Consider the following 334933-nt stretch of genomic DNA (forward strand, 5'->3'; position numbering starts at 1 on the left):
GGGTCGTGGCCGCCGGCGATGAACTGCGTGTCGCTGGCGATGACGACGTTGTCGCCGATCGCGATGCCGCTGCGGGCGTCGAACAGCACCCGGAAACCGATCGAGCAGTTCTCACCGATGTTGAGCAGGTCGATGTCGAAGACCTGCAGGCCGCGCAGGAACGTGGTCCCCTCGCCGATCGTGGCGCCGAACAGCTTCAGGTAGTTGCGACGGATGAAGTGGAACGGGATGTGGGTGACGAACGAGTTGAACAGCAGGCCACCGATCCGGTTGCGGATCTTGTAGCCGACCGACAGTTCCTCGAAGCTCCAGCGGGTCTTCCACCCGGGCGGATCGGGAAGCGTGAGGGTCTTCGCGGGCTCGCCTGCCGCGCTCGACTTCTCGGCATCGGACTGCTTGCTGACGGTCACACCTTCTCCTTGTTCGTCATCGGGTGTCGTCCCCCCGACGGGCTCGGCATGGTCACGCCGTACTCGGCGGATTCCAACTCATCGGGCGGCGACCGACTGCGCCATGTGCGATTCGACCATGTTCCGGACGATCTCGCCGAATTGCACGGTCGGCGCCCAGTCGAGGACCGCTCGGGCATGTGCCGCGTCACCCACGAAGTCCGACGGGTCCACGGGGCGGACGTGCGCGGAGTCGATCTCGACGAGGTGCTCCCAGTCGTCGATCCCCACCGCCGCGAAACCGGCGGCCACGAAATCGCGCACCGAATGCGAGGTGCCGGTCGCGATCACGAAGTCGTCCCCGCGGGCGTCCGAGCGCACCGCCATCCGGTACATCGCGTCGGCGTAGTCCGGGGCCCACCCCCAGTCGCGACGCGCGCTCATGTCGCCGAGCGACAAGCGGTCGCGCTCACCGCGGGCGATGGCCGCGACACCGTGCGCGATCTTCCCGGTCACGAATTCTGTTCCACGACGAGGTGATTCGTGGTTGAACAGGATCGCGTTGTTCACCGCCAGACCGCGATCACGGTAGACCGCGCCCAACAGGTGCGTGTAGGCCTTGGTGGCGCCGTAGGGCGACGAGGGCGCGATGGGCGTCGACTCGTCGAGACGACCGGCGTCGGTCGTGCCGAAGATCTCGGCGCTCGAGGCGTTGACGAACACGACGCGGTCACCGGTCCGGTCGGCCACGCCCATCGCCGCGTCGAGCAGGGCGGTGGTGGCCACGGCGTTCACCCGCGCGGTCGCCACGGGCGCCTGCCACGAACGTCCCACCGAGGAAGCACCCGCGAGGTGGAAGATCACGCCGGGCGTCACCTCGGTGACGAGGTCGGCGGCCGCGGTGTCGTCGACGAGGTCGCATCCGTGCAGATGAGCACCGGTCAGATCGGCCGGCGCGTTCTCCGACATGGACGTGCCGGGTCGGTAGGCGCCGTGCACCTCCCACCCGTCGGCGAGGAGGCGTTCGGCGAGGTACGAACCGTCCTGCCCGTAGATCCCGGTGACGAGGGCTACGCGCGGGTCGGGGCGAGCGTCATCGAGCATGGACAGCCGGGGGCGCAGCCTGTGCTCGGGTGCGCTCGGACTCGAGATCACCGGCCACCATCATCCGGACCAGCTCGGGGAACGAGACGCTCGGCGTCCAGCCCAGCTTCTCGCGCGCCTTGGCCGAGTCCCCGATCAGCAGGTCGACCTCGGCGGGCCGGAAGAACTGCGGATCGATCTTGACGTAGCGCTCCCAGTCGTCGATCCCGACCTCCGTGAACGCGATGTCGAGGAACTCGCGGATGGAGTGGGTCTCGCCGGTGGAGATGACGTAGTCGTCGGCCTCGTCCTGCTGCAGCATCAGGTACATCGCCTCGACGTAGTCGCCGGCGAAGCCCCAGTCGCGCTTGGCGTCGAGGTTGCCCAGGGAGATCGAGTCCTGCAGGCCCAGCGAGATGCGCGCGACCGCGTTGCTGATCTTGCGGGTCACGAACTCGATGCCGCGACGCGGCGACTCGTGGTTGAACAGCACACCCGAGCTGGCGTGCATGCCGTACGACTCGCGGTAGTTGATGGTCATGTAGTGGCCGTAGACCTTGGCGACGCCGTAGGGCGACCGCGGCCAGAGCAGGGTGGTCTCCTTCTGCGGGACCTCCTGCACGCGACCGAACATCTCCGAGCTCGACGCCTGGTAGAAGCGCACCTCGTGGTCGGAGATGTCCTGGTAGAGGCGCACGGCCTCGAGCATGTTCAGCACGCCACCACCGGTGACGTCGGTGGTCAGGCGCGCGTTCTCCCACGAGTACGCGACGAAGGAGATGGCACCGAGGTTGTAGACCTCGTCGGGCCGGGCGAGCGTCATCGACTTCATCAGGCTCGACAGGTCGAGCAGGTCACCGGTGACGATCTTGACGTCGGGGAACTCCTCGCGCAGCGCCCCCACCTTCGGGTTGTTCTGACCGCGGACGAGGCCCCAGACCTCGTAGCCCTTCGTCTGCAGCAGTTCGGCGAGATAGAGCCCGTCCTGTCCGGTGATACCGGTGATCAGGGCGCGTTTCTGGGTCACCAGATGTCCTTCGGGTCCGGCGCGAGACGGTCGACGATCTCGTGCAGTTGTGCGGCGAAGTGGTCGTCGGAGAAGCGCGTCACGTGGTCGGCGATCTTCTCCGAGTCCCAGTGACGCTGTTCGACGCGGGTCACCGCGGCACGGATGGCCTCGGGCTCGGGCTCGTCGAAGTACTCGGCGGTCACGTGCTCGACGGCGGTGTCGAGGAAGCCACCCCAGCGGAGCAGGGCGGCAGGCTTACCGTAGGCCGCACCCTCGATCGGGGTGAGACCGAAGTCCTCGTAGGAGGCGGCGACGACGGCCGAGCAGTGGCGGTAGAGCCACGCCATCTGGCGGTCGCTGAGGTCGGAGACCATCGCGACGTTGTCGGGCTTGAGTGCGCGCAGACGCTCGGCCTCGGGGCCGCGTCCGACGACGACGAGGCGACGATCGGTGCCGCGGAAGGCCTCGATGACCTTGTCGACGTTCTTGTAGGCCAACAGGCGCGAGATGCAGAGGTGGAAGCCCTCGGATGCCCACGCGGCGACCTCGTCGACGACCTCGGGTTCGGGCTCCACGGTGATGGTGGCCGGCGCGGGCAACACCATCGACGGCCGGTCGTAGGCGGCGGTGATCCGACCCTGTACGGCATGACTGATGGCGAGGTACTCCTCGCACGAGGCCGCGGCGCGACGATCCCAGAGGCGCAGGAAGGGTGTGAGCACCGACAGCGCGAGGCGCTTCTTCCACCCCGCCGACTCCCCCAGGTACGCCTCGGCCTGGTAGAGCCAGCGTGCCGGTGAGTAGCAGTAGACGAGCTTGGTGCCCGAGGTGCGGAAGCCGTGCGCCCAGCCGCTGGAACTGACCAGCACCAGGTCGGCGTCGATGTGCATCGACGACGCGGCGGCCGGGAGCAGCGGGAGGGCGGCGCGGTGGCTGCGGCGGAGGAAGCCGACCTTGTTCAGAGGCGAGACCCGGATGTCCATGTCGGAGAACTCGGGGTAGGTGTTCTCCGGGTCGAACAGGGTGGTGTAGATCACGGCATCAGGGAAGGCCCGCGCCATCGACAGCACGACCTTCTCGGCGCCGCCGCGCTGCGTGAGGTAGTCGTGGGCGATGGCCACACGGGGGCGGGACCGCTCATCGGAACCCGCGCGACGGCCGGCACCAGCGACATCGGCCCGCATGTTCAGGCCTTTCGTGTCCGCTCGGTCGATCACACTCACCGTGAGACTCCCATTCTGTGCGAAAGGCGTGGAACTTTCGGAGATTTCTCGTCGTGGAACTCGAGGCGAGCGTGTCGTCTGCTCACTCGACTGTCGTCAGCTTCGGGTGGATCGTTACGGGCTGGTCGGCGATCGGGTCAGAGATGACCGCCCTGTGACTGCGGCTAAGGATAACCGCTGCCGCTCTGCGGAGTGCGGTCAACGGGTTGTTGATTACCCCACGTCATTAGCTGAACACATGCACGGGGCACCGCGCCTGATCGCGGCGGGTGGGGAGCACCGAGGTCGCCGTCGAGACCGGCGTGGCGTGGAGACGGACCCATACCGGCCATTCGTCGCCGACGGCGGAGCGGATGGGGGCGAGATCACGAGGAGAAGAAGCGCACGGTGGGGCGGGCGGGGCTCGAACCCGCGACCAAGGGATTATGAGTCCCCGGCTCTGACCAACTGAGCTACCGCCCCGGGTCGGCGCGACCACCGGCTCCCCCAACTGGACTCGAACCAGTAACCGTCCGATTAACAGTCGGAAGCTCTGCCAATTGAGCTATGGGGGAATGCTGTCGATCGACGACGGGGCGAACCCCGCGGCCGAACCGCTGGGGTGACTTTATCCCATGGGGTCGGCCCGGCACCAAATCGGCCGTGACGGGAGTCCGACCGGGCTGTGCCGAGAGGCCGATTCGGCAGCACAGGGCCCGCCCGGAGATGTGGACACCACCCGCATCGGGCAGGATGGAGCCCGACATCAGGTCCGGCCGGTGCCCCTGCGCCGCCCCGTGGCGCGGCGTGCGCCACCGCTGTCCGGGACACGAGTGCTCGACACGGAAGGCTCAACCGCATGGTTCGACTGCTCGCCCTGCTCGGCGTCGGTTATGTACTCGGCGCGAAGGCGGGTCGGCGTCGCTACGACCAGATCAACGGCGCCTACCACGCCGTGACCGGGTCCCCGGCCACGCGCAAGGCGATCGAGCTCGGTCGTCAGAAGCTGTCGGAGAAGATCAACCCCGAGCCCCCGCTGACCCGCGTCCACCAGATCGACGACTCCACCACCGTCTACGCGCCTCGCGACCCGCGCGACTGATTCACCCGACGGGCGCGTTGGGGTCGACGGCCTGTTCGAGGAGACTCCGGCGGTACGCCTCGAGCGCGACGAGATCGCCGAACACCGTGTTGTAGGCGTCGGGATCGTCCCCGGGTGACATCCGTCGCAGCCGAGACTTGATGTCGGCGATCTGCTCGCCGACCCAGATCTCCTGCAGGCGCGCCAGCACACTGCCGATGTAGCGCGGGATCGCGTTCTCGTCGGCCGGCATCGGCTCGACGGCGAGTTCGGTCAACAGCGACGCCAGGACCGGGTTGTCGAGTTCGCGCCCGACCGTCTCCACCCACTGTGCGCCGCTCAACCCCGACGCGGTCCCGCCGACCGCGGCGATCGCGGCACGGATCAGCGCGTACGCCGGCTCGGGGAAACACTCGACGGGCAACGAGTCGAACACCGTGCCGGCGATCGCCGGGTGCTGCAGTCCCGCCTTGAGGGCCTCGCGCTGCGGCCACAGTCGGGGGTCGGTGGGCGACGGACGCGCCGCGCCGCCGGTTCCCGGTCCGGCGAGTTGGGCCCCGGCCCGGGTGCGGGCCTGCGATCGGGCGGCGGCACCGGTGCTGACCGCCGTCGACGTCGACTGTTCGCGGACCCGGCGCAGCACCTGACCCACGTCCTCCCAGCCGACCCATCCCGCGAGCTGCCGGGCGTACTCGTCGCGCAGGGCCACGTCCTTGATGCGGGCGACCACCGGGACGGTGTCGCGCAGCGCGTGCACACGTCCCTCCGCGGTGTCGAGATCGTGGCCGGCGAGGACAGCGCGAATGGCGAACTGGAACATGGGGATCCGCCGGGCCACGAGGTCACGGACGGCACCGTCGCCACTGCGTTGCCGGAGCTCGCAGGGATCCATGCCGTCGGGCGCGATGGCGACGAAGGTCTGACCGGCGATGCTCTGCTCCCCCTCGAACGCCTTGAGCGCCGCGGCCTGTCCGGCCGCGTCACCGTCGAAGGTGTAGATGACCTCGCCACGGAAGTACGAGTCGTCCATGAGCAGCCGTCGCAACAGGGCGAGATGGTCCTCGCCGAAGGCCGTGCCACACGACGCGACCGCGGTGGTGACACCCGACAGGTGCATCGCCATGACGTCGGTGTAGCCCTCGACGATCACCACCTGGTGCCCCTTGGCGATGTTCTTCTTCGCATGGTCGAGACCGAACAGCACCTGCGACTTCTTGTAGAGCATGGTCTCGGGCGTGTTCATGTACTTGCCCATGGTGTCGTCGTCGAACAGCTTGCGGGCGCCGAACCCGATGATGTCGCCGGCGAGGTTGCGGATGGGCCACAGCAGTCGTCGCCGGAAGCGGTCACGGGGACCGCGTTGCCCCTGCTGCGACAGACCGGCGGCCTCGAGTTCGGCGAACTCGAAACCCTGCGCGAGCAGCGCCTTGGTCATCGAGTCCCACGACAGCGGCGCGAACCCGCAGCCGAACTGCACCGATGCCGCCTGATCGAAGTCGCGCTCGAGCAGGTAGTCGCGCGCGGGCTTGGCGTCCGGGGTGAGGAGTTGCTCGGCGTAGAACTTCTGGGCCGCGGCGTTCGCGGCCACGAGACGCGCACGGGTGCCGCGGTCGCGGGCGACGCTGGTGCCGCCGCCCTCGTAGTTGATCTGGTAGCCGATCCGGTCGGCGAGCTGCTCGACCGCCTCGACGAAGGTGATGTGTTCCTGCTTCTGCAGGAAGGTGTAGACGTCGCCGCCCTCGCCGCACCCAAAGCAGTGGAAGTGGCCGTGGTTCGGTCGCACGTGGAACGACGGCGACTTCTCGTCGTGGAAGGGACACAGTCCCTTCAGGCTGTCGGCGCCCGCACGGCGCAACGCGACGTAGTCGCCGACGATGTCCTCGATGTTCGTGCGTTCGCGAATCGCCGTGATGTCACGATCAGGGATTCGGCCGGGCACTGCTCGAGTGTATCGGTGCGCGGTGGTCCGGGGCGCCGTCCGTCACGTCGTGCTCGGCGGTTGTCCCCAGACCCGGACGACCTGCGATCACACCGCACACCGCGAGCGGGATCATCGTCGCGGTCAGCGCGATGAGCGGTACCGACCAGCCGTCGGTGACCGAGTGCAGGACACCCATCGCCACCGGTCCGATCGCCGCGACGAGGTATCCCACGGTCTGCGCGGCGGCCGACAACGCGGTGGCCTCGGCGGCGCTCGCCGACCGGAGGTTCATCAACACCAGCGCCAGCGACAGCGCGCCCCCCTGGCCGAGTCCGACGAGAACCGCCGAGGGCCACGCTCCGGCCGTGCCGGTGCACAGCACGCCGAGCAGGCCGAGGATCGCGAGTGCGACGACCGCCACGGCGAGCGTGCTCTGCGACCGCAGTCGGGTGGCGATCACGGGGACGGTCAGCGCGGTGACGATGCTGGCGACACTGAGTGCGGAGAAGATCAGGCCGGCCTCGTCGGCGCTCACGCCCCGGTCCCGATAGATGGTCGGCAACCAGGCGACGGTCGCGTAGGCGAGCAGCGACTGAAGCCCCATGAAACCGGTTATGGCCCAACGCATCCGATTGGCCCCGGCGCGCGTCACGACGGCCACGGGTATCGGTGACCCGGCGCCGGTACCCGCGTCGCGGCGCAGACCGCGACCATGGGCCACGGCGAGCACGCCCATCGCCGCCGCCGCGATCAGCGCGGGAAGCGCCCACACCCCGAGACCGAGCCGCCAGCTGCCGTCGAATGCTCTCGTCAGCGGAGGTGTGATGCCCGACGCGATCCCGGCACTGACGCAGATCAGCGCGGTCAGCAGCCCCGTCATCACACCGATACGGTGCGGGAACAGCAAGCGGATCAGCACCGGCCCCAACACGTTGGCGACCGCGATCCCCAGGCCGCCGATCACGGTGCCGACCACGAGGACCGGCCAGCCGGGAACCGCGCGCAGAGCCGAGCCCACGGTCAGTAGAGCCATGCACCCCGCAGCGACGGGGAGCGCACCGAAGCGCCGTGCCAGACGTGGGGCGACGCTCGCCCCGAGACCGAGGCACACCACCGGGCCGGTGGTCAGCAGCGCGACCTCCAGGGATCCGAGGTGATACCCGTCGCGGATCTCGGAGATCAGCGACGAGGCGCTGCCGAACAACAGGCGCAGGCTCACCCCCAGGCCGATGACGGCGAAGACCGCGAAAGCGCCGGCACGCCAGGGCGGCAACGCGTCGTCCACCCGGAGGTCGCCGGCCGGCGACGTGGGTCCCACGGATGACACGGGCGTCCTCTCGTCGGAGTCGATTCCGACACGAGTGTGCCCTCCGCCGCCGAGACCAGTCAAACCCCAGAGGCAACGATTCCTACCCATGTGGTCACATCGACGGCGTGCCGGTCGTTACGATCGGCGCCATGGGCGAACAGATCGACGATCACTGGATCGGACGACGGGTCCGCGCTCTCCGGCTGCAACGCGGGTGGACGGTACGTGGACTCGCCGAGACCGCGGGATTGTCTGCCACTCAGCTGTCTCGGATCGAGTCGGGCGCCCGTCAGGCGTCGGTCGGGACCCTGATCGAACTGTCGCGGATCTTCTCGATCACCCTCAGCGAGTTGGTCGCCGACCTCACGCCGGCCGCCGTCCACGTCACGCGGGTCGATGATCGCGTCGTCCACGAGAGTGCCAGCGGCGACGTCGCGGTGCTCAGTGGCGAACTGCCCGACCTGCATTCGATGCATCTGACGGTCGGCCCGCACTGTTCGTCGCCCCCGGCCGACCATGACGGCGAGGAGTGGGTGTACGTCCTGCACGGCGAGGTCGATCTCGTCGTCGGCGGATCGGACGACGACTCCATCACACACGCACTGCGACCAGGCGACGCCGCGCACTTCCAGGGCCGTTCGACGCATCACCTCGTCAATCGGACCGAGGAACCGTGCGCACTCCTGCTGGTCGGCTCCCGCGACCGGACCGCGGCACGCTGACGAGCGCGCGTGGTCACCCCAGGTGCGCCTGAGCCCCTGAGTTCTGACGATCTGTGCGTTCGAGGCGCCCCTCGGTCATCGACGCGATCTGGTCGACGACGACGCGCATCCGCGCGGCGTCGTCGGTGGCGGCGGTGAAGGCGGGGACGAGGATCGGGTCGAGGCCACCGGGCGCCGCCCGCAGCAACCATGCCGCGACGCGGTGGATGCGGTCGCGTTGGCGCTGCTGGTGGGCGCGGTGGCGGACGTCGGAGAAGATGAACCGCAGCGCCACGGTCTTGAGGACGGCCACCTCGGAGGCGACCAGTGCGGGCACCGACAGGTCGGTGTCGTATCGGTGCAGCGGCCCGTCGCCGGACTCCGCGCGTGTACCGGCGATCGCGGCAGAGGCGAAGCGCCCCACCAGTTCGCTGGTGAGCTGTTTGAGGATCACCGAACCGGTCAGGGTCCCGTCGTAACCGTGTGCCGCACGGACGATCTCGAGATCGGCCAGACGCGCGGCCGCCTCGATCAGCGCGTTGGCGTCGAGCCCGTCGAACTCGCGCACACCGATCTCGGCCAGGTCGCGCTGCTCGGTCGGGTCGGCGAGGCTGCGCAGGTCGATGCGGCCACCCATGATGCCGTCCTCGACGTCGTGGACCGAGTACGCCACGTCGTCCGACCAGTCCATCACCTGCGCCTCGAGGCACTGCCGGGTTCCCGCGACACCGTCGCGCACCCAGTCGAGCATCGGCGAATCATCACCGTAGGCACCGAATTTCGCGCCAGGCTCCGGTCGCGTCCACGGGTACTTGAGGGTCGCGTCGAGCGATGCGCGCGTCAGGTTGAGGCCCACGGAGTCACCGCGGGCGTCGAGCAGCTTGGGTTCGAGGCGGGTGAGGATGCGCAGGTTCTGCGCGTTGCCCTCGAACCCGCCGTGGTCCTCGGCGACCTCGTCGAGCGCACGTTCCCCGTTGTGTCCGTAGGGCGGATGCCCGATGTCGTGGGCGAGACCGGCCAGTTCGACGAGGTCGGGATCGCAGCCCAGACCGATGGCGATCCCGCGACCGATCTGACCGACCTCCAACGAGTGTGTGAGACGGGTGCGCGGGGTGTCACCCTCGCGGGGTCCGACGACCTGGGTCTTGTCGGCGAGGCGCCGCAGGGCCGCGCTGTGCAGGACACGGGCGCGATCGCGGGCGAACTCGCTGCGGTGGTCGGTGTGGGTGCCGGGAAGGATCGACGACTTCGGCGCCTCGACGACGATGCGCGCCGTCGCGTGGTCGTCGTAGTCGGCGATCGGTGCGAGCACGGCTCAGTCGACGACCCAGCCGCGTGCGACGGCGAAATCGGCGACGCGCCCGCGGATGGCGATGATCTGGGTCGCGGTGAGGTCACCCGAGGCGTCGAGCAGGATCTCGGTGAGTTCCTCGACGAACGTGGTGGCGTCGAGAACCGCGGCGTCGGTCGGGCGCGGCGTGCGACGCGGGGCGCGCTCGCTGCGATCGTTCCGGTCGGTGCGCTCGCTGCGGTGGTCGCGCTCGCGGTGATCGCCGTGGTCGTCACGCCGACCGCCGCGGGGTGCGGCGTCAGCGGCCGCGCCGGTGACCGCGACGTTGACCGCCTTCGATCCCCGCTCGGTCGCCTCGACGTCGAAACTGACCTGGGCGCCCGGCTTGAGGGCGGACTCGTCGATGTCGATGTCGTTGATGTGCAGGAACACATCTGCACCACCGGAGTCCGGCGCCAGGAACCCGAATCCACGGTTGGCGTCGTAATGCACGACCTTGCCTGTCACCGAACCACTCACGACACACCCACTTCTCTCGTCTCGCCATCTCTCCCGCCGACCCCGTGCCGGCATGGCGACTCCTGACCCCGACTATGGCAGAGATCAGCGGCATCATCCATTCCCGGTGACCGCCCACCGCGGCCGACGCGCTCAGCAGCCGAGCAGTTCTCCGGCCAGATACGACGTCACCTGACTGATCGCGATGCGCTGCTGGCTCATGGTGTCGCGTTCACGGATGGTCACGGCGTCGTCGTCGAGCGAGTCGAAATCGACGGTCACACAGAACGGTGTCCCGATCTCGTCCTGGCGGCGGTACCGCTTGCCGATGCCCTGCGCGTCGTCGAACTCCACGTTCCAGTGCTGCCGCAGCTCGGCGGCGAGTGCCTTGGCCTTCGGTGAGAGCTGCTCGTTGCGCGAGAGCGGCAACACCGCGACCTTGATCGGCGCCAGACGCCGGTCGAGTTTGAGGACCGTGCGGGTGTCGGTGCCGCCCTTGGCATTCGGCACCTCCTCGTCGACGAGTGCGTCACACAGGAACGCCATGAACGACCGCGTGAGACCGGCTGCGGGTTCGATCACGTACGGCGTGTACCGCTCGCCCGACGCCTGGTCGAAGAACGACAGGTCCTCCCCCGAGTGCTTCGAGTGGGTGCTGAGGTCGAAGTCGGTGCGGTTGGCGACACCCTCGAGCTCACCCCACGGGCTGCCCGCGAAGCCGAACCTGTACTCGACGTCGACCGTGCGTTTGGCGTAGTGCGACAGCTTCTCGGCGGGGTGCTCGAACAGGCGCAGGTTGTCGGGGTCGATCCCGAGGTCGACGTACCACTGACGGCGGGTGTCGATCCAGTACTGGTGCCACTGCTCGTCGTCGCCGGGCTTGACGAAGAACTCCATCTCCATCTGCTCGAACTCGCGGGTGCGGAAGATGAAGTTGCCCGGGGTGATCTCGTTGCGGAAACTCTTGCCGATCTGCCCGATGCCGAACGGCGGCTTCTTGCGCGCCGTGGTCATCACGTTCTTGAAGTTGACGAAGATGCCCTGCGCGGTCTCCGGGCGCAGGTAGTGCAGCCCGTCCTCGGACTCGACCGGTCCGAGGTAGGTCTTGAGCATCATGTTGAAGTCGCGCGGCTCGGTCCACCGGCCGCGGGTGCCGCAGTCGGGACACACGATCTCCGTCATGGGGACCGCATCGGGGTCGTCGAGACCCTTCTTCTCCGCGTAGGCCTCCTGCAGATGGTCCTGGCGGTGTCGCTTGTGGCAGTTGAGGCACTCGACGAGCGGGTCGTTGAACACGCTCACGTGGCCCGAGGCCTCCCACACCGCGCGCGGCAGGATGACCGACGAGTCGAGGCCGACGACGTCGTCGCGCGAGGTGACCATCGACCGCCACCACTGCTTCTTGATGTTGTCCTTGAGCTCCACGCCGAGTGGGCCGTAGTCCCATGCCGATTTGGTACCGCCGTAGATCTCACCGCACTGGTACACCAGCCCTCGCCGCTTGCACAGGTTGACGACGGCATCGACTGTTCCGGCCACGATGAACGCACACTCCAGCTTCGGTCTCGGGGAAGAAGTACCGACCCAGACTAGCCCCGGCGGTGCGGCCGCCTTGACATGGCCGACGGCGCATATGAAAATGATTGCAATTAAGCACGCGGTGTCCCACGACGCCTGCGACCACGAGAGAGGTAGGCCATGGTGGAGAACTCCGGCGAGGTCGCGACCGGCGGGGTGCGGGCCGATCGCGCCGCGCTCGAGGCGGCCGGTGAGCTGTTGCGCGCGTTGGCCGCGCCGGTGCGGATCGCCATCGTGCTGCAACTGCTCGAGCGCGAGCAGTGCGTCCACGAACTCGTCGGCCACCTCGGCGTCACCCAACCGCTCATCAGCCAGCACCTGCGGGTCCTCAAGGCGGCGGGCGTGGTCCACGGCGAACGCAACGGCCGCGAGATCCTCTACCGCCTCGTCGACGACCACCTCTCGCACATCGTCACCGACGCCGTCGCCCACGCCACCGAACACGGCGAATGAGCGCCCACCACACCGAGGCCGAGGCCGCACCACCGGTGACCGGCGTGCGGTCCACCCGTCAGCGCCACGCGATCGCGTCGTTGCTCACCACCGTCGACGAGTTCCGATCGGCGCAGGAGCTCCACGACAGTCTCAAGGCCGACGGCGAGTCCATCGGTCTGACCACTGTGTACCGCAACCTGCAGGCGCTGGCCGATGCGGGCGAGATCGACGTGCTGCGTACCGATTCCGGCGAGTCCCGTTACCGTCGTTGCTCGGCCGGCCACCACCATCACCTGGTGTGTCGGGTGTGTGGGACCACGATCGAGGTGCAGGCCGACCCGGTCGAGGAATGGGCCAGCGCGATCGCGGCGAGTCACGGCTACACCGACGTCAGCCACACCGTCGAGATCTTCGGGCGCTGCCCCGATTGTCACTGATCCGACGCCGACCGGGCACCGAACGCCGTCGATCGTGCACGTGTCCGCATCGAGTGGGCACTTCCCCGCGGCGACATCTGCCTCGAGGTGACGACTGCCCGATCGATCGTTGCACCTGCCCGATCGACGCGAGTACCAGCCCGATCGACGTCAGGCGGTGAGGGCGGCCGAGAGTTCGGTGCCGGTGGAGAGCACGAGATGCACCATGGTCAGCAGCGCCGCGTCGTCGAGAGTGCCGGCCGGAAACGTGTAGTGCGCCAACACATCGGTGGTCACCTCCGTCGACGCGCGTTTGATCGCACCGAAACTCATCTGCCCCGACAGTCGTTCGATGTCATCGCGCAGGGCGTCGGTGTTCGGCAGGTCCCACGCCAGCACCTGGGTCACCGAGAGGACGTCGAGTCCCTCCGACAGTGTCATCGACTGCACCGCGGCGCGGGTGCCCTCGAACGCCACGGTCATCGACGTCTCCCCCGCGACATGGTCGACCGCGCCGATCGCCGAGATGAGGGTCGCCGCGCGGTCCATCAGCGCGACGGCGGGCGTGGGGGTCGATCCGGAGTCGCTCACGCCGGGTCCCCCGCCTGGCGTACGCCACCGAATCTGCGGTCACGCGAGGCATATTCGACGCACGCGGCCCACAGGTCGCGCCGGTCGAAATCGGGGAACAGCTTGTCCTGGTACACCATCTCGGCGTACGCCGACTGCCACAGCAGGAAGTTCGAGATGCGCTGCTCCCCCGACGGCCGCAGGAACAGGTCGACGTCGGGCATGTCCGGCTCGTCGAGGTGGCGGGCCACGGTCTTCTCGTCGATGCGCTCGGGGTCGAGTTGCCCGGCGGCGACCCGGCGCGCGATCTCGCGTGCGGCGTCGGCGATCTCGGCACGCCCTCCGTAGTTGACACACATCGTCAGGTTCATGACGGTGTTGTCCTTCGTCATCTCCTCGGCGACCTCGAGTTCACGGATCACGCTGGCCCACAGTCGAGGTCGACGACCGGCCCACCGGACGCGGACGCCCATCTCGTGCATCTCGTCCCGACGACGCCGGATCACGTCGCGGTTGAAACCCATGAGGAAGCGCACCTCCTCGGGGCTGCGCGACCAGTTCTCGGTGGAGAAGGCATACGCCGAGAGCCACGTGACGCCGAGTTCGATGCACCCGCACACCGAGTCCATCAACACGGCCTCGCCGCGCTTGTGGCCCTCGGTCCTCGGCAGTCCGCGGTCGGTGGCCCACCGACCGTTGCCGTCCATCACCAGCGCGACATGCCGCGGGATGAGCTCGGTCTGCAGCAGCGGCGGTCGCGCTCCGGACGGATGCGGGTCGGGTGGACGGATCACCCGGTCGGCGACCGGTTCAGCGGACCGCTTCACGGGGCGACGTAGAGCCATCACGGTTGTCCTCTCCGAGTCGGTGCGGCGCCTCGCGTTCGATCAGGGGCAGCGTGCGCAGCTGACGCTCGAGATGCCACTGCAGGTGCGCCGCGGTCAGGCCACTGGCCTGGCGGCGCAGCGAGTCGTTGACATCGACGGTGTGCTCCCAGCGCCCACGGTAGAGGTCGTCCATGAGGTCCATCACGCCCGGTGACGGCGTCGCCGACCCCGCCGGCCGGCAGTGCAGACACACCGCCCCGCCCGCGGCGACGTGGAACGCGCGGTGCGGTCCCGGCGCACCGCACCTCGCACAGGTGTCGAGCGCGGGCATCCATCCCGCGAAATCCATGGCCCGCAACAGGAACGCGTCGAGGACGAGGTCGCGCGGGCGGACGGCGTCGGCGATGGCGCGCAGCCCACCGACGGTGAGTTCGTGCAACCGGTCCGCGGGTGCGCGTTCCTCGCCGGCGAGGCGTTCGGCGGTCTCGAGCACCGCGCACGCGCTGGTGTAGCGCCCGTAGTCGGCGACGATGGACGACGCGAACGCGTCGATGCTCTCCACCTGCGTCACCACGTCGAGGTTGCGACCGGGGTAGAGCAGCACGTCGACGTGGGCGAACGGTTCGAGTCGGGCCCCGAACTTCGAGCGGGTCCGTCGGACGCCCTTGGCGACCGCGCGGACGAGACCGTGCTGATGGGTCAGGAGCGTGACGATGCGATCGGCCTCGCCCAGCTTGTGCTGGCGCACGACCACCGCCTGATCCCGATACAGCCTCACCCGGTCATTCTCGCACCGTCGGCGACTCCCCTGCCGCCACCGACACTCCTCCGGCGGCGACGGAGGGGACGTCGTCGGCCCGCGGAACGCGCTGCCACCCCTTCGCGTCGTAGACCCGCACGGCCACCGACCCCAGGATGAGGCCGATCGCGAGCCCGACGAGGGTGGCGACCAGGGAGTGCCCGAGCCCGGCGGCGAAGTCACCGTTGAAGTAGAGGATCGACCGGACTCCGAGGTAGATCTGGCGCATCGGTTCGACCTCGGCGAGCCACGCGAAGATCCGCGGACTGGCCTCCAGCGGCACTGCACCACCCGAGGAGGGCAGGCCGAGGATCACGAAGAAGACGAGGTTGACGATCATGCCGGGCGTGCCGAACAGCGCCATGATCGACGACGCGGTGACCCCGACCGCGGTGACGGCGAGCGTCGAGTACATCCACAGCGTGAACGGTGCGGGGTTGTCCATCCCGACCGCGGCACACACCGCGATGTAGAGCGCCGACTGCACCATCGCGATGAGGAACATGATCCACCACTTCACGACGAGCGTGCCGCGGCGCGAGATGGGCAGTCGCCTGCGCAGTCGGTACAGCGGCCCGATCTCGATGGGGATCGCCCCGAGCATCCCGTCGACGAGCGAGTGCACGATGAGCGCGCCGGTGAACCCGGCGAGCACCAGCAGGATGGTGAAGTAGAACGCCGACAACCCGTTCGCGGCGCCGCCCGGGAGCGGTTGTGCATCCGACACCGAGAACACCACCGGCGCGGAGAACGCGTACGACGCCAACCCCACGAACGGGACGTCGTTCTGCGCCAAGCGGTCTCGCACCGTCTTCGTCAACTGTGCGCCGAACCGCTCGTTGACCGACGTCTTGATCCGGTCGACCGCGGTGGTGAGGATCGACGAGGCGAACGTCCCCGACCGACGGTTGGTGAGCACGTCGATGGTGGGCGGCGACGGCGTGTCGCGGCCCACGACCGACCCCGCGAGATCGATGGCCGACTGGGAGAAGTCGGCGGGGATGATGATCACGCCGTAGGTCTGCGCCGAGGCGAGGCGATCCAGCGCGGTCCCGCGGTCATTGACGCGCAGCGTCAAGCCGCTGTCACGTGTGCCGTCGACGATGCCCTGGGCGACCTCGTTGCCGAACGCGGCGCGCGGCGCGTTCGCGCCCTGGGAGGCGCCGGTGTCCTCCACGACGAGGTCGACGGAGAACTCGTGGAGATTCTTCTCCGGGTTGACGATCGCACCCATGTACATCGCGGCGAGCAGACACATGATGCCCACGACGGCGGCGATCGGCGCGACCCAGAACCGCGGGGTGGCCAGCAGCGCGCGCACCGCGTGCGTCGACCCGCCGTCGGCCGCCGCGGTCTCGATGACAGGAGCGGCACCGTCGGCCTCGGTGGGGTCGGGCTCAGTGGGTTCGGGCTTCTCGTGCGCGCCGGACACCGAACTAGAAGCCCATCTTGCGAAGCTGTCGGGGGTCGCGCTGCCAGTCCTTGGCGACCTTCACGTGGATGTCGAGGTAGACACGGGTACCGAGCAGCCGTTCGATCTGTCCGCGGGCGGTGGTCCCGACTTCTTTGAGACGAGAACCCTTGTGACCGATGACGATCCCCTTCTGACTGTCCCGCTCGACGAACAGCGTCGCGTGGACGTCGACCATCGGGGGACGGTCGTCGCGGGTCTGCTCGCGCTCGATGACCTCCTCGATGACGACGGCGAGCGAGTGCGGCAGCTCGTCACGCACGCCCTCCAGCGCGGCCTCGCGGATGAACTCGGCCATCAGGACCAGCTCGGGTTCGTCGGTCAGTTCCCCGTCGGGATAGAACGCCGGACCGGGCTCCATCATGGAGACGATCACGTCGGTGAGGATGTCGAGTTGCTGCCCCGACTTCGCCGACACCGGCACCACCTCGCCCTCGGGCCCGAGCAGCTTCGACAGCGCCAGCAGCTGCATGCCGACCCGGTCGGGGGTGACACGGTCGATCTTGGTCACGACACCCAGCAGCGGCGTCTTCGGCGCGACCTGCCGGATCTGGTCGACGATCCAGCGGTCGCCGGGACCGATGGTCTCGTCGGCCGGGATGCAGAGCCCGATGACGTCGACCTCGGAGTAGGTGTCGCGCACCAGGTCGTTGAGACGCTGCCCCAGCAGGGTGCGGGGTCGGTGCAGTCCCGGGGTGTCGACCAGGATCAGCTGCGCGTCCGGCCGATTGACGATGCCGCGGATGGTGTGGCGGGTCGTCTGCGGTCGATTGGACGTGATCGCGATCTTCTCGCCGACGAGGGCGTTGGTGAGCGTCGATTTACCGGTGTTGGGCCGCCCGACGAAACACAGGAATCCCGAACGGAAATCGGCATCGTCACGCGTCCCCATCGACGATGTGGTCACGACACCCCTTCCGACGAGCGCGAGCGTCCGCCCGTCGCCTCGACATCGTCCCCGGTCGACTCGACGGCGTCGTCGTCGGGTCGGTGTTCGCGTTCGACGACCACCGAGGTGATGCGCAGACGGCCCTGTCGGTTGGGTCCGCCCTCGGCGAGCAGGATCAGACCGTGCGAGGTGACCCGCGCCCCCGGCAGAGGGACACGACCGAGCGCGAGACCGACCAGGCCGCTGACGGTGTCGACGTCGTCGGCGTCGATCTCGATGTCGAACAGTTCACCGAGATCCTCCACGGGCAACCGCGACGACACCCGGTACCGACCGTCACCCAGATCGTCGATCGGCGACAGCTCGTCGGTGTCGTACTCGTCGTTGATCTCCCCCACGATCTCCTCGAGGACGTCCTCGATGGTGACCAGCCCGGCGATGCCGCCGTATTCGTCGACGAGCAGCGCCATGTGGTTGCGGATGCGCTGCATGTCGGCGAGAACACGGTCGAGCGGCTTGGAATCGGGGATGAACTCCGCGGGGCGCATCGCCTCGGCGACCGCGACCGGCGGGTCGGACCGGTCGGCCCGGATGGATCGCTCGACGAGATCCTTCAGGTAGACGACACCGAGGATGTCGTCGGGGTTCTCGCCGATCACCGGGATGCGCGAGTGTCCGGAACGGGTGGCGAGGCTCATCGCCTGCACCACCGTCTTGTCCGACTCGATCCAGATCATCTCCGGCCGGGGCACCATCACCTCCCGCGCGCAGGTGTCGCCGAGATCGAAGACCGACTGGATCATCCGTCGTTCGCCGGCATCGACCACGCCACGCGCCTCGGCCATGTCGACGAGTTCGCGGAGTTCGACCTCGGTGGCGAAGGGGCCGTTGCGGAAACCCTTGCCGGGGGTGATCGCGTTGCCGAGCAGGATCAGCAACCGCGTGACCGGCCGCAGCAGGAATCCGATGGCCTGCAGGACCACCGCCGACGGCAGGGCGATGGAGTAGGCGTTCTGGCGGCCGAGTGTCCGTGGTCCGACACCGACCATCACGTAGCTGACGACCGACATCGCCAGCACGACGGTGACGATGGCCCACATGCGACTGAGCTGTTCGGCGGCGAGCACCGCCACGAGCGTGGTCGCGGCGATCTCGCAGACGATGCGCATGAGGGTGGTCAGACCCACGTAGGTGGCGCGGTCGACGAGGACGGCCCGCAGTCGGGTCGAGCCGCCGCGGCCCTCTCGGATCATGTCGTCGACCCGGGCCACCGAGACGGTCAGCAGGGCGGCGTCGATCGCCGCGAACAGACCGCCGAGCGGGATCAGGGCCAGGGCGAGCAGCAGGAGCCACACGTCGGTGGGCACGGCCCTCAGAGCTCCTTGCGGTCGGTGGACTCGCGCTCGGAAGAGTGAGCAGAGGTGAAGCCGATGCGGTTGAGCAGTGTGGCGTCCTTGGCCGCCTGGGCCCGCGCGCGGTCGGCGGCGCGCCGATCGGCGTACCACTCGTCGATGATGCGGCCCTGGATGCCGAACATCTCCTTCTCCTCGTCGGGTTCGGCGTGGTCGTACCCGAGGAGGTGCAGCACACCGTGGACGGTGAGGACCGCCAGCTCGTGTTCGACGGGGTGACGCGCGGTGGCCGCCTGCACCGCCGCGAACTCCGGGCACAGCACGATGTCGCCGAGCATGGCCGGGCCGGGATCGGGGGTGTCGGGGCGACCGCCGGGGGTCAGCTCGTCCATCGGGAAACTCATCACGTCGGTCGGACCGGGCAGGTCCATCCACCGCAGGTGCAGTTCGGCCATCGTCTCGTTGTCGACGAGCACCATCGACAGCTCGGCGCCGGGATGCACGTCCATCTGGCCGAGCGCGTACTCGGCGACGTCGACGAGCATCCGCTCGGGGACCTCGACGCCCGACTCGTTGGAGACCTCGATGCTCATCGGGTCACGACCGCCGACCGTTGCCCGCGGCGCGACGCCCCGCGCGGTTGGCACCGGGTGCGATGTCCTGGTTCGCCTCGAAACGACCGTAGGCGTCGACGATGTCGGCGACGAGGCGATGCCGTACGACGTCGGCGCTGGTCAGCGTCGCGAAGTGGATGTCGTCGATGTCGGTGAGGATGCGACTGGCGGCGCGCAGCCCGCTCTCGGCACCCCCGGGCAGGTCGACCTGCGTGACGTCACCGGTCACCACGACCTTCGACCCGAACCCGAGGCGGGTGAGGAACATCTTCATCTGCTCGCCGGTAGTGTTCTGGGCCTCATCGAGGATGATGAACGCGTCGTTGAGGGTGCGGCCGCGCATGTAGGCCAGCGGCGCGACCTCGATGACCCCGGCCGCCATGAGCTTCGGGATCGCATCGGGATCCATCATGTCGTGCAGCGCATCGTGCAGGGGTCGCAGATACGGGTCGATCTTGTCGTGCAGCGTGCCGGGCAGGAAGCCGAGGCGTTCGCCCGCCTCCACCGCGGGACGGGTCAGGATGATGCGGCTGACCGACTTCGTCTGCAGGGCCTGCACGGCCTTCGCCATCGCGAGGTAGGTCTTGCCGGTGCCGGCGGGACCCATGCCGAAGACGATGGTGTTGACGTCGATGGCGTCGACGTAGCGCTTCTGGTTCACCGTCTTCGGGCGGATCGACTTGCCGCGCCGCGAGATGATGTCGAGGCTGAGCACCTCGGCGGGCGACTCCCCCGAGCCGTCGGTGAGCATCGACACACTCTGTCGGACCAGGTCCGGGCTCAGCGCCGTGCCGCGGCGCACCACCGACACCAGTTCGGCGATGACACGTTCGGCGGTCGCGACGTCGGCCGGGGCACCGTGCAGGGTGATCCGGTTGCCGCGGACGTGGACGTCGGCCGCGAGGAGCTTCTCCAGCTCCCGCAGATTACGGTCGCCGGTACCGAGAAGCCCCATGACAACGTCCGGTGCCACCTCCATGCTGGATTCCGCCGACGGTCCGGCGGCTGCGCGGGGGCCATTCCCGGCTGTGTGGGCATCGGTCACGTAGTGGAACTCTCATCTCGTCGGCGAACCGTGGGTACGGTCCGGTCGGGGTGCGGCGTGCGCTGCTTCACTCTATCGCTGATGAACGTGGGATCTCGCGTCGATATTTCGTCCGCGCATCTCGCGTGCACCGGTCCCCGTCGCCGGGAAGGGGCACGTCAGATGCCCAGGCGCCGCAGCGTCTCGCGGTGGACCCGGCTCGCCGGGTCCATGAAGGAGTCGTGTCCCTCACCGCCGACGGTGACCAGTTCGACCGACTGACCCGCCCGTCGCGCCCCCTCGACGTAGGCCATCGACATCTCCAGGGGCACCGAGGTGTCCAGTTCTCCCTGCACCACCGCGACGTGGGCGGGGAACGGCGACAGGTGCGCCGGTGAGGCGTCGCGGTAGCGGTGAGGGGTCGCGGCGTACTCGGCGCCGATGAACGCCGCGAGCGCGGCGTGCCCGTCGGTGCCGGCACGCACGAGGTCGGAGGCGGGCGCCTGCACGACGACGGTGCTGATGGTCGACCGATCGGTGCGGGCCTGCAGCCGGGCCGCCGCCCAGAGTGCGAGCTGGCCACCCGCGGAGTGACCGATCACCGAGACCCGCCCGAAATCGGCTCGGGTCGCGAGGTCGGCGGGCAGGGCTGCGCGCACCGGCCCGTCGAGCGCACGGATGGCGTTGACGACGTCGTAACCCGTTCGCGGCCAACCGCCGTCGGGTTCGCCGACCCGGCGGTACTCGATGTTCCACACGATCGCACCGCGGGCGGCGAGATCGCGCGCGACGGGCGTCTGGACCACGAGTTCGAAATCGGTCGACCAGTAGCCGCCGTGCACCATCACCACGACCGGGACCCGGGGCGGGTCCTCGCCGGCGGCGACCGGCGCGACCGTCGGGAGGTGCAGGTGTCCGAACTGCGAGTTGCGGTCGCCATAGGCGATCTTGACGCGCTCGGCGGCGGTGGACCGCACGCCGGTCACGACCGCTCCCACCGGCTCGTCATCGCACCGATCGCACCCAGGGCGACGGTGCCCGCGGTCGAGGTGCGCAGCACCTCGGGTCCCATCCGCACCGACCGCGCACCGAGCGCGGTGAAATCGTCGAGCTCAGATGGGTCGATCCCGCCCTCGGGCCCGACGATCACGATCACCTCGCTCGCGTCGGCGACACCGATGGCGGTCAACGACTCGACAGCACCCTCGTGCAGGACCACAGCGACTCCTCCGGATTCGATGGACCCACTGATGATCGCGCGGATGTCGACGGTGTGCGCGACACCGGCGATCTCGGGGATGTGCGCACGCCGACTCTGCTTGGCCGCGGTCGCGGCCGCCGACCGCCATTTCCGCAGGCCCTTCTCCTCACGGGGCCCCACCCACCGGCTCACGCAGCGCGCGCTCTGCCACGCCACCACCCGGTCGACGCCCGCCTCGGTGGCCAGTTCGACCGCGAGTTCGGAGCGATCCGATTTCGGCAGCGCCTGCACCAGGGTCACCAGCGGCGACGGCCGCGGCACCTCTCTGCGGTCGAGCGCGGTGAGGCGCAGGCGGTCCTTGGCGAGGGTGGCGACCACCTCGCAGTCGGCGACCGTACCGGCGCCGTCACCGACGGTGATGCGGTCGCCGGCGACGATCCGGGTGACGGTCACCGCGTGGTGACCCTCGGTCCCGGTGAGATCGGCGAGCGCACCGACGGCCGGGACCTCGTCGATCCAGAACAGCGGCGGCGTCATCGTCTCGGCGGTGACATAGGGCGGGCGGACAGAGGGCGGGCGGACATCGGGTGAGGGGTCAGCGACCCGCGAAAGCGTTGCGGAGGCGGGAGAACAGGCCACCGTTGGTGGCCGACTGCGAGTCGACGAGTTCGAGATGCTCGTGCGTCGCGACCTCTTTGTACTGCTTGAGCTTCTGGGTCTGCTTGTGGTCGAGACGGGTCGGGACCACCACGTCGAGGTGGACGTGCACCGAGCCCCGCACCCCGGTGTGCAGGTGCGGCATGCCCTGGCCCTTGATGCGCGTGACCTGTCCGGGCTGGGTGCCCGGCTCGACCGTGACCGTCGCCGTGCCGCCGAGGACGCTGTCGATGTCGAGGCTGGCGCCGAGCGCGGCGTCGACCATGGGGACCTTGACGGTGCAGTGGAGGTCGTCGCCGTCACGGACGAAGACGTCGTGGGGCTTCTGGACGACCTCGACGTAGAGGTCACCGGCGGGGCCGCCGCCGGGGCCGACCTCGCCCTGACCCTGCAGACGCACCCGCATCCCCTCGCCGACGCCGGCGGGGATCTTGACCGTCATGGTCCGACGCGAGCGGACTCGCCCGTCGCCGGCGCACTTGCGGCACGGGTCGGGGATGGTCTGGCCGGTGCCGCCGCAGGTCGGGCACGGCCGCGAGGTCATGACCTGGCCGAGGAACGACCGCTGCACCGACTGGATCTCGCCGGCGCCCTTGCAGGTGTCGCAGTTCACCGGCTTGCTGCCGTCGTGGCCACCGGAGCCCTTGCACACGTCGCACAGCACGGCGGTGTCGACGGTGACCTCCTTGCTCACACCGGCGGCACACTCGTCGAGGTCGAGCTGCATCCGCAGCAGTGCGTCCGAGCCGGGCTGCACCCGACCGCGGGGTCCGCGACCGCCGCCACCGGCGCCGGCGCCGAAGAACGCCTCGAAGACGTCACCGAGGCCACCGCCACCGAAGCCCCCACCGAACCCACCGCCGGAACCGGCGGTGGCGAGGGGATCCCCGCCGGCGTCGACGATGCGTCGCTTCTCCGGGTCCGACAGGACCTCGTAGGCGGTCGACACCTCGGCGAACCGCTGCTGGGCGGCCTCGTCGGGGTTGACGTCGGGATGCAGTTCGCGCGCCAGCTTCCGGTAGGCGCGCTTGATCTCGGAATCACTGGAACCCGGGGCGACGCCCAGGGTCCCGTAGTAGTCACGTGCCACGCGCAGCGGTGTCCTTCACTCGTTCGAATCGTTCTTCGGGTGGTCTCGCGGTCCCGTCGCCGAGCGAGTCAGCGCTCGGCGAGGACCTCACCGACATATCTGGCAACGGCGGCGACCGACGCAATGGTTCCCGGGTAGTCCATGCGTGTGGGGCCCAGAACCCCCAGACCACCGAAAACGGTGCCCGAGGCACCGTACCCCGTGGACACGACGGCGGCGCCACGCAGGTTGGCGGTGTTCGTCTCCTCGCCGATCTGCACGGTGACCGTGCCGGGCAGCTGGGTCGCCGCGAGCAGTTTGAGGACGACCACCTGTTCCTCGAGCGCCTCGAGGACCGAGTCCATCGACCCCTGGACCGGGGTGAAGTCGGCCGCCGAGCGGGCGAGATTCGAGGTCCCGCCGAGCACGAGGCGGTCATCCGAGCGTTCGACGAGGGTCTCCACGAGCACCGAGGCCATGCGGATCACGGCCTGCCGCAGATCGTCGGGCGCGGAGTTCGCCAGTTCGGCGACCGCGTGGGACGCGACCTCGAGCCGTTGACCGTGCAGCGCCGCGGAGAACATGTCGCGCAGGCGCACGATCTCCTCGTCACCGATATCCTCGGGGACGTCGACCATCCGTTGCTCGACGCGACCGGTGTCGGTGATCACCACCAGCAGCAGACGCGACGGGGTCAACGCGACCACCTCGAGGTGACGGACCGTCGCGGTGGACAGCACCGGGTACTGGATCACCGCGACCTGTCGGGTCAGCTGGGCCAGCAACCGCACCGACCGTCGCAGCACGTCGTCGAGGTCGACGCCGGTGTCGAGGAAACTCAGGATGGCGCGCCGTTCCACGCTCGAGAGCGGTTTGACCTCCGAGATCCGGTCGACGAAGAGTCGGTAGCCCTTGTCGGTCGGCACCCGACCGGAGCTGGTGTGCGGCTGGGCGATGTAGCCCTCGGCCTCGAGCACGGCCATGTCGTTGCGGATCGTCGCGCTCGACACCCCCAGGTGGTGTCGCTCCACGAGGGCCTTCGAGCCGATCGGCTCCTGGGTCGCCACGTAGTCGGTGACGATCGCGCGCAGGACCTCGAAACGGCGTTCGTCGGTGCTGGACAAGGGGATCACCTCCGTGGGTAATGCAGACGCGTGGTCTGCGGGGTCGTGCGGACTCGTGTCGACCGACCACGAGATGGCCGGGAGTCCAGTTTACGGAGGAAACAGCTCCCGGTGACCGACCCGCCCGAACGGTCCTCGCGACGCCTACGGTGGTGGCGTGATCTTCAAGGGCGTACGCAACGGCAAGCCGTATCCCGACCACGGGCTGTCGATGCGTGACTGGGCACAGATCCCGCCCCGACAGTTCCGCCTCGACCAGCTCACGACGGTCACCACCGCCCTCGCGCTGGACAAGTTGCTGTCGGAGGACAGCACGTTCTACGGCGACCTGTTCGCCCACGCGGTGCGCTGGCACGGCGAGATGTACCTCGAGGACGGCCTGCACCGCGCGGTGCGCTCGGCGTTGCGCAACCGCCACGTCATCCACGCGCGTCTGCTCGATCTCGACGCCCTGAACATCGATGCCGTCGCCGAGGCGACGCCGGTCGGCCGCCCCGTGGACGGCGACACCGCCGGGGTCGATGCCACCGCGACGACGGCGCCCATCCTCGCCGCGCCGGCCGACACCGGGGCCCTCGACGCCCCCACCGACCCGGCTATCAGTCCGTCAGCACCTGACGGACCACCCCGTCCGCGAGCAGACGCCCACGGTTGGACAGCACCACCCGATCGCCCCCGAGCCGATCGCTCACGAGCACGGTGAGGCCCGCCTCGACGGTCTCGAGAGCCCGCGCCCGCTCGGCGTCGTCCAGTTCGGACAGAACGAGTCCGGAGTCGCGACGGATCGCGAGCATCACGCGCTCGGTGTGCTTCTCGGTCTCGTCGAGCACCTCGACCGCGGCGACCGGCAGCCGACCGGCCGCCAGTGTCGACGCATGGCGCCCCGGATGTTTCACCGTCGACCACCGCACCCCGCCGACGTGCGAGTGCGCGCCGGGACCGATGCCCCACCAGTCGGCGCTGTCCCAGTAGCCGATGTTGTGGCGACACCGCGCCTGCGGATCGTCGGCTCGCGCCCAGTTCGACACCTCGTACCACTCCATGCCGGCGGCGTGGAGACGGGCGTCGATGGCCTCGTACCGGTCGGCGAGCACGTCGTCGTCGGGTGCGGGCATCTCGCCGCGCCGCACTCGACGGGCCATCGCCGTGCCGTCCTCGACGATCAGGGCGTAGGCCGACACGTGGTCGACCCCGGCGGCGAGCACCGCGTCGAGGGTCGCGTCGAGATCGGCGTCGGACTCCCCCGGCGTGCCGTAGATGACGTCGAGGTTGACGTGCGCGAAGCCCGCCGCGGCCGCCTCGCGTGCCGCGTCGACCGGCCGGCCGGGGGTGTGTACCCGATCGAGCGTGGCCAGCACATGCGGTGCGGCCGACTGCATCCCGAGCGACACGCGGGTGAAACCGGCGGCGAGCAACCCGTCGAAGAACCGCGGTGACGTCGACTCGGGGTTGGACTCCGTGGTCACCTCCGCGCCGGGTGCGAGGTCGAAGTGATCACGTACGGCGTCAAGCACCGACGTCAGTCCGGCTGCGCCCAGCAGCGACGGCGTCCCGCCGCCGACGAACACCGTCGAGACCGGTCGGGCGGGGGTCATCGCGGCCGCGGCGAGCGCAAGCTCGGTCGCGATGGCGGCATGCCAGGTGTCCGGCGAGGAGTCCGATCCCAGTTCACCGGCGGTGTAGGTGTTGAAATCGCAGTATCCGCACCGTGTCGCGCAGAACGGCACGTGGATGTAGAGACCCAGCGGCGTCGCCGGATCGCAGGCGGGGAGAACCAGGTCGTGCGCCCCCGTCTCGCCTCTCGTCGCGCCCGTCTCGTCTCTCGTCATCACGGCCACGTCCTCATCATCCCTCTCCGGCGGGGAATGACCGGCATCACGCATGGCGTTGTCACCGAGGACACCGCTGGCCGATCGGTCGAGCTGCGCTCACCGTGAATCCAAATAGTCCCAAGTAGACGCCGTGAGGAGGGCCGTGGCACTATGGCGACCGTGATCTTCCCCGGGGTGTGGCTGGCCGAACGGCGCCACATCGATCTCAAGCGCGTGTGCAGCGCTTTCTGTCTTCCCTGACGCGTCACGCCCGCAGTCTGTCCGCGATCTCGCCCGATCGTGCCCTGCGCCGAGCCACGCGAAACGTCGATGGGTCCACCCTGACCCGCCATCCCGTGAGTGCTCGCATGTCGAGCGGAGCACCGCGACCATTTCCAGGAGCCACTCGATGACCCCGACACCCCCCGCCACCGGAGCCGACGCGCCCGCGCGGCGTGCCCGTCCCACCAAGCGTCGCGCCGAGGGCCAGTGGAAGCTCGGTTACCGCGAGCCGCTGAACGCCAACGAGCAGTCCAAGAAGGACGACAACCCCCTCAACGTGCGTGCCCGCATCGAGAACATCTATGCGCTGCGTGGGTTCGACTCGATCGACAAGAGCGACTTGCGTGGGCGTTTCCGCTGGTGGGGTCTCTACACGCAGCGCGCGCAGGGGTACGACGGCACGTGGACCGGCGACGAGAACCTCGACCTGCTCGAGGACAGCCACTTCATGATGCGGGTGCGCTGCGACAAGGGCGCCCTGTCCGCCGAGCAGCTGCGCACCATCGGTGAGATCTCCACCGAGTTCGCCCGCGACACCGCGGACCTGTCCGACCGCGAGAACGTCCAGTACCACTGGATCCGCATCGAGGACGTCCCCACCATCTGGAACCGCCTCGAGGCCGTCGGCCTGCAGACCACCGAGGCCTGCGGCGACTGCCCGCGTGTCGTCCTCGGGTCCCCGCTCGCCGGCGAGGCGATCGACGAGGTGCTCGACCCCACCGAGGCGATCGACGAGATCGTCCGGCGCTACATCGGCGACCCCGCCTACTCGAACCTCCCGCGCAAGTTCAAGACCGCCATCTCGGGCCTGCAGGATGTCGCCCACGAGATCAACGACATCGCCTTCATCGGCGTCGAGCACCCCGAGCACGGTCCGGGCCTCGACCTCTGGGTCGGCGGCGGGTTGTCGACGAATCCCATGCTGGCCCAACGGGTCGGCGCGTGGGTCCCGCTCGACGAGGTGCCCGACGTGTGGCAGGGCGTCGTCTCGCTGTTCCGCGACTACGGCTACCGGCGTCTGCGCGCCAAGGCGCGCCTGAAGTTCCTGCTCAAGGACTGGGGCATGGAGAAGTTCCGCCAGGTCCTCGAGGACGAGTACCTCGGCCGGAAGCTGATCGACGGACCCGCCCCCGCGCCGCTGACCGCGCCGCGCGACCACGTCGGCGTGCAGCGACTCAAGAACGGGCTCAACGCCGTCGGGTTCGCGGCCATCGCCGGACGCGTCTCGGGCTCGACGTTGACCGCGGTCGCCGACGCCGCGGCCCGGATCGGTTCCGACCGCATCCGTTTCACCCCGTACCAGAAGCTCGTCGTCCTCGACGTCGCCGACGAGCACGTCGACGGGCTCATCGAGGAGTTGGCCGCCCACGGTCTCGACGGACGGCCGTCGCGCTGGCGTCGCAACCTCATCGCCTGCTCGGGCATCGAGTTCTGCAAGCTGTCGTTCACCGAGACCCGCAAGCGTTCCCAGAAACTCGTGCCGGAGCTCGAGGAGCGGCTCGCCGACATCGACGCCCAGCTCGACGTCCCCGTCACGATCAACATCAACGGCTGCCCCAACTCGTGCGCGCGGGCCCAGATCGCCGACATCGGCTTCAAGGGCATGTTGATCGAGGACGACAACGGCGACCACGTCGAGGGTTTCCAGGTCCACCTGGGCGGAAGCCTCGGCCAGGACGCGGGTTTCGGCCGCAAGGTCCGTCAGCACAAGGTTCCCACCGGCGAACTCGGCGACTACGTCGACCGCGTGGTGCGCAATTTCGTCAAACACCGCTCGGAGGGGGAACGCTTCGCGGAGTGGACCCTCCGGGCCCAGGAGGAGGATCTGCGATGAGTACTGCCGTACGCATCGAGGCGCATCTGCGCGAACTCGCCGAGTCCGGCGCCCGTGACCTCGGGCCCGACGCGACCCCCGAGGAGCTGTTGCGCTGGACCGCCGAGAACTTCGGCACCGACTTCGTGGTCGCGTCGAACATGCAGGACGCCGCGCTGGTCGACCTCGCCGTCGACGCGATCGATCCCGCCTCGCTCGATCACGAGAAGCTCAAGGTGCTCTTCCTCGACACCGGCTACCACTTCGCCGAGACCCTCGGCACCCGGGACGCCGTCGAACAGGTCTACGGCGTCGAGATCGTCAACGTCACCCCCGAACAGACCGTCGCCGAGCAGGACGAGTTGTTGGGCCGCAACCTGTTCGCCTCCGATCCGGGCGAGTGCTGCCGGTTGCGCAAGGTGGTCCCGCTGCAGCGTCAGCTCTCGAACTACAGCGCCTGGGTGACCGGTATCCGACGGGTGGAGTCACCCACCCGCGCGAACGCGCCGTTGATCTCGTTCGACGAGGGCTTCGGTCTGGTGAAGATCAACCCGATCGCGGCGTGGACCGACGAGCAGATGCAGGACTACATCGACCGGCGCGGCGTACTGGTGAACCCCCTCGTCGACGAGGGGTACCCGTCGATCGGATGCGCGCCCTGCACGGCGAAACCCGCGCCCGGTTCCGATCCCCGCAGCGGCCGCTGGGCCGGCCGCTCCAAGACCGAATGTGGGTTGCACGCCTCATGACCATCGAGCAGAGCACACCGGCGACACCGTCGCTGGCCGGCACTCCGACGACACCGTCGCTTCACGACGGGGAGCAGTTCACCACCCTCGACGCACTGGAGTCCGAGGCGATCCACATCTTCCGTGAGGTCGCCGGCGAGTTCGAGCGTCCGGTGATCCTGTTCTCCGGCGGCAAGGACTCGACGGTCCTGCTGCACGTTGCGATCAAGGCGTTCTGGCCGGCCCCGATCCCGTTCTCGCTGCTGCACGTCGACACCGGGCACAACCTGCCCGAGGTCCTCGCGTTCCGCGACGAGGTCGTCGCACGCCACAACCTGCGCCTGCACGTGGCGAGCGTCGAGGACTACCTCGCCGACGGCCGGCTGACCGAACGAGCCGACGGCGTCCGCAACCCCCTGCAGACCGTCCCCCTGCTCGACGCCATCAACGACCACCGCTTCGACGCGGTGTTCGGCGGCGGGCGTCGCGACGAGGAACGGTCGCGGGCCAAGGAGCGGATCTTCTCGCTGCGCAACGCCTTCGGGCAGTGGGACCCCAAGCGCCAGCGACCGGAGCTGTGGAACCTCTACAACGGCAAGCACGCCCCCGGCGAGCACGTCCGCGTGTTCCCGCTGTCGAACTGGACCGAGCTCGACGTGTGGCGCTACATCGCCCGCGAGCAGGTGCTGCTCCCCGGCATCTACTACGCGCACGAGCGTGACGTCTTCGAGCGTGACGGCATGTGGATGACCCCCGGGCCGTGGGGTGGACCCCGCGACGGCGAAGAGCTGCGACGACTCTCGGTGCGGTACCGCACCGTCGGCGACGGCTCCACCACCGGCGCGGTGCTCTCCGACGCCGCCGACAACGACGCCGTCCTCGCCGAGGTCGCGGCCTCCCGGCTCACCGAGCGCGGCGCCACCCGTGGCGACGACCGCGTCTCCGAGGCGGCCATGGAAGACCGAAAGCGTGAGGGCTACTTCTGATGACCACCACCGCCTCCCCCGCCGACACCACCGGTGGGCGCGTCGAGAACTCCGATCTGCTGCGCATCGCGACCGCGGGCAGCGTCGACGACGGCAAGTCGACCCTCGTCGGCCGCCTGCTGTTCGACACCAAATCGGTTCTGGCCGACCAGATCGACGCGGTCACCCGTGCCTCGGTGGACAAGGGCCTCGACACCCCTGACCTGTCGCTGCTGGTCGACGGCCTCCGCGCCGAACGCGAGCAGGGCATCACCATCGACGTCGCCTACCGCTATTTCGCGACGCCGCGACGGTCGTTCGTGCTCGCCGACACCCCCGGTCACGTGCAGTACACCCGCAACACCGTCTCGGGTGCGTCGACCGCCCAGCTGGTGATCCTGCTGGTCGACGCGCGCACCGGTGTCGTCGCCCAGACTCGCCGCCACGCCGCCGTCATGGCGCTGCTCGGGGTCCCCCGACTGGTGTTGGCGGTCAACAAGATCGACCTCGTCGACGACGCGGCCACGGTGTTCGCCGAGATCAGCGCCGAGTTCGCCCGACTGACCGGCACCCTCGGCTGGGACGACGCCGACGTGCAGGCCATCCCGGTCTCGGCCCTACGCGGTGACAACGTCGCCCACCGGTCGGCGCTGACCGACTTCTACAGCGGCCCGACCCTCATCGAGCACCTCGAGTCGGTGCCGAACGTGGCCGACCGTGCGCCGGTGGGCTTCCGCTTCCCCGTGCAGTACGTCATCCGCCCCCGCACCGCCGAGTACCTCGACTACCGGGGATACGCCGGTCAGGTCGCCGCCGGTCGCGTGGCCGTCGGCGACGAGGTCGTCGTGCTGCCGTCGGGCATCCGCACCACGGTGTCGGGAATCGACACCGCCGACGGATCGCTCGAGTCGGCGCACACCGGCCGCAGTGTCACGGTGCTCCTCGCCGACGACATCGACATCTCGCGCGGTGACATCATCGCCGCGGTCGCCGATGCGCCGGACCCGATCTCGTCGTTCACCGCGACGGTGTGCTGGCTCGGCGACAAGCCGCTGGCGCCGGGTGCGCGACTGCTGCTCAAGCACGGGACACTGTCGACGCCGGCGATCGTCGGGTCCCTCGACGCCCTGTTCGACGAGCAGGATCTGTCGGTGCACGACGGCCCGGAACGCCTCGAGCTCAACCAGATCGGGCGGATCACCGTGCAGACGGCCGCGCCGGTGGCGGCCGACGACTACCTCGTCAACCGCGAGACCGGCAGCTTCCTGCTGATCGATCCGCAGGGCGGCAACACCCTCGCCGCCGGCCTCGTGGGCGACGCCCTGGCACCGTTGCACCTGTCCGCCCTGGCGTGACCGACGCGCTCGTCCTCGCCGCGCACGGCAGTCGAGATCCCCGTTTCGCCGTCACCGCGCGCGAGGTCACCGACGCCGTTGCCGCGGCGCTACCCGGGACCGACGTCCACCTGGGGTTCCTCGATCTCGATGAGCCGACGGTGGCCGAGGTCGTGGCGAGCGTGTCCGGCCCGCATGTGGTGGTCGTGCCGCTGCTGTTCTCGGCCGCGTTCCACACGGGCGTCGATCTGCCCGCCGCGCTCGATGTCGAACGCGGACGTCGTCCGGAGGTGAGGTTCACCCAGGCACCGCCTCTGGGGTCCGACCCGCGACTTCTCACCGCGCTCGTCGACCGACTGCACGCGGCGGGTCTGGCCCCCGACGACGGTGTCGTGCTGTGCGCCGTGGGCAGCCGCGATCGGGATGCCGACGCCCAGTTCCACGCGGTCGCCTCCGATCTCGCCGACCACGTCGCATGCCGGGGAATCGAACCGCTGTTCGCCACGCGTCTGGGTCCCGAGGCCCGATACCTGCGCGAGGCCGTCGAACGACTCGAGGCGACGGGTGCCCGCAGGATCGTGGTGGGCCCGTACTTCCTGTCGGCGGGAACACTCACCGATCGGGTCGAGAACGCCCTGGCCGACCTGAGGGTCGGTGTCGCGATCGCCGAGCCGATCGGCGCGCACCCGGGACTGATCGACATCATCTGCGACCGCTACCGCGCCTCGGCCACCGGGAATCCTGGGCAAAGCCTCAGCTGATTCCGGTCGGAACACTCGGGCTGCGCTCAGGTTCGGCGCGGACGGTGGTGTCATGCACGAGAACCCGAACGACCACCAGAACCCGCACGACCAGAACGCGGACGACACGCGCCCGTACGACCGGCAGACGAACGAGTCGTCGTCGCAGGAGCCGACGTCCCCGGACGAGCAGACCCAGCGGTGGGAGAGCCGTCCCGCACACGCCGCCGGCGACCCGTACCACTCGAACCCGGCATACGCGGCACCGCCGTCGTACGGGAGTTTCCCGACATACGTTGCGCCACAGCCCACCCCGGGCGCGAACGCTCCCTTCGGGGCCACACCGTCGGCCACCGCCCCCACCCCGGGTACCCCGACACCCCGGCATCGCTCCGGCACCCCGATCCTCGTCGCCGTCCTCGCGGCCGGATTGATCGGCGGCGGTCTCGGCGCCGGCGGTGTCGCACTCCTCGATCATCGCGACTCCACCCCGGCGGCCCTGACCTCGGTCCCGTCGTCGCCAGGGACGGTGAACGCGACCCCCGGCTCGGTCACCTACGCGGCCAAGGTCGCCTCGAAGTCCACCGCCGACATCGCCGTCTCCGGGGCGCAGGGCACCGCGGTCGGCAGCGGGATCATCCTCACCGCAGACGGATACACGCTCACCAACAACCACGTGGTGTCCGGCGTCGGCGACGGCGGACGGATCCAGGTCACCCTCCCCGACGGCAGCACCCACGCCGCGACCGTCACCGGTGTCGCACCGTCCTACGACCTCGCCGTCATCAAGGTCTCCGGCGTCAACAACCTCACCCCGGCCACCCTCGGACAGTCGAACGGACTGCAGGTCGGCCAGCAGGTCGTCGCCGTGGGCAGCCCCGAGAACCTGTCCAACACCGTCACCTCCGGCATCATCAGCGCCCTGAGCCGCACCGTGACCGCCGGCGACGAATCCGGTTCGCAGGTCGCGGTCTACAACGGTCTGCAGACCGACACACCGATCAACCCGGGCAATTCCGGTGGGCCACTGGTGAACCTGCAGGGGCAGGTGGTCGGCGTGAACTCCGCCGTCGACACCGGGCAGGCCGCCAGCGGCGGCGTGCAGGCCTTCGGACTGGGGTTCTCGATCCCCGTCGACACCGCCAAGCGTGTCGCCGAACAGCTCATGCAGGACGGCACGGCCACCAAACCCGTTCTGGGCGTGTCCGGTTCCCTGTCGCAGACCACCAACGCCTCGCAGACGAGCGTCAACGGAGCCCGCGTGGGATCGGTGTCGGCCGACGGTGCCGCCGCCCGCGCCGGTCTGCGCGCCGGCGACGTCATCACCGCCATCGACGGCAGCCCGATCAGCAACTACGCCGACCTGATGGCGCAGGTCCTGCGCCATCAGCCCGGTCAGCAGATCCCGATCACCGTCACCGACGCGAGCGGGAAGTCGGAGAAACTGACCGTGACGCTGGGCAGCGCCAAGGACGACGCCACCACGACGGTGTCGACGCAGTCGGCCCCGTCGCAACAGGGGTCGCCCGACCAGGGTTCGCCCCAGCAGGGGTCGCCGTTCGGGGGACTGGATCCGTTCGGGCAGTGACGCGGTGGGCCCGCTCAGCCGGCGATCGTCGGGACGCGTGTGGCGCGGACGTAGACCTCGTCTCCGTCCGACAGCGACAGCGCCTCGGCGTCGCCGCGGGTGATCTGGGCGTGGAAATCGTCGCCGGTGGCGGCGTTGACGAGCTCCACCCGCACCTCGAAGCCCAGGTGCACGACGCGCGCCACGGTGGCCTTGAGGACACCGGTCGCGGCGGCGGCCGAATCCGCGCCCGACAGGGCCAGATCGGGTGAGCGCCCCACGCGGATGTCGTGGGGCCGCACCAGAGAGCCGTTGAGCCGGGCGACCGAGCCCAGGAATCCCATGACGAACTCGTTGGCCGGGCGGTCGTAGAGGTCGTCGGGGCTCCCGACCTGCTCGATCCGACCGCGGTTGAGGACAGCGATGCGGTCGGCCACGTCGAGCGCCTCCTGCTGGTCGTGGGTGACCAGCACCGTCGTCACGTGGACGTCGTCGTGCAGTCGCCGCAGCCACTTGCGCAGATCCTCGCGGACCTTCGCGTCGAGCGCGCCGAACGGCTCGTCGAGCAGCAGCACCTGCGGGTCGACGGCCAGCGCCCGCGCCAGCGCCATGCGCTGACGCTGACCGCCGGAGAGCTGTGCGGGATAGCGGGTCTGGAACCCGGCCAGGCCCACCACCTCGAGCAGTTCGTCGACCTTGCGGGTCACCTCGGCCTTCGGCCGCTTGCGGATCTTCAGACCGAACGCGACGTTCTCGCGGACCGTCATGTGCTTGAACGCCGCGTAGTGCTGGAACACGAACCCGATGTCGCGGTTCTGCGGCGACACCCGGGTGACGTCCTCGCCGTTGATGCTCACCACACCCGAGTCGAGGGAGTCCAGGCCCGCGATGGACCGCAGCAGGGTGGACTTGCCCGAACCCGACGGGCCGAGCAGCGCGGTCAGCGACCCCGCCGGGATGTCCAGCGACACGTCGTCGAGAGCGGCGAAATCGCCGTAGCGCTTGTTCGCGCGGGAGACCGAGATCGTCATCGTGCGTACTCCTTGTCGGCGGGGGTCGTGTCCGGCACCTGATCGGCGGCGGGGTCGATCGTGGGAACGGGGTCGTCGGTGCTGCCGCGCCGGGCACCCTTGGCCAGGCGACCGGCGAGTCCGCGGCGTTCGATGAGCGTCATCGCCACCAGCACCAGCAATGCGATGAGCATGAGCAGGGTCGCCGCGGCGTAGGCGCCGTACTCGTTGTAGTCGTCGGTGTAGCGCGAGGAGACCAGCAGCGTCAGGGTCTGGGAGATCCCCGGGAACCCCGACGACACGATGATCACCGCGCCGTACTCGCCCAGGCTGCGGGCGACGGTGAGGACGACCCCGTAGGTGAGTCCCCACCGGATGGCGGGCAGGGTGATCCGGCGGAAGGTCTGCCATCCGTTGGCACCGAGGGTGGCCGCGGCCTCCTCCTGCTCGGTCCCGATCTCACGGAGCACCGGCTCGACCTCCCGCACCACGAACGGGAGCGTGACGAAGATGGTGGCGAGCACCATGCCGGGCAGGCCGAAGATCACGCGGAAGCCGAGACTCTCGACACCGCCGAACCATCCGCCATAACCCCACAGGAGCACCAGCGAGACACCCACGACGACGGGCGAGACGGCGAACGGCAGGTCGATGATCGCCTGCACGATGCCGCGGCCGCGAAAACGACCGCGCACCAACGCGATGGCGGTGGCGATGCCGAACACGACGTTGAGCGGCACCACGATCACGACGATCAGCAGACTGAGCTGCAGCGCCGAGATGGCCGCCGGCGTGGTGATCCAGTCCCAGAACTGGCCGAGGCCGTGTTCGAAGGATCGCCAGAAGATCAGCGCGACGGGGACCACCAGGAGGACGAACAGGTAGATCAGCGCGAGGGCGCGCAGACCGTAGCGCGAGGTCGGCGACAGTTTCATCGGTCGGCCCCCTCACGCTTGGCCGAGCGACGACCGACGATCCGCAGCACGAAGAGCACCACGAACGCGATCAGCAGGAGCACCACCGACACCGCCGAGGCGTCGACCGGTGCGTCGACCTCGAGTTGCTGCTGGATGTACTGCGAGGCGACCTGGGTGTCGCCGGGGATGTTGCCGCCGATGAGGACGACCGACCCGAACTCGCCGATGGCGCGGGTGAAGGCCAGACCGGCGCCGGTGAGGATGGCCGGCGCCAGCGACGGCACCACGACCTTCGTCCAGATCGTCCAGTTCGAGGCGCCCAGCGACGCGGCGGCCTCCTCGACCTCGCGGTCGACCTCGATGAGGACCGGCTGCACCTGGCGCACCACGAAGGGCAGGGTCACGAACGCCAGCGCGATCACCAGGGCGGGTTGGGTGGCGTTGAGCTGGATGTCGATGGGGCTGTTGGGTCCGTAGAGCGACAGCAGCACCAGGCTCGCGACGATGGTGGGCAACGCGAACGGCAGGTCGATCAGCGCGTTCACGATCCCCTTGCCGGGGAACTCGTCACGGACGAGCACCCACGCGATCACCGTGCCCATCACGACGTTGATCAGCGCGACCACGATCGACACCAGCACGGTCACCCGGATCGACGCGATGGCGTTGTCGGCGGTGACCGCGGTCCAGAAACCGCTCCAGCCGTCGTCGAACGACTTCGTCGTGATCGCCGCGAGCGGCAGCAGCACGATGACGGTGAGCCAGAGCCCGGCGACACCGATACCCAGGGGGCCTGCGCCGGTGATGCGTCGGCCGCCGGCGAGTTTCGGCGCGGGCGGGGTGTCGGGCGGTTCGACCTGCACCGTGGTCATGCCTTGCCTCCTGCGTCGTAGATCTTGCTGATGGCGCCCTTGGTGCCGAACAACTCCGAGTCGACGGCCTTCCAGCCGGTGAGGTCCTTGCCCGCTTTTCCGGTGTCACTGTTCTCGGCGGCGGTGCCCTTGCCGAGCACCTTGCCGAGGGCGGAGATGGTCCACAGCTTGTCGATGGTGCCGGGGAACAGCGAGCGGGTCGCGGCGATCACCGACGGCGTGACCGGCCGGAAGCCCTGCTGGGCCCAGATGCGTTGTCCCTCATCGGTGAAGAGGAACTCGACGAACTTCTCGGCCGACGCCTTGTCGTCACTGGTGTTCACCACCGCGACCGGGTTCTCGATCTTGAACGTCTGCGGCGGGATCACGTAGTCGACGCGTTGGGACGCCGGGGCCGTGCCGTTCTTGCGCTGCAGCATGATGGCCTCGTTCTCATAGCTGATGAGGACGTCGCCCTGACCCTGCTCGAACGTGGTGGTGGCCTCGCGACCCGACTTCGGGTTGACGCGGATGTGGTCGCGCACGAGGTCGCTCACGTAGGCCAGGCCGGCCTTCTCGTCGACGCCGCCGTTGCTCTTGGCCGCAAACGGCGCCAACAGGTTCCACTTGGCCGAACCGGAGCTGCCCGGGTTCGGGGTGATGACCTCGACGCCGGGCTTGAGCAGGTCGTCCCAGTCGCGGATGTTCTTCGGGTTGCCCTGGCGGACCACGAGTGCCACCACCGACCCGAACGGGGTGCTGTTGTTGGGGTGCTGGGTCTTCCAGTCCTCGTCGACCACGCCTGCCTTCACCAGTCGCGTGATGTCGGGCTCGACGGAGAAGTTGACGACGTCGGCGGGTACCCGTCGGGCGACCTTGCGCGACTGGTCACCCGAGGCCCCGTAGGACTGGGAGAACCCGATGTCGGATCCGGCGTCGGTGTCGCGGAACGCGGGGATGATCTTGTCGAAACCGGGTTTCGGGGTCGCGTAGGCGATGAGGTTCACGTGGTGGGAGCCGCTGGAGATGTCACGGCCGCCGGGGGTGTCGGTGGAGCCACCCCCGCAGGCGGTGAGCGTCACCACGAGGCCGACGGCCACGAGGCAGGCGGCGTACGCACGTCGGTGTGCACGCCATCGGTGGCGGTGCGAGGGACGGAGTTCGGGCACGGACACACCCTTCACGAGTGGGACGGGATTCGGCGGGGCCGGATGTCGGCGGGGGCGGCCACGTCCGAGAGGAGATGGACGCCGAGGGCAGCATGCGCGGGGCGCGGGGAGGACCGGGCGTCAGCGACAGTGAATGTCTGCGACACAGCGGTATTCCACTGCGAAGAGGGCCATCCGGAGGTGTGTCCGGTAGCGCGGCGATGCGATCACAGCCGGAAGATTATCAGCAGAGGAGTACGGCGCCCTGCGCTGCGAAGGCGGCGACGGGCAAGCTTCTGAGCAGGACTAACGGGTGGCGAGCCAGGCGACGAGCACCAGCACGAGGAGCGCTATCAGCGCGAGGGTGACGCGGGAGCGCGGCATGTCAGGGCTCACCCCGGGTGGTGCGCGTCGGCGCGAAGCGGTCGACGAGGTGCAGCACGCCGTTGACCAGTGCGTTGAGCACGACGGCGGCGAGGATCGCGAGCGGGATGAGCACCGCCAGGCTGACCAGCAGCTGGGGGACGAACGACAAACCGGTCAACCACGCCTCGACGCCGTCCCACCACGTCCGGATCCCGTTCACCGCCACAGCGTAGCGCGAACGATTTAACTCACCGTGGGTCTAAAGCGGACGCGACCCGCACCCGGCCGACCCGACGAGGTCACGCGACTCCGACGCCTTGCTGTGGCGCACGGCGTGCCCCCTCACCCATGATGGACCGATGACAACCCCTGCCCACGAGGGCGCGGCCACTGCGGTCCCCGGTGCCACCGACTCGGGCCGTCCCGTGCCCGGCACCCCGGGACTCGCCCACGCCTCCGACATCAGCGGTTTCACACCGGCGACGGCGACGCACAACGCGTTCCCGCCGATCGACGACTACGCGTTCCTCTCCGACTGCGAGACGAACTGTCTGATCGCCCGCAACGGCGCGGTCGAGTGGATGTGCGTCCCCCGACCGGACTCCCCGAGCATCTTCGGCGCGATCCTCGACCGCTCGGCCGGGCATTTCAAGGTCGCGCCGTACGGCGTCAACGTGCCGGTCGATCGCCGCTACCTGCCCGGCAGCCTGATGGTCGAGACCACATGGCAGACCGACACCGGCTGGATGATCGTGCGCGACGCGCTCGTCATGGGCCCCTGGCACGACAACGACACCCGCTCGCGCACGCACCGGCGGACACCGACCGACTGGGATGCCGAGCACATCCTGCTGCGCACGGTGAGGTGTGTCAGCGGCACCGTCGAGGTGGCGTTGAGCTGCGAGCCGGCCTTCGACTACCACCGCGGCACCACGACGTGGGAGTACTCGGGCCCGGCCTACGGCGAGGCGATCGCCACCGCGTCCGACACCACCCACCCGTCGCCGACGCTGAAGCTGACCACCAACTTCAAGCTCGGACTCGAGGGCCGCGAGGCCCGGGCCCGGTCGCGACTGAACGAGGGCGACAACCGGTTCATCGCGCTGAGCTGGTCGTCGCAACCCGCGCCGCAGAACTGGGAGGAGGCGGCGCAGAAGATGTGGGCGACCTCGGAGTCGTGGCGCCAGTGGATCAACATCGGCTCGTTCCCCGACCACCCGTGGCGGGGACACCTGCAGCGCAGTGCGTTGACGCTCAAGGGCTTGACCTACTCCCCCACCGGCGCACTGCTCGCCGCAGCCACCACGTCACTGCCGGAAACGCCCGGCGGCGAACGCAACTGGGACTACCGCTACGCCTGGGTACGCGATTCGACCTTCGCCCTGTGGGGGCTCTACACCCTCGGACTCGACCGCGAGGCCGACGACTTCTTCTCCTTCATCGCCGACGTGTCCGGCGCGACGAACGGCGAACACCATCCCCTGCAGGTGATGTACGGCGTCGGGGGCGAACGCACCCTCGACGAGGAGGAACTGCACCACCTCTCGGGATACGACGGCGCCCGACCGGTCCGCATCGGCAACGGCGCGTACAACCAGTCGCAGCACGACATCTGGGGCACCATGCTCGATTCGGTGTACCTCAACATGAAGTCGAACGAGACGATCTCGGAGACCCTGTGGCCGGTGCTCAAGGCGCAGGTCGAGGAGGCGGTCAAGCACTGGCGCAAACCTGATCGGGGTATCTGGGAGGTGCGTGGTGAACCGCAGCACTTCACCTCGTCGAAGGTGATGTGCTGGATCGCGCTGGACCGCGGGGCGCGGCTGGCCACCATGCACGGCGAGAAGTCGTACGCGCAGACGTGGGCTCGGATCGCCGACGAGATCAAGGCCGACATCCTCGAACACGGCGTCAACGACAAGGGCGTGTTCACCCAGCGTTACGGCAGCGACGCCCTCGACGCGTCGCTGTTACTGGTGCCGCTGCTGCGTTTCATGCCGTCCGACGACGAGCGGGTCCGCAACACCGTCCTCGCCATCGCCGACGAGCTCACCGAGAACGGCCTCGTGCTGCGCTATCGCGTCGAGGAGACCGACGACGGGCTGTCCGGCGAGGAGGGGACGTTCACCATCTGCTCGTTCTGGTTGGTGTCGGCGCTGGTCGAGATCGGTGAGCTGACCCGGGCCAAGCACCTGTGCGAGCGGTTGCTGAGCTACTCGAGTCCATTGAAGCTCTACGCCGAGGAGATCGACTCCAACACCGGTCGCCACCTCGGCAACTTCCCGCAGGCGTTCACCCACCTGGCGTTGATCAACGCGGTCATGCACGTCATCCGCGCCGAGGAGGCCGGCTCGCACGGCACGTTCGTGCCCGCCAACGCCTGACATCCGGTCGAGCGCGCCGCCGTCAGTCCAGACGCCACGGCTCGTAGGCGCGGGGGTCGCCGATCGGTTCGAGGTGGATCGCGACGTGCAGGTGCTCGAGGGCGTCGACGAGGTCGGTCTCCACCCGTTCGACGAGGTCGTGGCCGCGTTGCACACTCCACTCGCCGGGAACGAGCATGTGCAGCTGCAGGAATCGCTCGTGGCCGGCCTCCCGGGTGCGGACGTCGTGGAAGTCGATCTCGTCGCTGCGGTGGCCGTCGAGGACGGCATCGAGTTTCGCGCGTTCGTCGTCAGGGAGCGCGGTGTCCATCAGTCCGGCGCCCGACTGCCAGACCAGTCGCCCTCCGACGACGAGGATGTTCACCGCGACCGCGATCGCGATGAGCGGGTCGAGTGGCAGCCACCCGGTGAGCGCGACGAGCAGGACACCGATCACGACCCCTGCAGTCGTCCACACATCGGTGAGCAGGTGCTTGCCGTCGGCCTCCAGCGAGAGCGAACGATGCCTGCGGCCGATGCGGATGAGGTACAGGCCCACCACCCCGTTGATGACCGTCGCGACCACCGAGATCACCAGACCCAGTCCGACGGACTCGAGTTCGGCCGGCGACAGCAGTCGATCGACCGCGGCGACGATGATGATCCCGGCCGCGACCACGATCATCACGCCCTCGAACACCGCGGAGAAGTACTCGGCCTTGGTGTGGCCGAAGTTGTGGTCGTCGTCGGCGGGCTTCACCGCGACCTTCAGGGCGACGAACGCCGCGACGGCCGCGACGACGTTGACGAGCGACTCGGCGGCGTCGGAGAGCAGGCCCACCGAACCCGACACCTGCCAGGCGATCACCTTGAGGGTGATGACGACGAGCGACGCCGCCAGACTCAGCAGGGCGAATCGCGACAGGTCTGCGCGGGCTTCGGTGGTCACGCGCTCATCATGCCGCAGCGGTACGCCTCCGAACGGCCCAGCCGCGCCCGCGAAACAGCACGCGCGCTTCCGGCGAATGCCCGCGGCCATCGGCGAGTGATCGGCATCACCATTGCATACGTTCGTTAGGGTTTGTAACTTTATCTCCATTCGTACACCCGAACGGAGACGTCGATGAAGATTCGCACCAGATCCAACTTCTTGGCAGTGGCGCTCATTGCCGCCAGCCTGCTGTTCGCAGCACCCTCGCAGGCAGCGCCACTCCCTCATCCCGAAGGCGGTCAATCCGCACCCGTCAGCGCAAGAATCTCCATCTCACCGCCAGTACATGCACACGTACGGAACCAGTCGATCGGGCCGGTCTTCTGCGCGTCGCGAATCGCCACCTGCACGGATTCACAACTCACGTATACGAGCCTCGATGACAAGGGCGAGGTGACCGGCGTGACCGTCTACGATGATCGCGTATCCCAAACCACCAGCCCCACAGGCGGATCTGTACAACTGAAGTACGAACTCGAGCGAATCAGCACCGCAGGCAACATCTTGTCCGGCAACCTCGTCGTCAGCGTTGGCGGAGGCGGAAGCATGTCGCTGCTGATCTCGCCGGCGGCTGTGTACAGCGTGGGAACCACGTCCTACGTGCCGCCGATCTCGCCCGGGGTAGACGGAACGCACGCAACGCTGACCGGCGAAATCGAACCCTTTGACGGTACTGCGATATCCGGCTTCACCTTCATCGACCCATCGGTCGTCCGATGCGACACCACTGTGCGCGCGACTGCCGGATGCGTGAACCCCGAAGTGACGCCAACTTTCGACATGACCGGTTACCCCAACATCACGCCGAATGTTGTGCGTTATCAGGCGGCAGGCCAGCCAGGCGCGCCCGGCGGAGTTCCCCTCACCAAGATTCCCGGTGAGGAGAGCGACGCCAACCGCGCGGACGGACCGTGCAAGGCGTTCCCCTCTCCGCGACCCGACGGGGAACAGTGCGATGAGTACCCGTTCGCTTCCACCTTGGAAGGTGGACCCACCGCTTTGGCAGACCTGGTACCGGCCACCGAGAACCGAAGTCAAGGTGGGAATATCAACAACTTCTATTTCCAGAACCGAGTTGTACCCGGCGATAAGTTCTTCGTGAAGGTGCAGTGACTTGAGCCAACACGCACCACTCCATCATGGGTACGGACGGCTCATCACCGACGGAACGTTCATGCTGTGCTCCCTCTACTTCTCCGACGGCATAGCTCGGGTTTACGATCCGTCACGGCCTGACCCCTGGCCCCTGGCGTTGTCTGGTGATGACTTGGCGGTTATCACTGTGGAGGGCCAGAACATCTGGTGCGGAGTCGAATTGGCTCTGTGGTCAGCCGAGGTGGATGTCCCCGAGGGCGCCTGGGAAGCCAGCGCGACCGTGGACGTCGCGTACCGCGCGGAGGCGGAGGTGAACACAATCGGGCAGCTTTATCAATTCGATGGCACGATCGGTGATTTCAAGGTCCCCGCCGGTTCATATCGGCTTCGAGCGGTCGCCCGCGGACGCGAAGCGGTGCGACACATCGCCACCGAGATCGGCCAACCTACCGATCCGTCGGAACTGGTGGAACAGATCAGGATCGACCTTTGGCCCATCGAGGCGAGCTGAGGACGTCGCAGCATCCTACTGACGGTCGGTGTGTGAGGCGCTGACGAGACCCTTGCGGGCGAGCAGCGGGGCGATCTCGGCCGGACGGCCCAGCAGCGCCTGGTGTGCGGCGATGGGGTCGACGCTGTCGCCGCGTGAGAGCGTGGCCTCGGCGAACCGACGGCCGTTGGCGCGCGTGAGACCGCCGTGGGCCAGGAACCACTGTTCGGTCTCGGCGTCGAGCACCTCCGACCAGATGTAGGAGTAGTACCCGGCCGCGTAACCCCCGCCGAAGATGTGGTTGAAGTAGGCACTGCGGTAGCGCGGCGGTATCAGTTCGCTCGCGACACCGGCGCGGCTCAGCGCGTGGGCCTCGAACGCCTCGACGCCCATCTCCAGTGCGCCGGCGGCGATCTCGTCGTGGGTCACCCGGTGCCACGCGAGGTCGAGGGCGGCGGCCGCGAGGTACTCGATGGTGCTGTGCGCCGATTCGACCGAGGTCGCGGCGCGTGCGGCCTCGGCGAGTTCGGCAGGGATCGGTTCACCGGTCTCGTGGTGCCGTGCGTAGTTGGCGAGGACATCGGGGTGCAGCGACCACATCTCGTTGACCTGTGACGGGAACTCGACGAAGTCGCGCGGCACCGAGGTACCCGACTGCGCCGGGAAACGCACCGCCGACAGCAGCCCGTGCAGGGCGTGACCGAACTCGTGGAACAGCGTGGTGAGCTGATCGAAGCTGAGCAGGCACCGTTCGTTCGCCTGCGGCCGGGTGAAGTTGCAGACGTTGACCACGATCGGCTGCTCGCCGAGAAGCGTGGACTGGTCGACGATGGTGTTCATCCACGCGCCGCCACGCTTGCTGGATCGGGCGAAGTAGTCGCCGAGGTAGAGACCGATCGACACACCCTCGGCGTCGAACACCTCCCACGTGCGCACATCGGGGTGGTAGGTCGGCAGATCGTCACGTTCGACGAACTGCAGGCCGTAGAGCGATCGCGCCGCGAAGAATACGCCGTCGGTGAGCACGCGGTCGAGATCGCAGTAGTCGGCGAAGTCGTCGAGCGAGACCGCCGCACCGCGTCGTTGCTCGACACCGAGCCAGTAGGTGATGTCGGACGGTTCGATGTGCTCGCCGGCCAGCGCGCGCAACCGCGTCAGCTCACGCCCGCCGGCGCGCATGGCCGACGAGATCAGTTCGCCCAGCATCGTTTCGACCGCCTCGGCGTCGGGCGCGGTCTGCACGGCGATCACGAACTCGGCGTGATCGCGGTACCCGAGAAGCGCGGCGCGGCGGGCCCGCAGGGTGACGATCTCGATGATGGTCGCGCGGGTGTCGTGGTCGTTGCCGCGCAGGCCGCGGGAGATCGAGGCCTCGAACACGCGCGCACGCGTGGCGGCATCGGTCAGGGACGCGACGGCGGACTGACTGCTCGGCAACTCCAGCGCCAGCAGGTGACCGCTGTCGTGACCGGCGGCGCGCGCGGCGTCGGCGGCCGCGGCGATCGACGACGCCGACAGGCCGTCGAGTTCGGCGGCGGTCTCGACGAGGACCGCGGCGTCGTTGCTCTCGTCGAGCACGGCCTGGGTGAACGTTGTCGTCAGCACCGACAGCCGTGAGGAGATCTCCCGCATCTGCCGCTGATCGTCGGGGGCGAGCCCGGCACCGGCACGGATGGCCTCGCGATATCGCTTGTCCAACAGCCGGATCGACGACTCGTCGAGACCGAGATCGTCGCGACGGGCGTGCAGCGATGCGATGCGGGCGAACAGCTTCGGGTGCAGCGCGATGGTGTTCTGGTGATCGGTAAGCAGGGGCGCGAGTTCCTGCGCGATCGCGTTGCGCTGCGGGTTGGTGTCGGGGCCGACGAGGTTGAAGAACGTGCCGGCCGCGCGTCCGAGGAGCCGACCGGACCGTTCGAGGGCCTCCACGGTGTTGGCGAACGTCGGGTCCTGGGTGTCGGTCGCGATGGCCTCGATCTCGACGAGGTGTTCGGCCATCGCGGTGGTGAACGCGGGCAGGAAGTCGTCGTCGGAGATCGACCCGAAATCGGGCAGCCCGTGGGGGTGTCGGCTGGGCGCGAGGACCGGGTTCGTTGCCATGACCTCGAGCCTAGTGCGCGGCCCCACCGGCGTACCGGCGGCGAGTCACTTGCCTTTCGGCTTGTCCCCGCCCGCCTCCGACGACAGCGCGGCCACGAAGGCCTCCTGCGGGACCTCGACACGACCGATGGTCTTCATCCGCTTCTTGCCCTCCTTCTGCTTCTCGAGGAGTTTGCGCTTGCGGCTGATGTCACCGCCGTAGCACTTGGCGAGAACGTCCTTGCGGATCGCCCGGATGTTCTCGCGCGCAATGATCTTCGACCCCACCGCGGCCTGGATCGGTACCTCGAACTGCTGGCGCGGGATGAGCTCCTTGAGTTTCAGGGTCATCTTGTTGCCGTAGGCGAAGGCGCCGTCCTTGTGCACGATCGCGCTGAACGCGTCGACGGCCTCACCCTGCAGCAGGATGTCGACCTTCACCAGCGCCGACTCCTGCTCACCCGCCTCTTCGTAGTCGAGGCTGGCGTAGCCGCGGGTGCGCGATTTGAGTGCGTCGAAGAAGTCGAAGATGATCTCGGCCATCGGCATCGTGTACCGCAGTTCGACACGCGTCTCCGACAGGTAGTCCATGCCGCCAAGCTCACCGCGGCGGGACTGACACAGCTCCATGATGGTGCCGACGAACTCGCTCGGTGCGATCACCGTCGTCTTCACGATGGGCTCGAAGATGGCCTTGGCCTTGCCATCCGGCCAGTCCGACGGGTTGGTCACCACCATCTCGGTGCCGTCCTCACCGACGAGTCGGTAGATGACGTTGGGTGCGGTGGAGATCAGGTCGAGGTTGAACTCCCGCTCGAGGCGTTCGCGGGTGATCTCCATGTGCAACAGCCCCAGGAACCCGCAGCGGAACCCGAAACCGAGTGCCACCGACGTCTCCGGCTCCCACGTGAGCGCGGCGTCGTTGAGCTGCAGCTTCTCCAGGGCATCGCGCAGGTCCGGGTAGTCCGACCCGTCGACCGGGTACAGGCCCGAGTAGACCATCGGGCGCGGCTCGCGATAGCCCGTCAGCGCCTCGGTCGCGCCGTTGCGCGCGGTGGTGACGGTGTCGCCGACCTTGGACTGCCGCACGTCCTTCACGCCGGTGATGAGGTAACCGACCTCGCCGACGCCGAGACCCTTGGTGGGTTTCGGCTCCGGGGAGACGATGCCCACCTCGAGGCATTCGTGCACGCTGCCGGTCGACATCATCTCGATCTTCGCCTTCGGCTCGAGCCGCCCGTCGACGACGCGCACGTAGGTGACCACGCCGCGGTAGGTGTCGTAGACCGAGTCGAAGATCATCGCCCGCGCGGGGGCCGCGTCGTCGCCGACCGGCGCCGGGATGAGCCGGACGACCTCGTCGAGCAGTTCACGGACACCCACACCGGTCTTGCCCGACACGCGCAGGATGTCATCGGGGTCACAGCCCACGATGTGGGCGATCTCCGCGGCGTAGCGGTCGGGATCGGCGGCGGGCAGATCGATCTTGTTCAGGACCGGGATGATCGTCAGGTCCTTGTCCATGGCGAGATAGAGATTCGCCAGCGTCTGGGCCTCGATGCCCTGCGCGGCGTCGACGAGCAACACCGCACCCTCGCACGCCTCCAGCGCGCGCGACACCTCGTAGGTGAAGTCGACGTGTCCGGGGGTGTCGATGAGGTGCATCACGTACTCGGTGGTCACACCGTTGTCGGTGACCTCCCACGGCAGCCGCACGTTCTGGGCCTTGATGGTGATGCCGCGCTCACGCTCGATGTCCATCCGGTCGAGGTACTGCGCGCGCATGGCCCGCTCCTCCACCACACCGGTGAGCTGCAGCATCCGGTCGGCCAGGGTCGATTTGCCGTGGTCGATGTGGGCGATGATGCAGAAGTTCCGGATCCGGGCGGGATCGGTGAAGGTCGTGTCGGCGAAGCTGGGAATCGAACTCACTCCTCGTGGGGCGATGACGCGTACCTGCAAGTTTCGCACGTCCGCGCCGAGTGCCCTTCCTCGCGAGTCGTCGCACCCGCCGCGGGACTAGCGTGAAGCCGTGGCCGACCGCGTCCCCGCAGGATCCCCGGGTGCTCTCCCCGCCCCGGTGGATCTGCGTGCCGACGGTGTCGTCGGTGTGCTGCACCGTCCGATCGGCACCCCGATCGCAACGGCCGTGATCACCCACGGGGCGGGCAGCGACCACGACGCGCTGGTCCTGCGACTGCTCGCGGCCGAGCTCGCCGATCGCGGACTCCTCGTCGCCCGCATCGACCTGCCCTACCGCCAGAAACGGCCCAAGGGCCCGCCGAGTCCGTCGGGAGCGGCCGCCGATCGGGCCGGGATCGCCGCGGCCGCGCAGGTGGTGCGCGGCCTGGGCGTCGACGCCGGCTGCACCGGCCCGCTCATCGTGGGCGGGCACTCGTACGGCGGACGGCAGGCGTCGATGGCCGTCGCCGAGGATCCGTCGGTGGCCGACGCGCTGCTGCTCACGTCGTACCCGCTGCACCCTCCGGGCAAGCCCGAACGCGCACGGACCGAACATCTCCCATCGATCAGCTGCCCGACCGTGGTCGTGCACGGTCCGTCGGACCCGTTCGCCACCACCGACGAGATCACGGCGGCGCTCGACCTGATCCCCGGCGCGACCACGCTGGTGGAGATCCCCGGCACCGGTCACGATCTGCGTCCCGACCGCAAGCCGACGGCGGCGATGACGGCCGACGCCGTGCTGGCCCACCTGCTCCACACGGTGACTGACTAGATTCGTCGTATGGCTCCCTGGACCACCACCGCCCTGCGCCTCGCCCGTCAGTACGGCCCGCGTCTGTACCGCGAACTGCAGAAGTCGGGTGCGATCGACAAGGGCCGAGAGGCGATCACGGCACGGATGAACGGTGGCGCGAACACCGGTGCCGGTCGGCCGATCACCGACACCGACCGCCCCACCGCCGACCGGGCGCGCCGGATCGAGTACTCCCCCGCGCTCGACGGCGCGGCCGACCCCGGCGAGATCGTGTGGACCTGGGTGGCGTTCGAGGAGGACGCGTCACAGGGCAAGGACCGCCCGGTGCTGGTGGTCGGCCGCGACGGGGAACACCTGCTGGGGCTGATGCTGTCGAGTCAGGGGCACCGCGCCGACGACGCCAACTGGATGGAGATCGGCACCGGCGGCTGGGACGGCGGCCACAAGACCAGCTACCTGCGCCTCGACCGTGTCCTCGACGTCCCCGAGCAGGGCATCCGTCGCGAGGGTGCCGTCCTCGACCGTGACCGTTTCGACCGCGTCGCCGCCGCCCTGCGCTCCACCTACGGCTGGTCCTGACCCGACCCCTCACCGGGCAGGCACCTCCGCCGTCAGCGGAGGGCGACCAACTCGTGCAGCGTGGTGCCCGTCCGGACGTCGACGCGCCCGTCGTCGCGGGTGACCGACAGTCGGAAGTCGGACTCGAACCGGAAGTATCCGGGATGCCCGACGAGGCGGCTCACCAGCGGTCGCAGCACTTTGCTGCCGACGACGGGGATGTCGCTGAGCAGGTCGTGGCCGTGCAGGACCGTGCGCACGTCGAGTCGCAGCTCGAGTCGCCCCGGGATGGTCAGCGAGATCCACGACGGGTAGTCGCGGCCGGCGTCGGCGTCGGGCAGCAGGGGCCCTTCCTCGAGGACGGCCTCACCGCTGCTGAGGATCACCTCGGCGCCGTCGGCCACCATCACCGGGGCGATCTGATGGGATCCGTACCCCTCCTGGGTCAACACCACCGCGTAGAGGAGCGAGTAGTCCTCGACGTAGAGGCGGCCCCAGTGCCAGCGGTCGATGACCTTGCGCATGTCCCCGACGCCCCAGTTGTGATCGGCGTACCCGGTGCCGGTCACCTCCCACCGCTTCGCACCGATCGACAGGCGACCGGTGACCTTCGCCCGCGGTCCCCCGACACACCAGCCGAACACCTCGCCGTTGCCGAAATGCGTCTCGCCCTGCCCCGGCATCCAGGGCGCGATCTCGTTCGCGAACTCGAGATCGATCACCACGTCGTCCTCGGCGAAATGCACGGTGTAGGTGGGCAGCTCGTCGTGGAACGTCACGTAGGCGAAGTTCTCCCCGACCGCGACGTCGCATTTCTCGACCGAGAAGTGGCATGCACGCGCCGGGTAGCGCTGCGCGATCTGTCGGCGGCTGCCGTCGGGCCCGTAGAGGATGATCTCCACCCACGGTCGGCTGCGCGGCAGGTCCTCGGGGCGACGCTTGGTGAGGAAGCCGACCACGGTGTAGCCGTTGTCGAGCGCGGCGTCGAAATACCAGTGCTCGAACGCGGTCAGCTTCGTCGACGCGTGCAGCGCATTGTGTTCCGGGCGCACGTCGGTCAACGACCCGTCGGCGCGTCCGGGGCCGTTCCAGGCCTCGACCAGGTCGGTTCTGCTCACGATGGACTCCGTTCGTGGTGGTGTACAGGGGTGGTCATACGATCCCCTCGCGGACGAGGGCGCCGAGGTCGGCGTCGGTGAGTCCGAGCAGCTCGGTGTAGATCTCACGATTGTGCTGGCCCGGTCGCGCCGAACCCGCCGAGCGCACCGATCCCGGCGTGCCGGTCAGGCGCGGTATCACGCCGGGTCCCAGCACCTCTCGCCCCAGCCGCTCGTCCTGGTGTGCGACGAGCATGTCGCGAGCCCGCAGCTGCGGGTCCTCCACGAGTTCGGCGACGGTGTTGACGCGCCCTGCGGGTACGCCTGCGGCGGAGAGCATCTCGACGATGTCCTCGGCGTCGCGGGTGGCGACGCGTTCGGCGATCATCTCGTCGAGCAGATCCTGGTGACGCCCGCGCGCCAGGTGGTCGACGAACCGGGGGTCGGTCGCCCATTCCGGCACACCGAGAGCCGTGCTCAGACGACCGAAGACCGAGTCCTGATTCGCCGCGATCACCAGCCAGACACCGTCTCTCGTGCGGTAGAGGTTCGAGGGCGCGATGCCGTCGAGTCGTGTACCCGACGGCTGCCGGATCACACCGGCGACGTCGTAGTCGGGGATCGTCGACTCGAGGACGGCCAGACATGCCTCGGTCAGGGCGACGTCGACCACCTGGCCCACACCGGTCCGGGTGCGGGCGTGCAGCGCCGCGAGGACCCCGTTGGCGGCGAAGACCCCGGCGAGGGTGTCGCCGAGCGACAACGACAGCCTCGGCGGCGGACCACCCGGGAACCCGTTGAGGTGACGAAGGCCGCTGACCGCCTCGGCCACCGACGCGTACCCCGCACGCTGCGCATGCGGGCCGGTCTGTCCGTACCCCGACACCCGCGCGAGGATGATGCGCGGGTTGCGTTCGGACAGGACGTCGTAGCCCAACCCCCACCGCTCGAGTGTGCCGGGGCGGAAGTTCTCCACGATCACGTCGGCGTGCTCGGCGAGGTCGAGGAACAACCCTCGTCCGGCGTCCGTGCGCAGGTCGAGGGTGGCGGCGCGTTTGTTGCGAGCGTGGACGGTCCAGAAGACGTGCTCGCCGTCGACCTCCGCCTGTCCCCAGGAACGGAGCGGATCGGGTTGGCCCGGGGCCTCGATCTTGATCACGTCAGCGCCCATGTCGCCGAGGAGGCGGGCCGCGAACGGCCCTGCGATCAGCGAACCGAGCTCGAGTACGCGGACACCGGCGAGTGCACCGGTGTCGTCTGTGGTGGTCGTCATCAGAAGGCGAGGTGGACGGTTTTCTCCTCGGTGTGTGCCGTGACCCCCGACAGACCGAGTTCGCGACCGAAACCACTGGCTTCCCGTCCACCCCAGGGCAGATGCGGTTCGGGGACGCCCCATCCGTTGACCCACACCGTCCCCACCCGTAGCCGCGGGATGACCGAGTGCGCGGTGGAGAGATCCGAGGTGTAGATCATCGCGTTGAGTCCGAAGCGGGTGTCGTTGGCGATCCGGATCGCCTCGTCGGTGTCGCGGAAGGTGATGACGGTGGCGACGGGCCCGAAGATCTCCTCACGCGCGATGGTGAGATCGTTGGTGCCGCGGAAGACGGTGGGTTCGACGAAGAATCCCGGTCGGTCCACGCGCGCACCGCCGGTGATGAGTTGCGCACCTTCGGATTTCCCGGTCTCGATGTAGCCGAGGATGCTGTCGAGCTGCTTGGCGTTGACGATGGTGCCCATCGTCGAGGAGGGGTCGCGCGGATCGCCGATCACCGAGCTCTCCGCGATGGCGACCAGCCGCGCCACGACGTCGTCGGCGATGGACTCGTTGACGAGGACGCGGGTGCCGGCGGCACACACCTGACCCTGGTGATAGAAGTTGCCCATCGCGATCCAGGGCATGGCGGCGTCGAGATCGGCGTCGGGGAAGACGATCTGGGGCGATTTCCCGCCGAGCTCCAGCGTCATCTTGCGGAACTTGTCGCCCGCCAGCGGCGTGATTCCGCGCCCGACTCGCGGGCTACCGGTGAAGGTGATCTTGTCGAGGCCCGCGTGTCCGGCGAGCGCGGCGCCGGCGACCGGCCCGAGGCCGGTGACCACGTTCACCACACCGTCGGGCAGGCCGGCTTCGCTGAGCAGTTCGGCGAGGCGGATGGTCGACAACGCCGCGTCCTCGGCCGGTTTCACCACGACGGTGCAGCCGGCGGCGAGCGCGGGGGCGAGCTTCCATCCGGCGATGACCGCCGGGTTGTTCCACGGCGTGATGGCGCCGACGACACCGACCGGTTGCCGCATCGTGAAACCGAACCGGTGCTGGCCCGCGAAGTCGGGCAGTGCGGTGGTCTGGCCGGTGATCTTGTCCGCCCACCCGGCGAAGTGCCGGAACGTCCCCGCCGTGGCGGGCATGTCACCGGCGACGCTGTGCTGGTACAGCTTTCCCATCTCGACGGCCTCGAGGGCGGCCAGGTTCTCGGCGTCGGCCTCGATGAGGTCGGCGGCTCGCGCGAGGATCCGGCCGCGCTCCGATCCCGGGAGTTCCGACCAGACACCGCTGTCGAACACCGCACGCGACGCCGCGACGGCCCGGTCGACGTCGTCGGCCGTCGCCGCGGCGATCTCGACCACCGTCGACTCGTCGGCCGGGTTGATCGAGGTGTAGGTGCCTCCGTCGGAAGCCGCGACCCCGACACCGCCGATGCGCAGTGTCGGATCCGGTAGTACCGGATCGACGACGGGGGCGAGAGCGGGTGCGGTCATCGTGTCCTCGGATCTGTCTCGGCGGCGACTGTGGTGCCGGCGGCCTGGGGGTCGAAATGCGGTGTGAGGCCCGACCAGACGGCGTCGTAGTCGGGTTGACGGTGAGCGGCCGACATGGCCGTCGGGGTGGTGACGAGCGGGAAGCGCGTCTCGAACATGATCGCCATGGTGTTGGCGAGGTACTGCGGTTCGAGGTCGGCGTTCGTGCCCATCTCGAAGGTGGCGAGATCGGGGCCGTGTGCGGCGAACATGTTGTGCAGGCTGGCGCCTCCGGGCAGGAATCCCTCCGCCTTCGAGTCGTGGACGCCGTAGATCAGACCCATGAACTCGGTCATCACGTTCCGATGGAAGTGCGGCGGACGGAAAGTCCGTTCGGCCACCATCCAGCGGGGCGGGAAGGCGACGAAATCGACGTTGGCCTGCCCGGGATGCCCCGACGGTGAGGTGAGCACGGTGAACACCGAGGGATCGGGGTGGTCGACGTTGGCGTTGGTGATGGAGCTGAACGACTCGAGATCGTAGACGTGACAACCGTGGTTGCCGTGCCAGGCCACCACGTCGAGCGGCGAGTGGTCGAGTTCGGTGGCCCACAGGTGACCGCCGAACTTCACGACGAGCTCGACCGAGCGCGTCCCCTCCTCGAATGCCGCAACCGGGTGCCGGAAGTCGCGCGCGTGCGCCAGTCCGTTGGCACCGATGGGCCCGAGATCGGGCAGCACGAACGGGGCGCCGTAGTTCTCGCACACGTAACCGCGGATCGGTCCGTCGAGGACGTCGACCGCGAACTTGATGGCCCGCGAGATCAGCACGATCTCACCGGGCCGGGCCTCGATGACACCGAGTTCGGTCCGCACCCGGATACCGCCGGTCTCGGGCACGATGAGCAGCTCGCCGTCGTTGTCGGCGAGGTAGCGGTCGGTCATGGAGCGTGCCGCGGTGTACTGGTGGACGCCGATACCTGTGCGCGCCAGTACATCACCGTTCGCGCCGATCGTGTACAGGCCGTCGAGGAAGTCTCCGGTCGAGGTCTCCTGCGGCAGCGGGTTCCACCGGAGTCGGTTCGGGTCGGCGTCGCCGGCGATCGGCGCGGTGGCCAGGTGGCGGTCGTCGATCCGGTGGTACGCGCCGTGCGCCGCGGTGGGCATGATCCGGTACATCCAGGTGCGGCGGTTGATCCCGCGCGGCTCGGTGAACGCGGTACCGGAGATCTGTTCGGCGTAGAGACCCATGGGCGCCCGCTGGGGCGAGTTCTGTCCCCAGACCAGCGCACCGGGTACGGCCTCGGAGTGGTGTTCGTTGCCGAAACCATGGAGATAGTCGAGCGACGTGCGCACCCGCGCCGGGGGTTGCGTCGCAGGGCGGTCGGTGATCTGGGTCATCGTGTCGGTTCCTTCACGGGGTGGTGACGGGTGCGGGTCGGGTGCCGGTCAGCGACGGAGGGCACCCGATGCGTCGAATTCGGCTTCGCGGCCGTCCATCTGGGCGCGGTACCAGCTCTCTCGGTGCCAGCGCATCCACTTCTCGTGCACCCGACCGATCGGGGGCACACGCCGCGCGAGCTCGACACCGGCGATGAGCGGTACGCGGCCGAGAACCCACAGCAGCCACGGGAACGCCGAGGGCATCTCGTACCGGCGATAGGTCTGCGGGAACATGAACAGTCGGGCGTAGGCGGCGTAGACGCCGCCGTTGTAGACCTCCCGCAACCGCCGCACACCGGTGTGGCCGTCACGGGCCGCGAACGCCTTCGGGAACGAGGTGATCAGTTCGGCTCCGTGGTCCCCGGCATCGTGGCTGCGCGCGACCGACACCAGCGCCAGCAGACGCAGCGAGTCGGGGATGGTCTGGGGATACCAGCGGCTGCGCACGCCCACCACGTGGCCGAGGTACCGCTGGAAGGCGATGAGGTCGTAGATCTCCGACCGGGTCGTCTGGATACCCGTCGTCCACAGCGCGAGCGCGGGTGCCACGCTGCCGCCGAGAAGCGTCATCATCATGTACGACTGGCTGATCGGGATACCCCACTTCGAGGTGTCCCACTCGGGGTGTTCGGCGACGCGACGCCGGACCGAGACGTGCATGACGCGCACCATCATGGCGGTCGCCCGTCCGGTCGATCCCGGTGTGAGCAGTGCACCCGGCTCGGAAACGTCGATCCAGAACCGAGCGGTCTCGAGGAACCGGCGCAACGCGTTGTCGCCCGCGTACCCGCCCGCCAGCGACAGCGGTGTCGCGACAGCTGCCTCGGTGTACATCTCGAGGGTGATGCCGCCGGCGACGCTGAACAGCATCGTCCCCCACCGCCGCCAGATGCGGGCACCGGCCTCGACCACCTCGGGGTCCACCCAGTCGGGTACCGACTCGAACTCCTCGAACAACGCGACCATCGACGGCGGGGGGTTGTCGATCGACGACAATCCCTCGGCGAGTGCCTTCTTCAACATCGCGCGACCCTCGACCGGGCCGATGTCGCCGTAGAAGACCTCGTCGACGAACCGCTCGGCGACCGGGTCGGCGGTGAACATGTCCGCACAGAACGCGTCGATCTGGTCCTGGGTCGGGAAGATGTCCTTGCCGGTGAGCCGACGCGCGAGCGTGCGTGCGCGACGCATCCCGGGGGTGTTCATGCCTTCGCGGTACGGGAATGCCGTTGCGACGTCGGGGTGTACGAGGTCGTCGAAACCCGAACGTTCGGCCGGGGCCCCCGTCGGGGTGACAGCCGGGGCAACGGTCGGGTCGTCTGCGTGGGTGGTCATGCGATCTCCGCTGCGTGGTGGTCTGGGCGGTGGTTGACGTACTCGCCGACGCCGAATCCCCGCGTGGGGAGCCAGTCACCGATGGTCTCGGCGATACGGGTCACGCCGTCGGGCTGGTCGACGAGGTAGTGGTTGAGGTCGTCGAGTTCGACATGTGACACGTCCGGGTCGCCCGATGCCCGGGCCATGTCGTCAGAGTCGCTGACGAAGGCCGCCTGATCGGCGCGCAGGCACACGACCTGGGTCGGGGTGGTGACCGTGGTGAGGTTGCGCAGGGCATCGGCGTGGGTGTGGTCGAAACTCCAGGTGCTCAACCAACTCCGCGCCGTCGCGAAGCGGGCGAGCCCACCGGCGGCGGAGTTGGCGGCCTGCGGGTCGCCGTACATGCTGCCGACCAGGCGGTCGCTCGGATCGAGGGTCACGTCGACGAAGCGGGGATCGCCCACGGTGCGGTGGACCACGAACGCTCGATCGGACGCTCCCGTCTTCTCGAGACGTTCGATCTGTTCGAGCGCCCACGCGTCGATCCGACGGACACGAGCGAGCTGCGCGTCGCGGTAGGCCGACACCCACTCACGGTCGAGCGGGACCGTCCGATCCGGCGCGTACAGGTCGAGGTCGGGGTCGGTCGCGTACGGATCGGCCTCGTCGGTCACCGCGGCGTCGATCCAGTGCCGGAGCACGCGCGCACGACCGGGGTGCGCACCGACCAGGACCAGTCCGTCGGCCGGTTCGCACTCACCGAGGTCCACCGGATCGCCTGCCGGCGTCCGGGTGACCGTCGGCGAGAGTGCCTGCGACTGATAGAACGACGCGAGCGAGCCGCCCCCGGAGAACCCGAGCAGGATCACCTTCTCGAATCCCAGCTCCTCGCGCATCCACCGCACGCCCTGACCGAGGTCGTCGGCGGCGCGTTCCATGATCAACGCCGGCTCGTTCGTGGTGTAGCGGGTGTTCACCGCCATCATCGGCAGACCGCGCTCGGCGAGCCCGCGGAGCAGGAAGTGGGTGATGAAGCTCGATGCCGGATGCGCCATGAGGATGCCGACCTCGCGCGAATACGTCTCGCCGGCAACGAAGTTCGCCGCGAGGGTCGGATAGTGGCGGGTGAGGCCCGAATGGCTCTCCACGCGACCGTCGTTCGCCGGACGAAACGGTATGCGCTGGAACCGATCGACGAGATCTGCGATCACCGGCGACGTACCTCCCTCTCGATGGGGGTCGCGTTCTGCGACCTGAATCACAGGCAGACTGTACCATACCGGATGGTACGTGATTCGACTTCGAGGAGACCTCCATGACCAGAGCCGGCGCCGCAGAGGCACCCAGCGACGAGACCACCGACGACGAGGCGACCGCCACTGTCGACGGCAGCGCCGACACACTCGACGAGCCCACGCCCGAGCGGGGTTCCGCTCATCGACTCCGTCGTGCGGTGGTGCCGCTGGCGGCCGCGCTGCTCGTCGCCGGCGCCGGTGCGACGACGTGGTGGACGCACGCCGAGACCGTGGCCGACACCGAGCGGGTGGCACTCGACGGGCGCTATCTCTCGGCGGCACGTCAGATGGTGCTGAACCTGATCACAGTCGACCCCGCGGACGCCTCGGCGGTCACCGACCGCATCCTCGACGGCGGGACGGGCGAGTTCCGGTCGGAGTTCGCCTCCCGCGCGGACAGTTTCGTGTCCGTGGTGCGCCAGGCCGCGGTGAGCACCAAGGGCTCGGTCACCGAGGCGGGGATCGAGCGTTCCGACTCCCGCACGGCCAGCGTGTTGATCGCGGCGACGTCCACCGTCACCAACGGCGCCGGCGCCGACAACGAACCCCGCGTATGGCGCCTCCGACTCGCGCTCGCCCACGACGGCGACCGCATCCTCACATCGAAGGTGGATTTCGCGGTATGACCACACACGACGATCTCGACGCGCCCACCATCGACACGACCGACGAGCCCGACACCGACGTGACCATCGACACCGACAGCGCTCCGGACGGAGCCGAGGAAGCGGTGGCCATCGAACGCCCCGAGGCAACCGGGAGAACTCGGCGGCGCACACGACGGCGTGCGGTCGTCCTCACCGGTGGGGTCGGCGCGGTGGTGGTCGCACTGGGTGCCACCTCGCTGTACTTCCATCTCGAACACCGCGACTCGGCCGCGGTCGCCGCCTCCCGCGCCGACGTGATGACCGCGGCGACCGACGGCACCCGCGCGGTCCTGACCTACCGCGCGGGCAGCGTGGATGCCGATCTCGCCCGCGCGGCAACGTTTCTCACCGGTGACTTCCGCGACTACTACACCAAGCTGGGGACCGATGCCATCGCCCCCAACGCCCGCTCACGCGGGTTGTCGTCGGAGGCCGCGGTCGCGGGTACCTCGACCATCCGCGTCGACCAGGGCTCGGCCGGGGCCCTCGTGTTCGTCAACCAGTCGGTGACCCCGGCATCGGGCGCGGCGTCGGTGACGTCGACCGCGATCCGGGTGCACCTCACCGAGGTCGACGGGCGGTGGCTGATCGATCGCTTCGAACCGATCTGACGCGGCCGCCGCCACCGGTCACGTCAGGCCGGTGGGACCAACAGATCGCGGAGCGGGATCGGCCCGTGCGCGCTCACACCGGTCACCCGGGTCACGCGGGCGTCGTCGGCGACGAACTCGCCGCGGCGCGGATCGTATTGGCGCGCGGCGACAACCGGCCGGGGCGCCGACACCGCATCGGACGCAGGCGCCACGACGGGGGCAGTCGGCGTTCGTGGAGCACGCCCGCCCGCGAGTTGCCGACACAGTGTCACCGTCGCGGCCCGGTATCCGGGGTACTCGAGGCAGGGGAGGTTACGGGCACCGCGTACCGACCGCGGATCGCTCGGGTCGACCTTGCAGTACAGGTTCTTCGGGGCCGGAGCCGGTGACAGGTCCGCCGGCGACCGTCGCTGGGACGGGTCGAGGAAGCCTGTGATGCAGGGCGGCGGGTCGTTGAGTCCGGCCGCGGCGAAGAACGTGTTCTGACCGGGATCGTCGGCGTTGACCAACCCGGTTCCCTGGGTGGCGGCGATGAGCGGCGGATAGAGGACGAGCACCTGCTCCAACGCCGGGTTGTACACGGCGAGAACCTGTTCGACGGTGGTCAGGTTGGCCAGGAGGATGCCCACGGTGGGGGCGACGTCGTCGAAGAGTGCGGTGGCCTCCGACGCCGCTCCCGGCGCCCTGGCCAGCACACCGCGCAGTGCTGCGTCCGAACCGGCGAGCGACCCGGTCACCCGGGCCAGCGATGCCGCCCAGGCACCGATGGCGTCGGCGCTGTCGACCTGGCTGTCGAGAACCGGACCCAACCGGTCGATCACCGTGGCGGTCGGGGTGATCGTGTCCGCCGCCTCGGCCATGATGTCGCTGACGGAATCGACCAACGACCGCAGAGCAGGCCCCTGTCCGTTCAGAGCCGTGAAGCTCTCGTCGATGACGACACGGAGATTCGTCGCGTCGACCGACGCGAGCAGCGACTGCACCTGCGCCACCGCGTCGGAGACCGGTGTCGGCAGGCGCACCCGGTCGGCGCCGATCACCGCACCGTCGGTCAGGTCGCGGTGCGGATCCGCCCCGCTGCGCGGATCGAGGGCCACGTACATCTCCCCCACCGCCGACATCGGCGCGATCGTCGCGTCGAGGTCGGCGGCGATGTGGGCGTCGGACGAGATCGACAGCCGAGCACGGGCACCGGTGTCGGTGGCCTCCACGGCGGTGACCCGTCCGACGACGCTGCCGCGGTAGGTGACGTTGGCGTTGGGATAGAGACCGCCCGCCGAGGTCATGTCGACGGTGACCGCGTAGCGGCCGATCCCCGCCTGCTGCGGCAGTTGTGCGTAGAGAACGCCGACGACCGCGACGGCGATCACCGAGATCACCGCGAAGACGACGAGTTTCCACCGGATCGTCCGGGTCAGGTTCACGGTGTGCCTCCCGGCGACGGACCGACCGCCGGTCGGGGTGTCAGCAGATCGGTCAGACCGGGCGCCGGGCGCGACGAGGAGGCCGGCGCCGCACGCCCGACGATGCCCTCGACCCCGGAGAGCATCCCCTGCAGCGGGGTACCGAGCAGCAGCGCGTTGTCGAGGGTCTTGAGCCGGAGATCGAGGGTGACCTCGCCGTTGGCGTAGTCACCGCGGACGGCGTTGGCGTAGGTGTCGATGGGGAACGGATAGGTCAGCAGGTACCGCGTCGACTCGGTCAACGACTTCCCCGAGTCGGCGAGAGAACCGAGAATCGTTGGCAGCGCGGCGAGATCGGCACGCAACGCCGAACCCGACGCCGTGACGATCGACGTCGCCGTGCGGGAGAGGGCACCGAGCGAGTCCAGGGCACGGGTCAGATCGACGCGTCGCGTGGCCAGCACCGACAGCGCCGGTCGCAGCGACTCGATCGCGTCGGCGAGCGTCTCCCGCTGGGCGGCGACCCGGGTCGTCAGGTCGTCGAGACCCTCGATGGCCCGGGTGATCTGGGCGCGTTGTCCGTCGAGATCGCCGAGGAGGGTGTCGAGACGACCGATCACCGACCGCGCCGCCGATTCCCGCCCGCCGAGCGCGGCGTTCACCTCGCGGGTGATGTCCTGGATCTGGTCGATCCCACCCCCGCCGAGCACCATCGACACCGTCGCGAGCGTCTGTTCGGTGGTCGGGTACGCACCCGCGTGGGCGAGGTCGATGGTGTCGCCGGCGCGCAACGACCCGTGCGCCGCCTGCCCGGACGGCACGCCGAGTTCGATGTGCGCCGACCCGAGCAGGGTGGTCTGTCCGATGGTGGCGGTCGCATTGGCCGGCACCCGGGTGTGCGCGTCGAGCGACACCGTCACCAGCGCGTGCGAACCCTGTACCTGGAGATCGGCGACGCGTCCGACCTCGACGTCGTCGACGAGCACCTGCGAGTTCCGTTGCAGCGTCACCACGTCGGGCATCTGGATCCGTACCTCCCAGGCGCCGTCACCGCGGCCGTGTGTGCCCGGTAGTGCGATCGAGTTGATCCCCTGCCATCCACACGCCGACGCGGTGCACGCCAGGACCAGCGCGAGGGCGGCGACGACGGGCGACCGACGCCGGAGTCCGCGGGCCGCCATCATCGACCACCCTGTGGGACCAGCATCGACGGCAGGTCGGGTGTGGACGGCGTGGCACCCTTGCTCGCCGAGGGGTTTCCGGGCCGCAGCGACGGCTCGCTGTAGACGAGTTGGTCGGGTAGCGCGCCGACGCCACGGGTGGGATTGAACGCGATAGGCGGGTAGTCCGCGGTGAGCAGCGACAGCAGTGGACCGAGATACCGGACGCACAGCGAGGCACCGCGTTCGGCGCTGCTCTGTTGGGCGGCCGCGATCGCCGAACACACGAACTGCACCGGGTTGGCGAAGTTGCTCAGCGCCAACGCCGAGGTGATCGAGTTGTGCGCGGGTTGGTAGATGTTGTTCAGGTTCGCCAGTGCGGTGGGCGTGACATGCAGCACCTGGGCGAGATCGTCACGGTGCGTGGCCAGTTCGCCGGCCACCAGGTTCAGGTTCTTCAGCGCGTCGGACAGGCCGGGCCGGTTGTCCTTCACGAAGGAACGCACCTCACCCAGTGACACGTCGAGATCGCCCAGCGCCGAACCGATGTCGTCACGGTTGCGGTCGAGGATCGCGGTGACCGACGCCATCCGTCGGTTGAAGGAGACGATCTGCTGGTCGCTGTCGGACAGTGCCTCGACGAACACCGCGAGGTTCCGGACGACACCGAACAGGTCGGTGCGGCCGTCGGAGATCGTGCGCAGCGCGGCGGAGAGGGATCCGAGGGTCGAGTTCAGCGCGCCGCCCTGTCCGCGCAGGTTGGCGGCGGCGGAGTCGACGAGTGCACCGGCGGCACCCCTGGTCTCGCCGTTGCGGGGTGCCAGTGCTTTCGACACGCGTTCGAGTTGCGCGGTCACCTCGTTCCACTCGACCGGGACCGCGGTGCGTGCGATGGGGACGACCGCGCCGTCGGTCATCCGCGCCCCACTCGTCCATGCCGGGGTGAACTGGACGAACCGACCGGACACCAGCGACTGGTTGAGCACCACGGCGGTCGCCTCGGCGGGGACGGGTCGTGCGCGGTCGAGCCGCAGCACCACCTCGGCGTGGTCGACCCGCGGGTGCACCTCGGACACCTCACCGATCCGAACACCCACCACGCGGACGTCGTCGCCGACGTAGAGCCCGGTGGCCGAGGCGAGTTCGACTCGCACGGCATATGTCGTCAATCGCGGGACCACGGCGTAGGACACCACCGCCGCGAGCGCGACGATCGCGGCGAGAATCGCCCATGTGCGACGAGCTGTCATCGTCCGCCCTGTCGTCCGGGGGTCGGGAGACCCTGCCGTGCCATCGCATCGCGGATGAACGGCTCGATGATCTGGCCCGGGATCAGGTTGGTGATGTACGAGCTGAAGAACGGCCCGCTGGCCACCGCCTCACCGAGTTCGGTGACGTAGGGGCCGAGGTCGGCCAGCGCCTTGCCGATGTTGTCGCGGTTGTCCCGCAACACCCCTAGCACGGAATTGACCCGGGTCAGGGTCGGGGTGAGCTGGGCTCGGTTGTCCCGCACGAGATCGGTGAGGCTGCGCGCGAGCGCGGAGACGTTCGCGAACAGGGTCTCCACCGTCTGGCGCCGGCGATCGAGCTCGCCGAGTATCTCGTCGGCGGCCAGGACGAGTGTGTTGATCTGCTCGCTCTGCTGGGCCAGGACCCCGGTCACCCGCCGGGCCCGGTCGAGCAGGGACCGGAGATCGGCGTCACGGGCGGCGACGGTCTGCGACAGGCGTCCGACACCGTCGACCGCCGAACGCAAGTCGTCCGGGGTCTGCGACAACGTGTCGTCCAGGGCGCGGAAGGAGTCGGCGAGCTGATCGGTGTCGGTCGCGGCGGTGCTGCGCGCGAGGTCACCGAGGATGGTCGACAGGTCATACGGCGACGTCGTCCGCGCCAACGGGATCTCGCTCCCCGCCCGCAACGCGCCGCCACCCTCGCTGGTCAGCCGCAGGTTGCGGGTGCCCAGAACGGTCGCCGTCGCGATGGACGCGCGGGTGGACTCACCCAGGCTCGGGTTGCCGGAGACGGTGAACGCGACCTCGACGTGGGCGCCGTCGAGATCGATCGACCGCACCCGTCCGCTGGCGACACCCGCGACCTCCACCTCGGCGCCCACCTGCAGGCCGCCCGCATCGGCGAACTGTGCGGTGTACTCGCGTTCCGACGACAGGAACGGCAGGGTGGCGACGTTGCCTGCGGCGACGGCGACCAGGACGGTGACGATCAGTCCGACCGCACCGGTGCGTACTGTGTCGACGCGGTCGTATCGGTTCATCATCGCGGCGCGCACCTCCCGTGGTCCTGGCCGATGAGCGGTGTCGTGAGGTCGTTGCCGTCGGGTCCGGTGAGCTTGAGTCGGATACCGCACAGGTAGTAGTTGAAGAAGTTCCCGTAGGCGCCGAGTCGGGTGAGTGCGGTGTAGGTGTCGGGCAGTCGTCCCAGCACGCTGTTCACCGTGTCGCGTCCGGCGTCGAGTTGGGTTGCGGTGCGGCGAAGTTCGCCGACGGTGTCCCGGACGGGGTCGCGGGTGTCGCCCAGGAGGTCGGCGAGTGAGCCCGCAGCCGTGTCGATGCGGGTCAGTGCCGTCCCCACGGTCGCGGAGTCGGCGGCGAGGCCGGCGGCGAGCTGCGAGGCCGACGACAATGCCTGGGAGAAGTCGTCACGGTGATCGTCGAGAGTCCCCAACACCGCGTTGAGGTTGGTGATGAGACCACCGATCACCTGATCGCGGTCGGCGAGGGACGAGGTGAGCGACGCGGTGCGCGCGAGCAGTGAGGCGACGGTGCCGCCCTGGCCCTGCAGGACCGCCAACACCTCCGAGGACAGTTGGTTGACCTGGTCGGGGGCGACGGCACGCAACAGCGGACGGAAGCTGCCGAGGAGCAGGTCGAGATCGAGGGCGGGCGTCGTCTGCCGCAGCGGGATCGTGCCGCCTGCCGGCAGGGGTGTGGGAGCACCGGGACCGTCGAGCAGCTCGAGGTACCGGTCGCCGGTGAGGTTGAGGTAGCGGACCATGGCGCGGGTCCCACGGGTGGGTCGGTAGGAGTCATCGACCCCGAGATCGACACGCACACGGTTCTTCCCTGTGATCCGAACACCCGAGACCGAGCCGACCTCGACCCCGGCGACGGTGACCCGGTCGCCCGATCGCAGCCCGGACACGTCGGAGAACTCGGCGTGGAATCCGCGGGTGCTGGTGAACCGTACGTCACCGAACACCACGAACAGACCGCCGAGGACGAGGGTCGTGACCGTCACGAACACACCGAGCCGCAGCCACCGCCACCGCGTCATCATCGCCGACCCGCCCAGTCACTGCCCAGGAGCAGCTGCAGGATCGGACCGTTGACCAGGCGCGGGGAGGTCGGCCGGTCGGCGTACGGGTTCGCGCCGGTGTCGGCCACGACGTACGGCGCCGGGATGTCGCCGGCACCGAGCCGCGGCAGGGCCCCGCAGCGTGGTCCTCCCCCGGCCGAGACCTTCGGCAGGTTGCCGGGATAGGTGTACGGCGCGGCACCCAGGACGATGGTCGAGTTGAGCAACATGGTCGAACCGTTTCCGCCACTGACCTTCTCGGCGTTCTCCGAGGCGAGGTCGGCGCCCTTGAGGAAGCAGCTGAACTCCGGCGAGTACCGCGCCAGGAGTTCCGCGGTGGGTTGCAGCAACTGGATGGCCGAGACCAGCGCACCCGAGTTCGGTGAGAGCACGCGGTTGCCGCTGTCGCCCAGGCCGATCGTCGACATCAGCACCGCGTCGAGGTCGTCGGATCGGCTGTCGAGGGTGCGGGCGGTCGGCGTGAGGTTCCGCAGGGACGCCATGAGGTCGTCGGCCGAGCCGGCGTAGATCTCCGCGGTCGTCGCCCCCGACCGCAGATCCCGGTTCAGCGCGGGCAGCCGCGCGTTCACCGACCGGACCACCGCGTCGGTGTCGTCGATCGCGGCGCCGAGCCGTGCCCCGTTGCCCCGCAGGGCCCCGGCCAACGCGCCGAGCACGGAGTTCAGCTTGGCGGGTTCCACGGCGCCGAGAACCCGTGTGAGCGACTCGAAGACGGTGTCGACCTCGACGCTGACGGAATCGGCGTCGATCGTCTGGCCGCGGGTGAGTCCCCGGGCCCCGGAGACCGGCGGATCGGTGAGCGCAACGGCTTTCGCCCCGAAGACCGTCGGCGAGGAGATGTCGACCCCGGTGTCGACGGGGACCGAGCGCGCGGCGTCGGCGGCCACCGCGATCCTCACGACGGCGCCGTCGCCGGTGTCGTCGACCGCGGTGACGCGACCGATGGCCACCCCGTGGCGCGTGACGAGCGACCCGGGACTCATGGCGAGTCCCGCACGCGGGGTGTGGACCGACACGGTGACGGTGTCGGCGAGATCACCGCGGAACGCCGCGACGGTGACGTACCCGACGACGGCGAGCAGACATGCGACGAGGAGTGCGCAGGCCCTGGTGATCAGGGTGTCGGAGACCCGAGTTCTCGAGGTCGTGGTGGAGTTCATCGCATCATCCGGCGAGACGCAGTTGACGCGCACTGCCGTAGAGGGCGAGGGCGATGACGAGGGTGACCGTGACGACCGCCAGCAGCGACAGCCGCACCGCCCGCCCGGTCGCCATGCCGACCCCCTCGGGTCCGCCGGTGGCGTGGAATCCGTAGTAGGTGTGGATGATCATGACGATCGCGGCCATCACCAGTGCCTGCAGGAACGACCACATCACGTCGGTCGGTATGAGGAACGTCGCGAAGTAGTGGTCGTAGACGCCGGGCGACTGGCCCATCACGACGACGGTCACCACCCGGCTGGCGAGGAACGACGTGATCAGACCCAGTGCGTACAGCGGGATGATCGTCACCATCCCGGCGACGATGCGGGTGCCCACGAGGTAGGGCACCGACGAGATGGCCATGACCTCCAGGGCGTCGATCTCCTCGCTGATCCGCATGGCGCCGAGTTGGGCGGTGGTGCCCGCGCCGATGGTCGCGGCGAGACCCACGCCCGCGGTGACCGGGACGACGACACGGACGTTGACGTAGGCGGCGAGGAACCCGGTGAGCGCGTCGACGCCGACGTCGCCGAGCGTGCTGAACCCCTGCACGGCGACCGTCGCGCCGGCGAAGAGGGTGAGGAATCCGATGATGACGACGGTGCCGCCGATCATCGCGAGAACCCCTGTCCCGAGGCTCAGTTCGGAGATGATGCGCAGGGTCTCGACGCGGTGGCGACGGACGGCGCGCCCGGTCGAGGCGACCGACACCACGGTGAACCGCGCGAGCGCGCCGAACCGGTCGATCGAATCCCCGACGCGCCGTAGCTGTGTGGTCATCATGCGTGCGGACGGCCGCTGCGCGAGCGTCACAGCACCGTCCCGCCGAGGGCGACGCCGATCGCGGTGAGGACGAGATTGAGGACGAACAGGGCGGCGAAGGCGAACACCACGGTCTCGTTGACCGCGTTGCCGACACCCTTGGGGCCACCCGACACCGAGAGTCCGCGGTAGCAGGCGATCAGCGCCGCCACCAGACCGAACAGGGCGGCCTTCACCTCCGACAACACCAGTTCGGGGATCCCGACCAACAGGGTGACCCCCGACGCGTAGGCACCGGCACCCACGTGTTGTACGTAGACCGAGAAGATGAACCCGCCGACGATGCCGATCGCGCAGACGGTGCCGTTGAGCAGCACGGCGACGACCGTCGACGCGAGGACGCGGGGCACGACGAGGCGGGCGACGGGATCGATGCCGAGGACCTCCATGGCGTCGATCTCCTCGCGGATGGTCCGTGACCCGAGGTCGGCGGTCATCGCGGTCGCCCCGGCACCGGCGACGACGAGAACGGTGACGAGCGGGCCGATCTGGGTGATCGCGCCGAACCCGGCTCCCGCACCGGCGAGGTCTTTCGCACCGATCTCACCCAGGAGCGAGTTGAGGGTGAACACCACCAGGACGGTGAACGGGATGGACATGAGGATGGTGGGGATCAGCGACACCCGCACCAGGAACAGCGCCTGCGCACCGAACTCGTCGACCTGCACCGGCCGCCGGAAGATCGCCCGCGCGGCGTCGGCGGACAGGGCGTAGAACTCCCCGATCGCACTGAAGGCGCCCCGTGTCGCCGCCACGGCCGACGCCGAGGATGACGCCATCAGGCCCTCACGCGGTAGCGCAGCATCATGTCGTGGTCCTCGTGGTCGAGGATGTGGCAGTGCCACACGTAGCCCTGCAACGTGGTCGGGTGCATGTGCGGTCCGGAGGCGGGATGCATGCCGTCGTGCATGGAGTGGTCGGGTGGTGGGGGCGCCGATGGTGCAGGCGCGGAGGACGTCTCGGCCGGCGAGGTGCCGGGAGCCATGGGGGCCGGCGGCGCGGACACGGGTGCCGCGGGCGAACGCCCGCCCGTGGTGTCGAGGGTGCCCGCGAGGGGGTCGGCGGCGAAGGTGGCGTCGGGGTCGAAGCCGAGTTCGTCGGCGGTCGGGAAGCGGACCACCACCTGGGTGACCGTCCCGCCGTCGGTGCGCACGGTGTCCTTCCAGCCGGCCTCCCACGGTGCGGGGCCCTGACTCGGCCCTGCGTAGAACCTGTCGGGGGCCGGCGCCCAACGGGTACCGATCGCCGGTTGTGGATGGGCGGCCTGGTATTCCACGGTGCGCAGGGGTCGCCGCCCGAGGATGCGGAAGGTGACGAGATGGATGTGGATGGGGTGCGGATCCGGGGTGACGTTGATGATGTTCCAGATCTCGGTGGTCCCCTGTCTCGGCATCTCCATCTGCGGGTCGGAGTAGCGGAGATTGTTGAGCGACATGATCGCCGGCGGCAGTCGCAGCGCGTAGGGCTGGCTGACCGTCACGTTGCGCACCGACGTGGCGGTGGCGAGGGGCGGCAACACATCCGGCAGCCCGGGACGGCCACGGAGTCGGCTCGGCACCCGCCCTCGGAAACCCGTGCGGGGCGACGCCACGAACCGTCCGAAGACCGGCATCCGGACCTCACCGAGCATCGCCGCCTGGAACGGCGGGTCCTCGCGGTTGCAGAGGTCGACGGTGGCGCCGGGGCGGAGACCGGAGAAGTCGACGAGGACGTCGTACCGCTCCCCCGGCGCGATGCGGAACGAGCGCACGCGGACCGGCGCGTCGAGCACCCCGCCCTCGTTGCCGATGACCCACATCGGCGTGGCGTCCGAGAGGTGCAGGGTCCACACGCTGTACGACCCGGCGTTGAGGATCCGGAACCGGTACAGCCCGCGGTCGACGGTGATCTTCGGCCACACGGTCCCGTTGATCATGCCGACGTCGCCGACGGCCCCGCCCTCCCAACGGCCCTGTGGCACCACCGGTGTCGAGCGCAGGCTCATGTGGCCGTCGGCGGTGAAGATCTTCTCCTGCAGGATCAGCGGGAGCTCGTACTCGCCGGACGGGAGCCCGAGCCGGTTCGAGGCGTCGCCGGTGTCGTGGTCGTCGCGCAGGAGGAAGTTGCCCGCGAGTCCGGCGTAGACGTTCGTGCGGGTGATGCCCATCGAATGGTCGTGATACCAGAGGTGTCCGGCCTCCTGCCGGTTCGGATAGTGGTGCACGGCGGTTCCGACCCGCGGCATCAGCAGCCGTTCGGGGTTGCCGTCGCTGTCGGGTGCGGTGACCGCGCCGTGCAGATGCAGGCTGTTCGGCGGGCGGTCCCGGTAGCTCTCGCTGACGCCGTGCAGCGTGGTGTCGATGTCGGCGGCGAACGGGTGGCGCAGGAGTTCGTTGCGGTACCTGAAGGTGGTCGGCTCGCCGACCCTGCCGTCGATGGTGGCGCCGAGATAGGGCATGTCGGAGTAGCCGAACGACGGCACCGACGGCAGGTCACGATGCATGCGCGCCCTCCCGGATCGAGCGGTCACCGACAGGTCGCCGACCCCGGATCGCACCGGCGGCGGGACCATCTCGTCGACGAACTTCGCCAGCGGCGGTGAGTGGAAGATCGTGGGCAGCGGGAACGGGTACGCCGGCGGATAGTCGGGACGGGCAGCGGCTCGTGGCGCGAGTCCTCCGACGGCGGCGAGGCCACCGATGGCCGCGGTCGTCCGAAACAGCTTCCGCCGACTGATCTCCTGTGACACCGAACCCTCATCTCGTCGATCCGAACTCGGTTGACAGTACCATTCGGTATGGTCTGGTTCGTGACGTATCGAGAACTCTTCCGTGACCTTCGACGATCCCGCCGGCGCGCCCGCCGGTGGCTGGTGTTGCTCCCGATCGCGATCATCGTCGTCGTGTCGAACCCGTCGGGGTACGGTCCGGCGGCCGCCCGCCCGTCGTCGTGCGACCGCCCGGTGGTCCTCGTCGGCGAGGTCGCATCCGACACCGCATCCCTGGCGGGCCTGCGCCGTGATCTCGACCGAGCCGGTATGTGCGCGACCGTCCTCGACTACGGGAGAACGCCTCTCGCAACAGATCTCGCACGCGCCGGCGGGCCGCGGTTGAACGGCCTGACGTCACTGGAGGACTCGGGCCGCGAGCTGGCCGGCCTCCTGCGGTCGGCGAGTCCCGACCGACCACTGACCGTCGTCGCGCACGGCGGTGGCGCGCTCGCCGTGCAGTACGCGCTGAACCACGGCGTCCCCACCGGACGCGTGGCCCGGCTCATCACCCTCGGACCCCTCTGGAACGGCACCGGGGTCGCCGGGCTGGCTGACATCGAACAGATCAGTCGCCGCCTCGGAACCTACGACACCGTCCTGCGACTCGAACGACCCATCGTCGACCCGATCTGTGCGAGCTGCCGACAACTCGTCACCGGATCGGACTTCCTCGTCGCGATGCGACGCGCCGCGTTCCCCACCCCCGGCGTGTCCTACGTCGACATCGTCTCCCGCACCGACGGTCTCGCCGGCGACCCCCGCACCTCCACCGCACCGGGGTCGCGGGTCGTCGTGCTGCAGTCGATCGACCCGCGGGCGAACGTCGATCATTTCCGTCTCCCGGCCGATACGCTGGTGCGATCGCTCGTCGTCGACAACACGCGCGGGTGAACCACCGACGTGACCGCGACCGAAAGCGAGAGACGTGACCACCGCTCCGTCGACAGGACGCAAGAGCCCGCGGCTCAGCGCCGACGACTGGATCGCGGCCGCTTTCGACCTGCTGACCGAAGAAGGTGTCGCGGCGGTCAAGGTCGTCACCCTCTGTAAGCGGTTGCGGGTGACCAAGGGCAGCTTCTACTGGCATTTCGCCGACATCAACGGATTGTTCGAGGCCATGTCGGCGGCCTGGACCGCCGAGTCCGACGCCTATCTGCGCGGTCTCACCGAACTCGGCGCCGCACCGCCCGCCGAACGCATCGAACAGATGACGCGACGCCTCGTCGACCACCAGACCTGGGCGCGGGAATCGGCCGTGCGCGAATGGGCCCGCACCCACCCGGTCGTCGCCGACGCGGTCGCCCAGCTCGACAACCGGATCTTCGAGGTCGTGCAACAGACCCTCACCGAACTCGGACTGACCCCCGAGGACGCGCGTATCCGTGCGGGACTCCTCGTCTACGCCGGCATCGGCTTCGTCGAGAGCAGGGGAAGTCTTCCCACCCCCACCCCCGAGGACATCCACAAGATGATCGAGGTCATCTTCACCTGACCCGCGCCACCCTCTCCCTACGCCAGACGGGTGATCTCCACTGTGACAACCCTTTCGGTGGAGATCACGCCCGTACCCCGGCCCCTACGCCAGGCGGGTGATCTCCACTGTGACAACCCTTTCGGTGGAGATCACGCCCGTACCCCGACTCCTACGCCAGACGGGTGATCTCCACCACGACATCGAGGTCGGTGGCACCTCCACCGGTGTAGATCCCCTTGAGCGGCGGCACATCCGAGTAGTCGCGGCCGATTCCCACCGACACGTGCTGCTCGTTGATCGGGACGTCGTTGGTCGGGTCGTACCCCCACCACGCGCCGGTCCATGCCTCGATCCACGCGTGGCTCTGCCCCTCCACGACGTCGTCGATCTCCGCGTCACGGTTCGGGTGCAGGTACCCCGAGACGTAGCGGGCCGGGATGCCCAGGCTGCGCAACATCAGCAGCGTCAGGTGCGCGTAGTCCTGACACACACCCTTGCGCTCACTCCAGGCGTCGACCGCGCTGGTGTGCACGCCGGTGGTGCCGGGTACGTACTGCATCTCCGCGTTCACCCAGCTGCAGATCGCGACCACCGCCGCCTCGGGATCGAGTCCCTTGGCGAGCTTGCGGGCGGTCGCGGCGAGCGGACGGTTGCGCGGGACGTAGTCGGTCTTGCCCAACACCTCGTCGAAACGGTCGATCACATACTCCGACTTGAGGTCGTCCCAGTCGGTCTGCTCGGACTCGTTCGGGCGTTGCCCGGCCTCGGTCTCGACCACCGAGGACCCCGACACCTCCAGCTCCTCGTGCGGCGCATGGAGATCGAACGCCGTCACCGCGGTACCCCAGTAGTCGGTGTAGCGGTAGGAACGGGTGGCCGGGACGGTCTCGACGCGGTTGACGATGACGTTCTGTCTGTTGTCGCTGCGCGGGGTCAACCGCGCCTCGTTGTACGACGACGTCACCGGCGCGTTGTAGGCGAATCCGGTGGAATGGACGACCCGCAGACGCCAGCTCACAGTTCACTCTCCTCGATGAAGTGCTCCTCGGCGGAGCTCGCGCGCACGTCGGCCCACGCCACATAGGGCGAGACGTGGAAATACTGCAGCGTGACAGCCTCGTTCAGGTCGCGGCACGCCTCCTGCAGGGCCAGCAGTCGATCCTGGAGGTCGTCGAGCAACAGGCCCGGCTGCATGAACTCCAGTGAGCTGCGGGCACGTCCGAGGACGCGCTGGGCCTCCGCGCGCGCACCCACACGACTGTTCGGCCGGTTGTCGAGTTCCATCAAGGACTGCTCGGCGAGCGTGATCGCATGGAACACCGACCGCGGGAAGAGCCGGTCCAGCAACATGAACTCGACCACGCGACTCGCGTCGAGAGCGCCGCGATAGGTGCGCAGATACGTGTCGTGTGCCCCGGCGGACCGCAGGACCGTGACCCACGCCGGCGAACCCGACCGGTCGCCCGCTCGCGACAGCAGCATCCGGACCGTCATGTCGACCCGCTCCACGGAGCGACCGAGAAGCAGGTAGCGGTACCCGTCGTCGCGGCTGAGCGTCGCGTCCGCGAGCCCGGCGAACATCGCCGCACGGTTCTTCACGTACGAGAGGAACTCGTACGGACCGAGTTTGCGTGCCGAGCGCTCGGCCTCCGACAGCCCGTTGTAGGTGGTGTTGAGGCACTCCCACATCTCGCTGGAGGTGACCTCGCGTGCGCCACGGGCGTTCTCGCGTCCGGCGGCGATGCAGTCGACGATCGAGCCGTGGCCCTTCTTGTCGTAGGCGACCCGCTCGGTCAGCGACCACACGTCGAGCTCGACGTCGTCGTCGGGAGCCTCCATGCCCAACACCTGCAGCACCAGCCGACAGGTGCGGTCGGGGTTGACCGTGGCGTCCTCGAGCAGCTGGTGCACGGCCACGTCGAGGATGCGCGCGGTGTCGTCGGCACGCTCCACGTATCGGCCGATCCAGTACAGCGACTCGGCATTGCGCGCCAACATCATTCGGTGACCCCCTGCGAACGGAAACGGGTCTGCGACCGGCCCTGTTGCTGTTGCTGTTGTTGCTGTTCCATCGGATTGGCCGTTGCCTCGGGACCCTGCTCGGTCTGCTGTGCGGGCGGGAGGTCCTTGCCGCTCACCAGTTCGTCGCCGCCGAGTTCACGTTCGGACTCCGACGCACGCGACGCGAGCACCCAGGTGTCCTTCGATCCACCACCCTGGCTCGAGTTCACCACCAGCGACCCCTCCGGCAGCGCGACACGCGTCAACCCGCCGGGCAGGACCCACACCGACTCACCGTCGTTGACCGCGAACGGCCGCAGGTCCACGTGGCGCGGCTGCAGCCGGTCACCGATCTTGGTCGGCACGGTCGACAACTGCACCACCGGCTGCGCGATCCAGCCGCGCGGATCGGCCCGCACCTTGCGGGCCAGCACGTCGAGTTCGTCGCGGGTGGCGTCGGGTCCGAACACGATGCCGTAACCACCGGAGCCCTCAACGGGTTTCACGACGAGTTCGTCGATGCGGTCGAGGACCTCCTCGCGCTCGTCGTCGAGCCAGCACCGTAGCGTGTCGACGTTGCCGAGGCTGGGCTTCTCGCCCAGGTAGTACTCGATGATCTCGGGGACGTAGGTGTAGACCAGTTTGTCGTCGCCGACGCCGTTGCCCACCGCGCTCGAGATCACCACGTTGCCCGCGCGGGCGGCGTTGAGCAGTCCCGCCACCCCCAGCATCGAGTCGGGCCGGAACTGCATGGGGTCGAGGAAATCGTCGTCGATGCGTCGGTAGATGACGTCGACGCGCTGCTCGCCCTGGGTCGTGCGCATGTAGACGACGTTGTCGCGGCAGAAGAGGTCGCGACCCTCGACGAGTTCGACACCCATCTGCCGGGCGAGCAGCGAGTGCTCGAAGTACGCCGAGTTCGCGACACCGGGTGTCAGCACCACGACGTTGGGATCGGCCTCGTTGAACGCCGCCGAGGCGCGCAACGCCTTGAGCAACTGGCTCGAGTAGTCCGCGACGGCCCGCACCCGATGACTCGAGAACAGGTCGGGGAACACGCGTGCCATGGTGCGGCGGTTCTCCATCACATAGGAGACGCCCGACGGCGACCGCAGATTGTCCTCGAGCACACGGAAATCGCCCTGCTCGTCGCGGATCAGGTCGATCCCGGCGACGTGGATCCGGACACCATTGGGGGGCTTGATGCCGACGGCCTGCCGGTGGAAGTGCTCACACGAGGTGACCAGGCGCTTGGGGACGACACCGTCGCGCAGGATCTCCTGCTCGCCGTAGATGTCGTCGAGGAACATCTCCAACGCCTTCACGCGCTGGGTGATCCCCCGCTCCAGCTTCGCCCATTCGGCGGCCGAGATGACCCGTGGCACAACGTCCAACGGGAACGGCCGCTCCTGGCCCGAGAGCGAGAAGGTGATGCCCTGATCGACGAACGCCCGCCCGAGGGCGTCGACACGGTTGTTCAGGTCGGCGCGGTCCGACGGCGCGAGCGCCTTGTGGATCCCCTTGTAGGGCGTGCGCACTTCGCTGTTCGCGTCGAACATCTCGTCGAAGGCGTTCTCGTAGGGGCCCTTGGCGTAGCCCGAGAAGATGCCCGTCGCACCGCCTGCGGTCTTCGCACCCGACTTCTCGATGCGACCGTTCTTCGGGCCGACCGATCGACGCGCCGCCGGGGCGCTGCTCGGCTTACGGTCGGGGGCGGCGATCTTGCCGGCCTTGGCGGGCGACGCCTTCCTCGCGCCGCCGGACGCCGATGCCTTGGTGGGACGCTGTCGTCCGTCCGAGGACCGTGTGTCGGTGTTCTCGGAGGAGGTTCCGGGGCTCATAACCAACCATGTTGCCCCACATGGGCCGACTCGGCATGAGGTTGCCGCGCGCGCAGGGTCGCGTCGCAGGTGAACACACTGTTCGCGGTGCCGTCACCGGGCGCGGCGGCGCAGCGCGAGGGCCGCGGCCCGTCGCCGGCCACCGCGGACCACCGATCCCACGCGGGAGCGCATCCGACGCCGCTGCGCGGGCATCGGCATCGTCGCGAGGATCCGTGCCAGCGCGGCGGCCGCGACCTCGAGGGTCTCCTCCGGTGTCGGTTCACCCGTCGCGCCGGTGTCGGTGGTGGGGACGACCCGGAGATCGCCGGTGTCACCGACGATGTCGAATCCGGCATCGTCGACGGCCGCGATCATCGCCTCGGACCGTTCCGCCGCCCATCGCGACTGGTCGGCGGTGAGGGTCCGGCCGTGGCGGTCGACACTGTCGAACAGGATGTCGCCGATGAGGTGTCGTTTGACGGCCCACTCGTACCGGTCCCACGCGACGGTGTCGGGTTGCAGGTGGGCGTTGAGTCGGCGCAGCAGTTCCACCTGTGCCGGGGTGAGGGCGGCGTTGCTCGGCGGCACCGGGACGTCGAGGTCCGCGCCGTCCACCCCGAGAACCGAGGTGAACCGGTCCCACAGCGACGGCGTCGGGCCGGAGCCGGATCGCGGCACCGTGACGAGATGGACCCGTTGCGCCGGCAGTCCGTCACCCCACGTGCGCAGGATGCGCACGAAATCCTGGAACTCCCAGAACGGTTCCTGCTCGTCGATCGGGTCGTGGCGCAGCGATCCGATGAACTCGTCGAGAGTGCTGGTGTGCTGGTTCTTGACGTTCTCCTGCCACACCGACGGCAGCTGTCGGGCGAGATCACGCACGGTCGCGACGACGTGGACGTCGGCGAAGTCGAGATCGGCGAGAACCCTCCGCACCTGCTCGGACGTGGCCGTGGAGAACAGCTCGTGCGACACCAGCGACGTCCCCGGCCAGGCTCGCATCTGGGCGACCATGCGCCCCCAGGCGTCGGCGTGCGCCGGGTCGACCCAGTCGAGGTAGCGCTCCGGCTGCAGGTGCACCGCGGCGTGGAAGTGATCGCTCATCTCCACCCCGGGGTAGAGCAGACCACCGACCCGCAGGGCGGTGTCGCGGTTGCGCCACAGTCGGTCCTGCAGATAGGTCGTGCCCGTCTTGGGCAGGCCCACATGGATGACGACGGTGGGACGGCTCATCGGGGCGCGACCCACAGGGTCCACACGGCGTGGTCACCCGACACGGCGAAAGCGGTCGAACCCCGGGAAAAGGACATTGCCCTCGACTGTATCGGACACTCCGGGCCCCTCCCGGGGGCTACGCGGACGCCTCGCGGATTTGGGTGGTCACGCGGCGTGCGGTAAAGTCCATCGCTGGTGCTCACGACGTGTCCGGCTGGTCCGGAGAGGTCGGCGAGAGCAGGTGAGGGATCACCACATTCTTCGCAGTACGACACAGAGTTTTCCGTAACTGATGCGCATCCCGTGGGGCGCCGCATCGAAGATCAAGAGGTAGTGACGCGTGGCAAACATCAAGTCGCAGGTGAAGCGCAACAAGACCAACGAGGTCGCCCGTCGGCGTAACCAGTCGGTCCGATCGGCGCTGCGTACCGCGCTCCGTAACTTCCGCGCGGCCGTCGACGCCGGCGAGAAGGACAAGGCGACCGAGCTCCTCGCCGCCACCGGCCGCCAGCTCGACAAGGCCGCCAGCAAGGGCGTCATCCACGCCAACCAGGCCGCCAACAAGAAGTCGGCCATGGCGCTCTCGCTCAACAAGCTCTGACGCGCCGCGGCGCACCCTCGTCGGGTGCGTCGTCGGTGGGTACGACCCCGGATGGTGCAGGTCCGACCGTCCGGGGTTTTTCGTGTCCGGACGGCGGGGTGACGCCTAGCGGCGGGCTCCCGACGGCTTGAGCTCGGCCACCTCGACGACCGCGCGCTGCAACGCATAGTCGGCGTTGGCGGCCTGACCCTTCACGTCGCCGTTGAGGGTCGCCACCACCGACATCGCCCTCGCGATCGACGGCGCATCCCAGGCCTGGGCCTGCGACTGCACCTTCCGCACCCGCCACGGCGGCATGCCAAGCTCGGCTGCGGCGGAGTTCGCGTCGCGACCGCCCACGCTCTTCACCCGGGCGATGCCGTGCACGGCTTCCGCCAGTGCATCGGCCAGCAACACGTGCGGGACACCGTGATGGCCGGCCCACGCCAACGCCTCCAGGGCGCCGGCACGATCGCCGGTGACCGCACAGTCCGCGATCTCGAACCCCGTGACCTCCGGACGACCCGAGTAGTAGGTGGCGACGGCGGCGGCGTCGACCTTGCCGCCGGTGTCGGACACCAGCTGACTGCACGCGGCGGCGAGCTCACGGAGATCGGCGCGAACGGCCTCGACGACCTGGGTGACGACGTCGCCCGAGACCCGCACCCCGTGGGAGGCGAACTCCTTCTTCACGAAGTCGATGCGGTCGCCGACGCGGGTCGAGCCCACGCAGTCGTGGGTGCGAGCTCCGGCCTTGCGCAGCGCCGCGACCATCGACTTCGCCCGGCCACCACCGGAGTGCACCACCACCAGGGTGATGCCGTCGGGGAGCTCTTCGGCCGCCGAGGTGACCGCCGCGGCGGGTTCCTTGCCGGCGTCGCCGGCCGCCTCGACCACCACCATCCGCTCATCGGCGAACAACGACGGGCTCAGCAGCTCGGCCAGTTCGTGTTCGCTGACGTCACCCGCGCGCACGCGGGTCACCGGGAGGTCGGCGCCCCCGGCCGCGGCGATCGCCTCGGCGCGGACGGCAGCCGTCGCGCGTTCGACCAGGAAGTCGTCGTCGCCCAGCAGCAGGTGTAGTCGGTCGCTCACGCCGGTCATGCTGCCAGACCGCTGCGACACGAGACGAACAGCGGACAGGAGACCATCGACGCTCCCCCGGCGGCGACCCCCGTGCCGACCGCGAGACCGCGCGGGCGACGGACCGCACCGCCAGCACGACGACCAGGACGACCACAGCCGCCAGGGCGGCTCCCCCGACACCGTCGGGCACTGCGATCGTCGCCCCGGGGACGTGCGCGGCGACGTCGGCGACCCGGACCATCCACCACAGCGACGGCTCGCACAGACGGATCAGTACCGCCGCGGCGACGGTCGACACCCCGGCCACCGCCGCGGCGAGGGTCCCCAGGACGGTGATGAGCGGAACCGCCGGGGCGACGGCGATGTTGGCGAGCACGCCGACCGGACCGATCGAGCCGGCGATCATCACCACCAGCGGGATGGTGACGATCTGCGCGGCCACGGCGACCGCGAGGACTTCGGCGAGCACGCGGGGACATCCGCGGTCGCACAACCAGGTTCGTATCGGCGGTGCGAGGGCGATCAGGCCCGCAGTGGCCGCCACCGACAGCGCGAAGCCGGGATCGACGGCCATCGCGGGCCAGATGATCAGAACGCCCAGGACCGCCACGGCGAGGGCGGGCACCGCGGCGGTCCGTCGCTCGGCGACGAGCGCGATCAGGCCGACGAGCCCCATCAACGCCGCACGCACCACACTCGGCGACGGACGCACCACCACGACGAAGCATCCGAGCACCGCCATCGTGAGGAACGCCGCCGGAATCCGCGGCGTGCCGCACACTCGCAACACGAGCAACACCGCACCGGCGATGATCGCGAAGTTCGCACCCGACACGGCGAGAAGGTGAGTCAGGCCCGCGGTCCGGAACTCGTCGGCGACCTCGTCGGGCATGCCCTCGGTGTCCCCCACCGCGAGACCGGGCAGCAGTCCCGATTCGGCGGCGGGCAGCTGCCGTCGGGCGAGGCTCGCCAGTCGCGTGCGGACCCCGGTCGCCCAGATCTGGTGGCGCGGTGGCGGGGCCACGGCCCGGGGCGGCGTGGTGGTGCGCAACGCGGCGGCGGTGAGGTCGGACCGATAGGGACGGTCGACCGCGACGACGGCGACCGCACGCTGGCCCGGGACCAGATCGGCCCAACCGTCCTGCGGTGCGGTGAGTGTCGCGGCGACCGGGGCTCCACCTGAACGCACGGGAGCCGCCCGCACGGCGATCCGCACCCGGGGTGGTCCCGGACCACGCAGGGTCCGGGCGTCGTCGACGACGGTCATCACGGCGGTCACCTTGTGGCCGAGGAGTTCTGGTGCGGCCATGGGGCTTGCCGCGACATACGTCGCGCGGATCGTGATCGCCGTCCCGAATCCGGCGGTGATGCCCGCGGTGGCGACGAGGATCAGCACCACCTCCGCCACCGCCGGTCGCAGACCGCCGCGGCGGACAGCCACCGCGCCCACCCCCGCGACGATCCCACAGACCGCGGCGACCGACCCGGTCACGACGGGTGCGGCGACGACCCCGATCACCGTGACGGCCCAGCACCCCACGGCCGGGGCGATCAACCGGAGGTCGGTGACCGCGGGCGCGGTCTCCGGAGACGACGAGCGGTCGGAGTCGGTCGTCACCCCGCGCCGACGGTGACTCGGTCACGCAGCTTGGCGAGACGTCCCGGACCGATGCCGTCGACCTCGGCGAGCTGGTCGACGGAAGTGAACCGTCCGTTGCGCGTTCGCCATTCGATGATCGACGCCGCGGTGACCGGCCCGACGCCGGGCAGGGTGTCCAGCGCCGCCTCGTCGGCGGTGTTGAGGTCCACGGTTCCCGCCGACCCCGATGCGCCCGACCCGGCGCCCACGGACGGCGCCGTTCCCGCCGTGGCCGTCGGCGACCGATCACCGGGCGTCGCGGGTGACGACGCACCACCGCCCGACACCACCGCACTGCGCAGTCGCGTGCCGCCCGACGGGTCGGCGAACCCGACGAGGATCTGGTCTCCGTCGCGCACCGGTTGCGCCATGTTCAGGCTCAGGAGGTCGGCTCCCGGGCGGCCACCACCGGCCGCGGCGATGGCGTCGGCGATGCGGGCGGTCGTCGACAGGTGCACCAGACCCGGCGTCCGCACGAGGCCCACGACACTCACCACCATGGCCGCGCCGCCGGCGGTGGGCGCGTCGGTCGGAGAGGATCGTGCTGTGCGCGAGGGATTCTGGGCGGCGTCACCCGCGGTGGTCCGACCGGACGGTGCGGCCGCCCCCGCACTGGACGGGAACGCGACGACCGTCGGGACGTCGTCCGACGAGCCGGAGACGACCGTGTAGACGGTGACCACGCACGCGAGCACGCCGACGACCACGAGCGCGATCGCCGCCGGCGGCGCCATCAGCAACCCACGGCGACGCCGACCTCGGGGCCGGGACCGTGGTGTGGCGGGCGAGGTGTCGGCGTCGAGGTCCAGGGTCGGGTCGAGCCACCGCGGCGTCGCCGGCTGATCCCAGCGGGGTGACGGCGCGCGGTCGGGCGTGTCGAACTCGCCATCGGGCTGCCGCGTCAGGTCGTCGGGTCCGAGCGGCCAGTCGGTGACGCGATCGGGGTCGTCGAGGTCGAGATCGGGGCCCGACACCACGTCGTCACCCAACCTCGCCCAGGGCGCGGCGGGAGACTGCAGGCGCGCGAGACCATCGCCGCCACGCGGAGACCGGGAGCTGAGTGCCATGGCACGACGCTAGGACCACCGCGTCGATCCGGAGCGTTCATGACCCGACGCGACCGCCGCAGCTGTGGATGACCACGCAGCTGTGGACGGATCGGTCAGGCCGGGGTCTCGTACCCCTCGACCGGATCGAGCTCGGTGCTGATCACGACACCCACCGCGCCGCTGCCGACGTGGCTGCTCAGCACCGGCCCCATGTCGGAGGTGATGACCGAGACGGTGCGCACCCGTTCACTGATCCGGGCCACGATGTCGGCGGCGGCCTCGGGTGCCTCACAGTGCAGTACGCCGATCGTGGCGGGGCGACGGTGGGTCGCGGCGATGGCGGCGTCGACGAGTTTGGTGACCGCCTTGCTCAGGGTGCGTTGCCGTTCGGCGACCACGAGCGTGCCGTCGACCACCCGCAGCACCGGCTTGATCGACAGCGCCGACCCGAAGAGCTTCGTCGCCGCACCGATCCGACCGCTCGCGCGCAGGTTGTCGAGTTGCGCGACGCAGAGCAGGGTCTCGCTGGTGGAGCCGGCGCGGATGGCTGCCTCGTAGACGCGATCGAGGTCCGCGCCCGCGGCAGCGGCCTGCGCCGCGGCGATGGCCGCGAACCCCACTGCAAGACCCACCGACCGCGAGTCGACCACACGAACCCGGCCCGGGAATTTCTCCGCGGCCACCCGCGCCGAACCCCACGTACCGCTCAGTCGCCTGCTCATCAGCACCGCCACGACACCGTCGTCACCGCTGTCGGCGACCGCCTGGTCGAACGCGGCGGCCAGATCGGCGGGCACGGCACCGGAGGTGGTGGTGGTCGGATCGTTGTAGATCTCGGGACCGATGTCGTCGATGTCCTCGGACAGATCGAGGTCGCCGTTCATCACGTGCAGCGGGACCTGACGGATGTCGTAGTGCTGACGGATCGGCGCGGGTAACCGCGCCGAGGAATCGGTCACCACCACCACGGTCACGCCGCCCAGCGTAGGGGGCGGGGATCAGCGAGGTGTCGGCGGTGCCGAGACGGTTCGATCGTCACCCGTCGCATCGCGCACGGCGTCGGTCACGAGGGCACCGATCGCGGTGTGGCACGCGAAGCCCCAGTGGATGCCGTCGGGGTTGTGGTCGGCGGCGATCATCGCCACCGGTCCGGCGGCGCGGTCCTCGGCGGCGAAATGCGCCGCCGTCACCGGATAGAAGTCGACCGTCGGCATCGCATGGTCGGCCGCCCACCGTCGCATCGCGCTGGTGTGACGGGCGCGGGCGCTGTGCACGAACCCGTAGTACGGGCTGCTGTGCGTCGAGGGCAGACACAGGATGACCGGCAGGTCGGGACGCACCATCGCCAACGCCGACCGGATCTTCTCGAGGTACTCCACGGTCACCGGCGCCGGCAACGCCACGGGCCAGCCGAGCGGCGACAACAGCGGCTGCAGCCGGCCGTACGCGGCACGTACCGCCTGTCGCAGCCACGACGGTCGCAGGTAGCGGATCTGCTCGCGCACCGCGGTCGGCAGCGGCGAGGGCAACGTGTCCATGCCGCCGATCGCGATCACCACCACACGAGCTGTCGGGATCGCCGCCCAGATCCGCGGATCCTGGGTGATCGCCCACCACACGTCACGGGTGGTCCACCCGATCCGACCGAAGAGCTCCGACCGCAGCCCGACACCCTCGGCGGCGATGGTCGGCCAGATGCGCGGATCATCGGCGGGCAATCCGCCCTCGGGTCCGTAGTAGGCGAGGGAGTCCGACAGCACCAGCATGCTGTCGCCACCTCTGGCCTGTGCCGTCATCGCACGGCCGTCACTGCACGGCGGCGTCGGCGATCTCCGCCGAGGCGTTCCACACGTCCAGACGCCAGGTCGGTGCGTCACCGTGGCCGCTGAGCTGCACCCAGCTGGTGTTGGCGAGGCCACCGAAGACCGGCCACGACCGCTGCGGGAGGCCCAGGAGGCCGGCCGTCATGGCCGCGATGACCCCACCGTGCGCGACGAGCACCACAGGGTTGTCCGCATCGGGACCACTGCCCCAGTCGGGGAGGTCCGCGACGAGTTCGGTCACCACCGGGATGGAGCGCTCGGCGACGTCGACCCGGCTCTCGCCCTGCGGCGGACGCCACGTCGAGTCGTCACGCCAGTCGCGTCGGGCGCCGGGCATCGCATCGTCGACCTCGTGATGGGTCAGGCCCTGCCAGTCGCCCAGGTGCGTCTCCCGCAGCCGCTGGTCGGTGGAGATCGGGAGGCCGACGACGTCGGCCAGCGCCTTCGCGGTGTCGTGGGCGCGCCTCAGGTCCGAGGAGATGATCTGACGCGGGGACCGCTTGGCGAGCACCCGGGCCGCCGCGCGCGCCTGGGCGACGCCCACCTCGGACAGGTCGGTGTCGAGCTGACCCTGCATCCGGCTCGCGGCGTTGTAGTCGGTCTGCCCGTGGCGCAACAGGATCAAGCGACGGACCACGGGGGTCATCCGCTCGACAGAACTGTCCCCGGTGTCGGGTCCGCTCACGCGAGGGTCTCGGGGTCGACCACCGGGCAGTCCTTCCACAGGCTGTCGAGGGCGTAAAACTCGCGCTCCTCGCTGTGCTGGATGTGGACGACGATCTCGGAGTAGTCGAGCAGCGTCCAACGGCCCTCGCGGGCACCCTCGCGACGCAGCGGCTTGTGTCCGACCTCGCGGAGCTTCTCCTCGACCGCGTCGACGATGGCGCCCACCTGACGTTCGTTGCCCGCCGAGGCGATCACGAACAGATCGGTGATGACGAGCTGCTCGGAGACGTCGATGATCGTGACGTTCTCGGCGAGCTTGTCGGAGGCGGCGTCGGCGGCGACCTTCGCCATCGCGAGCGCCTCGGGTGTGGCTGTCACAGGTGTCCTCTCGAAGACGTTTGTTCGGTGGCGGGGAACGTGTCCCCATCCCGGGGTGCATCGGTGGGGTCGGCCGTCGCGGGGTGCACGGCCGAGGGGTGGACGGCACCGTCGGGATCGGCCGACGGGCCCGACACCCCGCGCGACTCGGGGCGCGGCACGCGGTAGAGACGCCGCTTGGTGATGTACTGCACGACACCGTCGGGTACGAGGTACCAGACGGGCCGCCCCTGCGCCGCGCGGTCGCGACAGTCGGTGGACGAGATCGCCAACGCCGGCACCTCGATGAGGTGCAGAGCGTCCGGCGACAACGTCTCGAGGTGCGTGCCCAGATGCGCGGCACCGAGTTCGTACCCCGGGCGGCTGACGCCGACGAATCGCGCCAGCGCGAAGAGTTCCTCCCAGTCGTGCCAGGTCAGGATCGAGCTGAGCGCGTCGGCGCCGGTGATGAAGTAGAGGTCGGAATCGGGGTGCAGTCGACTGAGGTCGCGCAGGGTGTCGACGGTGTAGGTGTCGCCCTGGCGTTCGATGTCGACCCGGCTCACCGAGAACCGCGGATTGGCCGCGGTCGCGATGACGGTCATCAGGTAGCGATCCTCGGCCGGGCTGACCACGGGGACCACCGTGCTCTCGCCCTGGCGCACCGCCTGCTCGTCGGACAACTTCTGCCACGGACGTCCGGTGGGGACGAAGATGACCTCGTCGAGATCGAACCGGTCGGCGACCTCGTTCGCGGCGACGAGGTGCCCGTTGTGGATGGGGTCGAAGGTGCCGCCCATCACGCCGACCCGTCGTCGTCGGAGTGCGCCGACCGGTGCGGTCGACTCGACCGGTGCGGTCGGACGGATCTCGGGCATGTCTGCGGAGTCTACGTGCCCGCCAACCGGGGGAACCGACACGCTCAGACCGGCAGCAGGTCGGCGATGACCTGCGCCAACTGGCGCGCGTTGCGGCATTCGTGCATCTCGATGATGGTCGAGTAGTCCTGGGCGACCGAATCACCGGTGTCCCAGAGAGACTCGGATTCCGGGTTGAGCCAGTAGGCATGACGGGCGCGGTCGACCAACGTGCGCAGCGCCGCGAACCGGGGGTCGTGGTAGTTGTTGCGACCGTCACCGAGGACGAGCAGCGCGCCGCGGTGGGTGAGCGACTCGATGTGGTCGTCGACGAACCCGGCCAGGGCGTGTCCGTAGTCGGAATGACCGTCGCGGGTGATCAGCCGGGCGTTGTGCAGCATCTCGGTGACGGCGGTGGAGATGTCGATGTCGTCGGGACGCCTGCTGAAGTAGTCGGTCACCTCGTCGACGGTGTCGACGAACGCGAACACCCGCACCGCGGAGAAATGCTGACGCAGCGCGTGGACCAGCTGCAGTGTGAACTGCGAGAAACCCGAGACCGAGCCCGACACGTCGCACAGGATGACCAGTTCGGGTCGGCCGGGACGGGGGCGGCGGTAGGTGAGGTCGATGGGGACGCCGCCGGTCGACATCGAGGCCCGCAGGGTCTTGCGGATGTCGACGACTCCGCGCCGGGCCCGACGGCGCCGCGTCTCGAGCTTCGCGGCGAGCAGCCGGGCGAGCGGGTCGACGGTACGGCGCAGTTCGATCATCTCCGCACGACCGGCCGAGAGGAACGCGATGTTCTCGGGCAGGGTCGGGACGGCGTACTCCCCCACCCGCTCCCGGCCCGACCGCTCGGTCATGCGGCGTCGCGTCTCCTCCGACACCAGGTCCCCGAAGCGATTCACACGGTCGGCGGCCGAACGCCGATAGCGTGGTCCGACACCACCGTCGGCATCGTCACCGGACGCCGCCGCCATGGCCGCGGCGATGCGCGCGATGAGGGTCTGCGGCCGGATCGACGACATCGCCTGATAGGTCGAGAACGCGTCGCCCCGCGTGGATCGGTAGCCGCCGATCTGATCGACGATCAGCGAGATCAGCTGCGCCAGACGTCCGTCGTTCTCCGCGTCGCCGTCGGCGAGCATCTCGGCGACCATCTCGCGCACCGCATCGATGTCGACCGCGCCGGTGTCGTCGGTGGGCAGTTCGAGATCGGTGGTGCGGGTGCCGGTCCCGAGGGGGAACCAGAGGTCGAACACCGCGTCGAAGACCGGGCGTTGGGTGTGGTCGGTGACGAGCGTGCACGCCAGACCCTCGCGGAACCCGTTGCGGTCGAGCAGGTCCAGCACCTCGGTGGCACACGCGGCGTCGATCAGCGACGCCGGACCCACCACGATCCCCCGGTCGCGCAGGTCGTCGACGAACCCGGTGAGGTGGTCGACGAGGTGGGCCCCCGCGTCACCGCGACGCGGTCCACCGCGGCGGCGACCGACGAGGGGCGACGTCATCGGTCGAGCTTCAACTCCGCCGCCGCGGCCTTGAGGTCGGGGCGGTGCTTGAGAACGACCCCCAGCGTGCGACTGAGGATCTCGTCGTCGAGCCGCCCGCGCGGCTTCTCCCCGATCCCCAACGCCAGCAACGTGTTGCCCCAGTCGATGGTCTCGGCCACCGACGGCTTCTTGCGGAGATCGAGTGACCGCAGCACCCCGATCACGCGGATCATCTCCCGCGCGATCGAGTCCGACAGGGCCGGTACCCGTGACGCCAGGATCTCCCGCTCGCGCGCAGCGTCGGGGAAGTCGATGTAGAGGTACAGACAGCGACGCTTGAGTGCCTCGGAGAGTTCGCGGGTCGCGTTCGAGGTCAGCAGCACGATCGGACGGCGCACCGCGGCAACGGTTCCCATCTCGGGGATCGTCACCGCGAAGTCGCTGAGCACCTCGAGGAGCAGGCCCTCGACGTCGACGTCGGCCTTGTCGACCTCGTCGATCAGCAGCACGGTCGGGTCGGTGCGGGAGATGGCACGCAACAACGGCCGTGGCAGCAGGAACTCCGCGGAGAAGATGTCGGCTTTGGTCTCGTCCCAGCCTCGTTGCCCCGTCGACTGGATGTGCAGGATCTGCTTGGCGTGGTTCCACTCGTAGAGCGCGCGGGCCTCGTCGATGCCCTCGTAGCACTGCAACCGAACGAGCTCGGCGGCCGACGTCTGCGAGATCGCCCGCGCCAGTTCGGTCTTGCCGACGCCGGCCGGCCCCTCGACGAGCAACGGCTTGCCGAGACGATCGGCGAGGAACACCGCGGTCGCGGTGGCGGTGTCGGCGAGATATCCCGTCGCGGCGAGCCGGGTGCGGACGTCGTCGGTGTCGGTGAAAACCGGCGACACGGCCGGACCGCCGAGCCCGGGCGGTGTCGTGGGGGCGGAGGTGTCGGTCACGGGCGCGTCTGTCCCTGGCCCCACACGATCCACTTGGTGGAGGTGAGTTCGGGCAGACCCATCGGGCCCCGGGCGTGCAGTTTCTGTGTGGAGATGCCGATCTCGGCGCCGAAGCCGAACTGCTCGCCGTCGGTGAACGCCGTCGACGCGTTGACCATGACCGCCGCGGCGTCGACCCGGTCGGTGAACTCGGTCGCCACCGCGAGATCGGTGGTGACCACGGCCTCGGTGTGGCCGGTACCGTAGCGATCGATGTGGGCGATCGCCTCGTCGATCCCGGCGACCACCTTCACGGCGATGTCGAGGGACAGGTACTCCTCGGACCAGTCGGCGTCGCCGGCCGGTTCCATGCCCGGTTCGTCGCCGTGGATCACCACGCCGTGCGCCTGCAGCGCCGAGACGAGCCGCGGCAGTGCGACATCGGCGACGGCGGCGTCGATCAGCACGGTCTCGGCGGTGTTGCAGACGCTGGGCCGCCGGGTCTTGGAGTTGACGACGATGCTCTCGGCGACGTCGAGATCGGCTGATGCCGCGACGTAGACGTGGCAGTTGCCGGTCCCGGTCTCGATCGTGGGGACGGTCGCGTCGCGGACGACGGCCTCGATGAGACCTGCTCCGCCACGGGGGATCACGACGTCGACGAGCCCGCGGGCCCGGATGAGGGCGGTCACGCTGGCGCGGTCGTCGGACGACAGGAGCGACACGATGTCGGCGGGAAGGCCTGCGCGGATGAGCACCTCGCGCAGGATGCCCACCAGGGCGGCGTTCGACCGCGCCGCCGACGACGATCCGCGCAGCACCACGGCGTTCCCCGATTTCAGGGCGATGCCGAAGGCGTCGACGGTCACGTTCGGGCGCGCCTCGTAGACCATGCCGATGACCCCGAGCGGCACCCGGACCTGTCGCAGCATCAACCCGTTCGGCAGTGTCTTGCCCGTCACGACGTCGCCGACGGGGTCGGGCAGTGTCGCGACCTGACGCAGACCGTCGGCGATGGCCACCACCCGCGCCTCGGTCAGTCGGAGTCGGTCGAGCAGGCTGTCGGCGGTCCCGCTCGCACGGGCGCGGTCGATGTCCTCGGCGTTCGCGGCGAGGATCTCGGCGGTCCGTGCGAGCAGTTCGTCGGCCGCGGCGAGCAACACGCCGTTCTTCGTGGTGGTGGTCTGGCGGGCGAGCACACGCGCGGCCGCCTTCGCCGCGCCGGCCGCGGCGTGGACCGCGGCGGTGATCGCATCCCCGGCCGCCGACGGGGTCGTCGCGGACGGACTCGTCGGGCGGGCGACCGCGGCGTCGGCGGTGGGTGCGCTCATCGGACCAGCCTAACGCGGGGCCATCACCGCCGGTCAGCAGCGGTCGAGTGACCGACGCAGCACCGGGACCGAACCCGCGTCGACCGACAGCCGGTAGGTCACGAGGACGGTGACGAACTGCACCGCGTACTGGCAGGCGAACGACGTCCGCCGCGGCATCCACGCGGACGGCGGCGAGTCGCTCTTGTCCTGGTTCGAGTCCCCGTCGACCGCGACGAGGTTGGCGGGGTCGTTGGCGAACCGCAGGCGGGTCGAGGCGTCCCAGCCTGCCGCGCCCATGTCCCAGGCGTAGGACAGCGGGACGATGTGGTCGATCTGGACGTCGGCGCCGCTGCCGCGTCCGCGCCGGAAGTCGATCCACTCGCCGGTGTACGGGCTGCGCAGTTCACCGCTGCCGACCGCCCGGGGACACGACGCGACCTCGACGTAGGTCTTGTCGCGGAGATCGCGGTCGAGGATGTCGTTGCGGGTGTCGCAGCCGTTGCCGGCGTCCTGGGCGTCGGATCCGTCGGCCCAGGCCGTCCCGAACGCCGCGCGGTCGTAGTGCTCCGGGCGGGCCCGGTGTGCCACCACCGGAACCGCGGCCAGGGCGACCCGCACCGCGGCGACGTCGCGGTGCGGCATCGGTGGCCGCGTGGGCCACACCGCGATGACGGCGACGGTCACCGTGACCGCCACCCACGCGATGAGGGTCGTCCATGCCCGCACCGACAGTGCCATCGCCCCGGTCACCGCATCGCCTGCGCACGCCGGTCGCAGATGTGCCGGGAAGCGCCGTCAGGGTTTGGCGAGGAACGCCGCGCGTGACGGTCCGAGGACCGACTCGACGAGCAGGGCCAGCGGACGGTGCCGGGCCAACGTGATGTCGCCGGGCACGATCTCCGCGGCCAACACCCGCGCATCGGCGATGACGTCGACGTCGTCGATGAGCGAGAGGAACCGCAGCGAGGACGACTCTCCGGACTGCAGGGCACCGAGGACGTCTCCTTCCCTGCGTGCGATCAGATCGATCCGAGCGAGTTCGAATCCGTCATTGGACGCCTCGACGGCCCTCAACCGTTCCATCGCCGGCGAACCAGCTTTCGTGGCGGTCCGCAGGAAGCACCGACCGGGCAGCCCACCGCGGCCCACGCGACCGCGGAGCTGGTGGAGCTGGCTCACCCCGAACCGCTCGGCGTCGACGATCACCATCGTGGTCGCGTTCGCCACGTCGACACCGACCTCGACGACCGTGGTCGAGACGAGGATGTCGATCTCGCCACGGGTGAACGCGTCCATCACCCCGGTCTTCTCGTCGGCGGGGAGGCGACCGTGCAGGAGTTCGACGCGGTGGCGGCCCAGGGGTCCGGAGGTGATCTCGGCGAACATCTCCACCGCCGAGCGGGTGGGCATCCCCTGTCCCCGCTGTTCGCGTTCCTCCGACTTCGCGCCCGCCGCGGTGCCGTCGTCGCCGATCCGCGAACAGACGACGTAGACCTGTCGGCCCGCGGTGACCTCCTCGTCGACGACCTCCCAGAGTCGGCTCTCGAACTTCGGCAGGTACTGCGGCACCACGTTGGTGGTGATCGCACGGCGCCCCGCCGGCAGTTCGCGCAGTGTCGAGGTGTCGAGATCGCCGTAGACCGTCATCGCGACCGTCCGGGGGATCGGGGTCGCGGTCATCACCAGCATGTGCGGGACGAGGTCGTCGCGGCGGCGCGAGCGCAGGGTGTCGCGCTGCTCCACGCCGAAGCGATGCTGCTCGTCGACGACGACGAGGCCGAGGTTGAAGAAGTCCACCCGGTCCTCGAGCAGTGCGTGGGTGCCGATGACGATCCCGGCGGTGCCCGTGACGGCCTCGAGCAACGCCGCGCGTTTGCCGGCGGTCTTCATCGAGCCGGTCAGCAGGGTCACACGCGTCGCGGGATCCTCGGCGTCGAGTTCGCCGGCCCGCGCGAGCCCACCCAGCATCGTCGTCAGCGTCCGATGGTGTTGGGCAGCAAGCACTTCGGTCGGCGCCAGCAGCGCGCACTGGTAGCCGTTGTCGATCATGCGGAGCATGCACAGCAGCGCGACCAGGGTCTTGCCCGACCCCACCTCGCCCTGCAGGAGCCGACTCATCGGCTCCCCCGACCCCAGTTGATCGCAGATCTCACCGATGACGGTCTGCTGGCCGTCGGTGAGGGTGAACGGCAGCCGCGCCCGCAGCGCGTCCTCGAGCCCGTGCTCGACGTGATCGCAGGTGGGACCGGTACGTCCGGAGTCGGCGAAACGCCGCCGCGCCAACGCCACCTGCAGGGCGAGTGCCTCGTCGAACGTCAGACGTGTTCGGGCGGCGTCGATCTCGTCGGAGGTCTCGGGCAGGTGGATGGCCCGTAACGCCGCATCGGCGGCGATGAGGCCGCGCGCGTCGCGTTCGGCGTCCGACAGCGGGTCCTCGACGGTGTCGACGGCGTCGAGCGCAGAGCGGACCGCCCGCCAGATGTCCCATGTCTGCAGAGCTTTCGTGGCCGGATAGACCGGGATGAACGGGCGGTCGAACTCACCGAGGTCGGCGGGATCGGTGGCGTCGGTCGGCGAGGACGTCGCGGCGTCGCCCGCCATCGACAGCATCATCGCCGACCCGACCGAGTCGACACCGCCGGCCTCGTCGGGCAACACCATCCAGTTCGGGTGGGTCAGCTGCATGGTGTTGTTGAAGTAACCGACCGTGCCGGCGACCATCATCCGCACACCGGGGGTCAACGCGCGGGCGATCGCATAGGGATTGAAGAAGGTGACGCTGAACGACTGTGATCCGTCGGTCGCCTTGACCACCAGCATCTTTCCCTTGCGGGACTTCATCGACCGCATGTCCGCCTTCTCCACACGCGCCACCAGCGTCACCCATTCGCCGGCCTCGGGTCGCGACTGCGCGGAGAGCTGGCCCTGTTTGACGTAGCGGTGCGGGATGTAGCGGATCAGCTCACCGACGGTGTGCACGCCGATCTCCTCGGCGAAGGTCGCGGCCTTCGCGTCCCCGAGCAGACCGCTCAACGGATCGTCGGTACGCGCGCTCATTCGACCCCCACCTGCAGCACCTCACCGGCCTGTCCCGAGGCGAACGAGACGAACTCGACGCCGGGATGCGCCGTGGCGACATGGCGTTCGAGGCCGTCGAGGACATCGGTGCCGATGTCGGCGCCGGCCAGCACGGTGACGAGTTCACCGCCGGTGCCGAGCATGAGGTCGACCAGGGCGGTGGCCGCGGCGAGCTGGTCGGGCCCGATCACGAGCACGTCGACCCCGATGAGTCCCAACAGATCTCCCGGCTCACACGTTCCCGCGAGCGTCAGCGCCGGTTCGGTGGCCGTGGTCACCGAGCCGCGTCGGGTCGAGGCCGCCGCCTCGGCCATCGCGTAGGCATCGGCGTCGGCGTCGGCCGACAGGTCGTGCACGGCCAGCGCCGAGAGACACTGCACCATCGACAGCGTCGGCAGGAACACCACCGCCCGATGCGCCGACCGCGCGTCGGCGGCCACGGTCACGAGGTCTTGCGCCGGGATCGCGCCGTTGGCCATCACGACGACGTGGGCGGCGTCGAGATCGACGATCGCGCGGGCGAGTGTCGCGGCGTCGAGGCCGTCGTCGGCACGCACCACGCGCGCTCCCGCGTCGGAGAACAGTTCCGCGGCACCGTCGCCGGTGACCACCGCGACGACCCCGCGATGACGACTCGGCAGTCGGTCGTCGGGACCGGTGGCCGCCCGGTGGGCGTCGAGCACGAAGCAGCTGATCCGGATGTCGGCGACGTCACCCGCGACGAGACCGGCCTCCACGGCGGCGCCGGGATCGTCGGTGTGGACGTGCACCGAGAACCGTTCGCCGGTCGACTGGGAGCTGTCACCGACGATGACGACCGCGTCGCCGAGCGTCTCCAACGTCGACCGCAGCACCGGGATCCGGTCGGCGACCGCACCGCCGAGCATGTACATGACCTCGTAGTCCATGTCGGAGCCGACGGCATCGCACCCGTCGCCCGACGGCGCATGACCGATCGGATCGCCGCCGCCGGCGAGCACCCCCTGGTAGCGCCGGCGTTGCGCCGAGACCCCGGTCAGCACCTTGACCATCGAGTCGAAGAGCACCAGCAGACCGCGGCCACCCGCGTCGACGACACCGGCGCGGGCCAGCTCGGGCAGCTGTTCGGTGGTCCGTTCCAGGTCGTCGGCGCAGGTGTCGGCGACGGCGCGGGCCAGATCGGCGGGAGTCGAGTCGGCCACCGCGACCGCTGCCGCCGCGGCCGTCCGGAGCAGCGTCAGGACGGTGCCCTCGCGGGGCTCGCTCACCGCGCGGGTCGCGGCCAGTGCGGCGAGACCGAGCCCCGAGGTCCACAGCCGGTTGAAGGACACGTGACCGTCGACGGCGTCGATACCGGCCGCGTCGGCGAGACCCAGCAGCACCTGCGACAGGATGATCCCGGAGTTGCCGCGGGCCTGCCCGACGGCGCCGTCGGCGGCCCGGCGCAGGACCTCCGGCGCGCCGGCGTCGGCCGGGGCGTCCGCGCAGGCCGCCGCGGCCGCGGTCATGGTGTGCAGCATGTTGCTGCCGGTGTCGGAATCGGGGATCGGGAACACGTTCAGGTCGTTGATCTCACCGCGCACCGCGGTGAGGCCCCGCACGCACTCGTCGGCCCAGTCGCGCAGCAGCCGCGGGTCCATCGGGGTCGACCGGCCACCGGACGCGCCGGCCACCGAGTCGGAGGGAGCGCCGGTCGGCGCCGCACCGCGCGGTGCGCGTGCCTCGGCGTCATTTGGCCCGATCGCGTTCATGCGGCTATCCTTGCAGGGTTGTCGTGAGGCCGTTTCGACGCATGTCGCCGCGCACCGACACCACCCTTTGTTCCCACACTTGAGGAGTTCGACGATGGCTGCCGTCTGTGACGTCTGCGCCAAGGGCCCCGGCTTCGGCAAGTCGGTCTCCCACTCGCACCGCCGTACCAACCGACGCTGGAATCCCAACATCCAGACCGTCCGCGCACAGGTCGCCCCGGGTAACCGGAAGCGTCTGAACGTGTGCACGTCGTGCCTGAAGGCCGGCAAGGTCGTGCGCGGCTGACCGAGGTCACCCATGACCTCCCCGGACAGCGACCCCGTCGACCGCGACCTCGCGCGCGTCGTCGACGGGGTTCTGCATGTCCGGATCTCGACCGAACGCGGCGGCAACGCCCTCGACCCCGACGGACTCGACCAGGGCACCGCAGCACTGCGGCAGGTGGCCGCCGGGTCCCTCGATGTCGGCGCCGTCCTCCTGTACGGACCGGGCGCCAACTTCTGTGCCGGCGGTGACGTGCGGTCGTTCGCCGCGGCACCCGACCGGTCCACGTTCATCGCGGCGCTCGCCGATCGATTCCACGGTCTCCTCCTCGCCCTCGCCGATGCCGACACCCCGGTGGTCGCCGCCGTACGCGGCTGGGCGGCCGGTGCGGGCATGAGCATCGTCTGCCACTCCGACATCGCGATCGGTGGTCCGGGGACCTCGCTGCGGGCGGCCTATCCCGGTATCGGTCTGTCGCCCGACGGCGGCATGACGTGGGCGCTGCCGCGCATCGTCGGCGCGGCCCGAGCGCGTCGCCTGATCCTCACCGACGCCGTCATCACCGCGCCCGACGCGCTCGAGATGGGCCTCCTGTCGCAGGTCGTCGGCTCCGACGACGACGTCGTGCCGACCGCAATCGAGGTCGCCACGCGCCTCGCCGCCGGTCCCCGGTCGGCTCTGCGCGCCGCGCGACGACTACTCGCCGACGGCGCCACCGCGCAGCTCGCCGATCAGCTCGCGGCCGAGGCCGCGTCGATCTCCGCCCTCGCCGGCGGTCGTGAGGGCATCGAAGGGGTGGACGCATTCGTCGAGAAGCGCCGCCCCGACTTCACCGCACGCTGAGACCACTACAGACCGCCTCAAAGCAGTCGCCAGTCCACCGGTTCGGCCCCCAGTTCGGCCAGCGCGGCGTTCGCGCGGGAGAACGGCTTCGATCCGAAGAACCCTCGGCTCGCCGACATCGGCGACGGGTGCGCCGAGGTGATCGCGGGCACTCCCGGCATCCACTGCTGCAGCGATGCCGCGTCTTTGCCCCACAGGATCGCGACGAGCGGTGCATCCCGTTCGACCAGTGCAGTGATCGCGCGTTCGGTGACCGCCTCCCACCCCTTCCCGCGATGCGAGGCCGGTGAGCCGGGCGCCACGGTGAGGACGCGGTTGAGCAACAACACCCCGGAACGACTCCAGGGCGACAGGTCGCCGGAGGTGGGACGCGGGAACCCGAGGTCGTCGCAGTACTCGGTGAAGATGTTGTTCAACGAGCGCGGAACGGGTTTCGTCTCGGGTGACACCGAGAAGCTCAGTCCCACAGCGTGTCCCGGGGTCGGGTAGGGGTCCTGACCCACTATCAGCACGCGGATGTCGTCCATCGGGGCGGTGAACGCGCGCAGCACCTGATCGCCCGGCGGGAGGTAGCGGCGTCCGGCGGCGAGCTCGTCGCGCAGGAACCGCCCCATGTCGGTGATGGTGTCGGCCACCGGCGCGAGTGCCTGCGCCCATCCGGGGTCGACGAGCTCGGCCAGGGGCCGACCCGACGACGACTCCGGCGCCATCAGTCGATCCGCCGAAGATGCTCGCGGAAGTGTTGCGCGTTGTGGTGATACATCTCCACGTTAAGATCGACGTGGCCCTCGGCGACCTCGAATCCGGCACGGATCTTCGCCGGGACACCGAGCGCCATCGCCCGCGACGGCACCGCGAAGTCGAACGGCACCACCGCGCCCGCGCCGACGATCGCACCGTCGCCGACCGTGGCGCCGTTGAGGACCACCGATCCCGACGCGATGAGGCAGTTGTCACCCACCGTCGCGCCCTCGACGTGCGCGTTGTGCCCCACGACGCAGCGCTCGCCGATCACCGTCGGGTGAATGGGTGTGCAGTGGATGACGGTGCCGTCCTGGATGTTCGTCATCGCGCCGATGGTGATGGTGCCGTAGTCGCCGCGCAACACCGCTCCGGGCCACACCGACACCCCGGGGCCGAGCTTCACCGCACCGATCACGGTCGCGTCGGGATGGACGTAGGCGTCGTCGGCGAGTTCGGGGACACGGTCGTCGAGTGCGTAGATGGCCACCGGGCCAATCTATCCGGACCGTCGCGGGGAACAGTCAGAAGCTCTGCCATCCGCGGACCCCGGTGGGTGCGCCGTCGACCCGCACGCGGGGTCCGTTGCCGGGGGCGACCACCGCACCGATCGCCGTCCAACCGGCCGGCGGTGCGCCGTCGAAGGTGGCGAGCAGTTGGTGGTCCTCTCCCCCGCCGAGTTGCCATCGGATCGGGTCGGCGCCGACCGCATCGGCGGCGGCTCGTAGCTGCGGATGCGCAGGGATGACGGCGGTGTCGATCTCGAGGGCGACCCCGCTCGCCGCCGCCATGGTCTCCAGCTCGTCGACCAGGCCGTCGGACACATCGGTCATCGCCCGCGCACCGGCGTCTGCGGCGACCGGTCCCTGACGGAGGTCGACGACCGGTACACGATGTGCGGCAACCAGTTCCGGGAAATCGGTGTTGCCAGCGTCGAGGAGCGCCAACCCGGCCGCCGACGATCCCAGCGGGCCGCTGACCGCGACGATCTGACCCACCGCGGCGCCGGCGAGCCGCACGGGCGGGCGGCCGTCGGTGGTGCCGAAGACGGTGACGGTCACCACCATCTCACCGGCCGCCACGAGGTCGCCGCCGACGACACGGGCGCCGAACTCCGCGGCGACGTCGTTCATGCCCTGATCGATGCCGAGGACCACGGCGGCGGGGGTCGTGGGCGGACACGCGATGGACACGACGATGCCCACGCTGCGCGCACCCATGGCGGCGATGTCGGCGCAGCTCTGGACCGCCGCGCGGGCCCCGATTTGCTCGGGCGTCGACCATTCGAGCCGAAAATGCCTGTCCTGCACCAGGCTGTCGGTGCTGATGACCAGGGAACCGGCGAGGTCGAGCACCGCCGCATCGTCACCCGGGCCCACGACGACCACGTCGCCGTGACCGTCATCCGACGGTGCGGCCCGTCGGGCGACCGCGGTCAACCGCTCGATGAGCGCGCGTTCGCCGAGGTCGGCCACGGTCGGCCCGGCATCGCCGGCGACGCCGTCGACAGCCCGTTGCGCAGCGGTTTCACCCGATCCCACCACCGCGTGCCCTCCGGTCTGCGATTCGCGCACCGGCCGGGTTGTCGGTGACAATGGGCCAGTCTATTCAGCGCCCGCGAGGGTGGGTGACCCGCGACCGCGGTTCGATCCACCCCACGTGGGGTGGTCGATCGGCCGCCGTTGCGGGCATCGACACCGACGAAGGGAAGGTCATGGTCGCGGCGTTCATCCTGATCCAGACCGAGGTGGGCCGGGCCGCCCAGGCCGCGAAGTCCATCGCCGAGATCGACGGTGTCGCATCCTCGGAGGAGGTGTCGGGTCCCTACGACGTGATCGTCCGCGTCGACACCGACGACGCCGCCCATCTCGCGTCCGCGGTGGTCCCGCAGATCCAACGGGTCGACGGCATCACCCGCACCCTGACCTGCCCGGTGGTCACCGACGCGCGGCCCTCGTGAGCGACTCCACCGGTCGCCGCAGCCCCGCCCTCATCGCGACCCTCGTCACCATCCCGGTGATGGTGATCGTGCTGTTCATCGCCATCGCGGCGTTCCGTACCGACTCCTCGGGCGACTCGCTGCCGTTGGCGTCGGCCGCCGCACCGCAGTCCGCCGAACCGGACTGCGCGAAGCTCATCGCCGCACTGCCCGCGACCTTCGCCGGTTTCGACGACCGCTCTGAATCCGGCGGACTCGTGCAGTGGCAGCCGACCGGCGACGCCGCCGGTCCCGTGCAGCTGCGGTGCGGGGTCGACCGACCGACCGATCTCGCGCCGACCTCCGCCCTGCAGGTCGTCGACCCCGTCCAGTGGTTCGCCACCGGCAGCGGCGACCCCGACGCCACGGGAACGCTGTGGGTCGCGGTCGACCACCGCCCGTATGTGGCGCTGTGGCTTCCCAGCAACTCCGGGAACGGCCCGATCGCCGACACCTCGCGGATCCTCGACCGGATCCTGCCCCGCGCGTCGATCGACCTCGGGTCCTGACCTGTCGCCCCCGGCCCGGTCGTCGACGACGAACGGGCGTTATTCGGGTTTCGTCGACCGACTGAGCAGCGCGACGATCGCGTCGCGCACGCCGAGTCCGTCGTGGCACACGCGGTGCACCGCGTCGGTGAGCGGCATCTCCACGTCGTGGGCCGCGGCGAGCGCCCGCACCGACGAGCACGATTTCACGCCCTCGGCGACCTGACCGTTCGTCGCCTCCTGCGCCTCGACGAGACTGCGACCCTCGCCCAGTCGGGAACCGAACGATCGGTTGCGCGACAGAGGCGAGGAGCAGGTGGCGACGAGATCGCCGACACCGGCCAGACCGGCGAAGGTCTCGGCGCGCGCGCCGAGTGCCTCACCGAGTCGGATGGTCTCGGCCAACCCGCGCGTGATGATCGAGGCGAGGGTGTTCTCGCCGAGTCCGGCTCCCGACGCCATCCCGCAGGCGAGGGCGATCACGTTCTTGACCGCACCGCCGATCTCGCAGCCGACGACGTCGGTGTTGGTGTACGGCCGGAAGTACGCGGTGCTGCAGGCATCCTGGACCCGCTGCGCCCGCTCCTCGTCGGTGCACGCGATCACCGTCGCGGCGGGCTGACGTTGCGCGACCTCGCGCGCCAGGTTCGGACCGCTCAGCACCGCGACGCGATCGGCACCGGCTCCGGTCACCTCCACTATGACCTCGGTCATCCGCTTGAGGGTGTCGCTCTCCACGCCTTTCGCCAACGACAGCAGCGTGGCGTCGGGACCGATCTGGTCCCGCCACCCGGCCAGGTTGGCGCGCAACGACTGTGACGGGACGGCGCACACCACCAGATCGGCACCGTCGAGCGCGTCGCGGGCCGAGCTGACCGCCGACAGCGATGCGGGCAGGTCTATCCCGGGAAGGTAGTCGGGGTTGACGTGGTCGTCGGTGATCCTCGCGGCCAGCTCCGGTCGGCGTGCCCACAGCACGGTCGGCGTGCCCGCGTCGCAGAGCACCGCGGCCATCGCGGTGCCCCACGATCCCGAACCCATCACCGCTGCACGCACGTCGCGACCTCCTCGTCTGGCGACCCCGCGGCACGGTGCCGCGCCACTCGCGCACCACCCTAGTGCTCGCCGCGCACCGCCGACGTCGCATCATGGGCGGATGCAGGATCGGCGTCCGGCCACGCGGCCCGACCCGCTCGGCGCGTCGGCCGGTGCGGGCGCGGGCGGTCGTGGGCTGGCCGCGGTGCTGGCGGTCAAAGACCTGACCGATGCGAAGTCACGGTTGTCGCCGGTGCTGTCGGCGGCGGCGCGACGCGACCTCGTCCTCGCGATGATGGCCGACACCGTGGTCGCGGCGCGTGCGGCCGGCGTCGACGACGTGGTCGTGGTGACGCCGGATGCGACCGTGGCCGCCGCCGCCGCCGATCTCGGGGCCCGCGCCGTCGACGACGGGGGCGCCCATCCCGCGGCCCACGATGTGTCCGCACGCGACGGGGGCCCGCTGAACCGTGCCTTCGCCCGCGGCATCGCCGCCGCGTCCGGTCGCACGCCCGGCACCCGGGTCATCGTCCTGCAGGCCGACCTGCCGACGGCGCGCACCGACCATCTCCGTGAGGTGCTCGCGATGTCGACCGCACACTCCCGCTCCTTCGTCCCCGACCGGTCGGGGACGGGCACCGCCATGCTGATCCTGTCCGACAACGCCGACGTGACGACACGTTTCGGTCTCGACTCGGCGGCCGCCCACCGCGCCGGGGGTGCGGTCGACCTGACCGACGGCGATCCGGACCGGTGGCCGGACCTCCGCGCCGACGTCGACACCGTCGACGACCTCCACGTCGCCCGCGCCCTGGGCGTCGGGACGGCCACCGCACGAGTCCTCGACGACGGATCGCTGTCGTCCCTGGGCGCGACACCAACCCCTCATGCGTCATGATGGTCGCGTGAGTTCCCCGGAAAGCATGCACACCGACAGCACGCACACCGACGGGGCGCCGGGCACCGACGTCTCGCCCCCGCCGCCCGCACCGACCGACGGGGTCACCGAGGAGTCGATGGAGGCGTCGACCCTTCCCGCGGCACCGCCGGCGGCGACCCTGTTGCCCGACGAGGCGGCCGACCTCCCCGACGACCGCTACCTCAACCGCGAACTGAGTTGGCTCGATTTCAACTCCCGGGTCCTGGCCCTCGCCGAGGACACCTCGCTGCCCCTGCTCGACCGGGCGAAGTTCCTCGCGATCTTCGCCTCGAACCTCGACGAGTTCTTCATGGTCCGCGTCGCCGGGCTGAAACGACGTGACGAGACAGGACTGTCGGTCCGGTCGGCCGACGGGTTGTCGCCCCGCGAGCAGCTGTCGAAGATCGCCCGACGTACCCAGACCATCGCCGAACGCCACGCGCGGGTGTTCCTCGACTCCGTGCGTCCGGCATTGGCGGACAACAACATCCACGTGATGTCGTGGGACGAGCTGACCGCCGACGAGCGGGCACGCATGTCGGAGTACTTCCACGAGGAGGTGTTCCCGGTCCTGACCCCGCTCGCGGTCGACCCCGCGCACCCCTTCCCTTACATCAGCGGCCTGAGCCTGAACCTCGCCGTGACCGTCAAGGACGTCACCGAGGGAGGCGAACACTTCGCCCGTGTGAAGGTGCCCGACAACGTGAGTCGCTTCGTCGAGGTCGGCAAGCTCATGCCGCCGCAGGACGACAACGGCACGCCGCGCACCATCCTGCTGCCGATGGAGACGCTCATCGCGGCGAACCTCGAGCACCTGTTCCCCGGGATGGAGATCGTCGAGCACCACGTCTTCCGCATCACGCGCAACGCCGATTTCGAGGTCGAGGAGGACCGCGACGAGGACCTGCTGCAGGCCCTCGAACGTGAACTGGCCCGGCGCCGCTTCGGTTCGCCGGTGCGTCTCGAGGTCGCCGACGACATGAGCGAGCACATGCTCGAGCTGTTGCTGCGTGAGCTCGACGTCGACCCCGCCGACGTCATCGAGGTGCCCGGCCTGCTGGATCTGTCGTGCCTGTTCCAGGTGTTCGGCCTCGACCGTCCCGCGCTCAAGGACCGGCCGTTCGTCCCCGCGACGCACCCGGCCTTCGGTGAGCGCGAGACCCCCAAGAGTGTGTTCTCCACCCTGCGTGAGGGCGACGTCCTCGTGCACCACCCGTACGACTCGTTCTCCACCAGCGTGCAGCGGTTCATCGAGCAGGCGGCGTCGGATCCGCAGGTGCTGGCCATCAAGCAGACCCTCTACCGCACCTCGGGTGACTCCCCGATCGTCAACGCCCTCATCGACGCCGCCGAGGCGGGCAAGCAGGTCGTGGCGCTCGTGGAGATCAAGGCACGCTTCGACGAACAGGCCAACATCAAGTGGGCCCGTCAGCTCGAGCAGGCCGGCGTACACGTCGTGTACGGACTCGTGGGCCTCAAGACCCACTGCAAGACATGCCTCGTGGTCCGCCGCGAGGGGTCGACGATCCGCCGCTACTGCCACATCGGTACGGGCAACTACAACCCGAAGACCGCGCGGCTCTACGAGGACGTGGGCCTGTTCACCGCCGCCCCGGACATCGGTGCCGATCTCACCGACCTGTTCAACACGTTGACCGGCTACTCACGCAAGCACGAGTACCGCAACCTGTTGGTGGCGCCGCACGGCGTGCGCCGCGGCATCATCGCGCGCATCAACCTCGAGATCGAGCGCCACCTCGCGGGCGACGAGCGGGCGCGGATCCAGTTGAAGGCCAACGCCCTGGTCGACGAGCAGGTCATCGACGCGCTCTACCGGGCGTCGCAGGCCGGTGTGCCCGTCGATGTCGTGGTGCGCGGGATCTGTGCGCTGCGACCGGGTATGCCCGGTGTCAGCGAGACCATCACGGTGCGGTCGATTCTCGGGCAGTTCCTCGAGCACTCCCGGATCCTGCACTTCGGGGCCCTCGAGGAGTACTGGATCGGCAGCGCGGACATGATGCACCGCAACCTCGACCGTCGCATCGAGGTGATGGCTCAGGTCCGCGATCAGCGCCTGACCCGTGAACTCGGTGAGATCTTCTCCTCCGCACTGGATCCGACCACCCGATGCTGGGTGCTGGAGTCCAACGGACGGTGGACGGCCTCGCCGGCGGCCGGGGAGGACGTACGCGATCATCAGCAGCAGCTGACGCGTCGTCACCACAACCGGGCCGACACAGCGTCCTAGCGCCGTCTGCCCACGCGAGCCACGAGCGGACAACCGAGACGATGACATCGCAGAAGAAACTGGTCTACGCCGCCGGAGGGGTGGTGTGGCGACACACCGGATCCGGCAAGGGGAGAGCCGAGAACGACGGGGCCGGACTCGAGGTGGCGGTCATCCACCGCCCCCGTTACGACGACTGGACCCTGCCCAAGGGGAAGCTCGAGCCGGGTGAGACGTTCGTCGCCGCGGCGGTCCGTGAGATCGCCGAGGAGACCGGCTACACCGTCGCGCTCGGCCGACGGCTCGCGAAGGTCGACTACGACCTCGCCTCGTCGTCCGGGCGCAAGCATGTCCACTACTGGTCGGCGAGATGCGTCGCAGGCGAATTCGCCGTCAACGACGAGGTCGACGCCGTCGAGTGGTTGTCGATCCCCCGCGCACGCGATCGGTGCAGTTTCCGGGCCGACCGAAAGGTGCTGTCGGAGTTCAGTCGTCTGCCCGCCGATCTGCACACCGTGCTCGTGGTGCGCCACGCGAAGGCCGGCCGCTCGGCCCGCTACCGTGGCGACGACCGGCTGCGGCCGCTCGAACCCGTGGGGCGTACGCAGGCGCAGCTCCTCGTCGACCAGTTCCTGATGTTCGGCGCCGACGACATCCACGCCGCCGACCGCACCCGGTGCCTGCAGACGGTCGAGCCTCTGGCCCGTCGTCTCGACGCCCCGATCCGTGTGGAGCCGGCGCTGTCGGAGGAGGCCTACCGCGACGACCCGGACGCGGCCCTGACGCGCCTTCGGGAGATCGCCGCGGACCGTTCGGTGGTGCCGGTGATCTGCAGCCAGGGCAAGGTGATTCCGCCTCTGCTCGCGGCGTGGACCGACGGCCACGACGTGTCGCTCCCCCGGACACGCAACCGCAAGGCGAGCATGTGGGCCATCTCGATGTCCGGTGACGCCATCGTCGCGGTCGACCACGTGGACAACCCCCTGCGCTGAACCGGACTCCCCTACAGACGACACGACCCCCGACGGTGGGAAGTCCGTCGGGGGTCGTGTGCGTCGTGCGTCGCGCAGCGAGATATCAGCGTGCGCGGGCCTTGCGGGCCGGAGCCTTCTTCGCGGCGGCCTTCTTGACCGGAGCGGTCTTCTTCGCGACGGCCTTCTTCACCGGAGCGGTCTTCTTCGCGACCGTCTTCTTGACCGGAGCGGTCTTCTTCGCGACGGCCTTCTTCACCGGAGCGGTCTTCTTCGCGACGGCCTTCTTCACCGGAGCGGTCTTCTTCGCGACCGTCTTCTTCGCGGGGGCAGCCTTCTTCGCGGGCGCGGCCTTCTTGGCCGGGGCCTTCTTCGCTGCGGTCTTGGTCGCGGTTGTGGTCGCGCCACTGCCGCGCTTGACCGCGGGACCGGTCGCGCTCAGCTTCTGCTTGCCGGCGACGACGGCCTTGAACTGGGCTCCGGGACGGAACGCCGGCACCGAGGTGGGCCGCACCTTCACGGTCTCGCCGGTGCGCGGATTACGGGCGACGCGAGCGGCGCGCTTGCGCTTCTCGAAGACACCGAATCCGGTGATCGTCACGCTCTCACCCTTGTTCACCGCACGAACGATCGTGTCGACCACGTGCTCGACGGCGTCGGTCGCCGTCTTCCGATCGGTGCCCAACTTGTCTGTCAGCACCTCGATGAGTTCTGCCTTGTTCATTGAATCAACCTCCGCAAGCTCCGATGGCTCACGTTGAGCCAGCTACAGCACACGGTAAACGTCGAGAACGAAAAGTTCCACGTCCTCGCGACAATGAATTTCGGCGTGGCGAGGCGCAATGTCGTTAGACGACATACGATACGCGGTTCTGCGACGCTGTCAGAGCGTCGCAGGTTTCCAATGGGGCCTTACCTTTTCGTACTCGGAAATGGCTTCTACCTGGCGTAATGTCAGTCCGATGTCGTCGAGACCCTCCATCAGACGCCATCGCGTGTAGTCGTCAATCCCAAAGCGCACCACCAGGTCACCAACGGCCACGGTTCGATCCTCAAGGCTGACCGTGATTTCCGTCCCGGGCGTTTCCTCGAGCCTTTTCCAGATCAATTCGACATCGGATTGCTCGACCTGGGCGGCGAGAAGACCCGCTTTTCCGGCGTTCCCGCGAAAGATGTCGGCGAATCGTGACGAGATGACGACTCGGAATCCGAAGTCCGAGAGTGCCCACACGGCATGCTCACGGGACGAGCCGGTACCGAAATCCGGACCCGCCACGAGGACCGAGCCGCGCGACCACGGTTCGTTGTTCAGGATGAAATCCGGGTCGTTGCGCCAGGCGGCGAACAGGCCGTCCTCGAAACCCGTTCGGGTCACGCGCTTGAGGTAGACCGCGGGGATGATCTGGTCGGTGTCGACATTGCTGCGGCGCAGCGGCACACCGATTCCGGTGTGGGTGGTGAAGGCGTCCATCGTTACCTCGCTTCTGGGGGCGTGCGCGGCGCGGCGCGCAGCGCGGGAGTTGGTCAGGCGTTCAGATCGGCAGGGGCCGAGAGGCGCCCGCGGATGGCGGTCGCGGCGGCGACGGCCGGCGACACCAGGTGGGTGCGGCCGCCCTTGCCCTGCCTGCCCTCGAAGTTGCGGTTGGAGGTGGAGGCACACCGCTCGCCCGGGGCCAGCTGGTCGGGGTTCATGCCCAGACACATCGAGCAGCCGGCCTGCCGCCATTCGGCGCCGGCCGCGGTGAAGATGTCACCGAGGCCCTCGGATTCGGCCTGCGCCCGCACCTGCATCGAGCCCGGCACCACCAGCATCCGCATGCCCTCGGCGATGGTGTGGCCCTCGAGGATCCCCGCGACCTCGCGGAGGTCCTCGATGCGCCCGTTGGTGCACGACCCCACGAAGACGGTGTCGATGGCGATGTCGCGCAACGGTGTCCCGGGGGTCAGGTCCATGTAGGCCAGCGCCTTCTCCGCCGAGGACGCCGCGGACTCGTCGGCGATCTCGGCCGGGTCGGGCACCGACGCCCCCAGGGGCAGACCCTGTCCGGGGTTGGTCCCCCAGGTGACGAAGGGGGTCAACGTGGACGCGTCGATGTGGACCTCGGCGTCGTACGTCGCGCCCGGATCGGTCCGCAGCGAATCCCAGTGCGCGACTGCGGCGTCCCAGTCGTCGCCCTGCGGGGCGTGCGGACGGCCCTTCAGGTACTCGTAGGTGGTCTCGTCGGGCGCGATCATCCCCGCCCGCGCACCGGCCTCGATCGACATGTTGCAGATGGTCATCCGCGCCTCCATCGACAACTTCTCGATGGCGGGACCGCGGTACTCCAGGACGTGTCCCTGACCGCCGCCGGTACCGATGGTCGCGATGATGGCGAGGATGAGGTCCTTGCTCGTCACCCCGACCGGCAGCTCACCGTCGACGGTGATGGCCATGGTCTTGAAGGGACGCAACGACAGGGTCTGGGTGGCGAGCACGTGCTCGACCTCGGAGGTGCCGATGCCCATGGCCAGCGCGCCGAACGCGCCGTGGGTCGAGGTGTGACTGTCGCCGCACACCACGGTCATGCCCGGCTGGGTCAACCCGAGCTGCGGGCCGATGATGTGCACGATCCCCTGGGAGGCATCGCCCATGGGGTGCAGCCGGATACCGAACTCCTCGCAGTTGCTGCGCAGCGTGTCGACCTGGGTGCGCGAGACGAGATCGGCGATGGGCTTGTCGATGTCGAGGGTCGGGACGTTGTGGTCCTCGGTGGCGATGGTCAGGTCGGGACGACGCACCGGCCGACCCGCGAGGCGCAGACCCTCGAACGCCTGGGGGCTCGTCACCTCGTGCACGAGATGCAGATCGATGTAGATGAGGTCGGGGTCGCGCTGCCCGCTCTTGTCGGCCTCGCCGGCCCTCACCACGTGCTCGGCCCATACCTTCTCGGCCAGGGTGCGGGGTCCGCTCGTCTGCGTCTCGGTGCTCATCGGGTGATCTCCACGTTCTGTGCCGTACACATATTCGCCATACCAATATTCGGGAGTCTAGTATCGACCTGTGAGACATTCTAGCCCATCCGACGAGGCCGTAGAAGCGGGTCCCGCCATGGTCGTCAGCGGCGTCGGGGTACTCGACAAATCGGTCGCGGTACTCCGCACGTGCGCCGAGAGTCCCTGCAACCTCAACGAGCTCTGCGCGCGCACCGCGCTCCCCCGGGCCACCGCGCACCGGCTGGCGATGGGACTCGAGACCCATCGACTGCTGGTCCGCGATCCCTCGGGACGATGGTGTCCGGGCCCGGCCCTCGCCGAACTCGCCGCCGACGCCGGCGACGCGGTGCGCGAGGCCGCGCTGATGGTGCTGCCGCGGCTCCGCGAGATCACCGGCGAATCGGTGCAGCTCTATCGTCGCGAGGGCACGCAGAGGGTGTGCGTCGCCGCGATGGAGCCACCCACAGGACTGCGTGACACCGTCCCTGTCGGTGCCCACCTGCCCATGACCGCGGGCTCGGGGGCGAAGGTCTTGCTCGCGTGGGCCGATCCGGCGACCCAGCGGGCGCTCGTGCCCGACAGCGCCTTCAGCGAGCGGGGACTGCTCGAGATCCGCCGACGCGGATGGGCGCAGAGTGCCGGCGAACGCGAGGCCGGGGTCGCGAGCGTCTCGGCGCCGGTACGCGACGCGACCGGCGAGGTCGTCGCCGCGATCTCGGTGTCGGGACCCATCGACCGGATGGGGCGCCGCCCGGGATCACGCTGGGCCGCCGACCTGCTCGCCGCCGCCGAGGCCATCCACAAACGCCTCACCCACGCCTGACCGAACGGTCGCTCGGCTCGACGGTTTATGGTCGGAGCACCGACCGCGACGGGCCACGAGGGCACGCCGACCGACGAGCAGGAGTCATGACGTGGGAAGCAATCAGCGCGGACAGATCGTGATGGGAGACGATGAGGTCGCCGACTTCCTGAGCCGCAGTCGTACCGCCACCCTGGCGACCCGCTCCGCGTCGGGATCGATCCATCTCGTCGCGATGTGGTACGCGCTGCTCGACGGTGAGATCTGGTTCGAGACCAAGGCCAAGTCGCAGAAGGCGGTCAACATCCGACGTGACCCCGCGGTGTCGGTGATGGTGGAGGCCGGCGACACCTACGACACCCTGCGGGGCGTGGCCATCGAGGGACACGCCGAGATCGTCGACGATCCCGACACCCTGCTGCGCGTCGGGATCAGCGTGTGGGAGCGCTACACCGGTGAGTACACCGACGAGATGCGGCCGTTCGTCGATCAGATGATGAACAAGCGCGTCGCGGTCCGCGTCGTCGGTATCCGCACCCGCAGCTGGGATCACCGCAAACTCGGCATCCCCGAGATGCCGGTCGGCGGCAGCACCGCCCAGTTCCTCTGAGCCGCACCCCCGGGCTGCACGCCGCGTGCGCGACCCAGGGCATCACGCCGCGTGCGCGACGACCGTGAAACTGTCGGCCGTGCAGTCCTCGGATCCCATGTCCACAGCCTGACCGCGTTCGTCGAAGACCGCCTCCGGCACCAACCCGGCCTCGGCCAGCGTGTCGCGCAGATCGGGCACCGAGGTGAAGTGCACCACCGGGGCGAAGTCGTGTGCGGCGAGCGGTCCCACCGCCCACCGGCCGTGATCGACCGTGAGTCGACGGTGCGCGCGGAAGTTCCGCACCGACCGGACGGCGCTGCCCGGCTCGAGCATCCATCGCAGAGCGCGAACGGCCAATGCGCGCAGCGACACCGACCGCTGCGTCGGACGGCGCAGTTGGAACGGCGTCTCCCCGAACGACGGGCCGGACTTGTTGAGCGTGGAGAACACGATCACGCCGTCGGCCGCCACGACACGACGGAACTCACCGAGCACCCCCACCCGATCCTCGTGGGCCAGTGCGTCGATGCCGTTGTTGCTGAACAGGATCAGGCCGTGCCGCCCGTCGCCGACATCGACGAGATCGCGGGCATCGGCCACCCGGCAGTCCAGATCCGGGTGGTGGCGGCGGAACGCCGCCACCATGCGCGGTGAGTAGTCGATCGCCTGATAGTCGTCACTGATCAGCTGGAGCAACGCCGTGGTGCGACCCGCCCCGACGCCGACATCGAGGACCGAGGTGCCGCGGCAGCGCGGAGCGACGGTCACCAGCGCCCGCTGTTCCCCGGCGTCGAGGAATCGCGTGGCGCCGGCGTTGAGCCGCTCGTAGCCCGCCGCGATGCGTTCGTCGTCGAACACGGCGTGATTGTGTCGGTATGTGTCCACCCCGGTACCCCACCCCTGCTGCGAGTGCAGCTCGTCGAACTCCCCCACCCACTGTACAAATCTCGACGCCGATACGAACCCGTTGACCGCGATCACCAGCGGGTTCACAGGTACGGCACAGACGGTGCCTACCATCGGCGGACACCCATGACCGACACACTCTTCGCCGACGTCTCCTACTTCCAGGTCCCGGTCGACGACAGCTACCCGTATCCGATCCTGTCGATCCGATCGAACGACGGCACGTTCCGCGATCCCCAATTCGCACAGAACTACGCGTGGGTGCGCCGTTCCCTCGACAGCGGTCGTCTCCGGGTCGGCATCGTCTACTGCTATGTGCGCCCGAACTGGCTCGAGACCGCGAACACCCTGCGCGACATGATCGATTCCTCCGGCGGGCTGCATCCGCGGGTGGTGTTGATGCTCGACGTCGAATCGGGCGGCAACCCGCCCGGCGACGGATCCGACTGGATCAACCGGACATACGCGAATCTCGTCGAGTACACCGGCGGCAACGCCCGCCGCGTCATCGGATACGCCAATGCCGCCGACTTCTTCGGCCTGTGGCGGACCCGGCCGCCGGGGCTGCAGGTGATCGGCGCGGGATACGGAAGCAATCCGAACCTGCCGGGCCAGATCGCCCACCAATACACCGACGGCAGCGGATACGGCGGCGGGCTACCCGAGGGCGCTCCCCCGTTCGGCAACTGCGACATGAACTCCGCCGACGGCCTGTCGGCCGACCAGTTCGCGGCGCGGTGCGGCATAGCCCCGGCGGTCGTCAACGAGATCGACGCGGCGGCGCGGGTCGCCGCGAACTGGCTCGGGCGGCGGATCACCGTCGGTGAACGCACCACCCCCGACGGTCGGGGCCGGTTCGCGGAATTCGAGCACGCGCACATCTACTGGTCGCCGACGATGCCGAGGTCTGCCGACGGACGCATCCACGCGATCCCGATCCCGCACGGCGGACTCTTCGAGTCGTGGGCCGGTGACTACGACTTCGAACGCGGTCCGCTCGGGTATCCCGTGTGGCCGCACCTCGTGCTCCCCGGCGGCGGCGTGCAGGCGTTCGCCGGTGGCGTCCTGTTCCGTCAGAACGGTTCGCCGCGCGGCTACTACGTGCACGGGCTCATCGGCGATCACTACGCGGCGGCCGGCTGGCAGGACAGCGCCCTGGGCTACCCGACGTCGAACGAGTACCCCTGGGCCGGTGGTCGCCGCCAGGACTTCGAACACGGGTCGCTGCTGTGGACCGCCGCGACCGGCGTGACGAGCATCGACGCGGCAGGCCGCGCGGACGACGACGGTGGTTCGAGTCCGCATTCGGAGCCAGGCACGGACCAGCTCTAGGAGCACGGCGCACTCTGGTCAGAAGCAGAACTCGCCCGGGCGGGAGAGGATGCTGACCACGACCGCCGACCCCACGATCGCGGCGACCACGACGAGCACCGTTGTCGGAACCGATCGCTTCCTGACGGCGAGTACGACGAACGGGATCATCCACACCGCTGCCACGATGACGAGGTAGACCGTCCCGAAGGTGGACGCCCGCAGCTCACCACCGTCACAGCTGGTGTCGGATCTGAGGAATCTGCCGAACGAGACATAGATGCCGGCGAATCCCGTCCATGCGGCCAACGCGAGGACGGTTGTCGCAGTCGTGACCGCGGACCGGCTGCGCATGCCCGGCAGTCTAGCGCCGTGCTCGCATCGCGGGCGCGGGTCTGAAGGTGGGCCGCATGGAAGCGAAATGACCCCCTCACCGCATTCGCTGGTGAGGGGGTCATCTCTGTGTAGCCCCGATGGGATTCGAACCCACGCTACCGCCGTGAGAGGGCGGCGTCCTAGGCCGCTAAACGACGGGGCCAGGATCTTCATTTGTCGCACCGACATCTGTCGTTCCCGACAGCGTCGCCGCTATTTTACCGAAGCGACCGTCGAGAACCAAAATCGATTCTCGCCGATCTGCTCGACGCTGGGGTACCAGGACTCGAACCTAGAATGGCGGTACCAGAAACCGCTGTGTTGCCAATTACACCATACCCCAAGGTAGGGCCGCTCGAAGCTGCCGCAGAACCCTGCGGTGGCCGCGAAAAGCGCCGAGAAGGAGGGTATCAAAGGCGGGCACCCGAACCACAAACCGGCTGCTCAGGCCCCACTGCAGAAGCTGTCACGGACCGAACGCAGGCGCGCGAGTGTGCTCTCGCGACCCAGCAGCTCGATCGACTCGAACAGCGGTGGGCTGATGTGCGATCCGGAGATCGCGACCCGCACCGGACCGAAGGCCTTGCGGGGCTTCAACTCCAGACCCTCCACCAGGGCCGCCTTCAGGGCCTCCTCGATGGCCGACGTCGACCACGCCGACACGCCCTCGACGGCGGCGATAGACGCGTCGAGCACCGGCGCGGCGTCGGGTCCGAGGTTCTTCGCCGCCGACCCCTCGTCGATGGTGAGGTCGGCGTCGGCGGTGAAGAGGAACGACATCAGCGGCCAGGCATCCCCCAGCACCTGGATGCGCGTCTGCACCAGCTCGGCGATGACCGGGAACGACGAGGTGTCGGCGGTGGCCGACAGCAACCCCCGGTCGACGAGGTAGCCGAGCAGCCGTGCGGCGAAGTCCTCGGGCGCGAGTCGACGGATGTGCTCGGCGTTGATCGCCTCGGCCTTCTTGAGATCGAAGCGGGCCGGGTTCGAGTTCACCTGTCGCACATCGAATGCGGCGATCATCTCGTCGAGGGAGAACAGGTCGTGGTCGTCGGCGATGCCCCAACCGAGCAGTGCCAGATAGTTCAACAGACCTTCGGGTATGAAGCCACGATCACGATGATGGAACAGACTCGACTGCGGATCACGCTTGGAGAGCTTCTTGTTGCCGTCGCCCATCACGAACGGCAGGTGCCCGAACTGCGGGACCGCCTCCGCGACACCGATACGGATGAGCGCCTCGTACAGCGCGATCTGCCGCGGCGTCGACGACAACAGGTCCTCGCCGCGCAGGACATGGGTGATCTTCATCGCGGCGTCGTCGACCGGGTTCACCAGTGTGTACAGCGGATCACCCGAGGCGCGGGTGAGCGCGAAGTCGGGCACCGACCCGGCGCGGGCGGTGATGGTGCCGCGCACGAGGTCGTCGAACACGATGTCGTGGTCGGGCATCCGCAGCCGCACCACCGAGGGGCGCCCGTCGGCCCGGTACGCCTCGCGCTGCTCGTCGGTCAGATCGCGATCGTGGTTGTCGTATCCGAGCTTCGGGTCGCGACCGGCGGCGCGGTGCCGCGCCTCGACCTCGTCGGCGGTGGAGAACGCCTCGTACGCCTCGCCCGCGTCGAGAAGACGCGCGACGACGTCGCGATGGAGGTCGGCGCGCAACGACTGCCGGTAGGGCTCATAGGGGCCACCGACCTCTGGGCCCTCGTCCCAGTTCAGCCCCAGCCATCGCAGCGCGTCGAGCAGTGCCGCGTACGACTCCTCGGAGTCGCGGGCGGCATCGGTGTCCTCGATGCGGAACACGAAGGCGCCGTCGGTGTGTCGGGCGTGGGCGTAGTTGAACAGGGCCGTGCGGATCAGTCCGACGTGCGGGGTCCCGGTGGGCGACGGACAGAAGCGGACGCGGACCGAACTCGGAGTCGACATGCTCGCTAGGCTAGCGCCCGCCCCAGGAAGTCGATCAGCAGCCGGTTCACCTCGTCGGGCTGCTCGAGATATCCGTAGTGGCCCGCCCGGGCGACCTCCTGGTACTCCGACCCGTCGATCGCGTCGGCGACCTCGCGGGCGAGATGCGGCGGCAGGGTGCGATCGTCGGCGAACCCGATGACCAACACCGGACACCGGACAGCGCGGTAGGCCTCGAGACGGTCGGCCTCGCCGTCGTGGAGCTGCAGCTGCGCCCGCACTCCGGGACTGCGCGCCTGCCCGGAGAACTCGATGATGTCGAGCCAGTCGCGGGCCTGCGCGTCGTCGACGAGGGTGTGCGGCGAGAGGTTCAGATGCGCGGTGATCGCGGCGTGATAGGCGTCGGGCAGGGTGATGTCGCGGTCGATCAGTTCACGCTCGCCGGCGGAGATCGCGGTCTGCATCGTCCCGCTGCGTCCGTAGGTCGCGATCATGGCCGCGCATCGGACGAGATCGGGCCGCGCGAGGGCGAGTTCCTGCACGATGCGCGCGCCGAGCGACGTGCCGATCACCGCGACGGGCCCGACACCGAGGTGTTCGATGAGCGCGGCGGTGTCGGCGACCATGTCGTCGAGGGTGAATCCCTCGGCACACTCACTCGACGGGGCTATCCCGCGGTTGTCGAAGGTGATGACCCGATGGCCGGCCCGGATGAGCGCGGGTTGCTGGTGGGCCTTCCACACGCGCCCGGGGCTCCCGGTCCCCATCACCATCACGACCACCGGTCCGGTGCCGGCGTCCTCGTAGGAGATCGAGATGCCGTTCACACGAGCGGTTCTCGGCGGAGTCGGTGGCACGCTCAGCCCCGATCGGCGACGGGGTTGGTGAGCGTCCCGATCCCCTCGACGCTGACCGAGACCTCCTGGCCGGCGACCATCGGACCGATGCCCTCCGGGGTGCCGGTGAGGATCACGTCGCCCGGCAGCAGCGTCATGACCGCCGAGATCCATTCCACGATCGCACCGATGTCGTGCACCATCAGGCTCGTACGGCTGCGCTGCACGACCTTCCCGTCGAGTTCGGTGCGGATCTCGAGGTCGGCGGGGTCGAGTTCGGTCTCGATCCAGGGTCCGAGCGGACAGAAGGTGTCGTATCCCTTGCCGCGGGTCCACTGCCCGTCGGCCTGCTGCTGATCGCGCGCGGTGACGTCGTTGGCCACGGTGTAGCCGAGGATGGCCCCCGCGGCGTCGCGGGCCGCCACGTCACGACACGGACGTCCGATGACGATCGCGAGCTCACCCTCGTAGTCGACGCGCTGCGAGCTCGCGGGACGCGCGATGGCCACCCGCGGACCGATGATGGAGGTGTTCGGTTTGATGAAGATCACCGGGTCCTCGGGTGCGGTCCCACCCATCTCGGCGGCGTGCGCCGCGTAGTTCTTGCCGATGCAGACCACCTTGCTGGCGAGGATCGGTGCGAGCAGACGCACGTCGGACAGTGGCCAGGATCGTCCGGTGAAGGTGGGGACACCGAAAGGGTGTTCGGCGATCTCTCGGCACCGGGCGTCCCCGCCCTCGACGTCACCCTCCACGGAGACGAATGCCACACCATCGGGACTCGCGATTCGACCTAGACGCATGACGACCAGGCTATCCCACCGCCCGCGTCCGACCGGCCCACGGGCGACGCATCGCCTGTATTAGAATGTGGGCAGTACTTCCCACATTTTGAGAACTACGCCGATCGTCGCAGCAGAGGAGGCCGATCACGATGGACACCGAACCGTCGACCACCCGCAGGTGGGCCATGCTCGTCGCGTCGATCCTCGGCGCGATGGCCACGACCTGCACCGTCAGCGGTGTCGGATTCCTCATCCCCGAACTGCACACCGGCGAGGGGATGTCGATCGCCGCGGCGTCGACGCTGGCCACCGTGCCCACGATCGGTCTGATGCTGACGATCATCCCGTGGGGTGCGGCTCTCGATCGGTTCGGTGAACGCAGGATCCTGCTGATCTCGTTGGGCCTCACCGTCGTCGCGACCACCGGCGCCGCGGTGTCGTCAGCCACCGATCTCGGCCGCGGGGTGCTCGCGGCGTGGCTCCTGATCGGCGGCATGGCCTCGGCCGCGACGAACGGTGCGAGCGGTCGGATCGTCGTCGGCTGGTTCCCACCTCGCGGCCGGGGAACGGCGATGGGAGTGCGTCAGACCGCGCAACCACTGGGAATCGGGCTGTGCGCGTTGACCATCCCGGTGCTCTCGGCGGCCCATGACGTGACCGCAGGCCTGTGGGTCCCGGTGGGGATGTCACTGGCGGGGTTGGTCGCGGTGGCGGTCACGATCGTCGATCCGCCCCGGACGAGTACGGCGACCGACGTCGGTGCGGGCGTCAACCCTTATCGCGCCTCGTCGTTCCTGCCGCGCGTGCACGCGGTGAGCGTGCTGCTCGTGATCCCGCAATCGACGCTGTGGACCTTCGTCCCCGCGTGGCTGATCGTCGCGCATCACTGGGCGCCCGGTACGGCCGGCGTGCTGGTGACCGTCAGCCAGGTGCTCGGCGCGGCCGGCCGGATCGCCGCGGGTCGGTGGTCGGATGTGTGGGGATCGCGGATGAAACCGATCCGCGTCATCGCCCTGGGCGCCGCGGTGTCGAGTGCCGTTCTGGCCCTCACCGACTGGGTGTCGAGTCCCGTCGCCGCCGCGGTCATGGTGGTCGCGACGGTGATCACCGTCGCCGACAACGGTCTCGCCTTCACCGGTATCGCCGAGTACGCCGGACCGTCGTGGAGCGGTCGCGCGTTGGCGGTGCAGAACACCGGTCAGTTCCTCGCGACCTCGGCCACCACACCGGTGTTCGGCGCTCTCATCGGTGCGGCGGGGTTCCCGCTCGCGTTCGCCGTGATGTCGCTCGCCCCGCTGGTCGCCCTGCCGCTGGTGCCGCGTGATCCCGCACCGCGACCGAAAGAGGCTGGCGTCACGGTCGTTTCGCGCTGACCTCACCGGTGCGGGCCGAGATGATGTGGCCACCACCGGATCCGCCGAGCGGTTCGAGCCCGAGGATGCGGCGGATCGCCGGCCGGTCGAGATCGTCGATCACCGTGAACCCTGCGGTGCGCAACACCCCGTGGAGCTCGGCCGGGGCGACCGGTTCCGACAGTGGCTCACCCACACTCGCGGTGCGTGCGCGCAGATCGGACGCGGCGGCGAGCGCCGCGGCATCGGGATCGGTGATGGGCGCGCTGTAGTCGAAGACGATCTCGCAGTCGGCCATGGCACCGAACGCCCTCAGTGTCGTCGCGACCGCAGAGGGCGTGAGATAGGGCATGACACCGAGCCACATGACCACGGCCGCATCGTCGGGTGCGAATCCGCCCGCGGTCATCGCCGCGATCAGGTCGTCGCGCTCGAAGTCCACCCCGATCGTGCGCACCGACGCCGGGATCGCGATCCCCGCCTGCCGCAGTCGTTCTCGCTTCCACTCCCCCGTCGCCGGATGGTCGACCTCGAAGACCGTGACCGCCGGGTCGGGTTGCCGGTAGGCGAACGTGTCGAGGCCGGCGCCCAGGACCACGACCTGTCGGACGCCGCGGGTCGTCGCGATGCGCGCCCGCGCCTCGGCGAATCGATGGCGCGCGGCGATGAACCATCGCAGGCCGTGTCGCGACCCAGCCCGTGCGGACTCGACGATCCGCGCACGGTCGTCGACACCCAGGATCGCCCACGCGAGCGGATCGCTGAACACGACACCACCGTCGAGATCCTGGTGCACCGCGCGGTGTCGCGCCGCGCCGAAGGCCGTCGCGCTCGGTTGCCCGTACCGCATCGCCCCGGCTCCTCAGTTGTCGAGAGTGCTTGCGCTAGAGGCGGGCACGGATGCGGGCGGCGGTCTCCGACGTCGACGACACGGTGTCACCGCGGGTGGCGAGGTCCGCGGCGACCGCCTGCTCGACCCGGTCGGCGGCGCCCGTGTCACCGAGGTGGCGCAACAGGAGCGCGACCGACAGGATGGCCGCGGTCGGATCGGCCTTGCCCTGACCGGCGATGTCGGGCGCGCTGCCGTGCACCGGCTCGAACATCGACGGGTTGGTGCGCGTGGCGTCGATGTTGCCCGACGCCGCCAGACCGATCCCGCCGCTGACCGCCGCGGCGATGTCGGTGATGATGTCGCCGAACAGGTTGTCGGTGACGATGACGTCGAACCGCGCCGGGTTGGTGACCATGTAGATGGTCGCGGCGTCGACGTGACAGTAATCGGTGGTCACATCGGGGTATTCGGCGCCGACCTCGTCGACGGTGCGCTGCCACATCGACCCGGCGAACGACAGCACGTTGGTCTTGTGGACCAGCGTCAGATGGTTGCGGCGGGTACGTGCGAGGTCGAACGCGTGGCGGACCACGCGTTCGATCCCGAAGCGGGTGTTGACGCTGACCTCGGTGGCCACCTCGTGCGGTGTTCCCACGCGGATGGCGCCACCGTTGCCGGTGTACGGGCCCTCGGTGCCCTCGCGCACCACCACGAAGTCGATGTCGGGATCGCCTGCGAGCGGCGAGGTGACACCGTCGTAGCGGTGACTCGGGCGCAGGTTGACGTGGTGGTCGAGTGCGAAACGCATCGTCAGCAGCAGACCCCGCTCCAGGATGCCCGGCGGCACCGACGGATCGCCGATGGCACCTAACAGGATCGCGTCGTGGGAGCGGATCGAGGCGAGGTCGTCGTCGGTGAGCAGTTCACCGGTGCGGTGGTAGCGGCGGGCGCCGAGGTCGTACTCGGTCGTCGACACCCCGTCGACCACGGCCTCGAGGACGGTCAACGCCTCGCCGACGACCTCGGGGCCGATCCCGTCGCCGGCGATAACGGCGAGCTTCACGACAGGTCCACCTGCTCGATGAGGGTGGCCGACACCGATTCACCGATGGCGGAGACGACATCGGACGGGATCTCACGGTCGACGCGCAGGAGCACGGTCGCGCCCTTGCCGTCGGCGTCCTGCGACAGGCCTGCGGCGGCGATGTCGATGCCGGCGTTGCCGAGCAACGTGCCGATCTTGCCCAGAGAGCCGGGCTGGTCGCCGTAGCTCACGACTAGGTTGCGGCCCTCGGCGCGCAGATCAAAGTTGCGTCCGTTGATGTTGACGATCTTCTCGACCTCGCTGGGCCCGCTGAGCGTGCCGGCGACGTTGACCGTGGAACCGTCACCGAACACGGCCTTCAGGTCGACGAGGCTGCGGTGGTTCGGGCTCTCGGTCGCGGTGGTGACCTCGCTGGTCACGCCGCGGTCAGCGGCGACACCGGGAGCGTTGACGAAGGTGATCGGGTCCTCGAGCACCGCCGAGAACAATCCGCGCAGCGCCGACAGGCCGAGGATGTCGACCGAGCTCGCGGCGAGCTCACCGCGCACGTCGACGGTGATGGCCGTGGGCACCTGGCCCGAGATGGCGCCGACGAGCACGCCGAGCTTGCGGGAGAGCTCCAACCACGGCGCTACGACTTCGTCGACGGCACCGCCGGTGATGTTGACCGCGTCGGGCACGAAGTGACCGGCGAGCGCCAGGCGCACGCTCTTGGCGACGTCGGTGCCTGCGCGGTCCTGGGCCTCGGAGGTGGAGGCACCCAGGTGCGGGGTCACGACGACCTCGGGGAGCTCGAACAGCGGGCTGTCGGTGCACGGCTCGGTGGCGAACACGTCGAGCCCGGCGCCGCGTACGTGGCCGGACTTGATGGCCTCGGCCAGTGCGGCCTCGTCGATCAGGCCGCCGCGGGCGGCGTTGACGACGATGACACCGGGCTTGGTGCGGGCCAGTTCGGCGGTGCCGATCATGCCCAGCGTCTCGGGCGTCTTGGGCAGGTGGACGGTGAACAGATCGGCTCGGGAGAGCAATTCGTCCAGCGACACCAATTCGATACCCAATTGTGCTGCGCGCGCGGGGGACACGTAGGGGTCGTAGGCGATGATCTCGGTCTCGAATGCGGCGAGTCGGGCGGCGACCAGCTGGCCGATACGGCCCAGGCCGACCACACCGATGGTCTTGCCGAAGATCTCGACGCCGTTGAAGCTCGACCGCTTCCACTGGTGCTCGCGCAGCGTCGCGTCGGCCGCGGGGATCTGACGGGCGACGGCGAACATGAGGCTGATCGCGTGCTCGGCGGCGGTGTGGATGTTGGAGGTGGGCGCGTTGACCACCATCACCCCGCGCTCCGTTGCCGCAGGTACATCGACGTTGTCGAGGCCGACACCGGCGCGGGCGATGATCTTCACCTTCGGGGCCGCGGCGAGTACCTCGGCGTCGATGGTGGTGGCCGAGCGCACCAGGATGGCGTCGGCGTCGGTCACCGCCTCGAGCAGCTTCGGACGGTCCGGGCCGTCGACCCACCGCACCTCCACGTCATCCCCGAGTGCCTCGACGGTGGACGGTGCGAGCTTGTCGGCGATCACGACGATCGGACGACCGGTTGTACTCACGCGAGATATCTCCTGTGTGGTCGGGAACGACTTCAGCGATCAGCTTAGAGGGCTGTGCAACCGGCAAAACACCGGAGTCCACGCCCTGTACGGGTGTCACGGAGTGGCGGTGTGACAGGCGTTACGGATACATTGCGCTTGGCTCGGGATTACTCGAGTGCATCGGTGGGGTCTGGTCGGCGACGGCCACGGATCGGCGTCGGTCCACGGACCGGGCGAACTGAGGAACTGGAGTACCAATGGTGAAGAAACTGGCGGCCCTGCTCGCGGTCGCGGCAGCAGCGACGATGTTGATGGTCGCCGGTGCCGGCACCGCCTCGGCCAAGCCCGACATCTTCCTCGGCGGCGGCTCGGGCATCGTCATCCTCAAGGGCGGCAACGACGGTGCCGCCTGCACGCTGACCACCATCGGACGCGACTCCGCCGGACGCCTCGTCGGTCTCACCGCCGGCCACTGCGGCACCGTCGGGCAGCCCGTCTACTCCGAGGCCTTCCCGAGTCGAGGACAGGCCGGCCGGATCATCGTCTCGAACACCCCGCTCGACTTCGACGTGATCCAGTTCGACGCCAACCGCGTCGTCCCCCTGCGCTCGGTCGGCGGTGTCACCATCCGGTCGATCTCGACCGCGGCCCCCCAGTTCCCGTCGGTGCTGTGCAAGACCGGTCGCACCACCGGCCGCACCTGCGGTGTGACGTTCTTCTCCGACAACCAGTCGCACTTCAGCGCCGTGTGCGTCGCCGAGGGTGACTCGGGCAGCCCCGTCGTCGTCGGTGACCGCCTCATCGGCATGGTCAACGCCTACTACTTCACCGCCTGCATCGGACCCGAGACCGGCTCGAACATCGGCCCCATCCTCAACGCCATGGCGCGGTCGGGCGTGAACAACTACCGACCGATCTGACCTGACCCGCCCCGCTAGGGGTGACAGACCGACCGAGGCCCCCGACGGACATCCGTTGGGGGCCTTCGTCATCTCCGCCGGTTGGGCACGTAAGGCCACCGGTTGGGCACGTAAAGCCGCCAGTTGGGCACGTCCCGTCGGGCCCGAGCCGGACTGGTGCTCAACTGCGGTCGCTAGGTGCTCAACTGCGGTCGTTACGTGCCCAACTGCGGTCGCTTGGTGCCCAACTGCGGTCGTTACGTGCCCAACTGCGGGAACGGCGAAGGCCCCCACTCCCGTTCGGGAATGGGGGCCTTCGTGGAGCAGGTGGATCAGGCGGTCTCGGTGATCGGCCGGTCGACCCAGCTCATGAGGTCGCGCAGCTTCTTGCCGGTCACCTCGATGGGGTGCTCGGCGTTGCGCTGGCGCAGGTTCTCGAGCTCCGAATTGCCGTTCTCGACGTTGGCGACGAGGCGCTTGACGAATGTGCCGTCCTGGATGTCCTTGAGGATCCCGCGCATACGGTCCTTGGTGCCGTCGTCGATGACGCGCGGGCCCGAGAGGTACCCACCGAACTCCGCGGTGTCCGACACCGAGTAGTTCATGCGGGCGATGCCACCCTCGTACATGAGGTCGACGATGAGCTTGAGCTCGTGGAGCACCTCGAAGTAGGCCATCTCGGGGGCGTATCCGGCCTCCACCATGACCTCGAAGCCGGTCTTGACGAGCTCCTCGGTGCCGCCGCAGAGCACGGCCTGCTCACCGAAGAGGTCGGTCTCGGTCTCCTCCTTAAAGGTGGTCTTGATGACGCCGGCGCGCGCGCCACCGATGGCCGCGGCGTAGCTAAGCGCGAGGGCCTCGCCCTCGCCCTTCGGGTCCTGGTCGACCGCGATGAGGCAGGGCACGCCCTTGCCGTCGACGAACTGACGACGCACGAGGTGACCGGGGCCCTTCGGCGCCACCATCGCCACGGTGATCGAGGCATCCGGCTTGATCAGGTCGAAGTGGATGTTGAGTCCGTGACCGAAGAACAGCGCGTTGCCGTCGACGAGGTTCGGGGCGATGTCGTCGGTGAAGATCTTCGCCTGCGAGGTGTCGGGCGCCAGCAGCATGATGACGTCGGCCCACTTGGCCGCCTCGGCCGCGGTCATCACCTTGAGACCCTGCTCGGAGGCCTTGTCGCGGGACTTGCTGTCCTCGCGGAGACCGATCGCCACGTCGACGCCCGAGTCACGCAGGCTCAGCGAGTGCGCGTGTCCCTGGCTGCCGTATCCGATCACAGCGACCTTGCGGCCCTGGATGATCGACAGGTCGGCGTCATCGTCGTAGAACATCTCGACTGCCACTGAAAACTTCCCTTCGGTTTCGATCGGCATCGCCTACCGATGCTCGTTCGGTTGTGCCGTGCGGTGTCACCGCACGGTCGAGAAACTCAGCGCGTGGCCGAGATGCTCTTGGGTCCTCGGCCGAGCGCGACCGCGCCCGACTGGGCGATCTCGCGGATACCGTACGGGTCGAGCATCCGCAGCAGCGCCTCGAGCTTGTCCGACGTGCCGGTGGCCTCGATGGTCACCGATTCGGTCGACACGTCGATCACCTTGGCGCGGAACAGATCCACGACGCCGATGACGTCGGCACGGCTCGAGGAATCCGCGCGCACCTTGATCATCATCAGCTCCCGCGACACCGACGTGTCGGGATCCTGCTCGACGATCTTGATGACGTTGATCAGCTTGTTGAGCTGCTTGGTCACCTGCTCGAGCGGGAAGTCCTCGACGGAGACCAGGATGGTCATCCGCGAGATCCCCTTGAGCTCGGTCGGTCCGACGGCGAGTGACTCGATGTTGAAGCCGCGACGCGAGAACAGCGACGAGACGCGCGCGAGAACACCGGGACGGTCCTCGACGAGCACGCTCAGGGTGTGGGTGGTCCTCACAGCGACTCTCCTCCGGACTTCGTGCGGGCTCCCCCGGTGGTCGGGGTGGCCGGGTCGGCGACGGCGTTGACGTCGATCGACTCCGAGGCGGACTCGTCGTCGTCGAACAACGGGCGGATTCCCTTGGCCGCCATGATCTCGTCGTTGCCGGTACCGGCGGCCACCATCGGCCACACCTGCGCGTCGGCACCGACGATGAAGTCGATGACCACGGGACGGTCGTTGATGGCCCGCGCCTGGGCGATGATGTCGTCGACGTCGGCCTCGTTCTCGCACCGGAATGCCGCACAGCCCAACGCCTCCGCCAGCTTCACGAAGTCGGGGATGCGACGGGAGTGGGTGGCGAGATCGGTGCTCGAGTAGCGCTGGTCGTAGAACAGGGTCTGCCACTGACGGACCATGCCCAGGTTGCCGTTGTTGATCAGCGCGACCTTGATGGGGATGCCCTCGATCGCGCAGGTCGCCAACTCCTGGTTGGTCATCTGGAAGCACCCGTCACCGTCGACCGCCCACACCTCTTTCTCCGGTGCGGCCATCTTGGCGCCCATCGCGGCGGGCACCGCGTAACCCATGGTGCCCAGCCCGCCGGAGTTGAGCCACGTGCGCGGCTTCTCGTAGGAGATGAACTGCGCGGCCCACATCTGGTGCTGGCCGACGCCTGCGCAGTAGACCGCGTCGGGCCCGGCGGCCTTGCCGACCGAGGAGATGACGAACTCCGGCGACATCGATCCGTCGGCGGGTCGGTCGTAGCTCAGCGGATAGGTCCGACGGATGCCGTCGAGGTAGCTCCACCACTCGGTGAGGTCGGCGGCGCCGTTGCTGGTGACCTGCTCGTCGCGGATCGCCTCGATCAGTTCACTGATGACCGCGCGGCAGTCACCGACGATCGGCACGTCGGCGAACCGGTTCTTGCCGATCTCGGCGGGATCGATGTCGGCGTGGATGACCTTCGCGTCGGGCGCGAACGAGTCGAGCTGACCGGTGACGCGGTCGTCGAACCGCGCACCGAGGGTGATCAGCAGGTCGCTGCGCTGCAGACCGGCCACCGCCGCGACGGTGCCGTGCATGCCGGGCATGCCCAGGTGCAGGTTGTGGCTGTCGGGGAACGCGCCCCGGGCCATCAGCGTGGTGACGACCGGGATACCCGTCATCTCCGCGAGCGTCAGCAGTTCCTCCGACGCGTCGGCCTTGATCACGCCACCGCCGACATAGAGGACCGGGTGCTTGGCCGCCGCGATCATGCGGGCGGCCTCACGGACCTGCTTGCCGTGCGGCTTGGTGACCGGCCGGTATCCGGGCAGGTCGATCTGCGGCGGCCACGAGAAGGTGGTCTGCGCCTGCAGGACGTCCTTGGGGATGTCGACGAGGACCGCACCGGGACGACCGCTCTCGGCGAGGTAGAACGCCTCGGCCATGGTCTTGGCGATGTCGGCGCCGGAGGTGACGAGGAAGTTGTGCTTGGTGACCGGCATCGTGATGCCGGTGATGTCGGCCTCCTGGAAGGCGTCGGTCCCGATCAACGAGCGACCCACCTGACCGGTGATCGCGACGACGGGCACCGAGTCCATCTGGGCGTCGGCGAGCGGCGTGATGAGGTTGGTGGCACCGGGACCCGACGTCGCGATGCAGACGCCGGCACGGCCGGTGACCTGGGCGTATCCGGTCGCGGCGTGTCCGGCTCCCTGCTCGTGGCGGACGAGGACGTGGCGGACCTTCGTCGAGTCGAGCAGCGGGTCGTAGACGGGTAGGACAGCGCCACCGGGCAGGCCGAACACCACGTCGACGCCGAGTTCCTCGAGGGAACGCACCACGGCCTTGGCGCCGCTGACACGTTCGGGTGCGACGGTCGCGGCACCGACGGTGCGGGGCCGGGCCGACAAGGGGGTGGGAGCCACGCGAGTCCCGGGCCCGGTGTCCCCGGAGGGGGAGACGCCGTCCTGGGAACGTGCTGCTGGTGCGCTCACTGCACTTTCCTCTGCTTGGTCGAGATGGAGTCGGACAACAAAAAACCCCCGACAGCTCTCAGCTGGTCGAGGGTGGCGCGTCGATGCTTGGTTCGAGGTCTCGGGAGATCCCGGTCAGGCGTTGACGCGCCGGCCGAGTACGAGAATGTCGTTGTGCATCACGCCTGCAAAGGTAGGTCGCGACCTGCGCGGCAGTCAACTTGCCCTCGAGGCGGTCCCAGATAGTGGGATCGACATGCGCGGATGCCACAATGACGTGGTGCCCGAGAACGACCGGCCCGACCAGGGCGAGAGCGAGACCGTCACCGACCAGCCGGTGACCGTCGCCGACGACGCCACCCCCAGCCGTCCCAGCGAACGGGACACCGTGACGCTGCCGCTGCAGTTCCGCATCGCGCCGATGGCCTACTTCGCGCCGGTGATGATGATGATCAGCGCGGTGGTGCTCGCGGGCACCTCCCTGGCCTACCTCGGGTGGACGCTCGTCGTCCCCGTCCTCGTCGCGGTGTGGATGTTCCGCCTGCGCACCGTGGTCACCGAGAGCGGACTGCGTGCGGTCGGCGCTCTCCGCGCACGGGAGATCACCTGGGATCAGCTCGACGGCCTGTCGTTCCCCCGGTGGGGATCGGTGCGTGCCGTGCTGACCGACTCCTCGCGAATGCGCCTGCCCGCGATCTCGTTCCGGGATCTGCCGCGGTTGTCCGCGGCCAGCTCGGGCCGGATCCCGGACCCGTACGCCGCACGCGACGGCGCGTAGGCTGTTCTGCGCGCGAGGCCCGCCCACGGGTCCGCCCGCACCTGCTCGCCCACGATCGAACCGAGGTCCCACCATGCCGCCGTTGAGATCACGCACCACCACTCACGGACGCAACGCCTCCGGCGCACGCTCCCTGTGGCGCGCCACCGGGATGACCGACGACGACTTCGGGAAGCCGATCGTCGCGATCGCCAACTCCTATACCCAGTTCGTGCCCGGACACGTGCATCTCAAGGACGTCGGCGAGATCGTGGCCGACGCGGTCCGCGCCGCGGGCGGCGTGCCGCGCGAGTTCCACACCATCGCCGTCGACGACGGCATCGCGATGGGCCACGACGGCATGCTGTACTCGCTGCCCAGCCGCGAGATCATCTCCGACTCCGTCGAGTACATGGTGAACGCGCACACCGCGGACGCACTGGTCTGTATCTCCAACTGCGACAAGATCACTCCCGGCATGCTCAACGCCGCCATGCGGTTGAACGTGCCGACGGTCTTCGTCTCCGGCGGACCGATGGAGGCCGGCAAGGCGGTGTCGGTGGGCGGTGTCGTGCACCCGTCGTCGGATCTGATCACCACCATCTCGGCCTCGGCGAACGACGCCGTCGACGACGAGGCGCTCAAGGCCGTCGAAGAGGCCGCGTGCCCCACGTGCGGATCGTGCTCGGGCATGTTCACCGCCAACTCGATGAACTGCCTGACCGAGGCGCTCGGACTCGCGTTGCCGGGCAACGGTTCCACGTTGGCCACGCACGAGGCACGCCGCGCGCTGTTCAGCCGTGCCGGCACCGTGATCGTCGAGGCCGCGACGAAGTTCTACCGCGACGACGATTCCTCGGTGCTCCCCCGCAGCATCGCCACCACGGCGGCGTTCGGCAACGCCATGGCGCTCGACGTCGCCATGGGCGGATCGACGAACACGGTGCTCCACGTCCTCGCCGCAGCGCAGGAGGGCGAGGTCGCCGATTTCGATCTGTCGGTGATCGACGACATCAGCCGCCGGGTCGCGTGCCTGGCCAAGGTCTCCCCCAACTCCGACTACCACATGGAGGACGTGCACCGGGCCGGCGGAATCCCCGCCATCCTGGGCGAACTGCGCCGGGCGGGGCTCCTCGACGACACCACGTCCACGGTGCATTCGCCGACGATGGCGTCCTTCCTCGACGACTGGGACATCCGCGGTGGCACCGCCACCGACGAGGCGATCGAGTTGTTCCACGCGGCCCCGGGCGGCGTCCGCACCACCACGCCGTTCTCCACGAACAATCGGTGGAGTTCGCTCGACACCGACGCCGCGGGCGGATGCATCCGCGATCTCGAGCACGCCTACACCGCCGAGGGCGGCCTGTGCGTGCTCACCGGCAACGTCGCCGCCGACGGCGCGGTGCTCAAGACCGCGGGCATCGACGAGGAGCTGTGGCACTTCGAGGGACCCGCCCGGGTCGTGGAGAGCCAGGACGAGGCCGTGCAGGTGATCCTGAGCAAGACCATCCAGGCCGGCGAGGTCCTCGTCGTCCGCTACGAGGGACCCGCCGGAGGCCCCGGGATGCAGGAGATGCTGCACCCCACCGCGTTCATGAAGGGCACGGGCATGGGCAAGAAATGTGCCCTGGTCACCGACGGTCGATTCTCCGGCGGCTCGTCGGGGCTGTCGGTGGGTCACGTGTCCCCCGAGGCCGCGGCCGGCGGCGTCATCGGCCTCATCGAGGACGGTGACCCCATCCTGATCGACGTCAAGACCCGTGCGCTCAAGGTCCTCGTCGACGACGACGTCCTGCTCGAACGGCGGGCCAAGATGGAGGCCTCCGAGCGTCCGTGGCAGCCCAGGGCCGAACGCGAGCGCAAGGTCACCACCGCGCTGCGTGCGTACGCCGCCATGGCGACCTCGGCCGACAAAGGTGCTGTCCGACAGGTGCGCTGAGCCTCAGCGCACCACGGCGGGATGCGCGCAGCTGTCGGGTACGTCGACGAAAGAGCACAGCACCGGTGCGCGCGTCGGCCGGTATCCCGCGGGCACGCCACGATCGGCGATGATCTGCCGGTAGGCGGCGACCGCCGGGGTCGGCCTGCGGGTCAGTGACGGGTCACCGGCGACGTCGACGGTGTAGAGGCCGAAATGAGCTGTGTAGTCGCCCCATTCGTAGTTGTCGGTGAGACTCCAGTAGTTGTACCCGACGACGTCGACACCGTCGGCGACCGCACGTTGTATCCAGTACACGGTGTCGCGCAGGTGATCGGCCCGGCGGTACCCGTCGGGGCGGCGCCCGGCGCCGTCGGTGGCGAGACCGTTCTCCACCACGTACACCGGCACCCCGGGGAACTCGCGGGCGACATGCCGTAGGACGTAGTAGATCGCTTCGGGCGCCTGGCTACTGCGTGCGAAGTCGCCGGTCGCGCTCGCGGCGGCGCTGACATCGAGCAACGAGACCGAGTAGTACTGGTCGACGCCGATCACGTCGAGCGCGCCCGCCATCCGCCTCGGGAACAGTCCTTCGAGGAAGGCCTGCACACCGGGGATCGGGAAGTAGGCCAGGTTCGAGGTGACCTGCGCCTCGGGCTGCACGGCATGGATGTGGGCGTAGAGCGTGCGGTGTGCGCGCACGATGCCGTCGACCATCCGGTTCACGTTCTGCGGGCGGAGGCCGCCGAAGGTGAGTTCGCGGCGGACGTACTCGGTCGGTTCGTTGAACGTCACCCACGACGGGCGGGCCCAGGCGTAGCGATCGACCACTTTCGTCGCGAACCCGATCAGGTCGTCGGCCATCCCCGGCCGGTTCCACCCGCCCCGGTCGACCTCCCACCCCGGGTGGACCCAGTGGTTCAGGGTGATCATGGGGGTCATCCCGGCGGCCACGATCCCGCCGATCACCCTGTCGTAGAACGCCCACGCGGCCGGATCGTCGCGGCCCGGCGCGGGTTCCACCCTCGACCATTCGACCGACACTCGGTAGACGGCCACCCCCAGCGCCCGGGCGTGGGCGATGTCCTCGGGGTACCGATGGAAGAAGTCGACGGCGTTGCCGACCGGCTCGGCGACCTGCCCGCGCGCTCCGTACCGCGTCCAGTTGGAATCACGGTTGACGCCCTCGGACTGGAAACCCGATGAGGCCACCCCGAAGCGGAAGTCCGAACCGAGCTGCGCGACAGCGGTTCCGGACGACGGCGCGGCGACAGCGGCCGGCGGAACGGCGAGGAACATCCCCGCGGCCACACCGCCCACCATCAGGAGCGAGAGGAAACGACGCCACGTACTCATGAGCAATCCCGTTCGCCGACGGACCCGGACAAGTGACGAGCGTTCCCCGAAAGGGACACACCGGTCACCTCCGGGACACTATCGCTCCCACCGTCCGCGGATCGGTGATCGAGACGGTAGGGTGTCAAATGCTGTACGCCGAGTTGGCGGCAGTGGAGCGGTGAGATCCAGGTCGCACCGGCTCCGAACGGTTTCGCCCGGGGGGACTGCGGCGAACAGACATTCCTGTGGGGGGAATCGGTTATGGATCGCCGCTCGTTCATGAAGCTGTCCGCTGCGTCGATGGCGGCGGCGGGTGTCCCGTCGCTCGCGACGTCACTCGCAGGTCCCGCCTCGGCGGCGCCCCGCCGGTACGGACGCTACGAGAAGCTGGTCCCGGAGATCTTCCGCCCGGTTCCCGCGCCGCGGCAGCACTCCGAGGCCATCGTCATCGGGTCGGGTTTCGGCGGCGCGGTGAGTGCACTGCGTCTGGCGCAGGCGGGGATCCAGACCACCGTCCTCGAGCGTGGCAGCCGGTGGCCGCACGACCCGCGGCGTGAGATCTTCGGCGCCGACGGCCGTCAGTACTGGCACGCGCCACAGTCACTCGCCGACGACTCGCTGGGCCCGAAGGGTCCGTCGACCCTCACCATCCCGGCCTACGGCCAGGCGATCGGCGCGATGACCGGGATCGACGACTTCGGTGGTCTCGCCGAGATCAGCTGGCACCACAACGCGGGCCTGATCTGCGCGGCCGCCGTCGGCGGTGGATCGAACATCTACATCGGCATCACCGTCGCCTCGCGGCGCGAGGGCTTCGACGCGGTCTTCCGCGGTCTGGTCGACCACGACGAGATGAGCCGCCTCTGGTACCCGAAGGCGATGGCAGGTCTCGGGGCGACGGTCGTTCCCGACGACATCTACGCCGACCGCCACTTCGACAACGGGCGTGACTTCGAACGGGTCGCGAAGGCGGCCGGCTACTCGACCTACAAGGCCGAGGGCAACTGGAACTGGGACGTCGTGCGCGACGAGATCGCCGGTCGTGCCGCACCGCAGACGATCACCGGCGCCGCCTACAACTCCAACCGATCGCTGAACTCGCTGGCCTTCAGTTACCTCCCACGCGCCGAGGCGACCGGGAAGGCGACCATCCACCCGCGCCACGTGGTGCAGGGGATCCACGTGGAGCGGTCGGGGCGCTACGTCCTCGAGGTCGACTACGTCAGCCCCTACGGCGACGTCCTGTCGCGCCGCACGCTGACCACCGACCGTCTGGTGCTCGCCGCGGGCTCGCTGGGCACCAACCGTCTGCTGGTGAAGGCCCGCGACACCGGCACCCTGCCGAACCTGAACGAGTACATCGGTGCCGGCTGGGGCAACAACGGCAACGGCAACATCGACGTCGGCGTCGGCCGCAGCAAGAAGGGTCCCCAGTCGGCGGTCGGCACCGTCGCCTTCTACGACACCTCCGGTCCGCTCGCCCGCGTCGTCGTGAACGGCTCGAACGGCCTGGGCCCCCTCGATCCGGTTCTGGCGCAGGCCAACACGTCGGTGTTCAAGGCCGGGATCACCTCCATCGACCCGACCCGCGGGACGTTCGAATACCACGCGAAGAACGATCGCGTGATCCTCGACTGGCCGGGCAACGGCAACAGCCGCGTCGACGACAACTGCCTGCGCATCGGACACAAGCTCGCGGCGCACGCCGATTTCCCGGTCGAGGCCGTCGTCTACGAACCCGACGTCCTGTGGGGTCACATGTGCGGCGGGGCGACCCTCGGTCGCGCGTCGGACTCCTTCGGCCGCGTGAAGGGCTACCGGAACCTCTACGCGCTCGACGGATCGATGCTCCCCGGATCGGCGGGCGCGTCGAACCCGTCGCTCACCATCACCGCCCTCGCCGAGCGCAACATGGCCGAGATCGTCTCAGCCGGAGGCTGAATCGGTGTTCACAGCCGGAGGCTGAATCGGTGTTCACAGCCGGAGGCTGATTCTGGTGCCCGCAGCCGGAGCGTGATCGACTAGCGCGAGCCGACGAGCCCCACGTTCGTCTCGCGTGCGGGCACGGGTGCGAGATCGAGGTGCCCGCGCAGGGTGTCGGAGGTGTACTCGGTCCGGAACAGACCGCGGCGGCGTAGCTCCGGGACGACGTGATCGACGAAGTCGTCGAACGTGCCGGGCGACTGAGCCGCCGAGAGGATGTAGCCGTCGGCCTCTCCCCCGGTGAATCCCGCCTCGATCTCATCGGCGACATCGCTTGCCGTGCCGACGAACTGCGGGAGCAGCACGCCCTGGGCGTAGAGCTTGCCGATGTCACGCAGGGTGAGGTTGTCACGCTCGGACAGGCGCCGCGCCACATCGAACAGCCCCTGGGTGCCGCTGACCGCGATGTCCTCCACCGGCGCGTCGAGATCGTAGGTCGAGAAGTCGTGGTTGGTGTGCACCGACAGGGTGATCAGGCCCGAGATCGGATCGGCCAACTCGTTGTGGAACGCCTGCTTCTCCCGGGCGATCGACGCGGTCTCGGCGACGAACGGGATGAACGACGGCAGGATCTTCACGTCCTCCGGTCGCCGACCGACGTTCACCGCACGCGACTTCACGTCGTCGTAGTAGGCGCGCCGCCCCTCGGGGGTCGGGTCGATCTCGAAGATCGCCTCGGCCCACCGCGCGGCGAAATCCTTTCCCTTGTCCGATGACCCGGCCTGGATCAGCACCGGTCGACCCTGGGGCGACCGGGGGACGTTGAGCGGGCCCTGCACGCGGAAGAAGTCGCCGTCGTGATGGATCGCGCGGACCTTGTCCGGATCGGCGAAGAACCCGTTGGCCTTGTCCTGCACCAGTGCGTCGGCGTCCCAGCTCGACCACAGCGCGAGCGCGGTCTCGAGGAACTCCTGGGCTCGCACGTAGCGCAGGTCGTGGTCGAGATGTTCGGTGGCACCGAAGTTCACCGCTTCGGCGGTCGACAGCGACGTCACGATGTTCCAGGCCACGCGACCGCGGGAGAGATGGTCGAGGCTGGCGAAGATGCGCGCCACCTCGTACGGGTGGAAGTAGGTGGTCGACTTGGTGATCGCGATACCGAGTCGGGACGTCACCGCGGCGATGCTGGCCGCGACCACCGAGGGGTCGAGGGTCGCGCTGGCCTGCGTGCCGCGGCTCAGCGACACGTCGATACCGCTGCCGAAGTTGGTGGGCGTGGCCAACAGATCGGCGAAGAAGACGAAATCGAAGGTGCCCCGCTCGAGCGTGCGTCCGATCCGGTGGTAGTACTCCGGGGTCAGGAAGCCCGGATCGGAACCGGGATGGCGCCATGCGGCGTGGGAGTGGGTGACGTGCGAGGCGATCTGGAATCCACCGAGGTGCAGTTGACGAGGCATGTCGATCGTTCTACGGACCGGTGCCCGGCGCGACAACGCTTGCGATCACCCCGGGCGCAACGACTCTCGACCCGCTCACCGGCGGCGGCGCTACGGTGGACGGATGAGCATCCCCACGACCACCCGTGCGGTCGCCGCGCGAGCACCCGGCCCCGTCGACGCCTCCGAATCGTTCGTCGAGGTCGAGATCCCGCTCGACCCGATCGGCGAGCACGACCTCCTCGTGGAGGTGGCCGCGGTGTCGGTCAACCCCGTCGACCACAAGGTGCGCTCGTCCTTCGACGCCGACGACGCACCGCGCGTGCTGGGGTTCGATGCGGCCGGGACCGTTGTCGCGGTGGGTGACTCGGTGTCGCGCTTCGCCGTCGGCGACGAGGTCTTCTACGCCGGCGTCATCAACCGACCCGGCAGCAACGCGCAGTACCAGCTCGTCGACGAACACATCGTCGGCCGCAAACCCACCTCGCTGTCGTTCGGTGACGCCGCCGCCCTGCCGTTGACGTCGATCACCGCCCACGAATCGCTGTTCGCCCGACTGGGACTGACGGCACAGAGTTCGGGCATCCTCCTCGTGGTCGGCGGCGCCGGCGGGGTCGGATCGATGATGATCCAGCTCGCCCGGGCCCTCACCGACGTCACCGTCATCGCCACCGCGAGTCGCGACGAGTCGGAGCGGTGGGTGCGTGACCTCGGCGCGCACCACGTGGTGCACCCGCGCGAGCTGTCCACCGCCGTACCGACGATCGCTCCCGACGGCGTCGACCACATCTTCTCCCCCTACTCCGAGGGCAACGTCGAGACCTACGCCGAGATCATGGCCGTCGGCGGTGCGGTCGTCGCGATCGACGAACCCGAGGGCCTCGACACCCTGCCGCTCAAGTCGCGGTCGCAGAGCTGGCACTGGGAGCTCATGTTCTCGGTGCCGCTGTACCGGCCCACCGACGACAGTCAGCACCGGATCCTCACCGAGATCGCCGACCTCGTCGACGCCGGGCAGATCCGGACCACGGCGACCACCACGCTCTCGCCCATCGACCCCGACACCCTGCGCGATGCGCACACCCGCTCCGAGTCGGGTTCGGTCATCGGCAAGGTCGTGCTCACCCGGGGATGACGACGGCGGACGCGCTCTCGCTATGGTGCTCCCCATGACCGAATGGACAGCGTTCTCCGTCGACATCTCCGACCACGTCGCGCAGGTGACCCTGCTGGGACCGGGCAAGGGCAACGCGATGGGTCGCGCCTTCTGGACCGAGCTGCCGCAGGTCTTCGCCGAACTCGACGCCGACCCGGACGTGCGGGCGGTGGTCCTCGCCGCATCGGGCAAGCACTTCTCGTTCGGACTCGACCTGGCCGAGATGGGTGGCGATTTCGCCCCGCTGCTCGCCGAGCGCGCCCTCGCCGGACCCCGCAGCCGCTTCCACACACTGGTCAAGTCGATGCAGGCCTCGGTGACCGCGGTCGCCGACAGCCGCACGCCCGTGATCGCCGCCATCCAGGGATGGTGCATCGGTGGCGGCGTCGACCTGATCGCGGCGGCCGACATCCGCTACGCCAGCGCCGACGCGAAGTTCAGCGTGCGCGAGGCCAAGATCGGCATCGTGGCCGACATCGGGTCGCTGCAGCGGCTGCCCGCGATCATCGGTGAGGGTCACCTGCGGGAACTGGCCTACACCGGCAAGGACATCGATGCCTCCCGCGCGGCGTCGATCGGTCTGGTGAACGACGTCCTCGACGACGCCGACGCCGCGCTCGCCGCCGCCCGTGCGACGGCCGCAGAGATCGCGGCGAACCCGCCGCTGGTGGTGCAGGGCGTCAAGGACGTCCTCGATCGTGAGCGCGCGGCGACGGTGACCGAGGGTCTGCGCTACGTCGCGGCCTGGAACGCGGCGTTCCTGCCGTCGGAGGATCTCACCGAGGGCATCACCGCGGTGTTCGAGAAGCGCCCGGCCGCCTTCCGCGGTGAGTGACGTCCGCGGCGAGTGATCGACGCCCTCACGCCTCCAGTTCGCCGGAGACGACACGTTCGAGCTGGGCGTAGGTGACCGTCGGCAACGACACCAACCCGTCGAGCTCCTCACGCGCGCGGCGGTAGGCCGCCTGCCGCTCGGCCGGGGTCGACGCGGTGTCCATGGCCATCCGTAGCAATCCCTGTGCGCGCACGAGTCGTCGCTGCTCGGGTTCGGAGAAGTCTCCGCGACGCCTCCGCCGCGCCTCCGATTCCGCGGTGTCGAACGCGACCGCGTAGTCGTGCACGGCCACCCGGTAGGCCTCCTGCGCATCGGCCAGACCGACGAGGTCCTCGGCGGCGTCGGGACGCAGCGAGTCGGCGGTGCGCTTGGCGCGGTGGAACGCGCCGGTGAGCGGCTCGCGCATGTCGGTGATCATCGGGAACTCGAGCAGGTTGACCACGTCGGTCTCGTAGGCGAACCAGCGGGCGTCGGTGTCGTCGTGTTCGGACAACAATCTGGTGATCGCCCGCAGGTCCTGCTCACGGTCGACACGCGCCACGCCCTTTGCCTGTGCCGCCGCGATCTTGGCCTGCTGTTTGATGCGGTAGCGCTCGAGTCGTCGTTGGGCGCGCCGTTCGTTGGCCGCGGCGACGGCCTTCACACCACCGGCCACGGGCCCGCCCACGACGAACACCAACCACCAGTAGTGGCCGATGATGTCCCCGACGGCGCCCATGGCTCCAACCTAGCCAGTCGACGGCTGCCTCGGGCTCGGGAACGGACCGGACCGTTCCCGAAACGGGGTCGCGGCCGACGCCGCCGTCGAGCCGGGGCGCGTCGGTGAATGGTTCACCTGTCCGAACCGGCTCGTTACCGGGATGTGTACATCTGGACCTCCGCTAATTACTTTGCGTACATAGTTGTTATCGTCCCGTTTGTCGCAACCGCGGCGTATGGACGACTCCCGATGTCTCAGTGAAGGATTCTGCCGTGGGCACACGCTCGACACCCGACCGGACGACCGACGCACCGGTGCGATCCGGCCTGTCCCGACTGCGGATCGGCGCGATCGCGGTGGCGATCACCGCCACCTGCGTTGTGGGAACCGCTCCTGCACTCGCCGCTCCGCCGTCCACGCCGTCGTCGCCCGGCGACGACCTGTCCTCGGTTCCGAAGGAGGTCGTCACCGGGACCGACGGCAAGGTCGCGCAGGCGTCGCCGGACACCCCGCTCCGGCTGGCGACCCCGACCGCCGACCCGAACGCTGCCGCCGACAAGCACGCCCAGGGTGTCCAGAAGACCTTCCGGGCCGATGATGTCGGCACTCTCAAGGTGGAGTCGGTCTACCGCACGGGCAGCGCGAGCACCGTACGTCTGCGTCAGGTGATCGACGGCGTCCCCGTGTACGGCGCGACCGTGTCACAGTCGCTGGACTCCGCGGGAAGTCTGCTGGCCGCCACCGGAGAGACCGCGCAGGCCAAGTCGGGTTCCTACGTCACCACCGCCGTTCCCACATCGGTCGTCCCGGCTGCGATCGCCGGGATCGCGAGCACCTACGGGAAGAAGCCCGAGAGGCTCAAAGCCTCGGCAGCGCGGGCGAACTGGTACGACCCGACGTTGGCCGGCAAAGACGGCACCAGCGTCGCCGTCCCCGCCTACCGGGTGAAGGTGAAGGCGGGTGCCAAACAGTCGTGGTTGGCCTTCATCGGACAGGACGGCGCGTTCCTCGACAGCATCTCGCTGACCGCCGAGGCGCTCAACCGCGTGGTCTGCGACGCCAACCGCCGGGCGATCTCGACCGCCACCAGCACCGGCGACTCCCACTGTGGCGGCACGTCTCCGTTCACGCCCACGCGCATCGAGGGACAGGCCGCGTCGTCCGTGGCCGACGTGAACTCGGTGTACGGCTTCCTCTCCGACACCCAGACGTTCTACTCGCGCACCACCGGACTCGCCGATCTCACCGATCTCATCGGTGCCGACACCGGCGACGGACGCGGAAAGGCGTTGCGCGCCACCGTGCGGCTGTGTTCCACGGAGGAGGGGTGCCCCTTCACCAACGCCTACTGGGACGAAGACCACATGGCCTACGGCGAGGGCGTCACCACCGACGACATCACCGCGCACGAGTTGTCGCACGGCGTCACCCAGAACGTCAACGGGTTGCAGTACCGCAACGAGTCCGGCGCGATCAACGAGTCGATGTCCGATGTGTTCGGCGAGCTGACCGATCTCACCAACGGGAGTGCCGACGACACCGCCGCGAACCGATGGCTGATCGGTGAGGGCAGTTCCCTCGGAGCGATCCGGAACATGAGGAGTCCCGGTTCGTCGTCGCCCGCGCAGGCGGAGATCTACAAGGGCACGAACTGGTATTCGGGCACCAACCAGAGCGCGTTCGTCCACTACAACAGCTCGGTGGGCAACAAGGCCGCGTACCTCATCGCCGACGGCGCCACGTTCAACGGCCAGACGATCACCGGGATCGGCGTCACGAAGACGGCCCAGTTGTACTGGACGACGCAGACGCTGCTCACGGCGAACGCCACGTACAGGACCCTCGGTGCCGCGCTGAAGGCCGCGTGCTCACAGAACGTCGCGGGATCGGTGGCGGCCACGACGTCCACCGACTGCGCGCAGGTCGCCAAGGTGGTCACGGCGACCAAGATGTGAGCGCGGGCGGACTCGTTCCCGGAGGGCTATCGAAGAGGCGGATTCCCCGGGGACTGGAAAGGATTGGTGCCGTTGAACAGGATCCAGATCGCAACCGGTGCCGCGATGCCGACCACCAACCACGCGACCGACCCCACGAACGGCCGCGTCGCCCACCCGCGTCCGAAGTCCAGGGAGATGCGACCGGGTCCGGCGAGGATGATCGACGCCGCGGCGATGCCGAGGAACAGTTCGTACTCGATGCCGGGTCCCGCCGATCCGGAGGCGAAGAACCAGACCCCGCCGGCCAGCGTCGCCTTGTAGGTGGCGGCGATGATCATCACGCCGAGTACGGCCGACCCGGCGATGGGGGTCAGGAGTCCGAGTACGAGCATCAGTCCGCCGAGTGACTCCGACAGCGCGCCGACGATGGCGAGCGGTTTGGCGGCGTCGGCCGAGAACCCGATGTTGGTGTTCGGTGCGTTGAGGAGGAAGTCCTCGAACCCGCTCAGGCGCGGTCCGTTCCACCAGCCGAACAGTTTCTGTGCGCCGTGCGCCATGGCGATGAGACCGACCGCCACGCGCAGCGCGAGCAATCCCAGATCGGTCGTACCCCGGCGGCGTGCGGCCTGCGCGGCGACGAGTTCGTCGTCGAGGGCGTCACGATCGAGCCGCTCGGGATCCGACCTGCGGCCCGACCGGGAGAAGCGGCGGGCGCGACGATCCGACACCGGGTCGTCGAGGTCGTCGCGACCGGTGGTGTCGAGCGCCCGGGTCTGCGAATCGTCGGCGTCGATGTGGTCTGTGTCGCGTGCGTCCGCGTCGAGGTCGTGGTCGGCGACCCGGTCCGCACGGTAGGTGGGGACCGCGTCGTCGTCGGCATAGGCGGCGCGACGATTGTGCTCGCGATGGAAAGCGTCGCGGTCGACCGGGATGGCCGTGGTCTTGGGTGCGGTCTTGGGTGCGGTCTCCGGCGCGGCGTCGGACAGCCCGCCGGCGGCCGGGATGGCTGCCGTGGCGTCGTCGTGACCGTCCGCGTCGCCACCGTCACGCCGGTACGGCTGGTATCCGTGGACACCTGTCGAGCTCTCGTCGGACCCGGGTGGGGTCTGCGGCATGCGGAAGGTCTCGGTCGGCTCGTCGTACGGGCTCGAACCCTGCGGACGCTGCTCACGATCTCGTTCACTCACCTGGCTCACCCTAGGTGGTCGAGCCGCCCGCGCCGGTGACGTGACGCCGCCGCGTCGCGCCGATCACCTACCCTGGGGCGCATGTCCGACCGATCGCGCCGCACACGTATCGCCGTCGTGGCGACGGTGCTGCTGATCGCCGCCACGCTGCTGGGTGGCTGTGCGGACTTCAGCGATCAGGACCGTGCGCGAGCAGCAGGTGACTTCTCCTCGGAGACCGTGACGCCGGCCGTCCCGACACCGACGCCACCGAGTGAATCCCCGCAGGAAGGGCCGGCACCGACGGGTCCGTGTGTCGATCCCGATCCAGCTGTCATCGCGACCTGTCTGGGCGCCACGAGCGCGGTGATGCCCGGCGGTGACGCCCAGGGCGAGTCGACGGTCGTCGCCGAACGCGCCACCGGGCAGATCATCGCCACCCGTCGCAACGGACCCAAGAAGGTCATCGCGTCGATCCCGGTCGACGCCGACGGTGACGGCGGTCTGATGGATTTCGCGCCGTCCCCCACCTACGACCAGGACCGCCTGATCTACGCCTACATCTCGACCGCCTCGGACAACCGGGTGGTCCGGATCGCCCCCGGTGACACACCGAAACCGATCCTCACGGGCATCCCCAAGGGCGCGACGGGCAACGTCGGTTCGCTGCACTTCCGTTCGCCCACCGAGCTGCTGGTCGCGACCGGCGACGCGGGGAACCCGGCGTCGGCAGGCGACCCCGGTTCGCTGGCGGGCAAGCTCCTCTCGGTCACCGCCCTGACCTCGGGCAGCACCGCCGCGCCGCGGGTCCTGGCGTCCGGGCTGGGGGCGAACGCGACCATCTGCGCGAACGCGAGCAGCGGTCAGCTGTACCTGACCGATCGCGCGCCGACCGAGGACCGCCTGCAGATCATCGACACCACGGGCACCCTGCGCCCGCTGTGGACGTGGCCCGGCCGACCGCAGATATCCGGTTGTGCCGCAGCCGGATCGAGCGTGCTCGTGTCGACCGCGCGCACCCAGCGGGTCGAACTGCTCGGCGAGCCGACGCGCGAGAAGCCGACCGTGTCCCCGCCGGTCGTCGTGTTCGAGAAGCGCTACGGCGCATTGGGGCGGATGACGGCGCTGCCGTCGGGACTGTTCCAGGTGGGAACGATCAACAAGCAGGGCGGACGTCCGGTGGCCACCGACGACCGCGTCGTACGATTCCTGCCGCCGACCAGCTCCGAGAGCAACGTCTGACCCCGAGAGATCTCGCCGGGAGCGGTCTCAGCGCGAGAGTCGCTGCCGGACCAGCATCGAGGTGACGAGATCCCGACGGCGCGCGAGATCGGCCATGGCGTCGTCGATGTCGGACAGTTCGTCGCGGATCAGCGCCGCCACCTCCGGGCACATCTCGACCCGGTCACCGTTCACGCAGGGCAGCACGTCGCGAATCGTCTCGAGGGTGAACCCGGCCGCGATGAGCCTCTTGATCCGGACGACCTGGTGCACCGTCCCCTCGGGGAACTCGCGATAACCGTTGCCGCGGCGGCTCGTCGCCAGCAGACCGAGCGCGTCGTAGTGCCGCAGCGATCGCGCGGAGACGCCCGTGAGTCGTTCCACCTCACCGATTCTCATGTACCGACCTCCGTCCGCGATGTGGGTCGGGCCACATTCTCCGCGTCGATGCGCGGTTAACGCTTGACCTTCACACCGGTGTCAGAGTTTAGCGTCGGTCACCATGACACGCGCAGCAGAACTCGGCCGTCCCGACGTGATCGTCGCCGGTGACGGCGGTCCACTCGTGCTCGCCCACGGCGCCGGCGGCGCGGTGGACCTCAACTTCGGTCAGGTCATCGACACGTTGTCCCCGAGGCGTCGACTGATCGGGGTGAACTATCCGGGCTCGGGGGCGACACCGCGGCAGTCGCGTCCGCTCGAGCTCGAGGAGCTCGCCGACGGACTGGTGGCCGCCGCCGTCGCCGACGGGCACGACCGCTTCCCGATACTCGGGCTGTCGTTGGGGTGTGCGGTGGCCATCACCGCGGCGCACCGCCACCCCGACCGCGTGTCCGGGCTGTTCCTCACCGTGGGCTTCGCCCGCGCCGACGCGCAGATCCGCCTCGTGGTCGATGTGTGGCGACATCTCGCGGCGACGGATCCGACGAAGCTCGCCCGGCTGCTCGTCGCGCTGTCGTCGCCGGACGTCCTGAGCACCCTCGACCTCGTCGCCACCGAACGCGCGGTCGCCGACACCGTCTCGGCGCTTCCCGACGGCGGCCCCGATCAGGCCCTTCTCGCCTCCACTGTCGACGTCACCACAGCTGCCGAAGCGGTGGCCGTCCCGACGACGGTGGTCGTGGCAGGGCAGGATCGCATCGTGCTCCCGACGACCACCCGCGCGCTGGCGCGGACGATCCCCGGCGCCAGGGTTCTCGAGTATCCCGACGCCGGCCACATCTTCACGCCGTCGGAGGCCTCGGCCTGGATCGACGACATCGGCTACTTCCTCGACACGCACGGCCTGTGAGCGCCGAGCGTCGCGACGGGCCCGGTGACGCGGGATGGAACCGCGCGTCGATCACGCTGACCGGCGCGTTGTTCGTCTACATGACCGCGGAGATGTTCCCCGTGGGCATCGTGCCCGAACTCGCCCCCGGACTGCGGTGTTCGCAGGCCGCCGCAGGCACCTTGCTCGCCGTCTACGCCATCGCCGCCGGCGTCGCGATCATCCCGGTGGTGGCGCTCACGCGTCGTCTGGACCGACGCCGTCTCATCGTCGCGTCGCTGCTCGTACTGGCGGTGTCGCAGGTCGCCTTCGCGCTCTCCGACAACCTGTGGTGGGCCTACGCCGCCCGGGCGGTCGCGGCCGTCCCGCACGGATTGCTGTGGTCGGTGGTGCCCACGGTGGCAGCGTCGATGAGCCCGGGCGCACCGGGTCGGGCGACGGCGCGCGTGTTCGTGGGCGGGGCACTCGGACTCGTCGTGGGGGCACCGCTGGTGACCGCGACGACCGGTCTGGTCGGGTGGCGACCGACGGCGATGGCGGTGGGTGTGATGGCCGTGGTCCTCGCGGTCGCGGCTCGTGCGACCCTCCCGGCGGCCGAGACCGGGCCCCACGTCGGGTCCTCCGGTTCCCGTGGCCCCCGCGCGCGTCGACTCCCGACCATTCCGGCGCAGGTGTTCGGCCTCAGTACGGCGACGGTGGCGGTGGTGGCGGCGTGCTACATCCCCTACACCTATCTGTCGCTGCTCGCCGACGACGTCGGTATCCGATCGACCTCGCTGTCGGCCCTGCAGATCGGTTACGGCGCGGCAGGTCTGGTGACGGTGTCGCTCGTGGGGCGATTCCTCGACCACCGCTTGCGCGCCGTGCTCTGCGCGATCCTCGGCGGGATGGCCGTTGCCATGGTGATGATCACGACCGGCGGCGCGGCACTGTTCATCCTGGCGGTGCTCCTGTGGGGCGCCGCGTTCGCCTGCGCTGCACCGGCACTGCAGAGCGCGGTGTTGCGAGCGTCGCATGCCGACCCCCGGGTCGACCCCCTCGCGGCGTCGGCGGTGTACGTGCTGGCGTTCCAGGTCGGGATCGCCGGCGGCTCGTGGGCCGGGAGCGGCATCCTCTCCAGGATCGGCGAGGCCTGGTTGGCACCAGCCGGCCTGATCGCGGTCGCAGCGTCGGCGATGGTGGTCCTCGCCCTGCGTTCGCCGACGACCGTGACCGACACCGCCTAGGAGCAGGCGGCGATGACCAGTTCCTTCACCCGGGCCGGGTCAGCTTGTCCCCGTGTCGCTTTCATGACGTCGCCGACGATCTTGCCGGCCGCCTGGACCTTCCCAGATCGGATCTTGTCGGCGATGTCCGGGTTGGCGGCGAGGGCCGCGTCGACGGCGGTCTGCAGGGCGGTGTCGTCACGGACGACCTCGAGGCCCCGGTCGGCGACGATCTGCTCGGGCTCGCCCTCGCCGTCGAGCACGGCGAGAGCCACCTGCTGGCCGAGCTTGGTGGTGAGCGTGCCGGCCTCGACGAGGCCGATGATGGTCGCGACCTGTGCCGGGGTGATCGCGAGATCGGCCAACTCCACCCCGCGCGAGTTCGCCTGCTGTGCGAGGAAACTGACCCACCAGCTGCGCGCGGTCTCCGCCGGTGCACCCGCGTCGACGGTGGCGATGATGAGATCGATGGCACCGACGTTGACGAGGTCTCGCATCACCTCGTCGGACACCCCCCAGTCGGACTGGATGCGCGCGCGACGCAGCCACGGCAACTCGGGCAGCGTGGTCGCGAGGTGCTCGACCCAGGCACGGTCGGGCGCCACCGGCGCGAGATCGGGCTCGGGGAAGTACCGGTAGTCGTCGGCGGTCTCCTTGCGCCGACCACCTGACGTGGTGCCGTCGACCTCCTGGAAATGCCTTGTCTCCTGGATGATCTCGCCGCCGGCGTTGAGGATCGCGGCCTGTCGGCGCATCTCGTACCGGACGGCGACCTCGACGCTCTTGAGCGAGTTCACGTTCTTGGTCTCGGTGCGCGTCCCGAACTCGGTGGCGTCCTTGGCCATCAGCGACACGTTCGCGTCACAGCGCAGTGATCCCTGGTCCATCCGCACGTCGGAGACCCCGAGGGCCTTGAGCAGGTCGCGCAATGCGCCCACGTAGGCGCGCGCGACCTCGGGGGCGCGCTCGCCGGCACCGGTGACGGGTCGGGTCACGATCTCCACCAGCGGCACGCCTGCCCGGTTGTAGTCGAGCAGTGAATGACTCGCACCGTGGATCCGGCCGGCGCCGCCGATGTGCAGCGACTTGCCGGTGTCCTCCTCCATGTGGGCACGTTCGATCTCGACCCGCCAGGTGGTGCCGTCGCCGAGCACCACGTCGAGGTATCCGTCGTACGCGATGGGCTCGTCGAACTGCGAGATCTGGTAGTTCTTCGGCTGATCGGGATAGAAGTAGTTCTTGCGCGCGAACTGGCTCGACTCACGGATCGAGCAGTTCAACGCGAGGCCGATACGGATCGCGGACTCGATCGCGGCGGCGTTGGCGACCGGGAGAGCACCGGGCAGACCGATGCAGACCGGGCAGACCTGGGTGTTCGGCTCGGCCCCGAACGCCGTGGGGCATCCGCAGAACATCTTGGTCTCGGTGCCGAGTTCGACGTGGACCTCGAGGCCCAGGACGGGATCGAAATCACGGATCACGTCGTCGTAGTCGACGAGGTCGACGGTCGCAGCAGTCATGAGCCCAGTTTAGGCCGACGCGATCTGGTCGGGCGAACACGACAAGTCGGTCTTTAGTTACGCAAGGCACTGGTCCTCGTGGTGAGATTCCCGGACACCGTCCTTCCGAGACGGTCGAGGTCCACCGGCTTGGGGGTTCGTGGTGTCGATGTCTCTTCGTGGTGTCGCAATCGCAACGACGACGTGGTGCGTCGCCGCGCTCGCGGTGACCGGCGTGGTCGCCGGTGGCGCGAACGCGAGCACCCGACTCCCCGACAGTCGCCCGTCGTGGGCGACGCCCACGGCCCTGCGGGCGCCCGTTCCCGACTCCGACATCGTCCACGCCCGGGTCTATCTCCCGTGGCGCGACACCGCGGGCCTGGCCGCGCTGACCCGCGCGGTGAGCACGCCGGGCACCGCGTCCTTCGGCCGATACCTGACCCCGGAACAGTTCCGGGACCGGTTCTCCCCCACGACACACGACGTCGCCGCCGTCACCGACTGGCTGCGCGGAGCGGGCCTGCGAGTCGTCGACGTGCCGTCGGACCGCCAGTACGTGGCCGTCGAGGGCACGGCCGGCGACGCGACGGCGGCCTTCGACACCACACTGTCGACGTACGGCGCCTTCGGTCGGATCATGCGCGCACCCACCCGCGCGCCGGCTGTTCCCGCCGCGCTGGCCGGGAAGGTCAGCGCGGTCGTCGGTCTCGACGACGGCGCCGAGGCGATCCCCGCCGTCCGTCCCCCGAACGAGAGCCCGAACGGCACCACCCCGGCCAAGGTCGCCGATCCCGGCGTCGGATTCCGCGCGGGCACACCGTGTTCGACCTCCTGGGGCGAGAAGACCGTGACGCTGCCCACCGCCGTCGACGGCAGCACGACCAAACCGCTGGCCCCCTGCGGCTACACACCGGCTCAGGTGCGTGGTCTGTACGGACTCGGCTCGGGCGACACCGGCGCCGGTCAGACCGTCGCCTTCGTGGGCGCCAACGCAAGCCCGACGATCGTGTCCGACGTGACCCAGTACTCGCGGCTGCACAACCTGCCCGATCCGCAGATCAGCCAGATCGTGCCGCCGGGCATCTACCAGCACCCGACGACGCCGAAGAACGATCCGGGCGCCTTCTTCGGTGAGCAGACCCTCGACGCCGAGGCCATCCACACCACCGCACCGGCCGCGAAGATCCTCTACGTCGCGTCGTCGAACGCCAACCAGGACTTCGATCGCAGCGTGAAGGCGATCGTCGGCAAGCACCTCGCGCCGATCATCTCGATCTCGTACGGCTTCGGCGGGGAGTCGGTTCCCCAGGGCTTCGTCAACAGCCTCAACGGGATCTTCGCGCAGGCGGTGGCGACCGGTATCGGCATCTTCGTCTCCAGCGGCGACAACGGCGACGAGCAGACGACACTGGGCACGACGTCGGTCGACTTCTACGCCAACACCCCGAACGTGACCGCGGTCGGCGGCACCTCGGCGGCCATCGTCGCCGGTGCGGGTGGCTCGGTGTTCGGCTCCGGCGCGAAGCCCGCGGCGGCGGCGCCGACGTCGTCGACCGCAGGCGGCGGGATCTACGGCATCGACGACCCCGCGAACCCGGTCAACCAGCCCGGGTGGACTCGCGCGTTCGAGGTCGGCTGGCAGACCGGTTTCACCTCGGCGACAGGCACTCTCGCGCCGTTGCCCAGCGGTACCGCACCCCCGACCTCGACCCGCTACACGTTCACCGGTTCACTGGATCCCGCCGGGCCGTCGTTCTCCGGCGGTGGCGGTGGCGGGATCAGCAAGGTGTTCCCCCAGCCGACTTACCAGAAGGGCATCACCGACGGTGCCCGTGACGGCAGCACCGGCGCGACCGGGACCACGGGCCGCGCGCTCCCCGACATCAGTGCACTCGCCGACCCGAACACCGGATTCCTCGTCGGTCAGACCCAGGAGTTCACCGACGGCAGCTATTACGACGAATACCGCATCGGCGGCACGTCGCTGGCGGCGCCGCTGATCGCCGGGATGGCTGCGGTGGCCAACCAGAAGGCGGGGCGTGACCTCGGGTTCCTCAACCCGCGGATCTACGCGGCGTACCAGCAGAAGACGGCGAGCCTGTACGACGTCGACGAGGCGGACCTGAACAGCGCGGCGGAGTTCGGGACCACGCCGTCGGTGTTCCGGGTCAACTTCACCGACACCGAGTCCGCGGCGGGCGGTCGTCAATTCAGCCTCCGGACACTGGAACTGCCCACCCAGAGCCTGCAATCGACGCGCGGTTACGACACCGCCACCGGTGTCGGCTCCCCGAGGGACTCCTCGTTCCTCACGGTTCTCGGTTCGGTGACGCCTCTGCCGTACACCCCGGACCGGAAATCCCCGAAGGTGCCCTGAGGACCTCGGGGCGGCGATCCCCGGGTCGAAGCCGGGGTGAACCCCGATGCCGCGCGGCCGGTACATCCCTACCGTCGAGGGTCCGGGGTCGGCGAACCACGCCGGCCCCCTGCATCCGAGGGAGAGCCATGAGCTTCCACGCACCCGTACCGTCCGCCCCGCGCCGCCTGCGGCGGTCGAGAACCCACTCGTGGTTCGGTGGAGTGTGCGGCGGCATCGCCGAACGTTTCGGCATGAGTGCGGGACTCGTGCGACTGCTGTTCGTGCTGTCGATCGTGCTGCCCGGTCCGCAGGTGCTGGTCTACCTCGCGCTGTGGATCGTCATCCCGCGGGGCTGATGCGGACGACGCCGTCGCCGGAGAGGTCGGCGAGCGCGACACGACGCCCTGCGCGCGCCAGCAACACGGCCTCCGCCGGACCCCGGACCTCGGGCGCGCCGGGACGGCCCGAACGCCAGTCGAGATCGGTGGCGACCCACGCCACGTCGGCCCGGGTGGCCCCGAACGCGAAAGCGCCACGGGTGGAGAGGAAATCGAGCGCCACCCGTAGTCGTGCGGGGTCGAACGCGCGGTCCAGACCGAGGGGCCTGCGGATGTCCTGACCGTGGACGAGCAGGTCGGTCAGCGGCGCCTGCGGTCCGCCGAACGGTGGCGTGAAACGGCTCTGCGCGTGCGCGCGCAGCAGCGACGGCAGCTCGTCGCGATGGTCGTCGGCGACCTGCCGCGACGAGATCACGTTGGCCCGGGCCAGGTTCCCGCGGGCACGCACCACGGTGCGCGCAATGGTCATCGGCCCGGTGATCAGCGGCATCACCAGGTGCCCGGCGACGTCCCGCACGGTCCATTCCGAACACAGGGACCGCGTCGCCCACTGAGCGTTGACGAGACCGTCGAGCACGTCGGCGAGTTCCCGTCGCTCGGCGGCGATCGCGGCGAACATGTCGTCGCGGTTCATCGGTCCTCCTCCCGGGGTCGTGCGGCCGCGTCGGCGCGGTCGGCTCAGCCGAAGATGACGCGGATCTCCTGGTATTGGTCCTGCGGCACGGTCTTGTGGTTGGCCAATGCCTCGCCGAAGTCGACCCGCACGATGCGTGTCCCGCGCAGGGCGACCATGTGGCCCCAGTTCTTGTCGGCGATGAGGTCGGTCACCGCCATCCCCAGTCGCGTGGCCAACACGCGGTCGAATCCTGTCGGTGACCCGCCGCGCTGGATGTGACCGAGCACGGTCGCGCGGGTCTCGATGCCGGTGCGGTCCTCGATCAGCGGCGCCAACACCTCGGCGATACCGCCGAGGCGGGGCCGGTTGAACCCGTCGAGTCCCTTGGTGGAGTGGGCCACGTCCATGTCCGGGAGACGGAACCCCTCGGCGACCACCACCATCGGCGAGCGTCCGCGGTTCTTCACGCTGGTCACCCAGGCGCAGATCTGGTCGAGGCTCTCGGGCTGTTCGGGGATCAGGATGGCGTGGGCGCCGCCGGCGATCCCGGAATAGAGCGCGATCCACCCGGCGTGACGACCCATCACCTCGAGCACCATGCAGCGCTTGTGGGAGTTGCCGGTGGTGCGCAGGCGGTCGATGGACTCGGTGGCGATCTCGACGGCGGTGTCGAAGCCGAAGGTGTAGTCGGTGGCGTCGAGGTCGTTGTCGATCGTCTTCGGTACGCCGACGATGTTGACCCCGTCCTCGTACAGGCGCTTGGAGGCCGATGCGGTGCCCTCACCGCCGATCGCGATCACCCCGTCGATGCCGAGATCGGCCAGCACGCCCTTGACGACGTCGGCGCCGCCGTGGTCGGCGTACGGGCCGACGCGGCTCGTCCCCAGGATGGTCCCGCCCTCACGCGACAGACCGCGGACCGAACTGCGATCGAGCGGCATGGTGTCGCCCTCGATCAACCCTCGCCACCCGTCACGGAAACCGACGAACTCCTGCCCGTACACGGTCTCGCCCTTGAGGACGGCGCCGCGGATGACGGCGTTCAGGCCGGGGCAGTCACCGCCGGAGGTGAGGATGCCGAACTTGCTCACGTGTGGGTGTCCCTTCAGCGCGCATCGGTGCGGCGGACCGTGTGGTCCGCTCCGGCACCTGCGTGCACTGACAATCTAGGGAATCGACGGCGGCGGCGCGCGACGGCCGACGCGCGGGCGATGTACACCCGGCGGTTTCGATACCGGTGGGTTTCGATACCACCGGTAGAGTCGGTCCGATGACCACCGGCCGACTCGACACCCTGCGGGCGTGGTTCGGCCGTCTGCTGGTGTCATCGGTGATCATCGCGGCCGGCGTGGTCATCGCATCCCTGTCGACGACGTCGTCGGCACCCATGATGACCACGGCGCTCACCGCACCGACCACCCTCTCGGCCCCCGACGTCGATTCCGCACGCCTCGGCGCGAACACCCCGACCGGCGCCGCGGTGGCCGCACTGACCGGTCCCCGCCCGGCCGATGCGATCGCCCTGATCCCGGCCGGCTTCGCCGAGGAGATGGGATACCGACCGGTGCTCATCGACGGCGTGCCGGCCAACCCCGACGGCGGTTGTTCGTCACCCATCGCGATGCCGATGTCGTTCGACGCACCGTGCAAGACCCATGACCTCGGCTACGACCTGCTGCGCTACGGCGCGCTCACGGGCAGCCCGCTGGGCCCCTGGGCCCGGGAGTCCCTCGACGGTCAGCTCTCGACCCGGATGCACGCGAGCTGTGTCGACGACGGCTGTCAGACCGCGGCCGATCTCGCCGACGCCGGCGTCGGGGCCAACTCCCGCCGGCAGGGCGACGGCGTGCCCGTGACCGAGACCGACTCGCAGATCGTCACCTCGACGCTGCGGATGATCTGGGCACCGGTGTCACACGCCGCCGGCGTGCTCGGCACCGCGCCCGGCCGCGCGACCGCTGCCGCGCTCCTCGCCGTGGTGGCCCTCCATCTCCGACGCCGGTCGCGCCCGCTCGCGCTCGGGCCCTGGTCGCCTCGGTGGTCCTGGTTCGCGGTGCGGCCCAGGCCGGCGGTCTTCTCGGCGATCACCCGTCGGCGCGTGCCCGCCCGTGACGGTCAGCGCACGCCGTTCTCGAAAGCGAAGACCACCGCCTGAGCCCGGTCGCGGAGGGACAGTTTCGCCAGCAGGTTGCTCACGTGCGTCTTCACGGTCTGCTCGGCGACGAACAGGTCGGCCGCGATCTCGGCGTTGGACTTCCCCTCGGCGAGACACTCGAGCACCTCACGCTCCCGACCGGTCAGCGACCGCAACGCCACCGACGGCCCCGACGTGGTCGACGGTGTGCGCCGCCGACCGGTGACCTCGGCGATGAGACGGCGCGTGATCGACGGTGCGAGCAACGCGTCTCCGGCGGCCACCACGCGCACCGCACGGATCAGTTCCTCGGCCGGCGCGTCTTTGAGCATGAACCCCGAGGCACCGATCCGCAGCGCCTCGTAGACGTAGTCGTCGATGTCGAAGGTGGTCAGCATCAACACCTTCGGGCCGTCGCCGCCGCCGTCGGCCAACACGATGCGGGCCGCGGCGAGACCGTCCATCTCGGGCATCCGGACGTCCATGAGGACGACGTCGGGACGTGTGCGTCGGATACCCGCCACGGCGGCGACCCCGTCGGCGGCGTCGCCGAGCACCGAGATGTCGGGCTGCGCGGACAACAGGGCCCCGAACCCCTGCCGCACCATCGCCTGATCGTCGGCGATGAAGACGGTGATCGGCACGCGATCAGCCCGCCGTGATCGCGGCAAGGGGCGGTCGCGACGGCAACACGGCGGCCACGCGGAACCCGCCGTGGCCGTCGGGCGCGGCATCGACCGAACCGCCGACCGCGTGGGCCCGCTCGACCATGCCGGGGATGCCGTGGCCACCGGCCGGATGGGTGTCGGAGGGGGCCGTCTCTCCGGGCCCGTTGCGCACGGTCACGCTGACCACCGTCGCCGACACGTCGACGGCCACCGACACCGGGGCCGACGGGGCGTGTCGGGCGGCGTTGGCGAGCCCCTCCTGCACGATCCGGTAGGCGACGACGCCGACGGTCTCGGGCACGGGGGCATCGCGACCGGTCAGCGTGTAGTCGACGGCCACCCCCGCGCCGCGCGTGGCGGCGACGAGACGGTCGATGTCGGCGACACCCGGCGTCGGGGCCTGCGGTGCCGCGTCGTCGTCGACACGGAGCACCCCGAGCATCTGGCGCACCTCGTCGAGCGCCTCACGGGCCATCCCCGCGATCGACTGGAACTCGGCGTCGACGGTCTCGGTGACCCCGTCGACGCGGTACCGGGCGGTCTGCGCGGCGACGACCACCACCGACATCCGATGCGCAACGACGTCATGCAGATCCCGTGCGATGCGAGCGCGTTCGGCCAACACCGCGCTGCGGGAGGCCGCGACATCCTTCAGCTCGGTCTCCTGCGCCAGCTGGCGGCGGGAGCGGATGAGCACGCGCACCAGGACGCAGATGACGAACAACACGGTGACCCCGGCGATCCACCCCGCACGAGCATCGACGGGCGCGCCGAGGAGCGTGATCAGACACGTGGCGGCCCACGCGATCGGCGTGAACCGGATCGGTCCGCGCAGGAACGTCGCGGTGGTCAGCACCAGGATCTCGATGACGTGGACGACCTGGATGTGCCATTCCCATCCGTTCACCGGTTCGAACGCCAGACCGATCACCACCGCCGAGATCACCGAGACACCCAATGCCGGTGCAGGTCTCGCCCACGCCAGCATGATCGGCAGCGACGCGAAGGCCGCGACGACGGGAAGCAGGACGGTCAGCACGTGGTGTGTGACCGACAGCGTCGGCCATGCGACGGAGAACATGATCAGTGCGGTGACGGTGAGCACGACGTTGATCGGGCGGGCGAGGAACGCGACCACCGCGGGATCCGATGCCAGGGGCACCCGTCGCAGCACGGCCACCACGGACTGTCGTCGTGTCATGTGGACTCCTTCATCGTGACCAGGCTAGGTCCCGACCACGGTCGACGTCCTCATACCCGCGAGGGACTTCTCCGGTGCCCCGCAGGTATGACACGGCGGCCGGACACCCACCGGAGCACCGGCGACGAATGGCGCCACAGGGTGATGTGGTGGGGCGCACCGCGTTCCTACGGTGACGCCCATGACCACCGTGAGACGTCGAATCCTCCTGCCCCTGATCACCTTCGGACTCCTGCTGTGCCTGCTGATGGTGGCTGCGCAGGCCGGACTGTGGGGGTCGCGTGACGCGGCGACGCGATGGACCCCGCCACCGGCCGATCTCCTGACCCCGGCCGGAGCCGCGGTGTCGGCCCTCACCGGACCCGACCCGATGGGTGCCCTCACCGCGTTGGGTCCCGATCCGCGCGCGGCCCTGGGGTACACGCCGGTGATCATCGACGGTTCGCCCGCGGCCGGCGGCGGTGGGTGTTCGTCGCCGATCCCACTCCCCCGACGGTTCGAACCACTGTGCAAGATCCACGATCTCGGCTACGACCTCCTGCGGTGGGGTGCGCGTACCGGGCACCCGCTGGGGACATGGGCACGACATCGCATCGACCACGACCTCATCGAGGGCATGCATCGGGTGTGCGACGACCCGATCTGCACGGCCGCAGCGGATCTCGTCGACATCGGGGTCTCGGGCAACACCTGGCGCCAGCGCGGGCGGGATCCCGTGGGCGGCGAGGACCTCGGCGACATCGGGGTCTCGATCGCGGTCGCGGTGGCGCGACGATGACGGCCGGCTTCCGCAGGCCCCGACGCGCCGGGATCCTCGGCGCCGCGATCGGCGCGGTGGTGGCCTCGGCACCGGGATCCCTTCCGCGGGATCCGCTCGTCCACGCCGCGACCCTCGGGATCACCATGACGGTCGGATTCCTGGCGGGGTCCGCGATCGGCCGTCTCGCCCGCCTGATCGGTGTGGGGCGAGGCGCGAGAGTGGGGCGTCTGTCGGCCACCGCGGCGGCGGTCGTCGTGGCAGCGTCGATGTCGATCTCCGTGTGGTGGCAGAACGTGCTCCGTGGCGCGATGGGGATGCCGGAGATCGGGACGGGCTGGGCCGCACCGTCGGTGGCGGTGGTCGCGATCGGCGTGGCGGCGCTCGTCGCACCGCGGCCCACCACGCTGCTGGCCTCGGTGGTCGTCCTGACGGGAATCGGTGTCGCACAGGCCGCGGCCGCACCGGTCGCACCGATCGCGTCGTCGATCGAGGGGGCGTCGACGACCGCGGATCGACTCGTGATCAGCGGACCGTTCGACGCCCGGCCGGTCGCCGAACGAGCCCGAGACCTCGTGGCGCGGTGGCGCGCCGCGGGCGGTGCGCGACGCGGCGCGGTCGTCGTGGCGGTACCCACCGGTTCGGGATGGGTCGACACCGACGCCGCCATCGGGTTCGAGACCCGCCTCCACGGGGACGTCACGACGATCGCCCTCCCCTACGACGACGCACCGAGTTGGCAGGCCTTCGTCGGCGGGGCGGCCGACGTGGCGCGCAGCTCGTCCGTCGCGACGCTGAACGCCCTCGCGGGCGACCTCGACGACCATCCGACGCACGCGCGGCCGCAGATCTACCTCTACGGCCAGAGCCTCGGTGCGATCGGCGCCGACGCGGCGCGCATCTGGGCGCGACACCACGGCGTCGCGGTCTGCGCCACCCTGCTCGCCGGTCCGCCCGCGCACACCGTCGCGCCCCGGGCCGACCGTCGGGTGGTCGTGGTCAACGCCAGCGATCCGGTGGGCCGGTGGTCGCCGTCGCTGCTGTGGCGACCCGCACCGCGGTGGCCCGGCCACGACGACCTCCCGCGACCGGTGTGGCTGCCGGTCGCGTCGTTCCTCCAGACGAGCGTCGACCTCCTCGGCGCGTTGTCGTTCCCGGCGGGCCACGGCCACCAGTACGGGCCGGAACAGTCCGCGAACGCACCGATCTGCGCCCCGAACCGGTCCGCCCACCCCGGCAGGGCTTGACCAATCAGTTGTCTGGACTAGTGTCTGATCTGTTGTTCACCCCCCCTGCGACCGAACAGGAGAAGCCGATGACCATCCGCGTCGCCCTCGTCGGGACGGGCAATGTCGGTCGGCTCGCACTGCGGCAACTCATCACCGACGAACGGTTCGACCTCGTCGCGGTGGGTGTGGTCACGCCCGAGAAGATCGGGCGCGACGCCGGTGACCTCGCCGGACTCGACATCACGACCGGCATCACGGCGACCCAGGGCCTCGACGGCGTCATCGCCGCCGGGCCCGACTGCGTCGTCCACTGCGCCATGGGCGACACCCGGATGGGCGAGGCGACGAAGGACTGCCTCCGCCTGCTGTCGGCGGGTGTCGACGTGGTGGGGTCGTCGCCGGTGTCGTTCCAGTACCCGTGGAAGACGATGCCGGACAAGCTGATCGACCGGATCGAGGAGACCGCCGTCGCACACGGTGTCAGCATGTTCGTCACCGGTGTCGACCCCGGCTTCGCGACCGATCTGCTGCCCATCGCGCTGGCCGGCACCTGCCAGGAGATCCGCCAGATCCGCTGCATGGAGATCGCCGACTACGCCACCTACGACGGCGCAGAGGTGATCTACGACGTGATGGGGTTCGGCTCCCCCGTCGACGACCCGCCGCTGTTCCTGCAACCCGGCGTCTTGAGCCTCGCGTGGGGATCGGCGATCCGTCAGTTGGCCGACGCGCTCGGCATCACGCTCGACGAGATCGTCGACCACAACGAGCGCGAACCGGCACCGGAGGACTTCACCATCGCCGCCGGACCGATCGCACAGGGCACCACCGCGGCCATCCGGTTCGAGATCCGCGGGATGGTCGACGGCCACCCGGTTATCGTGGTCGAGCACGTCACGCGGTTGCGGCCCGATCTGCGACCCGATTGGGCGCAGTCGGCGCAAACCGGTGGTTCCTATCGGGTGGAGATCACCGGGGAGCCGTCCTATGTCGTCGACATCTGCCCGACCAGCGTGCACGGTGACCACAACCACGCCGCCATCGTCGCCGCGGCCGGGCGCATCGTGAACGCGATCCCCGCGGTCGTCGACGCACCGCCGGGGCTGCGCACCACGCTCGACCTCCCGCTGGTGAACAGCCGTGGCGTGTACCGCCCCGACCCCCGGGATCTCTCGACCACCACGACCGAGCACCACATCAGCCACACCGGACAGTGAGGAACACACACCATGGGACGTGTTGACGGCAAGGTCGTCGTGATCAGCGGTGGCGCACGGGGAATGGGCGCGGCCGATGCCGCCGCGCTGGTCGCCGAGGGCGCCTCGGTCGTGATCGGCGACATCCTCGACGACGAGGGCCACGCGGTCGCCGCCGATCTCGGTGACGCGGCCACCTATGTCCATCTCGACGTCACCAGTCCCACCGACTGGGCCGCGGCCGTCGAGACCGCGGTCGGTACCTACGGCTCGTTGACCGGATTGGTGAACAACGCCGGTATCGCCAACGGCTCGACCCTGCAGGGCTTCCGCCTCGACAAGTGGCAGCAGATCGTCGACGTCAACCTCACCGGCACGTTCCTGGGGATGCAGGCCGCGGCCGACGCACTGATCGCCTCACAGAACGGTTCGATCGTCAACATCTCGTCGATCGAGGGGATGCGCGGCACCCCGTGGGCCCACGGCTACGTCGCCACCAAGTGGGCCGTTCGCGGACTGACGAAATCCGTTGCCGCCGAACTCGCCCCACATGTACGGGTCAACTCGATCCATCCCGGACTGATCCGCACGCCGATGACCGAGGGCATCCCCGACGACATGCTCACCATCCCCCTCGGGCGACCGGCCCGTCCCGAGGAGATCGCGTCGTTCGTCCTGTTCCTGATCTCCGACGAGTCGTCCTACGCCACCGGATCGGAGTTCGTCGTCGACGGCGGTGTCATCAACAACATCCCGCACAAGTTCTGACCGGACGCCCCGGCGCCGTCGGGTTCAGGCGATGTCGCCGCGCGCCGCCTCGTAGGCGGCGCCCACGCGGTACAGGCGGTCGTCGGCCTGCGACGGCGCCATGATCTGCAGCCCCACCGGCAGCCCGTCGTCAGCCGACAGCCCCGACGGCACGCTCATCGCGCAGTTGCCTGCGAGGTTCACCGGCAGCGTGCACAGGTCGAACAGGTACATCGCGAGCGGGTCGTCGACCTTCTCGCCGATGTTGAACGCGGTCTGCGGCGTGGTCGGCGAGATCAGCACGTCGACCGATGCGAAGGCGGTCGCGAAATCGCGGGCGATGAGCGTGCGCACCTTCAACGCCTGCCCGTAGTACTGGTCGTAGTACCCGGCCGACAGGGCATACGTGCCGATCATGATGCGGCGCTTGACCTCCGGGCCGAAACCCTGCGCACGTGTCAACGCCATGACCTCGTCGGCGGAGTGGGTGCCGTCGTCGCCCACGCGCAGGCCGTACCGCATGGCGTCGAAGCGCGCGAGATTCGAGCTGACCTCGGACGGCAGGATCAGGTAGTACGCACCGAGGGCGTAGCCGAAGTGCGGGCACGAGACCTCGACGATCTCGGCGCCGCGCTCACGCAGTGCGTCGACGGCCGCGGTGAACGAGGCGAGCACGCCGGGCTGATAGCCGTCGCCCTGCAGTTCGGTGACGATGCCGACGCGGACCCCGGCGAGGTCGCCCTGCGCACCGGCCCGTGCCGCACCCACGACATCGGGGACGGGGGCGTCGATCGAGGTCGAGTCACGCGGATCGTGTCCGGCGATCACCTCGTGGAGCAGTGCGGTGTCGAGAACCGTTCGCGCACAGGGGCCGCCCTGATCGAGCGACGACGCACAGGCGATCAGTCCGTAGCGCGACACCGTGCCGTAGGTGGGCTTCACACCGACGGTCGCGGTGACCGCGGCGGGCTGGCGCACCGATCCGCCCGTGTCGGTGCCGATGGCCAGCGGCGCCTGGAACGACGCGAGCGCCGCGGCGCTGCCACCGCCCGAGCCGCCGGGGATCTTCGAGGTGTCCCACGGGTTGCGGGTCAGCTGGTAGGCCGAGTTCTCGGTGGAACTGCCCATCGCGAACTCGTCCATGTTGGTCTTGCCGAGAATCGGGATACCGGCCTCGCGGAGCCTGCGGGTGACCGTGGCGTCGTACGGCGGGATCCACCCCTCGAGGATCTTCGACCCGGCGGTGGTCGGCGCATCGGTGGTGGTGAACACGTCCTTCAAGGCCAGCGGGACGCCGGCCAGCGACGATGCCGGGGCGTCGCCGGCGGCGATCGACGCGTCGACGGCCTCCGCCGCGGCGAGAGCGGCGTCGGACGTCACGTGCAGGAAGGCGCCGAGGTCACCGTCGATCTCGGCGATCTGATCGAGGTGGGCACGGGTGACCTCCACAGACGACAGTTCGCGGGAGTGGATCTTGTCGGCGAGGTCGGCCGCGGTGAGCCCGGTGATGGGTCCGGCGGGACGGATCGCGGTCACTGGTCCTCACCCAGGATCTGCGGGACGGCGAAGCGGTCCTGTTCGACCGACGGGGCGCCGGACAGCGCCTCCTCGGGCGAGAGACCGGGTACCACGACATCGGGGCGGAGCACGTTGGACAGACCCGCGGGGTGTGCGGTGGTCTCGACACCGGAGACCTCGACCTCGGAGATCTGCGCGACGTGGCTCAGGATCGAATCGATCTGGCCCGCATACTGATCGAGTTCGGAGTCGGACAGGGTCAGGCGCGACAACCGCGCCAGGTGGGCGACCTCGTCCCGGGAGATGGCAGACACCGATGGATCCCTTCGACGTGCGACGAAACGCCACGACCCACGGTCGCAGCCCGCTCAAGACTAGTGGCCGCTACAACCAACGCCGGAGACGGGCGGTGATCCACGGCAACACCAGGTAGACCATGAGCGGGGTGTTGATGACGGTCGCGATGAGGGTCTTGGCGGCCAGCGGGACCCCGTCGAGGTGGGCGATGACCCCGAAGTTGATCGCCAGGCTCAGCGGGAAGAACCCGAGCCAGATGGTGATCGCCTGCTTCCAGCGCGGCGGCGGCCCGCCGACCACCCGCACCGCGTGGGTCAATGTCGACTGCGGTTCGAACCATCCCTCGACCCCCGAGAGTCGATGGACCACACGCTCGACCGCGACACCCTCACCGCGCGAGAGCCAGGCACGCCGGATCGGGGACGCCATCCAGTCCTCGAGGTCGCTCTCGCTCGCGAACCGGAACAGCACGTAGTACTCGCACGGATCCGACGGCGACCGCAGCCACCCTCCCCCGAGGAATCCGGGGAAGGTGCGCACCAGGGCGATGCCCGCATCGGTCCAGGCGAGGAAATCGTGTTCGCGTCCCGGTTCGATCCGCCGCGCCACCGACGTCGTGACGTGCGTGGTCCCGACACCCGTGGTCCCGGGGTCGGGCGCGGACTCCTCGTGCACCGATGACATGGCCCCATCGTCGCACCGAAACGACCTACCATCTCTCCATGATCATCGTCACCAGCAACGAGATCCCGGGCTACCGCATCGGCTTCACCTTCGGTGAGGTGTTCGGACTCACCGTGAGGTCACGCAACATCGGCTCGAACATCGGTGCCGGTTTCAAGGCGATGGCGGGCGGTGAACTCAAGGGCGTCACCCAGCTTTTGCACGACTGCCGCCAGGAGGCGTTGTCGCGCCTGGCCGCCGAGGCGCAGCAGAAGGGCGCCAACGCCGTCGTCGCGTTCCGCTTCGAGACCACGGAGTTCGGCGGCACCGGTATCGAGGTCTGCGCCTACGGCACCGCCGTGGGCATCGAGCCTCTCGATCCGGCGCAACCGGGTCGCGTCCCGACCGCCTGAGCGGCCCCTCGCGTCCAGCGGGGCCGCGACCGCGGTGTGACAATGTCGGACGTGTCGTATCTGTTGCGGGTCTACCTGGCCGACCGACCGGGAAGCCTCGGCCTCCTCGCGGTGTCGCTGGGATCGGTCGGCGCCGACATCCTCTCCCTCGACGTCGTCGAACGCGGTGAGGGCTACGCGGTCGACGACATCGTCGTCGAGGTCCCCCGCGGATCGCTGCCCGACACCCTGATCACCGCCGCGGAGAACGTCGACGGGGTCCGCGTGGACTCCATCCGCCCCTACACCGGGGTCCTCGAGACCCACCGCGAGCTCGAACTGGTCGACGAGATCGCCTCGGCCGACGGACCACGCCGCCTGCAGGTCCTCGTCGACAACGCCCCGCGCGTGCTGCGGGTGTCGTGGAGCACGGTCATCACCACCGGCGGCGACGGTGTCATCCAGCTGTTCGCCAGTTCGAGCGCACCCGAGACCCGGCTGACCCGGGTCGATTTCCTGCCGATCGGCGCGGCCACCCAGCTCGATCCCGACGCCGCGTGGGTGCCCCAGTCGTGGCGCGACTCCGACACCCGCATGGCCGCCGCACCGGTCGGGGTGGCCGCCGACGGGGTCGCGACCAAGGCACTGCTGCTCGGGCGATCGGGCGGACCCGATTTCCGCCCGTCGGAGATCGCGCGGATCGGCTATCTGTGCCGGATCGTCACGACCGTGCTGGCCCTGTCCTAGTCGTCGGCCGCGTCCGTCTCGGCCTCGGTCTCCGCGTCGGATTCGGGTTCGGGAGCCGGGGGTGGTCCGTCACGCAGCAGCGCGGTGAAACCGTCCTCGTCGAGGATCGGTACCCCGAGTTGTTCGGCCTTCTCGGCCTTGGTGCCCGGCGACTCACCGACGACCACGTAGCTGGTCTTCTTCGACACCGATCCCGACGCCTTGCCGCCGCGCACGAGGATCGCCTCCTTCGCGCCGTCGCGGGAGTAGTTCTCGAGGGAACCGGTGACCACGATGCTCAGTCCGGTCAGGGTGCGTGGCGTGGACTCGTCGCGTTCGTCGGCCATCCGGACGCCCGCACCGCGCCACTTAGTGACGACCTCACGGTGCCAGTCGACGGCGAACCAGTCGACGATGCTTTGGGCCAACGTCTTCGCCAGGCCGCCGGTCTGCGCGAGCTGGTCGACGTCCGCGTCCGCGATCGCCTCGAGGGTGCCGAACTCGGTGGCCAGTGCGCGTGCAGCCGACGGTCCGATGTGCCGGATGGACAAGGCGACCAACACGCGCCACAGTGGCGCCTTCTTGGCCTTCTCGAGATTGGACAGCAGGGCTCTGCCGTTGGCGGACAACTCGCCGTCGTTGGTGACGTACAGACCAACCTTCGCGAGGTCGTCAGCGGTGAGCGAGAACAGATCACCTTCATTCGCCATGACCGGCGAGGAAGAAAGTGCGGTGGCTCCTTCGTAGCCGAGCGCCTCGATGTCGAACGCACCGCGGCCGGCAACATGAAACAACCGCTCTCGGAGCTGCGCCGGACAGAACTGCGAGTTGGGACAGCGGATGTCGGCGTCGCCCTCTTTCTCGTGTCGCAGTTCGGTGCCGCATTCGGGACACCGGGTGGGCATCTCGAATTCCCGCTCGCTCCCGTCACGCAGATCGACCACCGGGCCGAGCACCTCGGGGATCACGTCGCCGGCCTTGCGGATGGTGACGGTGTCACCGATCAGCACACCCTTGCGTTTGACCTCTGAAGCGTTGTGCAGGGTCGCGCGCGAGACGGTGGAACCCGCTACCAACACGGGTTCCATGAACGCGAACGGCGTGACCCTGCCTGTGCGCCCTACGTTGACCTTCACGTCCAGAAGCTTCGTGGTCGCCTCCTGCGGCGGGTACTTGTAGGCGATGGCCCAGCGGGGAGCGCGCGAGGTGGAGCCCAGCCGACGCTGCAGTGCGGTGGTGTCGACCTTGACGACGATGCCGTCGATCTCGTGCTCGACGTCGTGGCGGTGTTCGCCCCAGTAGGCGATCTTGTCCAAGATCTCCTGCGCGCCCGACAGCTTCGTGGTGTGGGCCGAGACCGGCAGACCCCACGCCCCCAGCGCGAGGTAGGCCTCGTGCAGCGACTCGGGCGCATACCCCTGCAACTTGCCGATGCCGTGACAGATCATCCCGAGGCGACGCCGCGCGGTGATCTGGGGGTTCTTCTGACGCAGCGATCCCGCGGCCGAGTTGCGGGGGTTGGCGAACGGGGGTTTGCCCTCGGCCACCAGGGAGGCGTTGAGCGCCTCGAAGTCCTCGACCCGGAAGAAGACCTCACCGCGCACCTCGATGATCTCCGGCGTCGGGTGGTCGTCGCTGGGGGTGAGCCGGTGGGGGATGTCGTCGATCGTCTTGGCGTTGAGGGTGACGTCTTCTCCGGTGCGACCGTCGCCGCGTGTGGTGCCGCGCACCAGGACGCCGTTCTCGTAGACCAACGCCAACGCGACGCCGTCGATCTTCAGCTCGCACAGGTAGTCGAGGCCGGTGCCGGCGTCGGCCTCGACGCGGTCGATCCAGGTGCGCATCTCGTCGGCGTCGAAGACGTTGTCCAGCGACAGCATCCGTTCGAGATGGTCGACGGCGGCGAACTCGGTGGCGAAGCCCCCGCCGACGAGCGCGGTGGGCGAGTCGGGCGTCGCGAGTTCGGGGTGGTCGGCCTCGAGTTGCTGCAACCGGCCCAGCAACGCGTCGAACTCGCCGTCGGTGATGACCGGGGAATCCTTGACGTAGTAGCGGAACTGGTGCTCGCGGACCTCCTCGGCCAACTCCGACCACTGCGTGCGCACGCCCGCATCGGCCGAGCCCCCGTCGGTCGAATCTGCGGTGCCCTGGGTGCTGTCGTCCACCTGCGTGAGATTAGTCGACGGCACCGACACCCCGAGTCCGCTCGACCGGGCGCGGGGGGCCGTGCGTCTGTGCGATCGTCGACCGCATGCCGCACCCGATCATGTTCGATGACGACGACCCGGTGCTGGGTCGCGTCCGCGACATCGCGAGGGCGTTCCCGGAATCGACCGAGGTGATCGCGCACGGCCGGCCGACGTTCCGCTGCGGTCGGGTGTTCTGCCACTACGGCGGGTCGATCCGGGGCGGCGAGCGCAGGGAACAGTCGATCCTGTTCCACCCCGATCCGGCCGAGGCCGACGCGTTGCGGGCCGATCCGCGGGTGTTCGTCCCCACCTACCTCGGTCCGGCCGGGTGGCTGGGCCTCGATCTGTCGGGAGGTCCGGACTGGGACGAGGTGGGCGAGCTGATCGACACGAGCTACCGCCGCATCGCCCCCGCGCGACTCGTGCGACAGCTCGACCAGCGCTGACATCGCCGGGCCGCCCCTTGTGCCATCCTGGTGGCCATGCCCCTTCGCCTGCGAAACGACCTCACGGGGTGGTCGCGCGACTACTGGTGGGCGTTGATCGTGGTGCCGCTGGCATTGATCGTGTCGGGTGTCCTGGTCGCAGGATCCTTCTCCACGTCACCGTCGCCCCGCGCGGTGACCGCCGCCGTCACCTCGGCGGCACCGACGAGCGCGGCTCCGAGAACCTCCTCGATCGACGCGGCCGACAATGCGGTGTGCCGGAACGCCGCCGGGGGCAAGTCGATCGTCGTGAGCATCTCCGAGCAGCGGATGCGGATGTGCGACACGTCATCGCTGGTCGAGGCGTCCTACATCACCACCGGGATCGACAACCGCACCGACCGCACCCCGACCGGGACGTGGGAGATCGTCGCCGAGGAGACCGACCGCTACCTCGTCGGCACCGACTATCGGGTGTTCGTCCATTACTGGATGCCGTTCTTCGGCGATTTCGGGTTCCACGACTCGCCGTGGCAGAACTTCGACTACGGCAGTCCGCGCTACCGCACCAACGGCTCACGCGGATGTGTGCACGTCCCGGGCGCGACGATGGCGTCGCTGTACAAGTGGGCCGGCGTGGGGACCACGGTCACCATCCGCGCCTGAACCGCGCCTGCCCGCGACGGGGTTGCTACTGCTGGGGCAGGGCCTCGGCGACGGCGGTGGCCATCGTCAGCGCGGCGCGTGCCCAGTCGGTGTCGGCGCCGGCCAGCCCACAGGTCGGGGTGATGATCATCTGCTCGGTGAACACGTCGTGGGAGATGCCGATGGTGTCGACGAGAGCGGTCACCGCGTCGACCACGTGCTCGACGTGACGTTCGGGTGTGGGCCGGGTGCTCGGCACGGCGCCCAGCGCCACCACGGTGCCGCGGTCGATCAGCTCGCCGAAGCCGTCGAGGTCGGCCGTGGATCCGCGGCGGACGCCGATCGAGTCGATGTCGAGCGAGACCCCCCAGAGCCGCGTCTGGGCGGCGACCTGCCACGGGAACCGGCGCCCGCAGTGGTGCAGGATCACCGGGCCCCCGACGACGTCGACGAGGGTGTCGAGATGTTCGGCGACCGTCGCCGCCGGTACCGGGTCGATGACGTCGAGGCGCGACAGCGGAGTGATGCTGCCCTCGATGACGCGGTCGATGAGGGGTTCGTCGACCTGGACGATCACGTCCGCCCCGAGCCGGCGGCGCAGTTCCGCGGCGTGGTTCGCCGCGCCTTCGGCGATGGAGCCGACGAGATCGGTCCACGCCCCGCGGTCGTGTAACGCCTTGTGCCCGTTGGCCATCTCCACCGACGCGGCGAGGGTGAACGGGCCGCAGATCTGCACCTTCACCCATGGTCGGTCGCCCTGGAGACCGCGGGTCTCCCAGATCTCCTCGAACGCGTCGAGGTCGGCGGCGAGCATGTCGCGGGCGCGGCGGGCCATCATCGATGTCCCGGTCGCGAGGCGGTATCCCGACGCGCTGGTGTCCATCGGGATCCCGACGAGCAGGGCGGCACAGCGACCGATCATGTCCGCGCCGATGCCGCGGTCGGGTAGCTCGGGTAGCGCCACGAGTTCGACCTCACCGGCCACCACCTCGGCCGCGGTGCGGGGATCGCGCCCGGGCATCGAACCGACGCCGGTGGCCACACCGGTGGGGGGACCGGACCGGTCGGCGGCGCTCACGCGCGCACGATGCGGCCGCAGCCGATGACCTCGTCGCCGCGCGCGGCGTCGGGCCGGTAGAGCACCGCGGCCTGGCCGCGCGCGACACCGGTCAGCGGTTCACCGAGTTCGACGGTGAATGCCGTGCCGTCGGCGGACGGGCGCACTCTGGCGGGGGCCAGCCCGCCGTGTGCGCGCACCTGCACGACGCAGTCGATGTCCTCGTCGGGGACGGTGCCCGTGGTCCACACCGCGCGTTCGGCGTCGATGGACCACACGTCGAGACGATCGCGGGGACCGACGGTGACCGTGGCGGTCGCGGAATCGATGGCCGTGACGTAGCGCGGGGAGCCGTCGGCGGCGGGGGCGTCGATCCCGAGTCCCTTGCGCTGACCGATGGTGAATCCGTGCACGCCGTCGTGGTCGGCCAGCGACTCGCCGGTGACGGCGTCGACGACCTTGCCCGTCCGGATCCCGATCCGCGCCCCGAGGAACGCGCGGGTGTCGCCCGAGGGGATGAAGCAGATGTCGTGGGAGTCGGGCTTGTCGGCGACGGCGAGGCCGCGGCGTGCCGCCTCGGCCCGGATCTCGCTCTTGGGGGTGTCCCCGATCGGGAACATCGCGTGCGCGAGCTGTCGCGCCGTCAGCACCGCGAGCACGTACGACTGGTCCTTGTCCTCGTCGACCGCGCGACGCAACTCGCCGTCGACGAGGCGCGCGTAGTGCCCGGTGGCGACGGCGTCGAAACCGAGTGCCTCGGCGCGTTCGGACAGCGCCGAGAACTTGATCTTCTCGTTGCACGTCAGGCACGGGTTGGGGGTGTCGCCCGCGGCGTAGGCGCCGACGAACTCGTCGATCACGTCTTCTTTGAACCGGTCGGCGAAATCCCAGACGTAGAACGGGATGCCGAGGATGTCGGCGACGCGGCGGGCGTCGCCGGCGTCCTCCTTCGAGCAGCAGCCGCGGCTGCCCGTGCGCAGTGTGCCCGGCGCGGTCGACAGCGCCAGGTGGACCCCGACGACGTCGTGGCCGGCGTCGACCGCGCGTGCGGCGGCCACGGCCGAGTCGACACCGCCGCTCATGGCGGCCAGGACGCGCATCAGTACTCCCCCGCCGAGACGCTGGCCATGCCGGCGGTGCGCGCGCGGTCGACGACCTCGTCGATGACCGCGGCGACGCGGTCGACGTCGGCGGTGGTCGTCGACGGCGAGAGCGAGAAACGGAGGCTGCTGCGGGCGTCCGCGGTCGACATCCCCATCGCCAACAGGACGTGGCTGGCGCGCGCGACGCCCGCGGTGCACGCCGAGCCGGTCGAGCACTCGATGCCGTGGGCGTCGAGCAGCATCAGCAGCGAGTCACCCTCGCAGCCGCGGAAGGCGACATGGGCGTTGCCGGGCAACCTGCGGTCACCGAGCGGACCGTTGACGATGCAGCCCTCGGTGCCCGACAGCGCGTCGAGCAGCCGGTCGCGGAGCGCGGCGACCCGCACCATCGAGGAGTCGAGCCCGGCGACGGACACCCGCAACGCGGTGGCCATGCCGACCGCGGCGGCGGCGTCGGGGGTTCCCGAGCGGATGTCGCGCTCGTGGCCGCCACCGTGGAGCAGGGGTACGCACTCGACGTCGCGTCGCAGCACGAGGGCGCCGGCGCCGTGCGGGCCGCCGAACTTGTGCGCCGCGATGCTCATGGCGGCCAGGCCCGCGGCGGTGAAGTCGACCGGGATGTGACCGACGGCCTGGATCGCGTCGGAGTGCATGGGGACGCCGAACTCGGCGGCGACCGCGGCGAGGTCGGCGACGGGTTCGATGGTGCCCACCTCGTTGTTCGCCCACATCACCGACACCAGCGCGGTGTCGTGGGGATGGGCGGCGAGTTCCGCGCGCAGGGCGGCCGGCGACACGGTCCCGTCGGCGTCGACGGGCAGGAGCACGAGGTCGGCGTCGCCGCGGTCGGCGAGCCACTGGGCGGGGTCGATCACCGCGTGGTGTTCGACCGCGGAGATCACGATGCGGCGCCGACGGGCGTCGGCGCGACGACGGGCCCAGAAGATGCCCTTGATGCCGAGGTTGTCGCTCTCGGTGCCGCCGGCGGTGAAGATGACCTCCGACGGTCGCGCCCCGACCGACGCGGCGACGGATTCGCGCGCCTCCTCCAGGTGGCGCCGGGCGCGGCGGCCCGATCCGTGCAGCGACGAGGCATTGCCGGGGTCGGCCATGATCCGCGTCATCGCCTCGACGGCCTCGGGCAGCATGGCTGTCGAGGCGGCGTTGTCGAGGTAGACGGGGGCGTCACCGGATGTGGGCATGGTCGTCCAAGGATAACGGTGCGCAGGCCCCGAACATTTCGGCCGTCGGTGTGCCGCGGGCCACGGGCGGCCCGCGGCGCTCACCGGGTCATCCGGCAGGGGTCATCCGGCGAGGGTCAGCGCGTGCACCCGATCGAGGTCGGCGGCAGCGGGCGGCAACGACACCGGTCCGAACACGAGGCGTTCGCAGCGCCCCGCCAGCTCGCGGCGGTCGGTGCCGGGGAACTGCAGTTCGTGCAGGCGTACGCAGACGGTGAGATCGCGGGTGGTGAGGATGCGCCGCACCGTGTCGAGGAGGTCGTCGTCACCGATGAACGCCGGGATCGTCGAGATGTCGACTCCACCGGCGCGGAATCCGACGTGCATCGGCAGGACCGACGCGCCGGTGTCCACGGCCGACTGGAACAGCGCGGGTCGGAATCGTCCGCCCGACCGACCGCACCACGTGGTGCCCTCGGGGAAGACACCCACCGCGTCGTCGGCGTGGAGCCCGGCGACCATCTGTTCGAGCACGGTGGGCAACTGCCGCAACGACTCCCGGTGGATGCCGATCACGCCGAGCCGTCGCGCCAACCCGCCGATCACCGGCCATCCCTGCAGTTCGGACTTCGCGACGAAGCGGGCCGGGACGACCGTCGCGATGGCGACGATGTCGAGGAACGAGGTGTGGTTGGCGACGACGAGCCCGGCTCCGCGGCCGGCGAACGGCCGTCGATCGTCGATCTCGACCCCGATGCCCAGTGCCCCCAGCAGCGAGTGTGCGGCCACCCGGATGAACCGGCGTCGCAGCGGACGCGGGAGCAGCTGCACCATCGCGCCGACGGGCACGAGCCAGCCGACGGTGGCCGCCACCGCGGCGATGCGCAGTGCGACGGCGCCCCGACCGCGTGTGGTGGGCGCGGCGGTGATGCAGCCCGCGCCGCAGGGGCTCGAGGGGAACCAGGCGTGCCGGGCGGGGGCGGGGTCTGTCGCCTCGATCGGGGTGAACTCGTCGCGGGTGATCCGGTGGTGCGTGACGTCTGTCATGACTGCCTCTCTGCTCACGCCTGCGCGGCGTCGGCGGCCGACCGCAGTCGGTCGAGATATCGGGTGTTGGCCCGCGTGGTGTCGAGCACGGTGACGAAGTCGGCGACCCCGAAGTCGGGGTCGTGCGACGGTTCGCCGCAGATCTGCGCCCCGATGCGCAGATACCCCGACAGCAGCGGTGGTGTGGGGGTGCCGACCGCGGGGGCGATGTCGACGAGCGCACGGCCGTCGATCACGACCGGCCGCAGCGGGTGGACCTCCCACGGTGCGCGGTGGCGGGCGTTGACGAGGTCGCGGACCGCGCGGACGACCGAGCCCGGCGCGGTGCCGTCACCGGGGTCGACCGGTACCGAGGTGCACCCGACGACGAAGCGGTAGCCGGCGAGGTCGAGGTAGCGGAGGATGCCCGACCACATGAGCGACATCACCGCGCCCGAGCGGTGTTCGGGTGCCACACACGCCCGACCCATCTCGACGGTCTCGGCGGCGATCGGCTCGAGCGCGCGCAGGTCGAACTCGGTGGCGGTGTAGAGCCCGCCCGCGGCGATGGCGCCGGGCGGCGGCAGCATCCGGTAGCACCCGACGACCTCGTCGCTGGGCAGGTGTCGCACGACGACGTGGTCGCAGTGCTCGTCGAAGCGGTCGCGGTCGCGTCCGTCGACCGCGTGGTCCATGGAGCCACCGAAGCCCGGCTCGGTCGAGAACACGGCGTGGCGCAGACGCTGGGCGGCCTCGACATCGGCGGGTGCCGACGAGACCGACAGCGCGTAGCGCGACCCGGCGAGCAGGGGCTGCGCCGTCCCGCGGAGCGGTCGCCGCAGCGTGGAGATCGGTGAATTGCCCATGGCCACAGGTCTAGTTGCCGAACCGGACACGGCAGCACCGGTCGAGTGTCGTGTCGATGGAGACCCGATGAACTCCCCCGGCCAGGGTGAATGGGGCCTGACATGCATGTGACCCCCGGCCGAGGCCGGGGGTCACATGGTGGAGACGGTGATGATCAGGTCATCACTTGCGCTTGTTGACCGCCTCGGTCAGCTGCGGCGCGACGTCGAACAGGTCGCCCACGATGCCGTAGTCGGCGATCTCGAAGATGGGTGCCTCTTCGTCCTTGTTGACCGCGACGATGGTCTTCGAGGTCTGCATGCCGGCGCGGTGCTGGATGGCACCGGAGATGCCGAGTGCCACGTAGAGCTGCGGCGACACGGTCTTGCCGGTCTGACCGACCTGGAACTGGCCCGGGTAGTAGCCGGAGTCGACGGCGGCGCGCGAGGCACCGACGGCGGCACCGAGCGAATCGGCGAGGTCCTCGACGACCGAGAACTTCTCGGCGCTGCCGACGCCACGGCCACCGGAGACGACGATCGACGCCTCGGTCAGCTCGGGGCGGTCGCCACCGACGATGGGCTCGACCTTGGTGATCTTGACGGCGTTCGCGGCCGGGGCGGGAACCTCGACGTCGACGCGCTCTCCGGCGCCGGCCTGCGGTGCGGCCTCGACGCCACCGGGGCGGATCGAGTAGATCGGGATGTCGCCCTTGGGCTGCGCCTCGACGGTGAACGCGCCACCGAAGATGGAGTGGACGCCGGTCTTGTCGTCCTTGATCTCGACGACGTCATAGAGGATGCCCGAGCCGAGGCGCACCGCGAGACGGCCCGAGATCTCCTTGCCGTCGGCGTTGGCCGCGACGATGATGCCGGCCGGCGAGGCCTGCTCGGCGACGGCGGCGAGGATGTCGACCTTGGGGCTGATCAGGTAGCCCTCGACGTCGTCGGACTCGGCGACGTAGACCTTCTCCGCGCCGGCCTCCTTGAGGCCGTCGATGACGGCGTCGGCGGTCCCGGGCTTGCCCGCGACGACGACCGACGGGCTACCCAGCGAACGCGCCGCGGTGATGAGCTCGGAGGTGACCTTCTTGAGTGCACCCTCGGCGTCCAGCTCGGCGAGTACCAGTACTTCTGCCATGTTCTTACGCTCCTGTGTGTGTCGGGTGTCGGGGGTCAGATGATCTTCTGGCCGACGAGGTACTCGGCGACCTTGGTGCCACCGTCGCCTTCGTCGGTGACCCGCTCACCCGCGGTCTTCGGCGGCTTGGGGACCGACGACGTGACCGTCGAACCCGCGTTGTCGAGGCCCACGTCGGTGGACTCGACGCCGATCTCGGCCAGGCTCACGACCTGGACTTCCTTCTTCTTCGCGGCCATGATCCCCTTGAACGAGGGGAAGCGCGGCTCGTTGATCTTCTCGTTCACGCTGACGATCGCGGGCAGCGACGACTGCACGTGGGTGATGCCCTCGTCGGTCTCGCGCTCACCGGTGAGAGTGTCGCCCTCGACGGTCAGCTTGCGCAGGTGCGTCAGGTGCGGGAGCTCGAGGTACTCGGCGATCATCGACGGCACCGCGCCGCCGCGGCCGTCGGTCGCCTCGTTGCCGGCGATGACCAGCTCGACACCCTCGACGGTGCCCAGGGCACGCGCGAGGACGTAGGCCGTCTGGACGGCGTCGGAGCCGTGCATCTGGTCGTCCTTGATGTGGATGGCCTTGTCGGCACCCATCGACAACGCCTTGCGGATGGCGTCGGTGGTCCGCTCGGGACCGGCGGACAGGATGGTGACCTCGCCACCGCTGGACTCCTTGATCTGGAGCGCCTCCTCGACGGCGCGCTCGTTGATCTCGTCGAGCACCGCGTCGGCGGCCTCGCGGTCCAGCGTGTAGTCGCCATCGGACAACTTGCGCTCGGACCAGGTGTCCGGAACCTGCTTGATCAAAACGACGATGTTCGTCATGGTCCTCATCGACCTCCAGCTCGGAAATTCGTGAACTCACCGTAAACTTACTGCCCGGTAAGGTAAAGCGCTCCCTTCCACTGTATCCCCATATCCGGCCCTGTAGGACACCGCGTAGTAGCAGGTCGGGCGGCGGTCGGAGACATCGCTCACACCACCGGCGACAGGGACACTCGCAACGTCGACGAGACCGATGCCATTAGGCTCCCCCGAATGACGAACGCCCCGACGACGAACACCAGCGAGGACGTCGGCGCTGCTGCCCGGACCGCGGCCGCGCCGCCGTCTGCTGCCCAGACCATGGTGCTGACCGGCGAGCGCACCGCCCCCGGCATCGCCGAGGAGAACTACTGGTTCCGCCGCCACGAGATCGCCTACGCCCACGTCCTCGACGCGTGCACCGGGGCCACGGTGCTCGAGGCGGGCTCGGGTGAGGGGTACGGCGCGGACATGCTCGCCGACGTCGCCGCCGAGGTCATCTGCGTCGACTACGACGCCAGCGCCGTCGATCACGCCCGCGCCCGCTACCCGCGCCTCGTCGTGCACCGCGGCAACCTCGTCGACCTGCCGCTGCCCGACGACTCCGTCGACACCGTCGTCAACTTCCAGGTGATCGAACACCTCTGGGATCAGCCGTTGTTCGTCCGCGAGTGCGCGCGCGTGCTGCGCCCGGGCGGCGCCCTGTTCATGAGCACCCCGAACCGCATCACCTTCTCCCCCGGGCGCGACACCCCGCTCAACCCGTTCCACACCCGCGAGCTCGACCCCACCGAACTCCGCGATCTGCTCACCGACAACGGTTTCGAGGTCACCTCGATGCTCGGTGTCCACCACGGACCTGCCCTGCGCGCGCTCGACAAGCGCTGGAACGGATCGTTCATCGACGCCCAGATCAACCGCGCGCTCGCCGGCGAACCGTGGCCGGTCGCGCTGACCGCCGACGTCGGCAGCATCCTCACCAGCGACTTCGAGATCCACCCGGACGACATCGAGGCCAGTCTGGATCTCCTCGCGGTCGCCGTCCTGCGGTGACGCCGCGTTCCGGCGCCGACGAGGTCCCCGGGCAGTTCACCCTCGTCGCCCATTCGCATCTGCCGTGGTTGGCGAACCACGGCCGATGGCCGGTGGGCGAGGAATGGCTCTACCAGTCGTGGGCCGGGTCGTATCAGCCGCTGTTCGCGGTGCTGCGCCGATTGGCCGCCGACGGGTTCACCGGTCAGCTGAGCCTCGGCGTCACCCCGGTGCTGGCCGCCGCGCTCGACGACCCCCACTGCCTGTCGGCGATGCACGAGTGGCTGGCGTCGTGGCAGTTGCGTGCCGCCGAGGCCGCGACCGCGGGCCCGGCGTCGGCGGAACTGGGCCGTCGTGAGTTCCGGGACGCCGGCGCCGCGCTGGCCGACTTCGAGACCCATTGGCGCCACGGCGGATCAGGTGGTCTGCGCGCCCTCGTCGACGCCGGCACCGTCGAGGTGCTGGGCGGTCCACTGGCGCACTCGTTCTCGCCGCTCCTCGATCCGCGGATGCGTCGCTTCACCCTGGCCGAGGGTCTCACCGACACCGCCGCCCGGATCGGCTCGACGCCGCAGGGGATCTGGGCTCCCGAGTGCGCCTTCGCGCCGGGTATGGATACCGAGTACGACGCCGCGGGCGTCTCCCACTTCATGGTCGACGGACCGGCCCTGCACGGCGACACCGCACTGGGTCGCCCCGTGGGCGGCTCCGACGTCGTCGCGTTCGGGCGGGATCTCGACATCAGCTACCGCGTGTGGTCGCCGCGGTCGGGATATCCCGGCCACGCCGCCTACCGCGACTTCCACACCTACGACCACGATTTCGGGCTCAAACCCGCCCGTGTCACCGGTCGCGGTGTCGCCGGGCCGGACAAGGCTCCCTACGACCCGGCGCGCGCACAGGTCGCGATCGCCACCCACGTCGAGGATTTCGCGCAGCGTGTCCGGGAACGGCTGATCGACGAGTCGGCACGCATCGGACGGCCCGCCCTCGTCGTCGCCGCCTTCGACACCGAACTGTTCGGACACTGGTGGCACGAGGGACCGCAGTGGCTCGAGGCGGTGCTGCGGCGGCTCCCCGAGATCGGTGTCCGCGTCGGCACCCTCGCCGACGCCCGCACGGGCGGATTCGTCGGCACCCCGGTCGATCTCGGTCCGTCGTCGTGGGGGTCGGGCAAGGACTGGCGCGTGTGGGACGGACCCGCGGTCACCGACCTCGTCGAGCTCAACCGCGACGTGGTCCGCACCGCGCTCGACACCGTCGACAAGCGACTCGACGCCTCCCGCGGCACCCGCGACCGGGTGTCCGACCAGATCTTGCGCGAGGCCCTGATGACGGTGGCGTCGGACTGGGCGTTCATGGTGTCGAAGGATTCCGCCGCCGGCTACGCGCGCGACCGCGCCCACAAGCACGCCCACGCGACCCGGGAGATCGCCCGCGCGGCGGCCACCGGGCGCGAACGGCTCGCCGCGCGCCTGGCGCAGGACTGGCACCGCGCCGACAACCTCTTCGGAGGTCTCGACGCCAGGCGGTTGACCCGATGACCGCAGCGCACACGAGCACGGGGTCGCGATGAGGATCCTGGTCGTCTCGTGGGAGTACCCGCCGGTGGTGGTGGGCGGACTGGGGCGCCACGTCCACCAGCTCAGTGTCGCGTTGGCCGCTGCAGGCCACGACGTCGTCGTGCTGACGCGTCGACCGACCGGCTCGGACGCGGTCAGCCACCCGCCGACCGACGTCGTGGCCGAGGGGGTGCGCGTCATCGCCACCGCCGAGGACCCGCCCGCCTTCGACTTCAGCGACGACATGATGGCGTGGACACTGGCCATGGGGCACAGCATGATCCGTGCCGGGTTGCGGATCCGGTCCCGCGACGGGGAGGCGTGGCGGCCCGACGTCGTGCACGCCCACGACTGGCTCGTCGCCCATCCCTCGATCGCTCTCGCCGAGTTCTTCGACGTCCCGCTCGTCGCGACCGTCCACGCCACCGAGGCGGGGCGCCACAGCGGCTGGGTCAGCGGGACCATCAACCGTCAGGTGCACTCGGTCGAGTGGTGGCTCGCGCGGGAATCCGATGCGCTGATCACCTGTTCGGCGTCGATGCACGACGAGGTGACCCGACTGTTCGGGCCCGACCTCGCCGAGATCCACACCATCCACAACGGCATCGACATCACCACGTGGCCGTACGCGCCGCGCCGTGTCGGCGGTGGCCCCCCGTCGCTGCTCTACGCCGGCCGTCTCGAGTACGAGAAGGGAATCCAGGACCTCATCGCGGCCCTGCCCCGGATCCGTCGCACCCACCCGGGGACGACTCTCACCATCGCCGGCGACGGCACCCAGGAGGCGTGGCTGCGTGAGCTGACCCGTCGCCACCGGGTGTCGCGTGCCGTCGCCTTCGCGGGACCGGTGGGCCATGACGGGTTGATCACGCTGATGCAGGCGTGCGAGGCCATCGTGTTGCCCAGCCGCTACGAGCCGTTCGGGATCGTGGCCCTCGAGGCCGCGGCGACCGGCGCCCCGCTCGTGACGTCGACCGCCGGAGGTCTTGGCGAGGCGGTCACCGACGGGCTGACCGGTTCGAGTTTCCGGCCCGGCGACATCGCCGGGTTGGCGACCGCGGTGCGCGGGGTGCTCGACGACCCGGCCGCGGCGCAGCGTCGGGCCCGCAACGCACGCGATCGGCTCACCGAGGAGTTCTCGTGGCCGCTGATCGCCGAACGCACCGCGGAGGTGCTGACCGGGGCCAAGCGCAGGATCCGTCACAACCTCGGTCGGCCGACGATTGTGGAACGTCCCTTACCCGATCGGGATGTCGAGAAGCCGTAGTCGTGCGGCCGCCACAGGCGGATAGCCTGCACGCATGGACTTCGACATCGACACCACCTCGCCTGTTCTGGTCACCGGGGCCACCGGCTATGTCGCCGGGTGGCTGATCTCCGATCTGCTCGACGCCGGGGTGACCGTGCACGCCGCGGTCCGCGACCCCGGCAACGAGCGCAAGACCGCGCATCTGCGTCGACTCGCCGACAACGCCCCCGGTGAGATCCGTTTCTTCGCATCCGATCTGCTCCGCGACGGCTCCTACGACGAGGCCATGGCCGGATGTTCGATCGTGTTCCACACCGCCTCGCCGTTCACGACGGCGGTGAAGGACCCGCAGAAGGAACTCGTCGATCCGGCGGTGGAGGGCACGCGCACGGTGCTCGAGTCGGCCAACCGCACCGAGTCGGTCCGTCGGGTCGTGCTCACCAGTTCGGTGGCCGCGATCTACACCGACGCCGTCGACTGTGAGCGCGCCGGCGGCACCCTCACCGAGGACGACTGGAACACCTCGGCGACGCTCGCCTACGAGCCGTACAACCTGTCGAAGACCCTGGCCGAGAAGAAGGCCTGGGAGATCGCCGAGGCGCAGACGCGGTGGGATCTGGTGGTGATCAACCCGTCGCTGGTGATCGGGCCCGCGATCGGACCGAACCCCACGTCGGAGAGCTTCGCGATCGTCAGTCAGCTCGGCAACGGGATGATGGCGTTCGGGGCGCCGCGGATCAAGATCGGCGTCGTCGACGTGCGCGAGGTCGCCGCCGCGCACGTGCGTGCGGCCTTCCTGTCCGACGCGAAGGGACGTCACATCCTGTCGGCCGCCGACACCGATCTGCTGGAGATGGGCAAGGCGCTGCTGCCCCGTTTCGGTCGCCGCCGTCCGCTCCCGCGCTTCCCGTTGCCGATCCCGGTGCTGGTGGCCGTCGCCCCGTTCGTGGGTCGCGATCGCCGTTTCGTGAAGCGCTGCTCGGGACGGCCGCTGCGGCTCGACAGCTCGAAGAGTCGTTCCGCGCTGGGGATCTCGTACCGTCCCATGCAGGAGTCGCTCGAGGAGATGTTCGCCTCGATGCTCGACGCCGGTCAGATCAAGCTGCTCCGCTGAGCGGTCGACGCGGCCGGAGGGAGCCGGTCTAGGAGGGGCGGGCCGCGGCCTTCTTGCGCTCGATGTCGGCCAGCGCGCGTTCGAGTTCGGCGCGCTGCTGCGCCCCCTGCTCCCAGGCCTCGGCGCGGTTGCGCACCACCTTCGCCGGCGCACCGACGGCGATGGAGAAGTCGGGGACCACACCGCGCACCACGGCGTGCGAGCCGAGCACGCAGCCGCGTCCGACGATGGTGTTGCGCAGCACCGACACCTTCGCCGCGATCCAGGTGTCGGGGCCGATGCGGACCGGGCCCTTCACGATGCCCTGGTCCTTGATGGGGACGGTGATGTCGTCCATGCGGTGGTCGAAGTCGCAGATGTAGCACCAGTCGGCGACGAGCGTGGAGGCACCGATCTCGACGTCGATGTAGGCGTTGACGACGTTGTTCGCACCGAACACCGCCTTGTCGCCGATCCGCAGCGACCCCTCGTGGCATCGGATGGAGTTGCCGTCGCCGATGTGCACCCACCGACCGATCTCCATGCGGGACAGTTCGGGTGTCGCGTGGATCTCGACGTTGCGGCCGAGGAACACCATGCCGCGCAACACGATGTGCGGGTTGGCCATCCGGAAACGCCACAGGCGCACGTATCGCACCAGGTACCAGGGCGTCCATGCGCGGTGGGTGATCACCCAGCGCAGCGAGTCGAGGGTGAGAAATCGCGTCTGAGCAGGGTCGCGACGCCGTCCGGCGCGTCGGCGCGAACGCAGCGAGGCGTTCCACATGCTCGTCATGGCCTCACACCCTAACTCCAGGCGTGTCACCGCCTGAGCCGGGGCCGACGCACCTCGCGATAGGCTCACCGTCGATCGATCAGACAGGAGCACCATGCGACACCCCCGAACGCGACGGTCCGTCCGGGCCGCGGCAGTGGCCCGTGTCGCAGCGGTGCTCGCCGTCGCCGCGGTGGCCATCAGCTCGTGTTCCGACGGCACCGACGACGTGCGGTCGATCCCGAGTGCGGGGTGGTCGAGTTACGGCGGCAACGCCTCGAACTCGAACTTCGCGTACCCGACGTCGCCGAACGACCTCACGTTGTCGTGGACCAGGCCGACCGGCGGACCGATCTCGGCGCCGCTGACCATCTCGGGTCGCCAGAACGTCGGTGTCACGTCCCGAACCGACAACGGCTGCAATGTCTTCGTGCTCGATTCGCGCGCCGGTCGGAAGAACTTCTGCAAGCGGATGACCGCCGGGGTCGAGCTGAACTCGATGCTCGTCGACCAGTACGACAACGTGTACCTCGGTGAGGCCGGATTGTTCCTGGCCTACACCGGCAGCGGTGGGATCCGGTGGCGCTTCCCCACCGTCGGCGTACCCGTGTCGGCGAAGTTCGCCGGGCCCGGCACGGTGCTGGTCACCACGACCCAGGGTCAGGTGCTGCTGCTGGATTCGCAGACCGGTCAGGCGGTGGCGCCGGGGGTGTCGTTGCGACCCGACGCCGACGCGTCGCAGCCGTCCTTCGGTCTCGGCGACTGTGTCTCGGCCGGTCCGAACTGCGCGATCGGGGCGAGTCCCGCCGTCGACGAACAGGCACAGCGGTTCTATATCAATTTCTGGCCGCAGGGCGCGATCGCCTCGGAGGTGCGGGCGCTGAGCTACAGCGAGGTCAACGGCGACCGCGCACTGCGCGACAGCTGGACGACGCAGATCCCCAGCGGCGTGATCGGGACACCCACGCTGTCGGCCGATCGGAAGACGCTGTACGTGTTCGACCGGCTGGGCAGCATCTACGCACTCGATGCGGCGACCGGGAAACGCAAGTGGGACTTCTTCATCGGCGGGTACGGCTTCGGCACGATGACGGTCTCTCCGGACGGCACCATCGTGCCCACCGGGGTGATCGGGGCGCCGTTGCGGGCCATCCGCGATCGCGGCGACAGGGCCGAAGCAGCCTGGCAGCGTACCGATCTGCAGACCGTGAGCCTCTCGGCGTTGACGTCTGCGAAGACGCTGTGGACGGTGGTCCGGGCGGGCGACGACAAGGCCCTCAAACTCCTCGAGGTGTCGGCGACCGACGGCACGACGAAGCGGACCCTCGATCTCCCGCAGGCGGTCGGGTTCGCGACCGGTGTGGCGGTGTCGTCGTCGGGTCGTGTCGCGACGGCCACCAACCTCGGCGAGGTCTACTTCTTCGACGCGCCGAAGAGCTGATCGGTCTCACGCCGCCCAGGTGGTCGGCCTCCACAACCGCCGACTGTGCCGAAACTCGTCGTCGAGTGTGCACAGTGTCGTCGTCGACTCAGGACGCGCGACGTGCACACTCGACTCGACTTTCGTCACAGTCAGCGTCGCCGCCTCACAACTCGACCGGATGAGCTACGCGGGCTTCCGGCCGGTGATGACGATGTTGTAGAAGCACTTCGGAGGGACGACCTTGCGGAGGACGTTCTCGTCGAGCCAGGTGAGGCGCTTCCAGCCGCCGAACGCGAAACGCGCCCAGCCCCAGCCGAGCTTCTCCGGCGGCACCGCGGCCTCGAAGGTGCGCACCGGCCACCCGAGCATCGCCGCGGCGAACTCCTCGGTGGTGGTCGACACCTCGACCGCACCCGCACTGCGCGAGATCGACTCCAGGCCCGCGGGATCGAAGGTGTGGATGTCGACGACGGCCTCAAGCGCGGCGGCGCGTGAGGACTCGTCGAGTTCGGCCTGCGGTCGCCGCCACGACTGCAGTGGGCCCAGCTTGGTCACGGTGGTCGTCGCCGCCCAGGTCGCGCGACTGAGCCAGCGCGCGTAGAAATCGCCGATGGTCGACGGCTCGCCGGCGAAGATGAACCGCCCACCCGGCTTGAGCACGCGCAGCACCTCGCGCAACGCCTGCTCCACGTCGGGGATGTGGTGCAGGACAGCGTGCCCGACCACGAGGTCGAAGGTGTCGTCCTCGTAGGGAATGGTCTCGGCGTCGGCGACACGACCGTCGACATCGAGGCCGAGGTTCTTCCCGTTGCGCAACGCGACCTTGACCATGCCCGGCGACAGATCGGTCACCGAACCACGCTCGGCGACACCCGACTGCATCAGGTTGAGAAGGAAGAAGCCGGTGCCGCAACCGAGTTCGAGCGCACGCCCGTAGGGCAGCGACTCGGTGGCGCCGGCGGCGTCGAATCGCCCACGCGCGTAGTCGATGCAGCGCTCGTCGTACGAGATCGACCACTTCTCGTCGTAGGTCTCGGCCTCCCAGTCGTGGTAGAGCACCTGGGCGAGCTTGGTGTCGGCGAGCGCGGCCTGGACCTGCTCGGCCGAGGCGTGGGGATTGGGCGCGGGGTCGTGCGGGGAGGCGGTCATCTGCGGCTCACTTACCGGTGAAGGAGGCCTTGCCCGGCCCGTTGTCGACGAACGATTTCATACCGATGGCGCGGTCCTCGGTGGCGAACAGCGCGGCGAACAGGTGCGCCTCGATCTTGAGTCCGGTGTCGAGGTCGGTGTCGAGACCCTCGTCGATGGCGGCCTTCGCCGCGGCCAGCGCGACGCTCGCTGCTCCTGCGAACTTGGATGCCCACGCGAGTGCGGCGTTGTAGACCTCGTCGGGCGCGACCACCTCGTCGACCAGACCGATCTGCAGGGCCTCCTCGGCGCCGACGAACCGACCGGTGAACACCATGTCCTTGGCGCGGGGCGCGCCGATCAGACGGGCGAGGCGCTGCGTCCCGCCACCGCCGGGGATCACACCGAGCAGGATCTCGGGCACACCGAGCTTCGCATTGTCGCCGGCGATGCGGCGATCGGCGCCGAGTGCGACCTCGAGCCCGCCGCCGAGGGCGTATCCGGTGATCGCCGCGACGGTCGGCTTCGGGATCGAGGCGATCGCCCCGAGGCCCGACTGCAACCGCCCGGCGACCTTGCTCATCTCGGCGAACGTCATGTCGTTCATCTCTTTGATGTCGGCACCGGCGGCGAGCACCTTCGGTCCGCCGTAGACGACGACGGCCTTGATCGCGTCGTCCTCGGTCGCGGCGAGCGCGGCGTCGGCGAGCTCCTGCTGGACCTGCCGGTTGAGGGCGTTCATCGGCGGCCGGTTCAACAGGATCGTCCCGACTCCGGGGTGATCGGCGCTGGTCTCGAGGGTGACGAATTCAGGCATGGACGCAGGCTACCGGTAGTGCGACTGGTTCGACATCGTCGGGTGGCGCGCCCCTCCACCCCGCGACGACACCTGTCGAACGCTCCCCGGGACAACTCCCGACCGGCGATGATGGCTCCCATGCCCACCCCACCGGAACCCACCGCCGCACACCCCGATCTGCCCCGGTGGACGCGCGCGTTGCCCGCCAACCCGATCGGACCGACGTCGAGCCGTCTCATCCGTGCGGCCACGGGACTGGTGAAGCTCATCCCCGACCGCCACGTGGAGACCGTGGCGGTGTCGGGAACCGCGTCGGTGCGCCTGTTCGGCCTGCGCACCCCGGGGACGACCACACCGGCCTTGGTGTGGATGCACGGCGGCGGTTACGTGATCGGCACAGCGCGACAGGACGACGCCATCTGCCGCACCTACGCAGAGAGACTCGGGCTGCTCGTGGCGTCGGTGGAGTACCGGTTGGCGCCCGATCACCCCTACCCGGCGGGCCTCGAGGACTGCTACGCCGCCCTGACGTGGCTGGCGAAGCAACCGACCGTGGATCCCGCGCGCATCGTCGTCGCGGGGGCCAGTGCCGGCGGCGGGTTGGCGGCCACACTGGTCAACCTCGCGCACGACCGCGGCGAGGTGGCCCCCGCATTCCAGCTGCTCGTCTACCCGATGCTCGACGATCGCACCGTCGACAGTCCGCCCGAGCGGGCAGGTTCGCACCATCTGTGGAGCGCGCGCAGCAACGTCTACGGCTGGTCGGCCTACCTCGGCGACGCCGATAGGGCCGCGGCCGTACCGGCCCGCCGCGCCGACCTCGCCGGGCTGCCGCCCACCTGGATCGGGGTCGGTACCCACGACCTGTTCCACGACGAGGACCTCGCCTACGCCCGCCGCCTCGCCGACGCGGGCGTCCCGGTCGAGACCGAGGTCGTCCCCGGCGCCTTCCACGCCTTCGACGTCTTTGCGTCGCGCACCGCGGTGGCGCGCTCGTTCGTCGACTCCCAGATCGCGGCCGTGCGCCGGGTGCTCGGGTAGTTCGAGACGGTCACGATCTGACGCGTCGGCCCTCGACGCCGGTCGCCGTCGCCTAGGGTCGATCCATGGCAGCCGAATCCGCCGGCTCTCCCGTCGAGCTGACCGTGGGTGACCGGACGGTGCGCGTCTCGAGCCCCGAGCGTGTCTACTTCCCCACCCGCGGCGAGACCAAGCTCGATCTCGTCGAGTACTACCTGTCGGTGGGCGACGGGATCGTCCGCGCGCTGCGCGACCGCCCGTGCATGCTGCACCGGTATCCGAAAGGTGTGTCCGGACAGAAGGTGCATCAGAAGCGCATCCCGGCCGGCGCCCCGGACTGGCTCGAGACCGTCGAGATCTACTTCCCGCGTTACGGGCGCACCGCCGACGAGGTGTGCGTGACCGAGCTCGCGTCGGTCGCATGGGCCGTGCAGATGTCGACCGTGGAGTTCCACCCGTGGAACTCACGCAGATTCGACACCGAGAAGCCCGACGAGTGGCGGATCGACCTCGACCCGATGCCCGACTGCGACTTCGACAAGGTCCGTCGCACCGCCCATGTCGCGCACGAGGTGCTCGACGAGCTCGGCATCCGGGGTTTCCCCAAGACCTCGGGCGGGTCGGGCCTGCACATCTACGTCCGCATCGAGCCGGAGTGGTCGTTCACCGATGTCCGCCGCGCCGCGCTCGCCTTCGCCCGAGAAGTGGAGCACCGCAACCCCACCGACGTCACCACCACCTGGTGGCGCAAGGACCGCGACCCGACCGCGGTCTTCGTCGACTACAACCAGAACACCCGCGACCACACCATCGCCGCCGCCTATTCGGTGCGCGGCAACCCCGACGCGACGGTGTCGACACCGATCGAGTGGTCGGAGATCGACGACGTCGACCCGCGGGACTTCACCATCGCCACCGTGCCAAAGAGATTCGCGCGTCTCGGTGACCTGCACGCCGAGATCGACGACGTCGCACACCGTCTCGACACCCTCCTCGAGTGGGCCGACCGTGACGGCGTGATCGCCGAGTCGCCCGATCCCTCGGATCCCGAGACACACACGTCAACCAGCACGTCCACACCAGCGAACGGAGAACACCACTCGTGATGCACCCCCGCGCCGACCTGTCCGCCGCACCCGTACGGGACCCCCTCGTGCTGGGACGCCGGGCCTTTCTCGCCTCGGTGGGCGGTGTGATGGCCGCCGGGTTCCTGGCCGCCTGCGGTGACGACCCGGCCCCGCGGCGCACCATCACTCCCGACCTGTCCGGCGCCGACAACGCCGTCCGCGTCCAGAACGATCTGTACCGCCACGTGAACGGCAGCTGGTTGACGACCTACCAGATCCCCGCCGACAAGGCGGGTTTCGCGACCTTCACCGAACTCGACGACACCGCGCGGGAACAGTTGCGCGCCATCATCGAGAAGATCCCCGCCTCGGCCACCGGTGAGGACGCGAAGGTGCGCGACCTCTACGCCAGCTACATGGACACCGCAGCGATCACCGCGGCCGGGGTCACACCCCTCACCCCCCTGCTCGACGCCCTCTCCGCGGCACAGACGAAAACTCAACTGACGCAGGGTCTCGCGTCCCTGTCGACCGCGGGCGGCTCGGGGATCATCGACTTCTACGTGGCGCCCGACCAGGAGAATGCCACCCGGTACGTCGCCAACATCGTCCAATCCGGCATCGGACTGCCCGACGAGTCCTACTACCGCGAGGACAGCTACGCCGAGACACGGGCCCAGTACGTCGCATTCCTCACCACCCTCGCCCGCGAGGCCGGCCTGGCCGATCCCGGCGGTGTCGCCGCCCGCGCCATGTCCGTCGAGACCGCGGTCGCCAAGGGACACCTCACCACCGTCGAGAGCCGCGACGCGAAGGCGACCTACAACCCGAAGACCTGGGCGCAGTTCACCGCCGAGGCACCCGGCATGGACTGGGAGGCATGGCGTTCGGGCCTCGGCGCGACCGAGCAGCAGTTCTCCCGCGTCGTGCTGACCGGGAACAAGGTCAGTGCGACGGTGGGCACGGTGTGGCGCGACACCCCCGTCGAGACCCTGCGCGACTACATCCGCACGATCGTGCTGCGCAGCTATGCCCGCTATCTGTCGCCGCCGTTCGCCGACGCCTACTTCGACTTCTTCAGCAAGACCCTCAACGGCGTCGAGCAGCAACCCGAACGCTGGAGGCGCGGTGTGGCCGTGGTCGACACCCTGCTCGGGGAGGCCCTGGGCAAGAAGTATGTGAAGCAGCACTTCTCGTCGAACGCCAAATCCGACGCCAAGGAGCTCGTCGGCAACCTGCTCGAGGCGTACAAGCGCAGCTTCGAGAAGATCGACTGGTTCAGCGACGCGACCCGCAAGGAGGCGCTCGACAAGCTGGGCAAGATCAACGTCAAGATCGGCTACCCCGACAAGTGGCGCGACTATTCCGACGTCACCATCAGCCGGACCGACATCATCGCCAACTACCGCCAGGGTTACGCCTTCGAGTCGAAGCGCCAGGTGGCCAAGCTCGGGACGACGGTCAACAAGGACGACTGGCAGATGACGCCGCAGACCGTCAACGCCTACTACGACCCGACGTTCAACGAGATCGTGTTCCCCGCCGCGATCCTGCAGTCCCCCTTCTTCAGTCCTGACGCCGAGATCGCGGTCAACTACGGCGGTATCGGCGCGGTCATCGGCCACGAGATCGGCCACGGTTTCGACGATCAGGGCTCGCAGTACGACGGCGACGGCAACCTGCGTGACTGGTGGACCGCGGCCGATCGAGCGGCGTTCACCAAGAAGTCCGACGCCCTCATCGCCCAGTACAACGTGCTGGTGCCGCAGGGACTCAAGCCCGATCAGCATGTCGACGGCGCGCTCACCGTCGGCGAGAACCTCGCCGACCTCGGCGGGTTGTCGATCGCGTTGTCGGCGGCGTCGATCGCTGCGGAGAAGGACGGGCAGAAGGACTTCGACCGGACCGACGTGTTCCTGTCGTGGGCGCGCATCTGGCGGAGCAAGGACCGGCCCGCCGCCCTGGCCGAGCAGCTCGCCACCGACCCGCACTCACCCGGCGAGTTCCGATGCAATCAGGTGGTGCGCAACCTCCCCGACTTCTACTCCACCTTCGGCGTGACCCCGAGCGACGGGCTGTATCTGCCCGAGGCGCAACGGGTTCGGATCTGGTGAGCCGTCTGCGGCGTCACAGGTCGCCGTAGCGGTCCGATCCGTCGAACTCGATGCGCACCGCGCTGCCGTCGGAGATCAGTGTCGGCGTGATGGTCTCGATCGCGCGGGGCGCGGCCATGAGGTCGGCGACGGTGTCGAAGCGCGCGAGGTGATCGAGTTGAGCCCACGTCGGCGGCAACAGGAACGCCTCGCGGGCCCGCCAGCGCGCCATCACGTCGTCGATCCGGTGCCAGCCGGCAGAGGCGGCCTCGGTGGTGCGGTCGTCGGCGACCTGTCCCGGCGGCAGCACGGCGAGGAAGAAGCGGGTGTCGTAGCGGCGCCGCTCCCCCAGCGGGGTGATCCAGTGCGCCAGCGGCGCGAGGAGATCGGCCCGCAGCACGAGGTCGTTGTCGCGCAGGAAACCCGCCAGCGAGATCGTCTTGTCGACGAGGTCGCCGCGGGCCGGATCGTGGGCCGAGGTGTCCGAGAGCACGTCGTGCGCACCCGACCCCGCGAGCAGGACCCCGCACTCCTCGAAGGTCTCGCGCACGGCGGCACACACCAGCGACTGGGCCAACGGTTCGCTGTCACCGGAGCCGAATTGTGCTGCCCACCAATCGGGTTGGGGTCCGGTCCACGCGATGTCGGCCTCGGCGTCGCGCGGATCGACGCCTCCACCGGGGAACACCGTCATCCCGCCGGCGAACGCCATCTGCGCCACCCGCTGGATGAGGAACACCTCGATGCCCGCACCGTGGGTGTCGTCGGCGGGAGCATCGCGGACGAGGACCACGGTCGCGGCGTCGCGGACCGGTACCGACTCGGGATCGTCGACCGGCCGGAAGTCGCCGGGGCCGCTCATTCGCGGGCCCGTCGATGGCCTCCAGCACGGCGGGCGCGACGCGCGAACCACCGACCGTCGATGCGGTCGAGGGCGATGGTCTGACTGAAGGCGGCGGTCAGGTTCTCGGCCGTCAGCACGTCGTCGAGCAGTCCCTGCGCCACCACCGCGCCCTGCGACAGCAGCATGGCGTGGGTGAAACCCTCGGGGATCTCCTCGACGTGGTGCGTGATGAGAACGGTGGCGGGTGCGTCGGGATCGGCGGCCAGCACACCGAGCCGGGCGACGAGTTCCTCGCGCCCACCCAGGTCGAGACCCGCGGCCGGTTCGTCGAGGAGGAGCAGTTCAGGGTCGGTCATCAGTGCCCGGGCGATGAGAACGCGTTTGCGCTCCCCCTCCGACAGGGTGCCGAAACGCCGGTCGGCGAGGTGCTCGGCACCCATCGACTCGAGTGTCTCGACCGCCTGCGATCGGTCGACGTCCTCGTACTCCTCGCGCCACCGGCCCAGCACCGAGTACCCGGCGGAGATGACCAGGTCGGTCACCACCTCGTCGTCGGGGATGCGTTCGGCCAGCATCGACGACGTGACGCCGATCCGGGTCGAGAGGTCGCGGATGTCGGTGTGGCCGAGGCGTTCACCGAGCAGGTTCGCGGTACCCGAGGTCGGGTGCGTCTCGGCCGCGGCCATCCGCATCAGCGAGGTCTTGCCGGCACCGTTGGGGCCCAGGACGACCCACCGTTCGTCGAGTTCCACCTGCCAGGTGATGGGCCCGACGAGCGTCGTCCCTCCCCGGACCAGCGTGACGTCGGTGAAGTCGACGAGCAGGTCGGGGTCGGGCGTGGGCGGCGGGGTGACATCGGTGTGGGGCGCATCGGGGTCGGGCACGTTCCCATCGTGCCGCACCGCGGCGCATGTGTCGGGTTCCGACTCGGGTCGGCGACGGTTTCGGCGGTGATCGTCAGGCGAGGGCGAAGTCCGCGAAATCGAACCCCGGCACCACGACGCAGCTCACCAGGGACGCCTGGTCGTCGAGCGACCGCGCGCGCTGCCAGACCCCCGGCGGGACCACGTGCTGCGGGGTCTGACCACCGACGACGTCAGGTCCGAGGACGATCGCCGTCTCGTCGGCCGGGGCCTCTCCCGAGCCGCCGAGCACCAGTTCCACCGGCGCGCCCCGGTGGTGCAGCCAGATCTCGGCGCCGCGCACCGTGTGCCAGGCCGATTCCGCGCCCGCGGGCAACAGGAACAGGATCGCGGTGCCGGCGGCTCGGTCACCGACGTATCCCCCGGGGGTCGCAGCGGCCAGAACCGACTCGGGCAGCACGAGATCGCTGCGCCACGTCTCGCGGAACCAACCGCCCTCCGGGTGCGGCTGCAGATCGAGCTGGTGGGCCCAGTCGGGGAGTTCGCTCATGCCCCGAACCCTCTCATCCTCGGGGCACGGATGTGTGACCGCGGTCTGCGACGCGCGCGGCGACGACCGTGACCGATCCGGGCTCCACCTCGGTGAACCCCGCGTCGCGCACCGCGATCGTGTCGCGGCCGTCGGCATCGAGGGCACGCGCGAAGATCTCGGGTGCGGCGACGGCGACCGTGAGCGGACACCCTGCGCGCCACCACGTCTCGCATTCGTCGACCGGGTACAACGCGGCCGCGAGCATCGCGCCGTGACCCACCTGGGCGGCGAGCTTGCCGACGGTCATGTCGAGACCGGGGTTGACCCACAGCACGAGGTCCTCGATGTCCGCAGTGGTCGACATGAGGTCTCCCTCGACGTCGGTGCCGCCGATCTGCAGTCGCGCGATACGACGGTCGAGGTCACCGACGGGTCCCGGCACGATCGCTCGGGCCTGCGCGACACCGGAGGTGACGGTGAGTCCGTCGACCTCCTGCGCTGCGACCCACTGCGCGCCACGGGCTCGGCGGCTGATCTTGCGGATCCTGGCCCCGCACCAGCCGGCCACGGGATCGTGCCACGGCCCCGGTCGAGGTGCGGCGTCGGTGTCGATGTCGGCGGCGGGTCCCGTATCCAGCACGGGGTCGACGCGCTCGTCGAGGCAGAGAAGCACGCTCGCCCGGGCGGCCGCGGTGAGCAGGTCGCGGCGGGGCGGCGGATCCCCCTTCTCGATGCGCAGCACGATCGGCATCGCGAGTACCCGACTCGGATCGGCGGGGTCGGGTGCACCCCCGTGTCGCCGGGACAGCAGTCGATACCGGTCGGCGAAGGTCATGGGTGTGCGAGGGCCGTGTCAGGTGAGGGGGACGCGGCGCAGCATGCCGTCGAGGGCGTCGGCCGCCTCGATCTCGTCGCGGGTGACACCGAGGATGAACAGGACGGCGTCGAGGAACGGGTGCGACAGGGCGGCGTCGGCGACCTCCTGCAACGCGGGTTTGGCGTTGAAGGCGATCCCGAGGCCGGCCACTGTCAACATGTCGATGTCGTTGGCGCCGTCGCCGACGGCGACGGTCTGCTCCATCGGCACACCCACCTGATCGGCGAACGCGCGCAACGCGATCGCCTTGCCGGGGCGGTCGATGATCTCGCCGATAACGCGTCCGGTGAGCTTGCCGCCGACGATCTCGAGGGTGTTCGCGCGTACGAAATCGAGTTCGAGGTCGTGGGCCAGCGGGTCGATCACCTGGCGGAAACCACCCGAGACCACACCGCAGTGGTAGCCGAGGCGGTGCAGCGTCCGGATGGTGGTCCGCGCGCCCGGCGTGAGTTCGAGCGAGGCCGCGACCTCGTCGATCACCGCGGCGTCGAGCCCGGCGAGGGCGGCGACCCGTTGGTGCAGGGACTCGGCGAAGTCGAGTTCACCGCGCATGGCCGCCTCGGTCACCGCGGCCACCTCGGCCTCACGGCCGGCCTTCGCGGCGAGCATCTCGATGACCTCGCCCTGGATGAGGGTCGAGTCGACGTCGAACACGATGAGCCGTTTGGAGCGGCGTGCGAGACCGGCGCGCTCCACGGCGACGTCGATGCCGTGACGCGTGGCGATCTTGGCCAGTCCCTTGCGCAGCGCAGCGTCGGCGGCGACGTCGTCGCGGCTGACGCTGATGAGCAGTTCGAGACCGGTCAGCGGGTAATCGGCGATCCCGCGGATCGAGTCGATGTTGCCGCCCTGGGCGGCGAGATCGGTCGCGACAGCGCTGAACGCCTTGGCGGTGACCGGGTTGCCCAGCATCACCACCGCGTGCGACGACACCGTGCGCACCCCGGGATCGGCGCCGACATCGACGCTGACGTCCATGTCGATGGAGCTCATCGCCTGTTCGACGGTGTCCTGCAGGCTCTCGGGGTCACCGGAGCACAACACCAGGACACCGAGGGTGAGCCGCCCGCGGATGACGACCTGCTCGACGTCGAGGAGGTCGACACCGTGTCGGGACAGAGCCCCGAGCAGCACCGAGGTGACGCCCCGACGATCCGGACCGGTCACGGTGATGAGCACGGCCGTACCCGGCGAGGTCATCGGAGTGTCTCCATCGGTGCCCGACGCGGGGTCGGGTGACATGTCAGCTCGGGTCGGCGTCCGCCGACGACTCGTGCGAGCCCACGGTGACCGGATCGCGCTTGGCCTCTTCCATGTGCTTGCTCGCCTGGCCGACGTGCGCCTCGGCGTGCATCCGCTCGATCATGTGCGGATAGTGCAGCTCGAACGCCGGACGCTCCGAACGGATCCGGGGCAGCTCGGTGAAGTTGTGGCGCGGCGGCGGGCAGCTGGTGGCCCACTCGAGCGAGTTGCCGAAGCCCCACGGGTCGTCGACGGTCACGACCTCGCCGTAGCGGTAGCTGCGGAACACGTTCCAGAGGAAGGGCAGCGTCGACAGACCCAGGATGAAGGCACCGACGGTCGAGAACACGTTGAGCGTCGTGAAGCCGTCCGACGGCAGGTAGTCGGCGTAGCGGCGCGGCATGCCCTCGTTGCCCAACCAGTGCTGCACGAGGAACGTCGCGTGGAAGCCGATGAAGGTGAGCCAGAAGTGGATCTTGCCCAGCTTCTCGTCCATCATGCGGCCGGTCATCTTCGGGAACCAGAAGTAGATGCCCGCGTAGGTGGCGAACACGATGGTGCCGAAGAGGACGTAGTGGAAGTGCGCCACCACGAAGTAGCTGTCGGACAGGTGGAAGTCCAGGGGCGGGCTGGCGAGCAGCACACCGGTGAGTCCACCGAAGAGGAAGGTCACGAGGAAGCCGACGGAGAAGAGCATCGGCGTCTCGAACGTCAGATGCCCCTTCCACATCGTGCCTATCCAGTTGAAGAACTTGACCCCGGTGGGCACCGCGATCACGAATGTCATGAAGGCGAAGAACGGCAGCAACACCGCGCCGGTGGCGTACATGTGGTGCGCCCACACCGCGACCGACAGCGCCGCGATGGCCAGGGTCGCGTAGATCAGCGTCGAGTACCCGAAGATCGGCTTGCGGGAGAACACCGGGAAGATCTCCGACACGATGCCGAAGAACGGCAGTGCGATGATGTAGACCTCCGGGTGACCGAAGAACCAGAACAGGTGCTGCCAGAGGATCACGCCACCGTTGGCGGGGTCGTAGAGGTGGGCGCCGAACTGTCGGTCGACCTCCAGACCCATCAGCGCGGCGGTGAGCAGCGGGAACGCGAGCAGGATCAGGACGCTGGTCACGAGGATGTTCCACGTGAAGATCGGCATGCGGAACATCGTCATGCCGGGTGCACGGAGGCAGACCACAGTGGTGACCATGTTGACCGCGCCGAGGATGGTGCCGAGACCACCGACGGCCAGGCCCATGATCCACAGGTCGGCGCCGGCGCCGGGCGAGTGGATGGCGTCGGTCAGCGGGGTGTAGGCGGTCCACCCGAAGTCGGCGGCACCACCGGGGGTGATGAAGCCGGCGAGCACGATCAGGCCACCGAACAGGAACAGCCAGTAGCTGAAGGCGTTGAGGCGGGGGAACGCGACGTCGGGCGCACCGATCTGCAGCGGCAGCACCACGTTGGCGAAGCCGATGACGATCGGGGTCGCGTACAGCAGCAGCATGATCGTGCCGTGCATCGTGAAGAGCTGGTTGTACTGCTCGGTGGAGAGGAACTGCATGCCCGGGTGGGCGAGCTCGCCACGGATCAGCAGGGCCATGAGGCCGCCGATCAGGAAGAACGCGAAACACGTGACGAGGTACATGATGCCGAGCATCTTGTGGTCGGTCGTCGTGATCATCTTGTAGATGAACGACCCCTTGGCACCCGTGCGGTCGGGGTAGGCCCTAACCGGAGCCACCTGGGTGGGCTGGTCTACGGCGGTCACAGATCCTCCTGCCTGCGCGCGGCCCGAGAGCCCGCGACAACAAAGTGCACTGGGTTGATCGTAAACCCTCAGACCCCTCTGAGCCGAGCGGGTCCTACGTTCTGTCGTACTACGGAGGCGACCCGCGCGGCGAAGCCACGGGACGATCCGGACACGGTGCTAGCGTGAGCGTCGACATGAGGGTGGTCGACCCTCGGGCCCGGAGCGGAAGACTGCAGGTGAACGGTATTTCCAAGCGTCGATCGACGATCGTGGCGGCACTCGCGGTCGCGACCGCGACGGCCCTGACCGCGACGGCGTGCGGCGACACCGGCACCCCGCCCGGCGAGGGCAGCGTCACCACCACGACGACCAAGATCGCCAACGCGTACCTCGTGGCACCCGAACGCAACTTCGACAACGCCTGCGGCGCACCGTCGACACCCGACTCCGGGCAGTCCGATGTCGCCCGCATCGCCGTCACCGATCCCGCCCTGCTCGACGCCGTCTGCGCCCTGGGCATCCAGTCGAAGGTGGTGGCCGTCGCCGCCGAGCGCGGATCCATCGCCCGCAACCTCGGACCCTCGGTGTTGTCGCTGCCCACGATCGGCACGAACCCGTCGCCTGCCGCGGCGCGCGCCGCCGACGCCGACGTCGTCCTCGGATACGACGCGTCCCGCGCAACCGCGTTCGGTGGCCGGGCGGTCACCATCGACCGCAACCTGGGTTGGCGCGAACAGTTCGCCGCCGTCGCCGACGGTCTGGGACGCGGGGAGACCGGGCAGCGGCGCCTCGACACCTTCGCCGAGCAGGCACGCCGCGCCGGACTGCGGGTCGACGCGTCGCACTCGCAGGTCGGGCTGGTGCGGTTCGGCGAGAACAGCGAGACCATCGAGGGAACCGGATCGTTCGCAGGCACCATCCTGTCGGCAATGGGTGTCCAACGTCCGGCGACGCAACGCGGCGCCGGCGCGATCACGGTGAACGACGACAACTTCACCGACGCCGACGCCGACCTCATCTACGTCAGTTTCCGGACGAAGGCCGCCCAGGAACACGGCTCGTCGGTGATGCGCAGCGACCGGTGGCTCGACATGGGCGCTCCCGGTTACAACCGCGTCCTCGTCGTCGACGACGACATCTGGTACGGCACCGGCGGTCTCGCCGCGGCGGCGGTCGTGCTGGGCGACGCCACCCGGTCGCTCAACTCCTCGAGCTGACCCCACCTGCGGCCCGGACACCCTTTCACCCCGGGTGACCACAACGGTGTCGCAGAACACATGCACGCATCAGCATGAACTCATGACTGTCACCGATGACCTGCTGAGCAACAACGCCGACTACGCCGCCGACTTCTCCGGACCTCTCCCCCTGCCGCCGAGCAAGCACGTCGCGGTGGTGGCCTGCATGGACGCGCGACTCAACGTCTACGGCATCCTCGGCCTGAACGAGGGTGAGGCGCACGTGATCCGCAACGCCGGTGGCGTCGTCACCGACGACGAGATCCGCTCGCTCGCGATCAGCCAGCGACTGCTCGGGACCACCGAGATCATCCTGATCCATCACACCGACTGCGGGATGCTCACCTTCACCGACGACGAGTTCAAGCGCGGCATCCAGGACGAGATCGGTCAGAAGCCGAACTGGTCGGCCGAGGCGTTCCCCGATCTCGACGAGGACGTGAAGCAGTCCCTCACCCGTATCGAGAACAGCCCGTTCGTCACCAAGACGACGTCGCTGCGCGGATTCGTCTTCGATGTCGCCACCGGCAAGCTCAACGAGGTCGTCCGCTGAGCCGACTCACGCTCGCCGCATTGGGCGTCGGGGTCGGTGCCGCGTGGGCCGCCGCGGCGTGGCTCGGCGCGGGGGTGTCCTCCGCGGATGTCCTGCGGCCGGATATCTCCCAACCCGCGAACGGGGTCGGCGTGGCCGAACGGGTGGTGACGCCGCCCTTCTCGCCGATCCAGGTGCCCGCTCCGGTGGTGACCCGTTCGGGGGAGTCGATCTCGGTCACCGCGCACCCCTACCTCTCACGCGCGGTGCATCAGGCGATCGTCGCCCCACCGGGCACCGCGATCGAGGTGCGCGGGGCGGTCCGCGCTGATCTGCGGGCGGTCGGCGGTCCGATCGTGACCCTCTTCGGCCACTGCCTGTTCGACGACGCCCGCGGAACCACCACCCATCACGCGGTGTCCCCGCCGCCGCTGCGCGGCAACACCGCGCCGTTGTCGTTCGTGATCGAGCCCGTCGTGCATCGCCACTGACAGAGCCACGCGCCCAACATTTCCCGCACACGCTCCGGTTACGACGAGACGCTCCGCTTGCAAGCGGAGCGTCTCTGCAGAAGTGGAGCGGGTGTCGTTCACTCGGCGAGAAGCGACTCGAGAACCGACGCCAATGCCGCTCGCTGATCCGCCGTCAGCTTCTCGGTGAGGTGCGCGCGGATCGATGCGGCGTGAGTAGGGCGGGCCGGGCCGAGCGCCCGTCGCCCCGCCTCGGTGATGCTCACCGCGACCGTCGACGACTCCTCGCTTCTGCGTGCGACGAGGTCCCGCTTCTCCATCCGGGTGATCTGATGCGACAGCCGACTCTTGTTCCAGCGCATCGACGTCGCCAACTCCCCCTGGCGCAGTGTGCCGCCGCCGAGATCGACCAGACGGGTCAGCACCCCGAACTCCGGCCCGGTCAGGTCGGATGCCGCCAGGATGTCGCGCTCCACTGCAGTGTTCACCTTCTCCCCCACCAGCTTGAACTGGTGCCACAGGGCGAGTTCCGTCGAGGTGAGGCGCGCGCTGGAGGTCATGGGACCACCGTATCGACCGTCTGGTTGTCATGACAACCAGGGCGGTCTACCGTGGTTGTCATGACAACCTTTGACTGCCCCGCCGCCATCGTCACCGGAGGATCCCGCTCGATCGGCCGCGCCATCGCAGAACGACTCGCCCGCGACGGACACCCGGTGGTGGTGAATTACGCCCACGGAGCGGCCGCTGCCGACGCCACCGTGCAATCCATCGTCGAGGCAGGCGGCAGGGCCATCGCGGCGCAGGGCGATGTCGCTTCGGCCGAGGACGTCGAGCAGCTGTTCGCCACGGCTCGAACGGAATTCGGCGACGTCGGGATCCTGGTCAACAACGCCGGCGTCAGCGTTCTGGGTGAACTGTCCGAGCTCGACGACGACGCGTACGACCAGGTCTTCGACGTCAGTGCGCGCGGCACGTACAACGGACTGCGCTCGGCAGCGCGTCACCTCGCCGACGGCGGGCGGATCGTGAACCTGTCCAGCACCGCGATCGCGGTGACCACTCCGCGGATGGGCATCTACCTCGCCGCGAAGGCCGCGGTGGAGACGTTCACCCGAGTCGCGGCGAAGGAACTGGCGCCACGCGGGATCACCGTCAATGCCGTCGCACCGGGCCTGGTCCGGTCGGAGATGTTCGCCGCCGGCAAGACCCCCGAGCAGCTCACCGCGATCGAGAAGGCCTCCCCCGCACGCCGACTCGGCGACGTCACCGAGATCGCCGACGCCGTCGCGCTGCTCACGTCACCCGATGCGAGCTGGATCAGCGGGCAGATCATCCGCGTGAACGGCGGTGTCGCCTGAGTCCCTTCGCAGACGCTCCGGATACGAAGAGACGCTCCGCTTGCAAGCGGAGCGTCTCGTCGAAAGTGGAGCGTGTGTCGCTGGGGCCCAGAAGTCCCAGCCGAAAGCTGCCTAGAAATCCCAGTCGTCGTCTTCGGTGTTGACGGCCTTGCCGATGACGTACGAGCTGCCCGACCCCGAGAAGAAGTCGTGGTTCTCGTCGGCGTTGGGTGAGAGCGCCGAGAGGATCGCCGGGTTCACGTCGGTCTCGTCGCGCGGGAACATCGCCTCGTAACCCAGGTTCATCAGGGCCTTGTTGGCGTTGTAGCGCAGGAACTTCTTGACGTCCTCGGTGAGGCCGACCTCGTCGTAGAGGGTCTCGGTGTAGTCGGTCTCGTTGTCGTACAGCTCGAACAGCAGCTCGAAGGTGTAGTCCTTGAGCTCCTGGCGACGCTCGGGGGTGCACACCTCCAGCGCGCGCTGGTACTTGTAGCCGATGTAGTACCCGTGCACGGCCTCGTCGCGGATGATCAGACGGATCAGATCGGCTGTGTTGGTGAGCTTTGCGCGGCTCGACCAATACATCGGGAGGTAGAAGCCCGAGTAGAAAAGGAACGACTCGAGCAGCGTCGAGGCGACCTTGCGCTTGAGCGGGTCGTCGCCACGGTAGTAGTCCATGACGATGTTGGCCTTGCGCTGGACGTTGACGTTCTCCTCCGACCAGCGGAACGCCTCGTCGATGTCCTTGGTGGAGCACAACGTCGAGAAGATCGAGCTGTAGCTCTTGGCGTGCACCGACTCCATGAACGCGATGTTGGTGAGCACCGCCTCCTCGTGCGGGGTGGCCGCATCGGGGATCAGCGACACCGCACCGACGGTGCCCTGGATGGTGTCGAGCAGCGTGAGGCCGGTGAACACCCGCATGGTCAGCTGCTTCTCGACCTCGGTGAGCGTGCCCCACGACGGGATGTCGTTGGACACCGGCACCTTCTCGGGCAGCCAGAAGTTGCCGGTCAGGCGCTCCCAGACCTCGGCGTCCTTCTCGTCGGGCACGCGGTTCCAGTTGATCGCCGAGACCCGGCTGACCAGCTTGATGGGCGCGCCATCGGCAGGCGAATGGCTCTGGGTGGACGTCATCGTGCGCTCCTGCTGATCGAGTCGGTGGTGAGAGAGGTTGCGGGACAAACGGTCACAGCATGCACGAGACGCAACCCTCCACCTCGGTGCCTTCCAGCGCGAGCTGGCGCAGGCGGATGTAGTACAGCGTCTTGATGCCCTTGCGCCACGCGTAGATCTGCGCCTTGTTGACGTCGCGCGTGGTGGCGGTGTCCTTGAAGAACAGGGTGAGGCTCAGGCCCTGGTCGACGTGCTGCGTCGCCGCGGCGTAGGTGTCGATGATCTTCTCGTAGCCGATCTCGTACGCGTCCTGGTAGTAGTCCAGGTTGTCGTTGGTCATGAACGGCGCCGGGTAGTACACGCGGCCGATCTTGCCTTCCTTGCGGATCTCGACCTTCGCGGCCACCGGGTGGATCGAGCTGGTGGAGTGGTTGATGTAGCTGATCGATCCGGTCGGTGGCACGGCCTGCAGGTTCTGGTTGTAGATGCCGTGCTCGCGCACCGACGCCCGCAGCTGACGCCAGTCGTCCTGGGTCGGGATGTGCACGCCTGCCTCCGAGAACAACTCGGCGACACGGGCGGTGGCCGGCTCCCAGGCGCGGTCGGTGTACTTGTCGAAGAACTCGCCGCTGGCGTACTTCGACTTCTCGAAGCCACCGAAGGCGTGTCCGCGCTCCTTGGCGATCAGGTTCGAGGCACGGATCGCGTGGAACAGCACCGTGTAGAAGTAGATGTTCGTGAAATCGATGCCCTCCTCGCTGCCGTAGTAGACGCGCTCACGGGCGAGGTAGCCGTGCAGGTTCATCTGGCCGAGGCCGATCGCGTGAGAGCTGTTGTTGCCCTCCTGGATCGACGGCACCGAGGTGATCGCGGTCTGATCGCTCACCGCGGTGAGGCCGCGGATGGAGGTCTCGATGGTCTGACCGAAGTCCGGCGAGTCCATCGTCTTCGCGATGTTCAGCGACCCGAGGTTGCACGAGATGTCCTTGCCCACGGTCGAGTACGACAGGTCGTCGTTGAACGTCGACGCGGTCGAGACCTGCAGGATCTCCGAGCACAGGTTCGAGTGCGTGATCTTGCCGTCGATCGGGTTGGCGCGGTTCACCGTGTCCTCGAACATGATGTACGGGTAGCCCGACTCGAACTGCAGCTCGGCGAGGGTCTGGAAGAACTCACGCGCCTTGATCTTGGTCTTGCGGATCCGACGGTCCTCGACCATTTCGTGGTACTTGTCGCTGACGTTGATGTCGGCGAACGGCACCCCGTAGACGCGCTCGACGTCGTACGGGCTGAACAGGTACATGTCGTCGTTGCGCTTGGCGAGCTCGAAGGTGATGTCGGGGATCACGACACCCAGCGACAGCGTCTTGATGCGGATCTTCTCGTCGGCGTTCTCGCGCTTGGTGTCGAGGAAGCGGTAGATGTCGGGGTGGTGCGCGTGCAGGTACACCGCGCCGGCACCCTGACGGGCACCGAGCTGGTTGGCGTAGCTGAACGAGTCCTCGAGCAGCTTCATGATCGGGATGACACCCGAGGACTGGTTCTCGATCTTCTTGATCGGCGCACCGTGCTCACGGATGTTGCTGAGCAACAACGCGACTCCGCCGCCGCGCTTGGACAGCTGCAGCGCGGAGTTGATCGACCGACCGATCGACTCCATGTTGTCCTCGATGCGCAGCAGGAAGCACGAGACCGGCTCGCCGCGCTGCTTCTTGCCCGAGTTGAGGAAGGTCGGGGTGGCCGGCTGGAAGCGGCCCGAGATGATCTCGTCGACGAGGTTGCGCGCGAGGTCGGTGTCGCCGTCGGCCAGGGTCATCGCGACCATGCACACGCGGTCCTCGAAGCGCTCGAGGTAGCGCTTCCCGTCGAACGTCTTCAGCGTGTACGAGGTGTAGTACTTGAACGCCCCCAGGAACGTGGGGAACCGGAACTTCTTCTTGTAGGCGTAGCCGAAGAGGTCCTTGACGAACTCGCGGTCGTAGCGCTCGAGGACCTCGGGCTCGTAGTAGTTCTCCTCCACCAGGTAGTCGAGCTTCTCGTCGAGATCGTGGAAGAAGACGGTGTTCTGGTTGACGTGCTGCAGGAAGTACTGGTTCGCCGCCTCGCGATCCTTCTCGAACTGGATCTTGCCGTCCGCGTCGTACAGGTTCAGCATCGCGTTGAGCGAGTGATAGTCCATCTCGGCCGGCTCGTGCCCGGCCGGACCGGGATGCACACCCGAACTGCTCGCCGAGGCGTCGGTCGCGTCTTTGACGGGGGTAACGGTTGGCGACACTGGAGAACTCCTGTTTTCGGGGATGGCGTACGAGGTCGGGACATCACGCGGGGGGACGTGACGAGAAGCTGTGTGTGCGAGGCGATCTGATCGGCGACGGCGGCCCGGATCCTCGGGGCCCGATGTCGGCGGTCAGCAGGCGGTGGGCACGCCTGCGAGCAGTGGTTGCCGGTCGGCGGCGAACCGCGCCAGACCGGCGCGAACACGCTCGACGTCCTCGGCGGTGCCCATCAGTTCGAAGCGGTAGAGATACGGGACCCGGCACTTGGCCGCGATGACATCTCCGGCGTGGCAGAACTCCTCGCCGAAGTTCGTGTTCCCCGCGGCGATGACACCGCGGATCAACGAACGGTTGTGCTCGTCGTTCAGGAAACGGATGACCTGCTTGGGCACGAAGCCCCCGGTCGCACGGATCGGGCCGTCACCGGCGCTCGACGGCTTGCCGCCGCCGTAGGTCGGACAGATCAGCACGTACGGCTCGTCGACGGCGATGACGCCGGCGGTGACCGGGATCCGCACCGAGCGCATCCCCAGTTTCTCCACGAACCGATGCGTGTTCTCCGAGACGCTCGAGAAGTACACGATCAGCGGGTCGGGCGCGATCGCCGACGACTCGGTGATCACCGGGAGGTCGCGGGTCGTGACAGACACGATGGACCTCCTCGAGCGGGTGGGGCGACGGACGTGGGAAGCGATCAGGCAGCGACGGTGGCGAGCGCCTTGATGCGATCGGGACGGAAACCCGACCAGTGATCGTCGCCGACCACCACGACGGGCGCCTGCAGGTAACCCAGCGCCATCACGTAGTCGCGGGCCTCGTCGTCGACGCTGATGTCGACGATCTCGTACTCCAGGCCCTGCTTGTCCAACGCCTTGTAGGTGGCGTTGCACTGAACACATGCCGGCTTGGTGTAGACGGTGATGCCCATGGATTTCTCCTCGAGATAGTGACGCTGCGGTGGTCGCGACGGTGATGACAACGGCCCGGGGGTGTAGCAGTGATGACAGTTATGTGATTCGGGCGAGAGGTGGTCGTCGTGACGCGTAGCTGACGTGCTCTCTCGGTCTGCAAAACACTACACCTAGTGGGTGACATCTGTCAGCAACACAACAGGTTGCGAATGACATTCATGGAAGTCCCAGGTCGCAGCCCTTTCGTCCGGTGCGCCATCGGCGTGTCGCAGGTCACAGTAGGCCGGACATACGACAGTGGCGGCACCACATGTCGTGATGCCGCCACAGCGTTCACACTCACGACCCCCATCGCGTGCGCGACAGGGGACGAGAGGAGGCTCGGATCAGGCCGCGACACCCACCGCGTCGGCGAGGTCGGCGACCGCGCCGCGCACCTGCTCGACGATCTCGGGGACCTGCGAGACGGTCCGCTCACCCAACTCCGAGGTCGCGATGCCCACCTCGACACTCTCGACGACACGGCCACCCGCGACACCCAGCGACTTGCGCGCATCGTCCTGCGACCACTTGCCCGCGTAGCGCCCGAGCGACGCGCCGATGGCGGCCACCGGCTTGTCCTTCAGCGCGCCCGCGCCGTACGGCCGCGACGTCCAGTCGATGGCGTTCTTGACCACCGCGGGCATCGTGCCGTTGTACTCCGGGGTGACGATCAGCACCGCGTCGGCGGCGTCGATCGCCGCGCGCAGATCGGCCACGGCCGGGTCGAGTGGCTCGACGTCGAGGTCCTCGTTGTAGAACGGCACCGCCGCGAGTCCCTCGACGATCTCGACGTGCACCGATTCCGGCGCGGTCGCCGCGGCGACCTCTGCCAGCTCCCGGTTGATCGACCCTGCCCGCAGGCTTCCCACCAACACCGCGATCCGCGTCGTGTTCTCCGACACAGCCACCACTCCTTCGTCGTATCCGGCCGGCGATCGTTGTCCGGCCCCTGGACTCTTCGTGTTCCCGATGCAGACGTTCCGCGCTGCACCGTCGAGTAAACGGACCCAGGTCCGAATACATTCCACGCGGAGGGGACCGATACGCTCGGGGAGTGTCAGGTGAACGCACGTCCAGTACCGGGGGCGCCATGGGCGACCCCGCGCAGCGACCTCGTGCGCGCTCCGCGGCCCCCCTGCCCGACCTGCCGATGGGCCTCACCGCCTTGCCGATGGCCGGGCCGGGCGCGGGCGAACGGGCCGACGCCGGCCGCAACCGGCTGCTGCTCCTCGACGCCGCGAAGCGCCTGATCGACAACCACGGTGCCGCCGCGGTGACGATGGACGAGGTGGCCCGGGCCGCCGGGGTCGGCAAGGGCACGGTGTTCCGTCGTTTCGGCAGCCGCGCGGGCCTGATGCTCGCGCTGCTCGACCACTCCGAATCGGAGATGCAGCGGGCCTTCATGACCGGCCCCCCTCCCCTGGGTCCGGGCGCCGCACCGCGCGACCGACTCGTCGCCTACGGCCTGGCCCGACTGGCCATGGTCTGCGCCCACCTCGACGTCCTGGTCGAGGCCGACGACGCGGCCGGGCCCGACCGCCTGTCGCACCCCGCCCGCCAGGTGTCGGTCATGCACGTCCGGGCACTGTTGCGCGACATGGGTTTCGCACCGGTCGACGAGGCGTTGAGCCTCGCGGTGCTCGCCCCGCTGGAAGCCGCCTCCATCCATCACCTGACCGAACACGAGGGGCTGACCATCGACGAGATCGGTCACCAGTGGGAACGGTTCGTCGGCGCGCTCACGCCCGCGAGCTGAGCCCCGCACCGCCGGAGGACCGCTCGGCGTCGGCCCTGTCACCGACGCCGTCGGCCACGGGACGCGACGCGGGCACCAGCGCACGGAAGAAGACCGACGAGCTCGACGCCGCGCGCACCACCACGTCCGGGTCGGCGTCACCCAGCCACAGCGAGTGGCCGGCCGAGACCGACACCACCTCACCGGTGTGTGAACGCACCTCGATCGCCCCCTCGATGACGGTGAGGATCTGCGGGCCCGAGGCATCGAGCGATATCGACGACGATCGCTGCAGACCGGTCCCGTCGAGGTCGATCCGCGAGAGCCGGAACTCGGGCGCGGGTGTGGTGTAGATCTTCTCGGCACCCAGCACGTGGATGTGCGGGTGCAGGTCGGCCGGGGCCGACGTCGCGAAGTCGAGGACCGCGAGCAGCTCGGGCACGTCCATGTGTTTGGGGGTCAGCCCGCCACGTAACACGTTGTCGGAGTTGGCCATCACCTCCACCGCCGTGCCGCGGAGGTAGGCGTGCAGGTTGCCCGCCCCGAGGTACACCCCCTCGCCGGGGCTCAGCCGCAACCGGTTGAGCAGCAGGACGGTGAGCACGCCGGGGTCCATCGGATAGGCCTCGCCGAGTTCGAGGACGGTCTGCAACTCGGTGGCGAACCGGCGGTCACCGCGGTTGAGGTAGGCGATCGCGCCGTCGAGGACGGCCGGGATGAGTGCGTGCAGGATCGCATCGGGCAGCGTGATCCACGTGGTGAAGAGGGCGCGCAGACCGTGTGAATCCGGTTGTCCCGCCAGCAGACCCAGATAGGGGTCGAGCTCGGCGACCTGCAGGTCGCGCAGGAGGTCGACCGTGATGGCAGGGTCCCGGAATCCGGCCAGCGCGTCGAACTCGGTGAGCGCCACCACCAGCTCGGGCTTGTGGTTGTCGTCGCGGTAGTTGCGGTCCGGCGCGTCGACGGGGATGCCGGCCGCGTTCTCCCGGGCGAATCCCGCACGTGCCTGCGCCAGGGTGGGATGGGCCTGCAGCGACAGCGGTTCATCGGCCGCGAGCACCTTGAGCAGGAACGGCAACCGGTTGCCGAAGGTGCCCGCGCACGCCGAACCCAGTTGCGCGGCGGGGTCGGTGTCGATCACCGACAGCAGATCGATGTCGTCGTCCACTGCGCGCGCCGGGGCGGCGGGATGGGCGCCGAACCAGAGTTCGGCCTCGGGATGCGCCGACGGTGTCGGCAGACCGCGCAGTGCGGCCAACGCGGTCCGCGACCCCCAGGCGTAGGGCCGCACGACCCCTTCGAGCACGTGCATCACACCGCCCCGATCAGCCGCAGGTAGACCGCCGCCATCTCGATCCGCAGCGCCGTCACCAGCAACGGCGCGATGTCCTCGGGCGTGTCGATCCCCTCGACACCGCCCGGCGCACCGGGTTCGAGAGGGGCGGCGGGCCCGGCACCGGCGGTGGGGCCGACCTCCACCACGTCGGCGTCGACGAGCACCGACATCCGCTGGTGCAGCGACCACTCGCGGCCCGGGGTGGTGATGACCTGCACGCGGACAGCGGGACCGCCTGCGGGACCGTCGAATTCGGGATCGTGGAAAATCGAGTCGGCGACCACGCCCGAGGACTCCGGTCGCGCGGCCTGAGCGGCGACGGCCTCGACGAGGTCGCATCCGACACCCCCGACACCGGCCACGGCGTGCAGTGTCCGCGAGGCGTGCACGGCCAGCACCGTCGAGGCCGGGGTGTCCCCCGCCCAGGTGACCGGCCGCCCGGTGATCCGCGAGGCGAGTCCCTTCGCGGCGTTGTGGAAGACCTCGTTGTCGGGATGGGCGGCGCCCGCCTCGTCGTCGAGGGCCTCGGCCAACGCCGTGAGGTCGAGGGCGGTGCCGGCGGTGCGCACCGCGCGCAGGGAACGGATCACCGCACTCAGCGCCACGACGTGGCCGATGAAGCGGAACTCCGGGCGGACCGGGACCCGGGGCGACAGGTCGAGGGCCGAGCCGGCCGCGGCGTCCCGGATCGGGCCCTCCATCGGCGCGTCGACGACGACCTCGGCGCGTCGACGGACCGAACGCGCCACGGCATCGGCCAAGGCCATGTCGCCGGCGTCGTCGCCGGACACCACGACGACGTCGAGGGGACCGATCCATCCCGGGAGGCTGTCGGCGACCACGACCGGCACGTCGGTGCGGGCGGCGAAGGTCGCCACCACGAGGTCGGCGGCGCGGCGGGCCGTCCCGTGGCCGGTCACGATCACCAGCGCGCGGGGCCGCAGATCGGCCAGCGGCGCCAACACCTGTTCGTCGACGGCGGCCGCGACGGCCCGTACCTGCGCGCCGGCGAGCGCGGCGGCGCGCAGCAACCCGTGGACGTCGGCGGACTGCAGCCGGGTGACGTCGTCGAGGTCGGGTGCGCCGGTGAGCATCAGATCAGCTTATCGGCGCTCACCGGCGGACGATGGCGAGAATGCGGTCGACGAGCTCGGTGACACGCGCGGCGTCGGCGGCCTCGGCGTTGAGGCGCAGCAGGGGTTCGGTGTTCGAGGCACGCAGGTTGAACCACGATCCGTCGGCGAGGCTCACCGTGACACCGTCGAGCGAGTCGACGTCGGCGGTCTCGGCGGTGAAGTCGGCGACCACCGCCTCGGTGCTCGCGGCGGCGTCGGCGACGGTCGAGTTGATCTCACCGGAGGCGTGGTAGCGCTCGTAGGAGGCGAACAACTCCGATGCGGGCACGTCGGTCTCACCGAGGGCGGCGAGCACGTGCATCGCGGCGAGCATCCCCGAGTCGGCACCCCAGAAGTCACGGAAGTAGTAGTGCGCGGAGTGTTCTCCGCCGAATACCGCGCCGGTCTGCGCCATCTGCGCCTTGATGAACGAATGGCCCACGCGTGTCCGCACGGGCGTCCCACCGAGTTCGGAGACGAGCTCGGGGACGGCGCGGGAGGTGATGAGGTTGTGGATGATCGTCGCACCCGGGTTCTTGGCGAGTTCTCGCGCGGCGACGAGCCCGGTCACCGCCGACGGCGAGACGGGATCGCCCTTCTCGTCGACGACGAAGCAGCGGTCGGCGTCGCCGTCGAACGCGAGTCCGATGTCGGCGCCGGTCTCACGGACGTAGGCCTGCAGGTCCACGAGGTTCGCCGGGTCGAGCGGGTTCGCCTCGTGGTTGGGAAAGGTGCCGTCGAGTTCGAAGTAGAGTGAACGCACGGTGAACACCGGGGAATCACCCAGGACCGCCGGGACGGTGTGGCCCCCCATGCCGTTCCCCGCGTCAACCGCGACCGTCAGCGGTCTACTACCGGAGAGATCGACGAGTTCGTGCAGATACGCCGCATAGTCCGTGAGGACGTCCTGCTCGCTGATGGTGCCGCGCTCGCCGTCGTACGGGTCCGTCCCGGTGACCAGCTCGGACGCGATCGTGGCGAGTCCCGTGTCCTGGCCGACGGGCTTGGCCCCGGCCCTGCAGAGCTTGATGCCGTTGTAGGCGGCGGGGTTGTGGCTCGCGGTGAACATGGCGCCCGGTTGATCGAGGCGACCCGAGGCGAAATACAGCTGATCGGTCGACGCGAGACCGATGAGGATCACGTCGACACCCTGCTCGCACACCCCGTCGGCGAACGCCCGGGAGAGCTCGGGCGAGGAGTCGCGCATGTCGTGTCCGACGACGATCGACGTCGCGCCGTCGGCGCGCACCAGGCGGGCGAACGCGCGCCCCACGTCGGCGACAAACGGCACGTCGATCTGCTCGCCGACCAGGCCACGGACGTCGTAGGCCTTCACCACCGCGGCGACGGACTCGGTGGTCCGGTCGGTGGCGGCGCTGCGGTCCCCGGTCGGGTCAGGCACGGTGGCTCTCCTCGGTGTGACATCGGTGGTGCGTACTTCGGACTCGCAGGGGTCAGCCTAGTCGCAGGATCCTGCCGATGACCGACCTGCGATCGGCGCCGCAGAGCGGGCTCGACACCGGTACCGGGACATCGTCGCCGGGAGCGGTGAGGTTACGGCGGGCCGCGATCGCCGTGTGGGCGTTGGTCGTTGCGACCCTCGCCGGCACACGCGTGATGTCCTTCGGTTTCGTCCCGATCATGGTCGTGGTGGTCACCGGACTCGCCGCGGCGAGCATCGGGCGCCGCAACCCTCTCCTGGTGCTGCGCGACTGGCTCCCGTTCGGCCTCGTGCTGTTCGCCTACGAGAGCACCCGCGGCACCGCGGCGTTCCTCGGGATGCCCACGCAATGGCATCTGGCGGTCGACGCCGATCGCTGGATGTTCGGTGTGGTCCCCACGGTGTGGCTGCAGGAACATCTCAAACACGCCGACCCGCAGTGGTGGGAGATCATCACCAGCGTCGTCTACATGTCGTACTTCATCGTGCCCTACGCCCTGGCGGGATGGCTGTGGCTCCGCGACCGGATGGCGTGGAAGAAGTTCGTGACGCGTTTCGTCGCGCTGTTCTTCCTCGGTCTCATCGGTTACATCCTGGTGCCGGCCGCGCCGCCGTGGGCCGCGGCGCAGTGCACGGCCGAACAGGTCGTCGGTGGTCCGGCGTTTCCGCCGTGCATCACCGGTACACCCGAGAACGTTCCCGGCGGTGGGGTGTTGGGTCCGATGACCCCCGACGATCCGGCCGCGAAGCCCTTCATCGAGCGGATCTCCAGTCGCGGCTGGGACGTCCTGCACATCGGGCCGGTGCGCGACGTGATCGAGGTCGGCCAGGAGCGGTCGAACCAGGTCGCCGCGATCCCCTCGCTGCACGCCGGGTTGACCGGGCTGCTGGCGATGTTCATGTGGCGACGGGTCGGTCCGCGCGGTCGGATCCTGTGGGTGGGCTACGCCGCGGCGATGGCGTTCACGCTCGTGTACTCCGCCGAACACTATGTGTTCGACCTGATCCTGGGGTGGTCGTTGGCCGCCCTGGTGATGGTCGGGTGCGCCGCCGTCGAACGGTGGTGGGCGCGACGCTCAATTCGTCGCACCGTGGACGACGGCCCTGATCACGACGGCCCGGTCGGTGCGACACAGACCGCGGGGGAACCCTCAGTCGATCGGGTCGGGTAGCACCCGGAGATGACCGCGGCGGCCCGGACGCGGCCGTGAACGCGGCGATCCGGATGCGGTCGACCCGGTGTGGGCCGATGCCGACGATCCCGCCCCGGTGGACGTCGACCCCACGAACGGCGACCACGAACGGATCGAATCCGACGCCGAGCCCGCCGCTCGCAGCCCGCCGGCCTCGCGCACTGCCTCGGCGAGCGCGGTGAGATCGTCCTCGTCGCCGGCGGGGGTCGCCCATCCGCCGGTGCTGCGCATCATCTCCCAGCCGCGCGGAACGGTGATGCGGCTGGCGTGGTCGTCACAGAGATCCCAGGAATGCGGCTCGTCGGTCGACGCGAGCGGCCCGACGACGGCCACGGACTCGGCGTAGACGAAGGTCAACGTCGCGACAGCGGGTTGGGCACAGCCGGGCCTGCTGCACTGACGGGGGAGCCTCACCACGCGAGATTATCCCGACCGACCCCGCCGGGGCAGCAGACACACCGCCGCGCGCCGTGTCGACAGGTCTCGATCACGGCACGCTTACACTCTCGCCATGGCACGCAGGGTCCCTCCGGTCGTCTCCCGGCATCGCGGCACCACATCGGGCCCGGGCCCCACGCGGCGCCGACGCCGTGACCGTCGCGGACGGGGATTGCGATCGAGTCTCCTGCCGCCGCAGGTCCCCGCGGCGAACACACGCTCGGAATCGTTCGATCTCGTGGTGCTGGAGGCGTTCGCCGAGATCGACGCGCGCTGGCACGAACAGCTCGGCGATCTCGACCTCGCGGTCGACGAGATCCCGCGGGTCCTCCCCCGCGATCCCGAGACGGTGCAGTGGCCCGACGAGGTCACCGCCGACGGTGCCATCCCCCTGGCCCGGCTGCTGCCGGCGGGTATCGACGCGAACGGGCGTCCGTCACGGGCGCGGATCGTCATCTTCCGTCGGCCGTTGGAGAGTCGCGCGGACAAGGGAGCCGATCTGCTCGACCTCGTCCACGAGGTCCTGGTCCATCAGGTGGCCACACATCTGGGGCTCGACGAGGACACCATCGACCCCGAACCGCACTGACCCGAGAAGCGCGGCCGCCGAGAGGTTCTCGAGGCGGTCAGGCGCGCGGTGCGGGGGTGTGCAGGACGATCAGATGATGCCGCGCTTGAGGCGCCGACGCTCGCGCTCGGACAGTCCGCCCCAGATGCCGAAACGCTCGTCCTTGTGCAGGGCGTACTCGAGGCACTCGGCCTTCACCTCGCAGCCCGAGCAGATGCGCTTGGCCTCGCGGGTGGAGCCGCCCTTCTCGGGGAAGAACGCCTCGGGGTCGGTCTGCGCGCACAGGGCGCGGTCCTGCCACTGGTCCTCGATGTCGTCGAAGAGGGCATCGAAGTCGTCGGTGACGAGGCTCAGGTGCGGGGTGGACGGCATGGCGGGTGCGAACGCGGGCGCGGACTCCGCGGCGCTCTCCGCCGACGGGTAGGCGTGGTTCGACGGGAATCCGTCACCCATCCGGTGCTCGAAAGTCATCGCCGGGCTCCTCGTGAATTCGTTTGCGGCCGCAGGGCGACCGAGGTGGGTGATGACCGTCGCCGCAGGGGCGCAGCCGGTGCGAGAATCGTGGTGCATGGGTACAGCCGGTGCCACCGCGTACGAACCGGGCCGTCAGACCCGTTCGAACGTGTGATCGAACACGAAGTCGCTCAACGATTCTCGATCACAAAACGCTAATGACACTGGTGTGATTAGACACGTACGCCGGTGTCTCGGTCAAGCGAAACGGCGAAATTGCCAATACCACTGCCGGTCCGGTATTCCGCGACACGACACCACCGGAGTGTCGCACCACTGGCGTGTCGCATGTCTCGGTCGGGTCTCGATGGCCACGGGCCGGTCACCACGACGCCCATTAGAGTGGGCGGTCGTGAAGGCAACGGTTCTCGTCGGTGGCGTCGGTGGCGCCCGATTCCTGCAGGGTGCGCGCCATCTGTTCGGCCGCACCCCGTTTCCCGCCGGAGCCGAGACCACGTCGTCGGACTCCGGCGTCACCGCCATCGTCAACGTCGGCGACGACGCCTGGATGCACGGTGTGCGCATCTGTCCCGATCTCGACACGTGCATGTACACACTCGGCGGAGGCATCGACCTCGAGCGCGGGTGGGGTCGCACCGACGAGACCTGGAACGCCAAGGAGGAACTGGCCGCCTACGGTGCCGACCCGGACTGGTTCGGGCTGGGTGATCGCGATCTGGCCACCCACCTGATCCGCACGCAGATGCTCGACGCCGGCTACACCCTCGCCGACATCACCGAAGCGTTGTGCAAGCGGTGGCAGCCGGGCGTGCGACTGCTCCCGGTGACCGACGATCGCCACGAGACCCACGTGGTGGTCAACCGCAGCGGCGATCCGGACGACGCAAAGGTGGCGATCCACTTCCAGGAGTGGTGGGTCCGTTATCGGGCCCAGATCCCCACCCACGGCTTCGCCCAGGTCGGCTCGGAGAAGGCGACCCCGGCCGCCGGTGTCCTCGACGCGATCGCCGACGCCGACATCGTGTTTCTGGCGCCCAGCAACCCCGTCGTCAGCATCGGCGCCGTCATCAGCGTTCCCGGAATCCGCGCGGCCCTGCGCGCGACGAAGGCTCCGGTGGTGGGGATCTCGCCGGTGATCGGCGGGGCTCCGCTGCGCGGCATGGCCGACGAGTGCCTGTCGGTGATCGGGGTCGAGACCACGTCGGAGGCCATCGGCGCCCACTACGGTGCGCGGTCGGGCACGGGCATCCTCGACGGCTGGCTGGTCGCACCGGGCGACGGTGCCGACATCCCGGGCATCGCCACCCGCGAGGTCCCCCTGGTGATGAGTGATCCGGAGACGACGGCCCAGATGGTCCGTGACGCCTGCGATCTCGTCGGTGTCGCCCATGACCGCTGATCCCCGTCCGCCTGCGACCGGCGATCACGCGGCGACCGGCACGCTCGAGATCATCGGGGTCCGCGGCCTCCCCCGCTTCGTCGAGGGCGACGATCTGGCCGCCGCGATCGCCGCCGCCGCACCGGATCTGCGCGACGACGACGTCGTGGTGGTGACGAGCAAGGTGTTTTCGAAGACCGAGGGCCGCATGGTCACCGCACCGACCGATCCCGAGGAACGGGATGCATTGCGGCGCACGTTGATCGATGCCGAGTCGGTGCGTGTGCTGGCGCGCAAGAACCGCACGCTGATCACCGAGAACGCGCTCGGCATCGTGCAGGCGGCGGCCGGGGTGGACGGGTCGAACATCGACACCGACCAGTTGGCGCTGCTGCCCGTCGATCCCGACGCCAGCGCCCGCCGGCTACGCGATCGACTGGCCGCCGACCCCGGTGTGCGCGTCGCGGTGATCGTCACCGACACCATGGGACGCGCCTGGCGCAACGGCCAGATCGACGCGGCCATCGGCTCGGCCGGCATCGCGGTGACCCACCCCTACGACGGCAGCGTCGATCCGCACGGGAACCCGCTGATCGTCACCGACATCGCCGTCGCCGACGAGATCGCCGCGGCCGCGGATCTGGTGAAGGGCAAGCTGATCGAGACGCCCGTCGCCATCGTGCGCGGCCTACGCCTCCACGACGACGGTTCCGGCGCACGCGATCTCGTCCGCCCGGGTGACGAGGACCTGTTCTGGCTCGGGACCGCCGAGGCCATCGACCTCGGTCGACGTCAGGCGCTGCTCACCCGCCGCTCGGTGCGCGCCTTCACCACCGAACCCGTGGAGCCGGAGATCATGGACGCGGCGTTCGCCGAGGCGCTGACCGCCCCCGCTCCGCACCACACCCACCCGGTACGTCTGGTGTGGGTCCGCGACCGGGAGCGTCGCATCCGACTGCTCGACGCGATGGCCGATCGCTGGCGTCGGGACCTCGCGGCCGACGGACGCGGCGAGGAGTCGATCGCACGCCGCGTGGCGCGCGGACAGCTGCTCTACGACGCCCCCGAACTCGTGATCCCCATGCTCGCCCTCGACGGCGCACACGACTACCCCGACGCCGCACGCACACGTGCCGAACACACCATGTTCACCGTCGCCGTCGGGGCCGCGGTGCAGGGGCTGCTCGTCGCGCTGTCGGTGCGCGGGGTGGGCAGTTGCTGGGTGGGGTCGACGATCTTCGCCGCCGACATCGTGACCGATGTCCTCGAGGTGCCTGCCGACTGGGAACCTCTGGGCGCCATCGCGATCGGACATCCGCAGGAAACCGACACCGGCCCGCGCCCGCCGGCCGACCCGGCCACCGCCGTGGCGATCCGATGAGCGCGGCGAGCCTGCACCGCTCGGCGGTGGAGATGCTGACCGGGTGGTCGACGACCGACCCGCATCAGGACTCCATGCGCCACACCGTGCTCGCGTTCCTCGCCGCGCGCGCCGACGCCTGCCTGCGCGCCTGCGCGCCCGGCCATCTCACCGCGTCGACGATGATCCTCGACCACACCGGCGACTTCGCGCTCCTCACGCTGCACCCGCGCGTGGGGGCGTGGATCCAGGTCGGTGGGCACTGCGAGCCGGAGGACGACGGCATCGCCGACGCCGCGATGCGCGAGGCGACCGAGGAGTCCGGGATCGCCGGACTGACGTTGTCGCGCGAGCCGATCGCGCTGCACACCCACCCGATCACGTGCTCGCTGGGAGTGCCCACCCGTCACCTCGACGTGCGATTCCTCGGGGTGGCCCCACCCGGACCCGACGGCGGCCTGCCCGAGATCATCCGCAGCGACGAATCGGTCGACCTGCGGTGGTGGCCGGTCGATGCGCTGCCCGAGGGCACCCACCACGCGGAGATGGCCGCACTGGTCGCCGCGGCGCGCCGGGCGAAGGGCCTCAGCCCAGCCTGACGCCCTTGCCGACGGCCACCACGCCGCCGGCGCTGATGGCGTATTTCTCGCGGTCCCGCTCGAGTTCGACACCGAGGATCTCGCCGGGGCCGACGACCACGTTCTTGTCCAGGATCGCCTTGCGCACGACCGCACCCCGACCGATACGCACTCCGGGCATGAGGACGCTGCCCTCGACCGTGGCGCCGTCCTCGATGATGACGTTGGAGCTGAGCACCGAATTCCGCACGGTCGCAGCGGAGATGATCGACCCGGCGCCGACGACGGATTCCTGCGCGAGACCCCCGTGGACGAACTTGGCGGGCGCGAGGTTCTCGGCCGCGCCGCGGATCGGCCAGCGGCGGTTGTAGAGGTTGAACACCGGGTGCACCGACACGAGATCCATGTGGGCGTCGTAGAACGCGTCGAGGGTTCCGACGTCGCGCCAGTACCCCTTGTCGCGCTCGGTGGCGCCGGGGACCTCGTTGTCCTTGAAGTCGTAGACGAACGCCTCGCCGCGGTTGACGAAGCCGGGGATGATGTCGCCACCCATGTCGTGGTCGGAGTCGCTGTCCTCGGAGTCGGCGCGGATCGCCTCCACCAGCGCCGAGGTGGTGAACACGTAGTTGCCCATCGAGGCGAAGGTGGCCTCGGGATCGTCGGGGGTGCCGGGCGGGTCCTTGGGCTTCTCCAGGAACTGCGTGATGCGACCGGACTCGTCGGCGTCGATGCAGCCGAACGCGAACGCCTCGCTGCGCGGCACGCGGATCCCCGCGACGGTCGCCGCGGCACCCGAGGCGATGTGCGCCTCCACCATCTGCTCGGGATCCATCCGGTACACGTGGTCGGCGCCGAAGACCACGATGTAGTCGGGTTCCTCGTCGTAGACGAGATTGAGCGACTGGAAGATCGCATCCGCGCTGCCGGTGTACCACCGCGGCCCGAGACGCTGCTGCGCCGGGACGGGCGTGATGTATTCACCGTTGAAGCCCGACATGCGCCACGTCTGCGAGATGTGGCGGTCGAGGGAGTGCGACTTGTACTGGGTGAGCACGCACAACCGCTGGTATCCGGCGTTCACGAGGTTGCTCAGTACGAAATCGATGAGGCGGTACGCCCCGCCGAACGGGACCGCGGGCTTCGCCCGGTCCATGGTCAAAGGGAACAAACGCTTTCCCTCACCGCCGGCGAGAACAATTCCGAGCACGTGCGGCTGTGATCTCACCCTCACAACCTATCCGCGATCTGTGCCATCGGCCACCGGTTCGGCGCCCGGCGATCCGCCACACGTGCCCGACGCCGAGACGACGGCCAGGGGTGCGGGTGACGGCGCGCGGGTCTAGCGTCGTCGGTATGCGAGTGGCGATGATGACCCGCGAGTACCCACCGGAGGTCTACGGCGGCGCAGGGGTCCACGTGACCGAACTGGTGCGGCATCTGCGACCGCTGGCCGACGTCGACGTGCACTGCATGGGCGCTCCCCGCGACACGGCTCACGTCTACACCGCCGATCCCGGATTGACCGGTGCCAACGCGGCGTTGACGACGATGTCGGCCGATCTGCGGATGGTCGCCGGCGCGTCCGAGGCCGACATCATGCACTCGCACACCTGGTACACCGGGCTCGCCGGACACGTCGCCGCGCAGCTCTACGGGGTGCCCCACGTGCTCACCGCCCACTCGCTGGAGCCCCGGCGCCCCTGGAAGGCCGAGCAGCTCGGCGGTGGGTACCGCCTGTCGAGCTGGGCCGAGCGCAACGCCGTCGAGTACGCCGACGCGGTGATCGCGGTCAGCGCGGGCATGCGCGTCGACGTCTGCGACGCCTACCCCCGACTCGACCCGGCGCGGGTACACGTGGTGCGCAACGGCATCGACACCGCGACGTGGTTCCCCTCCGACGAACCGTTCGGCGAACAGTCGGCCCTGCGATCGCTCGGCGTCGATCCGGACCGCCCGATCGCGGTGTTCGTCGGCCGCATCACCCGGCAGAAGGGCGTGCGGCATCTCATCGCCGCGGCACACTCCTTCGATCCCGACCTGCAACTCGTGTTGTGCGCGGGTGCGCCCGACACCCCCGAGATCGGTGCACAGACCGCCGAGGCCGTCGCCGAGCTCTCCCGCACGCGCGACGGCGTGTACTGGGTGCAGGAGATGCTGCCCACCGAGCGGGTACGCGAGATTCTCTCCGCGGCAACGGTCTTCGTGTGTCCGTCGATCTACGAGCCGCTGGGCATCGTGAACCTCGAGGCGATGGCGTGTGGCACGGCGGTCGTGGCGTCCGACGTCGGCGGCATCCCGGAGGTGGTGCGCGACGAGGTCACCGGCCGACTCGTCGCCTACGACGAGTCCGATGAGTCGGGTTTCGAGGCGGGACTCGCCGCCGCGGTGAACGCCGTCGTCGCCGACCCGACACGGGCCGCCGAGATGGGTGCCGCCGGACGGTCGCGCGCGATCGAGGAGTTCTCGTGGGAGTCGATCGCCGAACAGACCATCGCGGTGTACCAGGCCGCGCTCGCGGGACGGTGACCGGAGCGGCCGCTGTGCGACGCGGTCAGACGCGCCGGTAGCGCGACACCGTCACCGAGCACGTCACCTCGACGTGCTCGGGCAACACCGTTGCGCGCGCGGCGATCTCGTCGACCGACGCGTGATGCGCCGACGGTCCCATCGTGACGAGGTCGGCGACGTCGGATCGTCCGAGGGTCATCGTGTGCTCCACTGCGATGCGGTCCTCTCGCTCGAACACCCCGGTCAGGGAGTTGCCGATCCGCTCGGGTTTCGTGGGGTCGACCCCGATCATGCCCATGGGCGTGACGATCTCGGCGAGGTGGCGGGGCGTGGGCGCGACCACCACGAGGACTCCGTCGTCGGTGAGCACGCGGGCGAACTCGGCGACGTTGCGCGGCGCGAACACCGACAGGACGGTGTCGATCACGCCGTCGGCGACGGGTAGCCGCTGCCAGGCGTCGGCGACGACCGACCCGATCCGATCGTCGACACGTGCCGTCGCGCGCGCGCACGACTTCGACAGGTCCAGACCGATCCCGCGGGCCGCGGGATCGGTGTCGTCGAGGGCGTGGGCGAGATAGTGACCGGTGCCCGCCCCGACGTCGAGGCAGACCGGGCCCGAGGACGCGTCGGCGACCGCGTCGGCGATAGGGGCGTAGAGACCGGCACCCAGGACGCGTTCACGCGCGGCGACCATCGCGGTCGTGTCCGAACGCAGGCCCCCGGTGGAGCCTGCGAGCAGGGAGACATAGCCCTGACGGGCGATGTCGAAGGTGTGTCCACGGTCGCAGATCACCGTGCCCGCATCGATGTCGAGCTCGCCGGTGCACACCGGGCACGCGAGCAGATCGATGATCGCCGACAGCATCGGACTCGAGGGCTATCGGCGGACGGTCGCGGCGGGGTCAGCCGGCGACGACGCCACGCAGTTCTTCGCCGAGGGCTGCTGCCTCGTCTGCGGTGAGCTCGACGACCAGACGGCCGCCGCCCTCGATGGGGATGCGTACGACGATTCCTCGCCCTTCCTTGGCTGCTTCAAGGGGACCGTCTCCGGTCCGTGGCTTCATCGCCGCCATGTCACAAGCTCCCTCCGACAACGTCGCCGACAATCGGCGCCGGTTCACGATTCTATGCGCTGCGCCACACCCGACGAATTCGGCCGTCGGACGCAGACGCAGGTCAACCTCACAACGATGATACGGCTCAGACGTCCTCGGCCCGGGATGCGTCGGTGTCGGCCCGCGAGAAATCGTTCGCGTCACGCCCCTGGAGGTCGACGATGACCATGCGGAGTTCGTCGATCTCGCGGGCCAGTTTCTCGAGCGCCCAGTCGACTTCGGACTGCTTGTATCCCCGGGCCACGAGCGCGAACCGCAGGGCGCGGACGTCGTCGCCGGCGACGCCGGCCCTCGGCAAGCGGGTGAGTGTCGCGTCGCGTTCGAGCGGCGGGAGGTCTTCGCCGCGTCCGAAGACGAACCACACCACGGCGAAGACCGCGCCGATGACGAGCACCATGACGACCAGGTAGAGCAAGAGGGTCTGCACCCCGCGATCATCCCAGACCGGGTGCCGGGACCGGTCCCGACGCAGCCGACCCGGACACCACGACGGCGTCGCCGAAGGTCATCGACAACGCTCCTATCGACGACGCGAGCAGCGTGCGACCCGGCCGGAGCGCGCGCAGTTCGTCGGCCATCGGGTGGTCGCCGAGCTCGAGCCGTGCGCCCCCGGGACGGGTCCGCACGTCGGCGGCGCGCATCGTCCAGGGTGTCGCGCGTGTGACGCCGTCGAGGTGGGCGTACGCGGTGAGCGTGGTCGACGAGTCGGTGTCGGGCACGGCGACCCCCGGGCGCACCCGCAGCGACAGCACGGTCGAGGAGTCGGCCCGCAGCGTCCCGGTACGGACCGGACCCCGATGGTCGACCTCGAACGCGGCGAGCGTCTTCGGGAAGCCCCAGATGCCGCGACCGGCCGCCAGGGTGAAGTCGCCGTCGACCGGGAGACGGTGGATGAGCGCACACGCCTCGTTGCGCACCACCGACCGGAGGTCGCCGACGATCCCGCCGCGGCCGGCGTCGTGGGGACGGACCAGGAAGCAGACCCCGAACTCGTTGTACGGCCCGAGATCGCCGTCGACGTAGTCGACGAACACCAGCACGCACACCGCACGGCCGGGTCGCCACCGGATCACCGAGAGGCCGGTGTGATCGATCGCCCGTTGCGCCGCGGCAGCCGACACCGACACCATCGCCGCGAATGCGGTCGCCGTCCGGATCTGCACCGGCATCGTGACCGTCCGGCCCGCCACCTGGTGGACGGCCGGACCCGGGATCGCCACGCCTCAGCCCTCCGTCGCCGGGGCGACGACACCCCGCAACCCGTCGGCGCCGAACACCGGCTCGAGCATCGACCCGTAGTCAGGACCCCGGCGCAGCATCTGACCGCCGTCGACGTTGATGACCTGTCCGGTGATCCAGGTGGACGCGTCGCCGAGGAGGAACGCGGCCAGCTCGGCGATGTCGGTGACCTCGCCGACCCGCGGCAGCGGTGTCGCCTCGCGGTAGTCGGCGCTCAGTTCCGGCGAGTCGAGGACCAGCGCCACGAGTTCGGTACGTGTGAGACCCGGTCGGATGCCGTTGACGCGGACGTTGCTCGCGCCGAGTTCGTCGGCGGCGAGCGCGACGAGGTGATCAACGGCGGACTTGGTGACCCCGTAGGCCCCGAACCACCGGTGGGTGTTCGACGCGGCGATCGACGAGATGGCCACCATCGACCCACCGCCACCCGACACCAGTTCGCGGGCGGCGTGCTTGAAGGTGTACATCGTGCCGTTGACGTTCAGGTCGACGGTGTTGCGCCACGCGTTGCTGTCGATCTGGGTGATCGGGCCGATGGTTTCGCTGCCACCGGCGCACGCGACGACGCCGTCGAGTCGGCCGGTGTGGCCGACCGCGGTCGCCACGGCCGCGACGACCTGGTCCTCGTCGGTGATGTCGGCGACAGCCACGTGGACGCGACCACCACCGGTGATCCCCGAGGTGATCTCGTCCGCGGCCGCCTCGAGGCGGTCGCGGGTGCGTCCGACGATGGTGACCACGGCGCCGTCGGCGGCGAGCATCTCGGCGATACCGCGACCGATGCCGCTGCCCCCGCCGGTGACGAGGATTGACTTTCCCCGCACGGAACCGTCACTGACCGAACCACCGGGCATGCCGGCCTCCATCCGTCGCAGAACTAGAACACGTTCTACTCATGGAAGCACATCCGTCGGATCGACGGCACGGGTTGACCTAGGAGGCGCGGACCTTGTCCACCGCGCCGGGGCGCAGGGTGTCCATCGGCGGCCGGTCGGCGAGGTAGACCTCGGTCGTGTGCGGCGTGAAGGTGCCGTCGGTCTTGGCGGTGAACTGCGTGAGCCCGACCCCGGAGTCGGCGATCCCGCACCGGTTCATCAGGGTGCCCACGATCTGCCTGCTCATCACCCCGAGCTCGATCAGCGGTCGGTTGCGGTGGGTGCGCACACCCAGGTTGACCTGGCCGATGCCGGCCATGCCGTAGCGGTCGTAGGTGTCGACCAGCAGACCGATCTCGACGCCGTAGCCGGGCGCGAACGGCACCGCCGACAACAGTTCGCGGGTGCCCGCGTATTCGCCACCCAGCGGCTGCAGCACGGCGGTCAGATCGGGCTTGAGCGACGCCAGCAACGGGCGGGCGACGAGTTCGGTGACCCGGCCGCCCCCGTTGGGGTCCTGTGCGCCACCGGTGCGCAGCGGTCGGCGGTAGTAGCCCTTCACGAGCTGGATCTCCGGGTTCATCAGCAGCGGACCGAGCAGCTTGGGCACGAACATCGGGTCGGGGTCGATGAGGTCGGAGTCGACGAACGCGATGAGGTCGCCGGTGGTCGCGGCGATCGAACGCCACAGCACCTCGCCTTTGCCCTTGACCGGCGACAGCTCGGGGACGGCCTGCTCGCGGCTGACGACCCGCGCGCCTGCGGCGATCGCTCGCTCGGCGGTGGCGTCGGTGGATCCGGAGTCGAGGACGATCAGTTCGTCGACGAGGGTGCCCAGCAGCGGACGGATCGAGGCGATCACGTCGGCGACGGTGTCCTCCTCGTTCAGCGCGGGCAGCACCACCGAGACGGTGCGGCCACGCTTGTGGGCGACGAGCTCGTCGAGGTCGAACACGGGGTGCTCGAAGGTGTGTGTCTCCGACCAGGCGAGGGTGGTCGGGTCGGCGTCGGCCGGAGCGGGCCACATCTGCGTCGCGCGGCGCGGCGCGGACCCTGTGTGCTTGGCGGTCATGCGAGTCCCCTGACTGTTCGTTGGGGCGGACGGGTCCCCGCTATCGCGGCGACCATGTCCACCACACGCCGGGTGGCGGCAACCTCGTGGACCCGGAACACCCGCGCGCCCTGTGCGGCGGCGAGTGCGGTCGCGGCCAGAGTTCCCTCCAGCCGGTCCTCCAGACCCACACCCAGAGTCTCCCCCACGAAATCCTTGTTGCTCAGTGCCATCAGCACCGGCCAGCCCGTATTAACGAGATTGTTCACATGCCGTAACAGGGCGAGCCCGTGGTGGGTGTTCTTGCCGAAATCGTGCGTCGGATCGATGAGGATGTCGGCGCGCGCCACCCCGGCCCGCTCGGCACGACGGGCACCGGCCACCACGTCGGTGAGCACCGCCTCGACGACGTCGGGGTAGCGCACGCGGTGCGGTCGGGTGCGCGGCACCGCTCCCCCGGTGTGCGAACACACGATGCCCGCTCCGGCGTCGGCGGCGGCGTGCACCAGGTCGGGGTCGGTGCCCGCCCAGGTGTCGTTGATGAGGTCGGCGCCGGCGGCACACGCGGTCACCGCGACCTCCGCCCGCCAGGTGTCGACGCTGATGATGACGTCGGGGTACGCCGAGCGCACCCACTCGATGAACGGCACCACACGGTCGGCCTCCTCCGCGGCGTCGACCGCCACCCCGGGACCGGCCTTCACGCCGCCGATGTCGACGAGGTCGGCACCCTCGGCGACCACCCGGTGCACGCGGTCCATCGCGGCGTCGTCACCGAAGTCCGCACCCCGGTCGTAGAACGAGTCGGGGGTGCGGTTGACGATCGCCATAACCAGCGCCCGGCCGGTGTCGACCGGTCGGCCGCACAGGGTCGGGAACCACGACGACGGCACCCCGGCATCGGGTGCGGCGACGGCCGCGTTGTCCATACGTCTAGTTGCGCGGGGCTTTGGCGCCCGACACGTCGTCGACGTATCCGTCGTAGTACTCGACGTAGCCGTCGGACTTTCCGGCGAGGACGTACAGCGGGTCCTCTCCGACCTCGGAGTAGCCCTGATCGCGCAGCTCCACCTTCATGGTCTTGAACGTCGAGGTCTGCTCGAGCTGCTCGACCACGCGCACGAACAGCGGCAGCGCGTACGAGGGCAGGGCGTCGTAGAGGTGCTTGGCCAGCTGCGACCCGTCGAGCTTGTCGCCGTTCTTCAGCGTGACCGCCGCCATGCCGGCCTTGCCGTCGGTGTCGGGGATCTCGACACCGAACACCACCGACTGCCCGATCTGTCCGTCGGCGTCGAGCGCGCCCTCGACCTCGGTGGTCGCGACGTTCTCGCCCTTCCACCGGAAGGTGTCGCCGAGGCGGTCGACGAAGGCCACATGCGAGAAGCCCTGATCGCGCACCAGGTCGCCGGTGTTGAACCACCGGTCACCCTCGGCGAAGGCGTCCTTGACGATCTTCTTCTCGGTCGCCTTCGGGTCGGTGTAGCCGTCGAAGGGGATGCGGTCGTTGATCTCGGAGATCAGCAGACCCGGCTCACCCTTGGCGGCCTCCATCGCGCGGCCGGCGTCGTTGCGCAGCGGCTCACCGGTCTCGCCGTCGTACTGCACGATCTTGTACGGCAGCGGGCAGAAGCCGACGGTGCGCTTGACGTTGAAGATGTTGATGAACGCGAGGTTCGACTCGCTCGCCGCGTAGAACTCGACGATCCGGTCGATGCCGAAACGCTCGGCGAAGGTGTCCCAGATCTCCGCGCGCATGCCGTTGCCGACCGCGACGCGCACCGAGTGGGCCCGGTCGGTGTCCTTCTCGGGCTGCGCCAGCAGGTAGCGGCACAGCTCACCGATGTAGCAGAAGGCGGTGGCGCGGTTGAGGATGATGTCGTCCCAGAACTTCGACGCCGAGAACTGCTTGCCGATCGCGAGACAGGCACCCGCGCCGAGCACCGACGACAGCGACACCGTCAACGCGTTGTTGTGATACAGCGGCAGACAGGCGTACATCGTGTCGTCGTGACGTAGACGGACACCCATGCCGCCGATGCCCGACAGTCCGGTCAGCCAGCGGAAATGCGACATCACGCTGGCCTTGGGCATGCCCGTCGTGCCGGAGGTGAAGATGTAGAACGCCTTGGTCGACGCGGGCAGCGTCTCGGTGATCGAGGGGTTCTCCTGCGAGAGGTCCGCCGACTTCGCGTCGAGGTCGTCGAAGGAGAGCACGTTCTTCGGGACGGCCTTCTCGGGCACCGAGTCGAGCGCCTCGCGGGCGTCGGGATCGACGACGATCACGTCGGCCTCGAGCACCCCGAGGCTGTGTTCGAGCACGGCGCCGCGCTGGTTGTAGTTCAGCATCCCGGCGACGGCGCCGAGCTTCACGATCGCGAGCATGGCGAGCACGGTGTCGGGCTTGTTCTTGGCGAGCACCCCCACCACGTCTCCGGCGACGACGCCGGAGTCGGCGAGCAGTGCCGAGTAGCGGTTGACCCGGCGGTTGCACTCGCCGTAGGTGAAGGACTTGCCCTCGAAACGCAGGAACGGGCGATCGGGATGGGCCCCGGCCTTCTTCTGGAACAGGCTGCCGATCGTCATCGTGCTGGTCGGCTTGCGCAGCGCCAGGCCCGGCGCGTTGCGCAACATGACCGTCGCGTCGGAGGCCAGCCCGACGACCCCCTTGGCCATGTCCTTCAATCCGACGCGCGAACGAGACTCAGTGCTCACTAGTGCAGCTCCCCAGGGCAAAGGCGATTGGTGTCGAGGTGAGGTTACCGGCTGGTACACCATTCGATGGCGCGGGTCACAGAATCGGTGACCTGCAGGCGTTCGAGGGCGTGCGCGGAGACGAATCCGTCGCCCTGCAGCGCGGTCAGCCACGACATCAGCGGGGCGTAGAAACCGAAGGGGTCGAGCACCACCACGGGCTTGGCGTGCATACCGAGGTAGCCGCCGGTCCAGGTCTCGAACAGCTCCTCCAACGTCCCGATGCCGCCGGGCAGCGTCACGAACGCGTCGGCCCGTTCGTCCATCAGCTGCTTGCGCTGTCGCATGGTGTCGGTGACCACGAGTTCGTCGGCGTCGGTGTCGGCGACCTCGCGGTCGACCAGGGCGCGGGGGATGATCCCGACGGTCCGGCCCCCCGCCTCGCGGGTTCCGCGCGCGACCGCACCCATCATCGACACGTTGCCGCCGCCGGAGACCAGGGTGTGTCCCCCCGCACCGATCGCGGCACCCACCTCCGACGCCAGGGCGAGGTACTTCTCGTCGACCGGTCCCGATGCGCAGTACACACAGATGGCGGTCATCGGTTCGACGCCTCCATCTGCGTGCCCGCACGGGTGATGATGTCGACGGTCTCGGCGACGCTGTCGGTGACGTGCAGCAGCGCGACGTCGCTCTGCGACACCGTGCCCGCGGGGACGAGCGTGCCGGTGATCCAGTCGAGCAGTCCCTGCCAGTAGTCGGCGCCGAGCAGCACGATCGGGAAGCGGGTCACCTTCTTCGTCTGGACGAGGGTGAGTGCCTCGAACAGTTCGTCCATCGTCCCGAACCCGCCGGGCAGACACACGAACGCCTGCGCGTATTTCACGAACATCGTCTTGCGGGCGAAGAAATAGCGGAAGTTCACCCCGAGGTCGACCCACTCGTTGAGCGACTGTTCGAACGGCAGCTCGATACCGAGACCGATCGACCGGCCACCGGCCTGCGCCGCACCACGATTGGCCGCCTCCATCGCCCCGGGACCGCCGCCGGTAATCACCGCGTAGCCCGCGGCAGCGAGCGCCCCACCGAGCTCGACCCCGAGCGCGTACTCCGGCGAGTCGGGGGTGGTGCGCGCCGACCCGAACACCGTCACCGCGGCGGCGACGTCGGACATCGCGTCGAACCCGGCGACGAACTCGGACTGGATGCGCAGGACCCGCCACGGGTCGTGTTCGAGCCGATTCGCGCGACGCGCCCCGTCGGGATCGGAGTCGCCGGTGTCGAGCAACCGGCGGTCGGTCGTCGACTCCATCGACTCGGGATCGAGACGTCTGCGGGTCGCGCCGGAGTAGCAGAGCGGCTGGTCGTGATCGTCGGCTGGCACGCCGCCGACGGTATCCGACACCGGCGTGGAACGAGATCAGGCGGGCGTGCGCAGGTGACGCCGCAGGATGTCGGTCACCTCGGTGATCTGCGCGGTCGGCACGCGTTCGTCGCGGCGGTGCGCGAGGTTCGGGTCCCCCGGACCGAGATTGACCGCGGGGATGCCCAACGCCGCGAACCGGGCGACGTCGGTCCAGCCGTACTTGGCGCGAACACGACCACCGGCCGCCGCCACGAGCGCCTGCGCGGCGGGGTGCGACAGGCCGGGCAGGGCGCCGGGTGAGGAGTCGGTGAGCTCGAGACCGATTCGGCCGGAGGACAACTCGGCCGCGAACACCTCACGGACGTGGCCGAGGGCGGCGTCGACGGTGCGGTCGGGGGCGAAGCGGAAGTTGACGTCGACCGACGCGAGGTCGGGTACCACGTTGCCGGCCACACCGCCGTCGATGCGCACCGCCGAGAGCCCCTCCCGGTACTCGCATCCGTCGATGTCGACGCGCCGGGGCGCATATGCCGACAACGTCGCCAGCACACCCGACAGCGCGTGGATCGCGTTGTCGCCCATCCACGATCGCGCCGAGTGGGCGCGCGTCCCGGTGGCGGTGAGGCGCACCCGAAGTGTCCCCTGACAGCCTGCCTCGATCTGGCCCGCCGTCGGTTCGCCGAGGATCGCGACGTCACCGTGGAGCCAGTCCGGGAGTTCGCGTTCGATGAACCCGAGCCCGTTGTGGACCGCGGCGATCTCCTCGCAGTCGTAGAAGATCAACGTCAGGTCATGTGCGACATCGGTCATCGTCGCGGCGAGATGCAGGAACACCGCGTCGCCGGACTTCATGTCGACCGTGCCGCAGCCGTGCAGCACGTCGCCCTCGACGTCGTCGACGGTGCGGCGACTTGGGACGTTGTCGGCGATCGGGACGGTGTCGAGGTGGCCGGCGAGGATCACCCGCGACGGCAGTCCGCGATGGGTCCGGGCCAGCACACGGTCGCCGTGCCGGAGGATCTCGAAGTCGGTGGTCTGCGCGCGCAGTGCGTGTTCGACGGCGTCGGCGAGAGCGGCCTCGTGGTGCGATTCGCTCGCGATGTCGACCAGCGCCGCGGTCAGGTCGATCGGATCGGCGGTCAGATCCAGCGCGGCGGTACCCATGACCGTCGAGGATACGACGAGCGGTCGCCGCCTCGCCGGTGCGGCGGCGCCGCCGGGAATAGTCGCCGTCGATCCACCCGTTGCACCGGGCATGACGACTCTCGCGATCATCGGTGCAGGAGCAGGACTCGGAGCGGCAGTGGCACGCAGGTTCGGTGCCGAGGGGTTCTCGGTGGGGCTCATCTCGCGCAACCAGTCGCGGGTCGACGCGCTCGCCGACACCCTCGCGAAAGACGGTGTGTCGGCACGGGGTTTCGCCGCCGACGTGCGTGATCCGGCGTCGATCGCGTCGGCACTGGAACAGGTGACCGAGACGCTCGGGCCGATCGAGGTGCTCCAGTACAGCCCGCTGCCGCAGAAGGACTTCATGCGACCGGTGCTCGAGACGACCCCGGCCGACATGGTGGGGCCGGTCGAGTTCTCGATCTACGGACCGATCGCGGCGGTGCACCAGGTGCTGCCCGGCATGCGGTTCCTCGGCGAGAACACGGGCACCATCCTGTTCGTCAACGGCGGATCGGCGGTCAAGCCCGGTCGCACCGTCACCGGCACGTCCATCGCGTTCGCCGGACAGGCCGCCTACGCCCAACTGCTCCACGAGGAGTTGAAACCGGAGGGTATCCACGTGTCGCAGTTGATCATCGGGGGCGCGATCTCCGCCGATGACCCGCGCAAGAGCCCCGAGGCACTCGCCGATCACCTGTGGGACCTGCACACCGGTCGCGACCGCTTCCGTCTGCAGATCAGCGAGGACTGAGCACGCACGCGTCGATGACGTCCGAAATGTTCATGACCGCGGGGTGCGGGCGGTCCTAACGTTCGTGCCATGACCACCTCCGCACACGTCATCGGCCTCTCCGTCGTCGTCTCCGACATGGCCCGGGCCCTCGCCTTCTACCGCGCCGTCGGCATCGATGTCCCCGACGACCAGGACGACGCCCCGCACGCCGAGGTCGTCCTCGCCGGCGGCTTCCGGTTGATGTTCGACACGGCCGAGGTGATCACCTCGTTCGATTCGGGCTGGACACCGCCCGCGGGCGGTCATCGGGCTGCGCTCGCCGTCGACTGCTCGGACCCCGCGTCGGTGGATGCTCTCTACGCCTCGCTGGTCGACGACGGGCACCGGGGGCACCTCGCGCCGTTCGACGCGGTGTGGGGTCAGCGGTATGCGGTGGTGCTCGATCCGGACGGCAACCCGGTCGATCTCTGCGCGACACTCGCGTGACGCGGGGTCGGGCCGGTGACGTCGGACGGCGTCGACCCGACCATCGCCCGGAACTCCCGGAACATGTGGGAGTAGTCGGAATATCCGTGGCGGTGCGCGGTGTCGGTGAGCGAGAAACCCTCACGCAGTGAGCGACTCGCGTCCTCGACACGCAGGATGCGGTGCAGCGTCTTGGGTCCGTAGCCGAAGGCGTCGTCGCATCGGCGGCGCAGTTGACGGGCGCTGAGTCCGAGCCGATCGGCGACGTCGTCGAAGCGGTCGCCGGCCCGGATCGCGGCAACCGTCGGACCGATCCAGTCGGGCACGCCGTCGCGGCGACGCAGTGCCTCGGCGGCGAGCGACTCCAGCATTGCGCCGGGCGTCGTCGAACCCGCGACCGACTCCTCCCACCGCGATGCGTCCGCACCGAGGACGTCGGTCAGCGTCGGCTGGCGATCCCGCAATTCGACCGCGGGCAGCCCCGTCACCGTCGGCGCGACACCGGGCGCGAGCCGGATGGCCGTCAACGTCACCGGTGCGGTCGTCTCGTGCCGCCGCGCGACGGTGTCGGGGCCCGCGACCAGTACACGCGAGCCGTCCCAGATCAGGTCGATGCAGCCGTCGGGTCGCACGATCGACGGGCCCGGTTCGCACCAGCGTTTCCACACGGTCGCGGGCAGCGCCGTGGAGCGTCGCTCGCGGTAGCCGGTGGCGTGATCCACCACCCCAGTATCGCCGGTAGGGTGTGCTCCCGTGAGTGAAGCGACATCAGCAGCCGGAACCGGGATCGCCACCATCACCGACAGCGGTCAGGTGCTCGACACCTGGTTCCCCGCTCCGGAACTGGGCGCAGGGGGCGGGTCGGGGACCGTGCAGCACAGCGGTGACGACATCCCCGCCGACCTGCGTTCCCTCGTCGGCAGCGACGAGGCCCGCGGCGTGCGGACCGTCGCGGTGACGACCACGATCGCCGATCTGTCGCAGGCCCCGACCGACGCGCACGATGTCTACCTGCGTCTGCACCTGCTGTCGCATCGGCTCGTCGCACCCCACGGCCTCAACCTCGACGGCCAGTTCGGGCTGCTCGCCAACGTCGTGTGGACCAACCACGGCCCGTGTGCGGTCGAGGGTTTCGAGCTGACCCGCGCGCGGTTGCGCGCCCGAGGCCCGGTCGCGGTGAACAGCATCGACAAGTTCCCGCGCATGGTCGACTACGTGGTGCCGTCGGGTGTGCGGATCGGCGACGCCGACCGCGTCCGTCTCGGTGCGCACCTCGCGAACGGCACCACGGTGATGCACGAGGGATTCGTGAACTTCAACGCCGGCACACTCGGCAACTCGATGGTCGAGGGCCGTATCTCGGCCGGCGTCGTCGTCGGTGACGGCTCCGACGTCGGTGGTGGCGCGTCGATCATGGGCACGCTGTCCGGTGGTGGCACACAGGTGATCTCGCTCGGCGAGCGTTGTCTGCTGGGCGCCAACTCGGGCTGCGGGATCTCCCTCGGCGACGATTGTGTCATCGAGGCGGGGCTCTACGTCACCGCGGGCACCAAGGTCACCGGGCCGGATGGCACCGCGGTCAAGGCACGCGATCTTTCGGGCACGAACAACCTGCTGTTCCGTCGCAACAGCGTCAGCGGCGCCGTCGAGGTCGTGCCCTGGAAGGGCGACGGCATCGCCCTCAACGCCGCCCTGCACGCGAACGACTGACCCGAGCCCGGGAGCATCACCGATCCGATGCGATTGTTCTCGCTGAGCGGGCACAATCGCATGGGATCGCGTGGTGGATCCTGCCGCGTCAGTCGACGGTGAGACGTGCCGCGGCAGCGGCGATGCGCTCGTCGGTCGCGGTGAGCGCCAGGCGCACGTGCTTCACACCGGCGGGGCCGTAGAACTCCCCCGGCGCGGCGAGGATGCCGCGCTCGGCCAGCCACGCGACGGTGTCGCGGCAGGGTTCGTCGCGGGTGGCCCACAGGTACAGACCGGCCTCGGAGTGGTCGATCCGGAAACCGGCGTGGCGCACGGCGGTCGACAGCACGACGCGACGGTTGAGGTAGCGCTCGCGTTGCACGGCGACGTGGTCGTCGTCGCTGAGTGCCGCCAGCATCGCGGTCTGCACGGGGTACGGGACGATCAGTCCCGCGTGCTTGCGCACCGCGAGCAGCTCGGCGACGAGCGCGGGGTCGCCGGCGAAGAACCCGGCCCGGTAGCCGGCGAGGTTGGAGATCTTCGACAACGAGTGCACGGCGAGCAGGCCGGTGGTGTCGCCGTCGGAGACGCGCGGATCGAGGATCGACACCGCCTCGGCGTCCCACGCGAGACCGAGATAGCACTCGTCGGAGATGACGATCGCGCCCCGTTCGCGGGCCCAGGCGACGACCTTGCGCAGGTGATCGACACCGAGAACCGCTCCGGTGGGGTTCGACGGCGAGTTGATGAAGACCGCACCGGGATTCGTCGGACCGAGGGCGAACAGCGAATCCGAGCGCACCGGACGGGCACCGGCGAGCAGGACCCCGACCTCGTAGGTCGGATAGGCGACCTCGGGGATCACGATGTCGTCGCCGGGGCCGAAGCCGAGGAGCGACACGACCGAGGCGATGGCCTCCTTGGTCCCGATGAGCGGCAGGATCGACGACGCGTCGACGTCGGCGATGCCGTACCGGCGGATCAGTGCGGCGGCCGCGGCGGCGCGCAGCGCGGTCGTACCCGAGGTGGTCGGGTACCCGGGGAACCCGGCGCCGTCGTCGAGACCGCGACGGATGACGTCGGCGATCTCGTCGACAGGTGTCCCGACCGACAGGTCGACGATGCCGTCGGGATGCGCTGCCGCGGTGTCCTTGGCCTCGGTGAGGGTGTCCCACGGGAAGTCGGGCAGCGTCGCCGCCACCGACCGCCGCGCGGTCTTGTCGGTCACTCTTCGGTGTTCATGGGTGGCAGACCCTTGATGAACGACGGATCGTTCGAGGTCTTGCCGACCTTGCTGGCGCCGCCCGGCGACCCCAGATCGTCGAAGAAATCGACGTTGGCCTTGACGTACGGCTCCCACTCGTCGGGGACGTCGTCCTCGTAGAAGATGGCCTCCACCGGGCAGACCGGTTCGCAGGCACCGCAGTCGACGCACTCGTCGGGCTGGATGTAGAGCATCCGGTCACCCTCGTAGATGCAATCCACCGGGCACTCCTCGACGCAGGCCCGATCCAGCAGGTCCACACACGGCTCGGCGATGATGTACGTCAACTCGGTCACTCCTTCACTCACGTGGTGCTCTCCGCACTCGCGTCGCGGCACCCGCCGCACGACACCTGAGCTCCAGTATCCCGCCTGACGGGCCCACGGTCACATCCGGGGCGACGGACCGGAGGGCAGCGCCGACACGATGCCCACGAGTTACTGAGCCCAACTAACCGCAAACGGTCAGAATGACCCCATGCACTACGTGATCGGGGTCGTCGGACTCCTCGTGTTCGGACTGCTCGCATGGCTGCCGAGCACGGACCGCTCCCAGGTGAAGCGCAAGCTCCGGCCCATCGCGGTCATGCTCCTCATCGAGGTCGCGTTGAGCCTGGCGCTGCTGAAGACCGGTGTCGGCACCGACGTCATCCGCGGGATCGAGAGCGGCTTCGACCACCTGCTGGGGTACGCCGCCGAGGGCACGACGTTCGTGTTCGGCGACCTCACCGATGTCGACAAGAACCCCTCCACGTCACCGCCGTTCCTGCTCAGCGTGCTGATGCCGATCGTGTTCATCTCGGCGCTGATCGGGATCCTGCAATACACGAAGATCCTGCCGTTGGTGGTCACCGTCATCGGCACCGCGCTGTCGAAGGTGAACGGCATGGGAAAGCTGGAGTCGTTCAACGCGGTCGCCTCGGCCCTGCTCGGCCAGTCCGAGGTGTTCATCTCGGTCAAGAAACTGCTGCCGGTGCTCCCGGCGCACCGGATGTACACCCTCGCCGCGTCGGCGATGTCGACGGTGTCCGCGTCGATCCTGGGCGCCTACCTCCAGCTCATCGACGCGCGGTTCGTCATCACCGCGATCGTGCTGAACCTCTTCGGCGCGTTCATCGTGGTGTCGTTGATCAACCCCTACGATCCCGCCCCCGACTCCGATGTCGACGCGCTGGTCGCCGGCGGTGGACGCGACACGCGGCCCCGGCAGTCGTTCTTCGAGATGCTCGGCGAGTACATCCTCGACGGGTTCAAGGTCGCGTTCACCGTCGGCGCGATGCTGATCGGGTTCATCGCGCTGATCGCGATGCTCAACGGCATCTTCTCGGGCCTGTTCGGCGGCACCACGTTCCAGGACGTCCTCGGCTACGCGTTCTCACCATTGGCCTGGCTGACCGGGATCCCGTGGGACGAGTCGGTGGCGGCGGGGAAGTTCATGGCCACCAAGCTCGTGGCCAACGAGGTCGTGGCGATGCTGCAGCTCACCTCCGGCGACGACGACCTCTCGGCGCGGACGATCGCGATCGTGTCCACGTTCCTGGTGTCGTTCGCGAACTTCTCCTCGATCGGCATCATCGCCGGCGCGGTGCGCAGTCTCGACGAGAAGCAGGGCATCAACGTCGCCCGGTTCGGGCTGCGCCTGCTCTACGGGGCGACGCTGGTCAGTTTCATCAGCGCCACCATCGTCGGCCTCGTCTTCTGAGTTGTCCGGTTCTTCTGAGCGGTCCGGTCGCATCGAGTCCGCCTTCGAATCAGCGGGCCTGTAACCCTCCCCCGGTGGGCGGATCGGCGGGATGGTGCATGGGTGCTTCATCACCCCACCTCCCGACGCTGTCGCGGCTGAGAACACCTCGCCCCCGACCCGCGACCTGAGGAGAACCCCGATGACCACGACCATCTCCCCCTTCACCGCCTCCCCCCTCACCGCCCGCACGCTCCCGCGCCGGCCGGTCCCGACGAGGGTGCTGCCGACGCGACTGTGCCCGGCCGACCTGCTGCGACTGACCGACCAGACTGCCGCCGACATCCTCGACGGCAAACACGACACCGCGCTCCCGGACCAGTGGGACGACGTCGCGCGCTGGTCGACACGGCTGCACTCCGACGACGACGTCGACATCTGGCTGATCAGCTGGACCGAGGGCGCCTCCACCGAACTCCACGACCACGCCGGTTCACTCGGCGCGCTGACGGTGCTGTCGGGGTCGTTGACCGAGTCCCGCTGGACCGGACGCGGTCTGCGCGACCGCGTGCTCGACGCGGGCGATCAGGCCTCGTTCCCCCTGGGCTGGGTGCATGATGTGATGCGCACACCGGGCACCGCACCGTCGTCCGACCCGACCTTGAGCGTGCACGCGTACTCGCCGCCGCTGAGCGCGATGAGCTACTACGAGGTCACCTCGGAACAGTCGCTGCGCCGGGTGCGCACCGAACTGACCGACGTGCCCGAGAAATGAGTGCTCACCCACGATGAGACGACACAGGACAGGTGTCACCCCGTGACGACGATCGACGACGTGCTCGCCGCGGCCCGCTCCCGCATCGACCGTCTGCCCGCCGAGCGGGTCGCCGACGAACTCGCCGCGGGCGCGATCCTCGTCGACATCCGACCCGCCGCGCAGCGCGCGGTCGAGGGCGAGTCCCCCGACGCGATCCTCATCGAGCGCAACGTGCTCGAGTGGCGCTGCGACCCGGCCAGCGACGCGCGCATCGACGCCGCGGTGGACCACGACGTGCGCTGGATCATCCTGTGCCAGCAGGGCTACACCTCGAGTCTCGCCGCGGCTGCCCTGCAGGAACTCGGCCTGCACCGTGCCACCGACGTCATCGGCGGTCACGAGGCGCTCGCCGCCCTGCGATGACGCCCACGGCGCCGCAATCGCTCGCGCAGGCGGCGTCGTCATCGTCGGCCGACCTCCTCGCGCTCCACCGCGATCTGCCCGCACCGACGATCGACGAGATCGTCGGCGAACACCCGAGCGCGTTCCCCCACGACACCGACGCCGCCGCACGGGACTTCTTCGCGCGGCAGGGTCGTGGGCTCTGGCTCGGCAAGGCCTACGGCGCCCCGTGTCACGACGGCGTCGACGGCATCGGCGAGGGGTACAACCTCTGGCGACGCGGGGACACCGTGGTGCGCGAGGAACGCTTCTCCTGGCGGATCGAGCCGTCGGGGTTCGACGGCCGCGATGCCCTGGTGATGCGGTACCGGGCGTTCGGATCCGTCTCGGGCGCACTCGATCTCGTCGACGAGGTACGCACCCTCGTCCCGGGGTCGTTGTTCCTCGGGATCTATCACACGCGGATCGCGCTACCGGGCTTCACCGGTCCGCAGCGCGGCCCCCGCAGCGGGCCCGCGGTCTTCCTCCTGGGCCCCGCCACCGAGCCCACCCGAGGCGTCGACAAAGCGTCGGCGGAGACCGGACACCGGTCGCTCGCCCACGTCGCACTGGGCGCGCTCACCGCGCCGCCGCGCACCCGACCGTGGGTGGCACGGGCGGCGCGACGCCTCGTCTGAGTCCCGGCGTCGGCGACGGCCGCGTGAGAACGCGAGAGCGGCGCCGACGGGCCTCGTCGGTCAGGTTGTCGCCGAGGCGACCGGATCAGACACGCACGGGGGCACGGAGGCTGGCCACCGCGGCCTCGGTCGCGCGTCGCAACGCCGACTGCTCCCCTACGTAGTCCGCGACCGCGCCGACGACGGGCAGCGCACTCAGCAGACGCCACGGTTGTTTCGGCGACGGGCGGTGCGAGAGGACGTCGGTGATCGAACGCAGCAGGCCCACCACCGAACCGACCGACCTCACCAGTCCCATCGGGGTCAGGTCACGGTGCGGATCGGCGTCGCCCTGCACCGCCTTCTCGACACGGGCCACGCCGCGGGCGTCGGCATCGGTCGGCGTGTGCGACAACACGACCCGCGAGTCGATGATCCGGTCGCACAACACCGCGATGAGCTGGTCGGTCTGATCGAAGCGGTCGTGCACGCCGTGCACCCGCTGGACCGCGCAGATGATGAAAGCCTGGTGGGCGAAGCCGAGCAGATCCTGGACGGGCAGACGGTCGGCGAGCACGCCGAACACACCGGGATAGGCGACCAGTGCGGTGCTCAGGCGTCCCACCCGGCCGACCCACCACTCGGTGCGTTGTTCGACGCTCCACTTCTCCCACGTCCGCGTCCCCGGGACACCCGACGAGTCGGTGAACCACTGCAGGGCGCGTGTCGCCGTGCCCAGCAGCGAATCGTCTCCCGGTCGCGGGTCGAACGTCATCCGCTTGATGCCGAAGGCATCCCAGTGCTCCACCGCGTCGAGTACCGGGTTGATCACGCCGGTCGCCGTGTAGAGCACCCGCGCGATGTCGTGATCGGAGATCGACGGGTGCGGCGAGAGGGGGGCCATGGGTCTCCTTGCGAGGTCAGGCCGCGGATTCGCGGCGCGCGTGCACGGTGGTCCGTTCGCGGGCGGGGCGCCCGATGTCGGTGGCGATCTTCCGCAGTTCGGCGACGGTCTTCTCCGACCCGTGCTGCGAACCGGCCATGCGCGAGATCGTCTCCTCCATCAGCGTGCCGCCCAGATCGTTCGCTCCGCCCTGCAACATCACCTGGGTGCCGGCGGTGCCGAGCTTGACCCAACTGGTCTGGATGTTGTGGATCCGACCGTGCAGCATCACCCGCGCGAGCGCGTGCACCGCACGGTTGTCGCGGTGCGTGGGGCCCGGCCGGGATGCGCCCGCGAGGTACAGCGGCGAGCTCTGGTGGACGAACGGCAGCGGCACGAACTCGGTGAAACCGCCTGTGCGGTCCTGGATCCCGCGGAGAATGTTGAGGTGGCCCACCCAGTGCTTCGGGGCGTCGACATGGCCGTACATCATCGTCGAACTCGAGCGCAGACCCACCTCGTGGGCGGTGGTCACCACCTCGATCCACTCCGCGGTGGGCAGTTTGCCCTTGGTGAGGACCCAGCGGACCTCGTCGTCGAGGATCTCCGCGGCGGTGCCGGGGATGGTGTCGAGGCCGGCCTCACGCAGCGCGATCAGCCACTCCCGGATGCTCTGGCCACCCCGCGAGGCGCCGTTGACGATCTCCATCGGCGAGAAGGCGTGCACGTGCATCGACGGCACGCGGGCCTTCACCGCGCGCACCAGGTCGGCGTACCCGGTGACGGGCAGCTCGGGGTCGATACCGCCCTGCATGCAGACCTCGGTCGCCCCGGCCACATGCGCCTCCCAGGCACGGTCGGCGACCTCCTCGGCCGCCAACGTGTAGGCGTCGGCGTCACCCTTGCGCTGGGCGAACGCACAGAACCGGCAACCGGTGTAACAGATGTTGGTGAAGTTGATGTTGCGGTTCACGACGTAGGTCACGTCGTCGCCGTTGACCTCCTTGCGCAGCGAGTCGGCCAGTGCCACAAGCGCTTCGAGGCCGTCACCGTCGGCGGTGGCGAGCGCCAGGTAGTCCGCGTCGCTGCACGCGGCCGGGTCGGACTCGGCGTGGCGCAGCGCCGTGAGGACCTCGGAGTCGAGGCGGGCGGGTGCACCGGCGGCGTCGGCCGACAGCGCGAGCACCTGCTCGCGCACGGTGTCCCAGTCTCCGAAGGCGCTTCCGAGATCGCTGCGGGTCTCGGTGTTGCGACCGTCGGTGTCGATGGCGGTGTGCAGATCGACCCGTCCACTCGACTGCCAGTCCTCGTCGGGTTCCTGCCACGGTCGGCCCACGGGGATCACGTCGGCGGCGAGGCCGGTCACCGGGTCGGCCAGCGCCTGCACGTGTCCGGTGATGCGCGGATCGATCCACGGCTGTCCCGCCAGCACATACTGCGGTTGCGCCGCAACACGTTCGGTGAGGCGATAACCGGCGGCCGCGGTGATCTCGGCGAGCGCGTCGAGGTTGGGCCACGGTCGTTCGGGGTTCACGTGGTCGGGGGTCAACGGCGACACGCCGCCCCAGTCGTCGACCCCGGCACCGATCAGCGCCGCGCACTCGGCGGCGGAGACGAGGTTCGGCGGGGCCTGGATGCGCATCGACGGACCGAGCAGGACACGGGCGACGGCCACCGCGGCGACGAACTCGTCGATGTCGGCATCGGGTACCGACCGCATGGCGGTGTCGGACTTGGCCCGGAAGTTCTGGACGATCACCTCCTGGATGTGACCGAAGGCCTTGTGGGTCGACCGGATCTCGAGGATGGACTCGGCCCGCTCGAGGCGCGTCTCACCGATGCCGACGAGGATCCCGGTGGTGAACGGCACCGACAGACGCCCGGCGTCGACGAGCACCCGCTTACGGACCTCGGGATCCTTGTCGGGGCTGCCGTAATGGCACTCACCCTTGTCGGTGAACAGCCGCCGCGAGGTGGTCTCGAGCATCATGCCCATCGACGGGGCGACGGGCTTGAGCCGTGAGATCTCCTGCCAGCTCATCACGCCGGGATTGAGGTGGGGCAGCAGACCGGTCTCCTCGAGAACGCGGATCGACGCCGCGCGCACGTAGTCGAGCGTCGAGTCGTAACCACGCTCGTCGAGCCACTGCGCGGCCTCCGGCCAGCGGTCCTCGGGACGGTCACCGAGGGTGAACAACGCCTCCTTGCAACCGAGTTCGGCGCCGCGGCGCGCGATGTCGAGCACCTCGTCCATCTCGAGAAACGGGCCGTGCCCGTCGCGCGCGAGCTTGCCGGGCACGGTGACGAAGGTGCAGTAGTGGCAGCGGTCGCGACAGAGTCGGGTGAGCGGGATGAACACCTTGCGCGAGTAGGTGACCTGGCGTTCGCGCCCGGCGGCCACCAGACCGGCGTCGCGCACGCGGGCCGCCGAGGCACACAGATCGGCGAGATCCTCGCCACGAGCCGCGAGGAGCACCGCGGCCTCGTCGGCGTTGACCGTCGCACCGTCGCGCACCCGACGCAGGGCGCGGCGCATGGCCGAGGCGGTCGGCGCGGGTTCGGCGGGTGTCACCGCGGTCGCGATGGCGTCGGGGAAGCTCGGAGCGGGCAGAGCGGTGGACTCTTGGTGTTCGGAAGTCACCTGACGATCATGCGCCATTCGCCGTCGACGGAGGCGGTCGAGGCCACCATCACCCGCGCCCCACGGGCAGGCGACCACTCCACGACAGCACGACGGGGACCCCGACACCCACCGCCACCAGCAACAACGTGCGCCAGTCGCCGAACAACAGCGCGTCGCCGCCGGGGCCGCCGAGCAGCCCGATCGCCACGGCCAGGAGCCATCCGGCCAGCGGCAGGTAGCGCAGCGATCCACCGTCGAGGCCCGACGCCAGCCAGATCAGCAGGCCGTTGACCGCACCGCCGATCACCGCGGTGACCGGCATCGGCACCGAGCCGACGTAGGAGTTGACGAACGCCAGCGACAGCAGGCCGACGACGAACCCGTCCACCGCGAGCGCGCCGAGCAGCAGTCGGTCCCGGGTGTCCACGGAGTTCACGCCTCTCGAGTCGACGGCCCGAACAGGTCGTTCTCGCGTCCGCCCGGCTCGGTCGGTTCGAGGTCGCCGTCCACGAGGATCAGGTGCTCCTCGGCGAAGATCGGCTGCAGGATGTCGTTCGACAGGGCGTATTCGGTGCGCGACGGCGACACCGTGACCTGGGTGGCGTGTGCGGCCAGGGCGTCGACCTTGCGGTCGAGGACCGTGCTCACGTCGATGGCGGTGGTGATCTCGTCGTCGCGGTAGCGGGGCAGTTCGCCGTGCAGCGGCATCCGCCAGCCGTCGGGGACGCGGTCGACGGCGGCATCGAGACCCTGTGCGAGGGCCGACGCCTCGGTCACCGACCAGTAGTGCTTGGCGACCGACCATCCGCGCTCGCGGGCCTCGGTGATCGCGGCGCCACAGATCCGGTGGACCGTGAGGTGATCGGGATGGCCGTAGGTCCCCGCGGGGTCGTAACCGACGACCACCTGCGGCCGTCGCGCCACGATGACGTCGGCCAGCGCCGAGACAGGTTCGGCGATGGGGGCACCGACGAAGGCCCGCGGGTGTGACGCCGAGGGCGCCCCGGCCATGCCGGAGTCGCGCCAGCGGCCGGCGCCACCGAGGAACAGCGGTGTGAGGGGTTCGGCACCGGACGGGCTCAGTGCGGCGAGCGCGCGGGTGAGTTCGGCGATGCGGTAGCCGCCGAGCTGATCGGCGCCGCCGTCGGCGGCGAGCATCGCCCACTGCTCGCCGATGACCTCACCCTCCTCACCGAGCGTGCAGGTCACCACGGTGACCTCGGCACCCTCGTCGAGGTACCGGGCGATGATCCCGCCGGTCATGATCGACTCGTCGTCGGGGTGGGCGTGCACCACCAGCAGGCGCTGTCCGGTGCGATCGAGGGTGCTCATTGGTCCGCGAGCCGCCAGCCGCCGGTGGCACTGAAGATGGCCGTCCCGACCGGGCCCTGCAGCGGCACATCGCGCACGCCGGGTCCGATCGCGGTCAGCATCGAGTCCTGGTAGACGGGCAGATAGACGTGCTGCTCGGCGATCACCGCAGCGGCGGTCCGCAGGTCGGCGATCGGGTCGACCGATCCCATCGCCCGGGCGGCGAGACCGACCAGGGTCGGGTCGCACAGCCCCGACACGTTGCTGGGGAAACGCACCTGGTCGCTGTCGCTGCCTCCGGCGCCCTGATCCGGGGTCGAGGTCCCGGTGGTGGTCGGCACCGACGACGGCGTCGCGCCGCCCGACGCCGGGGCGCCGCTCGAGGCGGTGCCCGACGCGAGTGCGGCATCGGTCTGGTCGCATTCTACGGACGAGGCCAATCGCGTCGCGGGTGTCACCGACGCGGTGCGCCAGCCGACGACGAGATCCACGTCGCCACCGGTGAGGGCCGGGCCGTAGAGCTCCGCCGACGTCAGCGCACGCACCTCGGTGGCGATGCCGGCCGCCCGGAGCTGGTCGGCGACGCTGTCGGCCGCGGCGCGGGTGCGCACGTCGCCGGCGACCACGCCGACGCGGACCGACAGCGTCGACCCGCCGCGCTGCACGGGCACGACCCCGCTGGGCAGGGACGGTCCCGAGGCTGCGTCGGTCGTCGAGGGTGTCGTGGTGGTGGTCGGGGTCGCTGTGGTGGGGGTGGCCGTTCCCGTCGGGGTGCCGCTGCCGGCGGGGGTCGTCGAGACCGCGGACGGCACGGGGAAGTACCCCGCCGACGACAGCAGCGACGAGATCGCCTCGGGAGACGGACGCGCGGAGTCGACGGGTACATAGCCCGGATCGGTGGGTACGAGGACCGCGCCCGCGAAGGGGGTCACGGTGGACTCCCCTGCACTGGCGTCGGTCAGCACCTGCGGGTCGATGATCCCCAGCACGGCCTGACGGACGGCCGGCGCCGACATCGATGGGGTCCGCGTGTTCACGGTGACACCCAGCGAACGACCGACCGGGGTACGCCCGGTGGCGACACCGGGGATCGCGGACAGGGTGCCCGCGAGCGCGGGTCCGCCGGCGAGCGCGACGACGCGGGTGTCGGTCGAGCGGATCGACTCGGCGAGCTGGCTCGCGGTGCCGACGCGGTGCAGGACGATCTGATCGACCACCGCCGGTGTCCGCCAGAAGCGGTCGTTGCGCTGGAGACGGACCTCGTCGCGGCTGGTGTCGATCACGGTGATCGAGTAGCGCCCCGCCGACACCGGGAGACCGACGTCCATCCCGGTCTGGAACCCCTGGGGCACTCCCCGCAACACGTGCGACGGCAGCATCGCCGAGAACAGTTCACGCCACGCCGGATACGGGGTGCGGAAACGCACCACCGCCTCCTTGCCGCCGGCGCGCGAGGCGACGTCGTCGATCAGTCGGTACCCGGCGGGCGCGATGGTGCCGGGCTGCCGCGACATCTGTTGCCACAGGTAGGAGAAGTCGTCGGCGGTGACCGGGAGGCCGTCGGACCACTGCGCGTCCTGCGCGATCCGGTAGGTCACGGTGAACGGTGACTGCGAGGTGACCTCGGCGCTGTTGAGGACGGCGGTGTCGAGCGCCCACGACACCCCGCCGGGTCCGGCTGTCGGGGTGAAGGCGCTGGGCAGGGTCATCGCCGCCACCGCCGCGGTGACCGGACTCTGATCGGCCGACAGGTGCGGGTTGAGGCCCACGCCGATGCTGTCGGTCGCGACCGAGATCGTCTGTCCCTGCGGCACATCGGTGGCCGGGGGCGGGGTCTCGGACTGCTGGACCGGCGGGGGCGGGTCGGCGGTGCAGGCCGCGGTCGAGAGCACCGCGACACAACCGAGCACCACCGCCCACCTGGGCGCGCGTCTGCGCATCGCTGCGACGTCCACCGCCACCGGCCTCGAGATCAGCTGACGCTCTGGTTGCGTGCCTTGGCGCGCGAACGCTCACGGCCGCGGGCGGTCGCGTCGAGTTCCACCTTGCGGACGCGCACGACCTCCGGCGTCACCTCCACGCACTCGTCACCGGCACAGAACTCCATGGCCGCCTCGAGATCGAGCTGCATGGGCTTGGCGAGCGTCTCCATCACGTCGGCCGAGGACTGACGCATGTTGGTCAGCTTCTTCTCGCGGGTGACGTTGATGTCGAGGTCTTCCTGGCGCGGGTTGATGCCCACCACCATGCCCTCGTAGGCGTCGGCGCCGGGCTCGACGAAGAACGTCCCGCGGTCGGCGAGCTGGATCATCGCGAACGGGGTCACCGAACCGGAGCGGTCGGAGACGAGCGACCCGGTGTGGCGTGCACGGATCTCCCCGGCCCACGGCGCGTAGCCGTCGAAGACGGCGTTGGCGATGCCGGTGCCGCGGGTCTCGGTGAGGAAGTCGGTGCGGAAGCCGATGAGGCCGCGCGAGGGCACCACGAACTCCATGCGGACCCAGCCGCTGCCGTGGTTGGTCATCTCCCCCATGCGTCCCTTGCGTGCCGCGAGGAGCTGCGTGACCGCGCCGAGGTACTCCTCGGGCACGTCGACGGTGAGGTGCTCGAACGGCTCGTGCAGCTTGCCGTCGACCTGGCGGGTGACCACCTGCGGCTTGCCGACGGTCAGCTCGAAGCCCTCGCGACGCATCTGCTCCACGAGGATCGCCAGCGCGAGCTCGCCTCGGCCCTGGACCTCCCAGGCGTCGGGGCGACCGATGTCGAGGACACGCAGCGACACGTTGCCGACCAGCTCCTGGTCGAGGCGCGACTTGACCATGCGCGAGGTCAGCTTGTGGCCCTTGACCCGGCCGACGAGCGGCGAGGTGTTGGTGCCGATGGTGACCGAGATGGCGGGCTCGTCGACGGTGATGCGCGGCAGGGCGACCGGGTTCTCGAGGTCGGCGAGGGTGTCACCGATCATGATCTCGGGCATGCCCGCGACGGCGACGATGTCGCCGGCGACGGCCTTCTCGGCCGGGGTGCGCTCGACGCCGACGGTGGCGAGGAGTTCGGTGATCTTGGACCGCTCGATGACCGGCGCGCCGTCGACCTCACGCATCCACGACACGGTCTGCCCCTTGGTGAGGGTGCCGTTGTGGATGCGCACGAGCGCGAGGCGACCGAGGAAGGCCGAGGCGTCGAGGTTGGTGACATGGGCCTGCAGCGGGGCGTTCACGTCGCCCTTGGGGGCGGGGACGTAGCTCATCAGCACGTCGAAGAACGGGTCGAGGTTCTCGCCCTCGGGCACGTTGCCGTTCTCGGGTGCGACGGTGCTGGCGATGCCCGCGCGGCCCGACGCGTAGAGCACCGGCAGGTCGAGCGCGAGTTCGGCGGCCTCGGCCGCTTCGTCGTCGACGTCGGAGGCGAGGTCGAGCAGCAGGTCGTGGCTCTCCTCGACGACCTCGGCGATGCGGGCGTCGGGGCGGTCGGTCTTGTTGACCAGCAGGATGACGGGCAGCGACGCGGCGAGCGCCTTGCGCAGCACGAACCGGGTCTGCGGCAGGGGGCCCTCGGAGGCGTCGACGAGCAGCACGACACCGTCGACCATGGACAGTCCGCGCTCGACCTCACCACCGAAGTCGGCGTGGCCGGGGGTGTCGATGACGTTGATGATCACCTCGGTGCCGTCGGGCTGGACCCGGTGCACCGCGGTGTTCTTCGCGAGGATGGTGATGCCCTTCTCGCGCTCGAGGTCACCGGAGTCCATCACCCGGTCGACCACTTCCTCACGCTCGGTGAACACGCCGGATTGGCGAAGCATCGCGTCGACCAGGGTGGTCTTGCCGTGGTCGACGTGGGCCACGATCGCGACGTTGCGGAAATTCGGAACAGCAGTCACTGAGATTTCTTTCGGGTGGTGGACTCGAGGGTCACGACATGGCAAAGAAGGCCGGACTGGTGCGCGACCGCGTACCAGGGTATCGGTACCGCGGGTGAGATGACGCTCACGCCCACATCGCAAAGGTAAGCCTCTGCTAACCTGACGCTCGTGTCGAAGAAGATCACGCCGACGACGCTGCACACGGCGAAGTCCAAGAAGAAGTGCTGCCGCAAGTCGATGCGGTGCACCAGCTGCCCCGTCGTGCTGCACCGTCTGCGCAAGATCGACGCCGACGAGTTCACGAACAAGCAGTTCTCGAAAGCCCTGAAGAAGGCGCGCGCTGCCTGACCCGACCGCAGAAGTCCGCCGAGAATCCCGTTCGCTTGGGTAACATCGCCCCGACGTTTACGGGGAGGGTCTCATCGTGCGATCACGTTCGTTTCTGGCTGTCATCACCACCGCCTGCCTGACCGCATCGCTCGCGGCGGCGATCGGCGTGGCCTCGCCGGCCTCGGCTGCCCCGTGCGGCAACAAGGGCATCTTCGGATCCAGCCTGGCGTTCGGGAGCAGTTTCGGCGGGCTCCTGGGCAGCCGTAGCGACCAGAAACCGTTGCCGCGCATCAGCACCGGCACCAGTCGCACGATCGGCTGGGTCACCGGCGCTCTGTCGAACAATCGCACCGACACCCGCTTCGGGATCTCCGGGACCGATCTCGGCATCTCGTGGAACAACGGTTCCGGCCAGACCCTCATGGCCTTCGGTGACACCTACGGCGACTGCAACGCCCCGGGTCAGCAGTGGCGCCACAACACGATCATGCGGACCACCGACACCGATCCCGACAACGGGCTCGTCATCGGCCCCGGCATCCCCGGTGACATCCGCTCGGGCGCATCGGTGTCGGCGGCCGCGCCACGTAGGGCGTCGGAGGCCGTCGGCTCGCCGGGCGTGCCCGGCGTCGCCATCACCTCCATCCCCACCGCGGCCATCGCCATCAACGGCATCCAGTTCATGAACTACATGTCGGTGCGATCGTGGGGCGCGGCCGGACGATGGGTGACCAACTACTCGGCGATCGCGGTGTCGCGCGACAACGGGCAGACGTGGACCACGGCGCCGAACACGGTGCGCCCCAATCTCCCCGCGCCGTCGCCGGGGGCCCGTGTCGTCGACGACAGCAACGGGAAGTTCCAGCAGAGCGCCTACGTCGACGGGCGCGACGGCTTCATCTACCAGTACGGCACACCCAACGGCCGTTTCGGCGCCGCCTTCCTGGCGCGCTTCCGTCCCGCGGACATCCTCGACCTCGGCAAGTACGAGTACTTCACCGGCGATCGCACGACCCCGTGGTCACCGGACAAGACGAAGTCGAACTCGGTGGTGCGCGAGCCGGTCGGCGAGCTGTCGGTGGCGTGGAACGCCCGGATCGGGCGCTTCATCATGCTCACCGGCGACGAGAACCGCGGATCGATCACCCTGCGCACCTCGCGGACACCGCAGGGCCCGTGGAGCGGCCCGACCACGCTGCTCACCTCGCAGCAGCTCAGCGGCGTGTACGCCCCGTACATCTACGCCGGGACCTCGCCGGACAGCCCGTACCTCTACTTCACGGCGTCACGGTGGCAGGACTACAACGTGATGATGATGCGGACCGATCTCTCGCTCATCCGGGTGCCCTGACCGATCCCCCCGCGGCCGTAACGATCCGATGACCGTTCGGCCGCAAACCGATCCTGGGTTCCCGCTGCCGTACGGATGTCGGGGATAGTCGGCGGGTAAACCCCATCCGCCTCATCAGTCACACACGCACCACGATCGGTGTCGGCTTGTGGCCTGGGGACCCCGCCTCTCGAGGAGCGTCATGCCCGTCCTGCGCCGCAGTGCTGTCCTGTTGACCACCGTCTGCACTGCTGCGGCGACGCTGGCCGGGGTCGGGTTGGCCGGCACCGCGTCGGCGGCGCCGTGCGGCAACGCCGGACTGCTCGGATCGAGCCCGCTGGGCAACGCCATCGGCAACGCGTTCGGCAGTTTCGGCAGCAGCGGCGGCCCTCTGTTGGGCAAGAGCAGCTCGCAGGGACCGCTGCCGACGGTGAGCGGCGGCAACACCACACCGGTCGCGTGGGTGACCGGGGCGAAGTCCCCCAACAACACCGAGGCGCGCTTCGGTATCTCCGGCACCGACCTCGGGATCTCCTGGGACAACGGCACGGGTCAGACCCTCATGGCCTTCGGTGACACGTTCGGCAACTGCAACGCCGCCGGCCAGCAGTGGCGCCACAACCTGATCCTGCGCACCACCGACACCAACCCGGCCGACGGCGTGACCATCGGCAACGGCGTCCCCGGCGACGTCCGCTCGGGCGCCGTGGTGGGTTCGGGCGCACCCACTTTCGCGACCGAGTCGATCCCCGCGCTCGAGATCGCGGGGGTCGAGGTGACCACCATCCCGACCGCGGCGATCGCGATCGACGGCAAGCAGTACATGAACTACATGTCGGTGCGGCAGTGGGGCGGGCCGGGGCGGTGGGTCACCAACTCGTCGGCCATCGCGGTCTCGAGCGACAACGGGCAGACATGGGCGACACAACCGCAGACGGTGCGCCTGAATCTCCCGGTCACCGTTCCGGGGGTCGAGCAGGTCGACGACAGCAACGGCAAGTACCAACAGAACGCGTACCTCCGCGGGCACGACGACCCGTACATCTACCAGTACGGGACACCCAACGGCCGCTTCGGTGCCGCGTTCCTCTGTCGATTCCTGCCCGGGAACATCCTCGATCTGAGCAAGTACCAGTACTACACCGGCGACAGCGACCCCACCAAGACGTGGTCGCCCGACACCACGAAGTCGAAAGCCGTTGTCACCGAACCGGTCAGCGAGCTGTCGGTGGCGTGGAACAACCGCCTCAAGCGCTACGTGATGCTGTACGGCAACGAGACCACCGGCAACCTCGTGATGCGTACCGCGACGGCACCGCAGGGACCGTTCAGCGCACCGACCACCCTGCTCACCAGCCAACAGCTCGGCGGGGTGTACGCGCCGTACATCTATCCCTCGAACGGCGGCAACGACCAGTACCTGTACTTCACCGCCTCGCGGTGGCTCGACTACAACGTCCTGATGATGCGCACCGACCTGTCGCAGATCCCCGTCGGCTGAACCGACGCCGCCCGTTCGGCGACAACCGTTCCTAGCAGGGGTTGGGCTCGTCGGTCTTGACCACCGACAGGACCGCGTCGCCCTCGCCGATGCGTGCACCGGCCGCCGGTGACTGCGCGACGACGATCCAGTTGCGGTCGAAGATCTGCGCGCGCCCGGCCCCGGTCGCGTCGCGGCTCCGGGAGTAGAAGACACCGCTGCGCTGGATGAGATCCTGGGCCGCCTGCAGATTCATGCACACCACCTGCGGCATGATCCCCTCGCCGGATGCCGCGGTCGTCGACCGTGGGACGTCGGTGGTCGACGATGTGGGGGTCGACGACGGTGCGGTCGAGGTGGTGCTCGGCGCGACGGTGACCGTCACCGGCGGTGCGGCGACCGGGTCGTCGGATCCGCCCGTCCCCACCACGACGGCGATCACGATGACGAGCAGGATCACCGCCGCTCCCAGGATGATCCAGGCACCGGTGTTCGGCGACCGGCTCGGGGGTTTCGCGAACGGATCGGTGTCGTCGCCGGGCTCGAATCCACGTGTCGGGGGCAGGGACATGGTCGGTGATCCTTACTGGGCGTCGGGCGCGTCGAGGAGCGCGAGGAGGTCGGGCAGCCACGCGGTGTCGGCGGGGACCACCGCCCCGGTGTCGGCGAGGGCACGTAGTCCGTCGGCGTCGACCCACCGGACGGCGAGATGTTCGGTCGCCGTGGGTGTCCCGTCGCGGAGCACACAGCGCATCGCGATCAGGTCGACACCCGGCGCCACCTCGACGCGACCGCCCATCGTCTCGTGGACGGTCACCTCGATGCCGAGTTCCTCGACCAGTTCGCGGGCCAGTGCCTCCTGCGGCGACTCCCCCGGCTCCACCTTGCCGCCGGGCAGCTCCCACAACCCCGCGAGCTCCGGCGGTCGCGAGCGCTGCGCGACGAGCAACCGCGGTCCGTCGATCACCGCGCCGGCCACGACCGTGCGGGTCATCCGATCACCGCGACACGGTCGGGATCGATGGCGACTCCGACGGTCTCGCCCACCGTCACCGCGAGTGTGGACACCGCCGACACGATCGACCCGTCGTCGAGGGCGACCGACAGGAGATGCTCCTCGGGCAACGCCGCGACACTGCGCACGATCGCATGTACTCCGCGCTCCTCGCCGCACACCACCACCGATCGAGGTCGCAGACCCACGACGACCTCCCCGCCCGCAGTGTCGGATCCGGCGTCGAGCAGTCGCTCGGCGAGGGCGACGGTCCCCAGCACGGTCTGCACCGTCGCCGAACCGGAGTCGGCGTCGTGCACGAGGTGCCCACCGATCACCGTGGTGCACCCGACGAACCGGGCCACCCACTCGTCGACCGGCCGGCGCCAGATCGTCTCGGGCGCACCGGATTGCACGATGCGACCCTCCGACATGACCGCGATCCGGTCGGCGATGACGGCGGCCTCCTGGTGGTCGTGTGTCACGAGGATCGCCGGGGTCCCGGCGGCGCGCAGGATCTCCGCGATCTCGACGGCGAGCCGTTCACGCAGTCGGCGGTCGAGCGAGGAGAGCGGTTCGTCGAGCAGCAGCAGCCGTGGTCGCGGCGCCAGTGCGCGGGCCAGCGCGACACGTTGGGCCTGCCCGCCGGACAACTCGGTCACCGCGCGGTCAGCGAGACCGTCGAGCCCGACGAGGTCGAGCAGTTCGGCGACCCGCTCGGCCGTCGCCGCGCGGGACCACCGGCGCGCGCGCAGCCCGTACGCGATGTTCTGTCCGACCGTGCGTCCCGGCAGCAACTGACCGTCCTGGAAGACGACACCGAAGTCACGCCGGTGGGTCGGTATCTCCGCGAGATCGACGCCGTCGAAACGCACACTGCCGCCGGCGATCGGTTCGATTCCCGCGATGGCCCGGATGAGCGTCGATTTCCCGCACCCCGACGGGCCCAGCAGAGCCGTCACCGGCGCGTCGACGGTGCCGATGTCGAGGTCGATGTCGTCGATGACCACCTCGCCGTCGTAGGTCACGCGCAGCGAACGCACCTCGAGCGTCACAGGTCACCGCCCGAGACGGTGCGGAACGACTCCATCACGACCACGGCGATCGCGGTGGCCGCGATCATGAGCACCGAGCACGCCATCGCGGTGGCGAGGTTGTCGGCGCCGGGCCGGTTGAGCGCCGAGCCGATCAGCACCGGCAGCGTGGTGGTGCCCGGCCGGGCGAGGAACCCCGTCGCCCCGAACTCGCCGACGGCGATGATGAAGGCGAACGCCCCCGACGCCGCCAGCGGACGCCAGATGAGCGGTAGGTCGACCGTGCGCCACACCCGCCACGGTCCGGCACCCAGGGTGGCCGCCGCGTGGCGCAGGCGTGGCGGGATCGCCGCGAGCGCGGGGGCGATCACACGGATCACCACCGGCACCGCGATGAGTGCCTGCACGGCGGGGATGAGCCCCGGCCACGATGCGACATCGGCGGGCAGCGAGGCGAGCACGATGAGATAGCCGAAACCGACGGTCACCGCGCTCACACCGAGCGGGACCAGGGCGAGCGCCGACCCCACCGTGGCTGCCGTCCCGCGGGCGCGTTGCAGTGCGATCGCCGCGAGCAGGCCGATCGCCACCGACAGCACCATCGCCCAGAGAGCACTGACGACGCTGTACTGCAGTGTCTGCAGGGGTGTCTGACCGTTGACCGCGCGACTCAGCGACCGATAGCCCGACAGCGTCCACTCCCCTCCCGCGGTGGGACGCAGCGATCGGATCACCACCACCGACAGCGGTCCGGCCAGGACGACCACCGCCCACACCGCGACGAGAGCGGCCATCACCCGCGACCCGCGGCCGCGGACACGCGCCGCGGCCTCACGCGCGACGACCGCGACGGTCCGCGGTGTCAGCAACCCGGAGATCGCGACGACGACGATCACCACGACGATCTGCAGCAGCGACAGGGTCACCGCCGCGGGGAGGTCGAAGTAACCGATCGCCTGGGTGTAGACGGCGGTCTCGATGGTCTGCCAGCGGCCGTTGCCGAGGATGAGGACCACACCGAAACTGGTGGAGCAGAAGAGGAACACCAGCGCCGACGCGGACAGGATCGGGACGATCAGACGCGGCAGCACCACGGTGGTGAAGGCGCGCCACGGGGTGGCGCCGAGGGTGCGGGCGGCGAGCTCGGCGCGAGGGTCCAGGGTGCGCCACGCCGACCCGACCACGCGCACCACCACAGCGATGTTGAGGAAGGCGTGGGCGGCGAGGATCGAGGCGACGCTGCCGTCGAGGCCGAGACCCGACAGCGGCCCACCCGGGGAGACGATGGCGCGAAAGGCCATGCCCACCACCACCGTCGGCAGTACGAACGGGATGGTCACCCCGACCATCAGCACGGTCGAGGTGCGGGAGCTGCAGGTGGCGACCAACCAGATGATCGGTGCCGCGACCACGAGGGTCAGCAGCGTCGAGCCCGCAGCCTGGGCGAGGGTGAACCCGAGCAGACCCCAGGCGTCGGTGCGCCGGGCCAGGTCGAGCAGTCCCTCGCCGTCGGACACGCCGACCGCGCGGACGACCAACGCGCCGACCGGCCACACGAAGAAGACGCCGATGAAGGCCAGGGGGATGACGGTCAGGATCGCGACGACCCGGCGGTGGCCGGTGTCACGCGTCCCGCCGCGGCGGCGCCGGACCGGTCGCAGCCGTCCCGCGCCGGTCACCGCGTTCGCGGTGGCCGTGACGTCAGCGCCCCAGGATCGTGCGCCACTGCTTCTGCCAGTCCTCGCGGTTTCGTGCGATCGAGGCCGCCGACAGGTCCACCGTCGAGGTGGGCAACGGTGCGTACTTCTGCCACGTCTCGGGCAGCGTGACGCCGTCGCGGACGGGGTAGACGTACATCGAGTCCGGCAGCGCCTGCTGTACCTGCGGGCTCAGCATGAAATCGACCAGTTTCTTCGCCCCGTCGGTGTTGGCCGCGCCCTTCAGCACGCCCACGTACTCGACCTGGCGGAAGCAGCCGTCGAGGAGAGCCTTCGTCGCGGGGTTCGCCGCGGGCGACGATGCGTACGACACGACGATCGGCTTGGGGCCCTTGCCCTCGCCGCCGGAGAACTGCTGGTTGTACCCGATCTCCCACCCCGACACGACGGTGACGTCGTTGGCACGCATGGCACGCCAGTAGTCCTGCCAGTTCGACGGGTTGGCGGCGATCGTGGCGAGGAGGAATCCCATGCCCGGCGAGGAGGTCGCGGGATCCATCACCACGGTGTCGCCGCGGTACCGGGCGTCGGTGAGCTGGTCGATCGAGGTGGGGGCGGGGATGTTGCGCTGGGAGAACCACGCGGTGTCGACGTTGACGCAGACGTCGCCGCGATCGACCGGTGTCAGTTCGTCCTTGCCGCCGGTCAGTGCGTACTGCGCGGCACCGCCGACCAGCGCCGGTGACCGGTAGGGCTCCAGGGCGTCGGCGTCGACGGCGCGCGAGGCGAAGGTGTTGTCGATGCCGTAGACGGCGTCGGCCTTGGGGCGCCCGGGGGTCAGCGACACCTCCGAGGTCAGCTGTCCCGCGTCGCCCGACTGCGACACCTTCAGCTCGAGCCCCGTCTGCTTGCGGAAGTCGGCGATCACCGAGTCCGGCAACGAGAAGGAGTCGTGCGTGAGCAGTGTGACCGACGCCGTCGAGTCGGAGTCACCGCACGCGGTCGCCATCGACGCGGTCAGCGCCGCACCCAGTACCACGATCATCGCCCTGCGACCCCACCGCTGCACCCCGACCGACCTCCTCCACCCGCCAGCGCTCCGGACACGGCGTCCGAGCGCGGAGTTGTTCTCCCGCGATCTAACCAGCCCGCTGCAGGCGGGGCGGGGTGCACCATGGGTCCATGGCATCCGACGACTCCGCAACCGGACCTCGACCGCTCGATCCCGACGAGATCGACGCGGCGCGCCCGACCCTGCCCCTGTGGGAGTGGGGCGACGGCGTGATCCGACGGTCGGTCGAGGCACCGTCGTTCCCCGCGGCGATCGATTTCGTGCGGCGGGTGGCCGAGGTGGCCGAGCGCCGCGACCACCATCCCGACATCGACATCCGCTGGCGCACGGTGACCCTGGCCCTGAGCACGCACTCCGCGGGCGGATTGACCGTTCTCGACCTGGAATCGGCGCGGGAATACGACTCCCTCGCGCCGGAGCCGAGTGTCTGAACTGCCGGTGTCGATCGTGTGTGCGGCGCGTAACAATCGCATCACCAGTCACATGAGTCACTCCGGTATCACGCTATGGTCCCTGGACGGTTGTCGACACGCGGTGACCGCCTAGACTCACCCGCGGCGCCCCTCGAGGTCGCCGACGGGGACGACAAGATTCGACGGCGACCACGGTTGTGTCGCCACAGACGGGAAGTACCACGCTGTGAAGGGTGTTCTAGTGCGAAACGCAGGCGCGCGTCCCGGGTCGTTGACCCGCCGGGCCGTCTCCACCACGGCATTCGCCGTGATGACCGCCCTGGCCGCACCGGCGATCGCCACTGCCGCGCCGGTCGCCGCGCCTCCGGCCGTCGCCGCGCCGAAGGTCGACCAGCAGACCCTCGACTCGGTGGGCGCCTTCTTCCCCGCGATCATCGGATCGGTCGCCACCCCCGGTCCCGACGGCAAGGCCAACCCGGCCCTGATCTCGCAGGCCACCGCGCTCGCGACCGCCAAGGGCGTGCCCCCGCAGGTCGGGGCCATCTGGGACCAGGTCGTCGGATTCCTGAACAACACCACCAAGCCGTCGCAGGTCGCCAAGGTCGCCGCCGCGAACAACAAGGCCGCGAACAACGACCCCATCATCCCGACGGGCCCGAACGCCCCGAAGATCCAGCAGTTCCTCTACCCCACCATCGGTTTCGGTTGCACCCCCGCCGGGAACTCGGTCGGCACCGCACTGGTGACCGCAGGCCCGCAGGCCGCCCCGGCTCCGGGGCCCGCGCGCGGCCAGGCCGGCTACGTCTACACCAGCCTGGGCACCGGCCCCGCCGTCGACAACGCACGCAACCCGCTGATCGCGATCTGGATCAACATCGACACCGGCAGGACCGGGCAGATCAACCTCAAGCGCAACGCGAAGATCAACGCCGTCAACGGTCCCGGCACCTTCACGGCCATCGCGAACACCGGTCGGGGTCGCGTCCTCTCCGCCATCTACGGCGCGGTGACGACGAAGAACAACAACCGCGTGAACAGCTGCACCATCGTGCCGACCGTGGGCCTGTCCTACATCTGACCCGGCGCTCGACGAGCTCGCATTCACCCGCCACGGCACACGCCGTCGGCGGGTGAATTCGTCTGCGCACCATCACCAAACGCGATTCGGTCCCGGTCGCGTCTCATCTCGATCACGTGCATTGCGGCTCGCGGACGCCCGTGCGAATGTTCACTCGTACCCCCCTGGCCACTTCTGTCACAGAGCTCGGCGCGTCGACCGACGACCTCGCCGGGACCGGCCATGAGCTTCGAGGAGCCCGATCCCATGCCGATCACCACCCGCGCGCGCCGCGCATCTCTGCGCACCGGTGTCGCCGCCACGATCAGTGCCGCGGCCATCGCCGTCGCGGCCGCCCCGGCGGGCGCCGCCCCCACCACCACCGTCCCGGCCGGCCAGAGCGCGCCCATCGACTCGGTCGCCGCGGCCGCGCTGTCGGCGTTGACCGGCAACTCCACCGCGACCCAGCAGCAGACCCCGACCGCATCGGGTCAGGACATCGGCGCCCTTCTCGCCCAGGCCAACGACACCCTGCGCAAACTCGGCATCCAGCCGTTCCTCAACCCGTCGGTGGCGTTCAACTGCGTCGCGCCGACGTCGACCAACCCGTTCGGTCTGGCACCCGCCGTGGGCGGCGCGGTCGCCGGGCCGTACTCGGCTCCGGGGCTCCCGGCGCTGCCGATGATCAACGGGATCGATCCGAACATCGTGAAGAGTGGCGAGACGCTCTACGGCTTCGTGCCCGCCGGCATCACCCCCGACGCGAACACCGCGGGCATGCAGGTCGCCTGGTTCAACATCAACTCCGGCAAGGGCGGTTTCGCCCAGATGGGTGACGCGTCGCAGACGATCATCGACCGCTACCTCGCGGGTGTCCCGGCCGGACCGATCCGCGACGTCGCCGTCGCCACGGTGAAGACCGTGCTCACCACCATCGCGCCCGCCGGCACCCGGCTCGCCCCGGTCGCCACCGGCAAGGGCACCGTCCTCTCGGCGGTGTTCGGAACGGTGAACAGCGGCGGCCGCAGCTGCTTCTTCCTGCCGATGGTGGGCATCACGAACGCCTGACGCACACCGATCCGACGACGACGGCCGGTCGAGGGAATCCCCTCGGCCGGCCGTTGTCGTGTGATGTCCGGATGCGGGTCAGGAGACCTCGGTCGGGATCGTCTTCCCGCTGCGCAGGTCGCCCATGTCCTCGAGCTCCATGCCGTTGGTCTCGGGCACCTTGAACTGCACGTAGAAGTACGAGATCGCCGCACACAGGGCGAAGAACCCGTAGACGTACGCCAGGCCCAGGGTCTCGCTCAGCTGCGGGAACAGCAGCGAGATCGCGAAGTTGGCGATCCAGTTCATGGCGGTGCAGACGCCGAGCGCGACACCGCGAATGCGGTTGGGGAACATCTCGCCGAGCATCACCCACATGACCGGGCCCCACGTCGCGGCGAAGGCGACCACGAAGAGGTTGGCACCGATCAGGGCGAGGGTGCCGTAGGTGTCGGGCAGGGTGACCGAGTCACCCGAGCCCTGCTGCTGGGTGAACGCGATCGCCGCGAGCACCAGCCCGATGAACATGCCGACCGAGCCGATCTTCAGCAGACGTCGGCGCCCGATGCGGTCGACGAACAGGATCGCGCCGAAGGTCATCACGACGTTGATGACACCGGTGATCACCGACGTCTTGAACGACTCGCTCTCGGAGAAGCCGACCGACTGCCACAGGGTGGTCGAGTAGTAGAAGATCGCGTTGATCCCGACGAACTGCTGCAGCACGGCGATCCAGATGCCCACCCACACCAGGGGGTGCAGACCGAACGACGGTCCGCGGATGTCCTTCAGAGACACGTTCGATTCGCGCTTGAGCGTCAACCGGATCTCCTTGACCCGGTTGAGCGGATCCTTCTCACCGGTCACATCGCGCAGGATGCGGGCGGCCTCCTCGTCGAGATTGTTGCCGACGAGGTAGCGCGGTGACTCCGGGATCATCAGGGCGAGGACGCCGTAGACGATGGCCGGGATGACGCCGACGAAGAACATCCAGCGCCACGCCTCGATGCCGAACCACAGATCGTTGGCCGCGCCACCGGCACTGTCCTGCAGCAGCGAGTCCGAGAGCAGGGCGATGAAGATGCCGATGGTGATGGCGAGCTGCTGCATCGAGCCGAGCGCGCCGCGGAACTTCGCGGGCGCGATCTCGGCGATGTAGGCGGGCGCGATCACCGAGGCGATACCGATGCCGAGGCCGCCGAGGATGCGCCAGACGATCAGATCCGGGACGCTCCAGGCGAATCCGGTTCCGATCGAGGAGATGGTGAACAGGAACGAGCCCACCAGCATCACCGGTTTGCGGCCCCATTTGTCGGCGAGGCGACCGGCGAACCACGCGCCGAGCGCGCAGCCGAGCAGCGCCACGGCGACGGCGAAACCCTTGAAGAACTCGCCGAGCTCGAAGTGTGACCCGATGGAGTCGACGGCGCCGTTGACGACCGAACTGTCGAATCCGAAGAGAAAGCCGCCGACCGCTGCGGCGACGGTGACGCCGATGACCTTGGCGACGTGCTGGTCTTGTCTGGTGTCCGGAGCCGTTGCGCTCACCTGACCACCCCGATCTGCCTCGTGGAGAGTGGAATCGGCGCCGAGGATCCCGTCGGAGGGAGCACCCTGCGCCGGGAGGAACGCTACTCCCCGAACACCCCGCCGAGTCGGGGATCGGCGCAGGTGTCGCGCGGCAGACCGGTGCGGCGGCAAAAGTTAGACTCCCCGACATGGTCACACTGCAGATCGCCCAGGACCCGGCCGCCGACGAGCTGTTGTCGAACGATCCCTTCGCCCTGTTGGCCGGCATGCTGCTCGATCAGCAGTTCCCGATGGAACGGGCGTTCGCCGGGCCGGCGAAGGTCCTCGACCGTTTCGGCACGCTCGACCCGGAGAAGATCGCGACGGCCGATCCCGACGCGTTCGCCGACCTGTGTGCCACTCCCCCGGCGATCCACCGCTACGGGCGGTCGATGGCCAAGCGTCTACAGGACCTGGCGAACGTGATCGTCGCCGAATACGACGGCGACACCACGCGCATCTGGACCGAGGCCACGAGCGGCGCCGATCTGGTGAAGCGGATCAACGCACTACCCGGATTCGGTGAGCAGAAGGCCAAGATCTTCACCGCCCTGCTGGCCAAGCAGCTCGACGTCAAGCCCAAGGGCTGGACGACCGCGGTCGGCGACTACGGAAAGAAGGGATTCCGCTCGGTCGCCGACGTCGTCGACGAGGAGTCGCTGAACAAGGTCCGGGCCTTCAAGAAAGAGCAGAAGGCCAAGGCGAAGTCGGAGGCCTGAGCGCGCGCTTCCGCGTGCCCGGCACAGGAACCCCCTGATGAGTTCTCCGTCACACCGCTATGGCATAACCTGTCATTCATGGATGTGAGAGTCGGTTACACGCTGCCGTTCAAGGTCGGCTTCGCCGTGACCGGTGTGGCACTGGCCGCGGTCGAGTCGAGCGTGACCATCGCACGCCTGACCTTCGAGAACGTCGCCCACGAGGTCAACAACGTCTTCGGCGTCGAGGACACCACCAACTTCTCGGCACGGACGCCGCTCGCCCTCATCGGGCAGATCGCGGAGATGCTCGGACCCGACCGGCCGATCGGCAAGATGCTGGCGCAGGACGGCGCTCTCGACCGCCTGCTGTCGCCCGGCGGCGTCGTCGATCGGCTCACCGAGGCCGACGGCTCACTCGAACGCCTCACCGCCCGCGACGGTCTCCTCGACCAGATGGCCGAGGAGGACGGGATCCTCATCCGCCTGGCCTCCAAGGGCGGACCGCTGGATCGTCTGTCCCGTAAGGGGGGCGTGATCGACCAGTTCACCGAGAACGAGGGCATCCTCGAACGCCTCACCGGCGAGGGCGGGGTGGTCGACAAGCTGACCGCCGAGAACGGGCTGCTCAACAAGATGACCGAGACCGGCGGCATCATCGACCGACTCGTCGACGACGGCGGGCTCCTCGATCAGCTCGTCGGCGAGGGCGGCGCCGTCGAGCGCGCGATCGCCCCGGGCGGCACCATCGACCGCATCACCGAACTGACCGAGGTCATCAGCCAACTCGCCCCCAGCATCGTCGCGATCCAGGAGACGGTGCACGAACTGCGCGACGCCGTCGACGTGCTGAACAACGCGGTCACCCCGCTGTCCGACCTCGCGGGCCGCCTGCCCAAGCGCCTCGTCCGCGGCAACGGCAAGCAGGGCGAACTCAACGGGCACCAGCACTGAACGACACCGACGCTTGACCTGAACAAAGGTCGAGGTTGCATCGTGGTCGCATGACCACTTCGACACCCCTGGGTCGCCGGGATCTGGCCTCGCTGATGGCGCGGATGACCGGCGACGAGAAACACGACGCAGCCGCTCTGTCCACCCTCGACGTGGTGTGGACGCTCTACCACCACGTCCTCGACATCTCCCCCGACCGTCTCGACGATCCCGATCGCGACCGGTTCTATCTGTCCAAAGGCCATGGGCCCATGGCGTTCTACGCGACGCTGGCCGCACACGGCTACTTCCCGGTCGAGTGGCTCGATCACTGGACATCAATCGACTCCCCGCTCGGCGCCCACCCCGACCGGGCGCTGATCCCCGGATGCGAGATCTCCTCGGGATCGCTCGGCCACGGTCTGCCGCTGGCCGTGGGCACCGCACTCGCGTTGCGTGCGCGCCGGAGTCGTGCGCGTGTGTTCGTCCTCGTCGGTGACGCCGAACTCGACGAGGGCTCCAACGACGAGGCCATCGCCTTCGCCGGCGCCATCGGGCTCGACGGTCTGACCGTCATCGTCATCGACAACGCCTCGGCGACCCGTCGCCGGCCACATCGCCTCGCGGCGCGGTTCGCGCTGGAATCGTGGTCGACCGCCGAGATCGACGGTCACGATCCGACCGCGATCCTCGGCGCGCTGCAGCCGTCCGAGCCGGGTCCGCGGGCGGTCGTCGCGAGGGTGGAGGCGAAGTCATGACCGATCCACGAACCCGCTTCGCGGACACCGCCGTCGACCTCGTCGATCGCGATCCCGAGACCGCACTCGTCTACGCCGAGATCGGCGGACAGTTCTTCGGCGGCGCAGCCGAGCGCCACCCCGACCGCGTCGTCAACGTCGGCATCCGCGAGCAGCTCCTGGTGAACGTGGGTGCCGGGATGTCCCTGGCCGGCATGTTCCCGATCGTGCACACCTTCGCGCCGTTCCTCGTCGAACGCGCCTACGAGCAGATCAAACTGGGATTCGGCCACCAGGACGTCGACGGACTGCTGGTCTCGACGGGCGGATCGGTCGACATGTCGACCACCGGACGCACCCATCAGACCGACGCCGACGTCGCCCTGATCGACGCAATCCCCGGCGTCTCGATCCACGTACCGGGCACCGCCGCCGAGGTCGAGGCGGTGATGCGTGCGGCCCACCAGCAAAGGGGCCGACACTACGTTCGCGTGACGGCACAGCAGAACTCGACGACCTTCGACGTCGCCGACGGACGCCTGCACATCGCGCGGCCCGGATCGTCGAATCTCGTGATCCTCGCCGTCGGCCCCACTCTCGACGCCGCACTGGCCGCCGCGACGGAGATCGCTCACACCGAGGGCATCGAGGCGACCGTCTGCTACACCGCGACCGTCCGCCCCCTCGACACCGACGGGTTGTCGAGAGCACTGGCGCACACCACATCCGGCGAACACCCCGATGTCGTGGTGGTCGAGCCATACCTGGCCGGCACGTCGGCGCACGTCGTGTCGAACGCCCTCCTCGACCGGCCGCACCGACTCCTGTCGCTGGGTCACGGCCGCGCCGAACGTCGGCTCTACGGAACCCCCGAGCAGCACCTGCAGGTCTCCGGGCTCGACGCGACAGGCATCGCTCGATCCGTCCGCGCCCTCATCAGGGCACACGCGGCGTAGCGTGAACGGCACACGCCCGCGACGGGAGATCCACATGGGACAACCGATACCTGCGCCTTCGCCACCGGAACCGCCGGATCCCGGCCCGCCGATACCGACGCCCGTGCCCGAGCCCGGCCCCCCGATGCCGGATCCTCCTGCGCCCACTCCTCCTGCGCCCACTCCCCCTGCGCCCACTCCCCCTGGGCCCACTCCCCCTGCTCCGCCTTCCCCGGGGCCGACGCCGGATCCGGCTCGGCCGACGGTGATCTGACCGACGTGGTCTAGGCGTTCAGTCGCGCGGCCAGACGATCCCGGTAGGCGTCGACGTCGGCGAGACCGGTCGGTGACGAACAGATCGAGATCACCACGCGGTCACCGATGCCGTGGACGCCGTGCGTCAGCGTCTGCATCGGCGACAGCGCCGGGAAACCCGTCGTGAACACCACGCGCCCGCCGCCGAGAACGAGGTCGGCGGCTCCGCGGTGCACGCTGGACACCACGACGTTGCCGGTCATCGTGTCGGGAACGACGTCGGCGTCGAAACCCGCCACACCCCAACGGATCACTGCCGCCGGTACCGACGCCATGGCTCGCGACTCGGCCACGGTCGCGGGGTGGGCGGCGCGTTCCACCGCCGCGGCGACCTCGTCACCGATACGTCGCGCACGAACGGCGCGGTCGGACTCGGTGATCCACAGATCGATTCCCGCGTTGCGGAAGTGGTTGCGCGCCAGACGGACACCGGGTTTGGCGATGGTGATCTCCGCGCGCAGACCGCCCGACGGGTCGACGTCGAGGTGCTCGGACAGGGCCTCGGAGATCACCACCAGGGCGCCGCGGGTCACCGATCCACCGATGTCCCGCAACGTATCGCGGTCGGTGTGGACCGTGCGCAGCTCACGGCGGTGGTCGGGTCGGGTGTTGACGGCCACCAACCGACCGCCGGCGGGGGCGGCCGACACCCGACCCGCGGCGATGTCGTGCTCGCGCCGGCGATGCGCACGGTGGGCACCGACGGCGGCCACGACCAGACGAACTGCGCGTACCGGCACCGAGACCACCGCTCGCGCGGCCGCCTTCGTGGGCGAGAAGGTGCGGACGTCCCGTACGGACACGAGGGGGTCCGATCCGAACAGTCGTCGTGCGATGTCGGAGGCGAGCGCGCCGTCGGCCAGGGCGTGCGCGATCTGCAGCACCGCGACGACCGCGGGGCCGTCCACCCCGGGGGCATCGGCGATCGGATCGAACAGATGCACTCGCCAGCCGTGGTCGCGGAGGTCGATCTGGTCCGCCATCTCCGCACCCAGGATGCGTAGACAGTCGTCCCATCCCCGCGCCCGATGCCGTCGCAGCTGCCGCGTCGACACCGGCGCGTGCACCCAGTAGGGGAAGTCCAGGCCGCGGGGCACCTCGGCGATCCGCACCGTCAGATCGTCGATCTCCGCCGCGCGCTCGAGAAGGTCCGGCCCGATCTCCTCGATCGAGGCGCCGCTTCCCGCACCGCGGTCGAAACAGTAGAGCAGGAACTGGTCGCTGGGGATCGTGGCCGACATCCAGTACGCCTGGGCGTCGGTCGCGGTCATCAACTCCACGCGCCGCACGCTAGCAGCGCGGTGAACCGATCAGCTGGTGGGACGCTTGCCCGCACTCCACGCGTACGGCAGGTCGTCGCCGTTGAGCTCGAACGCCCCGACGGCCTGCAGCTTGTAGATGAGCGGGTTGTGCGTCGCGATGGTCCGCGCGTTGCGCCAGTGCCGATCGAGACGCAGCCGCTCGGACACGATCGAGGCGCCGCCCACCTCGAACAGCTGCGTGGTGGCCTCGAGGACCTGCGGGATGACGGTGGCCTGCGCCTGCGACGACGCGAGTTCGGCCGCGTCGAGGAGGGCGTCGTCGAACTGCCCACGGGCCAGCGCGTCGTCGAGCGCGACGTCGAGGGTGTCGGCGACGGCGAGCACCGTGGCGCGCGCGGAGAAGGCGGCACTCGACAGCCGGCCGATCACCTGCTGGACCAGCGGATCCTCGCGGGGCAGGTCGGCGGCGGCGTGGGTGTAGCTGCGGGTGCGCGAGCGCACCCAGTCGATCGCGTCGTCGGTGGCGCGGCGGGCGATGCCGGCGAGCACCGCGAGCTGCACCAACTGCAGGTACGAGGTGCCGTAGGTGCGCCCCGCCTGGCCGTAGCCGGCACCCAGGAGACGATCCTCCCCGACGCGGACGTCGGTGAACTCGGTTGTGCCGCTGGCGGTCAGGCGCTGGCCGAAGCCGTCCCAGTCGTCGTGCTGGCTCACGCCGTCGGCGTCACCGTCGACGAGGACCGACACCCGCTCACCGTCGAGGTCGGCGGCGACGAGGATGTGGTCGGCGTAGAGGCTGCCGGTGCTGTAGTACTTCGTCCCGTTGACCACCAGTCCGTCACTGTCGCGGCGCACGGTGGTGCGGTACCGGTCGACGGCCCCGACACCGGGCTCGGTGATGGCGTTGCCGACGAGTCGACCGTCGGCCACCGCCCGCAGCCAGCGCTCACGCGCCTCGGTGTCGGTGGAGAGCCGCTGGTCCTCCACGAAGCTCCAGTGCACCCGAAGGGCCTGCGGCAGGTTCGATTCCGCGGCCGCGAGATCGATGAGCAACCGGAACAGCTGGCGAACCGTCGCCCCCGAGCCGCCGAACTCGACCGGCACCCGCAGCGCCCCGAATCCCGCCTCCTTCAGCCACCCCGCCTCATCGAACGCGAGGCGGCGATCCACCTCGCGCTCGAGTGCACCGGAGGCGATGCGGGCGAAGATCGGTGCGAAGCGTGCGTCGAGATCGGCGTCGGACGTGGTGGTCGCGCTGTAGGCGAGAGAGCTGGTCACGCGACCACCCAACTCCGGTCGCGCGGGTGCGGGAAGATCTGGACTCACGGTGGGCCGAATGATCCCCACACCCCGTGCCGGCCGGGCGGTAGCGTCGGGACCCATGCGCCACGGAATCGCCATCCTGCCCGAACACCCCTGGCGCGAGGCCCGTCCACTGTGGGTCGAGGCCGAGGAACTCGGGTTCGATCACGCATGGACCTACGACCACGTCGTGTGGGGCGGTCTCCCCGAATCGCGGTGGTTCGGGGCGATCCCCACCCTCACCGCCGCCGCGACCGCGACCTCGCGCATCGGGCTGGGCGTCTTCGTCGCGTCGCCCAACTACCGGCACCCCGCGCCGTTCGCGCGCGACCTCCAGGCGCTGGCCGACATCTCCGATGATCGACTCCTGCTCGGACTCGGTGCCGGTGGCGACCCCGACTCGACCCTCCTCGGCGGCCCGGCCCCCAGTCCCCGCGATCGCGTCGACCGCCTCCAGGAGTTCACCGATCTCCTCGACCGGGTGCTGCGCACCGACCACCTCACCACGACCGGACGGTGGTTCTCCACCACCGACATGCGGCTGCGCGACGAGCCGATCCGCCCCGGCAACCCGTTCCTGTTGGCGGGCAACGGCCCCCGGTCGATCGATTACGCGGCACGCACGGGCGACGGCTGGATCACCACCGGACCGAAGGCCGACGACATCGAGGCGTGGTTCGCAGGCGTCGCGACCTCGGTGGGCCATCTCGAGGCATCCCTGGAACGCGCCGGTCGCGACCGAGCGGAGTTCCCGACCTACCTGAGCATCGACACCTCACCCGTCGTCTCCCTGTCGAGCACCGAGCTCTACATCGAGATGGTCGGGCGGGCAGAAGAACTGGGCTTCAGCGACGTGATCTGCCACTGGCCGAGGGACACCGCGCCGTACGACGGCTCGCTCGAGGTGCTCCATGACATCGCCGACCGAGTCATCGGGAAGTGACACCGATCGGGTGTCGATGATTCCGCGACGCGCGAGCCCATCGGGTTGACACGACCCCGCGTTACCTGTTGACTTGTCGTCGGTACAAGTTTTTGTGTTCGATAGTCGCTCGCAAGAATTTACACGCGAGGGCGTCGGGACATTCGCAAGATTTCCTTCCGCACCCGTAGTTGTAACCCGAGATGGCGTGAGCTGCGCCTTCTCGCACACTGGAAACAAAGGAAATCTCCCATGACTCAGGGAACTGTCAAGTGGTTCAACGCTGACAAGGGCTTCGGCTTCATCACCCCCGACGACGGCGGCAAGGATGTCTTCGTCCACTACAGCGAGATCCAGGGCGGCGGATTCCGCAGCCTCAACGAGAACGATCGCGTGAGCTTCGAGACCGAGCAGGGCAACAAGGGCCCGCAGGCCGTCGGCGTCACCGCGCTCTGATCTCCACCTGATCTTCCAGTCAGCCCCGTCCCGAACCGATTTCGATCGGTGGACGGGGCTGACTGCTGTTCGGGGTGCTCACCGCGCCGCGGGGAGCCGATCGGCCAGATGGACGAAGGCCGCGGCGCCGGCGAGCGGCGCCTCGTCACCCAGACCGGCCTCGATCACCCGGACTCGTGACACGTAGTCCAACGGGTGTCGCGCAACGTGCGCCCCGATCCGGTCGATGAGATCCGGCGCCACCCGCGAGAACCCGCCCCCGATCGCGACGACCTCGATGTCGAGCAGTGCCGCGGCACTGCAGACGCCCTGGCCCACCAGCGCCGCCAACCGTTCCACGGCACGCACCGCGACATCGTCGCCCGCGGCGAACGCGGCCGCCAACTGCTCACCGGTGGTCCCCGGCCATCCCTGCCCGCGAGCCCACGCCACGGTGTGCGGCCCCGAGGCGACCGATTCCAACGTTGTACGACTCCCCAGGCTCAACTCCCCTGTCGCACCGGACACCTCGATCTGACCGATGTGCCCGGCATTGCCCGTGACGACCCGGCCGTCGAGGATGATGCCGCCGCCGATACCGGTCGAGATCACCATCCCGATCATGTTCGCCACACCGTGCGCCGCACCGACCCAATGCGCGGCGAGCGCGATCGCCACGCCGTCGCGATGGAACTCCAGCGGAACACCGGGTAAACGTTCCCCGACGCGTGCGGCGATCACCGAGCGCAGCGGATGCTCGCGCCAGGCAGGGAGATTGATCGGACTCACCGTTCCCGCCCGCTCGTCGATCGGCCCGGCGACACCGACCCCGACGCCCACGATCGAGCCGTCGGCGACGCCTGCGGCCGCCGCGCGATCGAGGGCACCGTCGACGACCTCGAGCACCGACACGTCGAGCTCGGCCGCCGAACGTTCTCCGCCGGTACCCGCTCGGCATCGCGTCGCACCGAGCACGGCGCCACGGTCGTCGACCAGCGCACCCTCCACCTTGGTCCCGCCGATGTCGATCGCCAGCGCCCACCGATCCGTCATGCGCCCAGTCTCGCATCGCGACGTCCACCTGTGGACAAACGACGTGGTGACCCCGGCGCCGGCACCGTCGGTGTCGTGCGTCGCCGGTAGCGTCGGAAAGCGATGGACACCGAAGCGAACACCTGGACCACGGCGCGCGCCGCCACCGCCACCACCGTCATCGAGGCCCTGGCCGGGCCGGGCGCCACGCTGCGTGAGGACCAGTTGACCGCGGTGTCCGCGCTCACGACACCGGGGTCGCGGGTGTTGGTGGTGCAGGCCACCGGGTGGGGCAAGTCGGCGGTGTACTGGGCGGCGACGGCCATCCTGCGTTCCGAGAGTGCCGGTCCGACGCTCATCGTCTCGCCTCTTCTGTCCCTCATGCGCGATCAGGTCGCCGCGGCCCACCGGGCGGGTCTGCGGGCGGCAACGGTCAACTCCGCCAACATCGGTGACTGGTCGGCCATCGAGGATGATCTCCGCAGCGGTGCGCTCGACGTGTTGTTGGTGTCGCCCGAGCGCCTGGCCAATCCGGGGTTCGGTCGGCGCGTCCTCGACGCCGTCGCCGACACCCTCGGCCTGCTGGTGATCGACGAGGCGCACGCCATCTCCGACTGGGGCCACGACTTCCGTCCCGACTACCGCCGCGTCGCCGATGTCCTCAAGACGGTGAACCCCGCGATGCCGGTTCTGGCGACCACGGCCACCGCCAACGCCCGCGTCACCGACGACGTCGCCGGTCAGCTCGGTTCGGCCACCCTGGTGCTGCGCGGCCCGCTGGCGCGCCGCTCGTTGCAGCTCAACGTCCTCGACGCGATGACGCCGATCGAGCGCTACGGCTGGGTGGTCGACCACATCGACCGACTGCCCGGATCGGGCATCGTCTACGTGCTCACCGTCGCCGACGCGCAGCGGCTCGTCGACGCGATCATCGCGGTGCACGGTGAGGGGATCGGTGTCGCCGCCTACACCGGACAGCTCGATGCCGATCGCCGCCACCTCCTCGAGGACGGTCTGCGGGACAACGACCTCAAGGCGTTGGTTGCGACGTCGGCGCTCGGGATGGGCTACGACAAGCCCGATCTCGGGTTCGTCGTGCATGTCGGTTCGCCTCCGTCGCCGGTGTCGTATTACCAGCAGGTCGGTCGTGCCGGTCGCGCCATCGACGACGCCGTGGTGGCACTGCTGCCGTCCGGGGCCGACGCAGGCATCTGGGACCACTTCGCGACCGCGACGATCCCCGACCCGAAGCAGATGGCGACGGTGCTCGACGAACTCGGACGGTCCGACGAGGCTCCGTCGGCGATCGCGATCGAGGCCTCGACCGGCATCCGGCGCACGCGGGTGGAGCTCATGCTCAAGCAGCTCGCGGTCGACGGCGCCGTCGAGCGCGTCGACGGCGGGTGGCGATCGACGGGCACGCCGTGGACCTACGACGCCGAGCACTACGACGGCATCATCGACACACGCCGTCGCGAGGCCGACATCATGCGCGCCTACACGCGCGGCGAACGCTGCCTGATGGCGTTGCTGGTCGAATCACTCGACGATCCGGAGGTCGCCGCCTGCGGGCGATGCTCGGTGTGCCGCGGGGCTCTGTCCGACGGGCTCACGGCCGCCGCCGACCCCGAGACGGTGCGCGCGGTGTCGGCCACCCTGCGCTCGGGTGCCCACGATCTCGACCCGCGAAAGATGTGGCCGGGTGGCGCTTTCGGCGCGAAGGGACGCATCCCGAGCCATCTCGCGACCGAACCGGGGAAGGTCCTCGTCCACGCGGATGCACCGGAGTGGACCGACACCCTGACCGCGGCGCGACGCGGCGACGACGATGCCCTCGGTGAGATCTCCTCGGCCGCCGTGGCGGCTCTGTCGGCGTGGCGCACCACCTGGGTGCAGCGACCCGAGATCGCGGTCTCGCTCACCACCGGCGGATCGGGACGGTCGATCGCCGACCACGTGGCCGACCACCTCGCGTCGGTCGGTTCGTTGGACCGCGCGACGCAACCGATCGACACCTCGGGCGATCCGGGTCGTGACGCCTCCGGCGCCGACGAGGCCGCGCACTGGCGGGCGGCGATGCAACCTGCACCCGACGTGGCGGGCAGAACCGTTCTGCTCGTGGTCGATTCGTCACGGTCGGGGTGGCCCATCACCGTGGCGGGCGCGCACCTGCGTGACGCCGGCGCCGCCGCGGTCCTCCCCCTGCTCATCCACCGACCGGCCTGATCGGACGCCGTCAGTCGCGCCAGGCGCCCCGCTGATACTGCGGACGGTACGGCGCGTCGTGGTGTCCGATGCCGAGGTCGTGGGCGGCACGCAACGGCCAGGCCGGGTCACGCAGCGCACCACGGGCGAGGAACACCGCGTCGGCCTGTCCGGTGGCCAGGATCGTCTCGGCCTGCTGGGGGTCGGTGATCATCCCGACCGCGGCGGTCGCGATCCGGGCCCCGCTGCGGACGCGCGCGGCGAACTCGACCTGGTACCCCGGCCCGACCGGGATGTCGGCGAGCACGTTGCCGCCGGTCGAGGCGTCGACCAGGTCGACGCCGTGCTCACGCAGCACCTGCGCCAGCGCCACCGAATCCTCGGCGCTCCAGCCACCCTCGGTCCAGTCGGTCGCGGAGATGCGGAACAGCACCGGCATCGCGTCGCCGACCGCGGCGCGCACGGCGTCGGCGATCTCGATCGCGAGTCGGGTGCGGCCGGCGACGTCGCCGCCGTAGGCGTCGTCGCGGTGATTCGACAGCGGCGAGAGGAACTCGTGGATCAGGTAGCCGTGGGCGGCGTGGATCTCGACGGTGTCGAAGCCTGCCGACGACGCGCGCCGGGCCGCGTCGCCGAATGCGGTCACCACGTCCCCGATCTCGTCGACCGTGAGCGCCCTCGGGGTGGCGTATCCGTCGAAGGCGATGGCCGACGGCGCCACCGCCTCCCAACCACCCTCGGACTCCGGAACCGAACCCTCGCCATCGGCGAACGGCGAGTACGTCGAGGCCTTGCGCCCCGCATGCGCGAGCTGGACGCCGATGAGCGAATCCTGGGCGTGGACGAAATCGGTGACTCGACGCCACGCGGCGGCCTGCTCGTCGGTCCACAGGCCCGCGTCCTCGGGACTGATCCGTCCGTCGGCGGTCACCGCGGCCGCCTCGGTCAGGATCAGCCCGAACCCACCGATGGCGTGCGAGCCGAGGTGCACGAGATGCCAGTCGGTGGGCACGCCGTCACGGGCGAAGCAGCTGTACTGACACATCGGCGACAGCCAGACACGGTTGGGGACGGTCAGCGACCGCAGGGTGAGGGGCTCGAACAGCGCGGGGGTGGTCACGGGAGAGGTCAACGACGGCATGCGTGCGGATCATTCCGCCTGTGAGACATCTCCCCCGGGCGTCCTTCCCTCGGACGTCCTCGCTGTGTGCGCCTGCGCTCAGTTGTCGGCCCGGAACCCCACGTCGGTGTCGTCGGCGAGCACGACGTAGGCGCGGCGCCACGCGGTGTCGGGGTCGAGGTGCCACACGTGACCCGTGCCGGTGGTGTCCTCGGCGAGCAGCACCACCCCCGGGCGGAGCGTGAAACCCTCGTCGTCGCGGGTCCGGAAGTGCAGCACCCCGCTGAGCGTGATGACGAGTTGGCGTCGCGGCGCCGGGTGCCACCCGAGGTCGGCCCCGGGAGCGGTCTCGGCGAAGTGCACACTCGTCGCCGATGCCGTACTGCTGGTGAGGCGCTCCGGATGGAGGTCGATGACCCCGCGTTCGGTGTGCGAGTCACCGTCTTCGCCGGTCCACAGACGCCAGGTCTCGATCACGACTCTCCCCTTCCACGACACGCGGGTGCGACGCGGTCAACGATAGGCGAGCTCGGAGATCTCCATCGCGATGCGGTGCCGGATCGGTGGGACGCTCAGGCCGGCGCGGATGACGGTGTTGCGGACGGCCCGGGCACCGGTCACGTCGACGGTCGCCGCGCGGGTCATACGGTCGGTGAGCCGCAACACGCGGCGGGCGACCGGGCGACGACGACGTTCGTAGGAATCCGGATCGGCTCCCGTGGTGAGGATCTCGGCGAGCACCAGCGCGTCCTGGATCCCGGTGTTCATCCCCTGGCCGCCCGCCGGCGAGTGGACGTGTGCGGCGTCGCCGGCCAGGAAGACCACGCCCCGACGGTAGGTCTCGGCCAGACGGTGGTGGACCCGGAACCGACCGCTCCAGGCGACGTCCCCGACCTCCGCGGCGTCCGCGCGAGCGCGCAGCAGCGACTCGATGTCGGCGCCGGTGGGATGCTCGGGCGGATCATCGACCGTCGCGACGACCCGGAATCGATTGTCGGGCAGCGGCGCGACGACCGCGAGACCCTCGGGCGCGAAGGTCAACGACACGGTGTCGCGGGGAACCGGCCACGCCATCGACACGTCGGCGAGGACGAACGACTGCTCGTACCCCGATCCGGGGAAGCCGATCGCGACAGCGTCGCGCACCGCGCTGCGCATCCCGTCGGCACCGATCACCGCGTCGAACCGCGCGGTCCGCGACACCCCCGCCGGATCGCGCAGGCGGGCGTGGCCGTCCGCGTCGAGGTCGTCGAGTCGGGTGTTCCACTCGACCGCGACACCACCCTCGGTGAGCCGGTCGCGCAGGATGGCCTCGGTGTCGGCCTGGGAGATCATCGCGGTGAACGGGTAGTCGGTGCGTAACGTCGAGAAATCCAGCTGCGCAATCGAGTTCGACCCGTCACGGATGTCGAAGCGGGGCACGCGTACGGCGCGTGCGAGGATCCGACGCGTCACGTCCACCGCCTCGAGCACCTCGAGGGTCCGAGGGTGCACCACCGCGGCGCGGGAGGTGTTGGCGCCCTCGCTCGCGGCGTCGACGATCCGGACGGTCACGCCGCGTGCCGACAGAGCCGTTGCCGCGGTCAGGCCGGTCGGGCCTGCGCCCACCACCAGGACCGACGACTGCGTGGAAGTCAACATGCGTTGACTTTAGCTCCGACCCATCGCCGGAGTCAACGGTCGTTGACATACACTTCGTCCCATGCCCGATACGACCACTCGCGGCGACACCGCCCGCAACGCCGAGCGCACACGCGCCGCACTCATGTCGGCGGCCCGGCGGCGGTTCGCCTCCGAGGGATTCGCCGCGACGACCGTGCGGGCGGTCGCAGGCGACGCCGGCGTCGATCCCGCGCTGGTGATGCGCTACTTCGGCAGCAAGCGCGGTCTCTACGAGGCGGCGACGTCGGTCGACCTCCACCTGCCCGACTTCACCGAGGTCCACCGGCGCCGCCTCGGCGCGGTGATCGTCGAGACGTTCCTCGACCGCTGGGAGGGCCCGCACGGCGAGTCCCTACAACTCCTGCTGGCGTCAGCGGCCACGGAACCGGCTGCGGCCGAACAGATGCGGACCATCTTCGCCGCGCAGGTGCGGCCGGCGGTCGACGCGGCGGGCGCCGACACCGACGTCGCCGTCGAGGTGATCGCCTCGACCCTCATCGGGATGGCGATGATGCGCTACGTACTGCGCGTCCCCAGCATCGTCGACCTCACTCCGGCACAGGTGGTGTCGGTGTACGGTCCGGCGCTCCAACGCCTGCTGGCCCGGCGCTGATTCAGATCTGGGGCCCCTTGGCGCGGAGCGTGTCCACGGAGTCCATCGCCTCCCGCAGTTCGGCGAGCCAGGCCTCGGTGTGCTCGCCGACGAGCTTCACCGACCACACCACCGCGTCGGCACGCGACCGCGCCACCCCGGCGTCGACGAGGGTGTCGAGGACCTGCCGCTCGGACTGACGCAGCCGCGTCATCACCGGAACGGCCAGGTGGGTGAACAGGATTCGCTGCTCGCCGACCTGCACGCCCCACGACACCTTCCGGGCGTAGCGGGCCTGGGCCTCGTCGGCGATGGTCATCCGCTGTTCACGGGTGTCCTCGCGGAATCGGGAGGCACGACCTTCTGCGGCCGCGCTGCCCCCGTCACCGCTCGGCGCCGTCAGCGTGCCGACGACGGTGATCTCGTCACGATCGACGACGACCTCGGGCGCGCCGTCGAACCATTCGTCGGGCAGCCGCCCGACGAACCAGGCCGATGCGTCACCCGCATCCGGCAGCTCGGCCTGTTGCCATCCACCACGACGTCCGCCGCGATTCTGTTCTTTCATGTCACCACTCCTTGGTTGGGTGATTACATGATTACACGCTTACAAAGACTGAGATCCAGCACTTCGCTCACAGCAGACCCCGGTGTGGGCACGTAACGACCACAGTTGGGCACGTAACGACCGAAGTTGGGCACGTAACGACCACAGCTGGGCACGAGATCACCGAGGCAGCCGACCCACCGGGACCGACGTGCCGTCGGGTGTCCAACCGGGGCATTGACGTGCCCAACTGGCGGGTTTACGTGCCCAACTGGCGGGGTTACGTGCCCAATCGAGGGCCGGGACCGCATGGAACGGTCGTGTCGGGCGCGGCCGAATACAGTCGTCGGCATGCCGACACCCGACTTCATCGTCGACCTGCGCTCGAAGATCGGCCATGCGCCGCTGTGGTTGTCGGGGGTGACCGCGGTCGTCCTGCGCGACGGGCACGTCTTACTGGTCAAGCGCAGCGACAACGGGGCCTGGACCCCGGTCACCGGCATCATCGACCCCGGCGAGGAACCCGCCGTCGCCGCGGTGCGCGAGGTGCTCGAGGAGGCCGGGTGTGTGGTGGAACCCGAACGGTTGGCCTCGACGCACGTGACGAGACCGGTGACCTACCCCAACGGTGACGTGTCGCAGTACCTCGATCTGACGTTCCGCATGCGGTGGGTGTCCGGTGAACCGACCGTCAGCGACGACGAGAACACCGACTGCGGGTGGTTCCCGCTCGACGATCTGCCGACCATGTCCGACGAGATGACCTACCGGATCGACACCGCGGTCGCCGACCGTCCCGACACGCAGTTCCGCACCGGGCCGGCCTGACCTCGACGCGTCAGTTGACCGGCGCGCACGTCGGCACTGCGGACGTGTTCGCAGCGACGGTCGCCGACGGGTCGACCGAAGCACACACCGGTGTGCTCGCCGCAGCCGAGGCCGGGGCCGAGGTGTTCGACGGTGCCGGGGCGGCCGACGGGGTGGTGCTGACCGAGGCGTCCGAGGACGACGGCGAGGTCGACGAGGACGAGGCGGCAGCCGAGGAGGACGACGAGCTCGCCGACGGCGCGGCCGACGAGCTGCTCGACGACGACGTCGTGGACGCGGCGGACGAGGACTCCGACGACGACGGCGCCGAGGCGATCCGCGCGGCGTTGAGCACCATGGTCTTGTTCGTGACCGGCGGTGCCGCCTTCATCGCGTCGATGACATTGGTCTTGCCTGCCTGGAGCGCGCGGTTCCAGTTCTCCCAGTCGTGACCGCCGTAGTTCGGGATCGTGATCACCGAGACGCCGGCCTGGGCGGCCTGCAGCTGGAAGAGGATCGTCGACACGGCCGAGAGCGCCTCGAGCAGGATGGCGCTGATCTGATCGGCCGGCTTGAGCTTGCGCATCTCCGACGGCGACAGGAACGCGTTGCCCGACGAGACGATGAGGACCTGGCCGTTCTCCTTGAGCTTAGCGAGGTTCTGCGAGGCGTCGTTCTGCTGCCACTGGGCGCTGCCGGGCGCACCCCACATGTTGAGGATGCCGTTGGTGTAGTTGGACACCATCGTCTGCGTCGCGAAGACGCCGAGGGCGCCGAGCGGGTTGTTGGTCTGGTAGTACCCCGACATCGCCTGCACGACCTTGAACTGCTCGGGGTGCTTCTCGGCCAACGTCACCGCGGGACCCGCCGACATCGACAGACCGACGATCGCGTTGCCGCTCTTGGCGACACCGAACTCGCGGTTGAGGTAGTCGGGCAGCTCCGAGGTCAGGAAGGTCTCCTGCTTGATCGGGGTGTTCGCGGCGCCGGCGCCACCGTTCCAGTCGGTGTAGAACGACGACGCGCCACCGACCGGCATCACCAACGTGGTGTCGGACTTGCCGTCGTAGACCTTCGCGGCCTGCACGTCGGTGGTCCACGCCGAACGGTCGTCGCGTGCGCGCATCCCGTCGAGGAGGTAGACGCCCTGGGTGCTGGTGTTCGAGGCCCGGATCTGCACGATGACCCACCGGTTGTTCGACGGCGACCACACCTTGCAGTTCTGGACGTAGTTGCCCGACGAATCCCACGTGCAGCCCGGGCGCAGCTTCTCCGGGTGCCCGATGAGCGCGCCGGCCTTGTTGTTGCTGACCAGCAGTGCGGCGAGCGCGAACAGGACGACACACACCGCGAGGACGATGGCCACCGGGCGGAGGACCGCCGGTCGCAGCCATGCCGGTCGCGTCGCGGCGCCCGTGGAGTCGGGTGCCGGGAAGTGGTCGGTGGGGATCCAAGCCATGCGTGGTGTCCTTCGAGATAGAGAGCGCGTCGCACCTATCTCGTCGCGAGCCCGGAGAACGTTACCGACGAGATCGAAACGTTCTCCGCGCGCAGGTCAACCGGTGGCGGACCCCGCCAGCAACGACACGGCGCGCTCGAGGTCGATGACGTCGGCGTACTTCGCCTGCAGATCCATCAGGTTGGCGGCATGGATCTCCACCGTGCGGTCGCCGCAGGCGTCGGCGACGACGATCGGACGGAACCCGAGCTGCAGGGCGTCGGTCGCGGTCGCGCGGACGCAGCCGCTCGTCGACAGACCACAGATCACGAGGGTGTCGATCCCCCGCGAGCTCAGGGTCGCCGCGAGCGACGTTCCGCTGAACGCGCTCGCGTACTGCTTGGTGACCACCACCTCGGCCCCGACCGGCCGCGGGTCGTCGACGAAGTCGGCCAGCGGCGAACCCTCGGCGAACACCCGCAGCGAGGGGATCTTCTCGACGAACAGTCCGCCGTCGATGATCTCGCCGGTGTCCGGATCGACGCGATAGCTCACCCGGGTGAAGACGACGGGGACCGACAGGTCACGCGCCGTCGCGACCAGCCGGGCCGACGCCGCCACCGACGACTCCACCGGCGCACGCAGCGGCGAGGAGTCGTCGACGTAGGCGCGGGCGAGGTCGATGACCAGGACCGCGGGCCGCGTGCCGAACCCCACCGAGCCCGCGAAGCCGGACCGGCGGTAGTCGTCGAGCGGATCGGACCCCTCGGCGGTCATCGCGCCGCGGACCGGGCCACGCTCACCGGCGGCGCGCTCACCGGGACGCCGACTTCGCGACGCTCACCGGCGGACGTGGGGCCGGCAGACCGGTCTCGGCCTCGCAGCGTTCCAGGATCTCCGAGATCGACGGACCCATGTCGAAGGTCTGCAGTTCCCCGCGCCCGGCACGGATCTCGCCGCGACGGGAGTCGGTCGCCGCGGTGTCGACGACACCGTTCTCGTCGCACACCACCCCGTAGCCACCGACGGCCCCGTCGACGGTGACCAGTCCGCGACGTACCTCGAGGGCGACCAACTCCGGATCGCGCTCGAGTGGATCGCCCCATCCCCCGCCGCCCCAGGTGACGAAGTGCAGCACGTCACCGGGATACACAGGTGCGTCGTGGATCTTGCTGGGCAGGATGTCGACGTCGCCGTTCGCGCGCACGATCCACTTGCGGCCGCGCGCACCGGGCTTTCCGCCGTTGACGCCCCACGGATAGGTCAGCCAGCGGTCGTCGTGGATGGCGATCGTGCCCGGCTGCTCGAAGTGGTACGCCACGTCGACGCCGTTGCCGCCGCGGTGCACACCCGCTCCACCGGTGTCGGGCAACGTCTCCCACCGCTCGACCCGCAGTGGGTAGTACGACTCGAGGTACTCGCACGGGATGTTGACGAACGACGGCCACAGTGAATGACCGTCCGGGCCGTCCCCGATCGGCCGACCGGGGATACCGCCGAAGCCGATGGAGTACAGCTGGAACCACTCTCCGTCACGTGGGCCGCCGTCGTAGTGGCCGGAGTACATGAAGTGCGGTGACGACGAGAACCCGGCGGCGTTGAGGATCTCCGGGTTGTTCTGTCCCAGAAGCCCTCCGAACAGGTCGAAGACGCGACCGATGCCGTGGTTGCGGCCGTTGAGCGCCGCCGGGTAGGCCGGTTTCCAGAACGAGTTGTCCGGGATCGTCACGTCGATGAGCGGATAGAACCCGTCGTTCCACAGGATCTGCGGGTCGGCGATGGTGATCACGTAGATGCCGAAGAACATCCGGACGAGGTTCTCGTTGATGAAATAGTTGATCGGCCCCACGGCCTGTGGCGCGTGTTCGGAGAAGTCGAGGTGGATCTTCTCTCCGTGACGGGTCAGCTTGATCGTGAGTTCGTAGGGCCCGTAACCACAACCGTCGTCGCAGATGTAGTCGCTGAACTCGATGGTCTCGCCGTCGACGAACAGTGTCGCGAGCAACACCTTCATGGCCTGGTAGTTGCGGTCGAGCAGGGCGTCGAGAGCCGAGAGGTACACCTCGACACCGAACCGGTCGCACAGCTCGACGATGCGTCGCGACGCGGTGGTGCACGCCGCGACCAGGCCGTTGAGGTCGGCGCGATTCCAGTCGGGCATGCGCACCTGGTTGAGGATGATGTCGAGCGCGGTCTCGTTGAGCGTGCCCTGGTCATAGAGCTTGAAGGGCGGGATCACCACGCCCTCCTCGAAGATGGTGCGTGCATCGGCGGGCATCGACGACGGCGTCTTGCCACCCACGTCGGACATGTGGCCGAACATCGACGACCATCCGACGACCCGCCCGCTGTGGAAGATCGGCAGCACGATGAGCCAGTCGTTGGCGTGGCTGATCGCAGCGCCACACGCGTACGGGTCTGAGGTGAGCAGGATGTCGCCGTCGCCGACCGTTCCGTCGAAGTTGTCCAGGAAGTCGGGCACCGAGAGTCCGAACTGACCGACCACCATCTTTCCGCTGGGGTCGGCGATGAGCGGGAACTCGTCGTGCTGTTCACGGATGCCCGGCGACAGCGCGGTGCGGAACAGCACCTCGTCCATCTCGTACCGGGCGTTGCGCAGAGCGTTCTCGATGATGTCGAGGGTGACCGGGTCGACCGAGGTCTTCTCGACCGGATCGGTGGCGGTTTCGATGATGGTGGCCATCGTGGTTCTCCTGTGGTGGGAGGGAGGTGTGTCGGGGTGGGGAGGGTCAGACCGGTCGGATGATGAGGCTGCCGCTGGGATCGACGGTGGCTGCGTGGCCGGAGAGCACCAGGGTGGTGGAGTCCATCTCGGTGACGATGGCCGGGCCGGTGATCACGTTGCCCGCCAGCAGCTTCGCGCGATCGAAGACACCGGCGCTCGTGTGGGCGCCGTCCATCCACACCAGCGTCTCGTTGAGCAGGGCGGCCGAGGGATCCTCCGACCCCTGCTCCAGTTCGGTCCACGCCACCTCGGGACGGGGACCACTCACGGTGACGCGCAGGTTGATGACCTCGCGCTCGTTGCGGAGCAGGAACGAGAACAACCGCTTGTGCTCGGTGTCGAAGGCGCTGCCCAACTCCGCCAACAGGTCTCCGCCGGCGGTCAGCACATCGGGATCGAGGTCGACGGGGATCTCGAATCCCTGTCCGTGGTAGCGCAGGTCGACCTGATAGGTCGCCGTCTGTTCGGCGCGCGGCACCCCCTCGGTCTCGAGCCGTTCGGTGGCCACCTCGGCGAGATCCGCGATCACCGAACGCAGTTCGTCGCTGTCGAGTTCGTTGAAGGCCCGCACCAGGGTGCGCGCGCTCTCGGCGCGCAGACAGGTCGTGGCGTCACCGTAGGCGCAGAGCACCCCGGGTGACGGCGGGATGATGACCGGCCACGCACCGGTGAGTCGACCGAGCGCGTTGGCGTGCAGGGGTCCCGCGCCACCGAACGACACCAGCGCGAAATCACGCGGGTCGTAACCCTGTTGGACACTGACGAGTCGCAGTGCGCCGAACATGTTCTCGTTGACGATGTCGATCACTCCGGACGCCGCCGCCTCCGGGGAGTCGAGACCCATGGCGTCGGAGATCGTCGCGACCGCGGTGCGGGCGGCGTCGACGTCGAGCGTCACCTCGCCGCCGGCGAGGTCGCTGGGCAGATAACCGAGCACGACGTTGGCGTCGGTGACCGTCGGCTCGGTGCCGCCGTTGCCGTAGGCGGCCGGGCCGGGATCGGCACCGGCCGACTGCGGTCCGACGCGCAGGGCCTTGGTCAGCTCCGGCACGTGGGCGACCGAACCGCCACCGGCGCCGACCGTTCGAACGTCGACGCTGGTCGCACGCACCGCGAGGTCGCCCACCTTCGTCTCACGACCGATCCGGGGTTGACCATCGAGGACCAGCGCGACGTCGGTGGAGGTGCCGCCCATGTCGAACGTGAGGAAGTCGGAGTACCCGGCCTGCTGGGCGAACCAGACCGCGCCGGTGACGCCGCCGGCCGGACCCGAGAGCAGCAGCGACACGGGGTCCTCAGCGGCCTTGCCCGCCTGCACCAGCCCGCCGTCGCTGCGCAGGATCGACAGCGGGGCACTGATCCCCTTCTCCTTGAGCGACGAGTCGAGGTTCTTGACGTAACGCGAGACCTCGGGCTGCACATAACTGTTGGCGACGGTGGTCAGCGTGCGTTCGTACTCGCGCATCTCCGGCAACACGTGCGACGACAACGAGATCGGGATGTCGGGCAGCTCCTCGGCGACCCACCTGCCGACCTGCTCCTCGTGCGCGCTGTTGGCGTAGGAGTTGATGAGCGACACCGTGATCGCCTCGACTTCGGCGCCTTTGAGCTTGCGCAGTTCGGCGCGGGTCTGCTGCTCGTCGAGCGGGGTGATCTCACCACCGTCGGCGCCGATGCGGCCGACCACCTGCACGGTGTGTTCGAGCTTGGCCAACGGCTCGGGTTTCGGCCAGATGATCCAGCCCGCGAGTCCACCCGGGACGAACGATCGTGCGATCTGCAGGACCTGACGGAAGCCGTCGGTGGTCACCAACCCCACACGGGCGCCACGGCCCTGCAGGATCGCGTTGGTCGCGACGGTGGTCCCGTGCAGCACCTGATCGATCTGTCCCGGGTCGATGCCGGCATCGGTGCACACCTTGGTGACGCCGTTGAGGACTCCGACGGACTGGTCGGCCGGCGTCGACGGGGTCTTCGCGCGGAAGGTGCTCCCCGACGTCTCCTCCAGCAGCAGGACGTCGGTGAACGTCCCGCCGACGTCCACTCCGAGTCGGTATCGCATGGTGTCTCCTAGGTGTCGTGTCGCCGGTTGTGGGGTCGAGGTGGGGTGGATCAGATGATCGATCGGGCGGCGAGATCGGCGGTGCGCTCGTCGGACAGACCGAGCAGACCGCGATAGATCTCGTCGTTGTGTTCGCCGAGTTCGGGTCCGAGGTGCCGCACCGCGCCGGGGGTGTCGGAGAGCTTCGGGAAGACGTTGTGCGTGGGGAACTCGCCGAAGTCGCGATGGGCCAGACGCACGATGGCGTCGCGGGCGGCGAAGTGCGGGTCGTCGAACATGTCGCGCGCGGTGTAGATCCGACCGGCGGGCACACCGCCGGCGTGGAGGATCTCGAGCAGTTCGTCGGTCTCGAGGTCGGCCGTCCAGGCGGCGATGATGTCGTCGAGTTCGACCATGTTCTCCCCGCGGGCGGCGTGATCGGCGAAGCGCGGCATCGACACCAGGTCGTCGCGGCCCATCACCGCGGCCAGGCGCGCGAAGACGGTGTCCTGGTTTGCCGCGATGAGGATCATCTCGCCGCCACGCGTGGGATAGACGTTGCTGGGTGAGACGTTCGGCAACACCGATCCTGTGCGCTCGCGTTGATAGCCGGCCACCGCCCACTCGGGCAGCATCGACTCCATCATCGCCAGCACCGACTCGTAGATCGCCGCGTCGACGAGTTGTCCGCGACCGGTGACCGAGCGGCTGTGCAGCGCGGTGAGGACGCCGATGGTGGCGAACACCGCGGCGAGCGAGTCGCCGAGAGAGATCCCCGCCCGCGACGGGGCATTGTCGGGATCCCCGGTCACGTAACGGATCCCGCCCATGGCCTCGCCGATCGACCCGTATCCCGCGCGCGTCGAGTACGGACCGGTCTGCCCGTAGCCGCTGACCCGCGCCATGATGAGACCCGGGTTGTCCGCGCGGAGCTCGTCGAAGCCGAGATTCCACCGCTCCAGGGTCCCGGGCCGGAAGTTCTCGACGACGATGTCGGAGCGGGAGATGATGTCGCGGGCGAGTTCCTGCCCGTCGGGGGTGCGCATGTTGCACGTGACCGACTTCTTGTTGCGGGCCACCACCGGCCACCACAACGACTTGCCGTAGGGCTTCTCCCGTCCCCACTGCCGCATGGGATCCCCGGTCCCCGGGGCCTCGAGTTTGATGACCTCGGCCCCGAAGTCGGCCAAGAGCTGTCCGCAGAACGGTCCGGCGAGCAACTGGCCCATCTCGACGACCCGGAGATCGGCGAGCGGGCCGGTCCGGGCGACCGTCGTGTCGGGTGCTGTCTCGGGGGCTGTGGTCATCGAAGGACTCCGCTCTGAGCCGGTGGGGCCGTTGTGTGCATCGGTGGGGTCGTCGTTCCCGCCCGCTGAGCCGTCGTCGCCGTCGATGGGGCTGCCTCCTCGTCGGCGCGGATCGACGCGAGCAGAACGGCCTTGGCCGCCCGGACATGCGACCTCATCACCGCATCGGCCCACACCTCGTCCCGGGCACGCAGGGCGGCGATCAGCTCGCGGTGATGCCCAGCGCTGCGCTGCAGATCCTCGGGCGCATAGCGGTGAAAGGTCCGCATCATCAGTGGCAGCTGGATCACGGCGCTGAGCATGGAGGTGAGCCGCGTACTCGCCGAGGCGGTTCGGACGATGGCGTGGAACTCCATGTTGGCCGTGGCGACGATCTCGAGGTCGTCGACACGCGCGGCCGCCTCCATTCGATCGCACAGCTCGGCCATCTGATCGAGCTGCGCCTGCGTGATCCGGGACGCCGCACGACCGGCCGCCAAGGCTTCCAGGGTCATCCGCAGGTCGTAGATCTCCTCGAGATCGTCAGAGGTGAACTGGTAGACGCGGGCGCCGCGGTGCGGCAGCACCTCCACGAGTCCCTCGACCTCGAGTTGCCGCAGCGCCTCACGCACCGGTGTGCGGCTCGCGCCGGTCACCTCGGCGAGCTCCGCTTCTCCGAGACGATCGCCCGGCCGGTGCCGCCCGTCGAGAATGGCGGCACGGATGTGGGTGTACACCCGGTCGACTGCTCGTTCCACCGATTCCTCGATTCCTCAGTTGTATGCAAAGTAGGCCATACACCTTGGACATCCGCCGCTTTTTCCCAGAATTAACAGAGTCCAGCCACATCCTTGTATGCAAAAGCTGGAGGGGCGATGATGGACACATGGCAACTGCAACGGGCTCGGTCGCACATGTGGTGGAAGTGGGTCCCCGTGACGGACTCCAGAACGAACGCAAGGCACTGTCGGTGGACACGCGCGTCGAGTTCATCCGTCGGGCGGTCTCGGCGGGGCTCAAGCGCATCGAGACCGTCAGCTTCGTCAACCCTGCGCGTGTACCGCAGATGGCGGGGGCCGAAGAGGTCATGGCCGCGCTCCCCCGCCTCGACGACGTGAACTACATCGGGCTGGTCCTCAACGAACGCGGGCTCGACCGCGCGCTGGCCGCCGGCGTCGACGAGGTCAACGTCGTGGTCGTGTGCTCCGACGAGTTCAGCCTCCGGAACCAGGGCTGCGACGTCGCCGAGGGCCTCGCCCGGTGGGAGCGGATCGCCGAGAGGTCCCGCGCCGCAGGCGTGTTCACCACCGCGACCCTGGCCGTGTCGTTCGGCTGCCCGTTCAGCGGCGAGGTTCCCGCCTCGCGCGTCATCGAGATCATGGACCGCGTGGCGCAGTCGGGCCCCGACGAGATCGCGATCGCCGACACCATCGGGGTGGGTGTGCCCGCCCAGGTGCGTGACCTCGGGGCCGGTCTCGCCCGTGTCGCACCGGGTGTCGCCCACCGCTGGCACTTCCACAACACCCGCAACACCGGGTACGCGAACGCTCTCACCGCACTCGACCTCGGTGACTGCGCCCTCGATTCGAGCATCGGCGGGTTCGGTGGTTGCCCGTTCGCCCCCGCCGCCACCGGAAACATCGCCACCGAGGATCTGCGCTATCAACTCGAGAGGTCGGGCGTCTCCACGGGGATCGACGGCACCAAGGTGGTCGACACCGCGACGTGGATCAGCACGGAGCTGGAGTCACCGGTGACCGCGCTGCTCGGTCGCGCCGGTCCGTTCCCCGGCTGAGCGGTGTCGCCGACACCGGCGGCAAAAGGGCCCATCTCGCTGGTGCTCACCGCCGACACCCATCTCCCCAAGCGTGCCAAGCAGTTACCGCCCGCACTCCTCGAGGCGATGGACGCGGCCGACGTGGTGTTCCACGCCGGCGACTGGGTCGACGAGGCCACCCTCGACCTGTTCGAGTCCCGCTCCGCGCGCCTCGTCGCGTGCTGGGGTAACAACGACGGCCCCGAACTGCGCGCCCGAATCCCCGAACGAGTCGACGTGACGCTCGGCGGTCTGCGGTTCACCACGGTGCACGAGACGGGTGCCGCGGCAGGCCGCGAGAAACGCATGGCGGCGGCCTACCCCGACACCGACGTCCTCGTCTTCGGGCACAGCCACATCCCGTGGGACACCCTCGCCGACAACGGACTCCGCCTGCTGAACCCCGGTTCGCCCACCGACCGGCGACGGCAGCCGTTCTGCACCTTCATGACCGCGACCATCGCCGCGGGTGGGCTCTCCGACGTGGCGCTACACCGAGTGACCCACACCGCGACGACGGCACGGAGCTAGTCGGCGAGCACCTTCTGCACGGCGGCGGCACGCGACGTCGAGCCGAAGTCGAACACCGGGTTGGTCAGGTGCACGTCGAGCGTGTTGTTCGGTCCGGCGATCAGCGCGTTGATGATCGGCGCGAACAGACCACAGTCGCCCTGGAACTCCGGGATCGTGTAGCTGCCCTTGACGTGGGTGTCAGCGGTGTTGTCCTGGAACAGCTTCGCGGCGTCGATCGACCCGGTGAGGTTCGCTGTCGTGGTCTGCGTCGCGCAGTTGCCGCCAGCCGGGACCAACGTCAGATCCGACGAACCCAGTGAACCGATGCCCAGCGGGGCAACCTTGTCGAGACGGATCTTGAACGACTGCGCGACTTTCAGATCGAGTGTGGTCCGGCCGTCGACCTCGCCCTGGGCGATGGTGCCGGTGACCTTGGTCGGCTCCACGATGGAGATGGTGAACGTCGCGAGGGTCAACGGACCGAGCTTCAGGGCAGCGGTGGTCTGTGGCAGGTTCAGCGTCCCCACCAGGTTGGTGAGATCGGTGCGGCTCGACAGCGTCGTCTTCCCGAACGTGATCGGCTGGCCGGTCTTGGAGATGACCGACACCGTCTCGGCGTCGAACGCGAGGCCGACCGGGTAGTCGTCGCCGACGTCGGCCTGCGCCGCCGCCGCGCCGACACTCGACAGCACCGATGCTGCCACCGCCGCGACCATTGCGCTGGTGAGGTACCTGCGAATCTTCATGCTGTATGTCCGATCTCGAGTGTCGACGTCCCCGTTGGCGCCGATGCGCGAGCAGAAAAATAACAATGGCGTGCATCAATAGTTCTCGATTCGACACCTTTGCTTTGACTCACTACAAAGAATCGGGTCGGTGGTTGTTCCGTGTCCCAATTGCCGGATCGTCGCCGACTAACCTCGTGGTCATGAGCCTGTTGACCCGCGCGATCGACACCGCGCTCGATGTCACCGTCATCCCCGGTTACTCGGCGATCGGGTCGGCTGTGCGGAGACGCTTCTGGGCACCCGACCCCGAGCCGTTCACCTCCCCCACCGAGATCGTCGTCACCGGGGGCTCGTCCGGACTCGGCGCGGCGACCGCGGCGGGGCTCACCCGACTCGGAGCGCGGGTGCATCTGGTGGGACGGTCCACGGAGCGCCTCGAGTCGTCCGCCGACACCATCCGGGGCGAGGTGCGCGACGCCGACCTCGTGATCCGCGAGTGCGACATCAGCGACCTCGACGCCGTCGCACGGCTCGTGACCGACCTGCGCGCCGATCTGACCGGCATCCACGCGGTGGTCCACTGCGCCGGTGTGATGCCACCGGAACGCACCGAGTCGAAGCAGGGCCACGAAGCCGCGTTCGCCACCCATGTGCTCGGGCCGGTCGCGATGACGATCGGCCTGCGCGAACTCTTCGACGCGGACTCCCGCGTGGTGTTCGTGTCGAGTGGCGGGATGTACCCGGTGCCGTTGACCACGACCGATCTCGAGTTCACCGAGGGTGACTACTCCGGACTCACCGCCTACGCACGCACCAAGCGGATGCAGGTGGTGATCACCGAGCAACTCGCACAGCATCTCTCACTCCCCGACGACCCGAAGGTGCACAGCATGCATCCGGGCTGGGCCGACACCCCCGGTGTCACCGACTCCATCCCGGGCTTCGGCAAGGTGATGAAGCCGATCCTGCGCACCGCGCACGACGGCGCCGACACCATCGTGTGGCTCGCCGCCTCTCCCGAGGCGACGAGCACGAACGGGAAGTTCTGGCACGACCGCGCACCCCGACCCACGCACTACCCGTCGTGGCGCAAGGACTCACCGCAGGCGCGAGAGGCACTGTGGCAGGCGGTTGTCGCCGCCACCGACATGTGACCCTGATCGTCGGTCACGACAGGGCGCGGGCGTGGGTGAGGTCGAGGACGAACAGCGCCGCACCCTGCACCATCACCGCCGTACCGTGCCCACGTGCCTGATCGGCGGTGATCCGGCCGCCGAAACTCGGCGTCCGGGCGACGATATGCGCACCGCCCGCGACATAGCCGACGTCGAGACCGGTGTTGACGAGCAGCAACCGGCGCAGCTTCGATGACGTCGGCGGCGTCGACTGACGGGTCGAGATCGCGGCGATGGCCACGTCGATCGCGCCCCACATCGCGTTCTGGAGTCCGAAGGCCCGCGACCGCGGGGTGGGGCCGGCCACCGCGAGCGCACCACCCGCCACCGTCGAGATCCCGCCCCACACGGCGAGTCGACGGGCGAGACGTCGGGAGACCTCGGGGGCGCGATCGATGCTCATCGCTCCATCATGCCGCGCGGTCCGGCGAGTGGACCCCGAGCGACCTACGCACTTCGACGGGTCCGACCCCGCGCGCGAGGGCGATCATGAGCACCGCGCAGCCGATGCCGGACAGGACGAACGCGGAACCGAACATCGCCGTGTACCCGAACACATCGCCCACCACGCCGGCGGCGAAACCGGCTGCGCCCTGGGAGAACACGACCGCACACGCCATGAGGGTGTAGTCGCTACCCGCGTACTCACGCTGACAGGCGTCCATCATGAGCGCGAACACGACCACCGTGGCGGCGCCGCCGAGGACGTGTTCGGCGACACTCGCCGACACGAGCAGGGGCAGTCCGCCGACGTCGAACGACGCGACGACGTAGAGCACCAGCGCGACGGTCTGCGCGATCCCAGCGACTGCGAGGGCGTGCCTGCGGCCGTGCCGGAAGGCGTACCACCCGCCGAGCGCCGCACCGAGCAGTGCCGACACCGACGACAGCGCCCCCTCGATGAGCGCGATCTGCGACAACGTGAGGCCGGCGTCGGACAGGAACGGGCCCACCAGAGCCGATCCCATGGAGTTGCCGAACTTGTAGGCGGCGACCAGGAGGATGAACGCGATCATCCCGGGACGGCGAAGGCGCGCGATCCACGCCACCGACATCGCCGCGGCCGACGGCCTCGTCGACTCCTTCGCGGCATCGTCGGCGGTCTCGGTCTGCGCGCGCAGGAACCACACCGGGATCGTCGACAGCACCAACAGTGCGGCCATCGCGACGAACAGCACGCGCCACCCGCCGAGGGAGAACAGCCACAGCAGCGCTCCTCCCCCGACGATCATGCCGATGCGGTAGGCACCGACCTGGATCGCGTTGCCGAGACCGCGTTCTCGCTCGCCGAGCAGCCGCACCGCGAGGCCGTCGGTGACGATGTCCTGCGTCGCGGAGCAGACGTTGACCACCGCGATGCCGATGAACAGCCATGTCAACGTCGTGGAGAGATCCAGGCACGCGAGGATCAGAGCGACTGCGGCCGAAGCGGATTGGAGGGTGAGCAACCATCGACGACGAGATCCGTAGCGGTCGACGTAGGGCGCCCACAGGAACTTCAACGCCCAGGGCGCGAAGAGGATGCCCGTCGCGCTGATGGTGACGAGTGAGTAGCCGGACCTGCGCAACACCACCGGCAGCGCCTGGGTGAAGAACCCGAACGGCAGACCCTGCGCGAAGTACAGGGCGGTCAGCAACACCAGGGCGCCGGCGGTGAGCGATCGCGCCCCGGCTGCGGGCGTGACGGTCACTCCGGCCACCACCGCGCGGCGTCGATGTCGACGATCCCCCGCCGCAACGGTGTCCCCTCGGTGTGCCAGTGCTCCTGCGCGTCGATCATGAGGTGCGCCGGCAGCGTCCCGTTCGCGCGGACCACGCGCCACCACGTCACCGCCTCGCCGTCGCGGGCCATCACCCCGCCGACGCCGCGTGGACCGCCGCGCTGCAGGTGTTCGGCGATGGACCCGTACGTCATCACCCGCCCGGGTGGGATCTGGTCGACGACATCGAGCACCGCCATGGTGAAGTCGTCGCGGTCGGCGCTCACGGCAGTCCGAGGAAGTCTCGTAGCCATCCGTCGACTGCTCGCATGGTGGCGGCATCGACAGTTCCAGCGGGATCGAAGAGGCGTTCACGCGAGACAACCCGGGGCTGTTCGGTCATGGCGAACGCCGCACGGCTCAGCGCCAGATCGGGTCCACTCAGGGATATGTGATTGGGCCAGCCACGGTCCGTCGTCGTGACGGGCACGATGATCGCGAGGGTGTCGGCCTGCTCGAGGTACAGATCGCTCGCGATGACAAGCGCTGGACGGCGGCCCGCCTGCTCACGTCCGCGCACAGGGTCGAGTTCGGCCCAGACAACCATCCCGCGCCTGAGGTCACCCACCGGTACGACTGTCTCCGAACGTGATGTCCCACGAACCGAATTCGTCCCAGTAGGCGTCGTCTGCGTCACGGAACGCACGTCCGAACGACTCCATCCGTCTGCGTCGCTCATACCCGTCGATGAGGCCCTCGATGAGACCCGCGGCCGTCAGACCCCGTTCCTGCGCATCGTGATTTATCCGGTCACGCAACTCTTCGGACACCTTGATCGTTGCCGCCACACGGCAAGTATACTCGACGGTATCCCATTGTGGATACCTTGAGGCTATGGTCCGCCGACGTGTATCGGTGCGAGTTCGTGTCACAGGGCGACGCGCAGTGCAATCGACGAGAAGGAGACTTCCAGCATGGATGCGATCGCCACCGCACGCCGCGCGATGGATTCGGTTCGTACCGACCTCGTCGGCACGACGCACGGGCGAGTGACGGTCGATTCGGTTCTGCACTACGGCGCCGTAGACCTCGACCCCGACAACCTGGTGGTGTGGGTTCTGCTGACGGGACTCGACGACGAGGAGTTGCCCGAGTGGCTGACTCTCACCCTTGACCGTTGGGACGTCTGGCAATCCGCTGCCGTCGACCGAACGTGGCTGGCCCAGGTGCGGGACGCGGTGATCACCAAGTTCCAGGCCCTCGATTGGCCGAATGCCCGCGCGATGATGATCAACGTCGACAGTGCACGCAGAGTCGGGATGAACGGCGGTTGGAACTACTTTCGCGGTTGAGTCGTCAAGCCGTCTGCTCGATGGACGGCAGCTCAGGGGAGCACGCTCGCCGGTCGGTGTCGTCGAGGGTCTGCGTCGAGGTCACGTCTGTATGCGTAGCAGTTCGTCCCGCACAGCGGGAAGAACTGCTACGGATCTGTGCGATGGTGAGGCGCATGGACGCCGAACGAATCCTGACCGGTGCACGGCGCCTCCGACGGGCGTCGTGGTGGGTGTACGTGGTCGTCGCCCTGGCCGCAGGGCGGGTGTCGTGGCTGGACCTCGGCAACGAACGGACGGTCACCTACCACGGTTCGTACGAACCGCTGGAGGGTGTCGAGCTGTCGAAGGCCTACTCCACCTCGCTCGAGATCGACTACGCGGTGCGCGGCGGACTCGAGTGGACGGGGATCGTGACCGCCTGTGCGGCAGCACTCGTGGTCCTCGCGGCGCTCGTGCAGGCCGCTTACGCCAGACCGCGACCGATGGTGGCCGTCTTCACGGTGCTCGCGTCACCTGTCGCGATCCTCGCCGTGGCCGTGGCCGTCGCCGTCAATGGCATCGGCGGCATCACGTTCCGCCTGTCCCTGGCCGTACTCATCGTCCTCGTCGCCGCCGCGGTGCACGAATACGCGACCACGGCCGCACAGCGCCGTCGCGATCCGTAGCAGCTGGTGTCGCTGGGCGACACGAACTGCCACGGACCAACCGATCGATCAGACGTTGAAGCGGAACTCGACCACGTCGCCGTCGTGCATGACGTAGTCCTTGCCCTCCATGCGGACCTTGCCCGCGGCCTTGGCGGCGGCCATGGTGCCCGCGGCGTCGAGGTCGTCGAACGACACGATCTCGGCCTTGATGAAGCCCTTCTCGAAGTCGGTGTGGATGACGCCGGCGGCCTTGGGCGCGGTGTCGCCCTTGTGGATCGTCCACGCGCGCGACTCTTTCGGGCCCGCCGTGAGGTAGGTCTGCAGGCCGAGGGTGTGGAAGCCGGCACGGGCCAAGGAGTGCAGGCCGGGCTCGGTCTGACCGATCGAGTCGAGGAGCTCTTGCGCGTCCTCGGCGTCGAGCTCGAGCAGCTCGCTCTCGACCTTGGCGTCGAGGAAGACCGCGTCGGCCGGCGCGACCGCGGCACGCAGTTCGTCCTTCTTGGCGTCGTCGGTGAGCACCGACTCGTCGGCGTTGAAGACGTAGAGGAACGGCTTGGTGGTCATCAGGTGCAGATCACGCAGCGAGGCGAGATCGATCGAATCCTGCTGCGAGAACAGGGTCTTGCCGCTGTTGAGCAGCTCCTGCGCCTTCTGCGCCGCGGCCAGGGACTCGGCGAGGCTCTTGTCCTTGCGTGCGTCCTTCTCCAGGCGCGGGATCGCCTTCTCGAGGGTCTGCATGTCGGCGAGGATCAGCTCGGTCTCGATGACCTCGATGTCGGCGAGCGGATCGACGCGCCCGTCGACGTGCACCACGTCGTCGTCGGCGAACACGCGGACCACCTGGCAGATGGCCTCGGCCTCGCGGATGTTGGCGAGGAACTGGTTGCCCATGCCCTCACCCTCCGACGCGCCCTTCACGATGCCGGCGATGTCGACGAACGACACCGTCGCGGGCAGGATCTTCTCGCTGGAGTGGATCTCGGCGAGGCGACCCAGGCGGGAATCGGGCAGTTCGACCATCCCGACGTTGGGCTCGATGGTGGCGAACGGGTAGTTCGCGGCCAGCACATCGTTGCGGGTCAGGGCATTGAACAGGGTTGACTTGCCGACGTTGGGCAGTCCGACGATTCCAAGGGTGAGGCTCACGAGGGTCCAGTCTAGTTTTCGCCGGTCCCCCAGCTCACACCCGTGGGCGTCGGCGGCTACTCCGCGGGACCGTCGGCAGGCTTTTCTGCACGATCGACGGTGTTATCTGCCCGATCGACGGTGTTTTCTGCCCGATCGACGGCGTTATCTGCACGGTCGACGGTGTTATCTGCCCGATCGGCGGGGTCGGGGGCCGCGGCGTCGACGATGGCGGTGTCGTCGGCGAGAACCTTCACGTCGTCGGGGTCGGTCTCTCCGGTGCGCAACGACACCTGCTCGCCGTAGTACCGGATGATCACCGCGGCCGAGGCGGCGACAGGAACCGCGAGGAAGGCACCGATGACTCCGAACAGGGTGCTGCCCAACGTCACCGACAGCAGCACGATGACGGCGTGGAGGTTCATCGACTTCGACTGCAGCCACGGCGAGAGCACGTTGCCCTCGAGTTGCTGCACCGCGAGGATGATCGCCAACACGATCAGCGCGGTGACGACCCCGTTCGAGACGAGTGCGATCAGCACCGCCAGGCCGCCGGCGACGAATGCGCCCACGATCGGCACGAAGCCGGCGATGAAGGTGATGACGGCCAGCGCGTAGGCCAGCGGCACCCCGAGGATGACCAGCCCCAGCCCGATGAAGAACGCGTCGACCAGGCTCACCAGGGCCTGTGTGCGGATGAACCCGCCGAGGGTCTTCCAGACGCGGGTCAGCATCTCCGCGAGATGCGGCGCGGCCGGGTTGCCCACCGATCGCCGCAGCCACGGGAGGAAACGCGGGCCGTCCTTGAGCAGGAAGAAGATCACCACGAGCATCGTGAAGACGGTGACCAGAGCGGAGGTGACCGCCCCGACGCCGGTGAACAGTCCGGCGGCGATCTGCTCGCTGCTCGACTGCAACCGATCGGTGAGTGCGCTGACCGCGGTGTCGAGTTGGTCGTCGCTGATCCGTAGTGGCGGGCCCTGCAGCCAGTCCTGCACCTGCACCACGCCGGCGGTGGCGCGGTCGCCCAGCTCGGTCGTCTGTTCGACGATGGAGGGGGCGATCGCGGCGACCACTCCGGCGATCACGAGTGCGGCCACCAGCAACACGAGCAGCACCGCCCCCGCGGGTGGGATGCCCTTCGAACGCAACCACCGCACCGGCGGCCACAGAACGGTGCAGGCGATGATCGCCAACACCACCGGCAGGAGGATCACCCACAGCTCGCCGATCGACCATCCGACCAGCCACAGTGCTGCGGCCACGGCGACGATCTCCACGCCGGTGACGGCGGCGAAGCGGAGATGTCGCGCGTACACCGAACCCCGAGTCGGACGATCCCCTACCTCTGCGCCATGCGGCATGGGTCAATCGTCACATATCGCCGCGCGCGCCACCGACTCGCTCAGCCCGCCACCGACCGGATCTTCCCGATGAGGTCGGACTCGCAGACGGCGAGGAACGCGTCGACATCAGGCCCGGCGTTGAGCAGCGTCAGATGATCGAACCCGGCGTCGGCGAACTCCTTCGCCGACGCGACGTGAGCGTCGATGTCGGGCCCACACGACATCGCGTCGGCGACGTCCGAGGGGCGGACCAACGAGGTGGCCGCCTCGAAGTTGATCGGATTCGGCAACTCCGACTGCACCTTCCACCCCGTGACACCGAACCGGAACTTCTCGTGGGCCGAGGCCACGGCGGTGTCGACGTCGTCGGCCCACGCCATCGGGACCTCGGTGTAGAGGGCACCGGTCCCCCCGGCGTCGCGGTAGGCGGCGATCAGATCGGCATCGGGCTCGGTGGTGAACAGCCCGTCACCGGAACGACCCGCGATCTCGGCGGCGTTGGTCCCACCCGCGGCCACGACGATCTCGGGCAACTCGTCGGGAAGGTCGAAGACGCGGGCGTCGTCGAGGGTGATGTGCTTGCCCTGATAGGTGTGATAGCCACCCGACCACAGCAGGCGGATCACCTCGATCGCCTCGCGCAGCATCTCGTGACGGATGTGCGCCGAGGGCCAGGTCGCCCCCGTGACGTGTTCGTTGAGCCGCTCACCCGATCCGAGACCGAGGGTGAAGCGGCCGTCGGACAACAGGGCCGTGGTCGCCGCGGCCTGCGCGATGATCGCCGGGTGGTACCGGATGAACGGACACGTCACACCGGTTGCGAGACCGAGGGTCTCGGTCTGCACGGCGATCGCCGCGAGCATCGACCAGGCGAACCCCGAATGCTTGTGGCTGTAGAGCCAGGGGTGGTAGTGGTCGCTGATCTCGACGAAGTCGAAACCCGCGCGCTCGGCGGCCACGGCCTGACGGACGATCTCCTTCGGATCGAACGTCTCGGCCATGAGCTTGAACCCGATCCGGGTGGCCATCGGTGTCAGCCCGCCGCGACGACCGAGGTGAGACGCTCGCAGAACGCCGGCAGGTCGTCGGGATTGCGGCTGGTGACCAGGGTGTTGGGGCCGGCGGTGCACTCGACGACCTCCTCGTCGACCCAGGTCGCGCCGGAGTTGCGGATGTCGGTCTGCAGGCTCGGCCACGAGGTCAACGTCCGGCCGGCCAGGACCCCGGCCTCGATGAGCGTCCACGGCGCATGGCAGATAGCGGCGACGGGCTTGCCGAGATCGAAGAACTTCGCGGTGAACGCGACGGCAGACTCCACGGTGCGCAGGTAGTCGGGGTTGGCGACACCGCCGGGCAGCACCAGGGCGTCGAAATCGGCGGCGCTGACCTCGCCGACGGTGGCGTCGACGTCGAAGGTGTCGGCCTTGTCGAGATGGTTGAACCCCTGCACGGTTCCCGGGTCGGTCGACACCAGCTTGGGCGTGCCACCGGCCTGCTTCACCGCATCCCAGGGCTGCGTGAGCTCCACCTGCTCGATGCCCTCGGGAGCCACCAGGAACGCGATCGTCTTGCCGGTCAGGTCATTCGACATGTGTTGTCTCCTTTAGTGCGAACGGAGCAGATCGATGAGATCGCTCTTGTTCTTGTCCGAATAGTTGTGCAGGCCCAGCTCTTTGGCCCGGTCACGCAGTTCCGCCACGGTCCACTCGTCGTAGGCCGGTGATGTTCCGCCGGAATGCCCCACGGCCGAGCGTCCGCGCTTGGCGGCCGCATTGGAGATGCGCGCGGCCTTCTCCTTGGAGTTGCCCTCGTCGCGCAATTCCTCGTACAGGTCAGGGTCTTTCAGCGACGGGTTGTCCTTCTCGGATTTCTTGTCGGCCATGAGGGGCCACCTCCACGACGGATGCGGTTCGACTTCGAGACATCGCTGCGCGCCGGGCGAGCCGGTCCGCGGACAGTCCTCAGCGCGGGTTCTCGGCTGCGTAGCCGACGCTACACGACGGGGCTCGACGCCCGGGCGCGGTTCGCGGCCATCCGGTCGACGGCCGCGCGCGTGTACCTTCGAGGAGGTGATCGCGTATCGGACAAAGCCGACCACCCTGTCCCGCCGGGCTCTGCCCGTCGCCGTCGCGGCCCTGTCCGCCGGCCTGCTCCTCGCCTCGTGCTCCGACGCCGACCCCACCTCGTCGTCGACCTCGAACGGCACCCCCGCCTCCGGGTCGTCGACCGCGGTGGTCGACGGCCAGGTCCGGGTCACCGAGCTCATGACCGGGCTCGACCATCCCTGGGATGTCGCGATCGACCGCGCCGGCAACATCGTCACCGGCGAGCGCGGTGGACGTATCGTCGTGCGACACAACGACGGTCGTGTCGCCGACGTCTCCGCTGACACCTCCGATGTCCGTGCGCGCGGCGAGGGCGGGTTGATGGCGCTGACGCTCGCCACCGACTTCGACGCCTCGCGCACCGTCTACACCTGCGCGGCGAGCAACGCCGGCGACGTCCGCGTGGTCCGCTGGAACGCCGCGGCCGACTGGTCGTCGATGCGGCAGACCGGCACCGTCCTGGCCGGGATCCCGCTCGGCGCATCCGGGCGACACAGCGGATGTCGCATCCTCCCCGCGCCCGACGGCACGCTCTGGGTGTCCACCGGTGACACCGCCGATCCCACCGCCTCGCAGGATCTCCGGAGCCTCGGCGGCAAGGTCCTCCACATCACGGCCGACGGGACACCGGCATCGGGGACCTTCCCCGGCACACCCGTCCACAGCCTCGGGCACCGCAACCCGCAGGGCCTCGCGTTCGCGCCCGGTACCGATCGGCTCTACACCACCGAACACGGGCCGACCATCGACGACGAGCTGAATCTGGAACGCCCGCAGGCGAACTACGGGTGGGACCCGAACACCGGCAGCGGTTCCTACGACGAGAACGTCCCCATGACCGACGAGACGCGCCACCCGGGATCGGTTCCGGCGGTGTGGTCGTCGGGAGATCCGACGCTCGCCGTGGCCGACCTCGAGTTCCTCGGCCCGTCGTGGCGGCAGTACAACGGGATGATCGCGGTGGCCACCCTGAAGGCGCAGCGCCTGATGCTCCTGCGTCTCGATGCCGCCGGTACCTCGACCACCGAGCGCGTCGACCTCCTGCAGGGTTCGCAGGGGCGACTGCGGTCGATCACCACCGCGCCCGACGGATCACTGCTCATCACCACCGACAACGGTGACGACCAGGACAAGGTGTTGCGCGTGCGCCTCGGCTGACGCCGTCAGCGACGACGCAATCGGCGCACCCGCGCGAGCATCGAGGTGACCGCCTCGAACTCGGTCGCCTCGGTCGAACCGGCCGACGTCACATGATCGGCCGCGGGGGCCGCATCGGAGACCGGTTGTCGCGGTGCCTCGTCGGCACATTCGGCGGCGAGTGCGTCGCGCACCTGCTGTTCGCCGTAGAGACCCATCATGATCTCCAGGCCCCACCCCGGGAACTCCGCGAGAGGCCGCTCGTCCCTCTTCTTCCGTGTTACGCGCATGTTACGAGGATGACATGCAGGGCCGGTGGGTGTCCGCGATTTCGCCTCGCCTGGCCGAAATGCCCGCCCTCGTCGGCGCCCGCCGGGCCGTCGGTATAGTGACGCGCGCCACACAATGGCCCGCGTCGATGCCCACGGCATCGGTTGCGACATCGGAGAGGACCCACGGTGACAACCACCCGAGAACGCCCGCACCACCCCGACATCGAACTCATCAGCAACGACCCCACACAGCCGCCCGTCGCGATCGTCGACCGCTCCCCGATGACCGTCGGGAAGCGGATCCTCTTCGCGATCATCGGCCTCGTCGGCGCCGTGTCGTGGGCGGTGATCGCCATCGTGCGCGGCGAGAGTGTCAACGCCGTCTGGTTCGTCCTCGCCGCGGTGTGCACCTACGTCATCGCCTACCGCTTCTACGCGCGACTGATCGAGACCAAGGTCATCAAACCCCGCGATGACCACGCGACACCGGCGGAGATCCTCGACAACGCCAAGGACTACATGCCGACCGATCGGCGGGTCCTCTTCGGCCACCACTTCGCGGCCATCGCCGGCGCCGGCCCTCTCGTGGGACCCGTGCTCGCCGCGCAGATGGGCTATCTGCCGGGGACGATCTGGATCATCGTCGGCGTCGTGTTCGCCGGCGCCGTGCAGGACTACCTGGTGCTGTCGATCTCCACGCGGCGCCGCGGCCGCAGCCTGGGCCAGATGGCGCGCGACGAGCTGGGCAACGTCGGCGGCATCGCGGCGATCGTCGCGGTCTTCGTCATCATGATCATCCTGATCGCCGTCCTCGGACTCGTCGTGGTCAACGCACTGGCCGAGAGCCCCTGGGGCGTCTTCTCACTCGCGATGACGCTGCCGATCGCGGTGTTCATGGGCGTGTACCTGCGCTACCTGCGACCGGGCCGGATCTCCGAGGTCTCCGCGATCGGGTTCGTACTCCTGATGCTCGCCATCGTCTCCGGCGGCTGGGTCGCCGAGACCAGTTGGGGCGAGGACTGGTTCACGCTCTCACCGGTCTTCCTGAGCTGGGCGATCATCATCTACGGATTCGCCGCAGCCGTGCTTCCGGTGTGGCTCGTGCTGGCACCGCGCGACTACCTGTCGACGTTCATGAAGGTCGGCACGATCGGACTGCTCGCGGTGGGCATCCTCATCGCGCGACCGGTGATGAACGCACCCGCGGTCAGTGAGTTCGCCTCCAACGGGCAGGGTCCCGCGTTCGCGGGTTCACTGTTCCCGTTCCTGTTCATCACCATCGCGTGCGGCGCGCTGTCGGGATTCCACGCGCTCATCGCCTCCGGTACCACCCCGAAACTGCTGGAGAAGGAGAGCCAGGCGCGCATCATCGGCTACGGCGGCATGCTCGTCGAGTCGTTCGTGGCCATCATGGCGCTGATCACCGCCTGCATCCTCGACCAGCACCTCTACTTCGCGATGAACGCCCCCAAGGGTGTGACCGGTGGAACCGCCGAGACCGCAGCGCAGTACACGAACACCAAGCTCGGGCTGTCCGGGCCGCCGACCTCGGCCGAACAACTGCAGGCGTTCGCCGACGGCGTCGAGGAACCGTCGCTGATCTCGCGCACCGGTGGCGCACCGACGCTGGCCATGGGTATGTCGGAGACGCTGCAGCAGGCGTTCGGCGGTGCGTCGCTCAAGGCGTTCTGGTACCACTTCGCGATCATGTTCGAGGCACTGTTCATCCTCACCACGGTCGACGCCGGTACCCGCGTCGCGCGGTTCATGCTCTCCGACGGTCTGTCGAACGTGAAGGGCGGCAAGCGGTTCGCCGACCCGTCGTGGCGGGTCGGGGCGTGGGTGTGCACGTTCATCGTGGTCGCCGGCTGGGGATCGATCCTGCTGATGGGTGTCACCGATCCACTCGGCGGCATCAACACCCTGTTCCCGCTGTTCGGCATCGCCAACCAGCTGCTCGCCGCCGTCGCCCTCACCGTGGTGCTGGTGGTCGTGGTGAAGAAGGGCCTGTTCAAGTGGGCCTGGATCCCGGGCCTGCCGCTGGTCTGGGACCTCGCGGTGACCATGACCGCGTCGTACCAGAAGATCTTCTCCTCGAACCCGGCGATCGGGTACTGGGCGAACCACGATCTGTTCCAGGAGGCCAAGGACGCGGGGAAGACCACCTTCAAGACCGCCACGACACCCGCGGAGATCGACGCCGTCATCCGCAACACCTTCATCCAGGGCACCCTGTCGATCGTGTTCGCGGTCTTGGTCATCATCGTGGCGCTCGCCGGAGTGTGGGTGTGCATCAAGGCGTTCCGCGCCGGCGGACTGCCGACCACCGAGGACGAACCGGTCCCCTCGAAGCTGTTCGCGCCCAGCGGCATGATCGCGACCCCCACCGAGAAGGCGATCGAGAAGGAGTGGGCCGAACACCGCGCGTCACCGACACACGACGACCGCCCCACGGAGTCGTTGCGGTGACCGCACGGGAAGAGCGAGCCGCGGGCAACGGGCAGGCGACGTTCGCCGCCGCGGTCCGCACGGCGTGGTCCTACGTCGGCGCGGTGATGGGCGATCACGACTACCGCCGCTACGTCGCCCACCACACCGCCCGACACCCGGGGACACCCGCGCTGTCCGAACGCGACTACTGGCGCATGCGGCACGACGAGCAGGAGGCGAACCCGCAGGGGCGGTGCTGCTGAACCGCACCACCGACACCCGTCGTGACCGCCGTGTCCGAAACCCGCCAGTGAGTGTCCGCGCGGGCTGACACAGTGGAGTCATGACACCTGCGGTGGCCACCTCGCCCGACCTCGACTTCGAACGCTGCTATCGCGCGGTGTCGGCTCGCGACAGCAGGTTCGACGGCCAGTTCTTCGTCGCCGTCCGCACCACAGGCATCTACTGCCGCCCGTCGTGTCCAGCCGTCACACCACGCGCCGAGAACGTCGACTTCGTGGTGACCGCCGCCGCGGCGCAGCAGGGTGGGTTCCGCGCCTGCCGGCGATGTCTCCCCGATGCGGTGCCGGGATCGCCGCGCTGGAACGTCTCCGGCGACCTCGCCGGACGGGCGATGCGGCTCATCGGCGACGGGCTCGTCGACCGCGACGGCGTCGACGGGTTGTCGGCGGCCCTGGGCTACTCGCCGCGCCAGCTCAACCGGGTGCTCACCGAGGAACTCGGGGCCGGACCGCTGGCCCTGGCCCGCGCCAACCGGGCGACGAACGCGCGGATCCTCATCGAATGCACCGCGATGCCGATGGCCGACATCGCCTTCGCGTCGGGGTTCGCGAGCGTACGGCAGTTCAACGACACCGTGCGCGAGGTCTTCGCGAGCACGCCCAGCGAGATGCGGCGCCGCCGTGCGGGCACCGTCGCCGCCACGCGTGACACGACAGTCGACACCGACCGCCCCGCCTTGAACGTGCGGCTCAAACTATCGGTGCGGCAGCCGTTCTCACCGGAATGGCTCACCTGGTTCCTCGCCGGGCACGTGATCGAGGGCCTCGAACACTTCGACGGCACCACCTACCACCGGTCGCTGTCGCTGCCCGCCGGGGCCGCGACCGCCTCGCTGACCATGCACCCCGATCACGTGAGCGCCGACATCAGCGGAGTCGACGTCCGCGATCTCGGCACCGCGGTCCACCGGTTGCGACGGTTGCTCGACCTCGACGCCGACATCGTCGCGGTCGACGAGAGCCTGGGCGGCGACGCCGATCTCGCCCCGCTGGTGGCACGCCGTCCCGGCATCCGGGTACCCGGCGCGGTCGACGGATTCGAGACCCTCATGCGCACCATGCTCGGCCAACAGATCAGTCTCGCCGCCGCGCGCACCCACGGTCGACGACTCGTGGCCGCCCTCGGTGAACCCCTCGGCCCGGACATCGGGACCGCGCCGGTGACACACCTGTTCCCCACGCCCGCCGCGGTCGCCGAACACGGCCACACCGTACTCAGCGGACCGAAGCGACGCGTCGCCTCCATCATCGCCGTCGCCCGCGCGGTCGCGGAGGACGCGGTCCCCCTGCACACCGGGGTCGCGGCCGACGAGATGCGCGAACACCTCATGGCCCTACCCGGCATCGGACGGTGGACCGCCGACTACGTGGCGATGCGCGTGCTCGGTGATCCCGACGTCCTGCTCGACACCGACCTCATCCTGCGGCGCCGGGCCGACCACCTCGGTCTCGATCTCACCGACACGCGGCGATGGTCGCCGTGGCGGTCGTATGTGTCGATGCACCTGTGGCACGACGCGCTCAGGGAGACGGAACCGTTGCTGCACGGCGAACGTCCGAGTACGACAACCACGACACACGAGGAGACATCATGACCACCGCCCACTGGTCGACCACCACCCTGAACACGGGCGCGTTCACCACCATCGTCCGCGCCGGTACCGTCCTCGCCTCGGGCTGGACCGAGGACCCGGAGTACCTGCTCGCACTGATCAACTCCGAGCTGCGTCCCGACGAGCTCCTGCGCGTCGACGATCTCGGCGTCGTCACCACCGCCCTGCTCCGCTACGACGAGGGCGATCTCGCCGCGATCGACGAGATCCCGGTCCGCCAGCTGTCGGGCCCGTTCGTGACCCACGCGTGGGACGTACTGCGGAAGGTCACGCCCGGTGCGCAGGTCACCTACGCCGAGCTCGCCGAACGCGCGGGCAAGGGTTCCGCCCACCGCGCGGCCGCCGCCACCTGCGCGCGCAACGCCGCAGCACTCTTCGTGCCGTGCCATCGTGTCCAACGCCGCGACGGCAGCCTCGGCGGGTTCCGCTACGGGCTCGAGCGGAAGGCCGAGCTCATCGCCCACGAGGCGAAGTACGCGAAGGCCGCGGCGGCCTGATCGGTCACGGGGACGGGCGTCGTCAGGCCGGTTCCCGCATCACGCCGATGTGGTGGGCCCGACCCGACAGCCCGGGTACCTCACGCGGGGGCGAGAAGGTCCGCAGGCCGTCGTTGCTGTCGGAGTAGAAGTACTTGTTCTCCCGGTAGGCGTCGTAATAGACGCGGTACGCGCCGTTCGGGAGCTGGGTGACCGCGGGTCCCTCACGGAACGTCCCCCAGTTCCCCGACGGCACATAGACATAGGGGCCCCACAGAGTGGGGGCAATCGCGTGGTCGATGACCTTCTTCGTCTCGTTCTTCGTGAAGGCGTGATAGACCGCCCCGACCTTCACCACCGTGGTGTCGATGTGATCGGCGTTGATCCCGAACATCAACTGCGGCGCACTCCAGCGCTGCAGAGAGGAGTCGAGCGCGGTCATCACGTACGGCACGAACCCGCCACCGGTCGACATCGACAGGATCACACTGACGCGATCGCCCTCGACGAACCAGTCCGGGGCCCACGCCTTCGTCGTGAACGGCGACAACGACGGCCCGTTCTTGAAGCCGGCCGAGCCGCTGAGCAACGGGATGTCGGGGCCCTTCTGGTCGCCGGTGCCGGGAAGGAATGCGCAACACAGCGGAACCGGGTAGTCGCCGGTCGAGGTCCAGGTGATGCGGTCGGTACTCCGAGCGAAGCCGATCTTCGCCCCGCCCGTGGTGTAGGTCAGGTGATAGACGCCGTCGGCGCTGCGGAAGATGCTGGGGTCACGTACGACACCGGCGGACGGCCGGTACGCGCCCTTCGCGGCCAGGGTGAAGGTCGTCGCGTCACCCGACTCGTAGACATCCATGCTGTTCGGGGTGGCGGCGCCGAAACCCACCACCGTGTAGCGCACGGCCGCCGGCGCCGCAGCGCCGGTCCCGGGGACACCACACAGGGTCGCGACGACGAGCGCCACCGATGAGACCACCGCACACCGAACTGCTCTGGACCGGATCATCGGGCGAGTATTGCCCATCTGGTCGCCCCACGCGTCCCTTCCGTACCGAATCGATACCGGGGGTCTGTCGGACGCAGGAGGCACGATGACGCCATGAGTGTCACCACTGTCCTCGCCGCGGTCGTCGGCATCGTCATCGGATTCGCCGCCGGATGGTGGGTGTACGCGGCGCGCTCGGCGGCGATCCGCGAGAGCCACGCACTGCTGTCCCAGGCTCTGGCCGCCGCGAGCGAGGACGCCGCCCGCCGTCAGTCCGGGGCGATCGGGACGCAGGTCGCCTCCATCGTCGGACCCCTGCACGACACCCTCGGCCGTCTCGCCGAGGAGCTCGCACGCACCGAGCGTTCCCGCATCAGCTCGTTCGCCGGATTGAGCGAACAGGTGAACGGGGTGCGGGCCGCGTCGACGCAGCTGGGGTCGTACACGCAGCGACTGGCCAACGCCCTGCACACACCACAGCTGCGGGGTCGGTGGGGCGAGATGCACCTGCAGAAGGTCGTCGAGGCGTCCGGCATGACGCGCTACTGCGATTTCTCGCCGCAGTTCACCACCGAGTCGGGTCTGCGTCCCGACCTCGTGGTGCACCTGCCGTCGGACCGCGACATCGTGGTCGACGCGAAAGTGCCCCTGCAGGCGTACCTCGACGCCGTCGCCACCGACGACGTCAGTCGCGAACGGCGCCTGCTCACCGATCACGCCGCGGCCCTGCGCGCCCATGTCACCGCCCTGGCGGGCAAGCAGTACTGGCGGGCGGTGGCCCGCACCCCCGAGATGGTGGTGCTGTTCGTCCCGGGTGACCCCATCCTGGAGGCCGCCTGTCGGATGGATCCGGACCTCGTCGAATACGCCTTCGGCCGCAACGTGGTGATCGCGACGCCGTCGAGTCTCATCGCACTGCTCAAGACCGTCGCGCTGACCTGGCGCGACGACGCCATGGCCCGCGACGCCGAGCAGATCCATGCGCTGGGCCGTGAGCTGTACCACCGGCTGGGCACCCTCACCGGGCACCTCGACCGTCTCGGCGGCTCGATCGGGAAGGCGGTCGAGTCGTTCAACGCGACCGTCGGTGCGATGGAGTCCCGGGTGCTCGTCACCGCGCGCAAACTGGGCGAACTCGACGCCTTCTACGGCGCGGCCGACGACGCACCGCACACCACCCCGGCCGTCGACGCGACCATCCGGGCGGTGCGCAGCAGCGACGCGGGCTGACCGCACACCGCTCCCGATGCCGCGAACGGCCACGCCACGCGGGTCGGCCGGAACCGTCATCGACGATCCACCCGGTACCGTCTACCTGTGTTCTCTGCCCAACAGACGCGTTCGGGGATCCCCACCGAACAGCAATCGGTACTGCCGACGGTCCGCGGTGTGCCCTGGTGGGGTGCAGTCCTGATCGCCCTGGTGCCGACCGTCGCGGGCGCGATCATCGACGCATCGAACACCGACGGACTCTCCACCACCTACCGGATCCTCTACTTCATCGGCTGCGTGGTCGCCGTTCTCGCCGTGCGTCGTCGTTCGCTGTTCACCGCGATCTCGCAGCCACCGCTGATCGCGTTCGGCGTCGCGCTCATCACCCTCTATCTCCTCAAGGCCGACTCCGGTTCCGGTCTGCGGCAGCTGATCCTCAACGTCATGCTCCCGATCGCGAAGACCTTCCCGTTGATGGCCTGGACCTTCATCGCGGTCGCCGTGCTGGGTGTCGGTCGCGCGCTGCTGACCCGGGGCCGCACAGAATCGACGCCCAGGCGCTCGGCTCGCCACCACGCGACGAAGGCGACCACACGCACCCGGACCCGTACCACCGCCGCCAAGGGCGATGACGCAGCGACCGATGCCGGCGCCCGCACGACTCGTCGGACCGCCGCCCGCGGTTCCGCACCCCGCTCCGACGACGCCGAACGCTCGCGTGCGCGGCGCATCGCCGACGAGCCCACGCGCGTCACCAACCGCAGGCCGGGCGCCGAGCGCGCCTCCCGGTCCGACCGCACCCCGACCGAACGAGGACGGTCGACACCCGCACCCCTCACCGGACACCGCCGCACCGACGTCGCACCGACACCGGCGTCGCGATGGGACGCACCTGCACCACGACGATCCGCAGCCGAGGACGCTGCGGCGCGCCGCCGTGACGACGAGGCGGCCCGCCGCCGGCCGCCGCCGCGGGGAGAACGCGACCTTGCCGTCCCCCGCAGCGAACGCGAGGTCCCGCCGCGCAGCGACGGCACCGGTCGTCGTCGCCCGCCGCCGAGCCGTGAGGAGGCACCGCGTCCCGGCGATCTCCCGCCGATCCCGCGTGCCCGCTACCGCGGGGTCAATCCCTGATCGTGCTCACGACCTGAGCACCGCACGCGCCGCTTCACCCAATGCTTGCCCATAACCCGGCCCGTGGCCGGCAGCGTGCACCGCGAGTGGGTGCAACTGATGCAGGGCAACCCGGTCCCGCCAACCCACCCGGAGCGGATGCACCTCCCCGTAGCCCCCGACGATCGCATCGAGCAGCGGGCACCCGAACAGCGCGAGCATTGCCAGATCGGTCTCGCGATGACCGCCGTGCGCGGCCGGATCGATCATGACCACACCCTCGGGCGTCCACATGACGTTGCCGTTCCACAGGTCGCCGTGCAGACGCGCCGGAGGCTCGTCGTCGTCGAATTCCCCCGAGGCGACACGGTCACAGGCCGCCCGCGTGTCCCGCTCGTCGGCGGCGGTGAGGTTGCCCGCCTCGACGGCGATGTCGAGGAAATCGGCCACCCGTTGGGTCGCGTAGAACTCGCCCCACGATCGGGCGGGACGACACGGCATCGGACGGCTGCCGATGAACACCTGCCCCTCGAACCCGTCCGGCTTCGCGCCGAACGACTCCGCTCCCGCATCGTGGACCGCAGCCAGCGCACGGCCGAACCGCTGCGCCGCGTCACGGTCGGGTCGCGCCTGCGACAGGCGCGACAGCACGATCCGATCCCGCGCCACGTCGATCACCTCGACCACGGGCGCACCGGCAGACCCGAGCCAGCGCAACCCCGCGGCCTCGGCGGCGAAGAAGTCGGGGTGGGCGTCGGCGCGGGTCTTGGTGTGCACCGACCCCGGGTGATCTGCGTTCACGACCTCAGCGTGCCACGCCGACACTGGTTACCATGAAGCGATGCGGCCTCTCCAGAAGTCCATCATCGCCGAACTCGAGGTACTCCCCGAGATCGACCCCGACGCCGAGATCAGGCGTCGCGTCGACTTCCTCACGGGCTACCTCGCAGCGAGCGGCGCGGCCGGTTTCGTGCTGGGAATCAGTGGTGGACAGGACAGTTCACTGGCCGGGAAGCTGTGCCAGCAGGCCGTCGAGGAGATCCGCGCAGGCGGCGGCGAGGCCACTTTCGTCGCGGTCCGCCTCCCCTACGGCGAGCAGGCCGACGAATCCGACGCACAGATCGCCCTGCGGTTCATCGCCCCCGACCGCACGGTCGTCACCAACATCAAGCCCGGTTCCGACGCCATCGGTTCGGTCGCGGGCGATGCCCTCGGTGAACCGTTGCGAGACTTCGTGCGCGGCAACATCAAGGCGCGGGTGCGGATGGTGACGCAGTACGCCCTCGCCGGGCAGGACTCGCTGCTGGTGGTGGGGACCGACCACGCCGCCGAGGCGGTCAGCGGGTTCTTCACCAAGTTCGGCGACGGCGGTGTCGATCTCACCCCGTTGACGGGACTCACCAAGCGACAGGGTGCACAGATCCTGCGCCACCTCGGTGCGCCGGACTCGGTGACCGCGAAGGTCCCGACCGCCGATCTCGAGGACGACCGTCCGGCGCTTCCCGACGAGGAGGCGTTGGGCGTGACCTACGCCCAGATCGACGACTACCTCGAGGGCCGCGACGTACCCGACGACGTCGCGGAGACCGTCGAGGGACTGTTCGTCCGCACGCGCCACAAGCGGACCGTCCCGGTCACGCCGTTCGACACGTGGTGGTCAGCGTCGCAGTGACCGGTCGTCCCGCGGCGCCGACGTCGCGGTGACGCGGGCGAGTCGATCGAACTGGTCGTTGGCGATCCTCATGCCGATCTCGTAGGGCCACGCGAATTTTCGCGACAACCAGTATCCGAGACGGATGTCGGTCGAGGTGTAGACCATCCACCGGTTGCGGGTGACGCCGGCGATGATCGCCTCGGCCGCACGCTCGGGTGTCACGGCGCGCTTCTCGAAACGACGCACGGCGGCCACGATCCGGGGGTCGCTGGTGTCGACGCCGGCGATGTCGACGGTGCCGACCAGCGGTGTGGCCACCGCACCGGGACACACCAGCGAGACGCCGATCCTGTGGCGGCGGAGGTCGAAGCGCAGGACCTCCGAGACGCCCCGGATGCCGAACTTGCTGGCGCTGTAGGCGGCGTGCCACGGCAGCGCCATCAGGCCCGCCGCCGACGACACGTTGACCAGGTGGCCACCGGAACCACGTCGGACCATCTGCGGCACAAAGCATTCGATGATGTGGATGGGACCCATCAGGTTGATGTCCACCATCTTGCGCCACGTCTCGTGGCGCAGATTCTCCACCGTCCCCCACGCCGAGACCCCGGCGATGTTCATCACCACGTCCATCGTGCCGTGGTCGGCCTCGACCGCCGCGGCGAACTCACTCACCCACTCGTGATCGCTGACGTCACCGGACCGCGAGAACAGGACCTGTCCGCCGCGTCCGGTGATCTCGGTGACCGTCTCGGCCAGGCGGGGGCCGTCGATGTCGGTGAGGACCATCCGCGCACCGGCGTCGGCCGCGGCGATCGCGGTGGCCTTGCCGATCCCGCTCGCCGCACCGGTGACGAGAACCGCGCGTCCGGCGAGGGTCGGAACGGGCGTGCGCATGACAAGCAGATCCCGGACGCTCATGGGCCCAGCCTATCGGCACCGACCGCCCTCAGAAGGGGAGCTTGCCGCCGAAGATCGAATAGACCACCGACAGCAGCGACTTCAGGATCTGCGACGACGCGTCCTGTCCCTGGCCCTGCAACAGGGTGAGGATCGCGGTCGGGTCCTTGCTGTCGATGAGCTGACCGATGAGCGGGACGATCGCCTGCAGGCCGCTGAGGTCGATGCCGTTGGCATTCGGCGCGGCCGGCGTCTCCCCGGTGGCGGGCGAGTTCTGGCTGCCCTGAGGAAGACTCGGGCTCAACCGGTTCGCCGACGGGGTGGACAGCAGGTACTTGACGATGCCGTCGATGATGGCCACCGCGTACTTGACCTGACCCGACTTCGCGGCGAGGGCGTCGGCCTCCTGCGGGTTCGAGAGGTTACCCATCTCGATGAACACCGCCGGGACCTTCGTGAGGTTGACCGCGGCGATGTCGGCGCGGGTCTGGATGCCGTTGACGACACCGGCGTAGTTGGCGCCGGGGAAGCCGGCCTTCAGGAACGCGTCGCGCATCAGGTTCGCCGCGGTGCGACCGGTGGTCGCCTGCACGGCGCTGACCGTGGCGTCGGGCACCGGGAGCTGCGGCACGATGATGTGGAAGCCCTTCTTGGCCGGGTCGGCGGCCGCCGAGGTCGAGTCGGCGTGCACGCTCACCGCGACATCGGCCTTCGACGCGTTCGCCGCGGCGGCGCGCTCGTCGACGCAGCCGCCCCACCCGGTGTCATCGGGCCGACTGAGCACGACCTTCGCACCCTGACTCTCGAGGCCCGCCTTCACCAGCGACACCACGTCCCAGTTCACCGTGTGCTCGGCGGCCTTGTTCACGCCGGTCGCACCGGTGGTCTGGCAGTCCTTCTTGCCGCCGCGTCCGTCGGCGACCTGCTTGCGCAGGTCGTGACCCGCGGCCGATCCCTGATGTCCGGGGTCGAGGAAGACGGTCTTGCCGGCGAGCGCGTCCTTCTTCTCCGGCGCGGGCGCGGCCGGCGCCGGGCTCGAGGGCGCCGGGGCGGGTGTGGCCGGGGCCGCCGAGGCGATGGACGGCACACAGATCATGCTCGCGGTGATCATCACGGCGGCCGCGCCGATCGCCGAACGCCGCGTGCGAGTGAACTGGAGGGGGGAAGAGATCATGGGCGGGTGCGCAGCGACTCGAGCACGGTCGACTGCGGCGCTCCTCTCGTCGATCACGGTTGCCGTCGGCACGCATGAGTCACACGCGCCACATCAGTAACAGTGAACCAGTAGTCGAGACTTACTCCCCCACCCGTTCGGCGACCGCGGGGTTTTCGTTGCCCGGACGTGACCGAGACGATGCACGATCGTTGGACGCAGGCGAGGGATCGGCGTCAGTCGCGCGGTCGGCGGATGCGGATCGGACCGCGCGCGGTCGTCGGGTCGACGACCTCACCACGCTGGGTGATCTGGACCTCGCCGGCCTCCATGAGCCGTGTCGCCGCCTGCCTGACCGGTTCCATCAGCGGCCGCCAGTCGTCCGGTCGCACCGCGCGGGCGACGTCGGACGGACAGATCGACGAGGTGACCGCGCGACGATCCAGCAGGTCGCGGATGGCCTGCTCGAGGTCGGGTCCGCGACCGGCGGAACTCACGACGCCCGCCTCCGCGGCGCCCGGTAGCGGGTGACGGCGAGCATCGACTGTCGGTCGACGGGATCGTCTCCACGGACCACCGTCGCGAGGTCACGGCGGACCGCGGCGACGTCGAGCCCGGACCCGATGACGATCAGGTCGGTCGACCGCGGGTGATCGGCGGGCATGTCGGCGACGGTGACGTGGCCACCGACGGCGTGCACCGAGAAGGCCCCGCGGTGGCCCGCGACATCGAAGTGCGTCACGCCCTTCACCCGGTAGGTCCCGGCCGGCGGGCGCTCGAGGAAGGCCGCGAGTCGCCGGGGATCGAGCGGATCGTCGACGGTCAGCGCGACGGACTGATAGCCGTCGTGGAGATGCCGGTGGTCGTGGGTGGTGTCGTCGAGCAGGTCGGCGAGCTCGAGTTGTCGCGGACCGGTGTCGGCGGCGCGTTCGACCGGGTCGAACAGCATGGCCGCGTCGACGGCGGCGTGATCGGTGACGTGCAATGCCGCCGTGGGGTTCAGTTCCCGGAGTGAGGCCCTCACGTCGGCGAGCACATCGGCCGCGACACGGTCGGACTTGTTGACCAGGACGAGGTCGGCGATCGCGATGTGGCGATCGATCTCGGGGTGGCGGGCCCGCGTCTGCTCGACGTGTTCGGCGTCGACCAGATAGATCAGGCCGCCGTAGGCGATCCGGGGTCCGGCGGCGGCGGTCACCATCCGCACGAGCGTCGTGGGTTCGGCGAGTCCGCTGGCCTCGATGACGACGGCGTCGAGTCCGGCCGACGGTGCCACCAGTCCGGCGAGGACGGTCTCGAGGGAGTCGGCGTCGACGGTGCAGCAGATACACCCGTTGCCCAACGTGACCGCGCCGTCGACGGCGCCGGCGACCAACAACGCATCGATCGAGACGGCGCCGAAGTCGTTGACCACCACACCGATTCGACGGCCGGCAGCGGTCCGCAGCACATGGTTGAGCAGTGTCGTCTTGCCGGCGCCGAGGAAACCCGCGACCACGATCACCGGGACGGCCCGGTTCCTCTGCGCGCTCACAGCGTCGAGGATACAAACGACATCGGCCTATGCTCGCAGGCACCAGGCCAGGTCATCCACGACGTCCGAGGAGGACGACATGACATATCCGCCCTCCGACCCCGGGTCCGACGACGCGGCGTATCGCCCGTCACTGGACAAGCAGCCCGACGCCGGTCGCGACGAACAGCCGACCGAGCAACCCGGATACGGATATCCGCCACCGGCGGACACCGGGTACGGCTACCCCCAGAACCCCGGTGCCGGCCAACCGAACCCCGCCTACGGTCAGTCCCCGTACGGGCAACAGCCGTATGCGGGAGCGCCGTACCCACAGGCCGGTGGCGGCGCACCGGCGTACCTCAACCCCTACGGCACACCGATGGGGTCGACGACCAACGGCAAGGCGATCGCCGCGCTCGTCTGCGGCATCGCGTCGTTCCTCACGTGCCTGCTGTTCGTCGGCATCCCGGCGGTCATCCTGGGCAACATGGCCATCGCGGAGATCGACGCCGCCCACGGGTCACAGGACGGCCGCGGCATGGCGGTGGCCGGTCGTGTCCTCGGGTGGATCGCGATCGCCTTGACGATCATCGTCCTCGTCATCGTGCTGATCGCACTGATCGCGGCGTCGTCGAGCGCCTGAGCGCAGCGTCCTCGAGCGCCTGAGCGCAGCGTCCACGAGCGCCTGAGCGCGACGACCCACCGGCACAGACGACGAACGCCCGGACCCTCGCGGGGCCGGGCGTTCGTCGTGCGATCTGTTCGCGGGCGATCGATCAGGCGGTGCGGGCGTGATCGGGGCGACGTGTGCCCGATCCGCCACCGTGGGACGACGCCGACCGACGGCCGCGGCCACCGGCAGAGGACCCGCCACCGCCGCCGCCGCCGCGACGACCGGAGCCACCACGGGCACCGTTGCGCGGCGCGCCACCCTGACGGGGACCACGACCGGCCGCGACCTGGGTACGGATGGGCTCGGGCGTCGGCGCGATGCGCTCGGCGATGTCGCCCACGAGATCGGTGACGGCCGCCGACGATGCGGTGACACGACTGGGGGCGACGTCGATCGCGGCCCGCTTCAGCAGGCGACGCAGGTCGGCCCGCTGCTCGGGCAGGGCGATGGTGACAACGTCGCCGGCGTTGCCCGCACGCGCGGTACGACCCGAGCGGTGCAGGTAGGCCTTGTGCTCGGCCGGCGGGTCGACGTGGATGACGAGCTCGACGTCGTCGACGTGCACGCCACGCGCGGCGACGTCGGTCGCGACGAGCACCTTCACCGAACCCTCACCGAACGCGGCGAGGTTCCGGTCGCGCTGTGGCTGAGAGAGGTTCCCGTGCAGGTCGACGGCCGGGATGCCCGCGCTGGTGAGCTTCTTCGCGAGCTTCTTCGCCTGGTGCTTGGTGCGCATGAACAGGATCCGGCGGCCGGTTCCCGACGCGAGCACCTCCACGAGGTCGTTCTTGGCGCCGGTGTCGGCGACCTCGAACACGTGGTGGGTCATCGCGGCGACCGGTGAATTCGCCTCGTCGACCGAGTGCATCACCTGGTTGTGCATGAAGCGCTTGACGAGCTTGTCGACCCCGTTGTCGAGGGTGGCCGAGAACAGCAGACGCTGTCCGTTCGACGGCGTCTTCGACAGGATGCGGGTGACCGCGGGCAGGAAGCCGAGATCGGCCATGTGGTCGGCCTCGTCGATGACGGTCAGCTCGACCTCGTCGAGGGTGAGGTGCCGCTGCTCGAGGAGGTCCTCGAGGCGTCCGGGGCAGGCGACGACGATGTCGATGCCGCCGTTGAGGGCATCGACCTGTCGCTTCTGGTTGATGCCGCCGAAGATCGTGGTGGCGCGCATGCCGTACACGGCGGCGAGCGGTTCGACGACGGCCGAGATCTGGGTGGCGAGTTCGCGGGTCGGCGCGAGCACCAGAGCGCGCGGACGGCCGCGACGACGGGTGCCGCCGGTGCCTCCGGCCGCGATGCGGGCGACGAGTGGGATCGAGAACGCGAGGGTCTTGCCGGATCCGGTCTTGCCGCGGCCGAGGACGTCACGGCCGGCGAGGGTGTCCGGGAGGGTGTCGACCTGGATCGGGAATGCGGTGGTCTTCCCGTCGGCCGCGAGTGCGGCGACGATCGGGGCGGGCACGCCGAGCGTGCTGAATTCGGTGTTGCTCACAAAATGCCTTTCGGGCAGTGGACTCCACGGCGGCGCAACGGTGCGCTGGTGCGCACATGAAGTCAGTGGCGAACACGCAGGTGTGCGCGTCCGTTCGCCGTACGAAGGAATCGACTCACCGAAGAATCGGCGGTGAAGAAGCGTTCTACGACGCAAGTCGCCCGCTGACGGGCGAAGCTTTCCTCACCACGATAGCCGACGATCGTCGCGATCCGTGATCTCCGGGGAGTCGTGTGCGACACACCGCGGCGCCCTCCGCTATTCGAGAGAACTGAGCATTGGTCCAGTTATCTCCATCCGTTTCGTACGATTCGCACACGCATAGATCAATTGTTGCCGATCGTTCTCGGACGCTTCTGCAGCAACATCTCGAAGATCGGCGACGCGCGATAAAAGCAATTGATTGCCGAAATGATTGTGGTCATCTAATCTTTTCCATGACCGACCAGAGAACTTCGAAGGGATCCACCCGAGCATGGCCAAAAAGCAGATAGTTCAGTTCATTGACGACATCGACGGCAAGGTTCTGGACGAATTCGAAACGGTGCGGTGGTCACTCGACGGTCGCCAGTACGAATTCGACACATCGCCCAAACATGCGCAGCAGTTCCGCGATTCCCTGGAGAAGTACGCCGAGGTCTCGCGCTCGGTTGCAGGGCGGCGTGCACTGAAGCGTCCGACCGCCACCGGCGGCGCCGCACGTTCCAAAGAGCAGACACAGGCAATTCGCGACTGGGCCAACAGCAATGGCTACGAGGTCAGCAATCGGGGCCGTATCCCCATCGAGGTCGTCGAGGCCTTCGAAGCCGCCCACTGAGACTCACCACAATCGCGAACCATCGGCGACTGCCGAGGTCGCACACATCGGCCATCCGGCATCGTCTAACGATGCGGATGGCCTTTTTGTCGGGCAGTTCTTTTCGCGTCGGACAGCGCGATCGCCGATCCGCCGACAATGCACGCGTCCACCGCCACGTACACGCCGACGATTCTCAACAGATGATGAGACCGGACGAGCGGGAGATCGGTGACGACACCGACGACATCACCTGCAGTACATCTGCGGTGACGGGTGAGTGAATCCGACGAAAAAACGTCGGAGAAGTGGAGCTAAGGGGACTCGAACCCCTGACCCCCACACTGCCAGTGTGGTGCGCTACCAGCTGCGCCATAGCCCCGTGTTCAGTTGTGTACACGCACCGTTTCCATCGCCGTTGCGTCCGTGAAGAAATTACACCACCGCGAGTCGGGCGACCAAATCCCCGCCGCGCGCGACCGGTCGCCCGCTCAGCTCTGCGATGTGCCGCCGACGAGCTGTGCCACCCACTGCGGACCGTCGAGGATCCCGGAGACGGCCTGGCCGCCGGAGAGCACCGTCGGTGTACCCGCCTGCCCGCCCAGGGCCTTGCTGAGCTGCGTGAGCGACTGTTGGGCAGAGGTGTTCGCCTCGGAGACGGCAGACCCGTTCGCGATGCACTGCTGGGTCTGTGCCGAGGCACCGACCGCGGCCGCCTTCTGGGCGAGTGCGGCGTTGTCGGGGTCGTCACCGCCCTCGGCGGGCTGTTCGTCGTAGAGCTTGGTGTGGTACTTCAGGAACGTGTCCTGATCGCCTGCGCGTGCCACACACAGCGCCGCCCCGGCCGCCCGCGAGGAGTAGTCACCCGAGCCGGAGTTGCGGTTGAGGAAGGTCAGCAGGTGGTAGCGGACCCGCAGTTTCCCCGCGTTCGCGGCGTCGACCATGGCCTGGCCCGACGACGCCTCGAACTGCTTGCAGTACGGGCACTGGAAGTCCTCGAACACGTCGATGGTGTGTGGCGCGTCGGCCCGTCCGATGATGAGGCTCGCGTTCTGGGCGAGCACGTTCTGATCGGCACTGCCCTTGTCGCGCTGACTGTTCCAGATCACACCGCCGATGACGACCACCGCGATGACGACCACCGCGACCGCGACCAGGAGGTAGGTGCTGCGGCTCGAGGTCGCGCTGGGCTTGTAGCTGGGACCCCGCTTGACCGGCGGCCGGTTGGGCTTGCTCATGCCCACACGATAGACAACACCGACTGAGAAGAATCTGAGTCCTCGCCTGCGGCCGGCCGGCACGCGGTGGCGGGGTCTCGCACCGCGCCGCTCAGGCCTGCAACACCGAATCGACGAGCGCCTGGGCCTCGGACTGCACCGTCGCGAGATGTTCGGGACCGGTGAAGGATTCGGCGTAGATCTTGTACAGGTCCTCGGTGCCCGACGGTCGCGCAGCGAACCAGGCGTTCTCGGTGACGACCTTGAGCCCACCGATCGCGGCGCCGTTGCCGGGCGCCTCGGTGAGTATCGCGGTGATCGGTTCACCGGCCAGCGACGTCGCCGACACCTGTGAGGCCGACAGTTCGGCGAGCACCGCCTTCTGTGCGCGGCTCGCCGGCGCGTCGATGCGCGCGTACGACGGGCTGCCGAACTCCTCGACCATCTCCGCGTACCGCTGCGACGGCGACTTCCCCGTCACGGCGAGGATCTCCGACGCCAGCAGCGCCATGATGATGCCGTCCTTGTCGGTCGACCACACGCCGCCGTCGCGCTGCAGGAACGAGGCGCCGGCGCTCTCCTCGCCGCCGAACGCGATGTCGCCGGAGATGAGCCCGGGGACGAACCACTTGAACCCGACCGGCACCTCCACGAGGCGGCGGCCGATCGACGCGACGACGCGGTCGATCATCGACGAGCTCACGAGGGTCTTGCCGACCGCGGCCGAGGGGTTCCAGTCGGGCCGGTGGGTGAACAGGTAGTCGATGGCCACGGCCAGGAAGTGGTTCGGGTTCATCAACCCGCCGTCGGGGGTGACGATGCCGTGCCGGTCGGCGTCGGCGTCGTTGCCGGTGGCGATGTCGTAGGTGTCGCGAACGGCGATCAACGACGCCATGGCGTTCGGCGACGAGCAGTCCATCCGGATCTTGCCGTCGGTGTCGAGCGTCATGAAGCCGAACTGCGGGTCGACGGTCGGGTTGACGACGGTCAGCTCGGCCAGGCTGTACATGAAGCCGATCTCGGCCCAGTAGCCGACCGACGCGCCGCCGAGCGGGTCGGCGCCGATCCGCACGCCCGCCGACCGGATCGCGTCCATGTCGACGACCTTCTTGAGGTTGTCGACATAGGTGGTGCTGTACGGGTACTTCACGACCAGGTCGCCTGCGATCGCGCGCTCGAACGGGACGCGGGCGACAGCGCCCACACCCGAGCGCAGCAACTCGTTCGCGCGGGCGGCGATCTGGGAGGTGATGGTGGAGTCCGCCGGACCCCCGTCGGGTGGGTTGTACTTGAACCCGCCGTCTCGGGGCGGGTTGTGTGACGGCGTCACCACGATGCCGTCGGCCCGCGGACCGGTCCCCGCGTTGTGCACGATGATGGCGTGGCTCAATGCCGGTGTCGGGGTGAAGCGGCCGAGGTCGTCGACCATCACCGTCACCCCGGCCGCGACGAGGACCTCGATCGCCGTACGCCACGCCGGCCGCGACAGGGCGTGGGTGTCGAGACCGATGAACAGCGGCCCGTCGATACCCGCACCGCGCCGGTAGTCGACGATCGCCGCGGTGGTCGCGATGATGTGCGATTCGGTGAACGCGGCGTCGAAGCTCGATCCGCGATGGCCCGAGGTACCGAACACGACCTGCTGCAGCGGATCGTCCGGATCGGGCACCGTCGAGTAGTAGGCATCCTCGAGCGCGCTGACGTCGACGAGATCTTCGGGGAGTGCCGGTGTGCCGGCCCGCTCGTGCGCCATGGGGAGTCTGGTTCCTTCGCTCGTCGTCCGCGCGCGAACACAGCTGCGCTGGCGAGGATTCTGCCAAAGATCACCACTCGGTAGTGTCGCCACAGAGATATGTCCGGCCAACGACAACCGGGGATGGTTGTGACCGTTCACGGTCGGAGCGCACACGAGGGGGCGGCGATGGCGCCGGAGGCGATCGTTCTGGTGCTGCCGGGAGGCACCGATGTCAGTTACGCACCGTCGTCGTGGCGGTCGCCGTCGGCGCTGCGGATGTACCCGTTCACCGGCTCCATCGCCGCACGGTTCGGCCGACGGGTCGCGGTGCATCAGGTCCGCTACCGGGTGTACGGCTGGAACGGCGGACAGAACAGTCCGATGCCCTACGCACGTGCCGCGCTCGACCGCATGACGCAGCGTCACCCCGGTGTCCCCGTGCACCTCGTCGGGCACTCGATGGGTGGCCGGGTGGGCGCGCAACTCGCCGCCGACGAGCGCGTCCACGGGCTCCTCGCACTGGCGCCGTGGTGGCAGTTCGCCGACTGGCGCCGCATCCACGCCGGTGTCCGGGTGGTCGCGATGCACGGCACCGCCGACACCCGCACCTATCCCCACCGCACCGAACGCGGCGTCGCCGAGCTGCGCGAACGAGGGCTCGACGCGACGTACATCCCGGTCCCCGACGGCGGTCACGCGATGCTCGACCACCTGTTCTGGTGGCAGCGGACCGCGCTCGACTTCGTCACCGAGGCACTCGATTGACGCTTCTGTGGCACTCGACTGAGGCCTCTGCGGCGCTCGACTGACGCTTCTGCGGCACTCGACCGGGACTCCGAGGCGGGCGTCCGTCACCGACGACGCGCGGTGTGATCAGCCCCACCGGTGATGACCGCGTTTCCTTCTCGGTTTCACAGCATCCGGGCAGCTGACGGTTGCATCATCATCAGGTGAGTTCTGTGGTCACGGTCGGCGCCGACCGTTCGGTGTCGGGTGGTCCGACCAGCGTGCTGGCGTGGTCGTACACCCCACCGGGGCACAGTTCGGGCCTCGTGATCCACCTGCTGTCGGGCTGGTTCCCGACCGTCGCCGAGGTCGTGACCGTGGCGGTGGTCCTGGCCGCCATCGGGTGGCGGACCCGGCGGTGGCGCGTGCTCTGGGTGCCCGTCGCGGCCGCGGTCGGCGCGGTGGTCGCGGTCATCGTCTACGTGATCCTCGACGCGCGCGGCCTGTCGCCGGATTCGGCGCCGACGTTGTTCTGGGTGTGGACCGTGGTCGGGTCGGCGGTGGTGATCCTGACCATCGTCGGTATCCGATCGGGTCGGTGGTGGCAGCACGTGTCGATGGCGTTCGCGATCGTGCTGGCGGTGTTCTGCCTGGCCCTGTCGGTCAATCAGTGGTCGGGTTACTACCCCACCCTCGATCGCGCGGTCGCCGGCCTCACCGCGCAGCCGCTGCCGAACGAGACGACGGTCGCGAAGCTCGTCACCTTCCGGAATCGACCGGAGACGGTGAAGAACGGGCGGGTGGTCGCCATCCGCACCCCGAGTGCGATCAGTCGGTTCCATCCCCGCACCGAGTACGTGTACCTCCCGCCGGCGTGGTTCACCGGCGCGACTCCCCCACCCCTGCCCGCGGTGATCATGATCGGTGGCGTCGTGAACACCCCGCAGGATTGGGTGCGCAGCGGTGACGCCCTCGCCATCTCCGATGCCTATGCCCGCGACCACGGTGGCCGGGCGCCGATCCTTGTGCTGGTCGATCCGAGCGGGAACCTCACCACCGACACCGAGTGTGTCGACGGTCCGCGCGGCAACGTCGACACCCACATCACCGACGAGGTGCGCCCCTACGTCATCTCGCATTTCGGGGCGGCCTCGGCGGCACGGAACTGGGCTGTCGTCGGATGGTCGATGGGCGGGACCTGCGCGATCGATCTCGTGGTGCGCCACCCCGAGAAGTTCGCGACGTTCGTCGACATCTCCGGCGACATCGGTCCGAATGTCGGCAACAAACAGAGCACCATCAAGGCCCTGTACGGCGGTGACAGCCGGGCCTGGGACCGCTTCGACCCGGCCACGGTGATGCGTGCCCACGGGCGCTACACCGACGTCGCCGGATGGTTCCGCTCCGAGGGCCACCGCAGCAAGAAGGACGGCGCGATCGTCTCGAGCCAGGCCGAGGCGGCGCGAGAACTGTCGGCCATCGCCCGGTCGGTGGGCATCAGCACCTCCGAGCGCTACTCCGTCGGGCCGCACACCTGGGCTTTCGGCGCGCAGTCGTTCGCCGAGGCGCTGCCCTGGCTGCACAACCGGATCGACCCCGGAACAGTGGGCTGATCCGGGGTCGATCGGTGGTGCGGGTCCTCTGACCTATAGGTCAGTCGGGGATGTAATCGAACGTGTCGGGGTTGGGGCCGGTGCGGCCGTCCTCACCCTTGTCGAGTCCGTCGAGCTTGGCGATGTCGTCGGAGGTCAGCTCGAAGTCGAAGATGTCGAAGTTGTCCTTGACGCGCGACTCCGTGACCGACTTCGGGAACACGATGTTGTCGTGCTGCAGGTGCCACCGCAGTGTGACCTGCGCGGTCGACTTGCCGACACGCTCGGCGATGGCGCTGATCGTGTCGTCGTCGAGCACCTTGCCCTGAGCGATCGGCGACCATGCCTCGGTCGCGATGCCGTGGTCGGCGCCGTACTTCCGAGCCTCGGTGTTCGCGAAGTAAGGGTGCACCTCGATCTGGTTGACCGCGGGCACGACGTCGGTCTCGGCGGCGAGGCGGTCTAGGTGCGCGGGCTGGAAGTTCGAGACGCCGATGGACTTGGCACGTCCCTCCTTCTGGAACTCGATGAGGGTCTTCCAGGTGGTGACGAAGTCGCCGTCGTACTGCGTGGGCAGCGGCCAGTGGATGAGGAACAGGTCCACGTGGTCGAGGCCGAGCTTTGACAGGCTCTCGTCGAACGAGCGCTTCGCGTCGTCGGGACGGTGGAAGCCGTTGTTGAGCTTGGTGGTCACCCAGATGTCGTCGCGGGCGATGCCCGAGTCCTTGATGCCCTCGCCGACCTGCTTCTCGTTGCCGTACATCTGCGCCGTGTCGATGTGGCGGTAGCCGGTCTCGAGCGCGAGGCGGGTGGCCTTCGCGGTGTCGTCCGGCTCGATCTGGAAAACACCGAACCCGAGCTGCGGGATCTGTCGTCCGTCGTTGAGGGCAATGGTCGGAACCGAGGTCATGAAGCGTCCTCCAGCAATTCTCTGCCCGCACGGATCTCGCGGGGCACCTGTGGTCCAACACGCTCACCCGGTCGAGACATTCCATCACCGCCGCCGCCGGTGTCCTGATGCGGCAAGACGGACATCGTCCGGCAGGAACGTCGCCTCCGGCGATACGCCGGAGGCGGGCCTGTATTCGGACGATGTCGGTTCGGCGGTCCGGAGAAGCAGAACGGACCAGGACTGGTGTCCTGGTCCGTTCTGTGGTGGAGCTGCCGGGAATCGAACCCGGGTCCTTCGTCATGTCAGTAGGGCTTCTCCGTGTGCAGTTCGCTACGTCTCTACTCGGATCTCTCGGTCCCGCGAACAAGCCGAGATGACGATCCCAGTCGCTGTTGGTTGTCCCGTCCGACTCCGCGACCGAGCCGGACGGTGAGCCCCCTTGATGATGCCGGTACCCGGGGCGGGAGCACACCCGGGCCGACAGACCAGCACTCGCTCAGGCGGCGAGGGCGTAGTCGCGCTGATTGGAATCGGCGCTTAATTGGTTGCGATGACGCTCACGGTGGTCTCTCGCCTGCACCGACACGCTTCCCCTACTTAGATGAACCAAGTCGAAACCGTTCAGCCCCGTAGGTGTCCGCTCCTGACGCAGCGAACGCTTCATCCTAACAACCCGGAACGACGAATTCATTCCGATTTCACCGCCGGCCGCGCTCGTCGGCCCAGCTTCGCGCGCCCACCGATCGGCGAAAATTCGCTCGCACGGCAGGAAGGGGCCCAGATAGCGTCGCGGCGTGCTGATCAGACCGCTCGACACCCGTGAGCAGACGAGCGCGCTCACCGTGATCGCGGCAGCATTCGCCTCCGAGACCTCCCCCGACTCCGAGCCGGCGGAGGTCGAACTCACCCGACGTCTGCTCGTCGGGCCCGACGTCGTGGCCGGCCTGACCCTGGTGGCGGTCCGCCCCGACTCCGACATCGTCGGGGTGGTGGTCTGAACGCGGGCGCGCGTCGGCTATGTCGATGCGATCGGGCTCGGCCCTCTCGCGGTGAGGCCCGACGCCCAGTCGGCCGGCGTCGGCTCGGCGCTGGTGCACGCGGTGGTCGCCGCGACCGACGCACTCGGATACCCGGTGGCCGCGCTGCTGGGCGATCCCGCCTACTACTCCCGCTTCGGATTCCGCACCGCAGCCGACCTCGACGTCGTGGCACCGGATCCACGGTGGGGCGAGCACTTCCAGGCTCGTCGCCTGAGTGCGTGGACCGACGCGGCGGTGGGCAGCTTCCGCTACGCCGCCCCGTTCGCCGAGATGTGACGGCTCTCAGCCGGGCATGCCCTTGACGCGGCGACCGAGTTCACGCGTGACCTCGCGTGCGGCGGTGCGCTCGGCGATGGCGCGGCGTTTGTCGTGGGCCTGCTTGCCCTGGGCGAGCGCGAGTTCGACCTTCACCTTGCCGTCGTTGAAGTACATCGACAGGGGAACCAGGGTCAGGTTGCCGGTCTGGATCTTGCCGGTGAGACCGTCGATCTCGCGTCGGTGCAGGAGGAGCTTGCGGTTGCGGCGCACCGCGTGGTTCGTCCACGACCCGTTTCCGTACTCGGCGATGTGCAGTCCACGCAGCCAGACCTCACCGTTGTCGATGGTCGCGAACGCGTCGACGAGCGAGGCCTTGCCCTCGCGCAGACTCTTCACCTCGGTGCCCAGCAGTGCGACGCCGGCCTCGTAGGTGTCGATGATCGAATAGTTGTGCCGCGCCTTGCGGTTGGTCGCGATGGCCTTGCGGCCCTTCTCCTTCGCCATGACACCTCCTTCGGGTCGTTGTCCGGATCGACAGTCCAGCCTACGGCGGACACCGGGGCCAGGCGAATTCTTTGTCGACCACAATCGTTACCATCGCGAACATGACCGACGGTTCACCCTTGCGGCTCCCCGAGTTGCGCACCGCCACCGACACCGACGCGCCGGCACTCGTGGCGCTGCGCGACGGTCTCGCGCGTTGGCTCGTGGCGTCCGGTGTGAACCAGTGGCAGGAGGGTGAGCTCACCGTCGATCACATCGCCAGAGGCGCCCGTCGCGGCGAATGGCATGTCGCCGAGGTCGACGGCGAGATCGTGGCGTGTGTTCGACTCTGCTGGTCGGATCCCGATTTCTGGGGCGCCGACGACGCTCCGGCCGGGTACGTCCACGGGCTGATGGTGCGCCGCGATCACTCCGGCCACGGGTGGGGCCGCGCCCTCGTCGAGTGGGCGGCACAGGCAACCCGCGACGCCGGCCACGATCGGCTCCGACTCGACACCGCCGCCCACAACACCACGATGGTCGACTACTACCGATCGCTGGGCTTCGAGGTGATCCGCGAAGCGGACCTACCCGCCCAGTTCGGTCGCGACATGCGCATCGTCCTGTTCGAACGGGCGGTCTAGATCCGCACGTAGAAGCGCAGCGTCGCGTAACCGGTGATGGTCGCGAGCCCGATACCGGCGATCACCAGCCACGGCGAGACGAACACGACGTCGCCCAGGGTGATGCGGGCGAGGATGTTGACGCCGTAGAGGTCGCCGAGTGCGCGGTCGAAGAAGAGGATCTTCGCACCGAACAGTCCGGCGACGGCGAGCAGCGACCCGACGAAGGCCGAGACCACGGCCTCCAGGAGGAACGGCAGCTGGGTGTACCACCGGGTCGCGCCGACGAGCCGCATGATGCCGACCTCGGTGCGCCGGGTGTACGCGGCCACCTGAACCATGTTGGCGATCAACAGGATCGCGGCGAGCGCGAGCACCAGCGCGATGGTGAAGGCGGCGTTGCGGGCACCGTCGAGCACGCTGAAGATCCGTTTGACGAGCTCGCGCTGGTCGAGCACCCCGTCGACCCCGTTGGCCGTCCGGAACTTGTCGAGGACCGCGCCGAACCGGTTCGGGTCGGACATGCGCACCTTGAACGACGCGGGCAGGGTGTTCTCGCGGATCATCGACGCGATGTCGGGACTGTTGGCGAAGGTCTTGGTCTTCGCGTCCCGGAACGCCGCGGCACGGTCGACGTACGACACCGACTCGACACCGGGTTCGTTCTCGATCTGCTTGCGCAGGCTCGCGCACGGATCGGCCCGGCACTCCGGGTCGGCGTCGGCGACGGTGTCGGAGATGAAGAACTGCATCTCGACGCGGTCGAGGAAGATGTCCTGGCTCTTGTCGGCCATCTGCACCACCAGGAGTCCCCCGCCGAACATGGCGAGCGTGATGGCGGTGGTGAGCATCATCGCCAACGTCATGGTGACGTTGCGGCGCAGACCGTTGAGGACCTCGCTGAGGATGAAACTGGCGCGCATCAGCCGACCCCGTAGACGCCGCGCTGGTCGTCGCGCACGAGCCGCCCCATGTCGAACTCGAGGACCCGCCGACGCATGGCGTCGACGATGTGGCGGTCGTGGGTCGCCATCACCACGGTGGTGCCGCGGCGGTTCACCCGGTCGAGCACGTCGACGATCTCCTCACTGGTGGTCGGGTCGAGGTTTCCGGTCGGCTCGTCGGCCAGCAGCAGCAGCGGGCGGTTGACGATGGCGCGGGCGATGGCCACGCGCTGCATCTCACCGCCGGACAGCTCGTAGGGCATGCGGTCGGCCTTGCCCGCGAGTCCCACGTACTCGAGGACCTCGGGAACCACGCGTTCGATGGTCGAGCGCGGTTTGCCGATCACCTCGAGCGCGAACGCCACGTTCGCGGCGACCGACTTCTGCTGGAGCAGCCGGAAGTCCTGGAAGACGCATCCGATCGACTGGCGCAGCAGCGGCACCCGGCGACTGGGCAGCTTGTTGACGTGGAACTGACCGACCTGGATGTCGCCGCTGGTGGGCTTGTCCTCCTTGAGCAGCAGCCGGAAGAAGGTCGACTTCCCCGATCCCGACGGGCCGATGAGGAAGGCGAATTCGCCCTTGTCGACGTCGAGGGTCAGGCCCTGCAGGGCGGGTCGGCCGGAGGCCTTGTACTTCATCGTGACGTTGTCCAGGCTGATCACGGCGGCCAGTCTAGCCACAACAGTCACACCGAACCGGTGTCCCGCACCGTACGGGCGTCGGGCGATCGGGGGCGTGCGGGTCAGCGCACCGCCGTGGTGGTCGGTGTCTGCCCGGGCAACACGAGGCCGGGGATGGTGGGCAGTTGGAAACCCGGTGTGGTGGTCGTCGTGGACGGCGACCCGTCGGTCGGCGACGTCTGCTGATCGCCGGTGGTCGACGAGCTCGACGGGGCACTGCTCGACGACCGCGGTGTGCTGCGTGTCGTGGTGGGCTCGGTGTACTGCTGCGTCTCCTCGGTGGTGCGCGGCGCCGCCGTGCGGGTCGCCGACGCCGCGGCGGCCTCCTCGTCCAGACGGCTGTAGTAGTCGGCGCGCTGGCCGTAGAGCAGCAACAGTCCCAGGAACACGAGGAGCAGCACCACGGTGCTCGTCCGCGCGCGACCGCCGAACAGGTGGCGCGGCACCCGCGACAGCAGCGTGCGACGGGGAGGCACGGCCGGGTCGGCCTTCGTCAGCGACACCTGCTGACCCGAGGTGTCGGAGCGCTTCTCGCTCATTCGCTGCCCTCCCGCTGCGTCGTGGAGACCATCGCGCCGGTCTCGATGCTCTCGCCGGGGGCCAGCGAGATGCCCGCCCGCCCGAAGGCCCGCACGATCCGGGCCCGCAGATCGCGACTCACCTCGAACTGTTTGCCCGGCAGGGTGCGCGCGACGATGCGCACGGTGACGCCGTCGACCTCCATCTCGGTGACGCCCATGGGCGTCGGCTCGTCGAGGAGCAGCGGCCGCATCCGGGGATCGGCGAACGCCTGCTGGCCGATCCGGTGGAGGATCTCGTTGACGCGGCTGATGTCGGCGCCCACCGGCAGCGGGATGTCGACCACCGACCGCGCCCAGTCCTTCGACAAGTTGGTGGCCTTCACGATCTGGCCGTTGGGGACGGTGATGACCTCGCCGTCGGCGGAGCGGATCTTGGTGATGCGCAACGTGACGTCCTCGACGGTGCCCTCGGCGGTCGCGACCGACCCGACGATGGTCAGTTCCACCACGTCACCGAAGCCGTACTGCTTCTCGGTGATGATGAAGAACCCGGCGAGGAGATCCTGCACCACGCGCTGCGCGCCGAAACCGAGCGCAGCGCCGAGGACCGTGGCCGGTGCGACGAATCCGGTGATGGGCACGCCGAGTGCGCGGATGATGTTGAACACCGCGATGACGTAGACGATCACGATGGCGACCCAGGAGATGACCTGGGCGACCGAGTGCCGGTGTTTCGCCGATTCGGAGCGGACGAGTTCGTCGCTCTCGGTGAACGACTGGTCGATCCGTCCGGTGATGCGGGCGGTGCCCCACTGGATGAACCGGGTCATGATCATCGCGCCGACGATGAACAGGGCGATCTGCACTCCCTGGAGCGACAGGAAGCGGACCAGTTTGTCGGTGCCTGCCGGGGTCGGGGCGGCGAGGAGAACTGTGTGCACCACGGCTCCTAGCTGTCTGCCGAGGCCATCCGCCACCGGATGCCCGACTCGATGAAACCGTCGAGATCGCCGTCGAGGACCGCGGTCGGGTTGTTGACCTCGTACTCGGTCCGCAGGTCCTTGACCATCTGGTACGGGTGCAGGACGTAGGAACGCATCTGGTTGCCCCAGCTGGAGCCGCCGTCGCCCTTGAGGGCATCCATCTCGGCGCGCTCCTCCTTGCGCTTGACCTCGAGCAGCTTGGCCTGCAGCACCTTCATGGCGGCGACCTTGTTCTGCAACTGACTCTTCTCGTTCTGACAGGTCACCACGATGCCGGTGGGGACGTGGGTCAGACGCACCGCGGAGTCGGTGGTGTTGACCGACTGACCACCCGGACCCGACGACCGGTAGACGTCGACGCGCAGGTCGTTCTCGTCGATGTCGATGTGGTCGGTCGTCTCGACGACGGGGAGCACCTCGACCTCGGCGAAGGACGTCTGGCGCCGACCCTGGTTGTCGAACGGGCTGATCCGCACGAGGCGGTGGGTGCCCATCTCGATCGAGAGGGTGCCGTACATGTAGGGGCCCTTGACCGCGAAGGTCGCGCTCTTGAGCCCGGCCTCCTCGGCGTAGGAGGTGTCGTAGACCTCGACGCCGTAGTCGTGCTTCTCGGCCCACCGGATATACATGCGCATCAGCATCTCGGCCCAGTCCGCGGCGTCGACGCCACCTGCGCCCGAGCGGATGTTGACCAGGGCGTCGCGGGCGTCGTACTCGCCGGCGAGCATGGTCTTGACCTCCATCGCCTCGATGTCGGCGCGCAGCGATGCTCGCTCGGCGTCGGCGTCGGCGAGGCCGGTGGTGCGGTCGTCGCCCTCTTCGTCCTCGGCGAGTTCGTAGAGGACGGGCAGGTCGTCGAGTCGGCTGCGCAGCGCGGTGACCCGACGGAACTCACCCTGCGCGTGCGACAGCTCACTCGTCACCTGCTGGGCGTGTTCCTGGTTGTTCCACAGTTCGGGATCGGCCGCCTGGTGCTCGAGTTCGTCGATGCGGCGGGCGAGTTCCTCGAGATCGAGCACCTTCTCGACCGTGGTCAGGGTGGTGTCGAGGGAGTCGAGGTCGGTCTGTACGTCGGGTTGCACGGTTCACCAGGCTACGTGTTGGGCGGCGATGCGCCGCCCACAGCGGGGTGAGGGGCGCGGGGACGACGGGCGACTCACGCGGCGGGCGGGACCTCGAGGCTGCCGAATCGCCAGCTGGTGTCGGTCTTGCCGGGCTTGTAGACCACCGGCATGTCGGCACCGATCTGTGGCCACGGCGTCTTGCCGGTGACGACCATGTGTCCGTAGACGTTCGTGGGCGCGGTGTCGGGGCCGATGATCGTGCCCGAGACGGTGCAGTACATCTGGTCGTTGCGGTCGCCCTCGTCGGGACGGTCGCTGACACCGGTGACCGTCAGGGTGCCCTGGACGAAGCCGGCACCGACTCCCCCGCCGCCGAACAGACCGCCGGTTCCGCCGGCGCGACCCCGTCGCCACTGGAGCACCATGAACGTCAGCAGCACCGCGAACATGACGAACAACACGACCGAGACCATCTGCTCCCGTACTCCTCTACTTCGTCGCTCCGGCCGATGACCGGAGGAGAGATTCGGACAATTCGCCTCGCCCGAACTGCCCAGTAGCCTACCGGGCATGGCATCGCACCCGTCTGATCTGCAGCTGGCCCTCGAGATGGCCGACCGCGCCGACGCGATCACCGCGGCCCGTTTCGGTGCACTGGATCTGCAGGTCTCGGACAAACCCGATCTGACGCCGGTGTCCGACGCCGATCTCGCGGTGGAGACCGACGTGCGCGCCGTCCTCGCCGAGCGTCGACCCGACGACGCCGTACTGGGCGAGGAATTCGGCGGCGCGGTCCGTCTCGCAGGTCGGCAGTGGGTGGTCGACCCGATCGACGGGACGAAGAATTTCGTCCGCGGCGTCCCGGTGTGGGCCACGCTCATCAGCCTGCTCGTCGACGGCCGACCCGTGCTCGGGGTGGTGTCGGCTCCGGCACTGCACCGGCGGTGGTGGGCGGCCGAGGGCGAGGGCGCGTTCGCGACGGTCGGCGCCGGTGAGCCGCGACGACTCGCGGTGTCGGGGGTGGCCGAGATCGGCGCGTCGAGCCTGGCGTTCTCGAGCTTGAGCGGGTGGGCCGATCGCGGCGCCCGGGACCGGTTCATCGCCCTCACCGATGCGGTGTGGCGGGTCCGTGGTTACGGCGACTTCTTCAACTACTGCCTGGTGGCCGAGGGTGCGGTCGACGTGGCGGCCGAGCCGGAGGTGTCCCTGTGGGATCTCGCGGCGCTCGATGTGCTGGTCCGCGAGGCGGGCGGGGTGTTCACCGACCTCACCGGTGCGCCAGGACCGCACGGCGGCAGCGCGGTAGCCACGAACGGCCTGCTGCACGACGCGGTGGTCGACGCCCTCGGTGTCACCGCACCGGTCAGGTGACGGGCGGGAACCAGCCGGTGCCGACACCTGCGTCGATCGCGCGCGCCACGCCGTAGGCGATCCAGAGCCCGGCGACGAGCCACACCACCGGATGGCGCGCGACCCCGGCGACCCGCCCGATACGCGCGGGTCCGGCGGCGGCGACCGCGAGGGTGAGCACGACCATCGCGGCGACGAACGCCATGCTGATCGGCCCGAAGGCGTTGTAGGAGAACGCCGTCGCGACATCGCCGTGGCCGAGCGCGATCCAACTCCGCGTGAGGCCGCATCCGGGGCAGGGCAGACCGGTGACCATGCGGAACGGGCACAGCACCGGCCCCGACGTGCTCATCGACCGCGGCAGCGCCACGGCGGCGGCGATCGCCCCCGCACCGGCGGCCGCCGCGATCAGCACCGACACCCTCGCACCGACACCCTCGTCGCCCTCGGCGGGTCGACGGGTGGGCGCGGTGGTCGGCGCGGACGTCACCGCAGCGGGACGCCGTTCGAGTCGGGCACCTTGCGCAGGATGATCAGGATGAAATCGATCAGCGACCACACGCCGAGTCCACCACAGGTGATGAGCTTGAGGATGCCCAGACCGGTGTAGCCCAGCCAGAAGCGGTCGATGCCCAGGGACCCGAGGAAGAAGGAGATGAGGACGGTGGTGAGCCAGTCCTTGTCGGAGAACAGTCCCGGCACCTGCGAGACGGGGAACCACGAACTGGTGGTGGTGCGCACCTGCATCTCTGGCTTGAGCTGGCCGGTGCGGGTGAGGTTCTGCAGGTCGAAGTAGGTCATCGGACCCTGCTCCTGACCGAGGATCGCGGCGTAGAAGGTGTCGTTCTGGGGGCCCGACGGCGGCTGCATCGGCGTACCCATGGGTGGTTGCGTCATGCGCAACAGATTAGGTCACACAACTCGGCAAAACGGCCTGGACGACACATTGGATCCCACCCAGATCAGCCACGTCGTCGAAATGGGTGGTGACATCTTCCTTACCGGTCGGTAAGGTGCATCTTACTGCCGAGTAAGATCGGCATCGCCGCAAGTCGGAGCCCTCGGGCCACCCGACACTGCGTCGTCCAGCCCTGAACATCGACCACGAAACTGTAGGTGCGAAATGTCTACTCACACTGAGCCGCGCGACACCTCCGCGGTGGGCAAGAACGCCCCTAAGACGAACGCGATCGGTGCCGCGATGCGGTTCCTGACCGTTCTCACCGGATCGGACATCGCCGAGCGCTTCGGCCTCCGCGAGCCGATCAACCGCGTCGCCTACCAGGGCACCAAGAGCGGATTCCAGACCCTCGGCGCGGCGACCCGCGCGTTCAAGACCGTGCAGGGCGGTGGCTCACCCAAGCGCCTCAGCACCCCGGGCAAGGATTACTTCAACATCGCCCCGGACGACGAGCAGAAGATGATCGCGGACACCGCGCGCGAGTTCTCCGAGGAGATCCTGCGTCCGGCCGCGCACGACGCCGATGAGGCCGCCACCGCGCCCGAGGAGCTGCTGACCCGGTTCGCCGAGCTCGGCATCACCACCATCAACGTGCCCGAGGAGTTCGACGGCGCGGCCAGCGAGCGCGGCGTGGTCACCAACGGCCTCGTCGCCGAGGCGATGGCCTACGGCGACATGGGTCTGGCGATCCCGCTGCTAGCACCGAGCGGTGTCGCGACCACGCTGACGCAGTACGGCAGCGACGCGCAGCAGAAGACCTTCCTCCCCGACTACGCCGGTGAGAACGTCCCGCAGTCGTCGGTGATCATCGCCGAGCCCCGCGCTCTGTTCGACGCCTTCGACATCAAGACCAAGGCGACCCGCGCGCCCAGCGGCTACAAGCTCGACGGCGTGAAGTCGTTCGTGCCCGCCGCCGGCTCGTCGGAGCTGTTCGTCATCGGCGCGAACCTCGACGGCCGCCCGGCGCTGTTCCTCGTGGAGGCCGACACCGAGGGCCTCATCGTCGAGGCCGATCCCGGCATGGGAGTGCGTGCGGCTGGGATGGGTCGCGTCGTGCTCAACAACGTGTCGGTCCCCAAGTCGGCTCTGCTCGGCGAGGAAGAGGGCGACGCGGCGTTCGCGGCCTACCGCGACGTGGTCCGGTTGTCCCGCCTCGGCTGGTCGTCGCTGGCCGTCGGCACCTCGCAGGCCGTGCTCGACTACGTGGTCCCCTACGTCAACGACCGTGTCGCCTTCGGCGAGCCGGTCTCCAACCGTCAGGGCGTCGCGTTCCCCGTCGCCGTGATGGCCACCGAGCTCGACGCACTGCGCCTGGTCACCCAGCGCGGCACCTCGCGCGCCGAGCAGGGACTGTCCTACGCCCGTGAGGCGGCACTCGCCCGGAAGCTGGTGTCCGACAAGGGCATGCAGATCGGTTCCGACGGTGTGCAGCTCCTCGGTGGGCACGGCTTCACCAAGGAGCACCCCGTCGAGCGGTGGTACCGCGACCTGCGCGCGGCCTCCATCGGCGAGGGCATCGTCGTCCTGTAACCGTCCCGACTCCCCCAACGACTTCTTCCTCGAAAAGAGAAAACCATGGCAATCAATCTCGAACTGCCCAAGAAGCTCCTGGTGACCGTCGACCAGGCGCACCAGGCGGCGGCGAACATCTTCCGGCCCGTCTCGCGCAAATACGACCTGCGCGAGCACGATTACCCCATCGAGCTCGACACCCTGGCCAGCCTGTACGACGGTCTCACCGAGACCGGTCAGGCCGGCGCGGGCGCCGACGGCGGACGCAAGCAGCCGCAGAAGGAGCTGCCCGAGGGCGCCGTCGCCAACGGCGGCAACATGGCGGCCTGCCTCAACGTCCTCGAGACGTCCTGGGGTGACGTGGGTCTGGTACTCAGCATGCCGTTCCAGGGTCTCGGCAACGCCGCGATCTCGGCGGTCGCGACCGACGAGCAGCTCGAGAGCTTCGGCAAGGTGTGGGCCGCCATGGCCATCACCGAGCCCGGCTTCGGCTCCGACTCCGCCGCCGTGTCGACCACGGCCGTTCTCGACGGCGACGAGTACGTCATCAACGGCGAGAAGATCTACGTGACGGCCGGCTCACGCGCCACCCACATCGTGGTGTGGGCGACGGTCGACAAGAGTGCCGGTCGCGCCGCGATCAAGAGCTTCGTGGTCCCGCGTGAGCACCCGGGTGTCACGATCGAGCGTCTCGAACACAAGCTCGGCATCAAGGTCTCCGACACCGCGCAGATCCGGTTCGAGAACTGCCGCATCCCGAAGGAGAATCTGCTCGGTTCGCCCGAGGTGGACACCAAGAAGGGGTTCGGCGGCGTCATGCAGACGTTCGACAACACCCGTCCGATGGTGGCCGCGATGGCTGTGGGCGTGACGCGCGCCGCCCTCGAGGAGATCCGTCGTCTGCTCGAGGAGGCGGGTGTCGAGATCGATTACGACAAGCCCGCGCACTCCCAGCACGCCGCAGCGGCGGAGTTCATCCGCCTCGAGTCCGACTACGAGGGGGCGTACCTGCTGATGCTGCGCGCCGCCTGGATGGCCGACAACAAGGAGCCGAACTCCAAGGAGGCGTCGATGTCGAAGGCGAAGGCCGGACGCACCGTCGTCGACGTCACCACCCGCGCGGTGGAGCTGGCCGGCACCTTGGGCTACTCCGAACACCTGTTGCTGGAGAAGTGGGCGCGCGACTCGAAGATCCTCGACATCTTCGAGGGCACCCAGCAGATCCAGAACCTCGTCATCGCACGTCGCGTGCTCAACAAGACCAGCGCCGAACTGAAGTGAGGACGTGCTGTCGCCGCCGCCGGTGACAGCAGCAGAGGGCCCGGACACACCGAGGGGTGCGTCCGGGCCCTTCTTCGTCTGCGCGCACGGCGATCACACGCCCACGCGTCGGGTCAGCCGACCTCGACCGGGGTCGCGATCGATTCGGTCGAATTGTCGACGGCACGCTGACGCCGCTCGCCCTGCGTGAGGGCCATCAGCACCATCCCGGCGCCCAGCAGGATCGCCGAGGCCCAGAACGTCTGCTGCACACCGGCGGTGAAGGCGTGCAGCGGCGTACCTCCGGCCGCCGCACTCGCCGACCCGAACACCGTCACCAGAACCGCGAGGCCCAGCGTGCCGCCGAGTTGCTGCATCGCGTTGACCATGCCCGAGGCCGCGCCGGCATCGGCCGGGGCCACCCCGCGCAGCGCCGCAGTGGTCAGCGACAGGAACGACGTCCCGCCGCCGAGGCCGATGAGGATCATCGGGCCGATCAGCTCGAGGTAGCTCGAGCCCTGGTGGATCTGGGTCAGCCACAGCATGCCGGCGATCGCCAGACCGAAGCCCACCATCAGCAGTGCCCGACCCGAGAACCGCACCGATGCGTATCGCGCCGAGAACTGGGTCGCCGCGAATGTCGACGCGGTCATCGGCAGATACGCCAAACCGGTCTGCAGCGGGCCGTAGTGCAGCACGTCCTGCAGGAACTGCGTGAGGAAGAACATCATCCCCATGAAGCCCGCGACCATCACCAGACGTCCGGCGTACGACGCCGAGCGCGGCACGCTGGCGAACAGACGCAGAGGTGTGATCGGTTGGGCCGCCCGGCGTTCGGCGACAACGAAGGCGCCCAGCAGAGCGACGCCCACGATCAGGGAGACGAGGGTGACCGCGTCCGACCACCCCTTCTCCGCGGCGTTGACCAGGCCGTAGACGACCATGCCGATCCCGACCGTCGAGTAGAGCGCACCCTGCAGGTCGAACGGCTTGCGCGAACGCTCGGTGGCGGGCAGGGACAGCGCGCCGGCGATGAGCACGACGATGCCGATCGGCACGTTGACGAACAGCACCCAGCGCCAGTTCAACCACTGGGTGAGCGCACCACCGAGCACGAGGCCGATCGAGAAGCCGCCGATGGAGACGGCGGTGAACAGCCCCAGGGCCCGATTGCGTTCCCGCCCTTCGGGGAACCGCGTCATGAGCAGCGCGAGGGCCGCAGGCGCGGCGACCGCGGCGCCCACGCCCTGCGCCGCCCGGGCCACCAGGAGCGCGACACCGTCGACGGCGAACCCGCCGGCCATCGAGGCGACGACGAACAGCGCGAGTCCACCGAGGAAGGTGCGGCGGCGTCCGAGGATGTCGCCCATGCGGGCCCCCAACAGCAGGAGCCCTCCGAAGGTCAGGGTGTACGCGTTGAGCACCCACGACAGCGATGTCGACGAGAAGCCCAGTGCGCGTTGAATGTCGGGGAGTGCGACGTTGACGATGGTCGCATCGACGACCACCATCAGCTGGCACCCCAGCACGCTGATGAGCACCAGCGTGCCGAGGTGGCGGGACAGTGCGCCGGGCACCCGGCCCGATGGGGCCGGGGAACGGCGAACAGAGGGAATGGACATGTGTGGTCTCCCTAGAGGGTCGGAGTACACTCGAGCGCGAAACGGAAGCTTCCTCCGGATACGATACGGAGGCTCCCTCCGTTTTGCAACACCTCATGCTGCCCGCATCGACAAGGAGGTCGGAGTGACGAAGGCGACCCCGGCCGTCTCCCGCGCCCCCCGCGCCGACGCCGTCCGCAATCGCGACAAGCTGGTCGCCGCGGCACGTGCACTGTTCGCCGAGGGTGGTGTCGACACACCGCTCGAGCGCGTGGCCGCCGACGCCGGTGTCGGGATCGGCACCCTGTACCGCAACTTCCCCAGTCGCCAGTCGCTGATCGAGGCCGTCTACCGCAGTCAGTCCGAGGAGATCGTCGCCAACGGCAAGCAGTTCGGCGAGACCATGGCTCCCGACGACGCGCTGGTCGCCGTCTTCGACGAGTACCTCCGCACGGCGGCGTCCAAGCGTGGGATGAAAGAGGTCATCCTCGCCGAGCTCGGTGCCGACGCCCCGGTGTTCGTCGACTCCCGGGAGAACTCCCGCGCCATGATCGAGACGATCCTGGTCGCGGGACAGGAGCAGGGTCTGTTCCGTGACGACGTGACCGCCGATCAGGTCTTCCGGCTCATCGGCGGACTGTCGATGACCTGTCACGTCAACGGCGACATCGCCGACAGTCGCCCGCTCGTCCGCGTGGTCATCGACGGGCTCCGTCGCACGCGCTGAGCCTCGGATCGACAGGCTCGCGACCGTCGCCGACGCCGTTCCGGACCCTCGGTCGGGACGTGTCCCCGTTCACATGAACACGGTGTTCCTCGTCACGAGAACACCCGGCTGGGCACCCGTCCACCCCCTTTCCGACACGCCGCGATGACCTGCTCCGACGACGGCCCGACGGCGTCGCGAGCCCCGTCTCGCCGACCCCCCACCACCCGGTTTCTCGATGTGACCGCACGCCGTGTCGGTTTGTAGCGTCGCCTCCGGTTCGAGATCGAGTGCTCTCGTCGCCCTGCGATGACGGCCTGCCGAGCAGACCTGCATTCGATCTCGACGACCGCCCGAGCGAGTCCACGGGCGGGAGAGAACACCCAGCGCCGCGCACACCGACATCTCGACCGCGGCGCGTTGAGGAGACACCATGAGCACGACCATCCGCACCCTGACCCTGCGCGCAGGAGTCACCGGCGTCCTGGCCGCTGCATCGTTCGGCCTGATGGCCGGCACCGCGTCCGCCGAGGGCGGGCACGACTGGGACGCGGTCGCCGCATGCGAGAGTGGCGGCAACTGGGCGATCAACACCGGCAACGGCTACTCCGGTGGCCTGCAGTTCACCCAGAGCACCTGGGAGGCCAACGGTGGTAGCGGCAGCCCCGCCGCCGCCAGCCGCGAGGAGCAGATCCGCGTCGCGGAGAACGTGCTCGCCTCGCAGGGACCGGGCGCATGGCCGGTCTGCGGCAGCAACCTCTGATCTGAGGATGTGACGCCCGAAGGGGCGACACGAGAACCCGGCTCCACGCGCGGAGCCGGGTTCTCGCGTGTGTGGGGCAGAATGTGTGCAAGTGAGCAGTTCGCGGTGCACACTGTGGATCAATATTGATTCATTAGATATTGTCAACGTGGACCGCAGTCCACATCGGCTTGCGTGAGGGTGAGGGATCGACAGATGAACACAGGCCGTTCCACGGTCGCGCGGGGTACCGGCCGCGATGTATTGCTCGACGCGACCTTGCGGCTGATCGGCGAGCGGGGGCTCCACGCGATCACGCTGCGTGAGGTCGCGGCGGCGGCGGGTCTGTCGCTGGGGTCGACCACGTACCACTTCGCCGACCGCGACGCCCTGCTCATCGCGGCCCTGTCGCGCTTCGCCGACTCGGTCGTCGAGCAGTGCGACACCGCGCTGGCCCGGCCCGAGCTCGACACCATGACCCCGCGCGAACTGATGGCCGCGGTGTTCGCCGATTTCAGTGCCTCGTACTGCGAGCCGAACCGGATGCTGGCGCAGCTCGAGATGTACACCGAGGCCGCACGCAATCCAGCCGTCGCCGCGATCTCCGACCGCTGCATGGCCGCCTACCGGCGCCTGCTGGTCCGCGCGTTCGCCGCGGCCGGCCTACCCGACGCCGAGACCGACGCGCGCATCGCGCACGTGATGGTCTACGCCGACGGTCTCGCGCTGCAGAGCGCCGCCATGGGCACCCCCTGCGCACTGCAGGCGGATGCACCGGCGGTCATCTGGGCGCTCGCCACCGCCTCCCTCTGATCAGGGGCCGCGCCGTAGGGCGCAAGACGGTCAGAAGGCGACGCGGGTGATGGTCTCGGCCACCAACGACGGCTTCGGGGCGTCGCGCACGGTCAGCGTCTGCGTGACCACCATCTCGACCATCCCGTCCTTCGTGGCCTGCGCCGAGGTCAGCACCGCGGTCAGGGAGACCTCGGAGCCGACCGGCACCGGAGCCGGGAAGCGCACCTTGTTCGAGCCGTAGTTGATACCCAGCTTCGCATTCTCGATGCTGTAGAGCTGCCACGCCAGCATCGGCACCAGCGACAGCGTGAGGTAGCCGTGGGCGATCGGCCCGCCGAACGGGCTCTCGGCCTTCGCGCGCTCGACGTCGACATGGATCCACTGGTGATCACCGGTCGCCTCGGCGAACTGGTTCACCCGTTCCTGGGTGATCGTCAACCAATCGGTGGTGCCCAGGGTCTCCCCTGCCGCACCGAGGATGTCGTCTGCAGATGTGAACACTCGCATGGGGCAAACCTACCGCCGCGACCGCAGGGCGACCGGTGATCAGCTGTTCGCGTAGGCGCGCAGTGGGCCCTGCGAACCGCTGTACCGGTTCATGTCGGTGCGTCCCGGGATCCCGGGGACCGACGCGCTGCTCGTGTACTGCCAGAACGCCCACCGGGTCCAGCCCCCGGGCAGCGGCCCGGGCGCCGAGCGCCCGTTGTAGTCGGCGATCCACAGCGGGTAGCCGCGGAAGGCGTTCGTGTTGGCCATCGCCGTACGCCAGAAGTTCGGATAGGTGTAGATGATCGGCGTCCGCCCGGTCAGCAGGCGGACGGTGTCGAGATACTGCTGCGTCCACGCGATGAGCGCGCCGGGCCCCAGGCCGCCGGTCTTCTCCAGGTCGAGCACGGGTGGCAGGTCGCCGTATCCGTTGATGCCGAGCGTCACCGTGGCGAACAGTGCCGCCTGCGGCGCGGCGGGCAGCGCGGGGTCGGCGTAGTGATAGGAACCGCGCGCGACGCCGGCCAGCCGCATGCCGATCGAGTCGGGCACGAAGTACGGGTTGACGTAGCTCAGTCCCTCGGTCGCCTTGACCATGGCCATGTCCTGCCCCGAGGCCTTCACCGCGAACCAGTTGATGAGGGTGCCGTTGACGTGCTGCCAGGACGACACGTCAGGGCCGGTGTCGGCGGCCGCCACCGCCGCGGGTGCCGCCCCGACCATCGCCGTCGCCACAAAGATCGTCGCGACACACCGTCGCAGTCGTTGACTTCGCATCACTCGCATGCTGTGACGGTAGGGCATGAAGTGGCCCGAGGTACAGGTGTGACCCCGTCGAGCGGTCGCGTTCTCAGTAGGGTGACGGCATGGACGAGGACTTCTGGAACGCCCGATACGACGAGGACGATCGCGTGTGGAGCGGCGATCCGAACGGCGCCCTGGTCGACGAGATGACCGACGTGGCCCCCGGCCGCGCGCTCGACCTGGGCAGCGGCGAGGGCGACGACGCCCGCTGGCTCGCCGCCCGCGGGTGGGAGGTCACGGCGGTCGACATCTCGAGCGTCGCCATCGACCGGGCACGCGCACTCGGCGCGGCCGGCTCTATCACGTGGGAGCGACGTGACGTCGCCGTCGACGGTCCGCCGTCCGGCCCGTTCGATCTGGTGTCGATGCAGTACTTCCCGATGATGCGGGTCGAGGGCGACGGACCGATGCGCGCGCTGCTCGACGTCGTCGCTCCCGGCGGCACCCTGCTGTGGGTCGCACACGACATGACCGACATCCACCGTCACCAGGCCGAGCACGCTGCGAACGCGACCGACGACGAACCCCGGTGGCGCGGGCCCGATCTCGACAGCATGTACCACACCGAGCACGTCGCAGCCCTGCTCGGCGGCGGATGGACGCTGGTGCGCAACGAGTTACGGCCGCGCCGACACAGCGGCGTCGGCGGCGGAGCCCATCACGTGAACGACGTGGTGCTGCGGGCCGTGCGCGGGTAACCCGGCCCGGGGTCGGTCAGCCGAGCGGGTTGGAACCCGGTGTTGCCGCGGTCATGTCGGTGACGGTGGACCACTGCGCGCGCAGGTCGTCGACCGAGGGCGGGGTGTCGAAGTGCACGCCCGCGTTGTGGAAGATCTGCGCGCGGGCCACCTGCCCGCCGCCGACCTCGAAGATCGACCCGGTGTCGGTGCACTCCTCGCTCATCAGGTGCGCGACGACCGGTGCGACGAAGGCCGGGGAGAGCTTCTCGAGCATCTCCGCGGGCGCGATGTCCTCGGTCATACGCGTGGCGGCAAGCGGCGCAACCGCGTTCGCGATGATGGAGTACTTGGCGCCCTCGACCGCCAGGGTGTTGATCAGCCCCACCAGTCCGAGTTTCGCGGCGCCGTAGTTGGCCTGCCCGAAGTTGCCGTAGAGACCGCTGGTCGAGGTGGCGACCACGACGCGACCGAAGCGCTGCTCGCGGAAGTGCGGCCACGCCGCGCGGGTCACGTTGTACCCGCCGTAGAGGTGGACCTTGATGACGGCGTCGAAGTTCTCGTCGCTCATCTTGTGGAACGAGCCGTCGCGCAGGATGCCCGCGTTGTTCACGACGCCATGGATGGCGCCGAAGGTGTCGAGTGCGGTCTGCACCAGCGCCTGCGCGCCCTCGGCGGTGGCCACGGAATCGTAGTTGGCGACGGCGCGGCCACCGGCGGCGGTGATCTCGGAGACCACGGTGTCGGCCATCGCCGAACCGCTGCCCGACCCGTCGCGGGCTCCGCCGAGGTCGTTGACCACCACGAGTGCGCCTTCGGCGGCGAGCAGCGTCGCGTACTCACGACCCAACCCACCTCCGGCGCCGGTCACCACGACCACCCGGTCCTCGACTCCACTCACTGTTCGCTCCTGCCCTCGCCCGACATGTCGTCGCGACGTGTCTACCACCCGAGGTGACCGGCGACACCGACACCTCGCCGACGGCGACACCTCACCGACGGCGCGTCACTCGCGCAGGATCGCCTCGAACGCCACGCGGTCACCGCGGTAGAGCGAGCGCACCTTCTCGATGGGGCGCCCGTCGACATCGAGGCTGCGGCGGTGCATCAACAGCATCGGCATCGCGGTGGTCGTCTCGAGCAGGGTGGCCTCGCGGGGTGAGGCGAGGACGGTCTCGATCCGCTCGTTCGCGCTGCCGAAGGTGACCCCGGCCTCGCGGATCGCCGCGTACAGCGAGGTGGTCGGATCGAAGGTGTCGGTGAACGTTCCGAATCGATCCCAGGGCAGGAAGGTGCTCTCCAGCCCGAGCTTGGCGCCGTCGGCGAGCAGCACCCGCTCGAGGTGCATCACCGTCGACCCGCGGGCGATCTGCAGTTCGCCGCAGAGTTCGTCGTCGCCGACGATGTCCTCCCACGTCACCAGCAGACGTCCGGGCACACGTCCGTGGCTGATCGCCCCCTCGGTGTAGGACAGCAGCGACAACGGTTGGACGAGCTTGGGTGCGGCGACCACGGTTCCCCGACCTCGCCGCTCGATACGACCCTCCACCAGCAACTCGTGGAAGGCCTGGCGGACGGTCTCGCGCGACACCGCGAACCGTTCGGCGAGGTCTCGCTCGGCCGGGACCGCGTCGCCCACCTCGAGGGTGTCGACGATCCGCTCCAGCTCGGTCCGCACCGCGTAGTACTTGGGGACCTTGGGCGCGGCGGTCATCTCCGGGCCACCCGTCGCGCGACGTCCAACGCCTCGTCGATCGACAGTGCCTGTGCACCGGGCACTTTGGCGGCGTCGTCGTAGCGGCGCAGCCGGAGCGCGTCGGGCCACCAGACGTGACCGGTGCGAGATGATGTCGCGAGTGCCCCACCCTGATACGCCAACGAGCGGACCGACGTCGGCGACAGCGCGCGCGCATAGTCCTCGTCGGTGGCGGCGAGATACTGCTTGGCCTCCACGTGCGCCCCGGCGAGCCAGCCGACACGAGCGCCGAACCGTGCGGTGAGCCATTCCTGCGCCGCGTCCTCGTGATGCACCGAGGGATCGGTGAGCACCAGCGGACTGTGTCCGACGTCGTGCAGCACGCTCGCGAGGGCCAGCTCGTCGTCGGCGTCGTCGTCGGCCGCCCGACGTCCGGCCTGCAGCGCGTGGTCGAGTTCATCGACCTCCACCTCGTCCCACACCCCACGCAGCGACGCCAGTACCTGCGCCGTCTCGTCGATCACGTCCACTCCGCGAGCCTAGCGTATTGGTCTATACCAATTGTTAACCCAGCGTTATCGCCGCGGTCATTGATTGGTCTAGACCAATAATGCAGGCTGGCACCCATGAGAATCGTCATCGTCGGCGGAGGCATCCTCGGCACCTCCCACGCCCGCTCGGCCGTGCTACGCGGCCACCATGTGATCCACCTCGAGCGTGAGCCGGAGGCCCGCGGTGCGACCGTCCGCAACTTCGGCCTGGTCTGGGTGTCCGGGCGTTCCGCGGGAGAACTGGCCGTCGCCAACCGATCTCGCGACCTGTGGGAGGAGATCGGCCGCTCGGTCCCCGGCGTGGGTTTCCGTCCAGCCGGATCGATGACGCTGCTGCGCACCGCGGACGAGGTCGCCGTCGCCGAGGATGTCGTCGCCCGGGCCGACGCCGCCGACCGCGGGTTCCGGCTCCTCGATCCCGACGAGGTGATCGCCGTCAACCCCGCGCTGCGCGGCAAGTACCTCGCCGGGTTGCACTGCACCCGTGACGGAGCCGTCGAATCGCGCGTCGCGCTCCCGGCGATCCGAGATGCGCTGAGCGCCACCGGCCGCTACGAGTTCCATCCGGGGTGTGAGGCGCGCGAGGTGACGTCGTCATCGGACGGGGTGAGCGTGCGTGACGACGCCGGCCGGGTCCACCGCGGGGACGCCGTCGTGCTCTGCGCCGGCGCAGCGCACGGCGGGTTGGTGCGCGAGGTGGCGGGCGACCTGCCAGTGCGTCGCGTGCGACTGCAGATGATGCAGACCGCCCCGCTCGACGAACCCCTGACCACCGCCATCGCCGACGGCGACAGCTTCCGCTACTACCCCGCCTTCGCCGGCGACACCCTCGACGAACTGCGAACACGCCAGCCGCAGCCCGAGGTCGCCGCCGAACACCGCATGCAGCTGCTGTGCGTCCAACGCCTGCACGGCGGACTCACCATCGGCGACACCCACCACTACGACGAGCCCTTCGACTTCGACGTCGCCGAGGCGCCCTACGACCACCTCCGCGGCGTCGTCGAGGAATTGCTGGGGCGCGATCTCCCGCCGATCGTCCGGCGCTGGGCCGGCGTCTATTCGCAATGCACCGATCCCGACGAGATCGTCTGTCGCCGTGAGGTGTCGCCCGGCATCTGGGTCGTCACCGGACCAGGCGGCCGCGGCATGACCCTCGGCCCGGCCATCGGCGAGGACACCGCCGACACCATGGCGCTCTAGACAATCCGTCACCTCTGACCACGAAAGGGACACCCTTGTCCTCCACCACGCCCCCACCCATCGCACTCGCCGTGCTCGACATGGCCGGGACCACCGTCGAAGACGGTGGACTCGTCCTGGCGGCGTTCGACGTCGCCGCGACCGCCATCGGCATACCCGCCGACGGCCCCGAGCGCGACCACGCGCGGCAGTACGTCGTCGACACCATGGGCCAGTCCAAGATCACCGTCTTCCGCGCCCTCACCGGCGACGACGAGGAGCGTGCCCAGCTCGGCAATCGCGCCTTCGAGGCGGCCTACGACGACCTGATCGGCACGGGCGACATCCGACCGATCGAGGGGGCCGAGAAGGCCATCGCCACACTGCGCGAAGCGGGCGTGAAGGTGGCTCTCACAACCGGTTTCAGCCGTGCGACCCAACACCGGCTGCTCGACGTGCTCGGGTGGGCCGATGTCGCCGACCTGACTCTGTCCCCCGAGGAGGTGGGCCGGGGACGGCCCTACCCCGACCTCGTCCTGCACGCGGTCCTCGACCTCGAGATCGATGACGTCCGCGCCGTCGCCGTGCTCGGCGACACCTCCAGCGACATCCTCAGCGGCCTCCGGGCCGGTGCGCGCATCGTCGCCGGAACGCTCACCGGCGCCCACGACCGACAGCAACTCGACGACGCCGGTGCGACCCACGTCGTCGACTCCGTCTCCGACCTCACCCATCTCGTCCTGCCCTGATCACCCGTCACACCACACCGCAAAGGACTTCCCATGTTCACTCCATCCCGCCGACACCGTCTCCGACACGTCGCCGTCGCGATCTCCTCCACCGCCCTGGTTCTGGTCACCGCCACCGCCTGCGGCGGGACGGGGACGGCCACATCGGGCTCCGACACCGTCACCGTCTACAGCGCCGACGGCCTCGGCGACTGGTACAAGACGGAGTTCGCAAAGTTCACCGCCCAGACGAAGATCTCGGTGAACTACGTCGAGGCCGGCTCGGGCGAGGTGGTCTCCCGCGTCCAGAAGGAGCGCTAGAACCCACAGGCCGACCTCGTGGTGACCCTGCCCCCGTTCATCCAGAAGGCCGACGAGTCAGGCCTGCTCGCCGATTCCGGCGTCGACACCTCGGCCGTCGCTGCCGACAACAAGGACGCGGGCGGCAAGTACGTCTCCATCGTCGACAACTACCTGTCGTTCATCCGGAGCCCGCGGGCGACGCCCGCCCCCACCACCTTCGACGATCTGCTCGATCCGCGCTTCGCGAGCAAGATCCAGTACTCGACCCCCGGCCAGGCCGGCGACGGCACCGCCGTCCTGCTGTTGCTGCAGCACCTGCGCGGACAGCAGGGTGGTCTGGACTACCTGAAACGCCTGCAGGCCAACAACGTCGGGCCGTCGAGCTCCACCGGCAAGCTGCAGCCCAAGGTGAGCAACGGTGAGATCATGGTCGCCAACGGCGATGTGCAGATGAACCTCACGTCCATCCGCGACGACAAATCGGCCTTCGAGGTGTTCTTCCCATCCGACGCGAACGGGACGCGCACGACGGTGTCACTGCCGTATGTCGCCGGTGTGGCGACGGGCGCACCGCACTCCGAGAACGCCAAGAAGCTTCTCGAGTTCCTGCTGTCGGCCGATGTCCAGAAGACCGTCGGGCCCGACGCACTCGGCGTGTCGGTGCGCTCCGACGTCCCCGCCGACACCTCCGCGAACTCACCCGCGCGGGCCATCGCCGGGGTGACCGTCTGGCGACCGGACTGGAACTCGGTGCTCTCCGGTCTCGACGCGAACATCGCCGCGTACCAGAAGGCAACGGGGAGTTGATGATGTCCGACCCCCGAGTGTCGGTGACGCGGCGGATGCGCGGTTCGGTGTCCTCGACACCGACACCTCCCACCTCGACGACGCCGGCGATCACCTTCGACCGTGTCACCGTGACCTATGGCCGCGGTCGATCCGCCTCGGAGGCGTTGTCGGACTTCAGTCTCCGGGTCGCACCGGGTGAGACGGTGGCCCTGCTCGGTCCGAGCGGGTCGGGCAAGTCGACCGCCCTCAAGGCTCTCGCCGGTTTCGTGCACCCCTCCTCGGGTCGGGTCCGGCTCGGCGACCGCGACATCACCGATCTCCCACCGGCCCGACGCGGGATCGGTGTGGTCGTCCAGTCCTACGCACTGTTCCCGCACCTGCGTGTCCGCGACAACGTCGCGTTCGGGCTCCGCGCCCACCGTGTGGCCCGGTCGGAGATCGGTGACCGGGTGACCGATGCGCTGTCGATGGTGAGCATGTCGGCGTTCGCCGATCGGTTGCCGCGGGAGCTGTCCGGTGGCCAACAACAGCGGGTGGCGATCGCCCGCGCGCTGGCGATCCGTCCCGGTGTGTTGTTGCTCGACGAACCGCTGGCCGCACTCGATGCCGCTCTACGACAGTCGATGCTGACCGAGCTGCAGCAGCTTCGGGCGGCACTGCCGGACACCGCGATGCTCTACGTCACCCACGACCAGAGCGAGGCGCTCGCGCTGGCCGACCGCGTGGCGGTGATGCGCGACGCACGCCTGGTCGACGTCGATACGGCCGACACCCTCTGGACGCGTCCGCCGTCGACGTTCACCGCCGCCTTCCTCGGTGGCGCGAACCTGATCCCCTGCACCGTCGGTCGGGTCTCGGGGACGACCGCGCTGGTCGCGGTCGGCGATCGGATGCTCAGCGTGACCGCACCACCGACCGGTGTCGGTGCGCCGGGCTGGGCGCCCGGCGCCACCGCGATGGTGTGTATCCGACCGCACGAGGTCGCGGTCGCCTCGGCGCCGGGACACGGATCGATCCGTGCACGGGTCACCTCCACCGTGTGGCAGGGGTCGACCACCCGGGTGACGCTGGCGGTCGACGGCCTCCCGGACGTGCTGCTCGACGCGGACCTCCCCGGACGCACCGAGCACGACATCGACTCGGCCGTGTGGGTGACCATCGCGCCCGGCACCGGGGTGTTGGTGTCGACGAACGGCGCGCCATGACAGCCGATCTGGCCGAACGCCCGGTCGAGGAGTCGACACCGGAACCCAACCCGGTGATCGGTCGCAGCGCGGCGGCGTGGTGGACGATCGGTCCGCTGGTGATCGTCGCCGTCGTGGCGGTGTATCCCCTGATCCGTGTACTGGTCAACTCCACCGCGGGACACGGTGCAAGTTCGTGGTCGGGGGTGCTGTCGTCGGAGCTGTTCCGGAACTCTCTGCTCACCACGGCGCGGATCGCGGTCTACGCGACGCTCGGGTGTCTCGTGCTCGGCACCTTCATCGCGGTGGTCCTCGCCTTCGTGCCGTTCCCCGGTTCACGGGTGGTGGGGCGTCTCATCGACACCGTGCTGACGTTGCCGTCGTTCCTCATCACCCTGGCCTTCACGTTCCTCTACGGCAGCGCGGGCATCGTCAACGCGGCCTTGTTCGAGATCATCGGCTCCCGCCCGGTGAACTTCCTGACCACCGAACTCGGTGTCATCGTGGCCGAGATCACCTTCTTCACCCCGTTCGTCGTGCGACCGCTGCTCGCCGCGTTCGCGATGGTCCCGCGCGACCAACTCGACGTGGCAGCCAGTCTCGGCGCATCGCCCTGGCGTGTGCTGCGTACGGTCGTGATGCCCGAGGCCTGGCCCGCACTGACCGCAGGCGGAGGCCTGGTGTTGCTCCTCACGCTCAACGAGTTCGGGATCGTGCTGTTCACCGGGGCCAAGGACGTCACGACCCTGCCGGTCCTCATCTACACCCGCGGGATCGTCACGTTCGACCTCCCCGGCGCCGCGGTGATCGCCACCGTGCAGATCGCGTTGTCGATCTGCCTCTATCTGCTCTACCGGCAGGCCTTCTCACGCCTGAGCTCGCGGCGCGGCGCGCCCCACCGAAAGGACGACGGCGATGCTGTTCTGGACCCGACGTAGTCGCGCCGCGGTATGGGTACTGTTCGGCGTCGTCGTGGCGATCGTCTTCGTCGCGCCGATCGCCACCGTGGTGCTGGCGGCCTTCTCGGGGTCGTGGAATGGTCCGCTACCCACCGATCTCGGGCTGGCGCGGTTCGGCGACGCGCTCTCCGGTGACGATCTCGCCAGCCTGTCGGTGAGCCTGCAGACCGCGGTGATCGCCGGTGCACTGGCGTTGATCGTCGGGACCTGGGCCGCACTGGCCGCGCGGTCGGCACCGTCGTGGCTGCGCCGCGTCACCGACGCGGCGTTCCACATCCCGATCGCCGTCCCGTCGGTGGCGATCGGTCTGGGACTGTTGATCTCGTTCAACTCGCGGCCGCTGCTGCTCGGGGGGACGAAGTGGATCGTCATCGTCGCCCACATGGTGTTGGTGCTGGCGTTCGCGTTCAGTTCGGTGTCGGCGGCCGCGGAACGTCTCGACCCCGCACTGCGTCAGGCCGCGGAGTCACTCGGCGCCGGCCCTGCGCGCGTGCTGTTCGGTGTCGAGTTGCCGCTGCTGTTGCCGGCACTGGGCGCGGCCGCCGGCCTGGCCATCGCGCTGTCCATGGGTGAGTTGGGGGCCACCATCATGGTCTATCCGCCCACCTGGAAGACACTTCCGGTCAGCATCTTCGGGCTGTCGGATCGCGGGCAGGCCCTCTCTGCGGCCGTGTTGACCACCACGCTGCTGGCGGTGACCCTGGTGGTGCTCGCCGCTGTGAGCAGAGTGCGCACACGGGCATCTCTGCGCTGACGGTCGCTACATTCGTCGACATGCGACTGTTCCTGACGTGCCTCGGTGTCGATGGACACGACGACCTGCTGGTGTCGGTGACGGGACGCGGCGCGACGATCGGGGTGGTGCTCAACGCCATCGACGACCGGCCCTCCGATCGTGCGCTCGCCGGGGAGATCGAACACGGCGAGATGACGCGACTGGGTCTGCGGCCGGTCGAGATCGATCTACGCGAACCTGCAGACGTCGCGCGTCTGGCCACGGTCGACGCAATCTGGGTGCGCGGCGGCAACACGTTCGCACTCCGATCGGCGATGGCCGCGCACGGCGCGGACACCGTGATCGCGCGACGCATCGGCGACGGCTCGCTCGGGTACGCGGGGTACAGCGCGGGTGCCGCCGTGCTCGCCCCCGACATCACGGTCGTCGCCGCGGTGGACGACCCGTCGGTGGTCGCGGCCCCGATCATGAGCGGGCTCGGCGTGCTCGACCGACCGCTGATCCCCCACGTCGACGGGACGTATGCCGAGGGCGCCGCCTGTACCGAGCTGAGCCGGCGACTCAGCTCCGAGGGTGTCTCGCACCATGCGCTGCGCGACGGCGAAGCCCTGGTGACCCTCGGCGGCCATCTGCGACGGGTCGCAGGTCGTTAGCAGCGCTCGCTACGATATATTCGCAATTCCGTACGGGATCGGACAGATGGAGGGGCCGTGGTCACGAAATTCTCTGTGGAACCCGCAGCGTTGACCGGACTGGGATTGCTGTTCACCGACCTGGGTGCGGGGGGAGCAAAGACCTCACGGTATGTCCGGAGATTCTCCGAGCCGAAAGCCGCGGATTTCAGCGGACTCATACTTCCGCAGCTCGTCGACCCCCTGAACACACTTCGAAATTCGACCGCGGACCGCTGGCAAGTGATTGGTACCGATCTCTCGACCACCGGAACTCATCTGACCAGTGCGGCTTGGGATTATCTGGCTCAAGACCAGCGCAATGGAGCGCAGATCGCCAACGCGGGCGGCGGAAAGTCGTCGGGAGGGACCGCAGCTCCGTCACAACCGGTGTCGATTGGCGTCGCCACCGAGCTGAGTTTGAGTCCGCCACCCAACCAAGAAGTTGACACCCGCTCGATTGCCGAAGCCGCTGCCGATTGGCTTGCGGACTGCAACGACGCGATCAAGTCACTGACCGGATGGGATCCTGTCGGACAGGTGCTCCACGAGGTTGCCGGAAACTGGATGGCACTGAAAACGATTGGTGCCGCCTACGACTCCGGAGCGAATGCGCTCGACACGGTTGGCAGAGATGCCGCACGAGGTACCGGCGCAGTGGATCCGCATTGGGACGGCCACGCATCCGCCACCTTCAACGAGTACTCGTCGCAGCTGACGCGAGGAATCGAGTGGGAGAGCAGCGTCGGCCGTTTGATCAATCGCGGCTTGATCATGGTCGCCGACGATCTGAACAAGGCTGCGATCCTGGCCGTCGACATCCTGGTGAAAGGGCTGTCGAAGATCGTCAAGGTCGACAGCTTCGTCGGACTTCTCAAGATGGCCGCGCGCTTCGTTCCTTATGCGGGTCAGGCGGCAACGGCCGGGCAGATCATCCAGTTGATCAAAGAGGTACACGACCAAGTGATGCCGCTCATCGGCGAGATCAAGCGTGGCGTCGAGGCTTTCATGGCATTCCTCAAGGTGGTCCAGGACCCGATGGGCGCGGCTCAGGACAAAGCCCAGCAGTCGGTCGATGACAAGCTTGCGCCGTACCGCGAGAAGCTCGAGAAGGGCAAGCAGGCGGGACAAGATCTCAGCGACGTCGCGACTGCGGTTCAGATAGATCGAGTGACCGGCCAACCGAAGGTCGCGTGGGACGTGGGCGACCGCGGAAAGATGCGCGACGATGAGTGAGTTCCGGTTCGCGGAGGACGCGTTGGCTGCCGCCGAGCGCCGGCTCGACGACGACATGGCTCGGCTCCGACAAGCGACCATTCGCGCTTCTCAGATCACGTTCGAGCCGGTTGATCTCACTCAGAGTGACAAGCAATCCGGCGGCGAGACACGGGATCGGGAGTTCCAGAATCGGCTCTCAGATTTGATGAACGAGTGGCACGAGGACAATGGTTGGGCAGCGGTCATGCCAGACGAGGTCCGAACGGAGTTCGTCGAGCGGGTCCGTGCCAGCATCACAGAAGACATAGCAAAGGGGCGGTTGCAGTGAGAATTGTTCGTTTCGCACAGGTCGGCACACTTGCGCTGACGATAACCGCAGTCGCGGCATGTGGAAGCGGCAACGGTTCGCCGACAAAAGTCACGGCCGGACCGTCAACGCCTGTCGCCGCACCAGCAGCACCGCTCAAACCCACTGCGGTCACCGGTGATCAACTGTGCGCCATGCTCGGCTCCAACGAGTTGGCCACACTCGTCTACGGGAAATCTAGCGCCAAACCGACGCCAGAAACCGCGAAAGGACTCGCTGGCTGCCGTTGGCCGGTTTCCGGCGTCGGTAAGGATTTCTCGATCTTCATCGATAAGGACACCGGGGGATCGAAACGCGAGGATTTCGGTGAATTCGCTGAAGTGAAGTTGGGGGTGAAGGGGCAGGCCCTCTACCGAACAACAACCGGTTCATCGATTTGCGACGCCGCTGTGTACGGCCCGCAGGTACCGGCGACCTACTACCTGAGCGTGAAATACGAAACCAACAAATCTCAGCTCAAAGGACAGGACCCCTGCGCGCCAACCCTGACCGCCGTCGGGACAGTGCTCACCAAACTCGGATGGGCCGCCTAGTCCGACCGAGTTAATCAGGCCCCGAACAAGTCGACGAGGTCGTCGTGGCCGAGGTGGCGTGCCCACTGCGCCGGCGTCGCGTCGAAGCGGGCGTCGCGGATCGCGGGAGCGGCACCGAGTTCGAGGAGACGCGCGCACATGGTGGCGTCGTCGCGTTCGACGGCGGTGTGCAGGGCGGTCTGCCACGGCTGATCGACCTCGACATCCGAACGGCCCATCGCGTCGATGTCGAATCCGTTGTCGATCAACAACTCCACCGCGGCAACCCGCCCGTGGGCCGCGGCCCACACCATCAGGGCCGGGCGGGCGTCACGTACGGCCGACACCACCTCGGTGGGCGTGGCGGTGACCGCGGCGGCATCTCCGGCCAGCACCGCTGCGACGAACGACTCCTCCGGTGACAGCGTCGGCATCGCGGCACCCAGTGCGGCGAGGCGGTGGGCGAGCGCAGCGTGACCGTGTCCGACCGCCACATCGATGGGGAGTCGGCCGTCGGGAAGCGGCGCACCGACGTCGATGCCGTGGGAGGCGAGCAGGTCGACCCGGTCGCGTTGATCGTGGGTGACCGCCCACGCGAGCAGTCCGCCCACGATGTCGGCGGGTGCCGGCAGCACGTCGGGAAGTGCTGCGCGCCAGGGACCTCCGTCGCCACGCCCGAGGCCGTGGTCGAGCAGAAGTGTGTACACGGTGTCGTCGGTGTCGAACATGCGGTTGTAGACGGCCTGGCCGTCGTTGGCCTCGGCCCCCGCCTCGAGCAGCAGACGCACGAGGTCGAGGACGTGTGGATGCGGCGGCTGGTCTCGCTCTCCCCCACCGCACACCCCGGTGAGGATCGTGAACGGGGTGGCCAGACCTGCGAAGAATCGCCCGTCGTTCACATCCGCTCCGGCCTCGATCAACAGCCGTGCGGCGGCCAGGCAGTCGTCGAGGTCGGTGTCGAGGCGACCGTAGGCGAGGTACATCAGGGGCGTCCAACCAAACGGGCCCACCGGTTCACGTGCCGCTGAGGTGTTGTCTGTCAGCATCTCTCGCAACGCAGCCAGATCGGCGGTGACCGCCGCGGTCGCCGTGTTCGCCCGGCTCAGGCTCGGCTGCGCAGCGAGAAGCTCCTCTGCGCGGACGGCGTTCTGTGACTCGTCGCGCTGATAGGTGAGACACGCGAGGTCGAGGAGCGCATGCGCGGCGGAGTCTGTGCTGCGGTCTGCGAGAGTCCATCGACGACTGGTGATGGCCTGCACGTGCCGCACGAGGCGTGGCCAACTGGCGAAGCCGTATTCGCGGGCCAGGTCGCGCTGCGCGGTGGTCAGCGGATACCCCGGGTCGTCGTGGCGCACCGCGCGTTGCAGTTCGCGTGCGCGCGTGCGCAGTTGATCGAGATCGGGGTTGTCGGGAAGGTGTGCCACGGCAGGCTCCTCTCGTTGCCTGCGGTCCGCGGGACAGGCCGAAAGGAGGTGGGTGGTCGATACTCCGGTGACGCCTACCGAGTGGGCTCAGCCCTGTCCGCGGACCCGGAGGCGCCTCGGCGAGCGCCTGGGATCGATGATAACCGGTCCGCGACCGGTTATCGAGGGCTCGCGGCGGGTTCGCTGCCGGCGAGCAGGATCGACGCGATCAACTCCGGATTGTCCGACATGGGAACGTGTCCCACGCCGGGCACCGAGATGATGCGCGCGTGTGGAAAGTGTGTGGCCACGTTGTGGCGGTCGCGGTGCGGGAGGATCAGGTCGCGCGTCCCCCACGCGACGGTGACCGGCACCAGCGGTGAGGTGACCGGCGGCAGCTCGAACGGTGCATCCACACCGCCGGCGAGCGTCGTGTTGGTGAGCAGCGAGCCGACGTCGATCACCGCGTTCTCGTAGGAGATGCGGCTGGGGTGGGCGAAGAACGGCGCCAACGACGGGTAGCGAACCAACTTGCTGCGGAACGCCTTCGGCGCCTGGTCCCCCATCGCGCCGGCGGCCGCACGCAACGCACGGAACTTGGCCAACCCGCGCGCCTGGGCCGCCGGGGTCTTCCAGAACCCGGCCGGCGACAGCGCGGTCGCCGAGGCGACGTCTCCGCGCGCGGCCAACGCCATGGCGAGGAAGCCGCCGAGTGAGTTCCCGGCGATGTGCACCGGCTCGTCGGGCCCGCCGACCTCGGTGACGAAGTCGGAGAGTCCTTCGATGAACGCAGCCAGCCGCTCGGCTCCGAATACATCGACGTCGTCGGATTCGCCGTGACCGGGCAGGTCGACGGTCACCACCCGCCGGTATGGCGTCAGCAGGTCGAGCACCGGATCCCAGGCCTGCCTGCGATGGACCACGCCGTGGACCAGGACCAATGTGGGGCCGTCACCGGCCACGTCGTGTCGCAGACTCATGCGCAGAAGAGTAGACGCACGGCTGTGCGCCACCTGCCGCACGTCAGAACGGTGGTGGCCTGTCGTCCTCGGCGTCGCGTGCGGCTTGCTCTTCCGCCTCTCGGGTGCGTCGGTTGTGTTCTCGTTCTAGCTGTCGGCGGGCGTGTTTGTCTGCCAGGCGTGGTCGGCGTCTGGTCGGTGCGGGTTCTGCTGTTGGGTTGGCCAGTGGTGGTGCGTTCTGTGGTGCGGTGAATTGGATGTCTTTGAGGGCGGGGAACAGGTCGGTGCCGTCGAATGCGGGCCCGTCGACGGTGAGGCCTTCGGGGGTGATGATCACCGATTGGATGCGTCCGTCGCGGCCGATGGTCTGGTCGTCGAGGAACGCGGTGTGGGTTTTGAGGTTGTGGTGCAGCCGGCATTTCGACCCGGTGTTGCCCGGGCACGTCTGCCCGCCATGGGCGGGATGGTCGTGGTCGTACTCGTGGATGTGGTCGATGTCGCACACCCAGGCGGCGCGTTCACATCCGGCGACGTCGCAGTACAACGACCGCGCCCGGACCACGGTGTCCAACGCGGTCGACGGCCGATACGGATTCCCCGGGGTGTGTGGTGCGAGCGGATCATCGGAGTGTCCGATCGGGGCGATCTGTACGCCGGGTTCGGTGAGGAGGTCGTCGAGGTGGGCTGGGGAGATCACCCCGTACCCATCGAGAAAACACGGTGTCTCCCCGTCCCCGGCGACGGTCTCCAGATCACAGATGACATGCAGGGTCATGTGTGTCCCGGCGCCGGGTAGATCCCGCACTGCAGGCGCTTCGGGGTCGGGAACCGTAGGGGCATCGCACGACTCATCGCCGCCGCACTGGCATTCCCACGCCACCCCCATGACGAGACAGAAATGCGCATCCGACTTCCTCGCCGCCAACGACCGACCGTCCTTGTCGCAGACCGCGCGGGCCAAAGCGTCAACCCGTCGGGATATCTGGATGGCCTTCTCAGCGGTGGACGTGGCCTCCACCCGCGCCATGCCGTCCTCGAGACGTTCGGTCCAGAACCCCCGTGCATCGACCGCCGCCTTGCGGCGAGCCCGCACGGCATCAGGGTCGACGCGGTAGACGCTGCGGTCGACCATGTCCCGGATCCGCGACGCCGAC

General features: G+C 69.2%; 330 protein-coding genes, 5 tRNA genes, 1 other RNA gene and 4 pseudogenes (1 of these 340 cut by a window edge). 132 read left to right on the top strand and 208 right to left on the bottom strand.

The features are described 5' to 3' along the window. The 6 genes from ASG12_RS12835 to ASG12_RS12860 form a co-directional block, all read right to left on the bottom strand. Positions 1 to 410 carry the 5' portion of an acyltransferase gene (locus ASG12_RS12835; protein WP_045823160.1) on the bottom strand. It extends 247 nt beyond the left edge of the window, so 410 of the gene's 657 nt are visible here — the first part of the coding sequence; it begins with the start codon at positions 408 to 410; its stop codon lies beyond the left edge, outside the window. A 78-nt stretch (positions 411 to 488) separates the two neighbouring features. Then, a complete protein-coding gene (locus tag ASG12_RS12840; RefSeq protein WP_055790100.1) occupies positions 489 to 1493 on the bottom strand; it encodes a GDP-mannose 4,6-dehydratase in 1005 nt (334 codons plus the stop codon). Then, positions 1483 to 2499 (bottom strand): GDP-mannose 4,6-dehydratase, encoded by a 1017-nt coding sequence (locus ASG12_RS12845; protein WP_055790103.1) that lies wholly within the window; start codon positions 2497 to 2499, stop codon positions 1483 to 1485. Before ASG12_RS12845 ends, ASG12_RS12840 begins: the two co-directional genes overlap by 11 nt. Continuing rightward, complete coding sequence (locus tag ASG12_RS12850) at positions 2496 to 3665, bottom strand: glycosyltransferase (protein ID WP_055790106.1); 1170 nt, start codon at positions 3663 to 3665, stop codon at positions 2496 to 2498. The genes ASG12_RS12845 and ASG12_RS12850 overlap by 4 nt, the downstream gene beginning before the upstream one ends. 427 nt (positions 3666 to 4092) lie before the next feature. Next, positions 4093 to 4166, bottom strand: a tRNA-Ile gene (locus ASG12_RS12855). Between the two features lie 19 nt (positions 4167 to 4185). Further along, positions 4186 to 4258, bottom strand: a tRNA-Asn gene (locus ASG12_RS12860). Between the two features lie 284 nt (positions 4259 to 4542). Here ASG12_RS12860 and ASG12_RS12865 point away from each other — a divergent pair. After that, positions 4543 to 4785, top strand: coding sequence for a hypothetical protein (locus ASG12_RS12865; RefSeq protein WP_055790107.1), 243 nt, complete (start codon positions 4543 to 4545; stop codon positions 4783 to 4785). Position 4786: 1 nt separating this feature from the next. Here the strand turns inward: ASG12_RS12865 and dnaG are convergent, their stop codons facing one another. Both dnaG and ASG12_RS12875 read right to left on the bottom strand, forming a co-directional pair. Continuing rightward, complete coding sequence (dnaG, locus tag ASG12_RS12870) at positions 4787 to 6703, bottom strand: DNA primase (RefSeq protein WP_055790110.1); 1917 nt, start codon at positions 6701 to 6703, stop codon at positions 4787 to 4789. Then, the gene (locus ASG12_RS12875; RefSeq protein WP_162243427.1) at positions 6684 to 8012 is read right to left on the bottom strand and encodes an MFS transporter; all 1329 of its coding nucleotides are present in this window, start codon (positions 8010 to 8012) and stop codon (positions 6684 to 6686) included. The genes dnaG and ASG12_RS12875 overlap by 20 nt, the downstream gene beginning before the upstream one ends. 131 nt (positions 8013 to 8143) lie before the next feature. Between ASG12_RS12875 and ASG12_RS21735 the strand changes: the two genes are divergently transcribed. Further along, positions 8144 to 8716: a helix-turn-helix domain-containing protein gene (locus ASG12_RS21735; protein WP_055790115.1), complete on the top strand. Its 573-nt coding sequence runs from the start codon at positions 8144 to 8146 to the stop codon at positions 8714 to 8716. A gap of 13 nt (positions 8717 to 8729) precedes the next feature. On the opposite strand, the gene ASG12_RS12885 is transcribed toward ASG12_RS21735, so the two are convergent. From ASG12_RS12885 to ASG12_RS12895, 3 genes are all read right to left on the bottom strand, one after another. Continuing rightward, a complete protein-coding gene (locus ASG12_RS12885; RefSeq protein ID WP_045823163.1) occupies positions 8730 to 10007 on the bottom strand; it encodes a deoxyguanosinetriphosphate triphosphohydrolase in 1278 nt (425 codons plus the stop codon). 3 nt (positions 10008 to 10010) lie between these two features. Beyond that, complete coding sequence (locus ASG12_RS21975; RefSeq protein ID WP_235456736.1) at positions 10011 to 10493, bottom strand: cold-shock protein; 483 nt, start codon at positions 10491 to 10493, stop codon at positions 10011 to 10013. Between the two features lie 144 nt (positions 10494 to 10637). After that, the gene (locus ASG12_RS12895) at positions 10638 to 12023 is read right to left on the bottom strand and encodes a glycine--tRNA ligase (RefSeq protein WP_156378094.1); all 1386 of its coding nucleotides are present in this window, start codon (positions 12021 to 12023) and stop codon (positions 10638 to 10640) included. 159 nt (positions 12024 to 12182) lie between these two features. Here ASG12_RS12895 and ASG12_RS12900 point away from each other — a divergent pair, with 159 nt between their 5' ends. Continuing rightward, positions 12183 to 12515 (top strand): ArsR/SmtB family transcription factor, encoded by a 333-nt coding sequence (locus ASG12_RS12900; protein ID WP_045823166.1) that lies wholly within the window; start codon positions 12183 to 12185, stop codon positions 12513 to 12515. Then, positions 12512 to 12934 (top strand): Fur family transcriptional regulator, encoded by a 423-nt coding sequence (locus ASG12_RS12905; RefSeq protein WP_055790120.1) that lies wholly within the window; start codon positions 12512 to 12514, stop codon positions 12932 to 12934. Before ASG12_RS12900 ends, ASG12_RS12905 begins: the two co-directional genes overlap by 4 nt. A 150-nt stretch (positions 12935 to 13084) precedes the next feature. Here ASG12_RS12905 and ASG12_RS12910 read toward each other — a convergent pair whose 3' ends face one another. From ASG12_RS12910 to hrcA, 12 genes are all read right to left on the bottom strand, one after another. After that, positions 13085 to 13504, bottom strand: coding sequence for a hypothetical protein (locus ASG12_RS12910; protein WP_235456747.1), 420 nt, complete (start codon positions 13502 to 13504; stop codon positions 13085 to 13087). Beyond that, complete coding sequence (locus ASG12_RS12915; protein WP_055790874.1) at positions 13501 to 14328, bottom strand: isoprenyl transferase; 828 nt, start codon at positions 14326 to 14328, stop codon at positions 13501 to 13503. Before ASG12_RS12915 ends, ASG12_RS12910 begins: the two co-directional genes overlap by 4 nt. Beyond that, positions 14294 to 15088: a DNA repair protein RecO gene (gene recO / locus ASG12_RS12920; RefSeq protein ID WP_055790123.1), complete on the bottom strand. Its 795-nt coding sequence runs from the start codon at positions 15086 to 15088 to the stop codon at positions 14294 to 14296. Before recO ends, ASG12_RS12915 begins: the two co-directional genes overlap by 35 nt. A 4-nt stretch (positions 15089 to 15092) precedes the next feature. Beyond that, a complete protein-coding gene (locus tag ASG12_RS12925) occupies positions 15093 to 16541 on the bottom strand; it encodes a YhgE/Pip domain-containing protein (protein ID WP_082501961.1) in 1449 nt (482 codons plus the stop codon). A 4-nt stretch (positions 16542 to 16545) separates the two neighbouring features. Beyond that, positions 16546 to 17472, bottom strand: a complete 927-nt coding sequence (era, locus tag ASG12_RS12930) for a GTPase Era (RefSeq protein WP_055790877.1) — start codon at positions 17470 to 17472, stop codon at positions 16546 to 16548. 11 nt (positions 17473 to 17483) lie between these two features. Then, on the bottom strand, positions 17484 to 18836 hold the full coding sequence (locus ASG12_RS12935; protein ID WP_055790125.1) for a hemolysin family protein: 1353 nt from the start codon (positions 18834 to 18836) through the stop codon (positions 17484 to 17486). A 5-nt stretch (positions 18837 to 18841) separates the two neighbouring features. Further along, positions 18842 to 19414, bottom strand: a complete 573-nt coding sequence (gene ybeY, locus ASG12_RS12940) for an rRNA maturation RNase YbeY (protein ID WP_055790880.1) — start codon at positions 19412 to 19414, stop codon at positions 18842 to 18844. A 4-nt stretch (positions 19415 to 19418) separates the two neighbouring features. Then, positions 19419 to 20414, bottom strand: coding sequence for a PhoH family protein (locus ASG12_RS12945; RefSeq protein WP_082080220.1), 996 nt, complete (start codon positions 20412 to 20414; stop codon positions 19419 to 19421). Between the two features lie 224 nt (positions 20415 to 20638). Continuing rightward, on the bottom strand, positions 20639 to 21445 hold the full coding sequence (locus ASG12_RS12950; RefSeq protein ID WP_235456750.1) for an alpha/beta hydrolase family protein: 807 nt from the start codon (positions 21443 to 21445) through the stop codon (positions 20639 to 20641). Next, positions 21442 to 22197, bottom strand: a complete 756-nt coding sequence (locus ASG12_RS12955; protein WP_055790128.1) for a 16S rRNA (uracil(1498)-N(3))-methyltransferase — start codon at positions 22195 to 22197, stop codon at positions 21442 to 21444. Before ASG12_RS12955 ends, ASG12_RS12950 begins: the two co-directional genes overlap by 4 nt. A 58-nt stretch (positions 22198 to 22255) precedes the next feature. Next, the gene (gene dnaJ / locus ASG12_RS12960) at positions 22256 to 23407 is read right to left on the bottom strand and encodes a molecular chaperone DnaJ (RefSeq protein WP_055790131.1); all 1152 of its coding nucleotides are present in this window, start codon (positions 23405 to 23407) and stop codon (positions 22256 to 22258) included. 68 nt (positions 23408 to 23475) lie between these two features. After that, the gene (gene hrcA / locus ASG12_RS12965; RefSeq protein WP_045823343.1) at positions 23476 to 24510 is read right to left on the bottom strand and encodes a heat-inducible transcriptional repressor HrcA; all 1035 of its coding nucleotides are present in this window, start codon (positions 24508 to 24510) and stop codon (positions 23476 to 23478) included. Between the two features lie 157 nt (positions 24511 to 24667). Here hrcA and ASG12_RS12970 point away from each other — a divergent pair, with 157 nt between their 5' ends. Further along, positions 24668 to 25213, top strand: a complete 546-nt coding sequence (locus tag ASG12_RS12970; RefSeq protein WP_055790133.1) for a type II toxin-antitoxin system VapB family antitoxin — start codon at positions 24668 to 24670, stop codon at positions 25211 to 25213. Here the strand turns inward: ASG12_RS12970 and hemW are convergent. After that, entirely contained in the window at positions 25110 to 26339 is a 1230-nt protein-coding gene (gene hemW / locus ASG12_RS12975; RefSeq protein WP_055790886.1) for a radical SAM family heme chaperone HemW, read from the bottom strand. The two genes, ASG12_RS12970 and hemW, sit on opposite strands and share 104 nt — an antisense overlap. A 391-nt stretch (positions 26340 to 26730) precedes the next feature. On the opposite strand from hemW, the gene ASG12_RS12980 reads away from it, so the two are divergent. Genes ASG12_RS12980 through ASG12_RS13005 form a run of 6 tightly spaced genes read left to right on the top strand, consistent with a single transcriptional unit; the run spans position 26731 to position 33771 of the window. After that, positions 26731 to 28437, top strand: a complete 1707-nt coding sequence (locus tag ASG12_RS12980) for a nitrite/sulfite reductase (protein WP_082501962.1) — start codon at positions 26731 to 26733, stop codon at positions 28435 to 28437. Further along, on the top strand, positions 28434 to 29165 hold the full coding sequence (locus ASG12_RS12985) for a phosphoadenylyl-sulfate reductase (RefSeq protein ID WP_055790140.1): 732 nt from the start codon (positions 28434 to 28436) through the stop codon (positions 29163 to 29165). The genes ASG12_RS12980 and ASG12_RS12985 overlap by 4 nt, the downstream gene beginning before the upstream one ends. Then, positions 29144 to 30130 carry a sulfate adenylyltransferase subunit CysD gene (gene cysD, locus ASG12_RS12990; RefSeq protein ID WP_443089095.1) on the top strand — a complete coding sequence of 329 codons (987 nt, stop codon included), beginning with the start codon at positions 29144 to 29146 and terminating at the stop codon, positions 30128 to 30130. The genes ASG12_RS12985 and cysD overlap by 22 nt, the downstream gene beginning before the upstream one ends. After that, entirely contained in the window at positions 30130 to 31464 is a 1335-nt protein-coding gene (locus ASG12_RS12995) for a sulfate adenylyltransferase subunit 1 (RefSeq protein WP_055790146.1), read from the top strand. Before cysD ends, ASG12_RS12995 begins: the two co-directional genes overlap by 1 nt. Then, positions 31461 to 32204 (top strand): sirohydrochlorin chelatase, encoded by a 744-nt coding sequence (locus ASG12_RS13000; RefSeq protein WP_055790149.1) that lies wholly within the window; start codon positions 31461 to 31463, stop codon positions 32202 to 32204. Before ASG12_RS12995 ends, ASG12_RS13000 begins: the two co-directional genes overlap by 4 nt. A 52-nt stretch (positions 32205 to 32256) precedes the next feature. After that, positions 32257 to 33771: a S1C family serine protease gene (locus ASG12_RS13005; protein WP_082501963.1), complete on the top strand. Its 1515-nt coding sequence runs from the start codon at positions 32257 to 32259 to the stop codon at positions 33769 to 33771. 14 nt (positions 33772 to 33785) lie between these two features. On the opposite strand, the gene ASG12_RS13010 is transcribed toward ASG12_RS13005, so the two are convergent. The 5 genes from ASG12_RS13010 to ASG12_RS13030 all read right to left on the bottom strand — a co-directional run bounded on the left by ASG12_RS13010 (position 33786) and on the right by ASG12_RS13030 (position 38262). After that, a complete protein-coding gene (locus ASG12_RS13010) occupies positions 33786 to 34781 on the bottom strand; it encodes a sulfate/molybdate ABC transporter ATP-binding protein (RefSeq protein WP_055790152.1) in 996 nt (331 codons plus the stop codon). Next, the gene (cysW, locus tag ASG12_RS13015) at positions 34778 to 35695 is read right to left on the bottom strand and encodes a sulfate ABC transporter permease subunit CysW (RefSeq protein WP_055790155.1); all 918 of its coding nucleotides are present in this window, start codon (positions 35693 to 35695) and stop codon (positions 34778 to 34780) included. The genes ASG12_RS13010 and cysW overlap by 4 nt, the downstream gene beginning before the upstream one ends. Beyond that, the gene (gene cysT / locus ASG12_RS13020; RefSeq protein ID WP_055790158.1) at positions 35692 to 36549 is read right to left on the bottom strand and encodes a sulfate ABC transporter permease subunit CysT; all 858 of its coding nucleotides are present in this window, start codon (positions 36547 to 36549) and stop codon (positions 35692 to 35694) included. The genes cysW and cysT overlap by 4 nt, the downstream gene beginning before the upstream one ends. Next, on the bottom strand, positions 36546 to 37628 hold the full coding sequence (locus ASG12_RS13025) for a sulfate ABC transporter substrate-binding protein (protein WP_055790889.1): 1083 nt from the start codon (positions 37626 to 37628) through the stop codon (positions 36546 to 36548). The genes cysT and ASG12_RS13025 overlap by 4 nt, the downstream gene beginning before the upstream one ends. Positions 37629 to 38061: 433 nt before the next feature. Next, positions 38062 to 38262 carry a hypothetical protein gene (locus tag ASG12_RS13030; protein ID WP_055790892.1) on the bottom strand — a complete coding sequence of 67 codons (201 nt, stop codon included), beginning with the start codon at positions 38260 to 38262 and terminating at the stop codon, positions 38062 to 38064. Positions 38263 to 38536: 274 nt separating this feature from the next. Here ASG12_RS13030 and ASG12_RS13035 point away from each other — a divergent pair. Beyond that, positions 38537 to 40426 (top strand): annotated as a pseudogene (locus ASG12_RS13035) (glycoside hydrolase family 15 protein); the annotation flags it as partial. A gap of 22 nt (positions 40427 to 40448) precedes the next feature. Here the strand turns inward: ASG12_RS13035 and ASG12_RS13040 are convergent. After that, positions 40449 to 41354: a cation diffusion facilitator family transporter gene (locus ASG12_RS13040; protein ID WP_055790164.1), complete on the bottom strand. Its 906-nt coding sequence runs from the start codon at positions 41352 to 41354 to the stop codon at positions 40449 to 40451. Positions 41355 to 41528: 174 nt separating this feature from the next. Between ASG12_RS13040 and ASG12_RS21275 the strand changes: the two genes are divergently transcribed. Together ASG12_RS21275 and ASG12_RS13045 are read left to right on the top strand one after the other, a co-directional pair. Beyond that, complete coding sequence (locus ASG12_RS21275) at positions 41529 to 42509, top strand: NucA/NucB deoxyribonuclease domain-containing protein (RefSeq protein WP_082501965.1); 981 nt, start codon at positions 41529 to 41531, stop codon at positions 42507 to 42509. Between the two features lies 1 nt (position 42510). Continuing rightward, positions 42511 to 43002 carry a hypothetical protein gene (locus ASG12_RS13045; protein WP_156378095.1) on the top strand — a complete coding sequence of 164 codons (492 nt, stop codon included), beginning with the start codon at positions 42511 to 42513 and terminating at the stop codon, positions 43000 to 43002. Positions 43003 to 43017: 15 nt separating this feature from the next. On the opposite strand, the gene ASG12_RS13050 is transcribed toward ASG12_RS13045, so the two are convergent. Beyond that, complete coding sequence (locus tag ASG12_RS13050) at positions 43018 to 45081, bottom strand: M3 family metallopeptidase (protein ID WP_055790170.1); 2064 nt, start codon at positions 45079 to 45081, stop codon at positions 43018 to 43020. Between the two features lie 45 nt (positions 45082 to 45126). Further along, positions 45127 to 46992 carry a translation elongation factor 4 gene (lepA, locus tag ASG12_RS13055; protein ID WP_235456763.1) on the bottom strand — a complete coding sequence of 622 codons (1866 nt, stop codon included), beginning with the start codon at positions 46990 to 46992 and terminating at the stop codon, positions 45127 to 45129. Between the two features lie 148 nt (positions 46993 to 47140). Here lepA and ASG12_RS13060 point away from each other — a divergent pair, with 148 nt between their 5' ends. Together ASG12_RS13060 and ASG12_RS13065 are read left to right on the top strand one after the other, a co-directional pair. Continuing rightward, entirely contained in the window at positions 47141 to 47797 is a 657-nt protein-coding gene (locus tag ASG12_RS13060) for an alpha/beta hydrolase family protein (RefSeq protein ID WP_055790895.1), read from the top strand. Positions 47798 to 47806: 9 nt separating this feature from the next. After that, positions 47807 to 48358: a type II toxin-antitoxin system PemK/MazF family toxin gene (locus ASG12_RS13065; RefSeq protein WP_045823189.1), complete on the top strand. Its 552-nt coding sequence runs from the start codon at positions 47807 to 47809 to the stop codon at positions 48356 to 48358. Between the two features lie 32 nt (positions 48359 to 48390). Here the strand turns inward: ASG12_RS13065 and ASG12_RS13070 are convergent, their stop codons facing one another. The 6 genes from ASG12_RS13070 to ASG12_RS13095 all read right to left on the bottom strand — a co-directional run bounded on the left by ASG12_RS13070 (position 48391) and on the right by ASG12_RS13095 (position 56137). After that, positions 48391 to 49455 (bottom strand): lipocalin-like domain-containing protein, encoded by a 1065-nt coding sequence (locus ASG12_RS13070; RefSeq protein ID WP_055790174.1) that lies wholly within the window; start codon positions 49453 to 49455, stop codon positions 48391 to 48393. Between the two features lie 34 nt (positions 49456 to 49489). Then, positions 49490 to 50707 (bottom strand): CaiB/BaiF CoA transferase family protein, encoded by a 1218-nt coding sequence (locus tag ASG12_RS13075; protein ID WP_055790178.1) that lies wholly within the window; start codon positions 50705 to 50707, stop codon positions 49490 to 49492. Beyond that, positions 50707 to 52188, bottom strand: coding sequence for an aldehyde dehydrogenase family protein (locus ASG12_RS13080; RefSeq protein WP_055790181.1), 1482 nt, complete (start codon positions 52186 to 52188; stop codon positions 50707 to 50709). Before ASG12_RS13080 ends, ASG12_RS13075 begins: the two co-directional genes overlap by 1 nt. After that, the gene (gene hmgA, locus ASG12_RS13085) at positions 52185 to 53567 is read right to left on the bottom strand and encodes a homogentisate 1,2-dioxygenase (RefSeq protein WP_055790183.1); all 1383 of its coding nucleotides are present in this window, start codon (positions 53565 to 53567) and stop codon (positions 52185 to 52187) included. Before hmgA ends, ASG12_RS13080 begins: the two co-directional genes overlap by 4 nt. Positions 53568 to 53615: 48 nt before the next feature. After that, positions 53616 to 54815: an oxygenase MpaB family protein gene (locus ASG12_RS13090; protein WP_055790897.1), complete on the bottom strand. Its 1200-nt coding sequence runs from the start codon at positions 54813 to 54815 to the stop codon at positions 53616 to 53618. Positions 54816 to 54940: 125 nt separating this feature from the next. Next, complete coding sequence (locus ASG12_RS13095) at positions 54941 to 56137, bottom strand: alpha/beta hydrolase (RefSeq protein WP_235456766.1); 1197 nt, start codon at positions 56135 to 56137, stop codon at positions 54941 to 54943. 104 nt (positions 56138 to 56241) lie between these two features. Between ASG12_RS13095 and ASG12_RS13100 the strand changes: the two genes are divergently transcribed. Beyond that, on the top strand, positions 56242 to 56847 hold the full coding sequence (locus ASG12_RS13100; protein ID WP_055790185.1) for a hypothetical protein: 606 nt from the start codon (positions 56242 to 56244) through the stop codon (positions 56845 to 56847). Next, complete coding sequence (locus ASG12_RS13105) at positions 56844 to 57479, top strand: hypothetical protein (protein WP_055790188.1); 636 nt, start codon at positions 56844 to 56846, stop codon at positions 57477 to 57479. Before ASG12_RS13100 ends, ASG12_RS13105 begins: the two co-directional genes overlap by 4 nt. Positions 57480 to 57502: 23 nt before the next feature. On the opposite strand, the gene ASG12_RS13110 is transcribed toward ASG12_RS13105, so the two are convergent. Genes ASG12_RS13110 through ASG12_RS13150 form a run of 9 tightly spaced genes read right to left on the bottom strand, consistent with a single transcriptional unit; the run spans position 57503 to position 68110 of the window. Continuing rightward, entirely contained in the window at positions 57503 to 58885 is a 1383-nt protein-coding gene (locus tag ASG12_RS13110) for an MCE family protein (RefSeq protein ID WP_055790190.1), read from the bottom strand. Beyond that, positions 58882 to 60048: an MCE family protein gene (locus ASG12_RS13115; RefSeq protein WP_235456785.1), complete on the bottom strand. Its 1167-nt coding sequence runs from the start codon at positions 60046 to 60048 to the stop codon at positions 58882 to 58884. The genes ASG12_RS13110 and ASG12_RS13115 overlap by 4 nt, the downstream gene beginning before the upstream one ends. Next, a complete protein-coding gene (locus ASG12_RS13120; RefSeq protein WP_055790198.1) occupies positions 60045 to 61274 on the bottom strand; it encodes an MCE family protein in 1230 nt (409 codons plus the stop codon). Before ASG12_RS13120 ends, ASG12_RS13115 begins: the two co-directional genes overlap by 4 nt. Then, positions 61271 to 62299, bottom strand: a complete 1029-nt coding sequence (locus ASG12_RS13125) for an MCE family protein (protein WP_055790903.1) — start codon at positions 62297 to 62299, stop codon at positions 61271 to 61273. Before ASG12_RS13125 ends, ASG12_RS13120 begins: the two co-directional genes overlap by 4 nt. Continuing rightward, positions 62296 to 63318 (bottom strand): MCE family protein, encoded by a 1023-nt coding sequence (locus ASG12_RS13130; RefSeq protein WP_055790200.1) that lies wholly within the window; start codon positions 63316 to 63318, stop codon positions 62296 to 62298. The genes ASG12_RS13125 and ASG12_RS13130 overlap by 4 nt, the downstream gene beginning before the upstream one ends. Then, positions 63315 to 64517: an MCE family protein gene (locus ASG12_RS13135; RefSeq protein WP_156378096.1), complete on the bottom strand. Its 1203-nt coding sequence runs from the start codon at positions 64515 to 64517 to the stop codon at positions 63315 to 63317. Before ASG12_RS13135 ends, ASG12_RS13130 begins: the two co-directional genes overlap by 4 nt. Positions 64518 to 64521: 4 nt before the next feature. After that, positions 64522 to 65343 (bottom strand): MlaE family ABC transporter permease, encoded by an 822-nt coding sequence (locus ASG12_RS13140; protein WP_055790905.1) that lies wholly within the window; start codon positions 65341 to 65343, stop codon positions 64522 to 64524. A 26-nt stretch (positions 65344 to 65369) separates the two neighbouring features. Next, positions 65370 to 66161 carry an MlaE family ABC transporter permease gene (locus ASG12_RS13145; RefSeq protein ID WP_055790206.1) on the bottom strand — a complete coding sequence of 264 codons (792 nt, stop codon included), beginning with the start codon at positions 66159 to 66161 and terminating at the stop codon, positions 65370 to 65372. After that, the gene (locus tag ASG12_RS13150) at positions 66161 to 68110 is read right to left on the bottom strand and encodes a multicopper oxidase family protein (RefSeq protein ID WP_055790208.1); all 1950 of its coding nucleotides are present in this window, start codon (positions 68108 to 68110) and stop codon (positions 66161 to 66163) included. The genes ASG12_RS13145 and ASG12_RS13150 overlap by 1 nt, the downstream gene beginning before the upstream one ends. A 60-nt stretch (positions 68111 to 68170) precedes the next feature. Here ASG12_RS13150 and ASG12_RS13155 point away from each other — a divergent pair, with 60 nt between their 5' ends. Beyond that, positions 68171 to 69022 carry an esterase/lipase family protein gene (locus ASG12_RS13155; RefSeq protein WP_156378097.1) on the top strand — a complete coding sequence of 284 codons (852 nt, stop codon included), beginning with the start codon at positions 68171 to 68173 and terminating at the stop codon, positions 69020 to 69022. A 34-nt stretch (positions 69023 to 69056) separates the two neighbouring features. After that, entirely contained in the window at positions 69057 to 69623 is a 567-nt protein-coding gene (locus ASG12_RS13160) for a TetR/AcrR family transcriptional regulator (protein WP_045823198.1), read from the top strand. A 151-nt stretch (positions 69624 to 69774) separates the two neighbouring features. Here the strand turns inward: ASG12_RS13160 and ASG12_RS13165 are convergent, their stop codons facing one another. The 4 genes from ASG12_RS13165 to ASG12_RS13180 form a co-directional block, all read right to left on the bottom strand. After that, positions 69775 to 70623, bottom strand: coding sequence for a transglutaminase family protein (locus ASG12_RS13165; protein WP_055790214.1), 849 nt, complete (start codon positions 70621 to 70623; stop codon positions 69775 to 69777). After that, positions 70620 to 71606, bottom strand: a complete 987-nt coding sequence (locus tag ASG12_RS13170) for an alpha-E domain-containing protein (protein ID WP_045823200.1) — start codon at positions 71604 to 71606, stop codon at positions 70620 to 70622. Before ASG12_RS13170 ends, ASG12_RS13165 begins: the two co-directional genes overlap by 4 nt. After that, entirely contained in the window at positions 71603 to 73447 is a 1845-nt protein-coding gene (locus tag ASG12_RS13175; RefSeq protein WP_045823201.1) for a circularly permuted type 2 ATP-grasp protein, read from the bottom strand. The genes ASG12_RS13170 and ASG12_RS13175 overlap by 4 nt, the downstream gene beginning before the upstream one ends. A 93-nt stretch (positions 73448 to 73540) precedes the next feature. After that, the gene (locus ASG12_RS13180) at positions 73541 to 74662 is read right to left on the bottom strand and encodes a hypothetical protein (RefSeq protein ID WP_055790908.1); all 1122 of its coding nucleotides are present in this window, start codon (positions 74660 to 74662) and stop codon (positions 73541 to 73543) included. A 322-nt stretch (positions 74663 to 74984) separates the two neighbouring features. Here ASG12_RS13180 and rpsT point away from each other — a divergent pair, with 322 nt between their 5' ends. After that, positions 74985 to 75245, top strand: coding sequence for a 30S ribosomal protein S20 (gene rpsT, locus ASG12_RS13185; protein WP_045823202.1), 261 nt, complete (start codon positions 74985 to 74987; stop codon positions 75243 to 75245). Between the two features lie 105 nt (positions 75246 to 75350). On the opposite strand, the gene holA is transcribed toward rpsT, so the two are convergent. The 14 genes from holA to ASG12_RS13250 all read right to left on the bottom strand — a co-directional run bounded on the left by holA (position 75351) and on the right by ASG12_RS13250 (position 91130). Beyond that, the gene (gene holA / locus ASG12_RS13190) at positions 75351 to 76301 is read right to left on the bottom strand and encodes a DNA polymerase III subunit delta (protein ID WP_238981297.1); all 951 of its coding nucleotides are present in this window, start codon (positions 76299 to 76301) and stop codon (positions 75351 to 75353) included. Further along, the gene (locus ASG12_RS22255; RefSeq protein ID WP_082501966.1) at positions 76186 to 77928 is read right to left on the bottom strand and encodes a ComEC/Rec2 family competence protein; all 1743 of its coding nucleotides are present in this window, start codon (positions 77926 to 77928) and stop codon (positions 76186 to 76188) included. Before ASG12_RS22255 ends, holA begins: the two co-directional genes overlap by 116 nt. Beyond that, positions 77925 to 79016: a ComEA family DNA-binding protein gene (locus ASG12_RS13195; RefSeq protein ID WP_082501967.1), complete on the bottom strand. Its 1092-nt coding sequence runs from the start codon at positions 79014 to 79016 to the stop codon at positions 77925 to 77927. The genes ASG12_RS22255 and ASG12_RS13195 overlap by 4 nt, the downstream gene beginning before the upstream one ends. 95 nt (positions 79017 to 79111) lie before the next feature. Next, entirely contained in the window at positions 79112 to 79972 is an 861-nt protein-coding gene (locus tag ASG12_RS13200) for a DegV family protein (RefSeq protein ID WP_055790217.1), read from the bottom strand. A 24-nt stretch (positions 79973 to 79996) separates the two neighbouring features. Further along, positions 79997 to 80764, bottom strand: a complete 768-nt coding sequence (gene octT, locus ASG12_RS13205) for a diglucosylglycerate octanoyltransferase (RefSeq protein WP_327197952.1) — start codon at positions 80762 to 80764, stop codon at positions 79997 to 79999. A gap of 40 nt (positions 80765 to 80804) precedes the next feature. Further along, positions 80805 to 81467, bottom strand: coding sequence for a histidine phosphatase family protein (locus ASG12_RS13210; RefSeq protein WP_055790913.1), 663 nt, complete (start codon positions 81465 to 81467; stop codon positions 80805 to 80807). Between the two features lie 35 nt (positions 81468 to 81502). Then, entirely contained in the window at positions 81503 to 81865 is a 363-nt protein-coding gene (rsfS, locus tag ASG12_RS13215) for a ribosome silencing factor (protein ID WP_045823206.1), read from the bottom strand. Beyond that, positions 81862 to 82722 carry a nicotinate-nucleotide adenylyltransferase gene (nadD, locus tag ASG12_RS13220; RefSeq protein ID WP_055790221.1) on the bottom strand — a complete coding sequence of 287 codons (861 nt, stop codon included), beginning with the start codon at positions 82720 to 82722 and terminating at the stop codon, positions 81862 to 81864. Before nadD ends, rsfS begins: the two co-directional genes overlap by 4 nt. Positions 82723 to 82766: 44 nt before the next feature. Then, positions 82767 to 84215: a vWA domain-containing protein gene (locus tag ASG12_RS13225; protein WP_055790223.1), complete on the bottom strand. Its 1449-nt coding sequence runs from the start codon at positions 84213 to 84215 to the stop codon at positions 82767 to 82769. Beyond that, complete coding sequence (locus tag ASG12_RS13230) at positions 84212 to 85141, bottom strand: AAA family ATPase (protein WP_055790226.1); 930 nt, start codon at positions 85139 to 85141, stop codon at positions 84212 to 84214. The genes ASG12_RS13225 and ASG12_RS13230 overlap by 4 nt, the downstream gene beginning before the upstream one ends. Further along, the gene (locus ASG12_RS13235) at positions 85138 to 86451 is read right to left on the bottom strand and encodes a glutamate-5-semialdehyde dehydrogenase (protein WP_055790228.1); all 1314 of its coding nucleotides are present in this window, start codon (positions 86449 to 86451) and stop codon (positions 85138 to 85140) included. The genes ASG12_RS13230 and ASG12_RS13235 overlap by 4 nt, the downstream gene beginning before the upstream one ends. A 33-nt stretch (positions 86452 to 86484) precedes the next feature. Next, complete coding sequence (locus ASG12_RS13240; protein WP_055790914.1) at positions 86485 to 87171, bottom strand: HNH endonuclease family protein; 687 nt, start codon at positions 87169 to 87171, stop codon at positions 86485 to 86487. Positions 87172 to 87228: 57 nt separating this feature from the next. Continuing rightward, positions 87229 to 89490 (bottom strand): ATP-dependent DNA helicase RecG, encoded by a 2262-nt coding sequence (gene recG, locus ASG12_RS13245; protein ID WP_055790231.1) that lies wholly within the window; start codon positions 89488 to 89490, stop codon positions 87229 to 87231. After that, a complete protein-coding gene (locus ASG12_RS13250) occupies positions 89487 to 91130 on the bottom strand; it encodes a DAK2 domain-containing protein (protein ID WP_055790916.1) in 1644 nt (547 codons plus the stop codon). Before ASG12_RS13250 ends, recG begins: the two co-directional genes overlap by 4 nt. A 205-nt stretch (positions 91131 to 91335) precedes the next feature. Here ASG12_RS13250 and rpmB point away from each other — a divergent pair, with 205 nt between their 5' ends. Both rpmB and ASG12_RS13260 read left to right on the top strand, forming a co-directional pair. Continuing rightward, complete coding sequence (gene rpmB, locus ASG12_RS13255) at positions 91336 to 91527, top strand: 50S ribosomal protein L28 (RefSeq protein WP_045823212.1); 192 nt, start codon at positions 91336 to 91338, stop codon at positions 91525 to 91527. Positions 91528 to 91539: 12 nt separating this feature from the next. Next, positions 91540 to 92349: an enoyl-CoA hydratase/isomerase family protein gene (locus ASG12_RS13260; protein ID WP_055790233.1), complete on the top strand. Its 810-nt coding sequence runs from the start codon at positions 91540 to 91542 to the stop codon at positions 92347 to 92349. 17 nt (positions 92350 to 92366) lie between these two features. On the opposite strand, the gene ASG12_RS13265 is transcribed toward ASG12_RS13260, so the two are convergent. From ASG12_RS13265 to ASG12_RS13275, 3 genes are read right to left on the bottom strand one after another with little or no spacing between them, the layout of a single operon-like run. Next, positions 92367 to 93059, bottom strand: coding sequence for a uracil-DNA glycosylase (locus ASG12_RS13265; RefSeq protein ID WP_055790236.1), 693 nt, complete (start codon positions 93057 to 93059; stop codon positions 92367 to 92369). After that, positions 93059 to 93580, bottom strand: a complete 522-nt coding sequence (locus tag ASG12_RS13270; RefSeq protein WP_055790237.1) for a gamma carbonic anhydrase family protein — start codon at positions 93578 to 93580, stop codon at positions 93059 to 93061. Before ASG12_RS13270 ends, ASG12_RS13265 begins: the two co-directional genes overlap by 1 nt. A gap of 34 nt (positions 93581 to 93614) precedes the next feature. Then, positions 93615 to 94664: a thiamine-phosphate kinase gene (locus ASG12_RS13275; RefSeq protein ID WP_235456788.1), complete on the bottom strand. Its 1050-nt coding sequence runs from the start codon at positions 94662 to 94664 to the stop codon at positions 93615 to 93617. Between the two features lie 140 nt (positions 94665 to 94804). Here ASG12_RS13275 and ASG12_RS13280 point away from each other — a divergent pair, with 140 nt between their 5' ends. Beyond that, positions 94805 to 95050 (top strand): Lrp/AsnC ligand binding domain-containing protein, encoded by a 246-nt coding sequence (locus tag ASG12_RS13280; RefSeq protein ID WP_055790921.1) that lies wholly within the window; start codon positions 94805 to 94807, stop codon positions 95048 to 95050. After that, positions 95047 to 95577, top strand: a complete 531-nt coding sequence (locus ASG12_RS13285) for a DUF3515 domain-containing protein (RefSeq protein ID WP_235456790.1) — start codon at positions 95047 to 95049, stop codon at positions 95575 to 95577. Before ASG12_RS13280 ends, ASG12_RS13285 begins: the two co-directional genes overlap by 4 nt. A gap of 39 nt (positions 95578 to 95616) precedes the next feature. On the opposite strand, the gene ASG12_RS13290 is transcribed toward ASG12_RS13285, so the two are convergent. Continuing rightward, positions 95617 to 96612 (bottom strand): NAD(P)H-dependent glycerol-3-phosphate dehydrogenase, encoded by a 996-nt coding sequence (locus tag ASG12_RS13290; RefSeq protein ID WP_055790240.1) that lies wholly within the window; start codon positions 96610 to 96612, stop codon positions 95617 to 95619. Between the two features lie 100 nt (positions 96613 to 96712). Between ASG12_RS13290 and cofC the strand changes: the two genes are divergently transcribed. The 3 genes from cofC (at position 96713) to ASG12_RS13305 (ending at position 100729) form a co-directional block, all read left to right on the top strand. Then, on the top strand, positions 96713 to 97489 hold the full coding sequence (cofC, locus tag ASG12_RS13295; RefSeq protein WP_082501969.1) for a 2-phospho-L-lactate guanylyltransferase: 777 nt from the start codon (positions 96713 to 96715) through the stop codon (positions 97487 to 97489). A 118-nt stretch (positions 97490 to 97607) separates the two neighbouring features. Beyond that, positions 97608 to 99758, top strand: a complete 2151-nt coding sequence (locus ASG12_RS13300; RefSeq protein ID WP_055790929.1) for an RNA degradosome polyphosphate kinase — start codon at positions 97608 to 97610, stop codon at positions 99756 to 99758. A 41-nt stretch (positions 99759 to 99799) separates the two neighbouring features. After that, positions 99800 to 100729, top strand: a complete 930-nt coding sequence (locus ASG12_RS13305; RefSeq protein WP_055790243.1) for an NUDIX hydrolase — start codon at positions 99800 to 99802, stop codon at positions 100727 to 100729. Between the two features lie 85 nt (positions 100730 to 100814). Here the strand turns inward: ASG12_RS13305 and ASG12_RS13310 are convergent, their stop codons facing one another. The 3 genes from ASG12_RS13310 to leuC form a co-directional block, all read right to left on the bottom strand. After that, on the bottom strand, positions 100815 to 101432 hold the full coding sequence (locus ASG12_RS13310) for an HU family DNA-binding protein (protein ID WP_045823218.1): 618 nt from the start codon (positions 101430 to 101432) through the stop codon (positions 100815 to 100817). Positions 101433 to 101591: 159 nt separating this feature from the next. Beyond that, positions 101592 to 102179 carry a 3-isopropylmalate dehydratase small subunit gene (gene leuD / locus ASG12_RS13315; RefSeq protein ID WP_055790246.1) on the bottom strand — a complete coding sequence of 196 codons (588 nt, stop codon included), beginning with the start codon at positions 102177 to 102179 and terminating at the stop codon, positions 101592 to 101594. Between the two features lie 53 nt (positions 102180 to 102232). Continuing rightward, a complete protein-coding gene (gene leuC, locus ASG12_RS13320) occupies positions 102233 to 103678 on the bottom strand; it encodes a 3-isopropylmalate dehydratase large subunit (protein WP_055790932.1) in 1446 nt (481 codons plus the stop codon). Positions 103679 to 103796: 118 nt separating this feature from the next. Between leuC and ASG12_RS13325 the strand changes: the two genes are divergently transcribed. After that, positions 103797 to 104504 carry an IclR family transcriptional regulator gene (locus tag ASG12_RS13325; RefSeq protein WP_045823220.1) on the top strand — a complete coding sequence of 236 codons (708 nt, stop codon included), beginning with the start codon at positions 103797 to 103799 and terminating at the stop codon, positions 104502 to 104504. Positions 104505 to 104595: 91 nt separating this feature from the next. After that, entirely contained in the window at positions 104596 to 105093 is a 498-nt protein-coding gene (locus ASG12_RS13330; RefSeq protein ID WP_055790248.1) for a pyridoxamine 5'-phosphate oxidase family protein, read from the top strand. 42 nt (positions 105094 to 105135) lie between these two features. On the opposite strand, the gene ASG12_RS13335 is transcribed toward ASG12_RS13330, so the two are convergent. Further along, positions 105136 to 105933 (bottom strand): class I SAM-dependent methyltransferase, encoded by a 798-nt coding sequence (locus ASG12_RS13335; protein WP_235456791.1) that lies wholly within the window; start codon positions 105931 to 105933, stop codon positions 105136 to 105138. 174 nt (positions 105934 to 106107) lie between these two features. Here ASG12_RS13335 and ASG12_RS22340 point away from each other — a divergent pair. Then, a pseudogene (locus tag ASG12_RS22340) lies at positions 106108 to 106728 on the top strand (hypothetical protein); the annotation flags it as partial. Between the two features lie 66 nt (positions 106729 to 106794). Beyond that, the gene (locus ASG12_RS22345; protein WP_443089096.1) at positions 106795 to 107313 is read left to right on the top strand and encodes an LGFP repeat-containing protein; all 519 of its coding nucleotides are present in this window, start codon (positions 106795 to 106797) and stop codon (positions 107311 to 107313) included. 18 nt (positions 107314 to 107331) lie between these two features. On the opposite strand, the gene ASG12_RS13345 is transcribed toward ASG12_RS22345, so the two are convergent. The 6 genes from ASG12_RS13345 to ASG12_RS13370 all read right to left on the bottom strand — a co-directional run bounded on the left by ASG12_RS13345 (position 107332) and on the right by ASG12_RS13370 (position 111214). After that, positions 107332 to 107646: a hypothetical protein gene (locus tag ASG12_RS13345; RefSeq protein ID WP_055790250.1), complete on the bottom strand. Its 315-nt coding sequence runs from the start codon at positions 107644 to 107646 to the stop codon at positions 107332 to 107334. A 111-nt stretch (positions 107647 to 107757) separates the two neighbouring features. After that, positions 107758 to 107830 (bottom strand) — tRNA-Glu (locus ASG12_RS13350). Positions 107831 to 107938: 108 nt separating this feature from the next. Continuing rightward, a tRNA-Gln gene (locus ASG12_RS13355) sits at positions 107939 to 108010 on the bottom strand. A gap of 101 nt (positions 108011 to 108111) precedes the next feature. After that, on the bottom strand, positions 108112 to 109596 hold the full coding sequence (gene gltX, locus ASG12_RS13360) for a glutamate--tRNA ligase (protein WP_055790253.1): 1485 nt from the start codon (positions 109594 to 109596) through the stop codon (positions 108112 to 108114). Positions 109597 to 109601: 5 nt separating this feature from the next. Then, complete coding sequence (locus ASG12_RS13365) at positions 109602 to 110402, bottom strand: alpha/beta fold hydrolase (protein ID WP_235456794.1); 801 nt, start codon at positions 110400 to 110402, stop codon at positions 109602 to 109604. Positions 110403 to 110434: 32 nt separating this feature from the next. Further along, positions 110435 to 111214, bottom strand: coding sequence for a fumarylacetoacetate hydrolase family protein (locus ASG12_RS13370; RefSeq protein WP_055790256.1), 780 nt, complete (start codon positions 111212 to 111214; stop codon positions 110435 to 110437). A 131-nt stretch (positions 111215 to 111345) separates the two neighbouring features. Between ASG12_RS13370 and ASG12_RS13375 the strand changes: the two genes are divergently transcribed. After that, positions 111346 to 112569: an MFS transporter gene (locus ASG12_RS13375; protein ID WP_055790259.1), complete on the top strand. Its 1224-nt coding sequence runs from the start codon at positions 111346 to 111348 to the stop codon at positions 112567 to 112569. Here the strand turns inward: ASG12_RS13375 and ASG12_RS13380 are convergent. From ASG12_RS13380 to serA, 3 genes are read right to left on the bottom strand one after another with little or no spacing between them, the layout of a single operon-like run. Further along, positions 112550 to 113398, bottom strand: a complete 849-nt coding sequence (locus tag ASG12_RS13380; protein WP_055790262.1) for a class I SAM-dependent methyltransferase — start codon at positions 113396 to 113398, stop codon at positions 112550 to 112552. The two genes, ASG12_RS13375 and ASG12_RS13380, sit on opposite strands and share 20 nt — an antisense overlap. Positions 113399 to 113432: 34 nt before the next feature. Continuing rightward, positions 113433 to 114443, bottom strand: coding sequence for a 3-isopropylmalate dehydrogenase (locus tag ASG12_RS13385; RefSeq protein ID WP_055790264.1), 1011 nt, complete (start codon positions 114441 to 114443; stop codon positions 113433 to 113435). Then, positions 114440 to 116035, bottom strand: coding sequence for a phosphoglycerate dehydrogenase (serA, locus tag ASG12_RS13390; protein ID WP_055790267.1), 1596 nt, complete (start codon positions 116033 to 116035; stop codon positions 114440 to 114442). The genes ASG12_RS13385 and serA overlap by 4 nt, the downstream gene beginning before the upstream one ends. Before the next feature lie 239 nt (positions 116036 to 116274). Between serA and ASG12_RS13395 the strand changes: the two genes are divergently transcribed. Further along, positions 116275 to 116937 carry a hypothetical protein gene (locus tag ASG12_RS13395; protein ID WP_055790269.1) on the top strand — a complete coding sequence of 221 codons (663 nt, stop codon included), beginning with the start codon at positions 116275 to 116277 and terminating at the stop codon, positions 116935 to 116937. Between the two features lie 311 nt (positions 116938 to 117248). Here the strand turns inward: ASG12_RS13395 and ilvC are convergent, their stop codons facing one another. The 3 genes from ilvC to ASG12_RS13410 all read right to left on the bottom strand — a co-directional run bounded on the left by ilvC (position 117249) and on the right by ASG12_RS13410 (position 120747). Then, positions 117249 to 118250, bottom strand: a complete 1002-nt coding sequence (ilvC, locus tag ASG12_RS13400; RefSeq protein WP_200932790.1) for a ketol-acid reductoisomerase — start codon at positions 118248 to 118250, stop codon at positions 117249 to 117251. A 98-nt stretch (positions 118251 to 118348) separates the two neighbouring features. Continuing rightward, complete coding sequence (gene ilvN, locus ASG12_RS13405; RefSeq protein WP_045823234.1) at positions 118349 to 118852, bottom strand: acetolactate synthase small subunit; 504 nt, start codon at positions 118850 to 118852, stop codon at positions 118349 to 118351. After that, the gene (locus ASG12_RS13410) at positions 118849 to 120747 is read right to left on the bottom strand and encodes an acetolactate synthase large subunit (protein ID WP_408068752.1); all 1899 of its coding nucleotides are present in this window, start codon (positions 120745 to 120747) and stop codon (positions 118849 to 118851) included. The genes ilvN and ASG12_RS13410 overlap by 4 nt, the downstream gene beginning before the upstream one ends. Positions 120748 to 121075: 328 nt before the next feature. Here ASG12_RS13410 and ASG12_RS13415 point away from each other — a divergent pair, with 328 nt between their 5' ends. Then, positions 121076 to 121573 carry a PH domain-containing protein gene (locus tag ASG12_RS13415; protein WP_235456796.1) on the top strand — a complete coding sequence of 166 codons (498 nt, stop codon included), beginning with the start codon at positions 121076 to 121078 and terminating at the stop codon, positions 121571 to 121573. Between the two features lie 73 nt (positions 121574 to 121646). Then, positions 121647 to 123494 (top strand): dihydroxy-acid dehydratase, encoded by a 1848-nt coding sequence (ilvD, locus tag ASG12_RS13420; protein ID WP_055790272.1) that lies wholly within the window; start codon positions 121647 to 121649, stop codon positions 123492 to 123494. A gap of 3 nt (positions 123495 to 123497) precedes the next feature. On the opposite strand, the gene ASG12_RS13425 is transcribed toward ilvD, so the two are convergent. Next, positions 123498 to 124772 carry a family 1 glycosylhydrolase gene (locus ASG12_RS13425; protein ID WP_055790944.1) on the bottom strand — a complete coding sequence of 425 codons (1275 nt, stop codon included), beginning with the start codon at positions 124770 to 124772 and terminating at the stop codon, positions 123498 to 123500. 318 nt (positions 124773 to 125090) lie between these two features. On the opposite strand from ASG12_RS13425, the gene ASG12_RS13430 reads away from it, so the two are divergent. Further along, the gene (locus tag ASG12_RS13430; RefSeq protein ID WP_082502017.1) at positions 125091 to 126752 is read left to right on the top strand and encodes a GMC oxidoreductase; all 1662 of its coding nucleotides are present in this window, start codon (positions 125091 to 125093) and stop codon (positions 126750 to 126752) included. 80 nt (positions 126753 to 126832) lie between these two features. Here the strand turns inward: ASG12_RS13430 and ASG12_RS13435 are convergent, their stop codons facing one another. Continuing rightward, on the bottom strand, positions 126833 to 128191 hold the full coding sequence (locus ASG12_RS13435; protein WP_055790277.1) for an LLM class flavin-dependent oxidoreductase: 1359 nt from the start codon (positions 128189 to 128191) through the stop codon (positions 126833 to 126835). A gap of 103 nt (positions 128192 to 128294) precedes the next feature. Between ASG12_RS13435 and ASG12_RS13440 the strand changes: the two genes are divergently transcribed. Then, on the top strand, positions 128295 to 129305 hold the full coding sequence (locus ASG12_RS13440) for a zinc-binding alcohol dehydrogenase family protein (RefSeq protein WP_055790280.1): 1011 nt from the start codon (positions 128295 to 128297) through the stop codon (positions 129303 to 129305). A gap of 34 nt (positions 129306 to 129339) precedes the next feature. Further along, positions 129340 to 130161, top strand: a complete 822-nt coding sequence (locus tag ASG12_RS13445) for a crotonase/enoyl-CoA hydratase family protein (protein ID WP_055790946.1) — start codon at positions 129340 to 129342, stop codon at positions 130159 to 130161. A 25-nt stretch (positions 130162 to 130186) separates the two neighbouring features. Here ASG12_RS13445 and ASG12_RS13450 read toward each other — a convergent pair whose 3' ends face one another. Then, complete coding sequence (locus ASG12_RS13450; protein WP_055790283.1) at positions 130187 to 130879, bottom strand: hypothetical protein; 693 nt, start codon at positions 130877 to 130879, stop codon at positions 130187 to 130189. A gap of 254 nt (positions 130880 to 131133) precedes the next feature. Here ASG12_RS13450 and ASG12_RS13455 point away from each other — a divergent pair, with 254 nt between their 5' ends. Then, complete coding sequence (locus tag ASG12_RS13455; RefSeq protein ID WP_055790287.1) at positions 131134 to 132816, top strand: M4 family metallopeptidase; 1683 nt, start codon at positions 131134 to 131136, stop codon at positions 132814 to 132816. A gap of 26 nt (positions 132817 to 132842) precedes the next feature. Here the strand turns inward: ASG12_RS13455 and ASG12_RS13460 are convergent, their stop codons facing one another. After that, a complete protein-coding gene (locus ASG12_RS13460; protein ID WP_235456799.1) occupies positions 132843 to 133985 on the bottom strand; it encodes a DoxX family protein in 1143 nt (380 codons plus the stop codon). Positions 133986 to 134066: 81 nt separating this feature from the next. On the opposite strand from ASG12_RS13460, the gene ASG12_RS13465 reads away from it, so the two are divergent. Continuing rightward, positions 134067 to 135206 (top strand): PQQ-dependent sugar dehydrogenase, encoded by a 1140-nt coding sequence (locus ASG12_RS13465; RefSeq protein WP_055790292.1) that lies wholly within the window; start codon positions 134067 to 134069, stop codon positions 135204 to 135206. Positions 135207 to 135233: 27 nt separating this feature from the next. Here the strand turns inward: ASG12_RS13465 and ASG12_RS13470 are convergent, their stop codons facing one another. Beyond that, positions 135234 to 135584 carry a MerR family transcriptional regulator gene (locus ASG12_RS13470; RefSeq protein ID WP_055790295.1) on the bottom strand — a complete coding sequence of 117 codons (351 nt, stop codon included), beginning with the start codon at positions 135582 to 135584 and terminating at the stop codon, positions 135234 to 135236. A gap of 103 nt (positions 135585 to 135687) precedes the next feature. Here ASG12_RS13470 and ASG12_RS13475 point away from each other — a divergent pair, with 103 nt between their 5' ends. Continuing rightward, positions 135688 to 136476, top strand: a complete 789-nt coding sequence (locus ASG12_RS13475; protein ID WP_055790298.1) for an alpha/beta fold hydrolase — start codon at positions 135688 to 135690, stop codon at positions 136474 to 136476. Continuing rightward, positions 136473 to 137681: an MFS transporter gene (locus tag ASG12_RS13480; protein WP_055790301.1), complete on the top strand. Its 1209-nt coding sequence runs from the start codon at positions 136473 to 136475 to the stop codon at positions 137679 to 137681. The genes ASG12_RS13475 and ASG12_RS13480 overlap by 4 nt, the downstream gene beginning before the upstream one ends. Here the strand turns inward: ASG12_RS13480 and gatB are convergent. Next, positions 137678 to 139180, bottom strand: a complete 1503-nt coding sequence (gene gatB / locus ASG12_RS13485) for an Asp-tRNA(Asn)/Glu-tRNA(Gln) amidotransferase subunit GatB (protein WP_055790304.1) — start codon at positions 139178 to 139180, stop codon at positions 137678 to 137680. The genes ASG12_RS13480 and gatB overlap by 4 nt on opposite strands. A gap of 148 nt (positions 139181 to 139328) precedes the next feature. Here gatB and ASG12_RS13490 point away from each other — a divergent pair, with 148 nt between their 5' ends. Then, positions 139329 to 141536, top strand: coding sequence for a S53 family peptidase (locus tag ASG12_RS13490; protein WP_156378099.1), 2208 nt, complete (start codon positions 139329 to 139331; stop codon positions 141534 to 141536). Between the two features lie 128 nt (positions 141537 to 141664). After that, a complete protein-coding gene (locus ASG12_RS13495; protein ID WP_055790310.1) occupies positions 141665 to 141874 on the top strand; it encodes a PspC domain-containing protein in 210 nt (69 codons plus the stop codon). Here ASG12_RS13495 and ASG12_RS13500 read toward each other — a convergent pair. Together ASG12_RS13500 and ASG12_RS13505 are read right to left on the bottom strand one after the other, a co-directional pair. Then, positions 141858 to 142490: a maleylpyruvate isomerase family mycothiol-dependent enzyme gene (locus ASG12_RS13500; RefSeq protein WP_055790312.1), complete on the bottom strand. Its 633-nt coding sequence runs from the start codon at positions 142488 to 142490 to the stop codon at positions 141858 to 141860. The genes ASG12_RS13495 and ASG12_RS13500 overlap by 17 nt on opposite strands. Positions 142491 to 142534: 44 nt before the next feature. Next, entirely contained in the window at positions 142535 to 143563 is a 1029-nt protein-coding gene (locus ASG12_RS13505; RefSeq protein WP_055790314.1) for a 6-phosphofructokinase, read from the bottom strand. A gap of 179 nt (positions 143564 to 143742) precedes the next feature. Between ASG12_RS13505 and ASG12_RS13510 the strand changes: the two genes are divergently transcribed. Next, a complete protein-coding gene (locus tag ASG12_RS13510; protein WP_055790317.1) occupies positions 143743 to 144627 on the top strand; it encodes a hypothetical protein in 885 nt (294 codons plus the stop codon). Here ASG12_RS13510 and ASG12_RS13515 read toward each other — a convergent pair. Together ASG12_RS13515 and ASG12_RS13520 are read right to left on the bottom strand one after the other, a co-directional pair. Further along, a complete protein-coding gene (locus ASG12_RS13515) occupies positions 144588 to 145250 on the bottom strand; it encodes a response regulator (RefSeq protein ID WP_055790320.1) in 663 nt (220 codons plus the stop codon). The two genes, ASG12_RS13510 and ASG12_RS13515, sit on opposite strands and share 40 nt — an antisense overlap. A 4-nt stretch (positions 145251 to 145254) precedes the next feature. Then, positions 145255 to 146475: a sensor histidine kinase gene (locus tag ASG12_RS13520; protein WP_055790325.1), complete on the bottom strand. Its 1221-nt coding sequence runs from the start codon at positions 146473 to 146475 to the stop codon at positions 145255 to 145257. Between the two features lie 181 nt (positions 146476 to 146656). Here ASG12_RS13520 and ASG12_RS13525 point away from each other — a divergent pair, with 181 nt between their 5' ends. The 4 genes from ASG12_RS13525 (at position 146657) to ASG12_RS13540 (ending at position 150425) form a co-directional block, all read left to right on the top strand. Next, a complete protein-coding gene (locus ASG12_RS13525) occupies positions 146657 to 147253 on the top strand; it encodes a hypothetical protein (protein ID WP_055790328.1) in 597 nt (198 codons plus the stop codon). After that, on the top strand, positions 147250 to 148479 hold the full coding sequence (locus ASG12_RS13530) for an alpha/beta-hydrolase family protein (RefSeq protein ID WP_055790331.1): 1230 nt from the start codon (positions 147250 to 147252) through the stop codon (positions 148477 to 148479). Before ASG12_RS13525 ends, ASG12_RS13530 begins: the two co-directional genes overlap by 4 nt. Before the next feature lie 68 nt (positions 148480 to 148547). Then, entirely contained in the window at positions 148548 to 149678 is a 1131-nt protein-coding gene (locus tag ASG12_RS13535) for an NAD(P)H-dependent amine dehydrogenase family protein (protein ID WP_055790949.1), read from the top strand. 12 nt (positions 149679 to 149690) lie between these two features. Next, a complete protein-coding gene (locus tag ASG12_RS13540; RefSeq protein ID WP_055790334.1) occupies positions 149691 to 150425 on the top strand; it encodes a glucose 1-dehydrogenase in 735 nt (244 codons plus the stop codon). Positions 150426 to 150449: 24 nt separating this feature from the next. Here ASG12_RS13540 and gatA read toward each other — a convergent pair whose 3' ends face one another. The 3 genes from gatA to ASG12_RS13555 all read right to left on the bottom strand — a co-directional run bounded on the left by gatA (position 150450) and on the right by ASG12_RS13555 (position 152903). Beyond that, positions 150450 to 151940, bottom strand: a complete 1491-nt coding sequence (gene gatA / locus ASG12_RS13545) for an Asp-tRNA(Asn)/Glu-tRNA(Gln) amidotransferase subunit GatA (RefSeq protein WP_055790337.1) — start codon at positions 151938 to 151940, stop codon at positions 150450 to 150452. After that, the gene (gatC, locus tag ASG12_RS13550; protein WP_055790340.1) at positions 151937 to 152236 is read right to left on the bottom strand and encodes an Asp-tRNA(Asn)/Glu-tRNA(Gln) amidotransferase subunit GatC; all 300 of its coding nucleotides are present in this window, start codon (positions 152234 to 152236) and stop codon (positions 151937 to 151939) included. Before gatC ends, gatA begins: the two co-directional genes overlap by 4 nt. A 70-nt stretch (positions 152237 to 152306) precedes the next feature. After that, the gene (locus ASG12_RS13555; protein WP_055790343.1) at positions 152307 to 152903 is read right to left on the bottom strand and encodes an antibiotic biosynthesis monooxygenase; all 597 of its coding nucleotides are present in this window, start codon (positions 152901 to 152903) and stop codon (positions 152307 to 152309) included. A 38-nt stretch (positions 152904 to 152941) separates the two neighbouring features. On the opposite strand from ASG12_RS13555, the gene ASG12_RS13560 reads away from it, so the two are divergent. Both ASG12_RS13560 and ASG12_RS13565 read left to right on the top strand, forming a co-directional pair. Next, positions 152942 to 153295 carry a YbjQ family protein gene (locus ASG12_RS13560; RefSeq protein WP_045823390.1) on the top strand — a complete coding sequence of 118 codons (354 nt, stop codon included), beginning with the start codon at positions 152942 to 152944 and terminating at the stop codon, positions 153293 to 153295. A 42-nt stretch (positions 153296 to 153337) separates the two neighbouring features. Further along, the gene (locus ASG12_RS13565) at positions 153338 to 154021 is read left to right on the top strand and encodes a hypothetical protein (RefSeq protein WP_055790346.1); all 684 of its coding nucleotides are present in this window, start codon (positions 153338 to 153340) and stop codon (positions 154019 to 154021) included. On the opposite strand, the gene ligA is transcribed toward ASG12_RS13565, so the two are convergent. Next, positions 154018 to 156105 (bottom strand): NAD-dependent DNA ligase LigA, encoded by a 2088-nt coding sequence (ligA, locus tag ASG12_RS13570; protein WP_443089097.1) that lies wholly within the window; start codon positions 156103 to 156105, stop codon positions 154018 to 154020. The genes ASG12_RS13565 and ligA overlap by 4 nt on opposite strands. Before the next feature lie 146 nt (positions 156106 to 156251). Here ligA and ASG12_RS13575 point away from each other — a divergent pair, with 146 nt between their 5' ends. Both ASG12_RS13575 and ASG12_RS21290 read left to right on the top strand, forming a co-directional pair. Further along, on the top strand, positions 156252 to 156635 hold the full coding sequence (locus ASG12_RS13575; RefSeq protein ID WP_055790352.1) for an MmcQ/YjbR family DNA-binding protein: 384 nt from the start codon (positions 156252 to 156254) through the stop codon (positions 156633 to 156635). A gap of 36 nt (positions 156636 to 156671) precedes the next feature. After that, positions 156672 to 157280 carry a L,D-transpeptidase gene (locus tag ASG12_RS21290; protein WP_156378100.1) on the top strand — a complete coding sequence of 203 codons (609 nt, stop codon included), beginning with the start codon at positions 156672 to 156674 and terminating at the stop codon, positions 157278 to 157280. A gap of 25 nt (positions 157281 to 157305) precedes the next feature. On the opposite strand, the gene ASG12_RS13590 is transcribed toward ASG12_RS21290, so the two are convergent. The 7 genes from ASG12_RS13590 to ASG12_RS13620 form a co-directional block, all read right to left on the bottom strand. Next, a complete protein-coding gene (locus ASG12_RS13590) occupies positions 157306 to 158337 on the bottom strand; it encodes a vitamin-B12 independent methionine synthase (RefSeq protein WP_235456825.1) in 1032 nt (343 codons plus the stop codon). Next, on the bottom strand, positions 158334 to 159416 hold the full coding sequence (mnmA, locus tag ASG12_RS13595) for a tRNA 2-thiouridine(34) synthase MnmA (protein ID WP_055790361.1): 1083 nt from the start codon (positions 159414 to 159416) through the stop codon (positions 158334 to 158336). Before mnmA ends, ASG12_RS13590 begins: the two co-directional genes overlap by 4 nt. After that, a complete protein-coding gene (locus ASG12_RS13600; RefSeq protein ID WP_055790362.1) occupies positions 159416 to 160621 on the bottom strand; it encodes a cysteine desulfurase family protein in 1206 nt (401 codons plus the stop codon). The genes mnmA and ASG12_RS13600 overlap by 1 nt, the downstream gene beginning before the upstream one ends. Before the next feature lie 102 nt (positions 160622 to 160723). Further along, a complete protein-coding gene (locus tag ASG12_RS13605) occupies positions 160724 to 161647 on the bottom strand; it encodes a lysophospholipid acyltransferase family protein (RefSeq protein ID WP_055790365.1) in 924 nt (307 codons plus the stop codon). Positions 161648 to 161661: 14 nt separating this feature from the next. Beyond that, positions 161662 to 162492, bottom strand: coding sequence for a GNAT family N-acetyltransferase (locus ASG12_RS13610; protein ID WP_082502019.1), 831 nt, complete (start codon positions 162490 to 162492; stop codon positions 161662 to 161664). Positions 162493 to 162655: 163 nt separating this feature from the next. Further along, positions 162656 to 163612 (bottom strand): electron transfer flavoprotein subunit alpha/FixB family protein, encoded by a 957-nt coding sequence (locus tag ASG12_RS13615; RefSeq protein ID WP_055790368.1) that lies wholly within the window; start codon positions 163610 to 163612, stop codon positions 162656 to 162658. A gap of 35 nt (positions 163613 to 163647) precedes the next feature. Continuing rightward, positions 163648 to 164433, bottom strand: coding sequence for an electron transfer flavoprotein subunit beta/FixA family protein (locus ASG12_RS13620; RefSeq protein ID WP_055790373.1), 786 nt, complete (start codon positions 164431 to 164433; stop codon positions 163648 to 163650). Between the two features lie 213 nt (positions 164434 to 164646). Here ASG12_RS13620 and ASG12_RS13625 point away from each other — a divergent pair, with 213 nt between their 5' ends. The 4 genes from ASG12_RS13625 to ASG12_RS13640 are packed head-to-tail and all read left to right on the top strand — an operon-like array spanning position 164647 to position 169369. After that, entirely contained in the window at positions 164647 to 165465 is an 819-nt protein-coding gene (locus ASG12_RS13625; protein WP_055790376.1) for a class I SAM-dependent methyltransferase, read from the top strand. Next, positions 165462 to 166988, top strand: a complete 1527-nt coding sequence (locus tag ASG12_RS13630) for a 1,4-alpha-glucan branching protein domain-containing protein (RefSeq protein WP_055790379.1) — start codon at positions 165462 to 165464, stop codon at positions 166986 to 166988. The genes ASG12_RS13625 and ASG12_RS13630 overlap by 4 nt, the downstream gene beginning before the upstream one ends. A gap of 28 nt (positions 166989 to 167016) precedes the next feature. After that, positions 167017 to 168273, top strand: a complete 1257-nt coding sequence (locus tag ASG12_RS13635; RefSeq protein WP_055790381.1) for a glycosyltransferase family 4 protein — start codon at positions 167017 to 167019, stop codon at positions 168271 to 168273. 34 nt (positions 168274 to 168307) lie between these two features. Continuing rightward, entirely contained in the window at positions 168308 to 169369 is a 1062-nt protein-coding gene (locus tag ASG12_RS13640; protein WP_055790385.1) for an NAD-dependent epimerase/dehydratase family protein, read from the top strand. 28 nt (positions 169370 to 169397) lie between these two features. On the opposite strand, the gene ASG12_RS13645 is transcribed toward ASG12_RS13640, so the two are convergent. Further along, entirely contained in the window at positions 169398 to 170144 is a 747-nt protein-coding gene (locus ASG12_RS13645; protein WP_055790387.1) for an acyltransferase, read from the bottom strand. A 94-nt stretch (positions 170145 to 170238) separates the two neighbouring features. On the opposite strand from ASG12_RS13645, the gene ASG12_RS13650 reads away from it, so the two are divergent. After that, positions 170239 to 171564, top strand: coding sequence for an outer membrane protein assembly factor BamB family protein (locus tag ASG12_RS13650; RefSeq protein WP_055790390.1), 1326 nt, complete (start codon positions 170239 to 170241; stop codon positions 171562 to 171564). A 165-nt stretch (positions 171565 to 171729) separates the two neighbouring features. Here the strand turns inward: ASG12_RS13650 and ASG12_RS13660 are convergent, their stop codons facing one another. Continuing rightward, on the bottom strand, positions 171730 to 172695 hold the full coding sequence (locus tag ASG12_RS13660; protein WP_055790396.1) for a class I SAM-dependent methyltransferase: 966 nt from the start codon (positions 172693 to 172695) through the stop codon (positions 171730 to 171732). A gap of 7 nt (positions 172696 to 172702) precedes the next feature. Further along, positions 172703 to 173491, bottom strand: a complete 789-nt coding sequence (locus tag ASG12_RS13665; RefSeq protein WP_055790399.1) for an enoyl-CoA hydratase/isomerase family protein — start codon at positions 173489 to 173491, stop codon at positions 172703 to 172705. A 120-nt stretch (positions 173492 to 173611) separates the two neighbouring features. On the opposite strand from ASG12_RS13665, the gene ASG12_RS13670 reads away from it, so the two are divergent. The 3 genes from ASG12_RS13670 (at position 173612) to ASG12_RS13680 (ending at position 177674) form a co-directional block, all read left to right on the top strand. Continuing rightward, positions 173612 to 174514, top strand: a complete 903-nt coding sequence (locus tag ASG12_RS13670) for an alpha/beta hydrolase (protein ID WP_055790403.1) — start codon at positions 173612 to 173614, stop codon at positions 174512 to 174514. A gap of 65 nt (positions 174515 to 174579) precedes the next feature. Then, entirely contained in the window at positions 174580 to 175599 is a 1020-nt protein-coding gene (ligD, locus tag ASG12_RS13675; protein ID WP_055790405.1) for a non-homologous end-joining DNA ligase, read from the top strand. After that, positions 175599 to 177674, top strand: coding sequence for a M13 family metallopeptidase (locus tag ASG12_RS13680; protein WP_235457029.1), 2076 nt, complete (start codon positions 175599 to 175601; stop codon positions 177672 to 177674). Before ligD ends, ASG12_RS13680 begins: the two co-directional genes overlap by 1 nt. Before the next feature lie 13 nt (positions 177675 to 177687). Here ASG12_RS13680 and ASG12_RS13685 read toward each other — a convergent pair whose 3' ends face one another. From ASG12_RS13685 to ctaD, 6 genes and pseudogenes are all read right to left on the bottom strand, one after another. Continuing rightward, positions 177688 to 178515, bottom strand: a complete 828-nt coding sequence (locus ASG12_RS13685; protein WP_055790408.1) for an NUDIX hydrolase — start codon at positions 178513 to 178515, stop codon at positions 177688 to 177690. 287 nt (positions 178516 to 178802) lie between these two features. Beyond that, positions 178803 to 179399 (bottom strand): annotated as a pseudogene (locus ASG12_RS13690) (ABC transporter ATP-binding protein); the annotation flags it as partial. 55 nt (positions 179400 to 179454) lie between these two features. Next, positions 179455 to 179910 carry a cupin domain-containing protein gene (locus ASG12_RS13695; protein WP_055790413.1) on the bottom strand — a complete coding sequence of 152 codons (456 nt, stop codon included), beginning with the start codon at positions 179908 to 179910 and terminating at the stop codon, positions 179455 to 179457. Positions 179911 to 179923: 13 nt separating this feature from the next. Then, a complete protein-coding gene (locus ASG12_RS13700) occupies positions 179924 to 180727 on the bottom strand; it encodes an aminoacyl-tRNA hydrolase (RefSeq protein WP_055790416.1) in 804 nt (267 codons plus the stop codon). A gap of 18 nt (positions 180728 to 180745) precedes the next feature. Then, entirely contained in the window at positions 180746 to 181969 is a 1224-nt protein-coding gene (gene serB, locus ASG12_RS13705; RefSeq protein ID WP_156378101.1) for a phosphoserine phosphatase SerB, read from the bottom strand. Between the two features lie 43 nt (positions 181970 to 182012). After that, positions 182013 to 183779, bottom strand: coding sequence for an aa3-type cytochrome oxidase subunit I (gene ctaD, locus ASG12_RS13710; protein WP_055790420.1), 1767 nt, complete (start codon positions 183777 to 183779; stop codon positions 182013 to 182015). 218 nt (positions 183780 to 183997) lie between these two features. Between ctaD and ASG12_RS13715 the strand changes: the two genes are divergently transcribed. From ASG12_RS13715 to ASG12_RS13725, 3 genes are all read left to right on the top strand, one after another. Further along, positions 183998 to 184978, top strand: coding sequence for an ABC transporter substrate-binding protein (locus ASG12_RS13715; RefSeq protein WP_235456846.1), 981 nt, complete (start codon positions 183998 to 184000; stop codon positions 184976 to 184978). Positions 184979 to 185060: 82 nt separating this feature from the next. Then, on the top strand, positions 185061 to 185552 hold the full coding sequence (locus ASG12_RS13720; RefSeq protein ID WP_055790963.1) for a beta-class carbonic anhydrase: 492 nt from the start codon (positions 185061 to 185063) through the stop codon (positions 185550 to 185552). A 20-nt stretch (positions 185553 to 185572) separates the two neighbouring features. Beyond that, positions 185573 to 186022 carry a hypothetical protein gene (locus ASG12_RS13725; RefSeq protein WP_055790423.1) on the top strand — a complete coding sequence of 150 codons (450 nt, stop codon included), beginning with the start codon at positions 185573 to 185575 and terminating at the stop codon, positions 186020 to 186022. 98 nt (positions 186023 to 186120) lie between these two features. Here the strand turns inward: ASG12_RS13725 and ASG12_RS13730 are convergent, their stop codons facing one another. Next, a complete protein-coding gene (locus ASG12_RS13730; protein WP_055790426.1) occupies positions 186121 to 186561 on the bottom strand; it encodes a MarR family winged helix-turn-helix transcriptional regulator in 441 nt (146 codons plus the stop codon). A gap of 60 nt (positions 186562 to 186621) precedes the next feature. Here ASG12_RS13730 and ASG12_RS13735 point away from each other — a divergent pair, with 60 nt between their 5' ends. Continuing rightward, positions 186622 to 187362, top strand: coding sequence for an SDR family oxidoreductase (locus ASG12_RS13735; RefSeq protein WP_055790429.1), 741 nt, complete (start codon positions 186622 to 186624; stop codon positions 187360 to 187362). A gap of 111 nt (positions 187363 to 187473) precedes the next feature. On the opposite strand, the gene nrdF is transcribed toward ASG12_RS13735, so the two are convergent. From nrdF to ASG12_RS13760, 5 genes are all read right to left on the bottom strand, one after another. After that, positions 187474 to 188478: a class 1b ribonucleoside-diphosphate reductase subunit beta gene (gene nrdF / locus ASG12_RS13740; RefSeq protein WP_045823414.1), complete on the bottom strand. Its 1005-nt coding sequence runs from the start codon at positions 188476 to 188478 to the stop codon at positions 187474 to 187476. Positions 188479 to 188530: 52 nt separating this feature from the next. Next, positions 188531 to 190732, bottom strand: coding sequence for a class 1b ribonucleoside-diphosphate reductase subunit alpha (gene nrdE / locus ASG12_RS13745; protein WP_055790432.1), 2202 nt, complete (start codon positions 190730 to 190732; stop codon positions 188531 to 188533). Positions 190733 to 190864: 132 nt separating this feature from the next. Next, positions 190865 to 191383, bottom strand: coding sequence for a class Ib ribonucleoside-diphosphate reductase assembly flavoprotein NrdI (gene nrdI, locus ASG12_RS13750; RefSeq protein WP_055790435.1), 519 nt, complete (start codon positions 191381 to 191383; stop codon positions 190865 to 190867). Between the two features lie 44 nt (positions 191384 to 191427). Further along, a complete protein-coding gene (locus ASG12_RS13755; RefSeq protein ID WP_045823416.1) occupies positions 191428 to 191661 on the bottom strand; it encodes a redoxin NrdH in 234 nt (77 codons plus the stop codon). A 369-nt stretch (positions 191662 to 192030) separates the two neighbouring features. Next, a complete protein-coding gene (locus ASG12_RS13760; protein ID WP_055790438.1) occupies positions 192031 to 192588 on the bottom strand; it encodes an NAD(P)H-dependent oxidoreductase in 558 nt (185 codons plus the stop codon). Positions 192589 to 192836: 248 nt separating this feature from the next. Between ASG12_RS13760 and ASG12_RS13765 the strand changes: the two genes are divergently transcribed. Then, a complete protein-coding gene (locus ASG12_RS13765; protein WP_055790966.1) occupies positions 192837 to 193442 on the top strand; it encodes a TetR/AcrR family transcriptional regulator in 606 nt (201 codons plus the stop codon). Here ASG12_RS13765 and manA read toward each other — a convergent pair. The 3 genes from manA to ASG12_RS13780 are packed head-to-tail and all read right to left on the bottom strand — an operon-like array spanning position 193426 to position 197274. After that, positions 193426 to 194733 (bottom strand): mannose-6-phosphate isomerase, class I, encoded by a 1308-nt coding sequence (gene manA, locus ASG12_RS13770; RefSeq protein WP_055790971.1) that lies wholly within the window; start codon positions 194731 to 194733, stop codon positions 193426 to 193428. The genes ASG12_RS13765 and manA overlap by 17 nt on opposite strands. Next, positions 194733 to 195851, bottom strand: coding sequence for a hypothetical protein (locus tag ASG12_RS13775; protein ID WP_055790441.1), 1119 nt, complete (start codon positions 195849 to 195851; stop codon positions 194733 to 194735). The genes manA and ASG12_RS13775 overlap by 1 nt, the downstream gene beginning before the upstream one ends. A 19-nt stretch (positions 195852 to 195870) precedes the next feature. Then, positions 195871 to 197274, bottom strand: a complete 1404-nt coding sequence (locus tag ASG12_RS13780) for a phosphomannomutase/phosphoglucomutase (protein WP_055790443.1) — start codon at positions 197272 to 197274, stop codon at positions 195871 to 195873. Positions 197275 to 197351: 77 nt separating this feature from the next. On the opposite strand from ASG12_RS13780, the gene ASG12_RS13785 reads away from it, so the two are divergent. Continuing rightward, positions 197352 to 198485 carry a phosphatase PAP2 family protein gene (locus ASG12_RS13785; RefSeq protein WP_055790446.1) on the top strand — a complete coding sequence of 378 codons (1134 nt, stop codon included), beginning with the start codon at positions 197352 to 197354 and terminating at the stop codon, positions 198483 to 198485. On the opposite strand, the gene ASG12_RS13790 is transcribed toward ASG12_RS13785, so the two are convergent. Beyond that, complete coding sequence (locus ASG12_RS13790) at positions 198465 to 198920, bottom strand: DUF3499 domain-containing protein (protein WP_055790974.1); 456 nt, start codon at positions 198918 to 198920, stop codon at positions 198465 to 198467. The two genes, ASG12_RS13785 and ASG12_RS13790, sit on opposite strands and share 21 nt — an antisense overlap. Before the next feature lie 97 nt (positions 198921 to 199017). Here ASG12_RS13790 and ASG12_RS13795 point away from each other — a divergent pair, with 97 nt between their 5' ends. Then, positions 199018 to 199533 (top strand): metallopeptidase family protein, encoded by a 516-nt coding sequence (locus ASG12_RS13795; protein ID WP_082080275.1) that lies wholly within the window; start codon positions 199018 to 199020, stop codon positions 199531 to 199533. A 69-nt stretch (positions 199534 to 199602) separates the two neighbouring features. Here ASG12_RS13795 and ASG12_RS13800 read toward each other — a convergent pair whose 3' ends face one another. Then, entirely contained in the window at positions 199603 to 199884 is a 282-nt protein-coding gene (locus tag ASG12_RS13800; RefSeq protein ID WP_055790977.1) for a WhiB family transcriptional regulator, read from the bottom strand. A gap of 493 nt (positions 199885 to 200377) precedes the next feature. Between ASG12_RS13800 and cofD the strand changes: the two genes are divergently transcribed. Genes cofD through ASG12_RS13815 form a run of 3 tightly spaced genes read left to right on the top strand, consistent with a single transcriptional unit; the run spans position 200378 to position 203323 of the window. Continuing rightward, the gene (gene cofD, locus ASG12_RS13805; RefSeq protein ID WP_200932781.1) at positions 200378 to 201385 is read left to right on the top strand and encodes a 2-phospho-L-lactate transferase; all 1008 of its coding nucleotides are present in this window, start codon (positions 200378 to 200380) and stop codon (positions 201383 to 201385) included. Next, positions 201375 to 202745: a coenzyme F420-0:L-glutamate ligase gene (locus tag ASG12_RS13810; protein WP_055790982.1), complete on the top strand. Its 1371-nt coding sequence runs from the start codon at positions 201375 to 201377 to the stop codon at positions 202743 to 202745. Before cofD ends, ASG12_RS13810 begins: the two co-directional genes overlap by 11 nt. Continuing rightward, the gene (locus tag ASG12_RS13815; protein WP_055790449.1) at positions 202742 to 203323 is read left to right on the top strand and encodes an NUDIX hydrolase; all 582 of its coding nucleotides are present in this window, start codon (positions 202742 to 202744) and stop codon (positions 203321 to 203323) included. Before ASG12_RS13810 ends, ASG12_RS13815 begins: the two co-directional genes overlap by 4 nt. On the opposite strand, the gene glgC is transcribed toward ASG12_RS13815, so the two are convergent. Continuing rightward, positions 203310 to 204527, bottom strand: coding sequence for a glucose-1-phosphate adenylyltransferase (gene glgC / locus ASG12_RS13820; RefSeq protein ID WP_082080278.1), 1218 nt, complete (start codon positions 204525 to 204527; stop codon positions 203310 to 203312). The genes ASG12_RS13815 and glgC overlap by 14 nt on opposite strands. Positions 204528 to 204655: 128 nt before the next feature. Here glgC and glgA point away from each other — a divergent pair, with 128 nt between their 5' ends. Next, complete coding sequence (gene glgA / locus ASG12_RS13825) at positions 204656 to 205828, top strand: glycogen synthase (protein ID WP_200932782.1); 1173 nt, start codon at positions 204656 to 204658, stop codon at positions 205826 to 205828. Positions 205829 to 205853: 25 nt separating this feature from the next. On the opposite strand, the gene ASG12_RS13830 is transcribed toward glgA, so the two are convergent. The 11 genes from ASG12_RS13830 to dapE form a co-directional block, all read right to left on the bottom strand. Then, on the bottom strand, positions 205854 to 206678 hold the full coding sequence (locus ASG12_RS13830; RefSeq protein ID WP_055790452.1) for a putative RNA methyltransferase: 825 nt from the start codon (positions 206676 to 206678) through the stop codon (positions 205854 to 205856). Positions 206679 to 206715: 37 nt separating this feature from the next. Then, complete coding sequence (locus ASG12_RS21295; protein WP_082501978.1) at positions 206716 to 206886, bottom strand: DUF3117 domain-containing protein; 171 nt, start codon at positions 206884 to 206886, stop codon at positions 206716 to 206718. A gap of 127 nt (positions 206887 to 207013) precedes the next feature. Further along, the gene (locus ASG12_RS13835; RefSeq protein ID WP_055790454.1) at positions 207014 to 207355 is read right to left on the bottom strand and encodes a DivIVA domain-containing protein; all 342 of its coding nucleotides are present in this window, start codon (positions 207353 to 207355) and stop codon (positions 207014 to 207016) included. Between the two features lie 7 nt (positions 207356 to 207362). Then, positions 207363 to 208097, bottom strand: a complete 735-nt coding sequence (locus ASG12_RS13840; protein ID WP_055790987.1) for an acetoacetate decarboxylase family protein — start codon at positions 208095 to 208097, stop codon at positions 207363 to 207365. A 54-nt stretch (positions 208098 to 208151) separates the two neighbouring features. Beyond that, entirely contained in the window at positions 208152 to 209021 is an 870-nt protein-coding gene (locus ASG12_RS13845; protein WP_055790990.1) for an SDR family oxidoreductase, read from the bottom strand. Between the two features lie 79 nt (positions 209022 to 209100). Next, positions 209101 to 210114 (bottom strand): glucosyl-3-phosphoglycerate synthase, encoded by a 1014-nt coding sequence (locus ASG12_RS13850; RefSeq protein ID WP_055790457.1) that lies wholly within the window; start codon positions 210112 to 210114, stop codon positions 209101 to 209103. Further along, positions 210111 to 211022, bottom strand: coding sequence for a dihydropteroate synthase (gene folP / locus ASG12_RS13855; protein ID WP_055790460.1), 912 nt, complete (start codon positions 211020 to 211022; stop codon positions 210111 to 210113). The genes ASG12_RS13850 and folP overlap by 4 nt, the downstream gene beginning before the upstream one ends. A gap of 4 nt (positions 211023 to 211026) precedes the next feature. Continuing rightward, positions 211027 to 212766 (bottom strand): long-chain-acyl-CoA synthetase, encoded by a 1740-nt coding sequence (locus ASG12_RS13860; protein ID WP_235456849.1) that lies wholly within the window; start codon positions 212764 to 212766, stop codon positions 211027 to 211029. Between the two features lie 83 nt (positions 212767 to 212849). Further along, positions 212850 to 213386: a TIGR00730 family Rossman fold protein gene (locus ASG12_RS13865; protein WP_055790465.1), complete on the bottom strand. Its 537-nt coding sequence runs from the start codon at positions 213384 to 213386 to the stop codon at positions 212850 to 212852. Continuing rightward, on the bottom strand, positions 213383 to 214096 hold the full coding sequence (locus ASG12_RS13870; RefSeq protein ID WP_082502021.1) for a TIGR00730 family Rossman fold protein: 714 nt from the start codon (positions 214094 to 214096) through the stop codon (positions 213383 to 213385). Before ASG12_RS13870 ends, ASG12_RS13865 begins: the two co-directional genes overlap by 4 nt. A 108-nt stretch (positions 214097 to 214204) precedes the next feature. Next, positions 214205 to 215314 (bottom strand): succinyl-diaminopimelate desuccinylase, encoded by a 1110-nt coding sequence (gene dapE, locus ASG12_RS13875; protein WP_055790468.1) that lies wholly within the window; start codon positions 215312 to 215314, stop codon positions 214205 to 214207. Between dapE and ASG12_RS13880 the strand changes: the two genes are divergently transcribed. Together ASG12_RS13880 and ASG12_RS13885 are read left to right on the top strand one after the other, a co-directional pair. Then, the gene (locus tag ASG12_RS13880) at positions 215313 to 216071 is read left to right on the top strand and encodes an SDR family NAD(P)-dependent oxidoreductase (RefSeq protein WP_235456852.1); all 759 of its coding nucleotides are present in this window, start codon (positions 215313 to 215315) and stop codon (positions 216069 to 216071) included. The genes dapE and ASG12_RS13880 overlap by 2 nt on opposite strands. A gap of 69 nt (positions 216072 to 216140) precedes the next feature. Beyond that, positions 216141 to 216539, top strand: a complete 399-nt coding sequence (locus ASG12_RS13885) for a VOC family protein (protein WP_055790473.1) — start codon at positions 216141 to 216143, stop codon at positions 216537 to 216539. On the opposite strand, the gene ASG12_RS13890 is transcribed toward ASG12_RS13885, so the two are convergent. Further along, positions 216473 to 217240, bottom strand: coding sequence for a helix-turn-helix domain-containing protein (locus ASG12_RS13890; RefSeq protein ID WP_055790476.1), 768 nt, complete (start codon positions 217238 to 217240; stop codon positions 216473 to 216475). The genes ASG12_RS13885 and ASG12_RS13890 overlap by 67 nt on opposite strands. A gap of 31 nt (positions 217241 to 217271) precedes the next feature. Here ASG12_RS13890 and dapD point away from each other — a divergent pair, with 31 nt between their 5' ends. After that, positions 217272 to 218228, top strand: coding sequence for a 2,3,4,5-tetrahydropyridine-2,6-dicarboxylate N-succinyltransferase (dapD, locus tag ASG12_RS13895; RefSeq protein ID WP_082501980.1), 957 nt, complete (start codon positions 217272 to 217274; stop codon positions 218226 to 218228). A gap of 88 nt (positions 218229 to 218316) precedes the next feature. On the opposite strand, the gene dapC is transcribed toward dapD, so the two are convergent. Both dapC and fdxA read right to left on the bottom strand, forming a co-directional pair. Beyond that, on the bottom strand, positions 218317 to 219435 hold the full coding sequence (gene dapC, locus ASG12_RS13900) for a succinyldiaminopimelate transaminase (RefSeq protein ID WP_055790478.1): 1119 nt from the start codon (positions 219433 to 219435) through the stop codon (positions 218317 to 218319). Next, the gene (gene fdxA / locus ASG12_RS13905; protein ID WP_045823463.1) at positions 219432 to 219758 is read right to left on the bottom strand and encodes a ferredoxin; all 327 of its coding nucleotides are present in this window, start codon (positions 219756 to 219758) and stop codon (positions 219432 to 219434) included. Before fdxA ends, dapC begins: the two co-directional genes overlap by 4 nt. A 190-nt stretch (positions 219759 to 219948) precedes the next feature. Between fdxA and ASG12_RS13910 the strand changes: the two genes are divergently transcribed. The 4 genes from ASG12_RS13910 (at position 219949) to ASG12_RS13925 (ending at position 222987) form a co-directional block, all read left to right on the top strand. Next, positions 219949 to 221172 carry a NupC/NupG family nucleoside CNT transporter gene (locus ASG12_RS13910; RefSeq protein ID WP_055790481.1) on the top strand — a complete coding sequence of 408 codons (1224 nt, stop codon included), beginning with the start codon at positions 219949 to 219951 and terminating at the stop codon, positions 221170 to 221172. 181 nt (positions 221173 to 221353) lie between these two features. Beyond that, a complete protein-coding gene (locus tag ASG12_RS13915; RefSeq protein ID WP_082501981.1) occupies positions 221354 to 221926 on the top strand; it encodes a cysteine dioxygenase in 573 nt (190 codons plus the stop codon). 42 nt (positions 221927 to 221968) lie between these two features. Continuing rightward, positions 221969 to 222331 carry a rhodanese-like domain-containing protein gene (locus tag ASG12_RS13920; protein WP_045823466.1) on the top strand — a complete coding sequence of 121 codons (363 nt, stop codon included), beginning with the start codon at positions 221969 to 221971 and terminating at the stop codon, positions 222329 to 222331. Continuing rightward, complete coding sequence (locus ASG12_RS13925; protein WP_055790483.1) at positions 222328 to 222987, top strand: hypothetical protein; 660 nt, start codon at positions 222328 to 222330, stop codon at positions 222985 to 222987. The genes ASG12_RS13920 and ASG12_RS13925 overlap by 4 nt, the downstream gene beginning before the upstream one ends. Before the next feature lie 85 nt (positions 222988 to 223072). On the opposite strand, the gene ASG12_RS13930 is transcribed toward ASG12_RS13925, so the two are convergent. From ASG12_RS13930 to typA, 6 genes are read right to left on the bottom strand one after another with little or no spacing between them, the layout of a single operon-like run. Further along, positions 223073 to 223870, bottom strand: coding sequence for a hypothetical protein (locus ASG12_RS13930; protein WP_055790486.1), 798 nt, complete (start codon positions 223868 to 223870; stop codon positions 223073 to 223075). Positions 223871 to 223886: 16 nt separating this feature from the next. Next, complete coding sequence (locus tag ASG12_RS13935; RefSeq protein ID WP_055790489.1) at positions 223887 to 226508, bottom strand: bifunctional FO biosynthesis protein CofGH; 2622 nt, start codon at positions 226506 to 226508, stop codon at positions 223887 to 223889. A 31-nt stretch (positions 226509 to 226539) separates the two neighbouring features. Continuing rightward, positions 226540 to 226899 (bottom strand): hypothetical protein, encoded by a 360-nt coding sequence (locus ASG12_RS13940; protein WP_055791005.1) that lies wholly within the window; start codon positions 226897 to 226899, stop codon positions 226540 to 226542. Positions 226900 to 226904: 5 nt separating this feature from the next. After that, on the bottom strand, positions 226905 to 227804 hold the full coding sequence (mshB, locus tag ASG12_RS13945) for an N-acetyl-1-D-myo-inositol-2-amino-2-deoxy-alpha-D-glucopyranoside deacetylase (RefSeq protein ID WP_055790491.1): 900 nt from the start codon (positions 227802 to 227804) through the stop codon (positions 226905 to 226907). Further along, the gene (locus ASG12_RS13950) at positions 227801 to 229723 is read right to left on the bottom strand and encodes an ABC transporter family substrate-binding protein (protein ID WP_055791008.1); all 1923 of its coding nucleotides are present in this window, start codon (positions 229721 to 229723) and stop codon (positions 227801 to 227803) included. Before ASG12_RS13950 ends, mshB begins: the two co-directional genes overlap by 4 nt. A gap of 32 nt (positions 229724 to 229755) precedes the next feature. Then, on the bottom strand, positions 229756 to 231666 hold the full coding sequence (gene typA / locus ASG12_RS13955) for a translational GTPase TypA (protein WP_045823470.1): 1911 nt from the start codon (positions 231664 to 231666) through the stop codon (positions 229756 to 229758). Between the two features lie 150 nt (positions 231667 to 231816). Between typA and ASG12_RS13960 the strand changes: the two genes are divergently transcribed. The 3 genes from ASG12_RS13960 (at position 231817) to ASG12_RS13970 (ending at position 234809) form a co-directional block, all read left to right on the top strand. Then, positions 231817 to 231996 (top strand): hypothetical protein, encoded by a 180-nt coding sequence (locus ASG12_RS13960; protein WP_055790494.1) that lies wholly within the window; start codon positions 231817 to 231819, stop codon positions 231994 to 231996. Between the two features lie 76 nt (positions 231997 to 232072). Then, positions 232073 to 233329: a DUF4185 domain-containing protein gene (locus tag ASG12_RS13965; RefSeq protein WP_235456854.1), complete on the top strand. Its 1257-nt coding sequence runs from the start codon at positions 232073 to 232075 to the stop codon at positions 233327 to 233329. Between the two features lie 181 nt (positions 233330 to 233510). Continuing rightward, a complete protein-coding gene (locus ASG12_RS13970) occupies positions 233511 to 234809 on the top strand; it encodes a DUF4185 domain-containing protein (RefSeq protein ID WP_055790497.1) in 1299 nt (432 codons plus the stop codon). Between the two features lie 31 nt (positions 234810 to 234840). On the opposite strand, the gene ASG12_RS22105 is transcribed toward ASG12_RS13970, so the two are convergent. Genes ASG12_RS22105 through ASG12_RS13995 form a run of 5 tightly spaced genes read right to left on the bottom strand, consistent with a single transcriptional unit; the run spans position 234841 to position 239519 of the window. Further along, complete coding sequence (locus ASG12_RS22105; protein WP_235456856.1) at positions 234841 to 235359, bottom strand: PASTA domain-containing protein; 519 nt, start codon at positions 235357 to 235359, stop codon at positions 234841 to 234843. 12 nt (positions 235360 to 235371) lie between these two features. Next, positions 235372 to 235782, bottom strand: a complete 411-nt coding sequence (locus ASG12_RS13980; protein WP_055790500.1) for a (deoxy)nucleoside triphosphate pyrophosphohydrolase — start codon at positions 235780 to 235782, stop codon at positions 235372 to 235374. Next, positions 235779 to 236837 (bottom strand): ABC transporter ATP-binding protein, encoded by a 1059-nt coding sequence (locus tag ASG12_RS13985; RefSeq protein WP_055790502.1) that lies wholly within the window; start codon positions 236835 to 236837, stop codon positions 235779 to 235781. The genes ASG12_RS13980 and ASG12_RS13985 overlap by 4 nt, the downstream gene beginning before the upstream one ends. Next, positions 236834 to 238495 (bottom strand): ABC transporter permease, encoded by a 1662-nt coding sequence (locus ASG12_RS13990; RefSeq protein ID WP_082501983.1) that lies wholly within the window; start codon positions 238493 to 238495, stop codon positions 236834 to 236836. Before ASG12_RS13990 ends, ASG12_RS13985 begins: the two co-directional genes overlap by 4 nt. A gap of 22 nt (positions 238496 to 238517) precedes the next feature. Continuing rightward, positions 238518 to 239519, bottom strand: a complete 1002-nt coding sequence (locus tag ASG12_RS13995; RefSeq protein ID WP_055790504.1) for a thiamine ABC transporter substrate-binding protein — start codon at positions 239517 to 239519, stop codon at positions 238518 to 238520. Positions 239520 to 239656: 137 nt separating this feature from the next. Between ASG12_RS13995 and ASG12_RS14000 the strand changes: the two genes are divergently transcribed. The 3 genes from ASG12_RS14000 (at position 239657) to ASG12_RS14010 (ending at position 242084) form a co-directional block, all read left to right on the top strand. Further along, positions 239657 to 239977 carry a 4a-hydroxytetrahydrobiopterin dehydratase gene (locus ASG12_RS14000; protein ID WP_055790507.1) on the top strand — a complete coding sequence of 107 codons (321 nt, stop codon included), beginning with the start codon at positions 239657 to 239659 and terminating at the stop codon, positions 239975 to 239977. Between the two features lie 292 nt (positions 239978 to 240269). Next, the gene (locus ASG12_RS14005) at positions 240270 to 241037 is read left to right on the top strand and encodes an Rv1157c family protein (protein ID WP_055791015.1); all 768 of its coding nucleotides are present in this window, start codon (positions 240270 to 240272) and stop codon (positions 241035 to 241037) included. A 222-nt stretch (positions 241038 to 241259) separates the two neighbouring features. Further along, positions 241260 to 242084: a hypothetical protein gene (locus ASG12_RS14010; protein WP_055790510.1), complete on the top strand. Its 825-nt coding sequence runs from the start codon at positions 241260 to 241262 to the stop codon at positions 242082 to 242084. 78 nt (positions 242085 to 242162) lie between these two features. Here ASG12_RS14010 and ASG12_RS14015 read toward each other — a convergent pair whose 3' ends face one another. Beyond that, complete coding sequence (locus ASG12_RS14015; RefSeq protein ID WP_055790512.1) at positions 242163 to 243611, bottom strand: sugar porter family MFS transporter; 1449 nt, start codon at positions 243609 to 243611, stop codon at positions 242163 to 242165. Between the two features lie 170 nt (positions 243612 to 243781). On the opposite strand from ASG12_RS14015, the gene ASG12_RS14020 reads away from it, so the two are divergent. The 4 genes from ASG12_RS14020 to ASG12_RS14035 all read left to right on the top strand — a co-directional run bounded on the left by ASG12_RS14020 (position 243782) and on the right by ASG12_RS14035 (position 246956). After that, positions 243782 to 244351 (top strand): HhH-GPD-type base excision DNA repair protein, encoded by a 570-nt coding sequence (locus tag ASG12_RS14020; protein ID WP_055790516.1) that lies wholly within the window; start codon positions 243782 to 243784, stop codon positions 244349 to 244351. A gap of 78 nt (positions 244352 to 244429) precedes the next feature. After that, positions 244430 to 245284, top strand: a complete 855-nt coding sequence (locus ASG12_RS14025; protein ID WP_055790518.1) for a hypothetical protein — start codon at positions 244430 to 244432, stop codon at positions 245282 to 245284. A 50-nt stretch (positions 245285 to 245334) separates the two neighbouring features. Further along, positions 245335 to 246021, top strand: a complete 687-nt coding sequence (locus tag ASG12_RS14030) for a hypothetical protein (RefSeq protein ID WP_055790520.1) — start codon at positions 245335 to 245337, stop codon at positions 246019 to 246021. Next, entirely contained in the window at positions 246018 to 246956 is a 939-nt protein-coding gene (locus ASG12_RS14035; RefSeq protein ID WP_055790523.1) for a transketolase family protein, read from the top strand. Before ASG12_RS14030 ends, ASG12_RS14035 begins: the two co-directional genes overlap by 4 nt. Before the next feature lie 263 nt (positions 246957 to 247219). On the opposite strand, the gene ASG12_RS14040 is transcribed toward ASG12_RS14035, so the two are convergent. Continuing rightward, complete coding sequence (locus tag ASG12_RS14040; protein ID WP_082501985.1) at positions 247220 to 248530, bottom strand: hypothetical protein; 1311 nt, start codon at positions 248528 to 248530, stop codon at positions 247220 to 247222. 30 nt (positions 248531 to 248560) lie between these two features. Beyond that, on the bottom strand, positions 248561 to 249790 hold the full coding sequence (locus ASG12_RS14045) for an acyl-CoA dehydrogenase family protein (RefSeq protein WP_055790526.1): 1230 nt from the start codon (positions 249788 to 249790) through the stop codon (positions 248561 to 248563). Positions 249791 to 249893: 103 nt separating this feature from the next. Between ASG12_RS14045 and ASG12_RS14050 the strand changes: the two genes are divergently transcribed. Both ASG12_RS14050 and ASG12_RS14055 read left to right on the top strand, forming a co-directional pair. Then, complete coding sequence (locus ASG12_RS14050; protein WP_055790529.1) at positions 249894 to 250757, top strand: LLM class flavin-dependent oxidoreductase; 864 nt, start codon at positions 249894 to 249896, stop codon at positions 250755 to 250757. A gap of 231 nt (positions 250758 to 250988) precedes the next feature. Then, positions 250989 to 251192 carry a cold-shock protein gene (locus tag ASG12_RS14055; RefSeq protein WP_045823485.1) on the top strand — a complete coding sequence of 68 codons (204 nt, stop codon included), beginning with the start codon at positions 250989 to 250991 and terminating at the stop codon, positions 251190 to 251192. Between the two features lie 78 nt (positions 251193 to 251270). Here the strand turns inward: ASG12_RS14055 and ASG12_RS14060 are convergent, their stop codons facing one another. After that, positions 251271 to 252224, bottom strand: coding sequence for an ROK family protein (locus ASG12_RS14060; RefSeq protein ID WP_055790531.1), 954 nt, complete (start codon positions 252222 to 252224; stop codon positions 251271 to 251273). A 102-nt stretch (positions 252225 to 252326) separates the two neighbouring features. Between ASG12_RS14060 and ASG12_RS14065 the strand changes: the two genes are divergently transcribed. Next, positions 252327 to 254429 (top strand): RecQ family ATP-dependent DNA helicase, encoded by a 2103-nt coding sequence (locus ASG12_RS14065; protein ID WP_055790532.1) that lies wholly within the window; start codon positions 252327 to 252329, stop codon positions 254427 to 254429. A gap of 10 nt (positions 254430 to 254439) precedes the next feature. Here ASG12_RS14065 and ASG12_RS14070 read toward each other — a convergent pair whose 3' ends face one another. The 3 genes from ASG12_RS14070 to ASG12_RS14080 form a co-directional block, all read right to left on the bottom strand. Continuing rightward, positions 254440 to 255528 carry an NADH:flavin oxidoreductase/NADH oxidase gene (locus ASG12_RS14070; protein ID WP_055790535.1) on the bottom strand — a complete coding sequence of 363 codons (1089 nt, stop codon included), beginning with the start codon at positions 255526 to 255528 and terminating at the stop codon, positions 254440 to 254442. Positions 255529 to 255627: 99 nt separating this feature from the next. Further along, positions 255628 to 256005, bottom strand: coding sequence for a hypothetical protein (locus ASG12_RS14075; protein WP_055790538.1), 378 nt, complete (start codon positions 256003 to 256005; stop codon positions 255628 to 255630). 36 nt (positions 256006 to 256041) lie between these two features. Beyond that, positions 256042 to 257169 (bottom strand): FAD-dependent oxidoreductase, encoded by a 1128-nt coding sequence (locus tag ASG12_RS14080; RefSeq protein WP_055790541.1) that lies wholly within the window; start codon positions 257167 to 257169, stop codon positions 256042 to 256044. 61 nt (positions 257170 to 257230) lie between these two features. Between ASG12_RS14080 and ASG12_RS14085 the strand changes: the two genes are divergently transcribed. After that, positions 257231 to 257803 carry a TetR/AcrR family transcriptional regulator gene (locus tag ASG12_RS14085; protein ID WP_055790544.1) on the top strand — a complete coding sequence of 191 codons (573 nt, stop codon included), beginning with the start codon at positions 257231 to 257233 and terminating at the stop codon, positions 257801 to 257803. Between the two features lies 1 nt (position 257804). On the opposite strand, the gene ASG12_RS14090 is transcribed toward ASG12_RS14085, so the two are convergent. Continuing rightward, positions 257805 to 258350 (bottom strand): hypothetical protein, encoded by a 546-nt coding sequence (locus tag ASG12_RS14090; protein ID WP_055790547.1) that lies wholly within the window; start codon positions 258348 to 258350, stop codon positions 257805 to 257807. A gap of 330 nt (positions 258351 to 258680) precedes the next feature. On the opposite strand from ASG12_RS14090, the gene ASG12_RS14095 reads away from it, so the two are divergent. Continuing rightward, positions 258681 to 259157 (top strand): NUDIX hydrolase, encoded by a 477-nt coding sequence (locus ASG12_RS14095; RefSeq protein WP_055790549.1) that lies wholly within the window; start codon positions 258681 to 258683, stop codon positions 259155 to 259157. Between the two features lie 10 nt (positions 259158 to 259167). Here ASG12_RS14095 and ASG12_RS14100 read toward each other — a convergent pair whose 3' ends face one another. The 6 genes from ASG12_RS14100 to ASG12_RS14125 form a co-directional block, all read right to left on the bottom strand. Beyond that, positions 259168 to 260595 carry an alpha/beta hydrolase gene (locus ASG12_RS14100; protein ID WP_200932783.1) on the bottom strand — a complete coding sequence of 476 codons (1428 nt, stop codon included), beginning with the start codon at positions 260593 to 260595 and terminating at the stop codon, positions 259168 to 259170. 96 nt (positions 260596 to 260691) lie between these two features. Continuing rightward, positions 260692 to 261351 (bottom strand): isochorismatase family protein, encoded by a 660-nt coding sequence (locus ASG12_RS14105; RefSeq protein ID WP_055790552.1) that lies wholly within the window; start codon positions 261349 to 261351, stop codon positions 260692 to 260694. Positions 261352 to 261388: 37 nt separating this feature from the next. After that, entirely contained in the window at positions 261389 to 263278 is a 1890-nt protein-coding gene (locus ASG12_RS14110) for a hydantoinase B/oxoprolinase family protein (protein WP_055790556.1), read from the bottom strand. 46 nt (positions 263279 to 263324) lie between these two features. Then, the gene (locus ASG12_RS14115) at positions 263325 to 265382 is read right to left on the bottom strand and encodes a hydantoinase/oxoprolinase family protein (RefSeq protein ID WP_055790559.1); all 2058 of its coding nucleotides are present in this window, start codon (positions 265380 to 265382) and stop codon (positions 263325 to 263327) included. Positions 265383 to 265432: 50 nt separating this feature from the next. Next, positions 265433 to 266668: a CaiB/BaiF CoA transferase family protein gene (locus ASG12_RS14120; RefSeq protein ID WP_055790562.1), complete on the bottom strand. Its 1236-nt coding sequence runs from the start codon at positions 266666 to 266668 to the stop codon at positions 265433 to 265435. Continuing rightward, positions 266665 to 267405, bottom strand: coding sequence for a GntR family transcriptional regulator (locus tag ASG12_RS14125; protein WP_200932784.1), 741 nt, complete (start codon positions 267403 to 267405; stop codon positions 266665 to 266667). Before ASG12_RS14125 ends, ASG12_RS14120 begins: the two co-directional genes overlap by 4 nt. A 128-nt stretch (positions 267406 to 267533) precedes the next feature. Between ASG12_RS14125 and ASG12_RS14130 the strand changes: the two genes are divergently transcribed. Together ASG12_RS14130 and ASG12_RS14135 are read left to right on the top strand one after the other, a co-directional pair. Next, positions 267534 to 268442, top strand: a complete 909-nt coding sequence (locus ASG12_RS14130) for a hydroxymethylglutaryl-CoA lyase (protein ID WP_055790564.1) — start codon at positions 267534 to 267536, stop codon at positions 268440 to 268442. A 33-nt stretch (positions 268443 to 268475) separates the two neighbouring features. Then, positions 268476 to 268994, top strand: a complete 519-nt coding sequence (locus tag ASG12_RS14135) for a metallophosphoesterase family protein (protein ID WP_055791019.1) — start codon at positions 268476 to 268478, stop codon at positions 268992 to 268994. Here ASG12_RS14135 and ASG12_RS14140 read toward each other — a convergent pair. Then, on the bottom strand, positions 268991 to 269722 hold the full coding sequence (locus tag ASG12_RS14140) for a hypothetical protein (RefSeq protein WP_055790567.1): 732 nt from the start codon (positions 269720 to 269722) through the stop codon (positions 268991 to 268993). The two genes, ASG12_RS14135 and ASG12_RS14140, sit on opposite strands and share 4 nt — an antisense overlap. Positions 269723 to 269904: 182 nt before the next feature. On the opposite strand from ASG12_RS14140, the gene ASG12_RS14145 reads away from it, so the two are divergent. Beyond that, entirely contained in the window at positions 269905 to 270858 is a 954-nt protein-coding gene (locus tag ASG12_RS14145) for an SDR family NAD(P)-dependent oxidoreductase (RefSeq protein WP_055791022.1), read from the top strand. 13 nt (positions 270859 to 270871) lie between these two features. Here the strand turns inward: ASG12_RS14145 and ASG12_RS14150 are convergent, their stop codons facing one another. The 5 genes from ASG12_RS14150 to ASG12_RS14170 are packed head-to-tail and all read right to left on the bottom strand — an operon-like array spanning position 270872 to position 273427. Further along, the gene (locus ASG12_RS14150; RefSeq protein ID WP_055790570.1) at positions 270872 to 271282 is read right to left on the bottom strand and encodes a DUF6992 family protein; all 411 of its coding nucleotides are present in this window, start codon (positions 271280 to 271282) and stop codon (positions 270872 to 270874) included. Positions 271283 to 271289: 7 nt separating this feature from the next. Next, positions 271290 to 272570, bottom strand: a complete 1281-nt coding sequence (locus ASG12_RS14155) for an MFS transporter (protein ID WP_200932785.1) — start codon at positions 272568 to 272570, stop codon at positions 271290 to 271292. After that, positions 272567 to 272866 carry an MGMT family protein gene (locus ASG12_RS14160; protein ID WP_235456867.1) on the bottom strand — a complete coding sequence of 100 codons (300 nt, stop codon included), beginning with the start codon at positions 272864 to 272866 and terminating at the stop codon, positions 272567 to 272569. Before ASG12_RS14160 ends, ASG12_RS14155 begins: the two co-directional genes overlap by 4 nt. Continuing rightward, entirely contained in the window at positions 272863 to 273207 is a 345-nt protein-coding gene (locus tag ASG12_RS14165; protein WP_235456877.1) for a type II toxin-antitoxin system PemK/MazF family toxin, read from the bottom strand. Before ASG12_RS14165 ends, ASG12_RS14160 begins: the two co-directional genes overlap by 4 nt. Beyond that, positions 273200 to 273427 (bottom strand): toxin-antitoxin system protein, encoded by a 228-nt coding sequence (locus tag ASG12_RS14170; RefSeq protein WP_055790578.1) that lies wholly within the window; start codon positions 273425 to 273427, stop codon positions 273200 to 273202. Before ASG12_RS14170 ends, ASG12_RS14165 begins: the two co-directional genes overlap by 8 nt. A gap of 126 nt (positions 273428 to 273553) precedes the next feature. On the opposite strand from ASG12_RS14170, the gene ASG12_RS14175 reads away from it, so the two are divergent. Together ASG12_RS14175 and ASG12_RS14180 are read left to right on the top strand one after the other, a co-directional pair. Next, positions 273554 to 273931 carry a hypothetical protein gene (locus tag ASG12_RS14175; RefSeq protein ID WP_055790581.1) on the top strand — a complete coding sequence of 126 codons (378 nt, stop codon included), beginning with the start codon at positions 273554 to 273556 and terminating at the stop codon, positions 273929 to 273931. 155 nt (positions 273932 to 274086) lie between these two features. Further along, positions 274087 to 274578, top strand: coding sequence for a hypothetical protein (locus ASG12_RS14180; RefSeq protein ID WP_055790584.1), 492 nt, complete (start codon positions 274087 to 274089; stop codon positions 274576 to 274578). A 48-nt stretch (positions 274579 to 274626) separates the two neighbouring features. Here ASG12_RS14180 and ychF read toward each other — a convergent pair whose 3' ends face one another. Genes ychF through ASG12_RS14205 form a run of 5 tightly spaced genes read right to left on the bottom strand, consistent with a single transcriptional unit; the run spans position 274627 to position 278913 of the window. Then, positions 274627 to 275706, bottom strand: a complete 1080-nt coding sequence (gene ychF / locus ASG12_RS14185; protein ID WP_045823504.1) for a redox-regulated ATPase YchF — start codon at positions 275704 to 275706, stop codon at positions 274627 to 274629. A gap of 56 nt (positions 275707 to 275762) precedes the next feature. After that, positions 275763 to 277049: an AI-2E family transporter gene (locus ASG12_RS14190; RefSeq protein ID WP_082501988.1), complete on the bottom strand. Its 1287-nt coding sequence runs from the start codon at positions 277047 to 277049 to the stop codon at positions 275763 to 275765. Between the two features lie 41 nt (positions 277050 to 277090). Next, entirely contained in the window at positions 277091 to 278059 is a 969-nt protein-coding gene (locus tag ASG12_RS14195) for a TIGR03557 family F420-dependent LLM class oxidoreductase (RefSeq protein WP_055790587.1), read from the bottom strand. A gap of 5 nt (positions 278060 to 278064) precedes the next feature. Then, a complete protein-coding gene (locus ASG12_RS14200; protein ID WP_055790590.1) occupies positions 278065 to 278622 on the bottom strand; it encodes a type 1 glutamine amidotransferase domain-containing protein in 558 nt (185 codons plus the stop codon). Between the two features lie 12 nt (positions 278623 to 278634). Then, positions 278635 to 278913: a DUF7218 family protein gene (locus tag ASG12_RS14205; protein ID WP_045823508.1), complete on the bottom strand. Its 279-nt coding sequence runs from the start codon at positions 278911 to 278913 to the stop codon at positions 278635 to 278637. 187 nt (positions 278914 to 279100) lie between these two features. On the opposite strand from ASG12_RS14205, the gene ASG12_RS14210 reads away from it, so the two are divergent. Beyond that, entirely contained in the window at positions 279101 to 280294 is a 1194-nt protein-coding gene (locus tag ASG12_RS14210; protein WP_235456879.1) for a PQQ-dependent sugar dehydrogenase, read from the top strand. 5 nt (positions 280295 to 280299) lie between these two features. Here the strand turns inward: ASG12_RS14210 and ASG12_RS14215 are convergent, their stop codons facing one another. Then, on the bottom strand, positions 280300 to 280563 hold the full coding sequence (locus tag ASG12_RS14215) for a hypothetical protein (RefSeq protein WP_156378102.1): 264 nt from the start codon (positions 280561 to 280563) through the stop codon (positions 280300 to 280302). Positions 280564 to 280731: 168 nt separating this feature from the next. Here ASG12_RS14215 and ASG12_RS14220 point away from each other — a divergent pair, with 168 nt between their 5' ends. The 4 genes from ASG12_RS14220 to ASG12_RS14235 all read left to right on the top strand — a co-directional run bounded on the left by ASG12_RS14220 (position 280732) and on the right by ASG12_RS14235 (position 285387). Further along, positions 280732 to 283014 (top strand): carbon starvation CstA family protein, encoded by a 2283-nt coding sequence (locus ASG12_RS14220; RefSeq protein ID WP_156378103.1) that lies wholly within the window; start codon positions 280732 to 280734, stop codon positions 283012 to 283014. Beyond that, positions 283011 to 283238, top strand: a complete 228-nt coding sequence (locus tag ASG12_RS22260) for a YbdD/YjiX family protein (protein WP_055790597.1) — start codon at positions 283011 to 283013, stop codon at positions 283236 to 283238. The genes ASG12_RS14220 and ASG12_RS22260 overlap by 4 nt, the downstream gene beginning before the upstream one ends. 80 nt (positions 283239 to 283318) lie before the next feature. Next, complete coding sequence (locus ASG12_RS14230; protein WP_055790600.1) at positions 283319 to 284872, top strand: AlkA N-terminal domain-containing protein; 1554 nt, start codon at positions 283319 to 283321, stop codon at positions 284870 to 284872. Beyond that, complete coding sequence (locus ASG12_RS14235; RefSeq protein ID WP_055790601.1) at positions 284869 to 285387, top strand: methylated-DNA--[protein]-cysteine S-methyltransferase; 519 nt, start codon at positions 284869 to 284871, stop codon at positions 285385 to 285387. Before ASG12_RS14230 ends, ASG12_RS14235 begins: the two co-directional genes overlap by 4 nt. Before the next feature lie 22 nt (positions 285388 to 285409). Here the strand turns inward: ASG12_RS14235 and ASG12_RS14240 are convergent, their stop codons facing one another. Continuing rightward, a complete protein-coding gene (locus ASG12_RS14240) occupies positions 285410 to 286390 on the bottom strand; it encodes an arabinofuranosidase (protein WP_200932786.1) in 981 nt (326 codons plus the stop codon). 75 nt (positions 286391 to 286465) lie between these two features. Between ASG12_RS14240 and ASG12_RS14245 the strand changes: the two genes are divergently transcribed. Together ASG12_RS14245 and ASG12_RS14250 are read left to right on the top strand one after the other, a co-directional pair. Then, a complete protein-coding gene (locus ASG12_RS14245) occupies positions 286466 to 287581 on the top strand; it encodes a DNA recombination protein RmuC (RefSeq protein ID WP_055790604.1) in 1116 nt (371 codons plus the stop codon). Positions 287582 to 287668: 87 nt separating this feature from the next. Continuing rightward, positions 287669 to 288697: a DUF6542 domain-containing protein gene (locus tag ASG12_RS14250; RefSeq protein ID WP_055790607.1), complete on the top strand. Its 1029-nt coding sequence runs from the start codon at positions 287669 to 287671 to the stop codon at positions 288695 to 288697. A 6-nt stretch (positions 288698 to 288703) separates the two neighbouring features. Here ASG12_RS14250 and ASG12_RS14255 read toward each other — a convergent pair whose 3' ends face one another. Beyond that, entirely contained in the window at positions 288704 to 289477 is a 774-nt protein-coding gene (locus ASG12_RS14255; RefSeq protein ID WP_055790609.1) for a fructosamine kinase family protein, read from the bottom strand. Between the two features lie 40 nt (positions 289478 to 289517). On the opposite strand from ASG12_RS14255, the gene nadE reads away from it, so the two are divergent. After that, the gene (nadE, locus tag ASG12_RS14260) at positions 289518 to 290348 is read left to right on the top strand and encodes an ammonia-dependent NAD(+) synthetase (protein ID WP_055790612.1); all 831 of its coding nucleotides are present in this window, start codon (positions 289518 to 289520) and stop codon (positions 290346 to 290348) included. On the opposite strand, the gene ASG12_RS14265 is transcribed toward nadE, so the two are convergent. The 4 genes from ASG12_RS14265 to ASG12_RS14280 form a co-directional block, all read right to left on the bottom strand. Continuing rightward, positions 290334 to 291251 carry an SDR family oxidoreductase gene (locus ASG12_RS14265; protein ID WP_055790615.1) on the bottom strand — a complete coding sequence of 306 codons (918 nt, stop codon included), beginning with the start codon at positions 291249 to 291251 and terminating at the stop codon, positions 290334 to 290336. The two genes, nadE and ASG12_RS14265, sit on opposite strands and share 15 nt — an antisense overlap. 28 nt (positions 291252 to 291279) lie before the next feature. Then, positions 291280 to 292404: an N-acetylmuramoyl-L-alanine amidase gene (locus ASG12_RS14270; protein ID WP_235456881.1), complete on the bottom strand. Its 1125-nt coding sequence runs from the start codon at positions 292402 to 292404 to the stop codon at positions 291280 to 291282. 215 nt (positions 292405 to 292619) lie between these two features. Next, complete coding sequence (locus tag ASG12_RS14275) at positions 292620 to 292880, bottom strand: DUF3253 domain-containing protein (RefSeq protein ID WP_055790618.1); 261 nt, start codon at positions 292878 to 292880, stop codon at positions 292620 to 292622. Then, complete coding sequence (locus ASG12_RS14280) at positions 292877 to 293917, bottom strand: CobW family GTP-binding protein (protein ID WP_235456891.1); 1041 nt, start codon at positions 293915 to 293917, stop codon at positions 292877 to 292879. The genes ASG12_RS14275 and ASG12_RS14280 overlap by 4 nt, the downstream gene beginning before the upstream one ends. 79 nt (positions 293918 to 293996) lie before the next feature. Here ASG12_RS14280 and ASG12_RS14285 point away from each other — a divergent pair, with 79 nt between their 5' ends. Next, on the top strand, positions 293997 to 294542 hold the full coding sequence (locus ASG12_RS14285) for a DUF4190 domain-containing protein (RefSeq protein WP_055790623.1): 546 nt from the start codon (positions 293997 to 293999) through the stop codon (positions 294540 to 294542). A 133-nt stretch (positions 294543 to 294675) separates the two neighbouring features. Here the strand turns inward: ASG12_RS14285 and ASG12_RS14290 are convergent, their stop codons facing one another. Next, positions 294676 to 296070 carry a DEAD/DEAH box helicase gene (locus ASG12_RS14290; protein ID WP_055790625.1) on the bottom strand — a complete coding sequence of 465 codons (1395 nt, stop codon included), beginning with the start codon at positions 296068 to 296070 and terminating at the stop codon, positions 294676 to 294678. 475 nt (positions 296071 to 296545) lie between these two features. On the opposite strand from ASG12_RS14290, the gene ASG12_RS14295 reads away from it, so the two are divergent. Then, positions 296546 to 296887 (top strand): histone-like nucleoid-structuring protein Lsr2, encoded by a 342-nt coding sequence (locus tag ASG12_RS14295; RefSeq protein WP_045823520.1) that lies wholly within the window; start codon positions 296546 to 296548, stop codon positions 296885 to 296887. A 288-nt stretch (positions 296888 to 297175) separates the two neighbouring features. Here the strand turns inward: ASG12_RS14295 and ASG12_RS14300 are convergent. The 3 genes from ASG12_RS14300 to pgm form a co-directional block, all read right to left on the bottom strand. Further along, a tRNA-Ala gene (locus ASG12_RS14300) sits at positions 297176 to 297248 on the bottom strand. A gap of 109 nt (positions 297249 to 297357) precedes the next feature. Beyond that, positions 297358 to 298104 (bottom strand): DsbA family protein, encoded by a 747-nt coding sequence (locus ASG12_RS14305; RefSeq protein WP_055790627.1) that lies wholly within the window; start codon positions 298102 to 298104, stop codon positions 297358 to 297360. Positions 298105 to 298195: 91 nt separating this feature from the next. Then, on the bottom strand, positions 298196 to 299836 hold the full coding sequence (pgm, locus tag ASG12_RS14310; RefSeq protein WP_055790629.1) for a phosphoglucomutase (alpha-D-glucose-1,6-bisphosphate-dependent): 1641 nt from the start codon (positions 299834 to 299836) through the stop codon (positions 298196 to 298198). Between the two features lie 123 nt (positions 299837 to 299959). On the opposite strand from pgm, the gene ASG12_RS14315 reads away from it, so the two are divergent. Beyond that, positions 299960 to 300583: an alpha/beta hydrolase gene (locus ASG12_RS14315; protein WP_235456893.1), complete on the top strand. Its 624-nt coding sequence runs from the start codon at positions 299960 to 299962 to the stop codon at positions 300581 to 300583. A 185-nt stretch (positions 300584 to 300768) separates the two neighbouring features. Next, positions 300769 to 302157 (top strand): alpha/beta hydrolase, encoded by a 1389-nt coding sequence (locus tag ASG12_RS14320; RefSeq protein WP_235456903.1) that lies wholly within the window; start codon positions 300769 to 300771, stop codon positions 302155 to 302157. A 40-nt stretch (positions 302158 to 302197) separates the two neighbouring features. On the opposite strand, the gene ASG12_RS14325 is transcribed toward ASG12_RS14320, so the two are convergent. Both ASG12_RS14325 and ssrA read right to left on the bottom strand, forming a co-directional pair. Beyond that, positions 302198 to 303046, bottom strand: coding sequence for an aldo/keto reductase (locus ASG12_RS14325; RefSeq protein WP_055790631.1), 849 nt, complete (start codon positions 303044 to 303046; stop codon positions 302198 to 302200). 243 nt (positions 303047 to 303289) lie between these two features. Next, positions 303290 to 303657, bottom strand: a transfer-messenger RNA (tmRNA) gene (gene ssrA / locus ASG12_RS21305). Between the two features lie 165 nt (positions 303658 to 303822). Between ssrA and ASG12_RS22110 the strand changes: the two genes are divergently transcribed. Both ASG12_RS22110 and ASG12_RS22115 read left to right on the top strand, forming a co-directional pair. Then, positions 303823 to 304026 carry a hypothetical protein gene (locus tag ASG12_RS22110; protein WP_055790634.1) on the top strand — a complete coding sequence of 68 codons (204 nt, stop codon included), beginning with the start codon at positions 303823 to 303825 and terminating at the stop codon, positions 304024 to 304026. A 51-nt stretch (positions 304027 to 304077) separates the two neighbouring features. Then, positions 304078 to 304344: a GNAT family N-acetyltransferase gene (locus ASG12_RS22115; protein ID WP_055790637.1), complete on the top strand. Its 267-nt coding sequence runs from the start codon at positions 304078 to 304080 to the stop codon at positions 304342 to 304344. A gap of 6 nt (positions 304345 to 304350) precedes the next feature. Here ASG12_RS22115 and smpB read toward each other — a convergent pair whose 3' ends face one another. Beyond that, entirely contained in the window at positions 304351 to 304830 is a 480-nt protein-coding gene (gene smpB, locus ASG12_RS14340; protein WP_055790640.1) for an SsrA-binding protein SmpB, read from the bottom strand. Between the two features lie 101 nt (positions 304831 to 304931). Between smpB and ASG12_RS14345 the strand changes: the two genes are divergently transcribed. Then, positions 304932 to 305453, top strand: coding sequence for a GNAT family N-acetyltransferase (locus tag ASG12_RS14345; protein WP_055790643.1), 522 nt, complete (start codon positions 304932 to 304934; stop codon positions 305451 to 305453). Here ASG12_RS14345 and ftsX read toward each other — a convergent pair. The 6 genes from ftsX to ASG12_RS14375 form a co-directional block, all read right to left on the bottom strand. Then, complete coding sequence (gene ftsX / locus ASG12_RS14350) at positions 305450 to 306355, bottom strand: permease-like cell division protein FtsX (RefSeq protein WP_045823526.1); 906 nt, start codon at positions 306353 to 306355, stop codon at positions 305450 to 305452. The two genes, ASG12_RS14345 and ftsX, sit on opposite strands and share 4 nt — an antisense overlap. Then, positions 306355 to 307041, bottom strand: a complete 687-nt coding sequence (gene ftsE / locus ASG12_RS14355) for a cell division ATP-binding protein FtsE (RefSeq protein ID WP_045823527.1) — start codon at positions 307039 to 307041, stop codon at positions 306355 to 306357. The genes ftsX and ftsE overlap by 1 nt, the downstream gene beginning before the upstream one ends. Positions 307042 to 307121: 80 nt before the next feature. Then, positions 307122 to 307598, bottom strand: coding sequence for a hypothetical protein (locus ASG12_RS14360; RefSeq protein ID WP_045823528.1), 477 nt, complete (start codon positions 307596 to 307598; stop codon positions 307122 to 307124). Then, positions 307595 to 308521: a mechanosensitive ion channel family protein gene (locus ASG12_RS14365; protein WP_055791042.1), complete on the bottom strand. Its 927-nt coding sequence runs from the start codon at positions 308519 to 308521 to the stop codon at positions 307595 to 307597. Before ASG12_RS14365 ends, ASG12_RS14360 begins: the two co-directional genes overlap by 4 nt. Before the next feature lie 8 nt (positions 308522 to 308529). Continuing rightward, positions 308530 to 309645 (bottom strand): peptide chain release factor 2, encoded by a 1116-nt coding sequence (gene prfB, locus ASG12_RS14370; protein WP_045823529.1) that lies wholly within the window; start codon positions 309643 to 309645, stop codon positions 308530 to 308532. 74 nt (positions 309646 to 309719) lie between these two features. Then, complete coding sequence (locus ASG12_RS14375) at positions 309720 to 310100, bottom strand: hypothetical protein (protein ID WP_045823530.1); 381 nt, start codon at positions 310098 to 310100, stop codon at positions 309720 to 309722. A 97-nt stretch (positions 310101 to 310197) separates the two neighbouring features. Here ASG12_RS14375 and hisN point away from each other — a divergent pair, with 97 nt between their 5' ends. Next, positions 310198 to 310998 (top strand): histidinol-phosphatase, encoded by an 801-nt coding sequence (gene hisN / locus ASG12_RS14380; protein WP_055790645.1) that lies wholly within the window; start codon positions 310198 to 310200, stop codon positions 310996 to 310998. Here the strand turns inward: hisN and ASG12_RS21980 are convergent. Both ASG12_RS21980 and ASG12_RS14390 read right to left on the bottom strand, forming a co-directional pair. After that, complete coding sequence (locus ASG12_RS21980; RefSeq protein ID WP_055790647.1) at positions 310991 to 311467, bottom strand: DUF2752 domain-containing protein; 477 nt, start codon at positions 311465 to 311467, stop codon at positions 310991 to 310993. The genes hisN and ASG12_RS21980 overlap by 8 nt on opposite strands. Continuing rightward, positions 311464 to 311874 (bottom strand): NINE protein, encoded by a 411-nt coding sequence (locus tag ASG12_RS14390; RefSeq protein WP_082501991.1) that lies wholly within the window; start codon positions 311872 to 311874, stop codon positions 311464 to 311466. Before ASG12_RS14390 ends, ASG12_RS21980 begins: the two co-directional genes overlap by 4 nt. A gap of 226 nt (positions 311875 to 312100) precedes the next feature. Here ASG12_RS14390 and ASG12_RS14395 point away from each other — a divergent pair, with 226 nt between their 5' ends. Both ASG12_RS14395 and ASG12_RS14400 read left to right on the top strand, forming a co-directional pair. Further along, on the top strand, positions 312101 to 313468 hold the full coding sequence (locus ASG12_RS14395; RefSeq protein ID WP_055790649.1) for an acyl-CoA dehydrogenase family protein: 1368 nt from the start codon (positions 312101 to 312103) through the stop codon (positions 313466 to 313468). Between the two features lie 45 nt (positions 313469 to 313513). Further along, positions 313514 to 314731, top strand: coding sequence for an acyl-CoA dehydrogenase family protein (locus tag ASG12_RS14400; protein ID WP_055790651.1), 1218 nt, complete (start codon positions 313514 to 313516; stop codon positions 314729 to 314731). A 113-nt stretch (positions 314732 to 314844) separates the two neighbouring features. Here ASG12_RS14400 and ASG12_RS14405 read toward each other — a convergent pair whose 3' ends face one another. Then, entirely contained in the window at positions 314845 to 316332 is a 1488-nt protein-coding gene (locus ASG12_RS14405) for an MFS transporter (RefSeq protein ID WP_055790654.1), read from the bottom strand. Between the two features lie 124 nt (positions 316333 to 316456). Between ASG12_RS14405 and ASG12_RS14410 the strand changes: the two genes are divergently transcribed. The 3 genes from ASG12_RS14410 to ASG12_RS14420 all read left to right on the top strand — a co-directional run bounded on the left by ASG12_RS14410 (position 316457) and on the right by ASG12_RS14420 (position 318572). After that, complete coding sequence (locus ASG12_RS14410) at positions 316457 to 317038, top strand: TetR/AcrR family transcriptional regulator (protein WP_162243428.1); 582 nt, start codon at positions 316457 to 316459, stop codon at positions 317036 to 317038. A 412-nt stretch (positions 317039 to 317450) separates the two neighbouring features. After that, a complete protein-coding gene (locus tag ASG12_RS14415; protein ID WP_055790659.1) occupies positions 317451 to 317780 on the top strand; it encodes a transglycosylase family protein in 330 nt (109 codons plus the stop codon). Positions 317781 to 317975: 195 nt separating this feature from the next. Continuing rightward, the gene (locus ASG12_RS14420; RefSeq protein WP_055790661.1) at positions 317976 to 318572 is read left to right on the top strand and encodes a TetR/AcrR family transcriptional regulator; all 597 of its coding nucleotides are present in this window, start codon (positions 317976 to 317978) and stop codon (positions 318570 to 318572) included. Between the two features lie 30 nt (positions 318573 to 318602). Here the strand turns inward: ASG12_RS14420 and ASG12_RS14425 are convergent, their stop codons facing one another. Both ASG12_RS14425 and ASG12_RS14430 read right to left on the bottom strand, forming a co-directional pair. Further along, a complete protein-coding gene (locus ASG12_RS14425; RefSeq protein ID WP_045823537.1) occupies positions 318603 to 319061 on the bottom strand; it encodes a MaoC family dehydratase in 459 nt (152 codons plus the stop codon). A 39-nt stretch (positions 319062 to 319100) separates the two neighbouring features. Further along, complete coding sequence (locus tag ASG12_RS14430) at positions 319101 to 319826, bottom strand: glycoside hydrolase family 25 protein (RefSeq protein WP_156378104.1); 726 nt, start codon at positions 319824 to 319826, stop codon at positions 319101 to 319103. Between the two features lie 80 nt (positions 319827 to 319906). On the opposite strand from ASG12_RS14430, the gene ASG12_RS14435 reads away from it, so the two are divergent. Further along, entirely contained in the window at positions 319907 to 320542 is a 636-nt protein-coding gene (locus ASG12_RS14435; protein ID WP_055790664.1) for a class I SAM-dependent methyltransferase, read from the top strand. A gap of 16 nt (positions 320543 to 320558) precedes the next feature. Here the strand turns inward: ASG12_RS14435 and ASG12_RS14440 are convergent, their stop codons facing one another. From ASG12_RS14440 to ASG12_RS14450, 3 genes are all read right to left on the bottom strand, one after another. After that, complete coding sequence (locus tag ASG12_RS14440) at positions 320559 to 321422, bottom strand: SDR family NAD(P)-dependent oxidoreductase (RefSeq protein WP_055790666.1); 864 nt, start codon at positions 321420 to 321422, stop codon at positions 320559 to 320561. Positions 321423 to 321527: 105 nt separating this feature from the next. After that, a complete protein-coding gene (locus tag ASG12_RS14445) occupies positions 321528 to 322235 on the bottom strand; it encodes a GntR family transcriptional regulator (RefSeq protein ID WP_055790669.1) in 708 nt (235 codons plus the stop codon). Then, a complete protein-coding gene (locus ASG12_RS14450) occupies positions 322232 to 322747 on the bottom strand; it encodes a hypothetical protein (protein WP_055790672.1) in 516 nt (171 codons plus the stop codon). The genes ASG12_RS14445 and ASG12_RS14450 overlap by 4 nt, the downstream gene beginning before the upstream one ends. Before the next feature lie 96 nt (positions 322748 to 322843). Here ASG12_RS14450 and ASG12_RS14455 point away from each other — a divergent pair, with 96 nt between their 5' ends. The 10 genes and pseudogenes from ASG12_RS14455 (at position 322844) to ASG12_RS21310 (ending at position 331438) form a co-directional block, all read left to right on the top strand. Further along, on the top strand, positions 322844 to 323971 hold the full coding sequence (locus ASG12_RS14455) for a TIGR03364 family FAD-dependent oxidoreductase (RefSeq protein ID WP_055790675.1): 1128 nt from the start codon (positions 322844 to 322846) through the stop codon (positions 323969 to 323971). Between the two features lie 35 nt (positions 323972 to 324006). Beyond that, positions 324007 to 324699, top strand: a complete 693-nt coding sequence (locus ASG12_RS14460; protein WP_268810449.1) for a phosphonatase-like hydrolase — start codon at positions 324007 to 324009, stop codon at positions 324697 to 324699. Between the two features lie 33 nt (positions 324700 to 324732). Next, positions 324733 to 325788: pseudogene (locus tag ASG12_RS14465) on the top strand (2-aminoethylphosphonate ABC transporter substrate-binding protein). A 35-nt stretch (positions 325789 to 325823) separates the two neighbouring features. After that, the gene (locus ASG12_RS14470) at positions 325824 to 326975 is read left to right on the top strand and encodes an ABC transporter ATP-binding protein (RefSeq protein WP_055791055.1); all 1152 of its coding nucleotides are present in this window, start codon (positions 325824 to 325826) and stop codon (positions 326973 to 326975) included. Continuing rightward, a complete protein-coding gene (locus ASG12_RS14475; RefSeq protein ID WP_055790678.1) occupies positions 326972 to 327892 on the top strand; it encodes a 2-aminoethylphosphonate ABC transporter permease subunit in 921 nt (306 codons plus the stop codon). Before ASG12_RS14470 ends, ASG12_RS14475 begins: the two co-directional genes overlap by 4 nt. Further along, positions 327870 to 328667, top strand: a complete 798-nt coding sequence (locus ASG12_RS14480) for an ABC transporter permease (RefSeq protein WP_055790681.1) — start codon at positions 327870 to 327872, stop codon at positions 328665 to 328667. Before ASG12_RS14475 ends, ASG12_RS14480 begins: the two co-directional genes overlap by 23 nt. A 20-nt stretch (positions 328668 to 328687) precedes the next feature. Then, on the top strand, positions 328688 to 329302 hold the full coding sequence (locus ASG12_RS14485; RefSeq protein WP_055790684.1) for a Type 1 glutamine amidotransferase-like domain-containing protein: 615 nt from the start codon (positions 328688 to 328690) through the stop codon (positions 329300 to 329302). A 57-nt stretch (positions 329303 to 329359) separates the two neighbouring features. Continuing rightward, positions 329360 to 330556: a hypothetical protein gene (locus tag ASG12_RS21750; RefSeq protein WP_156378105.1), complete on the top strand. Its 1197-nt coding sequence runs from the start codon at positions 329360 to 329362 to the stop codon at positions 330554 to 330556. Next, positions 330549 to 330866 carry a hypothetical protein gene (locus ASG12_RS21905; RefSeq protein ID WP_055790689.1) on the top strand — a complete coding sequence of 106 codons (318 nt, stop codon included), beginning with the start codon at positions 330549 to 330551 and terminating at the stop codon, positions 330864 to 330866. The genes ASG12_RS21750 and ASG12_RS21905 overlap by 8 nt, the downstream gene beginning before the upstream one ends. Continuing rightward, entirely contained in the window at positions 330863 to 331438 is a 576-nt protein-coding gene (locus ASG12_RS21310; protein ID WP_162243429.1) for a DUF3558 family protein, read from the top strand. The genes ASG12_RS21905 and ASG12_RS21310 overlap by 4 nt, the downstream gene beginning before the upstream one ends. Positions 331439 to 331452: 14 nt before the next feature. Here ASG12_RS21310 and ASG12_RS14500 read toward each other — a convergent pair whose 3' ends face one another. The 3 genes from ASG12_RS14500 to ASG12_RS14510 all read right to left on the bottom strand — a co-directional run. Beyond that, positions 331453 to 332841 (bottom strand): ankyrin repeat domain-containing protein, encoded by a 1389-nt coding sequence (locus tag ASG12_RS14500; RefSeq protein WP_055790692.1) that lies wholly within the window; start codon positions 332839 to 332841, stop codon positions 331453 to 331455. Positions 332842 to 332999: 158 nt separating this feature from the next. Then, positions 333000 to 333800: an alpha/beta fold hydrolase gene (locus ASG12_RS14505; RefSeq protein ID WP_055790695.1), complete on the bottom strand. Its 801-nt coding sequence runs from the start codon at positions 333798 to 333800 to the stop codon at positions 333000 to 333002. Positions 333801 to 333843: 43 nt separating this feature from the next. After that, on the bottom strand, positions 333844 to 334933 hold a 1090-nt coding region (locus ASG12_RS14510), incomplete at its 5' end, for a DUF222 domain-containing protein (protein WP_156378106.1).

The sequence above is a fragment of the Williamsia sp. Leaf354 genome, assembly GCF_001424365.1.
Lineage (GTDB): Bacteria > Actinomycetota > Actinomycetes > Mycobacteriales > Mycobacteriaceae > Williamsia_A.

Bases quoted from the DNA above. Each gene is read 5' to 3' on its own strand.
- ASG12_RS14485 (WP_055790684.1), top strand. From the start codon at position 328,688: ATGCGACTGTTCCTGACGTGCCTCGGTGTCGATGGACACGACGACCTG.
- ilvD (WP_055790272.1), top strand. From the start codon at position 121,647: ATGCCGCCGTTGAGATCACGCACCACCACTCACGGACGCAACGCCTCC.
- ASG12_RS14090 (WP_055790547.1), bottom strand. From the start codon at position 258,350: ATGAAAGAACAGAATCGCGGCGGACGTCGTGGTGGATGGCAACAGGCC.
- ASG12_RS14190 (WP_082501988.1), bottom strand. From the start codon at position 277,049: ATGCCGCATGGCGCAGAGGTAGGGGATCGTCCGACTCGGGGTTCGGTG.
- ASG12_RS13005 (WP_082501963.1), top strand. From the start codon at position 32,257: ATGCACGAGAACCCGAACGACCACCAGAACCCGCACGACCAGAACGCG.
- ASG12_RS13475 (WP_055790298.1), top strand. From the start codon at position 135,688: ATGACACGCGCAGCAGAACTCGGCCGTCCCGACGTGATCGTCGCCGGT.
- ASG12_RS21290 (WP_156378100.1), top strand. From the start codon at position 156,672: ATGCCCCTTCGCCTGCGAAACGACCTCACGGGGTGGTCGCGCGACTAC.
- ASG12_RS14435 (WP_055790664.1), top strand. From the start codon at position 319,907: ATGGACGAGGACTTCTGGAACGCCCGATACGACGAGGACGATCGCGTG.
- ASG12_RS13565 (WP_055790346.1), top strand. From the start codon at position 153,338: ATGTCGGACGTGTCGTATCTGTTGCGGGTCTACCTGGCCGACCGACCG.
- leuC (WP_055790932.1), bottom strand. From the start codon at position 103,678: ATGAGCACCGAGACGCAGACGAGCGGACCCCGCACCCTGGCCGAGAAG.
- ASG12_RS14325 (WP_055790631.1), bottom strand. From the start codon at position 303,046: ATGACCTCGGTTCCGACCATTGCCCTCAACGACGGACGACAGATCCCG.
- ASG12_RS13685 (WP_055790408.1), bottom strand. From the start codon at position 178,515: ATGAGCGGCCCCGGCGACTTCCGGCCGGTCGACGATCCCGAGTCGGTA.
- ASG12_RS13225 (WP_055790223.1), bottom strand. From the start codon at position 84,215: ATGACGTCGCCCCTCGTCGGTCGCCGCCGCGGTGGACCGCGTCGCGGT.
- ASG12_RS14345 (WP_055790643.1), top strand. From the start codon at position 304,932: ATGACCGACGGTTCACCCTTGCGGCTCCCCGAGTTGCGCACCGCCACC.
- ASG12_RS14000 (WP_055790507.1), top strand. From the start codon at position 239,657: ATGGCATCCGACGACTCCGCAACCGGACCTCGACCGCTCGATCCCGAC.
- ASG12_RS13120 (WP_055790198.1), bottom strand. From the start codon at position 61,274: ATGACAGCTCGTCGCACATGGGCGATTCTCGCCGCGATCGTCGCGCTC.
- ASG12_RS13935 (WP_055790489.1), bottom strand. From the start codon at position 226,508: ATGGCGCATGATCGTCAGGTGACTTCCGAACACCAAGAGTCCACCGCT.
- ASG12_RS13660 (WP_055790396.1), bottom strand. From the start codon at position 172,695: ATGACCGCCTCCCCGCACGACCCCGCGCCCAATCCCCACGCCTCGGCC.
- ASG12_RS13080 (WP_055790181.1), bottom strand. From the start codon at position 52,188: ATGACCGCACCCGCTCTCGCCCCCGTCGTCGATCCGGTACTACCGGAT.
- ASG12_RS13240 (WP_055790914.1), bottom strand. From the start codon at position 87,171: ATGGCACTGTCGGTGCGGGCATGGACGACCCTCATCGCGTGGGTGGCG.
- ASG12_RS12985 (WP_055790140.1), top strand. From the start codon at position 28,434: ATGAGTACTGCCGTACGCATCGAGGCGCATCTGCGCGAACTCGCCGAG.
- ASG12_RS13105 (WP_055790188.1), top strand. From the start codon at position 56,844: ATGACCACACACGACGATCTCGACGCGCCCACCATCGACACGACCGAC.
- ASG12_RS13610 (WP_082502019.1), bottom strand. From the start codon at position 162,492: ATGGGCAATTCACCGATCTCCACGCTGCGGCGACCGCTCCGCGGGACG.
- ASG12_RS14195 (WP_055790587.1), bottom strand. From the start codon at position 278,059: ATGGCCACCCGGATCGGGTTCAAGCTCATGGCCGAGACGTTCGATCCG.
- ASG12_RS13310 (WP_045823218.1), bottom strand. From the start codon at position 101,432: ATGAACAAGGCAGAACTCATCGAGGTGCTGACAGACAAGTTGGGCACC.
- ASG12_RS14175 (WP_055790581.1), top strand. From the start codon at position 273,554: ATGGATGCGATCGCCACCGCACGCCGCGCGATGGATTCGGTTCGTACC.
- cofC (WP_082501969.1), top strand. From the start codon at position 96,713: ATGCAGGATCGGCGTCCGGCCACGCGGCCCGACCCGCTCGGCGCGTCG.
- ASG12_RS13640 (WP_055790385.1), top strand. From the start codon at position 168,308: ATGGACTTCGACATCGACACCACCTCGCCTGTTCTGGTCACCGGGGCC.
- ASG12_RS14245 (WP_055790604.1), top strand. From the start codon at position 286,466: ATGAGTGTCACCACTGTCCTCGCCGCGGTCGTCGGCATCGTCATCGGA.
- ASG12_RS14180 (WP_055790584.1), top strand. From the start codon at position 274,087: ATGGACGCCGAACGAATCCTGACCGGTGCACGGCGCCTCCGACGGGCG.
- ASG12_RS14420 (WP_055790661.1), top strand. From the start codon at position 317,976: ATGAACACAGGCCGTTCCACGGTCGCGCGGGGTACCGGCCGCGATGTA.
- ASG12_RS13300 (WP_055790929.1), top strand. From the start codon at position 97,608: ATGGAGGCGTCGACCCTTCCCGCGGCACCGCCGGCGGCGACCCTGTTG.
- era (WP_055790877.1), bottom strand. From the start codon at position 17,472: ATGGGGACGCGTGACGATGCCGATTTCCGTTCGGGATTCCTGTGTTTC.
- ASG12_RS13490 (WP_156378099.1), top strand. From the start codon at position 139,329: ATGTCTCTTCGTGGTGTCGCAATCGCAACGACGACGTGGTGCGTCGCC.
- ASG12_RS14375 (WP_045823530.1), bottom strand. From the start codon at position 310,100: ATGGTCTCGGTCGTGTTGTTCGTCATGTTCGCGGTGCTGCTGACGTTC.
- ASG12_RS14315 (WP_235456893.1), top strand. From the start codon at position 299,960: ATGGTTGTGACCGTTCACGGTCGGAGCGCACACGAGGGGGCGGCGATG.
- ASG12_RS14475 (WP_055790678.1), top strand. From the start codon at position 326,972: ATGACAGCCGATCTGGCCGAACGCCCGGTCGAGGAGTCGACACCGGAA.
- ASG12_RS14105 (WP_055790552.1), bottom strand. From the start codon at position 261,351: ATGACCGCCGAGGGGTCCGATCCGCTCGACGACTACCGCCGGTCCGGC.
- ASG12_RS14390 (WP_082501991.1), bottom strand. From the start codon at position 311,874: ATGACGCAACCACCCATGGGTACGCCGATGCAGCCGCCGTCGGGCCCC.
- ASG12_RS14005 (WP_055791015.1), top strand. From the start codon at position 240,270: ATGACCGCCCTGGCCGCACCGGCGATCGCCACTGCCGCGCCGGTCGCC.
- ASG12_RS14055 (WP_045823485.1), top strand. From the start codon at position 250,989: ATGACTCAGGGAACTGTCAAGTGGTTCAACGCTGACAAGGGCTTCGGC.
- ASG12_RS13615 (WP_055790368.1), bottom strand. From the start codon at position 163,612: ATGGCAGAAGTACTGGTACTCGCCGAGCTGGACGCCGAGGGTGCACTC.
- ASG12_RS14400 (WP_055790651.1), top strand. From the start codon at position 313,514: ATGGCAATCAATCTCGAACTGCCCAAGAAGCTCCTGGTGACCGTCGAC.
- ASG12_RS13170 (WP_045823200.1), bottom strand. From the start codon at position 71,606: ATGATGTTGGCGCGCAATGCCGAGTCGCTGTACTGGATCGGCCGATAC.
- ASG12_RS13800 (WP_055790977.1), bottom strand. From the start codon at position 199,884: ATGCCGTCCACCCCGCACCTGAGCCTCGTCACCGACGACTTCGATGCC.
- ASG12_RS14010 (WP_055790510.1), top strand. From the start codon at position 241,260: ATGAGCTTCGAGGAGCCCGATCCCATGCCGATCACCACCCGCGCGCGC.
- ASG12_RS14360 (WP_045823528.1), bottom strand. From the start codon at position 307,598: ATGAGCGAGAAGCGCTCCGACACCTCGGGTCAGCAGGTGTCGCTGACG.
- ASG12_RS14265 (WP_055790615.1), bottom strand. From the start codon at position 291,251: ATGAGCGTCCGGGATCTGCTTGTCATGCGCACGCCCGTTCCGACCCTC.
- ASG12_RS13495 (WP_055790310.1), top strand. From the start codon at position 141,665: ATGAGCTTCCACGCACCCGTACCGTCCGCCCCGCGCCGCCTGCGGCGG.
- ASG12_RS13665 (WP_055790399.1), bottom strand. From the start codon at position 173,491: ATGCCTGAATTCGTCACCCTCGAGACCAGCGCCGATCACCCCGGAGTC.
- ASG12_RS13450 (WP_055790283.1), bottom strand. From the start codon at position 130,879: ATGGGCGCCGTCGGGGACATCATCGGCCACTACTGGTGGTTGGTGTTC.
- ASG12_RS14085 (WP_055790544.1), top strand. From the start codon at position 257,231: ATGCCCGATACGACCACTCGCGGCGACACCGCCCGCAACGCCGAGCGC.
- ASG12_RS21295 (WP_082501978.1), bottom strand. From the start codon at position 206,886: ATGGCGGCGATGAAGCCACGGACCGGAGACGGTCCCCTTGAAGCAGCC.
- glgA (WP_200932782.1), top strand. From the start codon at position 204,656: ATGCGAGTGGCGATGATGACCCGCGAGTACCCACCGGAGGTCTACGGC.
- cysD (WP_443089095.1), top strand. From the start codon at position 29,144: ATGTGGGTTGCACGCCTCATGACCATCGAGCAGAGCACACCGGCGACA.
- ASG12_RS13670 (WP_055790403.1), top strand. From the start codon at position 173,612: ATGCCCACCCCACCGGAACCCACCGCCGCACACCCCGATCTGCCCCGG.
- ASG12_RS13135 (WP_156378096.1), bottom strand. From the start codon at position 64,517: ATGAACTCCACCACGACCTCGAGAACTCGGGTCTCCGACACCCTGATC.
- ASG12_RS13785 (WP_055790446.1), top strand. From the start codon at position 197,352: ATGACCGACCTGCGATCGGCGCCGCAGAGCGGGCTCGACACCGGTACC.
- ASG12_RS12840 (WP_055790100.1), bottom strand. From the start codon at position 1,493: ATGCTCGATGACGCTCGCCCCGACCCGCGCGTAGCCCTCGTCACCGGG.
- ASG12_RS14240 (WP_200932786.1), bottom strand. From the start codon at position 286,390: ATGGGCAATACTCGCCCGATGATCCGGTCCAGAGCAGTTCGGTGTGCG.
- octT (WP_327197952.1), bottom strand. From the start codon at position 80,764: ATGCTGGTGCTGTCGGACTCCCTCGCCTACTACGGACCCGAGGGCGGA.
- ASG12_RS13850 (WP_055790457.1), bottom strand. From the start codon at position 210,114: ATGACCGCCAAGCACACAGGGTCCGCGCCGCGCCGCGCGACGCAGATG.
- ASG12_RS13860 (WP_235456849.1), bottom strand. From the start codon at position 212,766: ATGGCCAAGGGGGTCGTCGGGCTGGCCTCCGACGCGACGGTCATGTTG.
- ASG12_RS14050 (WP_055790529.1), top strand. From the start codon at position 249,894: ATGCGCCACGGAATCGCCATCCTGCCCGAACACCCCTGGCGCGAGGCC.
- ASG12_RS13765 (WP_055790966.1), top strand. From the start codon at position 192,837: ATGGGCCTCACCGCCTTGCCGATGGCCGGGCCGGGCGCGGGCGAACGG.
- ASG12_RS14115 (WP_055790559.1), bottom strand. From the start codon at position 265,382: ATGCGATACCGACTCGGAGTGGACGTCGGCGGGACGTTCACCGACGTC.
- ASG12_RS13210 (WP_055790913.1), bottom strand. From the start codon at position 81,467: ATGACCCCCGTGGTCCGTCGCTTGATCCTGTTGCGCCACGGGCAGACC.
- ilvC (WP_200932790.1), bottom strand. From the start codon at position 118,250: ATGTTCTACGACGATGACGCCGACCTGTCGATCATCCAGGGCCGCAAG.
- ASG12_RS14065 (WP_055790532.1), top strand. From the start codon at position 252,327: ATGGACACCGAAGCGAACACCTGGACCACGGCGCGCGCCGCCACCGCC.
- ASG12_RS14285 (WP_055790623.1), top strand. From the start codon at position 293,997: ATGACATATCCGCCCTCCGACCCCGGGTCCGACGACGCGGCGTATCGC.
- hmgA (WP_055790183.1), bottom strand. From the start codon at position 53,567: ATGACCCAGATCACCGACCGCCCTGCGACGCAACCCCCGGCGCGGGTG.
- ASG12_RS12865 (WP_055790107.1), top strand. From the start codon at position 4,543: ATGGTTCGACTGCTCGCCCTGCTCGGCGTCGGTTATGTACTCGGCGCG.
- recG (WP_055790231.1), bottom strand. From the start codon at position 89,490: ATGAGCGCGCGTACCGACGATCCGTTGAGCGGTCTGCTCGGGGACGCG.
- leuD (WP_055790246.1), bottom strand. From the start codon at position 102,179: ATGGACGCCTTCACCACCCACACCGGAATCGGTGTGCCGCTGCGCCGC.
- ASG12_RS13950 (WP_055791008.1), bottom strand. From the start codon at position 229,723: ATGCGCAGACGCGCGCCCAGGTGGGCGGTGGTGCTCGGTTGTGTCGCG.
- ASG12_RS12945 (WP_082080220.1), bottom strand. From the start codon at position 20,414: ATGGAGGTGGCACCGGACGTTGTCATGGGGCTTCTCGGTACCGGCGAC.
- ASG12_RS21275 (WP_082501965.1), top strand. From the start codon at position 41,529: ATGAAGATTCGCACCAGATCCAACTTCTTGGCAGTGGCGCTCATTGCC.
- ASG12_RS14305 (WP_055790627.1), bottom strand. From the start codon at position 298,104: ATGAGCAAGCCCAACCGGCCGCCGGTCAAGCGGGGTCCCAGCTACAAG.
- ASG12_RS13510 (WP_055790317.1), top strand. From the start codon at position 143,743: ATGACCACCGGCCGACTCGACACCCTGCGGGCGTGGTTCGGCCGTCTG.
- ASG12_RS13260 (WP_055790233.1), top strand. From the start codon at position 91,540: ATGACCTCCCCGGACAGCGACCCCGTCGACCGCGACCTCGCGCGCGTC.
- ASG12_RS13145 (WP_055790206.1), bottom strand. From the start codon at position 66,161: ATGGCGTCATCCTCGGCGTCGGCCGTGGCGGCGACACGGGGCGCCTTC.
- ASG12_RS12900 (WP_045823166.1), top strand. From the start codon at position 12,183: ATGGTGGAGAACTCCGGCGAGGTCGCGACCGGCGGGGTGCGGGCCGAT.
- ASG12_RS13010 (WP_055790152.1), bottom strand. From the start codon at position 34,781: ATGACGATCTCGGTCTCCCGCGCGAACAAGCGCTACGGCGATTTCGCC.
- ASG12_RS14030 (WP_055790520.1), top strand. From the start codon at position 245,335: ATGACCACTTCGACACCCCTGGGTCGCCGGGATCTGGCCTCGCTGATG.
- ASG12_RS14120 (WP_055790562.1), bottom strand. From the start codon at position 266,668: ATGACCACAGCCCCCGAGACAGCACCCGACACGACGGTCGCCCGGACC.
- ASG12_RS13830 (WP_055790452.1), bottom strand. From the start codon at position 206,678: ATGCTGTCGGCGATCATCGATCTGCTCGCGTGCCCGGTGTGCACCGGC.
- ASG12_RS14415 (WP_055790659.1), top strand. From the start codon at position 317,451: ATGAGCACGACCATCCGCACCCTGACCCTGCGCGCAGGAGTCACCGGC.
- hemW (WP_055790886.1), bottom strand. From the start codon at position 26,339: ATGACGAGAGACGAGACGGGCGCGACGAGAGGCGAGACGGGGGCGCAC.
- ASG12_RS14080 (WP_055790541.1), bottom strand. From the start codon at position 257,169: ATGTTGACTTCCACGCAGTCGTCGGTCCTGGTGGTGGGCGCAGGCCCG.
- ASG12_RS13970 (WP_055790497.1), top strand. From the start codon at position 233,511: ATGCCCGTCCTGCGCCGCAGTGCTGTCCTGTTGACCACCGTCTGCACT.
- ASG12_RS13500 (WP_055790312.1), bottom strand. From the start codon at position 142,490: ATGAACCGCGACGACATGTTCGCCGCGATCGCCGCCGAGCGACGGGAA.
- ASG12_RS12995 (WP_055790146.1), top strand. From the start codon at position 30,130: ATGACCACCACCGCCTCCCCCGCCGACACCACCGGTGGGCGCGTCGAG.
- nadD (WP_055790221.1), bottom strand. From the start codon at position 82,722: ATGCCCGAGATCCGTCCGACCGCACCGGTCGAGTCGACCGCACCGGTC.
- dapE (WP_055790468.1), bottom strand. From the start codon at position 215,314: ATGGGTACCGCCGCGCTGGATCTGACCGCCGATCCGATCGACCTGACC.
- ASG12_RS13140 (WP_055790905.1), bottom strand. From the start codon at position 65,343: ATGATGACCACACAGCTACGGCGCGTCGGGGATTCGATCGACCGGTTC.
- ASG12_RS14445 (WP_055790669.1), bottom strand. From the start codon at position 322,235: ATGACCGCCGCGCCCAAGGTCCCCAAGTACTACGCGGTGCGGACCGAG.
- serB (WP_156378101.1), bottom strand. From the start codon at position 181,969: ATGACCTCGCCGGGTACGGCCGTGCTCATCACCGTGACCGGTCCGGAT.
- gltX (WP_055790253.1), bottom strand. From the start codon at position 109,596: ATGTCGACTCCGAGTTCGGTCCGCGTCCGCTTCTGTCCGTCGCCCACC.
- ASG12_RS13755 (WP_045823416.1), bottom strand. From the start codon at position 191,661: ATGGGCATCACCGTCTACACCAAGCCGGCATGTGTTCAGTGCAACGCC.
- ASG12_RS13195 (WP_082501967.1), bottom strand. From the start codon at position 79,016: ATGGCACTCAGCTCCCGGTCTCCGCGTGGCGGCGATGGTCTCGCGCGC.
- gatB (WP_055790304.1), bottom strand. From the start codon at position 139,180: ATGACTGCTGCGACCGTCGACCTCGTCGACTACGACGACGTGATCCGT.
- ASG12_RS13700 (WP_055790416.1), bottom strand. From the start codon at position 180,727: ATGACCTTCGCCGACCGGTATCGACTGCTGTCCCGGCGACACGGGGGT.
- ASG12_RS14425 (WP_045823537.1), bottom strand. From the start codon at position 319,061: ATGCGAGTGTTCACATCTGCAGACGACATCCTCGGTGCGGCAGGGGAG.
- ASG12_RS12915 (WP_055790874.1), bottom strand. From the start codon at position 14,328: ATGGCTCTACGTCGCCCCGTGAAGCGGTCCGCTGAACCGGTCGCCGAC.
- ASG12_RS14215 (WP_156378102.1), bottom strand. From the start codon at position 280,563: ATGCGCGTAACACGGAAGAAGAGGGACGAGCGGCCTCTCGCGGAGTTC.
- ASG12_RS13520 (WP_055790325.1), bottom strand. From the start codon at position 146,475: ATGACACGACGACAGTCCGTGGTGGCCGTGCTGCGACGGGTGCCCCTG.
- ASG12_RS13430 (WP_082502017.1), top strand. From the start codon at position 125,091: ATGAAGCTGTCCGCTGCGTCGATGGCGGCGGCGGGTGTCCCGTCGCTC.
- ASG12_RS14110 (WP_055790556.1), bottom strand. From the start codon at position 263,278: ATGGCCACCATCATCGAAACCGCCACCGATCCGGTCGAGAAGACCTCG.
- ASG12_RS13050 (WP_055790170.1), bottom strand. From the start codon at position 45,081: ATGGCAACGAACCCGGTCCTCGCGCCCAGCCGACACCCCCACGGGCTG.
- ASG12_RS13280 (WP_055790921.1), top strand. From the start codon at position 94,805: ATGGTCGCGGCGTTCATCCTGATCCAGACCGAGGTGGGCCGGGCCGCC.
- ybeY (WP_055790880.1), bottom strand. From the start codon at position 19,414: ATGAGCATCGAGGTCTCCAACGAGTCGGGCGTCGAGGTCCCCGAGCGG.
- ASG12_RS13115 (WP_235456785.1), bottom strand. From the start codon at position 60,048: ATGATGGCGGCCCGCGGACTCCGGCGTCGGTCGCCCGTCGTCGCCGCC.
- ASG12_RS13325 (WP_045823220.1), top strand. From the start codon at position 103,797: ATGGTCGTCAGCGGCGTCGGGGTACTCGACAAATCGGTCGCGGTACTC.
- ASG12_RS14405 (WP_055790654.1), bottom strand. From the start codon at position 316,332: ATGTCCATTCCCTCTGTTCGCCGTTCCCCGGCCCCATCGGGCCGGGTG.
- ASG12_RS14505 (WP_055790695.1), bottom strand. From the start codon at position 333,800: ATGAGTCTGCGACACGACGTGGCCGGTGACGGCCCCACATTGGTCCTG.
- ASG12_RS13720 (WP_055790963.1), top strand. From the start codon at position 185,061: ATGACTGTCACCGATGACCTGCTGAGCAACAACGCCGACTACGCCGCC.
- ASG12_RS14295 (WP_045823520.1), top strand. From the start codon at position 296,546: ATGGCCAAAAAGCAGATAGTTCAGTTCATTGACGACATCGACGGCAAG.
- ASG12_RS12905 (WP_055790120.1), top strand. From the start codon at position 12,512: ATGAGCGCCCACCACACCGAGGCCGAGGCCGCACCACCGGTGACCGGC.
- ASG12_RS13075 (WP_055790178.1), bottom strand. From the start codon at position 50,707: ATGACGACCACCACAGACGACACCGGTGCACTCGCCGGTGTCCGCGTA.
- ASG12_RS13370 (WP_055790256.1), bottom strand. From the start codon at position 111,214: ATGCGTCTAGGTCGAATCGCGAGTCCCGATGGTGTGGCATTCGTCTCC.
- ASG12_RS13470 (WP_055790295.1), bottom strand. From the start codon at position 135,584: ATGAGAATCGGTGAGGTGGAACGACTCACGGGCGTCTCCGCGCGATCG.
- mshB (WP_055790491.1), bottom strand. From the start codon at position 227,804: ATGAGCACCCTCGATCGCACCGGACAGCGCCTGCTGGTGGTGCACGCC.
- ASG12_RS13775 (WP_055790441.1), bottom strand. From the start codon at position 195,851: ATGCTCACCGGCGCACCCGACCTCGACGACGTCACCCGGCTGCAGTCC.
- ASG12_RS14270 (WP_235456881.1), bottom strand. From the start codon at position 292,404: ATGATCTCTTCCCCCCTCCAGTTCACTCGCACGCGGCGTTCGGCGATC.
- ASG12_RS13445 (WP_055790946.1), top strand. From the start codon at position 129,340: ATGACCGAATGGACAGCGTTCTCCGTCGACATCTCCGACCACGTCGCG.
- ASG12_RS13930 (WP_055790486.1), bottom strand. From the start codon at position 223,870: ATGGCCCCCCTCTCGCCGCACCCGTCGATCTCCGATCACGACATCGCG.
- ASG12_RS13815 (WP_055790449.1), top strand. From the start codon at position 202,742: ATGAGCGCGGCGAGCCTGCACCGCTCGGCGGTGGAGATGCTGACCGGG.
- ASG12_RS13880 (WP_235456852.1), top strand. From the start codon at position 215,313: ATGACCGTCGAGGATACGACGAGCGGTCGCCGCCTCGCCGGTGCGGCG.
- mnmA (WP_055790361.1), bottom strand. From the start codon at position 159,416: ATGCGCGTCCTGGCCGCCATGAGCGGCGGTGTCGACTCGGCCGTGGCC.
- ASG12_RS13925 (WP_055790483.1), top strand. From the start codon at position 222,328: ATGACGCCCACGGCGCCGCAATCGCTCGCGCAGGCGGCGTCGTCATCG.
- ASG12_RS13235 (WP_055790228.1), bottom strand. From the start codon at position 86,451: ATGAGCGCACCCACCGCCGACGCCGCGGTCGCCCGCCCGACGAGTCCG.
- pgm (WP_055790629.1), bottom strand. From the start codon at position 299,836: ATGGCGCACGAGCGGGCCGGCACACCGGCACTCCCCGAAGATCTCGTC.
- ASG12_RS13305 (WP_055790243.1), top strand. From the start codon at position 99,800: ATGACATCGCAGAAGAAACTGGTCTACGCCGCCGGAGGGGTGGTGTGG.
- ASG12_RS13560 (WP_045823390.1), top strand. From the start codon at position 152,942: ATGATCATCGTCACCAGCAACGAGATCCCGGGCTACCGCATCGGCTTC.
- ASG12_RS13625 (WP_055790376.1), top strand. From the start codon at position 164,647: ATGACGAACGCCCCGACGACGAACACCAGCGAGGACGTCGGCGCTGCT.
- ASG12_RS14095 (WP_055790549.1), top strand. From the start codon at position 258,681: ATGCCGACACCCGACTTCATCGTCGACCTGCGCTCGAAGATCGGCCAT.
- rpmB (WP_045823212.1), top strand. From the start codon at position 91,336: ATGGCTGCCGTCTGTGACGTCTGCGCCAAGGGCCCCGGCTTCGGCAAG.
- ASG12_RS13600 (WP_055790362.1), bottom strand. From the start codon at position 160,621: ATGCCCACATCCGGTGACGCCCCCGTCTACCTCGACAACGCCGCCTCG.
- ASG12_RS13525 (WP_055790328.1), top strand. From the start codon at position 146,657: ATGACCACCGTGAGACGTCGAATCCTCCTGCCCCTGATCACCTTCGGA.
- ASG12_RS13650 (WP_055790390.1), top strand. From the start codon at position 170,239: ATGCGACACCCCCGAACGCGACGGTCCGTCCGGGCCGCGGCAGTGGCC.
- ASG12_RS14140 (WP_055790567.1), bottom strand. From the start codon at position 269,722: ATGAAGATTCGCAGGTACCTCACCAGCGCAATGGTCGCGGCGGTGGCA.
- ASG12_RS14020 (WP_055790516.1), top strand. From the start codon at position 243,782: ATGGTCACACTGCAGATCGCCCAGGACCCGGCCGCCGACGAGCTGTTG.
- folP (WP_055790460.1), bottom strand. From the start codon at position 211,022: ATGGACAACGCGGCCGTCGCCGCACCCGATGCCGGGGTGCCGTCGTCG.
- ASG12_RS13090 (WP_055790897.1), bottom strand. From the start codon at position 54,815: ATGAACACCCCCGGGATGCGTCGCGCACGCACGCTCGCGCGTCGGCTC.
- ASG12_RS13645 (WP_055790387.1), bottom strand. From the start codon at position 170,144: ATGACGAGCATGTGGAACGCCTCGCTGCGTTCGCGCCGACGCGCCGGA.
- nadE (WP_055790612.1), top strand. From the start codon at position 289,518: ATGCGGCCTCTCCAGAAGTCCATCATCGCCGAACTCGAGGTACTCCCC.
- ftsX (WP_045823526.1), bottom strand. From the start codon at position 306,355: ATGCGCGCCAGTTTCATCCTCAGCGAGGTCCTCAACGGTCTGCGCCGC.
- ASG12_RS14235 (WP_055790601.1), top strand. From the start codon at position 284,869: ATGACCACCGCCCACTGGTCGACCACCACCCTGAACACGGGCGCGTTC.
- ASG12_RS14025 (WP_055790518.1), top strand. From the start codon at position 244,430: ATGGATGTGAGAGTCGGTTACACGCTGCCGTTCAAGGTCGGCTTCGCC.
- smpB (WP_055790640.1), bottom strand. From the start codon at position 304,830: ATGGCGAAGGAGAAGGGCCGCAAGGCCATCGCGACCAACCGCAAGGCG.
- nrdF (WP_045823414.1), bottom strand. From the start codon at position 188,478: ATGACGTCCACCCAGAGCCATTCGCCTGCCGATGGCGCGCCCATCAAG.
- ASG12_RS13180 (WP_055790908.1), bottom strand. From the start codon at position 74,662: ATGAGCCGTCCCACCGTCGTCATCCATGTGGGCCTGCCCAAGACGGGC.
- ASG12_RS13530 (WP_055790331.1), top strand. From the start codon at position 147,250: ATGACGGCCGGCTTCCGCAGGCCCCGACGCGCCGGGATCCTCGGCGCC.
- ASG12_RS14130 (WP_055790564.1), top strand. From the start codon at position 267,534: ATGGCAACTGCAACGGGCTCGGTCGCACATGTGGTGGAAGTGGGTCCC.
- ASG12_RS13395 (WP_055790269.1), top strand. From the start codon at position 116,275: ATGGTGAAGAAACTGGCGGCCCTGCTCGCGGTCGCGGCAGCAGCGACG.
- hisN (WP_055790645.1), top strand. From the start codon at position 310,198: ATGGCATCGCACCCGTCTGATCTGCAGCTGGCCCTCGAGATGGCCGAC.
- ASG12_RS13695 (WP_055790413.1), bottom strand. From the start codon at position 179,910: ATGAGCGAACTCCCCGACTGGGCCCACCAGCTCGATCTGCAGCCGCAC.
- ASG12_RS13635 (WP_055790381.1), top strand. From the start codon at position 167,017: ATGAGGATCCTGGTCGTCTCGTGGGAGTACCCGCCGGTGGTGGTGGGC.
- ASG12_RS13865 (WP_055790465.1), bottom strand. From the start codon at position 213,386: ATGACCGCCATCTGTGTGTACTGCGCATCGGGACCGGTCGACGAGAAG.
- ASG12_RS13730 (WP_055790426.1), bottom strand. From the start codon at position 186,561: ATGACCTCCAGCGCGCGCCTCACCTCGACGGAACTCGCCCTGTGGCAC.
- ASG12_RS13910 (WP_055790481.1), top strand. From the start codon at position 219,949: ATGCACTACGTGATCGGGGTCGTCGGACTCCTCGTGTTCGGACTGCTC.
- ASG12_RS13735 (WP_055790429.1), top strand. From the start codon at position 186,622: ATGACAACCTTTGACTGCCCCGCCGCCATCGTCACCGGAGGATCCCGC.
- ASG12_RS13795 (WP_082080275.1), top strand. From the start codon at position 199,018: ATGGCACGCAGGGTCCCTCCGGTCGTCTCCCGGCATCGCGGCACCACA.
- ASG12_RS13620 (WP_055790373.1), bottom strand. From the start codon at position 164,433: ATGACGAACATCGTCGTTTTGATCAAGCAGGTTCCGGACACCTGGTCC.
- ASG12_RS13125 (WP_055790903.1), bottom strand. From the start codon at position 62,299: ATGATGAACCGATACGACCGCGTCGACACAGTACGCACCGGTGCGGTC.
- ASG12_RS13425 (WP_055790944.1), bottom strand. From the start codon at position 124,772: ATGTTCCTCGCCGTTCCGCCGGCCGCTGTCGCCGCGCCGTCGTCCGGA.
- ASG12_RS13980 (WP_055790500.1), bottom strand. From the start codon at position 235,782: ATGACCCGCACGGTCGTGGCCGGCGCGGTGATCGACGGACCGCGGTTG.
- ASG12_RS13435 (WP_055790277.1), bottom strand. From the start codon at position 128,191: ATGCCTCGTCAACTGCACCTCGGTGGATTCCAGATCGCCTCGCACGTC.
- ASG12_RS14035 (WP_055790523.1), top strand. From the start codon at position 246,018: ATGACCGATCCACGAACCCGCTTCGCGGACACCGCCGTCGACCTCGTC.
- ASG12_RS14470 (WP_055791055.1), top strand. From the start codon at position 325,824: ATGCGCGGTTCGGTGTCCTCGACACCGACACCTCCCACCTCGACGACG.
- ASG12_RS14150 (WP_055790570.1), bottom strand. From the start codon at position 271,282: ATGAGCATCGATCGCGCCCCCGAGGTCTCCCGACGTCTCGCCCGTCGA.
- ASG12_RS13845 (WP_055790990.1), bottom strand. From the start codon at position 209,021: ATGCCCGGTGGTTCGGTCAGTGACGGTTCCGTGCGGGGAAAGTCAATC.
- ASG12_RS13130 (WP_055790200.1), bottom strand. From the start codon at position 63,318: ATGATGACGCGGTGGCGGTGGCTGCGGCTCGGTGTGTTCGTGACGGTC.
- ASG12_RS13535 (WP_055790949.1), top strand. From the start codon at position 148,548: ATGACCATCCGCGTCGCCCTCGTCGGGACGGGCAATGTCGGTCGGCTC.
- ASG12_RS14480 (WP_055790681.1), top strand. From the start codon at position 327,870: ATGCTGTTCTGGACCCGACGTAGTCGCGCCGCGGTATGGGTACTGTTC.
- cysW (WP_055790155.1), bottom strand. From the start codon at position 35,695: ATGAAACTGTCGCCGACCTCGCGCTACGGTCTGCGCGCCCTCGCGCTG.
- ASG12_RS13250 (WP_055790916.1), bottom strand. From the start codon at position 91,130: ATGGACCCGCGGCTGCTGCGCGACTGGGCCGACGAGTGCGTGCGGGGC.
- manA (WP_055790971.1), bottom strand. From the start codon at position 194,733: ATGCACGTGCTCGAAGGGGTCGTGCGGCCCTACGCCTGGGGGTCGCGG.
- ASG12_RS13265 (WP_055790236.1), bottom strand. From the start codon at position 93,059: ATGGCGCCGGAGTCGTCGTCGGGTCGGCCCCTGGCCGAGCTCGTCGAC.
- ASG12_RS13440 (WP_055790280.1), top strand. From the start codon at position 128,295: ATGAGCATCCCCACGACCACCCGTGCGGTCGCCGCGCGAGCACCCGGC.
- ASG12_RS14100 (WP_200932783.1), bottom strand. From the start codon at position 260,595: ATGGCTTGGATCCCCACCGACCACTTCCCGGCACCCGACTCCACGGGC.
- ASG12_RS14145 (WP_055791022.1), top strand. From the start codon at position 269,905: ATGAGCCTGTTGACCCGCGCGATCGACACCGCGCTCGATGTCACCGTC.
- ASG12_RS13810 (WP_055790982.1), top strand. From the start codon at position 201,375: ATGACCGCTGATCCCCGTCCGCCTGCGACCGGCGATCACGCGGCGACC.
- ASG12_RS13885 (WP_055790473.1), top strand. From the start codon at position 216,141: ATGACCACCTCCGCACACGTCATCGGCCTCTCCGTCGTCGTCTCCGAC.
- ASG12_RS21905 (WP_055790689.1), top strand. From the start codon at position 330,549: ATGAGTGAGTTCCGGTTCGCGGAGGACGCGTTGGCTGCCGCCGAGCGC.
- ASG12_RS14200 (WP_055790590.1), bottom strand. From the start codon at position 278,622: ATGTCGAATGACCTGACCGGCAAGACGATCGCGTTCCTGGTGGCTCCC.
- ASG12_RS22105 (WP_235456856.1), bottom strand. From the start codon at position 235,359: ATGTCCCTGCCCCCGACACGTGGATTCGAGCCCGGCGACGACACCGAT.
- ASG12_RS13680 (WP_235457029.1), top strand. From the start codon at position 175,599: ATGCACCCCCGCGCCGACCTGTCCGCCGCACCCGTACGGGACCCCCTC.
- ASG12_RS12955 (WP_055790128.1), bottom strand. From the start codon at position 22,197: ATGACGCCGCCGCTGTTCTGGATCGACGAGGTCCCGGCCGTCGGTGCG.
- ASG12_RS21735 (WP_055790115.1), top strand. From the start codon at position 8,144: ATGGGCGAACAGATCGACGATCACTGGATCGGACGACGGGTCCGCGCT.
- ASG12_RS13605 (WP_055790365.1), bottom strand. From the start codon at position 161,647: ATGACAGACGTCACGCACCACCGGATCACCCGCGACGAGTTCACCCCG.
- ASG12_RS13465 (WP_055790292.1), top strand. From the start codon at position 134,067: ATGTCCGACCGATCGCGCCGCACACGTATCGCCGTCGTGGCGACGGTG.
- ASG12_RS13915 (WP_082501981.1), top strand. From the start codon at position 221,354: ATGACCACGACCATCTCCCCCTTCACCGCCTCCCCCCTCACCGCCCGC.
- ASG12_RS13380 (WP_055790262.1), bottom strand. From the start codon at position 113,398: ATGCGGTACGGGCAACCGAGCGCGACGGCCTTCGGCGCGGCGCGACAC.
- ASG12_RS12850 (WP_055790106.1), bottom strand. From the start codon at position 3,665: ATGCGGGCCGATGTCGCTGGTGCCGGCCGTCGCGCGGGTTCCGATGAG.
- ASG12_RS13540 (WP_055790334.1), top strand. From the start codon at position 149,691: ATGGGACGTGTTGACGGCAAGGTCGTCGTGATCAGCGGTGGCGCACGG.
- ASG12_RS13065 (WP_045823189.1), top strand. From the start codon at position 47,807: ATGGCTCCCTGGACCACCACCGCCCTGCGCCTCGCCCGTCAGTACGGC.
- cysT (WP_055790158.1), bottom strand. From the start codon at position 36,549: ATGACCACGGTGCAGGTCGAACCGCCCGACACCCCGCCCGCGCCGAAA.
- ASG12_RS13555 (WP_055790343.1), bottom strand. From the start codon at position 152,903: ATGTCATCGGTGCACGAGGAGTCCGCGCCCGACCCCGGGACCACGGGT.
- ASG12_RS13870 (WP_082502021.1), bottom strand. From the start codon at position 214,096: ATGGAGTCGACGACCGACCGCCGGTTGCTCGACACCGGCGACTCCGAT.
- ASG12_RS13995 (WP_055790504.1), bottom strand. From the start codon at position 239,519: ATGATCGTGGTACTGGGTGCGGCGCTGACCGCGTCGATGGCGACCGCG.
- ligD (WP_055790405.1), top strand. From the start codon at position 174,580: ATGGCAGCCGAATCCGCCGGCTCTCCCGTCGAGCTGACCGTGGGTGAC.
- ASG12_RS14230 (WP_055790600.1), top strand. From the start codon at position 283,319: ATGACACCTGCGGTGGCCACCTCGCCCGACCTCGACTTCGAACGCTGC.
- ASG12_RS13345 (WP_055790250.1), bottom strand. From the start codon at position 107,646: ATGCGCAGCCGGTCCGCGGTCACGACTGCGACAACCGTCCTCGCGTTG.
- ASG12_RS14060 (WP_055790531.1), bottom strand. From the start codon at position 252,224: ATGACGGATCGGTGGGCGCTGGCGATCGACATCGGCGGGACCAAGGTG.
- ASG12_RS14430 (WP_156378104.1), bottom strand. From the start codon at position 319,826: ATGCGAGTGATGCGAAGTCAACGACTGCGACGGTGTGTCGCGACGATC.
- ASG12_RS13575 (WP_055790352.1), top strand. From the start codon at position 156,252: ATGCCGCACCCGATCATGTTCGATGACGACGACCCGGTGCTGGGTCGC.
- ASG12_RS13840 (WP_055790987.1), bottom strand. From the start codon at position 208,097: ATGCCGGTGCAGATCCGGACGGCGACCGCATTCGCGGCGATGGTGTCG.
- ASG12_RS14205 (WP_045823508.1), bottom strand. From the start codon at position 278,913: ATGGCCGACAAGAAATCCGAGAAGGACAACCCGTCGCTGAAAGACCCT.
- ASG12_RS14395 (WP_055790649.1), top strand. From the start codon at position 312,101: ATGTCTACTCACACTGAGCCGCGCGACACCTCCGCGGTGGGCAAGAAC.
- ASG12_RS13375 (WP_055790259.1), top strand. From the start codon at position 111,346: ATGGACACCGAACCGTCGACCACCCGCAGGTGGGCCATGCTCGTCGCG.
- ASG12_RS13175 (WP_045823201.1), bottom strand. From the start codon at position 73,447: ATGAGCCCCGGAACCTCCTCCGAGAACACCGACACACGGTCCTCGGAC.
- ASG12_RS13100 (WP_055790185.1), top strand. From the start codon at position 56,242: ATGACCAGAGCCGGCGCCGCAGAGGCACCCAGCGACGAGACCACCGAC.
- ASG12_RS12980 (WP_082501962.1), top strand. From the start codon at position 26,731: ATGACCCCGACACCCCCCGCCACCGGAGCCGACGCGCCCGCGCGGCGT.
- ASG12_RS14455 (WP_055790675.1), top strand. From the start codon at position 322,844: ATGAGAATCGTCATCGTCGGCGGAGGCATCCTCGGCACCTCCCACGCC.